Here is a 450,932-nt window from a genome sequence, read left to right on the forward strand (position 1 = left end):
AACTCACAATCTTTTTTGGCGCTCGCAATGACGACTTGCGCCCATTTTTTAGTCAGTACCATGGTGGGACGCCGACTGCATTTCACAGATACGTGCACGTTGTAACAGCTTTCTAACGTCTCCCCTGCCTGCGGGCTTTGCGGCAGGTCAAACAGTGGAATTGAGCGGAGCGGCGCGGACAAACTTCCGCGCGTTCTCCAGTTGCATTGCTAGACATTTCGCAACCCAAATCGTTAAGCAAATTCTTCTTTGTTCTTCTTGACGAAAGCTCCCGCCGGACGGCCTTATGATCAAGTTGCCTAATACAAATTTATTCAAGTTGGCGTTCGAATGCGTGGGGCGTGGCGTCAGGGGGGCATCGGCGTAACCGGCGTGATTGCTGCGGCAATCGCGACGCTCATCATGATTTCTGCGCCCATGACGGCTTCGGCAGAAGAGCTTCAAGCCCAGCCCGACGCCCCTGCTTACGGCTGGCGCGAAATGTATGGCGGCGTCGATGCCGCCCGCGACCAGTGGCTGTTCTATTCGGGCATGACGATCACGCCCTTCAGCCCAAACATCTACAGCGACGGCTGGCGCTTGCGCGTCGGAGGCGGCTACGGGCGCTACAGCTACGATTCCATGGGTCCGCATACGAACTGCGGCGTGGCATGGCTGAACGATATCTGCTCGGAGAAGGACCGAACCCGGCAACACTACGAGGTCTCGCATTCCTACGCCGAGGTGCTGCTGGGGTATTATCTCCAGCTCGGCCGTTTGACGGCGAAGGCCTTTGGCGGCTTCTCGATGTCATCGGAAAATCATCTCAACGCTTTCGAGCCGGCGCAGGACAATGACGGCACCGAGTTCGGCGTCAAAGGTGCGCTGGAGTTCTGGCTCAACCTTACCGACACGTCGTGGACGTCGCTCGACGTCAGCTATTCGACAGCGCGCAACGAGACGGCGTCACGGTGGCGTGCAGGCTGGCGTGTGACACCTGCGCTCTCAATCGGGCCGGAGCTTCGCTACGATAAAAATATCGAAACGGGCGATGGGGCGTGGAACGGCCGCGCGGGTCTTTTCGCGCGTTACGAATGGACGGGCGGCGAGGTGTCCCTGGCGAGCGGCGGGGCGTGGTGGATCGACGGCTGGACGCCGGACAATCCTTCTGCTTACGGCACTCTCCACGTGCTTTTCCACTACTGACGAAGTTGGTGCGAGACTTGCCAAGATGAGGGAAAGCGTCGTTGTATTCTGTTCCAAAGGCAGATGCCGCCACACGCATGAGACAATGAAAAACATTCTCGGGACCGTCTCGGTCATCATTCTTGCGACGATCCTGGTTCCTGAATTCCCGAACGGTGCACATGCCGACACGTGCGCCTCGGCTCCGGTCGTGGCGCGAGGCGAGGAATCGCGCTTCGAATGGTCGGCAAAGGCCAAGACGCGCGCCAACTGGCGCGCAAAGGTCCGGGCCATGACGACACTTGGTCCCGATTACGCAAACTGGGGGCGGGCACAGGATACCGAAGAAAGATGCATGACCGGTCCCAAAGGAACGGTGTGCATCTTCACCGGAACACCCTGCCGGCGCTAAGGCGCGGTCGCTGCGATCCGCTTCGATCCTGGCCTGCGGCTACGGCGCGCGTCGGAATGATGCAGTTCGTCGCCAAGGTGACCTTGGCGATCGCTGGAACAGCGCCCCATATGAAATGCAATAGCCGCCCGCCGCTGCACGCAGGCAGCCGAAAGGCTTTTTGCGGCACCCAACCCGGCATTGAGACAAGCCGGGACCGATTCGTTCGAAGTACCAGAAATCCGCCCGGCCGTACGGCGCGGGCAGGTGAGAGAGGAGCGGTGGGTTGCGGGACCTACTGCTCCTCTTTTTAAATATCTCATTTAATCCGACAACTTGTGCATGTCGCAAAGCCCCGGACCGGCGCTTTTGGATGCATGCCTTTGCAACAAAAATTTACAAAGCGAACAATCATTCGCCTTGCGGCTACCGCAATCTGACGTCAAACAGAATACGCATTCGTTTTTTATTTTTACCGAGGGGACGATCCGTCCGTTATGCCGAAGCTCAAGCCAGATACCCAACGTGCGCGGCGCGAGCACATTCTCGATGCCGCGCTTCGATGCTTCGCGCGCGGCGGCTTCCACGCGACGACGATGCAGACGATCTGCCGGGAAGCGCATGTCTCGCCCGGCGCGCTGTATGTCTATTTCGACAGCAAGGAAGCGCTGATCGCGGGCCTGTGCGAACGCGACCGGGCGGAATTTGCCGAACGCTTTGCGGCGCTGGCGACGGCACCGGATTTCCTCGGGGCGCTGCGCGAGATCGGCGAGCACTATTTTTTCGAAGAAGCGGTGGAGAAGCAGCGTTTCGTCGCCGAGATGGGCGTTGAGGCGACACGCAATCCACGCATCGCCGAAATTTTCATGAGCGTCGACAAATTCTGCAAGGACAATTTCGAAGCTCTGTTTCGCCGTCTGATCGACGAAGGCCGCATCGCACCCAGAACAGACATTCAGACGCTAGTGAAAGTGTTCAACGTCTTGGGCGACGGCATGTTTTGGCGCCGCGCGATCGACCCAACGGCCGACATGCGCACCGTGCTGCCGGTCATCATGGATATCATCGGCGATCTGCTCAATCCGAAAAACACGTCCGACGACGCGCGGCCTTCGACAAAGTTTTCTGCCCGTGAGGCCAGACAATGAACCTCAAGAAATTCCTTTTCAGTCTCGTTGCCGCTGGAGCACTGGCCGGCACGGGCTACATCTACCTCGAAAAGAAGCACACGGCGGAAATCCAGGCCGCCCGGCTTGAGGTCGCCAAAACCGTCGCCGCACCTGCCATCACCGTTTCGAAGGTGACGACGGAGAATTTCGTCGAGACCGCCGCCGTATCCGGGTCGCTCGTGCCGCGCGAAGAAATTTTGGTCTCACCCGAGGTCGAGGGCCTTCGCGTTCTCGAACTTCTCGCCGATGAAGGCGACAAGGTGAAAAAGGGACAGGTGCTTGCCCGCCTCGTGGCTGAGCAGCTCGATGCGCAGCTGGCGCAGAATGATGCGAACTTGGCGCGCGCCACGGCTGCCATCGCACAGGCGCAAAGCCAAATCGTACAAGCCGACGCGCAGTCGAAAGAGGCGCAGGCCCAGCTCGAACGCGCCGTGCCGCTGAAGCAATCAGGATATCTATCGGGCTCAACCTACGATCAACGCGAGAGCGCCGCGCGGACGACTGCGGCGCAGCTCATTGCGGCGCGCGACGGCCTGAAAGCCGCCGAGGCCGAGAAAGAGCAGGTCGAGGCGCAGCGGCGCGAGCTTCTCTGGCGGCGGAGCAATACCGACGTCACTTCGCCGGAAGATGGGATCATCAGCAGGCGAACGGCACGCATCGGCGCGATGGCGTCGGCCAACGGCGAACCCATGTTTCGCATCATCGAGAACGGCCAAATCGAGCTCGACGGCGAAATCGTCGAGACCGAATTGAAGAACGTCAAGGTCGGACAGAAGGCCATCGTCACGGTGCCGCAAATCGGTGACTTCGAAGGTCAGGTGCGTCTCGTTTCGCCGGAGGTCGATAAGACGACGCGGCTCGGACGCGTAAAGATTTTCCTTGGCGTCAATCCTGTGTTGAGGATCGGCACGTACGCGCGCGGACGGATCGAAACAGCGTCAAGCCGAGGGCTTGCCGTTCCGGCGTCGGCCGTGACGTTCGATCACGATCTTGCATCGGTGCAGGTCGTGAAAGACGACAAAGTCAAAAAGCACATGGTCACGATCGGCCTCGTCGCCAACGATCTCATCGAGATCAAGGATGGCGTCACCGAGGGCGATCTCGTCGTGACACGCGCCGGAACTTTCCTGCGCGACGGCGATGTCGTGCGCCCGATCCTTCCCGAAGCGCGACTGAGCGAGGCGAAGTGATGCGGATCAACATCTCGGCATGGTCGATCCGCCGTCCGGTTCCCGCGATCGTTCTGTTCGCGGTGCTGATGCTGCTCGGCACACTCAGTTTCAAATCTCTGCCCGTCACGCGGTTTCCGAACATCGACATTCCGATCGTGTCGATCAAAGTCACGCAATCTGGGGCCGCGCCTGCGGAACTCGAAACGCAGGTGACGAAGATCATCGAAGATTCGGTCGCCAATCTCATCGGCGTGAAGCACATTACGTCGACGCTAACGGATGGTCTGTCGTCGACCGTGCTTGAATTCCGGCTCGGCACCGATACCGACCGCTCGTTGAACGACGTCAGAGACGCGGTTGCGAAAGTGCGCGCGGACCTACCGCGCACCATCGACGAGCCGATCGTGGAACGCATCGACGTCGAGGGTCAGGCAATCTTGTCGTTCGCGGCGACGTCGCCGGGCATGACGCTCGAACAGCTCTCGTGGTTCGTTGACGACGTCATCAAGCGCAAGCTGCAGGCGACGAAGGGCGTCGGGCGGGTCGAGCGCTATGGCGGCGTTGATCGGGAGATCCGCATCAACCTCGATCCCGACAAGTTGCTGTCCTACGGCATTACGGCCGCCCAGGTGAACGCTCAGGTCCGCGCGACGAACGTCGATCTCGGCTCAGGACGCGGCGAAGTCGGCAGCCAGGAACAGGCGATCCGCACGCTTGCGGGCGCGCGACAGGTCGAGACGCTCGCGAATGCCAAGATCATTTTAGCGGGCGGGCGCGAAGTGCGGCTCAAGGATCTCGGCCAAGTCATCGACGACGCGAGCGAGCAGCGGTCATTCGCACGGCTCGACAGCAAGCCAGTCGTGTCGTTCTCCGTATTCCGGACGAAAGGTTCGAGCGAGCTTTCCGTTTCCGATGCAGTCAACGAAAGCCTGAAGGAACTCGAAGCCGAATATCCCGATGTTCACCTGACGAAGATCGACGACGCGGTCGCATATACGCGCGGCAACTATGTTGCGGCTATGGAAACGCTGATGGAGGGTGCCGTGCTCGCGGTGCTCGTCGTCATGGTGTTCCTGCGCAATTGGCGCGCGACATTGATCTCGGCGATCGCACTCCCGCTTGCGGCGATCCCGACGTTCTGGGCGATGAGTGCGCTTGGCTTTTCGCTGAACCTCGTCAGCCTGCTTGGCATCACACTCGCGACCGGCATTCTCGTCGACGACGCCATCGTCGAGATCGAGAACATCGTGCGCCACATGCATATGGGAAAATCGCCCTATCGCGCCGCGCTCGAAGCTGCCGACGAGATCGGTCTCGCGGTGATCGCGATCACGCTGACGATCGTCGCGATTTTTGCGCCGGTATCGTTCATGGGCGGCATAGCCGGACAGTATTTCCGGCAATTCGGTTTGACGGTTGCAGTCGCCGTGCTCGTTTCGCTGCTCGTCGCGCGTCTCATAACACCGATGATGGCCGCTTACTTCTTGCGTCCCGTTCCGGAAGAACATCACGCCGACGGATCGCTCATGCGCTTTTACACGCGCTTCCTGTCGATGACTCTGCGCCACCGCTATCTGACACTCGTGACCGGCGTGGCGCTGTTCTCGGCGTCGATCTACGCAACGACGCTGCTGCCGACCGGCTTCCTGCCTGACGAAGATACGTCACGCGTCGTCGTCGCTGTTGAATTACCACCGGGCACGCAGCTCGATGAAACACTGACCAAGACGGATGAGGTCGTCAAATCGCTGGAAAGTATTCCGGAGGTGGCGCAGGTTTTCGTGCTTGGCGGTACGAGCCCCACCGGCCAGCTCGAAGTCCGGCGTGCCGCGCTCTATGTGAAGCTCGTCCCGAAGGAAGACCGCAAGCTTACGCAGAAGCAGCTTAAATCGATTATTGCGGCAAAGATCTCGGACATTCCCGATACGCGCGCATGGTATGTCAACGAGCGCGGCGAGCGCGAATTGTCCTTCTCGATGCTGTCACGTGATGGCGATGACCTGAACGCCGCGATTGGCAAGGTCGAAGGCGCGTTACGCGGCGTTCCGGGCTTCCGTAACGTTGCAGCATCAGGTTCGACCGACCGGCCGGAGATCCGTGTCGTGCCAAGGCTCGACGTTGCTGCGCGGCTCGGCGTGGCGCCGGATCAGATTGCCGAAGCGATCCGCGTCGCGACGATTGGAGATACCGGTTTCAATCTCGCCAAGTTCACAATCGGCGACCGGCAAATTCCAATCCGCGTGCAGCTCGCAGAAAAGACGCGCACCGATCTCAAACAGATCGAGCAGCTTCGGCTGACGAATTCCGGAGGCAAAGCTATTCCGTTGACGGCGGTAGCTTCCGTTTCGCTTGGTCGCGGACCAGCATCGATTGAACGCTACGACCGTTTACGGCGTGCCGTCGTCGGTGTCGATCTCGATCGCGGCATGGCGATGAGCACCGCGCGCGACAAATTCCTGAAGGTCATCGAAGATCAGAATTTGCCGAAATCCGTCACGCTGCAGCCGTCAGGCGACGCCGAGGTACAGGACGAAGTCGCCGATGGTTTCATCACAGCGATGGGCACCGGCATTCTGATCGTCTTCGGATTGCTGGTGCTGCTGTTCGGGAGCGTATTTCAGCCGGTCACAATTCTTCTGTCGCTGCCGCTATCGTTCGGCGGCGTCGCACTTGCGCTGTTGCTGACAAACAATCCGATCAGCATGCCGGTCTACATCGGGCTTTTGATGCTGATGGGAATCGTGACGAAGAACGCGATTATGCTCGTCGATTTCGCCATCGAAGAAATCGCGGCTGGCGTCAACCGCGATCAAGCTGTGCTCGATGCGGGACGCAAGCGCGCGCGCCCAATCATCATGACGACGCTCGCTATGGCGGCGGGAATGCTGCCCAGCGCTTATGCGCTTGGTGACGGCGGCGAATTCCGCGCGCCAATGGCGATTGCGGTGATCGGCGGCCTCCTCGTCTCGACGCTGCTGTCTCTGGTGTTCGTGCCGTCGTTCTTTACCGTGATGGACGACGTCGGGCATTTGATGCAGCGCATTTTCGGCCGCTTTATCGGACCGCGCGACGAGCCAGGCGACGAAGTCGAAACGGCAGGCCATGTTGCAGCCAAACCGGTGCCACTCGCGGCAGAATAAATTCGCCAAGATTGTGCAGAGGTCCGATTGTGCTGCAGGCTCTGCATACCTACGTTGCAGGCCATGGCTGCAACAGAAGGGCCCCCGCTATGTTCGACGCCAAATCCATTCTGGAAAATATTGTTAGAGGTGCATCGCCTTCCGGAGCCGGCTCATCGCCGCAATCGGGTGGCGGTCTCGGAGACATACTGAACGACATATTGAAAAACGCTGGCGGCGGTGCGGGTGGAGCGCCCGCTGGCGGAAACGGCAGCGGCGGCCTCGGAGATATCCTGAGTCAGATCGGGAAAAGCCTGTCGCAAGGACAGTCCACATCGTCTGGCACGGGCGCTACGGCCGCGCCTTCCGGCTCCAATCCCGAACTCGGCGATATTCTTACTCAGCTCAAGGACAAGCTTGGGCAGGCCGGAGGCGCTGTAACCGACGGCGGCAGTATTGGCGATATTCTTGGCAAGGTTTTCACGCAGGCGACGCAGGGCGTGAAAGAAGGCTCGTCGCGCCTTGGCGAGGCGACAGGCGCAAATGATGCGCTCGGCCGCCTTGCGTCTGATCCGCAGGCAGCTGAAATCATCAGCAAGCTGAAAGGCTTCATCCAGAACAATCCCTACACGGCGGGCGCCGCTGCAGGTGGTTTGGGCGGACTGTTGCTCGGCACGCAGACGGGACGATCGCTTGCGGGCAGCGCGGCGCGGCTTGGCGCTTTGGCGATGATCGGCGGCCTCGCCTACAAAGCTTTGCAGAACTATCAGGCCGGACGGCCGCTCGTAACGGGCGCGACATCGACGGAGCCGCCTCCGGCTGGATCAGGCTTCGAGCCTGCCGCCGTCAGCAACGATGCCGCCGTGCATTACATCCAGGCGATGATCGCCGCGGCACATGCCGACGGACGGATCGATGCAAACGAGCACGACAAAATCATCGGCAGCTTGAAACAGGCGGGCCTCGATGGTGAGGCGGAGGCGTTCTTCGCAAGGGAACTTAATAACCCGGCGTCCGTCCAGGACCTTGCGGATGCGGTCAAAAATCCGCAGGAAGCGCTTCAGCTTTACACCGCAGCGCGCATTGCGGTGGCCGATAACTCACCTGCCGAACAAGCATTCTTGTCGTCGCTTGCGGCCGCGCTGCGGCTCGATCCGAAACTTGCGGCGCATATCGATGCGACTGCAGCGGCCGCCGCCTGAGCGATCTTCGGCACGTTTCAGCTCAAAAGAAAGGGCGCCGGCACGAATGCCGACGCCCTTTTCGTTTGATCCCAAGATAACGCGATCAGTTCGTCTTGGTCGTCGAAGGCATGCTGGTCGCGGCTTCGTTGTCGAGCTTGAAGAATGCATCGACGCGCATGCCCGTGAACAGCGGCGGATGACCATCGAGCGCGATCATCACTTCGACGACCTCAACGTCATTTGGGCGACGCGGGCCTCGGGTTGCAATGCGCGGCGCACCGAGCGACTGCGAGATTGACGTGACTGTGCCTTCGAACGTCTTGTCGGGGAAGGCGTCGGCCTTCACGACGACACGCTGGCCGACGTGAACCTTGGCGGCGTCGCGCTCTTCGACTTCGGCGCGCAGGCGCAGGCTCGACATGTCGCCGAAGACAACGAGAGCGCTGTCCGGCGACGGGACGGCCGTCTCGCCGACGCGGGCGAGGATGTTCAAAACCGTGCCGTCGGCGGGTGCGCGAATGCGGGTCCGCTCAAGTGCCAGCTCTGCCGACGTCAGATCGGAGCGCGCCAGCGCAAGGGAGGATTCCAGTCGCTGCTCAAGCGGCATGTTGGGCTCTTTCTCGACCTGAGCGAGCTTATCCTTGGCGGCTGCCAAGGCTTTCTTCTTCTCGGCCAGATCCTGACGCGCCTTGTCGACGGCGTCTTCCGGACCATCGGCGGATTTCCAAGCGCGGTAAACCTTATCGAACGTCTCGTGCGCGTCGAATACAGCCTGCTGAGCTTTAAAGACGGCGTCGTCGGCATTGCGGCGATCAAGCGCCGGCCCTGTTGCCGGCTCGTCGGCGCGCTCACGCTCGCGGACGCTCGCCTCGGCGGCAGCGGCGTAAATCTTGTTGTAGTAGTCCGCGTCATCGAGACGGATCAGAAGATCGCCTGTCTTAACGATGTCGTTGGTCTTGGCGAGGATTTCGACGATCTTGCCGCCGACTTCGCTGGCGATGCGAACCTCGCCGTCTTTCGGCTCGACGCGCGCGGTGGCGGAAGCGGCCCATTGCGGTGCCGGGGCGGTCGTGTCGGCCTGGGCCGAGCCCGCAATATTCGAAAACAGGGATTCGGTTTGTGTCAGGGCGTTGACGCCAAAGCCACCGACAAGCGCAATGGTGGCGGCAACCACAATGGTCGCGACCGCCGGATCAATCTTCTTAAGCATGCAGCTTTCGCCTCTTCGTCAAATCCGTAATTTCGGGGGAATCGATACCCTCCGGCCGGCGTTCCTCACCGACGATTTTACCGTCTTCGATGCGCACGACGCGATCCGCGTATCCGAGCGTTCGTGGATCGTGTGTCACGGCCAGCACGCTACGATTTTGCTCCTTGGCGATGCGCGACAGGAGCGCCATCACGGCGTGGCCGTTTTCGCTATCGAGAGCGGCCGTCGGCTCGTCCGCTAGCACTACGGACGGGGAACTTGCAATGGCACGAGCGACCGCAACGCGCTGCTGTTCGCCACCAGAAAGATTGCGCGGGTAGTTCGTCAGCCGGTGTCCAAGGCCGACTTCGCGCAGAACCTCTTCGGAGCGGCTGGTGGCTTCGAAGCCTTTGATGCCGCGGACGTCGAGGGCAATACGCACATTTTCCAGTGCGTTAAGCGTCGGAAAGAGGTTGTAGGACTGGAAGATGAAGCCGATGTGATCGCGGCGGACCTTGGCCAGCTCTTCGGCCGAGAGACCGTCGATGACCGTGTCGGCAATGCGCAGGCTGCCCGATGTCGGCTTCAGAATACAGCCGAGGATCGAGAGCAGCGTCGTCTTGCCGGAGCCCGATGGTCCCATCAGCAGCGTCAGCTCGCCGGGAACCAGGTCGAGCGAGACGCCCTTGACGGCGACTACCAAACCGGCGCCCGTGCCCAGCTCCTTGACGATATTTTCTGCGCGCAGGACAGGTGTCATGGTCATCTCGAAAACACCGTGGCCGGATCTATCTTCGTGACCTTGACGATGGCCGAAAGCGCCGAGATCGCGCACATGAAGAGTGTCAGTGCGAAGAGCCAGAATGCCAAACCAGGGGTCATGACCAATGGCAACGACGAGTTCCTACTGAGGTAAAGTATCAATAACGCTATCACCATACCTAGGACATACCCCATGACAGCGCTGAGCGCCGCCTGGGCCAGGATGACCTTGTAAATGTAGCCTCTTGAAGACCCTAACGCGCGCAAGGTCGCGAATTCGTGAATGTGGTCTTTCGTGCTCGAATAAAGGGTCTGCGCCACGATCACCGTACCCACGAGACTGCCAAGAATGGCACCGCCGATCAGGGCCAGACCGGCGCCGGTCCGGAACAGCCACTGCTTGAGGCTACGCGATTCAAACTCGTCTTTCGTCAGCACGTCCGCTGAATCGAGACGGTGTGCGAGGTCCTTCTGAACCTCCTGGATGTTTGCACCCGGAACGAGCTTTACAAGCAGGAACGTCGATTTGTCGTCGTCAGCGCCGAGAAGCTGGCGCGCGCGGTTGAGCGTCGTGTACGCGTAGGGCGACTGGGTAAACGACCGGATGCCTTCCGTCAGCGCGCGGATCTTAACGCGGCCGTTGGCGACCTGGGCCGTATCGCCGATGCCGGTGATGCCAAGCTCGCCAAGATAAGTCTGGTCGACAGCGATTGCGTCAGGCGCCTTGATGTCCTCGATCGTGCCTTTGGTCAGCGACCACGGGACAAGACCCTGATCGTCGGCATCGGCACCGATCAGAACGACGCGCGAGGAGCCGCCCTCGGGCTTACGCCATTCGGCAAAGGCGACAACGATCGGAACGACGCTTTCGACGCCGGGCGTCGCGAGAGCCTGATGCCGCTCACGGTCTCCGAGCAGCAGGCCGCCGTCTTCGAAGCTTTTCGCGCCGTATGTCGTGATGATGAGATCAGCGTTCGAGCGCGCAATGTTTGCCGTGATCATGCGGCTCGAACCGAGATACAGGCCAAGTTGCACAGCCACGAGGACAATCGAAAATAAAATGCCAATCAGCGTCACGGCGAGGCGAACGCGGTCATGCAGAAGATTACGAAGCGCGAGCGTAAAAACCATGTGCCTGCGGGATCTCTCAAACGTTTCCAAAAGGGGCTGCCGGCCCAAACTCGGCGCTGGCCTGAAATCGAACGGCGCGCCCATGCACGCCTGGGTCGTATAGCGCTATTGGCTCGTCGCTACTACAGCGAAACGCTTATTCTGTCCGCGTCACGTTTTGCCGGAATTGGCGGCTAAGCATCTTATACGTAAGGCCCAAGACAAAATTACGGAAGCCTTAGTGAGGGTTTAACAAATAGGTTCCAATGTTTTGCCTCTTTCGCGGCATAGGAGTATGAAAGTTGAACTTTCATCTGCGGTTTATTGTCATGCGTTGCTTCAACATTGCGAATTGTTCAGGCGCTGCAATCGCTGCCGCGGGATTTTTACTCGGCTTTACGATGCAGGCGTCCACCGCTGCGGCTGATCCGAAGGAAGTCGGCGTCTGGTATGACGACACCGGCAAAGGCGCGGTCAAGATCGAGATCTGCACGCCGACGACGCTCTGCGGGAAAATCTATTGGCTCAAAGAGCCGATGGCTGATGACGGTCAGCCGAAGATAGATCGGTATAATCCCGAGCCCTCGAAGCGTACCCGACCGATCTGCGGCTTGCCCGTCTTGGGCGATCTGGAGAAAATTTCGGATGGCGGCTTCGACAACGGCTGGGTCTATGACCCCAAGCAAGGCAAATCCTTCAGTGTAGCGCTCGATTTGCTCGGCCCAGACACGCTGAAGGTGACGGGCTACAAAGGCATGCGCTTCCTGGGCAAGTCCTTCATCTGGACGCGTGCGCCTTCCGACCTGCCGTCATGCGATTCGCAAGCGGCACTTCCGCCGGTACCGGTGCCTGTTCCTGCAGTTCGCAAGAAGCAGGCTTCGAACGCGAAGAAGAGCAAGACGGCGTCTGGCGCCTCCAAGCTCGGAGCCGCCGACATCGCCAAATCATCGCATCATAAAAAGAAGAAAGTTGCGAAGGCGGCCGTTACCGCTGAGCCTCCGCCTGTCGCTTCGAATCCGTGATCAAAGCGGACGCTTGATTACCGGAATGGTCAGTGGCCGGCTTGCCGGGGGCGACTTCAACTGACCTCTCCCGACCACAAGTTGTGGCCGGAACGGCTGATAGCATTGCGATTGTTGTTACAGGAAACGCCTGGAAGAGCGGCTACTCAGCCGCTCCCAGTTGCTTTGAATTCGTCGACGAGACGGCTTTCTGCACGGCGACCTTGTCGGCCTGACGCGCAAGCAGTCGATCAACAAATTCCGTCGACCGATCAACAACATACCCGCGCTGACGATCGAGCGTCACGAGGTGATAGCTGTCGTCGAGGACCGAGACTTCGACCAAGCCGCCGAGCCGCCGCTGAAGCGCCATCGTATTCTTGATGTCGCTCTGATCGTCGTGACGGGGATGGAAAATCAGCGTGTGCAGCTTCACGAGCGGCAGCATCGGCCGAACGTTGCGCACGAGTGAAAGGAATTCGTAGACCGTGCCGCCACCGCGCTCGGTGATATCGGCCGGCATGTTGTCGGAGCCACGCAGCGACTCAAGCGCGAAGTTACGAACGCGCTCGTCCTTGATGCCGTACGGTGCCGGCGTGCGGAACTTGAAGAGTCGCGCCGTCCACTTGTCGGTGACGAGGTGGAACAGCTTGATGGTTTTCGGAATCGCCCAGCCGTTGACGGAGAGCGTCGGGGCGAACAGCATCAGGCCGCAAGCTTGATCCTGCCGGTATGCGGCAAGCCGCAGAGCAAGGATCGAACCAGCCGATGCACCGCCGATTATGATGTTGTCGCAAACAGTCCGCATGTGATCGAAAGCGGCTGCGACCGACTTATACCAGTCCTGCCACGTCGAGAGGCCGGAGACGTCGGTTCCGAAGGTCAGACCTGGAACAACGGGACAGTAAACTGTCATTCCCTTGCGCGACATCGCATGGGCCACTGCTTTCATCTCTAACGGCGAGCCGCCGAGAGAATGAATCAGCAGGATGCCCGAACGGCCGCCGGGGATGTACAGACTTCCACGAGGGGCCTGAAATTTTTCTTTGTTTTTCATTACCTACGTTGAACTCGTTATTTCCCTGTCGGTGGCTCTTACGACGCGGTGGCTTTAGATGCCAACGCAACTTTGTCGCGTCGCCGCAGATTTGAGCTTTCTTGCAGATACCCGTACTTCAGACGTGATTTGTGAAGCTATTACGAAGTAACTGAAAACGCCATAGCTTTTGACATCCGCTTACTTCCGTTTGGTTAAACAGGACTTCATGCCGCGGCCTTACTTCCCCTCACCCGTTGCTGCATTGCGGCATACTACGTGGTGAGCGCCGCTGCTGTTACCAGGGGTACCGCGTTAATCGCTCCCCGATGAACAGAACATTACCAGACTGTGCGGATCCCACCCCAAATCCCGGTACGACAACGAATAAACCTGGATTTAAGTTCAGTCGTCACTGGTCACCCGCATTGGGTCAATTATACTTAAGAGTGCGTTACCGGCCCCGCCCTGCGGATGCCTACCGGTGGATGACAAGGCTGGGACTGAGCTGCAGTGATCTTTTCGTTACGCCCGCCCGTTTCGCTGCTGACCGCTGCAGCCCTGGCGCTCGGCCAGCTCTCGTCCCTGGCCGCCATTGCCGACCCGATCAGCCGCGCCGACTACGAGGCCTGCCAAGCCAAGGACGATGCCTCGCTGAGGGCCGCCGTGGTCAGGATCGTAACGGACGCGATCACGAACGGCACCAAGTCGATCGACTATAAAGTGCTCGTCGCCGACCAGTGGCGGCAGCGGAATCTCGACCAGATCATCGACAACCGCGTCGACATTGCCGTCGCCGAGGTGACGAGCGAGACGAGTTGGTCTGAACGGCTGCAGTCGCTGGCTTATAGCGAGAAGTCGCAGAAGCTCGCGACCATGGTGGCGGAACGCGTTTATCGCTCAGATGCCGTCAAGACCGGCATCGAGGACCTGGCTGCCGGTGTCGCCAAAGAGGTCGGCAAGACCATCGAGTTCGCAAGCTCGGACGCGACCGGCCCCCTGCTCGATTGCCTCAAGGCTTACGTCGGTCCGCGATACGGCGGAGCGGTCGCCAGCGCGCTGGCGGGAGATGCGAGCAAGGGCGTCATCGTCGATCCGAGTAAAGGCTCCGGCGACGTCTCGACGGGAGCGATGCTGAAGGAATCGGGCGCCGGACTGGCCGGCGCGACGATCCTGATCGTTCGCCGTCAGCTTGCAAACCTTGCCGAACGGATCGGCCAGCGTCTGGTTGGCAGCGTCCTGTCGCGGCTCGTGTCGGTGGTCGCGGGGGGCGTCGGGCTTGTCCTGATCGCGAAGGATCTTTGGGATTTCCGCAACGGCGTTCTGCCGATCATTGCCGAGGAGATGAAGGCGCCGGCGACGAAGGATAAGGTGCGCGACGAACTGGCGAACGCGCTTCAGTCGCAAATGAACGATAACGTCAGCGAGATTGCGCAGGCGGCCGCCGATCAGGTCATTCAGGTTTGGCAGTCGTTTCGACGCGCGCACGCCCTTGTACTGCAGCTCGCCGACCAGAATGGTGCGTTCAAGACTTTTCTCGATGGCGTGAAGCCCGAGGCATTGCCGAGGCTCGATGAAGTGGTCTCGATCCTGGTCACGTCGGAAGGCGAACCGTCTATCTTGAAGCGGCTACAGGACGGCACGCTCAATTCGGCCGTTCATCTGATGCCCGACAAAGGCATGGAGATCGCCCGTGATCTCAAATCCATTCAGGCCGGGCTCGATTGGACGGCGCTGGCGGGCGACAAGCTCGGCAACGTCGCCGATTATGAGTTGCATAAGCGGATCAATCCCAAGAACCTTACCCGCGCGTCGCTCGATAGAATCCTGGCGCTCAACGATCGGTCTGCAATCCTTAAGATCGCGAGCGTGCCGCCAGACGCCCGCGATATGCTGTTCACACTCAATTCGTCCGCCCTCGACAGTCTACTGCGCTCATTGTCGGAGGATGAGCTGAAGGCGCTGGCGGGCTATCTTTCCGGGTTGAAACCTGCGCCTCGTGAAAAAGTCTTGCAGGTGGTCGCTGCCGAGCCTGCGAAAATGCAGATCCTGGCTGCGCGCGCCGTCCGCGAGCGGATCATTTCCAGCAGCGACCAACTGGCGGCGGTCAACATGATGCTGGCGCCCGATAAGGGCTTATCGAGCAAAGAGCTTTTCGACGACAGCCAGCTGGTCTGGGAAGGCCGTGTGGCCCCTCTTCTGCTCTGGGACAAACATCCGCGGGCCGTCGCCCTCGCCGGGTTCCTGGCGCTCATCGTCATGTTCTGGCTTGCCCGGCTGTTCCGGCCGAGGCGGTTTTCCCGGCCACAGGCCGACCGCCCTTCGGCTTGAACGGCCGAACCTTTCCACATCAATCGATGCGGTCTCATCTCTGGTGTGATCTGCGCCTGCTATAAGGATTCGCGATTTGGACCCGCGAACAAAAGGGGGCGGACATGCGCGTTCGATTGAGAAGCGAGGAGGGAACTCACGATATGGGATTGAAGGCGCCAAGCATCATAACTTTTATGCTGTCCGTGATTTTGACCGTGGTTGTTCTGATGTCGAAATTTTTCGGTGCAGAGATCCCGATGCTGACCGGAAACGAGTCCTGGGCGATGCTCGTGGCTTACACCATCCTCATGCTTGGCTGCATGGTACGGGGCATGTAGAGGCGCTGAGCTATGCGTCTTGCGTCTAGTCCGAGCTGTATCAATTTATGCCGTTTGTGAGGCCTCCGTTTGCGCGTGCGCAAGGTGTCGCGCGGCATCCGGTGGACTGGAGAGACGACATCTCGGCGCGTATCGATCAGGACATGCCCAAGGAAATTTCTCAGGTCTTTGCACGTCGCGCGCGGCTTTCATCTAAAGCCATCGTTGCTGCGATTGCTTTGACGTTAGCGGCTCTGGCCGCCATGTCGATCGCCGCCCGGCAGGACACCAAGACCTCGGTCATCAACTTTAAGCCCGGCAGTCAAGTATCTGTCGAAACCGGATCAGTCTTAATTCCGGTTGTCGACCGATAACGGCGGCACAAGCGGTCCGGCACGTACCAGACCGCGCACCGAATTTCCTAGATAGATCGTCTTTGCGGCGTTGGCGTCTTCGATCGTAAGACGCGCCTCGACAGCCCGACCTTCATCCAACAGTGCCGCCCGCAGCGTGCCGGGCAACAGACCGGCTGCGAGGCGTGGCGTCAGGAGACGTCCGTCGCGCTCGATAAAGATCGAGGTGCGGCTACCTTCGGCCAACTCACCATTTTCGTTAAGATAGATCACTTCATCGGCACCAAGGGTGTCGTGATAGTGCTTCCATTCGCGGTCGTAGAGTTCGCGCCGCGTGGTCTTGTGATAAAGGAAAAGATCGGCGCTGTTGATCCGCGTATCGGAAATGACGTAGCGCATGACCGCGTCGGCCGCCGTCTCTGGTTGCGGCGTCGCGGTTGCGGAAACGGCACCGTCTTCATCCAACAACAAGCGAACGCGCAGTCGCTGATCAGGCGCCGTTGCAATGGCGGCGTCGATCGCATCCCGCACCTTCTCGGCATCGTAAGAAAACCCGAAATAAGCGGCGGAGGCGGCAAGGCGCGCGAGATGATAGCCCTTCAGCCAGAGGCCGTCTCCCGGCACGTACAGCATCGTTTCGATCAGCTCGAAGCGGCGCACGGGATCGGTCAGGAATTTCATTTTGAGCAGACACTCGGCGTATTCCTTCGGGCCATCGGAATCAGCGACGACGCCCGAACCGATGCCCATTTCGCCGAAGCCCTTACGGTCGATGATGGCCGTGCGGATCGCAACGTTGAACTGCGCCGACCCATCCGGTGAAAACCGGCCGATAGCGCCGCAGTAGACGCCGCGCGGCTCAGTCTCCAGCTCCCGGATCAGTTCCATTGCACGGATCTTTGGCGCGCCCGTGATTGAACCCGGCGGGAAGATCGCTTTCAGAATATCGACGATACCGATGCCGTCTTTCAGACGGGCTTCGACGCCCGACGTCATCTGATGGAGCGTCTTGAAGGTTTCAACGGTGAAGAGATCGGTGACACCGACAGAGCCGAGATCGGCGATGCGGCCGAGGTCGTTGCGCATCAGATCGACGATCATCAGGTTTTCGGCACGGTTCTTCACGTCTTTCGAGAGGGCACTGCGCACTTCGGCTTCGCCTTCGGGCGTACCGGCCCGCGGGGCGGTCCCCTTCATCGGACGCGTCTCGATGATGCGGTCATGCTGCTTGATGAACAGCTCGGGCGAAGACGACAGGATCGTCACATCGCCGGTATCGACGATGCCTGCGTAGGCGACCCGCTGCTTTAAGCGGAGATCGCGATAGAGCGCGAGCGGCGAACCCTGAAGGTTGAACTTCGCCTTGAACGTCAGATTGAGCTGATAGATGTCACCGCTTCTGATGTTCTTTTGAACCTCATTGAAGCGCTTCAGGTAGGAACTGCTATCCCAGCTGTGCGCCAACTCACCGAGCGTCGGATTGCCGATCGCTTCCTCGGTCAGCCACCGCTGGACCTCGCCGCCCGTCAGCTGACGCGGGGCCTCATACAGCCCGAACCACAACAGCGGCACCTTGCGTTGTGTCGGCAAGAGGTGGGTCAGTTTCGGCTCAAGCAGATAGCCAAGCTCGTAGGAGAAGAAGCCGGCAGCATGCAGTCCGCGGCCGATGCCTGCCTGCAATGCCGCGAGCGCAGGGGCGACGTCGTCCGCTGTGTCGGCTCTGATGATTTCGGTGGGGCGCTCGAACAGCTCTGAGATCGCGTCCAGGCTGGTGCTGTTGTCGAGCAGCACAAAGCCCTCGGCCAACGCCGGTGACCGTATCGGCGCGTCTAAGGTCGTCTTGAGCGGCGCTGGACTAACGGTATCAGGGGACGTTCGAGAATTTGACTGCATGCGCCCGCTTCTAGCGCGGCGGCCAGGCGATTGCCACTGCGCGTTCGCACTCAGCAGGTCTGCGCGACTGCTGCACGCCGTCGCGCCGGAATGGCGTGGCCGGCGGTCTCAGCCGCCCCGCCTAGCGGCTCATGCGTGGGATGGGGCGTCTTGGCCGGCCCAGCGCTTTCGATGCTGCATATCCATGGGCCGCTAGACCGATGCCCCAGCCGAGCAACGGCCAGAAGAACCAGATGTGCGCGGGGTTCATGAGATTGACGGCAATCAGGATCGCGTTGACGATGACGTAGGCGATCAAGTGAAACTTGAAGCCTTGGTCCTGAAGAGGGTTATGCATCGTGATCTCCATTCCATCTTGCGATTGCTCAGCATGATGGCATTCGGGGGGGCAGCACATATATAATGGCGAAGCTGGCAAATGCGTATGGTTTATAGTGGCCCCATAGGTGCCATCAGTCCCGGCGCGAAATTGAACTCTCCGGCAGGGACCGGCGTTGATATCGGTCAGCCCGGATTGAAAAGAAAATTGGCCAACGTTCGCGGAGTTCCCATGAATCGCGAGAAGCCCAAGGTGGAAGTCGACAAAGAATTGGACGAGGCGCTCAAGGAGACGTTTCCCGGCAGCGATGCGATTGCCGTCGACAGCCGCGATGACGGGCCGGTGCGGCCAGCCGATCGGAAGCCGCCGATCATCGACAAGGCATTGGTCGATAAGCTTGCCGAAGAGGCCAAAGCAAAAAAGGACTGATTTCGGTCCCGCCAGCATGTTCTAAAGTTTTGCTTTGTAAAAGGCGTTATGGCCTGCTCGGGGCCGCCGGGGCGGGTCCGGAGTTCGCCTCCTGCGAAGACTGCCTGTACGCACCATTTCCGCTTAGTAAAACGTACCAGCCTGCCAGCGCGACGCCGATGAGAAGCACGATTACAGCCAGCCATGAAGAATTTACGGTCGGCCGCCCCATTTCCAAATCGTCCGGGTCGCGGCGAGGATCGAAGTCGGAGATCATCGCGTTCTCTCCCAGATCGTCGTTAGTGCGTTAACAGAGGTATTTAGAAATCGGTTCCGATCCGACGTTTACTATACGACGTTCAGACAATTTGATTGATGTGCGCAATGTCAAACCTGTATCGGGGGCCTCGGACGGGCACGACACAGGGCGGGAACAACTTTTCATGACGCTTCGGCAGGTTGGCGCACTACCCGTGCGAAAATTGCACGGTGGAGGCTTCGAAGTGCTTCTCGTGTCGTCGCGGGAAACACGGCGATGGGTCATTCCGAAGGGCTGGCCGGCAAAGCGCCTAAGCGATCCCAAAGCTGCAGCGCGGGAAGCGCGGCAGGAAGCCGGCGTAACGGGCAAGATCGGCAGCCGTCCGATCGGGACCTATCGCTACAGGAAGAAGATGCCGGAAGGCACCTTTCGCATCGTCGACGTCGATGTCTATCCGCTTTTGGTCAAGAAGCAGCGCAAGAGCTGGCGCGAGCGCGACGAGCGCGTCCGCGTCTGGTTTTCGCAGAGCGATGCCGCGCAGAAAGTCCGCGAACCGAAGTTGAAAGAACTCATCGCGCAGTACGGCACCTGACGTATCGGCTAGCGCGAGCCGCTGGCTTTGTCGTCTGGTTCTTTCTCCCAGCCAAACACCGAGAGACCACCGTAGTCCGGCGAACGCGCACGCTCATGGGCGATGTGCGCTTCGAGGGATGGGCCGCGTGCGGAGCTTTCGAGCCGCCGGGCTTGATCGTCGAGGCGTTTCAGCGCCGCGAGCATTTCGGTGTTGCCAAGCTTCGCTTTCTGCATCGCCGATTTCAGCACGGTGATCGTTTCGTCGTAGACCTTGACCGGAACAGGGAACGGCTGGCGATCCTTGCCGCCGAGCGCCAGGGAAAAGCGACCCGGATCCTGAAAGCGATAAGGCGCGCCGTGGACAACTTCAGCGACCATCGCGAGTGACTGCACCGTTCGCGCGCCGACACCGGGCGTCAACAGTAGCTCCGGAAAATCGACAGGCCCACGCTCGGCCGCTGCCGCCAATGTGGCGTGCAGACGACGGGTGAATACGTCGCTCGAACGGACGTCGTGATGCGCGGGCATGACGAGGTGCGGCAGCGATAGCTGGGCTGACGGCGCTTCGGGCGGCATTTCCGTCTGCAGCTCTTTCACGATCCGGTCGGGACCTAAATGCGCGAGTAGATCGAGCTGCGCGGAACGCGATTTTTCCGCTCGCCGATCCGTGAGATTTATGATCTCGCCTTGCTGAGGCCCTTCGATCGCCGCATGCGGCTGATCGACAAAGCTTGCCAGTGCGCCAGAGTGCCAATGGTAGCGCCGGGCTTGGCGTTTCTCGCCATTCATGCCTTGCTGCACGACCGTCCAGCGGCCTTCTCGCGTAACGAAAAAGCCGTGAAGATAAAGATCGAAACCGTCCTGGACTGCGGCGCTATCGACTTTCGCAACGAGGCGGCTGGCGCGGGTCAGGCCTTGCGCATCGAAGCCGATGCGCTCGCCGAGCAGGTTTAGCTCATCGGGCGTTCGCCGCGAATGCCGGCCACGTCCGCCGCAAACATAGACGCCCAGATCGTCCTTGAGCGGCTCCAGGCCGCGTTTCAAGGCGCCAATGACGCTCGTGGTGATGCCCGAGGAATGCCAATCCATTCCCATGACCGCACCGAACGACTGAAACCAGAAGGGATGTGCCAAACGGCCGAGCAACTCGTCTCGGCCGTAATGCTCAACAATCGCCTGACAGATGACGGCGCCGAGCGTGGCCATGCGCCCCGCAAGCCACGCGGGAACGCGTCCAGTATGAAGTGGAAGATCAGCGCTTCCTGTGCGACGAGCCATGGAATCGTCATCGCATGTTCGTTCGCCGACCGTCAAACGTCAGATGCAGGCGTCAGACGCGTGACCGCGAATCGCCCTGCGCATCGCTTTTGGGGAAAAGCGATAAAACGGGACGGCGCACTTCGCTCCGCAGATAATGCACGGTCGGAGCGGGGCGCTGCGTCGCGGATACGTCCGACAGATCCAAATCGCGAATCGCGCGCTGAAAAGCGGCTTCGTATTTGGCCTTTCTTTGCAGGCGGGACGCGCGCGCCCGACGGGTGAATTCGCCCAGCTTCATACATCGATCCTGTGTTGTAAGGGTCCAATCGGAGCACCGGCGAGCATGTGTCACGCCGGTGCTCCTTAAAAGGGCAGAGCCTATCGCTCCATCCGAGGATGCTAACGCGCTATACGCCGACTCGTTCCACACATTTGCGCAGGCAGCACTTCAACGCCGACTACTGCTCATCACACGATGAACCGACATTGATGAACCGCCATGGAAGGCAGGGCGCAGTGCTGTCGGACCAATCGAACTCGGCCGGAGCGACGTCGAAACCAACTTTGGCGAGACGATCGAAGAAGACCGCAGCGAGCGCATGAAGGTCGAGGCGCCAACAGCTGGCGGATCAGATGTCATCGACTCAACCGGACTTGAGTTGATCACGGCGGCGGTGCCGATCAACGGCCCCATGGAATTCGAACTTGAACTCGTCGCGACGCGCCGGCTCGACAACGATCTCTCGAAGCCAGCTCCACTCAGTGAGGAAAGAAATGATTGCGTAGCCGTCGGCTCGGAGATTATCGCGGGATAGACGCTCGTCGACGTGGGCGGCGAGATCGATGACCCAAGCGATGGCATCGTCGTCGACGTCGTGCCCTGCACGGCATTGAGTGATACACCGGCCGCCGTCGGCGCCAGTTGTGTGACGTCGGGGCTGAGCAACACCGACTCCGAGCTCGTTGGATCGATCTCCAACTGCAGCGGACTGGGGGCCGATGGGTCCACGCGGTTCTCCTCGATCGGCGCCTGGACAAACGTGGACGGCACTTCTGAACTCGACTGAACAGCAGCGGCGCTCGACGATTGCTGGTTTTGTCCTGTGATGGGATTTGGCTGCGTCGGGGTCAACGGACTGGTGGTATTGGGATTAGATGGCGTCAGCGGGCTCGACGTATCCGTTTGAGACGGTGGCGGTGGGGTTGTCGTCTGAGTCTGAGTTTGCTGCGCCGCGTCTTGAGCGGACGCAGCTACGGGCATAAGAGCGACGGTCAGCGCGCTCACAAGTGTTGCGAAAGATTTCTGCATGAACGGCGTCCTTGAGTTCCTACCCGAAGTAGGAACCAGAGCGAATATTGCCCAGTTCCCAAGGGAACAGCGCAGCCCCGCGGAAATCCGATGGCTGACATCGGCATAGGCCGATCAGCCGATGACAATTCTCATATCCGAGTGAAGGGCGCGACCAATTGGTCTTGTCGCGCACTCGCCATGAACCGCCTCCGCTTCGATGAGTTGTCATCCCGAACGGTCGACCATCGAGGGACGTAATATTTTGACGAACGATTTATCGGCATTTGCCAAGCATCCTTATCGTTTCATTGCCGATATCATTCGCGGATATCGGTGGTCTCACTTGGCGATTCTCCTCTCCGTAATCGCCGCGGTGACGTTTTCGGTTTCGACGCAATATGGCGTCAAAAAACTCGTCGATGCGCTTTCAGATCCTACGAAACATCAAACCGTCTGGGCCGCTTTCTTTCTTCTCATTGCATTCATTGCCGCCGACAATCTGTCTTGGCGGCTTGCGGCGTGGATGGGGCACTCGACGTTTACAGGCGTTACCGGCCGTGTCCGTCGGAAGCTTTTTCGGCACCTGACAGGGCACGCGCCAAGCTTCTTCCACGGTCGCGCACCGGGCGCTCTGACGAGTCGCATAACCGCGACTTCTAATGCGCTCTACACCACGGAAAGCATGGTGACATTCAACGCCCTGCCGCCGCTGATCGCGACGGTTGTCTCAATCATCTATTTGACGACAGTCAGCGAAGCGATCGCCCTCACTCTTACGGCCATCGTCGGCGTTGTGGTGGTGATCATGTTCTACTGGGCCGCGCGCGGGACGCCGCTGCACCACACTTATGCGCGTGAGGCTGCAAATGTTGACGGCGACATGATTGATGTCATCTCCAACATCTCCGTTGTCAAATCGTTTGGACGCATGCGCAGCGAACATCGCCGCCTTGGTGGCGTCATCAGCCGCGAAATCCGCGCGCGCAAAGACAGCCTCTACTTTCTGGAACGGCTGCGGATCTTTCACGCGCTGACGACAGCCGTTTTAACGTCGTGCGTGCTGGCGTGGTCGATCGCGCTTTGGCAGGCCGGCCGGGCAACGCCGGGCGACGTCATTCTGGTTTGCACGCTGGGCATTTCCATCCTCAGCGCGACGCGCGATCTCGCCGTGGCGCTCGTTGACGTGACGCAGCATCTCGCCCGCTTTTCCGAAGCACTGCGGACGCTGCTCATCCCGCACGAACTACCGGTCTACGCGTCGGCGAAGCGTGAGGCGACGACGCACGGCACCGTCGAGTTCCGCGATGTCGGCTTCGCCTATCCGGATGGCAAGGAAGTTTTCTCGTCGCTGAACTTCAAGATCGAGCCGGGCGCGCGCGTTGGTATCGTCGGCCCGTCGGGCGCCGGCAAGTCGACGATCTTTGCTCTGATGCAGCGATTCTACGATGTACAGCATGGTGCCATTCTGATCGATGGCGAGGTCAGCGCGACGCTTCCTGACGACGCCTTGCGCAGGACAATCGCCGTCGTGCCGCAGGACATCAGCCTCTTTCATCGCTCGCTTCGGGATAACATTCGCTACGGCCGGCCCGATGCGAGCGATGAAGAGGTCTTAGCCGCGGCCGAAATGGCGCGATGCCTGAGCTTCATCGAACAACTTCCAGATGGGCTCGATGCCATTGTCGGCGACCGCGGCGCGAAACTGTCCGGGGGCCAGCGGCAGCGGATCGCGATTGCCCGCGCCTTCCTGAAGAATGCACCGGTGTTATTGCTCGACGAGGCAACGTCGGCGCTCGATACTCATTCCGAAGAACTGATCCGGGAAGCGCTAACAACGCTGATGCGCGGCCGCACTGTCATCGCTATCGCGCATCGTCTTTCCACGCTGCGCAATTTCGACCGCATTATCGTGATTCAGAATGGCAAAATCGTTCAGGACGGGACACCGGCGTCGCTGATCAGCAAGGCGGGTGCGTACAAATCTCTTGTCGATCTTGAAGTTCGCCGCTTGCAAACGGCAGCGGCGTAAACCGCCCACTCGAGCGCCGATATTCAGCTCAAGCCATGACGACTTTGGCGCCGCCACGGCAATTGGTGACGTCGATCGTCACGACGCCGTGGTGGCGACGTAAGACGAAATCGGCCGAACCTTCGCCCGCACGAATGTTGCGCACCTCAATTTCTCCGGCTCGGAGCGGCAAGCGCGGTGAGCGCAACGTGATGGTGCGCAATGCGCCGTCGATTTCGAGGCCCATCAGCGAGCTGACCATATGGAGCATGGCACCACTGGCCCAGGCTTGCGGCGAACACGCGACGGGATAAAGAATCGGTGCGCGTCCCGGCCGCCGGCGAAAGCCGCAGAACAACTCCGGCAACCGGCCTTGCGACATCTTCAATGCGGCGTCGAGCAACCCATCGAAAATCGGCTCGATGCGCTCCGTCTGTCCGTAGCGCGCAAAACCGGCGCCGATCATGGCGTTGTCATGCGGCCAGATCGAGCCGTTGTGGTAGGACATTGGGTTGTATCGCGCTTCGGTGGTCGCGATCGTGCGAATGCCCCAACCGGAAAAGAAACCTGGCGACAACATCTGCTGGACGACACTGCTAGCGCGATCGGGAGACGCCATGCCCGTGCTCAGCATGTGGCCGGCATTGCTTGAGCGGATCGCGACCCGTTTCTTGGCGCCATCGAGCGCGATGGCATAGGTGCCGATTTCCGGCGACCAGAATTCGCGTTCGAATTTCTGCTGCAGCGCCGCGGCTTGGGTGCGAAGATTTTCCGCGAGTTCTCGATGTTCGAGAATTTCTGCAATTCGTGCAGCGGCAATCTTGGCAGCATAGACATAGCCCTGTACTTCGACGAGAGCGAGCGGGCCTTGGGCGAGCGAACCGTCAGAATGGAAGACGGAATCATGGCTGTCTTTCCAGCCCTGGTTCGCCAATCCCGCTTCGGTTTCCCGCGCGTATTCAACGAAACCGTCCCCGTCGGGATCGCCCGGACCGTCGATCCATTCGAGCGCCTTCAGAATGGCCGGCCAAAGCTCATTCAGGATCTTCGTGTCGCCTGTGACGCCGACGTAAGCTCCGGCAAGGGCGACGAATAGCGGCGTGGAATCGACGCTGCCATAGTAGAGACCAAACGGAATTTCGCGCAGCGCTGCCATTTCGCCGTTTCGCATTTCATGCAAAATTTTTCCCGGTTGCGCATCGGCTGCTGCGTCGTGCTCGACTGCCTGATAGCGTGCGAGACGCCGCAGGACGCCGCGCGCGATCGAAGGGTCGAGCCACAGCACCTGCAGGGCCGTAATCAGCGCATCGCGTCCGAACGTTGTCGAATACCAGGGCGTTCCGGCATAGGGATACGGGCCATCCTCCGTTTCCGTGACCAGAAGCCGGAGGTCGGCGAGCGCACGCGACAGCACCTGATCCAATTCCGAATTGGATACTCGAATGCTTGCGGCCTTCAGCTCGATGCGGCGCTGTGCGCGATGAGCATCGCGCAAGCCTTTGACGTAGGAGCACGGCGGCTGCTTGCGATCCGTTCCGGCGCTGGCTGTAATGAAGACGCGTTTGGATTGCTTGGCTGGAATGTGCAGATGAAAGAAGGCCGAGGTCTCTTTCAGAGATGCCGGCTCGGGATCTATATGGATCGTCGTTTGCCGCACGACGTTGTCTAAGCCGGAGTAAACAAAGCGGACCGCGTTCGGCGCATCAACGACGCGCTTGACACTGCCGCGTTTCTCCCGGCGCATCCCGCGCACTTCGAAAATATCTGCAAAGTCGGCATCGAAGATAAGCGACACCGGCAGCATCAAATCGACGTTGGAGTGATTGGTGAAGACCAAACGCTGACGCAGGGAAGCTTCTCGCACGTACGTCGTCCGAAAGACGTGCACGACATCCTTGTGAAGCCAGAGCGTGCCTTCGGCGAAGACGTCGGTGTTCGTCAGATCGCAACACAGCTGCAGGTCCTTGCTGTCCAGCGTTGAACCGAGCAGCAAAGGCGAATGGCGCGCAATCAGTAACTCGAGCCGCGACAAATATCGCGTATCATTGAAAAAGAAGCCATCGACGTGATTGCCGAACGCGCCAACATCGCCGTGCGTATCGACGACGGCGAAAGCATCGTCATGTTTTAGCGTTTCGTGCGTGCGTGGAGAGCTATCCGCTTCCGCATGAATCCGTTCGATCTCGTTTTCGTCATGATCGGGCTGCCGTGATGGCGCGACTGCCATCGAACCACTCCCTTCCGAAGATATCGCGCCACTCTCACAATCGCAGACGCTCCTCAATGAGCATAGTCACGATCACATCAATTGACGAGCGTTTCCTGCCCTATTGCGACGTCTTCGCCCCGCACCGACACCAACGCGTGTTCTGTTTCCGCGAAGGCGCGGGCGTAAATATCGACGTAATTCATCGCCATCGAGGCAGCGGTGAAGCGCTCATCAAATTGTTGACGAACGCGCACACGGTCGAGTGCGAGAACACGGGGCAGCGCGGCTATCGCGCTTTGAACGTCTTCGACGACAAACCCGGTAACGCCTTCGTCGATGACCTCGCGGACCGATCCGCGGTCGAATGCCAAAATCGGCGCTCCACAGGCCATAGCCTCGATCATGACCATGCCAAAAGGTTCTGGCCAATCGATCGGGAAGAGCAAAGCCGAAGCTTCGCCTAGAAATTTCGCCTTATCGCAATCGCCGATTTCGCCGATGAATTGGATGTCGTCGCCCTGCAGCAGCGGCTTGATGACCTGTTCGAAATATTCGACGTCGACCGCATCGACTTTGGCGGCGACCTTCAGCGGAAAGCCGACGGCGCGGGCGATCTCGATGGCGCGATCCAAGCGTTTTTCTGGAGAAATGCGCCCAATGAACGCAAGATAGCCGCCGCGTGGATTGAATGTCGGCTGATAGAGGTCCTGTGGAATGCCATGATAGATCGTGGCGGCGAAGTTCGCATAAGGGATCGGCGCGCGCTGCGAATCCGAAATCGATATGAGCGGCATTTCTGGAAATGCGCGATAGAGCAATTGCAGGTCGGGCAGGTCCTGGCGACCGTGCAGGGTCGTGATCGTTTTGTCGGCGATAGAACGAAAGAGCGGAAACTGAAATTGATCGATATGAAAATGGATGACGTCGAAACGGGACGCCATCCGGCGGACCTTGTCGATCATCATCATGTAATACGGCAGCGGATCCCTAACGTTGGGATCAGAACGGAGCGCAACATCGCAACACGGGATGAGGTTGGCCGCCGTAACGGAATCGCCGCTGGCGAACAGCGTGACGTCATGACCTTGCGCCACGAGCTCTTCCGTTAAATACGAAGCAATGCGCTCGGTTCCGCCATAAAGCTTGGGCGGCACGCTTTCGATAAGGGGAGCGACTTGCGCAATTTTCATTGATTTCGGCCCTTGTCTCGATCCGGAAGTTGAACGCAGCCCCACGGCTATCGTTCCCCTATTCCCGTGCGACTCGATGTTCGGAAAAGTATTCAGGACCGGTTCAGGGCCATCGCCGCACACATCGCGCATTCATTGGCCCGGTTCCGCGTTCGTCAAAGACAGACAGCGGCGCGCCAGCGAAGATTGCGGAAGACGGGCATTGCTCAAATGCTGCGATAGTCTTGACGTTGCCATGGTTCAGATTGAAGAGAGCAGACCATTCCGATTGAGGAGCTGTAATGAGAATAGGAAAACTTGCGGGGGCCTTTGCCGTCTTCCTGACGCTGGGCACCGCAGCTGCTGAGGCCTCGCCGGGCTACTCCACGGCAAACGTCAACATGCGGACTGGGCCAGACACGGAATTTCCGAGCGTCGGCGTTATTCCGGAAGGCGCGCCCGTCGATGTCCGCGGATGTCTGCGCGATGAGTCGTGGTGCGATGTGATCTGGGGTCCCAATCGCGGCTGGGTCTACAGCGAGTACCTCGGCTTCGACTACCGCGGGCAGACGACGCTCTTGCCGGATGTCGGCATCGCAGCGTTCGGCATTCCCGTCGTGGCATTCGTCGCGTCGGACTATTGGAACCGCTATTACGTCGGCCGCCCATGGTACGCTGACAGAGCACGGTGGTTTGGATTCCGGGTCCACGGGCGTCCCGGCTGGCGCGCACCACCTCCGGGTCCCCGTCACGCCGGTTGGTGGCGCTCCGGCTATCGCGCTCCGGGTGGCATGAAGCCGCCGCCGGGTGCAGGCTGGCACCGTCCGCCGGGAAACTGGGGTAATGGACCGCGTCACGACGGCCCGCGCAACGACGGCCCTCGGCACGATGATCGCCGCCATGATGATCGTCGACCCGACGATCGCCGCTAACGCCCATCATCAGAAGAAAATGAAAGCACTCGGAAGATTGTCTCTTCCGAGTGCTTTTTTTCGATACCGCCGAGACAGCTAGTACTTGCGCAGATTCCGATTTCTCGCCGTCGGATCGATGAAGTTCGGATCGTACTCGCGTCGAATCGGCTTCGGATACGTTGATTTCGTCGACGACGTCGCGGAACCGGAGAGACCTGCACCGGGAAGACTCGACGGTGGAACTCTGACCATCGCGGGATTCGTATCCGACTGTCTTTGATTGAAACGCATCTGCGCGCATGCCGGTCCGGCAAGCGCGACGGTTACCGAAAAGAATAAAATCGCTCGTTTCACGTCGTTCCCCTCCTCCCCTTGCTGCGGCTGTTTACTGGGGTACTAGATTTCCCCGTTCTCGGTAAGCCGCGATTCGCTCGGGGAGGACTTCTGGTCGGGAATGTGGCTCAGGCGTGGCGATTGCCAGGCTGCCGGGAATAGTACCCATTCTATCGCTCCAATAAACGTCGGCCTGAGAAGAAATTCGGCCTTTCTGTTGCCGCGCTTGCATTCCCAAATGCTTGGCGGGGAGCATGGGGACGAACGATGACGCCCATTGCATCTAGGTTATTGCTGACAATTGCCCTCGCGGGCTGTCAGGCCTCCCAGGCACTGGCCGACGACGCGCTTCCCCTGACGTCGTTCGACGCCCCGCTTCCTGCTTTCGTGCCGAATTCAGGACGCGGAAATTTTACCACGGCGCTCAACGACAATCGCGCGTCAGCGACGTCGGCGCGGCGCGCTGCCGAAGCCTTAAGCGCGAAATTTACCGACATCACGACGAATTCGATCGCGAAAGACGATTCTCCCTCAACAACCACACCCGCTCCGGCTCCGGCTCCGGCAGCAAAGCCGACGCCCGCTGCGTCGGTCCAGACACACGCGCCTGTGGCGGCAGTCGATCCGCCCCACATCGTCACGACGAATAGCTCGCGATCCTTCGTGCTCGCATCACGACAGACCGACGGCAACGGCAAAGCGCGCGCACCATCACGACGGCGCTTGACGACAAATGAAAAACGACATCGCCTCCCGCGTGCCGTTGCCGCGCAAGTGGGCGAAACAGGTGAGGGAACTGCAGAGGGTCAGAAGGGATCGGGAAAAGATCTCGCGGCGATCGGCACGAAAGTCGGCTTCCTCGATCTCCTGACCAATCCGTCACTGTGGCCATCGCCTTTTGGAGCGAAGCCGTGATCGGCGATCCGCGCGGGACGGCGTGGGACGCGGATGTCTGACGCGCCGAAGACGGCCTGATGCAGCTTCCGGGCATCGCGCTCGCCACGATCCGCAAGCGAGAAAACGCGCTCGACAACGTCGTCCGTTGCGAGATCGGGGCGACGCGTTCGTGCCTGAGCTAGAATATCGTTCAAGATACGAACGAGAGATTTCAACTCATCCGAGCTGTAACAGCCGTGCATGCGAAAACTTCCAGAGCCCGTTTTGCTCACCGAATCATCCGGGCGAGCGTCTTTCGAGCGCGGTTCCACGACCGGCTCCGACACACAAAACGCGAATGGAAAGCCGCGGTTCCGTTGCCAGCGATAACGATGATTTCATTTGGCACGGGGGGACCGCCCCCGAGTCCGCCGCGTAACACTTGTGGCGACAACCGGCGTCCTATGGCCGCAATGGGTGGTGAAATTGTGCATGCGCTAAAGACGAAGGCGCCCAATGCATGCCAGCATGGAGTCGGTCTGAACTTCTGTGGCTGATGCGGAAGGTGAGCAGATGGGAAATCTGGTTCTTCTAAGTGGTGAACGCGCAAAGAAAGAGTTGGAGGAGAAGCAACGGCTGATTGTCGGGCTCAAAGAGTTGCTTGCCCGCGCTGAGTGCGGAGAGCTTAAGGCAATCTGCTATGCGAGCGTCGATGCGGACGGGCAGAACGTCACGCTGGGCATTCTGCAAGACGACAAGACGGGCCTTCACGAGCTGATCGGCCTATCGCAGATGCTGAGCGACGCTATCCTGCAAAGCGCGCGCGACTAGAGCGATCGATCGACGACCCAGTATGGTCCGGCCCCTTTATCGGGCCGACGGCACATGACGAAAGAAAGTTGCCGACGTTTCGGCAACGGTACGATTGTTCGTTCCATTCGAGATTAAAACAGGTGCGAGGCTTAAGCCGCGCACCTGTTTTTGTAGCTTAGCTGACGTGCTTCTTGGCCGGCTTCTTGGAAGCGACGTGCTTCTTCGTGTGCTTCGAGGCAACGTGCTTCTTCGTCGTCTTTTTGGAGGCGACATGCTTCTTCGTGGTGTGCTTCGTCGCGACATGCTTGTGCGCAACGTGTTTCGTGGCGACATGCTTCGTGGCGTGATGATGATGGTGGACCGGCTTCGTGGCTTCTGCCGCATTGGCAACGCCAGCACCGAGCATCGTGGCAACAGCGGCAACTGCCGCGATCAGGGTCTTGTTCATCGTGGGCTCCATAGGATTTGCAACGTCTGCTGACATTGCCTGATGCCCCTCTGGTACCCTGTTCTTGCTGTCATCAAGATGAATAAAACAATGGATTCGCTATACGTTTTCGTAAGGAGCCCGACCGTCGGCGGCCCTCTTGCGCGCTTTTGGTTGTAGCTCGGCGCATAGCGAATTTTGCGGATGTGGACTTGACCGCAGTGACCCAAATCAGATTGCTTAACATACGCCGACAGCAGCACGTGTGCTGAGTAGTTGTTGCCCCTGGATCTACAGGGTCAACCTCTACCCCGGAGGTGTCATCGGCAGCAGACAGAACCGCGCCGTCCCCAAATGGTTCTGTCCATTGAGCGACAAGCTCAAGAAGAGAGCGGCTTACAATGCCGCTCTCTTCTGCATTTTCAGGGGCATTTTCGACTTTTCGGAACCCACCCCCGACATGAGCCGTTACGCTCTCCATAGACGTATGGAGGACGTACTCATGACGATTGATCATGATCACGATTTCATTGACGTCGCCGACGAAGCCGATGCGCGTCGGGCGGCGCGGATCGTATCGCTGATCGGCCTGCTGGGCGTTCTGGTTCTCGGCGTCGGGCTGATTTCGCTGTTGATGTATGGGCGGATATTGACGGATAGCGACGTCACCGAGCTGACCGCGCGGCCGGCCATAACTGTGCCGCAGGCACCCTCAGTTCCTCAGCCTCAGGCGGACTGACAGCAATCGCAAGAGAGATTGGCGCAGGGAGATGGACCATGGCCTTCTGGCATGAAAACAGGACGCTCGATGACTTGGTGCGGACCAGCGATCGTACGCTCAATGTGCTTGTGATCGTGCTGCTGGCCGCTTTTGCGCTCGGTTCCGGCGCCTATTACTACGGCCAGATGAATCCTCGAGTCGAGACATCGGCCACGGGTACCGGCTCAAATGCGCCTCCTCCTGCCAGTCAGCCAAGGTAGCGGAACAGGAAACATCGTCTCGTTTTGATTCGCGTATTCGCGACGCAGAAACCGTCGCGCATAAATAACCGGGGCGCTTGGACACGCTATAGGCCGACAGCAATATCTTTCGCCGACACTCCCGACGGGATCTGCCTTCCAATCGGAGAGATGTCGTGAAGAAAATCGCAATCGTTGCTGCTACAGCGTGCCTTCTCGCTGCAGATGCGGCAGCGGCTGGTCCGTTCGCTCTTGGCGAACTTGCGCATCCGGGATTGACTCAGAAAACCCATTGGATCCGCAAGAGCTGGCGCGGCTATAGCGGACCGCCGTACGGCATCGAATATTCCCGCGCCTATAGCTACGCCTTCAACTCAAGCTACTACGAATCCGGCTACGCAGGCTGCAGAGGCGTTCAGCACATGTGCGCCAGCCGGTGGGGATGGGTCGGACACGCCTATCGCCGCTGCCTTTCCAACCACCGTTGGTGCTAACGGCGGCGACGGTATGGTCCGGCATTTCGCTGCCGAACCCGACCTGACAATCCTGCAAAATCAAACCGCCTTATTATCTCCAAGGGCATATCATGCTCACGGCGCAACGCGCATTTGCGGGATTTTGCGGCCGTCAAGGCTTATGTTTTGAAATAAATTGTGTGTTGCGATAGCGGCACCCCTGTGGTGGGATTGGGGCGGAAAGTTTGAGTGGACCTCGGGGGTTCTCTCTTAAAAATCGCAGTGGCGACAGTTGCGTTTCGTATGCGCTCGGCTGAAGGGCCGGGCGGTAGTGGGATAGCTGTTGCCGATCGAAAAGATGGGACAAGAGCGATGACTGTTACCCGCCAGTCCGAGGACAAAATCAACGCGCGCGAAGAGGGATTGCTCCCTTTGTGCATCCTTGGATTTATCGCCGTCACGGTTGTGATCGGGTGGCGCCTGTTCGATCACGAGAGGCCGAACATGCCCCGTGCTACTGTGATGATGGACGCAGGCACGCCTCGCGGATAGGCGTCCTCAGCGGAGGGCCGATTGGCCTCAAGGATGGTCGCCATCGTAGTGGGCCACATCCGTGTACATAATATAGCGGCCAGCAACGAAGCCGATTGCGATCAAAATACAAGCGACGGTGAGGATCTTTACGTGGCGATGCATGGTGCCTCGTGCTGGGCATTGGCGTTGAACGGCCGACCGTAGCAGATCCCTAGCCTTTTTGTCTTAAGGCTCTCTTCCAGCGGGACATTGGTCGGCGACACAATTGCCGCTGCCGCGGCGCACCATTTCAGGCTTCGGAAAGCACGCGGGACTTGATCGGGCGAATGGTGGTCGACGAGCCGCGAATACCAGGCCTTGGGCGATAATCGGCGAAGCCCTCCAGCCGTGTGCGGCGTTCCGGATAGACGACGTCGGCCGCCTTTATCCCGAACTGGGCAAATTCCGAGGGCTGCAGGCTGTTTGCCGAGAAAACGACAGGCACCTTAAGGACCTTCACAGCATCGTAGAAATCGAGCGTGTCGGTCTCAACGCTGAACTCGATAATAACAGTTACCGCTTTTGCGGATCGCATGAACGCCAAGGCGGCGGAGAAGGCCTCGAACGCATAAGCGCGGCCTTTGGCAGCTTCGCTCAAGCGCCCGGAAATTACGATTGCTTTGAGGTCATCCCCCACCGCTACCCCGCGTTTATCAAACTTCCTTGCTCATCAGATCCCGTGCCAGTCTAACCGGGAGGCCACGACGGCCAATTCACGATCCGCTCAGTTAAGCAAATAACTGTGGGCCGATTGTGGATAGATCGGCCATGAACCCGCTCCGCACCCGAAAACTGCGGGGACTTTGTGGAACGCGCGAGGTGCGTGCTCTCGCAATTCTATTTGGCTCACATTGAACGGCGGCCAGAGACGTCGCTATTGTTCGCATGCGCAGCAAACCCGCTCGCTACCGCGAAAAACAACTCGGCATTTTGCTGGCGCTTTCTACAGTATTCACAAAGCGTGGGAACGAGGCATACTGATTGCACGTTGGCTAGAAAGGCCGCCAACGTGTGAGCTGTGCGTCATGTTTCGAGACAATGTGATTTGGGTCGATTTTCGCCTGTCAAAAGACATTCGTGCCAGACAGGCCCTGTCATTCGCCGAGCGTATGAAGGCAAGCTCGAATCAGACGCAGCAATATCTGCAAATATCACAAAGCGCTCTCGACGTTATTCGGATGATGTTGGAACGCGATCCGCACACGCCGCGGCGGTCGTGATTTAGGATGCCTGCGGATTATTCGACCAGAGCGGCATCTCATGGGTAACGTTGGACTTCCGTAACGACCAGCGGCCCGATCAATGGAGGAGAACATGGCTCTGTGGGCAGATCCGCATTCTTCCAAAGCCGAAACGCGCATTCCCGATCGGCAAATCGACGACGACGCATTTGAAAGTGCGAACAACGTCGGCTCAAGCTTGCCGATGATGCTCTTGGGGGCTGCATTCGGTATGGCGCTGCTCGGCGTAATTATTCGGCTGGGATATCCCGGCACGGTGACGACCGTGGCAGACCAGACATTGGATCGCCCGGCGTCCACCGCTCCGAACGCAGCCGGCTTACCGTCAGCGCATTAGGATCCGGACGAGAAAGCCAAACCTGCCTTCCGCGCGTTTCTCCCCAACGAAACGGCGCGAGCTCGTCGTGAAAAAATTGCGAGAAGGGATTGGTTGCGGGGGCCAGATTTGAACTGACGACCTTCAGGTTATGAGCCTGTTGACATCGATTTTACGAACTTCCGTAAATATTGCATTCTCACTGCCTGATTTCGACTTTTAGGCTTCAATAACAGCTTTCTAACTGGTTAATGTGAGTCTGGCGTCGTCCGAGCAAGTTTGACGAAATCCGCGTCGTTCTGGTACCCAGCCGGTACCCAGAATATTTGAGGTCACCATGTCTGCGCGTAAGCTCACCGCTCGTTTTGTTGAAACCGCCGTTGCTTCAGCCGGGCGTTTGGAGGTTCGAGACACGAAGGCCCGCGGTCTCGAGCTTCGCGTATCGAAGGCCGGCAGTAAAATCTGGGCGCTCCGCTACCGGCGCCAAAGCGATCGAGCCAAACGCACTGTCACGCTCGGCGCCTTTCCCGACTTCACGCTCGAGCAGGCACGCGACTGGGCAGAGGATCTGAAGCGGGAGATCGCGCGAGGCGAAGATCCTGCGGCTGGCAAGCGCGCTCGCAAAGAGGCGCCGACATTTAAGGAACTGGCCGACGATTGGATCGAGCGGCACGGCAAGGTCAACAAGTCGGAGCGCGCCCGGCGCGACGATCGATCGATGCTCGACCGGCACATCAATCCCGAGATCGGGTCAATGAAGGCCGTCGACATTCGCAAGCGAGACATCATCAAACTCTTGGATACCGTGCAAGCCAAGGGCGATGCCCGAACAAAAGACACCGACACGCCCCGCCTCATGACGCACCGTCCGAACCGCGTCTTTGAAGTTGTGCGCACAATCTTTCGCTGGGCGATCAGCCGAGACGTCCTGCAAATCGATCCGACGGCCGGCGTGTCGCCACCGATCAAACGGGAGAAGGCGCGCGAGCGCGAGCTGACGGCCGACGAGATACGCACGCTTTGGGCAGCGCTTGAGGCTACGCCGGTCGAGCGCCGCAAGCTTCCCAAGGGAGGGCAGATGGGCGAACGCCTCGTCGGCAAGGACGAACTGCATATGACCCGCGCCACCGCCTTAGCCATTCAGCTGTCGCTTGTGACGGCCCAGCGCATCGGCGAAGTCGCCGGCATCGCGAAATCAGAACTCGACCTCAACGATATCGCACCGATTTGGATCATTCCGCGTGAGCGGACGAAGAACGGCGAGCCGAACCGCGTGCCTCTCTCACCATTGGCTGTTAAGCTTTTGCGCGCCGCATTGGCGCTCAGTGAAGGAAACAAGACTTGGCTATTTCCCAGCGCAATCGATCCGCAGAAGCCTATTGACCCGCACGCTCCGACAAAGGCTGTTGAGCGCTCACGCGACGCGCTCGGAATAGAGAACTTTCGCATTCACGATCTGCGGCGCACCGCAGCTACGGGCATGGCGAAGCTCGGCGTTAATCCGCACACGATATCGCTCGTACTCAACCACATCAGCGTGCGGCGCGGGACAATCACCGGCAAGGTCTACGACCAATACTCGTATGACCCTGAGAAACGGGATGCGCTGACAAAGTGGGGCGATCAACTGCTTGAGTTTCTAATGCCGTCAGTCGGCGGCATGTAGCTTATCGATCTGGATCACTCGATGATGTCAAATCATCAGAGTAGTCTGAAAGCCAACTTCTCAAGCTTTTTTGTAAAATACTTGCAGCTCGGCGCTCTTGATCATCAAGCTTGGTGATATCCAATTTCTGCATGCGGGTATTCAAAACCGTAAGATCGAAAAATTTCTCGATGCCTGCACGATCGAAATTCTCGGTTCGCCTAGACACTTTATCTCCCATCGCGTGAGACGAACCTACGCTCATGAATCGAACTATCAGCTTGGCTAGGCCGGAGTCCGTATCGGTCGCAGTAGATATCCATTGCCGCGCCGAACTCTCATCGCCGCTAAACTCGGCCCAACGATACAGAAAACTTACCAAATTCTTATCTTTTAACAGGACATCTCGCCCGAGGGTGGCAAGGCGGTGGGTAAATTTCTCAACCCACAGTGATTTTGCAGCTTCGAGATCCGCGTCGGAAATTTCACCAATTCTTTGGCTCTCCGAGTTTGCGCCTTCGCGCTTTTTCCTAGCTTCCAACTCAATTGAAATCAGCGTTGCTGCCACTGCTAAAGAGTCCGTTGCGCGCATCGCGCCGATAAATATATGGCCCCGGGTTTTCAGATCGCGCAAACGGTTCAGGTACCAAGAAGCGGCGCGCCAAGCGTGCAAAAAACCGGAATCAAAAACGCTGTCTGCCTCTCGCGATAGTTTTTCTCCAATATCAAAAATCTCTGGGAGCAGGACGGCGATATTCTCGATGGGCAGACTCTCTACGCTACCGTCCATTCTTACTGCTAAGTCGTCTAGGATGCCTCTGGCTTGCAGATTCGCAACAACCTCTCTGAGATCGGATGCATTGGCCGAACTAGCCACAAATTCCGCGAAGTCGGATTCGGAGACTGTTGTCTCTGATACTTGAAGTTCAAAATAGCGATCAAACATCCGCGGAGAGCAAACTCTTTTAGCCTTAGTCCAATCCGCGAGCCATTCCTCTCCGTAGTGAGGTCCCTCTATCGTCCATGCGGCTCTCGGAAAAAGCTCCTTCAAAATATCTTTGACCGCTTGTCGGTCGTCGGCCCTGCTACGTTCTATGAGGCTTTGCATTTCGGCTTTGTCGAGCGTGTCTCGCCGATCGCCAGTGAAGCGATGACTCTGCAAAAGAAGGCTCTTCCGTAGAGGCAACGAGGCATACGTTTCTTGCTCGAAAAGCCTCAGCGTCTCTAACGCGCACAAGTCGATGATATTCACTTCGAACGCGCTTTTGCCTCGATAAAGAGGCACCAAAACTGAAAGGGAAGAAAGTAGCCGCTTTGCATCTCGAAGGTTTCGGAGGTACGGCTGCACCCCTCCAATGAACACATTCCCCCATCTTACTTGTTCGAAGCCATTGGCCTCCGTTGCTAAGTCGCCGATGATTGCCTGCAAAGATTCGGTAAAAAAGGAGTAGATTTTTGATTGCGGAACAAGAGGCAGGTCGAAGTTCGCTTGGACAATTTTCTCGAGGTAAGCGCGACCGTTTTTCCCCGCTACAGGATTGAGCGCGCGTTCCACGATGCTCTGTTGATAGAGAAGTACGAAGATAATGTTGGGAAGATTCGCGTTCGCTTTAATCTGGCGAAAAAGTACTCGTATTTCCTTCGGCTGAAGGCGGTCGATATCGTCTACAAAGACGATAAGCGGTCGAGAGCTTTTAGCCAGGCGATCTTCCAAATCGGTTCGCACTGCGTCGAGCGATTCGTTTGATTGATCGCGGCCCAGATAGTTGAGTACCCACACGACAACTTTTATAAGCGCAATCGCTACCAAGAAGATTGGAGCCACAGCCGCGCCGGCGATCTGCGGGAGAGCCAATCCGGCGCTCGTAGCGACAAGCGCTGCTATAACCAACCAGTCCGAAAAGTCGGATTTCGCATCTTTAAGTGGTTGGGCTACGCCTGACAGTATCGCGGCATACTTACGTAGCGCTCTTGCTCGGCTTTGAGCTTTCGACGAGTGAGCGCCCCCGAGTTTGGCAGCCATTTGCGAAAATAGAGCCCGAGCAATCTTTTCGCTACTGCCCCATTGCCACGGGTTAAACTCCAACCAATCGGCTTTACCAGATTGCTTTTGAAGCTGCTCTACAATGAGATTCTTTAGGGACGTTTTTCCAGACCCCCAATCACCCCGGATCGCAAAAACGCGGCCCTCTCGTGCTCTGGAGTACAAAAGCACTTCAGTAATACGAGCGACAAATTGTGACCGACGAAAAATGTCGTCTGGGTGCGATTTGATCGGGACGTCAGCACTCAAATTATCGGGTTGAGACTCTTGCTGTTTTGTCCTCCGCAGCCGTTCGCCAAGCCAAGATTTGAAATTCATATTTGCACCGCTGCGAATCATATGCGGTTTTAGCGTATCGCAAGATTTGCTGCGCTCCACGACGCCATTTCGATTCATCCCCGTGCGAATCGAATTTGCTGCCTCACTAGGCTTTCCTGCGCAATCTCACGCCCGGCTCGCCGCCGTTGAAAAACTCGATGCCGGCCGCGGCGAGCGCGTCTGAAATCTTATCGATGTTTTCGACCGACGCTTTCGACATGCCGCCGTTCTCGAGCCGCTTGATCGTCGACACCACCAAGCCGCTCTCGGTCGCCAACCGCTCCTGATTCCTATCGAGAAGAGCGCGCCGCCGCTTTCATCCGCCGCGATGGAAATTACGATAGTCGTAAAAACCCGTGCCCGGTTGCAGAGCGACGCTTTTGAATCTGCTCAGGTTTTAGCGTGTCGGGACGCCCAACGATGAGCAACAATAAATAACGAAAATCGTTATAACCTATTGTTTTTGCTGTTAATTTCAAGTTTACAGACTCGCGATATTCTGCAGTCGTCTTAAATTCCAAGGTGGCGGTGGCTAACGCCGATCATCGCAGCCTTGAGAAGCTAGTGAGGTCAAAATGAAAACCACAAACAGCAAACCGAACGCGTCTAAAAGCGCCAAAAACCGCACGGCCGACGAGACAGCAGTCTTCAGCAGCAAGAACGACGTCAGGGTCGCAGCAGTTTTGGGAAAAACCTCTGCCGCGCGATGTTTGTATCCCGCGGACATAGCGAAAGACGCGATCGCATTAAGTCGATACGGCCTTCGTGCCCGCTCGGCGACCAGGGCTCAAAAGACCCTAAACAAATTGGTTGCTGAAGCGCAGGCTATCGCTGACCGCTATCACGCGATTGTCGTGAGTGAGCCAGAGTCCAGCAACATCATCTTGGGTCTTCGCTTTCTCGACGGTTCTTTTGCGGACATAGGCCGCGGAATTTTTCGCATTAGCTGAACGAAACTCCCGGAGCGACCTATGATCCTCACGCAACCTAGAATCGTCTCGCAGCACGAGGCTTACCGCCCTTTGCTCGAGCTGCTAAACGACGTGCTCGTGAAGCCGAAAGAAATCGCGGCGCGATACTCTTACACGGAGGTCCATCTAGCGAACCTGCGAAAGAACAATCGCGGATGGCCGTTCATCAAGCTCGACAGCGGCGGCGTTCGCTACCGGCTCAGCGAGATCATCGCCGCTGAAGTGCAAAACACTGCCGGCCCACTAACGGTCGATCGTGTCTGCCTGGCGCTCGCCGCGTGCAAAGAGCTTTCAACGGAGCATCGCGCGATTGCTCAACGGCACATCCGCGCTGCGTTCGAGACGGTGCCGAACCCGAAATAAGGCTTTGTTAATTGGCTCTCCCGACGGCCGCCGCTCATAGTGGCGTCCGTTATCCGCCCGCGACGAGTTTCGAATGTTGAAAACGGTGCTGCCCGCCGCTGAAAAGGTCGAAGCATTCCGACCGCTGCTCAACATGCTCTCCGACGTGTTCATTACGTCAGACGAGTTGTGCAGCCATTGGCGGCTGACGCCGACGCATCTGTGCAATCTCCGGAAGCGCAACAAAGGCGCGCCATTCGTAAAACTTCCGAGCGGAAAAATCCTCTATAGGGTCTCTGATATCATCGGCGCCGAACTTCGCGGGCGAGCTGGTCCGCTTACTGTCGACGTCGTTTGCTTGGTCTTAGCCGCGTGCGAGGAACTCACGCTTCATCAGCGCGAAATTGCCCAGCGCGCCGTTAGGCGGGCGTTGGAAATTGGGAAATAGTTGCACCCGAGTCTGCCCCTGTCCGCATAAAACTTATCGCGGCTTCGGTTTCGGTCCACAGGTAGGTTTGGCTGTAAAGCAATATTGGATACTTGCGCTCACGGCTTAATGTTACCTCAGTCAATGCGCCACGATAGGGAACATCGGACGCTGCATTCGAGAGGTAGAATCTTTGCTGGGCTACCGCGGTGGGTTCGCGTAAATCACCCCATATTTTGTATTCAAAGCAATCGGCGGGACCTGTGATGAGAGTAATTGATTGCAAGGAAGCACAATCGGAGCACGGCATTTTCACATTACATCACCAGATGCCAAACAACGAACTTAGATTCCGGCTCAAGAAAGTGGACGGCACGGCCTATATTCGAACCGAAGCTAGCACGCAGGGCGGATGGCAAGAGAGCCATTATCATAAGGAAGTCAGAGAGACCTACATCGTCCAAAAAGGTTGGATCGCTTACGCGGAGCAAAAAGGTCCAACTCCACGAATCAGCATCTTTCGCGAAGGAGAGTTATTTACGACCCAACCTGGCGTGGTTCACAATGTCTACATGCCAGCTCACTCTGTCATTCACACAGTGAAGCATGGCAATTGCACGTGCGAGGATCGCAATACCGGCGGCACCGAAGAGTTCAACAGCCGCTGCATTGCACTGCGCACAGAAAATGAAATCCTCGCCCAAGATATTCGCGCGCTAAAAACACTCGATGCGAAATATAGCGAAGAGTATAGACATTTTGATAATCTGATCTGGCAGGTACCCGCCTGGGCGACGGCGATTTTTGCACTTTCGCTTCAAGGGTTAGGCTCAGCAGATTTGCCCAAGGTCGCCGCATCAATTGGCATACCTGAAAACGTCTTACTTATAACTCTCCTTGTCGCACTATCGCTGATGATATTGTGCTTTTCTCATGTGATGTACCGTTTCCGTGTGCATCAGAGAGCACTCAAGGCATATTCGGGAGCACCTTGGTGGAAGTCCGCGTCAACTTACACGCAGTTTATGATCAACGCTCAAGCCGTATCTTTGTTTGTCTTGGCTTTAATAGCGATGAAGGTTCCATGTGCGATCTGGATCGGGCTTATAGCCGTTTCAGTGCTGACGTATGTGAGGGAAGCTAGCCTGAGAACCAATAAAGACATTCCGTGAACGCAGCCTATCGGAAATTTTCCACGTTCCAATGGTAGGATGCGCCAAATCAATCTTTTCTTTGGCGCAATCTAATCGGTTTTGCCAGGTCTGCTCGAAGTTCGGTCCACTAACGACACGGTGCGTCACGCCGCCTTCTTAGCGAGTGCCGCCTTTTGCGATGCCAAGTCCGCCAAAAACTTAATGACCGCCGCGCTGGCCTGATTGTTGTTCGCCGCTTCTGCCCGAAGACGCGCAGCCTCGGACTCAGCTTCAATGCGAGCGGCGCGCACGCGCTCGCAGTACCTTGACGGATTGCGAGCCTTAAGAAGGAAGATCAGAAGCGTATCAGAATATTCTCGCACCGTTCCGACCTGAACACCCTGATAGAACACGGGCTTTTCAATGCCTTCAACAGCGCGGCGTTGTGCTTCGGCCTCGAGTGAATCGGTACCGATCTCGTATGCCTTCGCCCACTTCTCTGCGAAATCCGCGTCCACTTGGCGCCAGCGATATAGCGTGCGCTCGTTGAGACTGACATGCTTCGCCGCGTCGAGTACCGTCATGCCTTCGGCAAGCGCGTCCAAAAACTTTTCGCGCGTCGCTTCAGTGTTCACTATTTTTTTCCGCGTGCCCATTTCGATTGATCCATTTACTTCACGGTTACATAACGACGCGCGGGCGTAGCGGCGTCAAATCGCTCTTCTTTTTAGGTGCGGTTGCGACTGGCGCTAGCTCGAGTGGCGCTAAGACTGTGGCGGCAATTGAGGAGCATCACGGGCGGCCGATCCGCTGTCCATGTTTTAGATGAGATGAGCGCCGTTGAGAGGGTGAAAGCAACCGGTCGATAATCCATCTTAAAATTCGCTGCGGCTGTTCGAAACCTTCATGCTCCTATTCTTTGCTACATCATGACAATTCACATCCAAACGGCACCAAAATCATTCGGTCCTCTTCAACGGTGCGCATATTGCGGCCGCAGAGCTGCGAAACTCAGCAAAGAACACATCATTCCCTTCGGGCTGGCCGCGAATTCCCTCGTATTTCACAAATCGAGTTGCCGACGTTGCGCCGACCGCACCCGCGACTTTGAAACTATCTGTCTCCAACACATGTGGTGGCCGTTTAGGACCGCAGTGGGGGCTCCAACACGGAATCCGCGACCAGAGAAGTTCATGGTTCGGACTATGCAAGTTAGCCAGTTCAACCCCGACGGTTCGATTGAGTACACGAAGATTGGGGAGAATCTGATAGAGGCCGACGAATACCCTACGGTCTACTACGCCTATTCATTTCCGCCACCTGGTCTCTTGGTCGGTAGAGGACGACAGGACGAACTTACATTCGAGGCGTGGTGCCTTATTGATCGGGAGAGAATGAAAAAATTTGCGCCCGGAGACAAGCAAGGTATGCGGATTGGTCCATCGAGCACGAGGCCATTCTGTCAAATGCTGGCTAAGATCGCTCACTCTTATGCTGTCGCCGAATTAGGATACGATTCATTCGAACACTCTTTGACGCCTTTCATTCGAGGCTTTCAATTCGACGGGGAGCCGCAGTGGATTGGAGGATGTCCTGCCGGCGAGACCGCTCCGAACACCCGTTTGCATGAGATCGGGTGGGAAGTCGTAGCAATTGGTGGAACCTTTTACGCAACCGTTGTAGTCCGCTTGTTCTGCTTCCTCGGAACGCCGTCGTACCAGATTGTAGTTGGTAAGCTGACGCGAGCGCTCGATAGCCTGCCGTTCCTCAAACAACCTCCTTATAAAATTGATATTAAGGAACCTGTCCTGCTGCCCGAAATGACGCTAGTTACTCAGGTCCTCAGAGGGTCCGTGAGCTAATCGTTACATCCGTGAAAGGCGCTCTCGCGAGATCTTCGATCGCTATGAGATTACGACCCACGCTCTGGCACTTGCAGCCGACCATGAGCGAACCCATATGGGCGGGTATAGCGGCCGTGGTGAAAACGGTAGACACGCCGAATTGCGTAGATGCCTTGCGGGGCCTCTACGAATTCGGCGGGAGAAATCCCGTGGGGGTTCAAGTCCCCCCGGCCGCTCCATCTAGATCGAGTCATCGCAGACGATCTCAATAGTCACACTAATTCCGAAGCAGCGGCTGCTTTAACTCGCGAGCAATCGAACTGATATTCCGTCGGCCGTCGTTTGGACGTTCACGTGGCCGGTCGCCTGCAGCTCGCGCAAAACCCGGTGGGTAGTTGTCTTCGCCGGCAAGCCGATCACGCGACCGATCGCATTGAGATTGCCGCTCACGGCGCCGCCGTTCGATCGAATGCGTGCGATGACCGACTCTGGGGTAGCGGATCTCGGTCGACCGCGGGGCCGGCCGGGCGGATTCGGCTCGGGTTCGGTGTCGCTCGCTCCATCTGGTTGCGCGTCGCTATCGACTTCGGGTTTCGGCGCCAGCTTCACTTGTGCTGCTCCAGCGACCAGACTCACAACAATAAGCGAGAGCCCAGCGCCGATTTCGAAGAACAAAACTATCGCAGCTGTGAGCCACGGCGATATTTGGGCTTCACTCAGGCGCCAACCCAGCGCGCTCGCGTAGGAGGCAAGGCTGCTCGCCGCGGGATCGATAGGGCCGGGCGCAGAATCGCCGCGCAGCGCTTTCTCTGCGTCGGCAATCAATAAGTCTAGCTGGGATCGGCGCTCTGCCTTTCGCGCTTCTGTCCGAGCATTGCCGCGTGGCGTGTTATTTATGGTCTTCAGTTCTGCAAGCGCGGCGGCCGCCCGATCGCTCGATAGTTGGTAGAGGTCGGCACTTTTCTCTCGACCTGCGATCCCGTCGGTTCGGGCAGTCGACACGAAAGCAAGGCTCGAGAGTGTTGCATAAGCCAAGCATGTGAGGCCGAGCACGGCGGCGATGATCGCGCGGCCGGTTTGTTTCCGGCTGAAGCCGAGCCAAGCCGCGTACCACGAAACCGGCTGACAGATTGCGCCGGCTAAACTGCCGGCCGCGAATATCGCCGCGTGGATCTCGGACGTCGCAATTCCGAGAGACCATCCATTCAAAATGTTTTGGGACGCTGACACGCTGACAAACAGCGCGGCCATAAATATTGCTAGCCAGGTCGCGGGCGACCCATTAATAAATGGTTTCACAGATTAGCCCTCTTGAGCAGGGTCGATCTTCAGGCTCGTCGCGGCACGCCAATGCCGCGTCGGGCCGAATTATTTTTGCCGCGAATTTTGGAACGGCGCTAATTCGCGAATTACACAGCGGCCATTTGAAATTAATTCCCGATGGCCAACGCGGGCGTTCCGAATTTAATTCTCGGATTTAATTTTCGGCTTCGATGGGCGGGGCGCGCCCTCAAGGCGCACCCGTATACCTACGTAGTAGGAGGAACTGCGCAGACTGCGCAAAAGCCCGTGTTTACTGGAGATGCGCACTTATTTTAGAAGTGCGCACCAAAACAACTGCGCATCCGTTCCAAATGGCTGCAATCATTGGCCTTGCGCACTTATCGAACCGACTGCGCAAAACTGCGCAAACTGAACTGCGCAGGGAACTGCGCAACCTCATTTTATAATTGCTCGCCACCGTTCCGGAATTTTCCCGGCTTTATTCGGCCTGCCATAAGGGACCAGTTCCGCGCGCGCAGAATTTTTTAATCTGTAAAGCGCCGCCTCGATAATCCCGGGAACGGCATCATCCTCGGCTCCAGGCAAAATTCCGGTCTGTCGGGGTAAGTAACGTTGTGCTTGAGGATCTGCCGACAGCCTTTGCCATTCGTTGCTCACGGTCACGCCGCATAAATATTCGTACACACGCTCGAGCTGTTCGGCAGTTGGCTCGACTTCGGCGCGTGCACCGATCATTACCGGCACCAGAACTCCAGTCTCATCGCCGTTGGCGGTCTGCACGGTCCTCTTCACGAACCATTGGGCTTCCGGCCCAGCTAACCCGAAGTTCATTTTTGCGTCGTCTAGCCGGACGTAACGGTGCCGTATGTGCGCAGGCACGTTAAATTCTTCGCCATCGGCTTCGCTCATCGGAAACAGCGTAAGTGCCACCCGGGAAGCGTCCTTAATCGCCGACGCGCCGCGGCCCGCGTCCGGACTACCTGCAAACTCTGAATAACCGCCGCGACCCGGCTTTTTCGTGTGGTGAGGGAGCACAACGGCGGCGTTTGTTTCAGCTGCGATGCGCTCGAAAATATCGGCCACTTGCTGCATCTCGCCATTATCATTTTCATTGGCTGGATGCGTTCGGATCAGCGGATCGACGATCACCACATCGATATTGTACGCCTTGCAGTAAGCAATAATCTCGTCGACTTCTGGGGTCGGTTCGATCGCACCATTTTTTGTATTCTTGACCGCGACTTTGAAGCGAAACGACCCGCGATCCTTGCCGCTTTGGAGTCTTATCCGCCCCCAAACTTCATTTCGAGGAATTTCGAACGCGTCGCAGATGGCTCCCAACCGCTGCTCCATAACGCTCGTTTCATCCTCGGCGTTGATGACCAGAACGCTGCAGCGTTCGCGAGCGTTCAAGCCGCAGAAATCCGAGGCTCCAAGTGCCGATGGTCCGAGCGCAGCAGCAACTGCCCATTCCAACATAAGGAGCGACTTGCCGGTCGCCCCTGGAGCAAAAAGCACCGTGAGGTTTCTTCGCATCAGCCGACCAGGAGCCAACCACGGCAAGCGCGGCGCTGCGGCGTCATCCTCGCGAGTGTTCCTATAGGTTGATATTGAGGCTAGGAACTTGCTCGTGTGCAATGGCGGGGGCTCAACTGGCTCGAGCCCGATAAGCGGATTATCGGTGCCTGCAAGGTTCTGGCCGTACTGCTCGGCGTTCTCAAGCTTCTTCGTGAGGTCATCGAGATCCCAAGGCGGTACGCACCGAGCGTTCCAGGGGTCGAGCACTTCAAGCGCTGTTTCGACACTCAGGTTAAAGTCGCGCCGCAACCGAACGCAGACCTTATAAGTCTGATGGTCGCCGCCTTCGCCTTCAATCGCAGGGGCGGCGCTCGCAACGTAGGTTTTCGCCCGCTCAATGGCTTCGGGAGTGTCCTCGGCGCCGAGCATCGCGCCAGCCGGGGCGCTCGCCCCGACTCGCCGTTCGGTTAGCTTCGCAATAAGCCAATCGGGTGCGTCGGCCATCGGCAGATCGCGCGCCAGCTCATAACGCTTGCCGCCGATAACCGACCCGGGCGCAAGCACTTGCCCGCCCGTCGCGCGAATGTCGACGCCCTCGGCGAGCGTGCCGGCTGAATTCTGAACGCGAAGGCCGGATGGAATGCGTAAGTAGATGTGCGCGCCTCCAGACGGAGTACGGACGGTGCGAGAGGCCGGAAGCGGCGGCAGCGCTGCAAGGCCATCGAAACCGCGCTTTCCATCTTTGCAGTCGACGTCGACGACAATGAAGCCGTCGCCGCACGCAATACCTACGTTACAGTTCGCGCCATGCTCGGCCCATAGCTCGGCGACGGAAAGCGGGTCGCTTGTCGCACGGTTCGGCCAATCGGCTAGAACCGGAATCTTTCCGCCCGGACAGGTTGGCAGCACGCGAAACTCTTTCGCGGTCAATAACGCGAGATCCAGGGCTGTCATTGTGCGCCTCGCAATATAGTAGCAGTCGCACGCTTTAGGTGTTCAGCGCTCCAACCCCGCTCATCGATTTCAAACCAACGGCACGTCTCCAACACTCGTCGCCAGACGATCAGCAGCATCTTGTCGGGCGCCGAATTTAGGGATGAGATTTCCACTTCTTTGAGCTGGAATATAACGGCCTTAGATCTCAGTGATCCGTCAGCATCGATGATCAGATTAGCCAATCGGGCTCCACGACGTCCCTTCTTAAGAACTATCCGGGCTCGGAGAAGGTCTGCGCTGCTCGCCGCGGTCAGGCGAAATTGGGCGCCTAGGCGTGCGCTTACAAAGAACTCCGCGTCATTCAGTGAGGCGGAGGCGTCGTCACGGAATGCAGCACCGTGGCGGTTCTCAAGATTCAAGCTTATTTCGCACATGTAGCGCTCCAGCAATTACGCATTGAAAGGAGCGCAAACAAAAATGCTCGCCGGGTTGGCGCCGCGTGCTGGATCGCGGTATATTCTGCCTGTAGTAGCATTGTTGTTTGCGCAATTGATCATCGGGCGCCCGGCCAGGGGCGCCCTTTCTTTTTAGGCAGCCTTCGCCTTTTCGTTCACGGGACAGTTGTTGCAAAAGTCCTCGATGTCCCGCGCGAGCCAACCAACCCTATTCGGTCCGAGGCGCCGTGAAGCCGGAAACATCCCTTTGGGCATCCATTCGTAGATGGTGGCCTTCGATAGACCCGTAACGGCAACGACTTCTCGAATGTTCAGCATTCGGTTCGGCCATGACGCAACAGAAGGCGGCAAACTCCTAGACATTCGGTTCTCCAATAACACAAGGCAACAAGTGCGGGTGGACTGGAGACTGCTGCGTTGGACTGCTTGCGTCAAAATCATCGATTCAAATGCGAATCTGAATTCACGCAACCCGCCGTGCATTAGGCGTCCCTTAATTTTTGAGACGCCAGCAGCGGCGCGGATTTTTAATTTTCTTTCACGGGTCGTCGTTACGCTCGCCGAGCGTAACGACGAGGAAAATTTTTATTCGGCGCCCAGCGCCGACGTAAATTCGAAGGCAGTTACATGGCGGTGGAAAATTCGGCTTCAGTTCCTCGGCGATCCTGCCTGCTCGCGCCCGCTCCCGAGATTTTCGAAGCAGCAGCCCTTCTGACGGTTGCAGCATCGGCTCTCTTAGAAGGTCGTCACTCCGAAGCTGACGCATTCGTTCGCAGGGCCGATATCCCGGCCATCCGTGATTGGACAGAGGGGTTATGGGGCGCGTCGCCAAAGTGGACCCGACCGAACCCCACCTTGCTTGCTCTCCCGATTGTCGGACGCGTCGAGCAGCGCATGCCCGACAAGGTCACGCTGCGAGCCATCGTTTCGCGCGACGGCCATCGCTGTCGGTTTTGTGGAATTCCAGTGATCCGAGCTGAAGTTCGCAACCATCTGCGAAAGCTCTTGCCCGAAGCCGTTCGCTGGGGCCGATCAAACACCTCGCAGCACGCAGCCTTTCAGGCGATGTGGCTCCAATACGACCATATCGTGCCGCACGCTCGAGGCGGCGATAACTCGATGGGCAACGTGATCGTTACCTGCGCCCCGTGCAACTACGCCCGCATGGATTACACCCTAGACGAGGTGGGGCTCGAAAATCCGCTTAGCCGAGAGCCGCAGCGATCCGAATGGGACGGCCTGGAGCGCGTGCTTTCCGTCCCTGCCGAGTCGCCTGCGATGGCCTAGGACGCCGACCTCTTTGCGGACTCCCGCGGTTCGAGCAGAAGTCCGCAACCCTCAATTACGTTCATTCGGCGGTCGACCGATCAGTCGTATTGCCAATCGCGACGCGGAGGGGGCGGCGGTCCGCGATCGTCCCAACGGGCACGCCTGTGCCGCCACTCCCACCTTTCACGGTCCGCGTGCCACCAATGCCGCTCGAACCTGTCACGATAGCGAGGCGGGTCAAAGCGATGTGGGGAAGGCGGTCCGGCGTAGCCCGGGGGCGGACGGTCCCAATCTGCGGAGGCCGATGATGCGCCGACACCGATTGCCGATGCGGCAAGTAGGGAAAGCAGAGCGATTTTGGAAGTCATTTGAGGAAGCTCCAGGACCGCGGATTATCCGCAGCGAAGCCACTTCATCACAGCGATGAAGAACCCGAACTGAATGCCGCTGTTAATCTCAGTTCAGCGCCGAAGCCTGAATTTGCCATCAAAAAAAAAAAAAAAAATACGGATCAACTGGTGCTGGCGCCTAGACCGTAGCATCCGCCGAACCTTCGTCGATTTCGACGACCGTCCAGTTGCACATGAAAGGTTGGCCGTCGTCGGTGATATCCGAAAACCGCGCACTCATTCGGTCGGGTGAGAGGCTCGCCGCAAGATCTTTCCCAACCCGATACGGCAAACTCGATCGTTGGATGGTCCATGCGCTTCCCTGCACGCGCCCAAGCGAGATTTCGCAATCAAGGAGTGCTCGAGCCTCTGCAGCCGTGGCATTGCCGACCAAATCCGGCAGAGACGCATCGAAATCAAGAGGCTTCACGCGATCACGGACGTACATGAAAATCGCCCCAGCGCGGACAATGAATCCTTGGCGCCCTATCCGATCGACCATTCTCAGGGCGTAGTGCGGGAGCAAGTCGCGTGAAGCTCGGTGCCAATGTTCGACGTATGGGACGTCGCGCCCAGTCTCGATAAGAATATCGCCCAGAAATTCGAGATAGCCCACGTCGCTGTAGATGCTCGTGCACTGAAAATCTATGATCCTCTGCCACTCGAACGCGTCGCCGATATGAACGAAGCGGCCAGCGAAGCCCTCTTGCCGCGCGAGCCAATCGAAATGTTCAGGACCGAGGTCGTTCAAACACGAGACGCCCTCAAACGGCGGCGGGCCGATCGGCTGGCGAAGGTCAGCGAACAGCGTCGGGCCTTGCAGCCAGCCAACATACGTTGTCGTGTCTTGGCGCCCATCCGGCCAAGAGATAAGCGAGCGTTCCCACAATCCAAAAGTATCGCTGATATCGACCATTGCGCCCTCCGAGCCCAATAGTGACGGCGAAACAGCATAACGAAAAGCAGTTGCGTACTGATGCCAGTCATAGACTAGATTTATGGGTCGCAGAGAAAATCAGGCCGCTTGATTTCGACGACGAGACGTTGCCCGATTACCGACGGAGATAGTTTTTGTCGTTACGGTTGCGCTTCGCGACCTCGTTAGCGCTTTGGTCGACGAGCCCCGGCGCCGACTTCGCGAAGACTTCGGCAGCGGCCTGATACATCTTCGCAACCGTTGCGTCGGTCGCGTCGCCCGTGATCGTAATATATATGTTTTGCTGCGAGCCCCCGCCCGCGCCTATCGCCTTCACCCCGAGATCGCCGTTTGCCGTGCGCGTGAGCGGAATAATGGCTTCGTCGCCCGCTTCACCGGCAACGCCGAGGCCGCCGTTAAACGCAAAGCCCGTCGGCTTGCTCACGACACCGCCCGATGCGAACGCCGTAACGGTCGGCGCCCATGAGCCGAGCCCGACGTTACCGCTTCCTATGCCGAGTAGCCCGCCAATATCAAAGCCACTTCCAAGCCCACCGCCATTGAGAAACCCACTCAGCGAATTTCCGATTGACTTGCCAAGCGGGTCGAGAACGGCGGCTTTCTCAATCACCTCTAAAATGCTGATGCCCATTTGCTTAAGCGTGTCGGTGAAGCTCTGACCGCCCTTAACCGCTGACGCAAAGCCATCGGTTATGGTGCTCGCGAAATCCTCGGCGAACTGAGTGTTGCGAGCCTGAATCTCTTGCGTCGTCTTCAGCTTTTCCGCGAGCGCGTCTTGTAGGCGAATTTCATCCTCGAGGGCTTGCGCCTTCTTCGGATCATATTTGCGCATGTCGTCGGTGATGCGCTGGCGGATAGTCATTTCCGTCGTAAGCGATTGCACAAGTCCCGTGTTGCCGTCGATCTGGGCTTGGGTAATCGCAACGCGGTCTTTCTCAATGTCGAGCTGCTTTGCAAGCTCTTGTGTCGTCTTCTCGCGGCGCCGAGCTTCTTTCTCGTCATCGCCGGAACCGAACGTTAGGCTCCGCTTTGCAGCGTTTGAATCAAAGCTCGGAACGGCGCTCGCTTTTGTTACGGTCGCTTCCCATCCGACCTGAGACTCTGCTTGCGCGCGGATCTGCCTTTGCTGTTCGGGCGTCATGCCAAACGTGCCATTGGCGACCGCTTTCGCTTGGTCAATCCAGGCGCCGAGCCCCACTTTTGTAACAACCCAAACGCTTTGGAGAGCCTTCGCCCAAGTAAATCCAGTGTCAGCGGCTTCTTTCTGCTTTTGTGCCGCTATTGCAGTCTCAGCGGCCATTATTCTGATTTCGCGGGCGGCGTCGGCGGCGAAGTCTGAGAAACCCTTAAGCCGGTCCGAAAACCAATCGATTATTTCGCGGCCGGCGTCAGACCCGAGCAGTTTCGTCCACTCATTAATGGCTTCAGCGAGGGCGCGATTACTGCCAGTTGCTTCGGCACTCTCGCCGATCAAGATTTGAAAGGCGCTCGAGAACTGCGACGACGCTTGAGTCACCGTCTGAGGCAGCTTTTCAAATTGAGAATCGATCGTCTTCGTATCGTTCAAAAGGCCGTTTACGGCGAGCTGCGCAGTTAGCGCTCCGTCATTCGCAAGCTTCCGAAGCTCGCCTTGCGTCTTGCCCGTTTCGCGAGCAAGCGCGCGAATGATCTCTGTCGCCTGCTCGTTGACCGAATTGAACTCCTGCCCCCGGAAGACGCCAGAGTTGAGCGATTGCGAGAACTGAATGAGTGCTTCGCGCCCGCTCTCGGTCGCGTTACCCGAAATAACGAGCGTCTTGTAAAGCGTCTCGGCAAGGCGGATCTGATCGGACGTCGAATAGCCGAGATTACTAAGCGCCGCAGCGTTGCGCGAATAGATATCGGCGAGTTGGCCAACCGGGGCGTGCGATCGGCTTGCGGCAACCGTCATGGCGTCGAGAATGTCGCTCGCGTTCGTTCCCTCTTGCGCGAACAGCTGAAGCCGACTCTTGAGGTTCGAGAAGTTGTCACCAGCCTGAATGAATTCCCGAGCCGTGAGCGCGGTTCCGAGCCCGGCCACGACGCCCTCAAGGCTTAAAATACTACGGGCCGTTATTTGTGCGCTCGCTGACATTGACCGCGCTGCGGCGGCAAATTTTGCTGCTCCAGCTTGCGCGCCGCTACTGTCAATTATCGCCCTGATTACCGAGTCGGCCATCGTTTTCAACTCTCTGAGCTGCCGTTCCGCTCCAGAGTGTCCGCGGCGCACTGACCCTGCAAATTGATCACCGGCAAAGGAAAACCGATTCAAGCTCTCGACATCCCTTAGCTCGTAAGCGAGTATTTTTGGGGACGGCGAAGCGACGGGCGTTTGGGATGGGCGGATGCGCCGAATATTTGGACTAGTTATCAGCTCGCTCATCGTTACGCAGGCACTCGCGGATAGTGTGACGCCTTCGGAGCAAGCTCGCAGCACAATAACTAAGAAGGAAGTGCTGACCGACGCAGCAATTATCGCCGCGCTAATCGCCGCTTCTATCGCCGCCTACAGATCGGGCGGTCCGGGTCCGTGTGCCTGTCCCGAAGACAGAGACCGAGCCGGCCACCGATGCGGGAAACGCAGCGCGCACAGTCGCGCGGGCGGCTGGACGGTTTATTGTTACGCAAGCGACATTTCGAAGGAAATGATAGATGCCTATCGTAAATCGCATGGGGGATAAGCAATGCCGTCAGGATATGAGCAATCGCCTGACTACGGCGGCCGACCACCGATTGATCCAAAGCGGACATGGATAGCGCTCGCCGCAGTGGCTCTCGGCTTGGCGTTGGCTTGGCTTCTCCATTAACACGGAGCGGCACCAATCCACACGCAAAGATTGTTTCCTTATTGAGTTTATCGCAATGGCTGTATAACCTCGGCGCAATCAGCAGTAGCGGGCGCCAGGATGACAGCGCATCAATCCAAGTATGTTGTGGCAATGTATGATCCCGCGAGCCCCTACGCATTGGGCATCGCCGGACTAATCTCAAAGGATAGCGGGCAGCTTGTTATTGCGTCCACAAGCGACCGTTTATCAATTGACAAAAGCCTCTACCGCGGATGCGCGAACGTCTGCTGTCTTAAAGCGCCGGGAAATACTCCTCAGACGCAAAGGGAATATTTCAAAAAAATAGGAAAAAGGTTCGGCAGCATTGATGCGCTTATAATTGAAGCGGCACCCTCTCATTCCGCGGCGATTGGAATAGACGAGACCATTCGGACCGCTTTAAGAAAAATATTCGACGCACTGACGGCCATGCTTCCGTTTGCGGCCAGCAAAATCCAAATGATCGTAATAGGTCCTGAATACCTTTTTCCTATCGCACACGCCGTACTGAAAATTTGGCTGCAAATCGAGGGAGCTAGGACCGGGGTGAGCTCGGGCTTCTCCAACTCACAATGGCCTTCTCCTCAAAGAGTGCCGACGAGCCCGACAACATCGCAACGACATTGATCCAAATCAACGACGCCGAACGAGTCGGTCGCAAAATTGCTCCCGCTCAGAGTTGCGGTTGCGGTGAGATGTCCAAGGGCCGACATCCTCAGCGCGATCTTCAGTTAATCACTTTATGAACGGCGAGGGGAAAGCCCGTGGACGCGCGTCGGCTCATCAAGCGCGCCGAGCAGCTTCAACGTGCAGTCAATTCTTCTTTTATGGGCGATAAGTTTTCTGGCGATGGCCAACCGCAACTCGACGTCTAAGAATGCGTGCTCATGGCTAGAGAAAGCGACCAACTCCTCGCATATCTCTAGCAGTCTCAAAGGATTACTGGGCAAATGCTATCCTCCCACAAAGGCGTCGCGAGCATTCTCTCACGGGTGCGGACAGCGGGGATAAGTTTTTCGCGATTGTCCGGAGTGGGAACGGTTGCCGATATACCGCGTAGCCCTTCTGGAGTTATATCTAATGAGCCCGTGCCGATGGATGACCGACGCCGCGACGAGCGCGAGAAGGCCAATCAACCCCTCTTCGACGCATTCGATGCGCTGCTGGAAAGTTTAGCAAATGCGCAAGAGCGCAGTGACGTCGAGATGTACGAACGGAAGAAAGCGCTATTGAAATCGTTAGCGCACATCATCGACGACCGCGCGCGACGAACCGTCAAGGACCTCTAGGATATCGGCCATACTGATATCGAGCTTTTTCGCAATTCGAAATAGCTCGGCCGCGCGAAATCTTCGGGCGCCGGCCTCTGCGTCTACGTAATCCTCCACCGACAGCATCGCCGATTGCGCGAGTTCGGATAGCGAAAGATTTCGAACGCCACGAATAGATTTGAGGCGGCTGCCCACTAATCGATCAACATGCGTCGTGTTCATATCGCCCCCGTCGCCCATAATTTCGCTAAGACAACAATACTCCTGAGGCAAATTTTGGTTGCACCAATGCTGAAATAAAATCGCAGATGGTCTAGCCGCCATTGGCCATGTGGACTATGCTTAACGGTGAGTGGAGTGAGTTTTTCACGAAATCAGATTTCAAGGACCGGAATAGGTCGGTTGATTTCATTGTCTGGCGCCGATGCGGGGAGTTGAGTGGCGTTATGGGGCAGCAGATAATTGCGAAAGAAAAACGGGATGAGATTTTAAACTCGCTCCTGTCGGTTCTCGATACACTGATGAAAGCTTTGGACGTCTCGTTGGAGCAGCATGACTCGGCCGGACGAGATTGTCTTACTGACCTAATATCACAAACGGCCAAGACGATTGATGCTGTGTCGGCGCGACGCAAATCCTTAGCGCACTAGCGTTCTAGCGCCGAAACGATATCGACAAGCCCGATTCCGAGTGCCTGCGAAATTGCGAACAGTTCAACGGCATTGAATCGGCGCTCACCGGCTTCGCTTCGCGCATAGTCCGTCAAAGACAATTCAGTAGCCTTCGCAAGGTCTTCCTGCGATTTGCCGCTCGAGGTTCGTATTGCGCGAATGCGATTTCCAATGGCCTGATCGATTTGTTTATTTGTTTTGCGTTGATCGATCATTTTTCACACTTCAGGCGACAGAGCAAAATGACGCCAAAGATTATGCTGTGGCGTCGCGAACTAGCTATAGGACGATCGTCAGCTTACGTGGCATGTTTGCCCAGCCGCCGCAGGCAAACCAATGTTTGTCGTGAATGAAAGATTATTAGAGGGAAATTTAATGTCCGATCCAGGGCGTAATTGAAGCACTCAAGTCACAATCTTATTTTGAACAAGCATTATTGTCGCTTTAGTCTGATCCGCGTCGCATTACCAGTTAGAACCACATTCGCTTACGGCCCGCTATTTGATGCTTTTATAGTCCGGTTGCTGTCGTCTACTAAGGTGCGCCAGCCTTAAACCACACAAACTGATTGGCGCGCTGCCTCGCATATCGCGTCAAGTGTTCCCGGCTCCGTTCGCCGTAATGCGATAAGTCCACCAACGCTTGCGCCACCTCCTCGTCGAGGCCGTCAAAGTCGAAAGACGGGTTCATCGAGACGGTTTCCTCGACGATGTGCTTCCGAATTTCGAGCAACATAGTCGTCGTCGCTTCGTCGTGATGAGCGCTTTCGATTTGCTTGCCTGCCGCTGACATTGGGGCGTCCTTCGTTGACATCGTTCTTGTTTTGTTCTAGTCACGATCTATGACAAGACGCAAGGGCGAAATGCGTGGCTTTCACATTGATGAAGGATGGCCGTTTCAGGTGGCGTTGCGCGCGGACTTGTCCACGGGCAAAGCTCACGATGTGCTGCGCGCGTTCTGCAAAGACCTATCTCTTTGTCCGCGTGGCCACACGTTTCGGCGCGACGACAAGTGGTTCAATGTTTGGTGCTTCGCTGAAGAAGAACACGCGCTGAAATTTATAGCGCGGTTCGGCGGAGAACTGATCGCGGTAAAAGACCGACCGAAGTGGCCCGACGGCGGTCGAAATCGATAAACCTTCGCTACCAACTATCGTGCGACGCGCAGCAGACGGAAATTTTGTGTCGTCGGTACCCAGCTGGTACCCAGCGCGGCTTCTCCGAGACAAATCGCTAACGAAGATTCCAGAAAATACGTAAGTAAATCAATTGGTTGCGGGGGCCAGATTTGAACTGACGACCTTCAGGTTATGAGCCTGACGAGCTACCGGGCTGCTCCACCCCGCGTCACCAAAAAACGCAAGGTCTTCGAGACATATGCGCTTTGCCGGATAAACAATGCCGCTCGTTGGAGCGGCAGGAGGGGCCGTATAGCACAAAAAAAACGTCTGGGAACCCCCAACGTCGAAATTCTTCGGCATCCTGTTGAGAAGGCCCGAATTACGGGCCTCGCGCGCACCTGCGCCAATCGCTCAGTGATGGCACAGGCTTGTTGCGCCGCCGTCTGACGAGGCTCAGGGGAAGTGCTGCAGCCGCAGCGTGTTGACCGTCAGACCCGATTGGTCGAGCGCCTGGGCGATGAGGTACGTCGGCGTATCCCGACGCTTCGGCTGGTAGCTGGCGGGCTGCACACTGGCTGTCTGGCGGTGCATCGCGCGGTGTGCCGTCCGACTGGACTTTGCGGACCTGACCGCCTTCGCCTGATGATGGTGACGCTGGCGATGCTCGATCGCGCGGCCGAGATTGCCCCCCAATCCCATATAGCCCGTCGACCAGCCGCCGGTTAGGGCCAATGAAGCGGCGTCGCTGAGGCTCTGCGCGACACCGGCCTGAGCGCCGGAAAGCGAAAGCGCGGCGGACAAGACGAGAGTGGGGAAAAGCCGGGGTATCTTCACGGGTTCAATCCGATGTGAAAGAGATGTCCATTGATTTCGAGTCCGCAGTGTTTCGGTTAACAAAAGATTAATTTCAATTCATTTCAATACAATTGGGACGATAAATTTTCATTTTTATGGATTCGGTCATTTATTCTCAGCTCCATTTCGCTCCAACCCACAATCTGAGATTCCAGGTGCGTTCCCGCTCCCGTTATGGTTTTTGCAATTCTGGGCACAAACGGATTACCGGCTGCGATTGGCCACAAAGAAAATCAGCAGCAATATAATTCCGATTGCGGTGCCCGTTGCGGCCGTCGTCGACCAACCGCCCCAATGCAATGTAATTGTTCCGAGCACTGATCCGATAGCGCCGCCAATGAAATTGATCGTCATATAAATCGCATTTACGCGGCCGCGTACTTCCTGGGGCACCGAGAAAATGATGCGCTGGCTCGTGATCTGATTGGTCTGAATAGCAGCATCAAAAAGAATCGTGATCACGACGAGCGCTGCGAGCCATTGCCAGCTAACTGCCAAATCTGCCGCGTAACTGGTGGCGGCAAGAACCGACATGGCTCCGATCGTCATGATGCGCGTATAGCCGCGGTCGGCAAAGCGCCCCGCAATCGGCGCAGCCAACGCTCCACCAGCACCTGCCAGTGCAAAAAGCGCGATGCTCTGCTGGCTCATACCGAATTGATCGGCGAGCATGATCGGGGCTGCCGTCCAGAACATGTTGAATGCAGTGAACATCAGCGCTTGATACAATGCCCGCTCGCGCAGGATTGGCATGCTGCGAAACAAGCCGACCATCGACCGCAGAATATGGAAATAATGCTTGCCGGTTGCTGGGCGATGGCTCGGCATTATTCGAAATAGCGTCGAACCGATCACGATCATCAATATCACCGAAAACCAAAAGACCGCGCGCCAACCGAAATGCGCCGAAATGAAAAGCGCGGCCGGGCGCGCCAGCATGATGCCGGTCAAAACGCCTGCCATCACATTGCCGACGATGCGGCCTCGCTTGGCCTCGGGAACGAGATGGGCGATGAATGGCAGGAGAACTTGCGCTGCTGTCGAGCACACGCCGACAATGAACGACGCCACAAAGAACGGAAGCGCGGATTGCGACGTGGCCGCGCCGACAAGGCCCACCGTTGTCAAAGTCAGAAGTGTCAGAGCCAGACGCTTGTTCTCGACGAGATCAGCCAGCGAGACGAGCAGAAACAAGCCGACGCCGTACCCGATCTGAGTGACGCTCGAGATCGAGCCCGCAAGATCTGGCGTAATGTGGATCTCTTTGCCGATCTCGGCGATCAACGGCTGCGCATAATAGAGATTGGCGACGAGCGCTCCGGCAGCAATCGCAAATATCGTAATGAGCGTAGCCGAAGGCTCGGCGGTGCGCTTGTCTTTCGTCTGGACGTTCAAAGGACAACTCGCTGATATCAGATTTCAATGACGATTCAGCCCGCGCATCGTTCCTTGCAAACGACATCCGGCTTATCCGGAATTTGCGTCCAAAGCTTCTTGAGAGGCGGTGCATGGCGACAATTTCTCGCCGCGCGGGCAGGGCGGCGAACAGATAGTCGAGCGGGCCCGCATAAACAATGTGACGAATTCCGCCTCGGCGGGGAGATAAGCCAAAATATCTTCGCGTCGCTTGAAGCAGCTCAGGATATTATGCCCTATAATTCGAATACGGCATTCGGTTTCCGCCGCATTCTCCTGACGGTGAATATCCTCCACCTAGGAGGAGCCAACCGTTTGCCCCGGAATCTCCGCTTCAGTAGACACGCCACATCACAGGCGGATGCAATCGGCAATCGGCTTATCACAATTACGCGGGTGATTTTAAAACGGCCGGACGCGGCTTCGGCGTTCGATTATCGCATTTCACGACAGCAGCATAAAAGGACGAACATGCAAACAAAAGCCTATGCCGCGGCGGCAGCAAAGGCACCGCTTGGACCTATTACGATCGACCGTAGAGATCCCGGACCAAAAGACGTTGTGATCGACATTCTCTTTTGCGGGGTTTGTCATTCCGATCTTCACACCGCGCGCGGTGAGTGGCCCGGCATTCTTTATCCGTGCGTTCCGGGCCACGAAATCGTCGGCCGCGTCACGGCCGTCGGTAAGGACGTGACCAAGTTCAAAGAGGGCGATGTCGCCGCCGTCGGCTGTATGGTCGATAGCTGCCGGACCTGCGACTCCTGCGAGCACGATCTGGAGCAATATTGCGAGGGGCCGCACAGCTTCACCGGCACCTATAACGGCGCGGCGAAGGGCGGACTGCCCAATACGTTCGGCGGCTATTCAAAGCGGATCGTGGTCGATGAGCACTTCATACTGCAGGTCCGACACAAAGAAGATCAGCTTGCGGCCGCGGCGCCGCTGCTTTGCGCGGGTATCACGACGTGGTCGCCGCTGAAGCATTGGAACGTTGGGCCTGGCAAGAAGGTCGGCATCGTCGGCATCGGCGGGCTCGGCCACATGGGCGTCAAGCTCGCTCACGCACTCGGCGCGCATGTCGTGGCCTTTACGACGTCGGACTCGAAGCGGCAAGCCGCGCTCGATCTCGGCGCGGATGAGGTCGTCGTGTCGAAGAACGCCGACGAAATGGCAGCGCATGCCGGCACGTTCGATTTCATCCTGAATACGGTGGCCGCGTCGCATAACCTCGATGCATTCACCAATCTGCTCAAGCGGGATGGCGCGCTGACGCTCGTGGGCGTGCCCGAGCATCCGCATCCCTCGCCGTCAGTCGTTCCGCTTATCTTTGGGCGGAAGTCGATTGCGGGTTCGTTGATTGGCGGCATCGCAGAAACGCAGGAGATGCTCGATTTCTGCGCCGAGAGAGGCATCACCTCGGATGTCGAGATGATCTCGATGAAGGACATCGACCACGCTTACGATCGTATGCTCAAGAGCGACGTCAAATATCGCTTTGTCATCGACATGGCGACGTTCGACTGACGCACAGGGCGCCGGCGGTCAAGCCGGCGCCAATGCCTTGCTTGCCGCAAGTGTCGGCACGTTGCGAGCCCTGAAGAAATCAATCACCGCGCGCACAGCAGCCGACATGTCCCTTTGGCGCGGATAGGTCAGATACCATCCAGGAAAGTGCGGTGAGAACTCTTCCAGCATTGGCACGAGCTTTCCCGTTGCGATCAGAGGTCGGACGTCCGACTCCGTCCAGAATGCAATGCCGACACCTTGCGTTGCGGCGTGGATCGCCATCTCGGCGCATGAGACCGTCAGCGGACCGTTGACGACCACCGACATCCAGTGACCGTCCTTGAAGAATTCCCAGTTGTAGATTCCGCGCCGGCCCGACCACCGCCAATTGATACAGCGGTGCTTGTTGAGTTCGCTCGGATCTCTCGGAATGCCGTGCTTCGAGATGTATTCGGGCGATGCGACAGCGCACATGCGGAGATCGTCACCCAGCTTAATCGCGACCATATCGTCTTCGAGAAGTTCACCCAATCGAAGTCCGATATCGAAACCTTCGTCGACGATATCGATGACGGCGTCGTCGACGGTGATATCGAGCACGATATCGGGATGCTCGGTCGCAAACCGGCCCAGATGCGGGGCGATCAGCGTGGCGGCCGCTTTGCGCGGTGCGAGAAGCCGCACCGTACCGGCCGGAACGACGCGCAAATTCTGCACGTCGCGCACGGCCTCTTCCATTTCCTCAAGCGCCGGCTTGAAGCGCGCCAGCAGGCGCTGCCCCGCCTCTGTTAGAGAGAGACTGCGGGTCGTGCGATTGAGCAAACGGACGCCAAGCCGCTTTTCCAGCTCGCGGATCGTCTGGCTCAATGTCGATGGTGAAATTCTGAGATGAGCGGCCGCCCGCGCAAAATTGCCTTGCTCGGCAATGGTTACGAAGGCGCGTAGCTCAGCGAATTCGCTTCCGCGCATTATATACTCAAAGCCAAAGGAGGTATTCGGATTGCCTCATATTATATCGGCACATGGCAGCTATTAAATGTGGCCGATGTTCGCGGAAGCCGGATTTTTTGTGCTTTCGACGCGAATTCCCCCGAACATGGTTGAGAGGTGGCGCTGTGCTGGAGAAACGCAAGCTAGGCACGCAAGGGCTCGAGGTTTCGGCGCTCGGCCTCGGATGCATGGGCATGAGTTATGCTTACGGAGCCGCGGACGACGCGGAATCCGAGGCAACGATTGCGCGCGCGATAGAACTCGGCTGCACATTCCTCGATACGGCAGAGGCTTATGGGCCATTTACCAATGAGACGCTGCTTGGGCAGGCGCTCAAAGGCAAGCGGGATCAGGTCGTGATCGCGACGAAGTTCGGCTTCACATTTGACAGCAACGGCATCTCCGGAACCGACAGCCGACCAGCGCACATTCGCGAGGTCGTCGAAGCATCTCTTAAGCGGCTGCAGACGGACCGCATCGACCTTCTTTATCAGCACCGGGTCGATCCGAAGGTTCCGATCGAGGATGTCGCCGGGGCCGTCAAAGAGCTGATCGCAGAAGGCAAGGTGCTTTATTTCGGCCTCTCGGAGGCGAGCGATGAAACGATCCGCCGGGCGCACGCGGTGCAGCCGGTCTCGGCGCTACAGAGCGAGTACTCGCTGTGGGAGCGCAGCATCGAAGAGCACATTCGGCCAGCATTGTTCGAACTCGGCATCGGTCTCGTGCCGTTCAGTCCGCTCGGGCGCGGATTTCTGACGGGCAAAGCAAAGCGTGCTGAAGACTATCCGACCAACGATTATCGCTCGCGCAATGATCCGCGCATTCAGGGGGCGAATTTCGACGCGAACATGAAGATCGCCGAGATCGCGCGCGAGATTGCGGTCGCCCATCATGCAACGCCCGGACAGGTTGCCCTGGCGTGGCTGCTCGGCTGCAGTCCACATATCGTGCCGATTCCGGGGACGAAGCGGCGCGTCTATCTCGAAGAGAACCTCGGCGCGGCGAAACTTGAATTGACCACCGAGGAGACCGAACGTCTTGATGCTGCAGCAAAGTTGCTCGGTGTTGCGGGCGCGAGATACACGGAACGGATGATGTCGTTCGTCGATATTTAATGAGGAAACGGACTACTCGGGTTTTGGTTCTTTCTTGAGAGTCGAGCCCGCTTCCTTGAACTTCATCAAGTGAGCGTCGTCGGCGGAGCCTTTGGTTTCGGCGACGACGCCAAATTCCAGCGGCTCATCCTGCGCGTAGCGCTTGCCCAGGCGATAGGCCATTTCGGCGCGTGCCGTCTCGACGCCGAGATAAAACGCGTGGCCGGGATCGGCGCGGGTATCGAGATGCGGGTAAAGCTGGAACGGATCGTCTGAGACGTGATGGCCGTCGCGGTTGTAAATATGAATGCCATCTTCCGCGACCTCGATGCGATAATTTTGGTCGCGAATTTCCGACGCGAGCGATCTGATCTCTTCCGGCGTCGAGGCGAAACCTTTGCGATCACGCAAAGCCATGAGACCCGAGCCAAAACCTTGCGGCAGTGCATTGGCCTTGCGAGCGGCGAAGTACTCGCGGCGGGCGCGGTCGAATTCCTTGATCGCTGTCCGGCAATGCGGGCTCACCTGCACGGCAAGCACCGCCGTGATGTGAAGCTCGGAGCACATGCCCATCAGGATGGCGTTGATGCCCGTGGTGTCAGCGTCGGTCAATTCCGTGACGTTACCAATGCCCATCAGGATCGGAATGTCTGGGCGGCGCTTGCGCAGGTCGTAATAGCGCGCGACGGATGCCGTGAAGCCATAGTGGATCGGATCGAGGATCGGGTCGGCATAGAAGGGGCGGCCCTTCGCGATCATGATATCGATGACGCGATCCAACGAATCCATGTCGGCGGCACCAGCCGAAATGAGGATCGGCGCCGCAGGGCCTTCGTCGACAATCGAGATCGTCTTTTCCGATAGCGAGAAAAGATAGTCGGCCCCTGCGCGCGTGGCACGCGACAGCTCTTCCGGGTTAAAGGAATCGACGCTGACCTTCGCACCATCGGCATGCAAGGCTGCAATGGATGCTTCCAGATGCGGAAACGGACTGTCCGGCAGGCAGCCAAGGTCGATAACGTCGGCACCGTCAGCGCGATACTTGCGTGAGCGTTCGACAATCTGCTCCGGCGTCATCAGAGTTGCATCGACGATTTCGCCGAAGATTTTGACGTCCTGCTCGGACAGGTCGATCTTGCGGGCAGCATGGCCGAGATACTCAGGCAGATCGGCGATCTCTTCCGGGCCGCGCTCAAAGCGTGTGCCGAAATGGTCGGAGAGGCGTTCGAGATCGCCACGAAAACGGCCGGGCATGATGACCCGGTCAGCGTGCTCGGGCAGCTTCAGGCGGCGCTCGACGATTTCCGTCGTCATCAGGGCTGCGACCTTGACGCCGATATTGGCGACGACGGGCTCCAGGTCGGGATCATTGAGTTCTTCAGCGACGCGCTTGACGCGCGGCTCGGCCAGCGATCCGGTTACCAACACAATGCGCTTGGCCATCGACGGGCATTTCCCTTTACGAATTCGACCACCGTGAATTGGCACCGAATGCGGCCTCGTGCAATGTCCCGCATGTGCCCCATCGACAAATCGGCAGATTTACGGTTTCCGTCGCCCGTCACATTGGAGAAGCCTTGGCATGAAGAAAGTTCTGCTCATCGGGATTGGCGCGGGAAACCCCGACTACATCACCATGCAGGCGGTGAAGGCGCTGAATGCGGTCGATGTGTTCTTCTTTCTCGACAAAGGAGAAGTTAAGGCTGATCTCGCCAATCTCCGACGGGAAATCTGCGATCGCTTCATCGAGGAGAAGTCCTATCGGATCGTGGAGGTTCCAGGGCCGGTGCGGGACCAGGGCGGCGATTATAAATCCGGTGTCCATGCATGGCATCGCGAGAAGGCGCAGATCTTCAGCTCGCTTATTGCGGATGAACTGAAAGACGGCGAGGTCGGCGGGTTTCTCGTTTGGGGCGATCCCTCCCTTTACGACAGCACGATACGCGTCATCGACCAGATCGTAGCGCAAGGAACGCTCGCTTTCGAATATGAGATCATTCCCGGCATCACGGCCGTCCAGGCATTGGCCGCCGAGCATAAAATCGCGCTCAATCCGATCGGCGAGCCGGTGCACATCACCACGGGCCGCAAACTGCTCGAAGGATTGCCAGAAAAGGTCGATACGGCCGTCGTGATGCTCGATAACGGCTCAGGGCTCCGCGCGCTGATTGACGAGAACGTCGAGATTTTCTGGGGCGCCTATCTCGGCACGCCAGATCAGGTCCTGATCTCCGGCAAACTGAAGGAATGCGTCGACGCAATCGAGGAAGAGCGCGCGGAGGAACGGGCACGGAAGGGCTGGATCATGGACACCTACCTGCTTCGGCGCGCGCCTCCCCGGCCGTAACGAGGTGGAATTTTTGTCAGTGCTGACCTTCGAAGTCGTCCCAGGGTGGTGATTTGCCGAAGCGATCGACGAGAAAATCAATGAAGACTCGGGTTTTCGCGGCCAGATAGCGGTTCGGCGCGTAGAGTGCGTGAATAGTGAGGTCTGATGGCCGATTGTCGGGAAGGACGAGCTTCAGCCGTCCGGCAGCAATGTCCTGGCCCACGATAAATGTCGGCAAGTTTGCGATGCCGATGCCTTGCACGGCTGCGTCGCGCAGCACATCGCCATTGTTCGATGCCAGGCACGCGCCGATGGCGACGGAGACGGGCTGGCCCTTCTCGGTCAAGTGCCAGCGCTGCATCGATGTGGTGTGGCCGTAGCTCAGACATTTGTGATCGACCAGTTCGGCGGGCGTCTGCGGCATTCCGTGTTTTTCGAGGTATCCGGGCGAGGCGACGATCACGATCCGGGCCGGTGCGATCCGGCGGGCGATGAGGCTCGAGTCCGTCGGCGTCCCGATCCGCAGGGTGACGTCCGCGCCTTCTTCCAGCGGGTCGATGAAGCGATCGGTCAGCAGGAGTTCGACCTTGAGGTCATAATAGAGGGTCATGAAGTCGGAGATGGCCTTGCCGAGGTAGAGCATGCCGAACGACATCGGTGCGTTGACCTTCAGGATGCCCTTTGGCTCGTCATGGAGGCGGGAGACCTGGGCCTCGGTTTCCTCGATCTGGGAGAGGATGGAAACACAACGCTCATAGTACGCAAGGCCGGCTTCGGTCGGGGTCACGCGCCTCGTGGTGCGGTCCAGGAGACGGGCGCCCAGCGCCTGCTCGAGCTCCATGACGCCCTTGCTGACGGCCGAGCGGGTCAGCCCCAGGCGACGCGCCGCCTCAGCGTAGCTGCCGCTGGAGACGACTTTCACCAGCGCTCTCATGGCGTCGAGCTTGTCCATTTGTATCCAAATCGGAAACAGATTGCTCATATATTGATATATTGAGCGATTTTCGTCAACGAGCCATATTCAGAACGTCGGAGGGCTGATGCCTCCGCACAAAGCGAATTTCAAAGTGTCTGGAGGCATGCATATGACGAAGGTTTTGGTCCTCTATTATTCCAGCTACGGCCACATCGAGAAGATGGCGGAGGCGGTGGCGGCAGGCGCGCGCGAAGGCGGCGCCGAGGTGACGATCAAGCGAGTGCCCGAGCTAGTGCCGGAAGAGGTCGCGCGGCAGTCGCATTTCAAGCTCGATCAGGCGGCGCCGATTGCGACGGTCGATGAGCTTCCGAACTACGACGCGATCATCATCGGCGTGCCGACCCGCTTCGGCAACATGCCGGCCCAGATGAAAAACTTTCTCGATCAGACGGGTGGTCTCTGGTTCGGCGGCAAGCTGATCGGCAAAGTCGGCAGCGTCTTCTCATCGACGGCTACGCAGCACGGCGGTCAGGAGAGCACGATCCTGTCGACGCATACGGTTCTGCTTCACCACGGCATGGTGATCGTCGGACTGCCGTACTCGTTTCAGGGGCAGATGGGCGTCAGCGAAGTGACCGGCGGCTCGCCTTACGGCGCGACAACGATCGCGAACGGTGACGGCTCGCGTCAGCCCTCGGCCAACGAACTTGCAGGCGCCCAGTTCCAGGGCCGTCACGTCGCGCAGATCGCGGCCATGCTGAAGGCGTAAGCCTCACCAATTCGGACCGTTGCCGAATTGGCGACGGTCCGCTTCCACCGGCTCCGATTGAAGCGCCGGATCGACCCTCCACATAGCAGATCAACCTAGTGACATCTCGTGCGAACGAGAGAAAGGACAAGCCATGTCTGGTATTCACCACATCACTGCGATCGCTGGCGATGCGTCCCACAATCTCGACTTCTACACGCGCGTTCTCGGCCTTCGCCTGGTCAAGAAGACCGTCAACTTCGACGATCCCGGCACCTATCACCTCTACTTCGGTGATGAGACCGGCACGCCCGGCACGATCCTGACGTTCTTCCCGTGGGCACATGCGTCCAAGGGCCGGAATGGAGTCGGGATGGCGCAGCAGACGATGTTTCGCATTCCCGAGACCGCGATTGGCTATTGGACACACCGCTTCGTCGAGAAGGGCGTGCCGCATGAGGCGATCGAGAAGCGCTTCGGACAGTCGGTCCTGCAGTTCACAGATCCGGACGGCATGAGCCTCGCTCTCGTCGGCGTGGCTGGTGCCGAAGCCGAGGCCGCTTGGACCGGCAGTGACGTTGCAGCGGAAAACGCTATTCGCGGTTTCCACGGCATCCGATTGTTGCTTGAAGACGTGAAGAGCACGGGCGATATCCTGACGGATGTGTTGGGCTTCACGGAAGCGGGCAGCGAGGGCAACGTCACGCGGTTCGTGGCGAAAGGCACGAAAACCGGAAGCGTCGTCGAAATCCACGAGGCGAAGGGCTTTCTTGCGGCTCGCATGGGCCGGGGCTCTGTCCATCACGTCGCGTTCCGCGCGGCGTCGGATGAAGAGCAGGCCGAGATGCGCAAGAAGCTCGTCGAGAACCATCGCATCCAGGCGACGGAACAGATGGACCGCAACTACTTCCGGTCGATCTACTTCCGCGAGCCGGGCAGCGTGATTTTCGAGATCGCAACCGACCAACCAGGCTTTGCCGTCGATGAGCCGGTGGCCACCTTGGGACAGGCATTGAAACTGCCGTCGTTCCTTGAAGGTCAGCGGAAGGAAATCGAGGCAGTGCTGCAACCGTTGGAGAAGGCAGCATGACGACAAACGTCATTCGTGCGGGCGCACCTTTGGGTGCCGCCCGTGCGGCGATGATCTTGGTTCACGGACGTGGAGCAAGTGCCGAGGGTATGCTCGGCCTTGCGGACGCATTCGAAGCCAGCGACATCGCCTATGTCGCTCCGCAGGCGCGTTCGGGCAGTTGGTATCCGCAGTCTTTCATGGCGCCGATTGCCCAGAACGAGCCGCATCTCAGCAGCGCTCTGAAAACGCTTTCGGACGTCGTCGCGGATGTCGAGCGGCAGGGCGTGCCGTCCGAGAAGATCGTGCTTTTAGGATTTTCCCAGGGCGCGTGCCTCGCGCTCGAGTTCGCAGCCCGGAACGCTCGCCGTTTCGGCGGCGTCGCAGGCTTGAGCGGCGGCTTGATCGGACCAGAAGGAACGCCGCGTACTTATGCAGGCTCTCTCGCGGGCACGCCGGTATTCCTCGGATGCAGCGATGTCGACTTTCACATTCCGCTCAAGCGGGTGAACGAGTCGGCAGAGGTTCTTAAGGCGCTCGGCGGTAACGTGACGGAGATCATCTACCCCGGCATGGGCCACACGATCGTGCAGGACGAGGTTGAGCACGTTAAGAAGATCCTCAGGGATCTCTAACGGCCGCACAGGACAGGTGTTGGAATGGACTTCGACTTCGAAACACTTGCAGCGGACGATCGCTACAAGCTTCTCACCAGCACGATCGTTCCGCGGCCCATCGCCTGGGTAACGACACGAGCAAAGAACGGCGCCCGCAATGCGGCGCCGTTCAGCTTTTTCAACGCCATGGGCAAGGACCCGGCGCTGCTTGCCGTCGGCATCATGACCGACGGCGACGGCAGCATGAAGGACACCGCCCGCAATATCCTCGACACGGGGGAGTTCGTGGTCAATCTCGTGCCGCGCGTGGCGGCGGAGGCGATGAATTTAACGTCGCTCGATGCGCCGCCGGATGTCGACGAGCTTGCATTGACCGAGCTTGAGACGGTCCCGTCGCTCAAGGTCAATCCAGAGCGGATTGCGATCAGTCCGGTTTCGTTCGAATGCCGGCTGCATACGCCGCTCATATTTTCCAACCAGCTGCTCGCGATTGGCGAAGTCGTGCAGGCACATATTGCCGACGAGGCCATGCTCGACCCGGCGAAGCTCTATGTCGACACGCCGAAACTCGATCTGATCTCGCGGCTCCACGGCCGCGGGCTCTATGGAACGGCGGAGACGGCGTTTCAGATGCAGCGGCCCCGGTCGCATGACGCGCTGAAAAAGGAAAAGGCGCGAGATTGATCTCGCGCCTTTGTCCGAATTTCGTTAGTGGACCGCGAGCGTTTCTTACGCTTCGTGCGGAATATTCCGGGTCGATTCGAAGAGGAACCACACGCGGCGTTCGGCTTCGTCGATCCAGTTTTCGAGAAGGCTCGCCGTAGCGACATCACCATGCTCGTCGCAGAGATCGTGGAGCTGGCGCATTTCGTCCGCCAGCTGCAGATTGTCGTCGCGAAGCTCTGCCAGCATATCGTTCGGCGAAACGAAATCGGCGTCGTTGTCGAGAATGCGCTTTTGGCTGTTGATCTGGCCGATGGAGCGGATCGTCGTACCGCCGAGTTTGCGGGCGCGTTCAGCGATATCGTCCGTCGCCGCAAAAATCTGCTCGCTCTGATCGTCGAGAAGCAAATGGTAGCTCCGGAAATTCGGGCCGGACATATGCCAGTGGAAGTTCTTCGTCTTGATGTAGAGCGCGAAGAAGTCGGCGAGCAGCGCCGAGAGCGACGCGGAGATATCCTTGATGGCGTTGTCAGAGAAGTGCGACGGCGTATCGAGTGGAGCCTTACGCCGGGATTTGGTCGTATCCGCTTTCATGTTCATCTCTTCCTTGGCTATGCGTTGGGGGGGTGTGAAAAGGGCTTTGTAATTGATCAGGCGGTAGATACCGCCACATTGATCGAGGTCATCCAGCAGCCTCCTCGACGACGACTTTAATCAATGAGCACATTTTTTCTACGGTTGGCTGAATGGCGGGCGGAAGGTCATATCTTTTCGCGAGCCAGACTAAATCCTGATACGAAATCCATGTCGCGGAGCGCTCGTCCTGCCAGACCAACGCCTTCAGAGGCAGGTCCAAGCCGATGGTCTGCTCACTTTGCATAAGCACGGTGCCCGCCTTCGGGTTTCCGAAGAATAGCACTTCTGTCGGTCGGAGATCGAGGCCGGCTGCCGTTGCGCCCGCTTCATGGTCTATGCGTGCAAAAACCGTCATGCCGTGGCTGGACGCGGTCGCCGCCAGCCGGTCGGCCGTCTCCTTTGGACCATGGGAGCTTTGGAGAGTGATCAATCCTTCGACCATTTTTGCCGACGCTTCTTCCGGTTCCGGCGCGAGATTTTGGGGCCGCCACTGTTAGCTCCGACCGCCGGTCATTGTCCACCGGGCCCGACGCAAAATCGTGCATTCAGAAAAATTGCGACAAATGCCACCGCTTGGCGGCTCTCGCGGGTGACGACATTCGGGCGGTCGTCTAATCGTGTCTGGACTAATCCGACTCAAAGAGGGGAAGAATGATGCCGCGCCTTATGACGCTGCCGGCCGTGCCGGCCGTATTGAGTATTACGGCTGGCTACGTCGATACGTCGAGCTTTCTCGCTTTGAGTGGGCTCTTCACTTCACATGTAACGGGAAACTTCGTGACGCTCGGGGCATCGCTTGCCCAGGGTTCATCGGATACAATTGCCAAGATATTAGCACTGCCGCTTTTCTGCGCGGTGGTGTTTGCGACGCGACTACTGCGTTTCCAGCTTGAGAAAAGCGGCCTGCCGATTCTCGGCATCTGGCTTACGCTTCAATTCATTTTGATGACGATTGCCGGCGTGCTTGCCGTTCGCTACGGCCCCTTCCCCGATGCGGATACGGTTCCCGCCGTCGCTGTCGGTCTTATTCTGGTCGTGGCGATGGCCATTCAAAATGCGTTCCATCGCATTCACCTTGCGAACTATCCGCCGACGACCATCATGACCGGGACGACAACGCAGGCGATGCTCGATCTTGCCGATCTCGTTCATGGCGTGTCCGTCGATAAGAAGCCAGCCGTGACGGCACGGGTCACCAACTTGCTCAACGGCATCGTGGCCTTCGCGCTCGGTTGCGCAGCCGCTGCCGTGACTTATGCTCACGTCAAAGAGTGGGTTTTCATCGGCGCTCCAATTTTCGCAGCGATGACGATCGGCTTCTATATTCGGGAAAAGTCTATCGGCGCGCGATCTGGGTCGGCATGAAAAACGCCGACATTCGTCTGGCAGCGTTTCCGTATTGCATGTGCCGGTATCAAGCGTGGGCGTGGGCTTCCGTGTAGCGCGGCGCCGGCTTGCTAAGGGAGAGATTGGGACGAAGCGCCAGACGCGCGGCATTGAGATCGTTCCAGTCCTTGATGTTTGGTAGCGCCGGGATCGTGACCAATTCGCCGAGGTCCAAGCCTGCGAGCGCCGCATCGACCATCGGCTCGACGTCCATGATCATTTCCGGCGGATATTTGTTGACGTCGATGCCTGCACGTTCCCAGATTTCCGTTCGCGTCGCGCCGGGAAGGACGGCTTGAACGCGCACGCCGGCATCCGATAGCTCAGTATTGAGCGTGAGGGACAGATTCAGAACGTAGGCTTTCGAAGCGCAGTAGACGGCGCTGGCGATTTCAGGCGCAAGAGCCAGGACCGATGATACGTTGATGAGAGTGCCCGACTTTTTTCCGGAGAAGTTGGCAGCGGCAGCCGACGCCAAATGCGTCACCGCAGTGATGTTCAGATCAATCAGCCGGTCGGTGAGGGCGAGGTCGGCATTAGCCATGGCGCCGTTGTAGCCTATGCCCGCATTGTTCAGCAGAAGCGTTATCGCTTTGTCTTCCTGCAACCGCTTGGTGATAGCGGCGAGATCGGTCTTCGAAGTCAGGTCGGCAGCGGCGACCTCGACCGACCTGCCAGTTTCGGATTTGATACGTTGGGCAAGTGCTTCGAGCCGCTGTGCATCCCGTGCCACGAGCAGTAAATCATACCCACGCTTGGCAAGCCGATCGGCGTACACAGCGCCGATGCCCGATGAGGCGCCGGTGACAAGGGCCGTTCCCTTAGAATTCGACATTTGACGTTCCTTTTGTTGTCGTCGTGTGAATTTCGAAATGGCGAGGCTTCGCCAATATATATATTTTATACATCATATAAAATGGCGTACAGAATTATCATCTTGGCCAACCGGCCTAGCAGCTGCCATTCGAAACTTCGTCAGGTGTCCAATAGGGCGTCCCGCACCGCCTGCATAATCTCGTCGGAGACGGGCGAGCCCTTCGTCGATCGCGATAGAACCACTGCCCCGACGAGCATGGCGATCTGTGCTAAAGCATCTTCGCGCGCGGCGGCTTTGTCCTTCCTTTTGCGTGACAGAAGCGGTGTCAACCGCTCGACCATCACGTTAAAACCGGCGGCAAATGCCGTTCTGATCTGGCCTTTGGGGTTTTCGCGTGCCATGTCTCCGCACATGGCGGCGGCCGGACAACCGAGGCCGATGGCGTCGCGGTGTGCTTTCGTCGTGTAGCGTTTGATAAATTCCACTCGCGCTGATTTTTTATCGGCGCCGTTGCGTTGCTCGATCCCGTCGTAAATGCTGCGGCGCTCTTTAAACGCGCGTTCACAGGCCTCGGCGACGAGCGCCTCTTTCGAATCGAAATGACCGTAAAATCCGCCGTGTGTCAGGCCGGCTTCCGCCATGACGGCGGGAACGCTCACACCGTCGATGCCGTACTCAAGAAAGAGCTTCGATGCTGCATTGAGCACGTCTTCGCGGTGTTGATCTGCTTCCTTGCGCGATACTCGCGGCATTCTTTTTTCTCCTTGGGCCTAAGCGTGGGTCGACGCGCCGTTGCGTTGGCCCATGACCAAGCATGTCTCTGTCCCGTGAGCGACAAGGTTCCCTTCCTTGTCGAAAGCCTTCCCTTCCGAACTCGCAATGCGACCGCCGAGCGAAAGCACGACGCCTTCACACCGCAGGACACCCGTCGAGGCAAAAACTGGACGCACGAAATTGGTCTTGAGTTCCAGCGTCGTATACGATTGTCCGGCGGGCAACATGGATTGAATAGCACACGCCATTGCGGTGTCGAGAAGGGTTGCAATCCAGCCACCGTGAACCGTCCCCATCGGGTTATAAAATTGCTCAGTTGGCGTCCCTTCGAAAACGATACGGCCGATCTCAATCTCTTTCGGCAAAATTCCGGTCGCGCGGCTGAATGGCGGCGCGATAAGCGCACCATCCCGCAGCGCAACAAGAAAATCCAATCCTGACATCGCTGCCGCAACATGGGGCGACACAATCCCGGTCTTCATCGGCTCATCCAATTTCGTTTTCTCGCGGCGCGCGTTGAGGTGCGTCAACATTCGGCGTTGCGGGGCGATGCACTCACTTGCATTACGTCTATCATATATTATGTCGGCCATCATGAATAGCCAAGAAGGCGGAGGAGCCCCACCAATGCGTCAGGACCCGATTGTCATCGTATCTGCGGTTAGGACGCCTCTCGGGCGGTTTCTGGGCGATCTTGCCCCGCTCCAGGCTTCGGAACTCGGCGCGCACGCCATCCGGGCCGCACTGGAACGGGCTAAGCTGGCGCCAGAGAAAGTGGACGAGGTTCTTTTCGGTAATGTGCTGACGGCGGGACAGGGGCAGGCGCCGGCACGGCAGGCCGCACGCGCTGCCGGACTGCCCGATGCGACGGGTGCGACGACCGTAAACAAGGTTTGTGGGTCAGGCATGAAAGCCACGTTTCTCGCCCACGATCTGCTCGCCGCGGGCTCGGCTGATATCGTCGTCTCGGGCGGCATGGAATCGATGTCGAACGCGCCGTATCTGCTGCAGAGGGCCCGTGCGGGTTTTCGCGTCGGGCACGGACAGGTGCTCGATCACATGCTACTCGACGGCCTCGAAGATGCTTACGAAAAAGGCCGCAGCATGGGCGATTTCGGCGAGGCAACGGCTGAGGCCTATCAGTTCACGCGGGCGGATCAGGATGCGTTCGCAGTCGAGACACTGACGCGCGCGCGCTCCGCTATTCAGTCCGGAGCATTCAAAGCCGAGATTGCTCCGATCCGCATCGCGACCAAAGAGGGCGAGAAGGTCGTGGTCGATGACGAGAACCCGCTCAAGGTCTCACCGGAGAAAGTTCCGAAGCTGAAACCAGCGTTCCGGCCGAACGGCACGATAACCGCGGCCAGCTCGTCGGCAAACGCCGATGGGGCGGCAGCTCTGGTTCTAACGCGCCGCTCGCTTGCAGAGCGCGAAAGACTACCGATTCTTGCAGAGATCCGCGCACACGCCACGCACAGTCAGGAGCCGGCCTGGTTCACGACCGCGCCAATTCCCGCCATTCGCAAAGCCTTGGCAAAGGCGGGGTGGGAGGCTGGGGACGTCGATCTTTACGAGATCAATGAAGCGTTCGCGGCGGTCGCGATGGCCGCGCAGAAGGATCTTTCGATCGCGCGCGATAAGCTCAACGTCAATGGCGGCGCGTGTGCACTCGGACACCCGATCGGTGCAACGGGCGCGCGGTTGATCGTGACTCTGCTGCACGCGCTTGAGCGGCAGGGAGCGACGAAAGGGATCGCGTCGGCTTGTATCGGCGGTGGCGAAGCGACCGCAATCGCTATCGAGCGCGTTGGGCATTGAACTCTGCGTGATGGGCCTCAGGAGAGGCCCATCCGTGACTGGAGCCGATCGGTCGAAGCTCTGATCAGGCGATCTGAGACGATGCCGATGAAGGCGATGGCAAAACCGGCGGTCAAACCGCGGCCGGCATCGGCCTTGGCAAGCGCGATGAAGACCTCCTGGCCGAGATCGCGCGTTCCAATCATGGCGCAGATAATGATCATGCTCAGCGCCAGTAGCACGGTCTGATTGATACCGAGCATGATCTCGGGGAGCGCCAGGGGAAGCTGCACGCGCCAGAACATCTGGCGTGGCGTGCATCCAGATACGGTCGCAGCCTCAATCAGGCTTTCGGGAATCTGGCGAATGCCGTGGTTGGTGTAGCGAATTGCCGGAACGATCGCGAACAGGACGGTTGCGATCATGGCGGTCACGTCGCCTACACGGAACAGCATGACCACCGGAATGATGAAGCAGAACGACGGCAGCGTCTGCAAGGTGTCGAGGACCGGCGTCAAGAACGCCGCGAAACGATCGCTGCGCGACGCAAGGATGCCAATCGCAATTCCGAACACGGCACAAATGATCGCCGACACGCCGCAGAGATAGAGCGTCGCCATCGACTTTTCCCAAAGTCCCGTGACGGCGCAGAATGACGTCATCAGAACGACGAGCACGGCAAGGCGCATACCGGACAGACGATACCCTGCCAGTCCGACGAGCAGAACCATTCCGAGCCAAGGAAAATCGACGAGAAAATCTCGGATCGGGTTCAGGATATAGAGCAGCAGGAAGGTGCGGAAAGCTTCGATGGCATCGAAGAAATGGATGTTGATCCAATCGACGGCCGCCTTCCAGTAGGGAGCAGTCGAAACCTTTATAGCGGCCGGGACGGCTGCGAACGCCGGCACATAGACGCTCAAAATCGTGGTGACAGCGAGAATGGCGACGGCCAGCGTCAGCATCGGGTTTCGCTGTATGAAGTTCTGGTCCTGCACGTGCATGGCGGGACGCTGACGGGCCGCCGCCTGACTCAACCGATCGAGAACGATCGCAAGCGCGACAATCGCAAGGCCGGCTTCCATGCCCTGGCCGATCTTCAGCGCTCGAAGAGCGAGAAGCACATCATAGCCGAGACCACCGGCGCCGATCATCGACGAGATGATCACCATATTCAGGGCCAGCATGATCACCTGATTGACGCCGACCATCAATGTCGCGCGCCCTGAGGGAACCAGCACCCACCACAATTTCTGGCGTTGCGTGCAACCGACCATTTCGCCGAAATCATCAATCTCGTGAGGCACGCGCTTCAGCGCAAGCACGGTGGCGCGCACCATCGGTGGCATTGCGAATATGGCAGTTGCGAGCATGCCCGACACCGGACTGTTTCCGAACAGGAGCAGCATCGGAATGAGATATGCGAACGTCGGCATCGTCTGCATCAGATCGAGCATCGGCTGGATGATCGTGCGATCGATCCAAGGTTTCCGAAAGGCGACGACGCCAAGCATCAACCCAACGATAACGCACAACGGCACGCTGATAACGATGAGTGCCAATGTCAGCATGGCGCTCGTCCACTGCCCGAAGAGGGCGATGTAGAGCATGCAGGCTGCGGCCAATGCCGAGAGACGCCAACCACCGAATTTGTAGCCCGCGATCGCAAATGCTGCGCACACACCGATCCACGATAGACGCGGTAGAACGACCGCCGTGGGGCCGTAACCGGACTTCCAGCCCTTGGCGAGTAGGTCAATCGCCCATTGCAGTGGCACGTTGAACACGTCGGTAATGCCGCGCGTCAACCACATGAAATTCGACTTGAGCCACGCCATGATTGCCGAGATCCACTTGGAAATCGGGATAATGGCGGCGTCGGGGTACTTAACGGCCCACGGGGCGACGCTCGGAATGAGATAGAGGATCGCGACAACGGCGATGGCCACAATCCAGATCAACGTCGGGGTAGAGATGGCGGACGGCCGGATGGGCGCCGTCGTGTCTGCGACGGTCATACACGTGCCTCTTTAGCGAAGTCGCGATCGGCAAGGATATCGATAACGTCATCGGGCGTCACTTCACCGAGCGGTCTGCCATCGGCGGCGGTGACAAGAAAGTTCTTGCGGACACCGACGATGCGAGCCGAAAACGATGAGATCTTATCTTTTGCGCCGACTGTTCCGCCGTAGTCGGCAGATGGCGAAACCGGGCGCATCAGACTTGCTGCCGACATCACCTTCGAGCGCTGGACGTCGCGCGTGAATTCGGCGACGTAGTCTGTTGCGGGATGGAGCACCAGTTCTTCCGGCGTGCCGATCTGTATGATTTCCCCATCCTTCATAATGGCGACGCGGTCGGCCAAGCGGATCGCTTCATCGAAATCGTGAGTGATGAAGACAATGGTTTTCTTCAGCACGCTTTGAAGGCGCAGCAGTTCGGCCTGCATCTCGCGCCGGATCAAGGGATCGAGCGCGGAAAACGGCTCGTCGAGGAACCAGATTTCCGGTTCGACCGCGAGGCTCCGCGCAATACCGACGCGCTGCTGCTGGCCGCCTGAAAGCTCACGCGGATAAAACTGCTCGCGCCCGCTGAGGCCGACAAGCTCAATAACTTTGCGCGCGCGTGCCTCGCGCGTCTTGCGTTCGACGCCTTGAACGGAAAGCGGAAAAGCGATGTTTTCGAGCACCGTCAGATGCGGCAGCAGGGCGAAGTGCTGAAATACCATACCCATGCGGTGACGACGGATCTCAATCAATTCATCAGGGGATGCTTTCAGCAGGTCGATGCCGTCGAGTTCGATCTTTCCCCACGTGGGCTCAACCAATCGAGAGAGACAGCGAACGAGCGTCGACTTGCCTGAGCCGGACAAGCCCATGACGATGAAATTTTCGCCGCGACGAACTTCAAGCGACGCATGCCGGACGGCGCCGACGAGCTGGGCTTTGCTCAGGTCTTCGGATGTCGGTGCGCCGTTGTGTTTCGCCAGAAAATTCTTCGCGCCTTCGCCGAAGACTTTCCACACATCCTGGCACAACAGTTTAACCGGACGATCGTCAGTCGCCGACGTCGTATCATCGCGCAGGGGCGCTTGGGTGTTCATTTTAGGATCGCTCCATCGCGCCAAGCGCGCCGTGTGGCCTCAAAAACAGACGGGAACCGACAGCCTGCGATGGCACACCGGTTCCCGTCGCGTCTTCACTCAATGCTGCAAAGGAAGATCAGCCGAACTCTTATTTCGCCCATTCCTTCCACTTGGCCTCGTTGGCATCGACCCAAGCCGCGGCGACGTCATCCATCGACTTGCCGTCGAGATCGATCTCACCTGACATCTTGTTCAGTTCGTCAGTATCGATCGTGTAGTTTTTGGCGACTTTGTAAGCGACGGGCCATTTATCTTTCAGGCCTTTCCAGGAGTACTTCCAGATTTCGCCGTGCGGCTTGCCGCAATCGTACTTCTTATCCGGGTTCACACCCCACTTCGGGTCAGTGTAGCAGGCCGGTTCATATTCCGGAAACTGAACCCACTCGCCTTTGTATTTCGCCGGGGCCCAATGCGGTGAATAAATCCAGAGCATGATCGGCGCTTTGCGCTGATAGGCGGAATCGAGTTCGGCAAACATCGCGCCGTCGGTGCCTGCGTGGACAACAACGAACGGCAGGCCGAGGGCTTCGACGCGCTCGTCATCAAAACCTTCCCAGGTCACGGGACCGCCGAGATAACGGCCCTTCGGCGCCGTATCGGGCGTCGAGAAGGCTTCGGCGCACTTGGGATCCTTCAGAGCTTTCCAATCAGGAAGGCCGGGGCACTTTTCTTTCATGTACTCCGGGAACCACCACTCTTCCTTGGCTTTGGGACCAAGCTTGCCGAGCCGCTCGGTCTGGCCCGTGGCGTCGGACGCCTTCATCGCTTCGCGCGCGGTCGTATCCCAGTACTCGACGCCGATATCGATATCGCCGTTCGTCAGGCCGGTGGTGAGGCTCGAGAGATAATCGGCCGTCGGGTATTCAACGTTGTAGCCGAGTTTGGTGAGAATGCCGCCAAGGATCTTGGCGTTGAGATTGACGCTCGTCCAATCGAACAATGCAATCTTGATTGGATCTTGCGATTCAGGAGCGCCCGCCATGGCTTGGCTAAAACTCGCCAGCGATACGATCGCGGCGCAGGCCCCCCCGGCCAAAACGCGTTTGACGGCAGTGTACATAGATCAGCCTCCAAGCCAAATCAGTTGAGGTCGAATTGCAGAAATCGCGTGCAGTGACTTTCCTGAGAGTGATGATTTTTGAATTATGATACCTATTTCAAAGTGTGTTCAAGGCCAAATTCAGGGCAGTTGGTGCAAATATAAGCAGCACGCGCGCGAATAAATGTTTCATAGAAAGTCGTCGTCTCACGCCGATTGCGCTGCAGCCAACCGCGCTCTTTGACCGATAGAATAACCCAAAAAAGAAAGCGAACGCAGATGACTTGCTCTGCGTTCGCTCCGATGAAATGCGTTGACCGATTATCGACCCTGAAGCGGCCTATTGCCGAATGGTCCGCATAAAATTGCGATAAAGCATTTCGGCATCCGCAGCGAAATTCGCGGTGTGGGGTTTAGCAGCTTCAGCCATGCGCGGCAGTGCACCAGGTCCATGCGTGCGTTCCAGCGCTTGCGCGTAAGCCGGGATATTTCCCCAGTCGTCGATCGTGTTGTCTTCGATTTCGACGTGATACTGCATGCTCCATGCCGTCTTGCCGACACGCATCGCCTGGCAAGGACAAATGTCCGATTTGGCAAGCACAACGGCGCCTTCAGGCGGCTGCGCAACGCGCACGGAGTGCCACTGAACAGCTTTGAATTCCTTAGGCAGATTGCCGAACACCGGATCGCTTTCGGCTTCCGTCGTCAGGGCGACATCGAGAATGCCAATTTCAGGCGGACGTTGCGGTCCGCATGTGCCTCCCAGGGCATCGGCCAGGAGCTGATGTCCGAGGCAAAGCCCCATGAAGGGTTTTTCCAATTCGCGAACCCATCGGCGGATCGCGCGCTTTTCATCGACAAGCCACGGGCATTCATCGACATCCCAGACGTCCATTGGGCCGCCCATCACCCAAAGCGCATCGTAGTTTTCAAGCGCCGGAATCGCAGCTCCTTCGTCGAGTTCGACGGCATCCCAAGCGATGCCGTCGGCGGCGAAGAATTTGCGAAAGATGCCTGGATGCTCACAAGCGATGTGCTGAAAAACAAGAAAGCGCACGTTTCCCCCTATTCCCTGTTCATGTACGTCATGATCGACCGGCCGACGACGCCAGGGCGCAAATATACGATGTGAACTCATCCGTCATCAGCGCTTCGATGCCCCTGGTTATTGGATGCCAGAGCTTCACAGGCCCGAACAAACGCGAAATTCCCCATATATTTCATATATGTCGCATAACCGTCATGGACATGGGGCAATGGTGAGAGGCGCGTTGAAGGGAACTCGATTTCGAAGCTGCTCTGTGGCGCAATTCGATAGCAAGCCGAGGCTCTCATGCTTGATGAAGTCCGTTCCGAAACTGCGTCCGGGTCGGGGATTGCACCACGCGCTTCAGCCGACACCCGCATCGGACAGTTCCGGCAGATCCTGATATGGCCGGTCGAGTTGATGCCGCCCAATCCTGAGCCGTCTCATCATGACTTCGCGGCGATCCTTTCGAAGCTCGGCCCCGACAATCCGTGGAAAGAGGTCGATGACGAGTTCACGTGCGATCCGAAAGATTTTCAGGAGCGTCACTACAATGAGTTCGTGACCTTCCTGCCGCCGGTCCAGCGCTTCCTTTACGGCGGACGAATTGGCAGATCGCCGGGATCGGTGTCATCGGAAAGTCCGGTCAAAACCTTCCGGCGTACCGATGTAGCGGCCGTGAGCGTGCAGCTCACGCCCGGCGCTGCCCCGATCGAACTCAAGGTGGCTCACGTCGATTTGTATTTCTTCTTCGAAATCGATGTCGCGATCCTGGCGTTAGAGCTTTATTCCGAAGACATCGGACTCTCCGACGTTCAAGACGTGATGTTCCGACTGGGACGAACGCATCCAGCCTATTGGGAGAAGGACACGGGCGTTGCCGGACATTGCCCAGTGAAGGTCGAATTTCTTTCAAGCCATGGTGACGTCCTGGCCGCCTCCGATTATGAGGATCGCGACAAGTTTCTGGCGCAGGTTTGCGCGAAGCGCGCGGCCCGCGTTGCTGCGCATTGGCAATATCTGCTGCATCCGCTGGTGCCGCATCATTCCGATCACCCGGGTGCGTTGCGCTACAAGCAGCTCGAATATTATCGCATGCCGCAAATGGCGCTTATTGCCGTGAAAGCCGGCAGCGAGCTGACGCGCGCCGATTACGTCCGCCTCGCTTTTGCATCCGGTCCAGGCGACTGCTCGGAGTTGCCATTCTCCCAGCGCCACCTTGAAGATTTCGAAGAGCGGTATTGCTACGATCGTTACTTCGGACAGCACAACGAGATTGAGTGGCCGCAGAGCCGTTATATGTCGTGCGGTCATGCCCTTGTCGTGACGGGCAGCGCCGACAACCCATTCTTCGTCGACCCCAACCATGGCTGCCTCAACAGCTTCCGGCATGAGCACTTCCTCGTCTTTCTGATCGCGCACTTCCACAAGGCATCGCTGCTGATGTTCTCCGATCATCTGACCGGAGCGATGAGCCGTCTCGATGCTAACAACAAGAGCGCGATTCTTGCGTTCAGAGCAGCGTCCCGGCGGGCGCTGCAAACCTTCCTGCGCTTCACGCATCGCTACTGGTTTCACTCGGTCAGCAATCAGACGCAGGCACACGATATTTTTGCATTGTGCCGCCGCCATCTCGATATTGACCGCCTCTACGACGACATTCGGCAGGAAATTCAGGAGATGAGCGAGTTCCTGGAAAACGAGGCTATGCGCCGTCAGAGCGATACCGTTACGCGACTGACCGTTGTTACGACGCTCGGACTTGTCGGCACCACCGTCACCGGCTTTCTCGGTATGAACCTGCTCGATTGGGCCAATCAATCGACGCCATGGCGATTGGTGGCATTTTCTGCAGTGCTTGTGCCGACCATCCTGCTGACGCTGATTACAATCGCTAAATCGCGCGCCTTGTCGGACATGATGGAATCGCTGTCCGACGGCTCGGCGAACTGGTTTCCCAGGCTTCGCCGTAAGACGCGCATTTGAACGGGGAATGTCAGAGGGACGTCGCTTCCATCATCTAGGCAATGGACAAGCGCATCTTTCGCTTAGAGGGGACGACTTCAATATGGTGCCGAAGCAGATTCTTTTGCGCGCATGCTTGTGCCTTGCGGTGCTTCTCAGCATCGCGCCGGCCCACGCCGATGCACCAAAGCACAACGTCATTCTTTTCGTTCCCGACGGCTTGCGGCGGAAGATCGTCACATCTGAGACGGCGCCGACGTTTGCCGATGTGCGCGACAAGGGCGTAAACTTCGTCAACAGCCACTCGTTGTTTCCGACGTTCACGATGCCAAATTCCAGTGGCATGGCGACAGGACATTACCTCGGCGATACCGGTGTGTTCGGCAACGTCATGTATGCCGGTTTTATCATTCGCTCGGCAAAGTCGGCGCGGTTGTCGTTCATCGAAAGCGATGGCGTTATCGGTGACATCGACGACCACTTCGGCGGCAATTTCATCGACGAAGAGACCATCTTGCACGTTGCCCATCGCTCCGGCTTCAACACGGCCGCAATCGGCAAGATCGGCCCGACGGCCGTATTCGATCACACCTCGCGCGGTGGCGCCGAAAGCGTCATCATCGACGATGCGACGGGTAGATCGGTCGGAATTCCGCTCGCTCCTTGGGTCAGCGAAGGTCTAAAGGCGTACGGGCTGCCGACCGAAGCTCCAAGCCGTCTGACCAACAAAGACCATGGCGATTTCAAAACGCCGGGCACAAAAGACGCCAACATCGTCCAGCAAGGTTATTTCGTGCAGGCATTGACGAAAGTTGTGCTGCCGAAATTCAAGGTGGACGGCAAGCCGTTCGTCATCGTGTTCTGGTCGCGCGATCCGGACGGGACGCAGCACAATCAAGGCGACAGCTTCCTGCGGCTGGAACCGGGCATTAACGGTCCGACGTCGATGGCGGCCATCAGCAATGCTGATTCCAATCTGGCCATGATCCGGCGCACGCTCGATCGGCTCGGGCTCGCTGATACGACAAACATCATCATCTCGTCGGACCACGGCTTCTCGACGATCTCGAAGCAGAGCCAAACGAGCGAAGCTGCGAAGGCCACCTACCCGAATGTGCCGCCTTCGCTGTTGCCGCCTGGGTTCCTCGCAATCGACCTCGCGAAAGCACTCGATATGCCGCTTTATGATCCGGACGAAGGCAATGCCAATGTCGCGCAGGGAACGCATCCGGTCGATGGCAATGGCTACATCGGCAAGGATCCGAATGCTCCGAACGTGATCGTCGCGGCCAACGGCGGTTCGGATCTCATCTATATTCCGAGCGGCGACCGGGAGCTCGTTCAAAAGACGGTCGACGCGCTGATGGCGCAAGATTACGTCAGCGGCATCTTCGTCGAAGATGACCTCGGCAGCTTTGCGGGAACACTGCCGCTGAGCGCTGTCAATCTCAAAGGCGCGGCACTGATGCTCAGACCCTCGATCGTCGTCAACTTCAAGAGCTTCTCGACCGGTTGCTCGGAGCCGACGACGTGCGCGGTGGTGGTCTCCGATACCGAATTGCAGCAGGGCCAGGGCATGCACGGCAGCTTCAACCGGGGCGATACCGAGAACTTCATGGCGGCGATCGGCCCTGATTTCAAAGAGGGCTTTGTCGACGAGGCGCCGGCCAGCAATGCCGACGTCGGCAAGACGATCATTGCGATCCTTGGATTGCTGCCCACGAGCCATGGAAAATTGGTCGGCAGGCCGCTCATCGAAGCGTTTCCGAACGGTGCGACGCCACAGTGGGAGCGCAAGACGCTGGCGTCAGCGCCATCTCCTTCAGGCCTCCGCACGATCCTGAATTATCAGGTTGCGGGCGATACGAAATATTTCGACGCCGCCGGCTTTCCCGGACGAACGGTCGGCTTGCGCCCTGAGGCAACCATCGCCGACACCCATAAGTGAACGCATCTGAAACGCCCGGCCTTGCAAGCCGCGATAGGGTCCGCTTCAGACTGGGCTCTGAACTTCCTGGTTCAGATCTTATTTGGTGACTGCGAGTTCGCGGTTCTGCTCGGCGACGCTCATGTCGTTGCCGCGCCAGACGAAGGTGTCTCCCACCCAGCCCTCGACCCAGAGCACCGGCAAAAGCGCATCACGCAGTAGCCACGTGAATGGCGAATGCCACCGCAGATGCCAGCCCGCAACGTGCGCCAGCAAAACTTCGGCGCCCAACCAAATCGACAGCAACCCTGTGAGCGCCATTAACGGATCAACGTCGAAGGCCGTTGCGGCGACGGCGGCAGCTGCGGCAGGCAGAGTGCAGCCGGAAAGTATTTCCGGCGCATAGAACAACGGGAACGTTGCGCGGCGCAGTCGCGCCCAGCGCACTTGCCGATCCCAGACTTGAGCTCTGGTTCGCAGGCCCAGGGGCTGCTCGAACGGTCGATCGACGAGCCGGACGTCAAGACCATGAGAGCGCACGATCTTGGTGGCGGCAGCGTCTTCGGCGATCTCGGCGCCCAATGCTTCGATGCCACCAGCATCGTCGAGGATATCGCGGCGCCAAAGCATCGACTTGCCCTGAGCAAATCCGAATCCGATCGTATCGGCCGCGCTTTGCCAGCGAGCCTGATAGGTGTTGAGGAATGCGCATTCGAGTTCAGCCCAGAAGCCGATCGGTCGACTTCCGATGGGCGGCGAACAGACGAGGCCCACACCCGGCGTGAAACTCTGGAACAGATCGTCGAGGTAGTGCGCAGGCATCAGGACGTTGTTGTCCGCCAGAACGATCCACCGATGGCGTGCGGCGGCCCATCCTTTGACGATGTTGTTGAGCTTAGGATTGCTGGTAGGCCGATCATCGCCGATCAGCAGACGGGCTTGGATATGCGGGTATTCGGCGATCAGCTTGCGAACAAGCGGTACGGCCGCATCATCCTCGCGAGCGGCGCAAAATATAACCTCATAGTCCGAGGCTTTCAGTTCGAACGTCGAACGCAATGTCATTTCATCGAAATGATCGACACCGCAAACCGGACGAACGATGCTGACCGGCTCAACATTTGTCGCGCGCAATCGGCTGCGTGGCGCCGAAACGCGGTAGAGTGTCAAGGCGACAGTCAAAAGGTGGGTGGACACCGCCAAGATGCAGAAGACAAGAGCCGCCGTCGTCACGAGATCGGCCATAGCTCCTCCGTCGACAAGAATGAACCCGCTGCATTTCAAGATTCATTGAAACATTGACGACGGTTGCACGACAATTCTGCGACATCCAATAAGAATGCCCTAAAGTTGTAGCTCATCCACACTTTTGTCGCGTGAACTGCGAACAGTCTGCGCGCTGCAAGATTTATGATTTCGGCGGGTTGGCCATGCGGCGCACAGCAGTGGTCGACAAGTAGGCGCCAACAAAGGCCGCTGCACAAAGGCCGATCACACCGGGCAAGCCGTCATTCAAGTTGGCAGCCAAAAGCCCTTCGTAGGCGATCGCCGCGCCGATAACGCCGCCGATCGCTGCGATAACAGTGTTGGACACGCCGCGAAGCGACAAACCGTAGAGAATGCCCACAATCAGGCCCGGATACATCGAAGGCCAGAAATGATCGTCCATGATTCCCCTCCCAGGCTTCACCAGCCTGCAGCTAACACCCGCGCCGCCAGGAAGGGGTTGATACCAGTCAATGACGGCCGGGACGATATGGCCGCGCAGACGACGTCTGGTCGCGGTTGATCTCAACTCGGAGAAAAGGAGACCGGCAGCGCCGAGTTGGCACCGCCGGTCTCAAGTCCTGTTCGCGGAAACAGCGATCAGGTCCAGGGAGCGAAAAAACATTACGGTCCGAGCTTCAGAATCCGCCTAGAAATCGGGCGATGGGCCGACGGGCGCGAGTTCGGACAGGGGCTCCGGCAACGGTTCATCGCGTGACGCTGCGACGATCAACGAGGGCCTTTCGTTGCCACGAACGCGAGTTCCCGGCCGGTGGCGCGAGAAATCTTGCTCATGCTCTGGTGCAACGATGCGATATCGCTTTTCCGTCATAGCCCGACACCTCTCGCAGCAGCTGCCCGGCCTCGAAACTGGCGCCGGGCCGATGCGTGCGCGATAGCTGCTCTTTCTGCCAGAAACGGATTGGCGAAGCGGCGTCCCTCAAGGGCGTCGTATGCCGCCAAAGCTGAGTGAAAGAGGTATTCGCGTTCTCCGTCCTCGCGAATGACTAGACCGGCTTGATCGTCTCCAACTTCGATGACGTATGATTTTGACATGTCTTTTTGTGCGCCGGCAGTGGCCAGCGTCCTCTGAACGATTGCGATTGGGGAATAAAAACGCAGGTTTCGGAGCGGTTTTGCGCGCTCAACAGCGGCAGAGACAACAGCTCATCCGACAACCGACGTTCATCGTCGTTTCGCGAGGAGAAAGACAGTCAAGGTTCGTCTGTTTCATAGCGGTCTCCAGTGGCGGAGCCCACGAGTGCGTCGTGGAGCTTAGCGTTTGATGACGCGGCGCAAGTCTCATCGAAATCACCGCGGCGAGCACGCCAATCGTGCCCGCAAGAGCCATAAGACGCTGTTCGGCACGCCGGATCAAATAAGAAGACGTGCATTGCTTAGAACCGTGCCGATGAATAAGCGCCATGCACGGAGCTTGCGACTTTTTTTCAGCATCGAGCTTGGCGTCATAACGCAATGATATAGCGCGGTTTTACCAACCCGTCAGAATGCAGCCCGTTAGCCGGAAATATAGGCTGGCGGTGTTCGCCGTTTGGTGGAATATCGTCCCTGTGGGATACGAGGGATTGCGACTATGAAGATCTGTATGATTGGAGCGGGCTACGTCGGTCTTGTTTCGGCGGCGTGCTTTTCCGATTTCGGCTGGACGGTCACCTGCGTCGACAAAGATCCGGACCGGCTGGCAGATCTCAAAGCTGGGCGCTCCCCGATCTATGAACCCGGCCTCGATGATCTCATGGAGCGAAATATCAAGGCCGGACGCCTGCTATTTACGGACAAGCTGGGTCCGGCTGTCGCCGACGCCGATGTCGTCTTTCTGGCTGTCGGCACGCCGATGCGCCGGGGCGACGGATACGCCGATCTCTCCTATGTCTTCACGGCCGTCGAGGAAGCAGCGCCGTACCTTCAAGACTTCACTGTCGTGACGACGAAATCGACGGTGCCCGTCGGAACGAGTCGCGAAATCGAACGGCGTCTCAAAGCCAAGCGGCCGGACGCCGACGTGGCCGTCTGCTCCAATCCGGAATTCTTGCGCGAGGGATCGGCGATCCAGGACTTCACACATCCCGATCGCGTTCTGGTCGGGACCGACGACGAGCGTGCGCGCGAGGTTATGGGACGCCTCTATAAGCCTCTGGCGCTGCGGGGTTCGTCCGTCATGTTCGTCGAACGCGAATCGGCTGAACTCGCGAAATACGCGGCGAACGCCTTCCTGGCGCTCAAGATCAGCTTCATCAACGAAATTGCCGATCTGTGCGAGAGCGTGGGAGCCGACGTGCAGGAGGTTGCATCGGCTATCGGCAAGGACCGTCGCATTGGCGATAAGTTCCTGCATCCGGGGCCGGGTTATGGCGGGTCCTGCTTCCCGAAAGACGTCTCGGCGTTGATCCGAACTGCGCGGGAATTCAAGGCGCCGGTCTCCATCATCGAGCAGGTCGAACGTGTCAATCATGAGCGCAAGCTGGCGATGGCCATCCGTATCGAGGAATCCGCCGGTGGATCAGTGCGCGGCAAGACGATTGCGGTGCTTGGGCTGACGTTCAAACCCAATACCGACGACATGCGCGATGCACCAAGCCTTGTCATCGTGCCGATGTTGCAGGAGCGTGGCGCAACGATCAGAGCGTGCGATCCGCAAGGACGCCGCCAAGCGGAGCCTCTGCTTCCGGGCATCACCTGGTGTGAGAACGCGAACGAGGCGGCCGAAGGCGCCGACATCCTGGTGGTCGTCACCGAATGGAACGAGTACCGCGCACTCAATCTTGAGGCCATCAAAGCGCGCATGACCGGCAATACCATCGTTGACCTCAGAAACGCGATCGACGCCGAAACGGCGCGTAGCCTCGGCTTCAATTATTCCGGCATCGGCCGAGGGAACGCCGCAGCCGAGATATCCGAACCGCAGCCGCGACCGCTGTCTGCGGACCTGCATTCCGCACAAGCCGCAAAATAGGCGCCCCGGCGTCCGACGCGCCTTGAGTTGCGGATGTCACTCTCCGCGATCGGCTGAGTCATCCCATTGACGCGGCCGGAATTTCCGGAATTTTTGTATTTTTCTCCGCTGTCCGTGATCCGATGACGACCTCGCGCAAGCTTCGGGTAGGAAGCTCGCCCCAAAGCGCGAGGGGTCTCTTTTCATGGCTGCGACGAAAACCGCTGCTCAGGGTGGCATCGATTTAGGCTTGGGTCAGCGCGATGCCGGCCTGGCTGTCGGCATCGTCGGCATCCTGACCATTCTCTTTCTGCCGCTCCCTGCCTTCATGATGGACCTGGGGTTGGCGCTTTCGATTGCGCTGGCCATTGTCATCTTGATGGTTTCGTTGTGGATACGACGTCCGCTGGAGTTCTCGGCGTTTCCGACGATTCTTCTTATCGCGACGCTGCTGCGATTGTCGCTCAACGTTGCGACGACCCGGCTTATTCTTTCGCAGGGCGCCGAGGGGCCGGGCGCGGCCGGACACGTGATCGCCGGTTTCGCTCAGTTCGTCATGGGCGGCAATTTCGTTATCGGCATCATCGTCTTCATCATTCTGGTAACGGTGAATTTCGTCGTCATCACCAAGGGCGCAACGCGTATCGCCGAAGTCGGCGCTCGTTTCACCCTCGACTCGCTGCCCGGCAAGCAGATGGCCGTCGACGCCGACTTGTCGTCTGGCTCGATCGACGAAAAAGAAGCCATCCGCCGACGCAAGGAACTGGAAGAGGAAAGCCAGTTTTTTGGCGCCATGGACGGCGCTTCGAAGTTCGTGCGCGGTGATGCCATCGCTGGCCTCATCATTACGGCCGTCAATATCTTCGGCGGTATCATCATCGGCATAACGCAACACGACATGCCGTTTGAAAACGCCGTCGATACCTTCGTCAAGTTGTCCGTCGGCGACGGCCTCGTCACGCAGATGCCGGCTCTCATCGTTTCGCTCGCGGCCGGCCTTCTGGTCTCAAAAGGCGCGACACAGGGATCGACAGAAGGCGTCATCGTCAGCCAGCTCGGCAACTATCCGCGCGCGCTGATGGTGGCTGGCGGCGTCATGTCCATCCTCGCGTTGGCGCCAGGTCTGCCGCTGCTGCCGTTTGCAGCCATCGGTGGTCTGCTTACCTTTATCAGCGTGGGGCAGCTACGACAGAAAGCAGCCGCGGAGCGCACTGCGGAGCAGGCGAAAGACGCTGCACAGGTCCCGTCGGCCGATGAGCAATCGAGGCAATCCATCCGGGATCAGCTCAAGACCACCGAAATCGAGATCTGCTTTGGCAAGCAAATCTCAACGGTTCTTATGCGTCCGACCGGCGACCTGCCGCAGCGCGTCGCCAAGATGCGTCGGAAGTTCGCGAAGCAATATGGGTTCGTCGTTCCGGAAATCCGTCTCTCGGAAGACCTGTCTGTGCCGACGAAAAGCTATCAGATCAAAGTTCACGGCACGGTCGTCGCAAGCGCCGAGCTTCGTCTCGGCGACGTGCTTGTCGTCGTCGGCGATGGTCCGAAGCCGGAAGCCCCAGGTGACGAGACGCGCGAACCGGCGTTCGGCATGAAGGCCTTCTGGATTCCGGATATATTCACCAACGCGCTTAAACGCGATGGCTTCGTGCCGGTTGAAAATACATCGGTGTTGCTGACGCACGTGGCGGAAGTCATCCGCAACAGCCTCGCGCAGCTGTTCTCATATCGTGATCTCCGGGCGCTGCTCGAGCGCCTCGATCCGGAATATCGCAAGCTGCTCGATGAAATCTGCCCGACGCAAATCTCATATTCCGGACTGCAGAGCGTTCTTAAAATGCTCCTCGCCGAACGCGTTTCGATCCGGAATCTGCATCTCATCCTCGAAGCCGTCGCCGAGATCGCGCCGTTTACGCGCAAGGCCGAGCAGATCTCCGAGCATGTTCGCATGCGGCTTTCGACGCAGATTTGCGGCGATCTCAGCGAAGGCAACTATCTCAAGGTCGTGCGCCTTGGGAACAAATGGGAACTCGCGTTCCATCAGGCATTGAAGCGCGACGCCAAAGGCGAAGTCGTCGAATTCGATATCGAGCCGCGTCTGATCGAGCAATTTGGAACAGATTTGGCTCGCGTCGTACAGCCGCTCATGGATGCCGGACATCAATTCGTGCTCGTGACCGCGGCCGAAACGCGTCCATATGTTCATACCGTTACCGAGCGCCTCTACGGCACGCTGCCTGTTCTTTCGCATTTGGAAATCAGCCGGGGCGTCCAGATCCAGTCGCTCGGCGCGATCTCATGACGGAACTGACGCATCAAACGCTGCTCGTTCCGTTTATCGTATTCTGCCGTGTCGGCGCTTGTTTCATGGTCTTGCCCGGCATTTCGAGCGAGCGCATTCCAGTGCAGCTTCGTCTCTTCGCGGCGATCGCTGTCGCGCTTGCGATAACGCCCTTGGTGTTTGACGTGGTCCAGCCGGCCGCGACGGAAACGTCCGGCAATCTCCTTTCGTTGATCGGCATCGAAACTCTGACCGGCATTCTTCTGGGCTTCCTTGTGCGCGTTCTATTCCTAGCGCTCGAGTTTGCGGCGACGGCGATGGCAAACCTTGCGGGCTATGGCTCGATCTTCTCGCATTCCGTCGACAACAACGATCCCTCGTCACCCTTCAGCTCAATGGTGACGATGCCGGCCGTGGCTCTGTTCTTTATGACGGACCAGCACATCAACGTCATTCGCATGCTGCAGAACTCATATGTCGGGCTCAAAGTCGGCACGGCGATTGCCTCGCCCCCCAACCTGCAATTGATCGTCTCGAATATCGATACGGCCTTCCGCCTCACGATTCAGCTCAGCGCGGCACTCGTCGTCTATTCGATCACGGTCAATTTGGCTTTCGGCTTCCTGAACAAGATGGTGCCGCAGATCCCGATCTACTTCGTGTCTACGCCGTTCGTCCTGCTCGGTGGTCTCGTTATTCTTCTGCAGATCGACAAATCCGTATTGGAAATTTTCGCATCCCTCGTCTCTCAAGCTATCCAGAATATCGGTCAATATGGCTAGATCATCGAGCAAAGTACGCCGTCTCGTTGATCTCTTTCGCGATCTCGAGACGACAGAGCGAGCCAAGGTCGGCGAGTTAGCGCGGCAGGTCAACGATTTGCGCTCGGCGCAGGACGCTTTGCTGGCGCGGGTCGCCAATCCGACGCCCGAAACCGAACCGTTCCTGGCACTCATGTCGCGTAGCATCGGCAATATGGACCGGCGCCTGCAGCGCCTCGCGAGGGAGCACGAGGCTGCCGTCCGCCGCTATGCGCAAGCGGCTGGCCGCACCCACGGCGCATCTGAGTTACTTGCCGATGTTCGCGCCGAAGAAGAACGCAAATCCGAACAAAAAGACCTCGAAGCTTTGCTCGAATTCCAGCAATCGCTCGCCGCGCAAGGCCGGTGTAAGTCTCCGCGTTCAACCTGATACCGTCGCACACATTCCAACGATGATTTTATGTCGAGCATCCCACCCGTTTCAGCAGCAGATCAGGCTATTTGGGCCGCGAAACAGAGCGTTCGGCTGACGTCGGCGAACAATGGCCAGACTGCGACTTCGTCGACCCAAGTCCCGCCGAACGACGCACGGCAGAAAAAGCTCAAGGAAGTGGGCCAGCAATTCGAGGCGCTCTATCTCCGACAGATGCTTGAGGAATGGCTGCCGAAGGATTCCGAAGCGTTGTTTGGGGAAGGCACTGCGGGTTCGATATGGCGTTCCATGCTGGCAGACCATATGGCGACGACGCTGTCCAAATCGGGGACGATCGGAATTGCTCAAATGATAATGAAGCACGAGCCTGATGGCTCGAAAGGAAAGTAGATATGGGCACGCTCATTGCAAATGATAAAGCCGGCTCTTCTCAGTTTCCGGCTGGCGGCGCGGCCCGCACGAATAACCAGGCCCGGGGCGACCGGCGCAATGCGCCACAACATCAGCCGCCGATGCACGATGCCGACGCCGCACGCGCCGTCGTCTTTGCAGTACTTAATCGCATCGAAGGGTATGTCGAAGAAGAGACGGTCGCCCTCGACAAGGCGCCCAATTTCGACCTCAAGACATCAAACGATCGCAAGAGCCAGGGCCTCGTGGATCTCAATCATGCGATGCGGCGCTTGAAAAGCGACGACATCAATGAAGATCTTGAATTGCGATTGCAGGTCTTTCGCGGCAAGCTCGCCGTCAATCTTCGGAAGATCCGCCTGCATCTTGATGCCGTTAAAGAAATCACGGCAATGCTGTCCGATGCGATCCAGAACGCCGAATCGGATGGCACATATACGCGCAATATCGGACCGATGCGGAGTAGCCCGTGATCCGATCGCTGGTCCTTGCACTCATCACCTGTCTGTCGACAATCGGCGGCCTTTATGGCGCGATGTCGTGGAAGGCTGCGGCAAAGGCCGCGAGCACGAACACCGAGCAAGGCCAATATCAAATGATGCGCACGCGCATGGTCAGCGTGCCGTTGCTGTCGAACGGCGAGGTCCTTGGTTACATCGTGACGCGCCTGCAATTCCTCGCCGACACAAGCCTCTTGAAGATCAGCACGGTGCAGCCTGAGGCCTTCGTGGCGGACGAAGCATTCCGACAAATCTACGAGAAAGCGCCGGAAGACATGAAGAGCGGGCGCAAACAAGTGATCAACGACCTCGCCAACAACGTGGCCGCCGGCGCGAACAAGCGCATGGGGCGCGATGTCGTTAAAGACGTAATGATTGATAGTTGGGCCTATCTCTCCAAACAAGACATGATGAGAAAACTATGACAGCCATTGATACTGATTTCGGCTTCGATGCCGTTTTCCGGAAGTCTGCTGCCGAACTCAAAGTCCGTCTCACGCGCGACGTCGAGCTTGGGATCAAACCGCAATCGGTTCGACGGCGCGGCACTCTCGCCGCATTCTCTGTTTTTGCCGGACTTGGCGCGCTTTCGGTTGGCATCTTTATTATCGGCTGCTCGGCTCTTCGGTCCGATTCGCCGGAAATCTGGATTCACCGATTGATGGCGCTTGCGATCGTGCAGAGCATCTTGATCGCTGCCGTTTCGATGAAAATTCTCCCGGTTCTCGAGCGCGGCCGTTCGCTGACGAAGGTTAGCGCAACGCCTCGGAGGGCACCGGCCCTCGAACCGCCTCGCATGTCGCCGATGCCAATGCCGACACCGCCGCCCCTGCCGTCGCCGCCCAAAGCTGTTGTTGGCGGCCAGCTCGCAGGACGCGAATTTCTTGAATACGGCGACGGTTCGATCGAGATCGACACGCTCGTCGGGCGTCGCCGCTTCGCCTCGCTTGACGCTGCCCGGGAATTCGTCGGCGCCTAGCTCAACGCGGCATCGGCCAGCTATCGAAATCGTCAAAATCGCCGGTCGCGTTCTGGCTACCGGCCGTCTGTCCCGTCAACCGCTGGGCGACATCAGCGAGCTTGATCGTCTTGGCGGCGCTTGCGACATCGACTTTCCAGGCGGGCAGCGCGCTTTCCGAAAGGCCATTCAGAAAATCGGCAATGGCGTCGAGGTTCTGGCAAAGCCGGTCCAGATTTTGCAGTTCGTAAATGGACTGCGAACCGCCGAATGCGCCGGCGACGACGAGATTGCCAATCAAATTCTGAAGATCCGCAGCCGAGCCAGCGAGCATCCGCACTTCGTCGGACGTCGTGCGCAGAACATCGGGAACGGGCACGTTCACAGACTGCTGGAGTCCGCCATTGTGGTTGTTCATTTTCATCCCCCAGCTTAGTGCCACTAAAAAAGTTCGAGTTCGCCAGCATTGTCGACGAGCGAGGCAACCGGCAGTTTCACCGGCCGTTCGATCTCCGTCGGCCCAGTCAGCAGGATTTGCCGCGCGCGGCCGGAAACCGGCCAATACTGAATTCTCCGCCCCTGCGCACCTCCAGTGCTGCCGCCGACGTAGGTGATGCCTTCGGCCTTGAGAAAGCGCATCGCGAAGTCGGCGTTGTTCTTGCCGATGTCGGAGCGTGATCGCACTGTTCGTGCCCCACCGAACACCTTGGCTTCGAGGCGATCGCGTCGTGCGCCGGCTTTCAGCAGTCCGTTCACGAGCAGCTCCATAAGATGGACGCCCATGCGTTCGGCCTGCTGCGTGCTCCCAAGCTCGCCCGGCAGCAGAAAGTGATTGATCCCACCGACACCCGCCAGCGGATCGCGAATGCACGCCGCCACACACGATCCAAGGATCGTCGTCACCATCACATTGCGGTCGTCAGTGACGAAGAACTCGCCCTGGATGATGTGGACCCGCTTTTCCGCCGTGGACGCGGTAGTCATGTCAGCTTACCAACCACGGCCTCGATGCAGGTCTTCAATTGCGGGACCGAAAAGGGCTTTGCGAGAAAGTTGTTGAGCCCCCACTTCTTGCCTTCATCAATCAGCGCTTTGTCGCCTTTGCCCGTCACTAGAATGAAGCCAACCTTGCTTGTTGGGGCATGCTGGCGGAGCGCGCGAAGAAGCTGAATGCCATCGATTTTCGGCATGTTGAAGTCTGAGATAACGAGATGGCAGGGTGCCGTCATCATCATCTTCAGGCCTTCTTCGCCATCCTTCGCAACCTTGAACGACTTCAATCCGATCTGATCGAGTCCGTCCGTCAGAAGCGCTCGGCTGACCGACGTATCGTCGACAACCAGAATCGATAATTGCTGCATTGCAGGCATAGTGAAGGCCTCCTAGTGATTCTTGTACTTGGACGTTTCTACAATGATGGCCGAAGCCAATTTATCGAGCGGGAGTTGCCTTTCCACGGCGCCCATTTCAAAAGCGGCTTTGGGCATGCCGTAGACGATGCAGCTGGCCTCGCTTTGTCCGTAGGTCTTTGCGCCTGCCTGGCGCATCGAGAGCAGGCCGGCGGCGCCGTCTTTACCCATGCCGGTCAGGATGACGCCAATTGCGTTGGCTTTGCAGGCCTTCGCAACAGACTGAAAAAGAACGTCAACCGATGGGCAGTGACCGTTGACGCGGTCGGCAGTCTTCAATCGGCAGCGAAGGTCCGCCGTGATTTCAAGGTGCTGCGTACCGCCCGGTGCAAGGAAAACGTGTCCGGGAAGAAGCTTAGCCCGGTCGGTCGCTTCTTGAACTTTCGGCGCACACTGCCTGTCGAGTCGCATTGCAAAGCTGCGCGTGAACGTCGGCGGCATATGCTGCGTGATGACGGTCGGCGGACAATTTTCAGGAAACTGGGAAAGGAGCGCCATGAGCGCTTCGACGCCGCCCGTCGAAGCACCGATGGCGACGATGCGGCCATCGGGTTGATAGGACTCATGCGGCGCACGGGCATTTGAAGCCTCCGGCGCATGGATGTCCGATTTGACGAGCGGACGGACACGCGCTGACGCCGCGATCTTGACCTTGTACGGAAGCTCCTCGAAGCTGTGCTCGTTGCCGGGACGCGGCTTCTCGATACAATCGACGGCGCCGATTTCGAGGGCCTGAATCGTCTCATCGGCGCCTCGGCCCGTCAGCGTCGAGACCATGATCACCGGCATCGGCCGCAGACGCATGATCTTCTCGAGAAAATCGAGACCGTTCATGTTAGGCATCTCGACATCGAGCGTGATGACGTCAGGATTGAGCGCTTTGATGGCCTGACGCGCCTGAATTGGATCTTCAGCCTGCCCGACGACTTCGATATCGGGATCTTTGGTCAACGCCGTTGCGATTAGCCCTCGCATCGTCGATGAATCGTCGACCACAAGGACTTTTACTTTCTTCATGACGTCTTGCCGCCTTTCTTACGATAGGTCGTGATGCCGTCAGCCATCAGCACTGCGGCGGCAGGGCCTGCGACACGTTCGGAATGACCGATGTAAAGTGCGCCATCGTCTCGCAACATGCGCGCCAATCGTCCCCAGATCGCGCTTTGCGTTTCGCGATCGAAATAGATCACGACGTTTCGACAGAAGATCGCGTCGAACGGTCCGTGAAACGGCCACGACCCCATCAGATTGAGTTCGCGGAACGACACGAGCGAGCGTGCTTCCTCTGCGACGCGCATGATGCTGTTATCGCCACCAGGCGCCGCTTCGAACCACTTGCTCCGAAGGTTAGACGGAATGTCCTGCAGTTCTTCTTTCTGATAGCAAGCCGTCTTACCACGAGCTACGACGTGCGGATTAAGATCGGTCGCCAGAATACGGATATCGAGAGACGCGGCCTCCGGGAGCACGGATAGCACCGTCAGAGCCATCGAATAGGGTTCCTGGCCACTGGAGCAGGCCGCCGACCATAGCCGAACGCGTTTGCCGCGGCGCGCGGCATCGGCCAGTGGCGCGATGATTTGAGCGCGGAGATGCTCGAAATGATGGGGTTCGCGGAAGAATCGCGTGACGTTGGTCGTTAGCGCAGCGATCATGCTGTTGCGCTCGTCGTCATTTTCACGAACAGCGGCGCAATAGTCGGAAAATGTCGAGATGCCGAGGGCGCGCAGACGCTTGGCCAGACGCGAATAAACGAGGGTTGCCTTCGACTGCGGCAGGTCGATACCCGCTTCTTCCTTGGCGATGCGCGCGATCTCGCGGAAGTTTGCATCGGAAAATGCAAACTCTCCCGTCACGAGGGCGCCTGACGGCGCCGCAGAAGATCCTCGCGGCTCCGGCGTCATGCAGCAGCCTTTTCGCTGATTGGCAGAACACAATCCAATGCCACGATGCTGATCATGCGCCCGTCAACAGGATACACGCCCTTCACAAACGTCTTTGCAAGGCCCGAAGCGATATCCGGTGTCGGCTGCATTGCAGCTTCGGAGACCGTTAGGATATCCGACACGGCGTCAACGAGAAGACCGATGACCTGCTGGTGGACTTGAACGACAATGATGACACTCCGGGGCGTAGGTTCGGTCAGGCCCAGTCCGAAGCGCATCGCGAGATCGACGATCGGCAATACCGCGCCGCGCAGATTGATGACGCCGCGAACATAGGGCGGCGCATGGGGCAGCGGCGTGGCCTGCGTCCAGCCCCGAATTTCGCGCACGCCCATAATGTCGATACAGAATTCCTGATCGCCGACGCGAAACGCGACGAACTCGCGATTGACGTTGTTGGCGGGGGAGCTTCCGTCTTGCATGGTTGTTATCCTCCTGTCCCGTAGCGCAGATCATCGCTTCGAAGGTTATCGAACGAGCTGGTAAGCAAGGCGTCCACATCGAGAATGAGCGCGACGCGGCCGTCTCCGAGAATGGTTGCAGCTGCGATTCCAGCAACCGTCCCATAGTTCGTCTCAAGGCTTTTGATGACGACCTGGCGTTGATCCTGGATCGAATCGACGAGAAGAGCATTGCGCGTGCCGCCGTCGGTTTCGACCAGGATCGCGACACTGTTTTCGGGATCGGCCGGCGTATCGCGAAATCCGAGCTGGGTGCCTACGTCGATGAGAGGAACGAACGTGTTCCGGATCGACATCACCCGGCCGTCTTTGCCAAGTCCGTGAAGCTCGGCCTTCTTCGGCTTCAACGTCTCGACGATGGCGGTGAGCGGCACGACGAGCGTCTGACCGGCAACAGAGACGGCCATGCCGTCGAGGACCGCCAGCGTCAGCGGCAAACTCATTGAGAAGGTCGAACCTTGTCCCGGCCGCGAAGAAATGGCGATGCGCCCGCCAAGCGCAACGATCGAACGCTTGACCACGTCCATGCCGACACCACGACCGGAAATGCTCGATATGGTTGCGGCGGTCGAGAAGCCCGGCAAGAACAGCAGATTGTCGATGTCGTTATCGGACAGTTGCACGTCAGGCGATATCAAGCCCTTCTTGATTGCCGAGGCACGCACCTTCGGACGGTCGATACCGGCACCATCGTCGGATATTTCGATCACGATCCGGCCCGAGCGATGTGCCGCGCTCAAGCGAATGGTTCCTTCTGGCGGCTTCCCCGCAGCAATGCGGGCTTCCGGCGATTCAATGCCGTGATCCACCGCGTTGCGGATCATGTGCGTCAGAGGCTCGGCGAGTCGCTCGACAACCGTCTTGTCGACCTCAGTGGCTTCGCCCTCCGTCTTGAGGCGAACCTCCTTGCCGGTCGCATCCGCTACTTCGCGAACAATGCGCGACATGCGCTGGAACAACGGCTTCACCGGCTGAGCGCGGATCGCCATTACGCTTTCCTGGATTTCGCGCGTCAGCTGCTCGAGCTCCTCAAGGCCGATGACGATCGACGACGATCCTGCGAGGTTTGCCTCGACCACGCGTTGCGACAGCATCGCCTGATTGATCACGAGCTCGCCAACGAGATTGATCAGGCGATCGACGCGGTCGAACTCGACTCGGATCGTGGTCTGGGCCGGAACGGCAGCCGCTTTTGGGGTTTCCGTCGCCTGCGCGGCCTGAGGAGCAGGTTCAGGCGCGGCGACCGGCTCTGCAGGCGTGTTTGCTTGCAGTTCCGATTGCGGCACAGCGGCTTTGAATCCCGCGTCCGGTATTTCCGCGGCGGACGCTTCAGCTTCCGGTGCGGATGAGCTTCCAAGCGCCTTGGCGAGCAGCGCAGCTATGTCGGCGTCGGAAACGCCGGGCTGACCATCCGTCTCGATGTTGATTTCCGCTTCGCCGTCCACAAATTCGAAGACTTCGCGAACGGCCTCGATGGGTTCATGCGATGAAAGCTTGATATTCCAGGCGAGATAGGCGCCTTCGGCCTCGATGGTTTCGAGGTCGGGAACGACCGTTGCATCGCACGAAACTTCGATGCTGCCGAGACGGGATAATTCCCGAATGATGAGCGCCGCTTCGTTGCCATTGGCATAAAGCTCGGGGCGCGGCACAAACCGAATGCGATATTCGTGCAGCGGCGGAGCTTCCGGCTCTGTCGCTATCGCCGGCATCTCGAAAGCGATAACCGACGGCTGGAAGTCTATGACTTCTTCAACGTCCTCTTCTTCGTTGGCGGCCGTCAGCGCCTTGACCTCGGCAGCGACTGCCGCATACGACGATTCGTCGATGTCTCTGCCGTCGCGCGAAGCTTCCACAAGATCGGCCAGGACATCGGCGGCACGGAGCATCGGCTTCATCACATCCGCCGTCGGCGCCAGCTTACCACTGCGAACGTGATCGAGTGCCGTTTCAAACGTGTGTGCGAACTGTACGAGCGCAGTCAGCTTGAATGCGCCGGCACCGCCCTTGATCGAATGTACCGCCCGAAAGACGGCATTGACTGTTTCTGAATCCGCATTGCCCTCGTCCATAGCGAGCAGGCCGGTCTCCATTTCGGAGAGTTGCTCCTCGCACTCCTGGAAGAAAGTCTGGCGGATAGCGGCCATCGTATCGACGGTCATTGCACTTCTCTTTTATTTTATGCCGCGACGCGCCGAATGGCTGCGATCAACTTCGTGGGTTCGAAGGGCTTGACGATCCACCCCGTGGCTCCGGCTTCCTTAGCGCGCATCTTTTTGGCGGCATCGCTCTCGGTCGTCAGGACGAGAATCGGAACGCGGCGATAACGGCTGTCCTTGCGAACGGCTTCTATCAATCCAAAACCGTCCATCTTCGGCATGTTGATATCGGTGACGATGACGTCAGGTGTCGCCGTCTGCAGGACTTCGAGACCGTGGACACCGTCTTCAGCCTGCAGGACGTTGTATCCCGCTTCGGCCAGCGCCATTCGCAACATGTCACGCATGGTTCGAGAGTCGTCGACGGTGAGTATTGTCTGTGTCATCCGGCCATTCCTTCGAGAAAGATCTGCTCGCGCGTCAGTCCGACAAGTGTGATCGTGTCGAGAAACTCGCTGCTGGGATTCGTTACCGCATAGCTATGCCCGTCAGCCTGCCAAGTCCTTGCTGCCGCGATCAAGATCTGGACGGCCTGCATACCCGTTCGGCGCACCTGCCCGGCATCGATGACCAACGGCGAACCGCGGCGTTCCAACAGCATGTTTCTCACCGACATCGCACACGCCGAATCGAGTGTTTCCGGCAGCACCAATGGCTCAGGAATCGTTGCTTCGGGAAGAGCTGCGACCGACGTTTCCGTCTCCTCGCTCAGCACCGCCCCTTGCGTCGCTTTCGCTGCCGGTGCTTTGCGCTGGCCGGCTTTAGCGGCCTTCGCGCGTGCCGGTTGTGCCCTCTTTCGTGCCATTAAAATTCCTCCCAGCCCGCATCAGCTGCTGCGGCTACACTGTGACGGCTACCGCCACCGGCGGCGGCTTTCATTTTTGCGGCGGCCTGCGCAAGACGAGCGGCCGGCTTTGGCTGCTGCTGCTCGCGACGCGGCGTCAATTCGACAACCGTGTCTGCACCCGTCCGGAAGCGGCTGACGAGACGCACCAGCTCTTCCGTCTGCTGGGCGAGCGTCTGTGTGGCAGCCGTTGCTTCCTCGACCATGGCCGCGTTCTGTTGGGTGACTTGATCCATCTCGTTGACGGCCGTGTTGACCTGTTCGAGACCGTGCGCCTGCTCGTTAGCGCTTGCCGCGATTCCCGTGACGATCTCGTTAATTTCTCCGACCTGAGAAACGATGCGCGTCAGAGCCTGGCCGGTTTCACCGACCAATTGGACGCCCTGCGCGACCTGGCCGGTCGACGCGGAGATCAATCCCTTGATCTCCTTCGCAGCCTCGGCGGACCGTTGCGCCAGAGCGCGGACTTCCGAAGCAACGACAGCGAATCCCCGACCAGCATCACCTGCACGCGCCGCCTCGACGCCGGCGTTGAGCGCGAGAAGATTGGTCTGGAATGCGATCTCGTCGATGACGCCGATGATCTGGCTGATCTGCTTGGAGGACGTCTCGATGCCGTTCATTGCAGCGATGGCTTTGCGAACAACCTCGCCGCTCTTTTCGGCATCCGACTTTGCGACGGAAACCGTATCGCGAGCATGCGTCGCGCCTTGTGCCGTCTTGCCGACGGTATCGGTGATTTCCTTGACCGCGGCTGCTGTCTCTTCAAGGCTTGCCGCCTGGTTTTCGGTGCGACGCGACAAGTCATCGGACGCTTGCGAAATTTCTTCAGTGCCGATTCTGATGCTGCTGGCGCCCTTTTTCACGAGTTCGATCGTGCTCTTGAGCTGCGAGGCTGCCGTATTAAAGTCTCGCTTCAGCTTTTCGAATTCCGGAGCGAATTCGGCATAAACCGTCGTTTCAAGATTGCCGTCGGCAAGCTCGGAAAGCGCCGTTCCAAGAGATGCAACAACGACGTTGATCTGGTTCTCAGCCTCGAGCTTTCCAGATTGAGCCGCCTCGAGTTGACCCATCATCAGGTTCATCTGGTTGATGATGGCTTCGTACTCGCTGATAACATTCTCCGTAATGCGATGCGCGAAATCTCCGCTCGCAATACGTTCCGCCGCCGAGGTGAATGCTGCCATGAAGCGCTCGTGCTCACGGGCGTAGTGCTCGCTCTGTTCCTGCTGTTCCTTGGCCGCCGAAACAATCGAATCCGTCATCGATTTGTTTTCCAGCAACGCTTCCTTGAAGCGCGCCAGGGCGCCGGCGATCTTGCCGTTCTCGTTGGTGTCAGAGAGGTAAGGAATGCTTACGCTCAGGTCCTTGTGGCTCAGCTGCTCCATGGAGCGGACGAGATTAGAAAGCCGGAGCGACGTTCCCTTCGAAATGAGAGCAACCAGAACGATTGCGAGGATCGTTGCCGATACCAAAAGGCCGAGCGTCCAGTAGAGCGCGCTCGATTCAGCGTTCACGCGCCGCTGGGCAATCTGAAGGAAGGTGTCACCGAGCGAACTCGCTACCGCTCCGATCATGTCGTTAGCATCGGACAGAGAAGCTTGGAACGCGCTGCCCAGTGCCGTTCGCTGATAGTTCGCAGCTTTGATCTGCGCGGCAATGCCGTCAAGCTTCGCCACAAGCTGTGCAGGCTCATCCCCAATGGTGCGCTTGAGTTCGCCCGTTGCATCCTCGCCAAATAGCTTGCGCAACGAGGCCTTCAACTTGGCGTTGGTGCGTGACAGCACGGCATAATTCATCGCCAGATCGGTTTGATCGCCCGCGGTGGCCGGCGTCGAGAGCGTGTCCTGCAATTCGACGATTGCCTGCTTCACGCCCGAGAGGCGCTGAATAAAGATATCCTGGGCGTAAAAGCCGTCGTCAGACGCGTCTGTCGCGAGGCCGGACGCATTTGCGATCTGATCCAAAAGCTCGAAGCCGTTGTGGGCCTGCTCACTCACCGTCTTGGCATTTTCGAAAGCGCCCAGCGCCGATCCAACCCCAAGCGCTTTTGCTGCGCTTGCAAGCTCGTCGCTCTCTCGGCCCGTCACCACTCCGTCCTTGCTGGTGGGCATCTTCGCCCAAACGGCTGACGCGAGTTTGGCACCCTCAATTTCGCGGTCGACCGCGCCGATGTGCCGGAACGTATTATCTGCATAGAGATAAAGTTGGGCCAGCGACGGAATAAGAAAAACCGAAGCGATTAGCACAAGCCGACGGGGCATCGACCACTTGCTATTAATATACTCAACGACCATGGCGTGCTTCTCTCCTCGTATTTTTTCGTATTCGTTTTGAGATGGACCGGCTTTCGCCTTTGACGGTGGGAGGACGAATTTCGTTTAGTGGGGAGCGACCGACTATGCGCGCGCGACTTCGTCCGCCGCGATCCACGTGCGCGAGCGAGCGATGACGTTTCGGATGTCCAAAGATGCGCAGCAACGACCGGCAAATGCCGGGCGCAATCGACCATTGCCCATGAAAGGGTGTTCCTGCTCGAATAGGCCGGAACATGTCGGATCTAAACCGACACGGCTGCGCGGCGTCATGCCTTTGATTGCTTAATCAAGCTGCCGTGCGATAACCGTATTCGGCAATGCTATCGAATTCGTTTACGACGTAAATTTATTTCTCATTAATTGAATAAATATCGAGATATCACCAAAACTCTAATTCCGCCCCAATAATGGACTTTTGCAGCACCCTCTTAACCTCGCGGCGCGGCACAATTTCTAATTTGCCAAACCTTGAATCATTTCAAGCAATTGCCGACTCGCGGCGCGCTATTTCTTAACCCAGGACAATCGGCGCGGCGGCTTGATATAGCGCAGGCCGACGATACCGGAGTCGACCCGAATAACGCGGCATCGGACAATCAAATCGTCGCTCGGCACTTCAAAAAAAAATTCGCCGGTCAATAAATTCGGATTCGGCACTTTAATTTTAGCGCCGCCCTCCGAAAGATCGAGAATGGTGCCGTCAATACGTTGACCATCGTCAAGCACGACGGTACCCGGCTTGAAAACCGCGCGCCGGCCGAATTGCCTCTGATCTTTTGGACGTTCTATCGCCAAGTTGCTGACCTATCTTCTGAGTGATTGACGTATTTGTTACACTTGCATCTACGCTCATTACGATGGCGCCGACGCGCCTCTGCTGCCAATAACCTACTGTAGATCCAGCCTTCTATCTGCCCGGGCGATTTGCGGGCTTTAGCATGCCAAAACACATATCCGTATACAGACGAGTTATGACTAACCTGATTCGACTGAAAATCAGATAATCGGACCTTAAGAGATTTAAGACCAATTATGCGAATAGATGAGGTCTGTCAGTTTCAGAACTGGCAAAATGTAAAATAATGTGGACGTGACGAGCCGACGCATGGTCGGCATCATAAAATGAAAAAGTTGGGCCCGCTCGAAATCCGAACGCAAGGGATTTCGTTCAGTATTCGGCCAGAATGTAAACGGGCGGGACGATGCGGGGCTCAGCAGCTAAGGGCGTTACGGCTTTCAAGCCCAGCGAACGTACGCAAACTGCTGCGGCTAAGAAAGCGGCCCGTAAGGCAAAAACTGCAGCCGCCCCTCCTAGCCTGTCTGGACACGTCAAAGCGCTGGCGTCGGCGCTCGATCCGTTCGGCTGTGTATCGATCACAGACAATGAAGGTCGCATCATTCATGTGAATGACGCGTTCGTGCGGATCAGCCGCTACGCGCGCGATGCGCTCTTGGGGCAAAACCATTCAATCTTGAGTTCAGGCCATCATTCCCGCGCATTCTGGAGCGCGGCTTATGAAGTTCTCAACCGCGGTGAAACTTGGCATTCACGCATTCAAAATCGAGCCAAGGACGGAACTCTCTATTGGGTCGACGCGACCATTCGGCCGCTCAAGGGCCGGAGCGGACGCATCATAGGGTTTGTATCGCTTCAGGCAGAAACGGCCGCCCCCGTTGAAACCCACGTCGCACGGCCGAATAATGATGTGTTGCTGCAGGCTGTCGCTGAAAGCTTTCCGGGCGGACTGACCGTTTTTGATCGCGATCTGCACATGGTGCTGATCAATGAACGACAAAAGCAGCTTTTGGAATATCCGGACGATCTCTTCAAACGCGGTCTTCCTACTCTTGAGGATCTTTATCGCTTCAATGCCGAGCGCGGCGAATACGGGCCGGGAGAAACTGAAAAGCAAATCCGCTCTCGCTTCGATCTCACGACGAAAGGTGAGGCGCAGGCGTTCGAGCGGCGCCGGCCCAACGGCACCTGCCTTGAAGTCCGTAGCACGCCGCTTACTGACGGCGGGTTTATCGTTTCCCACTTTGATATTACCGAACGCAAACGCGATCAGGAAACCATTGGGCGCCTTGAGCATCAGGATGCACTAACCGGACTACCCAACCGCACGCTGTTTCAAGAGCGCGTGCGCTCGGCACTTGCGCAAGCCAAGGGCGGCTGGGCGCTCGCCATTCATTGCCTCGATCTCGATCGCTTCAAGTCGATCAACGACACTCTCGGCCATCATGTCGGTGATGCGCTGCTCTTTGCAGTCGGAGAACGGTTAAAAAGCGAAGTCCGAGATACCGACACGGTCGCACGGATCAGCGGCGATGAGTTCGCGATTATTCAGATGGCGCCGCAATCCATCGAAGAAGTCGAATCGCTGGCAAAGCGCATCCTTTCGGCGTTTTCAGAGCCCTTCGAACTCGGAGATAATACGCTCACCGTCGGCACAAGCATCGGGATCGCGGTCGGCCCGTCCGATGGGAACGATGCCGAGAAGCTACTTACGAATGCCGACATGGCGCTTTACCGGACAAAATCCGTGCGGCGCGGAAGCTTCGGCTTCTTCGAACATTCGATGCATGAGCGCTTGCAGAAGCGTCACCAGATCATCATGGGACTGCATGAGGCGATTGCGAACAGCAAATTCGAACTTCACTACCAGCCGATCGTAAACGTCAAGACGCGGCGCATCGTCGGTTGCGAAGCTCTGATACGCTGGTCGCATCCGGTCCGCGGAATTATTCCTGCGTCCGAGTTCATCCCAATTGCGGAGGAATGCGGGCTTATCGGCCAAATTGGTGACTGGGTTTTGAAGCGCGCGTGTGCGGAGGCGAGCCTCTGGCCCGATGACATCTGGGTTGCCGTCAATATCTCCCCGGCTCAGTTTCGCGAGCCGGACCTTGTTGAGAAAGTCACCAACGCGGCCAAGAATATACCGCTGTCCCGTGTGATCCTGGAGATTACTGAAACGCTCCTGATGAAGGATCGTGACGCGGCTTCTGCGACGCTTGAAACGCTTCGGAAGATGGGGGTCCGCTTTTCGATCGACGACTTCGGTACAGGGTTTTCTTCGCTGAGCTATCTGCAGGACTTTCCGTTCGACAAAATCAAAATCGACCGGTCGTTCGTGTCGGCGGTCGCGAACATCAAGCGGTCAGCGACACTTCGCAGATCAATCATTCAGCTCGGGTATAATCTTGGAATGACGAGCGTCGCAGAGGGCGTCGAGACTGAGCAGCAGCTTGAGCGACTGCGCGCAGAGGGCTGCGTCGAGGCGCAAGGCTTTCTTTTCTCGCGGGCCGTGCCTGCGGCGAAGCTCAGGACGCTGTTCGCCAACCCGCTCTAAGAACGGCGTGTAATCCGTCAGTGTCTAAAGCGAAGCTCTTTCGACCGACTTAGTCGTCGACGACAACACGATTACGTCCTGCAGCTTTCGCTTCGTACAATTTGGAATCTGCGCGATCAAGGAAATCGTCGTATTCTTCGCCTTGCCGCAATTCGGCGATGCCGAACGATGCCGTCACCTTCCCGATTGGCTGCCCCGTGCGATGATGCATCCATTTCTTAGACTCGAGTTCACCGCGCATTTGCTCGCCGAGATTTCTGGCGCCCGCGAGCCGCGTTTGGGGCAGAACGACGATGAATTCTTCACCACCATACCGGGCCGCCGTGTCTCTGCCCTTGATATTCTTGGAGAGGAGTTCCGCGAAGCGCCGCAGGATCTCGTCGCCGACGGCGTGGCCGAACGTGTCATTGATGCGTTTGAAGTGATCGACGTCGGCCATGATGATGCTGAGCGGTTCCTTGGCGTGCGACGCCGCTTCCACTTCTTTAGGAAGATGGACATCCAGCCAGTGCCTGTTCTTCAGTGACGTCACAGCGTCCAACATGCCTAATCGATGGCTGTCACTCAGGCTGACGCGTAGCTTATCAATTTGCAGCTGCGACTGCTGAAGACGGTTGTTCAGCTCGTTGACCTCGGTCTGCACCTTTTTGTTTTCGCTGATGAGGTACTGGATGATCGCCCGGATACCATCTGGCGACGTCGAAGAGACGAGACCATCAGCAGCTTTCGTCAACGATTCCGAATGAGATCCGCTCAAATCCAGATGCTGCTTCAAGAGGCGCATCACGGACGACATTTCGTCGTCGAGTTCTTTGCCGACTTTTTCGAGCCGGTCCGAGAGGCCCTCGTCCGCCTCTCGTTGCGTAGGCCTGCGATCGATGAACTTCCAGGCGCCCCAAGCGAAGCTCATGCAGCAGGCCGTGACGAGGCCGAAAAGAAGTGCCAGTCCGAAAGGATGGGCTCCAAGACGAACGATACGACCTCTTGCATCGACCTCGGCTATTTGCCAGGAAACATCGGACCAGCTCAGAAGCGATGCTAAATCGCCCTCGGAGCGCATCGAGATGTTCCACACGAGAAACGTGCAGGCGATGGCCGCAAGGCTTGCCAACATGAAAGCCGCGGAGGACGGTAGCTGCCGGAGTGCAAATGTGCTCATGGTTCGTGCTCGGCTCGAATTGACGGAACTCGCAACCCAATCGGACGTGTTCCCGGCGGCAAAGACGCGGCGAGGCTCAATGAAGAGTGGAACTTCCCGGCAATGAAGCCGACGGCACTAAAGTCGTAGCTATGATTAGGCTGCGTACTTATTCAAATAAATGCCGCCAGCATCCCGACCACGAGTCGGCTACTGGCGCAATGCTCTTTTTGCGCATTTTCGAAATAGTCTGTTTATATTACCATTTACGCAACGTGATAGATCAGAAAACGCTATTTAAAACCCACAGCAATTCGCATGAATATCTGTTCGGTAAATACTTTCAGCAAACTTCCGCTATAACTTCCCGTCAGCAGAAGTATGACAAATCCGGCAATTATCTTAGGCACGAACGTCAGCGTCATCTCTTGGATTTGCGTGAGCGCTTGAACAAATGCGACGCCCACGCCGATAACCATTGCGGAACCCACAACTGGGCCAGCGAGCACAATCGTCAACCAGATAGCCTGTTGAACGAGCTGAAGTGCATCACCTTCTGTCATGACGATATGGGATATCCTATCGATACGCCTGCGGTGATCGGGACTTGAGTTCCGTCTGTCAGGATCGCGGTCGAGCCTGAGGAGTCGATACGGACCGACTGAACCACGCCCTGCGTGCCATCCGTTCCCGTTATGACCAGCCCGATCATCGTGCTTGCCTGGGAAATATTGGAATTCACCAGAAGCTGGTCGAGCTTCGAATTCGCGTTGATGCTCTGCTCGACATTCGAGAATTGGGCAATCTGCGACATGAATTCGTTCGTATCGGTCGGATTGAGTGGATCCTGATTCTGCAATTGCACGACCATCAACTTAAGAAAATCATTATAGTCGAGCGTCGTTGTCGACTGACTGCTCGAAGACGTCTGCGTACCCGACGTACCGCCGGTGGCTGGAACCGTGGTCATGCGACCTCCTTGCTGCGTTCTTCCGAGGCGTTTGCCGCGACCTCTAACGGAAGCAGCGTTCTCACTTTCTTCAAAGCATCGAACGGCCGGTCGCCATCGAGCATGTCGCCCGCCTCCCTGAGACCGTCAAGTATCTTGGGATCGCGGATGCTCGCCGAAAGGTTCGATACCGATTCCCTCGCCATCGTCCGTGCTTTCATGTAGAGCGCCGGGTCCATGAGCATCATTTGAATCATGAAATACAATTGCCGCAGAGGCGTCGTTGTATCTTCCGGCTTCATCACGTGTTGTTCGAGCAGGAAAACGACGTCGTTCATGAGCTCGAGGCTGACCTTGCGATCAACGCGCAGAACGCCGCCGTTGATGAAGATGCGTTCACCGGCTCTCAGGGTAATTTTCAGGCCGCCAGCCATCAAAGACCTTCCGCGATGACATTTGATACGTCGATAAGGCCCGCGAAATTCCGCGACTTGCCGTTGCTGATCGCCTCGGCTTCTTTGAGCATCCAGATCCCTATTGAGATCAACTTGGCGCGCACATCGTCCGGTAACCCGTTTTCGGGTTTCGCGAGATCTTCAAGAAAGAAGCTCCAAAGCCTGTTCAAGAAGATGATAGCGTCTATGGCTTCGCGCGACTGCGGTCCCGCCTTCTCTGCCGTCTTCAATAGGGCCACGGATTGCTCGAGGGCCAGGCGCTCGTTCTCGCGCTGCCGATTGCCGGACTCGCTTAATGTTTCTTCATATGAGAACTTATACATCTTTCGCCTTCCGCAATCCGCCCTTGGATGCCGTCGTTAGTTATTCAGGTAATCGAGGATACTGAGTTTGTTGAGCTGGCTCGTCAGCGAATACGCCGCCTGAAGCGCCGTCGAAATCTGCGACAACTGCGTCGTGACTGCGGCAGGATCGATCTGTTCCAGATTGTCGATCGACTTCGTTAGAAAATCGACTTGCGAGTCGATCTGACTGTTGGCGTCAGTAACGCGCTGTTGCGTGACGCCGAGAGCCGACTGAACTTGCGTGAGGCCGCCTGTCACGTCTCCGGTGAGGTCGCGAGCCTTCGAGATTATTACCTGCTGCGTACCGCTATTCAGGTTTGCAAAGCCGAGGCCGGAAATCATTGCGAAAGCTTCGCCCAACGACCGGAATGTGCCGTTGTCGGCTGTCACTGACGTATCGATGATTTGGTTCCGAGAGATTCGGCTGCTCACCGGTTTGTCCGATGCGGCCGACCAGGTGCTCGACCAGTTTGCATCCGAGAACAGATTGGCGAACTCATTGTTGAGAAAGTCGCTCATATCATTGGGCGAAATACTGGAGACGTTCGGGTCATCCGGACTCATGCCGAACTTGGCCGTAAAGGCGGCGGTGATCGCCTGCGCGCCAGCCGATGGCGGCGTTCCAAAAAAGTCTTCCATGGGCTGGACGTCGGAATTGATGCCCGCGAACAGATACTGGCCGTCGAGCGAGGCGTTGAGCTGATCCTGAAGCGTCTGCATCCCGGCCTTCGCCGATTGGATCAACGTATCCTGAGACGTGGCGGCCGTTTGCGCCGTGATCAGACTCGAGAGAAAATTGGACGTGCTCTTCGCCAGCGTATCAAGCGCTGATTGCGACGCGCTGAGACGGTTGAGCACAAGATTGTTTGAACCTTGGATGGCCTGGATCTGATCCATGTCCTGGCGCATCGAGATGCTGACGCCCGTCGTCGCACCCAGGGTTACCCCCACGTCTGCGTGCCTGCCCGTCGCAAGCTCTTTTTGGGCGTCGACGAGCTGCTGCTGGTACTTGGCTATCGATCTGAGCGTTTCATTGGAGATCGAAGCGGAAGAGATGAATGACGAGGAAATCATGAATGTCAGCTCGCTGCCTGTAAGAGCGTCGAGATCATATTGTCGACGGTGCTGATGAGACGGGACGAGGCTTGAAACGTTCGCTCTAGCGAGAGCAAATTGGTCATTTCCTCGTCGAGGTTTACACCGGTGGCTTGCGACAGTGAGGTGGCGGCGCGATCAGCAATCGTTTGGCGCGATTCCGCCTCGTTACTTGACGATTGACGCAGCGCTTCGAGCCACGAGACCGACGACTTGGCGAAATCGAGCATCGATCCCGTCGAATGAATCTGGGTCGAGGAATCGAAGGCTTGGGTGGAACCGAGATTCGTTATCAGCTGCTGGATGCGGTCCGTATAAGATGCGCCGCCGTCGCTGTTGTAGGTGTAGCTCGCGCCGGCAATACCGCCATCACGAATGAGCTCGGCGTTTCCGCCCTGGGTCGGATCGGCGCTTGCGTTGATCTTGATCGAGCCTGCTAGACCTGGAACGATGCTTGTCGGCACTGATGAGGAGCCGCCGTCGGTAAACAATCCGGCTGCATCCGGCAAACCACTTCCAGATTGATCGCTCTCGGCAAACGTCGAGATCAGACCGCGGGCCATTTCATCGAGTTGGCTTTGATAGGTCGGGGCGATGCTGTCGCGGACTTCAACGAGACCAGCAAGCTTGCCGGAGCTGATCGACATCATGTGCGGCGTGCCCGCAATCGGCACACCATCAGCATAAACCGGTGATCCGACGGAGTTCGCGGACAGATTCGCAGATTGCTGGAAGGTCACCGACCTTGCCGTTTTGTCGAACAGGGTGACGCCACTGTCCGTGTAGATGGCCATATCGCCATTGTCGCGCGTGGCCGTCCGAATTCCTATTTCATTCGACAGCTGCTTCAATACTGTATCGCGTGCGTCCAAGACGTCCGTGATGTCCCTACCGCTACCCGAGGCCGACACGACCTGCTGATTGAGCGTTTGGAACTGCGAAAGAAGGCTGTTGATGTTGCCGACCGACGTCGCGATGGCGGAATCGGCCTGATTTCTAACGTCAGTGACTGCCTGTGTAGCTTCGTTGAGAGACGTCACCAGCTCTTGTGCGGCGGTTACGACTGTTGCCCCAACGGCGCTATTCTGAGGGGTAGCGGAATAATTCTGAAGTGCCGTGTTTAGCTTCGACATCAAGGCGGCGGGCGACGTATCAGAGTCCGTGTCGCCCACCGTATTCTGTAACTGATCCAAGGCCGAATTGACGGCCGATTGCGTTTGGCTGCTTGCGTTTGCGTCGAGGTACGTGTCGAGAAGCAGCTTGTTGGCCGTTCTCGTCACGCCCGCGATGCTGACGCCACCGCCCGGCCCGCTGACGACATTCGCGACTTTTCTGCTTGCGTCCGTATTGTTTACGCGCGCGATGTTCTGTGAGACGACAGAAATCTGCTCGGAAACCGTCGAAATGCTTGAAAGCGCATTACTCGTGCTCTGCGTAAGCGACATCAGCTGGGCCTTTATTTCCTATGTTTCCGTCACCGAACGAGGTTGACGAGTACGTCCAGGAGTTCGGTACCGGTCTGAAACACTTTCGAGTTTGCAGTGTAGTTGCGTTGCGCCTGGACCATCGTCGTCAGCTCGGAAGCAAGATCGACGGTGCTGCTTTCCAATGCGCCAGAGATGATTTTGCCACGACCGCTCTCGTTAGCGGTGCCGAGCTGCAAATCTCCGGACTCCTTGTTCGTGGCGTAGACGTTCCCGGAGATCGCCGTGAGATTGTCTGGGCTCGCGACGGTCGCCAATGGAATCTTGAATGCGTCAACGCGTGAACCGTCCTTGTAGACTGCCGTCACGATGCCTTCGTCGCTGATCTCAAGACGGTCAACAGCAGACGGAGGACTGCCATTTGCGCTCGGTGCTTCGGCGCCGGTCTGGGGCGAATAGCTCGCCGCCAGCTGTGTCATCTTGCTGATGTCGAGCGAGAATGTTGAGCCATTGGGGATGTTGAAGCTCAGCGCTTGCGGGCTCGTCGAGGTCAATGCGCCAGTCGTGCCGTCGAACGTCACGTTCGTCGTCGTCAACTGCGATCCCGCAGCGTAGGGGAAGCCACCGTTGGTCGCGCCGGCCGCGTTGTATACGGTTATCTGCCAGGTGTTATCGGCCGTTTTCGCGGAATAGACGTCGAGCGTCACTTGATGGCCGAGGTTATCGTAAGTGACGATCGAGGTCTTGCCGGCATATTCCGCCGTCGCGGCGTTCGCAGCCGGGAGGTTGGCCGCGGCAGTAATGTCCGCGTCAGCAGGGAGGTTTACGCCGAACTTGCCGCTTGTCGAAGGCGTTGCCTTCAGGCCAAGGCTGCTCGTGCTCACGACCTGAAGGCCGGCGGCACTGTTTACGACGGAACTCGAGCTGCCGTCCAAAAGGTTGTAGCCGAGCAGCTTGAACCCTGCAGCGTTCACCAGATCGCCATTGGAGTCCGGAACGAAATTGCCTGCACGCGTCAGGAAGGGCGTTCCAGAATCGCTTTCGACCATAAAGAACCCGTTGCCGCTGACCGCGAGGTCGGTCGGCGACTTCGTGTAGGTGAAGTCTCCCTGCTGGGAGACCGCCCGGCGAGCGATGGTCGAAACGGAACCCGGCACATACTCGGCGACGCTGCCTTCCGCGATGAGCGTTGCAAATTCCGTTGATGCGCCTTTGTAACCAGTGGTGTTGATATTTGCGATGTTGTCCGCAACCGTACCCATACGGTCAGACTGGACAGACATGCCCGAGACGCTGGTAGTCATTACTCCGTAAAGACCCATCGACATTCTCCTCGTCGCGAATGATGCTCGGCGCAATTGAAGCATCTGGGCCTTGCGTGAGACTGGTTTGCGCTGCTTCCGCGGGCTGTGCAGCATCATCGCTGGCAAGGTCTTTCAAGCGGTAGCCGAGGAAACGCTGGGAATCGATCGGATCGTGACCGAGTCTCTGCTTCAGCCGCTTGCGCAGGCGGCTGATGTGGCTTTCGATGACGTTCTCATGAATTTCGTCATTGAAGATGCCGTACACGCGATTGAAGATCTGGGTCTTCGTAATGCGGGTGTTGCGGCTCAGCACGAGACACTCGAGGATCCGCCGCTCACGACGCGGCAGGGGCAGCACTTCTCCGTTCACGATCGGATCGCGACCGTCGAAGAAAATCCGGATGCCACCAACATCGACACATTCGTCGACGATCTGCATCCGGCGACGAATGGCGCCGCTGCGCGCCAAGACTTCGCGGACGTGAAAGGGCTTCGCGAGGACATCATCAAACCCGAGCGAGAAAAGCTCGAGCGTTTCACTCAGCGCCCGCGCTTCGATCAGCCCCATGAGCGGCGCGCGGCTGCGTGCTCTGATCCTTGCGGATATCTGGCGCCGGTTTGTCACCGCACCAATCAAAAAGCCCTCGATAACCGCGATATCGGCATCATTGATGAGTTCGAACCACTCCGAGAACTCGTTTGGATCAACTGAAGTTGCCGCTACTCCTTCGCGTTCAAAGCACGCGACGTATCCCCCCGCGACCGTCAAACGGTCGTCAAGCACAACGAACATGATGCCCCCCAAGCCCCGCAAATCATTGGCACAGAAGGAAATACAGTGATTCACGTGACTTATTAACAATTATTTCATTATTGCGTGGGTCGGAAATGCCACGCCAAATCATAAGTCCGCGCTTGCCCTTTGCATCTGCATCTGTTCTTCGAGCAATCACAGCGATTGAGGCTGCGAAGGCGGAAGATGGGACGCGCTCGCCTTTTTGCCGATCGTTGGAAAATCGATAAATTTGAATTTATTTCCAAACGATTGCGTAAACCAAAGACTTCTTAATTCGGACGTTTCTCCGGAATAGAAAGATCCGCTTGCGAATTAATGGCTATATGCTGCGTGTTTGCGCGTCCTGATGCGCGGATTTGAAGTTTGGGTGCGTAAATGAGTAAGACCACGTTTGAAAAGTTCATGAGCAGCTTTCAGACCGAGGTCCTGATTCCGGAAAGCATCGAGGCCGACGACAAGCGGCGCGACGGCATCCGGCGCATAGCTCGCCAGCACGTCGCTTTAAACTTTCGCGGCATGCGGCTCATCTGCGACCTCGTCGACTTATCGGAATCCGGAGCAAAAATTAGCGTCGGGGACGGAATCGTCCCGAACGTCGGTGACAGAATCGCGCTAACGCTCTTCGATGGCACAATGCTCGATGGCACAGTGACATGGCTACGCGACAAACATCTGGGCGTAGAGTTTCTCTATCCGGTTCCCAACGTCGATGAACGACTCGACTTTGAAGATCTCGGTCGGGAATTTTTCGGCAGAGCCGTAACGCTGCAAAAGTCGACGCGACGGCCGTGATCGGCGGGACGTGACCCGTCAGCGTACTGCAAGCTGCGTTTCGTAACGTTCCGCGATCCGGCATTTCGCTTCGAACCGCGGTCCGAATGACATCACGGGAATCCATTCCGTCCGATTTTGAATCGATCATTGACAGCTTGTTCGGTCATGACGATCGGCCCGCCGGTGTATCACGCCCCAATCGCCTTTCCATCGACGGTTTAGAGGCGGCGTGGGCCTTGGCGGCTGCTTCTCGCGGTGGCGTGGGAAATTCTCAAGTCCCTCCGAAACATCCCTATGCCTTCGATGAGCAAAGCAGCATCAGCGCAGATCCGTTGCTCGATCCGAATAAAATCTTAATTGAACTTGGACTCGACGCAAATTTTTCCGAAGCTGACATCGCGACACTGCGGCGAGAATTTGCACTTAGAAATCATCCGGATCGTGTGCAGTCCGATCTCAGGGAGCTTGCGACACAGCGCATGATGATCGCCAATGATCTCATGGATCGCTACGTTGCGCGGTTGAAAAAGAGTGAACACTGAGCCTCGCGAACTTATCTAAAATGCGAGATTGTTCTTTCGCGATGTTCCCACGAATGTCGGGTAATGTCTCATCGCAGCCGGCCCTCGACCGGCAGAGAATGCGATGGGGTTAAAGATGGACGACGTGAGCGCCGACCTTAAGATGTTGCAGTTGCGTATGGCCGGCATGGGTGCACAACTCGACGGGAATTGGTCAAAAGTTCTCGAAGCGCAACGCCATCTCGATCGCGACACCGACGAATGCGCCTACTGGCATGCCGGCTATCATCAGGCGCTTGCGGACGTCATCAGTCTGCTATCGACGAGTCAGGCTAACGACGACATTTCGGACACGTCCAATCTGTTCCGCGCGGTCGGCTAGGGTGCAGGATGTTTCCGTTCGGCATGAACTTGTGAAATATCTCGCATTCTTTTTCGAAGGCCTGACGTTCATCCGCGAAATGGCGGAACTTGAATTGCGTCGCGGTTCCGATATGGGCTTTCAATTTTGATTTGAGGTCCTCGCCGGCGCTTCCGACGTATGTAATCGCGAAGCGCCCAAGATGATCGACGAAGCCAAGCGCATACGTACCCGGACAACGATCGACCAGCTCTTCCTCGATGGCATCAGACGCGAGTTGAAATGGACCACGTAGCCCAGCTCCTGCCAATTCCTGCTGCTGCATCATTTAACGAGTCCTAGATATAGACTGCGTTGCCGGACCTGACGCCGGCAACTTCAGCCGACGCCGGCTGCTGAGTGGATTCTCTGGGGCGACGTTGGGCCTGATCGGACGGCGATCCATCACGTCTTTGCATCTCGCCATCTTGCCGGCCCATGAAGCCCGAACGCGATGGATCTCCATCACGAGACGGGGAACCGTTCGTCTGCCAACCGTTCGAACTCATGGTGCTACTGGCGGAAGTATCCGTAATCTTCATACTTGAGATGTCATAGCCTGCATCTTTCAAGCCGCGTTCGAGATTCGGCCGATCGTCGTTGAGAAGCTTGGCTGTCGACGCCTTCGATGCTTCGGCTTCGATCGACAATGAATTCGAACTGAGACTCAGACGGAGCCTGACCGAACCAAGATCCGCCGGCGACAACGTTAGATCGAGCGTGCGCAGAACGGGCGCTGTGGTTGCCCGCGTCGGCACGTCGACGGATGATGTTGCTGCGCTGGCGTCGGTCGCAGTCGATGCCAAGCTCGTGATTACGCCGTCGCGAACCTGATTGCTGACGTTAGCCGCGATGGCGTTGGACGTTTTGCTGGTTGCAAAAATCTGGTCGAGGGACGACGCAGCATCCGGCTTTTCCGTCTTCTTGGCCGCCTCTGAAGCTATTTCCGTATGCGACTGAGATTGCGTATCGCTCTTGTTTCCGCTGTCGTTGTTAAGCGATGCATTCGCATTCTGATCGGTATTTGCCGCTGCGATTGTCGGCTGCGCTACGGACTGCGGCGCGTCGCCCGATAATTTGACGTCCGGCTTCTGTTCCTTTGCCGTGGTGACCGAAGCAACTGTCTGAGCCAGAACGGCGGCCGCGGATGGCGCAGCCTTATCCGTATTCATAGCCGAGAGCTGCGACGCGACGCTCGTCATGGCGTCGGAATTGAAGTTCCAATGCGTCTCCCGTCGATTGATCGCAACCGGCACAAGCTCGTTTGTATCTTGCGGAATGGCGTCGTGGTCGACGGTGACATTAACAGTCCCATCGTCGGCTTTTAGGTCGCCGGAATTTGCGAAGATTCTGTTTTTTGCATCCATGAGAGCGAGAATGCTTCTCTGCTGCATCAAGGCTGCTGACCGGACCGGAGCCTGAGACGTATCGGCGTTGGTTGTCAAGGAAACGGTATTCGTCGCTGGCGTTTGATTCGGCGTCAGCTGCGCCGACGTGAGATCCGGAGATGTTCCTGCTCCGTTGGTTGATTTCGAGACCGCCTCTTTCGCTTGATCCTGGCCGACGCTGTCGAAAGCATCCTCGAACGAGCTATCGTCGTCATCCGATTTGCCCTTGCCATGCTTTCGCTGCGACGTCTTTCGCGTCTTATCGACATGCGTCGCAGCAGCATCGACATCATCGCGCGGCGCGCTCTGGGTCGCGCCTTCCGACTTGGGATCGTTCTCATCCGTCTGCTTGAGGTGACCGCGATATCCGTTCGATGCTTTTCCCGATACGGATTGCAGGAGAGCTTCGGCTCCGCCAGATGCGGCGCTTCCAACTGCTGCCGTCATTTCCCACTCCTAGTAATCATTGAATCTGCTTCTTTTAAAATCTCGTCGGCTTTATTCAGCGCCGTCATTGCATTCTTTTCACCCGGAGCCTGCGCCACGGCTTGCGGAGCGGTCTTTCTGACAGCAGTCGGCGCGACGCCTGTTCCGGTTACTGTTTTGGCGATAAATCCCGCCACTTCCCGGATCTCAGCGTCGTCCTCCGACAGCCGATCGACAGTGATCTGATCCAGCGCCTTCATAGCATTTACCGCATCGTTCGAAGGCGCTTCGGCTGCGGCCATGTAGAGGCGCGCACGTTCCTTATTCTCTGGTGATGCATTCGGTGTTGCGAGAACTTTAGCAGCAGCGGCCTTCGCAAGCTTTAGCCGTCCCTGTAGCAAACCCTCTCCGGCAAGATCGATGAACAGCTCGGACGCTGGCTGCATGTCGTCGTCATCGAAGGTGGCGGCGAGGCGATCGATGCTTTCCTGATTATCGAATTCCCCATGCTTGGCGGCTGCTTCCGCAAATTCTCGAAAGAGCTTCCAGGCATAAATCGACTTGCCGAATTCCTGCACATAGCTTGTCGTCAGCATCAGCGCTCGGCTCGTGTCGCCAGCATCGAGTAATACAGGAATTTCGCGCCGCGCCGACGCCTCGTCGATCGCGGTATGGGGACACGCCAGACGCGCATCATCGAGCAGGCGGATCGCGGTTGCGTGATCATCCTCAAGATAGAGTGACGCCTTGGCCAGCGCGAAAGGCCCAACAAGGCTGACGTCGAGCGAACGGGGATCGATATCTTCGAACAGCTCACGCGCCTTTTTAGGCTGACCCTCGGCAAAGCTCATGATGCCCGCGGCCAAATTCTGATCGGCGACGCTCAAAGAATTCTGCTTGACCAGTGGTTGCAAGACGCGCGCGTCACCGCCACTCAGAACATAGAGCAGGCTCGTACGGACGTTGACGTAATCGTCCCATGCCTCCGGGCTGAAACTTTTCACTTCGCGCGCGATGTCGATCAGCAGACGCTGTTGCTCCGCAAGCGCTGCACGATCGCCGCGAATGATCTTGTCCTGAACCGCGCCCAATTCTTCCAGAAGACGCAGTGTATGGCGGCGCACCTGAGCTTTTTCGCTCGCATCCTCTGAATAGATCGGAACGCCGTGCTCGGCCGCGACAACCTCGTCGTTTTCGCCGAAAATAAATGCGGGCTTGAAATACGCCAACGAGCCCGCGGCGAGGCCCGCGAGCACAACGAACGACGCTGCAGCAATCAGCGCGATCCGCTTCATTTCTTATCCTCTTTAATGAGGATATCGATGCGGCGGTTGGCGGCCGCGAGAGTGTCGTCGGGCACTTTCGGATCGCGGTCCGCACGACCTTCGATGGCGACGACGCGAGATTCGTCGACGCCGCCACGCAGAAGCATGTAATAGGCCATTTGAGCGCGAGCAGCGGAAAGGCGCCAGTTGTCATAGACCCGGCTCTTGTATGGACGCGAATCCGTATGGCCGCGAAGGACGATATCGCCCTTCTTGCTGCTCAAGACACGACCGATTTGCTCCATGACAAGGACGAGTTCTGAGCGCGGCTTCGCCGAACCGACCTCAAACATGCCGAAATTGGCATCGTCCGTCAGACTGATGAGTAATCCTTCGGGCGTCGCTTTCACGTCGATCATCGGCAGTTCGCGTGAAATGTCCGCGACGGCTTTGCCGATCTGGTCCCGCAGGTCTTTTGCGTCCTGATCTTTGTCGTGATCCTTGTCGTGCGTCTTATCTTCTTTCTTTGCCTGATCCAAAGTTGCAGGGGTTTGCTTTGTGATGGTGTCCTGCTGCTTCGGCTTATCGCCGACATCATCCATTGATGCTCGCGCGGAGAGCTGCTGCTTTGGGTCCTGCGTAACCGGTTTTACGTTTTCTGCGGGCAGGGCGCGCGCCACGTTGGAGGGGTGCTCCGGCACGATCGGCGCTGCTTGGGGCGCAGGCTTCAACCTGACATCTGACTTTCCGGCCTTGCGATTGATGCGATCGAACGGATCGTCAATATTGCCGTCTGATGGGCTGGCTGCCGTCGTAGACTGACTTGCGCGTGCCTCGTCAGCGAGTTTTTCAAGCAAGTTACCAGGATTGTCGAAGAGCGCCATCTCGCGAAGCTCTTCTGAGCTCTTGCCCCCCGATCCGACACTCGATTCGTGCGAGGCGTCGTCTTTGGCGTCACCGCTGTTTTCTTTGCTGTCGCGATCGGCCTGCCGTTTCGAGGCGTCATCGACGACCTGCTTTTCGAATCCGCGCTTACTTTTCTCGTCAGAGTGTTTCGACTGCGTCTCGACGAGATCTTCAATGCCTTTCGGCGCCGCGTAACGATCGGTCAAACGCATCGGATTGAAGTAGGCGGCGACCTGCACGATGGTTTTTTTGTCGGCAGCATTGATCAGCCACATGACGAGAAAAAACGCCATCATGGCCGTCATAAAATCGGCATATGCGATCTTCCAGACGCCACCGTGATGCGGTTCTTCCGTATTGCGCCGGCGACGGACAATGACGAGAGGTTGCGATGATACGTCTTCGCGGCCGTCGCTCATGGTACTAGCGCCTCAAGCTCGGCGATCCACGCCGCAATGTTGACTTCGATTTCGGTGTTTTCTATGTGAGCGCGAACATCTGCACTCGGACTTTCCGAATATCCGATCTGAAATCCGGCGGTCGGCAGCCGTTCGTTGAGATGTTGGATAATTTCGGCCGGCGCTTCGATGTGAATCTTTGCGCCTTCCACCAAGCCACGTAAAATCGCCCTTTCGAGATCCTTCAACGCGCGATCCTGTAGACGCCCGATGAGCCAGGGGCGCAGCAGCGTCGCGGCCCGCTCAGCGACGTTTTTCTCAATCAGGCCCGACGCACTTTCCAAACGCGCAATAAGCTGCTCAGCGAAATCGCGCTGCCAGCAGTCTTTTTCCTGGGCGAGCTCGTTCGCGTGATGAATCTGCGCTTCGGCGAGGCGATGCTCTGCATCGGCCTCCGCTTCTGCACGGCCTTCGGCGTAGCCCTGCCGATGACCATCCTCGAACGCAGCTTTCAGCTGCGCTTCATGGTCCGGCTCTTCGACGTCAGGGGTGACGCGATCGAAGTCCCTGAGCAGGGAGAACGCCGAACTGTGAGGCCGAGCCGTCATCCGTTCTTAACCCAATGCTTCATGATCGCAGTCGCCTGCTCTTCATCGCGATCAATAATCGCGCTGAGCTTCTCGACGGGACCGAGTGCCAGCGAGCGTCCGAACGCCAGTCCGCTGCCAAAGTCTCCCGAGCCGCCGCCCATGCCGTCAAATGGGTTGGCGCCCGGTTCGAGCAACGGCGACGCCATTTCGGGCATGTCGATGGGAGCTGCGCCCGTTCCCGTAATCGATGCGAGCGGCGCCTCGATCGCGACGTTATCGGCGCTTTCAATCGCGGGCCTATCGCTTGAGAGCAGGGTCCGCATCACGGGCCGGAAGCCCGCCATCACGACAATTGCAGCAACCAGCAAGATCGTTAGTGAACGGATGCCGGTTCCCGCCAAGCTCATCAACAGCGAAGCCCATGCCGTTCCCGACGATCCGTCTCCTTCAAACGGGGACGGCGCGAAATCGACGGCGGCGACGCTGATACGATCACCGCGCTTGGTGTCTATGCCGGCCGCGGAAAGCGCGATCTTCTCGATTTCGGCGACCTGTTTGTCGACGTCTTCGGGCTTTGCATCTTTACCCATCGCATCCATCAGTCGCTTTTTGTTGACGACGACGGCAACCGAGATGTTCGCGATCTTGTAGCCTTCGCTTGTCGAGGAGGCCGTCGACGAACTGATCTCGTAGTTGGTCGTTTCTTCCTTGCGATCCTGATTGCGTTTGTTCTGGTCTTTGTGGCTCGTCTGTTCGTTCGGAATGTTTTCCTGAACGCTGACATTGTTCTTGCCGGCGCTGTCCTGCGAACTCTGAGCTTCCTTGATGTATCGCGTTGATCGCTCGACCTTGCTGTCGGGATCGAACTTCGTTTCGTTCGTCTGCAGTTTATCGATATTCAAGCGGGCAATAGCGCTGACTTCGAAGTTGTCCAGACCGAGATAGGGCGACAAGGTGCGGCGAACGCTATCCTGAATCTGTTTTGAGACCGTGTGCTCGAGTTCGAGCATCTGCACCGGCGCGTCGCCGCTGGCGAGGCCGTTGCCGGAGCCTCCAAGAATCGAACCATCGGTGCCGATAACCTGGACTTCGTTCGGCGTCATTTCCGGGATCGCCGAGGCAACCAGATGCTTGATGGCCGGCGCTGCAGTGGCATCTCCGGCAACATCCGTGCGAATGACGACAGACGCCGACGGCGCTTCTTTCTTGACCTGAAGCGCATTCTGGTTCGGCATGAAGATGTGAACACGCGCAGCTCTCACACCCTTCAGGTATTGGATTGTTCGCGACAGCTCGCCCTCAAGAGCGCGCACGCGCGTCACTTCTTGCATGAACGAGGTGAGCCCGAGCGCGCCGAGCTTATCGAACAGCTCATAACCCGCTGTTTGGCTGCCGGGCAGTCCCTTTTCCGCGAGCAAAGCGCGAGCTTGTGCCGTCTGCCCGACTGGAACGCTCAACTTCGTCCCGTCCATGCTGCTTTCAAATGGGATGCCGGCCTCGGTCAGCTCCGTGCCCATGCGGCTGATGTCAGGCGGCGTCAGGCCGACATAAAGCGTCTCATAGCTTGAGCGCGACGCGAAGTAACTGCCTATGGTAATCAGTCCGAAGACGAGCGCGCCGGCGATGCCAAGCGCCATAAGGCGCCTGCGGCCGAGACCCAGCAGACTGCGATAAAGGTTCTCTAATTGACGCCAATCCATCTCTCGACCTTGCCGGCAAAGTTTCCGGTCAACGGTAGGGACGGAACCTTGTGCAAAGGTGACGGGCCGCCTCCGTGGCCTGATCCGCGTTGGCGGAAGAGGTCAGGGGTGGCGGCCCGTCTAACAGATCGGAGATTGTATGGGGCCTGACGCCGAGCGGCGTCAGGCCCTAGTTATTAGCCGCGGAAGAGCGACAGGATGTTCTGGCTCGACTGGTTAGCGATGCTCAGTGCCTGAACACCGAGCTGCTGCTTGACCTGCAATGCCTGCAACTTTGTCGATTCCTGATTCATGTCAGCGTCCACCAACTGAGAGATGCCGGTGGTGATCGAGTCCATCAGCGACGATACGAAGTCGGTCTGCAGATCGATGCGCTTCTGCGCCGAGCCGAGGTTAGTAGCTGCCGTCGTCATGGACTGATAGGCAGCATCGACGCCGGCGATATAGCCGTTCAAGGTCGCCTGATCGGTCGGGCTGTCGGTCAGCGAGCTAATGTCGATGTTCATAATCGACGTGCCACCCGTCGTCACAACGGCGCCCGTAGACGAACGCTGCGAGTCGAGGATGCCGCCCGCGCCAGAAGCGGTGGAGCTATCGAACAGGATTGACGTCGACGTATCGACGCTGATCGTTCCGATAGAAACACTGCCGTCCGAGGCACGAGAGAACGACGAAACGATCGTCTTTGTCGCGCTGTAGCCAGAGGTCGATGAATCGACCGAAACCCAGTTCTCGCCCGAGAAGCTTGCTGAGGAAGCGATGCCCTTCAGCTGATCCTGGAGCTGGGTGATTTCCGATTGAATCTTCGTGCGGTCAACGCCCGGCGATGCGGCCGCAACCAGTTTGTCTTTGATCTGGCCGACGAGATCGATCGACTGGTTGATCGCGTTGTAGGCGACGTCAACGGTGCCCTTGCCAAGACCGAGTGCGTCCTGCACGGTCGAGAGCGCCGAGTTGTCCGACTTCATCGTGGTCGCAATCGACCAGTAAGCTGCGTTATCCGAAGCGCTCGCGACCTTCAGGCCGGTCGAAATCGCGTTCTGCGTCGTCAGCAAATCTTTGGAGGTCTGCCGCAGCGACTGCAATGCGGTCATTGCGGAAATGTTGGTATTGATACTGCTCATGCCCATGTCCCTTGTCCTTTTACTCAGCACAAAACGCTACTGGGACATACCGGATCTACCGGCTTGACAGATCGGCGTCATGCCTATGGCGCGTGTTCGCTGCCACCCTGTCATCGGCAAGATTGATAGACGAGAGTCGTTTCCTAATGGTTAATTTTGACGCTTAGAATGTTAATTATTTTGCTCGGAGGCGGATTCTTAATGCCGCACGTCATCGAGCTAAGTGAATGATTTCACAAGCGCTCCGACGAGCAAGCTCCAACCGTCGACCAGCACGAAGAACAGCACCTTCAGCGGCAACGCGACGACGGTCGGCGGCATCATCATCATACCCATTGCGGTCATGATCGTCGCCACTACCAGATCTATGACGAGAAACGGCAGCGTCACCAAAAAGCCAATCTCGAACCCTCGGCGCAACTCAGAGACCATGAACGCAGGTATGAGCACGCGCAGGTCATCGGGACCCGCCTTGTTCTGCTCCCCGAAGCGTTCCGCAGACATCTGTTCGAACAGCGCGAGATCCTTGTCGCGCACATTCGCCTTCATAAACGTCCGGAAGGGCGCGGTCGTCCGCACGTAGCCATCCTGCTGGCTGATCTTGTTTTCGACCATCGGCTTGACGCCATTATCCCAGGCGTCCTGGAAGGTCGGGGCCATGACGAACAGCGTCATGAAGAGTGCGAGGCTGACGAGGATCATATTGCTCGGCGTCGTTTGCAGTCCAAGACCGGCGCGAAGGAATGAGAAGGCGATCAGGAATCTCGCGAACGACGTCACCATCATCAGCAAGCCGGGCGCGACCGAAAGGACGGTCATCACGACAAGAAGCTGAACGATGCGGCCGGAAACGCTGGCGTCTCCCGCGGGGAAAAGCGTCTGGAGATCGATTGCCTGCGCGGCAGCCGCGCTCGAAGACGCTGCCAAAAGGATCAGCGCCCACAGAACTTTCTTGATCATTCGAGCACCAATCCACCTATCAGAAGGCCCAGAATGGCGCCTCGACCGCGGACACGCGCGCGATCGTCAAGTTGCTCTCGCAAGTTCTGGAAGCCACGCACGCCCTGGATGTCGGCTAGGGAGAGGCCCTTCAGGTAGGCAATCACGTCTTCGCGGACCTCGCCGAGCAACGTCGTCGTTTGGGGCGTGCCGTGGACGACGATAATAGAGACATCGAGCCTGGCGCGGACCGCAGGCTCGGAATTCAAATCCGTAATGACCGAGGGTATGGCCAGCTCTATGGCGTCGCCCGGGAACCGCCCAGCGGTTGGTCCGGCCGGCGGCGCTTTATCTGTTGGCACAGAATTCTGAGGCGCAACGTCGGGCATCAGAAAGTAGCCGTAAGCGCCGCCGCCGCCGGCGCCCAAAACGATCGCGATAAGCGCCGCTATCACGAAGCCGCCAACGCCACCACCCGCGTTCGAGTCGTCCTTTTTTCGCTTATCTTTTGCCACCTAGCTCTCTCCCCCAACCCGAGCCTTAGAAGGGCGAAAGATTATCGAGAATCTGCTGGCCGTAGGCGGGCTGCTGAATTTCCATGACACGGCCGCGGCCGCCATATGAAATTCGCGCTTCAGCAATTTTCTCGTAGGAGATCGTATTGTCGGTCGCGATGTCCCGTGGCCGAATGACGCCCTGTACATTCAGGACGCGTAACTCGTAGTTGACCCGCACTTCCTGCGAACCGCTGACGACGAGATTGCCGTTCGGCAACACCTGACTGACGACGGCGCCGACAAGAAGATTGATGTTTTCAGAGCGGTCGATGGAGCCTTTCGAGTCCGTCGCCGTGGTGCGATCGAGATTGCCATCAAGACTGCCCGATCCAGTCGGACCTGGCGCGCCGAAGCCAAAATTGAAATCTGCCGATGATTTCAGCCCAACGCTCGAATCACGTGAACGATTCAAATTGTTATCCAACGACGCCTTGTCGTTGATCTGGATTTTGACAGTGACGACGTCGCCGACCTTGAGGGCGCGTGCATCGCGAAAGAGGTCGGCGCCGGAATCCTGCCAGGTGGAGTTACCCGAGTGATAGGCGACAGGTGTCACGGGAAGATTGACGTGCGCCGCCTGACCGGGCGCCAAGCCGCTTCCCATCGGGGACATTGCAGGGGCCTGCGAGACTTCGTGCAATTGGTCTATGGCACACGCGCCTAGCAGCAACGACAGCGACGCAGTCGCTGGAGCCACCCATCGAAATCTATTGCTGGGCATTGGCCTTGTGCTCCGGCTGAATTGCGAGTTCGCCGGCACCGGCGATAACGGCGGAGAGACGCGCCGCCTTCGCGACTTCCATCTCAGCCAGAATGGGGCTCGAAACTTTCGGTGCCAGCTTCGAAATGATTGCTGCGGATGTCATCTCGTCCATCGCCGCGAGTTGTGCCGCAGCGGCGTCCGGTTTCATCCGGCTGTAGATTTCAACGAGCGCGTCAGTAGCGTGCGCGGCGAAATCCTCGCGTAGCTTCATCCAGCTTTTCAGCACCTCGGCCTTCGCATTGAGAAGCGCGATCCGGTCGTTAATTTCCTTCTGCGCCTTTTGAAGACCACGCGTCTGCTGTGCGATTTGGGCGGCCGACGTCGCATCGAGAATATTCGAGCAATACTGCTGCGCCGGGCTCAACTGCTGTTTGGTCGTCGGCGGGAGCGGCAGCGCGTCCACATCTGCGGCCTCGGATTTCTGAGCGCCTTCGGGCTTGGTGTCGTCGACCGCGATGCGGAACGAATAAGCGATCGGAGGCGTTTGCTCCGCCTTCTGCCGAAGCTCGTATGCGCGCTCGCTGCGATCGACGGGCGGGCCAACCAGTGGATTGTGGATGCTTTCGGCTACTACCGGCATTGCGGTGGCTATGACAAGCAAACCGCCCGCCAACCATGCCACGCTGCCGCGTTCAAGAAACTTGCGAGCGATCAGAAATCTCATTGCACCACCAGTTCAGCTTGCAATGCGCCTGCCGTCTTCATGGCCTGCAGAATTGCGATGATCCCGATGGGCTTCAGCCCCATCTTATTCAGTGCGCTTACCAGCTCACGCAGATTAGCCCCCTGAAGCGTTGCGACCGTGCCGCCCGCTTCATTGACGTCAACCTGCGTATTGGGAACGACGACGGTCTGGCCACCTTGCGAGAACGGTAGCGGCTGGGACACTTGCGGTGTTTCGGTGACGCGAACGGTTATATTTCCGTGCGCGACGGCGACGGTCGAAATCTTTACTTCGCTGCCGATCACGATAGTTCCGGTTCGTTCGTCGATTACGACGCGCGCGGTCTGATCGGGATCGACTTCAAGTTCACCGAGTTCGGCCACCAGACGCGACGACAGGATATTCCGCGGTTTGCGTATCATCACGCTCTGCCAGTCGCGGGCGCGTGCGATCGGCATGCCGAAACGTTCTTTTGCGAAATCGTTGATAACGTCCATGACGCGCACGGCAGTCGTGAAGTCCGGATTGCGCAACTCGAACTCGAGCGGCATGCTTTCATCAAATGTGCCGGGGGCGTCTTGCTCAACAATCGCGCCGTTGGGAATACGGCCGCGCGTCGGAATTCCGGATGTGATCGATTCCGCGGCGCCCTTCGCCAGATACCCCGAAATGGTGATCGGGCCTTGCGCAGCGGCGTAGATTTTTTGATCGGCGCCGGCAAGCGAGGTTAGAACCAGTGCGCCACCAGCCAGAGATTTGGCATCGCCAATCGACGAGACCGTCACGTCGAAGCGTGATCCCTTCGAGGCGAACGGCGGAAGCTCAGCTGTTACCATAACGGCCGCGACGTTCCGCGTCCGCGGTTCGTATTGCGAGCCGCGAATATTCACGCCCATGCGATCGAGCATGGCCTGCACGGATTGCTGCGTGAAGGGCGAGTTACGGAGCGTATCGCCGGTTCCATTCAGGCCGACGACCAGACCATATCCGACGAGCTGGTTGGCGCGGATGCCTTTGAGATCAGTAATATCCTTGATCCGCGTAGCACCGGCACAGGCCGTCGCGGCAAGAAAATAAACCAGCGCGACAATCACCAATTTCATTGGTCATTCACCGCCAAGGTCTGATCGGGTTCGATACGCGCCTTGATGATGACGCCCGACTCGGGATTGCGGACATTGATAATTTCGCCGGCCGCGCCCGACTGCAGCGGGACACCGACGCCGACGATCGAGACGTATTTCGAATTGTAGACGAGCTTGTAGGTGCGGCCTTGCTTCACGAGATCTTCGGCGCGGATCGCCATCTCGGGGATGAGTTCACCCGGCAGCAACGTGCGCCGTGCGATCCGGCCAAGCAGATCCTGTTCGCGCTCGCCAAAGACAGGCGGATTGCCCGGGTCGACGATCAGCTGACGCTCGATAAGGTTCGCATCCGTGATTCGGTCGCCGGGATAAATGACGGCGCGCGGCACAAATACGGTTCGGCCGGGATCCTCCGCGAGCGCGTTGGACGCAAATGCGCACGCGGCGAGCAGCGTAAGTCCGAGCTGAACAGTCTTTTGTGTTTTGCGCCAGACGGACATCACCGAATGTCCTTCGTTATCACGTTATACATATCGTCGGCGGCTGAAATGACTTTGGAATTCATTTCATAGGCGCGCTGCGCGGTGATCAGCTCGGTGATTTCTTTGACGGGATCGACGTTCGAGCTTTCGAGATAACCCTGCTGGATCGTACCGAAGCCCGTATCACCTGGGGTGCCGAGAACAGGGGCACCGGACGCTTCCGTTTCCTGAAAGAGATTGCCGCCGAGTGGCGCGAGGCCGGTTTCGTTCGCGAAATTGGCGATGGCGAATTGCCCGAGGAGCTGCTGAGTTCCGCCGACAGTCGCATACACCTGGCCAACCGCGTTGACGGTGATGTCGGTCGCATTTTGCGGCACGGTGATATTTGGAATGACCAGGTTACCGTCGAGCGTGATGAGCTGGCCGGTGTTGCTACGGTTGAACGCGCCGTCGCGCGTATACAGGATTTCGTTGTTCTCGCCTTGGACCTGGAAGTAGCCACGACCGCTCAACGCAAGATCGTAATGGTTGTTGGTCGACGCGAGCGGACCCTGCGCAGAGAGATTGCGAATGGCGACCGTGCGGACGCCCAGTCCGAGCGTGTTGCCTTCCGGGATAATGGTTTCGTCGTCACGGGCAAGCGTGCCTGCGGGACGATCGCTCTGGTAAAGCAAATCTGCAAATTCCGCACGCGAGCGTTTGAAGCCCGTCGTATTGATATTAGCGACGTTGTTGGCGATCACCTCAACGTTCGTCTGCTGGGCAGACATGCCCGTCGCTGCAATCGAAAGTGCCCGCATAGCTTATATCCCTCAGATCTGCATCCGGCTGATTTCTTGGTATGCCGCAACGACTTTGTCGCGAACTGCAACGACGGTCCGAAGCGCCTGGTCTGCCTGCATTACGGCTTGCACAACTTGCTGCAGCGGTGCCTTGCCCTGCATGCCCGCAATCGCGGTCGTCTCACCCGTCTTGACGGTAGAAATCGCATCAGCAGCCATCGACGCCATAGTCTGGGCGAAGTCATTTTCCGGGGCAGCCTGAGTCGCCGTTGTCGGCGTCGTTCCTGCTACTGGCTGCGAGCCCGTGACGCGGCTGATATCGGGTGACAGCATTGCAACGTTCAGGCTCATTAGGACCTCAGAAGATCAATGGTCATCGAGACGATTTCGCGAACCTGCTTGATGACTTGAGTGTTGGCGGTATAGGAGCGCGAGGCTTCGCGCATGTCGGCGAGCTCGGTCATCATGTCGACGTTGGGCATCTTTACGTAGCCCTTGGCGTCGGCTGCGGGATGGCCGGGCATATATTCGGTACGGAACGGAGCCTGATCGCGCGAAACATCTTCGACCTGTACGAGGTCGGTACCGCTCGCTTCGTCGGCGACCGATTCGAAGTTCACAGTCTTGCGCTGATAGGGATCGGCGCCAGCTGTCTTGCCGGTCGAGTCGGCGTTGGCGATGTTCTCCGACACGACACGCATGCGCGTCGATTGCGCGAAAAGACCGTTCGATGCGGCTCTCGTTGCGGCTATGAGCGGATCATTCATCGTTTAGCCTTTCGTCACCGATTGCAGCATTCGATCGAATGTTTTCATGATCTGGGTGTTGAGCGAGTAGCTGCGCATGACGTCGTTAGATTTCAGGAATTCCTGTTCCATATTGACGTCATTGCCGGAAACCAGAACCTCCGCCTGACCGTCGCCATTGTCCTGATTGCTGATGGCGTCGAATTCGGGCGAGGAGAAATGCTGCGGGCTCGTTGCGGCCATCGGCACGGAGGTGTGCATTGCGGCATCAAAGCTTTCGACGTCCTTCGCTTTGTAGCCGGGCGTGTTGGCATTGGCGATGTTCGACGAAATGACCGATTGGCGCTGCGCAAGCCACTCGTTCTGACGGAATGCGAGATTGAAGAGTTGCATCGGCTGCATGATCAAATCCTGGATAGCCCGTTATCTTTGTGCACTCGCTCGCTTGCGTAAGACTGGACAGAGGTCGAAATGGACAAATCCAACCTGCCAAACTCAGACGTCAATTGAGACGGGCTTCGCCCAGGGCCTCATGGAGCCTGATCGTATTTTGGCTCGGGCCGACCGTGTCACCTTCAAATGATATGTACGTAATTTCGACGGCGGCCTCTTTGGCCTCCAGCATCAGGCGAAAATAGACGTGAACGGACTGATGGTGGAATTCCATATCGAGACAGACGCGCGGCAGGACGCCCCATTCCAGATAGACGTCGCCAGCGTGGCCGAAGCTCAGCGTTTCAGGCTTGAACGATAACTCGATCGACGACTGAACGAGCGAACCCACGCTCGCGATCTGCCCAGTCTTCAAATAACTGACGAGATCCGGCAGGTCGATCAATCGTAGATCGGTCGCCACGCTCCGAATGCTGTCTCCGAGAATCTTCTCACGAACCTGCGAATGATCGATGCGTATTGGAATCATCGACTGCTTTTCCCTTAGGCGCGAATGGTGCCCGCTCCATTCTTCCCGGCCTGGAGGCGAAGAAGAATTTGTGCAACCGCTTTGTAGAATTCGACGGGGATCATTTGATCCACTTCCACTTTTGCATACAGGGACCTTGCGAGAGCCTTGTCTTCTATGACTGGAATGTCATTTTCTTCAGCGATCCGACGAATTGACAAGGCAATAAGATCTTGTCCCTTCGCAACGACTCGCGGCGCACCGCCTTCTGAACGCACGTAACGAAGCGCGACGGCGAAATGCGTTGGATTCGCGATGACAAGAGTTGCGCGCGGGACGGCCGACATCATTCGCTGGCGTAGGCGCGAACGAGCGATGGACAGGCGTTTTGCCTTGATATGTGGATCACCTTCGGCCTGTTTGCGCTCGTCCTTGACCTGTTGTGGCGCCATTCGCAGGGATCGCCGCCAAAGAATTTGAGCGACGGGATAATCGAAGATCAGGAGCGCAAACGACATCAGCGCAAGAGCGATCAGGAGGATAACGACACTCTGTTGCGATAATTCCAATATGGCCGCCGGATCGTGCCAGATCGAATTCGTAAAATCGTGCCACAGATACATCAGGATGGCGCTGGTTATGATCGTCACGACGGACAATCGCAGCGTGAGCTTCAGAAACTCGACAAAACCGGAGGCGCTAAAAAGGCGCTTGAAGCCTTTTGCCGGCGACAATCGGGAAATGTCCGGCATCACGCGTTTAAATATCAGAGCCGGCGTATTCTGAGCCACGGACGCGATCACGCCTGCCGCCGTGAATGTCAGAATGATCGGAGCGGTGATCGTCGCGGCTGTTTTTCCGACGACGTCGAAAAGCAAACTGAGATCGCCGCCGTTCTCGATGCGAATCGAACCGGCATTGGCAAGCAGCCCGCGCAACAGATCAGTGAAGTGAATAATGAACGTCTGGCCGAGCACGGCGATGACGAGAAGCGCGCCAAGCAGGTAGGTAAAGTTCGTGGCTTCCCGCGACATGGGAACGTTGCCGTCGCCGCGCGCATCGTTCAGACGTTTGTCAGTCGCTTCTTCTGTGCGACTGTCTTTATCCTGTTCTTCGGCCACGGGCTCGTTCCCTCATTGGCCGATCTAGGCGGCCGCTCCGGAGATATCTATCAAACCGTCGGCGGCGAGACGCAGAACCGAATCGACAATCGTCCGGCGCGCGTCGACGATATCGCGGGGAGGAACGTTTGCCGGGCTTTGCAATTCCGCTTCCGCCATGCGGCGCGCGCGCGGCGCCAGGGCGGAGAGAACCTTGGTCTGCAGCTCTGCGTCGGTTCCCTGAAGTGCAAGGACCGTCCGCTCGACCGGAATTCCGTCCATAAGAACAGTGAGGGCGCGTGCAGGAAGCCGTAGCAGATCTTCGAACTTGAAGAGCATCTTGCGGATGGCTTCCGCGTCCTTGGGCTTGACGCTTGCCAGATATTCAAGCGCTTGGACCGACTCCTCTTTATCCATATTGTTGAGGATGCCGGCCAGCGAAACGTATTTGTCCGACGAGCGGCGATCGACGTCGAACAGCTCGTCATGCAAGCCGCTCTCCAGCGCCTCGACGACTTGCGGCGAGATCTGGCCCATGCCCAGGATGCGGTTCAGCAAGTCATTGCGCTTGGCGACCGGGAACGATTTCAAAAGCGCAGACGCGCGTTCGCTGCCGAGACGATCGAGATAGTAGGCGGCAACTTGCGGAGATTGGTTCTGGAAGTGTCCAACGATGATGTCATCAGGGAGCGCCGCCAGCTGAGCCCAGACGTCTTGCCGTGCAATGAACTGGTCGTTTGCATCACCGGACGATCTGTTTTCGGAGATGACATCCGTGACCAGGCGTCGGACATCCTCGGCGCGTCCGAGAAACGGTGCACCCTGGCCGAACTGGTTCTCGAATTCCTCAACGATGCCTTCGAGTTCGGCAGCGGTAATGGTCGGCATGATTTCAGCCGAGCGGACGAGAATATTCAGCTCTTCGGGATTGAACTTCTTCAGCAGACCACTGGCGCGCTGCTTGCCGAGTGCAAGAAGAAGAACGCCGACCTTTTCAGGTCCCGACAGGGCTCGCGAGTTTCCGGTTTGCATTGATGACGGGTCTCGCATCGAGCATCAGCTACTATTATTTCGTAACGCCTGGAATCGCGCCGACCTGCGTCAGCACCACACCGAAGCGCGATGTTCCTTCGTTCAAAACAACCACCTCGCCACGCGCGATCAGACGGCCGTTGACCAGAATATCGACGGGGTCGCCGACCATCTTGTCGAGTTTGACGACGGAGCCTTTTGTGAGCTTCGCAAGGGTCGCTACCGGCATTTTCGCCGAACCGAGCACCACCTTCATCATGACCGGCAGGCCCATGATCATGGCGCTGTTATTGCCAAAATCCGACGCTGTCGATGGATCTGCCTCCGCCTGCGCGGGCTCGGCGATACCGGCGATTTGCCCGACACCGAATTCAGCAGCACCGGACATCGGCTGCTCGAAGGCGGCTTCTACCCCGTCGGGTGTATTGTCCGATTGGTCGATATCACTCGACATCATGGCAGATGATTTCCTTGCGCTAGCACTTCCGGAGCTGATTTTATGACTTGAAACATGCCGGAGCCTTGAGGTGTCGACGGATCAGAGGCCATAGAATTCATCAACCGCCTCTCTTTCATGATCGAATTCTTGATCGACGCGGAGGATCAAGCCGTGATCGCGCTTGCCAAGCTCGCACCAGAACAGCGGACTTTCGTCGGCGTCGAGGCGGACGCGAGACATGGATGAGAGTTGAAGCTCGATGACGGAGCCGACTTTGAATTTCTCGACTTCTCCGAGCGCGATCGTGCGCTCTTCGAGCACGCCATTGAGCCCGATGAAGGCGCGGGCGATCTCTTCGGCAAGTTGCTTCGACCACATCGGATCGTCGTTGGTGTCCGGTCGGCCCGGCGCCGGGCTGGCGACTTCTCCGGGGACAGCCGTCACGAGCAAATCGCGAATGGTTTCGAGTGCGGCCTGCGGGATGACCACCGTCACCTGACCTTCGTGACCGTCATAGTCCAGCGCAAGCCGCGCCGCGATCACCGGCGATGACGGGCCGAGGTTGGGTTCGAGCTCAATCTTTTCGACGATGTCGCCGACATCGAAATCGACGTCGACAAGAATGGAAAAGGCGTTCGTCAGCGCCCGCGAGACGCGACGAAACAGAACGCGTAAAACGTTGGCGTCGGTGGGTGTCGGCTTGCGCTTCGGGAGGCCGGTGCGCGGGATGCTTTCGCTGCCCGTCGCGGCCTCGACGAAAAGCAGGCTGATGGCCGGATCGGCGATGAAATATAGCCAGCTCCGCCATCTCTCGGCCCGAACCACGCCCGCGAATGCGCCAGCCGGAAGCGTGCACGTATCATCGATCGTCGAAGCAAAAAGCTCGATGAGGCGAACGCGCAACGGAATGTGCGAAAGACTGCCGACTTCCTCAGCCATGATGCGCGGCAACTGGCCAAAAATCATTTGCAGGCCGGGAAGACGATCCGGCCGGTTTTGGCCGGCTGAAAGCGCCCGTTCCAGTGATTTTTCAGATTCCCGCAGCGATAGCGTCGCTTCCAACAGCGCGTCATCCGACATGATGGCCGCCCCAAATTTGCGTTTCGACGCAGACAGGCGACCGGCCGATCAGAGTGCGGAGCAGTCGCGTGTTCATTACGCCGCCTTTCTGTCCTGGCCTGAAGTTGCGCCACCGCCCATCGTCGCGGTCTCGACCTCGTTGATCGTCGGACGCTCATACGCGGAGATCGCCTTACGGCCGTGCTCGATAGCGACCTGGGGCATGGCTCCGTTCATGAACGCTAGGAGCGACTGCTTGACGATGACGTAAGACCGCAACTTCTTATCGCGAATGATCTTCACCTTCGTCGCCAGCGGTCCGACGACCGCATACGAAAAGAAGATGCCCGCGAACGTGCCGACCAGAGCGGACGCGATGAGGTGTCCGAGAATTTCCGGAGACTGGTCGATTGCGCCCATCGCCTTCACGACACCCAGGACGGCTGCGACGATGCCGAGCGCCGGCAAGCCGTCGCCGACTGCGACGAGCGCGTGATAGGCCTTCATCTTGTCGTGACGTACCGTCTCGATCTCTTCATCCATCAGGGCTTCTATTTCGTGCGTACGCGCGTTGCCCATGATGATGAGACGAAAATAATCGCAGATGAAAGTCGTCAGTTCTTCGTTGGCAAGCACCGTCGGCGCACGTTTGAAGACTTCCGACTCGTTCGGTGCGTCGATAATCATTTCCATTTCGGCGCGCGATTTATCGCGCAGCTCGCGCATCATGAAGAAGAGCAGGGCGAGAACCTCAATGTTCTCGTCTTTGGTCGGCGTGCTGCTCTTGAAGGCCTCAATCGTCGCCTTCCCGGCATCCTTGATGACTTTCATAGGATTGGCGACCACGAACGTGCCTAGCGCCGCGCCCATGATGATGACGTATTCCCAGGGCTGCCAGATGACCAGCACGTGGCCGCCCATGGCCGCGAAGCCGCCTAGCATACAGGCGAGAGTGATAATCAGGCCGACGATAATGGTCACGTGAGCTTCCCGGAGCGAATTCTAACCGTAGCCATAAGGGGCGCTTTGGCTTGCGTGGGACTTGTCCCTCCGTATTGGCGCGCGCACGCGTCCTTTGAGTCAGCCCGCCACAAGTTCTTGAGGCTAGCCTTCCCCTAAAGCTGGTCCTGACAGAATCGATTCACGGCATGCAATCCAATATCTACGTCGCTCTTTCTGCCCAGTTGTCGCTGCAGCGGCGCCTCGACACGCTGGCAAATAATGTCGCCAACGTGAACACCGTAGGCTATCGCGGCGAGGAGGTCTCTTTCGAGGAGCTTGTCTCGCAGCCAGGCAAGGACTCTGTGAGCTTCGTCTCGAAAGGCGAAAATCACATATCGACCAAGACAGGCGAAATCACGCAGACCGGCAATCCCCTTGACGTCGCCATCCGTGGCAACTCGTGGCTTGCCATCCAGACACCAAGCGGAGTTGTCTATACGCGCGACGGCCGTATGCAGATGGATAAGGAAGGCGTTTTGACAACACTTGAGGGCTATCCAGTCCTCGATGCTGGTGGCGTTCCGGTTCAGCTCAACCCTAATGATCCTCCGCCGACGATCAACAAGGCCGGCACGATTGAGCAGGCTGGCAACAATCTTGGGGCGCTTGGCCTTTATACGATGCCGCCAGGCGCTCGGCTGACGCGCGCCGAAGGTGTCGCCGTTACGTCCGACATCCAGCCGGTTGCTGAACTCGATTTCCTGCATAACGGCGTGTTGCAAGGCTACGTCGAGAAATCAAACGTCAATCCTATTCTCGAGATGACGCACCTCATCACCCTGCAGCGGAATTTCCAGGGCGTCAGCACCATGCTGAGCGATACCGAAACGTCGCTGACGGATGCCCTGAAGGCAATCGCGGGTTCGTGATGAAGCGCCAGGAGCATCATCGGTGAGCGCGGGCGCTGTAACGGCATTCGATCGCCTGGACCTTCTGATGGCAACCGCTGCCGCGCGGTCGCCCGCGCATCGCGTTTCCGGCCGCGTGGTTCGTATCAGCACGACGTATCTCGTCGTTGCGGGCCTTTCGAAATTCGTATCGCTCGGGGATTGCGTGTCGATTTCCGGCATCGGCGGCACAATCCTCGCCGAAGTTGCGACGATCGAAAGCCAGACAATCAACGTCACGCCGTTTATCGCCGACCATCGAATCGAACTCGGCGCACGCGTTACGACGATGTCCGGACAACTGTCGCTGTCACCGGATGAATCCTGGCTTGGCCGCACGGTCAACGCGTTGGGCGAGCCTATCGATGATGCCGGTCCGCTCGTTCGCGGAGAGCGTGCTTATGCGGTTCAAGGTTCGCCGCCATCGCCGTTGCGTCGGAATAGGTTAGGAACGCCGCTGACGACGGGCGTCAAAGCCATCGACCTTTTCACGCCCATCTGCGCCGGGCAGCGCATCGGCATCTTTGCGGGCTCTGGCGTCGGCAAGTCGACACTGCTTGCGATGTTGAGCCGCGCACCTTCGAGCGACGTCACAGTGCTGGCACTCGTAGGCGAACGAAGCCGCGAAGTCCGCGATTTTCTTGACGATACGCTCGGCGCGACGCGCTCACAGGTGGTCTCAGTCGTCGCGACGTCCGACGAAAGCCCGATGATGCGTCGCCTCGCGCCCAGCGCCGCCATGTGCATTGCCGAATACTACCGCGACCGCGGCAAGACCGTGCTGCTCATCATCGACTCGCTGACGCGATACGCGCATGCCATGCGTGAACTGGCGCTGGCCGCCGATGAGCCGCCCGTTGCGCGCGGTTACCCGCCGAGCGTCTTCAGCAATCTGCCGAGGTTACTCGAACGGGCCGGACCGGGCGAAGCCGGCGCCGGAACGATCACAGCCATTTTGTCCGTTCTCGTGGACGGCGATGACCATAACGATCCGATCGCCGACGCGACGCGCGGCATCCTAGACGGGCACATCGTCCTCGATCGCAGCATCGCGAGCCAGGGCAGGCTGCCCGCGCTCGATCCGCTCGCCTCACTTTCGCGCCTCGCGCCGAAGATCAGGACAAAGAACCAGACGCAATTTGTGACGCAATTGATCGAAGTGATTTCGCGCTACGAAGACACCAGAGATCTTCGCGCGATCGGCGGCTATAAGGCCGGTAGCGATTTGACTCTCGACAAAGCCATGGAAATCGTGCCGCGCGTTTACGATGCTATGAAACAATCTCTCGACGAAGATCCCGTCGATGACGTCTATACGTATCTTTCTCAGGTTCTCCAGGGCGGGCAACGGCAGCACACCGCATCGCGCTAAAGTTTTGTTCGCTGCCGGCCAAACAACGTTCTGACCTCGGAGCGCAGCGACAATGGTAAGTTCAACTGAAAATATCGGTCGCCTGGTCGCGAACGAAGTCCTTCTGCAGGCAGAGAGGCAGCTGCTTCAAAATCGCGACAAGTCCGGACAGCAGCCAACGGACAAGCAGCCGACCGCTACTCCCGCGCCAATTTCGCATAACGAGAAGGCGGTGTCGTCCGTCCTGCTGACGTTACTCGACGAACAGCTCGACGCCCGGCTGGCGGTCTCAGCGGACGGGTTCCGAAATCAGGCGCCGACACAGCAGCCTGCCGGCGATACGGCAGCGGGAGCGAGCCGGGTCGCGGCGCAATATGCCGAAGCTGACGCCGTATTCAGGCCGGACATGCCGACCGAGCAACGCCTCCTCCCGACTGATGCGACCAATCAGCAGGTGCTACTGGCTGCGGCTTCGCCTGAATTGCGAATGGCGATGCAAAGCGCGTTCTTTTCCGCGGCCGTACGCGCGCAAACCGAAACCGAAGAGACCACTGGTCGCAAGGGGCGGCGGAGTAGGCCTGAGACAGGCATAAATGGCACCGTTCTTATTCGGATCGGATTGGCAGGCGTCGCTGGTCTCGCCGTGGCAATTCTGCTTGCGGCCGGTTTGGCGCGGTAGCCGCCTCAGCTTTCAAGGTCTCAGCCTGTGCGCAACTGGGGTTCAGGCTCGACAAATTTGCGGTCCGAATTGTTCGACCGCTTGTCGTTATCATCGTGATTGCGGCCGGACGGCGGATCGGCCATGTGGGACAGAAGCGATAACATCACCTGATCGCTACCGATGGCCGACAGCGGCGGTACGCTGACATCGGTCGAAGCCATGCGCAAGATGGACCGCGAGGGGTTGCTTGCCGTCACTGATCCCGACGATCGGACGGCGGCTGATGAACTTGCAATCGCTGAAGCGCTTGCGGCCGCGGCCATGGCGGCAATCCCGGCGCTCGCCCCTTGGGCGGCCGGATTTCCCTGGCCAAACCATGCGACCTCCTGGAGGCGCCGCTGCACCAGACCATCGACGACGTTGCCGCCTGCCTTGTTGTATTGCAGGAAGAGTGAGCGCGCTTTATCGAGATCGCCGCTGGCAACGGCTTCTCCAAGTCCGCTCTTCGACCAAGCCGTTCCGGCGTTGTATGTCAGCGATGTCAGAGCAGCCTTGCTGCCCTCGTCGAGATTGGGCGCGAACTTATCGACGAATTCCGCGGCTTTCTGCACTTCAGACGAGAAGCGGCGATCGGCTTCCGCCTTGTCGATGACTTCGCCGGCAAAGCGTGCGCGTGTGCCGTAGCCATTCGAATTCTGCGCGTAATCCCACCGGGCTTCCGCGGTGTAGCCTTCGAACTGCTTTATGGCATCAAGATAGCTGGGATCGACCATACGGGGATGCTTGTCACGCCGAGCTTGCGGCAAGCTGGTGTCACGACGCGAGCGAGCAAAACAAGCGGTCGCTAGCGGCGCGAACGCGCAACGTCTCGCAGTACGCTGGCTTCGAGTTGTACTTCGTCCAGACGATGCTTCAGCACGTCACCGATGCTGATCAGGCCGACGACCTTGCCATCAACAACGACGGGCAAATGCCGAATGCGCCGTTGCGTCATGACATTGGCAACGGCAGCAACGCGATCGTCGGGCGCGCAGGTTACGACCGAACGGGTCATCAAATTGGCGACGCGCATTTGCGGCAGGTCGATGCCGAACTCGTCGATGCCGCGAGCGAGATCTCGTTCCGAGATGATGCCCTGCAAGCCGCCCTTGTCGTCCAGGACCAGCATCGCACCGACTTGCTCTTTCCTGAAACTGTGGGCGAGCGCGCGCATCGTGGCGTTTGCCTCGATCGTCTTGATCGCCGATCCCTTCGATTTCAGAATGTCCGAGACCTTCATCTCGTCGCTCCAATCCAATCCTGTAAGGCCGCTGCAATTGCTTGCGTGCAACCGATATATAGCCTCGAGAAGGTCCGCCCGATCCTCAGACGTCAGCGGATCGTGAGGGCTGCGATCGCGCCCGGTCAGCAGGCTCGTCAGATTGTCAATGAGAACCGAGTCCTCGCTGAAGGCCGGGCTCTCACGGCAAAACGCGCTTCGCGTCGTGATGACCGGAAAGTCCGAGGCCTTTGCAGCCTGAGCGCCGCGACGACCGCCCTCGATCACGAGACTGTGCTTGGGATCGCAGCCGAGACTGGAGCGGACCTCGGCGTAAAGCCGGGCGCATTCGCCCTTGCCGCTCTTGTCCCCTGAGACAACAACGTCGAACAGCTGTCGGCCACGATCACCGAACAGAGTCTTCAATAGCTGCTCGGTATCGCGAGGCTCGAGAAGAGAGACGAGAACCAAGCGCAGACCGTCGCCGCGCGCAGCAATGATCAGATCGCGGATCCCTGGGCGCGGCTCGACGACCATCGACGACAGCATTTCTCCAAAGACCTTGGAGGCGCGCCGATGCATCGCCTGAATGAGGAGGGTGAAATCCTCGGTCTCAGGCTTTCCGCGGAGGAAAGCGCGCACGTAATGGGCCATGCGGGCCTCTCCGCTGCCGAGTTTTGCGGTCAGCGCGAACCCTTCACGATCGCACGACCAATCAAATCCGGCCTCGGAAAAGACCTGTGCAAATGCCTTCCTGCGGACGTCTTCCGTTTCAGCGAGAGCACCGTCTGCTCGGATGATGATCGCCTGCAGCGTCATCGTTCAACTATGATCCAATCTCGATTCAAATATGCGTTTCTAGGTAGCCCGACTCACGATGCCCGCCAACGCGACGTAAGGTCTGAGATACAGCCTTGAGCTTGGCGCAATTGCGCTGCGGCATGGGCGGTCGGCTGACATTGCAGCGCAACAGCGTTATGTCAGAAGCTCACTGGAAAGCCACGGCAGCGAGCGTCGCAGAGCCGACAGCGTCGATGTTTCAAGCGACGATTTACAGGCCTTTGTCAGATCGCGCGGCAAGGTGCCGAGCTCTAGCCGGCGACTGACCAGCGTTAATGTTCTCTTAAGCTGGGGGCCTGGCAGGGCGGCAGCTCGAATATCGCGATTTTCAAGGGCCGCTTCGGCGATGCAGATCGGCGTCGAAATCGCGAAGCCCTTGCCGCGGGCTACCATATCGCTCACACCGAAGGGCGTATCGAATTCCAGCCCCTGCGGAAAATCAATATTGAGACGGCGGAGATAGCGCTCGATGTCGATGCCGGTCTTGGACCGAGCGCTATAACGGATAAAGGGGAGCTTGCCGGCGAGCGCCGCCAAATCCGTGACCGTCCGCGGGATTTTATGCCGCGCCGGCAGCACCAATATATAGGGCTCGGTCACAAGTTCGTGACGATCGAAGCCCTCGATGTCGCTCATGTCATCGACGCCAATGAAAAGGTCGAGATTGCGTGTCAGCAGCGCACCGGCATGCGTGGCGGTGAGGCCAGACTGCACAGAGACCTGATCCGCGTGGTTGACCAGAAACGAGGCGATCGGGCCGGTCAGCGCCCGCGACAGACTATCCACGAGGCCGGCGCGAATGAGAGCCAGCCGGCCCTTCGCCGTGTGGCGAATAACGGTTGCGAGCTGACGTGCTTCCGACACCAGCGCCGACGCCCGCTGTCGCATGACCTCACCCGCCGGCGTCAGCGCTAAGGGCCGGACGCTGCGGTCGAAGAGCTTCACGCCCATGCGCGCTTCAAGGTCGGCGACCGCCTGAGATACGGCCGGCTGCGTCAGCGAAAGCTTCTTTGCGGCAAGCGCCATCGAGCGGGCATCGCAAACGCCCAGAAATGCTTCAAGAGCGTGGAGATCAAAGGGCAGTCTGTTCGAGCGTGTAGCCATGATCTGACAGAATAAGATTTTCTTATATTAACGTCAATCGGCGACTGATTTATAAGAAAACAAGTTGATACGGCGCATCTTCCTGGCGCCGGGATCGCCGAGACAAACCGCAGATACGGCCATGTTCAGCTCAGATCGATACTCGATTTTTTCCGTCCTTACGGAGGCGCTGCGCGGCCAGACCGGCTGGAAGCCGGCATGGCGCAAGGCCGCCCCGAAGCCCTCCTATGACATCGTCATCGTCGGCGGCGGTGGCCATGGCCTTGCCACTGCATATTATCTCGCGAAGAGGTATGGCAACGCCAACGTCGCCGTCATCGAAAAGGGCTGGATCGGCGGCGGCAATGTCGGCCGCAATACGACGATCGTCCGCTCGAACTATCTGCTGCCAGGCAACATTCCCTTCTACGAGACCAGCATGAAGCTCTGGGAAGGGCTCGAGCAGGATCTCAATTATAACGCCATGGTTTCGCAGCGTGGCGTCCTCAACCTCTACCATTCGGACGCCCAGCGCGATGCTTATGCGCGGCGCGGCAATGCCATGCGCCTGCACGGCGTCGACTCCGAACTTTTGGATCTCGATGCCGTGCGCGCGATGTATCCTTGGCTCAACTACGACAACGCACGCTTTCCGATCAAAGGCGGCCTCATTCAGCGGCGCGGCGGCACGGTGCGTCATGATGCGGTCGCGTGGGGATACGCTCGCGGCGCGGACCGTCTCGGCGTCGACATCATCGAAAATGCGGAAGTCACGGGATTTCGGATCGAGAACGGTAAGATCGGCGGCGTCGAGACGACGCGCGGATTTATCGGCGCGAACAAGGTCGGCTTAGCGGTGGCCGGCAATTCATCGCGCGTAGCTGGTCTTGCGGGAATGATGCTGCCGATCGAAAGCCACGTGCTGCAAGCCTTCGTCTCGGAAGGCATCAAGCCGTTCATTGACGGCGTCGTTACGTTCGGCGCGGGGCATTTCTATATCAGCCAATCGGACAAGGGCGGCTTGGTCTTCGGCGGCGATATCGACGGTTATAATTCTTATGCGCAGCGGGGTAACCTTCCGGTCGTCGAGGATGTTCTTGAAGGCGGGATGGCGCTGATGCCGCGGATCGGACGCGTACGCCTCCTGCGTTCGTGGGGCGGCATCATGGACATGAGCATGGACGGCTCGCCGATCATCGACCGGACGCCCATCGAAGGCCTCTATTTCAATGGCGGCTGGTGCTACGGCGGCTTCAAGGCGACGCCGGCATCGGGATTGTGCTTCGCGCATCTCTTAGCACGCGACGAACCGCATGAGGTGGCGAAAGCCTACCGCCTCGATCGCTTCCGCACCGGCCACATGATCGACGAGAAGGGCATGGGCAATCAGCCCAACCTGCACTGAAGGCGAGCCACCATGCGCATCAAATGTCCCTTTTGCGGCGAACGCGGCAACGATGAATTCTCCTATCTCGGAGACGCGAGCGTCGTCCGTCCAGATCCGACAGCGCCGGATGCTGCCGACGCTTTTTATGCTTTCGCTTATGAGCGCCGGAACGTTGCCGGACCGACGCAAGAGCTCTGGTATCACGCAGCCGGATGCCATGCGTGGCTGGTCGTCACGCGCGACACGCGCACACACGAAATTTCCGATGTAAAGCCGGCTCAGGACGTCGCTCTCGAACGTCAGAATTCTGCGAGCACCACACCATGACGCAATCGCAAACATTCCGTGTGTCGGGGCTAGGCCTCGTCGACCGGACCAAGGCGCTCGACTTCACCTTCGACGGCGTTCCCTACACGGGATATGCTGGCGACACGCTGGCGTCAGCGTTGCTCGCCAATGGCATTCGACTGGTCGGACGGTCGTTTAAATATCATCGCCCGCGCGGCATCCTGACTGCGGGCTCCGAAGAACCCAATGCACTTGTCGAGCTACGCTCCGGTGCGCGTCGCGAGCCGAACACACGCGCGACCGTTGCCGAGCTTTACGATGGTCTCGAAGCGAAAAGCCAGAACCGCTTTCCGTCACTGTCGTTCGACTTGCTTTCGGTCAATGGGCTCCTGTCGCCCGTTTTCTCGGCGGGCTTCTACTATAAGACCTTCATGTGGCCGGCGGCGTTCTGGGAGAAGCTCTATGAGCCAATCATCCGGCGCGCGGCGGGTCTGGGATCCGCCGCAAATGAGCCCGATCCCGACCTCTACGACAAGGCGAACGCGTTCTGCGACGTGCTCGTCATCGGCTCGGGTCCAGCGGGATTGATGGCCGCGCTTTCTGCGGCGCGCGCTGGAGCGAAGGTCATCGTCGTCGACGAAAGCTTTGCCTTGGGCGGCCGCCTTCTCTCTGATGTGCGAAGCATCGATGGCAAAAGCGGTGTCGAATGGGTGAATGCCATCGTCGCCGAGCTTGCGGCTTCGTCCAGAGTTCGCTTGATGCCGAGAACGACGATTTTCGGTGCTTACGATTCCGGTACGTTTGGTGCTGTCGAGCGGGTGGCGGATCATGTCGCCGTTCCAGCAACGGGTGAGCCGAGGCAGCGCCTTTGGCATATCGTCGCCAAGCAGACGATCGTCGCGCAAGGCTCGACCGAGCGGCCGATCGTGTTCGGCAACAACGATCGGCCGGGCGTGATGCTCGCAAGCGCGGTGCGAAGCTACATCAATCGCTTCGGCGTGGCGCCGGGCCAGACGGCCGTCGTATTCTCGAACAACGACGATGCGGCCAACACAATCGACGATCTCATTCGCGCCGGCATCACCGTTGCAGCACTTGTCGACACGCGCCCCATATTACCGCCTGAAATCAAGTCGAAGGCGCGCAAGCATGGTATCCGCGTCTTCGAAGGCGCCGCGGTCGCTGACGCTACCGGCGGACAGCGCGTCACCGGCGCACGGATCGTTGCAGCTTACGGGACGTCCCAGACGATCCCTTGCGATCTGATTGCGGCGTCGGGCGGATTCAATCCCAACGTTCAGGTGACGACACACCTTGGCGGACGCTCGCAATGGCAGGAGAATTTAGCGGCCTTCGTTCCGGGAGCGCTGCCGAAATGGATGACCGTAGCCGGCGCGGCCAATGGTTCTTTCTCGACATCTTCGTGCCTTAACGACGGTGCCCGGGCAGGCGCAGACGCTGCCGCTGCGTGCGGCTTCGCGGCTACTGTCGCTCTCGTTCCCAGCATGGACGATGAACTGACGGAAGTCTCGGCCTTCTGGCATGTCGAAGCGGCCAAGCAAAAGGCATTCGTCGATCAGCAGAATGACGTGACGGCTGCGGATATCCGCCTTGCTGAGCGCGAAGGCTTCCGCTCGGTTGAGCACCTCAAGCGCTACACGACGCTTGGCATGGCGACCGACCAGGGCAAGACGTCGAATGTTAACGGCCTCGCCATGATGGCGGAGCTGACGAACAAATCGATCCCGGCAACGGGAGCGACGTCTGCCCGTCCACCGTATTCGCCCGTCTCACTCGGTGTCTTTGCCGGCGAGCATCGTGGCAAGCATTTCAAGCCGACGCGGCTCACGCCGTCGCACGACTGGGCGAAAGAGCGTGGTGCGGCTTTCGTCGAAACCGGCATGTGGCTTCGCGCGCAATATTTTCCCAAACCCGGCGAACGCGATTGGCTTGAAACGGTCAATCGCGAAGTGAAAACGGTCCGGGGCGGCGTCGGCGTGTGCGATGTGTCGACGCTCGGTAAAATCGAGGTTCACGGCACCGACGCCGGAAAATTTCTGGACCGCGTCTATATCAACATGATGAGCACGCTGGCCGTCGGCAAAGCGCGCTATGGCATGATGCTGCGCGAAGACGGCGTGGCAATGGATGATGGCACGGCTGCACGCTTTGCCGATGATCTCTATTTCATCACGACAACGACGGCCAACGCCATCAAGGTTCTGCAGCATCTCGAACTTTGCCGGCAGTGGCACTGGCCGGACCTTGACGTGCAGCTGTTCCCAGTCAGCGATCAATGGGCGCAATATTCTGTGGCGGGACCACGGGCCCGTGACCTGCTCGCCAAGATCGTCGATGCACCGTTCGACATTTCGAACGCCGCCTTCCCGTATATGGCGTGCGCCGAAATCACCGCGCTCGGGGGCATCAAGGCGCGCATCTATCGTCTCTCGTTCTCAGGCGAGCTTGCCTACGAAATCGCAGTTCCGGCGCGGTATGGCGATCTTCTCATGCGCAAGCTCATGTCGGAAGGCGAGGAATTCGGCGCCATTCCATACGGCACGGAAGCGCTTGGCGTCATGCGCATCGAAAAGGGCCACGTCGGCGGCTCGGAACTCAACGGCACAACGACGGCTGCGGATCTCGGCCTCGGCAAGATGGCATCGACCAAGAAAGATTTTATCGGCCGCGTCTTGGCACAGCGGCCGGGATTGATCGATCCGGATCGCCCGCGCCTGATCGGGTTCAAGCCTGTAGACACTGCCGTGCGATTGCGGGGTGGCGCGCATTTCATCGGCAAAGACGATCAGCCGACTGCGCAAAACGACCAGGGTTATATGACCTCTGTCGCATATTCGCCGATGCTCGGGCATTGGGTGGGGTTGGGGCTTCTTGCGCGCGCCGAAGCTCGCATGGGCGAAATTCTCAAGGCTGTCGATCCGGTGCGGGGTGAAAGCACCCTCGTCCAGGTGGTTCCGGCCGCATTCTACGATGTAGAAGGAGCACGTTTGCGTGTCTGATCTTGCGAACGGCCTTATGGCGAAACAGCATTCTTCGATCGTTGAACGTTCGGACCTTGCCGTCACGCACATTGCCGCCAGACGCGGCATGCTGGCGGGGCTGAACGATGCTGCCCGCGCCGCTTTTGGCATCGAGTTTCCGTCAACGCCCCGAGCGCTCGAAGCGCGTGGTATGACGATTGTCTGGGCCGGTCCCGAGCAATGGCTGCTGATTGAGCAATTGTCGGGAAGTGGCGATCCGACGGCCCAACATGCGAAAACATTCAATGGGTTTGCGTCGGTCGTTGATGTCAGCGATAGCCGAACGATCTTCGGGATGGACAGTGCCCGTCCATCCGACGCGCTCGTTCAGAGCATGGGCATCGACTTCGAAGATACTTCGTTTAAACCAGGAGACGTTGCGATCACCCACGTCTCGCACCTCGGCGTGACCGTGTGGCGATTGCCGGACGGCAGGGGATATGAATTCGCCTGCGCGCGGACCTACGCAAAGGATTTCCGCAACTGGCTTGGCCGGATTTGATCTGACATAGATTTTCCAGAACTCTGTGGCCTGCGTCCTTCAGGCATTGGACATTTTTTTTTCCCGTGGTGGAATAATCTTTCGCGACGTGCGAACCTGTTTCGATATTAAGTCATTTTCAGCCGCCGTCGCCGGCGGAAAGCCTTCATGTCAGAAAAGCCACGCAAAAACTCTGTCGAACTCGCCGAAGCCGAGCCTTTGGCAACGGGTTCGAATGCACCAGGCGCTGCCGAACATACGCTTGAGCAGGCCATCGGGCATCAGGTTCGCCACCATCGGAAGCACGCAGGGCTGACCGTTGCCGAGCTCGCCGCAGCATCGCAAATCTCGCCGGGAATGCTTTCCAAAATCGAGAACGGCCAGATCTCGCCGTCACTCAGCACGTTGCAGATGCTTGCCTCAGCGCTGAACGTGCCGCTGACGGTCCTGTTTGCCTCGTTCGAACAGCGCCGCGACTGTTCCTACGTCAAATCAGGTGAAGGCGTCGTCATTCGACGTCGCGGCACAAAGGTGGGCCATCAGTACCAGCTTCTTGGCCATTCGCTTGACGGCCCGGTCGTCATCGAACCCTATCTGATCACGCTTTCGGACGATGCGGCCGCCTATACCGGCTTCCAGCATGAGGGTGTCGAGTTCATTTTCATGCTCTCCGGCGAAGTCGAATACGCGCATGCCGATCGCAGCTATCACCTGGCTCCCGGAGATGCCATTCTGTTCGACAGCGCGGCACCCCATGGTCCGGCGCGCCTAATTGCGACGCCAATGACCTACCTGTCGATCATCATCTATCCACGACCCTAAAACGGGCGGCTCCCTCGTGCTCCACACCACAACATTCCTTTAAAGAAATCTTCTTTCTCCTGAGTTGACAGATTAACGGCGTACGCTTATTGTCTGAGCCTATTCCTTCGCGGCCCAGTCAGGAGGCAGCCATGTGCGGCATCGTCGGATTATTTTTAAAAAAACCAGAAATGGAGCCGCAGCTCGGAGAGCTTCTCTCGAAGATGCTCTCGACGATGTGCGAGCGCGGTCCGGATTCGGCAGGTTTTGCAGTTTACGGGGCGGCTGAAGACGGTCGCACGAAGATCACCTTGCAATCGGCAAATGCCAAGAGCGACTTCGCAAAGCTCCAGGCCGCTTTGGCGAAAGACAAGAAGGCAGACGCCAAACTCACGGTGAAGGACACCCACGCTGTCCTGAGCATTCCGTCGGACAAGCTCGACGACATCAAAGCCCTGCTCGCCGCCGAGTTCCCGTCGATCCGGACCATGGCGACTGGTGAAAACATCGAGATCTACAAGGAAGTCGGCTATCCGACCGAGGTCGCGAAGCGTTTCGATCTCGCGCATATGTCCGGCACGCACGCCATCGGCCACACGCGTATGGCGACGGAGTCGGCGGTGACGACGCTTGGCGCGCATCCGTTCTCGACGGGTGCCGACGAATGCCTCGTGCACAACGGTTCGCTGTCGAACCATGCGAGCCTGCGTCGCGAACTCGTCCGCGACGGCATGACGTTCAACACTGAAAACGACACCGAAGTTGCTGCGTCGTATCTTACGTGGCGCATGAAGCAGGGCATGAACCTCGGCGAGGCTTTGGAAAAGAGCCTCGATGATCTCGACGGGTTCTTCAATTTCGTTGTCGGCACCAAGGAAGGCTTCGGCGTCGTTCGCGATCCGATCGCCTGCAAGCCGGCAGTCATGGCTGAAACCGACGACTATGTCGCGTTCGGCTCGGAATATCGCGCGCTCGCTGGTCTGCCTGGAATCGATAAGGCGAAGGTCTGGGAGCCTGAACCCGCAACCGTTTATTTCTGGCAACGCTGATGCAGCAGTTAATTGGGGAACTCATGCGTACGTTCGATCTCGCCAAGAGTCCGTTGCGCGAACTTAACGAAGAGCTGCACCGGCAAAAGGACGGCTCCAACGAAGCCCAGTGGGAAGTGCTCAATCCACGCGGCGGTCACGCGATCGCCGTCGGCCTCGACGCGCCGATCAAAGTCGATGTGCTTGGTAGCGTCGGTTATTACTGCGCCGGCATGAACAAGAAAGCGACCGTCACGGTGCACGGCTCTGCCGGGCCTGGCGTCGCTGAAAATATGATGTCGGGCAAGGTCGTCATTAAAGGCGATGCCAGCCAGTACGCCGGCGCGACGGGCCATGGCGGCCTGCTCGTCATCGAAGGCAATGCATCGTCACGGTGCGGCATTTCGATGAAAGGCATCGATATCGTCGTCAAAGGCAATATCGGCCATATGTCGGCATTCATGGCGCAGTCTGGGCATCTGGTCGTGCTCGGCGACGCGGGCGACGCGCTCGGCGATTCGATCTACGAGGCGAAGCTGTTCGTGCGCGGCAAAGTGAAGAGCCTCGGCGCAGACTGCATCGAAAAGGAAATGCGGCCCGAGCATCACGAAGCGCTCTCGAAGCTTCTCGAAGGGGCCGGGATCACGGACGCGAAGACCAGCGAGTTTCGGCGGTACGGTTCCGCACGCAAGCTCTATAACTTCAACATCGACAACGCGGATGCTTACTGATGTCGCCGAAGATCCCGCTTACAACGCCGCGCCCATCGGCGACCTTTGACGATTACACGCTGTCGGAAATCCGACGCGCTTCAGCTACGGGTATTTACGATATCCGTGGTGGTGGTGCGAAACGCCGTGTCCCGCACTTCGACGATCTCCTGTTTCTCGGAGCTTCGATGTCGCGATATCCGCTTGAGGGCTATCGTGAAAAGTGCACCACGACGGTAACGCTCGGCACGCGGTTCGCCAAAAAGCCGATCGAGCTTAAGATCCCGATCACGATTGCAGGCATGAGTTTCGGCGCGCTGTCGGCGAATGCGAAAGAAGCGCTCGGACGCGGTGCTTCGATTGCCGGCACTTCGACGACGACCGGCGACGGCGGCATGACGCCGGAAGAACGCGGCCAGTCAAAAACGCTCGTTTATCAGTATTTGCCGTCACGTTACGGCATGAATCCGGATGATCTGCGCAAAGCAGACGCGATCGAGATCGTTGTCGGCCAGGGCGCGAAGCCCGGCGGCGGCGGCATGCTGCTCGGTCAGAAAATCTCGGATCGCGTCGCAGAAATGCGCAATCTACCGAAGGGCATCGACCAGCGCTCGGCCTGCCGTCATCCCGACTGGACAGGTCCCGACGATCTCGAAATCAAGATCCTTGAGCTGCGCGAGATCACGAACTGGGAAAAGCCAATTTACGTGAAGGTCGGCGGCACACGTCCCTACTATGACGTGGCCCTCGCGGTCAAAGCAGGCGCCGACGTTATCGTTCTTGACGGCATGCAGGGCGGCACGGCGGCCACGCAGGAAGTGTTCATCGAACATGTCGGCCTCCCGACGCTGGCTTGCATACGTCCGGCGGTGCAGTCGCTGCAGGATCTCGGCATGCATCGCAAAGTGCAGCTCATCGTTTCCGGCGGCATTCGCAACGGCGCCGACGTCGCCAAAGCTCTTGCGTTGGGTGCCGACGCAGTTTCGATCGGTATCGCGGCGTTGGCCGCTCTCGGCGACAACGATCCGGCGCTCGAAGCGGAATACGAAAAACTCGGCACGCGCGCCGGCTGCTATGACGACTGGCATGAAGGCCGTGACCCTGCCGGCATCACGACGCAGGATCCGGAACTGTCGAAGCGTCTCGATCCGGTTCGTGCCGGCCGTCGCCTCGCGAACTATCTGAAGGTCATGACGCTCGAAGTGCAAACCATCGCACGCGCCGCCGGCCACAACAACATTCACAATCTCGAGCCAGAAGATCTCTGCGCCTTGACGATCGAAGCTGCGGCGATGGCACGTGTGCCCCTTGCCGGAACATCGTGGATCCCCGGGGTGACCGGAGCGGGCGGCTTTTAAGCCGCCCCTTTTTTCGCCGGTCGGGAAGCACTCATAAAAATGAAACGCAAGCGTTGAGGACAGACAGTATGGCTCAGGATCTTGCCCAGCTCGCCAAAGAGCGTGGCATCCGCTACTTCATGATTTCGTACACGGACCTTTTTGGAGCCCAGCGCGCTAAGCTGGTTCCGGCTGCGGCGATCGCCGATATGCAAAAGGACGGCGCGGGCTTCGCGGGCTTTGCGACCTGGCTGGATATGACGCCGGCTCATCCCGATCTGTTCGGCATGCCGGATGCATCGTCGGTCATCCAGCTGCCTTGGCGCAAAGACGTAGCCTGGGTTGCGGCAGACTGCGTGATGGAAGACAAGCACGTTCCTCAAGCGCCGCGCGTCGTACTGAAGAAGCTGATGGCAGAGGCGGCTGAGCTTGGGCTTTACGTCAAGACCGGCGTCGAATGCGAATTCTTCCTGATCTCGCCTGAAGGCACTGAGATTTCCGACGACAAGGATAATGCTTCGAAGCCCTGCTACGATCAGCAGGCCCTGATGCGCCGCTACGATATCATCGCAGAGATCTGCGATAGCATGCTCGAACTCGGCTGGGGTCCCTATCAGAACGACCACGAAGACGCCAACGGCCAATTCGAAATGAACTGGAACTTCGACGATGCGCTGGTGACGGCCGATCGCCACTCGTTCTTCAAGTTCATGACGCGCTCGATCGCTGAAAAGCACGGCCTGCGCGCAACCTTCATGCCGAAGCCTTTTGCCGGCCTAACCGGCAATGGCTGCCACGCTCACATCTCGGTGTGGGACAAGGATGGCAAGACGAACATGTTCTACGACGCGTCCGACGAAATGGGGCTCTCGCAGCAGGGCTACCACTTCCTCGGCGGTATCATGAAACACGCCGAAGCGCTCGCAGCGATCACGAACCCGACCGTCAACTCGTATAAGCGTATCAACGCGCCGCGGACGCTTTCGGGCGCAACGTGGTCGCCGAACTCGGTGACCTGGACGGGCAACAACCGCACGCACATGGTTCGCGTTCCGGGTAAGGGTCGTTTCGAGTTGCGTCTGCCTGACGGCGCGGCAAACCCCTATCTGCTTCAGGCCGTCATCATCGCTGCCGGTCTCGATGGCATCCGCAGCAAGGCCGATCCGGGCAAACGCCTCGACATCGACATGTACCAGCTTGGCCATACGGTAACGGATGCACCGCGTCTGCCGTTGAACCTGCTCGATGCCATCCGCGCTTTCGACAAGGACACGTCCCTCAAGAGCGCTCTCGGCGACGAGTTTGCTGCGGCCTACATCAAGCTTAAGACCGACAATTGGAATTCCTATGCCTCCCACTTCACGGATTGGGAACGCGCACATACGCTGGACTGCTAAAACAGCGTTTCTTAAGTCTTGCCGCACACGCGAAGCCCCGGCTATTTCCGCCGGGGCTTTTTTTCGGCGTAAGCCATGCTTCACGAAAGTGGCGTTACCCATGGCGGCGTTGCCCAGACGGACATTGTCCGACCCGCGCGGCTGTGGCAAATTCCAGCCCATATTCATTGGTTAAGCGGCTCGCGTCGCGATGCGACCGAGGAAGCCGAGTCAAATGTCGACAAAAACCACTCGTGCCGCATGTGGCGTTCGCGTGGTGGCGAGCACACTTTCCACCGAGGAAGCCGTTTCAGCCGCACGCGCCGAACTTGCAGATGGTGTCTTTCAACACATCATCGTTTTCTTTTCGATCAAGCATGACCCAGAGGTTCTCCTCAAGGCGCTGCAGCAGAATTTTCCGGACGTCACCGTTTCGGGTTGCAGCACCGCCGGTGAAGTCGGCCCGCTCGGCATGACGCAAGGCGGGATCGTCTTCATCGCGTTCCCTGAGAAGGGCTTCCGAGTGATGAGTGAAGTTATCCCGGACATCGACAAAGGCGGCGTGGAACGCGCTTCTGAAATTGCGCGGCGCTTACGGGTGCAAATGATCACCGGCGTTTCGCGCGCGGCGAAAGAAAACATCTTTGCGCTCGTACTCGTCGACGGATTGTCCGATCGAGAAGAACCGCTGACGGCGGCGCTGCATTGGTCGCTCGAGGACATGGAACTCTTGGGCGGCTCTGCCGGCGACGGATTGGCGTTTCAGCGTACCGCCCTCATTCATCGCGGCAAGCTCATCCGGCGCGGCGCCATTCTATTCGTGATCGAAACATCCACACCATTTCGCGTTTTCAAGACGCAGAACTTCGAACCGACTCCGATCAAGCTTGTCGTTACGGCCGCGGACAGTGAACACCGCATTGTCTACGATCTCAATGCCGAACCTGCGGCCAGTGAGTATGCATCTGCCATTGGCGTATCACTTGACGATCTCGGTCCGTTGAGTTTCGCGACTTATCCGCTCGTCGTAAAAGTGGGGGGAGAGTATTACGGCCGCGCAATTCGCAACATGAACCCGGATGGGAGCTTATCGTTCCTTTGTGCAATCGACGAAGGTCTGGTTTTCACCGTCGGACGGCCGCGTGATATGGTTCAATCCACGTTGGAAACGCTCAAACAAGTTGATGCCGCGTTAGGCGGCATCGATTTCGTTCTCGGGTTCGACTGCTTCTTGAGACGGATCGATGCCGAAACCGGGCAACTCCGCCACAAAGTCGAGGAAATTTATGACCGATATGGACTTGCTGGCTTCCAGACTTATGGCGAGCAGTTCAATGCCATGCACCTCAATCAGACTTTGACGGGCATAGCGTTCTCAAAGCCGCACGGTAGAATTGAACCGCCATGAACGACGAAGAGGATCCGGCAGAGAAGTTGCCGACGCGGCAATCCGACCTTCGTCGCGCCGTAGACAAGCTTCGTAAGATTAATGCGGCGCTGATGAAGCGTGTTGAGCATTCGATGGATCAGCAGGCGAGTTCATTTTCGCTGTTTCAGACGGCGATCAATCAGGAAGCGCAGATCAGACGCCGGACGGAAGAACTCAACCTTGCACTGACGAAGCTGGCGCATACCAACATCGAGCTGAGCCAAGCGCGAGACGAGGCCGAGCGCGCCAATACCTTCAAGACCCGCTTTTTCACAGCCGTCGGGCACGACTTGCTTCAACCGCTGCACGCGGCACGCTTGACGCTCTCTGAGCTGACCGATGCGCAGCACGAGGCCGACAACAAGCGCCTCGCTCACAACATCTCGCACGCGCTCGTCAGCATCGAGGAGCTTTTGACCAGCATCCTCGATATCTCGAAACTCGAGGCTGGCGTCTTCGTTCCGAATATTCAGACCGTCGTTCTGGAAGCGATCTTCGAACAGGTCGCCAACAGCCTTGAGCCCGTGACGCGGCGCAAGGGTCTGCGTTTCCGCTGGCGGCCGACGGATCTGGCCGTCCGCTCCGATCCTCTCATGCTTCGCCGGATCGTGCAGAACCTTCTCGCGAACGCCGCACACTACACCGAACATGGCAGTGTTCTTCTGGCGGCCCGTCCGCGCGGCAAGGAGGTCGTGATCGAAGTGTGGGATACGGGTCCCGGCATACCACAGCAGGAGCAGTATCGTATCTTCGAAGAATTCCAGCGCGGCACCGCATCGGAGCGTTCGGGCGGCACGGGCTTCGGGCTGGGGCTCGCGATCGTACGGCGCATGGTCGATGCCCTTGGGCACCGCCTGGAATTACAATCGCGCGTCGGTCATGGCTCTCGATTCTCGGTCTACGCGCCATCCGCATCGACCCCGAAGAGACCGCTGCCGCTCACCGATGCCGTCAAGGACGAAACCGATTCCTTGGTCTCGCGGCAGGTCATCATCGTCGACGACGATCTCGACGTGCTGACGGCCATGCAGTCGCTGCTGACGCGTTGGGGGGCCGATGTGCGCCCGGCGAGAGATCTTGAGGATGTCAGCGAAATTCTTTCCGACCCGGAATTTTCGCCGGCCATCGTGCTGGCGGACTATCACCTGAAGGAAGGCCATTTCGGCATCGATATCGTGCGCAGCATTCGCAACCGTCTCGAGGTGGACATTCCCGCCATTTTGATCACAGCGGATCGCACGCAGGACGCAGCGGAGGCGGCGTTACGCTCGCACTGCGAATTGCTTCTAAAGCCTGTTCGTCCGGGCGAATTGCGGGCGTTGATGAAGCACCTGCTCGGCTAGACGATTGGCCGGGATGCGTTAGGCTATCCGCCGTTCGCATCGCCAAGAATGATGCTGAAATCGATTTTCTGGGCTTCGATCACGGCCTGCGTGCGCGAGGATACATTGAGCTTGCGCAAGATTTCCGAGACGTGAGCCTTTACTGTCGTTTCTTCGATTTGAAGCTCGTGGGCGATCTGCTTGTTCAGCAAACCCTGGCGCAGCATCTTGAGAACGCTCAGCTGCTTCGGGGTGAGCGTTCGCAACCGCCGCACGACATCGTCGCGCGTTTCGGACGTCGGTATCTCCGGCGGCCGATAGCCTTTTGGCAGCGTCAGCGAGCCCTCAAGGACGTCTTTGATGGCTGCTGCGATCTCCCCACGGTCTGCCGACTTCGAAATGAAGCCTGCCGCGCCGTAGCGCATCACGTCTTGAACGATGCGAGGATCTTCAAGGGCAGAAACGACAACGATCGGAAGACGGGGATACAGCGTCCTGAGTTCAAGCAGGCCATCGAAGCCACGAATGCCGGGTAGGGCGAGATCAAGCAGCACGACGTCGAACGGGATGCCGCTGTCGAGCTGAATTTTCGCCGCCTCAATCGAGATTGCAGAATTGGTGGTGGTATCGGGAAATGCGCTCGTGATCGCTCTTTGCAGGGCTTCGACAAAGAGGGGGTGATCATCAACGATCAATATGTGCGCCGGCACAGACAAGTTTTACCTCCAGAATGCCATCGAAGCCTTCTTGCGAAGGTTCAATGTTGGGGTCCGAGAGCCGCTATCCTGCGGCAAACGAACGCAGAATTGTCTTTAACTCCTGAAGGTATTGAGCAACAAACAGGACTTTGGTCGTACACGTCTTCGACATGACACGAGCAATAGTTAGGACGCAGATTAACTACGCTCTAATCACGGCGCCAGCACCTGTCGTTTTCAACGAAGGTAAACTTGTAGTGTCATCCCTTACGCGGCTTGGCGCGCGCCGTCGGCAGAGCCGTTGCGGGGTCCTCGGGCCAGACGTGCTTGGGATATTGCCCGCGCATATCCGCCCTGACCGCACGCCATGAGCCCGCCCAGAAGCCCGGAAGGTCGCGTGTAATCTGAATCGGACGGTGTGCCGGCGACAGCAAATGAAGCGTAAGCGGCAAACGGCCACGCGCGATCGCAGGATGCTCCTTGAGGCCGAAAAGCTCCTGCACGCGAATGTGCAGCGCCGGGGCATCATCCGATTCGTAGTCGAGCGGATGGCGGTTGCCGGTGGGCGCGGTGAAATGCGTCGGCGCTTCATCATCGAGGCGGACGCGCATTTGCCGCGGCAGCAGCGCATTGAGCGCGGTCTCCAGCGTCTCGGCGTCAACGTCCGTCGTTCGCGTTTTGCCGAGCAGGAACGGCGACAGCCAATCGTCGATGGTCGACGCGAGAGCGGCATCAGACAAGTCCGGCCAGGTTTCATCGTTGCGGCGGAGAAACGAGACGCGATTGCGGAGCTGAAGCTGCGCTTTCGTCCACGGAAGTGCTGCGACACCGATATCGGCAAGGCCGCGAGCAAGCACGGCCATAACGTCATCGCCGTCTTTGACCGGACGCGTTTCGCTTTTCAGAACGATAGCGCCAAGGCGGCGGGCGCGCCGGGCTCGAACCGCGCGGGCATCCTTATCAAAATAGATCTCGTCGCGAGATTCGATCGCATCGGAAGCGATCGCTTCGATCTCGGCCTCGTCGGTCGCGAGCGCCAGCATGATGCGTGTCGCGGCTGCACGGCCCTGCAGCTCGGCGACGACAACATATTGCGCTGACGCCAAGTGCTGGTGCTCGTCGATCTGACCGGCTCGGCCGTTTGCAAGCAGAAAGCTACCGCGTTTGCCGCGGCTCTTGGCGATACGTTCAGGATAAGCAAGCGCCAGTAGAGCGGCCGGCGACTGCGCGCGACTTTCACGTAGGTCCGTCGAAGCCGTGCGCGCCCACTGACGCGCGAGTGCACGCATGTTTTCTGCTCGCTGCGAACGGTCGCGGCGGAAATTTTCGAGGCGCTGTGCAAGGTCGATGTCGTTGCCGCCGATGCCGCGCTCGACAAGGATTGCGGCGATCTCGGCAGCGAGGCTCGCGTTGCCAAGCTCACCGGCTTTCATGATCATACGCGCCAAGCGCGGCGGTAACGGAAGCATGCGCAGCCGCCGGCCTTCGCTGCTGATGCGTCCATCGGGATCAAGCGCCCCGATGGCTTCCAGACCGGCGCGGGCCGCAGCGAGCGGGCCCTCGGCCGGAGGATCAAGCCAAGAGAGCGTACGCGGGTCGTTCGCACCCCATTCGGCGCAATCGAGCAGTAAACTCGAAAGATCGGCGGCGCGAATTTCCGGATCGGCAAAGGGCACAAGACCTTGCGTCTCAGGTTCGTCCCACAGCCGATAGCACACGCCCGGTTCCGTTCGTCCAGCCCGCCCGCGACGCTGATCGGCTGAGGCGCGTGAGACGCGAACGGTCTCAAGCCGCGTTATGCCGACGTCCGGCTCATAGCGGGGAACGCGGGCGACACCGCTGTCGATGACGACGCGGACACCGTCGATCGTTATCGACGTTTCGGCGATCGACGTCGCCAACACGATCTTGCGACGACCAGGCTTCGCCGGAGAAATAGCGCGGTCCTGCGTCGCCGGGTCCAAGCCGCCATAGAGCGGAACGACATCAACGTTCGACGGCAACGCCTGATCCGCCAAACGCTCCGCGACGCGTGCGATTTCGCCTTGTCCAGGAAGAAATACCAATATCGACCCCTGCTCGCTCGAAACCGCGCGGCGCACTGCTCCAACGACGTCGTCCTCTAGTCGTGCGGGGCTTCGACCGAGGTATCGCGTCTCGACAGGGAACGCACGCCCTTCGCTTTCGATGATGGGCGCTTCGCCCAGCAGCTTAGCGACAGATCGCGTTTCAAGCGTCGCCGACATCACGACGATCTTGAGATCGGGCCTGAGCGCCGCACGCGCGTCTAGTGCCAGCGCCAGCCCGAGGTCGGCGTCGAGTGAGCGCTCGTGAAACTCATCGAACAAGACGGCGGCTACGCCCTTCAGCTCTGGATCATCGAGGATCATGCGCGTAAAGACGCCTTCCGTGATCACTTCAACAGCGACACGCGGGCCTGTCCTGGAATTGAGGCGGGCACGCAGCCCGACATCTTCACCGAGACGGCTGCCGACTGTCGCCGCCATGCGCTCGGCGGCAGCCCGCGCGGCGATCCGCCGAGGTTCGAGCACCAGGACCTTTCCGCCCGCGCGCCATGGCTCATCAAGCAACGCGAGCGGGACGCGCGTGGTCTTACCTGCGCCGGGTGCGGCAACGAGCACGGCTGCGCCATGCGTGCGAAGCGCCGCGCGCACGTCACCGAGCGCGGCATCAATCGGCAGGGTTTCGGCGAAAGAGCGATCAGTCATAGGCGGTGGACATACGCCAGCGCGGCGACAAATCAAGCCGGTTAGCAGTCGCTAACCGCCGACGCAGCAGCTTTTCGGATCACCTCGATGTTGGTGCGATAGCTGGCTTCGGTGCCGCCCTTGAACACAGCCGAGCCAGCGACGAGCACATTGGCACCGGCTTTGGCGACGAGCGGCGCGGTTTCCGGCGTAACGCCACCGTCAACCTCGATATCAATCGGACGATCGCCGATGAGGGCTTTCACCCGGCGGATCTTCTCGACAACGGCAGGAATGAACGACTGACCACCGAAGCCCGGATTGACACTCATCAGCAAAATCAGATCGAGGCGATCGAGGACGTATTCGATGACGCTTTCGGGCGTCGACGGATTAAGCGAAACACCGGCCTTCTTGCCGAGCGCGCGAATGGCCTGGAGAGACCGGTCGAGATGCGGACCGGCTTCGGCGTGAACGGTGATGATGTCGGCGCCAGCGGCTGCGAAATCAGCCAGATACGGATCGACCGGCGCGATCATCAGATGGACATCGAAAACCTTTTTCGATGTTCCGCGCACCGCTTTGATGACAGGCGCGCCGTACGTGATGTTCGGCACGAAATGACCGTCCATCACATCGCAGTGAATCCAATCGGCGCCGGCGGCATCAACCGTCCGAATCTCGTCGCCGAGCTTGCTGAAATCGGCCGACAGAATGGACGGGGCAATCAGGAGAGGGCGTGACACAAGCTACCTTTCGAAGGAGTTCGTTCAAATGACGCGACGGCGCCGCTCGACGAGCTGAAGAATGAGTGGCGTCAAGATCAACTGCATCGCGAGATCAAGCTTGCTGCCGGGGATCACGATGGAATTGGCGCGCGACATGAAGCTATCGTGGATCATGGACAGCAGGTACGCGAAATCGATACCACGCGGTTCCTTGAAACGAATAACGACCATCGATTCATCGTTGGTCGGAATCCAGCGCGCGACGAAGGGATTTGACGTATCGACGGTCGGTATGCGCTGGAAGTTGATATCCGTCTCTGCGAACTGGGGGCAAATGTACTGAACGTAGTCGGGCATCCGCCGCAAAATGGATTGCGTCACTTCTTCAGTCGTGTATCCGCGCTCAGTCCGATCGCGTCGAATTTTTTGAATCCATTCAAGGTTTATGACCGGGACAACACCAATCTTGAGATCCGCGTGTCGCGCAACATCATGTTCGGGCGTAACGACGGCACCATGTAGCCCTTCATACAAAAGGAGATCGGTGCCAGGCTCGATATCTTCCCACCGCGTGAACGAGCCAATCGGTGTCCCATACGTGTTCGCCTCGTCTTCGTCGTGGACGTAGTGGCGATAAAGCCCCTTTCCGCTTTCCGCATAAGTGCGAAACAACTTCTCGAGGTCTTCGATAAGGTTTGCCTCGATGCCGAAGTGGCTGAAATTATGATTGCCGCGCTTTGCTGCGGCCTTCATCGCTTTTTCCATGCCGCAACGGTCGTAGCGATGAAAGGCGTCCCCCTGGACGAACGCCGCCTTTACCTTCTCACGATGAAAAATGTAGTCGAAGGTTTGCTTAACCGATGTCGTCCCGGCCCCGGAGGAACCGGTGACGGATATGATCGGATGCTTAATGGACATGGATGGGACTCGATGCGCCTCTGTTCATGGAATTAGGGTGAAGCTCTGAACAGGCCTCGGCGGCCGAAGAGCGGCGAATGATCTCCCTTGAACTCCTGACCACTATAGATGCGCATCACTCGGTCTACCTCATCTCGTGAACCGCAGATCAGCGGCGTCTTTTGATGCAGAGCCACCGGAATAACGTCAAGGACGCGTTCTCGTCCCGTCGTCGCGCGCCCACCCGCCTGCTCCACGATCCATGCCAGCGGATTGGCTTCATACATCAGGCGAATGCGGCCCTGATGGAAGCCTTTTCGGCGATCTCCCGGATAGAGGTAAATGCCGCCGCGCGTCAGGATGCGGAAAACGTCCGCAACTGGCGAGCCCGTCCAGCGCATGTTGAAATCGCGGCCGCGCGGACCATTGGCGCCATTTTCACAGTCGTGGATGTAAATGCGGATTGGATCGTCCCAGTGGCGCGCGTTGGAAGCATTGATCGCATATTCCTGCGCCTCGGAAGGAATAGAAACGTTGCGCGTCGTCAGATGGTAAACCTGTGTCGCCCGATCGAGCGCGAAGATCTGCGTGCCGTGCCCGACCGTGAGCGCCAACACCGTCTGGGGACCATACACGAAGAACCCGGCGGCCAGCTGGTGCGAGCCGGGGCGCAAGAACGCCGCCTCACCCTCCGCCGACGGATGACGCGGCAGGATCGAGAAGATCGTACCGACCGAAACGTTGGCTTCGACGTTCGATGAGCCGTCGAGAGGATCGGTCGCGACGAGCAACGGCGCATTTCTTTGCAGCGTGATCGGAAGTTCTGCTTCTTCGGAGGCCAAAGCCGCGACAGGAACCGCGCCCAAGGCTTGAACCATCAGATCATTGGCGAGGATATCTATTTCTTTCTGCTCGTCGCGCTCGCCAGCGCGCGCGACGACCCGACCCAACCGATGATCGAGCGCGCCGCGGCCAATCAGTTCCGAAAGACGGATGCTGGCATCGGCGATGGCAAGCACGGTTTCCGAAACTTGGCCGCGCGTACGGCCTTCCAGCGTCCAGTTCGAAAGATATTCACTAAGCGTCGGGAGACCCATTATGCCCTTCCAGCGCCCGCCTGCCCTGATGACCCGCGCTTAATCTAACCGTAAGTGGCAGTGAGAATCGAGACAGCACTTTCTTCAAACCCGTGCATAGGCGCGCACTGCCGCACTTTTGCTGGGGTGCAGCATAGATTTCTCGGCGCGCAGAGTTGTAGGCGCGGAGGGCGCATTCAACTGTTAATCAAAAGCGCAAATTATCCGTTGGTTCAGACGTCGAACTCTTCGATCTTGGAAAAGGCTTGCCGCAACGCGTCCGACCAGGCGTTCGAGAGATTGCGGAAATATTCGTCGTCGGCGCTGATGCGTTTTTCGCGTGTCACGTCGAAGGTATCTCGTTCGTAGATGACAAGGTCGATCGGCATGCCGACCGACAAGTTGGAGCGTAAGGTCGAGTCAAACGACAGCAGCATCAGCTTGGCTGCCTCACCGAGGCGCATGTCGGAGCGCGCGACGCGGTCGAGGATTGGCTTGCCGTACTTATGCTCACCTATCTGGAAGAATGGCGTGTCATCGGTCGCCTCGATGAAGTTGCCTTCCGGATAAATCTGGAACAGGCGCGGGCGCTCGCCCTTGATCTGGCCGCCGAAAATGAAATTGGTGTTGAAGCCAAGCTTGCTGGCCTCAAGCGCAGCTCCGTCGATACTGCGCGCCTCGCGCACAGCGTCTCCGACCACGCGGGCGGCGCGGTACATGTTCGGCGCCGTGAAGAGAGTCGTCACCTCATCGTCGGTCTCTTGCGAGAGATGTTCGTTGATCAAGCTGACAACCGCCTGGGTCGCCGCGAGATTGCCGGCGCTCAGAAGCACGAACACGCGCTCGCCCGGCTGCCGCCAGAGCTGAAGCTTTTTGTACTGCGCGATGTTGTCGACGCCGGCGTTGGTCCGCGTGTCGGCTGCAAACACGAGGCCGCGCTCCAGGCGGAATGCTACGGCGTATGTCATGCAATCGTCTCCGAAGTCGGCAGGGCCGCTATTGTTGCTGGCTGCTCTGCTGCTGAACTTCGACGATGACGTCAAGCTCTTCGTTTGCAACCCCTCGGCGAGAACCACGAATTGGAGCCGCAAAAGTCGCATCAAGGCCGGTTGCCAGGCGTACATATTTTTCGGTCGGGCAGACGCCATTCGCCGGGTCGAAGCCGACCCAGCCTAAGCCCTCAAGCCAGACTTCCGCCCAGGCGTGGTTAGCATCGGCGGGTTCATCGCCCCCCGTCAGCAGGTAACCGCTGACATAGCGGGCCGGAATGCCGATTGACCGCGCCGCGGCGATGAAGACATGGGCGTGGTCCTGGCAAACGCCTTTGCCTTCCGCCAGCGCTTCGGCAGCGGTCGTATGCGCACCGGTGGAACCGATCTTGTAGTCGATGGCGTCGCGGACGCCATGCATCAGGTTGTGCATGCCGCGAATGTCGGCCTTGGCTCCGGCATCCTGCTGGAGCGCTATAATATCCTCGGTCGCCATCGTCTTGGGGGTGAAGCGGCGGTAGACGCGTAGCGGGGCCGGGTCCATCAGTCCGCGCACGATTCCGGCGCGATCTTCGGTATCCACGACGCCCTTGGCGATAATCAGCGACTCGGAATGCTCTTCGGTGCAACTCGCGAGATGCACCATATTGCCGAAGCCATCGCGGAACGGCTTCACCGCATCGACGCCGGGGGCGCTGATGCGCCATTCGATGACACGCTGGCCTTGAAACGACGGCGGCGTGAGACGGAGCGCGAGAATGGAATACTTCGTCGGCTCGCTGTAGACGTAACGCGAAACATGCCCAATCGAAATACGCATCGTCGGAGCCTCAATCGCTGAAGTGATAGGCGGCGGAGATCTCGTTACCGAGCTTATTGTTGCGGGCAATGAAGTCCTGCACGAACTCGTGCAGGCCCGATTGGAAGATATTGCGAATGTCGGCCTCCAGCAGAAGGTCGCGGGTGGATTCCGCCGTCGTCTGACAATCGTGACGAGCGCCATAGAACACCGCGAGATCGCGGAGCGCCAACGTCAACTCATCGTAGCACGAGCGCAACGACCGCGGCATCTGCCGATTGAGGATCATGAAATCGGCGATCTTGAGCGGCCGATAGTGATCCTTGAAAACCCAGCGATAGCTACGATGCGCCGAGACGGAGCGAAGAAGCGCCGCCCACTGATAGTTGTCCTTTTCGCTGCCGACCATCTCGCTCGACGGCAGGAGATGATAGTACTTCACGTCGAGAATGCGCGCGGTGCTGTCGGCGCGCTCGATGAAGGTGCCGACCTGACTGAAATAGAATGTGTCGTTGCGCAAAATCGTGTTCAACATGGCGCCGCGGTAGAGCGCCGAGCGTGAACGCACCCAATCGAGAAGTTCAGGAAGCGAATTCGATGTGATCGCCACCGGGCGAATGGCGGAAAACTCCAGCCACGCACTGTTCAGGCTTTCCCACATTTCCCGCGTCAGGGCAGTGCGTTGGGCACGGCCGTTGCGGCGCGCTGCAGCGAGACACGATGCAATGCTCGACGGATTCGACGTGTCGAAGAGCATGTAGTCAATGACGTTCTGCGAGATCAGCTCGCCGTGACGCTGCACATAGCCTTGCAGGCACCCGGCGCTCTCGAGCGTCGATCGCCATTCCTCGTGAAAGCCTTCGCCCTCGCGCGGTAGCAGCACAATGCGGTAGCCAACCTCAAGGAGGCGCGCCATGTTTTCTGCGCGCTCGATATAGCGCGACAGCCAATAAAGGTCGTTTGCGGTACGTCCAAGCATTCCGAAGCTATTCCTGCAGCACCCAAGTGTCCTTCGTGCCGCCACCCTGACTTGAATTGACGACGAGCGAGCCTTTCTTCATGGCTACGCGCGTCAGTCCTCCGGGCATCAAGCGCACCTGATCGCCGATGAGCACAAAGGGGCGCAGATCGAGATGCCGAGGCGCCACGCTGGTATCGGCGAGTGTCGGGCAAGTCGATAGCGAAAGCGTCGGCTGGGCGATATAGTTTTTGGGATTGGCAATCAGCTTGGCGCGAAATTCCTCGATCTGCTCGGTCGTCGATTTCGGACCGACGAGCATGCCGTATCCGCCAGAGCCGTGGACTTCTTTGACGACGAGTTCAGCGAGGTGATCCAGAACGTATTTCAGGCTGTCGGGCTCGCGGCAGCTATACGTCTCGACGTTGGGCAGGATCGGCGCCTTGCCCGTATAAAACTCGATGATCGCCGGAATGTAGCTGTAGATCGCCTTATCATCGGCAATACCGGCGCCCGGTGCGTTGACAATCGTCACCCGGCCCGACCGGTAGACATCGAAGATGCCCGGCACGCCCAGAAGCGACGTCGGTTCGAAAACGAGCGGATCGAGGAAGTCATCATCGACACGGCGATAGAGCACGTCTACGCGCTTCAATCCCTCGGTCGTTTTCATGCGCAATAGGCCGTCAATCACAACGAGATCGGAGCTTTCGACCAGCTCGACGCCCATCTGATCGGCGAGGAACGAGTGCTCGAAATAGGCGCTGTTGTAGACGCCCGGCGTCAACAGAGCGATCGTCGGCTCGGCATCGAGATTGCCTGGCGCAACGCTTTCGAGCGTCTTCAAGAGTGCGTCGGCATAATTATCGACGGGGCGCACGCGGTTGCGGCTGAAGAGGTCGGGAAAGAGATGCATCATCGTCTCGCGGTTCTCGAGCATGTACGAGACGCCGGACGGGGTGCGCGTATTGTCTTCGAGAACCATGAACTCGTTTTCGCCGGTGCGGACGAGATCGACGCCGATGATGTGGCTATAGATTCCGCGCGGCGGGTCGACGCCGATCATCTCCGGCAGGAAGGCGGAATTCTGGACGACGAGTTCCTCGGGGATCTTACCGGCCTTCAGGATCTCCTGGCGGTGATAAATATCGTACAGGAAGGCGTTGAGCGCGCGAACGCGCTGTTCGATCCCAAGTTCGAGGCGCCGCCACTCGTCGGCGGAAATGATGCGCGGCAGAATATCGAAGGGGATCAGACGCTCGCCGGCTTCTTCTGCACCGTAGACCGCGAACGTAATACCCGAGCGTCGGAATAAAACCTCGGCTTCAGCAGATTTCTGTCGGAGCGTATCGAGGTGTTGGACACCGAGCCATTCAGCGAATGCTTTATACGGTGGCCGCACCTCGCCGCCAAAGCCGTTCATTTCGTCGAATGGCGCGCCCAAGTCCACCCTCCCGTTTAACGAGTCTTTTCGGATCGGCATCGCAAAGCCCAGGCCAATTTACGCGAAGCCCGGAATTGCTGCATCTGTCTATTCACATCAGCATCTATTTGCTTCCGAAATATGCACCTTCGGCCAAGTCCCGCATAAAATTGCGGCAGCGCAGTCCGGTGTAGGGCAATCAGGTTCCTGCCTGACCAGCGACCTCGGGAATGGTGACCGCCGAGCGGGCCTTCAATCCCCACGCGGTGGCGACGCCAAGAAGCCCCATCGATGCGCCAGCCATCAGCAAAACCCACGTTGATCCCAATCCCGCCAAGCCGATGCCATAGACGACCGGTCCGAAGGCTTGCCCCAAAAACATGAAGAATGCATGCATGGCGACGGCCGATCCCCTGTTATGGGGAGCTAGTTCCGTCGCCTGCGTCTGCAGCGAGTTATGGATCATGTAGAAGCCGACACCAACGATGAGGAACGTCGCCATCTCGCGTGGCCACGACGTTCCCAAAGACAGAAGCGCTAGACCAATCCCCGAGACGATGCCGCCCGCGAGGATAAGCTTGTAAAATCCAAGCCGGCCGAGCATCAGGCGGACGAGGGCGGTGTAGACGAAGCCGCCAAAACCGAAGCCAGCAAGCACGAAGCCGGCTTCTTTCAAGCCGCCTGCGCCGCGCTCTTCGAGAAGAATTGCGACGTAGGGAAACAGTCCGAAAATCACGATACCCTCGGCGAAGACTGCAGCGAAGCAGACAACCGAGCGTGGATTTGCAAAGACAGCGCGATAGCCGTCGATAAATTCCTTGAGGCTCGGGGCCTGGCGCTGAACGCCGGGAGCCGGGCGCAATTGCCAAAGCGTGACGACGAATGCAATCAGCGCCAGCGACGTCGCGCCGGCGGTGGCGACACGCCATCCAAACATCGAAGCGATGAGGCCCGAGCCGATCGAGCCCGTTAACTGTCCCGCTATGATCGCCGTCAGAACACGCGAGAGCGCAATTTGGCGTTCGGACATCGGAAAGCGATCGCCGACGATGGCAAACGCTAAAGGTATAATGCCGCCAGCAGCCGCGCCGCCGACGAGCCGGGCCACGGAAAGCGACGCGAATGTCGGAGCGAGCGCCGAGGCCGCAAGGCACAAGGCGAGCACGGCAAGCGCGATCTTAATAATGCGAGCCTTGCCAAAGGCATCCCCAAAAGCGCCGAGGACCGGCTGGGCTAGAGCATAGGGAAAGGCATAGAGAGACGCGAGCATCGCCACCGAGGCTGTGTCAATGGCGAGATCGCGGGCAATATCGGGCACGACGGGATCAACGATCCGCATCGACATCGAGCTGACGAAACAACTGGTGGCCAGGATGGCGAGAAGGCGCATTCGGGATCGATTGTATGGATCGAAAAGTGCGGACTTCCTAACAGAAGCGGGACAGATCGCGGTACGACCTGCCCCGTATGGCTGATATGTATCAGAATGGGCAACTCCGCTACGCGGAACCTGCCGAATTTCTTGGACTAGAACAGACCCTGGATCTGGCCCTTGTCGTCGAGGCGGATCGAGTCGGCCGCCGGCACCTTCGGCAGACCCGGCATTGTCATGATCTCGCCGGTGACGACGACGACGAATTCCGCGCCAGCCGAGAGGCGAAGCTCACGGACCGGGACAATGTGACCGGTCGGCGCGCCGCGCTTCGAGGGGTCGGTTGAGAAGGAGTACTGGGTCTTTGCCATACAGACCGGCAGATGGCCGAAGCCCGCGGCCTCCAGGTCCTTGAACTGGTTCTCGACGCTGGTGTCGCAGGAAATGTCGGCCGCGCGATAAATTTCGGTTGCGATCGTCTTGACCTTGTCGCGCAGCTTCATGTTGTCGGGATAAAGCGGCTTGAAGTTCGCCTTGCCCTCATCAATCACCTTAACGACGTGGTTGGCCAGCGCTTCGGTGCCCTTGCCGCCTTCGGCCCAATGGGTGCACAGGAATGCCTTCGTACCCATGCTCTCGGCGGCCTTCTGCACTTCAGCGATTTCCGCGTCGGTGTCGGTGATGAATTTATTGACCGCGACGACGGCCGGAACGCCGAACTTGTTGACGTTCTCGATGTGACGCTTGAGGTTTTCGCAGCCCTTGGCGACGGCAGCGGCATTTTCGGCCTTGAGGTCGTCCTTGGCGACGCCGCCGTGCATCTTCAGCGCCCGCACCGTTGCAACGATAACGACGACCGATGGCGCGATACCGGCTTTACGGCATTTGATGTCGAAGAACTTTTCGGCGCCGAGATCAGCGCCGAAACCGGCTTCGGTCACGACGTAATCAGCGAGCTTCATTGCGGTCTTTGTCGCAAGCACGGAGTTGCAGCCGTGGGCGATGTTGGCGAACGGGCCGCCGTGGATGAAGACCGGATTGTTTTCGAGCGTCTGCACGAGGTTCGGCTGTAGCGCGTCTTTCAGCAGCACCGTCATGGCGCCGTCAGCTTTCAAGTCGCGCGCGCGAATGGGCTTCTTGTCGCGGGTGTAGGCGACGATGATGTTACCGAGGCGTGTTTCGAGATCCTTGATGTCGCGCGACAGGCAGAGGATCGCCATGACTTCCGACGCCACCGTGATGTCGAAGCCATCTTCGCGCGGGAAACCATTCGAGACGCCACCCAGCGAATTGACGATCGAGCGCAACGCGCGGTCGTTCATGTCGAGGACGCGCTTCCAGCCGATACGGCGCTGGTCGATTCCGAGCGCGTTGCCCCAATAGATGTGGTTGTCGATCAGCGCCGACAGCAGGTTGTGCGCGCTGGTGATGGCGTGGAAGTCGCCCGTGAAGTGCAGGTTGATGTCTTCCATCGGCACGACCTGGGCGTAGCCGCCGCCCGCCGCGCCGCCCTTCACGCCGAAGCACGGTCCGAGCGAAGGCTCGCGCAGTGCAGCGATGGCCTTCTTGCCGATATAGTTAAGACCGTCGCTCAGGCCGACGGTCGTCGTCGTCTTGCCTTCGCCGGCAGGCGTCGGGCTGATGGCCGTCACGAGGATGACCTTGCCGTCCTTGTTGCCTTCGATCTGCTTGATGTACTCGGAAGAGACCTTGGCCTTGGTCCAGCCATAGGGAACCAACGCCTCGGCGGGCACACCGACCTTTGCCGCGACTTCGGCGATCGGTTTCAGCTTCGCTTCGCGCGCAATCTCTATGTCGGACTTCACGGTCACGGATTTTTCCTCCTAGAAATCTTTTTTTATTGGGTGAAAAACTTATGTGCTTGGAGCGGATGACGACGTTCAGTTGTGGTCGTGAAATTGCCAAGCGCCTATGCACGAATCTCGGATAGGTGATCAGCAATATCTATGCGCTGATGCCTCAGTTGGCGCGATGACGCAAGGTCTACTCAACGTCGCGGGGGTTGTGAATTCTTCGCAAGCGCGATGCCGGATCATGATGCACTGCGATGACGCGGAGCCTGGGGAAACGCTCTCTATACGTACGAAGAGGGGAATTCGTGTTGCAGGAACGAACAGACCGAATTGCGGACGCGTCCCATGCCGTGCGGCATAAGACTCTCCGGAAACGAATTTACGAAATTATCGAAACCGGACAGGGCGACGACAAGGCGAGCAAGCTCTTCGATAGCTTCATTGTCGTTCTTATTCTGCTGAACGTCGCCGCATTCGTCGCCGAAACGGTGCCATCGCTTGAGGCTGCTTGGCGGCCCTGGTTTCATTGGTTCGAAGTGTTTTCCGTAGCGATCTTTACTATCGAATACGGGCTCCGACTTTGGACTGCTACCGAAGTGCCGTATCTCAACCGAAAGCACCCGTGGAAGGCGCGGCTCAATTTGGCGTGTCATCCCGCGCTGATCATCGATCTGTTGGCATTCCTTCCATTCTATTTGAGCGCGATCGTGTTGATCGATCTGCGTATCCTCAGAACGCTGCGGCTGTTGCGGTTCTTGAAACTGTCGCGCTACTCGCCGGCGATGTACACGCTGATCCGCGTGCTTTCGAACGAGCGCAAGGCGCTAGCGGGCGCTGGCCTGCTTCTGGCAATGGCTCTGCTCTTCTCTGCGACGTTGATGTACTACATTGAAGGAAACGCTCAGCCGGATAAATTCGGGACCATTCCAGAAGCAGCCTGGTGGTCGATCGCTACGCTTACGACGGTTGGCTACGGCGACGTGACGCCCATTACTGCCCTGGGCAAACTCGTTGGTAGCGTCACAATGGTAATGGGTCTTTGTATCCTCGCATTGCCTGTCGCCATCATCTCGACCGGCTTTGCCCAAGAACTGCAAAGGCGGGACTTCGTGATTTCCTGGTCTTTGATGTCGCGTGTGCCTCTACTGGCGCGTCTCGACGCCAAAGAAGCTTCTGAAATTATGCCGTTGTTGGAAGCGCACAACCTGCCGCCGAACGTCGAAGTCGTGAAAAAGGGTTCTCCGGGCGACGCTATGTATTTCATCGCGTCGGGACGGCTTGAAAAGCTCGAGGACGGTCAACGCCACGTCTATTCCGTCGGCGATGTTTTCGGTGTGGAGACGATGTTTGAAAACAGCGCGCATGGAGAGGCTATCATAACGTCGTCACGGTGCCGCCTGCTGAAGTTGCAGCGCGAGGATTTTCATCGGTTGGCATCGAAGCAGCCGCGTATTGCCTCGCACATCCGCAGGCTTGCGACCGGCGATCTCCGTGAGGCCTCCTAGACGGCGGGCGATCCAACGCGTCTCGACATAAAAAAACAGTGGGCTTGCGGCCCACTGTTTCCATGAAACTCGAAATGCTTCGAGACTTACTTCACGGTGCAGGACTTCGTCTTTTTGTCCCACGTGCCCTTCGCCTTTTTGCAGGCAGCCTTCGTCTTCGGGGCGTCGGCGGCGTTGGCCACAACCGGAGCCGCAACCGACAACAGAAGACCGGCCATCACAGCAGCGCTCAAAATCTTGGAAATCATAAAGTCTCTCCTTCGCATCTCAGCCGGCCATTGCGGCCGGTCAGCCAAGGCTGAATACGGAAGGTTCTTTGCCGGTTTCTGGCGGCCAGAATACATTTGCGTAAGGTTGCAACGCGCGCTGATCAAATTCGCGGAAACAGAATGAATTATTGCTTGTGCTCAAGCAGATAATTCTCGCCGAAATTTCAATGGGCGACGACAGCGCAGCAGGCTGAAATAATCAGCCCACGGCTCTTACGACCAGGACGGTCGCATTATCCTGATATGGCTCACGGATCGCTTCGATCGAGCGAATGATGGCCCTGGCGACCGCCGCCGCGCCGTCTTTCGCGTAACCCTGGATCAGGCGGGCGATCTCATTCGTTTCGAGAGTCGCTATGCCGTCGCTCGCCAGCACGACATAATCGCCGGGTTCGAGTTTCAACGGCTGGCGGGAAACGTCCAACAGGTCAATTTCCTCGCCCGTTACGGCTGAGCGCAGCATATGCCGCCGCGGGTCGTGACGTGCCTCTTCGGCCGTCAGCTTGCCTTCGGCAACCATGCGATCGAGTTCGGGCGCGAGCGAGTGATCCTCGTTCAGAAGCGCGACCTCGCCGCGGCGGAAGAGGAACAGCGGACTGTCCCCGACGCTCACCCATTCCACACCGAGCGGACTGAAGGCGGCGCCGATCAGCGTCGAGCCCATCCCGGCGAGCAGCGGGTTCTCTGCAATCTTCGTTGCGAGGGCGGCGTTGGCGGCCCCCAGCCCGGCAATGAGCCTCTCGCTCACCTCGCCTTTCGCAGCGGAGGCGGATTGCAGGAAATGATCGCACACCATCTGGCTTGCGAGCGCACCTCCGGTATGGCCACCCATGCCGTCGGCAAGAACGGCCAAACCGGCGCGGTCGTAGCCCGGCCCTTCGCTCGACAATACGACGGGCTCACCGCCGTCCGATAGAAACGCGGCTGTATCTTCCTGATAGTCGCGAGCTCCGCGCGTTGCGGCGACTGCATGCTCGAACGGCGGCATTCGATCCTTAAGCTTCGGAAATCTCTGACCAGTCAAAATCGCTCCCGCAGAACGGCAGGAAAGCGACTTGCGTGCGCCCGAGCGTTATGACGTCCATCGGCTGCAGCGGCACAGGGCCTGCCGGTCGCTTGTCGTTCACAGAAACGACATTCGTCTTAGCAAGATTTGGCACGAAGAGGAAAGTCCGATCCGTCGAATCATAGCGCAGGTAGGCTTGCGCCTCGTTCGAGATGGCATCATCGCCGAAATCCAGCGGAATCCGGTTGTCGCGCGAGCGGCCAAGCGTGTTGTTGCCCTCGAAAATCGGGCGAAAAGAGCCAAGGCCGGGGCCGCCGACAACGATCAGAAAGCCGACGACGGGGTCGCGCTCGAAAACGCCGTGCTCGATTTTCTGCTTGCCCCGCACCAAAACCGTGCGGGCCGGAGCCTCGGTATCAAGCTCCGCCTCGACTTTCCGGGGTTTCGAAGGTTCGGCACGGAGGACGCGCGTGGTCGGCGGCGAGTCGGCTTCTTTTTCTTTCGGCAGCCCGAAGCGTTCCGGAATTTTGGGTTCGGGACCGATCCGGGCAAGGCGGGCGGCCTCTTCGGCGCTCAGACTGTCAGATGCCGCTGCCACGGGAACGGGTTTTGACTCATCGCTCCGAGCGGCCGGAACCGGAGGCAGCGCAACCGGCTGAACCTGAGCGGGGGCCGCGACCGCCGCGGCTGGAGCTGTTTCGTCGCGACCGGCAGCCATCAGTGCATCCCTCAATGAGCCCAGAAATTTATGAGGCTTACCGCCCTTCGCTTCGTTGCCTGCGGTGGTCTCGCCCCGTTCGATTGCCATCGACACATCTCCCTCTGATTTCGACAGGCGCAGATTTCCGCCGAATCGCGCCGCAGCGTTGAGATACGCATGAACTGGAACCTGGACAGAACCTTGGCGACAACGCGAGTATTACCTGGCGCCGGCACGAAAACGCAGCTTTCCCGGGCCAAGCTGGATGAGGTCGCCATCGTGGAGGCGGGCTTCGCAGCAGCGGCGGCCGTTGACGATCAAGCCGTTGCTCTCGACGCCCGTTAAATCGGTGATGAGCCAATCATCGTGATCTTCGCGATGAATGGCAGCGTGATAGCGGTGCACATAGCGGCTCGGAATGCGAATGTCGTTATCATCCTCGCGGCCAATTCTCAGCATATCGCGCGGAATTGCGCATCGCATGCCGCGACCGTTCTCGATTTCGATAAACGGCATGCGGCGCGGAATGGCCGGCCCGTGCCCGACGTCGGCATCGAAAGCATCGGCGCGGCCGGGCTTTGGCTTGTAGATGCGCGTGGCGTCTTTTGAACGGGTGAGCGGTTTCGATAGCCGGAGCAAGCCAGCGACGATCGGCAGGGCGATGGCGAGCATCAGGCCAACGGTCAAAGCGGGCGCAACGCGATAGCTGTCATGAAAAAGAGCGTTGAGGCGCGTCGCGATCGGGCCGGATGAACCAAGCAAATCGTTTGCTGCGCCGTGCGACGACAGCAATGTCAAGACTGCCGCCGGAACGAGAATCGCCGTACCGGCTATAGCGACTCGTTTCAAACGTGACCGCGCGTGCATCATGATGATTCGGGTTCCCATCGCGCCAGGCAGATTTGGTGAGGAGATGTCGGCGGCAACATGGCTGGAAAGCGACACCGTGAGGATTTATTCATCAGGGGTTCATCACCCGTCGATACGCCACATTCTTGCGCAATGGGTTCAAAACAGAGACAACAGGGTGCTGGCTCGTTGAGAGGCCAGGACAAAACGCGCAGCTAGCTCCGTAGATCGTTCTGCAGCGAGGTGCAGAACACAGGACAGATCATCACCAGCGCGGACGGCCCGCGCACGAGGACAATGACGCAGCTTGTCGCTTTACCGGACGGCACAGAACTCGCGGGCGATTACAAAATCGTCCGGGTTCTCGGTGCGGGCGGTTTTGGCGTCACGTACCTCGCCGACGAACCGGAGCTGACGCGCAAAGTCAGCATCAAGGAATATTTCCCGAGCGATTTTGCGCTGCGCACCGAAAACCTCGAAGCGACGCCGCGGTCAGAAAGTTGCACCGGCGATTACAATTGGGGTCTCGACCGCTTCATCGAAGAAGCGCAGACGCTGGCGAAGTTCGATCACCACAACATCGTCAAGGTGCATCGCATCTTCCGCGCCAACAACACCGCCTATATGGTGCTGCGGTTCGAGGAAGGCAAAAGCCTTAAGAATTGGCTGAAGGATCTGGGCCGCGCGCCGCGCCAGAAGGAACTCGACCAGATCGTAGCGCCGCTACTCGATGCGCTTGAGGTCATTCACAAAGCGGACTTTCTGCACCGCGATATCGCGCCCGATAACATCATCATTCGCAACACCGGCGATCCGGTGCTGATCGACTTCGGCGCGGCGCGTAGCGACATTGCTGCGCATTCAAAGACGAAGACGGTGTCGGCGCTCGTGAAGCCCGGCTACAGCCCGTATGAGCAGTATGCCGAGACGAGCCGCCAACAAGGGCCGTGGTCGGATATCTATGCCTTCGCCGCGACGCTCTATCATGCGGTGACCGGTAAGCGGCCGCCCGACTCGCCGTCGCGCATGCTGAAGGACGAGATGGTGCCGGTGCGCGACGCGGCGCTGGCGAGCTATCGGCAATCATTCCTGACGGCCATCCAGCAGGCCCTGGCACTTTCCGTCGACGCGCGGCCGCGTTCGGTTGCCGAATGGCGTGGGGCATTGCTTTCGCCGGATCCGGAGAAGCCCGGGCTTTTCCAACGCCTGCGAGAGAAGACCGAAGTCCGCCGCAAGCAGGAAGACGAGAAGCGCGCAACCGAAGCCATCATCAATACCGCAGTTCCGCCGCCTCCCGATGCGCCCGGTCCGAAGGGCGGCATGCTCGATTTCGTCGAGTCGCTGAAAGAGCCTTCCGCCGCGAAGAACAAGGGCAAGAGCAAGGCTGCTCCGCCGCCCGCGCCGTCTGCTGCCGCGAAGAAGTCAGCTGCCGCCGAAAAGGCGAAGGCGCGAGCTGAGAAAGCCAAAGCGGACAGGGCCAAAGCCGCGGAGAAGCTGCCACCATTACCGCCGCCAGCGCGTCCGCAACCTGAGAAAGCCAAATCGAAGCCGAAGGTGCGCCCCAACCCGGACGTCGGGCGCAAGCCGTTCCTGCGCCGGCTGACGACGCGCGCCATCATTGCGGCAGCGCTCGCGGGCGTCGTGTTTGCATTCCACGATCGGATTCCGCAGCTTCTATCGACGCATGTAAGCGCCATCACGACGGGAACGATTTCGAAACCGGTTGCCGTCAATCCCGATCCCGCGCTGACAGAAACGGCCGAGATCAAGGCTTACGATGCGCCAGTCGAACGGCTGGCGCTGAGCGGCGATGGCCGTCTGATCGTGACAGCCGCGCACGAGGCGCAGCTTAAAGTCTGGTCCTACGATACGCGCTATCAGCTCGGCACGATCCAGCTGGAAGATGGTCCGGCCGTATCGCTTGCCGTGCGCAACAATCGCGTCGTGACCGGCCATGCCAACGGCGCCGTCGACATCTATGACCTCGACAGCAAGCGCCGTCTCTTCCGCTTCAAGCGCAACGACGCAACCATCTGGGCCGTCGATTTCATCGCTTCGGAGGATCGCATCGCAACCGCCAGTCACGACTGGATGGTGACGCTGTGGGAAACAGCCTTCCAGAACGCTCCTACTGCGGTGCTCGAAGGGCATGAGAATGCGGTGCAGGCGCTCGCGGTCGATCCATCGGGTCGTTGGATTGCATCGGGCGGCGCGGACCGGACCGTGAGGATCTGGAGCGTCGAGACGAAAGACTCGCGGCGGCTCTATCGCAACAATTCCGATTTCATTTCGGCGCTTGATTTCTCGCCGGATGGGTCGTTACTCGCGACCGGCAGCCTCGACGGTACTGTGAAGCTGCTCTCGATGAATTCCTATCGCATGCAGCGGACGCTCGGCGGGCACAATGCGCGCATCACCTCGCTCGCGTTTTCCGGTGTGGGCGATCTGCTGGCGTCCGCGTCCGAAGATGGTGTCGTGCGCGTCAGGAGCCTGAAGCGCCCCCGCAACTATCTGCCGTTGACGGGACTGGGATCCGGCGCAAAGACTGTCGTGTTCTCAAACGATGGGCGCACACTGCTGACCGGCGGACAAGACGGCGTCATCCGGCTCTGGTCATTGCCGGGAGCGCAACTCGCCCAGCGCAACTGAAGCGCACCTTTGCTTGCGGGTGTCAGACGGCTTCGCTAGATCACATGCAAATGCTTGTGGGCTGCACGATGGAGCCAAAGGGCTGCCATCATTCGTCCCAAAATGCTTAAATCGATTCATGCTCGGGGAGGTGCGCTCGATGTTCGGGTGGCGCAGGCGCAGTGAAGGCTTTGAATGGAAGGAATACGTGCGGACGACCATTCTCGTTCGCCGGGCCGACCGTCAGCGCCGGATTGAAGATGCGCGCGTTGCCGCCATCGAGAAGGTCAAGAACGTCGCCGACGCGGGTGTCGATGCCGGGCGAGCCGGGGCGTTCGCTGCCAAAAGCGGCGTCATGCGCGTGCTGGCGTTCATCGGACATGCCATCGCCGACGTCGCAATTGCGATCTTCTGGGGCATTGTTCGCTGGGTCTCATTCGGCTGGAGCGTTTTGAAGGATGCAACGCGCGCACTTTTGACGCCACTGCGTAGCGCGATCCGCATTCCTGCTGATGCAGCGCGCGACAAGCTCAAACTGATGCCGGACATCGCACGAAAATCGCCGATCAAGGCGCATCACCTCATCAGCGCGGGGCTGTTTCTTCTGCTCATCTATGTCGGCGGCCCGATGCTGAGAAGCGCCGACGGTATCGGCACGTCGGATCTCAATATCTCGACCGGCTCGATCGATGCTTCGCACCAAGTCACCATTTCGAATGAAATCTCAGGTTCGGCAGCCGCGCTGACGGGCGACACGATGCGGGTCGATGGGACCCTCGTGCGCCTCGCTGGCATTGAAGCGCCGGCGGCAGCGCAGCCCTGCCATCGGGCGAACGGCCGACGCTGGAATTGCGCTTCCGCCGCCCGTTTAGGCCTCAACAAGATCGTCCGCGGCCATAAGGTGACATGCACGTCGTCCGGCCAGGACGATAGCGGACGAACGCTTGCAAGCTGCGTGATCGACGGTTCGCAGGACGTCGCGAGGATGCTCGTACGGGACGGCTACGTTTTCGCGACGGATAAATCGTTCTTCGGCTCGCTCAGCAGCGACGAGGGCGGCGCACGCGAGGCCAAGCGCGGCATCTGGCAGGGTGAAGTTCTCAGACCGCAAGACTGGCGCAACCAGACCTGGGAGGCGGCTAAGCGCGACGCGCCCGACGGCTGCCCGATCAAGGGGGTCATTAGGGCATCGGCGAAGATGTACGCCCTGCCCTGGTCGGATGCCTATGCCAAGGCGCGGGTGCGGACCGCACGCGGCGAGCGGTGGTTCTGCAGCGAAGACGAGGCGAAAGCTGCGGGCTTCGCGCCATGGGATAAATCTTGAACTGCCGGTATTGGCGTTGAGTGCTGCCCGGCAAAAAAAATCCCGCAGCCGGGGGAGACTGCGGGGTGCAAACCGACCTTCACGCCATTGGGGTCGTGGGACGGCGCAAAAGATCTGCACAGATTATACAGCTAAAGGTGGCAAAAATTTCAAGCGCCGGAGACGCGTGATTCTTTTTTGTCATCAAGATGTGCCTGCTTTGCCGTCTCATCGATGCGCGAATGCAACGATTGCAAGCCCCGCAAAACAACAAAGTTTCTTTTATGGAATGTCGGCTGTGCTGTGGCAGCATCAAACTTGAGACGCTAATGAACTAGGAAAAGCGCGCGAGAGCGTCGTGTCTCTCCCAACCACCTCCGTACCACAGCTCGCGACCCTGCAACCGTAAGTTCTCAGAGCTGCCGAAAGACGCGAGCGATGAAACGGCGGATGTCTTTAAACCGCCGTCCGCTGCAGAAGCCCGGCTAATGGTCTTTACACTGGCAAAATAAATCGGTGTGCAAACGTTCATACAGCAACCGAATTCCGATTCTTCTTTAGCTCGCACAAGTCTCGGACAGGACAGTCAGAAGTCTGTGTTGCAGATTCACACCATCGTTTTTTCTGAACAGCCAAACGTTGGCTTGAGCGCTCCCGGTTTTGAAACGCTGCCGCTAAAGTGCCGCCGTTGCAGGGGCACGGGCGTTAGTAACCAGAGGGGTTCAAGTTTATGTTGCGCAGACTGGTACTGGGGCTGTGCGCCATCATGGCCACAGGCGCCGCAGGTGTAAGCGGCGTTGGAACAGTCACTGTCGTCGGAGCCGGGGCGGGTGTTGCCGGCCTCATCAGCACTTCGACAGTCGCCGAAGCTCAATCGTGGCGCCATCGGCACCATCGCCACCGGTATCATTATCGCCGCGGCGATCAGCTTATTCTCATTGCCGAAACCGACGTCGACCTGTCTCTCGACCGCTATACGATCGATGTGCGGCAAGCTAAAGGCGCCTACAAAGGCATTCGCATCAAGAATGCTATGGGCAAACTTTTCGACGTCCGGCGCGTCCAGATCGTCTACAGCGACGGTTCGGTGTGGAACGAAGACCGCCAGATCGACATGTATTGGGGCGAGCGCAGCCGTCCCATCAATCCGACCTACGAAAACAAGTTTATCGATCAGATCAAGATTGAGCAGGTACCCGGCTATGGCCGCGGGCGGCTCCAGATCATCGGCATTCAGGATCGCGAAGGCCGCGAAATGGATCGCGGCGGTCCTGACTACAGCAGCAGACAGCCCAGCCGGGTGATATCGAACAACGATATCTCTGTGCGCCCGACGGTCCCGGTCGCGTCACCGGCGACGCCGGGCCAGCCGACGGCGGGCGGCGACGTTCTATTCGGAGCCCAGTACGTCGGCTTCCTGACCGACCGCGACGTCATTCGTATCGGACCGGAAATCGGCAAGTTCTCGAAGATTCGGCTGCGCGTCCTCGATAACGACATTCACATCAAAGAGATGAAGATCGTCTACGCTAACGGCGAAGCCGACACACTGGCGATCAATGCCGACATTCCCAAAAACTCCAGGACGAATTGGATCGACCTCAGGGGCGACCGCTTCATTAAGGAAATCCAGCTCGTCTATCGCTCACGGCCAAACTTCAATGGGCAAGCCCGGATCGAAATCTTCGGCCGTTACGCGCCGGGTTGGCTTGGCCCGAACGGCGAAGGCCGCAAGTATAATCAGGGCTGGGTGCTGCTCGGCGCACAGACCGCGGGCTTCATTGGCTTCGACAAGGACATTATCCCGGTCGGCAGCAACGAAGGCGGCTTCCGGCGCCTGCGCGTAACGGTTCGCGACCGCGCAATCACGCTTAACGAGGTCAAAGTCGTCTACGCCGACGGCCAGGAAGAGACCATTCCGATCCGCACGCGTGTCGACGCAGGCGGCACGTTCGGACCGATCGACCTTAGAATGGGCCGGCGCCACCCGATCGACCATATCGAAGCCAAGTACCGGTCGCGATTCTTCGACTCGTCCGCGAAAGGCAAAGGCTCAGCTATCGTTGAAATCTGGGGCCAACATTACTAGGCTTCGGGCGAATAGCCGGTAGACGGAGAATCATGAGGGCCGGGCACAATCCGGCCCTCTTTTTTTCGCACCAATGCGCGCGGACCGGAGAATACTGAGGGTTTTGCGCAGGAATCGTATCGGATCGACCGATTATCCCGCCGCAAACTCCGTCAACAGCGTTTCGCGAAGTGCGACGAATATGCTACGCGACGCTACCTGTGGCCGGCCGTCGATTCCACTATTGGGGGACCAAGCTTTGAACGTGAGCCTCAAGCAGCCGCTGCAGGCCGACAGTCGTGCCGACGTCTTCACCCGCGATCCGAGACTAGCTCCATCATCCGCCGCAAAGACATTACCGGAGACGCAGAAACAGCGCGTCCGCCGCCTTGCTGCGCATTGCCAAAAGTATCGCGGCTCAGTGCCGAGGCTTGCGATCCAGCAGTTGCTGACGACCATCGTGCCGCTGGTGCTGATCATCGGCGTGATGTTCGCGACCGTCGAGCATGCCTATTGGGCGACGTTGCTGCTTGCCGTTCCTGCTGCCGGGCTTCTGGTCCGGGCCTTTATCATCCAGCACGATTGCGGCCACGGGTCATTCTTTGCGTCGCGGCCGCTCAACGATTTCGTCGGACGCGCCATGAGCGTGCTGACGCTCGCGCCTTACGGCCTGTGGCGCCGGGAGCATGCGCAGCATCACGCGACGTCCGGGAATCTCGATCGCCGCGGTGCCGGCGATATCAATACGATGACGGTGAAAGAATACGTGAAGCTCTCGAAGCTTCGGAAGCTGCACTACAAGCTTTATCGCCATCCGCTATTTTTGTTCGGGCTGGGGGTGCCAGCCTATTTCGTTATCATTCAGCGACTGCCGTGGTTCCATGCCTTGCCGCCGCGTGATGCCTGGAAAAGCGTTCTTGCGCTGAACGTGGGGCTCGTCGCGCTCTATGCGCCGCTCTGCTACTTCTTCGGCGTCGCCAACGTGCTCTGGGTGGGCCTACCGGTGCTGCATATCGCGGCCGCGACGGGCGGCTGGCTGTTCTTCATCCAGCACCAGTTCGAAGAGACGACGTGGGACACTGCCGAAGGCTGGGATTTTCAAGTCGCGGCGCTGCTCGGTTCGTCCTATTACGATCTCCCGAAAGTCCTGAACTGGTTCACAGGCAACATCGGGCTGCATCACATCCATCACCTCAACAGCATGATTCCGAACTACCGGCTTTTCGCTTGCCTTGATGCAAGCCCGGAGTTGAAATCGATCAATCGGATGACGCTGCGCGAGAGCCTTCGATGCACGCGATTGAAGCTCTGGGACGAAGACCAGCGCCGCCTCATCGGCTTCGACGAACTTCCAGCAACCGCTTAAAGATTATTGCGTTCGCGCATTGCCATGACGACAGATCTAGCGCGAGCGCCGATTGATGATCTCGTCACTATTCGTGACTGGCTGCGCTATGCCGTGACCCATATGAGCCGGGCGCATCTCGTCTATGGACACGGCACGTCCAATGCCGTCGACGAGGCTGCATTTCTTATTCTATCGCAGCTTGATCTGCCGATTGACGACGTCAATCCCTGGCTCGATTGCCGGCTGACGACAGATGAGCGCCAAAGCATCGCTTCGCTCATTGCAGAGCGCATCGATATGCGTAAGCCAGCGGCTTACCTGACGCATGCGGCCTACATCCAGGGGCGAAAATTCTACGTCGATGAACGCGTGATCGTGCCGAGGTCGTTCATCGGCGAGCTGCTGGTCGAAGATCAATTGGCGGCGATCGTTCCCGATCCGATGGCCGTGACGCGCGTGCTCGATCTTTGCACCGGATCGGGTTGTCTTGCCATTCTCGCAGCGGAAGCGTTTCCGAACGCCAAGATCGATGCCGCTGACATTTCAGAAGATGCCCTGGCAGTTGCGCAGCGCAATATTCGCGATTACGGGCTGGAGGAACGCGTCCACACGTTCAAGTCGGATTTGTTCGATGGCCTGCCGGCCGGGACGTACGACCTCATCATCTCCAACCCGCCGTATGTGACGGCCGATGCCGTCGCGGCGTTTCCGCCGGAGTATCAGGCCGAGCCGACGCTTGCGCATCTTGGCGGCGCCGACGGGATGGATCTCGTGCATCGCATCTTGCGCGACGCGCCGAAACGGCTGGCACCAGGTGGCGGCATCATCGTTGAAATCGGAGATGGGCAGGCGACGCTTGAAGCAGCGCGGCCGGATCTGCCGTTCCTGTGGCTCGATACCGAGACCAGCAAAGCCGAAGTGCTCGCGCTTTTTGCCGACGATCTGAAAGCAATGAAATAAAACGGCGAGCGGCCGTGGCAAAAGCCAGCGTCCGCCCGCGGATAGTCGCCACCTCAGCCGAAGGCGCCGAAGTGGTGCGAGATGCCGGTGCCGATCTCGCGAATGAACTCGTACGAGATTTCCATCGGCGTCAGGATTTCCGTTTCCAAGCGCGCGTAGTCGTCGATGCCGCGCGGACGATAGCTCGCCTGCTCGTCGAAGGACTTCGCGGTCAGGTTCTTTTCGTCGTGCGGGAACGCTTTGCGCAGGATGCTCAGAACTTCCGGAATTTCCAAGCTCAGGGCCATCTCGAGCACCTGCGCATGCGAAAGTCCGTCCTGCGGGGCGAAGCGCGGAAGCTGCGCAGCCAGAATGAAAATGCGCATGATCAGCGCGAGGCGGATCGCCTGCAGGAGATCGAGTTCGAGCCGGTTCTCGTCAGGGACCATGCCATCTTCGATGTTCAAATCGGCGAGGATGGCGTGAAGGTCGATGGCGTCGAGACGCAGCAGATGGACGAGTTCGGAGACGTCGCCATAACGATCATCCGGCAGCAGATGCGTCGCGAGCGTACGGAAGGCGCTGTTCAGCGCTTCCTCACGGCCCCATGAGGCGCGCGACGCCCAAAGCCCGGCATTGAAGACTTGAGCGTTCGCGGCCATGGCATTGAGGCTCGACATCGTCTTGCCGTGCGCAATCATTGCAAGCAGCGACTGCAATCGCTTCGACTTTTTCGCAAGTTTATAGAATCGGTCGCGATCGACGCCGACAGCGGCGCCAAGACCGGCGACGACGTTGGCGATATAGCCGAACTGCTGGAGAATGGCATTGTTCGGGATGGCGCGCATGCGGGCCGGGTTGCCGCGGTCGGATGCGTGATCGCCCTGGCGCTTTACCGGACGAGACCCTGTCTTGAACAACAGGTTCGGTCCGAAGGCGCCGAGGACAGCGCGATATCCATCGTGCGCGAACAGGTCCTGCTGGAAGCCGCGAAGACGCAGGAAGAAGTCAAAGCTGAAATCCTGCGCCGAATAAAACGGATCCTTTTCAGCGGGCGGGATGTCGCCATCCATCACGATGGTTGCGAGCGCGCGGGTCGTTAAAGCGCGGTTGCCGAAGAAGACATAGCCGTCGCCGCCCTGGAAGCTCGTCTCGTGCTTCACGGGAATGTTGGCGGCGCCGAAGCGGCGGCGTGCTTCATTCGTCATCACGTAGTGCAGACGACGGTAAAGCGTGCCGGGATGCGCACCGCGGCCCATCGACTCGCCGTGGGTCGAAAAGAGCAGCGTCTCGATGCCTTCGAGCTTGGCGGCGTCGACGATCCCGGCCAGCGCCTTGTAGTAGCGTTCGACGGCCAGCGTCGCCGAGATTTGTCCGATGAACCGGCCAGCGTCGGAGAAGCCAGTTTGAATGCTGATCCGCTTTCGGCCGATCACGTACTCGCGGTAGGCCTCTTCTTCGATGAGGCGCTCCATGATGCGTGCGCCATTCTCAAGACCCGTCGGAGTTTCGAAAAGCGGAGAGATATCGGTGATGTGATCGACGCCGAAGAGCTTGGCGAAGAACACTGCAATCAAAACCGTTGCAGGCGACTCGCATTCGGCGATGAGGAAGCGGATCGGCGTTTCCTTATCGACGTGCTTCATGATCTGCGCGGTAAGCGCAAACTGGCGGATCGCAGTCGCGGTTTCGAGATCGAGCGTCGCGAAGTTGACCGTCTCGCGCGGCGTGTTCTTGATCATCTCGACAATGCGCTTCAGCGACTGACTTTCGGTCAGATCGCGCGTCCACGGCTCGTGCACGTAAGCGCGGAATGCGTTGTGGAGCTGCAGGGCGTTGATGCGCAGGTGGATATGCGACATGCCGAGGCCGGTTGCCTCGACGAGGCCGGCGAGCGCGGCGGTGGCGCGCTTCATCTGCGGCGCCTGGACCGCATCGATCAGATTGTTGAAGAGAGCCTGTAGCGCCTCGACCGTCAGCAGGTTGTAGCCGTCCGTCTTTGTCATGACGTTGGCGGCCTTGGCGAGGCCTTCGGTGTTGTTGGCGAAGCTTTCGAGCGCCTTCAATTGCTCATCGACGGCAGCGATGCCGAGATCGAGCTTGCCGACGATCTGACGAGCGACGCGTTGTGCGGCGTCACCGCTTTCGAGCTTGTGCTTCAGGACGACGAAGCGTTCGCGGATATCGGCCAAGGCGGCGCGCTTCTCGCGAAGGCGGGTTTCAAACGAGAACGTCCAGGTGATGTCGGTGCGGCCGTCAAGATCGTAGCCGACCCACGACGCAAACGTCGTCAGCCTCGGGCGCACTTTGAACGCCGCGTCACCGAACTTCTGCGACGCGACGCTATAGAAGCCGTGCAACAGTTCTTCGTAGGCATTGCGCAGGTTGCGGATCGCATCCTGGGCGCACTTGTGCTCGTGATGGAGCGTCAGCTTATCTTCCGGGCGATGCGGTAAGCCGATCGTGACGTCGGACGTTGGATCGGAAACCGCGATATCGACCATGCGCCGGTAGAGCGCGTCGGAAAGGCCGAACGTCGGATGCGCGGTCAGAACGATGCCGGTGCGGGCACGCGACCAACGCTCTTCAAACGCTTTGAGATTGTTGCCGGACTCGGTTGCCGTCTTTTCGACGTAGGCCGTGAAGTCCTTCAGCGTGGTCGCCTGATCGACATAGCCGACCTTCTCGCGCAGGCCACGGGCGCGGCGAACGAAGGCCCGATCCATCAGCCGGCCGGCAAGGCCCTTCATCTCGTCGAACGACACTTCGCCCGCCTCAAGACGCCGAGACATGTCGAACGCGACGTTCAAAATCGGGTTGAGCGAAGGGTTATCGGGAATTTGCGCTCTAAGACGCTTCAGCTGATTGATCAGCTCGATTTCGTCGAGCTTGTTCGAGCCAACAGCGGGCGTCGTATCCTGCATCACCAAAGGCTCCATGTCCCATCGTGCGGGACAGAATTCTCATGAAGATTCATAGTGTAGCGAAGTGGACGGCCGGAGGCAAAACACGCACGCTCCGGCCGAACCAAACTTAAGCTACCTTGCGGACCTGACCGAGGACCTGGGCAACGGTCGAGCCCATTTCCGACGGCGTCGGCGCAATCGTGACGCCGCAGCCCTTCAGTATCTCGACCTTTTCAGCGGCCGATTCACCGAATGCTGAGACGATGGCGCCAGCGTGGCCCATGCGACGGCCCTTCGGCGCCGACAAGCCAGCGATGTAGGCGATCACGGGCTTCTTCATGTGCTCTTTGGCGAACATGCCGGCTTCGGCTTCCTGCGGGCCGCCGATTTCGCCGATCATCAGAACGGCGTCGGTCTCCGTATCCGCCTCGAAAGCTTCAAGAACGTCACGGTGCGATGAACCGTTGATCGGATCGCCGCCGATGCCGACCGACGTCGAGACGCCGATGCCGAGCGCTTTCAGCTGTTCCGCCGCCTCGTAACCGAGCGTGCCCGAGCGGCCAACGATGCCGACGCGGCCCGGCAGGTAGATGTGACCCGGCATGATGCCGAGCATCGCCTTGCCCGGCGAGATCGTACCGGCGCAATTCGGGCCGGTCAGAACCATGCGGCTTTCTTTCTTGTAGCGGCGCATGTAGCGCTTCACGCGGATCATGTCCTGAGCAGGAATGCCGTCCGTGATGCAGACGCAGTATTTGATGCCCGCGTCGGCTGCTTCCATGATCGCGTCGGCCGCAAACGGCGGCGGCACGAAGACGATAGAAGCTTCAGCGCCGGTCTCGTCGACCGCGCCCTTGACGGTGTTGAACACCGGGCGGCCGAGGTGAGACGTGCCGCCCTTGCCGGGCGTCACGCCGCCGACGACGTTGGAGCCATAGTCGATCATTTCCTGAGCGTGAAAGGTGCCGATACGTCCGGTGAAGCCCTGGATCAGGATCGGCGTCTTTTCATTGATAAAGATTGCCATTGGTGCGTTTCTCCGGATTTAGGCCGCTTTTTTCGTTGCTTCGACAGCCTTTTTCGCCGCTTCCGCCAGCGTTTCTGCACTGATGACGGTGAGGCCGCTGGTGTCGATGATCTTACGGCCTTCCTCGACGTTCGTTCCGGCGAGGCGAACAACAATCGGCATTGTGATGTTCAATTCCTTCACGGCATCGACGACGCCCTTTGCAACCCAGTCGCAGCGGTTGATGCCGGCAAAGACGTTGACAAGGATGGCGCGAACGTTCTTGTCGCGAAGCACGGCACGGAACGATTTCGTTACGCGTTCGGGCGAGGCACCGCCGCCGATGTCGAGGAAGTTCGCCGGTTCGCCACCTGCGAGCTTGATCATATCGAGCGTTGCCATCGCGAGACCAGCGCCGTTGACGATGCAGCCGATGTCGCCGTCGAGACCGACGTAGGACAGGCCGCGGTCGGACGCGTACGTCTCGCGCGGATCTTCCTGGCTCTTGTCGCGCAGCTCGGCGATGTGCGGACGACGGAACAGCGCGTTCTCGTCAAACGACATCTTAGCGTCGAGGGCGAGGACCTGCTTTTCCTTGGTGATGACGAGGGGATTGATCTCAACCATCATCGCGTCGAGGTCACGGAAAGCGCGGTAAGCGCCCATGATCGCGGGCACGATCTTGTTGACGATTTCGGGATCAACGCCGAGGCCAAACGCGATCTCGCGCGCCTGGAACTGCTGCATGCCCACGGCCGGATCGACCTGCACGCGGATAATGGTATCGGGCTGGGTTGCGGAGATCTCTTCGATATCCATGCCGCCCGCTGCCGACGCGACAACGACGATGCGCTCTGCCGCGCGGTCCATCACGAAGCCGAGGTAGATTTCGCGGTCGATGTTCGTCGCTTCTTCGATGTAGAGGCGCGAGACCAGCTTGCCGGCCGGTCCCGTCTGAGTGGTGACGAGCTTGCGACCGAGCATCGACTCGGCGGCTTCCTCGATCTCCCGTTCGTTGCGGCAGAGCTTGACGCCACCCGCCTTGCCGCGGGCGCCAGAATGGATCTGGGCCTTGACGACAACGGGGTGACCAAGCTCGCTCGCGCGGTAGGTCGCCTGCTCAGGAGAATACGCCAATCCACCGCGGGGGATCGGCACGCCAAACTTCGTAAGAAGCTCTTTCGCCTGGTATTCGTGAATGTCCATTATTGGACCTCCTTAGGATTGTTCGACGTTTCCTGGCTGTTTTTTATTTCGCGCGCGCAGCTTCTGCGGCTTTGATCGCGGCAGCCGTGACGAGCAGGTTACGCGCCATCTTTTCCGAGGCTGCGTCGATCATCTTGCCGTCGAGAGAAGCGGCGCCCTTACCCTGGGCTTCGGCTTCCTTCAGAGCGACGAGAATGCGCTCAGCGCGCTCGACTTCCTTGGCGGTCGGCGAATAGATCTCGTTCGCGAGTTCAATCTGCGAGGGATGGATGGCCCACTTGCCTTCCATGCCGAGAGCCGCGCCACGGCGCGCTGCTGCCTTGTAGCCTTCCGGATCGTCGATGCCGCCGAACGGTCCGTCGATCGGACGAAGACCGTAAGCGCGACAGGCAACGGTCATGCGCGACAGCGGGAAGTGCCACTGATCGCCCGGATAATCGGGGTTCAGGCCGCCGATGACGACGGTGCGCGCCTTGTTGAAGGCGGAGTAATCGGCCACACCGAAGTGCATCGATTCCAGACGGCTTGGAGCAGAAGCGATGGCTTCGACGTTGGCCATGCCGAGCGGCGTTTCGATGAGCGCCTCGGTGCCGATCTGGTTCTTCAGGCCCTTGGCGACTTCGATCTGGCTGACGATGCATTCAACCGTGTAGACGTCGGCAGGAACGCCGACCTTCGGGATGAGGATCGTGTCGAGCTTGGCGCCAGCCTGCTCACAAATGTCGACGACGTCACGATACATGTAGTGGGTGTCGAGGCCGTTGATGCGAACCGAGACACTCTTGCCGGCGCCCTTCCAATCGAGATCGTTCAGCGCCTGGATGATGTTCTTACGGGCCTGCTCTTTTTCGGGCGGCGCAACAGCGTCTTCGCAATCGAGGAAGACATAGTCGGCGGCGCTCTTGATGGCGCGGTCGATCATGCTCGGGTTGGAGCCCGGAACCGCGAGGTATGAACGCTGCAATCTCTGTTTGCGGAGCGGGAACTGCGAAAAGCTCATTGGGAGGTTGCCTTCCTAGATTTGAGACGTGTTTTTGTTTCGATCGCGAAGCGAATGAGAAAGAGCGCCCGGCCTTCACTGAAGCCGGGCGCTTTTAATTTGTTAGGCAGCCTTGGCCTGAGCCGGCGTCACGCTCGTCGCTGACTTCGTCGCGGTCTTGGAGAAGTACTCCGCAGCAGCGCCCGTGCCTGAGCCGAGCTTGATGTTGATGCCCGAGTCTTTGAGCGCCATTTCGACTGCGAAGAGAACACCACCGACCATGAACTCATCGACGGCACCGAGGTGGCCGATGCGGAACACCTTGCCAGCGACCTTGTTGAGGCCGGTTCCGAGCGACGTGTTGTAGCGGTAGTAAGCCGTCTTCAGGACGGCGTTCGCATCGGCACCTTCCGGAACGAGGATCGCCGACACCGTGTCCGAATGCCACTTCGGCTCCTTGGCGCAGAGCTTCAGGCCCCATGCGTCAACGGCAGCGCGAACGCCAGACGCCATGCGGTGATGGCGAGCAACGACGTTATCGATGCCTTCAGCAAGGATCAGATCGAGCGAAGCACGCAGGCCGCGGATGAGCTGCGTAGCCGGCGTGTAGGGGAAGTAGCCAAGATCGTTGGTCTTGATCATGTCTTCCCAAGAGAAGAAGCAACGGTTCATGCGGCCGTTGACGCTCTTGTTGACGTCGAGTGCCTTCTGGCTGACGGCGAGGATGCCGAGGCCGGTCGGAAGCATGAAGCCCTTCTGCGAACCGGAGACGCAGCAGTCGACGCCCCATTCGCCCATGCGCATCTCAAGCGAGCCGACGGAAGAAACGCCGTCAACGAAGAGAAGTGCGGGGTGCTTTGCAGCGTCGAGCGCCTTGCGGACGCCGGCGATATCAGACGTCACGCCCGTCGCGGTTTCGTTGTGCGTGGCGAAGACGGCCTTGATCTCGTGGTTCTTATCCTTAGCGAGGATATCGGCGTACTTTTCGAGCGGCACGCCCGTGCCCCACTCTTCGTCGCACAGCTCGACCTTGAGGCCAAGGCGCTCAGCCATATCGACCCAGAGCAGCGAGAACTGACCGAAGCGGCTCATCAGAACTTTGTCGCCAGGGGCAAGCGTGTTCTCGATCGCCGATTCCCAAGCGCCGGTGCCCGACGACGGGAAAATGAAAACGCGGCCGTCCTTCATCTTGAAGACCTTCTTCAGGTCTTCGAAGATCGGAAGCGTGAACTTCGGGAATTCCGGAGAACGCATGTCCTCCATCGGAACGTTCATGGCCATACGCACGGCATCGGGAATCGTGGTCGGGCCGGGAATGAAGAGATGTGGCGTAATCAAATTCATATGAAGCGCTCCTCCACGCTGCGTTGAGCCAAGCCGACGACCCCCGACGCAGCAGGGGAGACGTTCCGGCATGCTTTTGCTGATCCTTCCGCCCGATCGCAGATACGGGCGTCAAGTCTTAACTAGCAGGCGGACAGTGACGGTGGGAATGGAAATCTATCAACACCCTGTTGGGCAGGACGAGCTACCCACCTCGTCGTGCTTTGGTGCTGCAATTCAGCGCCTTTTTGCGACAGCGTTATTGCTGCTCCGAACGGTTAACGGAGACATGCAGTGCAACAGCCATGGCGCGATTCGAAACGCCTAATTTGTCGTACAAATTTTTCAGATGGTATTTCACCGTGTTGCGCGAAATGCCTGTGCGCGCCGCGATCTGCAAGTTGGTCCAGCCGTTCGCAAGTGCAGCAAGCAACTCACGCTCGCGCGCCGTCAGACCTTCGAGCGGGTCGTGGTTCAAAAGATCAATATCGACATACGGCAGCGACAAGCGGCCACGCGCGACCGAAACGACAGCTTCGAGCAGAACCTGCGGATCTTCGGTCTTGGAGACGAAGCCCCAGGCACCGCCTTTGATGGCTTGCCGTAGCACCTCGTTGGAACGCTCACCCGTGTAGATGATGATTCGGGTCTGCCACTTCTCTTGCTTGACGCGCTGAAGCACGGCGCCGCCGGTCATGTCGGGCAATGTCCAGCCGACGACGGCGATCTCGACCGGCTTCGTCTTAAGAGCGTTGAGCAACGATTCACCCGTCGGGTGCACACCGCACACGGTAAAGCGCCCGTCGCGCTCAATCAGCGCTTCGAGACCTGCACGTACGACCGGATTTTGATCGGCGATCGTGACCTCGATCTTGGCCGCCATTCCCGCAATACTCTCCTCAATGCCTGGCGGCGGTTTCCAGGCGTCAACGAGCCCGCCTCGAAACTGGCGACCCCACCCGACAAAACTGCGAGCCTTTATGTTATTGTCGCAGTTATGGATTTCCAAGGCAAGGAGGGACCTCAACCCCTTGGGATTGCGCCAGATTATCGCAATCAAAAGTTGAGGGAAGGCCGTCGCAAAAAGCCGCTGCGCAGCGACCGGGTCGCGCCTCACGCCGTTTCTTTGAGATGTTGCACCATTGGCTTGTAGGGCTGGGCATCTGGAAATAGGCCTCGGCGCAAACCGTAGAGGCCGACTTGGGCAGTCCGCAGATCCCTGTCCTCGAACGATGCGATCAGGTCTAGCGTCTCGTCGATGGAGGCCAGCAGCTCTTGCGACGGGGTTTGACGCGTCGTCGAAAAATGCTGTGCGACGCCATCGAGGACCCTTCCCAGCGCGCGATGTATCGGCCGGGGTTGATCATGATCAATGCGACGCAGCTCGACGATGTTGATGCCGATGCGCACATCAGTCAGGAGCGCGGCTGTATCCTCCGAGTCCTCCGGAGGAAGCGCATCCAATCGCGTCGCGATAAGGCCGACGCGATCGAGCATCAAAGCGGCAAGCTTCAGGCTATCCTGTGCCTCCTTTTTTTGTGCCGCTCTGACAAGTTCGAGGCGGTTTATTCGGCGCAGGCGTCGCGCGCTCCATGCCGTTTCCACGGTCCGCGTCAGTCTCGTTACGATGACTGCAATCCAGATTCCGACGACAAACGAAATGGCGCCATTTGCGAAGGTGGCGAAATTGGCCTGATAGCTATTCTGAATGGCGATCGTGGACGCACCCACGACCGATCCGCCGATGCCCCACATCGCCCATTTCGGCTGCGTCATTGCGATGCCGCAAAGAATAAGACCGGGAGCGAGGGCAAGCGCCAACGTTTCGAAGCTCGTCGCGCGTGGCAGAAGTGCGAAAAGATAGATGGCCGCTCCGATGATGCCGACGATTCCGGCATTGGCGAAGGTGATCATGTGCGGGGCTGGATCGTCCTGGGTCGCGAAGAAGCACATCGCAACTGCCGCCATCATCGCAGCCGATGAGCCATCGGGCCAACTCACCGCAATCCAAAAAACATTCACGGCCACAATCGCAATAAAGGTGCTGACGGCCGAGAGGCCGGCCATGGTGTGGTCACGGTGGCGAACGGTTCGCGCTTGCGTCGAATACCGGAAGGCGAGTTCCTCAGCCGGCGGCTCGCCCGTCGCCACGGCACGCCGCAGCATCAGAAAATCCTGGCGTAGATCGACGTAATCAGACAGGCGTGCTGCCAGCGTCCTGCATGCCAGAACTTTTGCATCCGGGATTTTGACCCCGGCCGGATCGGCTTCGCTGATCGCCTTGTGCAGGGTGGCTACCGCATTTGGATCGTCATTATCCGAGTTGGTCCAATCTTTGATGTCCTGCAGAAGCTTGCGCATCGAGTCAGGCAAGGCGTGTGCGCGCTCAAGATTGGTGACGCGATCCGATATCGTCGACACGATCGGCAGGAACATGAGCATATGCTGGCGCAACAGCATAAGTGCGCGTCTTTGCTCTTTACCGGTCGTATCCTCATGTTCGAGCGGGGTTATCAGTGCATCAAGCGCCACCGCACGCGCCGCAAGCCGCAATCGATCAGCATGGCTCTCGGCAAAACTCAGCGTGTTGCCGAGGACGCCGACAATCCAGTTCCGTGCGTCGGTTGCCCACGCGCCGAGCCGTGCCGCAAGTACGGGACGCACGGACTGCGGAAAAATCACCGAAGAAAAAACGGCCGCGCAGAGAATCCCAATCGAGATTTCCTCGGTACGCGCCAACGCAGCGTCGAAAATTGAACCAGGCGCATCGACCTCGGGAAAGCCGACCAGCGCTGCGGTATATCCCGCCAGCATCGGCATATAAGATGTCGATGTTCGACTGAGCAAAGAGACATACAGGCAGACGGCGACCCAAAGCGCCATGGCACCGATCAACAGTTCGGGTGTGTTGACGAGATTGGGCACAATGGCGACGCTCGCCGCTGCTCCAAGCATCGTGCCAAGGACGCGAAAAAGCGCCTTCGAGAGTGTGGCGCCGACCAGAACCTGACTGGTGATATAGACGGTTGTCAGCGCCCAGTACGGGCGCGGCAGATCAAGCCACATAGCGATATAGAGCGCAGCGATCGCGGCGGCGAACGTCTTGAGCGCAAATATCCAGTCGCGCCAACCGAACATTACGGATTGGACCTGCGCTGGAGCTTGGCCGCGGGCCTCGTCTCTAAGATTTCGATGTAGTCTTGAATAGACTGGAAAACACGTAAGCAGGCTTCGAGATCAGCAGCAGGGACATCGGCAAAGACAACATCACGCAAATTCGCCAAGCTGGCCTCCAATTTGGAAAAGGCGGCTTGACCGGCCGGAGTCAGGCTCAATTGCTTGGCCCGGCGATCGTTCGGATCCACCTGGCGCTGAATGAGGCCCATTGCGCAGAGTTGATCGAGGTGGCGAACAAGAGTGGGTCCTTCGACGCCCATCGCATCGGCAAGTTCGGTCTGCGTTTGCACGCCAAACCGGCCGAGAAGGATCACTGGCAGCGTTACGGCATCCGATAGTCCGTGAACGCTCGCTACCCCGTCAGCCAAGCGGCGCCAAAGGCGACTTTTTACATAAAGCTCCTGCGTGAAGGCGCGGCGGAGATGACGCGCCTCTTTGCTTGCTGCCATGGAGACGATACCGACCAGGACATTGTTAGCTTGCTATCTATTAGCTTGCTAATCATATGGTCCGTCGACGTCTACAAAAATCTGCGGACGGCGAAATCGTCCCACAGAACCAGAGCCGCAGTTTGCCTGCGCGTCGGGTCCTGGGGACACTTACAAAACATGAGGGGTCAGATTGGCGGCCCGTCGCCCTCAAAGGCGCTGGCGACAGATATGACGAATGGCGACCCCGGCAGGATTTGAACCTGCGACCTACGGTTTAGGAAACCGTTGCTCTATCCAGCTGAGCTACGGGGCCGGCTCTGGCCTTGCGGCCGCGCTTCGTCAGTTCGATTTCCCGGCCCTGCGGCGGGTGCCAAGAGCTATGCGGTCAGCGTTGGCGGAGGTCAAGCGCGGCTCATTGGAGGAGACCTTTGGCGCGATCCTTTCGTGAATTAGATCGCTTCCCGAACGCCTTGCGTGCTCGAATTTAACGTCAGCCACTTCTGGTTGAACTGCGTTTGAGGCCATAGCGGGGCCTGCGAAGAGGGCCGCTCGCGGCTTCATTGCAAGGCAGGGGAACAACTAACTGCTTCAGCTGCGAATAGCTGCCCCTGTCGACAGCCAGAAATAGCCAGCGGTCATGGTGCCGCGAGGGGCTTAACGGCAACGCTTTGAAACAAGATACGAAATGTTTCAAATTGCCTACTTCTCAAAATGCTTAACGTGGCCGACAGTGCGACATGGAATGGCCGCGGACAGCACGCTGGCCGAAGGTGGGGAAGAAAACTCAACGTCATCTCTTTTATGGCGGGATATCCGAAGCATTCCGGTTGACGCACAACCTGGAAAATCGGACCTCCTGACTGACGTTGGGAAGTGGTCATGACGCGAGGGAATGCTCCGATGAAAAAGTCACTGTTCGCGCTGGCCTTGTCGACCATTCTGTTGCCCGCGGGCGGCGCGATGGCTCAGAGCCTTCCCGAAGAGGTGAAACCCATCGGCAGCATGGACTACCCCTATAACCTCGTCGTTCCCAACTATGCCGAGAAGCCGCTCGCCTCGTCGTGGGAGGGTTTCTACTGGAAACCGTCGATCGGCTATAACACCATGTCGTTTAATCGGCTCGGCAGCGCTGATGGCATCACGCTCGGCGCCTCTGGCGGTTACGATTTCCGTTTTGGCAACATCATTTTCGGGCCGACCGCGGATTTGAGCTACGATTTCCTCTACGGCGACAGCTCTCGGGTAGACGGGATCTCGGGCTTCAAAGCGCATACCGACTTCGACGGATCGGTCGGCGCGCGGGCCGGTTTTCTTCTGTTCGATCGCACTTTGATCTACGCCACTGGCGGTTATGCGTTTGCCAATTTGGAAGTGAGGAACGGCAGCCTCGGTGCGAGCGATACCAATATGCTGTCTGGATGGACCGCAGGCGGCGGCATCGAATATCTTTGGAGCGACAGCAACAGTCTGCGTTTCGAATACAAACGGGTCGAATTCTCTGACGAGGGCTTTGATTCTCTGCCGTCAGGTTACAACGACGTAAGCGCCACCATGGACAAATTCAGCTTCGGCTTTGTTCATCGCTTCTGAGTTTCGCGATCGCACGCATCTCAGACGGGCCGCTTGACCGGTTCCCATAAACTTATCTTGTCTCGTCGCGCGCAACGCCAATCCGCTCTTGGCGAACAAGGGCGCGTGTGATCTCTCTTTGTGCCATGGCGGGGAGATGGTGGGCAGGATTGATCGGCGCTGCGGGGCTTTTCGCTTCGCTTGGCGCCGTGGCCGAAGAGGCAAAGGCTCCGCCGCCGTGCACGCTTGAGCCAGGCCCCATCCGAACCGTCACCAGAGTGATCGACGGCGAGACGCTCATCCTTGATGACGGCAAGGCCGTGAGATTGATCGGGGCGCTGGCACCGAGAGCACGCGATGCGGACGCTGATCAAGGCGCGTGGCCGCCTGAGGCCGATGCGGCCAAAGCGTTATCCGACCTGGTGCTGGCAAGGCGTGTGAAGCTGGCGTTTGCAGGGCGCCGGCTCGATCGTTATGGCCGCGAGTTGGCACAAGTATTCGTCATCGACCACGGCCGGGAAGACTGGGTACAGGGCGCACTGTTGCGAGGCGGCTTTGCGCGCGCTTACGGATTGCCGGGAAGCTTTGCGTGCACGCACGAACTCATCGCTAATGAGGCCTATGCGCGGACGCGGCACCTGGGGCTTTGGCAAAACGGCATCTATCGCACGCTCGCCGCCGATCGGCCGGGCGAGATCATGAAGCGGCGCGGCAAATACGAGCGCGTTGGGGGAACGGTCGTTTCCATCGGGCGGACGAAGAGCGCGACGTACCTGAATTTCAGCAACGACTGGCGGAGCGACTTCACGGCGCGGATCGACAAGAAAGTTCTTGCGGCCAATCCGGACTTCGATCGCTCACTCGATGCGCTGACAAATACCACTGTCGTCGTGCGCGGCTGGATCGAACGGCGCAACGGCCCACTGATCGATATCGCCGATCCGTCTCAGCTTGAAGCGGCAGACGATGCGGCAGCTTCACAGACAGAAGCTCCAAAAGAAGCGCGCCCGGCCCCGCCGGAAGGTGCGGAACCGAGCGCTGTAAACTTGAAGTCTCTTTGACGCCGTTAAGCGGCTTCTTCCTCGACCGGCGCGTCAGCTTCCGCCAAGCGGCGGCCTTTGGCGCTCTTGGAGAGGATGTCCGTGATGCGCTGAACGGCGCCACGCTCGTCAAGCTTTTCGACGGCGGCGAGTTCACGGGCCATGCGGTCGAGCGCGTCTTCGTAGAGCTGACGCTCAGAGTATGACTGCTCGGGCTGCGCTTCGGAGCGATAGAGATCGCGAACAACCTCAGCGATCGCGATGAGATCGCCGGAATTGATCTTCGCAACGTATTCCTGCGCGCGGCGGCTCCACATCGTACGCTTGATGCGGGCGCGGCCCTTCAGCGTTTCCATCGCTTTCTTGACCTGGCCCTCGTCCGCCAGCTTGCGCATTCCGACGCTGGCCAGCTTGCCGGTCGGGACGCGCAGCGTCAGCTTCTCCTTGTCGAAGGTGATGACGAAGAGCTCAAGCGACATGCCGGCGATTTCCTGCTCCTCGATGCCGACGATGCGGCCGACGCCGTGAGCGGGATAGACAATGAATTCGTTGGCTTTGAAGCCGTGACGCTGACTGACCGGCTTCTTCTGCACCGCAAGGATCTGGCGCGCTGCGGCAGATTTCTCAGCGGCTTCCTTCGGTGCAGCAGGCTGCTGTGTGCCAGCGACCGGAGCCGAAATCTTCTGGCTGGCGGCCTTGTGCGCATTTGCAGGCACGGCAACAGTGCGCTGAGGCGCGGCTGCAGCGGCGACCTTGGCGTTCAATTGAGCGGCGGCGATGTGCGGCGCGACCGGCGTCGGCCCTGCGACAGGCTTCTTGGCGGCCGGAGCTGCCTCGACCTTTACGGGCTTCGCCGCGACGGGCGCTGCCTTCCTCGTCGTCGTTACGGGTTTCGAGCTGGAGGTCGGCGCGAGCTTGGATTTCGTTGGCGGTTCGGCTTTGGCTTTGGCAGACGGCTTCGCGACCTTATTGGCGCTTGCGCTAACCTTCAAAGGCATGGACTTACGGACGGCACTTTTAGCTGCGGACTTGGGGCTGACCGGAGCTTTCTTCTTTTGAGCCATATCGATCTCTCACTCTCGCATACTGGGCGTTGCCGGGGGGCCGGCTCTGCCGTCAGTCCGCCCTACCTTAAGGACGGAGCATCCGTGCCGCGGACGAGACGACGTCCGAACGGCACGCGCGCATTGATCCGTGCCTCGTCTTTACGAGAGGCCGTCCCCTGCGCGCTCATTTGTGGCCTAGCTTCGCAAATCCCGTCCGACTCTGAATTGGCCCGTTGACGCCCCATAACGTCTTATTGGTTGCTGCTCTTCAGAGTTGAGCAGCCCCCTTTTGTTCGCGGCCGTTCCGGATTTGTGCAGACTTAACGCCATCGCAACTGATACTAACACAGTCTTGACGGTAATTGAAGGGTCGGGTTCTGAGACAATCTGGACGAGCTTAAGGCCGCATTTAAATTAACGCGCTAAACCAACAGCTTATGTAAGAGATACCCTAACGGGTTGCAAGAGGCGCCATTTGGCGCAAAATCAATCCCCTGATCCCGGATTTGGTGAAAAATATTTTTCAAACTTGTTCGGCTCGTCTTTAACCGCATCGGCGTCGGGCAGCGCAGCCTTCTTGGCGGTGATGTTCGGCCAAGCGTCCGCATACTGGCGGTTGAGCTCCATCCACTTTTCCATGTCTGGTTCAGTGTCGGGCTTGATAGCGTCGGCAGGGCACTCCGGTTCGCAGACGCCACAGTCGATGCACTCGTCGGGGTGAATGACGAGCATGTTCTCGCCTTCATAGAAACAGTCGACCGGACAGACCTCTACGCAATCGGTGTATTTGCACTTGATGCACTTCTCGTTGACGACGTAGGTCATTCGAATTCCTAATTCTTGTAACGGCCGACGCTCCAGCGTGGCGTCGCGAAGCAATCTCTGGTTCGAGCGGCGCCCTTATTACCATAGGCACAACGGCTGCCTAGGTGGACCGGGCGTCACAGTTTCAGTCCCGTCCCCTGAATTTGTCGATCAGACGCCGTTCGCGCTTCGTCGGCCGGCCGCTACCTTCGGGACGGGATGGCACCTGCACGACAATATCGCTTCCGCTCGCCTCCGGCACTCCCCCCGGAGCTGGCGGCAACTGCCGGGGTGTTAGGTCACGATAAAGCGCCTGGGCCTCGGGAGCCGGACCACGCCTAGCGCCAATGCCGAGGATCTCGACACTGATGACGCGGGGGCCAAGCGAGAGGGTCAGGACGTCGCCCGGCCTCACGATTGTACTCGCCTTATCGATCTTCACACGGTTGACGCGCACCTTGCCACGTTCAATCAGCGCCTGCGCCAATGTCCGGGATTTCGCAATCCGGGCAAACCACAGCCACTGGTCGATCCGCTGCAGCGCGGCGCGATCCGCGTCCGGCATCTCGTCAGGTCGATCCGGAGCCTTCGCTCCGTTTCTCCATTTGAGCCTTGAGCGCCGCCAGCGCCGCGAACGGCGATGAGGCATCGCCACCAGCCGACTTTGGCGGCGCGGCCGTGATCACCTGCGGTGAACGCCGGTCTTCACGGCGGCGGCCATCGTCACGGCGTCCCTTACGATCATCGTCGCGACGAGGGCGGCCACCCTCATCCCTGCGATCATTGCGGCGGTCGTCGTTGTTGCGGCCTTCGAACCGCTGGCGATTATCGCGCCGGTCGGAGTGGCGGTTGCGATCATGCTGACGGTCGGAGCGTTGCTCGCCGCCCTGCGGCGCACCCGAGGCGTCTGCGGCGGGCGCGGCGGTTGCACCTTCGCCTGTGACGGTTGCCTGCGGCTGTTGATGACGGTTGCCGTGGCGATGTCGTCCGTGACCACCGTCGCGGCGCTGTTGTCCGTCGCGACGCTGTCCATCACGGCGTTCGGGACGCTGATGACGGCGTGGGCGCCAGATCTCTTCGAACTTGGGTTCTTCCGACGCCGGAGCCGACACCGCGGACGCATCGGGAGCAGTAGCAGCGGCTGCATCGGAACCCGCATCCGCGGAAGCGACTGCTTCCGCCACGGACGGAGCCTCCGCAGCTGCCGGCGGCGTTTCAACTAGCGCTTCGGCGCCGACCTCTGCCGGGGTCGCGGCGACTTCCCTCTCGGGTTCCGTCGAAGCTTCAGCTGCCGACGGAGCTGCTTCCGGCTCGGCGACTGAAGCCGCAGGCGCAGCTTCAACCGCGATCGGGCGGCGTTCGAGGCGGAAGCCGAGGGCTTTCAACACTTCACCAAGCTCTTCGGCCGAGCATCCGAGGATCGACATCATGTCGTCGGTGGCACGGAAACCGCCATCGCCCGTCGAGCCTTTGGGGGCGTCCGTCTTGCCGGGACCGGAGCGCCATGCGAGCAGCGGACGGATCAAATCGGCCAGACGCTCAAGAATATCGAGACGAATGGCGCGCGGGCCGCAGACGTGGAAGCCGTGCGCGCGATAGAGCGCTTCGGGCGTCGCAGGATCGACTACGACCGACGTCAGGCCGGGCCGGGGCAATTGCGGCACGACACCGTTTTCGGACGGATGCTTCAGAAGCCACAGCGTCGCCGCAAGGTCGGCTGGAGCAGGCTTCAACATGATCGGGAAGAAGATGTTGAAAGCGCCAAACCGCAAGCCGTACTTACGCAACTCGGCGCGCGCCGCCTGGTCGAGCGCGTTGATGTCGTCGGCGACCGTCTCGCGCTTCAGGGCACCGAGGCCTTCCTTCAACTGAAAAGCGATGCCGCGCGCCAAGCCTTGAAGCTCGGCGCTTTTCGACATTTCGACGAGCGGTTTCAGCTTATCGGCAATCGTGTCGTCGACCCAGGTCTTGATGCGGGCCTGAACCTTCTCACGATCGGACTCGCTCATCGTCTCGTCGGCAATGAGCGTAACGGACGGCTGCAGCGGATCTTCGGCGGGTTCGAGCTTGGCAATCTCGTCGTCGCGCCAGATGATCATGCCGTTGCGCGCGAGCTTGAACGCATCGTTCTGCGCCGCCGCAACGCGACGCGCCCGCATCCCCAGCTCACGCGTCACGACTTGCATCGCCGCCTGGCGCGTCGCCTTCTCGTGAATGCCGTCAGCGGCGGAATCGAGCGTGAAGCGGAAACCCTTCAGCTTGCCCACGAAGTGGTTTTCGACCGTGATGGCGCCGTCATCGGCGATGTCGGCCGTCAGTTCGTCTTTGTCCCGCATGCCTTTCATCAGAGCGCTGGTCCGGCGATCCACAAACCTCTGCGTCAGACGTTCGTGCAAGGCGTCGGAGAGACTATCTTCAATGGCGCGCGTCCGCTCTTGCCAATGCGCCGGATCCTTCAGCCAATCGGGACGATTTGCGACGAAGGTCCAGGTGCGAATGTGCGCGATGCGGGTCGCGAGCGTGTCGATATCACCATCCGTCCGATCCGCCAAAGCAACCTGCTTGGAGAACCAGTCTTCGGGGATGCGATTTTCGCCGGTCGCCAGATACCGGTAAAAGTTTGAGACGAGCTCGGCGTGGCTTTGACCGGAAATCTTGCGATAGTCGGGAAGCTGGCAGACTTCCCACAGTAGCTCGACGCGCGGGCGTGAAGAGGCGATGTCCGCGATTTCGCGATCCGAGGACAAGGCTTCGAGTGCTGCCACATCGTCGGCGGTGCGGGCGCGTGTCAGACGCTGCTCGCGCGGCAGCTCGCGAAGCGACGCATGCAGCGCATCGAGCGTCGAGAAATCGAGATTGCGGTTGCGCCATTGCAACGTGCGGATGCTATCGAAGCTATGGGTTTCGAGACGTTCCACCATGTCGGCATCGAGCGCCTCGGCGCCGCCCGTGACGCCAAACGTGCCATCATTCATGTGGCGGCCGGCACGACCGGCGATCTGACCAATCTCGCCCGGCGTCAGATTGCGATGATTGTAGCCGTCGAACTTGCGAAGCGCAGAGAACGCCACGTGGTCTACATCAAGGTTGAGGCCCATGCCGATGGCGTCGGTCGCAACCAGGAATTCAACATCGCCTGATTGATAAAGCGCGACCTGGGCATTGCGCGTGCGCGGTGAGAGCGCACCAAGCACGACAGCCGCACCGCCGCGCTGGCGACGGATCAATTCGGCGAGCGCATAAACTTCCTGAGCCGAAAACGCGACGATTGCCGAGCGTGCAGGCAGGCGGGTGATTTTCTTTTCGCCGCTGTAGGTCAGCTTCGACAGGCGCGGGCGCGAGATGAAGTTGGCGCCGGGGATGAGATCCGAGATGGCGTCGCGCATCGTCTGGGCACCGAGCAGCAACGTCTCGGAGCGGCCGCGCGCATGCAGCAGCCGGTCGGTGAAGACGTGACCGCGCTCGGGATCGCCGCAAAGCTGGATTTCGTCAATCGCCAGGAAATCGACATCGATGTCGCGCGGCATCGCTTCAACGGTCGACACCCAATAACGGGCGCGCTCCGGCTTGATTTTTTCTTCACCGGTAATGAGGGCGACCTTGTCCGCGCCCACGCGCTGCTTGATGCGATCATAGACCTCGCGCGCGAGCAGGCGCAGCGGCAGGCCGATCATGCCACTTTCGTGGCCCAGCATCCGCTCGATGGCGAGGTGCGTCTTACCGGTATTGGTGGGTCCGAGCACCGCCGTCACGTTTCGGATGCGGGCTTCCAGATCACTTGCCATATGGTGCATTGACTCCGATCGAGCCCTGGCATTGCAGAGGAGGGCCTAGAGATCAAGGATTATTCGGTCGGCGGACAAAGAGCGTCACACCGCCTCGAATCCTCGAGCGCCACGCGTGTTACTGCGTCAGCGCGATCTGCTGGTTGTTTGCCGAGGTGATGTTAATTGTATTAGCGGTCATGACGGCGTTGCCGATGGGGGAAGGGATCGTGACCCGGTAGGGAACGTAGATTCCGGCCCTCGGCACGGCCCTGAGCGCAAATTCGATATTATTGTAGTCGATCCAGGGATCGGTGAAATCTTTCGGCTTATGGCCGGCAATAGGCACATATTTGACCCGGCACACGATAAGCTCCTTGGGCTGGCCGGACGGACGGCGCTCGGTGAGGGGCTCGCGACCTTTGAAAGTGAAGTGCAAATCATAGCGTGCCTTGCCGTCGAATACCGGAATTACCCGGTTGCAGGCGTCGGAGGGGTTGGCGTCGGATATCGAGATCATAGCCGCCATCGGATCGAATACATTCTTCAAATTTTCGGGCTTCAGCTTGATCGTATCCGGTGAGGGGGGCTTATTGGGAACCAGGGCGACGGCGGTCACCGCGCGCCCGGCGAAGCCAATTTTGACGGAGACAAATTTTTTCTTCTTTTTGTAACTCATTTCGAAGGCCGCGGGGCGAAGGCCCGAGGGCTCCAGCGCTCCTTTGCCGGAGAAATTGCCTGCCCATTTAAACGCGCCGAAAAATGCCGAAACTTTGGCGTGTGCTTGGGCGTCGTAGGTCCCGTTATTGAAATGGGCGTTGAATTGGTAGGCCCCGACGTCGAAGCCGGCGAAGGCAAGCTTATAGGTGGCAACCACCTCCGTCGGCCAATTGGGACCAATGGCCGAGGCGCTCTCGAGCGGAAAAGTGGCAGCGGCAACCGCGAAAAGGCTGCAGAAGGCGCCCCGCCTCCGCGCACCGGCTCCCGATATCGCCATCGTGTTTCCCTACTTGCCCTTGGGCGAAGGGGCCCTGATAGTCAGAATTTGCGACTATTCTTGGACTTTGGACGGGTTAGGGAGGGTGACTAGGCGAGCTAGTGCAATCGTCGTGGCCCGTCTTGACGGGCAGCGGTCCTGTCAATTATACAGCACCCGAAACCCCCGCAGGCTCGGCTTGCGGGGCGCTATTTTTTGCTGAGACGGCAAGTTTTCGATCGACCGCCCCGGTTTGAGGGTGCGGCATAGGAGAGTGTTATGACCAGGCGCTGCGAGCTGACGGGGACGCTGCCCCTCTCGGGCCAACTCAGGAGCCACGCCGAAAACAAGACGAAGCGCAAGTTTCGTCCGAACCTGTGCAATGTCACGCTGATGAGCGACCTGCTCGGCCGTAAGGTCCGTCTGCGCGTGTCGGCACGGGCGCTGAAGTCGGTCGAGCACCGCGGTGGCCTCGACGCCTTCCTGCTGAAGGCGAGCAACGATGAGCTGTCGCAGACCTGTCTGAAGCTCAAGCGCGAGATTCAGAAGGTGCAGGCAGCCGCCAAGGCCGCCTAATCTTTCAAGGCAATTTTGCTGATCGTTTTAGCCCGGTGGCCTAGTTCGGCAGCCGGGCTTTCGCTTGCCTGGATTCTTGCAACAGAAACTGCAGCAGCACTGTGCGCTGGATGACGTGATTGAAGTTGTCATCCGAGATCATGGTGAGCAGCACCTCTCCGGACTTCAGCCGTGTGGCTGCTAAACCTTCCATGTTGTCAATATTATCAGCCATGTCGGCGTCGATGAGGGTTTCGCCCTCGATCGTGCGTCCTGGAGCGAGAGCGTCGGGCGCGATGCGCACGAGGCGCATCTTGACGCCTTCTAGCCAGCGGAAGCGGCGCTCCAAAACGAAGATCGTGCCGTCATCGAGGCTGGCAACGTCGGTGATGTCGAAGTCGCCGACGTTTTTCAGATGGAAGGTCTGTGGTCCAGCTTTGGTCCAGACCCAGCCGGTATGATTGCGCGCCGGATCATAAAGCCGCTCCGAAAATGCAATCGGCCAGCCTTTGTACGGGCCGCCCTTCAAGATCGTGAGCGCTTCGAAGCCTTTGTTCTGGTCCATGTGCGTGGCCGCGGCAGGGATCTTGAGGGCGATGCCGGTCGCCTGAATATTTTTCGGGCCGAGCCTGAAGCGTTCGATGCGATGATGGCCCTCGAACCCAATGAGGACCGAGCCATTCTGAAAGGTGTCACCTTCGAGCGCGATCGATTCAGAATCGCGATCGCGGGCGCGCTGGATGGGGCGGCCGGATTTTTCCAACAGCGGCCCCAGTCGCGCGTCCACGATGCCGGAGGGGCGGATTCCTGCATAGGTCAGATTGCCCGTCATCCAGACGCCGGTATCGGACAGGGCGAGAAGAGATTTCGCATCGTCGCTCAGCAACAGGCCCGACCAGCCGCCGAAATAGGGTGACGGCGACGTCAGGACGAGGCCGCCCACGAACTTCAATTTGCCGAGCGAACGATCCTCCCCGGTGCGGGAAAACGTAGAAATCGGCTGAGCTTCGACAGTGATCGGTGCAGACTTCAGCGAGGAGATATCTGGCTTCTCGTCTGCCAGAACAAAACTCGCGCTAACGCTTAAAACGGCGATCGCGACTGCAAATCGTCGGAGAAAAATCGACGCCACCGATCCCCTCAATGAACGCGCGCGTGCTTGCGGCGTGTCGCGGCCGCCTTGTCGGCTTCGTGGTGCTCATCGAACAGCTCGACGAGTTTTTCCGTCATCGCGCCGGCCAGTTCCGACGCATCGGTAATGGTGACGGCGCGCTGATAATAGCGCGTCACGTCATGACCGATGCCGATGGCGATCAATTCGACCGGCGAATGATTTTCAATCTCGTGGATCACTTGGCGCAAGTGTTGTTCGAGGTAGCTGCCTGAGTTCACCGAGAGCGTCGAGTCGTCGACCGGCGCGCCGTCGGAGATCATCATCAGAATGCGGCGCTGCTCGGGCCGATTAACAAGGCGAGCATGCGCCCAGGCCAATGCTTCGCCGTCGATATTTTCCTTCAGAAGACCTTCACGCATCATCAAGGCGAGGGAGTTTTTGGCGCGTCGCCACGGGGCATCCGCCGTCTTGTAGATGATGTGGCGAAGATCGTTGAGGCGGCCCGGCGCGGGCGGCTTGCCTGCCGCCAGCCACTCCTCGCGCGATTGTCCGCCCTTCCAAGCTTTGGTGGTGAAACCCAGGATCTCAACCTTGACGCCGCAACGCTCCAGTGTGCGCGCAAGAATGTCGGCGCAGCAAGCTGCGACCATGATCGGCCGGCCGCGCATCGAGCCGGAATTGTCGAGCAGCAGCGTCACGACGGTATCGCGGAAATCAGTGTCGCGCTCACGCTTGAATGACAGCGCGCCGGTCGGATCGGTGATGATGCGCGTCAAGCGCGCAGCGTCGAGCTGGCCTTCTTCGAGATCGAAATCCCAGCCGCGATTTTGTTGCGCCAAGAGACGGCGCTGCAGCTTATTGGCAAGCTTGGCGACGGCAGCTGAAAGCGTTTTCAGCTCTTTGTCGAGAAAGGCACGCAGGCGCTCTAATTCTTCCGGCGTCGAAAGCTCTTCGGCGCTGACCTCTTCGTCATAGGCGCGCGTGAAGACCTTGTAGCCGAAGGCCTCGGGGTTATCGAGGACCGTCATGTTTGGACGCCACGGCGCAGGCGTTTCTTCGTCGTTCATCTCGCCGTCGTCGAGGTCTTGGGGTTCGGTCGACCCCTGTTCCATCGTTTCCTCGGTCTCGGAGAGATCACCTTCGGAAAGCTTCTCCTCGCTTTCCTGATCCTGACCGTCGGTCGCGTCCTCGCTTTGCTCGTCGGAATCTTCCGAGCCGCCTTCGGCCGAACCTTCGTCGTTTTCTTCCTCGTCGTCGTTCGGCTGCGGCTCGTCGCTCTGCTCGGCCATTTCGAGAATCTTCAGCAGATCGCGAATCTGGCGGCCGAACTGTTCCTGATTTTCCGACAGGCTTTCGAGCTTGTTCAGAAGCTTGCCACCGCGCGATTCAATCACCGAGCGCCAGACATCAACGAGGCCCTTTGTCGATGCGGGCGGAGCCTGCCCGGTGAGCCGCTCACGGATCAGCAACGCAAGCGCGTCTTCGAGCGGAGCCTCGGCGCGCGTCGCAACGGACCGGAAGCGGCCATGACTGTAGTGATCTTCGAGGCGGGCCGTGAGATTGGCTGCCATGCCGGGCATGCGGGCAGAACCCAAACCTTCGACGCGAGCGCGCTCGGCGGCTTCGAAGACGGCACGGGCGGGACCGGCAGGCGGCGCGATGCGGCGATGAACCTTGGCGTCATGACAGCCGATACGCAGCGCAAGACTATCGGCCCAGCCACGCGCCAACGCGACGTCTTTCGCGGATGGAGCACGCGGCAAGTCCGGCAGGTGCACGGCCTTGCCCGACACGTCGCCCTTGCCGGGGCCGAAATCGACTTCGACTTCGCCATCACCCGCGATGGCGCGCACGGCCGGCCCGAGGACGCGTTTCAGCGGCTCGGACGGCGCTTCCCGGCGTTTGGTTGGAGACGTCATGGACTTCGTGTCGCTCTTTTGCCCTCCCCGCGCGGGGGAGGAGAGATTAGCTCAGCGCGACGTTGGCCGTGCTTTCTGGAAGCTCTTCGCCGAAGCAGCGCTGATAGAATTCCGCAACGAGCGGCTTTTCGAGATCATCGCACTTGTTCAGGAAGGTGACGCGGAATGCAAAGCCGATGTCGCCGAAGATGTCGGCGTTCTCGGCCCAGGTGATGACCGTACGCGGGCTCATCACGGTGGACAGATCGCCGTTGATGAAGGCCGAACGCGTCAGGTCCGCGACGCGAACCATGTGCGAGACTTGTTTGCGCTTGGCATCCGTCTTCGCGAACGACTTGACCTTCGACAGCACGATCCGGGCTTCGTCATCGTGCGGAAGATAGTTCAACGTGGCGACGATCGACCAGCGATCCATCTGGCCCTGGTTGATCTGCTGTGTGCCGTGATAGAGGCCCGACGTGTCGCCCAGACCGATCGTGTTCGTCGTCGCGAACAGACGGAAAGCCGGATGCGGACGAATGACCTTCGACTGATCGAGCAATGTCAGCTTGCCGGAGACTTCGAGCACGCGCTGGATGACGAACATGACGTCGGGGCGGCCGGCATCATATTCGTCGAACACGAGCGCGATATTGTTCTGCAGCGCCCAGGGAAGGATGCCTTCCTTGAATTCCGTCACCTGCTTACCGTCTTTCAGGACAATGGCGTCCTTGCCGACGAGATCGATGCGCGAGACGTGGCTGTCGAGGTTGACGCGCACGCACGGCCAGTTGAGGCGCGCCGCGACCTGCTCAATGTGAGTTGATTTGCCGGTGCCGTGATAGCCTTGGATCATCACACGGCGGTTGTGCTTGAAGCCCGCCAGGATCGCGAGGGTGACATCACGATTGAACAAATAATCCGGATCGATTTCCGGGACATGGTCTTCCGGCTTTGAATAGGCCGGCACCTCAAGATCGCTATCGATCCCGAAAACTTGGCGAACGGACAGCTTCATGTCCGGTAGATTGGCGGCAGCCGCGCCGTTCGCGCTTGTAGACGTGCGCATTTCCATTGGCTTCCCGATCAAATCGCCCAGCTGCCGCTAAGGCCTCGAACAGGGGCGACCTCGGCGGGTGCACCTGCTTCAGAGGCTCGGAGGATTAGACCAGGCCAGATTGCTTTAAATAGTTATAGGCTTGGAGGATTTCACGCAACTTTTCCTCAGACCTGCTATCGCCGCCGTTCGCATCAGGATGGTGAATTTTCACCAGCTCCTTGAAGCGCGACTTGATATCTTCACGGCTGGCATCTTCGCCGAGATCCATGACTTTGAGTGACTTGCGCTCAAGCGGCTTCAACTGGCGTTGAAACGTCGGCGCCGTGGCTGTCCGAGACGAGCGAACCTTGCGGTTCATGCGCTGCGTGCCTGCCTTGACGCGGGCGGCGGCGTCGGCGTCTTGCGAGCCATCGCGCGTGCCGTGGGCCCAGGCGTTGGCGCCGGTCTTCCAGGTCGGGCGATGGCCGGTCATGGCATCTTTGCGGAAATTGCTGACCTCGGCGTCGCTCATGCCGTCGAAATAGTTGTAGTCCTGATTGTACTGGCGGACATGATCCACGCAGAACTGGAAATATTCGCCGTCGCGGCCTCGGCCCTTTGGCGCCCTATGTACGCCGGGCTTGTCGCAACCTTTCCACTGACACACGGGCGCGTGCGTTTCCTTCTTGGCGCTCGTCTGGCGCTTCGAAGAGACGCGGATGCTATCGAAGTATTTTGATTCCAGTTTCATTGCATGAATTATGAGGGTTAGGCCGCGCCGAAACAAGGCGGCAAGAAAACTCTTGATTTCCGTCGTGACTGTGCAGTCAATCCATTAATAGGCCCTTTCGTCCGTGTGCCCCATCGCACCAAAGCAGCACGAAAGACACATGAGAGAAAAAGATGTCCGTTACAGGCCGACTTCGCGAAAAGCTTATGATCGCGCTCAAACCGACACGGCTTGACATCATCAACGAGTCCGAGTTGCACGCGAGCCATCGCAATTCTCCGGGCACGGACGAGAGCCATTTTAGAATTCTTGTCGTTTCCGAGGCATTTTCCGGCAAGTCGCGCATCGAGCGGCATCGCCTTGTGAATGATCTGCTCAAAGACGAACTTGCCGGCGGCGTGCACGCGCTTGCACTTTCAACAATCGCGCCGGGCGAAGCGCTCCCCAAAACGGCTGCCTCACACGATTGAATAAGCTTCAGCCACTCTGCCGTGTGGCCGCCGAGCCTGAATTCGGCGGGGTTGCCGATGCGATCGGCTTGATGCGCATCGCCATGATCCGGTTGCGGCTTTTACGCAAAATCTCGAACCTGTAACCGTGGAAGGTGAACACCTGTCCTGGCTCCGGGATCGTCTGCGCCTCGTGGATCACGAGACCCGCAACCGTCGTCGCTTCATCGTCGGGAAGATCCCAATCTAAATGGCGATTGAGATCGCGAATTGCAACGGTGCCGTCAACGTTGACGGTGCCGTCCGATTGCATGCGGATATGGCTATCGGGATTGTCGTGCTCGTCGGTGATCTGGCCGACGATCTCTTCCAGAATGTCTTCGAGCGTGATCAGGCCCTGCACTTCGCCGTATTCGTCGACAACGAGGGCCATCTGGATCTTCTTTTTCAGAAACTGGTTGAGCTGGTCTTTCAGCGTCGTGGTGTCCGGGACGAACCAAGGCTCGGACGCTGACTTCATGATATCGAGCTTGTCGGGATCCCATCCGTCGCGCGACAGGGCCAACAGAAGGTCCTTGGTGTGCAGAACGCCGACGATATTCTCCGGCTCGTCTTTCCACAGCGGCACACGCGTATATTGGGAACGCATCAACTGATCGAGAATTTTCGCTGGCGGCTCGTCAATGTCGATGGTTTCCATCTTGGTGCGGTGAACCATGATGTCGGCGACTTGCAGATCGCGCAAATCTAGAACGCCGCCGAGCATTTCGGCGTCACCCTTGGCGACGGTGCCTTCCTTCGCCTGCAGATCAATCGTGCCGCGAATTTCTTCGTGGGCTGCAAGGATATTGGCAGCATCGTCGGCCTTTCCTGGCGTCAGGATCAGGATGTGGCGAACGATGAATTCGATGGCTTTGGTGAAGGGCGTCAGGACGTAGATCAGGCCCTGCATGGGCGGCGCAACGACAAGCGCGACGCGATCGGCATATGCGAGCGCGTAGGTCTTCGGAAGCACGGCAGCAAAGATCACGATCAGGACCGTGATGATGGCTGTCGCGTAGGCGACGCCGACCTGGCCGTAAAGATGCACGGCGATGTTGGAGGCAAGGGCTGCAGCCAGCACGTCGACGAGCGTATTGCCGAGCAGGACTGTGCCGATCATCTTTTCGGGGCGCGACAGCACCTTATTGACGAGGGCGGCCGGAACGTTGCCGTCTTCTTCCAGCGCATGCATGCGTGCCCGCGACGCTGCCGTCAGTGCGGTCTCGCTGACGTTGAAAAACGCCGACAGAACAATCAGCAAAAGGATTGCGAGAAAGCTTATGATTACAGTCATCGGGGGTAATGGTGTCCGCTATTCCTGCCCAGGGGAGGCAGCAATCTAGCACAGATCCAGGGCAGAGACTTAATATGCTCTAGCGACTGATTTCCCGGCCGAGGAAGGCCAGGACGGTTTCCGGTGCGACGTCGCGAGTGACGAAAGCCTGACCGATGTCACGAACAAGAATGAACGTCAGCTTTCCGGCTTTAACTTTCTTGTCCTGACCCATCAGGCGCAGCAATTCGGCAGCATCGGCATTGCCGCCGGGAATATCGGCGATTCGCGTCGGTAGGCCGACGGCTTTCAGATGGTTGGTGACGCGGGCGCTGGTGCCGGCAGGACAAAGGCCCAGCTCTTCCGATAGACGAAAAGCCATGCACATGCCGATGGCCACGCCTTCGCCGTGCAGCAGGCGGTCGGAGTAGCCGGTCCAGGCTTCCAATGCGTGACCGAACGTGTGGCCGAGGTTGAGGAGCGCGCGGTCGCCGGTCTCCGTTTCGTCGCGGGCGACGATTGCGGCCTTGGCGGCGACGCTCGTTTCGATGGCCGTCGTCAACGCCGGACCGTTGTTGCCGAAGACCGACTGCCAATGCGCCTCAAGCCAGGAGAAGAACTCGGCGTCACCGAGCAGGCCATACTTGGCGACCTCGGCGTATCCGGCTCGCATCTCGCGCGCGGGTAGTGTCGTCAGCACGGACGTATCGGCGATGACGAGGCTCGGCTGATGGAAAACGCCGATGAGGTTCTTGCCTTGCGGCGTGTTGATGCCGGTCTTGCCGCCAACGGAGCTATCGACCTGCGCGAGAAGGGACGTCGGAATCTGAACGAAGCGGACGCCACGGCGCAAGATGCCGGCGGCAAAGCCCGCGAGATCACCGATCACACCGCCACCAAATGGCACAACAAGGTCACCGCGTTCGAGGCCAAGCTCCAGGAGACGCTCGGACAGGTCTGCGAGATTGCGAAAGCTCTTCGTCGCCTCGCCCGGTTTCATGACGACCGAACCGGCGAACAGGCCTTCGGCCTTGAGGCTATTTTCAAGCGTCGCAAGATGGTGGCGCGCCACGTTCTCGTCCGTCACGACACCGCATTTGACGGGGCCGAAGCGCGCCTTGATGAGCGCGCCGGCGTCGCGAAGAACGCCGCGTGTGATCAAAACATCGTAAGAGCGGTCGCCAAGCTCGACATGAACGGTCTTGGAGGGGTTAGCCTCAAGCGTCGTGGGCGGCGCGCCGTCTGCGCCGGTCGCGAGCCGGGTGATGATTTCGTTGACGATGATGTCGTGTGGTTCGTCGCGGCTTTCGACTGTCATATCGGCTTCTGCATAAATCGGGTAACGCGCTTCAATCAACTTCTGCATCGTGGCTTCCGGATTGCCACCGCGCAGCAGGGGCCGGGTGTCACGCTTCATGACACGGCGCATCAGTACGGGCAATTCGGCACGCAACCAGATGGAAAAAGCGGTGTCCTTAACGCGTTTGCGGGTTTCGGCGTGAATGAAGGCACCGCCGCCGGTTGCAAGCACCTGTGCGCCGTTGCCAAGCAGGCGGGCGATGACCTTGCGCTCCCCATCCCGGAAATGCTCTTCGCCGTGGTCGGTGAAAATATCGTTGATCGTCTTGGCGGCCGCGCGCTCGATTTCTTCGTCGGCATCGACGAACGGCAGACTGAGCTTAAACGCCAGGCGCTTGCCGACCGACGACTTGCCGCAACCCATAAGGCCGACGAGCACAATCGGGCGCTTGCCGATGCGCTTCTTCGCAAGGTCTATGGCTTCCGCTTCCGTCATGGGGGTCTCGACGCCGATATCTACGGCGAATCGGTTAGCTTCGGGCAGACTGTCTCGTAGCGGAAAGGTCATTTCCGCGCCCTCATGCCATGAACCAAAATCGTTCGCAAATTGGAACCATACTTCAGGCCTGCCGTGGATCGGAAACCGACGCCGTTTCGACGCAAGGGGGGTTCCGTTAAAATGCCAATCCGAGTCATAATCACGCCATCAAGGGTGCTCACCTAAAAGGCCGGAACGGGGTAAAGAAATGCCGAGCCTTTTCCGGCTATTGTTCGTACTTTGCGCATTCGCGGCTGCGGTTTTCGGCGGTCTCTATGTGCTCGCGACACGCTTCGAGCCGGAGCAGCAGATGATCAGCAAGCCCGTGCCAGACGTGAAAATCCGGCGGTAGAGCCATGGTGCATACACACCGAAAGACGATAGCGGCGGCGCGCAGCGTTGTGCTCGCCGGTTTTTTGCCGATCGCTATTGCCGCCGCGGCGCGGCCGGCGAGCGCACAAGACGATTCCTATGCCGCGCCAGCGACGAGCAGCCGGAAAAAGCCGGCGCACGACGACGCTTATTCACCTCCACCCGACAAGCGCAGCTATCTGCAGCCGCTGGGCTCGCCCTCTGGCGGCGGGGACGACGATATGTGGTCGCGGCCCTCCGGTGGCGGGGGAAATTCCGGTTCCATGCCCGGCTTCCCGTCCAGCCCAAGCCGGTCGTCTGGCTCGGGTTCGGGCAATTCGGTGATGCGCGATGCTATTCCGCCGGCCGTGGACAAGGGCAGTCTCGCTCCCGTGATGTCGAATGACGGCTCAGGACTGCCGTACGAGCTTTGGGGGGGCATGGACGTCGCCGCGCTGGAAAAGCTGATCGCGACGATTGAAATTCCGCCGCGCTCGCCCGTTCTGCACGATCTCTGGAAAAGGCTCATTACGTCGCCGTCGGGCGATGGCTCGAACTCCAACTTTATGGCGCTCCGGCTCGAAGCGCTCTACCGCTCGGGCTTGGCGCGTGCCGCCGCAGCCGAAATCGCCAAGCAACCGCCGGGGGACAATCCGCTGCTGGTGTCGCTCGAAGCCCGCAACGAGCTGGCGGCCGGGCATCCGGACAAGGCATGCCAACTGGTTGCGCAATCGGCCAAGTTAAAAGGTGCGATCCCGGCGCGCCTCAAAGGCCAAGTCATCCTGATGGCTGGGTATTGCTCCGAATCTCAAGGCGACAAGTCGGCGGCGGGACTGGCGGCCGACATGGCGCGTGAGGAAGGCGTCGAGACATCGCCCGGCCTCGAAGCGCTCGATGCATTCTCGATCGGGTCCAAGCCGCGCTACACGCAAGTCAAACAAATCACGCTGCTTGACTATCGGATTGCCGAAAAGGTCGGCGGCCTACCGCACAAACTCGTGTTGGAAAAGGGCGAGCCAGCTCTGCTCGTGGCGCTGGCTACCGATCATTCAACCCCCGTCGACCTCGGATTCCCGGCAACTGAAGCGGCGGCGCGTCTCAATGCGCTGACGCCGCAAATGCTGGCGGGGATCTATCGCGTCAACGCCCAAAGGGTGCCGCCCGACGACTTGCTATCCGGCCGAGGTCCGCAAGGCGTCGCCAGGCGTGCTGCACTGTTCAAGGCCGCCGAAGACGAGCGGACGCCCGCGCGCAAAGCGCGGCTCATCCGTGCTTTCCTGGATGACATGAAGCACGAAGGCCTCGGCATGATCGGCGCAAAAATGATTGCCCAAGCGACCGCAGATTTGCAACCGGCTCCGGAAGTGAGCTGGTTTGCCGAAACCGGCGTCGAAATCGGCTTGGCGTCTGGCCATTTCGACATGGCGCGTAACTGGATTCAGATCGCCGATCAATCGGGGGGACCAGGTCTTGGCCACTGGCGCGCACTCATCGACATCGCCGATCCGCATGATCCGAACCGAGGGCAGAGCTTCTCCGCGCTGGAGAATTACGCCGCCAACGGACGGTTTCCGCCTGCGGCTCTATATCGGCTGACGACCGTGATGGAAGCGCTCGATTACCTCGTGCCCATTCCCCTCTGGCAGGCGGCCAATACGATTTCACAGCCGACGGGCGGCTATCTTCCCGAAACCGGCGTGCTGACCGAGTTGCAGATCGCTTCGAAGAAACAGGAATTCGGCCATACGGTGCTGCTCGTCATGAAGGCGCTCGGCCCGAACGGCGCGGCCGACGCCAATCTGATCGCACTCGGCGACAGCATCCGGGCGTTGAAGCGCGCCGGACTTGAGGCCGACGCGCGGCGCCTCGGGCTCGAAGCCCTGCTGCCGACGTGGCCGCGTACCGAGACGAATTGAGGGGCGGCCATGACGTCTGCCGCGGTGCGCGATACCGACGTCGCGGATTTTCTCGCGATGCTGTCGGCCGAGCGCGGCGCTTCACCCAACACGATTGAGGCTTATGCCGCCGATCTTGAAGGCTTCCTCAGTTTCTTGCCGGGCCGGGGCGTTATGCCGAGGCATGCGACCTCGGACGACGTTCAAGCCTATCTCGGCCATCTGGCCAGCGAAGGACAAGCGCCGACGTCGCGGGCGCGGCGGCTTTCGGCCATCAAGCAATTCTATCGGTTTCTTCTGGCGGAAGACGCTATTGCACTCGATCCGACATCCGGACTGCAAGGCCCCAAGAAACAGCGCGCGCTGCCGAAGGTCCTGAGCATCGCCGAGGTCGACAGACTGCTGGAGACCTCGCAAAGGCAATGCGAGGGCTTGGAAGGGCATGCCTTATTTCGCGCACTGCGGTTTCACTGCCTGCTTGAGCTTCTTTACGCGACCGGAATGCGCGTCTCGGAGCTTGTTGGCCTGCCGCGAAGCGTGCTTCGCGGCGATACGCGCGTTCTGACCATCAAGGGTAAAGGCGGACGAGAACGGATGGTGCCCTTGAACGCCGCCGCGCGCGAAGCGCTGGACGCCTTCCTCGGCGTATCCGGCCGGTTCGACCATTCGGAATGGCTGTTTCCTTCGAAGGCGGCGCTTGGACATGTGACGCGGCAAGGTTTCGCACAGGACCTGAAAGACGTGGCCATCGCGGCGGATATCGCGCCCGAACGCGTTTCACCTCATGTCCTGCGCCACGCGTTCGCCAGCCATCTGCTCGACCGCGGCGCGGATCTGCGCGCGGTTCAGCAACTGCTCGGCCATGCTGACATTTCGACCACGGAGATCTATACGCATGTGTTGCAAGAGCGACTGAAGGCGCTCGTCAATGCGCATCACCCGCTCGCCAAGAACAAGACGTAGCGCGCCAGGGCTCTAATGCCTTAAAGCGCCGACCGCATGGGAGACGCCAGTGAGCCGCCTCGACCGGACCTGCCATCGTGCCGCTGCGTCAGCGTCGAAACCCGCGACACGTTTTTCGCCACTGGTATCAACCGTAGCGATCGCGCGCAGATCTTCTATAAACGCTGATCGCGTCCTGCCGCGGCGTTTCCAGACGTCGGCGCGCGCGAACGTGCTTGACGCCGCCATAACGGGATCGCGGCGCCACGCACGGGGGGCACGAGCAAAGCGAGGGTGCTATTTTGCGAACGGGAGCGGACCGATGGACATCAGAAAATTCCGTCCGGCCATTCGAAGACCGATGCCGACCTTGGTCGCCGCGGCGCCCCCTGAGCGAACCGGCACAATGACGAGCGTTGCGAAAGGCGCTTGATGTCGTCGCATAACAACCAGGGCGCTCCCGCCGGATTTCTGGCATCAATCCTACCGGCCGCGCGCGGCTCGTGGCTTGGACTTGGTTCACATCCACAGGGGCTCTCAACCCTCTATTTTACTGAGTTGTGGGAGCGTTTTTCCTATTACGGCATGCGCGCCCTGCTCGTGCTGTTCATGGTCGCGCCGGTTTCGCAAGGCGGCCTCGGCTTCCCGACGCCATCAGCCGGAAGCATCTACGGCACGTACGGCATGGCGGTCTATCTGCTGGCTTTGCCCGGCGGCTTTATCGCCGACCGCATCATCGGGGCGAAGCGTTCCGTGCTGATCGGGGGGACGACGATCGCAGCCGGGCATTACGCGCTGGCGTGGCCATCGCTGACGACGTTCTATATCGGCCTGGCGCTTATCGCGATCGGAACGGGGCTTTTCAAGCCGAACATCTCGGCCCTCGTCGGCGCGCTCTACAGCCGCGACGATGACCGCCGCGATGCGGGGTTCTCGCTGTTCTATATGGGCATCAACGTCGGCGCGTTCCTGGCTCCGCTCGTCACCGGCTTTCTGGCCCAGAGCAGCGTCTTCAAGGACTGGCTTTCGGCGATGGGTTTCGACCCGACGCAAAGCTGGCATTGGGGCTTTGGTGCTGCCGGCGTCGGCATGACCATCTCGATGGTTCTGTTTGCGCGGAACATGCGCCATCTCAAAGACCCCGGCGTGGTCGCCAGTGAAACATCATCCTCTTTCCGCCAGCAGGCGGGTTATATGGCGGCTGTAACCCTCGGCTTGCTAGCACTGGCGTTTCTTTCCGATGTGAATGGCTTCCGCTGGCTCCGCTGGTTCTTCATCATCATTCCGCTGGTCGGCATTGCTTACGGTGCGACACGTCAGAACGCCGATGCGCATCGCATGGCCGCAGTCGGCGTCTACTTTCTCGCCGCCATGATTTTCTGGGCAATTTTCGAGCAGGCCGGGACGACGCTCTCGCTTTTTGCCGATACGCTGACGCGCAACGAATTCATCGGCATGCCCTTCCCGTCGTCCTGGTTTCAATCCGCTAACCCGATCTTCGTCATTATGCTGACACCGTTCGTCGCGGCGCTCTGGATGCGGCTTGGCGCGCATCAGCCGTCGTCGCCCGTCAAATTCGGGCTTGGACTAACGTTTCTTGCCGCGTCTTTCCTGCTGATGGTTCCGGCCGCCAACTATGCCGCCGACGGGCGCGTGTCGCCGATGTGGCTGCTCGGTCTCTATTTCCTATTTACGGTCGGCGAGCTGATGCTGAGCCCGGTCGGACTTTCGACGATGACGCGGATTGCGCCGCAGAAAATGTCCGGACAGGTGCTCGGGCTCTGGTTCCTTGCGACGGCATTCGGCGATAAAATCGCGGGCGACATCGGTGGCGCCTTCACGACCAGCGACCCGGATGCGCTCGCGCTTTCGTTCCTGGCGCAGGCCGGCTTGGTTGCAGCAGCGGCGGCCCTTATGTTCGCCGTTGCGCCTATTGTCAGGCGGCTCTCGGAAGGCGAAAGTTAAGCATTCACAACGCTGGTTACGCCTAGACAGCGGTCGGGAAGGTCTGTCGCCTTGACACCCGAAGCCAGCCATGGCGAATGTCGCGCGTGAAGCGGCTAGGCCGCACGCTTCAGTTGCACAGTCAGGAAAGCTTTCAGTGAACGCCACCACCGCATTGCGTACCTATCTCGATTTCGAGAAGCCCATTCTTGAGCTCGAAAACAAGGTTGCCGAACTGAAGGCCTTGCAGACGGACGGCAAGGGTCCGCAGATCACGGACGAGATCACGAAGCTCGAGCAAAAAGCGAAAGCAGCGCTCGCTGATACCTATGCGAAGCTGACGCCGTGGCAGAAGACGCTCGTTGCGCGCCATCCGGAACGGCCGCACGCGCTCGATTTCATCGGCGGCCTCATCGAAGATTTCACACCGCTCGCAGGTGATCGCTATTTCGCCGAGGACGAAGCCATCGTCGGCGGCATCGGCAAATTCCGCAACCGTTCGGTTGTAGTGCTTGGACACGAGAAGGGCGCCGATACCGAACAGCGTATCAAGCACAACTTCGGCATGGCGCGGCCTGAGGGCTATCGCAAGGCCGTGCGGTTAATGGAACTCGCAGACCGATTCAACCTGCCGATCATCACGTTCGTCGATACGCCAGGCGCCTATCCCGGTATCGGCGCCGAAGAGCGCGGCCAAGCGGAAGCCATCGCGCGTTCGACAGAATGCTGCCTGCGGCTCGGCGTGCCGATCGTCGCCGTCATCGTCGGCGAGGGCGGTTCGGGCGGCGCGATTGCCATTGCGACGGCGAACCGGATCCTGATGCTGGAGCACGCGATCTATTCCGTCATCTCGCCGGAAGGCGCGGCATCGATCATCTGGCGCGACAGCAACAAAAAAGAAGAAGCCGCGACCAATATGAAGATCACGGCGCAGGACCTCGACCAATTGGGCGTCATCGATGCCATCGTGAAAGAACCGACCGGCGGGGCGCATCGCGACCGCGAATCGGTGATCATCTCGACCGGCAATGCCATTGCGCGGATGCTCTCGGAGTTCGACGGAAAGTCGTCCGACGATATTCGCGCCCAGCGCCACGACCGCTTTCTGTCGATCGGCCGCTAGTTTGTGAGGCTATTGGGCAACGCCGGTGCGGCGCCCCCAGCACGCCGCATTTCGACACGATACTTGAGTTGACTGACCATCGTTCAAATCTCACTAAGGCGTTCGAGTTCTTTGTGCGCATAGTCCGCCCGGCTGCAACGGCGGGGACGTCAATCGGAACGGGAACGGGGCATTGGTGGGGACCAGCATCGGTTCGGCGCTACGGATGGTTGTGCGGCTGGCGATTGTCATCGCCACCGTGACGCTTAGCGCGTGCTCGAATACACCAACGATCCCGCCGCCCGCCGACGTGCCGCTATCCAAGGAGACGCTGGCGCTTCTCGCGAAAAAAGGAATGCAGCCGGGCTCGCCGGTTTTCATCCGGGTTTTCAAGGAAGAGTCAGAGCTTGAGGTCTGGAAGCAGCGCGACGACGGGCGCTTTTACCATTTCAAGACCTATCCGATCTGCAATTGGTCGGGCGCGATCGGGCCGAAGGAGCGTTATGCCGACCGGCAAGCGCCGGAGGGCTTCTATACCATCACACCGGCCCTGATGAATCCGAACTCTAAGTATTATCTGTCGTTCAACCTTGGCTATCCGAACGCCTACGACAAGTCGTGGGGCCGGACGGGTGATTCCGTCATGGTGCATGGCAATTGCCGGTCGGCGGGCTGCTACGCCATGACCGACGCGTTGATGGAAGAGATTTACGGACTGACGCGCGAAGCCTTGAAAGCCGGGCAGCCAAGCTTCCAGCTCCATGCTTATCCGTTCCGGATGACGGACGCGCGGATGGCGAAAGAAAAGCACAACAAGTGGTACGGCTTCTGGAAGACCATGAAGCAGGGCTACGACTATTTCGAGAAGTACCGGATTCCGCCCGCCATCACAGTTTGCGAACGGCGCTATGTCGTCGATGCGGTGTCGCGAAACCGTCCCGATCCGGCCGGCCCTTGCCCGCCGCTCGCACGGCCAATCGTGACGGCGTTCAAGCCGCTGCCGGAACCTGGCGGGGTTGACGTTGCGCATGGTAACAAGTTGAAAGGGATTACCGATCCCGACAACGAGCCGACGCTGGCCGATATCAACAAGGCGAAAGCGCGTCAGAGCACACAGGCAGCCGCCGTTACGGCGCCGGTCGCCAACGCAAACTGAGCCTCAGCGAGGCATTCGATAACGGTCCCAAACGTTAAGCGAGCCAACGTTGCAGAAGCCCCGCAAAAGACGTGCCTTGAAAATCTTTCTGTTCGTCGCGGCGTTGTTCGCGGCAGGGATCGCTGCATTCGCGACGATGCCGTCGTGGCTGCCGAAACTGCCGGACGGCGACCGAGCGCTAATCGCCTATGAACGCAGCCTGCGGTTGACGCGGTGGAGCCTTGGCCTGCCGCTGCCTGGCGAGCCCGATCTTCCGCAATTACCGGAACGGCTGGCGAAGGCCGGCGTCAAAGAAGGCGCGCCGATCCTAATCCGGATCTTCAAGAGCGAATTCGAGCTGGAACTTTGGATGCAGCGCGACGGCGCTTTCCGTCGCTTTGCGACCTATCCGATCTGCCGGTGGTCGGGGCGGATCGGACCGAAACATCGCGAAGGCGACGTACAGGCGCCGGAAGGATTTTATACCGTCGACCAGACGGCTCTCAATCCGAACAGCCGTTGGTATCGCTCGTTCAATCTCGGCTATCCGAACGCCTTCGATCGGTCGCACGGACGCACGGGTTCGTTCATCATGGTGCACGGCGGCTGCGCGTCCATCGGCTGCTTTGCGATGACGAACGCGCAGATGCAGGAAATCTGGCAACTCGTCACTGCGGCGCTGCAGAACGGGCAAAAACGCTTTCAGGTACAGGTTTATCCATTCCGGATGTCTGATGAGGCGATGGCGCGGTATGCGGGCAATCCGAACATCGCGTTTTGGAAAAACCTGAAAGAAGGAAATGACCTATTCCAAGCAGACGGGCAGCCGCCGAAGGTGAGTGTCTGCAACGGCGCCTATCGGTTCGCGCCCGGCGATGCCGGCTCGACTGGGGATGATTCGATTGATGACAAGTGCACAGCCGAGCAGGCTAAAAGCTAGCTGTATATAGCCTCACTTCTCGGGCCGAGTGTTGCACAAAGTCACTTAGAATCGCGCTTGACCGGCGATAGTGTGCGGCTCGCGCAGGAGTCAGCCGGTCGCAAATTCTATGGTGTCGTTCGATTTATCGCGTCTCAGGCTTGTCGCGGCGATGGTGCTCTGCCTCGCCGGCGTTCAGCACGCTTACGCGCTGACAATCGAGCTTAAGGACGTTGCCCCCGACCGGGTCGAGCGCCAGCGTGCTGCGGCGACCGGTGCGTTGCCGTTGCCCGGAACGCCCAACGTCGCGGTGCTGCAGGAACGCCTGCGCGACAAAGGCGTGACGCTTGCGTCTTCCATCATGATCCGCATCTTCAAGGCCGAGTCCGAACTGGAGATCTGGAAGCAGACGGGCAAGGATGGCCCCTTCATCCTGTTTGCGACCTATCCCATCTGCCACTGGTCGGGAACGCTCGGGCCGAAATTGAGCGATGGCGACCGGCAGGCGCCGGAAGGGTTCTACACCGTCTCGCGCTCACAAGCTCGTCATGTCGGCCGCTGGCCGATTTCCATCGACATCGGATATCCGAACATCCTCGACCAATCGCAGGCGCGCACGGGCTCGGACATCCTCATTCACGGCGGATGCTCGTCGGTTGGCTGCTTTGCGATGACGAATCCGGTGTCGGAAGAAATTCATCAGCTGACGCTCGCGGCAATCGACGCGGGAGAGACGCTCGTGCCGGTGCATGTGCTGCCGTTCCGCATGACGAACGAGAACATGATCGCGCAAAGCGGCTCGCCGTGGAAAGCGTTCTGGAACAACCTCAAGGACGGCTACGACCTGTTCGAACGGACCCATCGGCCGCCGTCGGTCGGTGTGTGTAGCGGGCGCTACATTTTCAGTGAGACGCCTCCTGGCGCCCTTCCCGGTCCGCTCGACGTCTGCGAGCCGACGCTGGCGTCCATCCGAGAACAGGACCAATGGCTCAACGGTGTTCCGCCGCCGACGGCCGCGCTGCCGAAACTCGTGACGCCAGCGGCCGCGTCAAAGTCGGCGCCTATCCCGCAAATCCAGACGAGCCTCGAAAGCGACACCCCGCCACCGATGTTCTCGTGGCCTCTCGTCCGATAGTCGGCTTCGAAGGCCAGCGCTTGCGCCCGTTATCCTGAAGCCTTACTTGGCCTTTATAACCATTGCATAATGGGTGCGATGAGCATTTGCCGCACACGTTGTGCACCGGATGACACAGGAGCGAGGACTATACGCATGGCTGAAAAGAGCGTCGCGAAGCGCGTCGAGATATTTATGGAGAACATGCTATTCAGCGCGCGCTGGCTGCTTGCACCGTTCTATTTCGGCTTAGCCATTTCGCTGTTCGTGCTGCTCATCAAATTTTTGATGGAGCTGCTGCACCTCGCCGAGAGTGCGTTCACGTCAACAGAATCCGACGTCATTCTTGGACTGCTGACGCTCGTCGATCTGACGCTGACGGGGTCGCTGCTGATTATCGTGATCTTTTCCGGCTACGAGAACTTTGTCTCACGGATGGATCACTCCAACCACGACGATCGCCCGGAATGGATGGGCACCATCGACTTCTCAGCATTGAAGCTCAAGATGCTGTCGTCGATCGTGGCGATTTCTGCTGTCCAGCTTCTGCGTCAGTTCATGTCGCTCGGCACGGTCACGCCCGAGCGCGAAAAAGAGCTGATGTGGCTGGTCATCATCCACTTGGTGTTCGTCGTCTCGAGCGTTCTGCTCGCCCTTTCCGACCGCATCGCTGGCGGACACCATGGCGAGGCCAGCGAGGCTCCCGAGAAGGCCGCCGCGAAGACGAATGGCCACTGATCTTCGGGACCTAAACAGCAAATGGGCTAGCTGAAAAAGGCTAGCCCACTTTCCCTTCAAAACTCCTCGGCTTCACTAGGAGCCAATTAATTTAGCCCTGGTAATTCAGTCTTGGGCGGATTCCTGCGCGTTGTTTGTCCACAGCCATTCGTGTCCCTCTCCGGAACACGGTGCCTCGCCCGCCGTTTGTTTGACACAAACGGAGAGACGCCGATGAACTTGCTCCCCTTGCAGATCGTTCTGGGCTTCCAGGTTGCCGCCGCCGTCGTGATCTTTATCCAGCTCATGAAGGGCGAAGACGGCGACGGACCGCTGCGCGCAGAAAAAGCGGATCGCCTCCGCAAACATCGGGCGATCCTTCGATCACCCGGTGACGACGCGCGCTAAACTCTCATATCGCATCGCCGCCCTAGGCGAGCTATCTCGCAAAAAGAGATTGCTCGTCAGTCCATCTTGCCGTGGCAGTGCTTGTATTTCTTGCCTGAGCCGCACGGGCAGAGCGCATTGCGCGAGACGCGGCCCCAGGTGGCGGGATCGTTCGGATCGACTGCGCCATCGCTGCGGCGGCTCTGGAGCGGGGCGCGCTTCTCAGGCTCAGGCAGCGTATCGCGACGGGCACGGGCGCCTGCAATCGCGGCGTCGGCCATCGCCAGCTCAGGATCGCGCTCGACGAAATCGTCATAACCCGACGATGCATCCATGTGGTGCGCTTCCATCGGCGGCAGTTCGTATGGCTGCAGCATCGGCTGGTCTTCGGGCGGCGCCAACTCGACGTGCATGAGCTGACCCGTCACGTTTTCGCGCAGGTGGCCAAGCATGTTCTCGAAGAGAATGAACGCTTCAGATTTGTACTCGTTCAGCGGATCGCGCTGGCCGTAAGCGCGGAAGCCAATTACTTGGCGCAAATGCTCAAGCGTAACGAGATGCTCGCGCCAGAGATGATCGAGCGTCTGCAGCAGAACCATCTTTTCGATTTGACGATAAAGCTCCGGCCCCATCTCCTGGGTCTTGGCCTCAACCTTGGCGTCAACCGCGGCCTTGATGCGCTCGCGGATTTCTTCGTCGGCAATGCCTTCCTCGGCGGCCCAGGCTTCGATCGGAAGCTCAATGCCGTAGATGGCGTTGACCTGCTCGATGAGGCCCTTCACGTCCCACTGCTCGGCGTAGGCGGCCGGCGGGATGAAGCGCGTAACAAGCACGTCGATCAGCTCGTTGCGCATTTCGTGTACGGTTTCTGAAACGTCCTCTTGGCCCATGATGTCGAGACGTTGCTCGAAGATGACCTTGCGCTGGTCATTCATCACGTCGTCATATTTCAGGATCTGCTTGCGGATGTCGAAGTTGCGCTGCTCAACCTTTTTCTGCGCGGTTTCGAGCGACTTGTTCATCCAAGGGTGCGTGATCGCCTCGCCTTCTTTGAGGCCGAGCGTCTGCAGCACCTTGTCCATGCGCTGGGAGCCGAAGATGCGCATCAGATCGTCATCGAGCGCAAGATAGAACTTCGAACGTCCAGGGTCGCCCTGACGGCCCGAGCGGCCGCGCAACTGATTATCGATGCGGCGGCTTTCATGGCGCTCGGTCGCAAGGACGTAGAGGCCGCCCGCTTCAAGTGCTTTTTTCTTCTTGTCGGCAACGTCGGCGACAAGCTCATCGCGCTTCGCCGAGATCGCCGATTCATCCGGCGGCGTGCCTTTCGCCATTTCCTCGGCGATCCAATCGCGAAGCCGGAATTCGGCATTGCCGCCGAGCTGAATGTCGGTGCCGCGACCGGCCATGTTGGTGGCGATCGTGACGGCGCCGGGCTGGCCGGCTTGCGCAACGATGTTAGCTTCCTGCTCGTGATAGCGAGCATTCAACACCTGATGCGGAATGGGATACTCGTTGCCCTTGGCGTCGTTGACGAGCCTCGTCAGCAGCGCCGCCATATCGGTGAAGTGCTTGCGCAGCTCTTCTTCCTTGCCCGGCTTCAGGCTGGCGGCCTGCTCCTCCAGCTGCTTGGCGAGACCCTTGATGTACTTCTTGTCTTTCAGAAGCTCTGAAAGCTGCTCGGAGCGCTCGATCGACGTCGTACCGACGAGAATCGGCTGGCCGCGGCTCATGGCTTCGGCGATGGATTGGACGATCGCTGCGAGCTTCTCGCGCTGCGTGCGATAGATCTCGTCGTCCTCGTCGAGACGGCTGACCGGAAGGTTGGTCGGGATCTCGATGACTTCGAGGCCGTAGATGTCGAGGAATTCGGAGGCTTCCGTCATCGCCGTGCCGGTCATGCCGGCGAGCTTCTTGTAGAGGCGGAAGTAGTTCTGGAAGGTGATCGACGCCAGCGTCTGGTTCTCGGGCTGGACCTCGACGTGCTCCTTGGCTTCGAGCGCCTGATGCAGACCTTCCGAGTAACGGCGGCCCGGCATCATGCGGCCGGTGAATTCGTCGATGATGACGACCTGGCCGCCTTTGACGATGTAATCCTTGTCGCGCTGGAACAGCTTGTGGGCTTTGAGCGCCTGCGTGAGATGGTGGACGAGCGTGACGTTGTCGATGTCGTAGAGCGAGCCTTTGAGCAGGCCCGCGTCTTCGAGCGCACGCTCCATCTTTTCGTTACCGGCTTCCGTAAAGGAAACCTGGCGCTGCTTTTCATCGAGCTCGAAGTCTTCGGGCACTAGGAGCTTCATCAGCTCGTCGATCGACTGATAAAGATCGGCGCGGTCTTCGAGCGGGCCGGAGATGATCAGCGGCGTGCGGGCTTCGTCGATCAGGATCGAGTCGACTTCGTCGACAATGGCGTAGCCATGGCCGCGCTGAACCATCTCGGAATAGTTCATCTTCATGTTGTCACGAAGATAATCGAAGCCGAGTTCGTTGTTGGTGGCGTACGTCACATCGCAGGCGTAAGCGGCCTTGCGATCCTCGTCCGACATGTCATGGATGATGACACCGACAGTAAGCCCGAGGAAGCGATAGACCTGCCCCATCCAGTCAGCGTCGCGCTTGGCGAGGTAATCGTTGACAGTGACGACGTGCACGCCCTTTCCGGCCAAGGCATTGAGATAAACCGGGGCAGTCGCGACGAGCGTCTTACCTTCACCGGTCTTCATCTCAGCGATGTCGCCCTGGTGAAGCACCATGCCGCCGATCAGCTGAACGTCGAAGTGGCGCTGACCGAGCGTTCGTTTGGCAGCTTCGCGAACCGTTGCAAACGCGGGGACCAGAAGATCGTCGAGTGATGCGCCTTCGGCAAGCTGCTTACGGAACATTTCGGTGCGGGCGCGAAGCTCCTCGTCCGAAAGATTTTGCAGCTCCGGTTCGAGGGCGTTGATCGCCGCGACTCGCGAGCGAAAGCCTTTGACCCTCCGCTCGTTGGAAGAGCCAAAAATTTTCGAAGCGAGACCACCGAACGAGAGCATCTTTAAGTTCCGTCCCTACAAAATTCGTGTTGGCCACGCAGGCGCGCGACCAGGCTCAGTTTCAAGCGCCGGGCAGCATTCAGCAAAAAATGCGCGGCAAGGGGTGCCCCGCCACGCCTGCGTCAACATTCCCTCGGCGCTGCTAAACGCGCGGTCGTGATGGGCTCAAGACCCGATCCGATTAGCGGGAGACATAAGAACTCGCCCCCCTGACTGTCAATGTTCTGTGCGCGACGGCAGAGGATGGCGATTTCCGGGCACCCTCCCAACTTTTAACTTGGTTTTCGGCCTCCGGGCCGCTATCGAGGCGCGCTTATTGGCCGCCCGCGTGCGGTTACGCCGTCGTGCCTGAATGAGCTTAAGAGACGGCCCATTATTTCGACTTCAAACCCACAGCGGAGCCCAACGCCGATGAAGCGCATTGCCCTGGCTATTTTCACATTCGCGCTCGCAGGCGCAGCTTTGCCGCTGGCAGCCGCGGCCGACGACAAATCGCCGGCATCGCCAGATAAAGTCATTGCAACGATTGACGGAAAACCGATCACGGAAGGCGATCTGGCGGTCGCGGAAAGCGAAATCGGCTCCGATATGGGCACGATGCCAGGGCCGCAAAAGCGGGCATCTCTGCTCGAATTCCTTATCGACAACCAGCTCTTTGCCGAGGCTGCCGAGAAGGACAAGCTCGACCAGTCGGCCGATTTCCAGACGCGCCTCACCTACCTGAAGCGCCGGGCGTTGCGTGAGCTTTATTTCGAAAAAGTCATCAAGACGGGCGTGACCGATGCCGATGCACGCAAGATTTACGATGAGCAAGTGAAGCTTTTGAAGCCGGAAGAGGAAGTATCGGCACGGCATATTCTTGTCGATACCGAAGCAGAAGCCAAAGCTTTGAAGGAAAAAATCGACAAGGGCGCCGACTTTGCCCAGCTCGCCAAAGAAAACTCGAAAGATCCGGGCTCGAAAGACGATGGCGGCAACCTCGGTTACTTTGGCCACGGGCAGATGGTGCCGCAGTTCGAAGAAGTCGTCTTCAAGCTCAAGAAGGGCGAGGTTTCGGACCCGGTGAAGACCCAGTTCGGCTGGCATCTCGTCAAGCTAGAGGATCGCCGCGTAAAGCAGCCGCCCGCATTTGAGATCGTCAAGGATCGCATCATCCAGTCGCTGCTGCTCCGCAAAGCGCAGCAAACAGCCGTCTCGCTGCGGTCGGGCGCGAAAGTCGATGTCGTCGATCCGGAAATCAAGAAGGCGATCGACGAGCGGCAAGCCATGATCCAAAAGCAGTCGCAACCGAAGGCGGTCGATACGCCGGCGCAGGACGCGCCGAAGCCTTAACCGCTTCGATCACCGAAAAGAATTCAGACGGGCTGCTTGATTATGGCAGCCCGATCTGTTTCAGGGAGCCTCTTACTCAGCTGGAGGTTCCCTCATGGGCAAAGTCACGAGCGTTTCCCCGTTCGCGCCCGCAAGTCTTGCAAAACTGCCTGTCATCGAGGGCGTCGCGTTTGCGACCGCCGAAGCCGGCATTCGCTATAAAAATCGCACCGACCTCCTGCTCACGGTGCTCGCTGAGGGGACCTCGGTCGCGGGCGTTCTGACGCAATCGAAAACGGCGTCAGCGCCGGTCCTAGCCTGCCGCAAACACCTGAAGAAAGGCACAGCGCGGGCGCTGGTCGTCAACTCTGGCAATGCCAACGCCTTCACCGGCAAGAAGGGCGCCGAGGCGGTAGATATCACCGTCACGCATGCCGCCGACGCGGTCGTATGCAAGCCGCACGAGGTTTTCGTTGCGTCGACAGGCGTCATCGGCGAACCGCTGGATGCGGAAAAATTCGCGCATCTTCTCGCCGATCTTGCAAAGCGCGCCGAGCCTGACGCTTTCGAGGCGGCGGCGCGCGCGATCATGACGACGGACACCTTTCCGAAACTCGCGATGCGGACCGCGCTCATCGGCGACGTCGAGGTGACGATCAACGGCTTCTGCAAGGGTGCCGGCATGATCGCGCCCGACATGGCGACGATGCTGTGCTTCATTTTCACGGATGCCGCCATTTCTTCCGATGCATTGCAGGAACTCCTGGCCGAGCATGTCCAGACGACGTTCAACTGCATGACGGTCGATGGCGATACGTCGACCAGCGACACCTGCCTGATGTTTGCGACGGGCGCCGCAGAGACACGCGGGCAGAAGCCCGTGACGAAGGCGAACTCGAAAAAGCTGCAGGCGTTTTCGGAAGCGCTTCACGATTTGATGCGCGATCTCGCGATCCAGGTGGCGAAGGACGGCGAGGGCGTCTCGAAGTTCGTGACGTTCGAGATTACCGGCGCGAAGTCGTGGCATGCGGCGCGGACCATTGCACTGGCTTGTGCCAATTCGCCTATCCTCAAGACCGCGATTGCGGGCGAGGACCCGAACTGGGGCCGGGTCGTGATGGCGGTCGGCAAATCGGGTGAGGCAGCCGACCGCGATAAACTGACCATTTGGTTTGGTCCGCATTGCGTCGCACGCGACGGCGAACGCGCCGAAGAGTATGACGAAAAGACGGTTGCGGCCTACATGAAGAACGCCGAGATCGTCATTCGCGCCGACGTCGGCGTCGGCAAGGCAGCGGCCCGCGTTTGGACGTGCGATCTGACGCACGAATACGTGTCGATCAACGCCGACTACCGCAGCTAGGGGAATCACGGAGCAGGGCAAGCCTGACCGTGACATGGGATGAAAGGACCGATCACGCGATGGAACACAGCTTCTGGGAAGAGCGCTGGCAGCGCGGCGAGATCGGGTTTCACCAACCCCATATTCATGCCCAGCTGCAGCAGTTCTGGCCGGGGCTGTCGTTGCCGAAGGGGAGCATCGTGTTCGTGCCGCTTTCCGGCAAGACGCGCGACATGGTTTGGCTTGCCGAGCAGGGTCACAAAGTCATTGGTGCGGAGCTTTCCGAACTTGCGGTCCGCGACTTTTTCAAAGAGTGCGGACTGACACCCGCGGTCACGGCCAGCGGACCGTTTCATGTTTTCGAGGCAGGCCCTTACACGATCTATCAGGGTGATTTCTTCGCTCTGCCCGCGGATGCCCTTCGCGGCGTTGCCGTTTGCTATGACCGCGCCGCGATGATTGCACTGCCGCCCGAGATGCGGCCGCAGTACGCAGAAAAGCTCACGAGCGTGCTGCCGCCAGAGGCTGCAATTTTCGTGATCTCCATCGAATATCCTGAAGGCGAGATCAAAGGTCCGCCGTTTGCCGTAGCTCAGGACGAGGTGCGTGCGCTTTACGGCAAGCTGTACGACATCGACGTTCTCGAAGTGCGCGATGGGCTCGCAGCCAGCGACAACCTCAAGAAGCGCGGCGTGACACGGCTCGAAGAGGTCGCCTATCTGCTCAGGCAGCAGGCATGATGAATCCCCTGTTGCTCGTTGCGGCCGTCGCGCTCATCGACGACGATAATCGCGTGCTGCTCGCCCAGCGCCCCGAGGGCAAGTCAATGGCCGGACTGTGGGAGTTTCCCGGCGGCAAGGTCGAGGCAGGAGAAACGCCCGAGGATGCGCTCTGCCGCGAACTCAAAGAAGAACTTGATATTGAGCTGTGCCGGCCGTGCCTTGCGCCGTTCAACTTCGCGAGCCACGCCTACGAGAAATTTCACCTGTTGATGCCGCTTTATCTCTGCCGCACATGGGACGGTGAGATCTGCCCGCGCGAAGGTCAAACGATCAAATGGGTTCGCGGCATCGAACTGAGCCGCTATCCGATGCCGCCCGCAGATGAGCCCCTTATTCCGTGGCTCCGGGATCTTTTGGCCGAGATTTCAGGACATCGGCTAGGCTGACTTTGGCTGAGCCAGGTTGCAGCGGCTTCTGCTGGCTTTCGTGCGGCACCCAGCCCGTGAGCGTGACAATCTCGAAGGTCGCCGAGACACGGCCATTCGGCAGGCCGAAGCGGTCCTGATAAATCTCGGCTGCGCGCAAGAGCAGGCTTCGCGTTACGGGGGCGCGACGACGTTCGGCCAACGGATTGCTGGCGGCCATGGTTTTGAGTTCCTGCATCAGCGCTAGCGGCGACGCGTACGTCACCTCGATGATGTCGTTGTCGGCGACAGGCAACGCGAACCCCGCGCGTTGAAGCAGGCCGCCCAGGTCACGGACATCGGCAAACGGCGCGACCCGGGGAGAAGCGCCGCCGAGCACCTCGTCTTCCGCCAAAATCCAGGCTTCACGCAGCTCCTTCAGCGTTTCGCCACCGAGCAGCGCACCGAGAAACAGGCCATCCGGCTTCAGGGCGCGATTGATCTGGACAAGCACGCCCGGCAGATCGTTGACGAATTGCAGTGACAGCCCGGAGACGACGAGATCGAGAGCGGCTGGAGCGAACGGCAATGCTTCCTCGTCAGCGACGACCTTCCAGTCTTTCCCGCGCGAAAGAGCATCGTTGGCCGGTTCGACATCGACGATCCGGCCGATCGTTGGAAGCTGCCGGAGCCGCGCCGCCAACAGTCCATGATAGGCCCCTAGGCTGGCGGCCACAGGGAACTCCCGGCGCACGAAGACGAGGCGTTCGGCAAAGTCGTCGGCGACGCGTTCCAGCAGAAAATCGGGAAGCGGCTGGTCGGCGCGCATCCTGGCGATTCGATCGCGGCGGGCGCGGAGCAAAGTCCGGTCGAAAATGCGGGGCGCTACAGCCATTTTGTCTCTTTCCGCGGCGTCACGAGAACGGCGGCCGGGTTCCTCTCGCCCGCGTTAGCGCGTTGGGCTAGAGTTGTGCAATGTCGAATAGTCAGCCGGTTGCATATGAGGACTCCTCGGAGACATCGCGCCACGCCGGTCACTGGGCGTTCGCACGTGGTCTGAAGCACCTCGGACGCTCCGCTCTCGATGTTCTGCTGCCGCCACTGTGCCTTGGCTGCCAGACGCGCATTATGGACCACGATGCCCTGTGTCCATCATGCTGGCGGCAGGTCGCGTTCATCCGGCCGCCGCTGTGCGACAGGCTCGGAGTACCACTGGCAATAGACACCGGCGGACCGATGCTTTCGGCGGCTGCCATCGCCGATCCGCCAGACTACGACAGGGCGCGGGCCGTTGCCCGCTTCGACGGGCTGATGCGGCTGTTGATTCATGGTTTCAAATTCCACGACAGCCATAACGCGCGGCGGCTGTTCGGACGCTGGCTGGCGGTGGCGGGCGAAGAGTTGCTGGCGGACGCCGACGTGTTGATACCCGTGCCACTCGCGCGCTGGCGGCTGCTGTCGCGGCGGTTCAACCAGGCGCAAATTCTGGCCGCGGAAACAGGCCGGCGCGCGGGCAAGCCGGTTAATCCTTTCGCACTCGTCCGCCGCCGCTCGACGGGACACCAGGTTGGACTAACCCGGGCGCAACGCCTTAAAAATGTGTCAGGTGTTTTCCGTGTTCCCGCCAACGAATTGCCGAACGTGTCCGGAAAAGCCATAGTTCTGATCGACGATGTGATCACGAGCGGCGCGACGGCTTCAGCCGCCGCAATTGCCCTCAGACGTGCCGGTGCACGGCGCGTGGATGTCCTCGCACTTGCTATTGTTTCAGAATGATATTCCTGAAACTGCAAAGGGCGTGACATAGGCGCGGCACAGCGGCGCAAAACTGCAAAGCAAGGTTGCATGACCTCGCGAACGCGCTACTTTTGATTCGAATGATTTCTAATGGCGTAGTGAGAGGCGCCGAGCAATGCCGAAGGTGACGGTCTACACGGCTGGAAATTGCTGTTTTTGCCATATGGCGAAGGATTTGTTGCGTCGCAAAGGCGCGGCCTTCGAAGAGGTCGACCTGACTGGACGGAGCGATCTACGCGCGGAGCTGACCTCGCGCTCGGGTGGCCGGCGGACAGTCCCTCAAATCTGGATCGGCGACGTGCACGTCGGCGGCTGCGACGACCTTTACGATCTCGATAGATCGGGCCGGCTTGATACGCTGCTGACGGCGTCCTGAGATGGCATCCGGGTCCAAGACGGCTTTTCGCGCGGCGCTCGTCCAGATGCGGGCGGGCCGTGACGTCGGACGCAACGTCACTGACGCCGTCTCGCTCATCAAAGAAGCGGCCAGCAAAGGCGCGGTCTACATCCAGACGCCGGAATGCACGACGCTGATGGAACTCGACCAGCCGCGCCTGATGGCCGAGACGAAGCCAGAGCAGAGCAACCCTTCCCTTCAGGCTTTCACCGACGCTGCCCGTAAGCAGAAGATCTGGCTGCACATCGGCTCGATGGCGGTCAAGGTTGCCGAGGGACGATTGGCGAACCGGTCCTATCTTATTGCGCCGGACGGCAACGTCGCGGCGCGCTACGACAAGATCCATATGTTCGACGTCGACCTCGGCGGCGGCGAGATCTATAGCGAAAGCGCGAACTATCAAGCGGGTCCGAGCGCCATGCTGGCGGATCTGCCGTGGGGCCGCCTCGGCCTGACGATTTGCTACGATTTACGCTTTCCGGCGCTGCATCGGGCTCTCGCCAAGGCCGGGGCTAAGTTCATCGCCGGACCAGCCGCCTTCACGCGGACCACCGGCGAAGCTCACTGGCACACCCTTTTGCAAGCGCGCGCTATAGAGACGGGCACGTTCGTTCTGGCGGCGGGCCAGGGCGGCTTGCATGAGAATGGCCGGGAGACGTTCGGCCATAGCCTTATCATCTCACCGTGGGGCGAAATCCTTGCGGAAGCGGGCGTCGATCCCCAGGTCATTACTGCGGATATCGACGCCGCCTACGCGGATCAGATCCGGCGGAAAATTCCGTCGTTGATGCATGACCGCGATTTCGATGTCGTCGTCGCGACACCTTCGAAATCGCCGCACCTGGTACACGAGCAGTGATCAAATATCTTCTAGGATGTGCCTCCGGGCACGAGTTCGAGAGCTGGTTTCGCGCCAGCGCTGACTTCGACGCGCAGTCTCGCTCGGGTGAAATCGCGTGTCCGCACTGCGGTTCGATCGAAGTCAGCAAGCTGCCGATGGCGCCTTCGGTCGTCACCAAGCGTGCGGCGCTCCCAGCACAATCGACGCAAGACGCCAGTCCAGCGGCTGCCGGGGGTGGCGGCAACGGCGCTGCGGTGCGCGAGGCGCTCAGGGCCTTCGCTCAGAAGATTATTGCCAATACTGAGGACGTCGGGCCGCGGTTCGCCGAAGAAGCCCGTAAAATGCACTTCGGAGAGACAGAAGAGCGCCAAATCCGCGGCAGCTCGACGCTCGAAGAGGCCCAGGAGCTTGCAGAAGATGGCGTGCCGTTCGGCATTCTGCCCACGCCTCCGGACGAGCTAAATTAACCACCGAACCGATGCTTGCCCTTTTCCGGCGCAGTTCGCCGATCAGAGAGGCATTTTGACGGTTGCGAGACAGGCCGGAAGCGGTGCAAACATCTTCCGATAGGGCAGTACGCCCTACGGAGATCACGCCTGAATGACCTCGACCGTTGCCCGACTCGATCCGTCCGTGCGCGCTGCCAACCGCGCCGGTCCCGCAATCCGTCACGATTGGACGAGTGAAGAAGCGCTGGCGCTCTACGAGCTGCCATTCATGGATTTGCTCTTCCGCGCCCAAAGTGTCCACCGGACATCGTTCGATCCCAATAAAGTCCAGATGAGCCGCCTGCTGTCGATCAAGACCGGTGGCTGCGCGGAAGACTGCGGGTACTGCAGCCAGTCGGCCCATCACAAGACCGGCCTCAAGGCCTCAAAGCTGATGGAAGTCGAGCGGGTTATTTCGGAAGCGAAGAAAGCCAAGGCCGCGGGCGCGACGCGCTATTGCATGGGCGCGGCATGGCGCAGCCCCAAGAGCCGCGACATGGACGTCGTCGTGGCGATGGTCGAAGGCGTCAAAGCGCTCGGCATGGAAACATGCATGACGCTCGGCATGCTGACGGATGACGACATCGTCAAGCTACGCGACGCGGGCCTCGACTACTACAATCACAACGTCGATACGTCGGAAGCCTATTACAGCAAGGTGATTACGACGCGCACTTACGCCGACCGGCTAGACACACTCGCGCGCGTTCGTGATGCGGGCATGAAGGTTTGCTCGGGCGGCATCGTCGGCATGGGCGAAGAGCGCCAGGACCGCGTCGACATGCTGGTGACGCTCGCCAATCTCGACGAACATCCCGAGAGCGTGCCGATCAACATGCTGATCGCCATTCCGGGAACGCCGCTCGAAGATACCAAGCAGATCGATCCGATCGATTTCGTGCGCACCATCGCGGTCGCCCGCATCATGATGCCGAAGTCGTTCGTCCGTCTCTCGGCCGGGCGCACCGACATGAGCGATGAGATGCAGGCGTTATGTTTTTTTGCGGGTGCAAACTCGATCTTCGTCGGCGAAACGCTGCTGACCGCCGACAATCCCGGCGAAGACAAAGACGGCAAACTTTTCGCCAAGCTCGGGCTTTCGGCGCTTGAACTCGATATCGACACGTCTCCGGAGCACGAGCCCGCGACGTGCGCGGGACATCAGGATGCCAGGCAATCATGAGCGTGCGCTCGACGCGCTCTCCCGCCGTGGGCGTCTGAGAACGCTCGAACCGGCGCACGGACTGGATTTCACGTCGAACGATTATCTCGGCTTGGCGCAATCGCGCGCGCTTGCCGACGCCATCGAAGGGGCGATTGCGCGTGGCGTTCCGGTCGGCTCGGGCGGATCGCGTCTGTTGCGCGGCAATCATGCTGAGCACGAGCTTTTAGAGCAGGAAGCGGCGCACTTCTTCGGCGGCGAGACCGCGCTTTATTTCGGTGGCGGCTTCATTGCCAATACCGCGCTTTTTTCGACGTTGCCTGCACGCGGCGATCTCATCGTCTACGATGAGTTGATCCACGCCAGCGCGCATGAAGGCATGCGGCTGTCGAAGGCTGAGGCAAAGGCCGTGCGCCATAACGATGCGCAAGGTGTTGACGACGCGATCACGGCATGGCGCGCGACCGGCGGCACCGGGCAGCCGTGGATTGCGATCGAGAGCCTCTACAGCATGGACGGTGATCGCGCGCCGATAGCGGAACTCGCGACAATCGCGGATCGTCATGAGGCGATGCTGATCGTCGACGAAGCACATGCCACGGGCGTGCTCGGTCCGGATGGGCGCGGCCTCGCCGCCGATCTCGAAGGCCGCGAAAACGTCGTCACGGTGCATACATGCGGAAAGGCGTTGGGCGCGATGGGCGCGCTTGTGATTGCGCCGCGCACTATCCGCGATTTTCTGGTCAATCGCGGTAGAGCCTTTGTTTACGCGACGGCACCGTCGCCGCTGATGGCTGCCGCCGTGCGCGCGGCGCTCAACATTTGCCGCAACGATCCGCTGCGGCGCCAGCGCTTGCACGATCTCGTCGCGTTTGCCGCGCGGGAACTGACGACGAAAACGCGCTTTGCGGCTTCCGGCTCGCAGATCCAGCCACTTATCATCGGCAGCGACGGCACGGCGATGGCGCTTGCGACAGCGATGAAGACCAGGGGTTACGACATCCGCGCGATCCGTCCGCCGACCGTGCCGGAAGGCACGTCACGGCTTCGACTCACGATTACGCTCAATGTTTCCGAGCTTGAAATTACGCGCCTCATCGACGATCTCGCGGCGGCTGAAGCGGAGAATGCAGCATGACCATCCGCATCGTCGTCGCCGGCACCGACACGGATGTCGGCAAGACCGTTTTTTCCGCGGCGCTGACGAGCGCGCTCGACGGCTATTACTGGAAGCCGGTGCAGTCGGGCCTTCAAGGTGAGACGGATTCCGATGTCGTCAGCCGCGTGACCGATCTCGCGCAGTCGCACATCCTGCCGGAAGTCTATCGGCTGAACACGCCCGCATCGCCGCATTTCGCCGCCGAAATCGATGGCGTCGAGATTGATGCCCGGCAGCTATCGCCATTTGGGCTGCCGACTCCGCTCGTCGTCGAGACAGCGGGCGGATTGATGGTGCCGCTGACGCGCCGACTTCTGCAGGTCGATCTTTTGGCGCAGTGGCGTCTTCCGGTGATCCTGTGCGCATCGACAAAACTCGGCACGATCAACCATTCGTTGTTGTCGATCGAAGCGTTGAAGCGCCGAGCGATTCCTATTCTAGGCGTCGCATTCATCGGCGATGCGAATAGCAATAGCGAACAAGCGATCACTTCATTCGGAGGCGTTCGGCGCCTGGGCCGCCTCCCGCGGCTTGCCAAGCTCGATGCCCACAGCCTGCAACGCGCATTCGCCGAGAATTTCTCCGTTGCCGACGTCCTCGACATCGGGGCGGTCGGCCCATGACTACGTCACCGATCTGGCATCCGTTTACGCAACATGCGCTCGAACCCGATATGCGCCGCATTCGGGCCGCTGAAGGCGCGTGGCTCGAAGCCGACGATGGGCAACGGATCTTCGACGGCGTGTCGTCGTGGTGGGTCATCACGCACGGGCACCGGCATCAGAAAATCATCGCGGCAATGCGAGAGCAGGCGGAGGTGCTGGATCAGGTAATTTTCGCGGGCTTCACGCACGCGCCCGCGGAGGCCGTCGCGGCGGGATTGTTGAAAATCGTGCCGCCGGGGCTGTCGCACGTTTTCTTTTCCGACAGCGGCTCAACGTCGGTTGAGGTGGCGCTGAAAATGGCGCTCGGCTACTGGAAAAATATCGGCGCCAAGCGCACGCGTATTCTGGCGCTTGAGCACGGCTATCACGGCGATACCATCGGCACGATGTCGGCGGGGGCGCGCGGAGTGTTCAACGCTGCCTACGAGCCACTTTTATTCGAGGTCGGCCGCATTCCCTATCCGAAACCGCATCACGCGCAGCCGACGTTCGATGCGCTCGAGATTGCATGCCGCAAAGGCGACGTGGCGGCCTTTATCTGTGAGCCTCTGGTGCTCGGCGCGGGCGGGATGTTGTTCTATGACGCCGACACTCTGAACGAGATGCATTGCATCTGCAAAGCACACGACGTGCTGTTCATTGCCGACGAAGTCATGACGTGCTTCGGGCGCACCGGCACCGTTTTCGCGTGCGAACAGGCCGGCATCGCGCCGGACATCCTGTGCGTCGCAAAGGGGCTGACAGGCGGCTCAATCCCGCTTGCCGTGACGCTCTCAACTGATGCGATTTATGACGCGCATCTTTCGAAAGATCGGTCGCGGACGTTTTTTCATTCTAGTTCATACACGGCCAATCCGATCGCCTGCGCCGCGGCGGCGGCCAATCTCGATATCTGGCGGACCGAGCCCGTGCTGGAGCGCATCCTTGCACTCTCTCAAAAACAGGCTTTGTGTCTCAACGAACTGCAAACCGATCCGCGCTTTGCGAACTTGCGGCAACTCGGGACGATTTCGGCGTTTGAGCTTGCTGACCTTCAACCCGGCTATCTGGCTGACGTTGCCTTGAAGCTCAGAGCGCGATTACTGGAGCGCGGCGTTCTGCTTCGGCCGCTTGGCTCTACGGTCTATATCATGCCTCCCTATTGCACGACGAAGGATGATCTTCGGTTCGTCTACAACGTCCTTAGCGACGCCGTTGACGAGGTGCTGGCATGAGCGGAGTCGCCATCGTCGGGCACGGGCATTATGCGCCGGAGCGCGTCGTGCCGAACCGCCAGATCGAAGCGAGGCTCGGTCTCGAAGCGGGCTGGATCAAGCGGCGCACCGGAATCGACGCGCGGCGATACGCAGCCGAGGGCGAAGCGCTCTCTGATATTGCGGTCAAAGCTGGCGAGATGGCCCTGGCGCGGTCCGGCATGTCGCGCGACGACGTCGGGCTGCTGCTGCTTGCGACGTCAACACCCGATCATTTGCTGCCGCCGTCAGCGCCGCTTGTCGCGCATCGCCTCAGGCTTTCGAATGCGGGTGCAATCGACATGGCGGGCGCATGTGCGGGTTTTCTCTACGCGTTGACGCTTGCCGATAGTTTCGTGCGCACGCAGGGTATTCCGGTGCTCGTCATCGCGGCGAATATTCTTTCCCGCCGCATCAATGAAAGCGATCGGGGCAGTAGCGTGCTGTTCGCGGATGCGGCCGGCGCGGTCTTGCTGGCGCCGACCGAGCGTCGCGATGCTGGAATTATCGGCGCGCATCTCGCGTCGAAAGGTCAGCACTACGATCTGATCAAGATTCCGGGCGGCGGCAGCAGGATGCCGTTTTCCCAGATTACGGATCCGAAAGACGTCCTAATGGTGATGGAGGACGGCAAAGCCGTCTATCAGGGCGCCGTCGCGATCATGACGGACTGCGCCGAACGTTCGCTTGCAAAAGCGGGGCTCGCGCCGTCGGCGGTGACGGACCTTATTCCGCATCAAGCCAACGCGCGGATGATGACCACCATTGCGCACCAACTCGACATTCCGCCGGACCGTCTGCGTTCGACAATCGAGAACTTCGGCAACAGCTCGGCCGCGACGATACCGTTTACGCTGTCGGCGACGGCCGAAGCGCGGCCCTACAAGCAGGGCGACGTCGTGTTGATGACGGCGGCGGGCGCGGGATTGACCGGCGGCGCCGCCGTCTTCCATTGGTAGATTTCGCCGTTACTGACGAATGCCTTCAATGTTGAGGATCAACTCGACGTCCTTCGTTGCGGGGCCGAGATTGCGCAGGATACCGAAGTCGGCAAGCGTGATTTTCGTCGTGCCAGTGAAACCATCGCGATAGCCACCCCAGGGATCCTTGCCGCCGCCGACGTGCTCGGCATCGATCACGACTTCCTTGCTGGTGCCGTGCAGCGTGAGATTGCCGGTGACGGTTGCCTTGTTCGGGCCTGTCGATTTGATGCTTGTGCTTTCAAACGTGGCAGTCGGATATTTGTCGGTGTCGAGAAGGTCGGCGCCACGCAGATGCTTGTCACGCAGAGCAAGGTTTGTATCGACACTGGTGGTGTCGATATCGACTTTCACTTTCGAGGCGTCGGGGTTCTTGTCGTCGAACGCGAACGTACCGGAGAATTTGTCGAAGCGGCCGATGATCCAGCTGAAGCCCAGATGGTTGACCTTGAACGTGATCGATGCGTGAGCATTGTCGGTGTCGATCTTGTAGTCGGCAGCCATCGCCGGGGTAGACATCACAACCGCCGCCAACGATACGGCGAACGCTGCGTATTTGACCTTCATTGCTAATTTCCCTTTTCTAAGGTGCGTGATGAACTCTTTGGGCCGGACCACATGCGGGTCAGGATCTCGCTTCTGTCGATGATGTGATGCTTCAATGCCGCGATCGCATGAATGACGGCGAGCACAATGACGGCATACGCGAGAATGCGATGTATATTGCCGGCGGGCGTTTCGAGGCCGGGCAGCTTCGTAATTGCGGGCACGTCGAACCAGCCGAAGACGCTGACGGGCGCGCCATCCGCCGTCGAGATCAGGTAACCGCTGATCAGCAACGCGAACAACAGCAGGTAGAAGCCCCAATGGACCGCGAACGACGCTTTTCGCTCAAGCGGCGAAAGCTCGGCGTCGGAGGGCTTCGAATTGACCATGCGCCAGATCAGACGAACGATCAGCGCAAATAATAGAACCATTCCAAGGCTGCGATGAATGTCGGGCGCAGAATTGTAATAGGGGCTGTAGTAGTCGAGTCCGACCATCCAGAGGCCGAGGGCGAACATGGCGACGATCGCAACGGCCATAAGCCAATGAAACAGGCGCGAAATAAGCCCGTAACCGTCCAATGTGTCGCGAATGTACATATTGCTCCCGCCTTGCGCGATGTGCGCGCATCGCCCCTTTGGCGACACATGCAAGCACAGGCGAGAGCTTTCAAGAGGGCACAAAAAAGGAACCGGGCGGGACTGCTGTTCAGTCTGCTGTTGCGCCGGCGACCACGTTCACATCGACGCTGACACTGACGGCATGTTCGCCGCCGCCGCGCAGGACCCCGCTGATCGGACTGACGTCATCGTAGTCGCGGCCGAATGCGACCGTTATGTGCTCGTCGCGGACGATGATGCCATTGGTCGGATCGAGATCAACCCAGCCATATTCCGGTGACCAGACTGAGATCCACGCGTGCGACGCATCGGCGCCTTGCAGCTTTGGACGTCCCGCGGGCGGATGGGTGTGGAGATAGCCGCTGACGTAGCGCGCCGGAATGCGAAGCGCGCGCAAACCCGCGAGTGCCAGATGCGCGAAATCCTGACAGACGCCGCGACGCATGGCGAAGACCTGCGTGACCGGCGTTGACACATCGGTGGCATGCGGATCGAATTTGAAATCGTTGTAAATCCGCATGACGAAATCCATCGCGCCTTCGAGGACCGGCCGCATCGGCGTGAACGAGAAAGCTGCATAGTCGGCGATTTCCAATGTCGGCGTCGTCAAGCGCGAGGCGCAGCGGTACATCAAAATATCGACATCGCGCTGCTGTGCCGCTTCGTGCAGACACGGATCGAGCGCGTCCCACGGCGTCGTCGCGGTCAGATCAACGGGCGGCGGCAGTGATTTCTCGACGGTGCTGCGTGCGAGCAGCACCAGCTCCTGATGCGGTTCCTCGATATCAAGAACGACTTCGACGTTGCCGAATGTGTCGATGCGCTCCTGTCGCGATGCCGGCGCAGGCTCGACGAGCAGACTGTGATTGCGAACGATCTGCCCAGGCATTGCGCGCGGCGACATATGCACGAGGTGCAATGATTGCACCACGGTCGACCGGTAACGGTAGTGCGTCTTATGGACGATATCGAAGATCATATCGAGGGACCAACCCTCGTGTGTGTCCGATGGGGCGCTTCATCGAGAACGTTGAAGTAGCGGCGCGAGATGGCATTGGACAGCTCAGGCAACATGTCGAGCTGATCCATCAGCAGGCCTTCAAGCGTCTTGGCGGTCTCTTCTTTCGCCATGGCTTCGACATCGGCCAGACGGATCGACGTCAGAAGCGCAATGATAAGACGGCGGTCGTCGGGCAATCCCGCACCTTGTGATGAATCCGGCAGGCTTTCGAGATGGCGCGCGATGGCTGAGAGCTGATAGGCAAGGCTTCGCGGATTTGTCTCGTCAAGCAACAGCAAATCCAAGACCAACGGCAGCATCGGATCGAGTCGATAGCGCGAGCGATAGGTGATAAAGCTGTCCGCGAGTTCGAGCAGCAGCAGCAGGCTGCTCGACGTCTCTTCCGGATCGGACACCGGGATGAAGAGCGTCAGAATAGCTTCGCTGAGATTTTGCGCGCGTTCGATGCGCCGTCCCATGTCGAGGAACGACCAGCCGAAGTTGCGCGTCATGTTCTCGTGCATAAAGCCGTTGAATGCCGCGACGGCGGTGATGCCCTCATCCAGTAGATCGAGAATTTCGACGGGGTGGGCCGAGTTAAGAGCTTTGCGCCAAGGCTCACCGCCGCGGAATTTGCTCAAAGTCTGCCAGGCTTCGAGCGAGAGGCGGTCACGGACAAGGTGTGCAACCCGATAGAGCCCGTCGAGCGTGCGTTCGAGCGTGCGCGAACCGAGCCCTGTCGTGATGAGGCGGCGGCACAGACGCTCGATTTCATCGTCGGGCGGCGTTTCGCGACTGCCTATAACGGAACTCAGGTCTTTGCCGAGTAGCACCTCAAGGCATTTGCGTGCGGCACGCTGGCCAGTATCTGGCCCACTGTCTTCTTCGACGCGACGTAGCGCGCCGCGCAGCACGCGCATCGTCCAGTCGGCGCGTTCGCTGTATCGGCCGAGCCAAAAGAGGTCATCGGCGACGCGGCTTTGAATAACGCGTTGCGATCTCTCGACCCGCGCGGTCGCGAGGGTTGGGCGCCAGAGACTGATGTGCGGCGCCTGCTCGCCTTCGCCGATCACCCAAACGTCTCGTGTCTGCCCGTCAGGGGCGCTTAGTGCAACGGCACGGCCCGGAGCGACGCACATCGCAAGGCCACCGGGCATCACCTGATATTCGCCTGACGAAGTGCGGGAGATGTAAACGCGTATTGCGAACGGCTTCGGGACAAGGCCGCCGTCGGCGTAGACTGGGGACGAACTGAACCCGATCTTTTCTTCGGCGACGAGCGTCGCGCCATGCAGCGCAATTTCGTGCCGCATCTTTTCGCGTTCCGATGTCGACAGCGCCCGCGCTTCCCAACCCAGCGCGGCCTGCCCTGGTCTACCGGTTCCTTCCTGCGCCTTGCGAATGGTGAAGCGTTCAGGGTTCGCAAACAGCTCTTGACGGGCATCGGCATTGCCGAGCCAGCGGCGATGCGCATCCTGGAGCTGAAGGTCTTCACCGAGAATATGCTGCGCGAGTTGCGGCAGATAGGGGCCGAGACCACGGTTTTGCGCCAGCGCGGTCCCGATGGCGTTGACGACGAGATGCGGCGATTTCCGGCAAACCCTGAGCAAACCGGATGGACCGATGAAACCCGTCGGATCAAGCTCCAGCGGATCGCTCGATTTGCCGCTGATGCAGCGTACGATCAGATCGAGTTCCTTCAGTCCTTCGAGCGTCTTGAGATAGACCTGGGAATTTCTGGTTTTGAGATCGTGGCCTTCGACGATCAGATAACCGAGGTAACGAGCGAGATAGGCGTGCGAGAAATAGTCTTCGTGATGCGGTCCTGGCGTCAGCAGCGCGATGCGCGCGTTTTCGCGACCGCTGTGCAGCGTCAGCGTCGATTGCAGTTCTTGAAAATAGGGCGCCAAGCGACGGGCGTTGCAGTCCTTGAAGATATCGCCCGCAACGTGGGTATGAACGACGCGATTGGCGAGCGTGAAGCCAATGCCGGCCAGCGTCTCGGTGTGATTGTCGATGACGTGCCACTGGCCGTCCTCGCCCCGCGCGAGATCGGCGGCATAGAACATCAGCCCACCCGCATTCGGCAGCACGCCTTTGCAAGGGACGAGATAGGCCGGATCGGAGAACAGCAGTTCGGCGGGAATGAGACCCTGGCGGACCAAATTCTGGTCGCCGTAGACATCATTCAGAATGGCGTCAAACAACCGTGCACGCTGAATGAGGGCGCGTTCGAGGCCCCGCCATTCGGCCGCCGAAATGACGACAGGGAGAAGATCAAGAGACCAGCGCTGTGCCGACGTGTTTGGGTCGGCGAAAATATCGTAGGCGATGCCCGTTTCGCGGACCCGGCGGGCGAGGCGCGCTGAGCGCAACTCGCGTTCGGCGTCGGTCAGCTGCACCAAACCATCGAGCAGCGGACGCCAGTGCTCGCGGATCGCGCCGCCGTCTTCCAGCAGCTCGTCAAATCCTGAAACCTCCTGGCGCCGGTAGGCGCTCAAAAGGTTGAACAATGGCTCCGCTTTCATTGCCGCTGCTGTCGTCATTCCGACTGGTCCACGCCGCGACGGTCCCCCAAATCACCGATTGAACGACACACACTATCATGTGCCGAATCGCCGTCCGCAAGCGAGGCTCTGCGGCAAATGCGGAGGGAACCGCTGTGGAAACGTTTCCGTTGGCGATTTTCAGCCCGGATTGCGCCGAAGATCGAGGGTCGCCGGGTAATCCGGGTTAACGCTCTCGGACCTGACGTGCATCGGACCTGCCGTATGACCTTCTGCGTCGAAACGGGCGAGGCGGCGGCCCTCGGCTTCGTAGGCGTTGATCGGAAACACCTCGAAGTTGCGGCCGCCGGGGTGGGCGACATGGTAGCGGCAGCCCGCAATCGAGCGGCCGGACCAAGTATCGACGACGTCGAACGTCAGCGGCACGTGCGGCGGAATGGTCGGATGAAGCGCGGACGGCGGCCACCAAGCGCGGTAGCGAACGCCTGCGACGGCTTCGCCCCAATTTCCCGTGCCGGTAAGCGGCAGAGGCCGGCCGTTACAGGTCACGACGTATCGGTCGCCGGTCTGCCCCTTAACCTTTACCTCGACACGCTCGAGCGAAGAATCGACGTATCGGGCTGTGCCGCCCGCAGTGCTTTCCTCGCCGAGGACGTGCCATGGCTCCAAAGCCTGACGCAGCTCAAGGGTCAGGTTGTCAGCGGTGATGGTGCCGAAAAGCGGGAAGCGGAATTCGAAATGCGGGCGGAACCATTCGAGTTCGATCGGTAGTCCTGCCTCTTTGAGGTCGGCGATGACGGCTGAAAGATCGGCCCAGATGTAGTGCGGCAGCATGAAACGATCGTGCAGCGCGGTACCCCAACGAACGAGCTTCTGGCGGTAGGGTTTCTCCCAGAACATCGCGATCAAGGCGCGGAGCAGAAGCTGCTGCGCCAAACTCATGCGGGCGTGCGGGGGCATTTCAAACGAGCGGAACTCGACGAGGCCCAGGCGGCCCGTCGGCCCATCCGGCGAGTAGAGCTTGTCGATGCAGATCTCGGCGCGGTGGGTGTTGCCGGTGACGTCGATCAGCAGGTTGCGGAACAGGCGGTCCACCAGCCACGGTGGGATGTGGCCCAATCCCGGATTCGGCACCTGCGAAAGGGCAATCTCAAGCTCGTAGAGCGACTCGTGGCGTGCTTCGTCGGTGCGCGGCGCCTGGCTCGTCGGGCCGATGAACATGCCGGAGAAGAAGTACGACAGCGCCGGATGGTTCTGCCAGTAGGTGACGACCGATGCCAACAGATCGGGGCGGCGGAGGAACGGACTGTCGGCGGGCGTGATGCCGCCAAGCACGATATGATTGCCGCCGCCGGTTCCGGTGTGGCGGCCGTCGAGCATGAACTTTTCGGCGCTGAGACGAGCGTTGTGCGCTTCCTCGTAAAGGGCTGTCGTGATCGCGACCGAGCTTTCCCAACTCGTCGAAGGATGAATGTTGACTTCGATGACACCTGGGTCCGGCGTCACCTTGATCACATTGAGGCGCGCGTCCGGCGGCGGATTGTAGCCTTCGATCTGCACTGGCACGCCGGTCTGCTTGGCGGCCTCTTCGACAGCCGCGACCAGCGCCGCATAGTCTTCGGCATCGTAAAGCGGCGGCATGAACACGCAGACGGCGTTGCCGCGCGGCTCGATCGCCAGGGCCGTGCGGACCGATCCCGATATTTCCGGCGCGACGCTAGCTTGCTGGCTTACGGGCGGTGCTTCGAGCGTCACGACGCGGCGCTGCTGCAAAAGGATCGTGCGTTCAGGAAGCGGTCGGTTCGGGCCCATCGGATCGCGCTCGATCACATGCGGATAGTCGAGCGGAGAGACGATCGGAAACGACTGCAGGGGAAGGCGGAACCCTGCCGGTGAATCGCCGGGAATGAGGAAAAGGTGATCGCGCCGGAGCGCCCAGCGCTCAGTGACCCAGCGGCGGCCTCTATCGGCTGTCTGCCACGCCTGGATCGGCAGCACATAACTCGCGACCGCGCCAAGACCGCGATCGAATACGCGGGCAATGCGGGCACGCTCAGCCGGGTCTTCGAGTTTATTGTCTTCAGCCGTGACATTGATCGGCAGTTTTCGTTCCACAAGAAGAAAGTGCGCCGGGTCTTCGTAAGCCGGCATGGCGCTGTCTTCGGGCAGGCCGAGTTGCCTGCACACGCCGCGCATCAGCTTGTCCGCGTCTTCCGGCATCGCCGGGCGGGCGACGCTTTCGCTGACGATCAGATCCTGATTTTCCCAGAGTGGCTGCCCGTCGCCCCGCCAGTAGAGTGCAAAAGCCCAGCGCGGCAGTTGCTCGCCGGGATACCATTTGCCCTGGCCATAATGCAGCATCGCGCCCGGTGCGAACCGTTGCTGCAAACGGCGAACGAGTTCGTCGGCATAGCGGCGCTTGGTCGGCCCAACCGCAGCCGTGTTCCACTCTGCGCCTTCCATGTCGTCCGCTGAAACGAACGTTGGCTCGCCGCCCATGCTGAGGCGAACGTCGCCTTTCGTCAGACGTTCGTCGACGGCTTTTCCGGTTTCGACGATCGTCTTCCAGGTTTCGTCGTCGTAGGGCTTCGTGACGCGCGGGGTTTCGCGAATGCGCGTCACCGCCATCACGAAGTCGAATTCGACCTCGGCCTTGGTGTGACTGCCGGTGATCGGCGCAGCGCTGATGGGATGCGGCGTGGCAGCCAACGGGATATGGCCTTCGCCTGCGAGAAGGCCCGAGGTCGCGTCGAGGCCGATCCAGCCAGCGCCGGGGATGTAGACCTCACACCAGGCATGCAGATCCGTGAAATCGGTATCGGTGCCGGCAGGGCCGTCGAGCGGCTTCACGTCGGGCTTCAGCTGGATCAGGTAGCCGGAGACGAACCGCGCGGCGAGGCCGACGTTGCGCATGATCTGCGTCAGCAGCCAGGCGCTGTCACGGCAGGAGCCTGAAGCATTTGACAGCGTCTGCTCGGGCGTCTGGACGCCGGGCTCCATGCGGATCAGGTAGCCGACGTCGCCTTGCACCATGCGATTGAGATCGCAGATGAAATCAATCGTCGTCTGCGGTTTGGTACTGACCTTTTCGAGATAGCGCTTGAGGTTCGGGCCAACGGCATCCGGCACGAGATAGGGCGCAAGCTCCTGCTTCAGGTGGTCGTCATAGGTGAAGGGCCAGTCCTTGGCGGCTTCCTCGATGAAGAAATCGAAGGGATTGATCACCGCCATATCGGCGACGAGGTCGACGGTCGCGGAGAATTCCGTCGTCTCCTCCGGCATCACAACGCGCGCCAGGAAATTGCCGAACGGGTCCTGCTGCCAATTGAGAAAATGCGTCTTCGGCGTGATGGTCAGCGAATAGCTGAGAATGGGGGTCCGGCAGTGCGGCGCCGGGCGGAGCCTGACGACTTGCGGCCCCATGTTGACACGTCGATCGTAGCGGTAGCTCGTTTTATGGGTCAGCGCGACGTGGAGGACCATGGATGAGGCATTATCCCTGTTTGATCTCGCGATGGACGCCCGTCAGACGAGCGCTTGGCAACGAAATACGTCTACCTGCGTTAGCGGTCCGATAGATGTGGTACAAGCGTGGTGCAGCCTAAAAACTGCGCAGCCTAAAATTCTGCTGGACGTTTGGGCAGAATGCTGAAGAATTGGCGGCCCCCTGCGTTTTATGAAGGCAACTGCGTGACTTATCCGCAAAATCGCTTGAACGGAAGCCGTGACGTCGCCGCCGAGTGCTTTGGTACCATGCCGGAAAGGCAAACATTCCCCTTCAGGAGTTGGCGGTCGCCAGAATGAAGAATTTTGCCTGCGCGAACTGCGGAAACACCGTTTATTTCGAGAACGTGACGTGCGTGAAATGCGGTAGCACGCTTGGCTTCGATAGCGCCGAGCAGGCGATCGTGGCGATCGCAGATGCGGGCTTAAGCGAAACCACACCCGACGTTCCGATCTTCCGCAAGCTCAATGCCGGTCCAGATGACGTTGCGCTGCACTACTGTGCCAATGCCGAATTCGGCGTTTGCAATTGGCTGACGCCCGACAGTGAAAGCCACATCTTCTGCAAGGCCTGCGACCTCAATCGCATCATTCCCAATCTCTCCGAACCCGGCAGCCTGCTCGCTTGGCGCGCTATCGAGCACGCCAAGAAGCGGCTGGTCTATTCGCTGTTGCGGTTCGGTCTGCCGTTTGACGGCTCAGCTTCGACAAAAGGCCCGCTGACATTCGACTTCGTCCGCAATGCGCTGACGGGCCATCTCGATGGCGTCGTGACCATTGACGTCAGCGAAGCCGATGCGGTCGAACGGGAACGACAGCGCCAGCAGTTCGATGAGCCTTATCGCTCGCTGCTTGGTCATCTTCGCCACGAAAGCGGCCATTACTATTGGATGGTGCTCGTCGAAGAAGCGGGACGACTTGAAGAGTTTCGCGAAATCTTTGGCGACGAACGTGACGATTACGATGCGGCGCTGGCCCGCCACCACGCCCACGGTCCAGCGGCCGATTGGCAAGAGCAATACGTGTCAGCCTATGCCAGCGCGCACCCATGGGAAGATTGGGCCGAGACGTGGGCGCATTATCTTCACATGGTCGATGCGCTCGACACCGCTGCGGCCGAAGGCATGGAAGGACACGGCCTTCGGCTCGACATTCGAGACGATATTTATTCCAGCGTGACGTTCGGAGCGTTGATGGCGCGGTGGATTCCGCTCACCATCGCCATGAACAGCCTCAGCCGAAGCATGGGGCATGACGATTTCTATCCATTCGTCATTCCCGAGCCTGCCTACGACAAGCTGGCGTTCGTACATCGCATGATCCACGAGCGCATCGAGCAACAGCCGCAAGAGCCGGCCGCATCAGAGAATGCTCAAACATTAAACTTGACTACATAAGTATACATTAGCTTAATGGGGCATCTGCCATTTGCGGGGCCTTGAACCCCGATACTTTGGAGAGAAGCCACATGAAGCGCTCACAGTTCGATGGTGAGCGGTTTGACGTATGCGATACGTCCAACGCCGCGCTCGCCGCTTCGATGTTTTCAGCCTCCGTTGGAATGATCTGGGATTTCGCGACGGGTCACGTTTCTGCTTTCGACCGCATGCTGTCAGATCTATCGGAAGATACGTCCGACGAGACGGCATCATAACCGCCAGCGACGTTTGCCGGTCGCAGCGCCTCGCTGAGTAGGTCGACGCGGCCATTCAAGCCCTTCTTCCCCTTCCTAACCCGCGGATGAACAGCAATGCGGAATAAGACCTCCAAACCCAATACCCATGCCCAAGACGGCGAAGATGTGTGCGCCGGACATGCGCTCGGATTTCCTCTTCGTAGCGAACTCGGATTTTCTCCGGTCGAGAACGTTACGCTCGATGTCTTTCGCGCAGTTTGCGAAGTCTACACCAGCGGCTCGGCGCGGCCCTGGGAGATCGCCATCAAGATCTCGGAAGAAAATCTCGGAATGGGCGATGGGCCACTTCTTGTCGCACGCGTGACGTCATTGCTTCGGGCGCTTCGCGCTGAACGAAAGATCGGCTTTTCCTACCTCAGCGTCGGCTGTCAGCATGTGTCGCCCGATGAACTTGCCGTCGCAGGTCTTCTCAAGGCCGTGCGCACGCGCGATGAGCATGGCGTCCAACGCGGATTGATGCTGGCGCTCGACAAGCCTCAGACATCGACGCGGACACAATCCGCTGCTCGCTCTCTCGCCGCCCTTCAAATGCAGCTTGCGAGCACGCAGGTCGATAGCGGATCGGACGCTCCGGAATTGCAGGCGCAGACTGTTCAGGCCGTCTATCTGCACTAAGACCTAGATCGTCATGGTTGTTTTGAACCTTGTCCCGTTGAATGAGAGAATGCCGTCCAAAAAGCCGTTTGCCGGATCTATTCTGCACCAAGGCGAACCCGGCACTGAGACTTGCACGCCAGCGCCCGATGACCATCATCGGGATGCAAGCGAGCCCCCCATCCGCTATCGTGTGGATGAACTTCTCAAGGGCGGCCGCGAAGCGGTGCTCATTCATCGCGAACAAGCGTACCGCCTGCGGATCACATCAACAGGCAAGCTCATTCTGACGAAGTAATCTGTTCAACGGCCCATCAACAGGACTTGTTCAAATGCGCGTTGCAACACGACTTTTCATCATGGCTGGCGTGGCACTCGCTGCGGCGGCCACGGCGTCGTTCTCTCATCGCGCGATGGCAGCTGATGCGTCGGCTGGAACGCCGCGCATTTTATCGATTGGCGGTGACATAACCGAAATTCTCTATGACCTTGGCCAGCAGGATAAGATTGTCGCCGTGGACGTGACGAGCCAATTTCCACCCGAGGCTCTGAAAGAGAAGAAATCGGTCGGATACATGCGCGCGCTTTCGGCGGAAGGCACTCTGTCCGTCAATCCGACGCTGATCATCGCCTCCGATGGCGCCGGGCCGCCGGAAGTCGTCAACGCGCTGAAGAGCAGTGGCGTCCGTTACGTCGACATCGCCGACAAGCCGTCGGCGGAGGGCGTCCCCGCCAAGATCCGCCATATCGGAAGCGTGGTTGGCGCCGATGATGCAGCGAAGGCGCTGGCGTCGAAGGTCGAGTTTGAATTCGCAGCGCTCGAGAATGATAGAAAGCAAATCAAAACCCGCAAGAAAGCGCTGTTCATTCTCGCCATTCAAAACGGCCGCGCAACAGTGGCCGGTGCCGGCACATCTGCTGATTCCATTTTGCAGCTCGCGGGCGTCGACAACGCGGCGGCCGGGGTGAATGGTTTCAAACCGGTCAGCGACGAGCAATTGACGGAATTTGCTCCCGACGTTGTCGTGATGATGCGTCGAGGCACGACCGACGATCACAATGCGAGCCAAGCGTTGTCGCTCCCGGGCCTGAGCCAATCACCTGCCGCCCAAACAAAGAGCCTCATCGCAATGGATGGGCTATACCTGCTTGGCTTCGGACCGCGTGCCCCTTGGGCCGCACGCGACCTGATGAAGGCGATTTACGCAGAGGGCGGTCACGCGGCCGCAACGCCGTGACGACATTCGATACCAAACTTGCCTGGGTAGGAGCGACCGTCAGACCATCACGCGGTAAAGTTTTTTTTGCGCTCGCGGCTGTGCTCCTAGTGGTCGCAGTACTTTCACTCGCCATCGGACCAACCGGAATTTCGCTTCAGGCGTTGCCGCGTGCACTCGAAGCCTCGCTTGGCTTGACGACGGAAGCTGCCGCGGCACGCGATCGCCTCGTGCTCATTGATCTGCGGTTGCCGCGAACGTTGCTCGCCGCATTCGTCGGCGCGGCGCTAGCGACATCAGGCGCCATGATGCAGGGCCTGTTCCGCAATCCCCTCGCGGATCCGGGCCTGATCGGCGTGTCGTCGGGAGCCGCGCTATTTGCGATCTCGGCGATCGTACTCGGGCATGGCATCGCAGCGCCCATCGTAGCGCCCCTTGGAATTTATGCGTTGCCGATTGCAGCTTTTTTCGGAGGCTTGCTCACGACCATCATTCTCGTCGTCATTGCGTCGCGCCACGGAGAGCTTGCGGTCGGGACACTGCTTCTAGCTGGCATCGCTGTCGGTGCGTTTGCGGCGTCGATCAGCGGCGTTATCGTCTATGTCAGCGATGATCGCGAGCTGCGCGATCTGACACTTTGGCAGATGGGATCGCTTTCGGGCGCGAGCTGGCAAAAGGTTCTTGCCGTCACGCCGTTCGCCGTCGCGCTCGCGCTCTTGGTGCCGCGGCTGACGCGCGGTCTCAACGGATTTTTGCTCGGCGAAGCGGAAGCCATGCATCTCGGCATCGACACCGAGCGTACCAAGCGGCTCGTGATTGCCGCAACAGCGGCGGCGGTCGGCGCATCGGTTGCGGTTGCAGGCGTGATCGGCTTTGTCGGCCTTGTGGTTCCCCACGTCATGAGATTGATTTCGGGGCCCGACCATCGTGTCGTGCTTCCCGGCAGCGCGGTGCTCGGCGCTGCGCTTGTGATCGCTGCCGACATCGTTGCGCGGATGATCGTAAGACCCGCGGAACTACCAATCGGAATCGTTTTGGCATTCATCGGTGCGCCCGTCTTCCTTCATCTCGTTCTGCGGCGCGGCGTGCGAGGATTGGAGTGACGTCATGCTCGAAGCCCGCAACATCACGGTCAAACGTGGCCCTAAGGCGCTTCTTGCCGATGCTTCTCTAGCCATCGCGCCCGGCCGCCTGACGGCGATTATCGGTCCGAATGGCGCAGGAAAATCGACGCTGTTGCGCGTCATGGCGGGCGAACTGCGCCCGACGGTCGGTGCTGTTCTACTTGATGGCGATGACATCCGTCATATTTCCGTCGCACGTCTTGCAACGCGGCGTTCGGTCGTAGCGCAATCGACCAGCCTGTCGTTTCCCTTCACCGTTCTTGAAGTCGTGATGCTGGGTGCAACGGTGCCCGGCTTTGGCGTTCGCGACACGGAAGCTGCGACGACCGCGCGCCAAGCTCTTCGCGCCGTTGGTCTTGCTGCTTTCGAAGCCCGTATGCTGCATGAGCTTTCCGGTGGAGAGAAGCAGCGCGTGCATATCGCGCGCGCCTTGTGCCAGTTGGGCACGGCACCGCGCGAACCGGGCGAAACTGCCGCACTTCTTCTCGATGAACCGACAGCGAGCCTCGATCTCAAGCATCAAGGCGACGTTCTGAGCCTTATTAAAAAACAAGCGCAAAGCGGACGTGCCGTTTTGCTTGTCATTCACGATCTCAATCTTGCCGCAGCGTTCGCAGATGACGTCGTGCTGATGGCCGACGGCCGAATTGTTGGGTGCGGTACACCGGACGACATCTTGAATGAAGAGCTTCTCAGTCACACGTTCGGGTGTCGACTGCAGATCGAGGCATCGCGAGACGGTAGGCGGTTGGTTCTGCCAGCAGCGATCGCCCGCAGACTGGGAACCGGAGCCGCAACACAATGATGACATTGCCGGACGAACTTCACCACGTTGGCGTAGCCGTACCGTTGGCAATTCCTGTTCTCATTTCGACAGACATCGCGCGGGCTTCGGAGACGTACGCCAGCAAGGGCTTCAGCGTTGTGAACGCTGCACATAATTATCTCATTCTGCGTCGGCGCACCGTTGAGCTTCATATGTCCAGCGTGACACACATTCCCGAGCCACACTGTGTTTCGGCATACATTCGCGTGAGTGACGTAGACGATTGGCATGCCGCCTTCAAAAACGGGCGCGCGAAACGCCTTTCGACCGTCGAAGACAAGCCGTGGGGCATGCGCGAATTTCACTTCATCGACGATGACGGTAATCTTCTCAATATCGGGCAAATGCTACCGAGTCACATCGCGTTCGACGCTTAAATCGCATGCGGATAATGTTGACTCTTTGTGTATATAATTTTAGCGTTCACCCGTGCTGGGCGCTTGCCTCTCGCATCACACGAATTTCGATCTAATATGCGTCTTAGAGCTTTTGACTTCCCGTCTCGCCGCTCTGAGATCATAAGCAGCGGGCCGGTTCGCCAACAAACCCCAGCTCCCGGCCCGCTGTTCACATGTCAATGAAGGTGATCACATGTACATCGCAATGAACCGCTTCAAAGTCGAACACGGAGCAGAGAAGGATTTCGAGGAAGTTTGGTTGTCACGCGAGGTAAACCTGCACAAGGAACCGGGCTTCATCACGTTCCATCTGCTTCGTGGTCCGACCAAAGATGATCATGTCCTTTATTCCTCGCACACGATGTGGCGGTCGTTCGCCGACTTCGATGCCTGGACGAAATCGGAATCGTTCCGGAAATCGCACTCGGGCGCCGGAACGGCCAAGAAGCTTTATCTCGGACACCCCGAATTCGAAGGCTTCGAGGTCATCCAGGAAGTTACCTCCGACGGCACGAAATCCGTTCTCGCGGCGGCTGAATAGGCATTATGAGCGAAGCTCTGACATCGGATGCCCCGGCGCGCCAGCCGCTACGGGAGCGGCTCGCCAAGAATGCGGACGGCATCCTCGAACAGATTGCGCGCGAGTATGGCGTGAGCACATTCAATGTGGTGGAAGCGCTGCCTGCTGAGCATCGCGCCATCGTTCCCGGAAGTGCATTCGAGAAAATCCTTGGTGCCCTCACATCGTGGGGTCCGATGGTCTTCATCGTGCACACGCCGGATATCGTGCTCGAATGCGAAGGACCCATTCCACCCGGCTCCGTCGGGCGGGGGTACTTCAATATACACGGCGACAGCCCGATCGGCGGCCATATCAAGCTTGAGAACTGCACGTCGATCGCTTTCGTGATGAATCCCGCTCGATCCAATTCTTCAATGCGGCGGGAGAGGCGATGTTCAAGATCTTCGTTCGTCGCGACGAGAAGCGCGAACTGGTCGCAGAGCAGGTGAAGCTTTTTGATGCGCTGAAGACTGAACTCACCAGCTGACGACGATCGACAACTGGATGAACCGGGGGGATGTCGGACGGCGCATGGGGAGATGCGCCGTCCGATTTTATTTTAGCGTTCGCTCTCAGCACTCAGGACGCTACAGGAAATCGCACTTCGGCCCGAAGCCCTGGCGCATTGTCCAACAGATCGATTTTTGCGCCGTGCAGTTCCACGATCGCGGCGACGAGGCTGAGCCCTAACCCGCTGCCATCCGTCGATCGCGCCCGCTCAAGGCGATAGAGACGGCGGAAGACATTTTCGCGCTCGTGCTCCGGAATGCCAGGACCCGTGTCGGAGACGTTCACGACAAACGCGCCAGGTTCCGACGTCAGATGGATCGCGATCTCTGTGCCCGGCGGGCAATGACGGATGGAATTCTCGATGAGATTGGCAAAGAGCTGCACGAGAAGCTCGCGATCACCACGAACATGCGCCGGACCAGAGCACGCCGACGTATATGCGAGCCGATCTCCGGCATCTTCGGCCACGATGTCGTAGACATCGCGGACGTCGGCCAGCACCTGCGCCAGATCGAGCGTGACGAAACGGGATTTGCGAGCGCCAGCCTCGATCTGTGTGATGCGTAAAAGCGCGTCGAACGTTTCGGAAATCGAGTCGATATCGTCGAGCGCGCTGTCGATTGCGCCCTGGAATTCCGCTTTATCGCCCGCGCCGCGACTGGCGTCCTCAAGGCGCTGGCGCAATCGCCCGAGCGGCTTTTTCAAATCGTGGGCAATGTCGGACGACGATTGATTCACATTTTCAATCAGCCGCTGCAGATTTCCGAGCATTCCGTTTACCTGCATCGCGACCTGATCGATATCATCCTGCTGGCCGGATGTCGGAACGCGGGCCGTGACCTCGCCCTTCGATACGCGCGCCAGCGGACGCGCGAAAGCGTCGATGCGATGCTGCGTTTCGCGCGCGAAATAAGTCGCACACAGCGCAATTGCCAGGAAAGCTGCAAGCAGACCGTAACCCAGCAGCTTCTGCAGAAACGATTTCATCTGCTTGACTTCACTGTTGTCGCTTCCGACCAGCAATTTACCTTTGACCAGCGGCCGCCAGATCGCCAGGAACTCGTCGTCCGGTTCGCCGCGATCTAAAGTCAGAAAAAGGTCGGAGCGCTTGAGCGTCATCCATTGGTTCGAATCTTTGACGCCGCGGACGTTGCCGGCCAGAAAATTCCCCTTCTTGTCGACAAGCTCCATGATGAAATCGGGATCGCGCACCGATTCACTTTCGCTCGCGACGAGACCGACGAGATCGTCGAATGTCCGCTCGCCATCAAGAGCTGCGAGAGAATCGAGTGTGGTCTCGACGCGATCGCGAATGTCGGCGACGAGGCGCGCGCTTGCAACGAGATAGACGACGGTGAAAAGCGCCAGGATCGTCGTGATGAAAAACAGCGAAAATGTTGCCGCCAAGCGAAACGGCGTACGCTTCAGAAGATCACGAACCGTCATGGACCGTGTAGCCGCTCCCGCGGATGGTATGGATCAATTCTTTGCCGTAGGGCTTATCGATCTTCGCTCTGAGGCGCGAAATATGCGTTTCGACGACGCTCGTTTTCGGATCGAAGTGGAAGCTCCAGACGCGTTCAAGCAGCATGGTGCGCGTCACGACACGCCCGCGATTGCGCATCAGAACCTCAAGGAGGCGAAATTCGCGTGGCTGCAAATCGATGAGGTCGCCACCGCGCGTCACCTTTCGGCTGACGAGATCGATTTCAAGATCGCCGACCTTGAGCCGCGTTTCTTCGCCCTTCGTATGCGGGCGACGGGCCAGCGCGTTGACGCGCGCGAGAAGCTCGGAGAAGGCGAAGGGCTTCACCAGATAATCGTCGGCGCCGGCGTCCAGGCCTTCGACGCGATCATCGACGCCGCCGAGGGCCGTCAAAAACAGAACCGGCACGCCGCGGCCGGCGCTGCGGATGGTCTTGATGATCGCCAAGCCATCAAGGCTCGGAAGCATGCGATCCAGGATGATGACGTCGTAATTTTCCGAGACGGCCTGAGCGACGGCGTCGCGACCATCCCCCAGATGATCGACGGTGTGACCTTCTTCCTCGAGGCCTTTCAAAATGTACGCTGCGGTATTCTGATCGTCTTCAAGCAGCAGAATTCTCATGCTCGTCTTGCCTCGCAGCTCGCGAATTTGGCCAACAGCATAAACCTCATTCGCGCCAGCATGTAGTACAGGACGGCATACGAGGCCAAGCCCGCAGACACATTCTGGCGTGCGTTACAGAAATTTTAGGCTTACGCCCTCACGCCGTCCGGTTGCGACCGAACATGCCGGAGAACCCTTCGACGCTCAGAACGAGCACACCCGCGATGAGACTGCAGATGGCGAATCCGGCGGAGATCGGGAAGATCGAACCGTCGAAGGATCTTGCAACCAGACCGCCAGCCAGCGCACCGATTGCCGTACCGAGCGCCCCAATAACGGACGAGGCCATTCCGGCATTATGCCCTTGAGGCTCCATGGCGATCGCGTTGAAGTTCGGCGCGATCAGGCCAAAGAGAAAAAAGCTCAATCCGACGGCGAGAGCGAACGTCGCGAAACCTGCCGTGCCGAACGCCGATGCGGCAACGAGCAACAAGGACACGGCGATGAATCCGACCAGCGCTGTATGCGAGACGCGGCGCATGCCGAGGCGCCCGACCAACCGTGCGTTGACGAACGACGCAACGGCAATCGCGGACGCGATAGCGCCGAAGACGATGGGGAACTCATCGCCGATGCCGAATACATCAACGAATACCTGCTGAGCGCTCGCCACATAGGCAAGCAGACACCCGAACATGAAGCCGCCAGCCGCGCCGTAGCCAGCCGTCAGAGGGTTCAAAAGCGCGGTCAGTAGCGCTTGGACCAACGTCAATGGCCGTTCGACGCCCCGCGCGGGACGCGCCGTTTCGGGCAGCCGCAAGCCTGACCAGATTGCAGCACCGACCGCCATCACGAAAAGCACGATGAAGATCCAATGCCAATTGCCGACATGGACGAGCGCCTGCCCGACCGACGGTGCGAGGACTGGAATGGTGATGAACACCATCATCGCGAACGACATCACGCGAGCCATCTGCCGGCCGGCGTAGAGATCGCGAATCACAGCGATAGCAATGATGCGGGGCGAAGCTGCGCCGACGCCCTGAATGAGGCGTGCCGCCAACAGCATCTCGAATGACTCGGCCCACAGAGCCGCGATCGTGCCGAGGATGAAAACGGCAAGTCCAAGAAGCAACATCGGCTTGCGGCCATAATGATCCGAAAGCGGACCGAAGAAAATCTGCCCTACGGCGAAGCCAGCCATATAAAGAACTACGATCAGTTGCCGGTCATTTTCGCTTGCGACGCCGAATGATGAGGCGATCTCGGGAAGGGCCGGTAGCATGATGTCGATGGCGAGCGCCGTCATGGCCATGAGGCACGCGCAGAGACAGACGAATTCGAAGAAAGAGATCGATAGCGGCTCGGACGGTTCGTCCTGGCGCGACGCCAGCGTCTGCGTTCCGCGCTCTGATGTGGACATCGCTTATTCCCTGAATTGATTTTCCCGGCCAAGCCCCCACGGACGCCTGACGTGGTGCCAAAATGCGACGGGAAGTCGACTTAATGCCGGGTTGCGGGCGGTGGGTAGCACGCCGATTCCGCTCAGTCATCCTGATGTTTGAACATGAGAGGGACGCGGCGCAGTCTCTTGAGGCGCGGCGCCTGCATTCAAGGCGCGGCGCGGTCAGCACCTTGATTGCAGTGCACGCGCGGGCTTCTGAGCCGAAATAAGCGATCAGGCGCTCCGGCCAATGCGGAGTCTACTTCCAATCGCAGATGGCCCCTTTGTTTAGCATCGGAAATTTCGTTCGTTCATCTGCGATTAATAATGACGCGTACTGATCATATGCAACGGCGCTCTGTTCGAGAGTATCAGACACAGGTCGCGTGAATTAGGCTATAATAGCGTCGGTAGAGAGATCAGATGGATTGACATTCTGGTCTGCTACTCAAATATCTGGCGCTCGATCCTGACCGCATTTTTATCTGGAAGGCGCGAATGAATTTCTATCCGACTGAGCGGGTAGCTTTATTTATTGATGGCGCCAATCTCTACGCGACAGCAAAATCGCTGGGCTTCGATATTGATTACAAAAGATTGCTCCGGCTTTTCCGCGGCAAGGTTCTCTTGGTGAGGGCGCTGTATTACACGGCGCTGGCCGACGACCAGGAATATTCCTCTATCCGCCCACTGGTCGATTGGCTTGATTACAACGGGTTTTCGATGGTCACGAAGCCGTCGAAAGAGTTTGTGGACGGCTCGGGCCGGCGCAAAGTCAAAGGCAATATGGATATCGAGTTGGCCGTCGATGCCATGCGGCTTGCGGAGAATCTCGATCATATCGTCATTTTTTCCGGCGACGGAGATTTCCGGAGTCTCGTCGCAGCTCTCCAACAGATGGGCAAACGGGTGAGCGTTGTCTCCACATTGCAGACGCAGCCTCCCATGATTGCCGACGAGCTGCGCCGTCAGGCGGATCAGTTCCTGGATCTCGCCGATCTCGAAAAAGAGATTGCGCGAACGCACAACGAAGCGCCCGACCTTCATTGACGCGATTGCCCCGCCGCGAGGATACGGTCGGTATGCCAAATTCTGCGTCCGGAGCTTTCTATCGGTATCGGCGAGCAGCTCCCCAAACCTGCCGTCTCGGATCGTCACCGCGCGGATAATTCACAAAGCGAGTGAAAGTGGTCACGGGTTCGAGGCCCCGCCTTATTGCTATGACATATCGCCACGCTCGCTCGCGGCGGCGATCCGGCTCTTTTCCGGACGCCGATTCGAAGCCACGGAGATTGTTGAGAAATCCGGAGCCATCCTCCGTAATTTCGATAAACTCATAGTTCGCTTGGGAAACTTGCCCCACAATCGGGCGAATGCGCGCTTGAGATAATGGTCACTTCGGTTTTTAAAAGCGTCTCGGGCTTTGGGGGAGAAGAGCCGGACCAATAGCGATTGATTGCTCCCGCGCTTCAGCACGGACGACGCATGGTCAACTTCTTTATACACCGACCGATCTTTGCTTCGGCGATCGCCGTCATCATGGTTCTGGCGGGCGCGATTTGCTATTTCCTGCTGCCGGTCTCGCAGCTTCCGGATGTTACGCCGCCCCAGGTGGTCGTGAGCGCGATCTATCCGGGCGCCAGCGCGCAAGTCGTCGCCGATACCGTTACGACGCCCCTCGAACAGCAGATCAATGGCGTCGAAGGCATGACCTACATGTCGTCGTCGAGTTCGAACGACGGCTCATCGACGATCACGATTACCTTTGACGTCGGCTATCCACTCAGCATCGCTGCGGTTGACGTGCAGAACCGCGTTTCGGAAGCCGCATCGCAGTTGCCGCCGATCGTCAATCAGGCCGGCATCACCATCCGCAAGCAAAATCCGAACTTCGTGCTGATCGTCAATCTGACGTCGCCCGACCACTCGGTCGACCCCGTCACGCTCAGCAACTATGCCTATCTCCAGATCGTCGACCCGCTGAAGCGGTTGCCGGGCGTCGGCGACGTGCAGATCTTCGGCGAGCGCCGCTATTCGATGCGCGTGTGGCTCGACCCCGACAAGCTCTCGCAGCTCAACATTACCGCGGTCGATGTTCAGAATGCGGTCGCTGAACAGAACATCCAGGTCGCCGCCGGTAAGATCGGACAATCGCCTGCGCCGCCCGGCACGCCATTCGAGATGCAGATCAACGCCACCGGGCGCCTCAGCAATCCGGAAGAGTTCGGCAATATCGTATTGCGCGCCAATCCGACGACCGGCGCAATCGTTCGGCTTCGAGATGTGGCGCGGATTGAGCTAGGCGCGCTGCAATATTCCTCGACGGCATTTTTCGGCAAAGACCCCTCCGTGGTGCTGGCCGTATTTCAGATGCCGGGGTCTAACGCGCTCGAATTGCAAGAGCGCGTGCTCGCCAAAATGAAGGAGCTGTCGAAACGGTTTCCGAAGGGCATCTCCTACGCGATGCACTACGATACGACGCGCTTCGTCTCGGCCGCCATGCATGACGTGGTATTCACGCTGCTCGAGGCACTGTTCCTCGTCGTGCTCGTCGTCTACGTCTTCCTGCAAAGCTGGCGCACGACGATCATTCCGACAATCGCGATCCCGGTATCGTTGATCGCGACTCTCGTCATCATGGAGGCGCTCGGCTTTTCGCTGAACATGCTGAGTCTGCTCGGCATGGTGCTCGCAATCGGCCTCGTCGTCGACGACGCCATCGTCGTGGTCGAGAACGTCGAGCGCCAGCTTGAGAACGGTTTGAAGCCGATGGACGCCGCTCTGAAGGCGATGTCTGAGGTGACAGGCCCCATCATCGCGACAACCGGCGTGCTGATGGCCGTCTTCATTCCGGTGGCGTTCATTCCGGGCGTCTCGGGCCGGCTCTATAACCAGTTCGCATTGACGGTTGCGATCTCGGTCGGTTTGTCGGCGTTCAACTCGCTGACGCTCAGTCCGGCGCTGGCGGCAGCTTTTCTGCGGCATAAGCCTGCGTCGACGTTCATTCTGTTCCGGTGGTTCAACGCCGGTTTCGACCGCATGTCGCACGGCTACGCCCGTCTCGTGCACTTCCTTATACGTATTCGCTGGGTGATGCTGATGCTGTTCGCCGGCATCCTGGCCGCAACGTATTTTATCGCCCAGCGCGTTCCCTCGACGTTCCTACCAGTCGAAGACCAGGGCTATTTCTTCGTCGTCGTCCAGTTGCCGGATGGAGCTTCGCTCGAACGCACCGACGAGGTTGCGAAAAAAGTCCGAGACATTCTGGAGGCAACGCCGGGCGTCGATATCGTCGGTTCGATTAGTGGTCTCAACTTTTTGACCAACGCCGCACAGTCGAACTCAGCGGTCGAGTTCGCTATCTTGAAGCCCTGGGACGAGCGGCCACCGTCGCAGAGCGCATCCAATCTCGTGGCTGCGGTGCGCACCAAGTTGCTGATGATTCCGGAGGCGATTGCGCTGAGCTTTGATCCGCCGTCGATCCCAGGTCTTGGCACGACGGGCGGTTTTGAGTTCCAGGTGGAAGATTTGACTGGCCGCGGCAGCCAGGCGCTCAACGATGCGACACAGGCTTTGATTGCAGAAGCCCGCAAGCAGCCGGAGCTTGATGCGCAGCAGTTGTTCTCGTCTTTCTCGACGTCAACGCCGCAATTCAAGTACGACCTCGACCGTTCGAAGGCGAAGCTTCTGGGGCTCAGCCTGCCGGACGTGTTCAACACGCTACAGATCTATCTCGGCTCACTCTACGTGAACGACTTCAATCTGTTCGGGCGAACATTCCGGGTCACACTGCAAGCGGACAAGTCTTCACGGGCGAATGCATCTGACTTGTCGAAGCTCTACGTGCGCAATGATACCGGCGGCATGGTGCCCCTCAGCACGCTCGGAACCTTGAAGCCGATCGTCGGACCGGAAACGGTTCCACATTACAACAACTATGCGTCGGCACTCATCAATGGTGGACCGGCGCCAGGCTACAGTACGGGCCAAGCAATCGCTGCCATGGAGCGGGCGGCGGCAACGGCGCTGCCGCGAGACTTTAGCTACGAATGGACCGGGATCACGTTCCAGGAGCTCAAAGCCGGTTCGATCGCGATTATGGTGTTTGCGCTCGCGAGCGTATTCGTTTTCCTGATCCTCGCCGCGCAGTATGAGAGCTGGTCGATGCCATTCATGGTGCTGCTAGCCGTGCCACTCGCTCTGTTCGGCGCTTTGCTCGCGATCTGGGTGCGCCATATGCAGATCGACGTCTATTCGCAGATCGGCTTCGTGATGCTGATCGGGCTATCGGCAAAGAACGCCATTTTGATCGTTGAATTCGCCAAGCGGCGACGGCTCGAAGGTCTGTCGATCGTCGAGGCGGCGATGGAAGCGGGTCGCCTTCGCCTCCGGCCGATCCTGATGACCGCCTTCGCCTTCATCCTCGGCGTCGTACCGCTGATGATTGCCTCTGGCGCGGGGGCCGCGAGCCGGCAGTCCATTGGTACGACCGTATTCGGCGGCATGCTGGCGGCAACACTGCTGACACTGCTGTTCGTGCCGGTCTTCTATGCCACCATCGAAAAATGGCGCGAGGGCCGCGATGCGGATGCGTCCGGCGAGACCCATACGCCACATGGTCCTTCAGCCCCCGTTGCTGCCGAATAGATAAGGGATTCGCGATGCGCGTTTGGAAAGCAGCTCTTCTCGGATTGATCGCCATCGGTGGCGTAGCGGCCTATGCCTATCGGGCGGAGATCCCAAAGCTCCTTGCCGAGGTTGAAAGCACCGGCGCCCCGCCGCATCAGGGTGCGTTCGTCATGCCGGTTCCGGTCGCGTCGGTCGTGAAGCGTCCGGTCAGTATCTATCTCGATTATCCGGCGCGGACCGAGTCGATCAATAACATCACGCTGCAAGCGCGCGTCTCCGGTTACCTTCAAGTGCAGCACGTGCCTGACGGTTCTGATGTCAAGGAAGGCACGCTGCTTTATACGATCGACCCACGCGACTATCAGGCTGCGCTCGACCGGGCGAAGGCCGAAAAGCAGAGGGATATTGCCGCGCGCGATTACGCCCAATCGAATCTGCAGCGCGGAACCGAGCTGACGAAAAGCGGCTGGCTCGCCAAAGATACATTTGACCAGCGGTCGAGTTCGTTGCGCCAGAGCGAGGCTGCAATCAACATCGACGATGCAGCCATCCGCACCGCCGAACTCAATCTCGAGTACACGCAAATCCGCGCGCCGTTCTCAGGCCGGCTCGGCAAGAACCAAGCGCCAATCGGGACGCTGATCAGCGTCGCGGGTGCGCCGCTCAACACGCTCGTTCAACTCGATCCGATTTACGTCACGTTCAACCCGTCGGAAACGGATCTCGATACGATTGAGAAGGTGCGCAAGAGCGGAGCTATTGCGGCAGAGGTCTTCGTGCCGGGCGACAGCAAGCCGCCGCATAAGGGTAAGATCACGTTCGTCGACAATGCGGTCGACCATCTGACGGGCACCCTGACCGCCAGGGCGACGATTGCGAACGCCGACTATGGGCTGCTGCCGGGTCAATACGTTCGTATTCATGTGCACGCCGGTGAAAACCCAAATGCTCTGATGGTTCCGCAAACAGCGATCGGTTCAAGCCAGCTTGGCAAATACGTCTATGTTGTCGGGCCAAAGAATATTGCCGAGCAAAAGCTGGTAACGCTCGGGCCGACTGAAGGCGATCTCGTCAGCGTGGTTGGACTGGAAGAGAAGGATCTCGTGATTACAGGCAATCTGCAGAAGATCGGTCCAGGATCGCCGGTGCAGCCACTCACGGCGCCGCCGCCGCAAGCCAACAAAGCTGCGCTTCAGACCGGCAGCACGACGGTCAATTAAGCTCAGCCAAGCTCGGCACAAGCGTTGCTAGACACTTGGCTCTGCTGCGAAGCTTAGCGCTGCTTTGTTGCGTCGGCTTGGTCGGGAAGCGGGCTTAGAATACTGTAGTGCTTGTGGCCCGGAAATTCCGCGGACGTGTCGGTTGTCGACGGCGGCATGATCGGTTTTTGGATGACGGGCAGTGGCTTCGTATCGCTCGCGCGGTCGCGAACGATCAGGTACCAGCCGCAGAATGCGGCGATCACCAGCAGTCCGAGAACCAGCACACCGGTGTTGTCGGTGCCGGGCGGCGGATGCGGGGCGCCCTCATGGTGCTCGGAGGGATCAGACGCATTCATCGTCGAACTCCAACCGTTCGCATCTCCAACGATTGGTCACTGGATTTCGCCTGGAACCGCTGATGTTTCATATCCTCGCGTACGACACAGCGTGCAAACAAGATCGTCTTCGTGACGTTGGACCACGCTCAAATAGCAACGTCATGACGTGATTGGCAGATGTCACTCTGAAGCAAGTGGCGAGGCAAGGCGATGCAAGATCATGCACGTTTCAGCCATGCGGCGAGCGCCACTCCGATCAACATCGCCGGCGCGAAAACAAAGATGGCCGGAGACGCGAGCGCGATCGATACGAGCGCCGGGCCAGGACAAAGGCCAACCAGTCCCCAGCCAATCCCAAAGACGGCCGCACCGAGGACAAGCTTACCATCGATCTGCCGGGCGGTCGGAAGATGAAAGCTCTCATCGAGCACAGGCTTTGCGCGGCGGAAGATCAGGCGATAGCCAATGGCGGTGACGATCACGGCGCCACCCATGACAAATGCCAAGCTCGGATCCCAATGACCGGCGATGTCGAGGAAGTTCAGGACCTTTGCCGGGTTGGCCATGCCAGACAGGATGAGACCGAAACCGAACACAAGACCGGCGAGCAGATTGACCAGCACAATCATTGGCCGGCTCCGATCATATGGCGCACAATGAAAACGACAGCGAACGCCGTCGTCATGAAAACGATGGTTGCCACGATGGAGCGAGGCGAAAGCCTTGACAGGCCGCAGACGCCGTGGCCGCTCGTACATCCGCCGCCGTACACCGCGCCGAAGCCAACGAGCAAACCAGCAATCGCCGCAAGCGGCAGGTTATCGGTGATGGTTTGAGAAATCGCGCTACCGGATACTGCCATCCAAACGATCGGCGCTGAAATCAATCCGACCACAAACGCCAATGCCTGAAGCGGCTTGCTTTCACGCCCCGGTACGAGCACGCGGCTCAACATTCCGCTGATGCCGGCGATGCGGCCACCCATCAACATGAGAAGAACGGCAGCACAGCCGATCAATGCTCCGCCTACCGCCGATGCGATCGGCGTGAACTCCGTCTCGATTGGCAATGCTCAATCCTTTTTTCGATCGTGATTCCCGTGCGGAAGATAGGCATGATTTGGCGCAATGCGATGTGTCTTCCGGCCCACGTGTGATAGCCGTCAGACTTTGCATTGCGCTTGTGACGATGGGAGACTCTGCTTCGCACCCGCAGCGGCATCGGGCCCAAACCTTCGCGGTCGCGTCGCAAGCGTTCATCTCCATGACAGTTCATTGATGAAATGGCCGGGTAAGGCCTTATTTTTCTTACATTTTTGTATTGATCCCAATCGCGGTCCCTGGGACTGAACGTCATTAAAGCGTAGGGTTAAGAATGTTTTAACGCCGACGTGGAGGGGATCGGCTGCAGACGGACCTGCTCCGTATTTTGAGTAGTTACGGGGAACGTCATCTATGAACAAAGTGGCAGCACTGGCGCTCGTTCTGGCGAGCGCTTCGTCGGCCTATGCCGCCGACAACGAATCCTTCATCGACCAGATCGGCTCTTCGAACGCATCGACGGTTGCGCAGGAAAACGGCAACAACACTCAAGCCGCCCAGCAGGTCGGCACGGGTAACTCGGCCATCACGGCGCAGACCAACGGTTATGCCAACGGCAGCAATGCCTCTGGCGTCGCTCAGTTCGGCAAGAACAACGTCGCAACGACGGTCCAGAGCACGAACGCTCCGAACAGCCAGGCGATGGCGATTGCCGTCGGCAATGCCTCGCTCACGACCCAGGTCGGCGAAGGCAATAGCGCACTTGCCGGTCAGACCGGTGGCAAGAACAACCAGGCTACTTTGGAAGTCGGCAAAGGCAACACCGCCATTACGGCGCAGACCGACAACTCGGTCGTCACCGCAAGCACCAACGGTTCGTTCACCAGCCAGTTCGGCTCGAACAACCAGTCGCTGACCTCACAGACGACGCAGGACCACACCGACAGCCTGACGGGCGTATTCAGCACAGGCGGGCAGAACTCGGCCGCGACCTTCCAGACCGGCGATGCCAACTCGGCGATCACCAGCCAGGATGCAAGTGGCGGTTCGCTTCGCGGCGTTGGCAACCAGGCGCTCACGGTTCAGGCCGGTTCCAAGAATGAAGCGGTTACGGCGCAGAGCGGCACCGTGTTCAACGGCGCAAGCAACAGCCAGACGAATGCGTCGTTCACGGGCCAGTTCGGCTCAGCGAACTCAGCTATCGTCGCTCAGGCCAATGCTGCGAACACGCAGAGTACGCTTCAGTACGGCAGCCAGAACTCGGCGATCACCTCGCAGCAGAACGCGCCGACTTCTACCATCGGAGTCAACAATGCCTTCACCTTTCAGTCGGGCGTGAAGAACGTCGCTTTGACCAACCAGATGATGGCGAATCCGCTAGCAGGCAATACCAACGCGTCGTTCATCGCGCAGACAGGCGCCGGCAACCAAGCCGTTGTGGCCCAAACGACGGCTGATGCTCCGACCGTTGCGGGCGCCGCGAACACGCAGGCAACGTTCCAGGTCGGCAACGGCAACTACGCGCTGACGTCGCAGGCCTATAGCGGCTCGGCCGGCGTGGTGAACGCTTCGCTCGTTACCCAGTACGGCGCCCACAACGCTGCGATCGTCTCCCAGAAGTAGTCTTAGGATCGGCAAGACAGCGGACATTCGTCCGCCGTCTTCTCTTTGCTGCGCAAATGGCAGCCAAGCCGGATCGACAAACGAACCCTATGCTATCAGTTTAGTTGTTGGCTTCATGTTCCGTTTTCGAAAAGACCAGACTTCCGAATCCGCCGTACGCGGAATGCCGTCACAATATGGCGGCCTGAAGTGTCTTGCGGCCTTGCTCATGATCGGTGGCATCGTTCATGCGAGCGCGACGACATCTGCGGCAGATAACGCGGTGACATGCGAGATCCGCAGCGAAAGCAAAAACGGAATGCTTTGGCTCACTGCCATCGCGCATTCGCACCATCCGGTCAGTGGGCAGTATCACCTGATCGTCAGCAAACGCGGCGAGAGCGGCAGCAGCGACAATGCGCAGAGCGGCGAATTCACCCTCAATCAGGGTCACGACAGCGTTCTGACGACGACAGTCCTGGATGGCGGGGCCATCGGGCACTACAGCGCCCGGCTTTCAATCGAAACGAATGCAGGGAGAGTATCGTGCCATTCACCATGACGACCAAACCTTCGGGCATGCTTCGCGCCGCATCCGTTCTTGTCGCCGTGTCTCTGGCGCTTTGTGGCCCACAGTCGTCGGCCCGCGCTGACGGCGCCTATATCCGTCAAGCAGCGACAGAGACAGCAGAGCGTATGGCATTGCAGCCGATTCAGGTCGCGCCTGCTTCTCCTTATACGCGAGGTTCGGTGGCGTATGTCCCGACGCCCGAAATGGCCACATCCGGCAAAAGCTTCAACCTCGCCCAGACGCTCGAGGCCGGAGCCAATAACGCGGTCGCGCAGTTCCAGGCCGGGCAAAACGACTTTTCGAATGTCGGCGTGCTCGGCGGTTCGCGCAATGCAGTCGGCGTACTGCAGGCGGGCAACGACGTCTCGAACCTTTATCTGGTCAACACACAAGGCCTTTCGGTCGGCGTTTTGCAGCCGAAGGGCGCAGCGCCGTCCAATGTGCTCATCGCGCGTCTGCCGAACGGTGCACTCCTCATCAAAAAATAGAGGACCTTTCTCAGAAACGGATTCAATGATGCTGAAGATTGTTATGCGTACCGTCGGCATGGTGTTGAGCTTGGTTTGTCTCGCTGGAGACAGCGGTGCCACTCAATTGGTTTATCATCCCGCCAATCCCACCTTTGGCGGTAATCCGCTCAACGGTAGCTATCTGCTCTCACAGGCCCAGGCGCAGGGACTGGGCACAAAATCGGGCGCCGCTGGCCCCGACCTCTCCGGCCTGGAAAACTCGCTGAACAACATCGGCGCGGGCGGCGGGGGCGGCTCCGTCATTGTGGTCGGCGGAAGCGGCAGCAGCCAAAGCGGGAGCGGAAGTAACGGGGCGACAGGCAGCACGCAGCAGCAGACTCTCCGGACGAACAGCCACAACATTCCGTAACGCGTATCGGCCGGGGGCATTTGTGACTTATCGTAAAGCGTGTTTCGCAGCGGCAGGCTTGCTTGCCTTGGGTCTCTGCGGCTGCACCACTATTTCGCCGATTACGGGCAGCGTTGACGATCGCTTGGACCAAGCACCAAGGCTCGTTCCCGATACCAAATCCGGCATCGCACTCGATGCGCTTCCGTCGCCGGTGCGAAGGCTCGACGTTTCCGTCTACGACTTTCCCGACCTGACAGGGCAAAACAAGTCGAACGATAACTTCGCCGAATTTTCACGAGCGCTCACGCAGGGCGGCGGTGCGGTGTTGATCGACGTCCTGACGAAAGCTGGTGGCGGCAGATGGTTCAACGTCGTCGAGCGCAACGATTTACAGCCGCTACTACAGGAACGGCAGATCATACAGAATACTCGTGCGGCGCTTGACGGCGATAAGGCCAAAGCCCTGTCACCACTGCGCTTTGCCGGGATCATCCTGGAAGGTGGCGTCATCGGCTACGATACCGATGAGACGAACGGCGGCATAGGCGCGACTTATCTCGGCATTGGCGGGGACATGCAGTATCGCCGCGATGTCATTACCGTTGCGCTGCGCGCCGTCAGCGTCCAGTCGGGTCGCGTTCTCGCCTCAGTCACGACGACCAAAACGCTTTATTCCGTGCTCGTCCACGGCTCGGCGTTCCAATATGCGGCCGTCGATCAGCTTCTGCAGGCCGAGCTGGGATTCACCAAGAACGCGCCCGCTACGCTGGCGGTACGCGATGGCATTCAGCTTGCTGTCTACGCCCTTATATTTGAAGGCGTGAAGAAGCACCTTTGGGAATTCAGGGATCGTGCCGCGGGCGCCGCTTTTATGCGCGAACTCGACCGCCAGCAGCAGGCCGTTGCCATTGCGCCGGGCGTGAGGCCCTCTCCAAAAAGTTGAGGCTGGTTTTACGCTATCTCGGGATCGGGCGAGCTTGCTGTGTCGCGGCGTAGCACGCCTGCGAGGGCGTGTTTTCGCGATCGCATCCCTCGGGCTGTCTGGCAGATGGCTGCTCTGGACCTTCTGCGGGCTTCAGGTCGCCGTCTCCCGTACCGTCCCTGGCGCCTTTGCGAAGGGTCGGATCACTCTTTTCAAATGCGTTCTTCGGAGGCTGCTCGATGTAAACTTCCGATCCCGCTCGTTGAAGACGCGCGCCGGGTGGTTCTGCTTGAATACCGGACGTCGGCCGGGCAACCATCGCAGTTGCAACGAGCGCTCCTGCCACAAACTGTTTCCAATATCTCATCGGATTCGCTCTCAAGCCTCATCCGAACTGAGTAGGCCAATGACGTGACGGTTTGATAGCAGTAGCCTGGGCACGCATCAAAGCGATCACGCCACACGGCTAGAGCCTGCCACACGTCTCGGCTTTTAATTTGATCGTTGCGTGATCGGGGCGCGGCGCCTTTCGTCAACGTGTCATTCCGCTATCCGTGCCCTTCGGCAGCGCCGAATTAATTCGAGATACGTTCTTCCATCGAAGAATTCAAAAGCGCTCGCTCAACCGCAACTTTCAATCCGCTCAACGCCTTATGAAGGACGATCAAAAGCTCACGATCGGCCTCAGAAAGGTCAGTGTGCGCACCTTCTTCCACGGCGCGGCAGAGGGCGAGAAAGTCGAGTCGGTCATCTGACATAATATCTCCTTCAAATGGTACAGAAGGCACGACGCTGGCACGTATCAAGCAATGAGAAAAACTGAAAAAATTAGGTGGAATCGCCATTTATGGAATTAACAATCACGCTTCAAGATATGTTCAATCGTTGCTTCGCATAGGTCGGGCGCTCCGGATGGAAGCCGTCCGATCTTTCTTTCTCGTGCCCTTCGATAAAATTATCTCACTTCAATCGAAATTCGGAACCCTATACTTTTAGCGTAATTAATTTGTCGCCTTTATGAATTTCGTTGCAGAAGCCAGGCGACGAGCGCCGCCTGCCTATTCGTTCCGGTCTTCGCAAACAATGCTGCGAGCTGTTTACGTGCTGTGTTGATCGATACACCGACATGTTCGCTAAACTCTGCGAGGGATTGACCGTTCAACAGAGCGTCAGCCAATCGCGCTTCGGCAGTCGTGAATTGTTCTGGAAAACGAGATGCTCCGTTACCTGGCTGCGCAATAACGAGAACCAGGGCCATTTGCGCAGCAATCATCGGCAATTTCAAAACAATCAGCGACACTCGATCTCCCGTCGTGAGCGACCGGCAGTGGACGGGACCGCCGAATGGATCGCGACGAACAAACACGGCGTCGATTGCAGCGACAAGCGCGGACTGGATATCGCTGTCTCTTCCTCGCAATTTTCCCAGCGGATCGACCGTTAAAAATAATCCCTCCCGCAGTAGGTTTTCCGCGGGCGGATTTGCGGCCTTAACGGCGCGAGTTTGCGAAATTAGCATGGCGGCGCACGAGAATTGTGCGGGCAGACCACCCGGGACCGGATCCACACGGCTGACTTTCGAAAGGGTGACGGCGCGTTTTATATGCGGCGCCAGAATTTCAAACTGTTTGACGTAGCGATCGTTGTTCCGCTCCAGCTGTTTTTCTTTGGGGGCGATCGCGAGGATCACCATTTGCTGGGTGTCCTTATGGACCATACACCCGAGGTGATCCGGACTAATACCCTGCGGTTTCATCCAGTCATTATAGAATTCGGTGCGCAGCGCTTCTTCTCTACTCAGGACCGTCGTTGCCGGAACGACGTGGAGAAAAGGTAGTTTGGCGAACGACTGAATAGGATAGGGATTGCAGCTCGCGAAGTGCTCCTGATAGCCGATAAGATACTCGGCCTCGAGCCCAAAGGGATGCGCCAGCGGCGTTGTCTGCGTTTCGATATCGAAGAAATGCAGAATGCCATTCGCTCCATCAAAGGGCTTCATCAGCCCCTGGAGAAATAGCGGCCACTGATCTCCGTCCAAGGCTGCGCCGTAGAGGAGATCCAGCAACGCCGGCAGCTCCTCTGCAACGAAGGCGCTTATCGTCATGGCTAGCGTGACTTTAGATAGAATAAAAAAGCCGCTCAGTCTGAGCCCGAATATGAATATTAGAGAGATTGACCGTCCAATTCTCAGTTGGCAATAGTCTTCGCGTCACTCTTTAAATATGAAAAACTATGTAACTGAGACAGCTCACCGAAATTGCGTCGTGAAAGCGCATTTCGGGGACTTTCCGAACGCTGCTCCGGCGCAAGCGCTATTTTGAACTCTGCAAGAGTTCTTGATCCAGGTTGAAGGCTTGGCATCCGCCAGCCGCAAGCAGGGCGTTGACGCCGTCTGCCTCATAGCGAAGGTTCGATATCTCCACGGACTTTTGAGGGTCGACGTCTTTTTTGCCGCCGAACAAATCGAACAGGTTGCTATTCGTAACCGGCACCGCAGCCTGAAGAGCTTTGATCTTATTGATCCGTTGGCGCACATAGTCCTGCGGCGCCGCGCAAGGATCGTCATTTGTGGCGGAGGCAGCTTTCGGCCCATGTCTGGCCATACTCGGTTGCGCGATGCACACCATGGCAGTTGCCAGCAAAAATACGGAAATCAAATCCCGGCTGCGCATTCGCCCTGTTCCCCCGGCATCGCCGTCGAAGCACGTGACCGACAACGATAAAGATACGTCCATGCGCTGCACGATCTCAATAGATCGAACGCAAGAGGGGGATATATGTCCAAGCGCTGAACGCTCAAGCGGAGCGGCCAAAATATTCGAACCGTTGGGCCGAAGCGCAACGACAAACCCGCGGTTTGCTGCAAGGCTGTCGTCTTCTGTTGATTATCGTATCGAATCACCGTGGCCGCTGGCAGGGACCTCCGCGATTAGAGCGTCTATTAATCGACAGTCGGCGGATGGGCCGGGAACGCAGAGTGAGACGATGGCGTCGGGAAAATGGTATGTCTGCGGATTATGTTCCTGGAGCGTCGCAGCGGATGCGAGCGCCCCCGGGCGTCCTTTTCGGAAGGGGGAATAAAATTCCTGAGCGGAAGAGTTTGTACCTTCGTTCTAGCTGAGCCCGCCCGGCTGCCTGATTGCCGATGCGCTAAACGTGCGGCCTTTTAGCTTTGCACGTCCGCCGTCGGCCGGCCTGTGGAGATTGGCGATAACGTAAGAAGAGCGTTTCTTTCAAGATTACCAATGCCTAACTTTTCCGGCTCCGAGCCCCGCGCTAGCACCGGTGCGGATCAATCTTCCCTTTCAGATGGTACACTTTACAATGGCTGAGACGCAGAATGAGGCTCCACAGCCGACGGCGCCCAGCCCAAGACTTCTCGAACGCATCGATTGGTCCGTTGTCGGCGCCATCGTCGCGCTCGCGGCGTTCTCTTATGCGGCGACGGTCCTTTATCGGAACCTCGAAGAGATCTCGTGGCCGCAGGTCCGGCACACGATAGCAACGTTCCCGCTTTCGCATCTGGCGCTCTCCGGGCTGTTTACGGTCCTCTCCTATGCGGCGCTGGTAGGCTATGACCTCATCGCGCTCAGGGTTGTCGGCGCTAGGCAGGTCCCGCTACGCATTGCGACGATCACGTCTTTCATCAGCCATGCCGTCACCTTTACGTTCGGCTTCGGCGTCCTCACAGGCGGGGCAGTCCGGCTGCGGCTCTATCGCGTCTGGGGCGTCGATACCGACCGCGTCCTCGGCATCGTAATGCTTTGTGCGCTAAGTTTCTGGGCAGGTCTTGCGACAATTGCCGGGATCTGCCTCGCGGTCGATCCGCAGCTCGTCTCCGCACTGGTGCATCTGAGCGTCCCCACGTGCCGGCTGGCGGGAACGATGATCCTGGCCGTCATTGCTGTCTGGCTCGTCTACGTGTCGATCCATCCAATCCGGATCGAAATCGGGAATTGGAGGCTGCCGCTCCCCGGCACGCGCGCAACGATCGGGGCAATCTTCGTCGGCATGCTCGACGTTGCGGCGGCGGCATCGGCGCTTTGGGTGCTGTTGCCCCAAGAGCTGCACATTACGATGCCGGGCTTTTTCGTTGTTTTTGCCCTCGCGACTGTGCTCGGCGTGGTCAGTCACGTACCGGGCGGCCTCGGCGTATTCGACGCCGTCATCCTACTTGGCGTGACGCAACATCCGAGCGGCGAACTCGTCGGTTCGCTCCTGCTTTTCCGGCTGATTTATTACATCGCGCCAGTCATTGTCGCGCTGACGATGCTGATGGTGCACGAGATGCGCGGCCGAAGGGGTTTAGCGCATGAGGACGACAGCACGTCCGCCACGATCATCGAACCGATCATTCCGCCGCTCGCGGCTGTCGTGACCTTTTCCGGCGGGCTGATCCTGGTGATTTCTGGAACGCTGCCCGCCCACCGCCTGTGGCTCATTCGCGATTTTCTGCCGTTGCCATTCGTCGAGGCATCGCATTTCATTGCGAGCCTCGTCGGAACCGTTCTTCTGCTGATCGCAAACGGCCTCGCGCACCGGCTACGTTCAGCGTGGCAACTGGCAATCGTCCTGCTGCTCAGCGGCGCTGTTTTTTCCATCACAAAGGGTTTCGATTTCATCGAAGCGCTCGCTTGTCTCGCGGCGGCATTGATCCTGATTGCGGGACGGCGGGAGTTCTACCGCAAGGGCGGCGTACTTGCAGGCCGGCTCTCGGCATCAGCAATTCTTGCGGTGTTGATCGCCATCGGCGCGTCGATCCTAATCGGACTGGCCATCTATCGCGGCGTGCCCTACGACAATTCGCTGTGGTGGGAATTCGCCTACCATCAGGATGCCTCGCGCTTTCTGCGCGCTACGCTCGGCGCCGCGATCATCGTGATGATCATCGCCTCTTACCAGCTGCTCCACAAGGCGCCGAACATCAGCCGCAAGGCCTCAGCCGCAGAACTTCGGCGTGCGAAGGAAATCGCACATCATTCCTCGCAAGTCACAGCCGAGCTCGCATTCACCGGGGACAAGCGCTTTCTGTTTTCGCAAAGCGGCAACGGTTTCATGATGTATGGCGTTCGCGGATCGACGTGGGTCGCGATGGGCGACCCGATTGCGAACAACAGCGCCGATCTCATCGATCTCGTTTGGCGGTTCAAGGAAGGCGCCGACGAGCAGAAAGGGGCTCCGGTTTTCTATCAGATCACTGCCGATCATCTACCTGTCTATCTCGATGCCGGTTTTTCCTTGATCAAGCTCGGAGAGGAAGCGTGGGTCAATCTCGAAACGTTCACGCTGGATGGCAAGGCTGGAAAACGGCTTCGTCAAACTAAGACGCGTGCCGAAAAGGCCAATATCGAATTCGAAATCTTGCCCGCTACGATCGTGCCGAAATTCTTTCCGGCGTTAAAGCGCGTATCGGACGCGTGGCTCGCACAGCGTGGACATCGCGAGAAGGGCTTTTCACTCGGCTTTTGGAATCCCGAGTATGTCGAACGCCACGACATTGCGGTGCTTCGTCATGAAAATCGCATCGTGGCATTCGCGAACCTCTGGCGGAACGCTCCGGCTTCTGCGTGCACGCTGGATTTGATGCGCCAGGTTCCCGGCGCTCCGGAGGGGGCGATGGAATATCTTGTGCTCAAGCTTTTGGAGCAGGCGAAGGCCGAAGGCTATAAATGGTTCAATCTCGGAATGGCACCGCTCTCGGGCCTTCCCGATCACAGACTGGCATCGCGGTGGGCTCGTCTCGCCGGTTTATTTTTCCGATACGGCGACCGGCTCTATCACTTCGAGGGGGTCCGTATTTTCAAAAGCAAGTTCAAGCCGGAGTGGCGCACAAAATACCTCGCCTATGAGCACGGGTTGCGCCTGCCGCAAACGCTTTTCGACATCACCTCCCTCATCAGTGCCAGCGCACGGCGCTCAACATCCGACGGGAATAAAGAATGGTCCAAAGATCGCGCTATCTAGACATCGCTCGCGTGTTGGCCGCAGCCTTCGGCATTTTTTGTGTGATTATCTCTATCGGAACGCCTGCGTCCGCCGACACGAAAACTATCGCGCAGAAGCGATTTGGCAATGTCCCGGTCCTGTGGTCCGGCAATGCACCTTCCGCCTTTGTCGTTCTGATGGCTGATCCCGATGCAGCGTCGCCTTCCTACAAGCCCATAGCCGCCGCGCTCGAGAGCCAAGGCGCGGCGGTCGCAATTCTCGACGCCGGCGTGATGCGTGACATTCTCAATACGACCGTCCCGGCGGGCCAATGCAATCAACTCTTCGGCGACATCGAAGATCTCGTGCGCCTGTCCGAACGTGCGCTCGGCATGCAAGCGTGGGAGTCGCCGGTTTTCTTCGGCCTCGGGCGATCCGGCACGATCGCGTATCTCACTCTGGCGCAAGCACCGCCGAACAGTGTGTCTGGGGCGCTGAGTTCCGGATTTTCGCCTTCGCTCACATCAAAGGATGCTTTTTGCAGCGGCGCGCCGGTTCTTGGGAACAAGGATGGCGCGTTCGAATATGGGCCGATCAAGCTCAACGGCAAATGGACACTCTTTACGGAGGATCCGGCTAGTCCCGCTCTCAAACCCTTCGTCGCGGTCAATCCCGGTACTTCAATCGAACATGGTGAGGCGACCAATGATTCAACCCTATCGTTGGCGATCAAAGCCGTGTTCGACATGACCCTCGTGCCGAAAGCCTCCATTAGCGATCTGCCGCTGACCGAACTTCCCGCGAAGAGCCCTACGGGGCTTGCGATCTTTCTTTCGGGAGATGGCGGATGGCGGGACATCGACAAGCAAATCGGCGAGACGCTGTCGAAAAACGGCATCTCCGTTATCGGCCTCGATACCCTCCGGTACTTCTGGAGCGAGAAGGACCCGCAGACGATCGCCGACGATCTCGATCGCATCGCGCGTTATTATAGAACGGCGTGGCATATCCAGGATGTTTCATTGATTGGCTACTCATTCGGAGCTGCAACCATTCCAATGGTCTGGACGAAGCTCGATCCCGATCTGCAAAAGCAGGTCAAGCTGATCGTGCTGATGGCGCCGGAGCCAGTTGGGCGTCTCGAAATGTCAATGGCAGGTTGGCTCGGCATTCCATCGTCCGCCGACATCAGCCTGCGTCCGTTCATGGCCGAGTTACCCAAGGTTAAGGTGACGTGCATCTTCAGCGTTGAAGAAAAAGCGGATGGTGATACCGGATGTACGTTGTCGGAACTCAAAGGCGCAACGCTTATTGAAAGAACCGGCGGTCATCATTTCGGCGGCGCGTACTTAGAGATCGCGAAGCTCATTTTGGACCGCTGGGCGGCCGCCGAAAGACAGCATTGACCCAGACGTTTGCTTATACCCGCTTGCCGAAGCCGGCTGACCGGCGCGCAGCCGGCACGGCGATGGCGGCATCCACGTATTGAACACCGGCGCGATTTGGGGACGTCCACTTGACGCGCACACGACGGCGACTGCCAGAGAACGTATCGTGGATGACGAATGATTTCGGCAACCACTCGCTGTTTTCAACCAGCAGCAACGCTCCGCCGCGCGAGGTATCGGCGATGCGGCACGTCAAGACCTGACCCTCGCCGAGTTCAATTTTCGCCGGACGACTTACGGGTTTTCGTTCTTCTTTGCGCATGGCGAATGTTCAAAAAATCAGAAATTTAATGGAACATTTACCGATCTCAGGGCCGAGCCGACGAGCACAATCACTGTTGATGGTAACTGCTCGAGACGGAGCAGTTCGATTGCAGGCCTGAAAAACCAGTGCTGTCATTGCCCTACGGAGCCGTTGGCGCAAAAACGAATGACGTTCATTTTGCGTGCTATAGCCCCGGCCCGCAATGCGTCAGATGAGCCAAACGGGTCTCGTTGCGATATTCGAAGGAGCAACACCTGCGGCAATTATTAGGAAATTAATGCCCTGGTTTTCTCGCTTGCGATTTGGCCGCTCCATCCGATCACGCATTGCCCCCAAGGTCGACTCGCAGCGCCTGCATGGAAATTGAGCGTCGCGACGGACTCAGCCATTCGCTGCATTCCGGTTGATGAAAAGACGGAACTCACGTTTGCAAGCGGCAACCTTTTTGCCTGGAAGACAATCGCGAGATCAATCGATGCATTTCAGGCGAATAGAGCCTGCGGACGTAATTCGCCACGTGCGAGCAAGACGGGCCGCTAGAACCTCCTCTCTCTAGGCCACGCACGCTGAATCGTACTAATGGTTTAATTGCAATGTCTCGATCGCGCTTGCGTCGAATGCTGATCACTTGCATGCCATCGCGATAATCGTCTTTCAAAAAGCGCCTCGGCCATTTTCAAAAAACGCGTGGTAATTCTTCGCTTAGTCCGCCTCGAAACAGCTTTATGCCGATTTTATTATTCAAAAGTCGCAGTGATATTTTAAAATTCCGGTTCCTAAGTGCCATTCGGAAATGTGGCAAATTAAGCGATCTTTCACTCCTGTGGCGTACTATTGAACTACGTGCAAGCAGTGACGTGTCGTGCCGCAGCATTGCGTTCGTACGTGAGAATTTGCGTCATGGTGGGGAAGGTTATGCCGACACTGCTCGCGATCGATGATTCGCCAAGCGTCCGGCAGATGATCCGGGTAACATTCGTAAGCGCCGGCTTCGATATCATAGAAGCATCCGACGGGCTCGAGGGCCTGCAAAAGGCGACGTCCAATCTCGTCGACATCGTCGTGACGGATCTCAACATGCCACGAATGAACGGCCTCGCGTTCATTCGGCATTTGCGCGCGCGACCATCCTATCACGGTCTGCCCATTATCGTATTGACAACCGAGTCCGATCAGGCCGCGCGTAAAGAAGCCAGTGCCGCGGGCGCGTCGGCGTGGATCACTAAGCCGTTCAGCGCACAGGGGCTTCTCGATATCGCGAGCGGATTTTTGAAATGATCGAATTCTCCGGCTCAGAATCTGAGCATGAACTTATCGTACGTCTCAGTCAGCTGGCGATTTGTGATCCGTTGACTGGCCTACACAATCGCGGAACGCTCAAAGAATTATTCGCAAGAATTCTCGAGCAAGCGACGATCGACCGGCAAACCGTCGGAATTCTCTATATCGACCTCGACGATTTTCGTGCCGTTAACAAGTTGCATGGCCAGGCGGTCGGAGATGTCATCATCAGCCGCATCGCCAACCGTCTGCGTTCGATCTCTAGCGACACCGACACGATCGTGCGCACCGGCGGCGACGAATTTTTGCTGATCTCCCCCAGCGATAAACCGGACTGCGAGTTTAGCGCGAAGGCGCATCACATCGTTGACACGCTGCGCGAGCCCCACGTCCTCGAAAACGGCAAGACGATCCGCGTCACGGCTTGTGTCGGCACCGCACTCTTTCCCATCCACGGGGCCGATCATGAGGAGTTAATCGCCGCGGCCGAATTGGCGCTCCACCACGCCAAGAAAATCGGCGATGAGGTCATGGCGTTTTCCCCTGAGATGCTGAATACAGAGCACCGGCGTCTGATCTTCGAACATGACGTCAGCCTCTCGCTGGAACGGGGCGAGCTTTCCCTCGCCTTCCAACCCCAGGCGGAAGCCTCAACGTCCGCCATCAGTGGATTTGAAGCGCTTGCGCGTTGGCAGCATCCCGATTTTGGTCCGGTGTCTCCCGCCGATTTTATCCCCGCGGCCGAGGCATCCGGAGCCATCGGCGCCATCGGCGCCTATGTCCTGCGTGAGGCTTGCCGCGAAGCCTCCTCGTGGAAAAACGGTCTTCGCATTGCTGTCAACGTATCGCCCGTGCAAATCGAACGCGGCGATTTCGTACAGGTCGTCAGAAACGCGCTCATCGAAACCGGTTTGGCGCCGGAACGCCTTGAAATCGAAGTGACCGAGAGCCTGTTCATCCAGAACCTCGCTTACGCGTCGAAGGTTCTCACTGGGGTTAAGGACCTCGGCGTCAGCGTTGCGCTCGATGACTTCGGCACCGGCTATTCGTCGCTCGGCACGCTCCGCGCTTTCCCGTTCGACCGCATCAAGATCGATCGGAGTTTCGTCTTCGATATGGTTCGCAATTCCAACGCGGCTGCAATCGTCGATTCCGTGCTTGGGCTTGGACGCGCGATGGGTTTGACGGTCGTTGCTGAAGGCGTCGAAACAGAAGAACAACTGAAACTTCTACGAACGCTCGGATGCCAGCAGATCCAGGGCTATCTTATCGGCAAGCCGATGCCGGCGGGACATTACGCCGCCGTCACCGGTAAAGTCTCCAATCATACATCGCCAGTTATGGTCTGACTCGTGCGCAACAGTGCTTGTGCCGAACGCGCAAACTTTCGGCCGTCATACCAAATTGGACACCCGCATTTCGATGATTGAGGCAATCTTAGGCCATCTGGAAACTTCGCGAAGCCAGATCGAGGGGAAATTCTCGCGCGCCGGAACGATACTCGAATCCGCCGTCTCTTTGATCAGTCAGCAGCTCGAATACCTTCAGCAGTTGAGTAACCTTCTTGACGGCGAAGCTGTTGGAGAAGCGACGCGGGAACTCTCCGCCGCCGCCGAAGAGCTGCGGTCTCTGCCGAATATGCTCAGTGAGCGCGGGCAAGAGCTGCGCGATCTGGAATGCCGAAGCGCTGAATTGCTGCGCGATATCGAAGATATGCGAAGCCTTCTGCGCTACCTTCTGGTCTTCGCCCTCAACTTGAAGATCACTGCCGCCGACGATCAGCAAGACGCCCAACAGTTTCACGCCTTTTCTCAGGAAATGCGGACCAGAATCGAGGTCGGCGGCACCGAACTCAATGACATCGATATGCGGCTCAACGGTCTTCTTGACCAGGTCCGCGCGGCGCTGAAGCTTGAATCTGGCCTCGCCGAAGAAGTCTCCGCGATGGTTCCGGCCGTTCCCAATCATTTGGCGGACGATGCGACCGCGATCCGGGTGCATCAAAAGCAGATCGCCGACATGACCGGTGAAGCCTCTGCGCTTGCGCAAAATATCCAGCTCAAGGTCGTCGATGCGCTATCGTCGCTTCAAATTGGAGATATATCGCGGCAGCGCATCGAGCACATTCAGAATGGGCTCAATCTCCTGACCGAAGCCGATTCTCGCTTGGCGCAAGACGGGCTCTCGGACGACACGAGAAAGCGATTTACCAAATTCATCTGCCGTCTGCTCGCCACGCAACTCGCGGATACGGCCCAGGACTTCGAGCGCGGTTCCCGCGTGATGCTCGCCAACATGGCTGGAATGGCAGCCGATGCGCAATCTCTTTTGCGCCTCCAGCAAACGCAAAGCTCATCAGATAGCCATAACAATCTTCGATCTCTCGAGCGAAGCGTCGCTGACGCCGAAATCCTCGTCACAGATATGGAGCAAGCAGTCGCGGCGGCCAATGATGTCCGATCCGCGACGGCTCTCACGGTCGACGAGTTGCTGCGGCGGATCGATACGATCAAACGCGTTCGCGAAGACGTGCAATTCATGGCGCTCAACACGACGGTCAGCTGCTCGCGGATGGGCGACGCGGGAAAGCCGCTCCAGGTCATTGCCATCGAGCTGCGCCTCTACGCCAAAAAGCTCGATTCCATTGCCGATGTGACGCTCGCGGCACTTCGTTCCCTCGGCGAGGATATGGCGCATTTGAATGCGGACCGCGCAGAGACTAGCCCGAAATCCAAGCTCGAATGCGCAGCCGCACGCTTGCGCGACGCTGCCGATCTCGCAGAGTCTCGGCTCGCGACAATCATGGGACAAGGAAAGGACGTTGTCGATTCGCTCTCGAAAGCCGAGACCGAGTTGAATTTCGATGCCGAACTCGGAAACGTTTTGTCGACTTCCGCGGCGTCACTTCAATCGCTTGCCGGTGAAGACGATATTGACGTCGCGGATATTCTTGATCCGCTGAAAAGCCTTCTCGATGCTATCGCTGCAACCTATACGATGGCGAGAGAGCGAGACGTACACGCACATTGTTTGCCCGATGCGGCCGTCTCGGCGCGTGCCGCTTAGCTGCGGCTTGCAGCTCGCAACACTTCGCTTGCGATCGCGTTCAGGGGCACCACCTTAGTGGCTGCCCCTCTTGCGATGGCCTCTTTTGGCATGCCGAAGACCACCGACGTCGCTTCGTCTTGGGCAATCGTGAAGGCGTTTGCGGCTTTCATTTCCTTAAGCCCGCGCGCACCATCGTCGCCCATGCCCGTCATGATGACGCCGACGGCATTGGAACCAGCCGATTGCGCGGCCGACCGAAACAGCACGTCGACCGACGGGCGATGGCGAGAGACCAGCGGGCCGCTCTTGACGGACACGAAATACCTCGCGCCCTGCCGTTCCAGCATCATATGTCTGTCGCCTGGCGCGATAAGGACGTGGCCGCGCAGCACGGCATCGCCGTCGACCGCTTCCTTCACTTCGACGGCGCAGAGTGAATTCAGGCGTTTGGCAAAGGCCGCAGTAAATTTCTCCGGCATGTGCTGCACAATGACGATGCCCGGCGCATTCGCGGGCATGGCTTCCAAGACGACGCGCAGCGATTCCGTTCCGCCAGTAGAGGCGCCCATACACACGACCATTTCGGTTGTTTTCGCCATAGCGCGGCCGGACGGTGGCGGAAGCATCGCGTCCGCCGTCAGCTTCTTTTCCGGTCCTCCCATGCTGACTTCCATCGCATCGCGCGGCCGTCGTCCGCCGACCCGAGCCAAAGCCGCGCTTTTGACCACTTCGCAAATTCTAAGCGAGCTTTCGGCGAGATGATCGGCAACGCCGATCCGCGGCTTCAAGATGATGTCGACGGCACCTGCCTCCAACGCCTGCATCAGCGTTTCCGATCCTGCCTCCGTCAGCGAAGAGCACATGACGACCGGAACCGGCCGCTGCGCCATCAGCTTTCTGAGAAACGTAATGCCGTCCATACGCGGCATCTCGACATCAAGCGTGATGACATCCGGGACCTCATCCTGGATACGACGTGCAGCGGCGATCGGGTCGGAGGCTGCGCCCATGACTTCGATGTCCGGGTCCGAGCTCAACACCGCCGTCAGGGTTTGGCGCACGCTTGCCGAGTCGTCGATAATCAGAACGCGTATCTTTTTATGAGGCATCTATCGCGTCTTCTGAAAAATGGTATTTGCGACCTGTTTGACCGGAAGTGAAAATCCGCCAATGGATTCGGAATGACCAATGAACAGATAGCCGTTCGGCGCGAGACAATCGCAAAGCCGCGATAGAACGGCTTCCTGCACCTTTTTCTCGAAATAGATGAGCACATTTCGGCAGAAGATAACGTCGACCGGTGCGCCAATTGCGTAGCTATCGTCCATAAGGTTCAGCCGGGCGAAACCGATCTTCGATCGAAGCGAATGGTGGATGCGAACCTGCCGGTCGCCACGGACCGAACGCAGCACGTATTTCCGCGCCATGTCGGGGGGGACCGGATCCATCATCTCTTCGGGATAGATGCCACGAACCGCGGTCGACAGAACCTCGGTGCTTAGATCTGTCGCGAGGATCGAATATCCAAGCCGATAGCTCTGCCTGAAGTCTTCAAGGATCATCGCCAACGTGTAGGGTTCGGCGCCGGTCGAGCATGCCGCGCTCCAAATGCGAACCTCACCTTTGTCTCGCTGCATCATCGCGGGCAGAACATTTTCGACTAGGTAAGCGAAGTGGTTGGGTTCCCGAAAGAAATCCGTCTTGTTCGTCGTCGCGACGTCGATCAGATGAACGGCTTCGGACTCGATGCCATCTTCATCAAAAAGGAAGTGACAATAACTGTCGAGTGAGGCGTGGCCGGTGACGCGCAAGCGCCGCCGGAGCCGTCCCTCAAGCATCGTCACTTTGGTCGGCGGCATGCGGATGCCGCTATACCCATTGATGAAACGCGCCAAGCGATCGAAGTTGCGCTTGCTCAGGTTATCGCTGCGCAGCCGCGTATCTTGCCCGCGGTCGACGCTGAGGCCTTGAGAAGTCATACCAAAAGCTCCGTAGACCGGTTACGCAGCGGCCGCAGTTTGCGAAAGCACCGCCGACTCGGACGACGAGAACAGTTTTGGCAGGTCGACCAGCACGACGAAACCTTCGGGCCGCTGGACCACACCGGCGATGTAGTCCGAGCGCCAGCGAACGCCGATGTCCGGCGCCGCTTCGATCTGATTGCTGTGGAAGGGCGTTACTTCGAAGACCCGATCCGCCACAAGACCCAGGCACAGGACTCGCCCCGCAAGCGCCACATCCAAAACGAGGATGCGCGTGTGTGGCGTCGGCTCCGTCGGCGCCAGCCCGAGACGCTGGCGCAGATCTATAGTCGGTACGCCTTGGCCCCGAACGTCGGTGAGGCCAAGGAGATAGTCGGGACCGTGCGGAATCCTGAATGCCTTTCGGTAATCCAGGATCTCGCGCACTTCCCTAACGGGGACCGCGAAGACTTCGTCGGCCAAGCTAAACGTCACATATTGAGCTTCGGACCCAGCGCTGGTCATCACGCCGACTCCCGGAAATTTGCATCGTCGGCATCAGGGCCACCCGTGCTCAAGTCCAGGGCAAAGCCCTTCACACGCGACTGAAGTTCGGCAACGGTATTGCGGTGCGCGGACGAGGTCGCTTTCTTCTCAGCGGAAGCCCTGGCAAGCGCTTTCTGAGCGGCCGACGGCTTTGCCGATGTGATCCGCTTGACGGACGCCGAGCGGACGTTCGCAGACTCGGACGAGCGGTTCGAGTCGTCGGTCCGGAAGAACGCGATGCTCTGCTGAAGCTCCTCGGCCTGCGCCGCCAATTCTTCAGAGGTCGCCGACATTTCTTCCGAGGCACCGGCGTTCTGCTGCGTGACCTTATCGAGCTGCTGGATCGCCTCATTGATCTGCGAAGCACCGATATCCTGTTCACGGCACGCGGCGCTGATCTCAGCAACGAGTTCCGCCGTCTTACGGATATCCGGAACCAAGCGCGTCAGCATTTCGCCGGCTTCCTGCGCCGCTTTCACGGTGTCGCCGGACACCGCGCCGATCTCTGCGGCCGCAGTCTGGCTGCGTTCCGCGAGCTTGCGCACTTCGGATGCAACGACCGCGAAGCCCTTGCCGTGCTCGCCAGCGCGCGCGGCTTCGACCGCGGCGTTGAGAGCCAGAAGATCCGTCTGGCGGGCGATCTCCTGAACGATACCGATTTTTTCTGCAATCGTGCGCATCGCGTTGACTGCGCGGCTCACTGCGTCGCCGCTTGCTTCAGCATCTTTCGACGATTGACGCGCGATCTTCTCTGTCTGCGCAGCGTTATCAGCGTTCTGCTTAATGTTCGCCGCCATTTCTTCCATCGACGCCGATGCTTCTTCGGCGGCCGAAGCCTGTTCGGTTGCGCCCTGCGATACCTGCTCGGAGGCCGAAGATAGCTGCTGGCTGCCAGCCGATACGTTTCTCGAAGCCGCGACCGCATCCGATACGACGCCCCGCAGGCGCTCGACCATGCTTTCCAGGGCGTGACCCAGCGTGTCCTTGTCCGAAAGCGGCTTCGGCTGCACCGTGAGATCGCCACCTGCAATCTGATTGGCGATGTCGGCAGTCTCGCGAAGGTTCGAGGTCATGCGATTCATTGCATCGATGAGGTCTTTGATCTCGTCGTTGCTCTTTGCTTCAATTTGCTGGCCGAGATCGCCGATGGCGACGGCTTGAGCCAACGATACACCTTTCGAAAGGCCACGAGAAATATTGAGCGAAATCCAGATGGCCGCTGCGATTGAAACAACGATCAGAAGAATTGCGGCACTGATCAGAATGTTTCGCGACATCGCGTATTCGGCACTCGTCTCCTCATCGGTCGCTTTCATATTGGCGTCTGCCGCGTCTCGCACCCGGTCCGCTAAGGCGAGAAGTTCATTCTGCTTTTTTCGGGCATCCCCGATCGACAGGGCGCCAGCCTGCGCATTGGACTCGTTGGTGTTCAGCGTCGCAAGACGTATGACCTCGCGATTCTCTACAAGGTATTCATTATAGGATCGTCCCAAATCCGCCAGGATCGATTTCATCTCGTCGTTTGCGATCGACGTGATTTTCGGGAGCAGTACACTAACCTTATCTGCCGCATCTTCCGATTTTTTCTTGAACTCGGTTGTCAATGCGGGGTCATTGGTCATCGCAGCGTTCTTCTCGTTGCGAGACATCGTATTCAACGCGTTCTGGAGGTCGCCGATAAGCTGCGTCTCCTTCACGGGACCCGCAAGCATATCTGTGATCGCCGAGTTGAGAGAACTTAGATTGGCGATCGAAAGTCCCGCCATCACACAGGAGAGAATCGTCAGAACCGCGAACGTAGCGGCCAGCTTGGCCTTGATCGTGAATCGCATTGCGTTTGCCCTAAAATTTGGAAACCTTGTGGTTTCCAGCGCACTTCATGAACTGTTTGCGATAGCTTCGCCGCTGCTATCGAACGGAACTCGTCATGAGTCTCGCCGGCGCATCCATGCGCAGGGCCTTCAAAAAAACGCTCAAGCGACTGCTTTGAGCGATCCTCCTGTCGTTTCCGAATGGATCGAGAAAATATTCTGAAGATCAGGAAGCACGATAAACTCGCCTCCCTGCTTGACGACGCATTTCACATATTCGGATCGCCACCGCATGCCCACGCTCGGCGGCGGCTCGCTGCGGCAAAGATCAAGTGTCGTGACTTCGTTCACGCGGTCGGTCCGAAGTCCGATGAAGCTCGCGACTCCATCGATATCGAGTTCGATCACGACAGTACGACTGTCGATCGTCAGCGGTCCGGCTTCCATTCCGAATGCGACATGCAGATTCGCGAGGGGGATGACTTTGCCGCGGAAATTTATGACGCCGCCGACCAGCTTTGAAGCCGTCGGCACGATCGTCACGATCGGCATGTCCATGATCTCGCGGACAATGCTCGCCTCCAAGGCAAACGTCTCGTCTTGGAGATCGAACGTCAGTACTTCAATTTCTTGCGTCATAGCCGAATGCCTTCGTCGTTATGGTCGGACGTGCTCAACCGGCCTTGCGCAGCTGCGCCTCGGCCATTTGCCCAGTCGCCACCAGATGCGCGATATCGAGAATGAGCGCGACCGAGCCGTCGCCGAGGATCGTCGCGCCAGAAAACATCGCGACGTCTTCGTGCAGCTTCGACATGGCCTTGATCACGGTCTGATGGTCACCGATGATCTGGTCGACGACCAATCCGACGCGCTCGGCCCCAGTCGAAACGACCACGATTTTCTGGAATTGATCCGGCTGTGTTCCTGTCTGGAAAATTTCGCGAAGCCTGAGGAACGGAACGAGCGTATCGCGCAGCGAGATAAAGCTTCTGCCGCGCGAGCGCAAATCCTGCTCGACCGGCAATTCGAGACATTCCTCGACCGCGGATAGCGGAATGACATAGCGTCCCGTGCCGACTCGAACCAAAAGGCCGTCGATGATGGCAAGCGTCAACGGGATACGAAGCGAGATACGCGAGCCTACGCCCGGCTCGCTGCTGAGATCGATCGATCCGCGCAGCGCTTCCACCGTCCGCTTGACGACGTCCATACCAACTCCGCGGCCGGAGAGATTGGTGACAGCTTGCGCGGTCGAGAAGCCGGGTTGGAAGATCATTTGCAGCAGATCGTGATCACCAATGTGGGCACCCGGCATAATCAAGCCTTGCGCTTCCGCCTTGGCTCGAACACGCGCCCGGTCGATGCCGGCACCGTCGTCCGTGATGGAAATAATGACTTCGCCGCCTGCATGGCGCGCCGAGAGATTGATTTTACCTGCTTCCGGTTTTCCGGCCGCCTTGCGTTTTTCCGGCGTTTCGAGACCGTGATCGACGGAGTTTCTGACGAGATGCACGAGCGGGTCCGCCAGCCGCTCGATAACGGTCTTGTCTACTTCCGTTCCTTCGCCTTCGGTCGTCAGGTCGATCGTCTTGCCCGTCTCGCGTGCGAGATCATGCACGAGGCGACGGAAGCGGCCGAATAGGGTTCCGACGGGAACCATGCGAAGCACCATCATCGTATCGCGCAGCTCGTTGGAGAGCCGCTCGATGTCTTCGGAGACGGCGCGCAGATTAAGGTCCGGGCTGGCGGCGGCAATCTGGCTAAGACGCGATTGCGCGATGACGAGTTCACCGACACGATCCATGAGCTCGTCCAGCCGTTCAGCAGGAACGCGAACGCTTTCAGAGCTTTTGGCTGCCTGGCGCGTGTCGGCACCGGCCGACGGCCGCCGCTTATCCGTCTGCGACGCATCGGACGATGGTGCGGCATCGCTGGAAATTTCCAGCTGGACTGGTTCGCTGTCTTTCTCGGCTTCGACCTGACGAATATCGAGCTTCATGTCATCGATAATGAACATGAAGACGTCTTCTATATCCGTCCGCGGCTTATCGGTGAGAAGTTTGACGTTCCACGTGATGTAGCACTCGTTCGCAACCAGCGCGTCGAGAGCCGGGATTTCCGAAATATCAGCCGCAACGCTACACTCGCCGAGATCGCGCATTTCGGCCAGAAGCGCCAGCGGGTTGCAACCGTTGACCAACGCATTCGGCGGCAGCGAGAAATTAATCTCCCAAGACGTTTTCTCGGGTTCTTCCGGCGGCGGAGCATGTCCTGCCATCTTCACTTCCTGCTCCAGGCGGATGAGCAGTTCCTGGCCTGTCGCCTCGCTGGCTGTTTCGGCTCCTTCGAGCAAAGACCGCATGTGATCTTGCGCAGCCAGAACAACCGAGACGAGGTTCGCCGTTGCCGTGACCTCACCCTTGCGAACCTGATCGAAGGCCGATTCACAATGGTGCGTGAACGATGCAAGCACATCGAACCCGAACATGGCGCCGGAGCCCTTCAGAGTGTGAAGGCTACGAAAAACATCATCGACGAGCGCGCGATCACCGGGCTTCCTCGACAAATCGAGCAAGCCAAGCTCAATGCGATCCAAAAGCTCGTCCGCCTCAGCGCGAAATGTTGCAATTGCATCCGTATTCGAAGTCATTGCCCGAGAACCTTCTTGACGATCTTCAGAAGATTGTCGGCTTGAAAGGGCTTCGTCAGCCAGCCAGTGGCACCCGCGGACTTAGCCCGTTGTTTGAGCGCTGCGTCGGATTCCGTCGTGAGAAAGATGATCGGAACACCGCTGTGCGCCGGGATTTTGCGCAGCTCTTCGATCATCGTCAGCCCATCCATGACGGGCATGTTCAAGTCGGTGATGATGAGGTCGAACTTTCCAGCGTTGGCTTTCTTAATGCCGTCTGCCCCGTCGACCGCCTCGCTGACCTGATAACCGGCCCCTGTCAGCGCCACCTTGATCGCGACCCGGATACTTGATGAATCGTCTACCGTAAGAATTGACGCGGACATTTCAGGCTCCCTCGTGCAACCAGAACCGGCGATTTTCAGCCGACATTTCAGCGAGCAGTCCCGCTCGATCCATAAGGCTCAAAGCACGCCCGGATATCGGAGCGGCGAGCGATAATTGCTTGGAGGCGCCCTGCGCATAGAGCCGCGCGGCGACGATGAGTTGGATGCCGGCGATGTCGACGTCGGACTCTTCGGAGATAAGGAGGTCGAGTGATTCGCTATCGTTTATGGAGCTCAGAATTGCGTTTTTCGCATCGCCGATCGTCCGAATTGTCAACAGACCAGAAATATCCAGCGTCGAATTGCAATTTTCGCTCATTTCCCCTCGGAATGTTGCCGCCGCAAAACTCCGCCCCACTTTCATGACTTACTGAACGACAATAAGTCTGGGCCATTATATGTAGGCGAGGTGTTAATGATGGCCTAACACCAAAAATATCGGATTGTAACTAAAGACCAATATCGCGTCCCAAAAAAGCCGTCGGCGGATTCGATGGCCAATTATCATCAATATTCCAAATTCGGCTGGCCTGTTTTCATGGCAATAATGGAAATATTTTTTCCTTGCGAGGTCGGTCCGGATTCGGTCCCGCTCAGCCGTCGCAATTTAGAGCAATACGGTTACTCAGTATACGTATCACACAGCCCTATTGTCCGTAAATCGCGATAAATTGGCCTTTCCCCCTTACATCTCTGTGCTTATGAGGTGGTCAACGGAAGAAGGCCCAGGGACTGCCCATCTTATAGAGATGGGGATTCCAGCGATCTCTGTTGGATTCAGTGGACGCAATCAACAACGAACAATCGGGCAGACAGTATTTCCCATCAATGGCCGCGGCCCTGTGCGGAATAGGCGATCCGCGGTTGGCTGAATGCGGTGCTTGGCATTGCCGCGATACTGAATTTTCGAAATCGCCATAGTGCTCAATTGTGAGCGCTATAACGTCGTAAGTTCGCATAATTCTTGTCGCCGATTCCGGTCGCACTCGGATCAGATGGCAGTCGAGCGGCGTCGAATAAATCTCATTAGCTCAGGTGCGCGAATGAAGTCGAGCTGCTGCGCTCAGGCGACGCTGCAGGCCCAGACGACAAGTTCAGACGCGACCTTGTCGAACGCTTGATTGAGTGCAGCCGATATTCCAGCCTGATCGGTGATCGTTGCAGGCACGCTCGCTTTAAATATGCGTGCGCCGAGAATCTGTCCGTTTTTGCCGACGATCTTTGCTGAGAATGCTATCTCGGCAGACGGCGTGTCCGAGGCCACGATCTCGAAATTACGCAAATCCAAGATGAGTTGATAATCGACATCAAGCGTGTCCGGCTGGCGTCCAAGGACTTTCAGGTACCCGGCATTTTCAAAGCTTTGAACGATGCGCGATTGCACAACCCGGCTTAGCGTATCCGGCCACTTGGCGGCGATGGCGTTCGAACGCTCGCCCGCAGGCGTCATGATCGCGACCTGATCGTTGAAGACACTGCCGACGATATCGGGTTCCGGCACCACGAGCTGGCCCTCAGGAATCTTGCCGAGGCCTGGAAATTTCTTGGGAGCTTCGAGATCGACAATAGGAGCGTCCGCTTTCTTGCCGCCGCCCGTCATCCGCTCCAATCCAGCAAGGATACCATCGACCTTGTCGGAATTCTTCGCGAGCGCTGCTGAGAACGTGTTGATGTTCGCGACCAGGGATTTGAAGGGTTCGCGATTTTCATCAATGACGGCGCCGATCTGGTGCAGGATATCGCGCGCTGATTCCGTGAGACTTTGCGTGTCCTTCGGATCTACGGCAAGGAGCGGCGGCTGACTTCCGGTCGATGTGACGGGGGGTGCATCGGGTGCGCCGCCGCGCAATGCCAGGACGGGCGAGCTGGTGAGGCCTTGAAATTCTATACCAACCTTCGTGTCGGAACGAACGGGCGTCGTACTCTCAACGGAGATCAGAGCCGTGACCTGCTTGGGATGGTCGGCTGCCAACTCGAGCGCGACGACTTCGCCGACGCGGATACCATTGAAGAGAACCGCCGAACCTCTGAGAAGTCCGGAGACCGGCGTCTCGAAACGTGCGCGGTAAAGCGCCTGCTGGGCCAAGCCGCCTGCGTGGTTGAGCCAATAGACAAATACAAACGCCGCCGCGACAGTCGCGAGGGTGAAGAGTCCGATCAGCGTGTATCGCGCGCGAATTTCCATAACGGCGTCTCAACCAGATGACTGTTGGCGTGAAGATTCCAGCATGCGTCCGCGTTGGCCACGGAAGTACGATTTAACCCAAGGGTGCTCACTCGCGAGCATTGCCGAGAGTGGACCGTCGGCGACGATCTTGCCATCCGCCAATACGGCGATGCGATCGCACACAGTGTGTAAGCTGTTGAGGTCATGCGTGATCATGAACACGGTCAGGCCAAGGGTCTGCTGCAGCGTTCGGATCAACGAGTCGAAATCACCTGCCGATATGGGGTCGAGACCTGACGTCGGTTCGTCGAGAAAAACGACCTCGGGATCGAGTGCAAGCGCGCGAGCCATGGCGACGCGTTTCGTCATGCCGCCCGAGAGCTCCGACGGCAGCTTGTTGGCGTCGAGCCGGGACAGTCCGACCATCGCGAGCTTGGTTGCCGCGATCTCGTCGAGTAAATGCTCTGGCAAGTGCAGGAACTCGCGCATCGGAAACTGCACGTTTTGTATTACGGTGAGCGACGAATACAGCGCGCCGTTTTGAAAGAGGATGCCGCATCGCCGCTGCAGCGCACGGTGGGTCTCATCGTCGACGCGGTCAACATCATGTCCGAAAACTTCGATTGATCCCGACTGTTTCGGCAACAGGCCGATAATGGTGCGCAATAGGACGGATTTGCCGCTGCCTGAGCCGCCGACGAGGCCGAGAATTTCCCCGGGACGGACGTCGAGAGACAGATGATCCAGGACCATTCGGTCGCGGAACCCGACGGCCAGGTCACGAACGCTGATGACAGGTGCTTTGCTCGGAGAGGCCATTCTCGTCACATTCCGATCGATGCAAAAAAGACAGCGAACAGACCGTCGAGGACGATGACGAGAAAGATCGAGGTCACAACCGATGCCGTCGTCCGAAGCCCAAGGGATTCGGCGCTCCCTCCAACCTTCAGGCCTTCCGTACACGCAACGATGCCGATCACGAACGCCATGAACGGCGCTTTGATCATGCCGACCTTGAAGTGCGTCATCGAGATCGCTTCCTTCAAGCGGGCGACATAAATTTCGGGGCTCATTCCGCCATAGAGCCACGCGACAAGCTCGCCACCGTAAAGGGCCGACATCGAACCGATGAAGGTCAGCAGCGGGAGCGCGATGACGAGCGCGACAATGCGAGGAAGAATGAGCACGTCGACCGGATCGAAGCCCATGGTTCGGAGCGCGTCGATTTCCTCGCGCATCTTCATCGAGCCGAGTTCGGCAGTGTAAGAGCTGCCAGATCTCCCCGCCACCATGATAGCGACGATGAGAACGCCGATTTCGCGAAGAACAAGAATGCCGACCATATCGACGACATAGTCGTCGGCGCCAAACTTTCTGAAATGAAAGAAGCCCTGCTGGGCAATGATGCTGCCGATCAAAAAGGTAATCAGAAAAATGATCGGGATCGCCTGCCAGCCGACGCGATCGAGCTGATGGACCGTCGATGTGAAGCGAAACGTTGAAGGCTTCAGGATCGCCCGAAAGGCCGCAGCGCAGACTGCACCGATCATGTTGAGCAGAAGAACGAAGCCCCGGCCATAGTTGGCCATCCCTTGGCCGATGGCAGCGAGGCCCGTAAATTCCTTGCGCGGCTGTGAGGGAACCTTATCGGCAAGTTCGGCCGCCTGCTCCACGGCCCGGAACAGTCCAGCATATTGTTCCGGCAGCGCCGAGATCTTGAGTTTGCCGCCACGCGCGCTGAGTTCACGCTGAAGGCGCGAAATTTCCCATGCGCCGTAGGTATCGATCCGCTCGATACCGCTCATATCCAGCGTCACGTTCCCCAGAGAGGGGCGGGCGAGAACCGCGCTGATTGAGCCATCCAGGCTGGCCGCATTCGGCGCCGTCCATTGGTCGGATGCCGCGAGTATGGTGATCTGGTCCGCGGTGCTTACAGTCAACAGATGCACGGAAGATGCGCCGTCGACCACTCCCTCGTCCGCTTTTTCATCAACCATGCGAAGCTATCTGTAGTCCGGGTTTTTCGAATGCGTTCGGCGATTGCCATTTTGGTGGCAGCCTTGGCGTATCGAAGGCAACATAAAAATCTCATCGCCGAGCCCGTTGATACGGGTCAATTCGTAGGATTCGCGTGGCGCTTGAATTGTGCAGAGACCTGCGCGCCTTTTTCGCGAACGGCGAAAACAAAGCGCAAGTTCTTAATATGGCTGCCGCGATGGCCGGGCGAGGGGGAGTGCAACGCTGATGTCGAGGACGATAAAGTGCTAAATAGTTCAGCGGTTCCAAAGCATTTGGTGGAGCCGAGGGGAATCGAACCCCTGACCTCTGCAGTGCGATTGCAGCGCTCTCCCATCTGAGCTACGGCCCCGGATGCGCGGCATTTAGGGTTCGCCCTGAGTAGTTGTCAAGAAATCCGCTCCGCTTGTCAGCACCTAGGGCGCGGGGCGGCGGACGGTCGTTTGCGCGGAGGCTGCGACAATCGCGCTAGACTTGGGGTGCCCTGATAACCCCATTTGCGGTTCGGGCGCGAAAGTCTGGACACAAGTCGGGCCAAAGGCTTGCAGGGGGCAGGGTGTCGGGGCTACATGGCGCAACGATACCAAATTGCGGGACGGCGAATGCTCGAGCTTCTGGGCTTTATCAACTATCTCATCACGCTTTATACCTACGTCGTTATCGCCGTGGTGATCGTCAGCTGGCTCATGGCATTCGGGGTGGTTAACCCCTACAATCCGATCGTGCGGTCGATCTGGCAGGCGCTCAACGCCGTGACGGAGCCACTGCTCGCCCCCATTCGCAATGCGATGCCGAACATGGGCGGGCTCGATATCTCGCCGGTGATCTTGCTGCTCGCCTGTTATTTCATCCAGACCGTCGTGCTGCCGAACATCGCCAAGGCCGTGGTGTGACGGCGGCGTCCGGCGGCGCGCAGTCGGCTGAGGGGGCTTGGCGGCACGATACCGCGTGCGTCATTGCGCGCTTCCGCTTAACGCCAAAATCCAGCAAAGAGGCGGTTGACGGGATTGTCGAAACCCCCGACGGTCCGGCCTTTCAGGCGCGCGTGCGCGCAATTCCCGAGGATGGAGCAGCGAACCGGGCTCTTGAAGAGCTCGTGGCCCGATGGCTGGGCGTGGCGAAGCAGTCTGTTTCGCTCGCCAAGGGCGGGAAATCGCGGCTCAAATCCTTGCGGATATCCGGCGATCCGGACGAACTCGACAGACGATTGCAGGACCGGATAGGCGAATTCAAAAAATAGGAAAACGAGGAGGAACGAGAGGAATGTCAGCCCAGGTCATCGATGGAAAAGAGATTGCGGCGAAGGTCCGCGCCGAGGTGGCGGCGGAAGTCGCGCGGCTTCAGAAAGAACATGGGCTGAAACCTGGCCTCGCGGTCGTGCTCGTTGGCGAAGACCCGGCGAGTAAGGTCTATGTCGCCAACAAGGCGAAGCAGACCGTCGAAGTCGGCATGAACTCGTGGGAGCACCGGCTCCCCGCCGAAACGAGCGAAGCGGACGTGCTGGCGATGGTCGAGAAGCTGAACAACGACCCGGCCTGCCACGGCATTCTGGTGCAGCTGCCGCTGCCCAAGCACATCAACGCCGAAAAGGTTCTGAACCTCATCAACCCGGACAAGGACGTTGATGGCTTCCATCCGGTCAACGTCGGCCGTCTTTGGGTCGGCGAGCGGGCGCTGGTCCCGTGCACGCCGACGGGTTCGGTGATCCTGGCCAAGACGGTGCATCAGAGCCTGTCAGGCATGAATGCCGTCGTAATCGGGCGTTCCAACATCGTTGGTAAGCCGGTAGCGGCGCTGCTGCTACGCGAGAATTGCACCGTGACGATCGCGCATTCACGAACGAAGGATATCGAGAGCGTCGTCAGAGGTGCCGACCTTGTGATTGCTGCCGTCGGCATTCCCGAGATGGTCAAGGGAAGCTGGATCAAGCCCGGCGCGACGATCATCGACGTCGGCATCAATCGCGTGCCCTCGGAAGGCGGCAAGACCAAGATAGTCGGCGACGTGGCCTACGCAGAATGTGCGCAGGTTGCGGGCGCGATCACGCCGGTGCCGGGCGGCGTCGGACCGATGACCATTGCGTGTCTGCTCCGCAATGCGGCGCAGGCGGCAGCAATGCAAGCGGGCGTCAAGTCGGTGTTCGGCTGAGATCAGCGAAACGGCGAGCTGTGAATGTTTTGTTCGTCCGGGGCCTTCGGGTCCCGGATTTTTTTGGACCTAATGGCGTTCGCTTTCGTAGTGGTCGCGGATATGGGTGTTGAAATATTCGCCCGCTGACGATGCCGTGACGAGAGCATCGAAAACGTGGTCCGGGACGCCGAAATAGGTGTAGCGCCGGTCCGTCCGGAAGGTGACATCGAGTGTTCGTGCCTCCGGATCGTAATCGGCGGACTTGATGACCGAGGAGCGCGGAAATTCCATATGCTGCTCCCACTTCGCCTATGCGGCGCGGGCCTGGCGCAGGGTTTCGCCACGGTAGCTTAAGGCCTCCGCGACGTGAGCGCGGGCGACATGTTCTGAACCTTCGAGATCGGCGATGGTTCGCGCGACTTTCAACGTGCGGTGGAAGCCCCGCGCGGAGAGGCCGAGCGTTTCAGCGGCGCGCCGGAGAAGGGCGACGCCGGCCTCATCGGGCATCGCGGTTTGTTCGAGCAGCGCGGCGGAGCAATCGGCATTGGTGCGGACGCCTCTGGCACCCAGCGCCGCAAAACGTGTGAGCTGACGGCCGCGCGCGGCGGCAACGCGGGCGCGAACTTCTGTGCTGCCTTCAGAGGGCGCGGGCAAGACCAGATCAGCCGCGGAGATTGCCGGTACTTCGATTTGCAGATCGATGCGATCGAGCAGCGGGCCGGAGACGCGGGCTTGATAATCGGCAGCGCAGCGGGGTCCGCGCCGGCATGGCTCGCCGGGATTGCCACCTCCACATTTACACGGGTTCATCGCGGCGATGAGCTGGATTCGCGAGGGATATGAAATCCGGTGGTTTGCTCGGGCAATGACGGTTTCGCCGGCTTCCAACGGCTGGCGCAATGCGTCGAGCACGTTGGGCTGGAATTCCGGCAGCTCGTCGAGAAACAGCACACCGTGGTGCGCGAGCGAGACTTCTCCGGGGCGTGGGCGCGAGCCGCCGCCGACCAGCGACGCCATGCTGGCGGAATGATGCGGCGCGCGGAATGGACGCTCGACTGTCAACTTGCCGCCCATCAGTTCACCGGCGAGCGAATGCACCATCGAGACCTCAAGGATCTCTTCAGGTTGTAGCGGCGGCAATATTGACGGCAGGCGCGACGCCAACATCGATTTGCCGGAGCCCGGCGGGCCGATCAGAAGGAGATTGTGATTTCCGGCCGCCGCAATTTCGAGAGCCCTTTTGGCGGTCTCCTGGCCTTTGATATCGCGAAGGTCGGCGGCGTAATTCTGGACAGGGAGAACGTTCGGCTTTGGCCGCGACAGGGTCTGCATGCCTTTGAAGTGATTGACGAGCGATAGCAAATGCGGGGCTGCTAGAATGTCGATCTCTTCGCTGGCCCAAGCGGCTTCCGGCCCGGTGGCGGCCGGACAGATCAGACCCTTGCCGAGCGCATTGGCGCCAATGGCAGCCGGTAGAGTGCCCGGCACGGCGCGGATGGAGCCGTCCAGCGCCAGCTCGCCGATGGCGGCATAGTTCGCTATGGCGTCGGGCGCGATCGCCTCCATGGCCGACATCATCGCGAGTACGATCGGCAGGTCGAAGTGACTGCCCTCCTTCGGCAGGTCGGCAGGCGCGAGATTGACGGTGATGTGCTTGAAAGGGAGGCCGAGGCCTACAGCGTGAAGGGCGTTCCTGACCCGCTCCCGGCTTTCGGCCACGGCTTTGTCGGGGAGCCCGACGATCGCGAAGGCCGCTGCGCCGGGCGTGACCCGAACTTGCACCTCAACCGGGCGTGCCTCGATGCCAATGAACGCGAGTGTTGAGATCTGGCCGTACATGCCTGCCCCCGAAAACCCCTCGTTTCCAGGTAATCACGGCGGCGAGCCAAAGGGCAATTATCCATTTGACAAACCCAACGGATGGAGTAGATTGGAATCATAGGAGATTCCAATGTCGATCCTGACCGCCGCTCACTTTCATGATGAAGCCGCCGCTTTCGCAAAGCTCGAAAGCGTGGTTTGGCCGAATGGTCCGGTTTGCCCGCACTGCGGAGCCGACAAGCGCATCTATGAGCTGAAGGGCGTCCGTTCGAAGCCGAGCAAGAAGAACCCGGACGGTATCGAGCGATTCGGTCTGAAAAAGTGCGGCGCCTGCCGTAAGCAGTTCACGGTCCGCGTTGGAACGGTCTTTGAAAGCAGCCACATTCCGCTGCACCTTTGGCTCCAGGCCGTGCACCTGATGTGCTCGTCCAAGAAGGGCATCAGCAGCCACCAACTGCACCGGGTTCTGGAGATCAAGTATCAGTCGGCTTGGTTCATGGCCCATCGCATCCGTGAAGCGATGCGTTCGGGCTCTCTCCTGCCGCCGATGGGTGGCGAGGGCGAAGTGGTGGAAGTGGATGAGACCATCTATGGCCGTGCCTCAACCCATCCCAAGGGCCGCGTTCGCAAGGGCGACAAGCATTACGGCGCGGTCCATAAGAATGTCATTCTTTCGCTGGTGGAACGCGGGGGCTCGGTTCGCAGCTATCACGTTGCGGGCTCGACCGTTGGCGAAGTCATTCCGATCATCAAGGCCAACGTCTCTCGCGAAACCTCGATGATGACCGACAGCGCCCAGCTCTACAAATACCAGCTTATGGACTTTGCGAGCCATGACCGCGTGGACCACACCAAGGATGAATACGTCCGTTACGTGGACCTGAACCACACCGTCCACACCAACACCGTGGAAGGCTATTTCTCAGTCTTCAAGCGCGGAATGCGCGGCACCTACCAGCACTGCAAAGAGAAGCACCTGCACCGTTATCTGGCAGAGTTCGACTTCCGCTATAACAACCGGATCGCACTCGGCGTCGAAGATGCCGCGCGCACGGAACGCGCCCTGAGGGGTATCAAGGGAAAGCGTCTGACGTATCGAAAAGCTGGTGCAAGCGCAGCCAACTAAGAAGATCGCCAAGCCCACGCTCTGATGGGCTTGGCCCTTCCTCAGTGCCCGTTTACGTGCTCAATCGGCGCAATCGGCGTCGTAGAAGCTTTTTCTGACCTCGCAAAGCGCCAATTCTTTCCATCTCGGACGACATCGCCCTTGACCTTCATGCGGTGCGATAAGGCGGACCAGACATTGTTAATCGGGTTTTCCGTGGTTTGAGGAAATCCAGAGGCCAAAAGGCGATCAGTCACCTCACGAGTGGATAATGACCGGTCCGCGCTCTCTCTCAATATGCTAACGACCTTATCGCCAATGCCGGTATTGCCAGTCGGCGTGGGTGGAACAAATTGCCCGGTCGGGCCGTGCGCGTTCACTTCCATCATGAACAATGGTCGCTGTGGCTTGCTCGCTGGCGCGGCAGGTGAAGAAACTTGAGCCATTGCCTCTAGCATATTGATTGTGCGGTCAAGTTCATCCCGCTTCGCGCGCAGGTCCGCGATGACAGCAGCATAATTGGCTGTTGAAATTGACTCTGTGCCCATGGCTGAGTCCTCCGGTTTGTAGTAGAAAGATGGGAACGGGCAGCCTTTTGGCACCCCGTTCCCCTATGCTCGCTAGAGCAGGGTTATTTTTTCTGCGTCATCTTCTTTGCTTCCTCCTTTGTCCTGTCCAGGGATCGGGATACGCCAGGAACTGACGCATGGGCCCGTAACAACGGCTCACCAGGCGACTTGAGGATCACGACTCCTCTTGTCGCCTTTTCCATTTAGGGCGATGCAAGATCAGACGGCAATGCGAGCCTTGGGGTTTTGCACTGGATTCTGGTTGTCTTCTGGGCTTGGTCTGAAGCCTTGACGTTCAGAGCGAACAAACTCAGGCTTGTGTGATGAAAAAAACCAAAGCATCTGATTCGAGTCGGACGACGCAGGCGCAGAAGTTCAAAGACGCCGCTCGCGAACTCGGCTGCTCTGAAGATGAAGAAGCGTTTGATAAAGCATTGAAAAAGGTCGTCGTTGTACGGCCGCAAACTCAGCCTGTGAAAAAACAGAAGCGCTAAACGCGGCTCTACTCTTCCCTTTCATCTCGGAATAGCACGCGCATCGGAGTGGCTGTGATGCCACTAACCCCGGAAAGGGTTACCTGCTGATTGAAAGTCACCGTACGTGCGGTGGTTCGAAATCTCCGAAAATGAGGAGGGAAAAAATATTCAATAGAATAAACAAATCGCCCATCCATCCTGACTGTGCTGCCAATGAAGGTAATGGGCACGTTTGGAATGTTGAGAATTAATGAGCGCGTTTCTTTTGCAGGAACGAAGCCATCAACAGACAGCTGCTGGTTCCCGTTTTCATCTTGCCAGTTAGCTCCATTCACCGCCCCAGAGATAACTGCACGGTATCGAACCAGCTTTTCGTTTTGATTGTTGAGTAAAACCACAAGCTCCATGGGAGCAGTTTCTGCGCCGCCATGGATAGCTGCGTGATTTTCGAACATTTGATAGGATAGGCTGCCGAGTGCGGGCCGCGGCCAAAAAAGTGATGCCAATCGCTCCGGCGCCCCCAAAGCAATCCATATAAAAACGGCAATAAGGCCGGTCACACCAGAGAGTGACCAAGCGATTGCTTCAAGGTTTGAATTGGTTTCGGCGACGTTGATTATGCGAGCGACCATCGCATCGAGATGGAATGCCATGACGACGCCGCGTACGACAGCAGTCGTGGCGAGCGCAATAATAGCGCGAATGAACCAAGCGCCCATACTGGCTTAAGATCCCCTTGTCCCTATCTCTGAATGTGCCAGGACAGTTTTAGTGGCTAAACTGGATAACTAGAGAAAAACTTAAGTCCAAAAAGCCCGCCAAGTGAGCGGGCTTTCTTGTAAGGAACTTAGATTATGCAGCTTTGGTTTTGTCCCCGGACGGGGGCTTAGCTTTCGTCACCGCCTCAAACTGCTCATCATCTAATTTCCATGCGGCGGTGCCCTGACCGAGATCTGAGCAAAGGCGGTGAAGATAATGTCGTGCAACTGTTACTAGCCCCGCCTCGTCGTACTGCTTCTTGGGCAAATGCCAGGTAACAGCCAGCATCGGTTCAGGATCATGTCCGTTTGAGAAGTATCCCATTTTCACGATCCAAGCAGGATCGCGCGAATTCGGCAAAGATCCTGATTCGATGCTGATCAATTTCGAATTCTTCGTGAAGTGGTCGTCTGACATTTCTTTCTCCAAGCATTTACCTGCGTGCCGCGGCGGCTCTGATATTCGCAAGCTCGACAATCACCCGGCCCTGACTTGTCGCGATGCCCTTCAGCGCGCTTGCGATCTCTTCCAATGCCTTCGCCTGTCGTTGTGCGGCTTCATCAATGCTTTTCAGTATCTCTTCGCTCATCGGCAATCTCCATTTTTCAAAAGTAGTGGGCCGCCAAGTCAGGGGGGCCTTTTTATAGGAGGGACGCATGACCTATGGGTCTGGCCATAGAATACCCCCTGAGGCAGGAGTGATTATGCAATGTAGCTCCGGAGTGTCTGGGACGACGACAGCTCTTCTATGCCATCAATTATGCCGAATTCCTTGGCTTGGGCGGCATCAACACTTGTGCCTGCACGCATCAGGCTCAGCACCTTGTTCTTGTCCAGTTTCGTGCGTGAAGCGACAGCTTCAGCCATCAACCCTTCATAGCGACTAAGCCAAGTACTGGAGTCCGAAATCGTCCCCATCGTTAGCTGGTCCTTTGAAGGAAATGTCCACTGCAGCTGATGGAAGAAAAACGCCGATGCTGCAGACGCAGTACGTTTTTTTCCAGCAATAAATGGAAGGATCGCGGCGGAGTCGATTGCACCAGCATTGTGAGTGGCAAGCTTGACCGTAAGGCCCATGAACTCATTGTAGAGCCCGAAGGCAGGAATTACGTCACCGCCCCCTGACGACATAACTATTGTCATGTCGTCCCAAGACGGCTTACTTGATGCGGCAGTTGCCGCACTTTTTTCGGTCATCAACTGATGGACACCCATAAGCAGCGATGAAGCAGTCGCTGCATCAATGCCTTTTAGGAAATAGACGAAACATCGAGCCATAAAAATGATCCTTATGCTGAAAAGGATCATTGTCTAAAGCGATTCTGGGTTTGTTAAAAGGACAATCCCGAGCCAAAGGCAAGAACAAACGTGGAACAATTTGTTGAGGAGAGGCTGTGTTCACTCCGGCGCGATCTCTCTGACACCCAGGGGAGATAGTCCGTGGCCGCCATCGGGGCCCTCGACAATCCATCTTTTCTGGCGCGCGAAAGCGAGAATGGCGGGCAAATTTTGAACGGCGAGGATGTCGGCGGAAGACTTTCCCAGGCCATACAAAGCCTTGAGGTACTCACGAGCTTGTTTCTCGATCTCTTCCATGCGTGCCTCGCTTCATCCGGCGGACAGTACGGAGATCGTCAGCAGGCTAACGGGCCTCAATCTCCAGACCCTCTTAAATTGATATAACCCGAGGGTTGTTCCGCCGATCGGTATTATCACCACGCTCGCGGTCGACATGAGCAGCCCGACAACGCCGATGAGGCTGATGCGCTCGGCCGTCTTTCGGCTCAGCCCTTCGTCATCGCAAGCGTCAGTCCGAGCAGCGACTGCGAATTGACGAATTGGATTTCGACGGCCTGGCGACTGCCCATCACCATGATGTCCATGTTGGCCGTCACGTCGGCGCTTTTCACGATCACGCGGAAGCCCCGTGGAGTGACGTCACCTGTCAAGTCGCCTTCGAAATTGTGAATCGTCTCTTTCCAGTGGCCCGAGAGCTTGCCGCCGGTCTCCTTAACATTGCTGATGATCTCAACGTTGCCGCCCGAAGTCGCGCAGCGGATCGTTTGCTTGATCTCGTTTTCCGAGCCTGCCGTGAGGTAGGTGGCGCGGCATTTGATTTTTTCGGGTGGGCTCGATTTGTAGCCGATCATGCCAGAGCCGCTCCAACGGCCGATCAGCGACGCGAAGGGCGATGCCGTTACGGCATTGGCTTCCTCGATAGGAAGTGCGGCTGCAAAACTGAAGGCAGTGGCTGCGGCACCTGCGATCATGATTGATTTCATCGTGATGTCCCTTGCTGCCCCGTGCGCCTCAAATCCGCGCTTCACACTTTCGCTTGTCGTTTTGCTTCGATGACGTCCCAAATCATCGCCGCGATGTCGTTGCCGCCAAAGGCCTTCACCTGCCGGATACCCGTTGGCGATGTCACGTTGATCTCGGTGATGTAGGGCCCGATGACGTCGATGCCTGTAAAAATAAGTCCGCGGCGTTTCAGTTCCGGCCCGAGGCGCGCGCAGATTTCGCGGTCGCGCGCGGTGAGCTCGACCGGTGCAGCGGTGCCGCCGACGTGCAGGTTCGAGCGCGTCTCACCGGCTTGCGGAACACGATTGATAGCGCCTGCGACTTCGCCGTCGACGAGAATGATGCGCTTGTCGCCGTCTTTCACTTCGGGGCGATATTCCTGGACCATGAAGGGCTCGCGGAAAACGGTTTGAAACAGTTCGACGAGAGAGCCGAGGTTGCCGTCTTCGGGCTTGATGCGAAATACTGCAGCGCCACCGTTGCCATAGAGCGGCTTGATGATGATGTCTTTGTATTCGGCGCGGAATGACTGCACGTCGGCAAGCGAACGTGTGACGAGCGTCGGTGGCATCAGATCGAGGAAATCAAGGACGAAAAGCTTCTCCGGCGCGTTGCGAACGTGCGCAGGGTCATTCACCACCAGCGTCTTGGGATGGATGCGTTCCAACAGATGCGTCGTCGTGATGTAGGCCATATCGAACGGCGGGTCCTGGCGCAGCAGGACAACATCGCGCTCACTGAGATCGACGACACGCGGGTCCGACAGAGCGTAATGTGCCCCGTGCTTATCCTCGACCTTCAGCGTTTGACCGCGCGCGAGTAGCTTGCCTTGGCGGAGCGCCAAATCGGGCGGCGTGTAATAGAAAATGTCGTGCCCGCGTTTTTGCGCTTCGAGCAGAATGGCGAAGGTCGAATCGCCGCGAATATCGATGCGGTCGATCGGGTCCATCTGAACGGCTATGCGGAGCGGCATGTCAGGCTTTCAAGGACGGTGCATTTCGGGCGCGCCTGAGTGGCGCGCAGCCCCACGTCGTTTATACGATTTGACGCCGTCGCGGAATGACATGAACGACGCGTCTCACGATGCCGTCGCGCTTATGGCAAACATGCCGCAGAGCCCGCGGATGCGCACGATTTGCGGCCTCAAAGGAAATTGTAGGGGTCGATATCGACAGTGATGCGGACATCGGATTTCAGTTTTGGAATCGTTCCAGCCCAGGCGCGGAGGTAGCTTTGCAAATCGACGTCGCGCGGGGCTTTGACGAGCAGGCGCCAGCGATAACGACCACGCACGACCGAGATCGGCGCCTCCGACGGGCCCAAAACTGAGATCGCGTCGCTTTGCGGCGCGCGGCGTGTGATGTCACGCGCGACGGTTTCCGTCAGCGCCTTGTCGCGCGATGAAATGATGATCGCAGCCAATCGGCCGTAGGGCGGCAAAAGGCCGGCCTGCCGCGTGCGCACTTCGTAATTCAGGAAGGCGTCGCGGTCACCGGCAACGATCGCCTGCATGACGGGATGTTCGGGTGCATAGGTTTGCACCAAGCCACGACCGACGAAGCTCGTGCGCCCGGCGCGGCCCGTCACCTGATGCAAAAGCTGGAACGTGCGTTCTGCTGCGCGCGGATCGGCGCCATGCGCGAGACCCAAGTCGCCATCGACGACACCGACCAACGCGAGACCCGGAAAGTTGTGGCCCTTGGCAACGATTTGCGTACCGATGATGATGTCGAATTCGCGGGCTTCGATGCTGCGGATGATCTCGCGCATCTCGGTCAGGCCGGGGATCAAATCCGACGAGAGCAGCGCGACGCGTGCATCGGGAAAGCGCTCGGCGACTTCCTCTTGCACGCGCTCCACGCCGGGACCGCAGGCGACGAGCGAACCGGGTGTCGCGCACTTCGGGCACTTCTCGGGCAGCGCGAGCGAGAAGCCGCAATGGTGGCACGTCAGTTTTTTCTTGAAGCGATGCTCGACGAGCCAAGCTGTACATTGCGGACATTCGAGGCGATGGCCGCAGGACCGGCAAAGCGTCAACGGCGCGTAGCCGCGACGATTCAGAAAGAGCAGCGATTGCTGGCCTTTCTCCATCGTCTCGGTGATGCCTTGAACGAGGCGCTGCGACAGCCACTTGCCGGGCTCCAGTTTTTCGGCACGCAAATCGATTGCCGAGACGTCCGGCATGTCGACGCCGGAGAAACGTCCGGGCAATACGGCATGTCGATAGCGGCCGATCAATGCGTTGACGTGGCTTTCGATTGATGGCGTAGCGGAGGCGAGCACAACGGGGAACTTCCCAAGGCTGCCACGTACGACGGCCATGTCGCGGCCCTGGTAGTGCACGCGATCATCTTGCTTGAAGCCCTGGTCATGCTCCTCGTCGACGACGATCAGGCCGAGCTGGCAAAACGGCAGGAAGAGCGCCGACCGGGCGCCGACGACGCAACGCACGTCACCGCGCGCGATGCCCTTCCAGATGCGGCCGCGTTCGGCAGGGCTCAAAGCCGAATGCCATTCGACAGGCCGGACGCCGAAGCGGCGCTCAAACCGATCGAGAAACTGGCTCGTCAGCGCAATTTCAGGGAGTAGGATCAGCGTTTGCTGTCCAGCTTCAAGCACACGGGCCACGGCTTCGAAATAGACTTCCGTCTTGCCCGATCCCGTCACGCCATCGAGCAGCGTGACCGAGAAATTCTGCGCATCGACAGCGCTTTTGAGGGAGTCGACGGCGCGGGTCTGGTCCGCGGTGAAGGTTGCCGTCGCATGCGCTGGATTGGGGCGCGGGAAGACGCGCTCGGGGATGGCGACTTCAACGAGCATGCCGGCCGCCGCGAGGCCGTCGATCACGCCGGTCGAACAGCCCGCGAGTTCGGCGAGATCGGATTTGGCGCGCACGAGGCCGTCGGCGGCCACATCCAGCACGCGGGTTCGGGCCGGCGTTATTTTGGGGGGCGGCGCAGCGCCTTCGACTATCGCGACGCCAAAGCGATGCTTGGGCGGCTCGAATGCGGTATCGGCACTCATCATCATGCGAACGACCATACCGAGCGGCGCCAGCGTGTACCGGGCCACCCATTCCGCGAACCGCATGGAAATTTCGGGGAGGGGAGGGGCATCAATGCCGCTGGTCAGGGCTTTCATCTTCTTGGGATCGACCGGCTTGCCATCGCCGCGCGGGCCATCCCAGACGATGCCGATGCGGGTCTGCGGCCCAAACGGCACGAGCACGAAGGATCCGGGGCCTGCTTCCATGCCTTCCGGCACCAGATAGTCGTAAGTCTGGTCGAGCGCGACCGGCATCAATACCGGCACGCTGCGGGCGCCGGGTGTCGCGCCGTTATCCAGGATTTCAAGCAGGCTATCCAAAGGGGCGTTCAACGGACTAGAAGCTTCCTCCGAGAATCGGTCGTGCTAGGTTTGCCTCTAACTTGGGGCGCACCAAAGGCAGATTCCCAAGACTTAAGGGACGAGGTGAGGAGATTGAAATGAAATTCTTCGTCGATACCGCCGACGTGGCCGAGATCAAGGAGTTGGCGGCGACGGGCCTGCTTGACGGCGTCACGACGAACCCGACCCTCGTTGCAAAAGCGGGCCGCGACTTCAAGGACATCATTCGTGAGATCTGCGCCGTCGTGCCGGGTCCGGTTTCGGCGGAAGTGGCTGCGACCGATTATGCGGGCATGATGCGGGAAGCGGAAGTGCTGCGGAAGATCGCCAAGAACGTGACGATCAAAGTGCCGCTGACGATGGACGGGCTCAAAGCCTGCAAGGCGCTGACGAGCGAGGGCACGATGGTCAACGTGACGCTGTGCTTCTCGGCGAACCAGGCGCTACTGGCGGCGAAGGCCGGTGCGACATTCGTTTCGCCATTTATCGGCCGTCTTGATGATATTGGATTGAACGGCATGGACGTCATTCGCGAGATCCGCACGATCTACGACAACTATCCGGATCTTTCGACGGACATTCTGGCGGCCTCGATCCGCACTGTGAACCACGTCAAAGAAGCAGCCATGATCGGCGCCGATGTCGCCACCATTCCTCCGGCCATTCTGAAGTCGCTCGTGAAGCATCCGCTGACGGATGCTGGCCTTACGGCCTTTGTCAACGACTGGAAGAAGACCGGCCAGACCATCGTGTGAGGCAGGCACGAGCACGTGCACGTAAAAACCTTGTCCGAAAGCTTGATCACGCGTTTCGCGAAAATCGTCGGCGAAACAAACGCACTGACGCGCGCGGAAGATCAAGGCGCATATCTGCACGAATGGCGCGACCGTTATACCGGTTCGACGCCGGTCGTTCTGCGACCGGGCTCGACGGATGAGGTTTCGCGCATTCTGACGCTCGCGCATGCCGAGGATGTCGCGGTCGTGCCGCAAGGCGGTAACACGGGACTCGTCGGCGGACAGATTCCATCAGGCGACGGCAGCGAGATCGTGCTGTCGCTCGCGCGGCTTAAGGGCATTCGCAATGTGGATGCCATTGGCGGGACGATGATCGTCGAAGCCGGCGTGACGCTCACCGAAGCGCAAAATGCTGCCAAAGCCGCGGGCCGGCTCTTTCCTTTAAGTCTCGCGTCCGAAGGCAGCGCACAGATCGGCGGCGTGCTGGCGACCAACGCGGGTGGCACCGCTGTTCTCGCCTATGGCAATGCGCGCAGTCTGGCGCTCGGTCTCGAAGCGGTGCTGGCGGACGGACGCATCTGGCACGGCCTCCGGCGACTTAAAAAAGATAATACCGGTTACGATCTGCGCGATCTCCTGATCGGCTCGGAAGGAACGCTCGGCATCATTACCGCGGCGAGCCTCAAACTATTCCCGATGCCTGCCGAGCGTGAGACAGCCATCGTCGCCTTCGACACACCGGACGCCGCGATGAAACTTTTCCGCCGCGCCGAGTCCGAAGCGGGATCGTCACTGACGGCGTTTGAACTCTGGGCGCATCGGGCCCAGGAGTTCGCGCTTAAATACATGCCGAACGTGCGCGATCCGTTCACCGACGATTATCCGTGGTACGCGCTGATCGAGCTGTCGAATGGCGGCAAGGGCACGCGAATTGCGAACACCATCGAGCCGCTGCTGACGTCGGCGCATGGACAGGGACTCATTCGCGATGCCACCATCGCGCGTTCGCTTCGGCAAGCGGAAGATTTTTGGCGGCTGCGCGAGGCGTTTTCGGAAGCGCAAAAGAGTGCAGGCGGCAGCATCAAGCACGACATCTCGGTGCCTGTGGCGCTCATTCCCGAATTCCTTCAGCGCGCCGCAAAAGTGGTCGATGGCGTTTGTCCGGGAGCGCTCCCTGTCCCGTTCGGACATTTCGGCGACGGCAACCTGCATTACAACGTCACGCAGCCCGAGCACATGGATAAGGCGCAATATCTGGCGCTGTGGGATACCATGTCGGACGCGATCTTCGAACTCGTTACCGAGCTTGGCGGCTCGATCTCGGCGGAGCATGGTATCGGGCAAATGAAGCGCGACGTGCTGAAGCGCTATAAGTCCGAGGTCGAGCTCGACATGATGCGGGCGATCAAAAAGGCCCTCGATCCCAAGGGAATTTTGAACCCCGGCAAGGTGCTCTAAGTAGCTGTTAACGGCTTGTTAACCGAACCTGCGAAGGGTCGTGAGGCTTCTCAAGGTGGGCCGGTGGCACAATCGCTCGACGACATTCTGGCAGGCGACGCGGAGCTGCCGCTCGGTGGCGACCTCAAGCGCGTGGTCGAGGGATGGCTCGATCATATCGTCATCGAGCGGGGGCAGAGCGCGGCGACGCGCGAGGCCTATGCGCGCGACGCCCGGCAGTTTCTTGCCTTCCTCAAATCGTATCTCGGGCATCCGCCGTGTCTCGCCGATCTCGAACGGCTCGACGCGCGAACGCTTCGTGCCTTTCTGGCAAACCGGCGCAAGGCCGGTTTGACATCGCGATCCCTCGCGCGATCGCTGTCGGCGCTGAGGACATTCTTTCGCTGGCTGGAACGCGAAGATACGCTGCAAAACCAGGCTGTTTTGCAAGTCGCAGCGCCAAAAATTCCGCATTCGATTCCGAAGCCGCTGACGGTCGAGGGTGCAGCGTCGCTGATCGAACGGGATGCGAGCGATGAAGAAAAAGAATGGATCGCGGCGCGCGATACGGCTGTGCTGCTGCTGCTCTACGGTGCCGGTTTGCGCATCAGCGAAGCCTTGAGTCTCACGCCGAAGACCGCCCCGATCAATGGCCGCGATATCATGCACATCCGCGGCAAAGGCGGCAAAGAACGGCTCGTCCCAGCACTGGCCGTCGTGTCGGACGCGATCACCACGTACATGGGGCTTTGTCCCTATCCGCTGGAGGCTGATGGCCCGCTGTTTCGGGGGACCAGGGGCGGCCCGTTGTCGCCCCGGCTCATCCAGCTTGCGATGGAAAAACTGCGGCGGACGCTTGGCTTACCGGATACTGCGACGCCGCATGCGCTGCGCCATTCGTTCGCCACGCATTTACTTTCGGCGGGGGCCGATTTACGCCAAATTCAGGAGCTTTTAGGTCACGCCTCACTGTCGACGACGCAAGTCTATACTGAGGTCAATCGAGACCGGCTGCTGGCCGTTTACGACCAAGCCCATCCACGGGCGGCGCGGCGCTGACATCCATCTGCTGTTTCGTTTGCGAGTACCCATGACGTTTTCACGTAACCTGCGTTTCATTGGCCATATCGTCAGTGTGCTGGCATTTCTTTCGCTCGGCCCGCGGATTGCTCTCGCCGACGACGCTCCAGCGCGATGCCAAGGCGCTGACATGCTGGCTGAGATGCAGACCAAGGCTCCCGACATCTACAAAAAAGTGATGGCTGAGAGCGACGCGCTGCCCAACACGCAAGCGATGCTCTGGAAAATAGATAAGCCGGACGTGCCGACCTCCTATCTGTTCGGCACGATGCATCTCAGCGATCCGCGCGTTGCGACGCTGTCGCCAACGGTCAAAGACGACATTGCGCAATCGAAATCGGTTGCGCTCGAAGTGGCCGATCTCTCGGACAAAGCGGTCGCTGCAGCGATGAGCAAGATGGCGGCGCTCATCGTTTATACGAATGGCGCGTCGCTGAAAAAGGATCTCACCGACCAGGAATATAAGGACGTTCAGCAGACCGTGGCGAAAGCCGGCATGCCGGGAGAGCTGGCGGCGTCGATGAAGCCCTGGCTCGTCAGCATGCTGCTTGCCACGTCTGACTGCGAGAGGAAGCAGCTCGCTGCGGGCAAGACCGTGCTCGACCTGCAAGTAGCGGCCGAAGCGCAAAAGCACGGCATCGCCATCACGGGACTTGAGACGATCGAGGATCAGCTCAGCGCGCTTGCCTCCGTTCCCGACGATCAGCAAATCGCGATGCTCAAAGTCGGTTTGAAATATCTCGATCGCGCCGACGACATGACGGAAACGCTGGTGCAGATGTACGTCAAGCGGCAGATCGGTGCCGCAATGCCGTTCCAGTTGGCGCTGGCGGCGCAGAGCGGAATTTCGCCGTCGGTGTTTGACGGCTTCAAGAAATCTCTGCTCGTCGACCGCAACGCGCGGATGCGCGATGCTGCGCTGCCGCTGCTCGATAAGGGTAACGCCTTCATTGCGGTCGGCGCGCTGCATCTGCCGGGGCCGACAGGACTCGTCGCGTTGCTGCGCGAGTCGGGCTACACGGTGACGCCTGTGGAGTGAAATATGTTTCAGTACCTCTTCAGATGGCGACAGCGACGCTTTTTGAGGCCCATTGTCAGTATTTTGCCTGACTTGCTGACGAAGGCGTATGGGCCAGCGGATCACTACTCCCCACAACAGATCAGGAGAGCACTGGAAAAAATTCGAGCGCATCCAGAGCTTCGGCCTTATGCGTTTTCCGCCTATTGCAAAACTGCCGATATTATACCTGATCTCAAGCTGGTCGAACAACAGCGGCTTGCCCACCGCGCTGAAATTGCAGATCTATTCGATATCGCGCGGCACGACTACACAGCCGAAGACATTCGCAAACTCAATAAGCCCTTGAACTGGACGTCAGCCAAGTGGTGGCACAGCGATTGGTCGTATTACCAAGATCACGGAAATGGGCCGGGCCATTCGCCGTTCTAATTTTTGACCTCCGCTAAAAATGAATCGCCCACCTACCAACGTTGCCGATGGCGGGACCCTTCGGGGACGCAGCCTATCGCGCCAGTGCGAACGGACGCATTTTCTACGGAACGAAGCATCGTCGATAAAGTTGCTTGGCTGCCAGCTCGTTAGAGGAGACGCTGCCATGCGCCGGGAACTACTCGCCCTAGGCATTTTCATGCTCACCGCAGCAACAGCAGTTGCTGACACCGTGCCCCAAGCCACGCAAGACTTTATCGACAAGGTCGCGGTGGCCAATAAATTCGAGATCGACACGAGCCAACTTGAGCTCAAATACGGCAAAGCGGCCGACGTCAAAAGCTTTGCCCAGCAGATGATCGACGACCACACGAAGGCCGGACAGGACTTCAAGGCAAGCCTTGCCGAGGCGAAGATCGAAGCGCCGAAAGACGCCCTCGATATTGCGCACACGGCCAAATACGCGAAACTTCGCGTGTTCACGACCGAAAACGGATTTGATGCGGCGTATGTCGACGAACAGCTCTCGGCGCACAAAGATGCGGTTGGCTTGTTCAAAGATTACTCTGCCAACGGTCCGGCCGGTCAGGTGAAGAGCTTTGCCGAAAAGACGCTGCCGACGCTCGAACATCATTTGGCGATGGTCAAGGAGTTACAGGGCAAGATGTCGGGTTCGTCCTCTGCGACCGGCGCATCGCCAGGGACATCGGGCAACGCTAAGTAGAACGCTCCTCCCCGGAAACATACACGCCGTCGGCGGCCGGCTCCGCGTAGCAGAGTCGCCGATGGCCAAAGATAAAGCGAAGGGGCAGATCGGCGACGCCTCGCGTTTTTGTTTGTCTGTTCGGGATGCAGCCTTCGCCGATCCGCGACGTGCAACGAGGGTGGGCCCCCATTTCGAACCGTCGACACCGCCATCCGCCCGCGCATTCCGAGATTTCGAACGGGCGTTGAACCACGGCGCCTCTCAAGGCTACCGCAGCCGGCAGACGACCCCGGTTCCAGCTGATGGGCCCCGGCAGTCCGGCACGCTCCCACCGCCCTCAGGATCCCAGCTCGAGCCTAGAGCCCTTCGCACGCGGCAAGATGAGGCGAGTATGCGGGCAGTTGCGAGAGCGGGGATAAGTTTTTTTGACGGCGATGAAATCGTGCGAATCCGTCGGAAGCTAGCGCGTGACTTTCACGATGCTACGCTGTGTCGGCAATACATCATGGGAATAGAAAGGCCCTCTTTATGCGCACAATTCGCACTGTATGACGACATCTCCTCATAAAGTTCTGACGGGAGTAAACTTAGAGGAGATGAGACCATGACACGAGCTTTTGCCATTACATTTGCAATGATCGCGACCTCGATTGCTGTGGGCACGCCGGCTTTCGCCAGAGCTCACGGCCAAATGTGTAAGGCGACAGGTCTGACCGGTAAGCAGTCGACCTGGCGTTGTAGCGCAAGCCAGAAGTGTTGCTACGTGTTTGTCACGGGCAAGGGGTACTGCGTACCTGCCTCCAAATCATGCCTTCTCACCATGAGCGCTAAATAAGCCAGTGAGTGCATGGCAGCCGCCGACGCACTGCTTCGACGGCTGTTAAATGCGCGCGGCGTTATGATGACGATCGTCGTAATCCTGCCTGGACCGCGTTTTCGAGGGCCTGCAGAAACTGAGAGCGGTCGCGCGGCGTGAAAGATGCGTTGTAGCCGCGGCTTTCGCCGGTTTCGCGCAGGTGGCGCTGCATGTCTCGCATCGCGAGTGCCATGCCGATGTTGGCGTCGCTGAAGGGCTTTCCTGTCGGACCGATACATTGGGCACCGGCTTTCAGGGCACGTGCCGCGAGCGGGATATCCGCCGTCACGACGATGTCGGCGGGCGTGACATGCTCCGCAATCCAATCATCGGCGGCGTCCGCGCCGTCACCGACGATGACGCGCTTGATGAGGGGACTTTCCTCCAGCCGCATCCAGCTGTTCGAGACCATGTGGACGACAAGATCGTGCCGGATGGCGACGCGGAGAACTTCCGCCTTCACCGGACACGCATCCGCGTCGACATAGATTTCCATGGGTCGCATCACTTCCGGGCAAATCAAGCGCTTTTATAACGCTTCGTCATGTCGACGAAGGTCGGCACCCAGTCAATTATCACCATTTCGCATGCCGAGGTTCGACTGGATCCCGGCCTTCGCCGGGATGACGGGGGTGTGGCGGTAGCGGCGTCAGAAATGAATCGCGCGCTTGGCGACGGCAAGGGCGGCTTCTTTCATCGCTTCGGAGAAAGTCGGATGCGCGTGGCAAGTGCGCGCCAGATCTTCGGCCGAGCCTGAGAATTCCATCAGCACGCATGCTTCGGCGATCAATTCGCCTGCGACGGCGCCGATGATGTGGACGCCGAGCACGCGATCGGTCGTCGCATCCGCCAGGATTTTCACGAAGCCCGCCGTCTGATTGATCGCCTTGGCGCGGCCGTTGGCGGTGAACGGAAACTTGCCAACGTTGTAGGCGATGCCCGCGGCCTTCAGTTCTTCTTCCGTCTTGCCGACGCTCGCGACCTCCGGACTTGTATAGATGACGCTCGGGATCACGTCGTAGTTCACGTGCCCCGCCTGACCGGCAATGATCTCGGCGACGGCGACGCCTTCGTCCTCCGCCTTGTGAGCGAGCATCGGTCCGGCGATCACGTCACCGATGGCAAAAACGCCGGTGACGTTGGTCTGATAGTGGCCATCGACGAGCACGCGTTTTTTGGCGTCCAGCGCGATGCCGGCTTCGGCGAGGCCCAGCCCCTCGGTGTAGGGCACGCGGCCAACGGCAACGAGAACGGCGTCGGCATCGACCGTTTCGGCAACGCCGCCCGCCGCCGGTTCGACCTTGGCGACAACGCCGGTGTCGGATGTTTCGACGCCCGCAACCTTGCTCGACAGGCGGAATGCGATGCCCTGCTTTTCGAGAATACGCTGGAACGACTTTGCGACCTCGGCGTCCATGCCGGGCAGAATGCGCGGCAGATATTCGATGACGAGAACTTCCGAGCCGAGACGACGCCAGACAGAGCCCAGCTCAAGTCCGATGACGCCCGCGCCGACGACGAGCAGCTTTTTCGGCACGGTCTCGAAGTCGAGCGCTCCGGTTGACGAGACGACGCGCTTCTCGTCGATCTCGATGCCCGGCAGGCGGGTCACGTCGGAGCCCGTCGCGATGACGATCGATTTTGTTTCAAGCGTCTGCGTGTCACCGCCGGGTGAGGTAACTGCGACCTGACCGGACTTCACGATGCGGCCGGTGCCGAAGTGATGATCGATCTTGTTCTTTTTCAAAAGGTAGGCGACGCCGTCTGTGTTGCCTTTGACGCCTTCGCGCTTGAACGCCTGCATCTTGGCGAGATCGAGCGCGGGATCGGTGCCGATGCCCATCGACGCGAATTCGTGCTTGGCCTCGTCATAGCAATGTGACGCGTGAAGCATCGACTTCGACGGGATGCAGCCGATGTTGAGGCAGGTGCCGCCAAAGGTTGCGCGCTTCTCGACGACGGCGACTTTCATTCCGAGCTGGGCGGCGCGGATGGCGCACACGTAACCGCCGGGGCCAGTGCCGATAACAATCAGATCATATGCGGCCATTTCAGTCGCCTTTGGTTTCCGGCGACGAAGCGCCTATGTTTGATGTTGCCAATCTGAGGCGGGATGAAGTCTTGGCGAAGTCGATGCTGTCACGGACGGGCGTCCGGGCAAAGTTCAATCATCGGCGTGATTGCTTCGCCTCAGACCTATTCCCTCCCCTAGCGGGAAGGGAACAAATTAAAGCTCCAGGATGAAGCGCTGCGGATCTTCCAGGCATTCCTTGACGCGGACGAGGAAGGTGACGGCCTCCTTGCCGTCGACGATGCGGTGATCGTAGGAGAGCGCGAGGTACATCATCGGACGGGCGACGATCTGGCCTTTCTTGACAACGGGGCGTTCCTCGATGCGGTGCATGCCGAGGATGCCGGACTGCGGCGCATTCAGAATCGGCGTCGACATCAGAGAGCCGTAGACGCCGCCGTTCGAGATCGTGAATGTGCCGCCCTGCATGTCTTCGATCGAGAGGCGGCCATCGCGGGCGCGTTTGCCGAACTCGTTGATCTGCTGCTCGATGCCCGCGAGGCTGAGGCGGTCGGCGTCGCGCACGACCGGGACGACGAGGCCCTTCTCGGTGCCGACGGCGACGCCGATGTGATAGTAATTCTTGTAGATCAGTTCATCGCCGTCGATTTCGGCATTGACGGCTGGCACATCGCGCAGCGCCTGGATGCAGGCCTTCACGAACAGGCCCATGAAACCGAGCTTCACGCCGTAGCGCTTCTCGAAAATATCTTTGTATTGCGAGCGGAGCGCCATCACCGCGCTCATATCGACGTCGTTGAACGTCGTCAGCATGGCGGCGGTGTTCTGCGCGTCCTTCAGGCGCCGCGCGATGGTCTGGCGCAGTCTCGTCATCTTCACGCGCTCTTCGCGGGCGACGTCGTTGCCCGGCGAGGGCAGGCGCGTTTCCTGCGGGACGGCTTTCAAGGCGGGAGCGGTCGGGATCGCGACGACGTTCGTTGCCGGAGCGGATTCATGCACCGGCGGCGGGGCGGCGGGACGCGCCGATGACGCGACCGCTGCCAAGACGTCTTCCTTCAGCACCTGGCCGCGGCGGCCGGAGCCTTGAATGTCGGATGCTTCGAGACCTGCTTCGGTCAGGGCCTTCTGGGCTGCAGGCGGTGGCGGCGGAGGGGCTTGAGCCGCGGCAGGAGCCGGCGCTGGTTGAGGCGGCGGAGGCGGAGCGGCTTTGGCTTCGCTCTTGGCTGGTGCCGCCGCGGCGCCGCCTTCGTTTAAGGCGGCGAGCAGGGCGCCGACTTCAACGGTCGAACCCGATTGCACCAGAATTTCGCCGAGAACGCCGCTGGCGGGTGCCGGAACTTCGACGGTTACCTTGTCGGTTTCCAGCTCGACAAGCGGCTCGTCCGCGTTGACTGCATCGCCGGAGTTCTTGAACCACTTGCCTACAGTCGCTTCCGTGACGCTCTCACCGAGCGTGGGAACGCGGATCTCGATCGACATTCTTAGCCTCTTCTTGTTTGCGCCTGGCGACTCTCCTTCGTCGAGCCGGCCGCCATGCGCGGTGTACTTTTTGTTGCGATCGGCGACTCCGCTTCGCGGAGCCGGCCGCCGATCGCGTGTGCTCGTCAAATGCCCAGCGCGTCGGCGACGAGCGCTGTCTGCTCCTTGATGTGCTGCGAAAGCAATCCGGTTGCGGTGGCGGCCGACGCCGGCCGTCCGGCGTAACGCGGGCGGCGGTGGATGTAGCCGAGATGGTTCAAAACCCACTCGATATTGGCGTCCATGAAGTACCACGCGCCCATGTTCTTGGGCTCTTCCTGGCACCAGACGATCTCTGCGAACTTGAAGCGGCCAAGCTCGTTGATGAGGGCGCGCGCTGGGAATGGGTAGAGCTGCTCGACGCGCAGGATATAGACGTCGTCGAGGCCCTTCGCGTCGCGCGCTTCGAGAAGATCGTAATAGACTTTGCCGGTGCATATCACGACACGCTTGATCTCGGCGTCGGGCTTCAGCGTGATCGACGACGAGCCGCGCTCGGCATCGTCCCACAGCAGCCGGTGGAAGCTGGTGGTCGGACCGAAATCCTCGATCTTCGAGACGACACGCTTGTGACGAAGCAACGACTTCGGCGTCATCAGGATCAGCGGCTTGCGAAAATTCCGGTGCAACTGACGCCGCAGGATATGGAAATAGTTCGCAGGCGTCGAACAGTTGGCGACCTGCCAATTGTCTTCCGCGGAAAGCTGCAGATAGCGTTCGAGGCGAGCCGACGAATGCTCCGGACCTTGACCTTCGTAGCCGTGCGGTAGCAGGCAGACGAGGCCCGACATGCGCAGCCACTTGCGTTCGCCCGACGACAGGAACTGATCGAAGATCACCTGCGCGCCGTTGGCGAAGTCGCCGAACTGAGCTTCCCACAGTGTCAGTGCGTTGGGCTCAGCGAGCGAGTAGCCGTATTCGAAACCGAGAACGGCTTCTTCCGACAGCATCGAGTTGACGATCTCGAAGCGCGCCTGGTTCGGCGACAAGTGCTTGAGCGGCGAGAAACGGCGTTCGCTTTCCTGGTCGATGAACACGGCGTGGCGTTGCGAGAAGGTGCCGCGCTCGCAATCCTGGCCGGACAGCCGAACACGGAAGCCTTCCATCAAGAGCGAGGCGAAGGCCATGTGCTCGGCCATGGCCCAGTCGATGCCCTGGCCGGTGTCGATCATCTCGCGGCGGCGCTCGATCAGCTTGCCGACGGTCTTGTGAATCTGGAAGTCGTTCGGGATCGTCGTGACGCGATGGCCGATGTCTTTGAGCGTTTCGATCTCGACGCCGGTATTGCCGCGCCAGTCGTCGCTGTCTGGCCGAGTGATGCCCGACCAGCGGCCATCGAGCCAGTCGGCCTTGTTCGGCTTGTAGCCGTCGGAGAACGAGAATTCGTTGTCGAGGTTGCCGCGCACCTCGTCTTTCATGGCGGCGAATTCGGCCTGCGTGATGATGCCTTCGTCGATCAGGTCTTTCGAATAGATGTCGACGACCGTCGGATGCGACTTGATCCGCTTGTACATCGCCGGCTGCGTGAACAGCGGCTCATCGGCTTCGTTGTGGCCGTGGCGGCGATAGCAGAACATATCGATGACGACAGGCTTCTGGAAGCGCTGACGGAACTCGGTCGCGATCTTGGCGACGTGGACGACAGCTTCAGGGCTGTCGCCGTTGACGTGGAAGATCGGCGCTTCGATCATCAGGGCGACGTCGGAGCAATAGGGCGACGAGCGCGAGTGATGCGGCGCGGTCGTGAAGCCGATCTGGTTGTTGATGATGAAGTGGATCGAGCCGCCGGTGCGGTGGCCGCGCAAGCCTGAAAGGCCGAAGCATTCCGCGACGACGCCCTGGCCCGCGAACGCGGCGTCGCCGTGAATGAGAAGCGGCATCACGGCGGTGCGATCGTTACTCGGACAGTTGCGCTGATCCTGCTTGGCGCGCACCTTGCCGAGGACGACGGGATCGACGATTTCGAGATGCGACGGGTTCGCGGTCAGCGAAAGATGCACGCTGTTGCCGTCGAACATGCGGTCAGACGAGGCGCCGAGGTGGTATTTCACGTCGCCCGAGCCTTCGACGTCGTCGGGCTTGAAGGAACCGCCTTTGAATTCCTTGAAGATCGCGCGCAGCGGCTTCGACATGACATTGGCGAGCACGTTGAGGCGGCCGCGATGGGCCATGCCCATGGCGATTTCCTGCACGCCCAAATGACCGCCGCGCTTGATGATCTGCTCGAGCGCCGGAATAATCGACTCCGCGCCGTCGAGGCCGAAGCGCTTGGTGCCAGTATATTTGATATCGCAGAACTTCTCGAACGTTTCCGTTTCGATGAGCTTCTTCAGGATAGCTTTCTGGCCTTCTGGCGTGAAGCGGACATCTTTTTCCGGGCCTTCGATGCGTTCTTGAATCCAGCCCTTTTGCGTCGGGTCGGTGATGTGGGTGAACTGGACGCCGATCTTGCGGCAGTAGGTCCGGCGCAGGATGGTCAGGATCTGACGCATCGTTGCGGTTTCGAGGCCCATGACGCGATCAATGAAGATCGGACGGTCGAGGTCGGCCTCGGTGAAGCCGTAGGTCTCCGGCAGCAATTCGCGATGGACGCGGCGGTCGGCGAGGCCGAGCGGATCGAGGTCAGCCGCCAAGTGACCGATGACGCGATAGGCGCGGATCAACATCAGTGCGCGGATCGAATCCTGCGTCGCCCGGAGCGAGGCCGCGGGCGTCATTTCGAAGCCTGAGATCTGCGCGCGGCGTTCGATCTTGTCGCGGATGGTCCGCTCGGTCTCGCCGTAATCGCCGGTCAGCGCGCCGACGAGATCTTTATCGGTACCGCTTTCCTCGAGAAGCGCGGACAGCGGCGGCGCCCAGGCGGGTCCGCCCGCGTAGCCCGTCAGTTGTGTGGGCGCTTCCTTGATGCTTTCGAAAAATCGCCGCCACTCGTCGCTGACGGCGCCGGGATTGCGCTCATACTCAGCCTGCATGTCTTCGATATAGGGGGCGTTGGCCGCGCTCAGAAAAGAGGTGCGCAGGAACGCTTCATTCTGGCCGTTTCGTGCCATGTCGTTCGTCCTTATTCATTCTCCACGAGCGTTGCCTCGATGCTCTGGATGACGCGGACAGCGACCGGACACATAACGCCGCCAGTCTTACGGCTCGGTTATTTTCGGCGCCCCTTAAGCCTTCAAGACTTCGACAAGAGTACGGCCGAGCGCGGCGGGGCTCGGCGCAATGGCAATGCCTGCAGCTTTCATCGCCGCAAGCTTGTCTTCCGCCTTGCCCTTACCGCCGGAGATGATCGCGCCCGCGTGGCCCATGCGGCGGCCCGGAGGCGCCGTCACGCCGGCAATGAAGCCTGCCATCGGCTTTTTGCGGCCCTTTTTTGCTTCCTGGATGAGAAAGTCAGCCGCGTCCTCTTCGGCGGAGCCGCCGATTTCGCCGATCATGATGATCGACTGCGTTTCGTCGTCGGAGAGGAACATGTCGAGGACGTCGATGAATTCCGTACCTTTGACGGGGTCGCCGCCAATGCCGACGGCCGTCGTCTGCCCGAGGCCAACGTCCGTCGTCTGCTTTACGGCTTCATATGTGAGCGTTCCCGAGCGCGATACAATGCCGACCGAGCCATTCTTGAAAATGTTTCCGGGCATGATGCCGATCTTGCATTGATCGGGTGTGAGAAGTCCGGGGCAGTTGGGTCCGACAAGGCGCGATTTGGAACCGTCGAGCGCACGCTTCACGCGGACCATGTCCATCACCGGAATACCTTCCGTGATGCAGACGATCAGCGGCACGCCGGCGTCGATGGCTTCGAGAATGGCGTCGGCCGCGAAGGGCGGGGGAACGTAGATCGAGGTTGCGGTGGCACCCGTCTTGGCAACCGCTTCGCCAACGCTATCGAACAACGGAATGTCGGCGAGTTCGGCGTCGGGGTGCTTGGAGCCGCCCTTGCCGGGCGTTACGCCGCCGACGATTTCGGTGCCGTAGGCACGCGCCTGCTTGGTGTGAAAGGTTCCCTGACTACCAGTAATGCCTTGGCAAATGACCTTCGTATTCTTGTCGACAAGAATAGACATTCCATCCCCGCGTTGTTCTCGGCTTCTTGGGCCTAAATGTCGCGCATTTTTTGCGGTGCAGCAAGTAGAACTGACGTACCAGGAACATCGAAATTGCTGCTCCTAGCGCGTTCGCCCCCGGTTTAAGCGGGCTGCTTGAGCTGATCGGTGATTTTCTTGGCCGCGTCGGCGAGATCGTCGGCCGGAATGATCTTAAGGCCCGACTCCTTCAGGATTTTTTTGCCCAGATCGACGTTCGTGCCCTCCAGGCGGACGACGAGCGGAACGTTGATCGCCATCTCGCGGGCCGCGGCGACGACGCCTTCAGCGATGATATCGCAACGCATGATGCCGCCGAAGATATTGACCAGGATGCCTTTGACGGCTGGATCTTCCAGAATGAGCTTGAAGGCTGCCTGGACTTTTTCCTTCGAAGCGCCGCCGCCGACGTCGAGGAAGTTCGCAGGCTCGGCGCCATAGAGCTTGATGATGTCCATGGTCGCCATGGCAAGGCCAGCGCCGTTCACGAGGCAGCCGATGTTGCCGTCGAGCTTGACGAAGGCGAGATCGTATTTCGAGGCTTCGATTTCGGTCGGGTCTTCTTCGCCGAGGTCGCGCATGGCGACGATTTCGGGATGGCGATAGAGCGCATTTGAATCGAAATCCATCTTGCCGTCGAGGCAGATGAGCTTGCCATCCTTAGTGACGACGAGCGGGTTGATTTCGAGCAGGCTCATGTCCTTCTCGACGACCATCCTGAACAGGTTCTCAACAAGCTTTCCACAGGTTTTCACCTGATCGCCCGTGAGGCCCAGCGCGAAGGCAACCTTGCGCCCGTGGAATGGCTGGTATCCCGTGGCGGGATCGATCGTCAGCGTGTGGATCTTTTCCGGCGTATCGTGCGCGACGTCCTCAATGTTCATGCCGCCCGCCTGGCTGACGATGAACGCGACGCGGGAGGATGCACGATCGACGAGGGCCGAGAGATAGAGTTCACGCTCGATGGCGGAACCGTCTTCTATATAGAGGCGATTGACGACGCGGCCCGCCGGTCCGGTCTGGACCGTGACGAGCGTGTTTCCGAGCATTTCCTTAGCGAAGGTTTCGACTTCCTCCAGCGACTTGGCGAGACGGACGCCGCCTTTGTCTCCGGCTGAGGCTTCCTTGAACTTGCCTTTGCCGCGACCGCCCGCGTGAATCTGAGCTTTGACGACCCAGACCGGACCGGGAAGTTTCTTTGCTGCGGCAATGGCTTCTTCGACCGAGAAAGCGGGAAAACCATTCGGTGTCGGAACCGCGTACTGACGATAAAGCTCTTTCGCCTGGTACTCGTGAATGTTCATGCTCTCGCCTTGCTCCACAAAAGATTGTCATAGCCTGCACTGGAACATGTCGCGCCGCTTTTACGCCCTAATTTAAGGGGGTAAAGGTGCCCTTCACGGGCAATTGTCGACAGGCGGCGAGGCCGCCTCTTGAGTCGACACTGGCGCCGCCGTAAATCGTTTTTCAATACGGGTTCAGTCAACAACGGGGAACGTCCATGACTTTTGCCTGCATCAACATTGATGGCTTGAAGGCCGCGCGCACCGGTCGCGATCCCTTCAATTATCTGGTCGGCGAAAACTTCATTCAGTCGCCGGCGGTCGAGCCGCTGAAGGCAGACTTTCCGGATCTGAAAGAGCCGGGCTTTCTGACGGAGACCGACATCGGCACGGGCATCCACGGCGCGTTCGAGAAGCTTCTGGCCGATCTCAAGAGCCCGGAAGTTTCGAAGATCGTTTCCGAGAAGCTCGACATCGATCTCGTCGGCAAGCCGAAGATGATCACCATCCGCAAGCTCTCGGCTGCGAAGGACGGGCGCATTCACACGGACGGCGAAGCCAAGATCGCCACCATGCTCACCTACTTGAACGACAAGTGGGACGGCACGGGCGCGGGTTGCCTGCGCGTGCTGAAGAACGACCACGACTTCGAGGATTACACCGAGCAGGTCAGCCCGCTGACCGGCACTGTCTTCGCATTCCGCCGGTCGGACTGGTCGTGGCATGGCCACACGCCGTTCGTCGGCGAGCGGCGCGTCGTGCAGATGACGTGGCTGCGCAGCGAAGCCGACGTGGCGCGGAAAGAGAAGCGCGGCGCGCTCTCGCACAGCCTCAAAAAGATGTTCAAGTTCGGCTGAGGCCGAACTTTCGATCGTCAATGAGGAGTGGCGTGACTGCACGGTTGCGCCGCTCCTTTTTTATTTTGCAAGCGCCGGGCTGATCGTCTTGCACGCCTCGATGAGGCCCTGCACGGAGGCAACCGATTTGGCGAACATCGCCTTTTCGCCTTCGTCCATGGCAAGTTCGACGACTTTCTCAACGCCGCCCGCACCGATAATGACGGGCACGCCGACGTAGGTGTCTTTCAAGCCGTATTCGCCATTCAGGTGGGCGGCGCAGGGCAGCATCCGCTTCTTGTCCTTGAGGTAGCTTTCCGCCATCGAGATTGCGGAAGCTGCGGGCGCATAGAACGCCGAACCGGTGCCAAGCAGCCCAACGATCTCACCGCCACCGCCGCGCGTGCGCTTGATCATGGCGTCGAGGCTTTCCTGGCTGAAGAAGCCGAGCTTCACGCAATCCGGCAGCGGCACGCCGCCGATCGTCGAATAGCGGACCATCGGCACCATATCGTCGCCGTGGCCGCCGAGCGTCATAGCGCGAACGTCTTCAATAGAGACACCGGCCGCTTCAGCGAGGAAGCAGGAGAAACGCGCGCTGTCGAGCACGCCCGCCATGCCGACGACCTTGTTCGCCGGAAGGCCTGAAAACTTCTGAAGCGCCCAGACCATGGCGTCGAGCGGGTTGGTGATACAGATGACGAAAGCATTCGGCGCATGCGTTTTGATCGCCGCGCCGACCTGCTCCATCACCTTGAGGTTGGTGCCGATGAGATCGTCGCGGCTCATCCCGGGCTTGCGCGGAACGCCCGCGGTGACGATGCAAACGTCGGCGCCAGCGATGGCTTCGTATTCGTCGGTGCCGGCTCCCGAAAGCTTGGCGTTGTAGCCCTCGACTGCCGCCGTCTGCGCCAGATCGAGCGCTTTGCCCTTTGCGACGCCCGCCAACATGTCGGTCATGACGATGTCGCCGAGCTCCTTGAGCCCGGCCAAGAGGGCAAGCGTTCCACCGATCTGTCCGGATCCGATCAGTGCGATTTTGGTGCGCGCCATGCTGCTTCCCCCAGGATCAATTCATTAATGACTATGTCTGCGACAAACGATTACAGCGTTGCTGCCTAATCAAAATCCTCAGGGCGTCAAGCGCAAGCCGCAAGTTTCATCCGAAAGTCTCATCGCACGGTGAGAAAACGAGCGCCACTGCCCGATTGGATCAGAATTGCCTGTCCGTTCGCCATCAATGACGGCTGCGACCGCCGGAGTGCCCAGCAAGGTAGGCCTCGGAGCGCATTTCGGTGAGGCGGGATGCCGTTCGCTCGAACAACTCGGCGCCGTCGCCCTTCGGATAAAGAGACGAAGGTTCGGCCGCCGCCGAGGCGATGAGACAAATGCGATTATCATAAAGAGCATCGACCAGAGTGATGAAGCGGCGGGCAACGTCGCGGCGGTCGGGTGCCAACAGCGGGATGTCGTCGATCAGAACGGTATGAAAGGCGTGCGCGATGTGCAGGTAATCGTTGGCGCCGAGCGGCACATCGCAGAGATCGCGGAAATTGAAGCGGGCGACACCCATCGACGCGAGCGGCACCGGCACCTTCCGGCCCAGCACTTCGATGATCTGCGGCTTGCCCGGATGATTGCCGGTCAGGCGTGACCAGTGCGTATCGAGCGCGGCCTTCGCGGCGGTGTCAGAGGGGTAAAAATAGAGCTGAAGACCCGACAGCTTATCGAGGCGGAAGTCTTTCTTGGCGCCAAGCTCGATGACATCCAGTTTCTTTTCCAGATGCGCGATGAAGGGCAGGAAAAGCTGGCGGTTGAGACCGTTCTTATAGAGGTTGGCGGGAACGGCATTCGACGTCGTGACGATGATTGTGCCGGCAGCGAACAACGCTTCGAACAGACGCCCCAGGATCATCGCATCGGCGATGTCCGTGACGTGCATTTCGTCGAAGCAGAGAAGGCGCGCCTCTTTCGCAATCTCTTCGGCGACGTGCGGGATCGGATCGCCTGGCAGATCGTGGCGCGCTCTGGCAATGCGATCGTGAACGTCGGCCATGAATTCGTGGAAGTGGGCGCGGCGCTTGGGTGCGAAGGATGTCTCTTCGAAAAAGAGATCCATCAGCATCGTCTTGCCACGACCGACCGAGCCCCAGATATAGAGTCCGCGCGGCGGCTCCGGCGGCTTGCCGAACAGTTTCGACAGCACGCCGTTCTTGGGCTTGTAGGACGCGAGCTGCGTTTCGAGCGCATCAAGACGAGCGGCGACCTCGGCTTGTGCGGGGTCTGACTCGATTTCGTTTTCCGCCAGCCGCCGCCGATATCCCTCGAGGATTGTCGCCATCATGCCCTCAACCACCTGCTGGTGACTTCGGTAATCGTGCGGACGCGGAAGACGCAACAGGCAGGAGCCGCGACGAATTGAAGTGGCGGATTGCCACCGCTCCGCTGGCGACTGCCGCCGAACGCCGTCCGTTCAGGCGCGCTTCATCTCCGTCGGTTAAAAGTGCATTGCTGCCCTGCAGCATTTTCTATCGCTCCGCACAAAATCATCGCCATTTTAGCGGACGAATTAAGCGGTTAACGGCTGGCGGGCCGCCCGCATCGAGGAGTTGGTTACAATGTTGAATGAGGCCTCGGAGGCAAGTGCCGAACATATCGGATTGATCCGCCGCTTGCTGACGAGCGAAACCTATCTGCTGCGCGAACATCTGCAGCGTCTTGATCATGAGGCGCGCCATCGCCGGTTCGGGCACGATGTGTCGGATGACTTCATCAACCGCTACTCAGCGCACGCCGGCGACTTCGGCAACGTCACGTTCGGATATTTCGTCGATGGCGAAGTGCGCGCGGTTGCCGAGTTGCGTCCTGACATTCTGATGCATCGCGACGGCGCTGAAGTTGCGTTCTCGGTCGAGAGGCCATTCGCCAATCGCGGAATTGCAACACAGCTGATGGGCCGCGTCATTCGCACCGCGCGCAATCGCGGATTTCGGCACCTCATTCTTGTTTGCTTACCCGACAACGCGAAGATGCAAGCCATCGCGCGTCACTATGGAGCCGAACTCAAAGTCGAAGATGGATCGATCATCGCCGACATCGTGCCGAAGGATCCAGATTACCAATCGTGGTTCTCCGAGATCCTCGATGAGCGGATGACATATCTTCAGTCGGCGCTCGATTTGCAAAAGCGCGTGCGCGGATCAATTGTGTTGTGATGCTCTTCGCGCTCGCTGCGAAGATGTGAAATTGCGATTTTTTGAGTTCGGAACGGCACTGCAGTAGGCTCGGCGCGCTGCGAAATTTGCCGGTGGGAGTCTAGCCGGGTACCCCCAAAAGTCGAAAAATAAGAAAAAATGCGACTTTAATGTCACAGATGACCGTTAATAAACTCCTTTTTGCCCGCAATATCAAACTTCTTCGTCTACAAACTTCTGGAATTTGCTCATGTTTGCAGAGTTCGAGCTGATTCGAACATCCTAGAGGGAGATTTAGAACTATGGCTAAGGCAGTTAAAGCAGCGAAGAAGACGGCGGCTAAGAAGACCTCGGCTCGCAAGAAGCCGGTCGCGAAGAAGGCCCCCGCTAAGAAGACGGTCAAGAAGGCTGTCAAGAAGACCGCGAAGAAGAAGGCCGCCTAATCCATTCGCGTTTCGGGGCCATGGACTGGGCATTCTGGCTTCGATCGCAAATGCTTATTGGCGAACGGGCGCCCCTACTAGCGCCCCTTCCTTTCCGAGAAATGGCCGGGCGACAGCGATAGCGTCACCGGCCATATTCTTTGCGACCAACCGAATTCCTGCCCAGCTGCTTAAGTTGCAGCATCATCTCTTTTTTTGATTCATATGAAACGCTCATCGGGCAGGTCGAAATCTCGACCTGCCCGATTTTATTGCGTTGTTGCGGACGTTATCAGCCCGAAGTGCGGAACACAGCGCCGGCAACCGACATCGGCCGCTCGCGGACCCTGTTTCCGTCGTTACCCGACTTGACGATCCACTGGCCATTCGCAGAACGGCCGGTGATCATGCCGACGTGATGCGGCCAGACGACTACGGCGCCGACCCTCGGGCCGCTCGCGCGTCCGTAATGGCGCCAGTTGGCAGCGAGATTGTATTCCGGACCGCCGCCAAGTTGCGTGCGCATCCACCAGCCGCACCAAGCGCGCGGACGGCCACCGACGCCACCTGCCGATGCATACCGGCGGCCGCTCGAATAGTGGCGCTGCGCATAGCGACGCTGGCCGTAGTACTGGCGGTGTACGCGACCGCTGTAGGCATAACGGCGACGCTCGCTCGAGCGATACGCGTAGCGGGATGCCGATTTGCGGTATGCGTACTGACGGCGGGTATAGCGGCGGTCAGCGCGTTCGGCGTAGCGTCCGCTGTAGGCCCGCCTGCCATTCCAATGCGCGTGAGAACGTTCGTAACGATCCCCCTTATGGCCGCGATACTCGCGGGCCTCCGCCGACGACATCCCAGCCACCCAGGCCAGAGCCATCGCCACTGCGATTAAACCCAATCGCATTTTCCACTCCTTCACTTGTCTTCACAAACGGGGCGCATCCACCGTCTCAATGGGGCGAAAACAAGAGAGGATTCGACGCGCGGCATATCGTCAGAGGACGGTACAACTGACGCGCGTAGGCCGATTCAAGCCGATTTATGAGAAGTTTAGCTTAAATGCTCCGTGATCGGATTTTGTTAATCGCTACTGTTAGGCGAAAAAATTGTGAAGTTTGCGTACGGAACGCCGCCATATGTGAACACTTTTATTGCGCTGCAATGGCGCTTATTTGAGCTTTGGCTGCGGCGACTGTCCGCAGTTTGACGCCATAAATTCGCACATTCAAATTCAAAGGACGCATTTCATGGACTATCGACGGCTCGGCGCGTCCGGGCTTTCCGTGCCTCTATTGAGCTTAGGTGCAGCGACATTCGGCGGATCGGGGGAATTCTTCGGCGCATGGGGTTCTAGTGACGTTGCGGAAGCGCGGCGCATGATCGATCTCTGTCTTGACGCTGGAGTTACGCTTTTCGATACGGCCGATGTTTATTCCAAGGGCAATTCGGAAACCGTTCTTGGCGAAGCCCTGAAAGGGCGCAGAGATAAAGCTCTGATTTCGACGAAAGCGACGTTCCGTTTCGGTGATGATCCGAATGATGTCGGCTCGTCGCGATTTCACATTCTGAAAACCTGCGAAGCGCAACTCAAGCGTTTGCAGACGGACCATATCGATATCTTCCAATTGCACGGCTTCGACGCGATGACGCCGCCGGAAGAAGTTCTGTCCACGCTCGATCAATTGGTTCGCGACGGCAAAATTCGCTACGTCGGCGTTTCGAATTTTTCGGGCTGGCATTTGATGAAGTCGCTCGCTGTTGCGGACCGCTACGGATACCCGCGCTACGTCGCCAACCAGACCTATTATTCGCTGATCGGGCGCGATTACGAATGGGAGCTGATGCCGCTGGGATTGGACCAGGGACTCGGCGCGCTCGTTTGGAGCCCGCTCGGATGGGGCCGTCTCACAGGCAAGATCCGCCGCGGTCAGCCGCTTCCGGACGTTAGCCGCCTGCACAAGACCGCCGACATGGGGCCGCCGGTATCTGATGAGTACGTCTACACCGTCGTCGATGCGCTCGATGAGGTCGCGAAGGAGACGGGAAAGAGCATCCCGCAGATCGCACTCAACTGGCTGTTGCACCGGCCGACGGTTTCGAGCGTCATCATCGGCGCGCGGAATGAGCAGCAATTGAAGGACAATCTCGGCGCCATCGGCTGGAGCCTGACGGCGGAACAGATTGCCAAGCTCGACGCCGCGAGCGAAACGCCGAAGGCCTATCCCTACTGGCATCAGTCGGGCTTTGCGGAACGCAATCCGCCGCCAGTATAATTTGCTTTCAGGGCAGCGCCGTTCAACAAGCTTGGCCAATGGCCAAGCTTGTCACAGCGATGTCACACGGCTCGTCTGTCTATCGGCCTTGCGGCTGAAGCGAGCCACCGAGAAAGAGGTTATCGAGCGATGATGGATGAGCAGGACAAAAGCGACCGCGCGATGATGGCACGCGTCGAAGCCGAGATCGCCGACAGCTTCGATGAAGAGCTTGAAATGGAGCTCGACGACAATCGGCTCGCCCGCCTGCTCGACGGCAAGGATCACGACGAAGATGCCGGTCTTCTCGACCGGCAGTTCTATTTCAAGGAATTGTTCCGTCTGCAGCATGAGTTGATCAAGCTGCAGGACTGGGTCGTCAACGCGAAGGCGAAAGTCGTCGTCGTGTTCGAAGGGCGTGACGCGGCCGGCAAGGGCGGCGTCATCAAGCGCATCACGCAACGCCTCAATCCGCGTGTCGTACGCGTCGTCGCATTGTCGGCACCGACCGAACGCGAACGTTCGCAATGGTATTTCCAGCGCTATGTTCCGCACCTTCCGGCGGGCGGCGAGGTCGTGCTGTTCGATCGCTCCTGGTACAATCGCGCGGGCGTGGAGCGCGTCATGGGTTTCTGCACGGACAACGATGTCGAAGAGTTTTTCCGTGACGTTCCTGAGTTCGAGAAGATGCTCGCGCGCTCAGGCATTACGCTGATCAAATATTGGTTCTCGATCTCCGACGATGAGCAGCATCTGCGGTTCCAGATGCGCATTCACGATCCGATCAAGCAGTGGAAGCTGTCGCCGATGGATCTGGAATCGCGCCGCCGTTGGGAAGACTACACCAAGGCCAAGGAAGCGATGCTGGAGCGCACGCACATTCCGGAAGCGCCGTGGTGGATCGTCCATGCCGACGACAAGAAGCGGGCGCGGCTCAACTGCATCCATCACCTGCTGAGCCAGATTCCGTACAGCGAAGTGCCACGTGCGCCGGTGGTCCTGCCGGACCGCGTGCATCATCCCGACTACCACCGCATGCCGGTGCCGGACGACATGTACGTGCCGGCGATCTATTAGATCGTCGTCCGGCTCGGGAACTTTTCCGAGAGCTAACGCGTAAGGTGCGGGCTGGCTCACGTGAGCTGGAACGGGAGGCCTTCGATGCTCTTGCGAACGATTTTCGCTATCTTCAGTGTTTGCTCAGTCTTCACGCTTTGGGCCATCGCCGTTTCGGCCGATGACGCAAGACAGGCGAAGCCCGGGCCCGAGCATTTGCTTCGGCTGAACTCAGCGCCGATTGATCCCGGCGTTTAACGGATGCGGCGCGGATTCATATAGAGGTCGGCTTCCTGGCGCTGAATGGTGGGCTTCAACCGGCCGTCGCGGATGTCTCGCGCAATATGTTTGACGTGGCGGCGGGCCTGGCTGTTGAACGACACCATGCCGGTGAATAGCTTCATCACCTGCAACAGCCGCTGGTCGATATGGTCGCCGCGCAGTTTGCAGCGCCAGCGTCCGCCGATCGTGAGAATGGCGCCGTCGATGTGTCCAACGTGTTCGCCATGCTGGTCGATCAGCGTGTAGTCGCCACCGAGATTGATATAGTCGCGGCGGAACCGGTAAAACCGCGGCTCGCCGTCGTGGATGATGAAGAACGAGAAGTTCTCGGGCAGCAACGGCCATTTGTCGGCTGAGCGTTCGACGCAAATGAGGTTGTCGTCCTCGCTCGTGTTGATTGCGAAGCTCGTCACCGGAAAGCCGCCAGCCGCGAGCGTTTGCTGCACCGAACGGCCGAGCATCATGTCCATGCTGGCTTTCCAGTTCAGCGTATCCGAGAACAGCTTGAGCACGAGACGCTTGTCCATGCCGGTCGCGTCTTTCCAAATTTCCTTGCGATAGCCGAGCACGCCGGTCCGCTCGCCGTTTTCGGTGATCTCGGCGAAGACATCCATGTCGGTCGTGAACTGACGCGACTTGCCGCGGTTGCGGTCGCGTTTCCACGGTCCGAACTCGATGGAGTTGAAGGGCGTCAGCCAGACGTCAACGTTGAAGTCGTGCCAGGACTTCTTTGCGTCTTTAATCGCGGTTTTGCTGGTCTTTTCGAGCTTCGCGACGGCGTCCTTCGACGGATCGGCCTTTGGCTCCTGCTCCAAAACTTCGTCCCGCGCGACGGTGGCGGCTTCGGCTGCGGCGGCCTTTGCTTCGACCTCGACAGGATCTTTTTTCTGGGCAGATGCGGTCATGGCAGTCCTCGCGCGTGTCGATGCACACAGTCCAAGCGAATCACTTGGACGACCCTAGCACTGACGCCACGCGAGACTGAGGTGGGCCAAAAATTTGCGGTGGGAAAACGTGTTACCGCGATCCGAAGATAGCCGAGCCGACACGAACGTAGGTCGCGCCGAACGCAACGGCGGCTTCGAAGTCGCTACTCATGCCCATGCTTAGGCCGGTCAGCCTAAGCTCGCGGGCAAGCTTGGCAAGAAATGCGAAATGCACGGCGGGTTCTTCGTCGACGGGCGGGATGCACATCAGGCCCGAGATCGGCAGTTTCAACTCGTCCTGGCAGAGTGCAACAAACGACGCCGCCTCGCGGGGCATGACGCCGGCCTTCTGCGGCTCTTCTCCGGTGTTGACTTGCACAAACAGTTCGAGCGTCCGGCCTTGCTTTTCAATTTCGGCGGCGATGGCGCGCGCGATCTTTTCGCGGTCGATGGTGTGGATCGCATCGAAGAAGGCGACGGCCTCTTTTGCCTTGTTGGATTGCAAAGGCCCGATGAGATGTAGCTTCACATCCGGAAACTCGCTGCGCAGCGGCGGCCACTTACGCTCCGCTTCCTGGACGCGGTTCTCGCCGAAAATTCGCTGCCCTGCAGCAATGACCGGGCGAATGGCGTCTGCATCGAAAGTCTTAGAGACGGCAATCAGCTCGACACTTTCAGCGTCGCGGCCGGCGGCCTTGGCGGCGGCAACAATTTCGTCCTTTATGTGCTTTAACCTGTCGACCGCGCTTTCGTGGTAACTGACGCTCGTCACACTTTCCTCACTCGCTGTTTTCCTTCCCCTAACTATCCCGGCACTCAGTGAATAAGTGTCGCAATTTTGTGGTCAAGCTCCAGCACTACATAACGTAACCATCCCACCCCCGCAGAGGAATTCCCCACATGCTGAAACTCGCCGACGCTCGCCGCATTATCGACGCTGCAGAAAAGAAGGCGAAGGAAATCGGCCAGCCGATGAACATCGCCGTCGTCGATGAAGGCGCGAACCTCATTTCGCACATCCGCATGGACGGCGCCTGGATCGGATCAATCGATATCGCGATCAACAAGGCGTTCACGTCGCGGGCCTTCAATATTTCAACCAAAGAGCTTGCCGAGAACAGCCAGCCGGGCGACCAGTTCTTCGGCATTCACGCCTCCAACCATGATCGCGTGATGATCTTTGCCGGCGGCATTCCGCTCAAGGACAAGGATGGCAATGTCGTCGGCGCCATCGGCGTTTCGGGCGGCAGCGGCGTCCAGGATCAGTCGGTTGCCGAAGCCGGTGCCGGCGCACATACGTGCTGAGATTGATTTTTAGTCGTGCCGAGACGTGAGCGCTCGGCACGACGGCACTGTTTCTAAGGGCACCCTTCCGATCGGCTGGGTGCCTTTTTATTTCAATGTGTTAAGTGTATTTGGCTAACTCCTTGTGCCGGCAACCGCCGGCACTGCGTCGATCAGGGACGCCCCGGCGCGAGCCCATCCCTTGACCCTTTTTACCATTCGGGCTCTTTACGGCGTTCCGACAAGCATTTGAATGAGATCCAGGCCCCATGGCCAACGAACGCTACAACGCGCCCGAGCGTGAAAAACACTGGCAGTCGATCTGGGAAGAGGCGGATATCTTCCGCGCCTCGGAGGATCAGAACAAGCCTAAGTCGTATGTCCTTGAGATGTTTCCTTATCCGTCGGGGCGCATTCACATGGGCCACGTCCGCAACTACGCGATGGGCGACGTCGTCGCGCGCTACAAGCGGGCGAAGGGCTTCAACGTGCTGCATCCGATGGGCTGGGACGCCTTCGGCATGCCGGCGGAAAATGCCGCAATGGAGCGGAAGGTCCATCCAGGCGCCTGGACCTACGCCAATATCGACACAATGCGCGGACAGCTCAAGTCGATGGGCCTGTCGCTCGACTGGTCGCGCGAGATCGCGACGTGCTCACCCGCTTACTACAGGCACCAGCAGAAGCTCTTTCTCGATCTGCTGAAAAAAGGCCTCGCTTATCGTAAGTCGTCGAAGGTGAATTGGGACCCGGTCGATCACACGGTGCTTGCGAACGAGCAGGTCATCGACGGCCGCGGCTGGCGGTCCGGCGCGCTCGTCGAGCAGCGCGAGCTGACGCAATGGTTCTTCAAGATCACCGATTACGCCGAAGAGCTGCTCTCCGATCTTGATACGCTTGATAAATGGCCGGAGAAGGTGCGCCTGATGCAGGCGAACTGGATCGGCCGCTCGGAAGGCATGCTCGTCCGCTGGGCGCTCAATCAGAAGACGGCGCCTAAAGGTTTCGACGAGCTTGAAGTCTACACGACGCGACCCGACACGCTGTTCGGCGCATCGTTCCTGGCGGTCGCAGCAGACCATCCGCTGGCGAAAGCTGCGGCGGAAAAGAACCCGGAGCTCGCGGCATTCTGCGACGAAGTCCGGCGCATGGGCACGTCCGTCGCCGAAATCGAAGCTGCGGAAAAGCGCGGTTTCGACACCGGCATTCGCGTTGTGCACCCGTTCGACGAGACCTGGGAATTGCCCGTCTACGTCGCGAATTTTGTGCTTATGGAATACGGCACGGGCGCCATCTTCGGCTGCCCGTCCGGCGACCAGCGCGACATGGATTTCGCGCTGCGTTACGAGCTGCCGGTCGTGCCCGTCATTCTGCCGCCTAGCGAGAAGGCCGAGACGTTCGCACTGACGAACAAGGCCTACGTCGATGATGGCACGATGATCAATTCGCGCTTTCTCGATGGGCTTTCGACGGATGCCGCGTTCGAGGAAGCGGCGAAGCGGCTCGAAAAGCAGAAGCTCGGATCAAAGCCGCAGGGCGCGCGCAAAGTGAATTATCGCTTGCGCGATTGGGGCATTTCGCGTCAGCGCTATTGGGGCTGCCCGATCCCGATCATTCACTGCAAGACGCATGGCCCTGTGCCGGTGCCGGAAAAAGACCTGCCGATCGAACTGCCGGAAGACGCGACGTTCGATAAGCCCGGCAATCCGCTCGACCGGCATCCGACGTGGAAGCACACGACGTGCCCGATTTGTGGCGAGCCGGCTTTGCGCGAAACCGATACGATGGACACGTTCGTCGACTCGTCCTGGTACTTCGTGCGCTTCACGGCACCGGAAGCGCCGACACCGGTCGATAAAAGCGCGGCGCAATACTGGCTGCCGGTCGATCAATATATCGGCGGCATCGAGCATGCGATCTTGCATCTGCTCTATTCGCGCTTCTTCGTGCGGGCGATGTGCGACACCGGTCATCTGACGTTTTCGACGAACACGCGCGAGCCGTTTGCGGCGCTGTTCACGCAGGGCATGGTCACGCACGAGACCTACAAATCCGAAGACGGGACCTGGCTGTTGCCGACCGACGTTCGGCTGGAAGGCGAAGGTGCGAGCCGCAAGGCAACCGAGATCGCGACGGGAAAACCGGCCGCGATCGGCTCTATCGAGAAGATGTCGAAGTCGAAGAAGAACCTCGTCGATCCCGATGACATCATCGCCCATTACGGCGCGGACTGCGCCCGCTGGTTTATGCTCTCCGACAGTCCTCCGGAGCGTGACGTTATCTGGACGGAAGCGGGTGTGGCGGGCGCCGGGCGCTTCATCCAGCGCGTCTGGCGAATCGTCGAAGAGGTTGCAGAGGCTTATCCGGGCGAGAAAGGTGCGAAGCCGGCCTCCTTCAGCGGCGAGGCGCTGGAGGTTCGAAAGGCCGCACACCGAGCGCTGGACGGCGTCGGCAAAGCCATCGACGCCCTTCGTTTCAACGTCGCTGTGGCGAATGTCCACGAGTTTTCCAATGTTCTCCAATCCGCACTATCGAAGCGGAATCCTGAGACGGCGTGGGCACTTCGCGAAGCGACCGAACTTCTGGTTCTGATGATCGGCCCGATGATGCCGCATTTGGCGGAAGAATGCTGGGCGCGGCTCGGATACAACACGCTGGTCGCGAACGAACCGTGGCCCGCCGCTGAGGCTGAGCTACTCGTTGACGATCAAGTGACCATTGCCGTACAGGTTAATGGTAAGCGACGGGACGAACTTGTGATTTCGCGCAGTGCGAAGTCCGAGGAAGTTGAGGCGGCGGCGTTGAAGCTTGAGACGGTGGCGCGTGCTCTTGAAGGGCGGTTGCCGAAGAAAGTGATCGTCGTTCCGCAGAGGATCGTGAATGTCGTTGGTTGAGGGGCGGATTGGACTGGGGGGAAAGTACGGCCTTGCGGCTGTACGTGGCCTGTTTTTGACGTCCGCACTTCTGACACTTACTGTACTTGGCGGCTGCGGCAACGGCGGATTTCATCCGCTCTATGGCTCGGCGCTGATCAACGGCTCCGCGATCAACGAGCGGCTGGCGTCGGTAGATGTCGCGCCGATTCCGGGCCGTGTCGGACAGCGCATCCGCAACGAACTGATCTTCCAGACGACGGGCGGCGGGTCTCCCGCACCGCCGAAGTATCGCCTCGATATCGCAATCCGCGAATCCGTCACGTCGATGCTCGTCGCGGTCGACGGCAACGCGGGCAACCAGATTTACGGCATCGACGCCTCCTACAGCCTTGTGCGGCTGTCGGACAAGAAAGTCGTTGCCACGGGCTCCAGCTACGGCCGGGCGTCGTTCGATCGCGTGTCGTCGATCTTCGCCAACGTCGAGGCCCGGCAGGACGCTGAGAACCGCGCGGCCGAATCGGTCGGCGAAGAGCTTCGCACGCGACTGCTCGCCGTTCTCGCAAGCAATCAAGCCTAGCCGCTCTTCATTTCGGGGCTGCTGCCCTGTAAGAGCTTGGTCATGGCCGCCGTCAAACCACAACAAGCCGCTGCCTTCATGAAGGCGCCACCAGCCGATCTAGCGGCTGTGCTGTTTCACGGCTCCGATCCGGGCCTTGTCAGCGAGCGCTCGGCGACGCTGGCGCGCGTTCTGGCGGGCCGCGAAAATCCGCCGGGCGAAATCCTCAAGATCGATGAGACAGAACTCGACGACGATACTGGGCTATTGGAGACGGAGCTCCAGACACGTCCGATGTTTTCGGGACGGCGGATCGTCAGGGCGATTGCGGGGCGAAAGATCTCAGCGCAGTTGCTGAAACCCATTCTGGCGTCGGTGCCGCTCGAAGGTCTGCTGATCGTCGAAGCCGGAAACCTGAAAGCGGACGACACGCTGCGCGCGCTCTTTGAGAAGCAGGCGTCGTGTTATGCGATCGCCTGCTATCCGGATACCGCCGCCGATATCGACGAACTCATCTCTGATGTGCTCACGTCGTTCAAGCTCAAGATCGACGGCGATGCGCGCGATCTGCTGCAAAGCCGCCTCGGCGCCGACCGGGCGCTGTCGCGCTCGGAAATCGAGAAGCTGGCGCTTTATTGTCTCGGGCGACAGCAGATCACCTTCGAAGACGTCGATATGCTCGTCGGCGACGCGGCGGGCCTCGCGGTCGAGCGGATCGCCGAAGCTGTGGCCGACGGGCGCACCAAAAACGCCATCGGCGATTTCGGGCGCGCAATGGCGTCGGGTGAAAATGCGCAGATGATCATTGGCGTTCTGCAGCGCTATTTCCTGAAGCTGCATCGCGTGCGCAGCGATGTCGATGCCGGGCAAAGGCTCGACGATGCGCTGAAATCGCTGCGACCGCCGCTGTTCTTCAAGCAAAAAGATCTGTTTTCGCGGCAGGTTCGCAGTTGGTCGCGCGGCCAGCTCGACCAGGCGCTGCGGCGAATCGCGGAAGCGGCGAAAACGGCGCGCCTCTCATCAAATCTTGAAGACGTCATCGCCGAGCGCCTGATCCTGGCGCTGTCGTCAATGGCTGCGATATATGCCGCTGCGGCGAGCCGCCGCTAAGGCCTGCTTGCAGGTCGGCTGCGCCTCCCTATAGTGCCAGCGCTTTTCATCTGAGAATAAAGGGGACCTTCATGACTGATGCGCGTTACGACGTGATCGGGATCGGTAACGCGATCGTCGATATTATCGGGCGATGCGACGAAGCTTTTCTCGCCGACGTCGGCGTTGCGAAAGGCAGCATGCGGCTCGTCGATGCGGACGAGATCAAGAAGATCTATTCGGGCATGGGGCCTGCGATCGAAACATCGGGCGGATCGGCCGCAAATACCATTGCAGGCGTTGCGTCGTTCGGCGGAAGCGCAGCGTTCATCGGTACGATTGCCGACGATGAATTCGGCCGGATTTTCTCACACGACATTCGCTCTATCGGAGTTGAATTCGGCGCATCGCCGATTTCGAATGGAACGCCGACATCGCGTTCTCTCATTCTCGTCACGCCCGACGGCGAGCGCACGATGAATACCTATCTCGGCATCTCGACGAATATCGAAGAAACGCAACTCGATCTCGAATTGATCCGCGCTTCGTCCATTCTTTATCTCGAAGGTTATCTCTTCGATCAGCCGCAAGCGATGACCGCTTTTCGGTCGGCGCATAAAGCTGCAAAAGCAGCGGGGCGAAAAACGGCGCTGACGCTTTCAGACGGCTTTTGCGTTGATCGCCATCGCGATGAGTTTCTAAAACTCATTCGCTCCGGCATCGATATTCTTTTCGCAAATGAATCCGAGATCAAATCGCTCTACCAAACGGAATCCTTCGATTTTGCGGCGGAAAAAGCGCGTGCCGATGCGAAGCTGGCGGTTCTGACGCGAAGCGCAAAAGGCTCCGAAATTCACTTCGAAGGCGAAACAATTCGAATTGGTACTTTCCCCGTTGAAGAGGTCGTCGATACGACGGGCGCCGGCGATTTATATGCGGCGGGATTCCTTTTCGGGTATGCAAAAGGTTTGCATCTGGAAACCGCCGGGAGGCTCGCTAGTTTGGCGGCTTCGGAAATTATCAGCCATACGGGCGCCCGGCCGGCTGTTTCGCTCTCGGAATATGCCCGGCAACACGGCATTATTTCGTAAGGTCATTTTACGCCCCGGACCCCATTCCGGGGCGTATTGATATCTCTATTTTGAGTTGAACCTGTCGGGCGGGAGAATGTTTAGGGGGTATTTCGTGTCCAATTCGAACTCACAATTATTCTCCCTGGAATTACGATTTAACTTGCCGCAATCTCGAAATTACTGAATCGCTTTGTTTCGAGGTTCAAAAAAAATGCTTCACGCTCCCGTCCGACGCGGCCGCCCGAAAGGGACCGGCATTGATGATAGCGACCGGATCGCCCGATTGGACGAATTGTTGCGTGTTCACCCCGAAATGAAGCCGACCACCGCCATTCGCATGATGGGATATTCCGACCCGTCGGCCATTCGGCGACTTCGCGACAAATATAAGGTCTTTGCGATGAAGGCGCGCATCGAGCTTGCGAAGGAAATGAGAACCGCAGTGCCGGTGGCTGCGGAGCCTATTTTGGCGCTCATTCAGCACGGCCGCTAAAACCCCTTATTTCGAAGACACCAAACCCTTTTCAAATCGTCGACTATAGAGCGATCTTTCCTGTGATCACTCGCCAGGGCCGCGTCCCCAAGCGGCCCATTTTTTTTGCCCGAAATTTGGAGAAGATGTGCAAATCTACAGCTTGCGAAGGAATACGGATTCGACGCGGTGGCTCTCGCTTTTCTGCAGGATGAGCTGAGCGCGCCGCCGCGTCGGCAGAATATTCTCTTCGAGGTTTTGGAAGTTGATCTCGCGCCAAAGCTTCAACGCCACATGGCGGGCTTCATCAGCGGCGAGGGTTGCGTATTTATGGAAGTAAGCGCCAGGATCGCGAAATGCGGTCGAACGCAAACGCATGAAACGCGTCAAATACCAATTCTCGATCACGGCCGGATCGGCGTCGATATAAATCGAGAAATCGATGAAATCTGAAACGAACGGAATAGTGCCGCCGTCTTTGGGCATTTCGGCCGGCTGCAGAATATTCAAGCCTTCGATAATGAGAATATCGGGCTGCTCGATCAGGACTTCCTGACCGGGAAGAACGTCATATTGAAAGTGCGAATAGACGGGCGCTGCGACGCTCGTGAGGCCGGATTTGATATCGCCCAGAAAGCGCAAAAGCCGTTCGGTATCGAAGCTTTCGGGAAAGCCTTTCTTGGCCATCAGGCCGCGACGCTCCAGCTCGGCATTGGGAAAGAGAAAGCCGTCGGTCGTCAAAAGATCGACGCGCGGATGGTCCGGCCAGCGCGCCAGAAGCGCCCGCAGAACGCGGGCCGTCGTGCTCTTGCCGACCGCAACCGACCCGGCAACGCCGATGATGAAGGGGACCTTGGTATCCTTGCGCCCTAAGAACTCAGAGCTAACGGAATAAAGCTTCTGCGCAGCGGCGACGTAGAGGTTGAGAAGGCGCGAGAGCGGCAAATAGATCTGCTCGACCTCGTCGACCGACAGCTCCTCGATGATACCGGAGAGCTGTTCCAGCTCGTTTGGCTGCAGCGTCATCGGCGTGTCAGCGCGCAGCCTCGCCCATTCCTCGCGGGTGAAAACACGATAGGGAGAAAACGGCAAGCTTTCGAGCCGCGCGTCGTCACGCGTCTTCGTTCGTCTCTTCGGTGTGTACCGCGCGTTCACGTCGTGCCTTTGGTGCGAGAAGCTTTCTCTTCGAGACCTGAAGTGCCCATACGTCCGTCGAGAACCATCAGGATATCGGCGAAGGCGATCTGGCGGGATTCAAGCAGCACCAGCAGGTGGTAGAGCACATCGGCAGCTTCGGCGCGCACCGCCTTGTCGTCGGTGCCCATCGCGGCGATGACCAATTCGACCGCTTCCTCGCCGAACTTCTTGGCGCAGCGTTCGGTGCCGGCGGTCAGCAGTTGAGATGTATAGGACTTCCCCGAAGTGTCGGAGCGCCGCGTGTGGATCAACGTGGCGAGCCGGACCAGGGTATTTTCTTCGCTCATGTCTTGCGTCTCGTGCGGTTCGGTTCGACGTTCGAACCCAAGCGAGCGCACACCATCAAGCCAGCGCCGGATAATCAAGCCATCCTCATCCGAAAAGGCGAGAAAAGCTTAAAATCGTCAGCCTCCGCCCAGCCGTTGGCGGATATAGTCAAGCTGATCGAAGTTGCCATATCGGATCATGAGCGTGCCGCTTTCGCCGGACGCCTTGCGGATCTCGACCTTGAGGCCCAGGAGATCCGTCAGCTCCTTCTCGAAGGCCTTGGTGTCGGCGTCCTTGTCGCGGGCGCGGCGGTTGCCGCCGCCGGTGTTGCCCGGTTCGCCGAACGTCTGCACCAGCGTTTCGACATCGCGAACGTTCAGGCCGTTGTCGATGATCTGCTTGGCGATGTTGCCGGCATCCTCGCGGCCGATCAAAGCGCGGGCGTGACCGGCGCTGATCTGGCCACTTTGGACAAGCGACTGCACGTCGGCGGGCAGCTTCAGAAGGCGCAGCGTGTTCGCCACATGGCTGCGGCTCTTGCCGATGATCTCGGAGACCTGCTCCTGGCTATAGTCGAACCGTTCGACCAGCTCGCGATAGCCGGTCGCTTCCTCGATGGCGTTCAAGTCCTGGCGCTGGACGTTTTCGATGATGGCGAGTTCCAAAACCTCGCGGTCGCTGAGTTCGCGGATGATGACGGGGATGGTGTGGATGCCCGCCTTCTGCGCGGCGCGCCAGCGGCGTTCGCCGGCGACGATCTCATAGCCGCCCGCCATGCCGTTCGGCCGAACGACGATGGGCTGGACGAGACCCTTGGTGCGGATCGATTCCGCCAGCTCGGCCAGTTCGTCGTCGCGGAAATCCTTGCGTGGGTTGAGCGGGCTCGACTTGACCTCGGAGATGGAGACCATGCGCTGCTCGCCTTCCGGCGGCAGGCGATGCCCCATCGGCGCCGGCTCTCCGATGAGAGAGGCAAGGCCACGGCCCAGGCGGCTCTTCGGCACCATCGAGTTCATCTGCTTTTCAGTCCCCTGCTGATCGGTTTGTTCTTTAAATCCGCTCGTTTCTTACATGTCTCAAGCGGCCTTGAAGCGCCGCTCGCGTTCCATGATTTCTGTCGCCAGGCGCATGTAGGCCTGGCTGCCGGCACAGTCGTAATCGTAGAGAAGGATCGGCTTGCCGTGTGAGGGGGCTTCGGCAATGCGCGTATTCCGTGGAATGACTGTGTCGTAGACTTTCGAGCCGAAAAAGGCCCGGACGTTGGCTGCGACTTCGCGAGAGAGCGAGACGCGCTGGTCGTGCATCGTCAGCACGACGCCTTGGATTTCAAGGCGCGGATTGAGTGTTGCGCGGATCTGTTCGATCGAGTCTTTGAGCTGCGAAATACCTTCGAGCGCGTAGAATTCGCACTGGACCGGAACGATGACCGCGTCCGCCGCCGACATGGCGTTGAGCGTCAGCAGGTTCAACGACGGCGGGCAGTCGATCAGCACGTAGGTGAAGTGCGTTTCGGGATCGCGCGTGCGCTGGTGTCCGACCATCGCGGTGATGGCGTCGCGCAGCTTGAATGCCTTGTTTTGATCGGCGGCCAGCATCGGCTCGATGCCGACGAGATCGTTGTTTGCGGGCACGACGAAAAGGTTCGGAACGGCCGTTTTCAGGACCGTATCCAGGATCGCGACGCCGCTCGTCAGAATATCGAACGAGGTCTGGAAGCGTTTTTCGATATCGATGCCGAGACCAGTCGAAGCGTTGCCCTGGGGATCGAGGTCGAGCACGAGCACGCGCTCACCCACGGCAGCGAGTGCGGTGCCGAGGTTGATCGCCGTCGTGGTCTTGCCGACGCCACCCTTCTGGTTGGAGATGGCGACGACACGCGGACCCGCGTTTGCACTGCCCGCGCCTGATACGTAGCCGGCCACGGGTTATCCCTCCGTCTTGGGTTTCGACACCCGGGGTTTCAACGCTTTAAGCAACACAACGCGGCCGTCCTCTTCCGTCACGCTTGGAATCAGCTCAAAGGCAAACTGCCAATCCTGAGCTGCCTTTTCGACTTCGGCCGTGGCGTCACGGCCTTTCAGGAAAAACCCAAGCGTAGAAGGCCCGAAATACGGCGCTGCGATCTCAACCAGCTTGGACAGCGGTGCGAGCGCGCGCGCGGTGACGCAGTCGGCCACGCCTACTTTAGCGTGAGTCTCGGGATTTTCGATCCTCATGCACAGAATGTCCACAGCCACGCCGGTCTGGCGGGCCACCTCCCGCAGGAAGGCTGCTTTCCGGCTGTCGCTCTCAACCAGAGTGTGGTGGGTCTGGCCGGTCTCGGAGGCCAGGATCGCGAGCACGAGGCCCGGAAAACCGGCGCCGGAGCCCAGATCGAGCCAGGTTTTGGCCTCTGGGGGCCGGAGCGGCCAAAGCTGGGCGCTGTCGGCGAAATGGCGGTCCCAGATATCGTCCAGGGTGCTCAGGGCAACGAGGTTGATCGTCTTCTGCCACTTCTTCAGCAGGGTTTCGTAGGTCTCCAGCTTTTCGCGGACGGCATTCGAGATGCCGAACCGGGCCTGGAACGCGGCCGGCGTATCGATACGGGCTTCCGTGTGGGAGCGGGCCATCAGGCAGACTTACGGCCGGATTTTTCGCTCTTGGCGGCCTTGAGGCGGGCGAGCAGGGTCAAAAGCGCGGCGGGCGTCATGCCCTCGATGCGTCCAGCCTGGGCGATGGTCGCGGGGCGGTGGCGGATGAGCTTCTGGCGAATTTCGGCCGAAAGGCTGGGCAAGCTCGCGTAATCGAAGTCATCCGGGATGCGGACGGCCTCATCGCGTTTCAGCTGGGCCACATCCTCGTCCTGGCGGCGGAGGTAGGCGGCGTAGCGGGCGTCGACCTCGAGCTGAGCGGCGATCTTGGGTTCAATGCGATCGATCTCGGGCCAGACGGCCTTTAGCCGCTCCAGCGAAATGTCCGGGAAGGCCAGGAGATCGAAAGCGCTGCGCCGGCGGCCGTCGCGATTGACGGTGAGGCCGTGGCGGGCGGCTTCGGTCGGGGTGAGAGAGAGTTGGTTCAACAAGTCAAGGCCGTCTGACAGGGCTTCCGCTTTCGCCTCGTAGGCCCGGGCGCGCTCCGGCCCGACGACGCCGAGGCGGATGCCCTCGGGCGTTAAGCGCTGGTCGGCATTGTCAGCACGGAGTTTCAGGCGGAATTCGGCCCGCGACGTAAACATGCGATAGGGCTCGGAAACGCCGCGGGTGACGAGGTCGTCGACCATGACGCCCAAATAACCGGATGTGCGCGAAATACTGAACGTTTCACGTGAATCCATTTCTGAATAAACGGTTTCACGTGAATCCGTTGTATATGAATCTATGGTTAATCGCCCGGCAGTTCGCGCGGCGTTGATGCCGGCCAGCAGGCCCTGGGCACCCGCTTCTTCATAACCGGTCGTGCCGTTGATCTGGCCCGCCAGGAACAGGCCCGGCAGGCGCTTCACTTCGAGACCCGGCGTCAGTTCGCGCGGATCGACGTAATCATACTCGATGGCGTAGCCCGGCCGCTTGATAACGACGTTTGCGAGCCCCGGCATGGTTTTCAGGAATGCTTCCTGAACGTCGGCGGGAAGCGAGGTCGAGACACCGTTCGGGTAGATCGTGTCGTCGTCCAGGCCTTCCGGCTCGAGGAAAATCTGGTGTGCCGAGCGGTCGGCGAAGCGCACGATCTTGTCCTCGATCGAGGGGCAATAGCGCGGGCCGACGCTCTCGATCTGGCCCGAATACATCGGCGAACGGGCGAGATTGGAGCGAATGATGTCGTGGGTTTCCGGCGTCGTATAGGTGATGCCGCAAGCGATTTGGGGCGTCGCGATTGTCTCGGTCAAAAACGAGAACGGCACCGGATCGTCGTCGGCCTTTTGCATTTCGAGGCCGGACCAATCGATGGACTTGCCGTCGAGGCGCGCCGGGGTGCCGGTCTTGAGGCGACCGAGGTTCAGGCCAAGGGCATAGAGCCGATCCGACAGCTTCAGGGCCGGGGCTTCGCCTGCGCGACCCGCTGGGATTTTCTGCTCGCCCATGTGAATGAGGCCGTTCAAGAACGTGCCGGTCGTCAGAACGACGGCACCGGAGCGGAGCGGCTCACCCGTGGCCAGGATCACGCCCTCGACCCGGCCGTTTTCGACGATCAAGTCCTCGACGCCGCCTTCGATGACGTCGAGGTTTGGAATCGCTGAGATTTCGGCCTGCATGGCCTGACGATAGAGTTTGCGGTCGGCCTGGGTGCGCGGGCCGTGGACGGCAGGCCCTTTCGACCTGTTCAGGAGGCGGAACTGAATGCCGGCGGCGTCGGCGACACGGCCCATGAGGCCGTCGAGGGCGTCGATTTCCCGGACCAAATGGCCCTTGCCGAGGCCGCCGATGGCCGGATTGCACGACATTTCGCCGACAGTCGCAAAGGCGTGCGTGACGAGCGCCGTCCGCGCGCCCATACGCGCCGCGGCCGCTGCGGCCTCGGTTCCGGCGTGTCCGCCACCCACGACAATGACGTCATATCGGTTCATTGGCGGGATTTAGCGCAAATCCTGAGGCACGGCAAAAGGCGAAACGCCCTCATTTTTTTGATCGCGGCTTCCGACTCTCCTTCGTCGAGCCGGCCGGAAGCCGCAGAATCGGCCGGAAGCGGCAGAATCGAGAGTTTGGGCGGGAGGGAGAAAAATCCAGGCTTGCGAATCCAAAGAATCATTTCACGTGAAACTTTTTGGACTCACTTGCCGATGCAGAAACGGCTGAAGATTTGGTCAAGGACGTCCTCGACGTCGACGCGGCCGGTGATCCGGCCCAGAGCCTGGGCGGCGCGGCGGACATCTTCGGCCCGGAGTTCTATGGACTCGGGGCTTTCAGCCAGAAAAGCGGTCACGTCGGCCAAGGCCGTTTCGAGGGCCTGCCGATGGCGCGCCTGGGTGATGACGGGGTCCGTTTGCGAGCCGACAGCCTGTTTCGCACGCTCTGAGATGACTGCGATCAGACGGTCGAGACCCGCGCAGGTCTTCGCGGAGATGGCCAAATCGCCAAAGTCCGGTTCCATCTGCGACTCATGTGGAAGATCGGCTTTGGAACGAATTACAAGACTTGTTTCACGTGAAAAGCCAAGCGGTGGAATCGACTCGTCTTTTTCACCTTTTTCCGTCAGCCACAGAATCAGATCGGCGTCGCGGGCGGCCGCCAGGCTGCGGCGGATGCCTTCCTGTTCGACTTCGCTTGCGGCTTCGCGAATGCCGGCGGTGTCGGAGACGATGACCGGCAGACCGCCGAGATCGAGGCGAACTTCGATGACGTCGCGCGTGGTTCCGGCTTCGGCGGAGACGATGGCCGCATCACGACGCGCAAGCGCATTCAGCAGCGAAGATTTTCCGGCGTTCGGTGCGCCCAGCAAAGCAACGCGGAAGCCGTCGCGCAGGATCTCGCCGCGATGACCGTCATCGAGATGCGCCGCGATCTCTTTCGCCAAGATTTCCGCACGTTTTCGCGCTTCGGCGAATGATGATGCCGAGACGTCGCCCTCGTCGGAGAAGTCGATGGCGGCCTCGGTGAGGGCTGCAATTTCGATCAGGCGCGCGCGCCAGCCGTCATAGAGTTTCGACAATGCGCCGCCTGCCTGGGCGAGAGCCTGGCGGCGCTGGGCGTCGGTTTCGGCATCAACGAGGTCAGCCAAACCTTCGACTTCGGCCAAATCGAGCTTGCCGTTTTCGAAGGCGCGGCGGGCGAACTCTCCGGGTTCGGCCAGGCGGCAGTCGGGCATGGTGGCCAAAGCGGACAGAAGCGCAGCGACGACGGCGCGGCTGCCGTGGACTTGGAACTCGACGACGTCTTCGCCTGTTTCGGACAAAGGCGCCGCGAACCAAAGCACGACCGCACGGTCAAGCGCTTCGCCTGTCTCGGGATGACGAATGGTCCGAAAGGCAGCGACGCGTGGCTTGGGTATCGGCGCCACCATTCTCTGCAGCACGCCCTGGGCAGCCGGTCCGGAAATGCGGATGACGGCGATGCCCGCGCGACCCGGCGCGCTCGAGAGCGCGAAGATGGTCGTCGCATCCGGTGTTGGGGGGCTTTGATTCATGGAATTTGAGTACGAGGGCGTTATCGACATAAGCTTCGCGTACGCGCGGATGCTTCGTGCCGCAACTTGATCTCGCAATTCCTCCTAACGCCCGTTGAATTCCTTACATGTCCGAAAATCGCCTGAAATACGAGACGAGCCCCTATCTGCTGCAGCACCAGGATAACCCTGTGCACTGGTGGGCGTGGGGGCCGGAGGCTTTGGCCGAGGCCAAGCGAACCGGAAAGCCGATCCTGCTCTCGGTCGGGTACGCGGCGTGCCATTGGTGCCATGTGATGGCGCACGAGAGTTTCGAAGACCCCGAGACGGCGCGGGTAATGAACGATCTCTTCGTCAATATCAAAGTCGATCGCGAGGAGCGGCCGGACATCGACGCGATCTACATGGGCGCGCTTCACCGGCTCGGCGAACAAGGCGGCTGGCCGCTGACGATGTTCCTCGACAGCGAGGCGAAACCGTTCTGGGGCGGCACCTACTTTCCACGTGAATCACGCTACGGCCGGCCATCGTTCGTGACGGTACTTCTGCGCATCGCCGAGGCCTATCAGAGCCAGCCGGAGAATGTCGCCAAGAACACCGAAGCGCTCGTTGCGGCGCTGAAAGAAGAAGCGTCTACGACGGACCGCGTCGAGGCTGGTCCCGACGTTCCCGATCTCGTGGCGCGGATCACACGCGCGGTCGATCGCGACCATGGCGGCATCAATGGCGCGCCGAAATTTCCGCAATGGAACATCTTCTGGCTGCTGTGGCGCGGCGCGATGCGCTTCGGCGATGAGGATGCGAAGCAAGCCGTCATCACGACGCTGCGGAACATCTGCCAGGGCGGCATCTACGATCATCTCGGGGGCGGCTTCGCACGCTATTCGGTCGATCCGTTCTGGCTCGTGCCGCACTTCGAAAAGATGCTCTACGACAACGCGCTGTTGATCGACCTGATCACGGAGGTCTGGCGCGAGACGCAAGACCCGCTGTTCAAGATCCGCATTGCCGAGACGGTCGCCTGGCTGAAGCGCGAAATGATCGGCGAAGCGGGTGGTTTTGCGGCGTCTCTCGATGCCGACAGCGAAGGCGAGGAAGGCAAATTCTACGTCTGGCACAAGAAGGAGATCGTTGACGTGCTCGGGCCGGAGGACGCTGCGATCTTCGGCAAGGTCTATGGTGTCACGCGGGATGGAAACTTCAGCGAGCATGCTGCGATCACAGCTTCGGGCCGCATCGAAGGCCCCACCATCCTCAATCGGCTCGAATCGCAAAGCTTCTCTTCCGACGAAGCGGAGGCGCGTCTTAGCGAAATGCGCGCGAAGCTTCTGACCCGCCGGGCCGGGCGTGTGCGTCCGGGCTGGGACGACAAGATCCTCGCGGATTGGAACGGGTTGATGATCGCGGCGATGTCGCGCGCCGCTATTGTTTTCGATCAGCCGGAATGGCTTGGAATGGCGGAAGCGGCTTTCACGTGTGTCGCGACGAAGCTTTCAGCCGGCGGCGACCGTCTCTATCATTCCTATCGCGGCGGCCTTGCGAAGGCTCCGGCGACGGCATCCGATTACGCCAACATGATCTGGGCGGCGCTGCGCCTTTACGAGGCGACGTCATCGGACCGCTATCTCAGCCAGGCCCAGCGCTGGGCCGCGGTGCTCGATACGCATTATTGGGATGGCGATAGCGGCGGCTACTTCACGGCGGCCGATGATACCAGCGACGTCGTCGTTCGGTTGAAGTCGGCATCCGACGATGCGACACCGAGCGCGAATGCGATTCAGCTGTCGAACCTTATCACGCTCGCAGCTATGACGGGCGACCTCACATACGACGACAGGGCAGCGGAACTCACGCGGGTGTTTTCGGGTGCCGTCGCGCGGGCGCCCACAGGGCACTGCGGTCTGATCGCCGCCGGGTTTGACCTCGGCCGCCTTGTTCAAGTTGCCGTGATCGGAGAAGGCAGGTCTGATCTGCAAAAGGCGCTCACGAACATTTCAGTGCCCGGCGCGGTGAGCTTCATTTCGGAGACCGGCTCTTTCACGGAAGGGTCGGCGCTGGCGGGTAAGGCAAGCATTGGCGGGAAATCAACGGCTTACGTTTGCGTCGGGCCCGTGTGCGGAATGCCGGTTCAGGATGCTCAAGAATTACGTAAAGAACTTCTGATCGCACGCAGCTAAACTATTGATCGCTGTCAATTTTTACCGCGTTGAAAGGTCTCACAGAGCAAACGCTTGGCTGGAGTATCTTCCCAGCGATATACACAGGGTGTCGAGAAAGGCAGCCCAATGAAAATTCTCAGAACGGCCGTACGTTACGGCTATATCCCCTTCATGATGCTTGGCCTGACGGGCGCCGCCTATTGGGTGGTGAGCCAGCTGGTCATCGCGGAAGGGAAAACATGGGCGTATGCGTTGATTTTCCCGCTACTCATCGTAGCTTATGCAACTTCTCTGCTCGCCGAGCGGATTGCGCCGTTCTTCCCGGAGTGGAACGACAACGAATCCCACGGCGACATGCTGACCAACACTGGCCATATCGCTCTCTATGAGCTGGGAGCGATCAACGGCGTTCTGCTGATCCCGGTGATCTGCTGGCTGTTCCCGTTCCAGGGCCTTTGGCCGACGCAGTGGCCGATGTGGGGCCAGGTCTTGATCGCGTTCGTCGTCGCCGACTTCTCGTTCATGTTCATGCACTACCTCAGCCATCGCCTGCCGCTGCTGTGGCGGCTGCATGCCGTGCATCACGGCGTCGGGCGGCTCTATGGCTACAACGGCGTTATTCGCCATCCGCTGCATCAGGCGATCGACATGATCGTCGGCAACATGCCGCTCGTCATCATCGGTATGCCGGCGTCCGTCGCGGTCGTGCTCGGCTTCTTGATTTCGGTGACGCTGATCGTTCAGCACTCAAACGTCGATGCCTACCTCGGTCCGCTGGAGAAGCATCTGGCCATCGGACGCGCGCACCATATGCACCATGTCAACTGGGGCACGGAAGGCGATTGCAACTTCGGCATGCTCCTGAGCATCTGGGACCGGCTGTTCGGGACCTACGCCGAGAAGCTGTCGCGCGAAGTGACGTCGAAGGATTTGGGCGTCGACGAACTGCCGAATTTTCCGAAGAGTCTTTGGGAGCAGATGATCCTGCCGTGGGTCTACGTGCCGGGCAAAGGTGAGCCGGAGCGCTACAAGCGTTTGGCGGAAGAAGAAAAGGCCAGGAAGGCCAAAACCAAAACGCCGGCGCAGGAAGCGCGCGATCAGGTGCTGCACGCGGCGGAGTGAACGTTTTCGTCGTGACGGTGACAATATCGAAAAGGCCGCTCATTTTGGGCGGCTTTTTTATTTCACGTGAATCATTGTGGCGCCCGAAAAGCGGATCGCGGGCCGCCATCTTTTGGCGACAGATGTTCGTCAGTGACGGCACCGATCATTACGTTGTTCGGGGGTGTCTTGAATCGCCGCGCTTTCATTCTCGGGACGGTGGCGCTCACCGCAAGCCAGCCTGCACATGCGGAAGACAACGCGTTCGCGGGTTTGGAAAAACAGTACGGCGGCAGGCTCGGCGTGGCGGTAGTCGATACCGGATCGGGCGAGCGCATGGCCTATCGTGCCGACGAGCGCTTTCCGATGTGCAGCACATTCAAACTTCTGATCGTCGGCGCCGTTCTGCACAACGTCGACAAAGGTTCTGAGCGGCTGGACCGATGGATTCCCTTTCAGGCCAGCGATCTTCTCGATTATGCGCCGGTGACGAAGACAGCCGTCGGGAATGGCGGCATGACGATGAGCGATCTCTGCGCGGCCGCGATTGAATACGGTGACAACACGGCCGCCAATCTCATTCTCAAAGCGGTCGGCGGGCCAGACGGCGCGACACGCTACGTTCGTTCTCTGGGCGATGAGGTGACACGGATCGATCGGTTCGAGCCCGACGCCAACACCTGCATTCCCGGCGATCCGCGTGACACCACAACGCCAGCTGCGATGCTCGCTGATCTCAAGGCGCTGGTGCTAGGTGATGCGCTGTCGGCAAACGCACGGACGCAACTTCTAGGCTGGCTGAACGGCTGCAAGACAGCAGCGCGGCGGATTCCAGCGGATCTGCCAGCGGGGTGGATCAGCGGTGATAAAACGGGAAGCGGCGCGAACGGAACGGCCAATGACGTCGCCATCATTCAGCGGCCAAATAAAAAGCCGTTGCTGGTCGCAGCCTATTCGACCGGTGTCGCGGCGAAGCCTGCGGACCGGGATCCGATGCTGGCGGATGTGGGCCGGATCGTCGCCCGCCACTTCGGGCAGGCTTGAAGGGAACTGCAAGCGCAACGAAAAAAGGCCGCTTGGATGCAGCGGCCTTTTTCACGTGAATCGTTGTATCTGCTTATGTATTCATCGACTGGAAGAACTCGCCATTGGTCTTGGTCGAGCGCAGCTTGTCGATGAGGAACTCGATGCCGTCCATGGTGCCCATCGGGTTGAGGATGCGGCGGAGCACATAGACCTTCTTGAGCTGATCCTTCGGAATGAGCAGGTCTTCCTTGCGGGTGCCCGAGCGGGCCACATCGATCGCCGGGAAGACGCGCTTGTCGGAGACCTTGCGGTCCAGAATGATTTCCGAGTTGCCGGTACCTTTAAACTCTTCGAAGATGACTTCATCCATACGCGAACCCGTATCGACGAGCGCCGTCGCGATGATTGTCAGCGAGCCGCCTTCTTCGATGTTGCGAGCCGCACCGAAGAAGCGCTTCGGCCGCTGCAACGCATTCGAGTCGACACCGCCGGTGAGCACCTTGCCGGATGACGGCACCACGGTGTTGTAGGCGCGACCCAAGCGCGTGATCGAATCCAGAAGAATGATGACGTCCCGCTTATGCTCAACGAGACGTTTAGCCTTCTCGATGACCATCTCCGAAACCTGGACATGGCGTGAGGGCGGCTCGTCGAATGTGGACGAGATCACCTCGCCCTTCACCGAGCGCTGCATGTCGGTGACTTCCTCCGGCCGTTCATCGATCAGAAGAACGATCAGGTAGCACTCCGGATGATTGACCGAGATCGAGTGCGCGATGTTCTGAAGAAGAACTGTCTTGCCGGTTCGCGGCGGCGCCACGATCAGTCCGCGCTGGCCTTTGCCGATCGGCGAAACAATGTCGATGACACGCGGGGACAGATCCTTGATTGTCGGGTCTTCGATTTCGAGCTTCAGCCACTTTGTCGGATAGAGCGGCGTCAGGTTGTCGAAGTGGCTCTTATGCTTCGCCTTCTCGGGGTCTTCGAAATTGATGTTCGAAACCTTGAGAAGGGCGAAGTAGCGCTCACCTTCTTTGGGAGAGCGGATCTGGCCTTCGACGGTGTCGCCGGTGCGGAGGGCAAAGCGGCGGATCTGCGAGGGCGAGACATAGATGTCGTCGGGGCCAGGAAGATAGTTTGCTTCCGGCGAGCGCAGGAAGCCGAAGCCGTCCTGCAGAACTTCGACGACGCCCGTCGCGGTAATTTCAGTCTCCTGCGTCGCGAGCTGCTTCAGCGTCGCGAACATCAATTCCTGCTTGCGCAGGGTCGAGGCATTCTCGACACCAGCCTCTTCGGCGAAGGTGACGAGCTCAGCGGGAGACTTCCGCTTCAAATCCTCGAGCTTCATTTGCTTCATTGAAAAAGAACTCCACGGAGCGCCGCATGTCAGCGGAATCGGGTGGTGAGGTGGGGTGAATGAGCCTGGCACAACGGCGACGAGGCGGGCGCCCCGTCATAACCCAGCGAGCGTTGACGCATTAAAACGTCGAAACGTGCCGTCTGCCAAAATCCAATGAGGACACGGCTTGTATAGCAGATCGGCACCGATCTGGAAAGTGTCAAAACGGCTTTACAATCACAAGGATGACGATCCCGATCATCAGTACGGTCGGGATCTCGTTGACGATTCGCCAGTGGCGCGCTGGTTTCGTGTTCCGGTCTTCGCGGAAGGCGCGGGTGGCAGCAGAGAGGTAGCCATGCAACCCGGAAAGCGCAAGGACAAGCGCCAATTTTGCATGCAACCAAGGCGCCGACCAGAAAGCACCCTGCCAGGCCAGCCATAGACCCAGGACCCAGGCCACCACCATCGCAGGCGTCGTGATGATATTGAGGAGGCGCGCCTCCATGACCTTGAAAGTCTCAGACTGAGGCGAACCGACCGGCGTATCGGCATGATAGACAAAGAGGCGCGGCAAATAGAGCATGCCCGCCATCCAGGCGATGATCGCGATGACGTGGAGAGCCTTGATCCAGAGGTACGCGGCGTCGCCGAAAATCAGCATCATCGCGGCGGCTGCAATCGCTGTGATGGCAAGGGCGACGCCGGCGCGGATGGCTACAGTTCGTCCGCTGGTTGTCTCTGCCATGACCTGCCTCACGACGCTTTGCGCACACGCGCGACGAGCCGCGCAACATTGTCCGGCGGTGTCTCCGGAACGATGCCGTGTCCGATATTGAAGACGAACGGCAGCCCAGCCATCGTTCTGCAAATCGTATCGACACGCTGGTCGAGGGCATCGCCACCCGCCACGAGCAGCAGCGGATCAAGATTGCCTTGCACGGCTTTGCCTGTTTTTGCGATCGTCTGCATCACGCTCAGCGGGCAGGAGGTGTCGCAGCTGACGCCCTCGACGTTCGTGCCGTCGATGTAGGTTTGCAGCGAAGCCGCGGCGCCGCGCGGAAAGCCGATGACCGGAACAGCGGGGAAGCGTTCTCGAATTGCGCTGACGATACGGGCGGTCGGCGCGATGACCCAGCGCGCAAATTCGTTTTCGGCAAGGCTTCCAGCCCAACTGTCGAAAATTTGGATTGCATTGGCGCCGGCTTCAATTTGCCTCGTGAGATAAACGATCGATGTTTCCGTCAGGATGTCGATGAGTTGCTGAAAGCCTGCCGGATCGCGATAGGCCCAGCCTCGTGCCGCTGCCTGGTCCGACGAACCTTTGCCTTCGGCCATGTATGTCGCGACGGTCCACGGTGCCCCACAAAATCCGATCAAAGCTGTTTCGCGCGGCAGTGCTTCGCTGAGCCGCTGGACCGTTTCGCAAACGAGCGCGAACTTGTCGTTGGTGTTCGATAGGGCGAGTCGGGCGAGACCAGCAACGGATTTGATCGGATCAAGGCGCGGACCTTCGCCTTCGGCGAAGCGAACGCTCTGGCCCAGCGCATCGGGCACGACGAGAATATCGGAAAACAGGATCGCGGCGTCGAAGCCGAAACGACGGATCGGCTGCAACGTCACTTCGGCGGCAAGCTTTGGCGTGTAGCAGAGATCGAGGAAGCTGCCGGCTTCGGTGCGGACCTGGCGGTATTCCGGCAGGTAGCGGCCGGCTTGCCGCATCAGCCAGACCGGAGGCGGTAACACGGCCTTGCTCGCAAACGGTTGCAGGAAGCGCTTCTCGAGCAGTTCGGATTTCAGGTCGCGCACCTTCGTTCTTCCCTTCACTTCAGATCAGATAAATTTTCTTGAAGCTTATTTTTTTGACTCTTAGGCCGGGGAGGATCGGGGATCGGTTAGCGATCCACGCGTCATCCACAAGGTATCCCATTGCCGGATCGTGTAGCACGAGGCGTAGCGCTTGTGGGACGGCTGGCGCAATAGGGCCTTAAGACCCCCATTAATCAAGGCCTTGCAGGTAATGTGTGCCACCAACCCGAAGGGACATCCTGTTAATAACGGGCAGACGAGGCCAGGAGAGCATGGTTGTTCCTTTGGACGGCCATTCGCTGAACAACATCTTTCCCTTTTGCCAGGATGTGGGTATCGCCGTGGGCGAGGGGACAGTTGTTCTCTCAACCGATGGGCCGTCCACGGGGGCAGGGGATAACATGCGAGTTTTGAACATGCCGCCGGGCGTCGTTTTCGAGAGATCATCGCCATGACGCTGCCGAGCCTTTTTCACATGCATCTCGTCTCGGATTCGACCGGTGAAACACTGGTGGCGATCGCAAAAGCGGCGACGGTGCAGTATCAAAACATTCGCGCCATCGAGCATGTGCATCCGCTGGTGCGAACGCAGCGGCAATTGAAACGCGTGCTGGCCGATATCGAGGAGGAGCCCGGCATCGTTCTCTATACCATCGTCAATACGACGCTGGTGGCCGAGCTTGAAGCGCATTGTCAGCGACTCAAGATTCCGTGCCTCGCCGTTTTGCAACCGATCATGAAAGTTTTCGAAAGCTATCTTGGCGCACCGCAGACGCCGACAGTCGCAGGCCAGCACGTGCTCGATGCCGACTACTTCCGCCGCATCGACGCGATGAATTTCACCATGGCGCATGACGATGGCCGGCTGCCCGACAACCTCGATGACGCCGATATCGTGCTGCTCGGTATTTCGCGCACATCAAAGACGCCGACGTCGCTCTATCTTGCCCAGCGCGGTTACAAGACCACGAACTTGCCGCTGGTGCCGCAAGTGCCGTTGCCGGAACAATTGTTGCAGCCGCATACGGCGTTCATCGTCTGTCTGATCGCGAACGTCGATCGCATTGCCGACGTGCGCCGCAATCGCGCAATTCTGATGGCCGACCGCGATCTCGAAACCTATGTCGATCGCGATACGATCTCAGCGGAGATTGCGTATACGCGAAAACTTGCGGCACAACACGGCTGGCCGATCATTGACGTGACGCGTCGTTCGATCGAGGAATCAGCCACGATGATCCTGAAACTTTTGCAAGACCGGAAATCCGGTACGCGACCGGAGGTAGAACCGTCCAATGCCTGAATCAACGCGCCTCGTGCTCGCGTCTGGAAGCGCGGCGCGCAAAGCATTGCTCGAAGCCGCTGGCCTGACGTTCGATGTCGTTCCAGCGCAAATCGACGAAGCCGCCATTCGCACAGCTATTCTCGAAGAAACAATGGGGGCCGAAGCGAGCGATATCGCGAGCGTGCTGGCAGCCGAGAAAGCCCGCGCCGTGTCGGAACTGCACCGGGAAGCATTGGTGATCGGCGCCGATCAGGTTCTGGTGCTTGGCGGCAAGATTTTTTCCAAGGCCGAGACGATGCCGGAAGCGCGCGAGCATTTGACGATGCTGCGCGGACGCACGCACGATCTCGTTTCTGCTGTGGCGCTTGCACGCAACGGCGTCGTGCACTGGCAGACGCTGGCGGTCGCCGGAATGACGGTGCGCGATTTCTCCGACGAGTTTCTAGGGGCCTATCTCGAACGCATGGGGGATCGGGCGTTGGCGAGCGTCGGATGCTATGAGCTCGAAGGCACCGGCGTGCAGCTTTTCGAGCGGATCGAGGGCGATTATTTCACGATCCTCGGTATTCCGCTGTTGCCGCTGCTGCAGCGTCTGCGTGATGAAGAGATGATCACGGCATGAAGAAAGCATGTGTCATCGGCTGGCCGATTGCGCAGTCGCGATCGCCGCTCATTCACGGCTATTGGCTACGCAAGTATGGGATCGAAGGTTTCTATACGAAGGAGCCTGTCGAGCCGAAAGATCTCGTGACGTTTCTTGCCACGATGAAAGAGCGCGGTTTCCTCGGCTGCAACGTCACCGTTCCGCATAAGGAGCGCGCGTTCGGATCGGCAGACATCAAGGATGCGTCCGCGGTGGCGATCGGCGCCGCGAACACGCTTTGGTTCGAGGGCGATGCGCTCGCTTGCACGAACACCGATACCTACGGGTTCATGGCCAATCTTGATTGGCGTGCGCCGGGTTGGTGCGCGGTCGATGGGCCGGTTCTGGTGCTTGGTGCGGGCGGCTCGGCGCGGGCGGTCGTCTACGGCCTTTTAGACAGCGGGCGGAGCGATATTCGCGTCTTCAACCGGACCCTCGATCGGGCGGAAGACATTGCGCGGCACTTCGGCGCAGGGGTGTCGGCGTGGGCGTGGGATGTCCGGAATAATCACGTCGGGGAAGCATCTCTTATCGTTAATACGACAACTCTCGGTATGAACGGCGTTGGTGACCCCGAGATCGACTTCCGCTCTGCGAAAAAGGACGCTGTTGTCGCCGATCTTGTTTACGTCCCGTTGGAAACTCAGCTCTTAAAGTCCGCGCGCACGCATGGATTGGTGGGGGTCGACGGTCTCGGCATGCTGCTCCATCAGGCTGTTCCCGGATTTGAAAAATGGTTCGGGGTCCGGCCTGAGGTTTCCTCCGAGCTTTATGCCCTCGTTGCTGACCATATTCGCGAGGGATGAATGCGCGTCGTGGGACTGACCGGGTCGATCGGTATGGGCAAATCGACAGCCGCAGCGCGGTTTCGCGCGCGGGGGATCGCCGTGTTCGATGCCGACGCGGAGGTGCATCGGCTTTATGCCGGGCCGCTGGCTGAGGAAATCGAAAAGGCGTTTCCGGGATCGCTGACGAACGGCGCCGTCGATCGCGCCAAACTCACCGAACATCTCATCGCTGCACCACATCGATTCAAAGAGCTTGAGGCCATCGTGCATCCGCGCGTGCATGAGGCTGAGCGCAAATTCCTGCAAGCCGAATACAACCATGGTTCGGAGCTTGCCGTTCTCGAAGTGCCGCTGTTTCTCGAAGCCGGGCGCGATGAGCATGTCGATGCGATCATCGTCGTTACCGCTTCGCGTGAGGTTCAGCGCGCGCGGGTGCTTGCACGTGCGGGAATGACGGACGAAAAATTCGAAACCGTGGTGGCACGACAGCTTTCGGAAGCCGAAAAGCAGATCCGCGCCGATTTCGTTGTGGACACCAGCGGATCGGTCGAAAACTGCAACAGCCAAATCGACGTCGTCATCACTAAACTACCGGCCTTGAGCGCCACGGCCTACGAGCAGTTCTGGCGCGATTGACGCCAGGCTTGAAGGACCAGAATGCGCGAAATCGTTCTCGACACGGAAACAACGGGCCTCGATCCGAAAAAGGGTCATCGCCTGATTGAAGTCGGCGGTATCGAGATGATCAACCGCATTCCGACGGGACGCGAGTTTCATCGTTTCATCAATCCGCAGCGCGACGTGCCGAGGGAAGCGCAAGAGATTCACGGGATCGCGACGGAGTTCCTGTTCGACAAGCCGCTGTTCAAGGACGTGGCGCGCGATCTGCTAGCGTTTCTGGCGGATGACGTTCTCGTCATTCACAACGCGCAATTCGACATCATGTTTCTCAATTACGAGCTGGGGCTCGTCGGTGAGAAGCCGATCAGCTTCGATCGCGTGGTCGATACGCTCGCGATCGCACGGCGTCGCCATCCGGCGGGCCCGAATACGCTCGACGGATTGTGCAAACGATATTCCATCGACAATTCCGTGCGCACGAAGCATGGCGCGCTTGTCGACAGTTTGCTGCTGGCGGAAGTTTACGTCGAGCTGCTCGGCGAACGTCAGGCGGCGCTCGGATTGCAGACCGTCGGCGCGAAAGCAAACGGCATGCGGCCCGGCGCAGGGCGCACTCTCGCGGCGGTTCGGCCGGAGCCGCTACCGCCGCGCATTGGCGAGGCCGACATCGCCGCGCACCAGTCGTTTATCGAGAAAATGAAGACGCCGGCGCTTTGGCTCAACTTTTGGAATAAAACGTCGGCGTGACGTCGATCAGGCGTCCGCGCGGCCGGTCGATTGAGCGCGCTGACGTTGGCGCTGAACGTAAAGGCCGCCGAAGTCGATCGGATCGAGAAGCAGTGGCGGGAAACCGCCTTCGCGGGTGATGTCGGCGACGAGACGGCGCAGGAACGGGAAGATCATCGCCGGGCCGGAAATCAGAAGGAACGGCTCAAGCGCACCATCGGGAATGCTGTCGATTTTCAGCAGTCCAGCGTAGACCGTTTCGAGCACGTAGATAGTGCCGAGGTTGTTCGTTGCGGTCGCCTTGAACTCGATTGCGGTCTCGTAGAGATCGCCGTTGATGCGCTGGGCGGCGACGTTGACCTCGACCTGAAGGTTCGGCTGATCGCCGGCGCCGGCAATCAGCTTATGAACGTTCGGATTCTCAAACGAGAGATCCTTGATGTACTGGTTGACGATCTTGGCTTGGATCGGAACCTGCCCGTCGTTCGCTGCGCCGTTTCCATTGTTTTCGTTGTCGGCCATGGCTCCCCTCCCGCGGCGTCGCGATGCTTAAATTTTGATGCGGGGTCGCTAGCACGTCGATCTGGGTGACGCAATCAAATGCGCTTGCAAGGCTTTCCCGAAACGCGTGTCGCTACGAGCGGGACCGGCGCGGCTGGACGGATCTGCCCGGGCGCATAGGCCGCTCGCTGACGCGTTCATATTCGCCTTCGATCACGATGCCGTCGGCATCGGCGGGCGGAACATCGTCTCTGGCGCGAAACGTCTCGCGGCTGACCTCAGCCTGATAGTGGAACAGCGTGACGAGCTTCAGCAGGCCGGTTTGGATGACGATGCGGCGGATCGGCGGCACGAGCAGGATCAAGCCGCAGAAATCGGCAATGAGACCGGGAAAGATCAGAAGCAGCCCGGCGAGAACCTGTAGAAAGCCATCGAAGAGGGGCGAGAAACCTTCCCGCTCGGATCCCAAGCGCGACAGGGCACGTTCGAAAACAGAAAGACCGACGCGGCGGATGACATACGTGCCGAGAATGCCGGTGCCGATAATGATCGCCGCGAGCCACCAGATGCCGATGAGCTGGCCAACACGGATCAGCAGCCCGATTTCCAGCAACGGAAGGGCTGCGAACGCGAGGACCAGGGCGATTTTCAAGGGTTGAGACATATGCTCTTACCTAACGAACGCGACACCTTAGCGCGGTTGCATGTCAGCGGCCACACACCTTCCCGACACGGGGGTGGACGTTTCAACACTATTTGCGTTGCTCTTGGCGCTTACCATGAGGCAACGTCACATTCGCAGGCCGAAAGATGGACGGCAGACGCGGCAACCTTAAGGTGCTATAGCTGCCATCTTCAAAACGTCCGTCCGCAGCCTTAGATAGGTGATAGGGTTGCGGCAATCCGGGTGCCCGTCGGCATCTCTGTCCTTGTCCCCCACCGGAGCGCTGACCTTTAGAATGTACGGCCAATTTGATCTCATAACGCTGATTGCTCTTGTCGTCGCGGTTGCTGCGATCATCAAGCTCAGGAGCGTGCTTGGCCATCGCACCGATGAGGACGAGCAGCGCGTCGAGCGGCTGAAAACGCGTGAGCGCGAAGCTGCGCAGCGTCCGGCGACCGAAACGGCGTCGGCCGACGTCATCGCGATGCCGCGCCGCGACCGGGAACCCATGCCGCCTGTTCCGGCGCCGGAAATGTCCGGTCCGAGCGTCGAAGCAAAAATTCGCGCCTATCCGGTACAGGATCCGGCCGTCACGGCTGGCTTGCTCGATATTGCGAAGCTCGACCCCTCGCTCGATCCCGAGTCGTTCGTGGCGGGCGCCGGACGGGCTTACGAGATGATCGTGTCGGCGTTCGCCGAGGGCAATCGCCGGGCCTTGAAAGACCTTCTGAGCAAGGAAGTTTATGACGGATTTACCACCGCGATCGCCGACCGCGAAGCGCGTGGGGAGACGATCGAGCAGCAGTTTGTCGGCATCAAAAAGGCCGAGATCGTCGAAGCCGAAGTCAAAAACGGCGTCGCGTCTGTGACGGTGCGCTTCATGAGCGAACTGATCTCGGCAACGCGTGACAAGGCCGGTCAGGTCATCGCGGGCGATGCGCAGAAGATCAAAGACGTGACGGATATCTGGACGTTCAGCCGTGATGTGTCGACGGCGAAGGCGCGGAGCAACCCGAATTGGCGGCTCGTCGCGACGCAGGCGCCAAATTAAGTCACGATTAAGCGGTACATGCTTTTCTGAGGGGCGGTGTATACCGCGCACGGAGTAAGAGGTCGTTGAGGACTGCGTGGGTCGGGCACCGGGGGGCGCCTTGTGACCAAGTGTGCGTATCACCCGAGATTTTTACTGGTCAGCCGTCTTGCGATGGCGACCGTGCTGGTGTTTCTGTCCCATAATCTTATCCTTGATGGTCAGACAGCGCTGGCCGACCCTTCGTCTCCGCCACCTCAAACCCAAGCTTCGCCCGCGATGCCGCCGAGTGCTGTTACGTTCGAGCCTATGGCGTTCAGTGAGCTTCCCGGCTGGGCGGTGGACGACCATCTGGCGGCGTGGAAGGCTTTTTTAGCTTCGTGCAAGCCGGTCCTGCGCGCGGGTGCCCGTCCTGCTAAATCAGGGAGCGCCGGAGAACCGCAGGCCCTTCTCGACATTTGCTCGACTGCGCTCGAACTGTCGAAAACGAAATCCATCCGTACGCGCAGCGAAGCGCGGCAGTTCTTCGAAGCGAACTTCCGGCCGCATCGTATTAGCGGTGGTGACAGCGAAGGTCTGCTGACAGGCTATTATGAGCCGGTCATCAAAGGATCGCGGACACCGACGGCGATCTATAAGATTCCGATCTACAAGCGTCCGCCCGATCTCGTGAACGTGGTGGCGGAAAGCGAGCGCGGGGCGAAGTCGGGGTCTTTCACGCATCAGCGGAAGACTGCGAAGGGCCTTGAGCCGCATCTGACGCGCTCCGAGATCGAGGAGGGCGGTCTCGCAGGGCATGGGCTTGAACTCATGTATCTCAAGGATCAGGTCGACGTCTTTTTCATGCAGGTGCAGGGGTCGGGGCGCATCCAACTGCCGAACGGCGAAAAAGTGCGCGTGACCTACGACGGCAAAAACGGCTATCCCTACACATCCATCGGAAAAGCGCTAATCGCCGACGGTCAAATGACGGCCGAGGAGATGTCGCTTAAATCGCTGAAGAGCTATCTTCGAGCAGACAAAGATCGCGCTAAACCCGTGATGTGGAAGAACAAGTCCTACGTCTTCTTCAAGGAGCTTTTAGGCAATGAGGCGAAGGCGCCGATGGGTGTCATGAGCATTCCGCTGCAGACCGGACGGAGCCTCGCCGTCGATACAACGTACTACGCGATTGGAACGCCGATCTATGTCGATGCGCCGCGGATCACGCACGCCACGACGTCGAAGGTTTTTCGCCGCTTGATGGTTGCGCACGATGTCGGCTCGGCGATCAAGGGCACTGAGCGCGGGGACATCTATTTCGGTTCGGGTGCCGAGGCCGGGCGGCGGGCCGGCGTCACGAAGCAACCCGGTCATCTCTATGCATTGCTGCCGAATGAAACCAGCACTGACTATGGCATCCCGGCGGTTCCAGACCCGAAGACTGCGAGCATGGAGCCGTGAAGAAGCGGCAAGGGCCCGGCGCCAAAAAAGGCGGATCGACCGGCGATGACGATCATGAGGTTTGGCACTACGCGGCGGCAACGATCGAGCCGCTGAAGCGTGCCAAAGGCCGTTTTCATCCCGCCAGCGAGGCCGTCAAACTCGGGCACGTCAAGCCGAAAGCCCCAGCGCGCGTCGAGCGCGTCACGGGCAAGCATCGCGCGGATGCGGCGCCGGTTGAAGCGCCCGCCGTCAAGCCGTCGCGCACGACAGCACCAGAGCTGGCACTTTTCGATCGCAACAGCGTACGGAAAATTCGCGGCGGCCGTCTCGATATCGAAGCGCGGGTCGATCTGCACGGCATGCGCCAGCACGAGGCGCATGCGGCTTTACGGCGATTTCTGCTGAGCTGTCAGGCGCGGGGCCTGCGCTACGTTCTGATCATCACCGGCAAGGGCAAGGCGCTGGGTTCGCAGGCGTCACACATCGGTGAAGCAGATCGCGAGCGCGGCGTGTTGAAACGCAATGTGCCGCGTTGGTTGGAAGAACCGGATTTGCGCGCGATTGTCGTCAGCTTTACGACGGCTGCTATTCAGCACGGCGGCGAGGGCGCCATCTACGTGCATTTGCGTGCGCGCCATCGCGTGTAAGTTCAGAAACAGGTTTGCTGGAGTTTCTGCAGGGCCTGTCCGATGCCGCTCAAAGAATAGGTATCTGTAACCGTCGCGCCGCTCGCGGGCGTCGCCGCGACGGTCATAGTGCTGCCTTTGCGCATGGCTTCGACGAGCTTCAGCTCGCGGGTCGAATCGGAGACGTAAACGCGGTCGCCGGAACCGAAGAGCCGAAAACCTGCGGGGCTTACGGTCGCCATGCCCGGTGTGTTTTTCTTTATGCGGAAGCCCATACGGAAGCTGACTTCGGCGCGAATGCCGTCTTTCGGCCAAGCGGAAATGTAGGCCCGAGGCGACTGGCGATTGACGCTCCCCGATTGGCTTGCTGTCGGCTCGCTGGTGATAAAACAGAAAAGATGCGGATCGGCGGTGTCGGTCATCAACGACCAGGCACCATAGGTGTTGACGCGCGTCATCTGTTGCTCGGCGCCGAATGCTCCTCCGCCGGGTACTGCGGCAACCAACAAGAGAATAGCTAAGGTCTTCCCGACATTCGGCATTCAAGGTCCCCCCTCGCCGATCGGCCGATCGGCGAACCGAGCCAGCGATTTAATGCGGTCATACATCACGATAGCGCCGGCCATCGCAACATTGACGCAAAAGGCTGTCGGGATCTTGACGACATAGTCGCAGCGTTCGATCAGCGGTTCGGACAGCGAGCCGAGCTCAGGTCCCAGCACATAAGCCGCGCGCAGCGGATGGCGGAAGCTCGGCAGATCTATCGCATCGTCGAGCAGCTCGATGCCGACCAGCTTGCAGCCGCCGGGCAGAGCCATCTCGTCGAGCGAGGACCAATTGTAATGCGGCAAATGCAACTGACTTTTGGACGTGTCGGCGTAGGCCTCAGCGGCTTTGTAGGTGGCGCCAACGGTAAAGGTAAAGCTTGCCCCGAAAGCATGGGCCGAGCGCATCAGGTTGCCGAGATTGAGCGACTTCGACATGCGTTCGGCGCCGATAGCGAAATAGCCTTTCGGATGCGGCGGCCATGTGGTCGCTTTTCTTGACATTGGGTTCCGCTCGTGTGTGTCAGAGAGAGATGCAGCGCGAGGGACGTCACATATGAAGGCAGCTCTTTGCAAGAGCCTTGATGGGCCGAACGGCCTCGTTATCGAGACGCTGGCGAAGCCGGTGCCGCGCGACGGCCAGGCGATTGTCCGGGTTGCGGCAGTCGGTCTCAATTTCGCCGATACGTTGATTACGCGCGGCAAATATCAATTCAAGCCGGATCTGCCGTTCTCGCCGGGGGCCGAGATTGCGGGGGTGGTCGGGAGCGTGGGGCCGAACGAACTCGGGATTCACGTGGAACAGCCGGTGATGGCCTACGTCAATTGGGGCGGGGCGGCGGAAAACATCGCGGTTGATGTCGGTAAGCTGGTGCCCATTCCCGATGGGGTGCCGATGGCGGTCGCGGCCGGGCTTTCGGTGACCTACGGCACGGCGATTCATGGGCTCGCGGATCGCGGCCAACTGAAAGCCGGAGAAACGGTCGTCGTGACCGGCGCGGCAGGTGGCGCTGGGCAGGCGGCCGCCGAGATCGCGAAGCTGATGGGCGCGCGCGTCATCGCGGTCGTGTCATCGGATGAAAAAGCGAAAATCGCCAAGGCTGCCGGGGCCGACGAGGTGATCTTGTTTCCCGGATCGGATCTCAAAACGGAAGTTCGCAACCTCACTGGCGGTCGCGGCGCGGACGTCGTCTACGATTGTATCGGCGGAGAGGCATCCGAACCGCTCGTGCGGGCTTTGGCGTGGGAGGGGCGCTTTCTGGTCGTCGGGTTTGCGGCGGGTGAAATTCCAAAAATTCCGCTCAACCTGCTGCTGTTGCGTGGCGCGGAGATCGCAGGCGTTTTCTGGGGCGAAGCCGTGGCGCGTAATCCGGCCGGGCATCGCGCCAATATGGTTCGCGTCTTGGACTGGGTACGCGAGGGGCGGCTCAAGCCGCGCGTTCAGGCGACGTATCCGCTCGAAGACATCGTGTCGGCGTTGGGTGTGCTCGACCGCCGCGAGGCCACAGGCAAGATCGTGCTGACGATGAGCTGACGCGGTCGCGCGTTACCAGCTCACGTCGCCTTCGCCCTCATCTGCCAGGAAGCCCATGCCGCGCATCGGGAAGCGTTCTTCGACGCCGTACGGGCCGCCGCCGACGCTTGGGCGCGAGGACATCAGCAATGTTCGTGCAACGAAAAACGGCTCCGAGCGATAGCCGCCGTAGCGCGACAAGTAACGGGCAACGGCATCGACGTTCGAATGCTTCAGGCGGGCGAGCGTGACATGCGGTTTGAAGGCCCGCGTATCGGGCGCAAGACCGGCGTTGCGCGCAGCTTTCTCATGGGCGCGGGCGAGGTCTTCGAGTTCAGGTTTGGGTTCGACGCCCGCCCAGATCGAATGCGGATCGTCACCTCCGAAGACGCCAAGACTGGACAAGCGCAGCTCGAAGCCGTCAGGTTCGATGCGGGCGAGGTTGTCGGCAAACTCGCGAGCTTGGACGTTGCCGATGTCGCCCGCGAACCGCAGCGTGATGTGGTAGCTCTCGGGTTTGATCCAGCGTGCGCCGGGAAGAGGCATACGCAACCGATGCAGCTCGTCGCAAATATCGTCAGGCAGTTCGATGGCCGTAAACAAGCGGGGCATTTCAGGATGTCCTTGCTCGTATGCGGGGCTTAAGGCGCGGCCCCTTTTGCTGTTGTCTCACTTTGCTCGATGCGCGCGATAAGCGCTTCGACGTCAGGCAGAATGCGTTTCACGATTTCGGCAACGCCTTTGGCCGTTGGATGCAGACCATCGGGTTGCGTAAATGAGGGATCGAGCGCGACGCCTTCGAGAAAAAACGGATAGAGCGGAACGTCGTATTTTTTTGCGAGATCCGGAAAGATCGCATCGAATTTTTTGGCGTAATCGTCGCCCCAATTGTTCGGCGCTTTCATGCCGGTGAGCAGAACGGGAATGCCTTTGGCTTTGAGATCGGCCAGCATCTTGTCGAGGTTTTCGCGCGGGACTTTCGGGTCGATACCGCGCAGCGCGTCGTTGGCGCCAAGCTCCATGATGACCGCGTCGGGTTTGGGATCGAGCGCCCAGTCGAGGCGTTCCAGTCCGCCCGACGTCGTATCGCCCGAAACGCCGGCATTCGTTACGGTGACCTTGTGTCCTTTGGCCTGAAGCGCCATCTGAAGCTGGGCCGGGAAGGAGTCGCTGGTTTTGACGCCGTAACCGGCCGTCAGACTGTCGCCGAAGGCGACGATCGTCAGCGGGCGCGACGACACGGCAGTTGCAGAGGTTACGAGCGGAGCCATCATCCCGGCACAGATCATCACGCGAAAGGCGATCTTCGCAATCCAGCCAGAAACCCGAATTGGGGCGCGGGAAGCTTTAGCGTTCATCTTTCGGCCCCACACATCACACATTTCATGAGCTGACGTAGAGGCTCAATGTGTGCGGCACAAGTCCGATACGACACACATCAGCCACGACAAGGCAGGGCATCTTAGCTTGAGCGATCCGATCATTAAACTCGACAATGTGCAGTTGACCTTAACGAGCCGCGCCGGGCCAGTACATATCCTGCGTGGCGTGTCGCTTGCGATTCCGCGCGGGCAATCGGCGGCGATCGTCGGGCCATCAGGATCGGGCAAGACCTCGCTGCTGATGACGATGGCGGGCCTCGAACGGGCGACAAGCGGGCGCATTACGGTCGCGGGGCGCGATCTCGGATCGCTGTCGGAAGATAATCTGGCCGTGCTGCGCGGCGCCGACATGGGCATCGTGTTCCAGTCGTTTCATCTCGTGCCGACGATGACGGCGCTGGAAAACGTCGCCCTGCCGATGGAGCTTGCGGGCGAAACGAAGGCCTTCGAGACGGCGCGCGATCTGCTAGCGGAAGTCGGCCTAAGTGCCCGCGTCGATCATTTTCCAGCGGAGCTTTCGGGCGGTGAGCAGCAGCGCGTTGCGATTGCGCGTGCATTGAGCCGGTCGCCAGACATTTTGTTCGCGGACGAACCGACAGGCAATCTCGACGGACGGACGGGCAAGCAGATCATCGAGCTGTTGTTCGGTCTGCGCGAGCGGCGCGGCGCGACCCTCGTGATCGTCACGCATGACAACAAGCTTGCGGCGATGACCGATCGCGTGATCCGCATGACGGACGGCGCAATCGTCGCCGACGAGAGGACGGAACCCGCTATGCGCGCGGTTTCGTCGTGACGGCACTCTCGAATTTGGACGGCGCGGCTCAGCCGAAGCGCGCGAGTGTTCTCACCATCGTTCGTCTCGGTTTGCGCGAAATTCGCAATGGTTTCGATGGTTTTCGCATTTTCATCGCCTGTCTGGCGCTGGGCGTGATGGTGATCGCGGCCGTCGGCGCGCTGGCCGATGCGCTGCGCGCCGGACTGACGAAACAGGGCGAGGCGATCCTCGGCGGCGATGTCGTGTTCGCGCGGATGCATGTTCGCGGCACGTCCGAGGATCAGCAGCTGTTTCACAGTCTCGGGCGGGTGAGCGAAACGGCAACGATGCGAACGATGGCGCGGCGTACCGACGGTTCGGATCAGGCGCTGGCGGAGTTGAAAGGCGTCGATGGCGCTTATCCGCTCGCAGGGACGGTAACGCTGAAGAGCGGCGGCACATTTGCCGAAGCGCTTTCCGGACAGGGCGCTGTCGCCGATGCCATGTTGCTTGATCGGCTCGGTCTCAAGATCGGCGATGAGATGCGCATCGGCTCCGAAAATGTCGTGATTAAAGGCATTCTCGATAACGAGCCGGATGCCATCGTCGACCGCATGACCTATGGCCCGCGTGTGTTCGTGTCACTCGCGACGCTTGAAAAAACCGATCTCATCAAGCCCGGCACGCTCATTCGCTGGCGCTATGCAATTAAGTTGCCGGCGGGTGCGCCAAGCGACCGTGGAGCGCTTTCGAATTTGCGCAAATCGGTTGCCGAAAAACTTCCGACCGGCGGCTACACCAGCAACGATCGTTATGATCCGTCGCCGCAGATCAGCCGGGCACTCGACCGGTTGCGGCAGTTTCTAATTCTGATTGGGCTCGCGTCGCTTCTGGTCGGCGGCGTCGGCATTGCCAATGCGGTTTCGACGTTCATCGACAAGCGGATGAAGGTGATCGCGACACTTCGAAGTATCGGTGCTTCGGGATCGCAGATCATGGGCATATTCCTGGTGCAGCTCGTCATCATGAGCGCGGTCGGTATTGCCATTGGGTTGGCGCTGGGCGTTGCGGTGCCGTCGATCATCGACGAATTCTACGGCGATCTCCTGCCCGTGCGCATCAATGTCGAGGTCTCGCCGCTCAGTCTGGGACTCGCGGCGCTCTATGGTGCGCTCGTTGCGTTGCTGTTTGCGCTTTGGCCGTTGGGACGAGCGGAAAACGTGCCCGCGACAGTGCTCTTTCGCGACAGCATTAACGGATCCGGCGGTCGGCCGCGAACATCGCTGATCGTGTTGATGGCGGCGCTCGGTGCGGCGCTGGTCGCGATCGCGGTGATGACGTCGGAGCCACGGTCGATTGCGCTTTGGATTCTTGCCGGGCTGGTCGTCATGCTGGTCGTATTCGGCTGGCTCGGTGGATTTCTGGCGCGGATGGCGCGTCGCCTGCCGCGTCCGTCGCGGCCGGAATTGGGACTGGCGTTGCGCAACATCGGTTCGCCTGACGGGCTGACGCGTTCTGTCGTGCTGTCGCTCGGGACCGGCCTTTCGCTGCTCGTCGTGGTGGCACTTGCGAATGCTTCACTGGTGGCGGATTTGCGCGACCGCTTGCCTGAGGAAGCGCCGGATTATTTCCTGCTCGACATTCCGCCCGGAGATTTCGATGGGTTGAAGGCGCGCATCGCGCAAGACGCGCCGGGCACGTCACTGGTCGAAGCGCCGATGCTGCGCGGCCGGATCGTCGCGATCAAAGGTACGCCGGTCGAGGATCTCAAGTTTCCATCCGATACCCAGTGGGTACTGAACGGCGACCGTGGCCTGAGTTATTCCGGCAGCATTCCAGAAGGTTCGGCACTCACCGCCGGTTCCTGGTGGGCGAAAGATTACTCCGGGGCGCCGCTCGTGTCGTTCGAGGGCGAAATCGCGAAAAAACTCGGCCTCGGGCTCGGTGACAGCGTGACGATCAATGTGCTCGGACGGAATATCACGGCGAAGGTCGCAAGCCTGCGCGAGGTGAAGTGGGAGAGCATCGCCCTCAACTTCATCATGGTGTTCTCGCCGAACACGCTGCGGGCGGCGCCGCATAATCTGCTCGCGACGGTGCGCCTGCCGCCGGGAACGGCGGCGGATGTCGAAACCCGCATGGTGCGCGATATCGGCCGGTCCTATCCGTCGGTCAGCGCCATTCGCGTTCGCGACGCAATCGATCAGTTCAGCAAGATCTTCGCGAAAGTGATGGTGGCGGTTCAAGTTGCAGGTAGCGTGACCCTGACGGCGGGCGCGCTCGTTTTAGCAGGCGCGCTCGTAACGGCGCAGCGGCGGCGAATCCTCGAAGCCGTGATCCTGAAGACGATCGGGGCACGGCGGCGGCAGATTCTCATGGCGCACGCCTGGGAATATGCCTTGCTGGCCGTGATTGCGGCGCTCATCGCCATTCTGCTCGGCAGCGTCATCGCTTGGGTTGCCGTTACCCGCGTGATGGAATTGGATTATGTCTTTTCGCTCAATGCCGTTTTCGTGACGCTCGGGGTTGCAGCGGCTATGATTGCGGTGTTCGGTGGGATCGGAACGTGGATGATCCTTAAGGCTCCGCCTGCAGGTTACCTGCGTTCAGAATAAAAGCATTCTGCTTTTGGTTTCCGGACCTTGAAAGGCTTCGGCGGCAGGATCATATTCTACGCAGAACCGGCAGTTCGCCGGATAACACGAGGATTCGAGGACCATGGCTGAAGTTTTTTCGCGACCAAATAGCCCGTACGGCAGCGCGCGGACATCTGGCGCGATCGACCAGGGGCTGCGCTCGTTCATGCTCGGCACCTACAACTACATGGCGCTCGGCGTAGCCGGAACGGCGGCCATTGTCATGCTTCTGATGGCCAACCCGCAGGTTATGGCTTCAATTGCACTGGGCCCCATGAAGTGGGTGCTATTTGCAGTGGTCATGGGCCTGGGCTGGTTCGCTCCCCGCCTGTTCTTCGGCGGTAGCACGGCAATGGCGCATGGCGCCTACTGGCTCTACTGCGCGGCTTGGGGCGCACTGATCGCTCCGATGGTCTCGCTTTACGTTTCGACCGGCATGGCTGGCCTCGTCGGTCAGGCGTTCTTCATCGCCGCTGCGATGTTCGCGGTCACGAGCCTCATCGGCTACACCACGAAGAAGGACATGACCGGCTGGAGCGGTTTCCTGTCGATGGCGTCGATCGGCCTGATCGTCGTCATGCTCGGCAGCTTCTTCTTCATCACCGATCCCGGCACCAGCAAGACGGTGAGCATGGGTATCTCGGCCGTCGTCGTGCTGCTCTTCTCGGTCATCACGGCGTTTGAAACGCAGGCGATCAAGTCGATGTACATCGAGAACGCCCAGTATGGTGGCGAAGAGCAGCTGAAGCGGTCGTCGATCTTCGGCGCCTTCATGCTCTACGGCTCATTCATCACGCTCTTCATCCACATCCTGAACCTGTTGGGAATGGCGAATCGCAACTAAGAGCGAGAAATCAAATTGAGAAAGGCCCCGGATTCCGGGGCCTTTTTTGTTTGCGTATTTTTTGTCGGCGCCTCGCGACTCCCCTGCGGGGAGCCGGCCGCGAGGCGTGGGAGTTCTTGAGATTCTGTTCGGTAGGCCGGCCGGAAGCGGCGGAAGAGGTTTAAAAGCTTACGACGTCGGGGCGGTCTTCGAGGACGCTCAGCACGCGTTTCAGGTCGTGGCCGCGCTTCATGATGAGGCCGCCGGCCGCGATGACGCTGTAGGCGCCCTGTTTGCGCGCTAGGCGCAGATCCTTCTCGATGCGATAGAGCGCGTATTCGCTGGCCTTGCGATAGACGGAGAAGACGGCCTTGTCGCGCAGCAGGTCGATGGCGTAGTCGCGCCAAGCGCCCGAGGCGACTTTGCGGCCGTAGAGATCGAGAATGGCTGTGAGTTCGTAGCGATCGAATGTGGTTCGTCGGCCTGGCTCCGAATGCTGATCGGGCGATCCAGGCGTGCCCGCTGAGCGCGGGCGAAAAACTATCGGGTCGGTTGTCTCGCTCAAACGGCGCCGTCCAATCGTTGATGATGGAGGATCGCGCTAACGGACAGCGAATGCAAGAGTGACGTCAAAAAACTTGCGGTTCTTCGGCCAAATGAACGGGATGAACAACTTTGGGGACAAAGCACGGAAATACCCTGACCCTGACAAAATCGCGACTCAGGCGCGGCCCCAATCCGCCGTATTAAAACGCGATAGAGATAACCGTTGCCTTTGGGTCCGATTTCAAAGGACCGGCTCTGGATATATAGCCCCCCAGCCCCCCGGGGCCATAGTTTCGAGATAGGACTCTCAGGCAACGACTCCCTTCTTACGTTTTGGTCCCCATCCAAAACGAACCCTCTCCCTCGACGTCGTGTTCGACAGGACCGGTGCCACCGCGCCGGTCCTGTCGGCGTTGCCGCATTGCAAGGGTTTCATTTGAGCACAAACGGTATTTTGTGCGTATATAAAGTTACAGAGTGGGGGAAACTCGGATATTCGATCTCAATGATAGCAAAGCGTAAGGCGGCATCGAAGCCGCGCCCAAAAGCCACCGCCAATCCATTGATGATGAAATGGAACGGCGAATTCGCCATGCCGCCATTCGAGAAAATCGAGGCGCGCCATTTCAAACCGGCGCTCGAAGCGGCGTTTCGCGAGCACAAAGCAGAAATCGAAAAGATCGCACGCAATCCGGCAAAGCCGACGTTCGCCAATACGATCATCGCTCTTGAAAAGAGCGGCTGGCAGTTGTCCCGCGTCGCGTCGGTTTTCTGGAATCTCGAAGGCTCGGATTCGACGCCGGAATTGCAGGAAGTCGCGCGCGATATGGCGCCTCGTTTTGCAGCGCACGAAACGCAGATTCTGCTTGATAAGCGCCTCTTCAAGCGTGTCGACGCTCTTTACGAGCGCCGCGATGCGCTGAAGCTCAATGATGAAGACCTGCGTGTGCTCGAACGCCACCATCTGGAATTCGTTCGCGCGGGCGCACGGCTGTCGTCGGCAGACAAATCACGCGTGAAAGAGATCAATGCGCGCCTCGCGACGCTCGTCACGCAGTTCATGCAGAACGTCTTGAAAGACGAGCAGTCCTGGCAGCTCGTTCTCGACGGCGAGAACGATTTGGCCGGACTGCCTCAAACGCTCAAGGACAGTGCGGAACGGGCGGCCGCTGATGTGGGTCTTCCGGGCAAGGCGATCGTGACGCTGGCGCGGTCGAGTGTCGAAGGGTTCCTGACGTACTCTGCCCGTAGAGATTTGCGGGAGCAGGCGTTCAACGCCTGGATCAGCCGCGGTGCGCGCGCTGGCGATACCGACAACAGGCAGATCGTTGCCGAAGCGGTTGCCTTGCGTGGCGAATATGCGCGGCTGATGGGCTTCAAGTCGTATGCCGAATTCAGCCTGCAGGACACGATGGCGAAGACGCCGGTTGCCGTCGATGAGCTTCTTCGCGCCGTGTGGGCGAAGGCCATCGTGCGCGCCAAAGGCGAACGCGATCTGCTGGCGGCCGAAGCGCAGAACGCGGGCGACAATTCGGAAATCATGCCATGGGACTGGCGCTACTATTCCGAAAAGGTGCGCCAGGCGAAGTACGATTTCGACGAGTCGAAGCTGCAGCCCTATCTCGAACTCGATCACATGATCCGCGCCGCGTTCGACACGGCGACGAAGCTCTTCGGATTGAAGTTCAAGGAGCGCAAGGATCTGCCGCGCTATCACCCCGAGGTGCGCGTGTGGGAGGTGCTCGACAAGAAAGGCCAGCACGTCGGCATCTTCATGGGCGATTATTTCGCGCGGGCGACGAAGCGCTCCGGCGCGTGGATGTCGTCATTCCGCTCGCAGCACAAGCTCGGCAAGGGCCAGACGCCGATCATCATCAACGTCTTGAATTTCACGAAGGGCGGCGACGGCATGCCGCCGCTACTGTCGTTCGATGATGCGCGCACGCTGTTCCACGAATTCGGGCACGGGCTGCACGGGTTATTGTCCAACGTGACGTATCCGTCGATCTCGGGAACGTCAGTGTCGCGCGATTTCGTCGAGCTGCCGTCGCAGCTTTACGAGCATTGGCTGTCGACGGCGGACGTGCTCGAAAAGCACGCGCTGCACTACAAGACCGGCAAGCCGATGCCGAAATCCCTGCGGCAGCGGCTGACGGCGGCGCGCAATTTCAATCAAGGATTTGCGACAATTGAATATACGTCGTCGGCGCTCGTCGATATGGCGCTCTATTCCGCCGACATGTCGGAAATCGGCGATATCGAAGGCTTCGAGCGTGATGCTCTCAACGGCATCGACATGCCGAAAGAGATTGTGATGCGGCACCGGCTGCCGCACTTCATGCACATCATGTCCGGCTATGCAGCGGGCTATTACAGCTATCTGTGGTCGGAAGTGATGGACGCGGATGCGTTCGCGGCGTTCGAAGAGACGGGCAACGTGTTTCATCCGGCGACGGCAAAGAAGCTGCACGAGTTCATTTACTCGGCAGGCAATCGGCGCGATCCGCACGACGCGTACGTGGCGTTTCGCGGGCGGCCGCCGAAGATCGACGGCTTGCTGAAGAAGCGCGGGCTGGCGGCTTGATGATTGGCCCCGGCGACTCCCCTTCGCGGAGCCGGCCGCCGGGGCACCTACCAGAGGCCCGCCATCGTCGCGCCGATGATGGGGCCGCTGCGGCCTTCCTGCACGAGCACGACGACCTTCTGCACGTCGGCCTGCATCATGGCGGCGCGGGGAAGCTGCACCTGCATCGGCTGGCCTTTCCAGATGCCGACGGGAATGAGCTCGTGGACGACGTTGGTGTAGGTCAGCGTCTTGCCGGCGTTCTCGCCATCCTTGACCGGCACCGAACCCGACATCTGGACGACGCCGAGCCAGATCGTCGCCTCGCGCGGGGCATGGCCGGATGCATCGGCGCCCAGCGCGAAGTTCATGGTGTTGCGCTCCTGCCAGAAACGGACCGGCACCTGGCGGGGTCCTCCGGATTTGGAGGTTTCGTCGATAGCTTGCTCGATTGCGGCTTTCGAGGAGCCATTGACAGGGATTTCGCCGTTCACGACCGCCTGCGGCGTGTAGATCTGGCCGTCGCCCCGGGCGCGGGCGTAATTGCGTTGCCGCTCGGTGTTGCGCGGCGAGGCAAAGGTGTCTTTCCAGCCGAGATAGTTCCAGTAGTCGACGGGCAGCGACAGGGCGATGATCGACGGGTCATCGGCGAGCGTCTTCAGCACTTCATCGGCAGGCGGGCAGGACGAGCATCCCTGGCTCGTGAAAAGTTCGACGACGGCTTTGACGGGCTGGTCCGCTGGCCGGTCGACGGGAACTTCCTGGGCTGAAGCGGGAAGGGCGCTGGCACCGACGACGAGGACCGCCAGCAGGAATTCGCGAAAACGCATCAATCGTTAAGCCTCACAGACACTACGGCCGCCGCCTAGTTTATCTTTAGCGCCCACAGACGTCAGGCCAAAGTGAAAGGCGCGAAAGCCTTGTCACGATGGGGTGAGCGTTAAGGGGTTCGTTGGCGGGTGGGGGAGTGTTACGTGGCGTTCTACCTTCCGCGTGGGCGAGACAGGAGCCGGGATAAGGGAGCGGATATCAGCAAACGTGCCCAGTCTCTGTTCGTCGGAAAACCCGGCCAATAATACAAGTGCTCAAAGTCAAACGTTTGGTCCTCGAAGCCTTGGACAAGATACTGCTGATGCCCGATCCGACCCGACAAAAAATCGACTGCATCAAGCGAAGCCCTACCTCATTCGTGAGGACTGTCGAAGCGCGGAGAGAGGGCCCAAGTCCTTTTCGGTATTGAAAGCCGATGCGTTGCTCGAACGATCCGACATCGCCGCACTTTTTGATTACTGAACACGCCTCGACCAGAATGACGTTCGACTGCAAAGACTGATAATAAAGCGGATTGCGTGGCTCCGGTGCGGACCGGGATCGGGCAATTACAAATCGAGGCCATGACCGAAATGAGTGCATTGAGCTGCTATATGGGACAGGCGGCCTTGACGGGAACGAATCGGGAACTATATCAATATGGCATCGTCAAAGGGTTTGTTCGTCATTATCCAAAGTATCCACTTGTGGGAACTTGTGATGATGCCATCCTCTTGACTCTCGAATCGCTACTAGTGCGAATCGACCCTTAGGACCCCACATGAGTAAGCGCCTACATGTCATGAAATTGAACCTTGATCGCCAGAAGGCGGTCGAGGCGATTGACTATGTCGCGCGTCAGTGGCCGGGGGTGACGCAATATTACCTTTGTAAGGTAATGTACTTCGCTGACAAAGAGCACTGTCTCGACTGGGGTCGAACAATTACGGGCGACAGGTACGTCGCCATGGATCACGGCCCAGTTCCTTCACGAGTATATGAGATGCTTAAGCCTGCCTCCGGGGAGGAGGATGAGCTGCTCAATTTGCTTTCGGAGCGGGTCTTGTTTCAGCTGGAAGGAAACAAAATCCACGTCCACTCAAAAGGTACTAATGATTTTTCTTCGCTCTCTGCCACAGACTTAGAATGCTTGAGCAATGCGATTACGTTTTGTAAGCCGTTGGGATTCTCTCGCTTGCGCGAGATAACGCATCGGGAATTAGCTTGGTCACGAGCGGCGAAAGATAATTCTACAAGCAATCCTCCGATGGACTTGGCTGACTGGTTCGAAGGCGGCGATCTTGACCGAGAGAAGGCTGCTGCAGAGTTGATACAGAATGCCAGGCACGGGGTGCGCTAGCTTACAGAAGTGGCATGTCTACCATGTATGGTGTGCGGATTGGATCCCACCACACTACCAATACTGCATTTGTGTCTGTACAATTCGGGAGTGGTTTTTATTTATCAACAGCGAACCTCCACAAGGAAGGAAAGCTAGAGCTTATGCCATTACTATTTCGAATCACGAAACGCATTTTTTGAAGAAACCAGAATCGCATACGCCAACCGCTCCAAACACATTCGCGGATGACCGTGTAGCTAAAGCTTTAGAAAATCCGGATAACGATCTAGGAAAACTTGCTCCCTTTTTGATAGGGCGCATCAAGTGCGCTGTCGAGACTAATCCGTCGCTGACTGACTTTCAGCGCCTTGTGATGTTGTCGGATGATCCGGTTCCATTGAACTAACTTCGTTGCCATTACCCTCTCAGTTCAGGCATCACCGGATGCCATCGCGAGCGACGTGATGCGCTTCGCAATCGGATCTTTGTGCGGTTCTTGATGATCTTCAGGCCAGCGGCGTGCTCCGCCTAATGAGGAATTGTCCGCGCTTCTCGGGGAGAGGGGCGGACAATTTTAAGTTAGCCCCGGCGACACGCGTTCTGCGTGGTGGCCGCCGGGACCAGTCATTTAAGCCGCCAGGTTGCGCAGCACGTAGTGCAGGATGCCGCCGTTCTTGAAGTATTCGATCTCGTCGAGCGTATCGATCCGGCAGAGCACCGGCACGGGCAGCGTCGAGCCGTCGGCGCGGGTGATGGTGATCGTCACGACCTCGCGCGGCTTGACGCTGGCGAGACCGGGAATGGACACGCGTTCGTCGCCCTTGAGGCCAAGCGATTCCCACGATGTGCCTTCGGTGAAGACGAAGGGCGCGACGCCCATGCCGACCAGGTTCGAACGATGGATGCGCTCGAACGACTGCGCGATGACGGCGCGGACGCCGAGCAGGTTCGTGCCTTTAGCCGCCCAGTCGCGTGAGGAGCCGTTGCCGTATTCGACGCCCGCAAAGACAACGAGCGGCACGCCTTCGGCTTCGTACTGCATGGCGGCGTCGTAGATCGGCATTTCGGTGCCCGACGGATAGTGGATCGTCAGGCCGCCTTCCTTCACGTTGCCGTTCGCATCCTTCACCATGTGGTTCTTGATGCGGATGTTGGCGAAGGTGCCGCGCATCATCACTTCATGGTTGCCGCGGCGTGTGCCGTACTGGTTGAAGTCCACCGGCTGCACGCCGTGGTCGAGCAGATACTTGCCGGCCGGGCTCGCGGTCTTGATGGAGCCCGCAGGCGAGATGTGGTCGGTCGTGATCTTGTCGCCGAAGAGACCTAGGATGCGGGCGTTGACGATATCGCCCACGGGCTTGGCTTCACGCGCGATCGACTGAAAGTAGGGCGGGTTCTGGACGTAGGTCGAAGAGCCGTTCCAGCCGTAGGTCAGGCCGCCGCTGGTCGCGATGCCCTGCCAGTTGTTGTCGCCTTTGAAGACATCGGCGTAGCGCGACATGAACATGGAGCGCGTGATGTTGTCGGCGATGAACTGCTGGATTTCCTGCGTCGTCGGCCAGATGTCCTTCAGGAAGACAGGCTTGCCGTCTTTGCCTGTGCCCAAAGGTTCTTTGGTCAGATCCTTCTGAACCGAACCCGCGAGCGCGTAAGCGACGACCAGCGGGGGCGACGCCAGATAGTTCGCCTGCACGTCGGGGCTGACGCGGCCTTCGAAGTTGCGATTGCCGGACAGCACCGCCGCAGCAACGATACCGTTGCCGTTGATGGCTTTCGAAATCTCAGGCGCCAGCGGGCCGGAGTTTCCGATGCAGGTGGTGCAGCCGAAGCCGACGAGGTTGAAGCCGATCTGGTCGAGGAAGGGCTGCAGGCCAGCGTCCGCGAGATAAGCGGCGACGACCTGCGATCCCGGTGCCAGCGATGTTTTCACCCACGGCTTGCTCGTCAGTCCGGCGTTGACCGCGTTGCGGGCGAGAAGACCGGCGGCAATCAGCACGCTCGGGTTCGACGTATTCGTGCAACTCGTGATCGCGGCGATGACGACGTCGCCGTGGCCGATGTCGAAGTCTTTGCCTTCGACGGGCACGCGCTTTGACAGCTCGTCGGGCTTCTTGTATTCGCCGGCGAGCGCCGTTTCGAAACCGGTCTTGATGTCGGTCAGCGCGATGCGGCCTTCGGGACGCTTCGGACCTGCCATCGACGGCACGACATCGCCGAGATCGAGTTCGAGCGTGTCGGTGAAGACCGGATCGGCCGAGCCCGTTTCGCGATAGAGGCCCTGCGCCTTGGTGTAGGCTTCAACAAGGGCGATGCGGTGCGCATCGCGACCCGACATCGTCAGGTAGTTGATGGTTTCCTTGTCGACCGGGAAGAAGCCGCACGTGGCGCCGTATTCCGGGGCCATGTTGGCGATCGTAGCGCGGTCGGCGAGCGTCATACTATCGAGGCCTGGGCCGTAGAATTCGACGAATTTGCCGACGACGCCTTTCTTGCGCAGCATCTGCGTGACCGTGAGCACGAGGTCGGTCGCGGTGACGCCTTCCTTCAGCTTGCCCGTCAGGCGGAAGCCGATGACCTCAGGAATGAGCATCGACTGCGGCTGGCCGAGCATTGCAGCCTCGGCTTCGATGCCGCCGACGCCCCAGCCAAGAACGGCCAAGCCGTTGACCATCGTTGTGTGGCTGTCGGTGCCGACGAGCGTGTCCGGGTACGCAACGGTTGCGCCGTCGGCCATCTCGTTCGTCCAGACGGTCTGGGCGAGATATTCGAGATTGACCTGGTGGCAGATGCCGGTGCCGGGCGGGACGACGCGGAAGTTCTGAAACGCGCCTTGGCCCCACTTCAGGAAGTTATAGCGCTCGCCGTTGCGGGCGTATTCGAGCGCGACGTTGTCGGCCAAGGCTTTCGGCGTGCCGAACTCATCGACGATAACGGAATGGTCGATCACAAGATCGACGGGCACGAGCGGGTTGATCTTCGTCGGATCGCCACCGAGCTTCGTCATGCCGTCGCGCATGGCGGCGAGATCGACAACGGCGGGAACGCCGGTGAAGTCCTGCATCAGCACGCGGGCCGGGCGGAAGCCGATTTCTTTCTCGGTTTTGCCTTTGTTATCGAGCCATTCGGCCATGGCCATGATGTCGGCCTTGGTGACCGAGCGGTTGTCCTCGTGACGAAGGAGATTTTCGAGGAGAACCTTCATGGAATAGGGAAGGCGCGAGATGCCTTTAAGGCCGTTAGCCTCGGCATCGGGCAGGGAATAGTAAACGTAAGTCTTACCCTCGACGGTGAGGGTTTTCTTGCATTTGAAGCTGTCGTCGGAAATGGGTGTAAGGGCGCTCAAGGTCAGGCCTCCGAAAGATTAAGACGAAGGGCTGCGCCGCCGGTGTGCCGACGGAATCGAGGACGCCCCGCGGCACATAGGACTGGGCCGCGCGACCCCCTCGCTTTTGCGCTAGCGAAGGATACAACGTGCCTTTTATATAAGCATATCGAAAAGAAAAGCCCAATCGTGCGGATGGCCAAATTGCCCCGCCTTTGCTCAATTCGACATCATGGAATCCGATCACTGTGCAGCTTATTGCTGAAGACTTGACCATCGACCGCGGGCCGCGGCGTGTCATCGAGGGGTTGTCGTTCGACGTTAAGCACGGCGAAGCCCTGGTGCTGACGGGAGCAAATGGCATCGGCAAGACGACGTTGCTGCGAACGCTGGCCGGATTCATCCGTCCGTTTCGCGGTTCTGTTCGTCTCGAAGGCGGCGATCCGGAGCTGTCAGTCGCGGAGCAGGCGCACGCGATCGGTCACGCCAATTCGGTGAAGTCGAGTTTGACGGTGATCGAGAACGCGACGTTCTGGAACGCCTATCTGGAAGCGAAGGATCATTCGCTAGAGCGGATCGACGCTGCGCTTCGGCATTTCGGATTGGAAGAGCTTGGCGAATTTCCCGCGGCGTATCTTTCGGCCGGACAAAAGCGGCGGCTCGGACTGTCGCGCCTGCTCCTCGCGCACCGGCCGCTGTGGCTGCTCGACGAGCCCACGGCATCGCTCGACGCGGCGTCGTCGGAGCGGCTGGTGGCGGCGGTGAACGCGCATACGCGCGAGGGCGGGCTTGCCGTCATTGCAACGCATTTGCCATTGGCGCTGGAGCGGGCGCGGACGCTCGATCTCGTGGCGCATAGGATGGCGGCGTGAAAAGTTTCTGGGCTCTCATCAAGCGTGACTTGCGATTGGCAGTCCGCGAGGGTGGCGCCATCGGCACGGCGCTGGGCTTTTTTCTCGTGGTCGTCTCGCTGATGCCGCTCGGGCTCGGCCCGGATCTCAATCTGCTCGCGCGGATCGCGGCGGGCATTCTGTGGATCGCGCTGTTGTTGGCAGCGCTGCTGTCGCTCAACCGTATTTTCGAGGCGGATTACGAAGACGGGACGCTTGATGTGCTGGCGACCGGGCCGCTGCCGCTCGAGCTTGTCAGCGCCGCAAAAGCTTTAGCCCACTGGATCACCACGGGAATTCCGCTGGCGATCATGGCGCCGGTGCTCGGTATCCTCCTCAATCTCGATCTCAATTCTTACCCTATTCTTGTGGCAACAACCTTAATCGGGACGCCGGCGGTGAGTTTTCTGGGGGCGATCGGCGCGGCATTGACCATGAAGACACGTCGCGGCGGCCTGCTTCTAGCCGTGATTGTGCTTCCGTTCTATGTGCCGACGCTGATTTTCGGCATATCGGCCGTCAGCGCCAGCGCGGGACCCGATGGGCTTAGTGCGTCGTTTCTCATTCTGGCGGCGGTGTCGCTGGTTACGGTCGTGCTGGGGCCGGTGGCGGCAGCTGCTGCGCTTCGGATCCAGTTGCAGTAATTCTCCAAATGGTAACCTCAGGCTTCATTGCGCCGTATCGTTTAAAGGCTTAAATCCCGCCCATGCAGACGCTTACGCAACGCCTCGCCAATCCGACACGGTTCATGGAGCTTTCCGCTCGCGTGCTGCCGTGGGTGACGGCCGCTTCGGCTATCCTGTTGGTTTACGGTCTTTATTTGGCATTTCTGGATTCGCCGCCTGACTATCAGCAGGGCGAGACGGTCCGGATCATGTACATCCATGTGCCGTGCGCGTGGCTCTCGATGATGATTTACGGGCTGATCGCTCTGTCGAGTTTCGGGCTGCTCGTGTTTCGTCATCCGCTGGCGGACGTTTCGGCGAAGGCTGCGGCGCCGCTCGGCGCGGCGTTCACGTTCCTGGCGCTGGTGACCGGTTCGCTCTGGGGCAAGCCGATGTGGGGCACCTACTGGGTTTGGGATGCGCGACTGACGTCGGTGCTGCTGCTGTTCTTTCTCTATCTCGGCTTGATTGCGCTGCGCTCGGCGCTCGAAGACGAAGGGGCTGCAGCCAAGCTGACAGCCGTCCTGGCGCTCGTTGGCGTGACGCTGCTGCCGATCATCAAGTTTTCGGTCAACTGGTGGAATACGCTGCATCAGCCGTCGACGGACTTTACATCGACTGTCGATCCCAGCATGCGTCTGCCGTTGCTGGTGATGGCGCTAGCGTTCACGCTGATGTTCTTCGCGATGCATCTGAAAGCGATGAGGAACGAGATTCTTCGCCGCCGGGTGAAGGCGCTCAGGACACAGGCGGTCATGGGCCGGGATCGGCTCGCGCCTCAGGCAGCGGAGTGATCGCTATGGATATGGGACCGCACGCTGCTTTCATTTGGCTGTCGTATGCCGTCGTCACGGTGACGGTGATCGGGCTCATCCTTTGGCTTTTGGCTGATGGATGGAAGCAGCGCGCCGAACTCGCCGCGCTGGAACGCCAGGGCGTCAAGCGCCGCTCCTCGCACTGAATAGAGAGAGATGACGGTGGCCCAGGGTCGATCCAATTATTTGCGCTTGTTGCCGGTCGTGATTTTCGTGGTCATCGCAGGCTTTTTCGCGATGGCGCTCAGGTCCGGCGATCCGTCGTTGCTGCCGTCGACGCTCGTCGGTAAGCCGGTGCCGCAGACGACGTTTCCAGCCGTCGAAGGACTGGAAGTGACAGCGGGCAAGTCCGAACCCGGATTTACCTCGGCTGATCTTGCGAAGGGCAAGATCTCGGTCGTCAATTATTGGGCGTCGTGGTGCGTGCCGTGCGTCGATGAGCATCCGATGCTGGAGCAGCTCAAGGAAGAGTCCGGCGTCGACATTTATGGCGTCAACTACAAGGACCAGGCGGCGGCGGCGCGGCGGTTCCTGGGGCGCTACGGCAATCCGTTCACGGCGGTCGGGACCGATGCCGATGGGCGCGCTGCGATCGACTGGGGCGTCTACGGCACGCCTGAGACGTTCGTCGTCAACGGCAGGGGCCACGTGATCTACAAGCACGTTGGACCGATCACGCCGGACTCCCTCAAGACGAAACTGCTGCCGATCATCGCCAAGGCGAAGGCGGAAGCTGCCGCCGCAGCGGCAGGTCCATCATCCTGATCGGCTGAGAAGGTTCGTAGCGGCCACGCCATCAAAGCGCGAAGAACTGACCGCGCGAGTGGTTCAGAACCGTCAGCGTTCCCGACTTGATGTCGAAATGCGCGCCGTGCAGCGACAAGCGGCCTTTGTCTTCCTGCTCTTTCACGAACGGGAAGGTACGCAGATTAGCAATCGACTGCTTGATGGCTTCTTTTTCGAGCGCTTCCTGACGGACGCTCGATGAGCTGGTTTGGTGCGCAGCCAGAACGCTGAGGCGGGCGTCGTCGAGCATCGACATCCATTTCGAAATGAAATGCGCGTCCGTCTGGATGGCGGCGTTCTGGTCAAGCGCGGCCTTCACGCCGCCGCAGCCCGAATGGCCCATGACGATCATGTTTTTCACGCGCAGGTTCAGCACCGCAAATTCCATCGCGGCGCTGACGCCGTGATATTTGCCGCTGACTTCGTAGGGCGGGACAAGATTGGCGACGTTACGCACGACGAACAGCTCGCCCGGCATGGCTGAGAAGATCGTCTCGGGATCGACGCGGCTGTCAGAGCACGAGACAATCATCGTCTCGGGGCTTTGCCCGTGTGTCGCGAGTTCTTCGTAATGGTCGGCGTTCGGAACGAAATGGCGATGACGGAAGCGGCGGTAGCGGTCCGCCAACGTTTCGGGAAAGCTGCTCATTATCGTTTTTCCTCCGCCATCGGCGGGGCTCCCTTGCTCGTGACCAAAACGATGTAGCCGACCACCGCTGCCAGCAGGGACCCTGCCATAACGCCGAGACGCACTTCCGCGGTCAGCGTGGGGTCGGGGAACGCCAGCAGGCCAATGAACAAGCTCATCGTGAAACCGATGCCGCCGAGAATTGCGGTCCCGAAGAGCTGCATCCGAGATGCACCGTGAGGCATTTCTCCGAGGCCGCTGGCAATCGCAGCGCGCACTGCGCCGTATATGCCGAGTGGCTTGCCGAGGAAAAGACCCAACGCGATGCCGACGGGGATTTGCGACAGCATGTCATTCATCGACAGGTCGCCAAGCGCCAATCCGGCGTTGGCGAGAGCGAAGATCGGCATGATGCCGAAGCTGACCCAAGGGCTTAACGTGTGCTCGAGCGCCGGGAGCGGGCCGTCAACGCCTTTGACGGGGCTGGAACATGGGATCATCAAAGCGGTCACGACACCCGCGATGGTTGCATGCACGCCCGACTTCAACACGCAGAGCCAAACAAAGGCTCCGACGAGCAGATAGGGCCAGACCCGCATAACGTTGAGCCGGTTCATGACCGCCATCACGGCGACGCCGGTAGCGGCCAATCCCAATGCCGTGAACGACAGTTCGTATGTGTAGAAAAAAGCGATGATCAGAATGGCGCCGAGATCGTCGATGATGGCGAGGGCGAGCAGGAAGACCTTCAGCGTCGGCGGGACGCGCTTGCCCAGCAGCGCCATCACGCCGACGGCAAACGCGATGTCGGTTGCTGCCGGAATGGCCCAGCCGCGCAGGTGCTCCGCGTTATTGAAATTGACCGAAGCATAGATCAGCGCTGGTACCGCCATGCCGCCAATCGCACCGAAGATCGGCAGCATGGCGGCGGATGGTTTCGAGAGCGCGCCGCGAATGGCCTCCCGCTTGATTTCGAGGCCGACGACCAGAAAGAAAATGACCATCAGGCCGTCGTTGATCCAGTGGTGAATTTCTTTCGTGAGAGAGAAGGGTGCGACGCCGAGCTGAACTTTGGTCGTCAATATGTGCTCGTAGGTGTCGTGCAGAGGGGAATTGGCAAGGAACAGCGCCAAGACCGCGGCGGCAAGCAAAACAAGGCTGGCAAGAACTTCTCTGCTAATGCCTTCCGCGCTTGATTCTGGCTTCATATCTGCGGAGTCCCTCCATAAAAATGATCCCCGGGCAGATATGCCGGTTCATTCCACGCGCAGCAACCCAAAGCGGGCGTGGCGCGCGAATGTCACTCACGCTGCAGCTTCGATGGACACAGGAGAGATGTGCCGCCAATCGACGAAATTCGGCAGCATGCGATCGGTGCCGCGGCTGATTTCGAGCGCGCGGCGAACGCCGCCGAGAGCGTAAGCCAGCGCCGTCTGAGGCTGTTCGCCGTGCATGAGTTTGGCGGTGAGGCAGCCTGCGAAGATGTCGCCGGTGCCATGGGGCACGTCGGCCCATTTCTCGACGCGGCCGATGAAGGTGCGGTTCGCAGCCGTCAGCACGGTAGCGAGCGAGGTTGGCCCGTCCGGAATTGACGTTCCGGCGAGGATGGGGCGGCTGAGGCTGGCGATTGCGGTGACGGCATCGGCCGGCGATTGGACATCGATGCCGGACAGCCACGACAACTCGAAGCGGTTCGGCGTCATGATGTCGGCCAGCGGCATGAGCAGATCGCGGATGCCGTGTGCGGATCGTTCGTCAATGTAGAGGCCGCCGGGGTCGTCGCCGAAGATCGGATCGCAGATATAGGCGATCTCGGGCTTTGCGGCGCGCAGACGCGTTACAGCTTCGGCGACGATTTCGACGTGCTGGAGCGATGGTAGGTAGCCGGAGAAAATCGCGTCGAACGAGGCCAGCCAGCCATTGTCGGCGAGGGCGCGGACCATGTCTCCGACAAGCCTCGGGTCGAGCGTAATGCCGGCGATATGGGCGCGGATCGGATGGTTCGACAGCACAACCGTCGGCAGTCCGACGACGTCGATGCCGGCGGCGAGCAGGGGCGGGCTTGTTGCGGTCAGCCCAACGGGATCATGCGCAACATACGACGAGATCATAAGAATGCGGCGCATAGGGACCAAAGAGTTTCGCGATTGGACTTTGCCGCGCGATGGGCAAGCCAACGCCAGCGCTCGGAATTGCGATTTATTCGAAAGTTTAGTCGCGGTCGATGTTGCAAACGTGCATGCTGCGATGCAAAATCAACGCATTTTCTACGGGAGTCGATGCGATGGCCATGAGACCCAGACGCAGCGTCCTCTATTTGCCCGGCGACAACGAGCGAGCTCTCGAAAAAGCCAAAACGCTGCCGGCGGATTCGATCATCATCGATCTTGAGGACTCAGTCGCACCACCTAACAAGGAAAAGGCGCGAGCGCAGGCAACCGCTGCGATCCACGAAGGCGGTTTCGGGTCGCGCGAGGTGATCCTGAGGGTCAATCCGATAGAAACGCCGTGGGGGATGGCCGATCTGCATGGGGCTATGGCCGCCGTTCCGGACGCCATTCTCATTCCAAAGGTTTCGAACTCCGGCGATATCACCGGTACGGCGAAGGTCATCAAAGCATCGGACGCCGATCCGCGCATTCGCCTCTGGGCGATGATCGAGACGCCGATGGGGATCATCAACGCCAAGGAAATTGCCGCCTGTGCGCCCGACCAGGACAACCGGCTTGTCTGCTTCGTGCTCGGCACGAACGATCTCCTGAAAGAGAGCCGGGCACTCGCAAGCCGCAACCGTTTCGCCGTCGTGCCGTGGTTGGCGATGACGCTGGTGGCCGCGCGGGCTTATGGGCTCGATGTCATTGATGGCGTCTACAACGATTTTAAGGACGAATCCGGTTTTCGCGCCGAATGCGAGCATGGCCGCACGCTGGGCATGGACGGCAAGACGCTCATCCATCCGTCGCAGGTCGTGCCGTGCAACGAAGTCTTTTCACCGACGATCGAGGAAATCGCCTGGGCGCATAAGATCATCAAAGCCTTCGAAGAGCCCGAGAATGCGCGCAAGGGGGTGATTACGGTTGAGGGGCGCATGGTCGAACGCCTGCATCTCGTGATGGCGAGGCGTGTCGCCGCCATCGCCGATGCCATCAACGCGCGATCGAAAGTTGAGGAGCCGTGGTTTTAGTAAATGGCGCCTCCGACGCGCTTCGTGCGGCCCTTGATCGCGTCCCCGACCTTTCAAAAAAGGGTTGCGGTCTGATCCCGACATCCTGAAAAGAACCAAAACCCGAAGCCCGTGCGTAAGGGCTTCCCGAACCATAAGGCGGGGATTGATGGCCGGAACCAAGACAAACGCAGGAAACTTCTTCGAAGATTTCACTTACGGCCAAGTCATTCATCACGCTACGCCACGCACCGTCACCGACGGCGATGTGGCGCTTTACACCTCGCTTTATGGGTCGCGCTTTGCGGTGCAATCCGCGGATACTTTCGCCAAGGCCATCGGTTATCCGAAGGCTCCGCTCGACGATATGCTCACGTTCCATGTCGTGTTCGGCAAGACAACGCCGGATATCTCTCTCAACGCCATCGCCAATCTCGGCTACGCCGATTGCCGGTTCCTGAAGCCTGTCTATCCGGGCGATACGCTGTCGGCGACGTCGGAAGTGATTGGTCTGAAGGAAAATTCCAACGGCGAGACGGGCACCGTTTACGTGCGTTCGACGGGGCGCAATCAGGATGGCGAAGTCGTCCTCGAATATTGCCGCTGGGTGATGGTGCGCAAGCGCTCCAAGGGTTCGCCGGCGCCGGAAGCGGTGGTGCCGAAGCTTCCCGAGCGTGTTGATCCGGAAGTTCTTGCGTCGGCGGTCCCGGCGCTCGACATCAGCAAATATGATTTCGCGCTGTCGGGTTCGCCGCATCGCTGGGGCGATTATGAGCCGGGCGAGAAGATCGATCATGTCGACGGCATGACATTGGAAGAAGCCGAGCATCAGATCGCGACGCGGCTTTATCAGAATACGGCGAAGGTCCATTTCAATCAGCACACCGAATCCAAAGGCCGGTTCGGCAAGCGGATCGTCTATGGCGGCGTTGTCATTTCACTGGTGCGGGCGCTGTCCTACAACGGGCTCGGCAATGCCTTCCACCTGGCAGCCATCAACGGCGGCCGGCACGTGGCGCCGACGTTCGCCGGCGATACGATCTACGCGTGGTCGGAAATTCTGGAGAAAGCCGAGATTCCCGAACGGAAGGACGTCGGCGCGCTTCGGGTTCGTCTCGTCGGCGTCAAAAACCAGGATTGCGCGTCACTGCCGCTCAAGACTCCGACGGGCGAGTACGCCGAAGGGGTTGTTCTCGATCTCGATACGTGGCTTGTGCTTCCCCGCTAAGGGCATTCAGCGGCAGCGGGGCTGGCTGACGCCTGTGCCTTGGCGCTAGCGACTTCGGGGCAGGAAGCGGGGGAACACGTCGCATGAACCTCAGAGCGGACGTCAGTGCGAACCTCAAGGCGAGCATCAGAACAATCGGTCGCGTGGCGCTGGGTGTGCTCGTTCTGGCCGTGGCCGGACCGGCAGATGCGGCAGGCGAAAAGGCCGTTGCCGAGATCAAGCTCGCAAATGGATCGAGTGCGGGAACGGTGACGCTGACCGACGTGTCCTCCGGCGTGCTTCTCGCATTCGATCTCAAAGGCTTGCCGCCGGGCGCTCACGCTTTTGGCGTGCATGAGGGCGGCAAATGCGAGGGCGATTTTTCGTCCGCCGGGCCGACCTACAATCCACTCGGCGCTCAGCACGGCTTCATGAACGATGAAGGTCCGATGGCGGGCGATCTTCCCAACATCGTCGCCGGACCCGACGGCACGGCGCGCGCCGAAATGATGACAACGTATCTCCACTTTAACGTCGGCGCCGACGATACGCTTTTCGATGCCGATGGATCATCGCTTGTCATCTATGACAAGGCCGATGACTATCGGACCGATCAGGATGGCAGCGGGGAAAAGCGGATCGCTTGCGGTGTGATCAAACAGCAATAGCGTTCAGTGGGACGCGAAATTCACGTTGATCAATCGACGTGATGCCGCTTTGCCGATGCGCACGCCGGACCTGAAATTGTAAATCTCCAAAGGGCCGCGATTCGATCGTATGTATGCGTCGCAATTAGCCGGCCGGACATTCGAAGCGAGATGCGGTGATCAATCAAGTTGCAATCATCGGTGCGGGTCTGGCGGGGCTTTCATGTGCGCAGACGTTGCGGAGCGCGGGCATTTCCGTTGAGGTTTTTGAAGAAGACCGCAACGTCGGCGGCCGTCTCGCAACGACCTGTCTCGGCAGCGACCGGTTCGATCCGGGTGCGCAATATCTCTTGGCGCAAACGGATGAATTCGGGCGTTATCTCTCGGAGATTGCGGGTCTCGGGTTCGCGGATACCTGGACGCCGCGACAGTGGAAACCAGGGCCCGGCAAAACCGTCCGCGAGCCGTGGATTGTCGGGACGCCCGGTATGTCGTCGATCGTGCGTCCGATGGCCGATGGCGTGCGTGTCTCGGTCGGTCGGCGGGTGCAATCGCTCGAACGGCGTGAGAAAGGCTGGCACCTCTGGTTCGCAGACGAAGCATCGGCTGGGCCGTTCGAAGCGGTCGCGATCGCCGTTCCTGCGGCAGCGGCGTTGCCGCTGACGGAACGGATCGACCGTCTCGCGTCGCCGCTGCGGAACGTGTTGATGCTGCCCTGCTGGTCATTGATGGTCCGCCTGGATCAAAAGAAAACTTCGGAGCATGACGTTTTCACCGACGTCTCAGAGGTCGTGCGGTGGATCGCACACGATAACACGAAGCCGGGGCGCGATCCCAGGGGCGAGGCCCTTGTCATTCACGCCTCATCGGCGTGGAGCCTGGCGGCGGAGCAGGCTGACCCCGAAGATGTGGCGGAAGAGCTTTGGAGCGAGGTCGGGGAGTTTTTAAATCTGCCCCCTGTCAGACCGTCGCGGATGACAGCCTTCCTCTGGCGCCAGGGTATCGTCGGCAGGGCGCTGGGCGAGACGCATCTTTACTGTCCGGAAACGCAGGTCGGCGTTGCGGGGGACTGGTGCCTCGGCAGCTTCGCCGAACATGCCTTTATAAGCGGCCGGCATCTCGGGCAGGCCATTGCTGGCGCGCTCGCCTGAGGCCCGACAGAATCTATGTGGCATTTGGCGAATTGCCGCGCCCGCATTGAGGCGCTAGATATTCGCATCAAATCAAAAAGAAGGACGTCCGATGGCAGTTACATCCGGCCGCGGCGTGCGCCCCAAGCGGCCGCTTTCACCACATCTGCAAATCTATTCGCCGCTTATCAACATGGTGATGTCGATCGTGCATCGCATCACGGGGGCGGCGCTTTATTTCGGTTCGCTGCTGCTCGCCTGGTGGCTGATCGCAGCCGCGAGCGGACCGGACGCCTACAACTATTTTCTGAGCTGGTGCGATACGTGGTTCGGCAAGCTGGTGTTGCTCGGCTATACGTGGGTTCTGATGCATCACATGATGGGCGGCATCCGCCACTTCATCTGGGATAGTGGCCACGGCTACGACCTTGAGACGGTCGATCTGTTGTCGTGGGGGTCGCTTGCCGCGTCGCTGGCGTTGACGGCGATTGTCTGGATCGCGGTTGCTATGGGGGCCGTCTGATGACCACGATGCGGACACCGCTGAAAAAAGTACGTTATCTCGGCTCGGCCAAAGAAGGCGCCGACCATTTCTGGACACAGCGCGTGACGGCGGTCGCGAACCTGTTCCTCGGGATCTTTCTCGTTTGGCTGATCGTTTCGCTGCTTGGCGCGGACTACGCGACGGCGAAACAGAAGCTTGCGCACCCATTGATTGCGATTCCGCTTCTCGGTCTTGTACTTTCTGGCACCGTGCATATGCGGATCGGCATGCAAGTCATCATCGAAGATTACGTACACGAAGAAGGGCTTAAGGTGGTGGCCTTGATGCTCAACACCTTCTTCGCCATTGCCATCGCACTCGCGTGCGTGTTCTCGATTTTGAAACTGAGTTTTGGAGCCTGAGCCTGATGTCGCAATTGAATGGCAAGGCCAACGGCGCGGGTGCCGCGCCGTCGCAGATCGGCAAAGCCTATCCGCTGCACGATCATGTCTATGATGTCGTTGTCGTCGGTGCGGGTGGCGCAGGACTGCGTGCGACGCTTGGCTGCGCGGAAGCAGGTCTTAAAACGGCTTGCGTGACGAAGGTGTTCCCGACGCGCTCGCATACGGTTGCGGCGCAAGGCGGTGTGGCGGCGGCGCTCGGCAACATGGGCCGCGACGACTGGCGTTGGCATATGTACGACACCGTCAAAGGCTCCGACTGGCTCGGCGACCAAGACGCCATCGAATATCTGTGCCGGAACGCGCCGGCCGCCGTCTATGAGCTCGAGCACTATGGCGTGCCGTTCTCGCGCACCGAAGACGGCAAGATCTACCAGCGCCCATTCGGCGGCATGACGACCGACTACGGCGAGGGTCCGCCGGCACAGCGCACGTGTGCTGCTGCCGACCGCACCGGCCACGCGATGCTGCATACGCTTTACGGACAGTCGCTGCGCCACGCGGCGGAATTCTTCATCGAATATTTCGCGCTCGATCTCATCATGGATCAGGACGGTGCATGCCGGGGCATCATCGCGCTCAATCTCGATGACGGCACGCTGCATCGCTTCCGTGCGAAGAAGACCATTCTGGCGACGGGTGGTTACGGGCGGACGTATTTCTCGTGCACCTCGGCGCATACCTGCACCGGTGACGGCAATGCCATGGTTCTGCGCGCAGGTTTGCCGCTGCAGGACATGGAATTCGTGCAGTTCCATCCCACCGGTATTTACGGCGCGGGCGTGTTGATTACCGAAGGTGCGCGCGGCGAAGGCGGGTATCTGACGAACTCCAAGGGCGAGCGCTTCATGGAGCGCTATGCGCCGCACGCCAAAGACCTCGCCTCGCGCGACGTCGTCTCGCGCTCGATGACGATCGAAATTCGCGAAGGTCGCGGCGTCGGCCCGGATGCCGACCATATCTATCTGCATCTCGACCATCTCGATCCGAAGATTCTGGCCGAGCGTCTGCCGGGCATTACAGAGAATGCGAAGGTGTTCGCAGGCGTCGATCTTCGCCGTCAGCCGATCCCGGTGTTGCCGACGGTGCACTACAACATGGGCGGCATCCCGACGAATTATCACGGCGAAGTGCTGACCAAGAAGAACGGCGATCCCGATCATGTCGTGCCGGGCCTGATGGCGATTGGCGAAGCGGCGTGCGTCTCGGTGCACGGCGCCAACCGTCTGGGCTCGAACTCGCTGATCGATCTCGTCGTGTTCGGTCGTGCGGCCGGTCTGCGCTGTGCCGAGACGATCGAGCAAGGCGCAATGCAGTCGGACCTGCCCAAGGACGCACACGAACCGGCGCTTGCCCGCCTCGATCATTTCCGCAACGCCAGTGGCTCGACACCGACGGCGGCGCTGCGCCTGCGCATGCAGAAGATCATGCAGTCGAACTGTGCCGTTTTCCGCGATGGCCCGGTGCTGAAAGAAGGCGTCGAGAAGATCACGCAGGTCTGGCGCGATGCGGCGGATATTTCCGTCACCGACCGGTCCCTGGTGTGGAATTCCGATCTCGTTGAAACGCTGGAATTCGACAACCTGATCGCGCAAGCAGCCGTTACGGTGGTAGGCGCCGAAAACCGTCAGGAAAGCCGCGGCGCGCACGCGCGCGAAGATTTTCCGAAGCGTGACGATGTCAATTGGATGAAGCACACGCTGGCATGGGCCGATTACGGGACGCAATCGGTTAAGCTCGACGATCGTCCGGTGCACACGAAGACCATGACCAACGAGGTCAAATATATCGAGCCCAAAGCCCGCGTTTATTGAGCCGTTCCAGCTTTTATCGAGTCGCGCTTCTCATCCGGAAAACCGGTGCCCGGCTTTTCCGGAAGCGCTCCGGATGAGTAGAAATAGCGCCGCTTTGGGAAGTCGCTTATGGTGCGGCCGCTATTGAAGGGGCGGGCGCGATTGTGACGAAGATCAGTACGGACGAGAGCGACGATACCGACACGCGCATGCCGCCCGATCCGTTCGCGGCGGTGCTGCCGGCGCTGGCGGCTCTTGGCGCCATCGCGTCGATCGCGGCCATTAACTGGTCGGGACAGGAAAAGGTCGCAACGCGCACCCGGACCAAGCGCAAGACGGGTGCCGCGCTTCGCGACCTGGAAACCTGTTGTCTCGGCCTCGTCGAGATCTTCAAGCGTTTCCAGAAGCATCCGAGGGTTTTTGCAGGTGGCGGCGGACAGGCTTCCGCGCCGCTGAAATTCGGGGTGCACGGACAGCGCATCCGTGCCGACGCTCAGCGGCTTTATCTGCAACTGATGAATGATATCGCCTCGATGTTGGTGCTCGCCACGCAGAACGCGTTCGACGTCATGACCGCGATCGAAGATGGGGATGTCGAGGCGCCGGAAGAGATCTTCTTTGGCTTCGGCGAGCAGCAAGAGCGGCTTAACGAGATCATCCAGTCGCGGGTGCCGCTCCGGGTCGCGGTCGAAACGGGGGCCGAGATCGCGGAAAGCCTTGTGGGACTGGTCCGGGAGCTCAAGAAACACCAGAAATCCGGTTAGGGCCAAAGAACCGCATCCGCCGCGGGCCCATGCCGTTGACAGGGGACGACGTTCAAGCTTCTGTCAGCGTCACAAGGATTTCGTTGGCGGGAACACCGGCACTCTCATGGTTCAGCTCACTCTTCCGAAAAATTCGACAATCTCCGAAGGCAAGACCTGGAATAGGCCGGACCGCGAGGGGGATTGGAAGGAATTCCGGATTTATCGCTGGAATCCGGATGACGAACGCAATCCGCGCGTCGACACCTATCATATCGATCAGAAGCAGTGCGGACCGATGGTTCTTGACGCTCTGATCAAGATCAAGAACGAGATCGATCCGACGCTGACGTTCCGCCGCTCGTGCCGCGAAGGCATTTGTGGCTCGTGCGCGATGAATATCGACGGCACCAATACACTCGCGTGCCTGAAGGGCATCGAAGACGTCAAAGGTCCTGTAAAGGTTTATCCGCTGCCGCACATGGAAGTCGTCAAAGACCTCGTGCCGGATCTCACGAATTTCTACGCGCAGCATCGCTCCATCGAGCCGTGGCTCAAGACCGATACGCCGACGCCGCCGAAGGAGTGGAAGCAGTCGCGCGAAGATCGTGAGAAGCTCGACGGGCTTTACGAGTGCATCTTGTGCGCATGCTGCTCCTCGTCGTGCCCGAGCTACTGGTGGAACTCGGATCGCTACCTCGGCCCTGCCATTCTGCTGCAGGCCTATCGCTGGGTGATCGACAGCCGTGACGAAGCGACGGGCGAGCGCCTCGACAATCTGGAAGATCCGTTCCGGCTCTATCGCTGCCACACGATCATGAATTGCGCCAAGGCTTGTCCGAAAGGCTTGTCGCCGGCCAAAGCCATCGCCGAACTCAAGAAACTGATGGTCGAGCGACGCGTGTAAGCGTCTGGCTCGATCGCGTCATAATAAAGGAGCGACCGTGCTGGACATCCTCGATCACATCGGCTTTCCCATCACTGATTACAGCCGATCGCTGAAGTTCTATACCCAGGCGCTGGCGCCGCTCGGCATCAAGCTGCTCAAGGAAGTGAAGTTCTCGGAAGAGGACAACGACGGGTATGCCGGGTTCGGTCGCGAGCGGCCGCAATTCTGGATTGGAACGGGCTCGCCTCTGAAGGGCCGCCTGCATGTCGCCTTCGCCGCGCAGAGCCGCGAGGAAGTGAAAGCCTTCTATGACGCGGCCCTGGCGGCGGGAGGCAAAGACAACGGACCGCCGGGACTTCGGCCGCACTATCACGCCAACTACTACGGCGGCTTCGTTTTCGATCCGGATGGGCACAACATCGAAGCCGTGACGCATCTGCCGGAGTAACGATTGCCTTTCTGTCAGAGATTGAGCTGGTAGGTGTGCGCCAGCCAACGATAGCTGCCGGGTCCATTGCGCTCGACATAACCGATTGACGGAAACGGCATGTGGTAGCCGATGACCGGGATACGGTCGGTGGCCGCCATGTCATAGATGCGACGGCGGGTTCGGGCACCAAGCTGTTTGTCGGAATCGAAGAGGCAATCCCACTCAGGGTGCGCGAGCGAGGCAACCTGGTGGTGGGCGCAGTCGCCCCAATACAAAATCGATTTGCCCTGGCTCTCGATCATAAAGGCAAGGTGCCCGGGCGTGTGTCCGTAAGCTTCGATGGCGCGGACGCCCGTCACGACGTCGTCTCCTGGTTTTATGAACGTAAACTTGTCGGCGACGGGTTTCGTGTTGGTTCGGAATATGCTCGCCCATTTTTCCAGATCGGCTGTGAATTTTCCTTCCGGAGCCCAGAAGTCATGCTCGATTGCGCCAATCACGTAGCGTGCGTTGGGAAAGAGCGGCTTTGCATTTTCGATCATGCCGCCGACGTGATCGGGATGACCATGGCTTAAAAGGACGATGTCGATGTCTTCGGGCTTGAAGCCTGCGGGGCCGAGCTGGGCCGCAAGCCAGCCGCCATTGGGGCGCGGAATGAAACCGTTCGATCCGTTGCCGGTGTCGAGCAGGATCAGCTTATCACCGGTGTTGATGATCGTCGGCGTGAAGCCCGGCTGGTATTTCTGCTCCGGCAAAAGGTTGTCGCGCATCAGCGCCCGAACATCGGCTTCGCGGGCATTTTGCCCGACGATTGGGAACGGACCATCAATGAAAGCTTCTGAATCCGAGATCGTGGTAATCTCGAAAGCGCCGAGCTTGAAGCGGTAGAATTTCGGCTGCCAAGGTCCAAGTGCTGGGGCTGATGCGGTCGCGTTTGATGCAAAGGCCAGGGACAGAGTGGGTGCGAGAGCGACGCCGATGCCTGTGGTCAAAAGCTTCCGGCGATCCACGACGAGAGCTTCGATATCGGGCGAGAAGGCTTTGCGCATTTCAATGTCCTTGCCAAGTATCTGATCTGAAGCCGAGGTTAGTCCAGGCACGGAGCTATGCGATTGTATGAATCTGCTGGCATCGAGGGTGGATCCCTGAAGCCGCTATGGCATGTCGGTTCGGGCCGCATGCTTTTCGCCGGCTGTCTGCATAAGAATGCACTTCACAGCCACAGCGCGCCGGTGATGCTCGCGGGTCTCTACGATGATTTTCGCTTAAGACTTGCGGGCGGTTCGTGGTTCGCGTGTCGTGCGGCCGTTATACCCGCCGGGACGGCTTACGAGTTCGATGCCGAAGGCCGACCGATCGCGGTGATCTACATTGAGCCGAGCGAGGCGTCCGCTGAAGGTCTTGCAGCGCTCGTCGCAGAGACACGCGAGGAACGGGGTGTGCTGATCGGAATGCGCACGGACCTTTCACAGGTTCGGTCGCTTTACGAAGATCCTTCCAGCTTGGCTTGGACCGATGAAGCGATGAATGATCTTCTCGAATTTTCCAAGCCTAAGGCGCGAAGAACCATCGACGCGCGCGTGCGCCGGGCACTCGAAGCGGTTGCTGACAACGCGGGCGGCGTCGTGACGGGCGGGTCAGTGCCGCGGGTCGATTGGGCCGCGCATGCTGCGGGGCTTTCGACATCGCGATTTCAGCACCTGTTCAAACAGGAGGTCGGCGTTTCTTATCGTCGTTATGCGGCGTGGGCGAGAATGCGCGTGGCGGTATCCGAAGTCGTCAAGGGAAGCAATTTTACGACCGCCGCCCATGCGTCAGGTTTTTACGATCAACCACACTTCGCCCGCGAGTTTCGCCGGATTTTTGGGGCACCTGCCGGCCGGAGTCTCGCGGGCGTCCGACACTGACCGACCAGTATTGGGCTTTCCCAATCGCGGCTGACATGCGATAGCGGCGGGCCAGCGCAAGATCGATGTTCAATCCTGAGATGAGTCACCCGCTTTCCTCCCTCACGTCCGGTGCGATTTCGTCGCCCTTCAGTCAGCTTCGCAAGCTGCTGGCGGGGATTGCGCCGGGGCATGAGAAACCCATCGAGCTGACGATCGGGGAGCCGCGCGAGGCGATGCCGGATTTCATTCAGGCAAAGCTCGACGAGGCGACGGCGCTCTACGGCAAGTATCCGCCGATCCGCGGCGCCGAGGAGGCGCGCAAGGCGATCTCGGAATGGCTGGCGAAACGTTACGTCGTGCCGGGCGGCGTCGATCCCGAACGTGATGTGCTGGTGCTCAGCGGCTCGCGCGAAGGGCTATTCTTTGCGTGTTTGCCGGCGGTGGGCCGCAAGGACGTGCAGGGTCGGCCTGCGATCCTGATGTGCAACCCGTATTATTCGGCCTACGTCGCGGGGGCGATCGCGGTCGGCGCGGAGCCGGTCTATCTCAACGCCACGAAGGCGACAGGCTTCCTGCCGGATCTCGATGCAATTGCGCGCGATGAGGCGCTGTTGAAGCGGACGGTTGCGCTCTTTATCAATTCGCCGTCGAACCCGCAGGGCACGGTCGCCGATCGCCGCTACATCCTGAAGGCGCTGGAACTGGCGCGCGCCTACAACTTCATGCTGTTCCTCGACGAGTGCTATTCGGAAATCTACACAGAGGCCGCGCCGCTCGGCGGTTTGGAGGTCGCGGCGGCGACGCCGGAGCGGTTCCGCAATCTCGTCGTTTTCAACTCACTGTCGAAGCGTTCGAACCTGCCGGGCCTAAGGTCCGGGTTCTGTGCGGGCGACCCGGAATTCATCGAAGCCTACGGCGAAGTGCGCAACATGTGCGCGCCGACAGTGCCCTTGCCACTGCAACATGCATCCGCCGCGATCTGGCGCGACGAAGCGCACGTCGAGCGTTCGCGGGAGGCGTATCGTGACAAATTTCTAATTTCTGACAATGTGTTAGGTGGCCGCTACGGCTACCGGCGGCCAGCTGGCGGGTTCTGTCTCTGGCTCGATATGAGTCAGTTTGGCGGTGGCGCTCAAGCGGCGGTAACCTTATGGCAACGCGCAGGCGTCAAGGTTATTCCCGGTAGCTTTCTGGCTCAGACGGGACGAGACGGAACCAATCCCGGCGCAGACTACGTTCGCGTCGCGATGGTGCAGGACTCCAAGACGATCCAGGAAGCGCTCGAACGCACGATTTCCGTGCTGCGTTAAAGAGTACGTTCGCCGAGATGTCGCTGGATACGCGAGGAATCGATCCTCAGCGGCTGTTGCCGCAGTCAGTCGAGGACCGTCTGTTGAGTTGGCTGGGCCGTTTTGGCGGGTTGATCCTGCTCGGCCTGACGCTGCTCATCTGGACGAGCCTCGTTTCGTGGTCAGCGCTTGATCCGAGCCTGACGCACACGACGACGGCGCCTGCGCAGAACTATGCGGGCCGCGTCGGCGCAATCGTTTCAGATCTTCTGTTCCAGATGCTCGGCTTCGGTGCGGTCCTGGCGCTGATCGCGCCGGTCGTCTGGGGCATCGACATGCTCCGTTCCGAGCGCGTGAAGGACGGGCGCGTCAAGCTCGGTTTTTATCCGCTGTCCATCGTGGCACTGACCGGCGCGATCTCGGCGCTTCCCGTTTTGGGCGGCTGGCCGCTGCGCCACGGCTACGGCGGCCTGGTGGGCGATGGCGTTTATCAATTAGCGTTGAAGCTGTTCGCGATGCTCAACGAAGAACGCGCGCCGGTTGCTGCCGGTGTCGTGCTGCTGGCAGCGGCTGCACATACCTGCGGCAAGGCTATCGGCTTTGAAGTCGAGACTGTCACCAAGTCGTTCCTGCGCTCGCTCGGTTCGGGCCTTCGTTATGCGTCGAGCAAGAAACGGCTCGAGGATGTGGCCGCCGTCAGCTCGACGCTGGCGGGTGGCGCGGAGCGCGTGCGCAAAGGTTGGTTCCGGCGCGCGCCTGCTGCAGCTGTAACGGATACGCACTCCTATCGCTCGCTCGATGCCTTTGCGGGCGACGCGACGCCGACGCTCGACCTTAATCCGGAGCGTCTCGCAAGGCAGCGTCCGGCAGATGTCGCGCGGCCTTCGGAGTTGCTAACGGAATTGCACGATCGTGAGGATCGTCGTGGCGTTCAAGGCTTCGATGACCACGCGGACCCTGACTATCACGATGATGAGTTCACCCATGCCAGCGAGTTCGCAGATCGCGGATTGGCGTTCGACGATACGACGGAAGATTCAAGCCGGGCGATCGCGCAACGCTTTGCGCCGGCTTCGGCAACCGCTGCATTGGCGCGTGGTGAATCTGTCGTCGAAGAGGTTTTAGATCATTCGATCCCGCCGCCTCCGCCGCTGCCGAAGGTCTTGGCCAAGGCACAAGCCAAAGCGCAGGCTGCAAAGCCCGCGGTCACCAATGCGCTGTTGTCAGGAATTGCGCGGACGCGCGCCAATCCCGTTTGGAAGCGGCCGTCGCTCAACATGCTCAAGCGTCCGAGCGCGCAGAAGCCGCGTCCCGAGCTGTCGCAGACGGTGATGCGCGGCAATGCGCGATTGCTCGAAGACGTGCTGGCCGATTTCGGCGTCAAGGGCGAGGTCAAGGATATCCGGCCAGGTCCGGTGGTGACGCTGTACGAATTGGAGCCTGCGCGCGGCACGAAGTCATCGCGCGTTATCGGACTCGCGGAAGACATCGCGCGCTCGATGAGCGTTGCAAGCGTGCGTGCGGCTGTCGTTCCGGGGCGGAATGCCATCGGCCTCGAATTGCCGAATGCCCGGCGCGAAACGGTGCTGTTGCGCGAAATTCTCGAAGCCGACGCGTTCAAATCGGAAGCGAGCGGATTACCGCTTGGTCTGGGCAAGTCGATCGGCGGCGATCCGGTCGTCGCGGATCTGGCGCGCATGCCGCATCTGCTCGTCGCCGGTACGACCGGCTCCGGCAAGTCGGTCGGCATTAACGCCATGGTGCTGTCGCTGCTCTACCGGCATTCGCCTGAAGATTGCCGCATGCTGATGATCGACCCCAAGATGCTGGAGCTGTCGGTCTATAACGACATTCCGCATCTTTTGACGCCCGTGATCACAGACCCGCATAAGGCGGTTTCCGCGCTCAACTGGGCCGTGCGCGAAATGGAAGAACGCTACAAGCGCATGGCCGCGCTTTCCGTTCGCAACATCGACGTCTTCAATAATCGCGTGCGCAATGCCAAGAAGCGCGGCGAGATGCTGTCGCGCACGGTGCAGACCGGCTTCGACAAGACCGGTGCGGCGCGCTTTGAAACGCAGCAGATGGATCTTGAGCCGTTGCCGCGGATCGTGATCATCGTCGATGAATTCGCGGACCTGATGATCGTTGCGGGCCGCGAGGTCGAAGCTTCGGTGCAGCGTCTTGCACAGATGGCGCGTGCGGCCGGGATTCATCTCATCATGGCGACGCAGCGTCCGTCGGTCGACATCATCACCGGCACGATCAAGGCGAACTTCCCGACCCGCATCTCGTTCAAGGTTACGTCGAAGATCGACAGCCGCACGATCCTGAACGAGCAGGGCGCCGAACAATTGCTCGGTCAGGGCGACATGCTCTATTCGACAGGCGCCGGCCAGCTTGTGCGTGTGCATGGCGCGTTCGTGTCGGATGAAGAAGTTGTGGCGTTCGCCGATGCGCTCCGGCAGGAGGGCGCGCCGAAATATGTCGACGGTATTACGGAGACGCCGCCGCCGTCGGACGTCGCGACCGGGATTCGCGAGGCGAGCGATGACGACCTTTACGATCGCGCCGTCGCTATCGTGCTTCGGGATGGAAAGGCTTCTACGAGCTATATCCAGCGTCGCCTGTCGATCGGCTACAACCGCGCCGCCGATCTCATCGAGCGCATGGAACGTGAAGGATTGATCTCGGCTGCGAACTCGGTCGGCAAGCGCGAAATTCTGATGTCGCGCGGTGGCAGCGCCGACGCCGCCTGATTGCGTATTTCGACGCTCTCAGATCAGCACGAACAACAGCGAAACTGAGGCTAACAACTGAGGATAACTCGGGGGCGCGATACTGCGCTTGCTTGCCTCCGATGTTCGATTGGTTCTACCCAAAATCAGGGCTGGAACGCCTCTCGCCTAGTTCTGGACGCAATCTTTGTTGAAACGATACTGTGCGTACAGGGCCCCGACTCAGGGGCATCGGGGCTGTGGGGGGCCACGAATGGGACAAATCATGAGGCATTTTCTGCGTGGAGCAGCCGTCGCGACGGCGTTTACGGTCGCGTTTTCTGGCGTTGCCACGGCGCAAGATCCGGACGGTCCGACGAATACGATCGTCAATCCGCCGGTGACCAAGCCTGCGGTCAATGGTTGGTCCAGCGAAGTCGCACCGAACCCTGATCAAGGTATTACGCTCGATGCGCGTCAGACGAAGATCGTCGACGATGTCAGCGCGTATTTTGAATCTTTGCAGGATCTCAAAGGCACGTTCATTCAGACGGATGCCGACAATAAGCGGATGAAGGGTAAGTTCTTCGTCAAGCGTCCTGGCCGCTTCCGTTTCGACTACGCCTTGCCGTCGCGGCAGATCATCGTTTCCGACGGACAGAACCTCGCCATTCAAGACCTCGACCTCAATAACGAGGATCGCGTTTCGCTCGATCAGACGCCGTTCAGGCTGCTTCTGCGCAAGGACGTCAATCTGCTGCGGGATGCGAAAATTCTGGAAGTCCAGCAGTCCGCCGACCTGATCGTGCTCACGCTGGAAGATAAAGACCCCAATTCTCCGGGCCGCATTAAGCTCTTTCTGGCGACCAAGCCGGCCATGGAACTGAAAGAGTGGGTGACCACTGACGCCCAGGGGCAGGACACCCGAATCCAGCTTTCGCAGCTCGTCAAAACCGACGACCTAGACGGAAATTTGTTTAAAATTCAATCACTTTGGCCCAAAAGCGCGATGCCATAAGGGGAATTCGCCGGCAAATCAGCGTGTTGCGCTTTTGACGCGACGCAATACCCATCCTGTGGATAAGTTTGGGTATCTCTTCACATTTTCGTGAAGTGCCTGCGCGGGTACTATTGAATTTCTCCAGCTTGCGCTTAACTCTCAAGCATGCAGGTGGCGTCACCCTGTATTCGGTAGTGCCCCCCGTCTAGCCGAAGACGCCGCCTCTGGTACCGGCTTCCCTCCCGGTGCCGAGCGCGACAAGCGCATAGCGCCCAGTTCCTCCCCCCGGAACTGGGCGCCCTCGTTTCTGGCCCCCTGAATTCCGAAGAAGACCACAACACATGTCGTGTGTGGTTTGGCGCTCCGCTTAACTAGCCAGCCTGTGCCGCGGCGGCCTGATCGGCGCTCTGCGGTTGAAGCAGCGGGGGGATCGTAGCGTCATCTGCGCTGGTATCAATAGCTTTCAAATCATTCGCCAACAGTTTTAGTCGCGATGTGATGCACGCGCTGAAATGTTGCGCGAGTGATGGGTCGTCTTGCATCAGTGCGAGAATTTTTTGGCGCGGAAGACGCAGTGCTTTCACAGGCCCTTGTGCGATGATCGTCGTAACGTGCTCGATTTCGATGAGCATCGCGAGCTCGGCGATTATGGAGCCTTCGGGTACAACCTCGCCGCGCGATTTTTGCGATGGATCGCCGTTATCGTCGATGCGCAGGCACGTTCCCGAAATGACGAGGATCGAAGCATCGCTCGGCTGATGCTCGGCAATAAGCGCGTCGCCCGAGCGATAGATGATGCGCTCGGCGCAACGAACGATTTCCGTCAATTGGGACGGCGACAGTCCGCGGAAAAGCGGCTGGGCAAGAAGAGGTTTGACGAGGGCATTGATTGCCATCGTTGCGAACTCCATTGATGCGATACGCACGAATGCACCTATTCGCTTGCGATCTCACCACAACAGAAGCGAACGCAGATTAACTATCCGACTCGATGTCCGTCGCGGAACTTATCCGACCCGCGCGCATGAAAGCTGCTGTGGACGCAGTTGAACAACTTTCACCGTCAGAAGATTCACGTGAAAACTTGGCGATTGGCCTGGCGGCTGTGACCCAGCAATCGATTGTTCCGGCAACTCAGGGCGCGAGTTTGTAGCCGCCGCTCTCCGTGATGAGAAGTTCGGCGTTCGATGGGTCTTTTTCGATTTTCTGCCGCAGACGATAAATGTGCGTTTCGAGCGTGTGGGTGGTGACGCCGGCGTTGTAGCCCCAGACTTCGTGCAGCAGAACATCGCGAGAGACGACCTTGTCGCCGGAGCGATACAGATACTTGAGAATCGATGTCTCTTTCTCGGTGAGACGGATCTTGCTTCCGGCTTCGTCGACCAGCAGCTTCGATGCGGGCTTGAAGGTGTAGTTGCCGATCGCGAAGACAGCGTCTTCGCTTTGCTCGTGCTGCCGCAGTTGCGCACGGATGCGCGCAAGAAGAACGGCAAACTTGAACGGCTTTAAAACATAATCATTCGCCCCGGCATCGAGACCAAGGATCTGATCGGCGTCGGACGTGTTGCCGGTCAGCATGACGATCGGCGTCTTGAAACCCGATTTGCGCAGAAGCTTCACCGCTTCGCGGCCGTCCATATCGGGCAGGCCGACATCGAACACCACCAAGTCGAAGCGGCCGGTTTTTGCGGCTTCCATGCCCTTGGCAGCGGTGCCCGCTTCGGAGACTTCAAATTCATCATGGAGGACGAGCTGATCTTTCAACGACGTACGCAAATCTTCATCGTCGTCGACGAGGAGGACCTTTCGGGCCGTGCTCATGGACGTGGGCTCCGGTTTCTTGCCTTCTTTTGGCGTGGAACTCTAGCATCGTGCGCGTTGGCAACATAGGGTCTCGGGGCAAACAGGCAAGCGGAATGGCGGTTCCTTGAATAAGCGGTCGATGAACCCGCCCCGGACGCCCGTGGCGCAGGTCTACGTCAGGGTTCTATCTCAGGCGGCGCAGCGCGGTCATGTCGCGTTTGGTGTATTGCGTTTTGCTTGCGCGCTCGGCCGATCGGGCATCACGGCCATGAAACGCGAGGGAGATGGTGCAACGCCGCGAGGGCGGTTGCCTGTGCGCTTCGTTCTTTATCGGCCGGATGCCGCACGGCCAAGGTCGACTTTCCGGTTAGGCAGAATTCGCCGCGACGACGGCTGGTGCGACAGTCCGCGGGATCGCAATTACAATCGTCCGGTGCGGCTGCCCTATCGCGCAAGCGCTGAACATCTGTGGCGTGCGGACGGGCTGTACGAGGTCGTTGTCGTGCTCGGCTATAACGATGTGCCGCGCGTGCGCAATCGAGGCAGCGCCATTTTCATGCATGTCGCGCGCGGGAATTTCGAGCCGACCGAAGGCTGCATCGCATTGCGTGCGCGCGATCTGCGTCGGCTGTTGGCGTCGCTGCCACTGCGAAGTGAGATCGTCATCGGATCTTGCGATAAAAAAAGCCCGACAGCACGAGGCGTCGGGCTTAAGTAGAGCACGTCTAGGTGGAGACGCGTGCTCGGGAGATGAAAGGAGATCTCCTGGCCCGCCGATCGCAGGCCAGGAGAAATTCGTCTTAGTAGTGGTAGGCGCTTTCGCCGTGGTCGGTGATGTCGAGGCCTTCGCGCTCTTTCTCTTCCGACGGACGGAGACCGATGACGATGTCCACCAGCTTGAAGAGAATTGCCGAGCCGATGCCGCTCCAGAGAAGCGTCATGCCGACGGCCTTCGCCTGGGCGATCATCTGGGCGGCCATGTCGTAGGTGCCCGCAACCATCTCGCCCGGCTTCGACGTGTAGTCGGCGATGCCGGCGCCACCCCAATCCGGGTTGACCAGCAGGCCGGTGCCAAGCGCACCGACGATGCCGCCGACGCAGTGGACACCGAAGACGTCAAGGCTATCGTCGTAGCCGAGAGCGCTCTTGATCGCCGAGCAGAAGAAGAAGCAGATCGGGCTGACGACGAGGCCAAGCACGATCGAGCCCATGACACCGGCGAAACCGCAAGCCGGGGTGATGGCGACGAGGCCGGCAACGACACCCGACGCGAGGCCGAGAGCCGACGGCTTACCCTTCACGATCCATTCGACGATCATCCACGACAGCGCTGCAGCGCAGGTCGCGATGAAGGTGTTGATGAAGGGGACGCCAGCGAAGGCGCTGGCTTCGAGGCCAGAACCGACGTTGAAGCCGAACCAGCCCACCCACAGAAGGGCGGCGCCGATCATGCAGTTCACCAGCGAGTGCGGAGGCATCGCTTCTTTGCCGTAGCCGAGACGCGGTCCCAGAATGAGCGCGCCGACGAGGCCCGCGATACCGGCGTTGATGTGAACGACGGTGCCGCCAGCGAAGTCGAGTGCACCCCATTTGAAGGAGATGCCGGCATCGGCCATGACAGCGTCATAAGCAGCCTGAGCGGCAGCCTTGCCGTCTCCCGTCGCCGCGGCGAGAGCCTTAGCAGCGTTGCCGAACGCGTCGGGACCACCCCAGTACCAGACCATATGCGCGATCGGGAAGTAGATGAACGTGACCCAGAGCGCCATGAACACCAACATTGCTGAGAACTTCAGTCGCTCGGCGACGGCGCCGAGGATGAGGCCTGGCGTGATGCACGCGAACGTCATCTGGAAGACGATGTAGACGTATTCAGGAATGTAGACGCCGTTGGAGAACGTCGCTGCGACGGAGTTGTAATCTACGCCTTTGAGGAATGCTTTCGAGAAGCCGCCCACAAAGTCGTTCAGCGCACCGCCGTTCGTGAAGGCCATCGAGTAGCCGTAGAGAACCCAGATGATGCCGACGAGGCAGAGCGTCGCGAAGACCTGCATAAACATCGACAGCATGTTCTTCGTGCGAACGAGACCGCCATAGAACAGTGCGAGACCCGGAACGGTCATGAGAAGAACGAGAACCGAGGCGATGTACATAAATGTCGTGTCGGCCTTGTTCGGTACCGGCGCGGGCGGCGTTTGTGCCATGGCCGGTCCGGCCATAAGCGCAATCGCGCCGAGGGCCCCCACGACCCCTGCGTATCGCGCTAACTTTCTAAACTCCATGTTGAGTGCTCCCTGATTGACTTATGAAAAGCGGAAATTTTGTGAGCTTTAGAGCGCGTCATCGTCCGATTCGCCGGTGCGGATGCGAACCGTGTGCTCGATCGGAGACACGAAGATTTTGCCGTCGCCGATCTGTCCCGTCTTTGCTGCGCGCTGGATCGCGGCAAGCGCCTTGTCGACCTGTGCTCCCGGAACGACGACTTCGATCTTGATCTTGGGCAAAAAGCTCACGGCGTATTCGGCGCCGCGGTAGATTTCCGTATGGCCCTTCTGACGGCCGTAGCCTTTGACTTCCGTGACAGTCATGCCCTGAAGACCGAGATCGGTCAGCGCGGAGCGAACCTCCTCGAGTTTGAAAGGCTTGATGACCGCAGTTATGAGCTTCATAAGGCCCCCTTTTTTAATTGAACCGGTGCTCGACAAAATAGCCTCCGCCCCCACGCCGGGACGAAGACTTGGCGTGAAAGGAGTCAAGACGCGTGCCAATTGACGGACGCGTGCTCAACACATTGATTAGACAACGGAAAGTTTACGAATGAACGAAATTTATGCGGCACTAGCCTGCAAAATAAGCATGAAAATTGGGCAATTTGAGGTTTTTGCCCGCTATTTGGGCACAAATGCGGTTTCTCTGGGGCGCATCAGGCCTTCCTGAACGGTCGATGCGACCAACCGGCCGTTCCGATCGAAGACGGAGCCCCGGCAATAGGCGCGGGCGGCGGAGGCACTGGGGCTGTCCTGAGTATAGAGCAGCCAGTCGTCGGCCCGGAAAGGCCTGTGGAACCACATGGCGTGGTCGAGGCTCGCTAACTGGATGTCGGCATCGAACAACAGCTTGCCGTGTGCCACGAGGGCGGTGTCGAGCAGCGTGAAGTCCGAAGCGTAGGCCAGAAGCGCTTGGTGAATGTAAGGGTTGTCGCCCAGCGGTCCATTGGACTTAAGCCAGATGGACTGGCGGGGCGGCCGCGGTTCGCGGCTCATGTAGCGGGATGCATCAATAATACGGACGTCAATCGGGCGTTCGCGCTGCCAGTAGGCCCGCATGCCGTCCGGAATGTCGGTAGTGGCGTCGAAAAGCTCGCGGACGCTTGGCAGCGCTTCGGGCGGCGGGACGTCCGGCATTTCGGACTGGTGCTCGTAACCAGGCTCCGGCTTGTGGAACGAAGCGCTCATCACGAAGATGGTGCGTCCATGCTGAATGGCGCGAACGCGCCGCGTCGTGAAGCTGCCACCGTCGCGGACGCGCTCAACGTCGTAAACGATTTCCCGTTCCGGATCGCCCGCCAGCAGAAAGTAACCGTGAAGCGAATGGATCGCCCGGCTCTCGTCGACGGTTAACGCCGCAGCAACCACTGCCTGGCCAAGGACAAGGCCGCCATAAACGCGTTGCCAGCCTTCGCTGGCGCGATGGCCGCGGAACAGGTTGTCCTCCAATGGCTCCAGGGTCAGAGTTCGGAGGAGCTTTTGGAGGGCCTGATGCGCCTGGGGCGAAGCTGTCATGGCGGACTTTCGGGGTTATAATGGCAGGGTTGCTGGCGCGGCGACGGGGACCTTTTAGGCTGCCCTCGCGTCCGGGCAAAGCAAATCACTACAGCTACGGGTGACGGTCGACAGATGCCAAAATTGAACTTCGATGTCGCGATTGTCGGCGGCAGTTTTGCGGGACTGGCGGTTGCGCGCGGCTTGGCGCAGGCGTTTGGACCCGATATCCGGCTGGCGATCATCGACAGGGCTGTTCCGGCAACCGAGCACGCCGACGATAGCCGAGGCTTTGCGATCTGGGCCGGCGCACAGAAGGTCCTGGAGAGCCTCGGAGCTTGGGATGGCATTCGCGATGCCGCGGAGACCGTGACTGCGATCGAAATTTCAGATTCGCGGCTTGACGATGCTTTCCGGCCTGCGCTCGTTACGTATGACGCGCGGACGGACGACGGATCGCCTGCTGCCTATATCGTTCCGGCATCGGTGCTCGCCACCGCGCTCTATCGATCCGTTGCGGGCGATCCGGCGGTAACGTGGTTCGCGCCAGCCGAGATCGAAAGCGCGCAGTGGGGCGAGACGGCCAGCGAACTCACTTTGCGCGATGGCACTGTCGTCAGCGCCGCGCTGACGATTGCAGCCGACGGGCGGCAGTCGAAGCTTCGCGAGGCTGTCGGCATCAAGACCATCGGATGGCCCTACGCGCAGACGGGCATCGTTGCGCGTGTGAAGTTCAGCGAGCCGCATGGCGGCGTCGCCATCCAGCATTTTCTACCCGGCGGTCCGTTTGCGATTTTGCCGCTTCCGCGAAATCGCGCGTGCATCACGTGGAGCGCCGACAAAGACGAAGCAGCGCGCATGATCGCGCTCGACGATGACAGCTTTCTGGCTGAGCTCGATCGTCGGATCGGTGGCCGGTTCGGCACCATTTCGCTCGACGGGCCGCGGCAGTCTTGGCCGCTCGATTTGCGTTTGCCGCGCCGCTTGATTGCGCCACGCTTCGCTTTGGTTGGGGACGCTGCGCACGGCGTGCATCCGGTTGCTGGGCAAGGCGTCAACCTCGCGCTTCGCGATGCTGCGGCGATGATTGAAATTCTTGTCGATGCCGGACGCATCGGGCTCGACTTCGGCAGCGGTACGCATCTTGAGCGCTATCAGCGCTGGCGCCGGTTCGATTCGGCGATGTCGGCGACGCTCTATGACGGGATCAATCGGGCGTTTGCGATCGACAGCATGGTTCTGCGCGCGGGCCGTGGTGCTGCGCTCGGCGTGCTCGACCGCATTCCCAGCCTGAAAGAGTTGATCATCGCCGAGGCGGCAGGCGTCACCGGCGACTTGCCGAAGCTTGCGCGCGGCGTTGCCGTCTAGGCGTCGGCCTCATCCTCTGCGGACGATCCGTCCTCTTCATCGCTGTCGTCGTCGACTGTAACGGCGGGGCGATTGATGATGAGCATGCCAGCGTTGAGATCGACGCTCGGGACCCAGCGATCTTCGAAGGGAATGAATTCCGTCTCGCCTTCGAGCGGCTTCAATTCGAGAAGGTCGCCGGCGCCGAAATTCTGCACTGAGACGATCTTTCCAAGCGCGCTGCCGTCGGCTGCGACTGCGCGCAGGCCGATGAGGTCGGCATGATAGAACTCGGTTTCGCCCGTTTCCGGAAGCTTGCTGCGCTCGATGTAGAGCTTTGTGCCGCGCAGCGGTTCGGCGCCGTTGCGATCCTCAACGCCCGCAACACGCGCGACGATGCCCTTGCTCGTGACGCGGACGACGCGGAGCGAATAGCTTTTCTTGCCGCTTGCGTCGGTCAATGGGCCGTAGGCGGCGATGGCGTCCGGAGTCTCGGTATAGCTGCGGACTAGAACGTCGCCGCGGATGCCGTGGGCGCCGGTAATCTCGCCAACGAGGATGCGGCGGTCGGGCGATGGTTTTTCTGATGCTGTCTCTGATGCTGTCATGGGGCTCTTGATGGCGTGCAACGATCACGGGGGCAAGGGGCCGAGATAGGTAATCTCAATGTCGATCGTTTTGCCGCCGATGCTGATTGTCGTGTTCTGGGAGCGGGCGAACGGGTCGACATCGCCAAAGATCGGGATCCGAATGCTCGGGTTGCGGGTTCGGACGCGCCGCAGGGGGATTTCGTAGGTGCCGCGAATGGCCGACAGGCGCATGTGATGGACGCGCTGGGGCAGGAGACGTCCCATACAGACGCGACCCTCAGAATCGGCGCCGAACAGCCGGCCGCCGCGACATACCAAAATGAGTCGGCTGGCCGGGGCCGAGAGCGGGCTCGGTTTGGTCCGGACCACCTCAAACAGACCATTGACGCGCGTTATCTGGTTCAATTTCGGACCTCCCCACGAATTAACGATCGAAAGTCGGAGGCGGTCCAAAAGTCGGGCCAGTCAGATCTGCAACAAAAAGGCCCCCCGAAGCCTATTCGGGAGGCCTGTTTGTTTGTTCGGGCGCAGTCTCTTAAGCCTGCTCGCCCTGAGCAGCAGCCTCGGCGGCCTGAGCTGCTTTCTCGGCAGCAGCAGCGGCGCGCTCCTGGGCCTTCTTCTTCGGCTTGGCTTTTTCAGGGTTGTTGCGCGCGTCGCGCTTGGCGAAGCCGTTGGCGTCGAGCAGGCGGAGGACGCGGTCGGTCGGCTGAGCGCCGACGCCGAGCCAATGCTTCACGCGCTCTTCGACGAGCTTCACGCGGTTCGGGTCATCCTTCTTGAGCATCGGATCGAACGTGCCGATCTGCTCGATGTAGCGGCCGTCGCGCGGGCTCGTGCCGTGGGCGACGACGACGTAGTAGTAAGGACGCTTCTTCGCGCCACCGCGCGACAAACGAATTTTCACCGACATTTTCTTCTTCTCCTGATCAAATCGAAATGTGTTTTTGGATGGGGGTTATCTTTTCTTTCCGGGGATCCCAGGGAATTTTGGCATTCCACCGCCGAGACCCGGAAGACCTTTGGGAAGTCCGCCACCGAGGCCGGGAAGGCCGCGGCTAAGTCCCGGTGGCAGACCCGGCATTCCACCGCCAGAGCCCGACGCAGGAGCCGTTCCCTTGGCGATCTGTTCTTTCAATTCCGCGGGCAACTGTTCCAGCGCCTTGGGATCGAGCTTTGCGAGCTCGGCCTGCATCGACTGCAATTCGGCTTCGGAAGGTCCGGCACCGGTGCGGCCGAGGAACTTGTTCATCAGGCCGCCATTGCGGCCCATGGTCTTCATCATGTCCGCCATCTGGCGATGCATTTTGATGAGCTTGTTGATGTCTTCAGGCTTCGTGCCCGAACCCGCCGCGATGCGGCGCTTGCGCTTGGCGTCGAGAATTTTGGGGTTGCGCCGTTCCTTCGGCGTCATCGACGAGATGATGGCGCGCTGGTGCACGAGGCTTTTGTCGAGGCCAGCTTCGTTGATCTGGCCTTTGATCTTGGCGACGCCGGGAAGCATGCCGAGCACACCGCCCATGCCGCCGAGCTTCTGCATCTGGGCGAGCTGATCGGACAGGTCTTCGAGGTCGAACGACCCCTTCTTCATCTTTTCGGCGATCTTCGTCGCCTTTTCGACGTCGATCGTCTGCGCGGCCTTCTCGACCAGCGAGACGACGTCGCCCATGCCGAGGATGCGCGAGGCGATGCGGCCGGGATGGAAGTCTTCGAGCGCGTCCCACTTTTCGCCGACGCCGATGAGCTTGATCGGCTTGCCGGTGACGGCACGCATGGAGAGTGCAGCGCCGCCGCGGCCGTCGCCGTCGGCGCGCGTCAGGACGATGCCGGTGATGCCGATGTGACCGTCGAATGCCTTCGCTGTGTTGACGGCGTCCTGGCCGGTCAGCGCGTCGGCAACGAGCAGGACTTCATGCGGATGGATCGCGGCTTTGACGTCGCGGGCTTCGTCCATCAGCTCTTCGTCGACCGTCACGCGGCCGGCGGTATCGTAGATGATGACGTCATAGCCGCCGAGCTTGGCGGCATCTTCGGCGCGGCGCGCGATCTGCAGCGGCGTTTGTCCGGCGATGATCGGCAGCGTCGCGACGCCCGTCTGCTCGCCCAACACGCGAAGCTGCTCCTGGGCTGCCGGGCGGCGCGTGTCGAGCGACGCCATCAGGACTTTCTTGCGGTCGCGGTTGGTCAGGCGATAGGCGATCTTGGCGGTCGTCGTCGTCTTGCCCGAGCCCTGGAGGCCAACCATCAGGATGCCGATGGGCGGGGCGGCGTGCAGATCGATCGGTTCGGCGTTCGAGCCGAGCGTAGCAACCAGCTCATCGTTGACGATCTTGACGACCATCTGGCCGGGCGTGACCGAGCGCAGGACTTCGGCGCCGACAGCCTTGGCTTTGACCTTCTCGGTGAAATCCTTGACGACATCGAGCGCGACGTCGGCTTCGAGCAGCGCCCGGCGAACTTCGCGCATCGCTTCGCCAACGTCGTTCTCGGTCAAAGCGCCGCGGCGGGTGAGCTTATCGAGGACGCCCGAGAGGCGTTCTGTGAGCGATTGAAACATTCAGCCTTCGTTTCCGAGCCGCCGGAAATTGCCCTAATCGTTACGTGACCCCGGCACAGGCCGGGGCCCATTCAAACTTGCGTCGGGTTGGATTTGTCTGGATCCCGGTCTTCGCCGGTATGACGAAGAGATAGGATCGGCAGCGCAAAGCACAAACGCACCCGGGGGCGCAACGCGCTGCCGGATGTTAACCCCCCTGCCTCCCGGACGCTTTCGCGAAAAAGGCCATGTGCAGGGCGGCGGCTTCTTGAATAGAGGCCGTCGGAATGGGCGAGGGTATGCGGGAAACGGGCGCGGAAGTCAACGTGGCGCTCATCCCCAGCGAAGTCGCCCTTCTCGCGCCAATCCCCTCATTTTTGAAGCGCGAGTCAGGTTGGATGGCGGTGATAGCGGCCGAGTAACGCTAAATCCTGGCGTTAAAAGAACAATATCAGAAAACAACATATACAAGACAAGAACAACGGCATACTTTGGGGCTCGGCTGTCGCCTCGTTTGGAAGGAAGCTAGCGTTGACCGATCTGACCATTACCTGCCCGAACTGCGATCATGAGATTGCGCTGACGGAATCGCTTGCCGCGCCGCTGATCGCCGATACCCGCCGCCAATTCGAGGCGGCGGCGGCAAAAAAGGATCGCGAGATCGCCGCCCGCGAAGCGGCCATGCAAGAGAAGGCCGGCGAACTCGAAAAGGCGCGCGCGTCGCTCGATGCGATGGTCGCTGAAAAGCTCGTGGTCGAGCGCCAACGCATCGTCAGCGAAGAAGCGCAGAAGGCGAAGCAGCGCGCCGCGGCCGATCTCGAAGAAAAGGCCAATGCTCTTGCCGAACTTCAGAACGTGCTGAAGGAGCGTGATCAGAAGCTCGCCGAAGCGCAGAAGGCGCAGGCGGAGTTCCAGAAGAAAGTGCGCGAATTGGACGACGCCAAGCGCGAGATGGACTTGAACGTCCAGAAAGGCATCAGCGCCGGTCTTGAGAGCGAGCGGGCGAAAGCCAAGCTCGAAGCCGAAGAGGCGCTGAAGCTCCGCGTCTCGGAAAAAGATCAGATCATCGCGTCGATGCAGAACAAGATCGAAGAGCTGAAGCGCAAGGCTGAACAAGGCTCGCAGCAATTGCAGGGCGAAGTGCTCGAACTTGAGCTTGAGAATTTGCTGCGTGCGAGATTTCCGCTTGATGGGATCGAACCCGTGCCGAAGGGCGAGTTTGGTGGCGATCTCGTGCAGCGCGTCGTCGGCGCCTCGGGGGCGGCGTGTGGCTCGGTGCTGTGGGAGATGAAGCGGACTAAGAACTGGCAAGACGGCTGGATTGCGAAGCTGCGTGAGGATCAGCGGCGGGCAAAGGCGGAATTCGCTGTGATCGTCTCGACCGCGTTGCCGAAGGGCGTGCATACGTTCGATCTCGTCGACGGTGTGTGGGTTGCCGACTTCAAATGCGCCGTTCCGATCGCGATCGTGCTGCGGCAACTGCTGATCGACGTGGCAACGGCGCGTGTGGTCGGAGAGGGCCAGCAAAGCAAAATGGCGCTCGTCTACGACTACCTAACGGGACCGCAGTTTCGTCACCGCGTTGAGGCGATCGTCGAAAAATTCGACGAAATGCAAAGCGATCTCGATAAAGAGCGCAAAGCCATGACCAAGCTGTGGGCGAAGCGGCAGGCGCAGATCGATGGGGTGCTCGCGGCGACCGCTGGCATGTACGGCGACCTTCAAGGCATCGCGGGCAAGGCGCTGAAAGAGATCGAAGGTTTCGAACTTCCGATGCTGGAAGATGGGAAGGACGACGAGTCAGAAGCGGCCTAGCCGGGAGCGAGCCTCTCCGCGCTGCTAGAACCGATAGCCGTAGCGCACGCCGATGCGGTCCATGCCTTCGTTGTATTTCTCGGTGTAGGCGTTCGACATGTGCTCAAAATAGACTGAGATGTCGTTGTGTTCGTCGAGGTGGTAGCCAACTTCCATCGGAATGTGGAACAGCACACGGGAGCCCAGCCATTTGCGATCCGGATCGGAGCCTGCGCCGCCGATTTCGCCATCGTGAAAGGCAGCGCCAAGGCCGAGACCGAAGAACAGTCCCGATGGGCAGTCGCCCTGCCAGCGCGCGTCGATGTAGCCGTCGCTGGTCTGGCCGCGGGTGTTGATCGAGCCGCCGATCACCGGGCGGATGGCGCCCCACGGCAGTGCCCAGGCGGCGTTGAACTGGGCTTCGATGTTGATGTCGACCGCGTTCTTTTCGACCTGGAAGCCACTCCAGAGGTCTGGCACGTCGTGGGCCAGCGCGCCGATCTTCAGGGCATAGAGCATGTCGTCGGCAGCGGCACCGGCGCTGACGGCGATAAGCCCGAGCAGAGCCGCGATGCCGGACGCTGCCACGGTGCGCACGAAACTCTTCATTCGGAAAGCTGCCCCCGGCCTTCGAATTGGCTCCTCAAGACAGCAACGTGTGCGCCGATTTTCCCCCTCCGGCAAGGCAATGCCAAGGAAATCCCGCCGGGCTGGCGGGACCGTCACATCGGCCGATCGGCCTAGTTTGGGGGGCGGCTGGAGCGCTTCAGCACCTTTGTCCAGTTGCGAGCCAATCGGAAGACGCGGCGCTGATAGGCTCGCTCGTCCGGGGCCAGGCAGATGCAGCCATAGCAATAGCAGGGTCGGGCGCGGGCAAAAGCGACCCGGAAAAGCAGCGAACTGTAGGCGGAATGCGACATCAAGGTCTCTGAGAGGATAAATCGCCGCCCACCGGCGTGCGGTCAGGCGTTTTCGGCGACCTAAACGGTTGCTCAAGAAATATTGTTCCGTCCAGAGGATAATGCGGGAAATTCCTGCGCCCTGCCCGGGTGCGTCGGGCCGTTCTGAGTGGGTTCGGAATTGTCATTTTTCCCACTTCTCGCCATATAGGCCCGATGAACACGGCAACGCCCCTTCCCTTTCTCAAGATGAACGGCCTCGGCAACGAGATCGTCGTCGTCGATTTGCGCAATAGCGCCAAGACGTTCACCGCGGAGGAAGTGGCGGCGGTCGCGGCCGACCGGAAATCCCGGTTCGACCAGATGATGGTTTTGCACGCGCCGCGGACGACCGGCACGGAATCGTTCGTGCGGATCTACAACGCGGATGGCTCGGAGGCAGGCGCCTGCGGTAACGGCATGCGCTGTGTCGGCTGGTTTTTGTCGGAAGGCGGTTCGCGGGAGCGGTTCCTGGTCGAGACGCGCGCCGGCGTGCTCGGCACCGTCGTAAGAAATCAGGCGTCGATCACGGTCGATATGGGGGAACCCAAGTTCGGCTGGCAGGACATTCCACTGGCGGAAGAGTTTCGCGATACACGCGCCATCGAACTTCAGGTCGGACCGATCGACGAGCCGGTCCTGCATTCGCCGTCCGTCGTCAATGTCGGCAATCCGCATGCGATCTTCTGGGTCGACGATGTCGAGGCCTACGACCTCGGCCGGTTCGGTCCGCTGCTCGAAAACCATCCGATATTTCCGGAGCGCGCGAACATCTCGATTGCGCAGGTGACGTCAGACGCCTCGCTTCTTCTCAGGACGTGGGAACGCGGCGCGGGGCTGACGCTCGCGTGTGGGTCGGCCGCGTGTGCGTCGGCGGTCTGCGCGGCGCGCAAGAAGCTCACGGGGCGCAAGGTTGCGGTCACGCTGCCGGGCGGAACACTCGAAATCGAATGGGCCGAGAATAATCATATCTTCATGACGGGCCCGGTCGAATTCGAGTACGAGGGCGTCATCGACTTTTCCAAGCTGACCAAAGTGTCGGTCTGATCGCGCTGGCCGGAGACCGCTTAACGAGCGATTTTAAGAAAGAAGTCACTGCGCTCATGTCCGAACCTCAGGTGATCACGCTCGGCTGCCGGCTCAACACGTATGAGTCCGAAGTGATGCGCCGTCACGCGCGCGAGGCAGGTCTCGATAACGCGATTATCGTCAATACGTGCGCGGTGACGGGCGAAGCGGTGCGTCAGGCGGCGCAAACGGTTCGCAGGCTGCGGCGTGAGAAGCCCAATGCGCGGATCATCGTGACGGGATGCGCGGCGCAAATCGAGCCTGAACGTTTCGCCGACATGCCAGAAGTCGATCATGTTGTCGGCAACGCCGAGAAGATGCAGGCAGAGACGTTCGCCGGGCTGTCGATTGCGGACGGCGAACGCGTGCAGGTCAACGACATCATGAGCGTGCGTGATACGGCGCTGCACATGATCGATGGTTTCGGTTCGCGCACGCGGGCCTATGTGCAAATTCAGAACGGCTGCGATCATCGCTGCACGTTCTGCATCATCCCTTTCGGCCGTGGGCCGTCGCGATCGGTCGCGGCGGGCGAAGTCGTGACGCAGGTGCGCAGGCTTGTCGAGAAGGGCTACGCCGAGATCGTGCTGACCGGCGTCGACATCACGTCATACGGCCGCGATCTGCCGGGTTCTGCGACGCTCGGCAAACTCGTTCGGCAGGTGCTGAAGCATGTGCCGGAGTTGGCGCGCTTGCGGCTGTCGTCGATCGATCAGGTCGAAGCCGACGACGATCTGATGATCGCATTACGCGATGAGGAACGTCTGATGCCGCATCTGCATTTGTCTTTGCAGGCAGGCGATGATCTGACGTTGAAGCGCATGAAGCGACGGCATTTGCGGTCTGATGCAATTGCGTTTTGCGAAAAGGCGCGCGCCCTGCGTCCCGATATCGTGTTCGGGGCCGATCTGATTGCAGGCTTTCCGACGGAAACCGATCAGATGTTCGAGAATTCCTATCGTATCGTCGATGAGTGCGGTCTGACGTATCTGCACGTCTTTCCGTTCTCGGCGCGGCGCGGCACGCCGGCCGCCCGCATGCCGCAAGTCAACAGCACCATCATCAAGGAGCGCGCGGCAAGGCTGCGTGAAAAAGGAACAAACGTGCTCGCTTCGTATCTTCAATCGCAACGCGGCCGTGTCGTCGATGTGCTCGTCGAAAGTGACGGCAAGGGACGCACGCCGCAATTCGCCGAAGTGCTGCTTCACGGAGAGGCGCCGTTTGGCGCTGGGGCGGTCATTCGGACGGAAATCAAGGGCGCCGATGCGCAACATCTGATCGGCGAGGCGTGCGCGTGAGCGAGCCAAAGGAAAAAGGCAAAGGTCTGTTCGGGCGGTTCTTCAAGGGCGGCGCTGCTGCGCCTGTTGCGCCGGAAAAGGAAGCAACAGACGAAGCGAGCATCGCCGTCTCGGACGATAAACCGCCGATTGCCGAAGTCCCTACGACGGTTCCCGTACTCGTGGCTCCTGCGCCCAAAGCAGAGCCCGTCAAGCAGAGCTGGTTTCAACGGCTCAAATCGGGGCTCGGCAAGACGTCGTCGAAGCTGACGACCGGGATCACCGATCTCTTTTCCAAGCGCAAACTCGATGCCGAGACGCTGGATGATCTTGAAGACCTTTTGATCCAATCCGATCTCGGTCTGGAGACGACGAGCCGCATTACGGCGGCCATCGGGAAGGGCCGGTTTGAAAAAGGCATTTCAGCCGAAGAGGTTCGCAGCGTGCTATCGGCCGAGGTCGAGCGCGTTCTGGCGCCGGTTGCGAAGCCGCTTGTCATCGATCCGTCGCGAAAGCCACACGTGATCATGATGGTGGGCGTCAACGGCACCGGCAAGACGACCACAATCGGCAAGCTCGCGACCAAATTCAGGGCCGAGGGAAAATCGGTTCTGCTCGCAGCGGGCGATACGTTTCGCGCTGCGGCCATCGACCAGTTGAAGGTTTGGGGCGAACGTACAGGGTGTCCCGTTGTCGCGCGCGAAGTTGGCGGGGATTCCTCAGGCTTGGCGTTCGACGCCTTAAAACAGGCGCAAGCATCAGGTGCGGATGTGCTTTTGCTCGATACCGCCGGTCGCCTGCAAAACAAGCAAGTGTTGATGGAAGAGCTCGAAAAAGTTACACGCGTTCTGAAAAAGATCGACCCAAGCGCGCCACATGACGTCGTGCTCGTGCTCGATGCGACGACCGGTCAGAATGCCCTGCAACAAGTCGAGGTCTTTCGAGATCGCGCCGGAGTGACAGGATTGGTCATGACGAAACTCGACGGCACGGCGCGCGGCGGCATCCTGGTTGCGATCGCGGCGAAGTTCGGCCTGCCCGTCCACGCCATCGGTGTTGGCGAAAGCGCCGATGACCTGCAGCCGTTTTCTGCGCAAGATTTCGCTAACGCCATTGCCGGAACTTGAAGCCTCGGGGGAACGGATCACGAGATGACGCAAGACGTAAACATTCGGAATGCTTCTGTTCCGCCAGCGCGTAAAAGCTGGTTTCCGTTCAATGCCGAGCAGACCATCAACATCACGAGCGAATTCGGCCCGCTCGTGACGATGTTCATTGTCAACGCGGCGCTCGGCATCGAAGCAGGCACCTGGGCGTTGATCATCACGACCCTGATGGCGATCGGCGTGATGTTTTACATGTTTCACCGGCCGCCGATCTTTCCGTTGATCGCGTCGAGCGTGACGGTGGCGTTCGGAATGCTGACTCTCGTGACGGGCGATCCGATGTGGGTTCAGATCAAAGTTACGATCTTCAACGCGTTGTTCGCCGTATTTCTGATCGGCGGCTTGTTCGTTAAGCACAATTTCTTTCAGTACGTCTTCGAGAAGACGTTCCGCTACACGGACGAAGGCTGGAACAAGTTCACGTGGAGCTTCGCTCTCTTCTTCTTTTTGACGGCAATTGCGAACGAGTATGTCCGCCGGGTCTACGTGGAGGATCACTTTTACAAGATTCTGGGTCACGAGATGAGCGGCGTGAACGTCTGGATTTTGTTCAAAGTCGCGATTGTGTTGCCGGTCTCGGGCGTTTACGCATGGATCCTGACGCGGCTGATGCAGAAGTACCGCTTGCCCGATCCTGCGCACGAGTGAGGCCTGAGACGATGTCGGAACAGAACAAAGTTTCAGAGACGAGCGAAGGTCCGCAGTTCGACCGCAAGCAGCTCATCAAGTTCATCGTCGAACTTGGTCCGCTGCTTGTGTTCTTCTTCGTCAACAGCCACTACGGCATTTTCGAAGGCACGGCGGCTTTTATGGTCGCCACCGTCGTTGCGCTCGTGGCGTCGCGAGTGTTTCTCGGCCGGATCGCAACGATGCCGCTCGTGACGGGCGTCTTCGTGCTCGTGTTCGGCGGCCTGACGCTTTATCTGCAAGATGATCATTTTATCAAAATGAAGCCGACGATCGTGAATGGTTTGTTCGCCGCTATTCTGGCCGGCGGGTTGCTGTTCGACCGGCTGTTCCTGAAAATCGTATTCGGCGACGTCATGCGTCTCACGCGTGAAGGCTGGCGCATTTTGACGATCCGCTGGGCGCTTTTCTTCGTAGTACTGGCGGTTCTAAATGAAGTGATGTGGCGGCTCTTCTCGACCGACACGTGGGTGACGTTCAAAGTGTTCGGTATCATGCCGCTAACGTTCGTGTTCGCGTTGGCGCAAATCGGTGTCCTAAAAAGATACGAAGATACGACGCCAAACACCGGCGCACTTTCGTCCGACGACATTTAATTGCCCGCGCATCGTGCGCGCTGTTTCGCCATCCAGAAAACTTTTCGATTTCTCGAACGACGATTGTATTTTTGCTAGACGGAGTGCCCTGGCTTGTGTTTCTTGTCAGGAACTATGAACTAAGTTGAGTTAGTTTTGCTTGCCGGTCGGGGGCTGATGCGTGGACCGGTGGGGTGAAACGTGTGGGGCATGGAATGGGACGAGACTCCGCAAGCAGTCGCCTCGAGCGATCGCCTTTGCATCTGCTACACCGAGCCGGACAATGTGCGTCCGAAATCTTTCAAACCGAACTGGGCAATGACGAGCTCACCCCTCGGCAGTATGCGATTCTGCTGACCGTTGCGCAGAACGAGGGCCTGAGCCAGACGCATCTCGTGGAGTTGACGGGCATTGATCGCTCGACGCTCGCGGATGTCGTCCGGCGCATGCTCAAGAAGGGCCTGCTGCAACGGCGCCGGACGCGGGATGACGCCAGGGCCTACGCCGTCAAGCTGACGGAAGAAGGCGCGCGGATCTTGAAGACGCATGATCCGATGGCGCGCCGGGTCGATGAACGCATTCTGTCGAGCCTTCCGGCACAGCAGCGCGACCGCTTTCTGCAGGATCTCAACGCCATCGTGCAGACGCTCAACAAGCTCAAAGAAAAGGAAAACGCCGGCAAGTGATTTGCCGGCGTTGCCATTTCATCAGCTGAAAGCGTCGCGTTTTACGCTGCCTTTTTCGGCAGCAGGCGCTGGTTGACGATCGCCTCGGCGATCTGCACGGCATTGAGAGCCGCGCCCTTCAGCAGGTTGTCTGAGACGATCCACATCGTCAGGCCGTTCTCGACGGTCGCGTCCTCGCGGATGCGGGAGACGAAGGTCGCGTATTCGCCGGCGGCTTCGACGGGCGTGATATAGCCGCCCGGCTCGCGCTTATCGATGACCATGATGCCGGGAGACGCGCGCAGGATATCGCGGGCTTCTTCGGGGCTAATCGGCTTTTCGAACTCGATGTTGACGGCTTCCGAGTGGCCGACGAACACCGGCACGCGCACGCACGTCGCCGTCAGCTTGATCTTGGGATCCAAGATCTTCTTGGTTTCGGCCAGCATCTTCCATTCCTCTTTCGTGTAGCCGTCTTCCATGAAGACGTCGATGTGAGGAATGCAGTTGAACGCGATCTGCTTCGGGAACTTCTTCGGGTCGACTTCTTGACCCGGAACGTACTTGCCCTTGGTCTGCTGCCAAAGCTCGTCCATGGCGTCCTTGCCCGCGCCCGAGACCGATTGATAGGTCGAGACGATGACGCGCTTGATCGTTGCCGCGTCATGCAGCGGCTTCAGAGCGACGACGAGCTGAGCCGTCGAGCAGTTCGGATTGGCGATGATGTTCTTCTTCGTGAATCCACGGATGGCGTCAGCGTTCACTTCCGGCACAATCAGCGGCACGTCCTGGTCATAGCGCCAGCACGATGAGTTATCGATGACGATCGCGCCCTGAGCGCCGATACGCGGCGACCATTCCTTCGAGACGGTCGAGCCCGCGGACATCAGGCAGAAGTCGACGCCGGAGAAGTCGAACGTTTCAAGGTCGCGGCATTTGATGACGGAATCGCCGAAGGAAACCTCCGTGCCGATCGAACGGCGGGAGGCCAAGGCGTAAAGCTCACTGATCGGAAACTTCCGGTCGGCGAGCACATTCAGCATCTCGCGGCCTACGTTGCCGGTTGCGCCGACAATGGCGACCTTATAGCCCATGACGGTTATGTCCTTGAAATCTATGTGTTTTGCGTTGAACGTCAGCGACGACGCAACGCCCGTTTGCTGGCCGTTCACATACGCGGCCCGCGCCGGAGTTTCAAGGACTGTCAAGACCGTTGTCGTCGCGGCCTCAAATCAGCGTTGCGCCTCGTGCGTGACGGGCACCGCGTCGGTCGTCTCGAAGAGCTGCTCGGCGGTGATCGGGACATCGGAAACCAATTCGACCCCGCCGTGCTCATCCGTAAGGATGGTTCGAAATTCATCGGCGCCAACTTGGTAGTGGGCCCGCAGTCTCACGGCAGGTGCCACGACGTAAGACCCAAGCTGGGCCGACGCTGTTTTGCCCACAACATAAACAAGAGAGATCTCGCGAACTTCGAGGTCGTCTTGTTTGTTGTCGAAAGCAGCGAGCTGTTTGGCAAGAGCCTTGCTGAGCATGTCCGGAGCGAAGATCAGCAATGAGTGGCGAAGTCTGCTCGACTCACTCGCGCTGGCGGGCGGAGCGATTGCCGCGTCGAAGATGTTCACCAGAGCCGGATTAAGAACTGCGTAACCAAACAAAGACAAAAGAATAAATGGAAATTTCTTGAATATTCGCATGCGCCGTCCCCAGAGAATCAGCCCACGTCGTATTCATCTGAGGGAATTTGCCGGAGCATGTGAATGTCATAATTCCATGACCAACTTGTTTTCTGTTGAATTCTCGGGGCGGAGAAGAGCGCGGTGAAGACGTTAAAGCCGTTGGCGGCCTTGGTTTTTGGACTATTTGGCGTCTGCGCGCCGATGACCATGACGTCGGCGTTCGCTATCAGCGCGTGGCTTTCTGATGCCGAGCTGCAACGGTTTTCAAATGCGACCATCGATGGCCGCTATGCCAACGGCAAGCCGTTCACCGAGCATTACGGCAGCGACGGGCGGCTGCATTACGTCGAGCACGGGATGACGCTCGGCGGCCATTGGTCGATCACGCAGGGCTCACTCTGCACGATCTACGATTATGACGAGACGGGCGGGTGCTATCGCGTGATGCGCGTCGATACGAACTGCTACGAGTTCTATTTTGTCTCACGGACGGAAGCGACGGTTCCGCGGTCGGAAGACGGCAAGCCGCGCTGGACGGCACGTGGGGCGATCCAAGGGCAAGCCAGCGCTTGCCGCGACGAGCCAGCTGTTTGATTGCGACTTCGCTCCGCGAAGCCGGCCGTAATTTTCCTGGCGCTTGGCGACTCTCCTTCGTCGAGCCAGCCGCCAAGCGCGGACGTAAGTTTGTTTATGCCGCCAAAGCTTTGAGTTCGGTTTCGATGGCCTGGCCCATCTCCGTCGTGCCGACTTTGGTCATGCCGGGCTGCATGATGTCGCCGGTGCGCAGGCCCTTATCGAGAACCTTCGAGATCGCTTTCTCGACGAGGTCGGCTTCGGCGCCGAGATCGAAGGAATAGCGCAGCGCCATGGCGAACGATGCGATCGTCGCGATCGGATTGGCGAGGCCTTTGCCGGCGATGTCAGGAGCCGAACCGTGCACCGGCTCGTAAAGCGCTTTGCGGCGTCCCGTCGTTGCGTCGGGAGCGCCGAGCGATGCTGACGGCAGCATGCCGAGCGAACCTGCCGCCATCGAAGCTTCGTCCGACAAGACGTCGCCGAACAGGTTGTCGGTGACGATGACGTCGAACTGCTTCGGATTGCGGATCAGCTGCATCGCGCAGTTGTCGGCGAGGATGTGCTCAAGCTTCACGTCCGGCGCATAGGACTTGTGAACCTCGGTCGTGACCTCTTTCCACAGCACACCCGTGCGCATGACGTTGTGCTTCTCGGCCGAGTGGACGAGGTTGCGGCGCTTCTTGGCGAGGTCGAAGGCGACCTTGGTGATGCGTTCGATTTCGTGCGTCGTGTAAACCTGCGTGTCGACAGCGCGCTTCTCGCCGTTCTCAAGCGTGACGATTTCCTTCGGCTCGCCGAAGTAGACGCCGCCCGTCAGCTCACGCACGATCATGATGTCGAGGCCTTCGACCAGCTCGCGCTTCAAGCTCGAGGCATCGGCCAGTGCGGGGTAGCAGATCGCAGGACGCAAGTTGGCGAAGAGGTCGAGATCCTTGCGCAGGCGGAGCAGGCCGGCTTCCGGGCGATGCTGGTAGGGAACGTTCGCCCACTTCGGGCCGCCGACAGCGCCGAAGATCACGGCGTCGGCCTTCTTGGCCTTCGCCATCGCTTCCTCGGTGATGGCGACGCCGTGCGCGTCATAGGCTGCGCCGCCGACGAGATCGCGCTCGATATCGAAATGGACGGCGTTGCTCTTGGCATTGAAAAACGCGATGAGCCGCTCGACCTCTGCAATGGTTTCGACGCCAATGCCGTCGCCGGGAAGGAGCAGGAGGGTGTGCGTCGTCATCGGTTAACGGTCCTTAGCCAAGGGAGGAGGGAATTCGGTTGGGGAGTGCTAGCGTTTGCACCGTCGCCGGGCAAGCACCCGGCGGCGAAAAACGGCACTTTGGCGCAGAGAGTGCTGTGCAACCGATAGGGCGCCCCAGCTAGGCGGGGGCCGCGGCCGCTTAGGACATGAATGCGGGCAGCGGGAAGGCGAGCGTGAAGCCACCGAAGGTCAGCACGGCACCGACAATGCCCATCGCGAAGCTGACGAAGAGCAGCATGTTGCCGCCCGAGATCAGGGCGACGGACGCCAGCACGATCGCGATCTGCAGAAGCGCCTGGGCAAAATCGAAATAGGGGTCTTTCTTCAGCGCTTCGTCGCGGATCGCTTCGAGGCCCTTACCCGTTGTGAAGAGTTCGTCGAGGCCTTCGCCGCTCTTGGGGTCGGTGGTCAGCAGCTTGTCCTGCGCCTTGTAGTCGGCGATTTTCATTTCGATGAATTTCTTCGCATCGTCCGGCATGGTCGGCGACATTTTCAGCATCGCCTCATATTCTTCGGCGTGAAGGCGGAGCGCCTGCCGTCGCGCGTTCTTCGCCTGGAAAAAGGCCCAGGTGTTGGAGGCTGCGATATTTTCCTGAAGCGCGTCCTGCTCGGCGTTGCTGCCTCCGAGGCTGCAAATCGCAAGGACGACGGCGAGAATGCCGACGTAGACGCCAATGAGCTTGTCGCGCGACTTCATGTTCTCGCGATCAACCGCAAGTTCTTCCAACGCCATGTGAAGTCCCCCAACTGAAACAGTACGTCGTCAGACGATACGGTCTTCGGGCGGCGCGGCAAGGGATCGTGCGGGCAACAGGTCTTTGCGATCGATGGCGCGGCCGTCCGCGCCAAGCCGATACAGAATGGGCGCGCCGGTCGCAAGCTCCCGCTCAAGGATTTCATCCTTGTCGAGGTTTTCGAGGATCATCACCAGAGAGCGTAGGGAATTACCGTGCGCTGCAATAATGACGTTCTTGCTGGCGGTGATCTGGGGCCAAATGGCTTTGTCATAATAAGGACGTACGCGGGCCAGCGTGTCCTTCAGGCTTTCGCCACCAGGAGGAGCGATATCGTAGGAACGCCGCCAGAGCTGCACCTGCGCTTCGCCCCATTTCTTGCGGGCCTCGTCCTTGTTGAGACCTGAGAGCTCGCCATAGTCGCGCTCGTTGAGGGCGGCGTCCTTGATGATCGGGACGTCGGGCTGGCCGAGTTCGGAGAGGATGATGTCGAGCGTGCGCTGGGCGCGCTTCAAGGCGCTCGTGAAGGCGATGTCGAACTTGACGCGATGATCGCGGATCATGCGTCCCGCGACGCGGGCTTCGATGACGCCCTTTTCGGTCAAGTCGGGATTGCGCCAGCCGGTGAAGAGATTGAGTTTGTTCCACTCGCTCTCGCCGTGCCGTACGAGTACCAGAATGTTGTCCGTCAGAGCGTCTGTCATGTCTTCGGTCTAGGGGCCTCCAGCCGCGCTTACGGCAATAGCTTAAAGCGCAATTCCTAATACGTCGGTCATACCATAAAGACCTGGTGCACGGCCTTTTGTCCAAAGCGCGGCTTTGACCGCGCCGCGGGCAAAAATTCCTCGGTCGGTTGCGCTGTGGGTTAGCTCGATGCGTTCACCCTCGCCTGCGAATATCACCGTATGCTCACCAACGACGGTGCCGCCGCGTAACGTGGCGAAACCGATATCGTCTTTCCGGCGCGGCCCCGTCACGCCATCACGGACGCGAACAGAATGCGCGCCGAGGTTGAGGCCCCGGCCGGCAGCTGCGGCTTCTCCCAGCATCAAGGCCGTTCCCGAAGGGGCATCAACCTTCATGCGATGATGCATTTCAACAATTTCGATGTCGAAGTCGTTCCCGAGCGCGGCTGCGGCCTGACGCGTCAAGGCCATAAGCAGATTGACGCCCAGGCTCATATTGCCAGCCTTGACGATGGCCGTTTCCTTGGCTGCGGCCGCAATCGCGGCTTCCGCAGCGGCATCGAAACCTGTGGTGCCGATAATGGCGGCCGTTTTTGATTTGGCAGCGAGACGCGCAAACTCAACGCTTGCCTTGGGAACCGTAAAATCAACGATGGCGTCGGAAGCGGCGATGACAGCGGCAGCATCGTCGCTGACAGTCAGGCCGATGGGCTCAAGGCCGGCGAGCGTGCCGATATCCTTGCCCAGAACTGCAGAGCCTGCCGTTTCGGTCGCGCCGCTGATCGTACAGCTGGGTTCAGCTGCAATCGCGCGTATCAGTTCGCGGCCCATACGGCCGGCCGCGCCCATGACGGCGATCTTCATATCATCTCCGGTTCGCTCGGCGATTGCCATTCGGCGGGCCGATATAGCAATGCCGTTACGCGAGCGTAAAGAGGATGGCTCAGAAAATCGCCGCCACGCCGTTTAAAACGCCGTGTTTGGTTGACTTCGGTCAAAAGTCAGGCCGGGGTCTTGGCTCGCTCAAGCGCTTTGAGGATAAGGTTATGTGCCTCATCAACATGGCCCCAATGGTCGATCTTGACCCATTTGCCGGGTTCCAGATCTTTGTAGTGAGCGAAAAAGTGCTCGATCTGCTCGATCGAGATTTTCGGCAGATCGGTGTAGGTCTTGACCGAGTCGTAGCGCTTCGTGAGCTTGGTGGACGGTACGGCAATGATCTTTTCATCAGCGCCGCCGTCGTCTTCCATCACCAGAACGCCGACTGGGCGGCAATTGATCACCGCGCCGGGAACGATCGCGCGCGTGTTGCAGACTAGAACGTCGATCGGATCGCCGTCAGAGGACAGCGTATGGGGAACGAAGCCATAGTTCCCGGGATAGCGCATCGCCGTGTAGAGGAAGCGATCGACGACGAGAGCGCCGGACGCCTTGTCCATTTCGTATTTGATCGGCTCGCCGCCGACGGGAACTTCAATCACGACGTTGATATCGTCGGGCGGGTTTTTACCGGGCTTGATAGCGTCGAGACGCATGGGAGATGACCTCAAATCAAATCAAATCAAATCATTCGGTTCGGGGGCCACACTTGCCGGGAAAGCATGGGCCGCACAACCGCTCATAGGTCGCACATCGGCGCAGAAAAAGTAAAAAAATGCGGCGCTGTCGGAGCGAAATCGGAAATTTAGCCGGCTACCACTCGAAGGCGATCCGGGTGCTCAATCCTTTACCAAACCGGACGCAGGAACGGCGGGTCGCGCGGCCGCCGCAGCGGCGGTAAAAAGTGCAGGCTTTTTCGTTGCCTTCGAGTGCCCAGACGATCAATCGCTCGAGATCGAGGGAGTCGAGGGTGGCGCGACAGGCCTCGAACAGATGCTCGCCGAGGCCGAGGCCCTGGTAGACCGGCGTTAGATAAAGCTCATAGATTTCGCCGACGTCGCGGCCGCCGCCGCGGGCCCGTCCGCATGTGGCATAGCCAGCAACCGTTTCGCCGTGCAGGATGACGAGCAGATTGCGTTCAGAGGAAATGGCGCGCCGCCACCATATGGCGTCGCGGCGCAAGATCTCACGTTCGAGATAAAGGGCAGGGAGAATGCCGGTGTAGGCGAGGCGCCAGGAGTCACGAAATATCGTGGCGAGCGCGGCGGCATCGGCGGGCCGGGCGTTGCGGACAGAAACCTCAAGCCTCTGGTTCAGCATACGGACACTCTAACTCCAAGTTGGAGAAAAGGCATCACGTCTCGACGCATATCGTGAAAATAAAAAAGACGCGGAGATTGCTCTCCGCGTCTGATGTTTGAATTACGTGCCCCACTCGACGCTTGCTTTAAGCAATGCATCGTATTCGTATCGGCGTGACCGTTAGCCGACGGTCTTGAACTGCTCGAACGACTTCGTCGTTGCAGCGCCGACTGTTTCGAGAGCCTGCTTCGTGACTTTGCTCGAGAGCTCGAAGAGTTCTTTCGACTGCGAGCCGGCGACAGCGAACTGCTGCTGCCAGTAGTTGGCCTGCAGGCGAGCGATCTCCGGGAAGGTGCGCGCGCGTGCCATCGCCTGAGCCGCTTCGAAAGCTGCTTCGGTGTTGGCGAGCGTGTTGGCGACGATCTTTTCGCCGATCGACTTGGCGCCGGCCTGAGTCGTCAGCATCACTTCTTCAGCGACCTTGGCGTTGTCTTTCGCCATGGCGGTGAACTTGTGATAGGCGTCACGCGATTTCGCGATGGCGTCTTCAGCGAAAGCAGAGATGTTCTCTGGGACCTTGGCGTCCTTGCCGGCGGTAAACATCTCTTGGGCTTGTTTGGTGAAGTCCTGGACTTGACGAGTAAATGCGTCGGTCATGGGGTCACTCCTAAAAAGAGCAATATCGGCTGAGCGTGAATTTGAAATCTGCTGTCTGGCGCCCGACGGCAAAACCAGTGGTGAATATATATGCAAATGCATTGTGCGTTGCAACAAGTTTTTGCCGCGCACCTGTGAAATGGGGTTTTGAGACTCGCAAATCGCGTCCTTATGCCTCAAATATGTCCGTACACTGACCCGGCCGGGCAGGGGGTTCCCTATCCTTTTGTTCGCACTTGCGAAATGATGTTTTTTCGCCGCACCCCTGGCTGATCAAAGTTTTGAAAAAACATCGCGGTAACCGACCGCGCTCGGATCGAACATTATGTCGCGGCGGGTGAGCGGGCGGGCGAGGACGAGGCCCTCGAGCGTCCGGCAGCGGGACAGCGCGACGTAGGTTTGGCCGTGGGCAAACGTCCCCGAACCCAGATCGATATACACCTTATCGAGGGTCAGGCCCTGGGCCTTATGGATCGTCAGCGCCCAGGCGAGGCGGAGCGGGAACTGCTTGAACGTTCCGGCGATGGTTTCGACGATCTTTTCCTGAGACTGATCGAAAGCGTAGCGGCGGTGTTCCCAGGCGACCTGCTCGACCTCGTATTCCTTGCCGGATACTTCGATGAAGATCTGCTTTTCCGTCAGGCGCGAGACGCGGGCGATGGTGCCATTGACCCAGCGGCGGTCCGGATCGTTGCGCAACATCATGACCTTTGCGCCTGCCTTTAGCTCAAGGGCGGTTTCGGCCGGCTGGACGTTGGCTGCAAACTCGCCGGTGATGTTGGCGTCGAAACGGTTGGCGCGGCCGGGAAGAGCCTCGAGATAGGCGGTGTTGATGCGTTTTGCGGCGGCGTTCGTCGTCGTCAGGATGACGAAAGGTTCGCCTTCCGACAGGGTGCGAATAGGGCTCACGCGCTTATTGATGAAAGCCAGATCATCGTCGCTGACGTTGCCCTCGCGGACGGCATTTAGAACGTGGATCAGGGCGTCATCGGTCTGGCGGAAGATCTGCTCCAGTTCGAGAAGCGCAGTGCCCGCGCCTTCACGAAGAGCCGGTATTGAGAAGAAGAACGGACTGCCGTGCTCTTCGGTCAAGTGAGCCAGGACTTCGCGCTCCTGGACGACGGGCGGCAACTGATGCAGGTCAGCAAATAACAACAGGCGCGCGCCACCGAACGGTTCGCGTGGGCGCCCGCGGTTGACGCGCAGCGCTTTGTCGATCGCCCACATCATATCCGAGCGCACCATCGAGGCTTCATCGATGACGACGAAATCGAGCTTGCGCATGACGCGGCCGTTACGGCTGCGCTTGATGTCGTTGTCCTGGATGAGCCTTGGCGGAAAACCGAAAAAAGAATGGATCGTCTGGCCGCCGATGTTGATGGCGGCGAGGCCGGTCGGCGCTAAGACGACCATGCGATCCTCGTAGGCATCGCGCAGGGCTTTCAGCAGCGTCGACTTGCCGGTTCCGGCGCGGCCGGTGACGAAGAGGTTGCCGCTGTTTTCTTCCGCGATGAAGGCCGCGGCGCGTTCGAACGCGGGCGTCGGCGTGATACCGTCAGGCCAAGCAATCACGACCGCCCTCGCAGCGACGGGGTCTTGTTATCGGTTATTGAAGATTGGAGCATTCTGAGCGTGTTCCGCCACGGGTCTAGCGCACGAAGATTTGAGACCCAAAGGAAGAGAAATCAAAGGCGGTCACTCAAGTCAAATTGTGGGTGCTGTTGGAAATCGGTTGGCCATAGAACGCAGACGGCCCCACCGGCCGTCCGCGCCGAAATCTCGACCCCTGAAAATTAGTCGGCGGTCATATTGAGGAGCTTGAAGTCCTTGTCGAACTTCAGGTCGTAAGCACCGTTCTTGCACTTGGCGTCATCAAGCTCGAAGACGCCGGTGCCTTCCGTTTCCTTTTCCCACTTGCCGCCTTCGCAGCCCATGGCAGAAGCCGCGGCCGTCGCGCTCTTCATTTCCTCCTCGGTGAGGGGCGTGTCTGCGAAGGCCGGCATGGACATCGCGAACACCGCACCAGCAACGATGGCGAAACGTTTCATCAGGTCTCTCTCCTATGACATGGTCTCAACCATGATCATTTGTGGGCGGAAATTGACCCCTTCAACCCGGGAATTTTTCCCCGAGCCTCAAATTATGCAAATGAACGCGCGTTATCGTCAGCCCGCGCGTTCCGCTTCGCTCTTGCGGCTCTGACGCTTGCGCTCGTTGGGATCGAGCCAGCGCTTGCGCAAGCGGATGTTCTTCGGCGTCACCTCAACCAACTCTTCGTCGGTGATGTAGCTCATCGCCTTTTCGAGGGTCAGGCGCATCGGCGGCGTCAGCAGTACGGCGTCGTCCTTGCCGGAGGCGCGGACGTTGGTCAGCTTCTTACCCTTGATGACGTTCACTTCGAGATCGTTGTCGCGCGAATGCTCGCCGACGATCATGCCTTCGTAAACGCGGTCCTGCGGATTGATCATGAAGGGGCCGCGATCCTGAAGATTGAAGATCGCGTAAGCCACCGCTTCGCCCGGACTGTTCGAGATCAGAACGCCTGTGCGGCGTCCCGCAATCTCACCCTTGAACGGTTTATAGGAGTGGAACAGCTTGTTCATAATGCCGGTGCCGCGCGTGTCGGAGAGCAGCTCCGCCTGATAGCCAAGGAGGCCACGCGTCGGGACGTGGAACACCATGCGCGTGCGTCCGCCGCCCGAGGGGCGCATTTCCAAAAGGTCGCCTTTGCGTTCGGACAGCTTCTGCACGACGACGCCGGTGTAGTCGTCATCGACGTCGATGATGACTTCTTCGATCGGCTCCAAGCGCTGGCCGGTCTCGGCATCAGTCTCGAACACGACCTTCGGACGTGACACGGTCAACTCGAAGCCTTCGCGGCGCATATTCTCGATCAGGATCGCGAGCTGAAGTTCGCCGCGGCCCGAGACCGAGAAGCTATCGCGATCCTCGTTTTCGACAACGCGGATGGCGATGTTGCGCTCAGCTTCCTTCAGCAGACGATCGCGAATAACGCGGCTTTGGACCTTGTCGCCTTCCTGACCTGCGAACGGGCCATCGTTGATGCGGAAGTTCATCGACAGCGTCGGCGGATCGACCGGCTGAGCCGGCAACGGATTTTCAACCGAAGGATCGGCAAGCGTATCGGCAACGTTGGCTTCGCTCATACCGGCGAGGGCGATGATGTCACCGGCGCTCGCCTGCTCAACCGGAACGCGCTCGAGGCCGTGGAAGGCGAGAACCTTTTGCACGCGGAAGTTCTCGAGGACTTTGCCGTCGCGGTCCATCGCTTTGAGCTGCTGGTTCGGCTTGACGGTTCCTGACGTGATACGGCCGGTCAAAATACGGCCGAGGAACGGATCGGCGTCCAGCGTCGTCGCGAGCATGGAGAACGGGCCGTCATTGACCTCCGGCGGCGGCACGTGTTCGAGGATCAGGTCGAACATCGGCGCCAGATTTTCTGCCGGGCCCGACGGATCACGGGCCATCCAGCCGTTGCGGCCGGACCCGTAGAGAACCGGAAAATCGAGCTGCTCGTCGGTCGCGTCAAGATTGGCAAAGAGATCGAAGACGTCATTCAAGACCTCGACGTGGCGTTCGTCGGGGCGGTCGATCTTGTTGATCGCGACGATCGGGCGGATGCCACGCTTCAGGGCTTTGGAAACGACGAACTTGGTCTGCGGCAACGGGCCTTCGGACGCGTCGACTAGAACGACGACGCCGTCGACCATGTTCAAGATACGCTCGACTTCGCCGCCGAAGTCGGCGTGGCCTGGCGTATCGACGATATTGATGCGCGTGCCTTTCCATTCGACGCTTGTGCACTTGGCGAGAATGGTGATGCCGCGTTCGCGCTCGATGTCGTTGGAATCCATCGCGCGTTCGGCGACTTTCTGGTTGTCGCGGAAGGAGCCGGACTGCTTCAGAAGCTCGTCGACGAGGGTCGTTTTGCCATGGTCGACGTGCGCGATGATCGCGATATTGCGAAGGGCCATTTGAAACCTGAGGTTATGGGAAGCGCCGCGGGCTGTGCCACTGCGGCGCAATATTGGCCTCGCACCTAGCATGACGGGGCAGGGCAGGGCTAGGGCGGCACACAATAAGTTGGGTGCGGCTTAACAGTCAAACAAGGGATCCGTCGCGGGATTTGGCATGGAATTTGTTTTGGTGAGACGGGAAAGGGTGCGGGCCGGTCAGCGGCTCGGCGTGGCGCGGCCTTCGCCGCCCGTTTCTTCCTGGTCGCGGAGCTTCGCCAAAAAGGTGTCAATGTCGGGCCGGGGCGAGGGCTCGCGGCCGAGCTTTTTGCGCTGATGCTCTTCCATGACGCGGGCCGAGACGGCGGCGCCGGGCGTCTTAAGGCGGCGGCTTCCGGCGACCAGCAGCGGATGCTGCGGCTCTTCCAGATCGAGTTCTTCGAGGAAGGTTTCGCGCAGGGCATAGAACGCCTGCAGGATGGCATCGCGAACCAGGGCTTTTTTCTCTTTCGTGATGTCGTTTGCGACGCGCGGGTCCAAGGTCTGCAGCGCGCGGCGCATATCATGCAGCGGCGCAAACGGATAGAGGCCAACGAGGCCCTCCGTTTCACCGGCATTACGATAGACGATGCGCATGGTGTCGATGGTCTCGCTGACCTTGTAATAGGCGGCGAGGTAATCGTCGGTCGCAAGATAGGGCTTTTCGCAGGTCGATAGCAGGACGGATTTGGTGCGCACGATGTTGCGCCATTCCTCTTCCAGGCTTTCGACGAAGTTCGAGCGCTTTTGATAGATGTTCGAAATATAAGCGACGCCGCCCGTCGCGATCAGCAACGACATATCGCGCATGAAGTCATAGAAGTTGTTGGCGGCGGATATGACGAACGGGGGAATGCCGGGAATGTCGTTGGCGAATTTCGAGGCGAGCAAAAGAAGCAATACGAGCCCCAGCAGCCAATAGAGCCGCGCGAGTGTGCGGTTGACGGAGACGCGGGTCATCACTGGCTCCCGGTGAAGGGGTTAAAGTGGCCGCCAGATATGCACGGAGATAAGACGCTTTTGCAATCGTGGTGCTAGCGGTCTTCGGCGTCGGCTGGGCGTTTCAGAATGGCCCAGTTCATGATGGCGATCTGTGCGCCGATCAAAAGCAGGACCAGATTGTGATTGAAGCTGGCGTAAGCGGTGTAGGCGCTCCATAGCCCGATAGCGACACCAAGGAGCGCAATCGCGCGGATCGCAAATGTGCGGGACAAGACAGCGCCCAGGATGTCGCGATAAATCCGTCCGCCGTCGAGCGGGAATGCAGGCAGCAGGTTGAACACCAGCATTGCGAGATTGATGCGCGCCAGCATGAAAGCGGCATAAATGGCCCATGGATTGTTCGCGAGCCAGGGCGTCGGATCAATCGGACCAAATTGACCGGTGATGCCGATTTGAGGCTGACCGAGCACGTGCCAGCACAGCAGGAAAAGCAGTCCGTTGGTGAGCGGCCCGGCGAACAGGATCAGAATGTTGGCGAGCGTGGACGGTGCGGCTTGCAGCATCCGCGCGTAGCCGTAGAAGCCGCCGACCAGAATTTCGCCGACGGGTACGCGGAAGAGGCGCGCGAGCGTCGCGTGGCCAAGCTCGTGCAGCAGTACGGATAGAAAGACGCCGATCGTCAGGATTGCAAAGGTGTTGGGCGAACTAAGAAGGACATTCCATAAAAAGATCGGCACCAGAATGAAGGTGATGTCGATCTTGATCGGGATGCCGCCGAGCCGGAACAGTTCCAGTCTCGGGGTGTCGCTAAGAAAATTCATAATGGTCCGCCGGAATGCAGAATTGGATGTTGAAGCCCGCAAGCGGTTTCAAGCTATTCGGCCTGACGGATCGTGAATTTGATCGCATCTTTCTTGACGTTGCTGATCTCGACGGTGAACGGACCGGGATCGAGATCGAAGCGCACGCTTTTGCGAACGCCGTCGCAGTCGGTCTTGCCGCTATGCGCCGTCGACTTCAGGGCCTTGCCGTTCTGAATGACGTCGATCCAGGCGGGGGCTTCCAAAGAAAACTGATAGGCGCCGGGCGCGCTGCTCGGACTGTCGAACGTGACGACGCCGCCATAAGCCTCTCCCTGTGGTTTGAGGCGGCCGGTCGGCGCGACGGGAAACGAGACGGCGCTCATCGGTTCGAGCGCCAGCGACATGGCTTTGGCAGGTGGCTGTGGAAGCTTGGCGCCGGATTTTACGGCTTCGCTGTCGGAAGCCTTCATCCATTTCAATTCGGTCGCGAGCGACCAGGCAAAGCTGTTGCAGCCGCCGGTCTCCGCGGCGGGTGCCGGGGAGACGATGGCCAGCATCGCAACGCCGGCCATTGCTGAAAGAAGCGTGGTTCGCATTATGCTATTCGACCGCAATCATCACGTCGGATGATTTGATGACGGCCGATGCTGACATGCCCTTGGCCAGACCGAGATCGTCGACGGACTCGTTCGTAATCGACGCCGTCACGATTGTGCCACCGATGTCGATGCGGACGTGCGCCGTCGTTACTCCCTTGGTAACCTCGACGATCTTTCCCTTAAGCACATTTCTGGCACTGATCTTCATGCGGCTCTCCTGATATCGCTGGGCAATCAGATGATACTCTTAGCATAGAGATCGGTGCGCCGGTCGCGAAAGAATCCCCAATCGGCGCGATAGCTCTCGATCAGATCCAGATCAAAGGTGTGGACGAGCACGCCTTCATCGTCGGCATCGAACTTTTGAACCAGCTCGCCGCGGTGGTCGCTGATGAACGAGTGGCCGTAGAATTTCTGCTTCACCCCGTCATTGTCTTCGAGACCGGTGCGATTGGCGGCAACGATCGGGACGGCGTTCGACACGGCATGGCCCTGCATGGCGCGCTGCCACTGGAGATGGGTGTCGAGGCTCGAATCATAGGGTTCCGAGCCGATGGCGGTCGGGTAGAACAGAATTTCCGCGCCTTGAAGCACCATGGCGCGGGCGGTTTCAGGATACCACTGGTCCCAGCAGATGCCGACGCCGATTTTGCCAGCCTTCGTGTTCCAGGCTTTGAAGCCGGTATCGCCAGGGCGGAAATAATATTTTTCCTGATAGCCCGGGCCGTCGGGGATGTGGCTCTTGCGATAGACGCCGAGGATCTCGCCGTCAGCATCGGCAATGGCGATGCTATTGTAATAGCGCGGGCCGTCCTTCTCGAAGAACGAGATCGGAATGACGACGTTCAGCGACTTGGCAAGCTCGCGGAGCCGCAACACCGCCGGATGCTCCATCAGCGGCCGGGCCGTCTCGAACCACTTCGGGTCCTGGCGCGTGCAGAAGTAGATGCCTTCGAACAGCTCCGACGGCAAAATCACTTCGGCACCGCGGCCAGCAGCCTCGCGGACGAACGCTTCCGTCTTGGCGATGTTGGTTTCGAGGTCCGGACCGTAGGACGTTTGAATGCTCCCGACGGTGATCGAGCGTCGCGCCATCTACAGAGGCTCCTGTTGAGTGATGCAGTGAAAAGATCCGCCGCCGGCTTCGCCGCAGCCGAGCAGACCTCGGGACGATACGCCGACGACTGCGCGCGTTGGGAAGACGGCTTGGAGCGCTGAAAGCGCGTCGGCTTCCGTAGCAGTCCCATAAATCGGAACGACGACAACGTCGTTGGCGATGAGGAAATTCATATGGGACGCAGGCGAGATTTCGCCAAGAGCATTGCGATAGAGCCCGACGCCGGGGATGCGGACGACGTCGAGCTTGCGGCCCATCGCGTCCGTCGCCTTTTCAAGCGATGCGGCGATGGCGTTCAGGATTTCAGCGTTCGGATCGTCAGGTCCGGCGGGCGCCTGGCAGACGACGCGGCCGGGCGCAACGAAGCGGGCGATGTTGTCGACGTGGCCGTCGGTGTGGTCGTTCTTTAGGCCTTCGTCGATCCAGATGACTTTCTTCGTGCCGAACGCGCGGGCGAGTTCGGCTTCGGCGGCCTCCTTGGTCCAGCCGTTGCGATTGGGATTGAGCAAGGTCTGCTGCGTGGCGAGGATCGTGCCTTCGCCGTCGTGATCGACAGCGCCGCCTTCGAGCACGAAATCGAAGCGTCGCACGGGAACGTTTGATAAGCGGGCCACGTCATCGCCGACGATTGCGTCGTCCGGCAGATCGTACTTCCCACCCCAGCTGTTCGTCTTGAAGCGCAGAGCCACGCGGTCGTTGCCGACGTGCGCGAAGATCGGGCCGGTGTCGCGCAGCCAGATATCGCCGTACTTCGCCGGGATCAGTTCGGCGGTATCACGAAGCGCGGCTTCCGCCGATGCCTTGGCTTCCTCGCCGTTGACGAGCAGCCGGACCTTGTTGCCGGCGAGGCTCAGGGCGCGAACGAGGGCAGCCACGTCGCGGCGCGGGGTTTCAAGATCGCCGTTCCACTCATCGGGATCGGCGGGCCACGCGGTCCAGATCGCTTTCTGGGGCGCCCATTCGGCAGGTGTCACCACCGGCAGTCCGTCGGCCGCGACTGTCATATTTCGGTCCTCGTCAATCATATGGAGAGCGACATGCTCTTAGAAGCAGGCCATGTCGGGGATGGGGTCCGCCGCGTCAAGAGTAGAGATGCGACGGAGCCGAAAATTGCGGCCGGAGCAGCGAATTGTTTACCAATGGCCGGGTTCGGGCGCGTCAGACGCCCCGGCTGAAGATCGTCCCGAGCAGCCCGACGATGATGGCTGCCGGAATGACGACCATCGCGATTGCGCCGATGGTCACTGCCAGTCCAAACATCACGAAGGCGATGACGCCGAACAGCAGGATGGCGGCTAGGAAAACAACGAGCTTGAAAAGCCATTCCCGCCAGCCGGTGAGTACGGTCGTTTCGCCGTTTCTCGTGATGACGATCATGTTGGTCTCCACATCTCGTTCGGTTGCAAGATCATCATTTAATAGCATCTTGCGTTATTAAAGGATATGGCGTTATCCTTTAATAGTTGGATTCGTTATTAAAGGATGCGCGGCGGATCGGATGCGGCATAACTCCCGAGTGGGCACATTTTCGTCGACGGCAGCGCTAGGCGAAAGAGTCCGGTGTTACGTGCCGCGTCCTCTGCCTCCCGATCCTCAGCTTGATCTCACTCGTCTGATGGGGCGGATCACTAGAGCGGATCAAGCTCTAGGGCGTCTCGATGGAGTAGCATCTATCCTCCCGTCGACCGGTCTCTTCGTCTTTATGTACGTGCGGAAAGAAGCGCTTTTATCGTCACAGATCGAGGGCACCCAGTCGTCGTTTTCAGATCTACTTCTGTTTGAAAATGAGGAAACGCCTTCAGTGCCATTCGACGACGTCGAAGAGGTATCCAACTACGTTGTTGCTATGAAGCATGGATTGAAGCGTCTCGCAGAGGGTTTTCCGCTTTCCCTACGCCTAATCCGAGAAATGCACGAGAAGCTTCTCACCAGCGGTCGGGGTAGCGGCAAACAGCCAGGTGAGTTCCGTAGCAGTCAGAACTGGATCGGCGGGACGCGACCAGGTAATGCGATCTTCGTTCCTCCGCCCCCTGAGAAAGTGATCGCATGCTTGGGTGACCTCGAGAAATTTCTACATGATCGCGAGTCTTATCCGGTGCTCATTCGGGCGGCATTGGCCCACGTCCAATTTGAGACGATCCACCCGTTCCTCGATGGTAATGGGCGCCTCGGACGACTGCTCATCACGCTCATGCTTTGCGAAGAACAGACCCTGAGCGAACCGATCCTTTATCTCAGCCTCTACCTTAAGAAAAACCGAGCGCGGTACTACGAGCTTCTTCAACTCGTTCGAGAGAAAGGCGACTGGGAGACGTGGTTGGAGTTTTTTCTCGACGGTGTCGTGGAGACCGCTGAACAAGGGGCTGACACAGCACGCAGGATGCTCGCTCTGTTCAATAAGGATAAGGAGAAAATCTCTACGCTAGGCCGTGCGACGGCGTCCGCTCTCCGTGTGCATGGCGAGCTGCAGAAGGCACCACTTCTTTCGGTGCCCATCATGGCCAAGAGGCTCAAGCTTTCGCAGCCCACCGTGCAGAAGTCGCTCGATCATTTGACCGATCTCGGCATCGTTCAGGAGATCACCGGAAAAAGACGTAGCCGATTATATCAATACACAAAATATTTGAGGATTTTGGACGAAGGGACCGAGCCCCTTCGCCGCTCGGGATGAAAGATCCGATGATCAACCCTGGTTGCGCTTTCCGAGGGTGCGCAGACGCAACGCGTTGAGCTTGATGAAGCCTGCGGCGTCTTTCTGGTCGTAGGCGCCCTTATCGTCTTCGAAGGTGACGAGGGTGGGCGAATAGAGCGATTTCGTGCTTTCGCGGCCGACGGTGATGACGTTGCCCTTGTAGAGTTCGAGCGTCACTTCGCCTTCGACATTCTCCTGGCTCTTGTCGATCAAGGCCTGGAGCATCTCGCGCTCGGGCGAGAACCAGAAGCCGTTATAGATCAGCTCGGCGTAGCGCGGCATGATCTCGTCTTTCAGATGCGCGGCGCCGCGGTCGAGCGTCAGGCTTTCGATGGCGCGGTGGGCAGCGAGCAATATTGTGCCGCCGGGCGTTTCGTAGACACCGCGCGATTTCATGCCGACGAAACGGTTTTCGACGAGATCGATGCGGCCGATGCCGTTATCGCGGCCGAGATCGTTCAGCGCTTTCAGCAGCGTCGCGGGCGAGAGTGCCTGACCATTCAGAGAAACGGCGTCGCCGTTCTCGAAGCCGATCTTGATGGTCGTGACTTTGTCGGGCGCATCCATCGGCGAGATCGTGCGCTGATAGACGACTTCCGGCGGCTTCTTCGCCGGGTCTTCCAGCACTTTGCCTTCGGACGAAGAATGCAGAAGGTTGGCGTCGACCGAGAACGGCGATTCCCCTTCCTTGTCCTTGGCGACTGGAATCTGATGTTCGCGCGCGAACTTCAGAAGCTCTTCGCGGCCCTTGAACGTCCATTCCCGCCACGGGGCGATGATCTTGATGCCGGGTTCAAGCGCATAATAGCCAAGCTCGAAGCGGACCTGATCGTTGCCCTTGCCGGTCGCGCCGTGGCAAACGGTGTCGGCGCCGACCTTGCGCGCGATCTCGATCTGCTTCTTGGCGATCAGCGGCCGGGCGATCGAGGTGCCGAGCAGATAGATGCCTTCGTAAAGCGTGTTGGCGCGGAACATCGGAAAGACGTAGTCGCGGACGAATTCCTCGCGCAGGTCTTCGACGAAAATGTTCTCCGGCTTGATGCCGAGCATCAGCGCCTTCTGGCGGGCGGGCTCGAGCTCTTCACCCTGGCCGAGATCGGCCGTGAACGTCACGACTTCGGCGCCATACGTCTCTTGCAGCCATTTCAGGATGATGGAGGTGTCGAGGCCGCCCGAATAGGCGAGGACAACTTTCTTCACGGATTTGGGCGCGGCGCTCATGGACGATATGGCTCTTCTGGCTCTTGAGATGAGATTGGGCGGGAAACGCGCGGCACTATAGGGTCGGCGGCGCTACCCGCAAGTGGAGTAGACGGGGGAAACCGACTTGTCGCAACGAAAGTCGGCGTTTGGCGAAGATGGGGGAGCAGAATGGGACCGACGATTATCTTTTGGTACGAATTCGCGTCGACCTACTCCTATCTCAGCGCGATGCGCATCGCGGATGCAGCCGAGCGGGCGGAGGTCGAGGTCGAATGGCGGCCGTTTCTGCTCGGCCCGGTCTTCAAATCGCAAGGCTGGGACACGTCTCCGTTCAATCTTTATCCGGCCAAAGGCCGCTACATGGTACGCGATATCGCGCGCACGGCAGCGGCGCGCGGACTCCCCTTCCAGATGCCGGCGACGTTCCCCGGCAACGGGCTGAAGGCCGCCCGCCTCGCCATCGCTGCCAAGGCGCAGGGAAAGATCGGCGGTTTCACGCGTGCCGTCTATGCGGCGGCGTTCGGGAAGGGTTTGGACATCTTCGATGACGCTGTCTTGACGGACTGCCTGCTGTCCGCCGGTCTTAATCCGGAAGCGACGCGCACGCTGGCGTCGGATCCAGCTGTCAAAGCTGCCTTGCGCGCCAACACGGACGAGGCGCAGGCGCTGGGAATTTTCGGAGCGCCGAGTTTCACGACCGGCGATGGCGAACTGTTCTGGGGTGACGATCGGCTGGATCAGGCGCTGGCGTGGGCATGCGCGAAAACGACGGCAAAATCGTGAGGCTTTTTACGCGGTGTTACAGCTGCGCGATGAAGACCTTACGAGATTGTATTGCTGCGCATTCGCGCTTTTGCATTGCACTCGATTCGTGAACATAAAAAAGGCTTTCGGCGGGTGTTTGCGGGTATTTATGACCCGCGGAAGCTGTTAGAAGCGCGGGAACTAATCTCAGTGGGGGAGATGGGGCGTGGCCAGATCGATTCGCATCGTCGGAAGGCTCGTTTGGATCGGGCTGTTGAGCGGCGCAATGGCGTTGCCGCTGGGCGCCGAAGAAATCACCGTAACGATCCCGCCGGACGATACGCCCGCCCAGACGCAGTCCGCCACTGATCCGACCGCGCATCCGACCGACGAGGGAGCGCCGCAAAATTCAGCCCAAGCAGAGCCTGCGGCTTCTGAACCTGCTCCGTCCGAGCCTGCCGCGGCAGCACCCGAGGCTCAACCCGAGCCAACGCCGGCTCCAGCCGCGGAAGCGCCCGCCGAGACTTCTCCTCCGGCCGCTGCTGAAGCGGCTCCGGCTGCGGCCCCTGCCGCCCCTGTCGTGAAGAAAACGCATAAGAAAACAAAGAAAGCGGCTAAAACCGCGGCTCCCGCGAGCGAAGGCACAGCGGAAGCCACGCCTGAGAAGACGGTGAAGAAGACGAAGTCCGCCAAGGCGTCGTGTCTCAACCTGACCGAAGATCAGTGCGGGGCCAACACGGCCTGCATCTGGGTCGCGGCCGGCACCAACGATGCCGGTAAGGCCACCAAGGCGCGGTGCCGGTCAATGGCGATCCTGAAACGGGAAATCGACAAGGCCGCGAAAGCTGCCAAGACGAAAGAGCCGGAAGTCCTGCCGTGGGCCAAGAATGCGACGACGGGCTCGACCGCTACGACGGCGACGGCCGAGACAAAGCCGGAAAAGAAGAAGACCGTTCATCACAAGAAGGCCAAGGCGAAACCCGCTGCGGCGACGCCTCCAGCTGATGCGGCTCCTGCCGAGGCCCCGGCTGCCAGTGGCGGCGATTCTGCTGCGCCCCCGTCGGATGCGGGCGGCGCTGACTAAGCCGTGATTTCCAAGGTGCGGGCTGGCTTACTTCGAGACCGGCTCGACGCCCGTCAGTGAAGGTAGCCGGACCAGCGTGGCGTGACGGGGACGTTGCGCTCCAGGCTTTTCCGGCCTTCGTCGCTGCCAAAAACCAAACGCCATTGGGCGCAAGCGGCGTCGGCGGCATCCATGGCGGACGTGCTGGCGCGCGCGGTCGGGGCTGCAACGGCGTAGGGAACGCCGTAGGAGAGCATCATCGCCATCATCGGCGCCTGATAGAGCGTCCAGGGGGTCGCGCCCCAGAAGGCTTGGACGGCGGGAGGAAAGACCGGAGTCGCCATCATCGGGCGCGAAGCTGGGGCCGATTGCCCGGCGGACCAATAGGCCGAACAAGCGTTGGCCATTGCGAGCCAGGACTGCATGAGATCGGGCTGGGCGGGCGGTTGCGGTTTTGCGACCGGAGCCCAGGCTTCGAACCAAGCCGCCCATGGCGCGACGGGCTCCGCAGGCCGGAGATTTTCCGGCGTCATTTCGTCGTAGAGGCGCTTTTGGCACGCGAGGGAGGCCGCAACGGAGGCCTGACCCATCTCGAACATGGCTTCCGTCGCTTTCTGAAGAAAGCGGAAGTGCAGGGCGCAATCGAACACGGCGTCATCCCTCTAGCTCTGCGACAACATATCATGGTTGCTGCGATGCAGCAACAGCGAAGCAGCGGGGCAACGGTTTTGGTTAATCACGTCTGCGCGAGGGGAGCGGGTCGAGGGGCGAGCGCGGTCAACTGCGCGAGGATGGCGGAGCCTCGTCGTCCTGCGCGGGCGTAGCCGTGACGCCGGGGACGGCCGACGCGTCACGTTCGGCAAACTTCAGCCGTTCGAGGGTCGGCATACGCCAAAGCCGCCGGTCTTCGCTCGTTTCGGGAACGGGGGGATGGGTGATGACGACACTGACGTCGTCTTCTTTATCGGGACGCGGCGGGGCGGTTTCCGGCGTGGGCGCGGTTACCAGTGCGGGTGTCGGTGCGGGAGCACGGCCCGCAAATTGTCCGGCGGCGAGCCAGTAGACGAAGCCGCCGAAGAAGCCGACCGTCAGGAATGTCTTGATCGCGTAATCATTGAAGATCGTCGGCTGGCCAGCCACTTCGCTGGCGTACTGGGCACTGAAACCGAGCAGCGCGATGATGATGCCGGCGAGAAGATAAAACGACAGCGTGCGGATCGAAAACCATTCTCCGATCGCGGCCACGATCAAAACGAAGAAGGCTGAGAAAATTCCGATGTGGGTTGCGGCGAGCAGCGACAAGTCGATGATTTCGCCAAGCGTCTTGGGCCAGCGGCTGGATGAGCCGGGCAGAACGCCGACATCGACAAAGAGGACGGTCACGAGGCCTGCGGCCAAGCTCGCCAGCGTCAAGCCGAATACGATCCGCGCCAATGTGCCGATTAGTCTGAGCACAAGAACTCCGCCCCAAGTCACCCTGGCGCGGAGTGTATATAGCCAGTGGCTCGGGGCTCAATAGGGATTCGGGCTGAGCCGCCGATTAGGGATTTGCGGTAGGAGCCGCGCGATCCTTGGCGGCCAGGCGCTGACTTTCGGACCTAAGTTGCCCGCAGGCGGCGAGAATATCGCGTCCACGCGGCGTGCGGACGGGGCTTGCGTAGCCTGCACGGTTCACGACGTCGGCGAAGCGTTCGATGGTTTCCCAATCCGAGCATTCATAGCGCGAGCCCGGCCACGGATTGAACGGGATCAGGTTGATTTTCGCCGGAATTCCCGACAGCAGCCGTACCAGCGCGCGGGCTTCGGCAAGGCTGTCGTTCACGCCCTTCAGCATCACGTATTCGAAGGTGATGCGGCGCGCATTCGATAGGCCCGGATAATTGCGGCAGGCCTCCATCAGCTCGGCGATGGGGTATTTCTTGTTGATCGGCACGAGTTCATCGCGCAGCGCGTCGTTCGTCGCGTGCAGTGAGATCGCGAGCATCGTGTCGGCTTCTTCGCCCCACCGCGGAATTTCGGGAACGACGCCTGACGTCGAGAGCGTGATGCGCCGCTTCGATAGCGACAGGCCTTCGCCGTCGGAGGCGACGTCCATCGCGGCTTTGACGTTGTCGAAATTATAAAGCGGTTCGCCCATGCCCATCAGCACGACGTTGGTGATCTTGCGTTCCGCGTTGGGCAACAGACGGCCGTCGTCGGGGCCTTTCGCGCCGGGCCAATCGCCGATGCGGTCGCGCGCCAGCATGATCTGGCCGACAATTTCTTCGGCTTCGAGATTGCGCACGAGGCGCTGGGTGCCGGTATGGCAGAACGAGCAATTCAGCGTGCAGCCGACCTGGCTCGAAATGCAGAGTGTGCCCCGGTCGCTTTCCGGAATGTAGACGGTTTCGATTTCCGGCGGCCGCGCCTCGTGGCTGCGTTTTGCCAGGCGAAGAAGCCACTTGCGCGTGCCGTCGACCGAAATTTGCTCGGAGACGATCTCGGGCCGGTCCAGTGTGTAAAGGTCGGCGAGTTGACGGCGGAGGTCTTTGGAGACGTCCGTCATGTCCTCGAAGCTCGTGACGCCACGGACGTAGATCCAGCTCCAGAGCTGGCCGACGCGCATGCGGAGCTGCTTCTCGGGTACGCCTGCAGCGGCGAGCGCGAGCTTCAGGCGGTCGCGCGTCAGACCTGCGAGCGAAGGCTTCGCGGCGGACGTATCCGTATCGATCTTAACCAAGGGCGCGGCGGTCATAACTTAAAAAATCAGCTTCGAGTTGCGGAAGTGGCCCTTTTACAGGCGTTTGCGGCGGATTGGTAGTCGCAGGACGTCGCGCTCTTTATTTGATGGCGCTTAGCGACACGCATATCGCGCGCCGGCCGCCGAGCGCCAACGGTTAAAGGATAAACCGGCTGAGGTCGGCGTTTTTCGAGAGTTGGCCGACGCGCTCTGTCACGTAGGGGCCGTCGATGACGACGGTGGCGCCGCTCTTGTCGGAGGCTTCGAACGAAACCTCATCGAGCACGCGTTCCAGAACCGTCTGCAGACGGCGCGCGCCGATGTTCTCGACGGTCGAATTCACTTCCACCGCGGCGTCGGCCAGCGCGTCGATCGCGTCGGGTTTGAATTCGAGCGTCAGGCCTTCGGTCTGCATCAAGGCGACGTACTGCTTGATGAGGCTCGCCTGCGGTTCCGTCAAAATGCGTTTCATGTCATCGCGCGAGAGCGCGTTGAGCTCGACGCGGATCGGCAGGCGGCCTTGCAACTCAGGCAGCAGGTCCGACGGCTTCGAGACGTGAAAGGCGCCGGAGGCGATGAAGAGAATGTGGTCAGTTTTTACAGGGCCGTACTTCGTCGCGACCGTCGTGCCTTCGATCAACGGCAAAAGATCACGCTGGACGCCTTCGCGCGAGACATCGGCGCCACCACGCGTGCCATCGCCGCGCGAGGAGATTTTGTCGATTTCGTCGAGGAAGACGATGCCGTTGTTTTCTACGGCGGCGACGGCTTCGCCGGAGATCTGATCGCTGTCGATCAGCTTGTCGCTTTCTTCCGCGATCAAGATTTCGAAGCTGTCGAGAACGGTGACGCGCCGTGATTTGGTGCGCTGGCCGAGTGCCTTGCCCAGCATCTCGCTGATGTTGATCGTTGCCATCGAGCCGCCCGGCATGTCGAACGTGGGGATGGGAGACGCCGTATCGGCGACAAGGATGTCGATTTCCTTGTCGTTCAATTCATTGTTGCGCAGCTTCTTGCGGAAGCTATCGCGCGTGGATGGTGAGGCGTTCGAGCCGACAAGCGCATCAAGCACGCGCTCTTCGGCTGCTTTTTCGGCTTTGGCGCGCACGCCTTGGCGTTTCGATTCTTTGACGAGGCCCAAGCCGACTTCGACGAGATCGCGGATAATGCTTTCGACGTCGCGGCCGACGTAGCCGACCTCGGTGAATTTTGTGGCTTCGACTTTGAGGAACGGCGCGCCCGCGAGTTTCGCCAAGCGGCGGGAGATTTCGGTTTTGCCGACGCCGGTCGGGCCGATCATCAAGATGTTCTTCGGCAGAACTTCGTCGCGCAACTCACCGGTCAATTGCTGGCGGCGCCAACGGTTGCGCAACGCGATGGCGACGGCGCGCTTGGCGTCGCCTTGGCCGACGATGTAGCGGTCGAGTTCGGATACGATTTCACGCGGGGAAAAGTTGGTCATTGTCTCGCTTGCGGAAGGTAGGGACCGATGGGTGTGGCGTTCAGCACCGGCAGCAGGCGGTTGCGCAGCGGGTGCCAGAAGACGCCGAGGATCAAGACGAAGCCGCCGACGAGGGCAAGCGTCAGGGTGAAGGACGAGGGAGCGTTGCCGCTATGAGGCAGCTCCACGCCACCGCTCAAGAGATCGTAGACCGCGCCGCAGAAGTAGGCGAGCGACGAGACGAGGAGGGCGCGCCGATCGATGGCCAGCGCGAAGAGGCCGAGCGCGAGAACGGTCAGCAGCACGACGCCAGAAGTCATCAAGCCGTTGGTTGAACTTTTGATCAGCATGATCATCGGCGAGACGATCAGCGCGGCGGCGACGAGATGCAGCCAGAATGCGCAATCGGAAAAGCGCATGACGCGCTTCGGATCCTTCGCATCGTAGAACAGCGCAACGAGCAGAACGAACAGGCCGTAACCGAATGCTGCAAACGACAAGCCGACGCCAATCGAGTAGAGGCTTTTGCTAACGACAGCGTAGCCGAAGAACGCCATCAGGCCGAGCGCGAACGGCAGGCGGAAGCGCAAGTAATAGACGAACGAGGCGATGAGGGCTGGCAAGCCGAACACAAGTGTCGGATTGCGCCAGAACACGAGTTCGGAATCCACATCCCAGGTGGAGGATTTGAAGTTGTCCCAGTGAAGCTGGACGACGACGGCGGATGCGGCAAACGCAACGAACAGCAGAGAGAGCACCATTCCGGGCAGCACGGCGCGCAGCCGTCCGACGAGAATTTCGCTCAAGATCCAGAACGTGGCGGCGGCGACAGCCAGTGTCGCGACCCAACTGATGCCGAAAAGTCCGGTGGACGTAACGGTGAGAAACGCAGCCGCGATCAGCAGCACGCCGATGGTCAGGAAAACGTCGTTGAAGCCGTTGAGGAAGCGGAAGCGTTCCTCATCGGCCAGCACGGACGGTTCGCCGTCGGGTCCGAGCGGCGCGGCGGCGGGACCATGGCGCATGGCACGCAGCTTCTCGGCTTGCGCCGCGTCGATCACGCCCGCGTCGACGGCTGCCTGAAGATCGTCAGAGGAGGGTCCGTTGGCCATGAGCGGGCTCGCGCCGTTACGATGTCTTCGCGTCGAGGCTTTCGACGACGATGTTCGAATTCGTATAGACGCAAATCTCGGCGGCAATGGACATGGCCTTGCGGGCGATGGCTTCGGCGTCGAGCGGCTGGTCGATCAAGGCGCGCGCGGCGGCAAGCGCATAGTTGCCGCCGGAGCCGATCCCGGCGATGGCGTTTTCGGGTTCCAGCACGTCGCCGGTGCCTGTCAGGACGAGGGTCGTTGTGGCATCGGCGACGATCATCATGGCTTCCAGGCGGCGCAGGAAGCGGTCAGTGCGCCAGTCTTTCGCCAATTCGACGGCGGCACGGGTCAATTGGCCGGGGTATTGCTCAAGCTTGGCCTCGAGCCGCTCGAACAAGGTGAAGGCGTCGGCCGTCGCGCCCGCGAAGCCGCCAATCACGTCGCCTTTGCCCAGGCGGCGGACCTTTTTGGCATTCGACTTGATGACCGTTTGGCCGAGGCTGACCTGGCCGTCACCGGCAACTACAACTTTACCGCCCTTCCGGACCGTCAGGATCGTCGTGGCGTGCCAGCTCGAAAGGCCGGCATTTTGGCTCTGGTGCGTCATATGTATGGCGTCAGTTAAGCTTTTGGCGGGAAGATGCAAGGTGGGTGGGCCTTGGCCTGTCGGGTGACAAGCTGATAAAGGCTCGTGGCCTCGGGGGCAAACATTGATGGTTTTCTGGCCCCGGCGGCCGGCTCCCGGTACGGGAGTCGCCGGGGCCAAGCGAAAAGGAACGATTCACGTGAAGCGGCAGGCGACGATAACGCGCAAGACCAAGGAGACCGAGATCTCCGCGACCGTCGACCTCGATGGGACGGGCGCCTACGACGTTTCGACGGGGATCGGCTTTCTCGATCACATGCTGGAGCAACTCGCCCGGCATTCTCTCATCAACATTACGCTCAGGGCCAAGGGCGACCTGCACATCGATTTCCACCACACGGCCGAGGATACGGGCATCGTGCTGGGGCAGGCGATCGCCAAGGCGCTCGAGGATAAAGCCGGGATCATGCGGTATGCCGATGTGCATCTGCCGATGGACGAGACGCTGACGCGCGTGGCGGTCGACGTTTCGGGGCGGCCGTTTCTGGTCTGGAAGGTGGATTTCACACGGCCGAAGCTTGGCGAGATGGACACCGAGCTGTTCCGCGAGTGGTTCCAGGCGTTTGCCCAGAATGCCGGCATTACGTTGCACGTCGAAAACCTTTACGGCGAGAACAATCACCATATCGCGGAGACCTGCTATAAGGGCCTCGCGCGGGCGCTGAAGGCGGCGGTTGCGATCGATCCGCGGCAGGCGGGTCGCATTCCGTCGACGAAAGGCGCGCTTTAACGTTCGAGCCGGTCGTCCTGACGGATTTGGGCGGCGCGCCGTTCGAATGGAGCAAGGAGCTTTGAGTTCTGTGTCGACCTACACCGTGCATGAGCCGCCGGATGCCGATGCCGATCGCATCGATCGCGGCGTCGAGCTTGAGTTCGTCAAAGACGGGTTTTCGTGGTTGACCGCAATCTGTCCGCCGCTCGGGTTTCTGGCGAACGGCGTCTGGCTGATGGCGATTGCCTATCTCGCGGGTTCGGCGCTGCTCGGCTACGTGCTGAATGCGCTGAAAGTCAGCCCGGACAGCATCGGCATCATCTTTCTGATGATCAACATCTACCTTGGCTTCGAGGTGTCGAGCCTGAAGCGGTGGATGTTGGACCAACGCGGCTGGCAGATGATTGGCGTCGTCAACGGCAAGTCGATTGCGGAGAGCGAGCGGCGGTTCTTCGAAGGCTGGCTGCCGGAGCAGCCGGTGATCGCGCGCGATGACGCCGCTGGTGCGTCGTCGAGGGCGCGCGGATCACGCTTCTGGCCGTTCGGCATTGGGGCTTGAGCGTCACGCGCGCGGATTGTTCTTCCGGGTTGCGCGTCGTGGGACGATCGCACTCCAGGCCGCATAGTCCGCGTCGTTGAGACTGGGTCCCGGATCTCGCAAGAGGCCCCACCCGGGATGACAATTGGCGCGGCTTGCGGCATTGGAAGCTGGCACAATTTATCTCACTGAAAATTCCTCCGAGGCCCGGTCTTCTCATGCAAAGCGTTGTTATCATCGATTACGGGTCGGGCAATCTGCACTCGGCGGCGAAGGCGTTTGAAAGCGCGGCGCGCGCGAGCGAGGCCGATGTCCGGATCATCGTCAGTCCACGGCCTGAAGATGTGCTGGCGGCGGATCGGATCGTGCTGCCGGGTGTCGGAGCATACGGCGACTGCAAGCACGGGCTCGAACGCGTGCCGGGGCTCATCCCGGCGCTGGAAGAGACGGTGCGGCAGAAGGGTCGGCCGTTTCTCGGCATTTGCGTCGGCATGCAGCTTTTGTCCGAGCGGGGGCTCGAATTCGTCGAGACGCCGGGGCTTGGGTGGATCAAAGGTGAAGTGCGCGCGATTTCACCCAGCGATCCGGAATTGAAAATTCCGCACATGGGCTGGAACACGCTCAACGTCGTCCATCCGCATGCGTTGCTCGACGGCATTCCGACCGGCCCGGACGGCTGGCACGCGTATTTCGTGCATTCGTTCGCGATGGTGCCGACAGAGCGGCGCGTCGTCGTTGCCGAGACGGATTACGGCGGACCGATCACGGCGTTCGTCGCCGACGGCAATATTGCCGGCACGCAGTTTCACCCCGAGAAGAGCCAGAAGCTCGGGCTGAAGCTGATTGCGAATTTCTTGAAGTGGAAGCCGTAGATATTGACGTCATGCCGACGGAGGTCGGCATCCAGTCAGCGAGCAAATGTCTCGCAAGCTGAGGCTTGGCTGGATCCCGGCCTGCGCCGGGATGACGTTCAGCGGGCGTGTCTATCACCCGATCTCTAACCCCTTCCCGATAGGGAGAAGGAACTCAGAAGCCGAAGTCACCGCGCAAGCGTGCCGACGGCCGATTGAATGACCGTCCAGACGCCGCGCGGGACGTGCCATGTGCCATCGGTATCGTCGTCTTCGAGGCGGCCTTCGAGCCAGGTGAGACGCGCCGTGCCAGCCGCGTCGGCGCGACCAAGTTCGTGGACGGCGAGTTCATCAGGAGAATCGAAGAGGATCGCGAGGCGCCGCTTGATCTGTTCGGCGCCGAGCCAGGTTCTGACGTACCAGACGCCGTTGCCGGCGGGGGCGTATTCGGTCGCGATGTAGGGGAGCGAGAACGTCACCGTCCAGGTGTCCTGGTTGGCGGATTTGGGGGTGTGATGGAGAAGGAAGGTCTTCATGGCGCTAATCCGGTACTTGAGCGTGGGGGAGCTTTGGGGAGCAGGCATGAGGTACGCAGTACGCGACGTGAAAAACGCAAATTAAAAAAGGAGCCGGGGATCATGAGGCAGTTGGGGGGCATGATCCCCGGGTCTCCAGCATCGGCCTTTGGACGAGACGAGCCCGTCGGGAAGGCTAGGGGGAGAGAAAGACCCGCCCCGCCCAAAGACCGGAATTCGTGGGTGTTAGCCGGCTTTCGCGAACGGCAGCTCGGGCTCCATCGGCTCGGCAGCAGCTGTTGCGGGAAGCGGGAAGGCGATGACGTTACCATCGGGTGCGAGATCGACGCTGGGGCGGCGCTGGCGGAACCAGCGGAGCGACGTGTTCGTCATTGCGGCGTCGCGCTTCGTCGCCTGGATCAGGAGGCCGTCGTCTTCGGCGAGAAGCGCGCGGAGATCCGTCTCGAGTTCCACTTCTTCGCGTTCGGACATGACGTACCAGGTGTTCGACAGCGGCCGGGCCCACTTGTCGCCGATGCCCATGATGGCCTGGGCGACGACGTGCTGATTGCGGGTCGGGTGGGCGAGATCGTACGAGATGAGGTAGGTGCGCATGGGGGCTCTCCTAGTGTTTCGGGAGGGTCGAACACGCTACTCTGACCCAAGGTGGCGCCTGACTTGCGGCGTCGTGAACATAGGAAGAACATGTCACGACTCAGAACAGTTGTCCAGCATTTGTTCTAAAATTGTTCTTGTCGAAGTCTTAACGTCGTGGTAGGGACAACAGGTTAAAATAATTAAGAATTTCGGCCTACAGCGGGGGTATTGCGCCCCGCGCCTAAGCGGAACATGTGCCGGCGGTCCGCTACGCTTCGGGGAACAGGCTCAGCTGATCGGGATCAGGGTGCGCGGACGTTGGAATGCGCCGGTGGGGGCCAGGATCGAAGCGCGGCTCAAGCCTTGGAAAACGGCGCTGGAACGCGGCGAGCGCCTTGGCGCGACTGCCCGGAAAGCGCACTTCCTCCCAAATTTCATAGAGACGGCGGGGGTCGCAGGCGTAGCGGCGCTGCAGGTCCGTCGGGCGGGTGCGCATCCAGCGAGCGATCCAGATGTCGATGGCGTCGTCCTCGGTCAGGGGACGGCGGGCAACGACAGGCGGCGGCTCGACAAGAAACGCAGTAGCCATGGAACACTCTTACTTTTGCGCATCGCGCCTCCCTTCTGGGGAGTCGGCCATTCTTCGATTGCGCGCTGCGACTCGCGTTCCGCGAGCCGGCCGCAGCGCGTAGGTCTTGACGTAGCCTGCGATCCGCGATTGATCGCACGAACCGTTTAGGAACCCAAGATAGCAATCTGATGGCCGGATTGTCGCGCCAGATATGGCGCGAATTCGTTCTCTCCCTGACGGGAGCAGGAATTTACCCGCGAGACAAAAGCATTGATCCTATTCCCTGCCATAGACCTTAAGGACGGCCAGTGCGTGCGGCTGAAGCTCGGCGAGATGGATGCCGCCACCGTGTTCAACGACGATCCGGCGGCGCAGGCGGCGAGCTTCGAGCGACAGGGCTTCAAGTACCTGCATATCGTCGATCTCAACGGCGCGTTCGCGGGCAAGCCGGTCAACGGTGCGGCGGTCGAGGCCATTCTGAAAGCGATCAAGATGCCGGCGCAGCTTGGCGGCGGCATTCGCGATCTGGCGACGATCGAAGCTTGGCTGGATAAGGGTATTCGCCGCGTAATCCTCGGCACGGTCGCGGTGCGCGATCCGGCGCTTGTGAAGGACGCGGCGAAACGCTTTCCAGGCCAGGTCGCGGTCGGCATTGACGCCAAGGGCGGCAAGGTGGCCGTCGAGGGTTGGGCGGAGACGTCGGAGCTGACGGCTGTCGATCTGGCGAAGCGGTTCGAAGACGCGGGCGTTGCGGCCATCATCTATACCGACATTGAACGCGACGGCGTGTTGAAGGGGCTTAATTTGCCTGCCACAGCCGCGCTCGCGCAGGCGACGCGTATTCCGGTCATCGCGTCGGGAGGTCTTGCGTCCATTGCCGATGTGCGCGACCTGATGAAACCAGAATACCGAATGCTCGAAGGCGCTATCACGGGCCGCGCGCTCTACGATGGCCGCCTCGATGCCAAAGAAGCGCTCGAACTTCTGGAGAAGGCATGAAGATCGGTGACAAAGTCCGTGTGCTGGGCGTTCCGGATGGCGTGCCCAAAGACAACAAGCAGCTCATGACGCTGTTTCGCGGCTGCGTCGGCAAGACCTTTCCGATCGTCAAGTTCGACGACGGACTGGTCGAGCTGCATGTCGGCGAAGTTTTCGGCAAGTCCGCCGAGCATCACCAAATCTGGCTCGATCAGAGCCAAGTGCAATTGATTGAGGCCTGAACTTTGAACGTCATGACGCAAGGCGCGTCGGCCGAGCCGGTGCTGCCGCCTGAAATTGCGCGGCGGCGCACGTTCGCGATCATCTCGCACCCTGACGCCGGTAAAACGACGCTGACGGAAAAGCTGTTGCTGTTCGGCGGAGCGATCCAGATGGCGGGCGCAGTGAAAGCGCGCGGCGAGCGGCGGCGCACGCGTTCCGACTGGATGCAGATCGAGCAGCAGCGCGGCATTTCGGTGACGTCGTCGGTGATGACGTTCGAGCGTAACGGCATCGTCTACAACCTGCTCGATACGCCGGGCCACTCCGACTTCAGCGAAGACACCTATCGTACGCTGTCGGCGGTCGACGCCGCCGTGATGGTGATGGACGCGGCGAAGGGCATCGAAAGCCAGACGCGCAAACTGTTCGAGGTTTGCCGCCTGCGCGATATTCCGATCATCACGTTCATCAACAAAATCGACCGCGAAGCGGAAGATCCGCTGACGCTGCTTGATCAGATTGCGGCGGACCTGGCGCTCGATCTCGTGCCGATGGCATGGCCTGTTGGCATGGGGACCGACTTCCGCGGCGTGCTCGATCTCGTCGGCAACAAGATTTTGCTTCCCGAGAGCGAGGAGCGCGGCGCTTCGTACGGGCATTCGCAACCGCTCGAAACGTTCGAGGGACTGCGCCGCATCGAGGGAATCGACGAGCGTATCGCTGAGAAGACGATCGAGGCCGTGGAGCTGGCGCAGGGTGCCCTGCCGCAGTTCGATCTGCAGGCCTTCCGCGAGGGGCATCTGTCGCCGGTGTTCTTTGGCAGCGCCTTGAAGAACTTTGGTGTCGAGCAACTTCTCGATGCGCTTGGCGCCTGGGCGCCTGGGCCATTGGCGCGCGATGCCACGCAGCGGACCGTGCAGCCGGGCGAGGATCAGGTTACGGGCTTCATCTTCAAGGTGCAGGCCAACATGGACCCGAACCATCGCGACCGTATTGCGTTCATGCGGATCTGCTCGGGCAAGTTCAAGCGCGGCATGAAGATGCTGCACGTCCGCGACAACAAGCCGATGACGATCTCGTCGCCGACGTTCTTCTTCGGCCAAGGCCGCGAGACGGCGGACGAGGCGTGGGCGGGCGACATCATCGGCGTGCCGAACCATGGGACCCTGCGCGTCGGCGATACGCTGACAGAGAAGGAAGCGCTAAAGTTCACCGGCATTCCGAATTTCGCGCCGGAGCTTCTGCGCCGCGTCGTCATTCAGGATGCGATGAAGGCGAAGCAGCTCAACCGCGCTTTGGACGATCTGGCGGAAGAGGGCATCGTGCAGGTGTTCACGCCGATCGCGGGCGGGCGGCAAATTCTCGGCGTCGTAGGCCAGCTGCAGTTCGAAGTTTTGCAGTCACGCGTTGCCAACGAATACAGCGTACCGGTGTCGTTGGAACAGTCGCCGTTCGAAGTGGCGCGATGGATCTCGGCGGATGATCCGGCGGCGTTGCAGAAGTTCGTCAATGCGCATCGGGGCGAGATAGCGACCGACCGTGACGGAGCACTCGTGTTCCTGGCGGAGAGCGCCTGGATGCTGAAATACAAGACCGAGCGCTTTCCTGAAATTAAATTCGCCGCACTCAGGGAGCGCGGCGAATCTTAAATCGATCGGTGATCGAGTGCCGTTGGTATGTGGCTGCAGGAGCGGCCGCTGCGGCGCCCGAAATGGGGTATCTGCGATAATATTGCCGCTCGCGGCGACCGCCCCCAAGAGGCTCTTAACCCCATCGTCGCTGGCTGAAGTTTGATACGCATCAAACTTCACGGGCTTCGCGGTGATCCTCGGGCTTATTGCTGGGCCTTATTCTTCGATTTGTGCTGCTGCAGAATGGATCCTCGGCCATAAAGCCGAGGATGACATTCGGCGTGGGACGGCCTCTGACCTTCGTCAGGCCCTGGCCGAGGCGCCGGCAGCGATCCCGTCTCAGACCGAAATGTTCGGTTCGCGGCGCTGGGGGTTCGAGAATTTGCCTTCTACGCCTTCCAGCCACTTATGCAGCGCAGTTTCGAGGGCATCCGTCTGGGCGGACGCCTTGCTGTGCTGCAGCTCCGTTATGGTGCCTTCGGCGTCCAGCGAGCCGCGAATGGTGTCGTGCTGATCGATGAAGCTCGTCAGCGCATCGGCTTGATCGCCGATGCCATGCGTTTCGAGCTGGGTGCGGGCCTGGGCAATACGGTCCTGTATGGCGGCCAACCGGGCGCGAAGGTTCTTAGGGGCGAAGTCGTCGACCATAGGTATCAGGTTCCCTTGCAAATTTTTGCGCGGAGTTCCGCGAGACGGCATAACTCTGGAGGCGCGTGAGAGTTCCCTCGGAGGAACGTTAATATGCTCGACGCTGACGGACGCGGCGTGATAGTTGCCTAGCCACGGGGCGTGATACCGGAGCTCCCGAGTTCAAAGGAAGTCGCTTTTACAAATATGCTGAAAGTCCGCATCATTCCATGTCTTGATGTCAAAGATGGACGAGTTGTAAAGGGCGTCAATTTCGTCGATCTCGTCGATGCGGGCGACCCGGTCGAGGCGGCCGCCGCTTATGACGCAGCCGGCGCCGATGAGCTCTGCTTTCTTGACATCACGGCCAGCCACGAGAACCGCGATACGATCTTCGACGTCGTGGAACGGACGGCCAATCGCTGCTTCATGCCGCTGACGGTCGGCGGTGGGGTGCGTACCGTTGAAGATATCCGCAAGCTGCTCGAAGCGGGCGCCGACAAGGTTTCGATCAACACAGCGGCGGTGAACAAACGGGCGTTTGTGAAGGAAGCGAGCGAGAAGTTCGGCGCGCAGTGCATCGTCGTCGCAATTGATGCCAAGCGCGTGTCGGCCGAAGGCGAGCCGCCGCGGTGGGAAATCTTTACGCACGGTGGCCGGACGCCGACGGGCATCGACGCCGTTGAATACGCGCGTGAGGTCGCAGAACTCGGCGCTGGCGAGATTCTTCTGACCTCAATGGATCGCGATGGCACGAAAGCGGGCTTCGACGTCGAGCTAACCCGGGCTGTGTCCGACGCAGTGACGATCCCGGTGATCGCGTCGGGCGGTGTCGGCACGCTGCAGCATCTTGTCGATGGTGTCGAAGGCGGCCACGCGAGCGCGGTCTTGGCGGCGTCGATCTTTCACTTCGGGACGTATTCGATCCCGCAAGCGAAGGACTACATGGCCAAGGCCGGCCTCGCGATGCGGATGGATTCCTAGATTTTCTTGAGTTTGGAATGGCGCCCTGCCCTCCGTCATGCCGACGAAGGTCGGCACCCAGACAAGCATCACCACTTCACCTGTCGAGGTTTGACTAGATCCCGGCCTGCGCCGGGATGACGGTATGAGGAACCAAAAGGGCGCCGCCTTGGGGCTATGGCGTCCGGCGTCTAAGGCGCGGGCGTTTTATCCGGGAAGCGGCAGATGTCGTTGATGAGGCAGCGCCAGCATTCGGGCTTTCTCGCCTTGCAGACGTAGCGGCCATGCAGGATCAGCCAGTGATGCGCGTGCATGGCATATTCCTTGGGCACGACATGCATCAGGTCTTCTTCCACTGCCAGCGGTGTCTTTCCACGCGACAGGCCGATGCGGTTCGCGACGCGAAAGACGTGCGTGTCGACGGCCATCGTCGGCTGATGAAAGGCGATGTTCATGACGACGTTCGCGGTCTTGCGGCCGACGCCGGGTAGCGATTCCAGCGCATCGCGATCCGATGGGACGACGCCGTCGTAATCGTCGATCAGGCGCTGGGACAAGCCGATGACGTTCTTCGCTTTGGCCCGGTAAAGGCCAATCGTTTTCACGTAATCGCGCAACTTGTCTTCGCCGAGCTTCAGCATCTTTTCCGGCGTGTCGGCGACCTTGAAGAGCGCGCGGGTCGCCTTGTTGACGCCAGCGTCGGTAGCCTGGGCGGACAGCACGACGGCGACCAATAGCGTAAACGGATTGGTATGCTCCAGCTCGCCCTTGGGCTCAGGGTTTGCGGCGTGAAACCTCCGGAAAACCTCATGAATTTCGGCTTTGTCGAGCAGCGCAGATTTACGCGCCTTCTTGGCCGCAATTGCCGCAGGTTTTGCAGCCTTGCGTTTTGGGGCGGAACTTCCGATGCTTGTATGGTGTACATCTGAGGACGCTTTGGCCATCAGAGCTCCGCTGTGTTGGCGCCGTTGGCGCTCCGCAGTGATGGGGTTGAGACGGGTCGCCAGCCACGAGACATGAGCGATAATCGAACTGAAATGCAATCCGCGAAAGATACGCAGTTTGTGCTTCATCCCCACCGCTCGCTGCCGCCGAGCGGGTTCTTGATCATGATGAGCCTGATTAGCTCGGTAAGCTTCATCGTCGGGCTGGTGTTTTATCTTATGGGCGCCTGGCCGGTGTTCGGTTTTTTCGGGCTCGACGTCGCGCTGATCTACTGGGCCTTCAAACGCAACTATCGCGACGGCCTGGAATACGAGACGGTCGATGTCACTCCCGACGTGTTGACGCTCACGCACGTTCATCCCTCGGGGCAGCGCGAAGTTTTCGAGTTCAACCCGTATTGGACGCGGGTGAGCTGCACGGTTGATCGCCCGGACGGGCGGACATCGCTCTGGCTGTCCGCGCAGGGCAAGGCGGTGCGGTTCGGGAAGTTTCTGACGGACGACGAGCGGCGTGATTTCGCCAACGCTTTAAGCGGTGCTCTCGTCACCGCGCGCGGGTCGAAGTTTTAGACTCTATCGTCATCCCGGCCTTTGTCGGCGTGACACAACAAGCTGTTCGTGCGCAGGCTAATCATTCAGCATCGTCAGCGCGGCGCGGCGCTCGCCGGGCTTTAAGCGCAGGAACTGCGTGCGCGCGGTTTTGATGTCTTTCGCCGTACCGGTTTCGGCGGCGGCTTTCAGCGCTTTCGTTGCCGCGTGATCGGCGCCGACAACAAAGGACAGGGCGCCCGCGAGACGCCCCATCGTGGCCGGGTCGAACTTGAAATCGTCGTCGGTCATGTGAGCCTCTCGCTTACTGGAACCGGCCGCCGCGCTGCAGGACTTCGATCTTGTAGCCGTCCGGATCGTCGATGAAAAAGAACGTGCCGAACGGCTTGCCGTCGTGCGTCATGTTCTTGATGTCTTTCGGCTGGTAGCCGGCGGCGGCGATTTTAGCGCGCGTCGCTTCGAGATCGTCAACGACGAAGGCGATATGGCCATAGCCATCGCCAAGATTGTAGGGCTCGGTGCGGCCCTTGTTGACCGTCAGCTCAACCTCGAAATCGTTCTCGGCGTTCTTCAGATAGGTGAGCGAAAAGTCCGGCCAGTCTTTCTTTTCGGAAACTTTGAGGCCGAAGCACGCCTCGTAGAACTTCGCCGAGCGCGCCTCGTCGAGAACGCGGATCATCATATGAATCGCTTTGGCCATTCTGTCCGTTTCTCCCTTTTCGTCTTTATGTTTTAAGCCGGGTCGGAGCGAGCCCGGCGTTGGCGCGAGGACAAGACGTCAAAGCCAAGGGCGCGAGGACGCCGTGCCTTCTTCGAACGTCGAGATGGCTTTGCCCTTCTCCAGCGTCAGGCCGATGTTGTCGAGGCCGTTCAACAGGCAGTGCTTGCGGAATGGATCAATGTCGAACTTGATGACGCCGCCATCGGGACCGCGGATTTCCTGTTTTTCCAGATCGACGGTGATCGTCGCGTTGGCGCCGCGGCTGGCGTCGTCCATCAGCTTGTCGACATCCGACTGCGGCAGCTTGATCGGCAGGATGCCGTTCTGGAAGCAGTTGTTGTAGAAAATGTCGGCGAAGTCGGTGGCGATCACGCAGCGAATGCCGAAGTCCAACAGCGCCCAGGGCGCATGCTCGCGCGAAGAGCCGCAGCCGAAGTTGTCGCCCGCAACGAGGATCGTCGCGTTCCGGTACTGCGGCTTATTCAGGACGAAGTCCGGCAGCTCGTTGCCCGTCGCTGGGTCGTAGCGCATCTCGTAGAACAGCGACTTGCCGAGGCCGGTCCGCTTGATCGTTTTCAGGAACTGCTTCGGGATGATCATGTCGGTGTCGACATTGCGGATCGGCAGCGGGGCGGCAACGCCCGTCAGAACCGTGAATTTATCCATGCTTACGTCTCCTCTTCAGGCGCGCAGTGTGTCTGCCAGCGCCCGGAAATAGCCTTCCGCCGAGGCAAGCCGCCGAGCGTGCCGGAAAGCGCCGAACTCCCGGATGGCGGCTTCGAGATCGAAGGGCTTCAGATGTTCCAGCCGCCGTTTAACGCCAGCCTGCTTGCGCCCGTCAAGATGGTGTTCGAGCGTCGCGACAATCGTTTCGACGTAGCCACCGACGCGGCCAAGCTCGCGAGTGGCGGTCAGCAGCGCTGAACGGTTATGGGGGTCGGCTTCCAGAACGGCAAGGCTTGAGGCGGCGCGGGCCAATGTTGCTGCAACTTCCTCGGCGTAGAGGGCGACCTTCTCGCGCCGGAGGCCGTCCAGCTTGGCGGCGAGCGCCAGCCAGCGGTTAACCGTGCGGGCGAGGTCAAGAAGGCGCTGGGCGTAGTCGGCGAGCCGCATGGCAGATCCTCAGGTCTAACGGATCTGGGATTTTACGGCCGCCGGAATGGGCGGGGATAAGTTTTGGCTTTTCTGGCAGGCCGCGGCCACTCCCGTACCGGGAGCCGGCCGCCGCGGCTAAACCTAAGTCGTCACCGAATCTTCGGGTCGGCGTAGCACTTGCGCATGTATTCGCAGCGGTATGATCCGGAGAAGTGCATGGCATCGCCCTTGGCGGGCGTAATGAACGTGCAGATCTCTTCCAGGCCTTCGGGCTTCAGCCAGCCCTGGCGGCGGCCGCGCTGGACGGCGAAGCAGTCGGCAGTTTCCTCGTCTGGGCCGCGGAACTGATGTCCGCACTCGTGCGCGTAGATCCACTGCTTGACGGGCGTAGATACCTTGTCGAGCAGGCGCGGATTCATGATCAAGAAGCCCGGATAGGCAGCGCCGTAGTCATCAAGCTTGTTGTCGATGACCGTCGGCCGTTGGCCGCAATATTGCGTCTGGCCGTCGAGTTTGAATTTTCCAGGGCCAACGATGTGGCTGTCTCCGCCGACGGTCGAGACGTATTGCTCCGGCGTCGGGATGCCGTCACGCAGCGTTGCCGACGTGTCTTGCGCGTCAGCGGATGGCGCGAACGCAACCGCAAAGCCCAAACATCCCGCCAAGACGATCCTGAATAGGAATCGCCGGCCGCTCATCCGTTCAAACATTCAAAAACGTGCCCCGCGTTCTTTCAGCCTGCCCCTACAACATGGACCGAAATGTCGTAGTGCTCAAGCTTAGCCGTCTTGTGGCATGAACACAGTTAATCCGATGTGACTTCCGGCCACGGTTCAGTCACTTATGCGGGTCTCTATGGCCTCCATGTCATCGTCCGAGAAGCCAAAGTGATGGCCGATTTCATGGACGAGGACGTGCGCGACGAGGTGGCCCAGCTCTTCGCCTTCGGAGGCCCACTCGTCGAGAATGGCGCGGCGATAAAGGAACACCATGTCGGGTTCGCGCGTGGTCTCGGTCACGCTTTTGCGGTCGAGGCTGACGCCCTGGTAAAGGCCCGTCAGTTCGAAGGGGTCTTCGATATCCAATTCGTCGAGGATGTCGTCGGACGCAAAATCTTCGATGCGAATGATGACGTCGCCCGCCATCGTGCGAAATTCGGCGGGTAGCTTATTCCACGCGGTTTGCGCGAGCATCTCGAAGTCGGCAAGGCTTGGGGCGATGGCATTGCTCCAATCGATCGGCATCTCGGCGCTCTCCTGTGGTTGAGCGCAGGAGATAGGCCTCGCTGGACGAAATGGAAAGGCCGTTTTCGATCAGGTCCGGTCAGCGACGATGAGAAGTTCCTGCAACGTGAAGTGCAGTGCGCCGGTGTCGTCGGTGCGCGGCTTGAGGAAAGCTCCGAGCGGCGCCGGACCGGCGGTCAGGATGCGATCGAGCTCGGCGACGACATCGGGTGTACAGCGCATACGCGCGACCCACGATGCGAAGTCGAGTTCCTTTTCCATTTGCTCATGTGCAGCAATCGAGAAGCCGTTGGCTTTGAGCAAAGCGATCCAGGTTTCAGGCGGCGGCGCGAAGCCGTGGCTCGGATCGCGCAGTTTCTCGAAGCTGTTGTAGTCGACGATGGCTGTTTCGATTTCCGCGCCGCTCGCGTTCGGCAGACGCACACGGTCCGGCGCGACGTTATCGACGAACGCGAAGCGTCCGCCTTTTTTCAGGACGCGGCGCACTTCGCGAACGAAGGCTTCGAGGTTCGGGAAGTGATGCGCCGCCAAGCGGCAGCAGACGAGATCGAAGCTTTCGTCGGGAAACGGCAGGGCATCAGCAGAAGCGCGCGCCGTCAGCATGTTCGAGATGCGCCGCGCATTGGCGAGCTTTGCTGCTTCCTGCAGCATCTCGTCGGTGACGTCGCTCGCGATCATGCTGGCGACGTAGGGCGCGAAGATCGCAGCCGTATGCCCGGCACCGGTCGCGACGTCGAGGGCTTCCCAGGTTTTTTGCGGGGCTGTCAGTTCGAC

443 protein-coding genes, 4 tRNA genes and 5 pseudogenes (1 of these 452 cut by a window edge) are annotated in these 450,932 nt (G+C 59.4%); 206 read left to right on the forward strand and 246 right to left on the reverse strand.

Features of this window, described 5'->3' with window-relative positions; translation table 11 throughout:
* Window positions 1-330: 330 nt before the first annotated feature.
* The 6 genes from bcsS (at window position 331) to HYPMC_RS19425 (ending at window position 8,217) form a co-directional block, all read left to right on the forward strand.
* The gene (gene bcsS, locus HYPMC_RS19400) at window positions 331-1,185 is read left to right on the forward strand and encodes a cellulose biosynthesis protein BcsS (protein ID WP_013949788.1); all 855 of its coding nucleotides are present in this window, start codon (window positions 331-333) and stop codon (window positions 1,183-1,185) included.
* A gap of 85 nt (window positions 1,186-1,270) precedes the next feature.
* Window positions 1,271-1,576, forward strand: a complete 306-nt coding sequence (locus tag HYPMC_RS24365) for a hypothetical protein (RefSeq protein WP_024276508.1) — start codon at window positions 1,271-1,273, stop codon at window positions 1,574-1,576.
* A 476-nt stretch (window positions 1,577-2,052) separates the two neighbouring features.
* Complete coding sequence (locus tag HYPMC_RS19410) at window positions 2,053-2,703, forward strand: TetR/AcrR family transcriptional regulator (RefSeq protein WP_013949790.1); 651 nt, start codon at window positions 2,053-2,055, stop codon at window positions 2,701-2,703.
* Complete coding sequence (locus tag HYPMC_RS19415; protein WP_013949791.1) at window positions 2,700-3,914, forward strand: efflux RND transporter periplasmic adaptor subunit; 1,215 nt, start codon at window positions 2,700-2,702, stop codon at window positions 3,912-3,914. Before HYPMC_RS19410 ends, HYPMC_RS19415 begins: the two co-directional genes overlap by 4 nt.
* The gene (locus tag HYPMC_RS19420) at window positions 3,914-7,036 is read left to right on the forward strand and encodes an efflux RND transporter permease subunit (RefSeq protein WP_013949792.1); all 3,123 of its coding nucleotides are present in this window, start codon (window positions 3,914-3,916) and stop codon (window positions 7,034-7,036) included. Before HYPMC_RS19415 ends, HYPMC_RS19420 begins: the two co-directional genes overlap by 1 nt.
* 89 nt (window positions 7,037-7,125) lie before the next feature.
* Entirely contained in the window at window positions 7,126-8,217 is a 1,092-nt protein-coding gene (locus HYPMC_RS19425; RefSeq protein WP_050976825.1) for a tellurite resistance TerB family protein, read from the forward strand.
* 85 nt (window positions 8,218-8,302) lie between these two features.
* Here the strand turns inward: HYPMC_RS19425 and HYPMC_RS19430 are convergent, their stop codons facing one another.
* The 3 genes from HYPMC_RS19430 to HYPMC_RS19440 are packed head-to-tail and all read right to left on the reverse strand — an operon-like array spanning window position 8,303 to window position 11,281.
* Complete coding sequence (locus tag HYPMC_RS19430; RefSeq protein WP_013949794.1) at window positions 8,303-9,409, reverse strand: HlyD family secretion protein; 1,107 nt, start codon at window positions 9,407-9,409, stop codon at window positions 8,303-8,305.
* Window positions 9,402-10,154, reverse strand: coding sequence for an ABC transporter ATP-binding protein (locus HYPMC_RS19435; RefSeq protein WP_013949795.1), 753 nt, complete (start codon window positions 10,152-10,154; stop codon window positions 9,402-9,404). Before HYPMC_RS19435 ends, HYPMC_RS19430 begins: the two co-directional genes overlap by 8 nt.
* Entirely contained in the window at window positions 10,151-11,281 is a 1,131-nt protein-coding gene (locus tag HYPMC_RS19440; RefSeq protein ID WP_024276509.1) for an ABC transporter permease, read from the reverse strand. The genes HYPMC_RS19435 and HYPMC_RS19440 overlap by 4 nt, the downstream gene beginning before the upstream one ends.
* A 281-nt stretch (window positions 11,282-11,562) precedes the next feature.
* On the opposite strand from HYPMC_RS19440, the gene HYPMC_RS23445 reads away from it, so the two are divergent.
* Window positions 11,563-12,282, forward strand: a complete 720-nt coding sequence (locus tag HYPMC_RS23445; RefSeq protein ID WP_013949798.1) for a DUF2147 domain-containing protein — start codon at window positions 11,563-11,565, stop codon at window positions 12,280-12,282.
* 142 nt (window positions 12,283-12,424) lie between these two features.
* Here the strand turns inward: HYPMC_RS23445 and HYPMC_RS19450 are convergent, their stop codons facing one another.
* Window positions 12,425-13,318 (reverse strand): carboxylesterase, encoded by an 894-nt coding sequence (locus HYPMC_RS19450; RefSeq protein ID WP_013949799.1) that lies wholly within the window; start codon window positions 13,316-13,318, stop codon window positions 12,425-12,427.
* A gap of 492 nt (window positions 13,319-13,810) precedes the next feature.
* Here HYPMC_RS19450 and HYPMC_RS19455 point away from each other — a divergent pair, with 492 nt between their 5' ends.
* The 3 genes from HYPMC_RS19455 to HYPMC_RS19465 all read left to right on the forward strand — a co-directional run bounded on the left by HYPMC_RS19455 (window position 13,811) and on the right by HYPMC_RS19465 (window position 16,301).
* The gene (locus HYPMC_RS19455; protein WP_013949800.1) at window positions 13,811-15,628 is read left to right on the forward strand and encodes a hypothetical protein; all 1,818 of its coding nucleotides are present in this window, start codon (window positions 13,811-13,813) and stop codon (window positions 15,626-15,628) included.
* 104 nt (window positions 15,629-15,732) lie between these two features.
* The gene (locus tag HYPMC_RS19460; protein ID WP_013949801.1) at window positions 15,733-15,948 is read left to right on the forward strand and encodes a hypothetical protein; all 216 of its coding nucleotides are present in this window, start codon (window positions 15,733-15,735) and stop codon (window positions 15,946-15,948) included.
* A 47-nt stretch (window positions 15,949-15,995) separates the two neighbouring features.
* The gene (locus HYPMC_RS19465; protein ID WP_013949802.1) at window positions 15,996-16,301 is read left to right on the forward strand and encodes a hypothetical protein; all 306 of its coding nucleotides are present in this window, start codon (window positions 15,996-15,998) and stop codon (window positions 16,299-16,301) included.
* Here the strand turns inward: HYPMC_RS19465 and pabB are convergent.
* Together pabB and HYPMC_RS19475 are read right to left on the reverse strand one after the other, a co-directional pair.
* Complete coding sequence (pabB, locus tag HYPMC_RS19470; RefSeq protein WP_013949803.1) at window positions 16,278-18,173, reverse strand: aminodeoxychorismate synthase component I; 1,896 nt, start codon at window positions 18,171-18,173, stop codon at window positions 16,278-16,280. The genes HYPMC_RS19465 and pabB overlap by 24 nt on opposite strands.
* A 121-nt stretch (window positions 18,174-18,294) precedes the next feature.
* On the reverse strand, window positions 18,295-18,510 hold the full coding sequence (locus tag HYPMC_RS19475) for a 2TM domain-containing protein (RefSeq protein WP_013949804.1): 216 nt from the start codon (window positions 18,508-18,510) through the stop codon (window positions 18,295-18,297).
* Window positions 18,511-18,723: 213 nt separating this feature from the next.
* Here HYPMC_RS19475 and HYPMC_RS19480 point away from each other — a divergent pair, with 213 nt between their 5' ends.
* Both HYPMC_RS19480 and HYPMC_RS19485 read left to right on the forward strand, forming a co-directional pair.
* Complete coding sequence (locus tag HYPMC_RS19480; RefSeq protein ID WP_024276511.1) at window positions 18,724-18,921, forward strand: hypothetical protein; 198 nt, start codon at window positions 18,724-18,726, stop codon at window positions 18,919-18,921.
* Between the two features lie 422 nt (window positions 18,922-19,343).
* A complete protein-coding gene (locus HYPMC_RS19485; RefSeq protein WP_013949807.1) occupies window positions 19,344-19,751 on the forward strand; it encodes an NUDIX hydrolase in 408 nt (135 codons plus the stop codon).
* 8 nt (window positions 19,752-19,759) lie between these two features.
* On the opposite strand, the gene HYPMC_RS19490 is transcribed toward HYPMC_RS19485, so the two are convergent.
* Together HYPMC_RS19490 and HYPMC_RS19495 are read right to left on the reverse strand one after the other, a co-directional pair.
* Window positions 19,760-21,010: a DUF763 domain-containing protein gene (locus tag HYPMC_RS19490; protein ID WP_013949808.1), complete on the reverse strand. Its 1,251-nt coding sequence runs from the start codon at window positions 21,008-21,010 to the stop codon at window positions 19,760-19,762.
* A gap of 52 nt (window positions 21,011-21,062) precedes the next feature.
* Window positions 21,063-21,290 (reverse strand): hypothetical protein, encoded by a 228-nt coding sequence (locus HYPMC_RS19495; RefSeq protein ID WP_013949809.1) that lies wholly within the window; start codon window positions 21,288-21,290, stop codon window positions 21,063-21,065.
* Window positions 21,291-21,591: 301 nt separating this feature from the next.
* Here HYPMC_RS19495 and HYPMC_RS19500 point away from each other — a divergent pair, with 301 nt between their 5' ends.
* The 3 genes from HYPMC_RS19500 (at window position 21,592) to HYPMC_RS19510 (ending at window position 24,312) form a co-directional block, all read left to right on the forward strand.
* Window positions 21,592-21,807, forward strand: a complete 216-nt coding sequence (locus tag HYPMC_RS19500; RefSeq protein WP_013949810.1) for a hypothetical protein — start codon at window positions 21,592-21,594, stop codon at window positions 21,805-21,807.
* A 12-nt stretch (window positions 21,808-21,819) separates the two neighbouring features.
* Window positions 21,820-22,059, forward strand: coding sequence for a hypothetical protein (locus HYPMC_RS19505; RefSeq protein ID WP_024276513.1), 240 nt, complete (start codon window positions 21,820-21,822; stop codon window positions 22,057-22,059).
* A gap of 441 nt (window positions 22,060-22,500) precedes the next feature.
* Window positions 22,501-24,312: an ABC transporter ATP-binding protein gene (locus tag HYPMC_RS19510; protein ID WP_013949811.1), complete on the forward strand. Its 1,812-nt coding sequence runs from the start codon at window positions 22,501-22,503 to the stop codon at window positions 24,310-24,312.
* Window positions 24,313-24,340: 28 nt separating this feature from the next.
* On the opposite strand, the gene HYPMC_RS19515 is transcribed toward HYPMC_RS19510, so the two are convergent.
* Together HYPMC_RS19515 and HYPMC_RS19520 are read right to left on the reverse strand one after the other, a co-directional pair.
* Window positions 24,341-26,518 (reverse strand): glycogen debranching N-terminal domain-containing protein, encoded by a 2,178-nt coding sequence (locus HYPMC_RS19515; RefSeq protein WP_013949812.1) that lies wholly within the window; start codon window positions 26,516-26,518, stop codon window positions 24,341-24,343.
* Window positions 26,519-26,595: 77 nt separating this feature from the next.
* Window positions 26,596-27,690, reverse strand: a complete 1,095-nt coding sequence (locus HYPMC_RS19520) for a glycosyltransferase family 4 protein (RefSeq protein WP_013949814.1) — start codon at window positions 27,688-27,690, stop codon at window positions 26,596-26,598.
* 281 nt (window positions 27,691-27,971) lie between these two features.
* Here HYPMC_RS19520 and HYPMC_RS23450 point away from each other — a divergent pair, with 281 nt between their 5' ends.
* The 3 genes from HYPMC_RS23450 to HYPMC_RS19540 all read left to right on the forward strand — a co-directional run bounded on the left by HYPMC_RS23450 (window position 27,972) and on the right by HYPMC_RS19540 (window position 30,623).
* Entirely contained in the window at window positions 27,972-28,601 is a 630-nt protein-coding gene (locus HYPMC_RS23450; RefSeq protein WP_013949815.1) for an SH3 domain-containing protein, read from the forward strand.
* A 582-nt stretch (window positions 28,602-29,183) separates the two neighbouring features.
* Window positions 29,184-29,831, forward strand: a complete 648-nt coding sequence (locus HYPMC_RS19535) for a hypothetical protein (RefSeq protein WP_013949818.1) — start codon at window positions 29,184-29,186, stop codon at window positions 29,829-29,831.
* A gap of 534 nt (window positions 29,832-30,365) precedes the next feature.
* Window positions 30,366-30,623 (forward strand): hypothetical protein, encoded by a 258-nt coding sequence (locus HYPMC_RS19540; protein WP_013949821.1) that lies wholly within the window; start codon window positions 30,366-30,368, stop codon window positions 30,621-30,623.
* Between the two features lie 157 nt (window positions 30,624-30,780).
* Here the strand turns inward: HYPMC_RS19540 and HYPMC_RS19545 are convergent, their stop codons facing one another.
* Window positions 30,781-31,053, reverse strand: a complete 273-nt coding sequence (locus HYPMC_RS19545) for a hypothetical protein (RefSeq protein ID WP_013949822.1) — start codon at window positions 31,051-31,053, stop codon at window positions 30,781-30,783.
* A 481-nt stretch (window positions 31,054-31,534) separates the two neighbouring features.
* On the opposite strand from HYPMC_RS19545, the gene HYPMC_RS19550 reads away from it, so the two are divergent.
* From HYPMC_RS19550 to HYPMC_RS19560, 3 genes are all read left to right on the forward strand, one after another.
* Entirely contained in the window at window positions 31,535-31,771 is a 237-nt protein-coding gene (locus tag HYPMC_RS19550) for a hypothetical protein (RefSeq protein ID WP_155831286.1), read from the forward strand.
* 38 nt (window positions 31,772-31,809) lie between these two features.
* Entirely contained in the window at window positions 31,810-32,013 is a 204-nt protein-coding gene (locus HYPMC_RS19555; RefSeq protein WP_013949825.1) for a histone deacetylase, read from the forward strand.
* Window positions 32,014-32,168: 155 nt separating this feature from the next.
* Window positions 32,169-32,486, forward strand: a complete 318-nt coding sequence (locus tag HYPMC_RS19560; RefSeq protein ID WP_013949826.1) for a hypothetical protein — start codon at window positions 32,169-32,171, stop codon at window positions 32,484-32,486.
* 784 nt (window positions 32,487-33,270) lie between these two features.
* Here HYPMC_RS19560 and HYPMC_RS19570 read toward each other — a convergent pair.
* On the reverse strand, window positions 33,271-33,657 hold the full coding sequence (locus HYPMC_RS19570) for a hypothetical protein (protein WP_013949828.1): 387 nt from the start codon (window positions 33,655-33,657) through the stop codon (window positions 33,271-33,273).
* A 677-nt stretch (window positions 33,658-34,334) separates the two neighbouring features.
* On the opposite strand from HYPMC_RS19570, the gene HYPMC_RS19580 reads away from it, so the two are divergent.
* Together HYPMC_RS19580 and HYPMC_RS19585 are read left to right on the forward strand one after the other, a co-directional pair.
* Window positions 34,335-34,598 (forward strand): hypothetical protein, encoded by a 264-nt coding sequence (locus HYPMC_RS19580; protein ID WP_013949829.1) that lies wholly within the window; start codon window positions 34,335-34,337, stop codon window positions 34,596-34,598.
* A 316-nt stretch (window positions 34,599-34,914) separates the two neighbouring features.
* Window positions 34,915-36,243 carry a site-specific integrase gene (locus HYPMC_RS19585; protein ID WP_013949830.1) on the forward strand — a complete coding sequence of 443 codons (1,329 nt, stop codon included), beginning with the start codon at window positions 34,915-34,917 and terminating at the stop codon, window positions 36,241-36,243.
* Window position 36,244: 1 nt separating this feature from the next.
* On the opposite strand, the gene HYPMC_RS19590 is transcribed toward HYPMC_RS19585, so the two are convergent.
* Window positions 36,245-38,644, reverse strand: a complete 2,400-nt coding sequence (locus tag HYPMC_RS19590; RefSeq protein WP_157135477.1) for a P-loop NTPase fold protein — start codon at window positions 38,642-38,644, stop codon at window positions 36,245-36,247.
* 46 nt (window positions 38,645-38,690) lie between these two features.
* A pseudogene (locus tag HYPMC_RS23890) lies at window positions 38,691-38,888 on the reverse strand (helix-turn-helix domain-containing protein); the annotation flags it as partial.
* Window positions 38,889-39,159: 271 nt separating this feature from the next.
* Here HYPMC_RS23890 and HYPMC_RS19600 point away from each other — a divergent pair.
* The 4 genes from HYPMC_RS19600 to HYPMC_RS19615 all read left to right on the forward strand — a co-directional run bounded on the left by HYPMC_RS19600 (window position 39,160) and on the right by HYPMC_RS19615 (window position 41,496).
* Window positions 39,160-39,534 (forward strand): hypothetical protein, encoded by a 375-nt coding sequence (locus HYPMC_RS19600; RefSeq protein WP_041300408.1) that lies wholly within the window; start codon window positions 39,160-39,162, stop codon window positions 39,532-39,534.
* Between the two features lie 21 nt (window positions 39,535-39,555).
* Entirely contained in the window at window positions 39,556-39,918 is a 363-nt protein-coding gene (locus tag HYPMC_RS19605) for a hypothetical protein (protein WP_013949835.1), read from the forward strand.
* A 73-nt stretch (window positions 39,919-39,991) separates the two neighbouring features.
* A complete protein-coding gene (locus HYPMC_RS19610) occupies window positions 39,992-40,345 on the forward strand; it encodes a hypothetical protein (protein WP_013949836.1) in 354 nt (117 codons plus the stop codon).
* 245 nt (window positions 40,346-40,590) lie between these two features.
* Window positions 40,591-41,496 carry a hypothetical protein gene (locus HYPMC_RS19615; RefSeq protein WP_013949838.1) on the forward strand — a complete coding sequence of 302 codons (906 nt, stop codon included), beginning with the start codon at window positions 40,591-40,593 and terminating at the stop codon, window positions 41,494-41,496.
* A 125-nt stretch (window positions 41,497-41,621) separates the two neighbouring features.
* On the opposite strand, the gene HYPMC_RS23455 is transcribed toward HYPMC_RS19615, so the two are convergent.
* Window positions 41,622-42,092, reverse strand: a complete 471-nt coding sequence (locus HYPMC_RS23455) for a helix-turn-helix domain-containing protein (RefSeq protein WP_157135478.1) — start codon at window positions 42,090-42,092, stop codon at window positions 41,622-41,624.
* Window positions 42,093-42,650: 558 nt separating this feature from the next.
* Here HYPMC_RS23455 and HYPMC_RS19625 point away from each other — a divergent pair.
* Window positions 42,651-43,319 carry a hypothetical protein gene (locus HYPMC_RS19625; RefSeq protein WP_013949842.1) on the forward strand — a complete coding sequence of 223 codons (669 nt, stop codon included), beginning with the start codon at window positions 42,651-42,653 and terminating at the stop codon, window positions 43,317-43,319.
* 110 nt (window positions 43,320-43,429) lie between these two features.
* A tRNA-OTHER gene (locus HYPMC_RS24370) sits at window positions 43,430-43,540 on the forward strand.
* 61 nt (window positions 43,541-43,601) lie between these two features.
* Here the strand turns inward: HYPMC_RS24370 and HYPMC_RS19630 are convergent.
* From HYPMC_RS19630 to HYPMC_RS19645, 4 genes and pseudogenes are all read right to left on the reverse strand, one after another.
* On the reverse strand, window positions 43,602-44,552 hold the full coding sequence (locus HYPMC_RS19630) for a hypothetical protein (protein WP_041300414.1): 951 nt from the start codon (window positions 44,550-44,552) through the stop codon (window positions 43,602-43,604).
* A 468-nt stretch (window positions 44,553-45,020) separates the two neighbouring features.
* Window positions 45,021-46,532, reverse strand: a complete 1,512-nt coding sequence (locus HYPMC_RS23460) for a helicase RepA family protein (RefSeq protein ID WP_244420931.1) — start codon at window positions 46,530-46,532, stop codon at window positions 45,021-45,023.
* A 66-nt stretch (window positions 46,533-46,598) separates the two neighbouring features.
* Window positions 46,599-47,057, reverse strand: a pseudogene (locus HYPMC_RS25100) (bifunctional DNA primase/polymerase); the annotation flags it as partial.
* Window positions 47,058-47,626: 569 nt separating this feature from the next.
* Window positions 47,627-47,857, reverse strand: a complete 231-nt coding sequence (locus HYPMC_RS19645) for an AlpA family transcriptional regulator (protein WP_013949846.1) — start codon at window positions 47,855-47,857, stop codon at window positions 47,627-47,629.
* Window positions 47,858-48,121: 264 nt separating this feature from the next.
* Here HYPMC_RS19645 and HYPMC_RS19650 point away from each other — a divergent pair, with 264 nt between their 5' ends.
* The gene (locus HYPMC_RS19650; protein ID WP_013949847.1) at window positions 48,122-48,781 is read left to right on the forward strand and encodes an HNH endonuclease; all 660 of its coding nucleotides are present in this window, start codon (window positions 48,122-48,124) and stop codon (window positions 48,779-48,781) included.
* Window positions 48,782-49,291: 510 nt separating this feature from the next.
* On the opposite strand, the gene HYPMC_RS19655 is transcribed toward HYPMC_RS19650, so the two are convergent.
* Together HYPMC_RS19655 and HYPMC_RS19660 are read right to left on the reverse strand one after the other, a co-directional pair.
* Window positions 49,292-50,068, reverse strand: a complete 777-nt coding sequence (locus tag HYPMC_RS19655) for a hypothetical protein (protein ID WP_013949851.1) — start codon at window positions 50,066-50,068, stop codon at window positions 49,292-49,294.
* A gap of 136 nt (window positions 50,069-50,204) precedes the next feature.
* Window positions 50,205-52,148 carry a tape measure protein gene (locus HYPMC_RS19660; protein ID WP_041300420.1) on the reverse strand — a complete coding sequence of 648 codons (1,944 nt, stop codon included), beginning with the start codon at window positions 52,146-52,148 and terminating at the stop codon, window positions 50,205-50,207.
* Window positions 52,149-53,013: 865 nt separating this feature from the next.
* Between HYPMC_RS19660 and HYPMC_RS19665 the strand changes: the two genes are divergently transcribed.
* Complete coding sequence (locus HYPMC_RS19665) at window positions 53,014-53,562, forward strand: hypothetical protein (protein ID WP_013949854.1); 549 nt, start codon at window positions 53,014-53,016, stop codon at window positions 53,560-53,562.
* Window positions 53,563-54,029: 467 nt separating this feature from the next.
* On the forward strand, window positions 54,030-54,224 hold the full coding sequence (locus tag HYPMC_RS24800; protein WP_244420932.1) for a hypothetical protein: 195 nt from the start codon (window positions 54,030-54,032) through the stop codon (window positions 54,222-54,224).
* Between the two features lie 628 nt (window positions 54,225-54,852).
* On the opposite strand, the gene HYPMC_RS19680 is transcribed toward HYPMC_RS24800, so the two are convergent.
* From HYPMC_RS19680 to HYPMC_RS19705, 5 genes are all read right to left on the reverse strand, one after another.
* Window positions 54,853-55,092, reverse strand: a complete 240-nt coding sequence (locus tag HYPMC_RS19680) for a helix-turn-helix domain-containing protein (protein ID WP_013949860.1) — start codon at window positions 55,090-55,092, stop codon at window positions 54,853-54,855.
* Window positions 55,093-55,411: 319 nt separating this feature from the next.
* Window positions 55,412-55,669, reverse strand: a complete 258-nt coding sequence (locus HYPMC_RS19685; RefSeq protein WP_013949861.1) for a hypothetical protein — start codon at window positions 55,667-55,669, stop codon at window positions 55,412-55,414.
* A 477-nt stretch (window positions 55,670-56,146) separates the two neighbouring features.
* A tRNA-Met gene (locus HYPMC_RS19695) sits at window positions 56,147-56,223 on the reverse strand.
* A gap of 227 nt (window positions 56,224-56,450) precedes the next feature.
* The gene (locus HYPMC_RS19700) at window positions 56,451-56,831 is read right to left on the reverse strand and encodes a hypothetical protein (protein WP_013949864.1); all 381 of its coding nucleotides are present in this window, start codon (window positions 56,829-56,831) and stop codon (window positions 56,451-56,453) included.
* Between the two features lie 225 nt (window positions 56,832-57,056).
* A complete protein-coding gene (locus tag HYPMC_RS19705; protein ID WP_013949865.1) occupies window positions 57,057-58,247 on the reverse strand; it encodes an MFS transporter in 1,191 nt (396 codons plus the stop codon).
* A 492-nt stretch (window positions 58,248-58,739) separates the two neighbouring features.
* Here HYPMC_RS19705 and HYPMC_RS19710 point away from each other — a divergent pair, with 492 nt between their 5' ends.
* Entirely contained in the window at window positions 58,740-59,795 is a 1,056-nt protein-coding gene (locus HYPMC_RS19710) for an NAD(P)-dependent alcohol dehydrogenase (protein WP_024276524.1), read from the forward strand.
* 18 nt (window positions 59,796-59,813) lie between these two features.
* Here HYPMC_RS19710 and HYPMC_RS19715 read toward each other — a convergent pair whose 3' ends face one another.
* Window positions 59,814-60,746, reverse strand: a complete 933-nt coding sequence (locus tag HYPMC_RS19715) for a LysR family transcriptional regulator (RefSeq protein ID WP_013949867.1) — start codon at window positions 60,744-60,746, stop codon at window positions 59,814-59,816.
* Between the two features lie 146 nt (window positions 60,747-60,892).
* On the opposite strand from HYPMC_RS19715, the gene HYPMC_RS19720 reads away from it, so the two are divergent.
* Window positions 60,893-61,882, forward strand: coding sequence for an aldo/keto reductase (locus HYPMC_RS19720; RefSeq protein ID WP_013949868.1), 990 nt, complete (start codon window positions 60,893-60,895; stop codon window positions 61,880-61,882).
* A 12-nt stretch (window positions 61,883-61,894) separates the two neighbouring features.
* Here the strand turns inward: HYPMC_RS19720 and HYPMC_RS19725 are convergent, their stop codons facing one another.
* Complete coding sequence (locus HYPMC_RS19725) at window positions 61,895-63,304, reverse strand: DUF6513 domain-containing protein (RefSeq protein WP_013949869.1); 1,410 nt, start codon at window positions 63,302-63,304, stop codon at window positions 61,895-61,897.
* A gap of 139 nt (window positions 63,305-63,443) precedes the next feature.
* On the opposite strand from HYPMC_RS19725, the gene cobF reads away from it, so the two are divergent.
* Window positions 63,444-64,208: a precorrin-6A synthase (deacetylating) gene (cobF, locus tag HYPMC_RS19730; protein WP_013949870.1), complete on the forward strand. Its 765-nt coding sequence runs from the start codon at window positions 63,444-63,446 to the stop codon at window positions 64,206-64,208.
* 16 nt (window positions 64,209-64,224) lie between these two features.
* On the opposite strand, the gene HYPMC_RS19735 is transcribed toward cobF, so the two are convergent.
* A complete protein-coding gene (locus HYPMC_RS19735; RefSeq protein ID WP_013949871.1) occupies window positions 64,225-65,142 on the reverse strand; it encodes a LysR family transcriptional regulator in 918 nt (305 codons plus the stop codon).
* Window positions 65,143-65,275: 133 nt separating this feature from the next.
* Between HYPMC_RS19735 and wrbA the strand changes: the two genes are divergently transcribed.
* The 4 genes from wrbA (at window position 65,276) to HYPMC_RS19755 (ending at window position 68,224) form a co-directional block, all read left to right on the forward strand.
* Window positions 65,276-65,875 carry an NAD(P)H:quinone oxidoreductase gene (gene wrbA, locus HYPMC_RS19740; protein WP_024276526.1) on the forward strand — a complete coding sequence of 200 codons (600 nt, stop codon included), beginning with the start codon at window positions 65,276-65,278 and terminating at the stop codon, window positions 65,873-65,875.
* 133 nt (window positions 65,876-66,008) lie between these two features.
* The gene (locus HYPMC_RS19745) at window positions 66,009-66,944 is read left to right on the forward strand and encodes a ring-cleaving dioxygenase (protein WP_013949873.1); all 936 of its coding nucleotides are present in this window, start codon (window positions 66,009-66,011) and stop codon (window positions 66,942-66,944) included.
* A complete protein-coding gene (locus tag HYPMC_RS19750; RefSeq protein WP_013949874.1) occupies window positions 66,941-67,558 on the forward strand; it encodes an alpha/beta hydrolase in 618 nt (205 codons plus the stop codon). The genes HYPMC_RS19745 and HYPMC_RS19750 overlap by 4 nt, the downstream gene beginning before the upstream one ends.
* 24 nt (window positions 67,559-67,582) lie before the next feature.
* Window positions 67,583-68,224 carry a flavin reductase family protein gene (locus tag HYPMC_RS19755; protein ID WP_013949875.1) on the forward strand — a complete coding sequence of 214 codons (642 nt, stop codon included), beginning with the start codon at window positions 67,583-67,585 and terminating at the stop codon, window positions 68,222-68,224.
* A gap of 45 nt (window positions 68,225-68,269) precedes the next feature.
* Here HYPMC_RS19755 and HYPMC_RS19760 read toward each other — a convergent pair whose 3' ends face one another.
* The gene (locus tag HYPMC_RS19760) at window positions 68,270-68,797 is read right to left on the reverse strand and encodes a Dps family protein (protein ID WP_013949876.1); all 528 of its coding nucleotides are present in this window, start codon (window positions 68,795-68,797) and stop codon (window positions 68,270-68,272) included.
* Window positions 68,798-68,885: 88 nt separating this feature from the next.
* Entirely contained in the window at window positions 68,886-69,281 is a 396-nt protein-coding gene (locus HYPMC_RS19765; RefSeq protein ID WP_013949877.1) for a DUF302 domain-containing protein, read from the reverse strand.
* A 209-nt stretch (window positions 69,282-69,490) separates the two neighbouring features.
* On the opposite strand from HYPMC_RS19765, the gene HYPMC_RS19770 reads away from it, so the two are divergent.
* Complete coding sequence (locus HYPMC_RS19770) at window positions 69,491-70,204, forward strand: YoaK family protein (protein ID WP_013949878.1); 714 nt, start codon at window positions 69,491-69,493, stop codon at window positions 70,202-70,204.
* Between the two features lie 49 nt (window positions 70,205-70,253).
* Here HYPMC_RS19770 and HYPMC_RS19775 read toward each other — a convergent pair whose 3' ends face one another.
* The 3 genes from HYPMC_RS19775 to HYPMC_RS19785 form a co-directional block, all read right to left on the reverse strand.
* Window positions 70,254-71,060 (reverse strand): SDR family oxidoreductase, encoded by an 807-nt coding sequence (locus HYPMC_RS19775; RefSeq protein WP_013949880.1) that lies wholly within the window; start codon window positions 71,058-71,060, stop codon window positions 70,254-70,256.
* A gap of 140 nt (window positions 71,061-71,200) precedes the next feature.
* A complete protein-coding gene (locus tag HYPMC_RS19780; RefSeq protein ID WP_013949881.1) occupies window positions 71,201-71,794 on the reverse strand; it encodes a TetR/AcrR family transcriptional regulator in 594 nt (197 codons plus the stop codon).
* An 18-nt stretch (window positions 71,795-71,812) separates the two neighbouring features.
* Window positions 71,813-72,298: a PaaI family thioesterase gene (locus tag HYPMC_RS19785; protein ID WP_157135479.1), complete on the reverse strand. Its 486-nt coding sequence runs from the start codon at window positions 72,296-72,298 to the stop codon at window positions 71,813-71,815.
* A gap of 145 nt (window positions 72,299-72,443) precedes the next feature.
* Here HYPMC_RS19785 and HYPMC_RS19790 point away from each other — a divergent pair, with 145 nt between their 5' ends.
* Window positions 72,444-73,634: an acetyl-CoA C-acyltransferase gene (locus HYPMC_RS19790; protein WP_013949883.1), complete on the forward strand. Its 1,191-nt coding sequence runs from the start codon at window positions 72,444-72,446 to the stop codon at window positions 73,632-73,634.
* 17 nt (window positions 73,635-73,651) lie between these two features.
* On the opposite strand, the gene HYPMC_RS19795 is transcribed toward HYPMC_RS19790, so the two are convergent.
* The 4 genes from HYPMC_RS19795 to HYPMC_RS19810 form a co-directional block, all read right to left on the reverse strand.
* Window positions 73,652-75,631 carry a proline/glycine betaine ABC transporter permease gene (locus HYPMC_RS19795; protein WP_013949884.1) on the reverse strand — a complete coding sequence of 660 codons (1,980 nt, stop codon included), beginning with the start codon at window positions 75,629-75,631 and terminating at the stop codon, window positions 73,652-73,654.
* Window positions 75,628-76,716 carry a glycine betaine/L-proline ABC transporter ATP-binding protein gene (locus tag HYPMC_RS19800; protein ID WP_013949885.1) on the reverse strand — a complete coding sequence of 363 codons (1,089 nt, stop codon included), beginning with the start codon at window positions 76,714-76,716 and terminating at the stop codon, window positions 75,628-75,630. The genes HYPMC_RS19795 and HYPMC_RS19800 overlap by 4 nt, the downstream gene beginning before the upstream one ends.
* 130 nt (window positions 76,717-76,846) lie before the next feature.
* Complete coding sequence (locus HYPMC_RS19805; RefSeq protein ID WP_244421068.1) at window positions 76,847-77,740, reverse strand: ABC transporter substrate-binding protein; 894 nt, start codon at window positions 77,738-77,740, stop codon at window positions 76,847-76,849.
* A 397-nt stretch (window positions 77,741-78,137) separates the two neighbouring features.
* Window positions 78,138-78,854, reverse strand: a complete 717-nt coding sequence (locus HYPMC_RS19810; RefSeq protein ID WP_013949887.1) for a type 1 glutamine amidotransferase — start codon at window positions 78,852-78,854, stop codon at window positions 78,138-78,140.
* Window positions 78,855-79,130: 276 nt separating this feature from the next.
* On the opposite strand from HYPMC_RS19810, the gene HYPMC_RS19815 reads away from it, so the two are divergent.
* Both HYPMC_RS19815 and HYPMC_RS19820 read left to right on the forward strand, forming a co-directional pair.
* A complete protein-coding gene (locus HYPMC_RS19815; RefSeq protein WP_013949888.1) occupies window positions 79,131-80,810 on the forward strand; it encodes a CorA family divalent cation transporter in 1,680 nt (559 codons plus the stop codon).
* An 82-nt stretch (window positions 80,811-80,892) separates the two neighbouring features.
* Window positions 80,893-82,737 carry an alkaline phosphatase family protein gene (locus HYPMC_RS19820; protein ID WP_013949889.1) on the forward strand — a complete coding sequence of 615 codons (1,845 nt, stop codon included), beginning with the start codon at window positions 80,893-80,895 and terminating at the stop codon, window positions 82,735-82,737.
* Window positions 82,738-82,815: 78 nt separating this feature from the next.
* On the opposite strand, the gene HYPMC_RS19825 is transcribed toward HYPMC_RS19820, so the two are convergent.
* The 4 genes from HYPMC_RS19825 to HYPMC_RS23905 form a co-directional block, all read right to left on the reverse strand.
* The gene (locus HYPMC_RS19825) at window positions 82,816-83,961 is read right to left on the reverse strand and encodes a ceramide glucosyltransferase (protein ID WP_013949890.1); all 1,146 of its coding nucleotides are present in this window, start codon (window positions 83,959-83,961) and stop codon (window positions 82,816-82,818) included.
* 163 nt (window positions 83,962-84,124) lie between these two features.
* Entirely contained in the window at window positions 84,125-84,385 is a 261-nt protein-coding gene (locus HYPMC_RS19830) for a hypothetical protein (RefSeq protein WP_013949892.1), read from the reverse strand.
* A 246-nt stretch (window positions 84,386-84,631) separates the two neighbouring features.
* The gene (locus HYPMC_RS19835; RefSeq protein WP_024276532.1) at window positions 84,632-84,814 is read right to left on the reverse strand and encodes a hypothetical protein; all 183 of its coding nucleotides are present in this window, start codon (window positions 84,812-84,814) and stop codon (window positions 84,632-84,634) included.
* Window positions 84,811-85,038 carry a hypothetical protein gene (locus HYPMC_RS23905; RefSeq protein WP_013949893.1) on the reverse strand — a complete coding sequence of 76 codons (228 nt, stop codon included), beginning with the start codon at window positions 85,036-85,038 and terminating at the stop codon, window positions 84,811-84,813. Before HYPMC_RS23905 ends, HYPMC_RS19835 begins: the two co-directional genes overlap by 4 nt.
* A gap of 229 nt (window positions 85,039-85,267) precedes the next feature.
* Between HYPMC_RS23905 and HYPMC_RS24375 the strand changes: the two genes are divergently transcribed.
* The 9 genes from HYPMC_RS24375 to HYPMC_RS19875 all read left to right on the forward strand — a co-directional run bounded on the left by HYPMC_RS24375 (window position 85,268) and on the right by HYPMC_RS19875 (window position 92,300).
* Entirely contained in the window at window positions 85,268-85,462 is a 195-nt protein-coding gene (locus HYPMC_RS24375; protein ID WP_157135480.1) for a hypothetical protein, read from the forward strand.
* Between the two features lie 96 nt (window positions 85,463-85,558).
* On the forward strand, window positions 85,559-86,956 hold the full coding sequence (locus HYPMC_RS19840) for a UDP-glucose/GDP-mannose dehydrogenase family protein (protein ID WP_371199600.1): 1,398 nt from the start codon (window positions 85,559-85,561) through the stop codon (window positions 86,954-86,956).
* 184 nt (window positions 86,957-87,140) lie between these two features.
* Entirely contained in the window at window positions 87,141-89,237 is a 2,097-nt protein-coding gene (gene flhA, locus HYPMC_RS19845) for a flagellar biosynthesis protein FlhA (RefSeq protein WP_013949896.1), read from the forward strand.
* Window positions 89,234-89,998, forward strand: a complete 765-nt coding sequence (locus HYPMC_RS19850; protein WP_013949897.1) for a flagellar biosynthetic protein FliR — start codon at window positions 89,234-89,236, stop codon at window positions 89,996-89,998. The genes flhA and HYPMC_RS19850 overlap by 4 nt, the downstream gene beginning before the upstream one ends.
* Window positions 89,991-90,407, forward strand: a complete 417-nt coding sequence (locus HYPMC_RS19855; protein WP_013949898.1) for a hypothetical protein — start codon at window positions 89,991-89,993, stop codon at window positions 90,405-90,407. Before HYPMC_RS19850 ends, HYPMC_RS19855 begins: the two co-directional genes overlap by 8 nt.
* 30 nt (window positions 90,408-90,437) lie before the next feature.
* Window positions 90,438-90,800: a rod-binding protein gene (locus HYPMC_RS19860; protein ID WP_013949899.1), complete on the forward strand. Its 363-nt coding sequence runs from the start codon at window positions 90,438-90,440 to the stop codon at window positions 90,798-90,800.
* 2 nt (window positions 90,801-90,802) lie between these two features.
* Window positions 90,803-91,294: a hypothetical protein gene (locus tag HYPMC_RS19865; RefSeq protein WP_013949900.1), complete on the forward strand. Its 492-nt coding sequence runs from the start codon at window positions 90,803-90,805 to the stop codon at window positions 91,292-91,294.
* Complete coding sequence (locus tag HYPMC_RS19870) at window positions 91,291-91,746, forward strand: hypothetical protein (RefSeq protein ID WP_013949901.1); 456 nt, start codon at window positions 91,291-91,293, stop codon at window positions 91,744-91,746. Before HYPMC_RS19865 ends, HYPMC_RS19870 begins: the two co-directional genes overlap by 4 nt.
* Window positions 91,743-92,300 carry a hypothetical protein gene (locus HYPMC_RS19875; RefSeq protein WP_013949902.1) on the forward strand — a complete coding sequence of 186 codons (558 nt, stop codon included), beginning with the start codon at window positions 91,743-91,745 and terminating at the stop codon, window positions 92,298-92,300. Before HYPMC_RS19870 ends, HYPMC_RS19875 begins: the two co-directional genes overlap by 4 nt.
* 1 nt (window position 92,301) lies before the next feature.
* Here the strand turns inward: HYPMC_RS19875 and HYPMC_RS19880 are convergent, their stop codons facing one another.
* The 11 genes from HYPMC_RS19880 to HYPMC_RS19935 form a co-directional block, all read right to left on the reverse strand.
* Window positions 92,302-92,697, reverse strand: coding sequence for a hypothetical protein (locus HYPMC_RS19880; protein WP_013949903.1), 396 nt, complete (start codon window positions 92,695-92,697; stop codon window positions 92,302-92,304).
* A gap of 23 nt (window positions 92,698-92,720) precedes the next feature.
* Entirely contained in the window at window positions 92,721-93,263 is a 543-nt protein-coding gene (locus HYPMC_RS19885) for a chemotaxis protein CheD (RefSeq protein WP_013949904.1), read from the reverse strand.
* The gene (locus HYPMC_RS19890) at window positions 93,260-93,649 is read right to left on the reverse strand and encodes a response regulator (RefSeq protein ID WP_013949905.1); all 390 of its coding nucleotides are present in this window, start codon (window positions 93,647-93,649) and stop codon (window positions 93,260-93,262) included. The genes HYPMC_RS19885 and HYPMC_RS19890 overlap by 4 nt, the downstream gene beginning before the upstream one ends.
* Window positions 93,650-93,661: 12 nt before the next feature.
* Window positions 93,662-94,705: a chemotaxis response regulator protein-glutamate methylesterase gene (locus tag HYPMC_RS19895; protein ID WP_013949906.1), complete on the reverse strand. Its 1,044-nt coding sequence runs from the start codon at window positions 94,703-94,705 to the stop codon at window positions 93,662-93,664.
* A complete protein-coding gene (locus tag HYPMC_RS19900; RefSeq protein WP_013949907.1) occupies window positions 94,702-95,592 on the reverse strand; it encodes a protein-glutamate O-methyltransferase CheR in 891 nt (296 codons plus the stop codon). Before HYPMC_RS19900 ends, HYPMC_RS19895 begins: the two co-directional genes overlap by 4 nt.
* A complete protein-coding gene (locus HYPMC_RS19905; RefSeq protein WP_013949908.1) occupies window positions 95,589-96,056 on the reverse strand; it encodes a chemotaxis protein CheW in 468 nt (155 codons plus the stop codon). The genes HYPMC_RS19900 and HYPMC_RS19905 overlap by 4 nt, the downstream gene beginning before the upstream one ends.
* A 5-nt stretch (window positions 96,057-96,061) precedes the next feature.
* Window positions 96,062-98,257, reverse strand: coding sequence for a chemotaxis protein CheA (locus HYPMC_RS19910; protein WP_013949909.1), 2,196 nt, complete (start codon window positions 98,255-98,257; stop codon window positions 96,062-96,064).
* 17 nt (window positions 98,258-98,274) lie between these two features.
* A complete protein-coding gene (locus HYPMC_RS19915) occupies window positions 98,275-98,640 on the reverse strand; it encodes a response regulator (RefSeq protein WP_013949910.1) in 366 nt (121 codons plus the stop codon).
* On the reverse strand, window positions 98,637-99,059 hold the full coding sequence (locus HYPMC_RS23465) for an STAS domain-containing protein (protein ID WP_013949911.1): 423 nt from the start codon (window positions 99,057-99,059) through the stop codon (window positions 98,637-98,639). The genes HYPMC_RS19915 and HYPMC_RS23465 overlap by 4 nt, the downstream gene beginning before the upstream one ends.
* Window positions 99,059-101,395 carry a methyl-accepting chemotaxis protein gene (locus HYPMC_RS19925; protein WP_013949912.1) on the reverse strand — a complete coding sequence of 779 codons (2,337 nt, stop codon included), beginning with the start codon at window positions 101,393-101,395 and terminating at the stop codon, window positions 99,059-99,061. Before HYPMC_RS19925 ends, HYPMC_RS23465 begins: the two co-directional genes overlap by 1 nt.
* A 525-nt stretch (window positions 101,396-101,920) precedes the next feature.
* Window positions 101,921-102,211, reverse strand: a complete 291-nt coding sequence (locus HYPMC_RS19935) for a PilZ domain-containing protein (protein WP_013949913.1) — start codon at window positions 102,209-102,211, stop codon at window positions 101,921-101,923.
* 407 nt (window positions 102,212-102,618) lie between these two features.
* Between HYPMC_RS19935 and HYPMC_RS24945 the strand changes: the two genes are divergently transcribed.
* Complete coding sequence (locus HYPMC_RS24945; protein ID WP_013949914.1) at window positions 102,619-104,766, forward strand: bifunctional diguanylate cyclase/phosphodiesterase; 2,148 nt, start codon at window positions 102,619-102,621, stop codon at window positions 104,764-104,766.
* 49 nt (window positions 104,767-104,815) lie between these two features.
* Here HYPMC_RS24945 and HYPMC_RS19945 read toward each other — a convergent pair whose 3' ends face one another.
* From HYPMC_RS19945 to HYPMC_RS19985, 9 genes and pseudogenes are all read right to left on the reverse strand, one after another.
* Window positions 104,816-105,925: a diguanylate cyclase gene (locus tag HYPMC_RS19945; RefSeq protein WP_013949915.1), complete on the reverse strand. Its 1,110-nt coding sequence runs from the start codon at window positions 105,923-105,925 to the stop codon at window positions 104,816-104,818.
* 272 nt (window positions 105,926-106,197) lie between these two features.
* Window positions 106,198-106,467, reverse strand: coding sequence for a flagellar biosynthesis protein FliQ (gene fliQ / locus HYPMC_RS19950; protein ID WP_013949916.1), 270 nt, complete (start codon window positions 106,465-106,467; stop codon window positions 106,198-106,200).
* Entirely contained in the window at window positions 106,464-106,874 is a 411-nt protein-coding gene (gene flgD, locus HYPMC_RS19955) for a flagellar hook assembly protein FlgD (protein ID WP_013949917.1), read from the reverse strand. The genes fliQ and flgD overlap by 4 nt, the downstream gene beginning before the upstream one ends.
* Window positions 106,871-107,287: a flagellar biosynthesis repressor FlbT gene (gene flbT / locus HYPMC_RS19960; RefSeq protein ID WP_013949918.1), complete on the reverse strand. Its 417-nt coding sequence runs from the start codon at window positions 107,285-107,287 to the stop codon at window positions 106,871-106,873. Before flbT ends, flgD begins: the two co-directional genes overlap by 4 nt.
* Complete coding sequence (gene flaF / locus HYPMC_RS19965; protein ID WP_013949919.1) at window positions 107,287-107,631, reverse strand: flagellar biosynthesis regulator FlaF; 345 nt, start codon at window positions 107,629-107,631, stop codon at window positions 107,287-107,289. Before flaF ends, flbT begins: the two co-directional genes overlap by 1 nt.
* A gap of 36 nt (window positions 107,632-107,667) precedes the next feature.
* Window positions 107,668-108,726 carry a flagellar hook-associated family protein gene (locus HYPMC_RS19970; protein ID WP_013949920.1) on the reverse strand — a complete coding sequence of 353 codons (1,059 nt, stop codon included), beginning with the start codon at window positions 108,724-108,726 and terminating at the stop codon, window positions 107,668-107,670.
* A 5-nt stretch (window positions 108,727-108,731) separates the two neighbouring features.
* Entirely contained in the window at window positions 108,732-110,192 is a 1,461-nt protein-coding gene (gene flgK / locus HYPMC_RS19975) for a flagellar hook-associated protein FlgK (protein ID WP_013949921.1), read from the reverse strand.
* Between the two features lie 29 nt (window positions 110,193-110,221).
* Window positions 110,222-111,493, reverse strand: coding sequence for a flagellar hook protein FlgE (locus HYPMC_RS19980; RefSeq protein WP_013949922.1), 1,272 nt, complete (start codon window positions 111,491-111,493; stop codon window positions 110,222-110,224).
* A 121-nt stretch (window positions 111,494-111,614) separates the two neighbouring features.
* Window positions 111,615-112,268: pseudogene (locus tag HYPMC_RS19985) on the reverse strand (response regulator transcription factor); the annotation flags it as partial.
* Window positions 112,269-112,646: 378 nt separating this feature from the next.
* Between HYPMC_RS19985 and HYPMC_RS19990 the strand changes: the two are divergent.
* From HYPMC_RS19990 to HYPMC_RS20000, 3 genes are all read left to right on the forward strand, one after another.
* The gene (locus HYPMC_RS19990; RefSeq protein WP_013949925.1) at window positions 112,647-113,063 is read left to right on the forward strand and encodes a PilZ domain-containing protein; all 417 of its coding nucleotides are present in this window, start codon (window positions 112,647-112,649) and stop codon (window positions 113,061-113,063) included.
* Window positions 113,064-113,149: 86 nt separating this feature from the next.
* Window positions 113,150-113,587, forward strand: coding sequence for a molecular chaperone DnaJ (locus HYPMC_RS19995; protein ID WP_013949926.1), 438 nt, complete (start codon window positions 113,150-113,152; stop codon window positions 113,585-113,587).
* 115 nt (window positions 113,588-113,702) lie between these two features.
* Window positions 113,703-113,948 (forward strand): hypothetical protein, encoded by a 246-nt coding sequence (locus HYPMC_RS20000; RefSeq protein WP_024276539.1) that lies wholly within the window; start codon window positions 113,703-113,705, stop codon window positions 113,946-113,948.
* A gap of 317 nt (window positions 113,949-114,265) precedes the next feature.
* Here the strand turns inward: HYPMC_RS20000 and HYPMC_RS20005 are convergent, their stop codons facing one another.
* The 22 genes from HYPMC_RS20005 to motA all read right to left on the reverse strand — a co-directional run bounded on the left by HYPMC_RS20005 (window position 114,266) and on the right by motA (window position 133,293).
* Entirely contained in the window at window positions 114,266-115,801 is a 1,536-nt protein-coding gene (locus HYPMC_RS20005) for a flagellar hook-length control protein FliK (protein WP_013949929.1), read from the reverse strand.
* Window positions 115,798-117,075: a hypothetical protein gene (locus HYPMC_RS20010; RefSeq protein ID WP_013949930.1), complete on the reverse strand. Its 1,278-nt coding sequence runs from the start codon at window positions 117,073-117,075 to the stop codon at window positions 115,798-115,800. The genes HYPMC_RS20005 and HYPMC_RS20010 overlap by 4 nt, the downstream gene beginning before the upstream one ends.
* The gene (locus HYPMC_RS20015) at window positions 117,072-118,370 is read right to left on the reverse strand and encodes a MotB family protein (RefSeq protein ID WP_013949931.1); all 1,299 of its coding nucleotides are present in this window, start codon (window positions 118,368-118,370) and stop codon (window positions 117,072-117,074) included. The genes HYPMC_RS20010 and HYPMC_RS20015 overlap by 4 nt, the downstream gene beginning before the upstream one ends.
* Window positions 118,367-118,957 (reverse strand): hypothetical protein, encoded by a 591-nt coding sequence (locus HYPMC_RS20020; RefSeq protein WP_013949932.1) that lies wholly within the window; start codon window positions 118,955-118,957, stop codon window positions 118,367-118,369. Before HYPMC_RS20020 ends, HYPMC_RS20015 begins: the two co-directional genes overlap by 4 nt.
* Complete coding sequence (gene fliF / locus HYPMC_RS20025) at window positions 118,954-120,639, reverse strand: flagellar basal-body MS-ring/collar protein FliF (RefSeq protein ID WP_013949933.1); 1,686 nt, start codon at window positions 120,637-120,639, stop codon at window positions 118,954-118,956. The genes HYPMC_RS20020 and fliF overlap by 4 nt, the downstream gene beginning before the upstream one ends.
* Window positions 120,640-120,815: 176 nt before the next feature.
* Entirely contained in the window at window positions 120,816-121,769 is a 954-nt protein-coding gene (locus tag HYPMC_RS20030; RefSeq protein WP_013949934.1) for a flagellin, read from the reverse strand.
* A gap of 213 nt (window positions 121,770-121,982) precedes the next feature.
* Complete coding sequence (gene fliP, locus HYPMC_RS20035) at window positions 121,983-122,723, reverse strand: flagellar type III secretion system pore protein FliP (RefSeq protein WP_013949935.1); 741 nt, start codon at window positions 122,721-122,723, stop codon at window positions 121,983-121,985.
* Complete coding sequence (locus HYPMC_RS20040; protein ID WP_013949936.1) at window positions 122,720-123,217, reverse strand: flagellar basal body-associated FliL family protein; 498 nt, start codon at window positions 123,215-123,217, stop codon at window positions 122,720-122,722. Before HYPMC_RS20040 ends, fliP begins: the two co-directional genes overlap by 4 nt.
* 25 nt (window positions 123,218-123,242) lie before the next feature.
* On the reverse strand, window positions 123,243-123,980 hold the full coding sequence (flgH, locus tag HYPMC_RS20045) for a flagellar basal body L-ring protein FlgH (protein WP_013949937.1): 738 nt from the start codon (window positions 123,978-123,980) through the stop codon (window positions 123,243-123,245).
* Entirely contained in the window at window positions 123,967-124,686 is a 720-nt protein-coding gene (locus HYPMC_RS23475) for a MotE family protein (RefSeq protein WP_013949938.1), read from the reverse strand. Before HYPMC_RS23475 ends, flgH begins: the two co-directional genes overlap by 14 nt.
* On the reverse strand, window positions 124,683-125,789 hold the full coding sequence (locus HYPMC_RS20055) for a flagellar basal body P-ring protein FlgI (protein WP_013949939.1): 1,107 nt from the start codon (window positions 125,787-125,789) through the stop codon (window positions 124,683-124,685). Before HYPMC_RS20055 ends, HYPMC_RS23475 begins: the two co-directional genes overlap by 4 nt.
* Window positions 125,786-126,271, reverse strand: coding sequence for a flagellar basal body P-ring formation chaperone FlgA (gene flgA / locus HYPMC_RS20060; protein WP_013949940.1), 486 nt, complete (start codon window positions 126,269-126,271; stop codon window positions 125,786-125,788). Before flgA ends, HYPMC_RS20055 begins: the two co-directional genes overlap by 4 nt.
* Window positions 126,271-127,053 carry a flagellar basal-body rod protein FlgG gene (gene flgG, locus HYPMC_RS20065; RefSeq protein WP_013949941.1) on the reverse strand — a complete coding sequence of 261 codons (783 nt, stop codon included), beginning with the start codon at window positions 127,051-127,053 and terminating at the stop codon, window positions 126,271-126,273. The genes flgA and flgG overlap by 1 nt, the downstream gene beginning before the upstream one ends.
* Before the next feature lie 12 nt (window positions 127,054-127,065).
* Window positions 127,066-127,386, reverse strand: coding sequence for a flagellar hook-basal body complex protein FliE (locus tag HYPMC_RS20070; RefSeq protein ID WP_013949942.1), 321 nt, complete (start codon window positions 127,384-127,386; stop codon window positions 127,066-127,068).
* Window positions 127,386-127,802 carry a flagellar basal body rod protein FlgC gene (flgC, locus tag HYPMC_RS20075; protein WP_013949943.1) on the reverse strand — a complete coding sequence of 139 codons (417 nt, stop codon included), beginning with the start codon at window positions 127,800-127,802 and terminating at the stop codon, window positions 127,386-127,388. The genes HYPMC_RS20070 and flgC overlap by 1 nt, the downstream gene beginning before the upstream one ends.
* A 3-nt stretch (window positions 127,803-127,805) precedes the next feature.
* Complete coding sequence (locus HYPMC_RS20080; RefSeq protein WP_013949944.1) at window positions 127,806-128,183, reverse strand: flagellar basal body protein; 378 nt, start codon at window positions 128,181-128,183, stop codon at window positions 127,806-127,808.
* A 100-nt stretch (window positions 128,184-128,283) separates the two neighbouring features.
* A complete protein-coding gene (locus HYPMC_RS20085; protein WP_013949945.1) occupies window positions 128,284-128,703 on the reverse strand; it encodes a hypothetical protein in 420 nt (139 codons plus the stop codon).
* 14 nt (window positions 128,704-128,717) lie between these two features.
* Window positions 128,718-129,803, reverse strand: a complete 1,086-nt coding sequence (locus HYPMC_RS20090) for a flagellar biosynthesis protein FlhB (protein WP_013949946.1) — start codon at window positions 129,801-129,803, stop codon at window positions 128,718-128,720.
* Between the two features lie 24 nt (window positions 129,804-129,827).
* On the reverse strand, window positions 129,828-130,814 hold the full coding sequence (locus HYPMC_RS20095; RefSeq protein ID WP_244420934.1) for a FliG C-terminal domain-containing protein: 987 nt from the start codon (window positions 130,812-130,814) through the stop codon (window positions 129,828-129,830).
* Between the two features lie 34 nt (window positions 130,815-130,848).
* Entirely contained in the window at window positions 130,849-131,271 is a 423-nt protein-coding gene (fliN, locus tag HYPMC_RS20100) for a flagellar motor switch protein FliN (protein ID WP_013949948.1), read from the reverse strand.
* Window positions 131,272-131,352: 81 nt separating this feature from the next.
* Window positions 131,353-132,333: a FliM/FliN family flagellar motor switch protein gene (locus tag HYPMC_RS20105; RefSeq protein WP_013949949.1), complete on the reverse strand. Its 981-nt coding sequence runs from the start codon at window positions 132,331-132,333 to the stop codon at window positions 131,353-131,355.
* A 75-nt stretch (window positions 132,334-132,408) separates the two neighbouring features.
* Entirely contained in the window at window positions 132,409-133,293 is an 885-nt protein-coding gene (gene motA / locus HYPMC_RS20110) for a flagellar motor stator protein MotA (protein WP_013949950.1), read from the reverse strand.
* Window positions 133,294-133,460: 167 nt separating this feature from the next.
* Between motA and flgF the strand changes: the two genes are divergently transcribed.
* Genes flgF through HYPMC_RS20125 form a run of 3 tightly spaced genes read left to right on the forward strand, consistent with a single transcriptional unit; the run spans window position 133,461 to window position 136,231 of the window.
* Window positions 133,461-134,183 (forward strand): flagellar basal-body rod protein FlgF, encoded by a 723-nt coding sequence (flgF, locus tag HYPMC_RS20115; protein ID WP_013949951.1) that lies wholly within the window; start codon window positions 133,461-133,463, stop codon window positions 134,181-134,183.
* 22 nt (window positions 134,184-134,205) lie between these two features.
* Entirely contained in the window at window positions 134,206-135,573 is a 1,368-nt protein-coding gene (locus HYPMC_RS20120) for a FliI/YscN family ATPase (RefSeq protein ID WP_013949952.1), read from the forward strand.
* Window positions 135,574-135,625: 52 nt separating this feature from the next.
* Window positions 135,626-136,231 carry a hypothetical protein gene (locus HYPMC_RS20125; RefSeq protein ID WP_013949953.1) on the forward strand — a complete coding sequence of 202 codons (606 nt, stop codon included), beginning with the start codon at window positions 135,626-135,628 and terminating at the stop codon, window positions 136,229-136,231.
* A gap of 20 nt (window positions 136,232-136,251) precedes the next feature.
* Here the strand turns inward: HYPMC_RS20125 and HYPMC_RS20130 are convergent, their stop codons facing one another.
* The 3 genes from HYPMC_RS20130 to HYPMC_RS20140 form a co-directional block, all read right to left on the reverse strand.
* The gene (locus tag HYPMC_RS20130) at window positions 136,252-136,986 is read right to left on the reverse strand and encodes a lysozyme (RefSeq protein ID WP_013949954.1); all 735 of its coding nucleotides are present in this window, start codon (window positions 136,984-136,986) and stop codon (window positions 136,252-136,254) included.
* 71 nt (window positions 136,987-137,057) lie between these two features.
* The gene (locus HYPMC_RS23480; protein ID WP_013949955.1) at window positions 137,058-138,290 is read right to left on the reverse strand and encodes a CBS domain-containing protein; all 1,233 of its coding nucleotides are present in this window, start codon (window positions 138,288-138,290) and stop codon (window positions 137,058-137,060) included.
* A gap of 156 nt (window positions 138,291-138,446) precedes the next feature.
* A complete protein-coding gene (locus tag HYPMC_RS20140; protein ID WP_013949956.1) occupies window positions 138,447-139,415 on the reverse strand; it encodes a LysR family transcriptional regulator in 969 nt (322 codons plus the stop codon).
* Between the two features lie 121 nt (window positions 139,416-139,536).
* Here HYPMC_RS20140 and HYPMC_RS20145 point away from each other — a divergent pair, with 121 nt between their 5' ends.
* From HYPMC_RS20145 to HYPMC_RS20195, 11 genes are all read left to right on the forward strand, one after another.
* On the forward strand, window positions 139,537-140,799 hold the full coding sequence (locus HYPMC_RS20145; protein WP_013949957.1) for a sarcosine oxidase subunit beta family protein: 1,263 nt from the start codon (window positions 139,537-139,539) through the stop codon (window positions 140,797-140,799).
* A 12-nt stretch (window positions 140,800-140,811) separates the two neighbouring features.
* On the forward strand, window positions 140,812-141,108 hold the full coding sequence (locus HYPMC_RS20150) for a sarcosine oxidase subunit delta (protein ID WP_013949958.1): 297 nt from the start codon (window positions 140,812-140,814) through the stop codon (window positions 141,106-141,108).
* Entirely contained in the window at window positions 141,105-144,089 is a 2,985-nt protein-coding gene (locus HYPMC_RS20155) for a sarcosine oxidase subunit alpha family protein (RefSeq protein WP_013949959.1), read from the forward strand. The genes HYPMC_RS20150 and HYPMC_RS20155 overlap by 4 nt, the downstream gene beginning before the upstream one ends.
* Window positions 144,082-144,612 carry a sarcosine oxidase subunit gamma gene (locus HYPMC_RS20160; protein ID WP_024274908.1) on the forward strand — a complete coding sequence of 177 codons (531 nt, stop codon included), beginning with the start codon at window positions 144,082-144,084 and terminating at the stop codon, window positions 144,610-144,612. Before HYPMC_RS20155 ends, HYPMC_RS20160 begins: the two co-directional genes overlap by 8 nt.
* 147 nt (window positions 144,613-144,759) lie before the next feature.
* On the forward strand, window positions 144,760-145,413 hold the full coding sequence (locus HYPMC_RS20165; RefSeq protein WP_013949961.1) for an XRE family transcriptional regulator: 654 nt from the start codon (window positions 144,760-144,762) through the stop codon (window positions 145,411-145,413).
* A gap of 131 nt (window positions 145,414-145,544) precedes the next feature.
* Window positions 145,545-146,441, forward strand: a complete 897-nt coding sequence (locus HYPMC_RS20170) for a glutamine amidotransferase family protein (RefSeq protein ID WP_013949962.1) — start codon at window positions 145,545-145,547, stop codon at window positions 146,439-146,441.
* Between the two features lie 23 nt (window positions 146,442-146,464).
* Window positions 146,465-147,151, forward strand: a complete 687-nt coding sequence (locus HYPMC_RS20175; protein WP_013949963.1) for a GXGXG domain-containing protein — start codon at window positions 146,465-146,467, stop codon at window positions 147,149-147,151.
* Window positions 147,151-148,488 (forward strand): FMN-binding glutamate synthase family protein, encoded by a 1,338-nt coding sequence (locus HYPMC_RS20180; RefSeq protein WP_013949964.1) that lies wholly within the window; start codon window positions 147,151-147,153, stop codon window positions 148,486-148,488. Before HYPMC_RS20175 ends, HYPMC_RS20180 begins: the two co-directional genes overlap by 1 nt.
* Window positions 148,489-148,556: 68 nt before the next feature.
* Window positions 148,557-149,864, forward strand: a complete 1,308-nt coding sequence (gene glnT, locus HYPMC_RS20185) for a type III glutamate--ammonia ligase (RefSeq protein ID WP_013949965.1) — start codon at window positions 148,557-148,559, stop codon at window positions 149,862-149,864.
* A gap of 214 nt (window positions 149,865-150,078) precedes the next feature.
* The gene (locus HYPMC_RS20190) at window positions 150,079-151,251 is read left to right on the forward strand and encodes an FIST N-terminal domain-containing protein (RefSeq protein WP_013949966.1); all 1,173 of its coding nucleotides are present in this window, start codon (window positions 150,079-150,081) and stop codon (window positions 151,249-151,251) included.
* Window positions 151,248-152,615 carry a hybrid sensor histidine kinase/response regulator gene (locus HYPMC_RS20195; protein WP_013949967.1) on the forward strand — a complete coding sequence of 456 codons (1,368 nt, stop codon included), beginning with the start codon at window positions 151,248-151,250 and terminating at the stop codon, window positions 152,613-152,615. Before HYPMC_RS20190 ends, HYPMC_RS20195 begins: the two co-directional genes overlap by 4 nt.
* 23 nt (window positions 152,616-152,638) lie before the next feature.
* On the opposite strand, the gene HYPMC_RS20200 is transcribed toward HYPMC_RS20195, so the two are convergent.
* The 11 genes from HYPMC_RS20200 to HYPMC_RS20250 form a co-directional block, all read right to left on the reverse strand.
* Window positions 152,639-153,310 (reverse strand): response regulator transcription factor, encoded by a 672-nt coding sequence (locus tag HYPMC_RS20200; protein WP_013949968.1) that lies wholly within the window; start codon window positions 153,308-153,310, stop codon window positions 152,639-152,641.
* 242 nt (window positions 153,311-153,552) lie between these two features.
* Window positions 153,553-156,021 (reverse strand): ATP-dependent helicase HrpB, encoded by a 2,469-nt coding sequence (gene hrpB, locus HYPMC_RS20205; protein ID WP_013949969.1) that lies wholly within the window; start codon window positions 156,019-156,021, stop codon window positions 153,553-153,555.
* Window positions 156,022-156,062: 41 nt separating this feature from the next.
* Window positions 156,063-156,746 (reverse strand): ribulose-phosphate 3-epimerase, encoded by a 684-nt coding sequence (gene rpe / locus HYPMC_RS20210; RefSeq protein WP_013949970.1) that lies wholly within the window; start codon window positions 156,744-156,746, stop codon window positions 156,063-156,065.
* A 24-nt stretch (window positions 156,747-156,770) separates the two neighbouring features.
* Window positions 156,771-157,646, reverse strand: a complete 876-nt coding sequence (locus HYPMC_RS20215) for a phosphoribulokinase (protein WP_013949971.1) — start codon at window positions 157,644-157,646, stop codon at window positions 156,771-156,773.
* A 32-nt stretch (window positions 157,647-157,678) separates the two neighbouring features.
* Window positions 157,679-158,722, reverse strand: coding sequence for a class 1 fructose-bisphosphatase (locus tag HYPMC_RS20220; protein ID WP_013949972.1), 1,044 nt, complete (start codon window positions 158,720-158,722; stop codon window positions 157,679-157,681).
* A 212-nt stretch (window positions 158,723-158,934) separates the two neighbouring features.
* Complete coding sequence (locus tag HYPMC_RS20225) at window positions 158,935-159,669, reverse strand: proteasome-type protease (RefSeq protein WP_013949973.1); 735 nt, start codon at window positions 159,667-159,669, stop codon at window positions 158,935-158,937.
* A gap of 28 nt (window positions 159,670-159,697) precedes the next feature.
* The gene (locus HYPMC_RS20230) at window positions 159,698-160,510 is read right to left on the reverse strand and encodes a transglutaminase family protein (protein ID WP_013949974.1); all 813 of its coding nucleotides are present in this window, start codon (window positions 160,508-160,510) and stop codon (window positions 159,698-159,700) included.
* 10 nt (window positions 160,511-160,520) lie between these two features.
* Window positions 160,521-161,468, reverse strand: coding sequence for an alpha-E domain-containing protein (locus tag HYPMC_RS20235; RefSeq protein WP_013949975.1), 948 nt, complete (start codon window positions 161,466-161,468; stop codon window positions 160,521-160,523).
* A 7-nt stretch (window positions 161,469-161,475) separates the two neighbouring features.
* Window positions 161,476-162,870, reverse strand: coding sequence for a circularly permuted type 2 ATP-grasp protein (locus tag HYPMC_RS20240; RefSeq protein ID WP_029670667.1), 1,395 nt, complete (start codon window positions 162,868-162,870; stop codon window positions 161,476-161,478).
* 199 nt (window positions 162,871-163,069) lie between these two features.
* The gene (locus HYPMC_RS20245; protein WP_013949977.1) at window positions 163,070-164,260 is read right to left on the reverse strand and encodes an MFS transporter; all 1,191 of its coding nucleotides are present in this window, start codon (window positions 164,258-164,260) and stop codon (window positions 163,070-163,072) included.
* 137 nt (window positions 164,261-164,397) lie between these two features.
* Window positions 164,398-166,074 (reverse strand): formate--tetrahydrofolate ligase, encoded by a 1,677-nt coding sequence (locus tag HYPMC_RS20250; RefSeq protein ID WP_013949978.1) that lies wholly within the window; start codon window positions 166,072-166,074, stop codon window positions 164,398-164,400.
* A gap of 332 nt (window positions 166,075-166,406) precedes the next feature.
* Between HYPMC_RS20250 and HYPMC_RS20255 the strand changes: the two genes are divergently transcribed.
* Window positions 166,407-167,561: a cyclic nucleotide-gated ion channel gene (locus HYPMC_RS20255; RefSeq protein ID WP_041300446.1), complete on the forward strand. Its 1,155-nt coding sequence runs from the start codon at window positions 166,407-166,409 to the stop codon at window positions 167,559-167,561.
* Window positions 167,562-167,647: 86 nt separating this feature from the next.
* Here HYPMC_RS20255 and HYPMC_RS24520 read toward each other — a convergent pair whose 3' ends face one another.
* The 4 genes from HYPMC_RS24520 to HYPMC_RS20275 all read right to left on the reverse strand — a co-directional run bounded on the left by HYPMC_RS24520 (window position 167,648) and on the right by HYPMC_RS20275 (window position 170,385).
* Window positions 167,648-167,809 carry a hypothetical protein gene (locus HYPMC_RS24520; protein WP_013949980.1) on the reverse strand — a complete coding sequence of 54 codons (162 nt, stop codon included), beginning with the start codon at window positions 167,807-167,809 and terminating at the stop codon, window positions 167,648-167,650.
* 220 nt (window positions 167,810-168,029) lie between these two features.
* The gene (locus HYPMC_RS20265) at window positions 168,030-168,854 is read right to left on the reverse strand and encodes a PP2C family serine/threonine-protein phosphatase (protein WP_244420935.1); all 825 of its coding nucleotides are present in this window, start codon (window positions 168,852-168,854) and stop codon (window positions 168,030-168,032) included.
* Window positions 168,826-169,644 carry an FHA domain-containing protein gene (locus HYPMC_RS20270; RefSeq protein ID WP_013949982.1) on the reverse strand — a complete coding sequence of 273 codons (819 nt, stop codon included), beginning with the start codon at window positions 169,642-169,644 and terminating at the stop codon, window positions 168,826-168,828. The genes HYPMC_RS20265 and HYPMC_RS20270 overlap by 29 nt, the downstream gene beginning before the upstream one ends.
* 111 nt (window positions 169,645-169,755) lie before the next feature.
* Complete coding sequence (locus HYPMC_RS20275; RefSeq protein ID WP_244420936.1) at window positions 169,756-170,385, reverse strand: FHA domain-containing protein; 630 nt, start codon at window positions 170,383-170,385, stop codon at window positions 169,756-169,758.
* A gap of 297 nt (window positions 170,386-170,682) precedes the next feature.
* Between HYPMC_RS20275 and HYPMC_RS20280 the strand changes: the two genes are divergently transcribed.
* The 5 genes from HYPMC_RS20280 (at window position 170,683) to prmB (ending at window position 178,692) form a co-directional block, all read left to right on the forward strand.
* Window positions 170,683-173,034 (forward strand): serine/threonine-protein kinase, encoded by a 2,352-nt coding sequence (locus HYPMC_RS20280; RefSeq protein ID WP_013949984.1) that lies wholly within the window; start codon window positions 170,683-170,685, stop codon window positions 173,032-173,034.
* 139 nt (window positions 173,035-173,173) lie between these two features.
* On the forward strand, window positions 173,174-174,337 hold the full coding sequence (locus HYPMC_RS20285) for a thermonuclease family protein (RefSeq protein ID WP_013949985.1): 1,164 nt from the start codon (window positions 173,174-173,176) through the stop codon (window positions 174,335-174,337).
* 709 nt (window positions 174,338-175,046) lie between these two features.
* Window positions 175,047-176,405: a DUF2541 family protein gene (locus HYPMC_RS20290; RefSeq protein WP_013949988.1), complete on the forward strand. Its 1,359-nt coding sequence runs from the start codon at window positions 175,047-175,049 to the stop codon at window positions 176,403-176,405.
* A 244-nt stretch (window positions 176,406-176,649) separates the two neighbouring features.
* Entirely contained in the window at window positions 176,650-177,750 is a 1,101-nt protein-coding gene (locus tag HYPMC_RS20295; RefSeq protein ID WP_244421070.1) for a fatty acid desaturase, read from the forward strand.
* A 24-nt stretch (window positions 177,751-177,774) separates the two neighbouring features.
* Complete coding sequence (prmB, locus tag HYPMC_RS20300) at window positions 177,775-178,692, forward strand: 50S ribosomal protein L3 N(5)-glutamine methyltransferase (protein WP_013949990.1); 918 nt, start codon at window positions 177,775-177,777, stop codon at window positions 178,690-178,692.
* A 53-nt stretch (window positions 178,693-178,745) separates the two neighbouring features.
* On the opposite strand, the gene HYPMC_RS20305 is transcribed toward prmB, so the two are convergent.
* From HYPMC_RS20305 to HYPMC_RS20345, 9 genes are all read right to left on the reverse strand, one after another.
* Window positions 178,746-181,595 (reverse strand): phosphoenolpyruvate carboxylase, encoded by a 2,850-nt coding sequence (locus HYPMC_RS20305; RefSeq protein ID WP_041301147.1) that lies wholly within the window; start codon window positions 181,593-181,595, stop codon window positions 178,746-178,748.
* Window positions 181,596-181,704: 109 nt separating this feature from the next.
* Window positions 181,705-182,604: a succinate--CoA ligase subunit alpha gene (gene sucD, locus HYPMC_RS20310; RefSeq protein WP_013949992.1), complete on the reverse strand. Its 900-nt coding sequence runs from the start codon at window positions 182,602-182,604 to the stop codon at window positions 181,705-181,707.
* An 18-nt stretch (window positions 182,605-182,622) separates the two neighbouring features.
* On the reverse strand, window positions 182,623-183,789 hold the full coding sequence (locus tag HYPMC_RS20315; protein ID WP_013949993.1) for a malate--CoA ligase subunit beta: 1,167 nt from the start codon (window positions 183,787-183,789) through the stop codon (window positions 182,623-182,625).
* Between the two features lie 43 nt (window positions 183,790-183,832).
* Complete coding sequence (locus tag HYPMC_RS20320) at window positions 183,833-184,789, reverse strand: CoA ester lyase (protein WP_013949994.1); 957 nt, start codon at window positions 184,787-184,789, stop codon at window positions 183,833-183,835.
* 102 nt (window positions 184,790-184,891) lie between these two features.
* Window positions 184,892-186,112 carry an aminotransferase class V-fold PLP-dependent enzyme gene (locus tag HYPMC_RS20325; protein ID WP_013949995.1) on the reverse strand — a complete coding sequence of 407 codons (1,221 nt, stop codon included), beginning with the start codon at window positions 186,110-186,112 and terminating at the stop codon, window positions 184,892-184,894.
* A gap of 238 nt (window positions 186,113-186,350) precedes the next feature.
* Entirely contained in the window at window positions 186,351-186,974 is a 624-nt protein-coding gene (locus tag HYPMC_RS20330) for a response regulator transcription factor (protein ID WP_024274918.1), read from the reverse strand.
* A gap of 230 nt (window positions 186,975-187,204) precedes the next feature.
* On the reverse strand, window positions 187,205-189,229 hold the full coding sequence (locus HYPMC_RS20335; protein WP_013949998.1) for an FUSC family protein: 2,025 nt from the start codon (window positions 189,227-189,229) through the stop codon (window positions 187,205-187,207).
* Window positions 189,229-189,717, reverse strand: coding sequence for a MarR family winged helix-turn-helix transcriptional regulator (locus HYPMC_RS20340; RefSeq protein WP_013949999.1), 489 nt, complete (start codon window positions 189,715-189,717; stop codon window positions 189,229-189,231). The genes HYPMC_RS20335 and HYPMC_RS20340 overlap by 1 nt, the downstream gene beginning before the upstream one ends.
* Before the next feature lie 218 nt (window positions 189,718-189,935).
* Window positions 189,936-190,012, reverse strand: a tRNA-Arg gene (locus tag HYPMC_RS20345).
* A 587-nt stretch (window positions 190,013-190,599) separates the two neighbouring features.
* Between HYPMC_RS20345 and HYPMC_RS23485 the strand changes: the two genes are divergently transcribed.
* Together HYPMC_RS23485 and HYPMC_RS20355 are read left to right on the forward strand one after the other, a co-directional pair.
* Window positions 190,600-191,289, forward strand: coding sequence for an outer membrane protein (locus tag HYPMC_RS23485; protein ID WP_024274919.1), 690 nt, complete (start codon window positions 190,600-190,602; stop codon window positions 191,287-191,289).
* Between the two features lie 107 nt (window positions 191,290-191,396).
* Entirely contained in the window at window positions 191,397-192,329 is a 933-nt protein-coding gene (locus HYPMC_RS20355) for a thermonuclease family protein (protein ID WP_244420937.1), read from the forward strand.
* A gap of 5 nt (window positions 192,330-192,334) precedes the next feature.
* Here HYPMC_RS20355 and HYPMC_RS20360 read toward each other — a convergent pair whose 3' ends face one another.
* From HYPMC_RS20360 to HYPMC_RS20380, 5 genes are all read right to left on the reverse strand, one after another.
* Complete coding sequence (locus HYPMC_RS20360; protein ID WP_013950004.1) at window positions 192,335-193,372, reverse strand: CarD family transcriptional regulator; 1,038 nt, start codon at window positions 193,370-193,372, stop codon at window positions 192,335-192,337.
* Between the two features lie 468 nt (window positions 193,373-193,840).
* Window positions 193,841-194,179 (reverse strand): ferredoxin FdxA, encoded by a 339-nt coding sequence (gene fdxA / locus HYPMC_RS20365; RefSeq protein ID WP_013950005.1) that lies wholly within the window; start codon window positions 194,177-194,179, stop codon window positions 193,841-193,843.
* A gap of 124 nt (window positions 194,180-194,303) precedes the next feature.
* A complete protein-coding gene (locus tag HYPMC_RS20370; protein WP_013950006.1) occupies window positions 194,304-194,723 on the reverse strand; it encodes an RNA-binding S4 domain-containing protein in 420 nt (139 codons plus the stop codon).
* A gap of 4 nt (window positions 194,724-194,727) precedes the next feature.
* Window positions 194,728-197,943, reverse strand: a complete 3,216-nt coding sequence (locus HYPMC_RS20375) for a helicase-related protein (protein WP_013950007.1) — start codon at window positions 197,941-197,943, stop codon at window positions 194,728-194,730.
* A 118-nt stretch (window positions 197,944-198,061) separates the two neighbouring features.
* On the reverse strand, window positions 198,062-198,919 hold the full coding sequence (locus tag HYPMC_RS20380) for a DUF3108 domain-containing protein (protein ID WP_013950008.1): 858 nt from the start codon (window positions 198,917-198,919) through the stop codon (window positions 198,062-198,064).
* Window positions 198,920-199,177: 258 nt separating this feature from the next.
* Between HYPMC_RS20380 and rpmB the strand changes: the two genes are divergently transcribed.
* Window positions 199,178-199,474: a 50S ribosomal protein L28 gene (rpmB, locus tag HYPMC_RS20385; protein ID WP_013950009.1), complete on the forward strand. Its 297-nt coding sequence runs from the start codon at window positions 199,178-199,180 to the stop codon at window positions 199,472-199,474.
* Between the two features lie 40 nt (window positions 199,475-199,514).
* On the opposite strand, the gene HYPMC_RS20390 is transcribed toward rpmB, so the two are convergent.
* The 4 genes from HYPMC_RS20390 to HYPMC_RS20405 form a co-directional block, all read right to left on the reverse strand.
* A complete protein-coding gene (locus HYPMC_RS20390; RefSeq protein WP_013950010.1) occupies window positions 199,515-200,585 on the reverse strand; it encodes an esterase-like activity of phytase family protein in 1,071 nt (356 codons plus the stop codon).
* Window positions 200,586-200,593: 8 nt separating this feature from the next.
* Entirely contained in the window at window positions 200,594-202,486 is a 1,893-nt protein-coding gene (cobT, locus tag HYPMC_RS20395) for a cobaltochelatase subunit CobT (protein WP_013950011.1), read from the reverse strand.
* Between the two features lie 46 nt (window positions 202,487-202,532).
* A complete protein-coding gene (gene cobS / locus HYPMC_RS20400) occupies window positions 202,533-203,534 on the reverse strand; it encodes a cobaltochelatase subunit CobS (protein ID WP_024274921.1) in 1,002 nt (333 codons plus the stop codon).
* Window positions 203,535-203,628: 94 nt separating this feature from the next.
* Window positions 203,629-204,255, reverse strand: coding sequence for a J domain-containing protein (locus HYPMC_RS20405; protein ID WP_024274922.1), 627 nt, complete (start codon window positions 204,253-204,255; stop codon window positions 203,629-203,631).
* Window positions 204,256-204,407: 152 nt separating this feature from the next.
* Here HYPMC_RS20405 and HYPMC_RS20410 point away from each other — a divergent pair, with 152 nt between their 5' ends.
* Complete coding sequence (locus HYPMC_RS20410; protein ID WP_013950014.1) at window positions 204,408-204,704, forward strand: BolA family transcriptional regulator; 297 nt, start codon at window positions 204,408-204,410, stop codon at window positions 204,702-204,704.
* A 7-nt stretch (window positions 204,705-204,711) separates the two neighbouring features.
* Here the strand turns inward: HYPMC_RS20410 and HYPMC_RS20415 are convergent, their stop codons facing one another.
* Together HYPMC_RS20415 and aroB are read right to left on the reverse strand one after the other, a co-directional pair.
* Window positions 204,712-206,019 (reverse strand): HlyC/CorC family transporter, encoded by a 1,308-nt coding sequence (locus HYPMC_RS20415; protein ID WP_013950015.1) that lies wholly within the window; start codon window positions 206,017-206,019, stop codon window positions 204,712-204,714.
* Window positions 206,020-206,098: 79 nt separating this feature from the next.
* Window positions 206,099-207,865 (reverse strand): 3-dehydroquinate synthase, encoded by a 1,767-nt coding sequence (gene aroB, locus HYPMC_RS20420; RefSeq protein ID WP_013950016.1) that lies wholly within the window; start codon window positions 207,863-207,865, stop codon window positions 206,099-206,101.
* A 178-nt stretch (window positions 207,866-208,043) separates the two neighbouring features.
* Between aroB and HYPMC_RS24525 the strand changes: the two genes are divergently transcribed.
* The 10 genes from HYPMC_RS24525 to HYPMC_RS24380 all read left to right on the forward strand — a co-directional run bounded on the left by HYPMC_RS24525 (window position 208,044) and on the right by HYPMC_RS24380 (window position 218,362).
* Window positions 208,044-208,187 carry a hypothetical protein gene (locus HYPMC_RS24525; protein WP_172636520.1) on the forward strand — a complete coding sequence of 48 codons (144 nt, stop codon included), beginning with the start codon at window positions 208,044-208,046 and terminating at the stop codon, window positions 208,185-208,187.
* Between the two features lie 4 nt (window positions 208,188-208,191).
* A complete protein-coding gene (locus HYPMC_RS20425; protein ID WP_013950017.1) occupies window positions 208,192-210,102 on the forward strand; it encodes a hypothetical protein in 1,911 nt (636 codons plus the stop codon).
* A 9-nt stretch (window positions 210,103-210,111) separates the two neighbouring features.
* Window positions 210,112-211,044: a site-specific tyrosine recombinase XerD gene (locus HYPMC_RS20430; protein ID WP_013950018.1), complete on the forward strand. Its 933-nt coding sequence runs from the start codon at window positions 210,112-210,114 to the stop codon at window positions 211,042-211,044.
* A 411-nt stretch (window positions 211,045-211,455) separates the two neighbouring features.
* Window positions 211,456-212,988 (forward strand): peptide MFS transporter, encoded by a 1,533-nt coding sequence (locus HYPMC_RS20440; protein WP_013950019.1) that lies wholly within the window; start codon window positions 211,456-211,458, stop codon window positions 212,986-212,988.
* Between the two features lie 154 nt (window positions 212,989-213,142).
* The gene (locus tag HYPMC_RS20445) at window positions 213,143-214,090 is read left to right on the forward strand and encodes an acetyl-CoA carboxylase carboxyltransferase subunit alpha (protein ID WP_024274928.1); all 948 of its coding nucleotides are present in this window, start codon (window positions 213,143-213,145) and stop codon (window positions 214,088-214,090) included.
* A gap of 175 nt (window positions 214,091-214,265) precedes the next feature.
* Window positions 214,266-215,225, forward strand: a complete 960-nt coding sequence (locus HYPMC_RS20450; protein ID WP_013950021.1) for a murein L,D-transpeptidase family protein — start codon at window positions 214,266-214,268, stop codon at window positions 215,223-215,225.
* Window positions 215,226-215,301: 76 nt separating this feature from the next.
* Window positions 215,302-216,144, forward strand: a complete 843-nt coding sequence (locus HYPMC_RS20455; RefSeq protein ID WP_244420938.1) for a murein L,D-transpeptidase family protein — start codon at window positions 215,302-215,304, stop codon at window positions 216,142-216,144.
* 109 nt (window positions 216,145-216,253) lie between these two features.
* Window positions 216,254-217,258 (forward strand): murein L,D-transpeptidase family protein, encoded by a 1,005-nt coding sequence (locus HYPMC_RS20460; protein WP_013950023.1) that lies wholly within the window; start codon window positions 216,254-216,256, stop codon window positions 217,256-217,258.
* Between the two features lie 135 nt (window positions 217,259-217,393).
* Window positions 217,394-217,975 carry a TIGR00645 family protein gene (locus HYPMC_RS20465; RefSeq protein WP_013950024.1) on the forward strand — a complete coding sequence of 194 codons (582 nt, stop codon included), beginning with the start codon at window positions 217,394-217,396 and terminating at the stop codon, window positions 217,973-217,975.
* A 213-nt stretch (window positions 217,976-218,188) separates the two neighbouring features.
* Complete coding sequence (locus HYPMC_RS24380; RefSeq protein ID WP_155831084.1) at window positions 218,189-218,362, forward strand: hypothetical protein; 174 nt, start codon at window positions 218,189-218,191, stop codon at window positions 218,360-218,362.
* 56 nt (window positions 218,363-218,418) lie between these two features.
* On the opposite strand, the gene secA is transcribed toward HYPMC_RS24380, so the two are convergent.
* Window positions 218,419-221,373: a preprotein translocase subunit SecA gene (gene secA, locus HYPMC_RS20470; RefSeq protein WP_013950025.1), complete on the reverse strand. Its 2,955-nt coding sequence runs from the start codon at window positions 221,371-221,373 to the stop codon at window positions 218,419-218,421.
* Between the two features lie 411 nt (window positions 221,374-221,784).
* Between secA and HYPMC_RS20475 the strand changes: the two genes are divergently transcribed.
* The 4 genes from HYPMC_RS20475 to mutT all read left to right on the forward strand — a co-directional run bounded on the left by HYPMC_RS20475 (window position 221,785) and on the right by mutT (window position 225,194).
* The gene (locus HYPMC_RS20475) at window positions 221,785-222,705 is read left to right on the forward strand and encodes a peptidylprolyl isomerase (protein WP_013950026.1); all 921 of its coding nucleotides are present in this window, start codon (window positions 221,785-221,787) and stop codon (window positions 222,703-222,705) included.
* 94 nt (window positions 222,706-222,799) lie between these two features.
* Complete coding sequence (gene argJ / locus HYPMC_RS20480; RefSeq protein WP_013950027.1) at window positions 222,800-224,047, forward strand: bifunctional glutamate N-acetyltransferase/amino-acid acetyltransferase ArgJ; 1,248 nt, start codon at window positions 222,800-222,802, stop codon at window positions 224,045-224,047.
* 59 nt (window positions 224,048-224,106) lie between these two features.
* Window positions 224,107-224,766: a thiopurine S-methyltransferase gene (locus HYPMC_RS20485; RefSeq protein ID WP_013950028.1), complete on the forward strand. Its 660-nt coding sequence runs from the start codon at window positions 224,107-224,109 to the stop codon at window positions 224,764-224,766.
* Window positions 224,763-225,194: an 8-oxo-dGTP diphosphatase MutT gene (gene mutT, locus HYPMC_RS20490; RefSeq protein ID WP_013950029.1), complete on the forward strand. Its 432-nt coding sequence runs from the start codon at window positions 224,763-224,765 to the stop codon at window positions 225,192-225,194. The genes HYPMC_RS20485 and mutT overlap by 4 nt, the downstream gene beginning before the upstream one ends.
* Here the strand turns inward: mutT and HYPMC_RS20495 are convergent.
* Window positions 225,139-226,047, reverse strand: a complete 909-nt coding sequence (locus HYPMC_RS20495) for a methyltransferase domain-containing protein (RefSeq protein ID WP_013950030.1) — start codon at window positions 226,045-226,047, stop codon at window positions 225,139-225,141. The genes mutT and HYPMC_RS20495 overlap by 56 nt on opposite strands.
* 80 nt (window positions 226,048-226,127) lie before the next feature.
* Between HYPMC_RS20495 and HYPMC_RS24930 the strand changes: the two are divergent.
* The 10 genes and pseudogenes from HYPMC_RS24930 to HYPMC_RS20540 all read left to right on the forward strand — a co-directional run.
* Window positions 226,128-226,358, forward strand: a pseudogene (locus HYPMC_RS24930) (double zinc ribbon domain-containing protein); the annotation flags it as partial.
* A 30-nt stretch (window positions 226,359-226,388) separates the two neighbouring features.
* Window positions 226,389-226,928: a ComF family protein gene (locus HYPMC_RS20500; protein ID WP_244421071.1), complete on the forward strand. Its 540-nt coding sequence runs from the start codon at window positions 226,389-226,391 to the stop codon at window positions 226,926-226,928.
* A gap of 136 nt (window positions 226,929-227,064) precedes the next feature.
* Window positions 227,065-227,325 (forward strand): glutaredoxin 3, encoded by a 261-nt coding sequence (gene grxC / locus HYPMC_RS20505; RefSeq protein ID WP_013950032.1) that lies wholly within the window; start codon window positions 227,065-227,067, stop codon window positions 227,323-227,325.
* 1 nt (window position 227,326) lies between these two features.
* Entirely contained in the window at window positions 227,327-228,205 is an 879-nt protein-coding gene (locus HYPMC_RS20510) for a carbon-nitrogen hydrolase family protein (RefSeq protein ID WP_013950033.1), read from the forward strand.
* The gene (locus tag HYPMC_RS20515) at window positions 228,202-228,654 is read left to right on the forward strand and encodes a DUF1178 family protein (protein ID WP_013950034.1); all 453 of its coding nucleotides are present in this window, start codon (window positions 228,202-228,204) and stop codon (window positions 228,652-228,654) included. Before HYPMC_RS20510 ends, HYPMC_RS20515 begins: the two co-directional genes overlap by 4 nt.
* Before the next feature lie 133 nt (window positions 228,655-228,787).
* Complete coding sequence (bioB, locus tag HYPMC_RS20520; protein WP_013950035.1) at window positions 228,788-229,858, forward strand: biotin synthase BioB; 1,071 nt, start codon at window positions 228,788-228,790, stop codon at window positions 229,856-229,858.
* Window positions 229,842-230,975 (forward strand): 8-amino-7-oxononanoate synthase, encoded by a 1,134-nt coding sequence (locus HYPMC_RS20525; RefSeq protein ID WP_013950036.1) that lies wholly within the window; start codon window positions 229,842-229,844, stop codon window positions 230,973-230,975. The genes bioB and HYPMC_RS20525 overlap by 17 nt, the downstream gene beginning before the upstream one ends.
* A complete protein-coding gene (gene bioD, locus HYPMC_RS20530) occupies window positions 230,972-231,619 on the forward strand; it encodes a dethiobiotin synthase (protein ID WP_013950037.1) in 648 nt (215 codons plus the stop codon). The genes HYPMC_RS20525 and bioD overlap by 4 nt, the downstream gene beginning before the upstream one ends.
* Window positions 231,616-232,875, forward strand: coding sequence for an adenosylmethionine--8-amino-7-oxononanoate transaminase (locus HYPMC_RS20535; protein WP_013950038.1), 1,260 nt, complete (start codon window positions 231,616-231,618; stop codon window positions 232,873-232,875). Before bioD ends, HYPMC_RS20535 begins: the two co-directional genes overlap by 4 nt.
* Window positions 232,872-233,852, forward strand: coding sequence for a beta-ketoacyl-ACP synthase III (locus tag HYPMC_RS20540; RefSeq protein WP_013950039.1), 981 nt, complete (start codon window positions 232,872-232,874; stop codon window positions 233,850-233,852). Before HYPMC_RS20535 ends, HYPMC_RS20540 begins: the two co-directional genes overlap by 4 nt.
* Before the next feature lie 9 nt (window positions 233,853-233,861).
* Here the strand turns inward: HYPMC_RS20540 and HYPMC_RS20545 are convergent, their stop codons facing one another.
* The 5 genes from HYPMC_RS20545 to HYPMC_RS20565 form a co-directional block, all read right to left on the reverse strand.
* Window positions 233,862-234,440 (reverse strand): YceI family protein, encoded by a 579-nt coding sequence (locus HYPMC_RS20545; RefSeq protein ID WP_013950040.1) that lies wholly within the window; start codon window positions 234,438-234,440, stop codon window positions 233,862-233,864.
* 2 nt (window positions 234,441-234,442) lie between these two features.
* Window positions 234,443-235,018 (reverse strand): cytochrome b, encoded by a 576-nt coding sequence (locus HYPMC_RS20550; RefSeq protein WP_013950041.1) that lies wholly within the window; start codon window positions 235,016-235,018, stop codon window positions 234,443-234,445.
* 109 nt (window positions 235,019-235,127) lie between these two features.
* Window positions 235,128-236,018 carry a transglutaminase family protein gene (locus HYPMC_RS20555; RefSeq protein WP_013950042.1) on the reverse strand — a complete coding sequence of 297 codons (891 nt, stop codon included), beginning with the start codon at window positions 236,016-236,018 and terminating at the stop codon, window positions 235,128-235,130.
* Window positions 236,015-238,585, reverse strand: a complete 2,571-nt coding sequence (locus HYPMC_RS20560; RefSeq protein WP_013950043.1) for a circularly permuted type 2 ATP-grasp protein — start codon at window positions 238,583-238,585, stop codon at window positions 236,015-236,017. The genes HYPMC_RS20555 and HYPMC_RS20560 overlap by 4 nt, the downstream gene beginning before the upstream one ends.
* A 141-nt stretch (window positions 238,586-238,726) precedes the next feature.
* Window positions 238,727-242,029: a DUF2126 domain-containing protein gene (locus tag HYPMC_RS20565; protein ID WP_013950044.1), complete on the reverse strand. Its 3,303-nt coding sequence runs from the start codon at window positions 242,027-242,029 to the stop codon at window positions 238,727-238,729.
* Window positions 242,030-242,346: 317 nt separating this feature from the next.
* On the opposite strand from HYPMC_RS20565, the gene HYPMC_RS20570 reads away from it, so the two are divergent.
* The 10 genes and pseudogenes from HYPMC_RS20570 (at window position 242,347) to hutX (ending at window position 248,954) form a co-directional block, all read left to right on the forward strand.
* Complete coding sequence (locus HYPMC_RS20570) at window positions 242,347-243,447, forward strand: putative zinc-binding metallopeptidase (RefSeq protein WP_013950046.1); 1,101 nt, start codon at window positions 242,347-242,349, stop codon at window positions 243,445-243,447.
* Window positions 243,448-243,518: 71 nt separating this feature from the next.
* Window positions 243,519-243,704: a hypothetical protein gene (locus HYPMC_RS20575; protein ID WP_013950047.1), complete on the forward strand. Its 186-nt coding sequence runs from the start codon at window positions 243,519-243,521 to the stop codon at window positions 243,702-243,704.
* Between the two features lie 96 nt (window positions 243,705-243,800).
* Entirely contained in the window at window positions 243,801-244,361 is a 561-nt protein-coding gene (locus tag HYPMC_RS20580; protein ID WP_013950048.1) for a hypothetical protein, read from the forward strand.
* Between the two features lie 49 nt (window positions 244,362-244,410).
* Window positions 244,411-244,638 (forward strand): hemin uptake protein HemP, encoded by a 228-nt coding sequence (gene hemP / locus HYPMC_RS23490; RefSeq protein WP_083832139.1) that lies wholly within the window; start codon window positions 244,411-244,413, stop codon window positions 244,636-244,638.
* Window positions 244,639-244,672: 34 nt separating this feature from the next.
* Complete coding sequence (locus HYPMC_RS20590; protein WP_013950050.1) at window positions 244,673-245,578, forward strand: hemin ABC transporter substrate-binding protein; 906 nt, start codon at window positions 244,673-244,675, stop codon at window positions 245,576-245,578.
* Complete coding sequence (locus tag HYPMC_RS20595) at window positions 245,575-246,660, forward strand: iron ABC transporter permease (RefSeq protein WP_013950051.1); 1,086 nt, start codon at window positions 245,575-245,577, stop codon at window positions 246,658-246,660. Before HYPMC_RS20590 ends, HYPMC_RS20595 begins: the two co-directional genes overlap by 4 nt.
* Before the next feature lie 4 nt (window positions 246,661-246,664).
* On the forward strand, window positions 246,665-247,486 hold the full coding sequence (locus tag HYPMC_RS20600) for a heme ABC transporter ATP-binding protein (RefSeq protein WP_013950052.1): 822 nt from the start codon (window positions 246,665-246,667) through the stop codon (window positions 247,484-247,486).
* A 173-nt stretch (window positions 247,487-247,659) separates the two neighbouring features.
* Complete coding sequence (locus HYPMC_RS25105; RefSeq protein ID WP_371199601.1) at window positions 247,660-247,884, forward strand: VOC family protein; 225 nt, start codon at window positions 247,660-247,662, stop codon at window positions 247,882-247,884.
* A 214-nt stretch (window positions 247,885-248,098) separates the two neighbouring features.
* Window positions 248,099-248,446: an antibiotic biosynthesis monooxygenase gene (locus HYPMC_RS20610; RefSeq protein WP_013950054.1), complete on the forward strand. Its 348-nt coding sequence runs from the start codon at window positions 248,099-248,101 to the stop codon at window positions 248,444-248,446.
* 5 nt (window positions 248,447-248,451) lie between these two features.
* Window positions 248,452-248,954, forward strand: a pseudogene (gene hutX, locus HYPMC_RS20615) (heme utilization cystosolic carrier protein HutX).
* 92 nt (window positions 248,955-249,046) lie between these two features.
* Here hutX and HYPMC_RS20620 read toward each other — a convergent pair.
* The 3 genes from HYPMC_RS20620 to HYPMC_RS20630 all read right to left on the reverse strand — a co-directional run bounded on the left by HYPMC_RS20620 (window position 249,047) and on the right by HYPMC_RS20630 (window position 252,492).
* Window positions 249,047-250,423, reverse strand: coding sequence for a HAMP domain-containing sensor histidine kinase (locus HYPMC_RS20620; protein ID WP_013950056.1), 1,377 nt, complete (start codon window positions 250,421-250,423; stop codon window positions 249,047-249,049).
* Entirely contained in the window at window positions 250,410-251,087 is a 678-nt protein-coding gene (locus HYPMC_RS20625) for a response regulator transcription factor (RefSeq protein ID WP_013950057.1), read from the reverse strand. Before HYPMC_RS20625 ends, HYPMC_RS20620 begins: the two co-directional genes overlap by 14 nt.
* 139 nt (window positions 251,088-251,226) lie before the next feature.
* Window positions 251,227-252,492, reverse strand: a complete 1,266-nt coding sequence (locus tag HYPMC_RS20630) for a multidrug effflux MFS transporter (protein WP_013950058.1) — start codon at window positions 252,490-252,492, stop codon at window positions 251,227-251,229.
* 519 nt (window positions 252,493-253,011) lie between these two features.
* On the opposite strand from HYPMC_RS20630, the gene HYPMC_RS20635 reads away from it, so the two are divergent.
* From HYPMC_RS20635 to HYPMC_RS20645, 3 genes are all read left to right on the forward strand, one after another.
* Window positions 253,012-253,563, forward strand: coding sequence for an NYN domain-containing protein (locus HYPMC_RS20635; RefSeq protein ID WP_013950059.1), 552 nt, complete (start codon window positions 253,012-253,014; stop codon window positions 253,561-253,563).
* 435 nt (window positions 253,564-253,998) lie between these two features.
* Entirely contained in the window at window positions 253,999-257,160 is a 3,162-nt protein-coding gene (locus HYPMC_RS20640; protein ID WP_013950061.1) for an efflux RND transporter permease subunit, read from the forward strand.
* Window positions 257,161-257,174: 14 nt separating this feature from the next.
* Window positions 257,175-258,362: an efflux RND transporter periplasmic adaptor subunit gene (locus tag HYPMC_RS20645; RefSeq protein ID WP_013950062.1), complete on the forward strand. Its 1,188-nt coding sequence runs from the start codon at window positions 257,175-257,177 to the stop codon at window positions 258,360-258,362.
* A gap of 53 nt (window positions 258,363-258,415) precedes the next feature.
* On the opposite strand, the gene HYPMC_RS20650 is transcribed toward HYPMC_RS20645, so the two are convergent.
* From HYPMC_RS20650 to HYPMC_RS20660, 3 genes are all read right to left on the reverse strand, one after another.
* Window positions 258,416-258,700 (reverse strand): hypothetical protein, encoded by a 285-nt coding sequence (locus HYPMC_RS20650; RefSeq protein WP_013950063.1) that lies wholly within the window; start codon window positions 258,698-258,700, stop codon window positions 258,416-258,418.
* Between the two features lie 200 nt (window positions 258,701-258,900).
* Complete coding sequence (locus HYPMC_RS20655; RefSeq protein WP_013950064.1) at window positions 258,901-259,311, reverse strand: YeeE/YedE family protein; 411 nt, start codon at window positions 259,309-259,311, stop codon at window positions 258,901-258,903.
* Window positions 259,308-259,751, reverse strand: a complete 444-nt coding sequence (locus HYPMC_RS20660; RefSeq protein ID WP_013950065.1) for a YeeE/YedE family protein — start codon at window positions 259,749-259,751, stop codon at window positions 259,308-259,310. Before HYPMC_RS20660 ends, HYPMC_RS20655 begins: the two co-directional genes overlap by 4 nt.
* Before the next feature lie 385 nt (window positions 259,752-260,136).
* On the opposite strand from HYPMC_RS20660, the gene HYPMC_RS20665 reads away from it, so the two are divergent.
* The 5 genes from HYPMC_RS20665 (at window position 260,137) to HYPMC_RS20685 (ending at window position 263,699) form a co-directional block, all read left to right on the forward strand.
* Entirely contained in the window at window positions 260,137-261,345 is a 1,209-nt protein-coding gene (locus HYPMC_RS20665; RefSeq protein WP_013950068.1) for a hypothetical protein, read from the forward strand.
* 163 nt (window positions 261,346-261,508) lie between these two features.
* A complete protein-coding gene (csgH, locus tag HYPMC_RS20670) occupies window positions 261,509-261,886 on the forward strand; it encodes a curli-like amyloid fiber formation chaperone CsgH (RefSeq protein WP_013950069.1) in 378 nt (125 codons plus the stop codon).
* Window positions 261,871-262,383, forward strand: coding sequence for a hypothetical protein (locus HYPMC_RS20675; RefSeq protein ID WP_013950070.1), 513 nt, complete (start codon window positions 261,871-261,873; stop codon window positions 262,381-262,383). Before csgH ends, HYPMC_RS20675 begins: the two co-directional genes overlap by 16 nt.
* A 25-nt stretch (window positions 262,384-262,408) precedes the next feature.
* Window positions 262,409-262,774: a curli assembly protein CsgF gene (locus HYPMC_RS20680; RefSeq protein WP_024274940.1), complete on the forward strand. Its 366-nt coding sequence runs from the start codon at window positions 262,409-262,411 to the stop codon at window positions 262,772-262,774.
* 22 nt (window positions 262,775-262,796) lie between these two features.
* Window positions 262,797-263,699: a CsgG/HfaB family protein gene (locus HYPMC_RS20685; protein WP_013950072.1), complete on the forward strand. Its 903-nt coding sequence runs from the start codon at window positions 262,797-262,799 to the stop codon at window positions 263,697-263,699.
* Between the two features lie 13 nt (window positions 263,700-263,712).
* Here HYPMC_RS20685 and HYPMC_RS20690 read toward each other — a convergent pair whose 3' ends face one another.
* The 4 genes from HYPMC_RS20690 to HYPMC_RS20705 all read right to left on the reverse strand — a co-directional run bounded on the left by HYPMC_RS20690 (window position 263,713) and on the right by HYPMC_RS20705 (window position 266,413).
* Window positions 263,713-264,045 (reverse strand): hypothetical protein, encoded by a 333-nt coding sequence (locus HYPMC_RS20690; RefSeq protein WP_013950073.1) that lies wholly within the window; start codon window positions 264,043-264,045, stop codon window positions 263,713-263,715.
* A 208-nt stretch (window positions 264,046-264,253) separates the two neighbouring features.
* On the reverse strand, window positions 264,254-264,436 hold the full coding sequence (locus HYPMC_RS24385) for a hypothetical protein (RefSeq protein WP_013950074.1): 183 nt from the start codon (window positions 264,434-264,436) through the stop codon (window positions 264,254-264,256).
* A gap of 257 nt (window positions 264,437-264,693) precedes the next feature.
* Complete coding sequence (locus tag HYPMC_RS24390) at window positions 264,694-265,371, reverse strand: hypothetical protein (RefSeq protein ID WP_157135481.1); 678 nt, start codon at window positions 265,369-265,371, stop codon at window positions 264,694-264,696.
* A 619-nt stretch (window positions 265,372-265,990) separates the two neighbouring features.
* A complete protein-coding gene (locus HYPMC_RS20705; RefSeq protein ID WP_155831086.1) occupies window positions 265,991-266,413 on the reverse strand; it encodes a hypothetical protein in 423 nt (140 codons plus the stop codon).
* Between the two features lie 589 nt (window positions 266,414-267,002).
* Between HYPMC_RS20705 and mprF the strand changes: the two genes are divergently transcribed.
* Both mprF and HYPMC_RS20715 read left to right on the forward strand, forming a co-directional pair.
* Window positions 267,003-269,642 carry a bifunctional lysylphosphatidylglycerol flippase/synthetase MprF gene (mprF, locus tag HYPMC_RS20710; RefSeq protein WP_013950077.1) on the forward strand — a complete coding sequence of 880 codons (2,640 nt, stop codon included), beginning with the start codon at window positions 267,003-267,005 and terminating at the stop codon, window positions 269,640-269,642.
* Complete coding sequence (locus HYPMC_RS20715; protein ID WP_013950078.1) at window positions 269,618-271,009, forward strand: virulence factor family protein; 1,392 nt, start codon at window positions 269,618-269,620, stop codon at window positions 271,007-271,009. The genes mprF and HYPMC_RS20715 overlap by 25 nt, the downstream gene beginning before the upstream one ends.
* Before the next feature lie 13 nt (window positions 271,010-271,022).
* Here HYPMC_RS20715 and HYPMC_RS20720 read toward each other — a convergent pair whose 3' ends face one another.
* A complete protein-coding gene (locus HYPMC_RS20720; RefSeq protein WP_013950079.1) occupies window positions 271,023-271,313 on the reverse strand; it encodes a PilZ domain-containing protein in 291 nt (96 codons plus the stop codon).
* A gap of 918 nt (window positions 271,314-272,231) precedes the next feature.
* Between HYPMC_RS20720 and HYPMC_RS20725 the strand changes: the two genes are divergently transcribed.
* Together HYPMC_RS20725 and HYPMC_RS20730 are read left to right on the forward strand one after the other, a co-directional pair.
* Window positions 272,232-272,594 carry a response regulator gene (locus tag HYPMC_RS20725; protein WP_013950081.1) on the forward strand — a complete coding sequence of 121 codons (363 nt, stop codon included), beginning with the start codon at window positions 272,232-272,234 and terminating at the stop codon, window positions 272,592-272,594.
* Window positions 272,591-273,946 (forward strand): bifunctional diguanylate cyclase/phosphodiesterase, encoded by a 1,356-nt coding sequence (locus HYPMC_RS20730; RefSeq protein ID WP_013950082.1) that lies wholly within the window; start codon window positions 272,591-272,593, stop codon window positions 273,944-273,946. The genes HYPMC_RS20725 and HYPMC_RS20730 overlap by 4 nt, the downstream gene beginning before the upstream one ends.
* A gap of 88 nt (window positions 273,947-274,034) precedes the next feature.
* Here HYPMC_RS20730 and HYPMC_RS24585 read toward each other — a convergent pair whose 3' ends face one another.
* Window positions 274,035-274,382, reverse strand: coding sequence for a hypothetical protein (locus HYPMC_RS24585; protein WP_157135482.1), 348 nt, complete (start codon window positions 274,380-274,382; stop codon window positions 274,035-274,037).
* Between the two features lie 33 nt (window positions 274,383-274,415).
* Between HYPMC_RS24585 and HYPMC_RS20735 the strand changes: the two genes are divergently transcribed.
* The gene (locus HYPMC_RS20735) at window positions 274,416-275,663 is read left to right on the forward strand and encodes a hypothetical protein (protein ID WP_157135483.1); all 1,248 of its coding nucleotides are present in this window, start codon (window positions 274,416-274,418) and stop codon (window positions 275,661-275,663) included.
* On the opposite strand, the gene HYPMC_RS20740 is transcribed toward HYPMC_RS20735, so the two are convergent.
* From HYPMC_RS20740 to HYPMC_RS20795, 12 genes are all read right to left on the reverse strand, one after another.
* Window positions 275,660-276,754, reverse strand: coding sequence for a chemotaxis response regulator protein-glutamate methylesterase (locus tag HYPMC_RS20740; protein WP_013950084.1), 1,095 nt, complete (start codon window positions 276,752-276,754; stop codon window positions 275,660-275,662). The genes HYPMC_RS20735 and HYPMC_RS20740 overlap by 4 nt on opposite strands.
* On the reverse strand, window positions 276,755-277,624 hold the full coding sequence (locus HYPMC_RS20745) for a protein-glutamate O-methyltransferase CheR (protein WP_013950085.1): 870 nt from the start codon (window positions 277,622-277,624) through the stop codon (window positions 276,755-276,757).
* A 21-nt stretch (window positions 277,625-277,645) separates the two neighbouring features.
* Complete coding sequence (locus HYPMC_RS20750; protein WP_013950086.1) at window positions 277,646-278,131, reverse strand: chemotaxis protein CheW; 486 nt, start codon at window positions 278,129-278,131, stop codon at window positions 277,646-277,648.
* Window positions 278,131-279,984, reverse strand: a complete 1,854-nt coding sequence (locus tag HYPMC_RS20755) for a methyl-accepting chemotaxis protein (RefSeq protein WP_013950087.1) — start codon at window positions 279,982-279,984, stop codon at window positions 278,131-278,133. Before HYPMC_RS20755 ends, HYPMC_RS20750 begins: the two co-directional genes overlap by 1 nt.
* A 141-nt stretch (window positions 279,985-280,125) precedes the next feature.
* Window positions 280,126-280,602: a chemotaxis protein CheW gene (locus HYPMC_RS20760; protein WP_013950088.1), complete on the reverse strand. Its 477-nt coding sequence runs from the start codon at window positions 280,600-280,602 to the stop codon at window positions 280,126-280,128.
* A 34-nt stretch (window positions 280,603-280,636) separates the two neighbouring features.
* On the reverse strand, window positions 280,637-282,613 hold the full coding sequence (locus HYPMC_RS20765; protein WP_013950089.1) for a chemotaxis protein CheA: 1,977 nt from the start codon (window positions 282,611-282,613) through the stop codon (window positions 280,637-280,639).
* Window positions 282,610-282,978 (reverse strand): response regulator, encoded by a 369-nt coding sequence (locus HYPMC_RS20770; protein WP_013950090.1) that lies wholly within the window; start codon window positions 282,976-282,978, stop codon window positions 282,610-282,612. The genes HYPMC_RS20765 and HYPMC_RS20770 overlap by 4 nt, the downstream gene beginning before the upstream one ends.
* Window position 282,979: 1 nt before the next feature.
* Entirely contained in the window at window positions 282,980-283,297 is a 318-nt protein-coding gene (locus tag HYPMC_RS20775) for a hypothetical protein (protein WP_013950091.1), read from the reverse strand.
* A 744-nt stretch (window positions 283,298-284,041) separates the two neighbouring features.
* A complete protein-coding gene (locus HYPMC_RS20780) occupies window positions 284,042-285,163 on the reverse strand; it encodes an ABC-type transport auxiliary lipoprotein family protein (protein WP_013950093.1) in 1,122 nt (373 codons plus the stop codon).
* Window positions 285,164-285,172: 9 nt separating this feature from the next.
* Entirely contained in the window at window positions 285,173-285,964 is a 792-nt protein-coding gene (locus HYPMC_RS20785) for an ABC transporter ATP-binding protein (RefSeq protein WP_013950094.1), read from the reverse strand.
* Between the two features lie 5 nt (window positions 285,965-285,969).
* The gene (locus HYPMC_RS20790) at window positions 285,970-287,142 is read right to left on the reverse strand and encodes an MlaE family lipid ABC transporter permease subunit (RefSeq protein WP_013950095.1); all 1,173 of its coding nucleotides are present in this window, start codon (window positions 287,140-287,142) and stop codon (window positions 285,970-285,972) included.
* 295 nt (window positions 287,143-287,437) lie between these two features.
* Window positions 287,438-287,513: transfer RNA gene (locus tag HYPMC_RS20795), tRNA-Ala, on the reverse strand.
* 250 nt (window positions 287,514-287,763) lie between these two features.
* On the opposite strand from HYPMC_RS20795, the gene HYPMC_RS20800 reads away from it, so the two are divergent.
* The 3 genes from HYPMC_RS20800 to folD are packed head-to-tail and all read left to right on the forward strand — an operon-like array spanning window position 287,764 to window position 289,309.
* Window positions 287,764-288,054 carry a YggT family protein gene (locus tag HYPMC_RS20800; protein ID WP_013950096.1) on the forward strand — a complete coding sequence of 97 codons (291 nt, stop codon included), beginning with the start codon at window positions 287,764-287,766 and terminating at the stop codon, window positions 288,052-288,054.
* Complete coding sequence (locus HYPMC_RS20805; protein WP_013950097.1) at window positions 288,051-288,401, forward strand: DUF167 family protein; 351 nt, start codon at window positions 288,051-288,053, stop codon at window positions 288,399-288,401. The genes HYPMC_RS20800 and HYPMC_RS20805 overlap by 4 nt, the downstream gene beginning before the upstream one ends.
* A 23-nt stretch (window positions 288,402-288,424) precedes the next feature.
* The gene (folD, locus tag HYPMC_RS20810) at window positions 288,425-289,309 is read left to right on the forward strand and encodes a bifunctional methylenetetrahydrofolate dehydrogenase/methenyltetrahydrofolate cyclohydrolase FolD (protein WP_013950098.1); all 885 of its coding nucleotides are present in this window, start codon (window positions 288,425-288,427) and stop codon (window positions 289,307-289,309) included.
* Window positions 289,310-289,378: 69 nt separating this feature from the next.
* Here the strand turns inward: folD and HYPMC_RS20815 are convergent, their stop codons facing one another.
* Together HYPMC_RS20815 and HYPMC_RS20820 are read right to left on the reverse strand one after the other, a co-directional pair.
* Window positions 289,379-289,582 carry a KTSC domain-containing protein gene (locus HYPMC_RS20815; RefSeq protein ID WP_013950099.1) on the reverse strand — a complete coding sequence of 68 codons (204 nt, stop codon included), beginning with the start codon at window positions 289,580-289,582 and terminating at the stop codon, window positions 289,379-289,381.
* Window positions 289,583-289,600: 18 nt separating this feature from the next.
* Window positions 289,601-291,130: a YifB family Mg chelatase-like AAA ATPase gene (locus tag HYPMC_RS20820; RefSeq protein ID WP_013950100.1), complete on the reverse strand. Its 1,530-nt coding sequence runs from the start codon at window positions 291,128-291,130 to the stop codon at window positions 289,601-289,603.
* A 112-nt stretch (window positions 291,131-291,242) separates the two neighbouring features.
* On the opposite strand from HYPMC_RS20820, the gene HYPMC_RS20825 reads away from it, so the two are divergent.
* Window positions 291,243-292,238 (forward strand): IS1595 family transposase, encoded by a 996-nt coding sequence (locus HYPMC_RS20825; protein WP_013950101.1) that lies wholly within the window; start codon window positions 291,243-291,245, stop codon window positions 292,236-292,238.
* 41 nt (window positions 292,239-292,279) lie between these two features.
* On the opposite strand, the gene HYPMC_RS20830 is transcribed toward HYPMC_RS20825, so the two are convergent.
* On the reverse strand, window positions 292,280-292,765 hold the full coding sequence (locus HYPMC_RS20830) for a hypothetical protein (protein ID WP_013950102.1): 486 nt from the start codon (window positions 292,763-292,765) through the stop codon (window positions 292,280-292,282).
* Between the two features lie 344 nt (window positions 292,766-293,109).
* Here HYPMC_RS20830 and HYPMC_RS24400 point away from each other — a divergent pair, with 344 nt between their 5' ends.
* Complete coding sequence (locus tag HYPMC_RS24400) at window positions 293,110-293,280, forward strand: hypothetical protein (protein ID WP_013950103.1); 171 nt, start codon at window positions 293,110-293,112, stop codon at window positions 293,278-293,280.
* An 8-nt stretch (window positions 293,281-293,288) separates the two neighbouring features.
* Here HYPMC_RS24400 and HYPMC_RS20835 read toward each other — a convergent pair whose 3' ends face one another.
* From HYPMC_RS20835 to HYPMC_RS20865, 8 genes are all read right to left on the reverse strand, one after another.
* Window positions 293,289-293,981, reverse strand: a complete 693-nt coding sequence (locus HYPMC_RS20835) for a hypothetical protein (RefSeq protein WP_013950104.1) — start codon at window positions 293,979-293,981, stop codon at window positions 293,289-293,291.
* A gap of 133 nt (window positions 293,982-294,114) precedes the next feature.
* Window positions 294,115-294,438 (reverse strand): hypothetical protein, encoded by a 324-nt coding sequence (locus HYPMC_RS20840; RefSeq protein ID WP_013950105.1) that lies wholly within the window; start codon window positions 294,436-294,438, stop codon window positions 294,115-294,117.
* A gap of 16 nt (window positions 294,439-294,454) precedes the next feature.
* On the reverse strand, window positions 294,455-294,610 hold the full coding sequence (locus tag HYPMC_RS24405) for a hypothetical protein (protein ID WP_013950106.1): 156 nt from the start codon (window positions 294,608-294,610) through the stop codon (window positions 294,455-294,457).
* 113 nt (window positions 294,611-294,723) lie between these two features.
* A complete protein-coding gene (locus HYPMC_RS20845) occupies window positions 294,724-295,329 on the reverse strand; it encodes an ATP-dependent Clp protease proteolytic subunit (RefSeq protein ID WP_041300468.1) in 606 nt (201 codons plus the stop codon).
* A gap of 90 nt (window positions 295,330-295,419) precedes the next feature.
* Window positions 295,420-295,617, reverse strand: coding sequence for a hypothetical protein (locus HYPMC_RS20850; protein ID WP_013950108.1), 198 nt, complete (start codon window positions 295,615-295,617; stop codon window positions 295,420-295,422).
* Window positions 295,618-295,805: 188 nt separating this feature from the next.
* Window positions 295,806-296,303, reverse strand: a complete 498-nt coding sequence (locus HYPMC_RS20855; RefSeq protein WP_013950109.1) for a hypothetical protein — start codon at window positions 296,301-296,303, stop codon at window positions 295,806-295,808.
* 41 nt (window positions 296,304-296,344) lie between these two features.
* Window positions 296,345-297,295: a glutathione synthase gene (gene gshB, locus HYPMC_RS20860; protein WP_013950110.1), complete on the reverse strand. Its 951-nt coding sequence runs from the start codon at window positions 297,293-297,295 to the stop codon at window positions 296,345-296,347.
* Between the two features lie 170 nt (window positions 297,296-297,465).
* The gene (locus tag HYPMC_RS20865; protein ID WP_013950111.1) at window positions 297,466-299,700 is read right to left on the reverse strand and encodes a primosomal protein N'; all 2,235 of its coding nucleotides are present in this window, start codon (window positions 299,698-299,700) and stop codon (window positions 297,466-297,468) included.
* A 107-nt stretch (window positions 299,701-299,807) separates the two neighbouring features.
* On the opposite strand from HYPMC_RS20865, the gene fsa reads away from it, so the two are divergent.
* From fsa to HYPMC_RS20895, 6 genes are all read left to right on the forward strand, one after another.
* A complete protein-coding gene (fsa, locus tag HYPMC_RS20870; protein ID WP_013950112.1) occupies window positions 299,808-300,464 on the forward strand; it encodes a fructose-6-phosphate aldolase in 657 nt (218 codons plus the stop codon).
* 15 nt (window positions 300,465-300,479) lie between these two features.
* A complete protein-coding gene (locus tag HYPMC_RS20875) occupies window positions 300,480-301,904 on the forward strand; it encodes an FAD-binding oxidoreductase (RefSeq protein ID WP_013950113.1) in 1,425 nt (474 codons plus the stop codon).
* Window positions 301,905-301,967: 63 nt separating this feature from the next.
* Window positions 301,968-302,942, forward strand: a complete 975-nt coding sequence (locus HYPMC_RS20880; RefSeq protein WP_024274952.1) for a tyrosine recombinase XerC — start codon at window positions 301,968-301,970, stop codon at window positions 302,940-302,942.
* A 31-nt stretch (window positions 302,943-302,973) separates the two neighbouring features.
* The gene (locus tag HYPMC_RS20885) at window positions 302,974-304,002 is read left to right on the forward strand and encodes a TraB/GumN family protein (protein WP_013950115.1); all 1,029 of its coding nucleotides are present in this window, start codon (window positions 302,974-302,976) and stop codon (window positions 304,000-304,002) included.
* A gap of 3 nt (window positions 304,003-304,005) precedes the next feature.
* Entirely contained in the window at window positions 304,006-304,413 is a 408-nt protein-coding gene (locus HYPMC_RS20890) for a DUF6559 family protein (RefSeq protein WP_013950116.1), read from the forward strand.
* A 166-nt stretch (window positions 304,414-304,579) separates the two neighbouring features.
* Window positions 304,580-305,137 carry a DUF4142 domain-containing protein gene (locus HYPMC_RS20895; protein ID WP_013950117.1) on the forward strand — a complete coding sequence of 186 codons (558 nt, stop codon included), beginning with the start codon at window positions 304,580-304,582 and terminating at the stop codon, window positions 305,135-305,137.
* An 878-nt stretch (window positions 305,138-306,015) separates the two neighbouring features.
* Here HYPMC_RS20895 and HYPMC_RS20900 read toward each other — a convergent pair.
* From HYPMC_RS20900 to sucC, 6 genes are all read right to left on the reverse strand, one after another.
* Window positions 306,016-306,480, reverse strand: a complete 465-nt coding sequence (locus tag HYPMC_RS20900; RefSeq protein WP_013950120.1) for a YaiI/YqxD family protein — start codon at window positions 306,478-306,480, stop codon at window positions 306,016-306,018.
* Window positions 306,481-306,624: 144 nt separating this feature from the next.
* Window positions 306,625-308,025, reverse strand: a complete 1,401-nt coding sequence (lpdA, locus tag HYPMC_RS20905; RefSeq protein ID WP_013950121.1) for a dihydrolipoyl dehydrogenase — start codon at window positions 308,023-308,025, stop codon at window positions 306,625-306,627.
* Between the two features lie 177 nt (window positions 308,026-308,202).
* Window positions 308,203-309,486, reverse strand: a complete 1,284-nt coding sequence (gene odhB, locus HYPMC_RS20910; RefSeq protein WP_013950123.1) for a 2-oxoglutarate dehydrogenase complex dihydrolipoyllysine-residue succinyltransferase — start codon at window positions 309,484-309,486, stop codon at window positions 308,203-308,205.
* 125 nt (window positions 309,487-309,611) lie between these two features.
* Complete coding sequence (locus HYPMC_RS20915; RefSeq protein WP_013950124.1) at window positions 309,612-312,575, reverse strand: 2-oxoglutarate dehydrogenase E1 component; 2,964 nt, start codon at window positions 312,573-312,575, stop codon at window positions 309,612-309,614.
* A 114-nt stretch (window positions 312,576-312,689) separates the two neighbouring features.
* Window positions 312,690-313,589, reverse strand: a complete 900-nt coding sequence (gene sucD, locus HYPMC_RS20920; protein WP_013950125.1) for a succinate--CoA ligase subunit alpha — start codon at window positions 313,587-313,589, stop codon at window positions 312,690-312,692.
* A gap of 122 nt (window positions 313,590-313,711) precedes the next feature.
* A complete protein-coding gene (gene sucC, locus HYPMC_RS20925; protein WP_013950126.1) occupies window positions 313,712-314,911 on the reverse strand; it encodes an ADP-forming succinate--CoA ligase subunit beta in 1,200 nt (399 codons plus the stop codon).
* Window positions 314,912-315,108: 197 nt separating this feature from the next.
* Between sucC and HYPMC_RS20930 the strand changes: the two genes are divergently transcribed.
* Window positions 315,109-315,747 (forward strand): 2OG-Fe(II) oxygenase, encoded by a 639-nt coding sequence (locus HYPMC_RS20930; protein ID WP_013950127.1) that lies wholly within the window; start codon window positions 315,109-315,111, stop codon window positions 315,745-315,747.
* A gap of 60 nt (window positions 315,748-315,807) precedes the next feature.
* Here HYPMC_RS20930 and mdh read toward each other — a convergent pair whose 3' ends face one another.
* Window positions 315,808-316,779 carry a malate dehydrogenase gene (gene mdh, locus HYPMC_RS20935; protein WP_013950128.1) on the reverse strand — a complete coding sequence of 324 codons (972 nt, stop codon included), beginning with the start codon at window positions 316,777-316,779 and terminating at the stop codon, window positions 315,808-315,810.
* Window positions 316,780-316,963: 184 nt separating this feature from the next.
* Window positions 316,964-318,067, reverse strand: coding sequence for a cell division protein ZapE (zapE, locus tag HYPMC_RS20940; protein WP_013950129.1), 1,104 nt, complete (start codon window positions 318,065-318,067; stop codon window positions 316,964-316,966).
* Between the two features lie 277 nt (window positions 318,068-318,344).
* On the opposite strand from zapE, the gene HYPMC_RS20945 reads away from it, so the two are divergent.
* Window positions 318,345-318,941, forward strand: a complete 597-nt coding sequence (locus HYPMC_RS20945; RefSeq protein ID WP_013950130.1) for a GNAT family N-acetyltransferase — start codon at window positions 318,345-318,347, stop codon at window positions 318,939-318,941.
* Between the two features lie 281 nt (window positions 318,942-319,222).
* Window positions 319,223-319,363 (forward strand): hypothetical protein, encoded by a 141-nt coding sequence (locus HYPMC_RS24410; RefSeq protein ID WP_013950131.1) that lies wholly within the window; start codon window positions 319,223-319,225, stop codon window positions 319,361-319,363.
* A 271-nt stretch (window positions 319,364-319,634) separates the two neighbouring features.
* Here the strand turns inward: HYPMC_RS24410 and HYPMC_RS24825 are convergent, their stop codons facing one another.
* Window positions 319,635-320,249, reverse strand: coding sequence for a hypothetical protein (locus HYPMC_RS24825; RefSeq protein WP_013950132.1), 615 nt, complete (start codon window positions 320,247-320,249; stop codon window positions 319,635-319,637).
* A gap of 343 nt (window positions 320,250-320,592) precedes the next feature.
* Here HYPMC_RS24825 and HYPMC_RS20955 point away from each other — a divergent pair, with 343 nt between their 5' ends.
* Window positions 320,593-321,618 carry an aldo/keto reductase gene (locus HYPMC_RS20955; protein ID WP_013950133.1) on the forward strand — a complete coding sequence of 342 codons (1,026 nt, stop codon included), beginning with the start codon at window positions 320,593-320,595 and terminating at the stop codon, window positions 321,616-321,618.
* 129 nt (window positions 321,619-321,747) lie between these two features.
* Entirely contained in the window at window positions 321,748-322,674 is a 927-nt protein-coding gene (ppk2, locus tag HYPMC_RS20960; protein ID WP_013950134.1) for a polyphosphate kinase 2, read from the forward strand.
* 233 nt (window positions 322,675-322,907) lie between these two features.
* Here the strand turns inward: ppk2 and HYPMC_RS20965 are convergent, their stop codons facing one another.
* Window positions 322,908-323,840 (reverse strand): hypothetical protein, encoded by a 933-nt coding sequence (locus HYPMC_RS20965; protein ID WP_013950135.1) that lies wholly within the window; start codon window positions 323,838-323,840, stop codon window positions 322,908-322,910.
* A 112-nt stretch (window positions 323,841-323,952) separates the two neighbouring features.
* Complete coding sequence (locus HYPMC_RS20970) at window positions 323,953-324,585, reverse strand: YggS family pyridoxal phosphate-dependent enzyme (protein WP_041301163.1); 633 nt, start codon at window positions 324,583-324,585, stop codon at window positions 323,953-323,955.
* Between the two features lie 176 nt (window positions 324,586-324,761).
* Between HYPMC_RS20970 and HYPMC_RS20975 the strand changes: the two genes are divergently transcribed.
* The 6 genes from HYPMC_RS20975 (at window position 324,762) to HYPMC_RS21000 (ending at window position 331,232) form a co-directional block, all read left to right on the forward strand.
* A complete protein-coding gene (locus HYPMC_RS20975) occupies window positions 324,762-325,166 on the forward strand; it encodes a heme-binding protein (RefSeq protein WP_013950137.1) in 405 nt (134 codons plus the stop codon).
* A gap of 248 nt (window positions 325,167-325,414) precedes the next feature.
* Window positions 325,415-328,039 carry a leucine--tRNA ligase gene (gene leuS, locus HYPMC_RS20980; protein WP_013950138.1) on the forward strand — a complete coding sequence of 875 codons (2,625 nt, stop codon included), beginning with the start codon at window positions 325,415-325,417 and terminating at the stop codon, window positions 328,037-328,039.
* Complete coding sequence (locus tag HYPMC_RS20985; protein ID WP_013950139.1) at window positions 328,026-328,598, forward strand: hypothetical protein; 573 nt, start codon at window positions 328,026-328,028, stop codon at window positions 328,596-328,598. The genes leuS and HYPMC_RS20985 overlap by 14 nt, the downstream gene beginning before the upstream one ends.
* A gap of 42 nt (window positions 328,599-328,640) precedes the next feature.
* Window positions 328,641-329,687 carry a DNA polymerase III subunit delta gene (holA, locus tag HYPMC_RS20990; RefSeq protein WP_013950140.1) on the forward strand — a complete coding sequence of 349 codons (1,047 nt, stop codon included), beginning with the start codon at window positions 328,641-328,643 and terminating at the stop codon, window positions 329,685-329,687.
* A gap of 71 nt (window positions 329,688-329,758) precedes the next feature.
* Window positions 329,759-330,757 carry an adenosine kinase gene (locus HYPMC_RS20995; protein ID WP_013950141.1) on the forward strand — a complete coding sequence of 333 codons (999 nt, stop codon included), beginning with the start codon at window positions 329,759-329,761 and terminating at the stop codon, window positions 330,755-330,757.
* A gap of 193 nt (window positions 330,758-330,950) precedes the next feature.
* Window positions 330,951-331,232, forward strand: a complete 282-nt coding sequence (locus tag HYPMC_RS21000; RefSeq protein WP_013950142.1) for a hypothetical protein — start codon at window positions 330,951-330,953, stop codon at window positions 331,230-331,232.
* 135 nt (window positions 331,233-331,367) lie between these two features.
* On the opposite strand, the gene coaA is transcribed toward HYPMC_RS21000, so the two are convergent.
* The 7 genes from coaA to mnmE all read right to left on the reverse strand — a co-directional run bounded on the left by coaA (window position 331,368) and on the right by mnmE (window position 338,774).
* Window positions 331,368-332,366, reverse strand: a complete 999-nt coding sequence (gene coaA / locus HYPMC_RS21005; RefSeq protein WP_013950143.1) for a type I pantothenate kinase — start codon at window positions 332,364-332,366, stop codon at window positions 331,368-331,370.
* Entirely contained in the window at window positions 332,363-332,695 is a 333-nt protein-coding gene (locus HYPMC_RS21010) for a phosphoribosyl-ATP diphosphatase (RefSeq protein ID WP_041301166.1), read from the reverse strand. Before HYPMC_RS21010 ends, coaA begins: the two co-directional genes overlap by 4 nt.
* 117 nt (window positions 332,696-332,812) lie before the next feature.
* A complete protein-coding gene (locus tag HYPMC_RS21015) occupies window positions 332,813-333,691 on the reverse strand; it encodes a ParB/RepB/Spo0J family partition protein (RefSeq protein ID WP_013950145.1) in 879 nt (292 codons plus the stop codon).
* A 60-nt stretch (window positions 333,692-333,751) separates the two neighbouring features.
* The gene (locus tag HYPMC_RS21020) at window positions 333,752-334,597 is read right to left on the reverse strand and encodes a ParA family protein (protein ID WP_013950146.1); all 846 of its coding nucleotides are present in this window, start codon (window positions 334,595-334,597) and stop codon (window positions 333,752-333,754) included.
* Between the two features lie 3 nt (window positions 334,598-334,600).
* On the reverse strand, window positions 334,601-335,284 hold the full coding sequence (rsmG, locus tag HYPMC_RS21025) for a 16S rRNA (guanine(527)-N(7))-methyltransferase RsmG (protein ID WP_013950147.1): 684 nt from the start codon (window positions 335,282-335,284) through the stop codon (window positions 334,601-334,603).
* Window positions 335,284-337,218, reverse strand: coding sequence for a tRNA uridine-5-carboxymethylaminomethyl(34) synthesis enzyme MnmG (mnmG, locus tag HYPMC_RS21030; protein ID WP_013950148.1), 1,935 nt, complete (start codon window positions 337,216-337,218; stop codon window positions 335,284-335,286). The genes rsmG and mnmG overlap by 1 nt, the downstream gene beginning before the upstream one ends.
* 203 nt (window positions 337,219-337,421) lie before the next feature.
* On the reverse strand, window positions 337,422-338,774 hold the full coding sequence (gene mnmE / locus HYPMC_RS21040) for a tRNA uridine-5-carboxymethylaminomethyl(34) synthesis GTPase MnmE (protein ID WP_013950150.1): 1,353 nt from the start codon (window positions 338,772-338,774) through the stop codon (window positions 337,422-337,424).
* A gap of 107 nt (window positions 338,775-338,881) precedes the next feature.
* On the opposite strand from mnmE, the gene HYPMC_RS21045 reads away from it, so the two are divergent.
* From HYPMC_RS21045 to bla, 3 genes are all read left to right on the forward strand, one after another.
* Window positions 338,882-340,930, forward strand: coding sequence for a thioredoxin domain-containing protein (locus HYPMC_RS21045; RefSeq protein ID WP_013950151.1), 2,049 nt, complete (start codon window positions 338,882-338,884; stop codon window positions 340,928-340,930).
* Between the two features lie 108 nt (window positions 340,931-341,038).
* A complete protein-coding gene (locus HYPMC_RS21050; protein WP_013950152.1) occupies window positions 341,039-342,034 on the forward strand; it encodes a sterol desaturase family protein in 996 nt (331 codons plus the stop codon).
* Window positions 342,035-342,166: 132 nt separating this feature from the next.
* Window positions 342,167-343,057, forward strand: a complete 891-nt coding sequence (bla, locus tag HYPMC_RS21055; RefSeq protein ID WP_013950153.1) for a class A beta-lactamase — start codon at window positions 342,167-342,169, stop codon at window positions 343,055-343,057.
* Between the two features lie 73 nt (window positions 343,058-343,130).
* Here bla and rho read toward each other — a convergent pair whose 3' ends face one another.
* The 3 genes from rho to hemE form a co-directional block, all read right to left on the reverse strand.
* On the reverse strand, window positions 343,131-344,396 hold the full coding sequence (gene rho / locus HYPMC_RS21060; protein ID WP_013950154.1) for a transcription termination factor Rho: 1,266 nt from the start codon (window positions 344,394-344,396) through the stop codon (window positions 343,131-343,133).
* A gap of 202 nt (window positions 344,397-344,598) precedes the next feature.
* Window positions 344,599-345,126, reverse strand: a complete 528-nt coding sequence (gene hemJ / locus HYPMC_RS21065; RefSeq protein ID WP_029670686.1) for a protoporphyrinogen oxidase HemJ — start codon at window positions 345,124-345,126, stop codon at window positions 344,599-344,601.
* Window positions 345,127-345,134: 8 nt separating this feature from the next.
* Window positions 345,135-346,187: a uroporphyrinogen decarboxylase gene (hemE, locus tag HYPMC_RS21070; RefSeq protein WP_013950156.1), complete on the reverse strand. Its 1,053-nt coding sequence runs from the start codon at window positions 346,185-346,187 to the stop codon at window positions 345,135-345,137.
* A 451-nt stretch (window positions 346,188-346,638) separates the two neighbouring features.
* Between hemE and HYPMC_RS21075 the strand changes: the two genes are divergently transcribed.
* The 5 genes from HYPMC_RS21075 to dnaQ are packed head-to-tail and all read left to right on the forward strand — an operon-like array spanning window position 346,639 to window position 350,271.
* Window positions 346,639-347,490, forward strand: a complete 852-nt coding sequence (locus HYPMC_RS21075; RefSeq protein WP_013950158.1) for a pyruvate, water dikinase regulatory protein — start codon at window positions 346,639-346,641, stop codon at window positions 347,488-347,490.
* Window positions 347,483-348,094: a Maf family nucleotide pyrophosphatase gene (locus tag HYPMC_RS21080; RefSeq protein ID WP_013950159.1), complete on the forward strand. Its 612-nt coding sequence runs from the start codon at window positions 347,483-347,485 to the stop codon at window positions 348,092-348,094. Before HYPMC_RS21075 ends, HYPMC_RS21080 begins: the two co-directional genes overlap by 8 nt.
* Window positions 348,091-348,921: a shikimate dehydrogenase gene (locus HYPMC_RS21085; protein ID WP_013950160.1), complete on the forward strand. Its 831-nt coding sequence runs from the start codon at window positions 348,091-348,093 to the stop codon at window positions 348,919-348,921. The genes HYPMC_RS21080 and HYPMC_RS21085 overlap by 4 nt, the downstream gene beginning before the upstream one ends.
* A complete protein-coding gene (coaE, locus tag HYPMC_RS21090) occupies window positions 348,922-349,539 on the forward strand; it encodes a dephospho-CoA kinase (protein ID WP_013950161.1) in 618 nt (205 codons plus the stop codon).
* A 21-nt stretch (window positions 349,540-349,560) separates the two neighbouring features.
* Entirely contained in the window at window positions 349,561-350,271 is a 711-nt protein-coding gene (dnaQ, locus tag HYPMC_RS21095) for a DNA polymerase III subunit epsilon (protein ID WP_013950162.1), read from the forward strand.
* A gap of 6 nt (window positions 350,272-350,277) precedes the next feature.
* Here the strand turns inward: dnaQ and secB are convergent, their stop codons facing one another.
* The gene (gene secB / locus HYPMC_RS21100) at window positions 350,278-350,772 is read right to left on the reverse strand and encodes a protein-export chaperone SecB (protein ID WP_013950163.1); all 495 of its coding nucleotides are present in this window, start codon (window positions 350,770-350,772) and stop codon (window positions 350,278-350,280) included.
* A 112-nt stretch (window positions 350,773-350,884) separates the two neighbouring features.
* Window positions 350,885-351,415 (reverse strand): FxsA family protein, encoded by a 531-nt coding sequence (locus HYPMC_RS21105; protein ID WP_013950164.1) that lies wholly within the window; start codon window positions 351,413-351,415, stop codon window positions 350,885-350,887.
* Window positions 351,416-351,710: 295 nt separating this feature from the next.
* Here HYPMC_RS21105 and HYPMC_RS21110 point away from each other — a divergent pair, with 295 nt between their 5' ends.
* From HYPMC_RS21110 to HYPMC_RS24530, 3 genes are all read left to right on the forward strand, one after another.
* Window positions 351,711-352,466: a Tim44/TimA family putative adaptor protein gene (locus HYPMC_RS21110; RefSeq protein WP_013950165.1), complete on the forward strand. Its 756-nt coding sequence runs from the start codon at window positions 351,711-351,713 to the stop codon at window positions 352,464-352,466.
* A 102-nt stretch (window positions 352,467-352,568) separates the two neighbouring features.
* Complete coding sequence (locus tag HYPMC_RS21115; protein ID WP_013950166.1) at window positions 352,569-353,888, forward strand: murein transglycosylase A; 1,320 nt, start codon at window positions 352,569-352,571, stop codon at window positions 353,886-353,888.
* On the forward strand, window positions 353,885-354,517 hold the full coding sequence (locus tag HYPMC_RS24530; protein ID WP_013950167.1) for a Smr/MutS family protein: 633 nt from the start codon (window positions 353,885-353,887) through the stop codon (window positions 354,515-354,517). Before HYPMC_RS21115 ends, HYPMC_RS24530 begins: the two co-directional genes overlap by 4 nt.
* A 2-nt stretch (window positions 354,518-354,519) precedes the next feature.
* Here HYPMC_RS24530 and HYPMC_RS21125 read toward each other — a convergent pair whose 3' ends face one another.
* Window positions 354,520-355,038: an invasion associated locus B family protein gene (locus tag HYPMC_RS21125; RefSeq protein ID WP_013950168.1), complete on the reverse strand. Its 519-nt coding sequence runs from the start codon at window positions 355,036-355,038 to the stop codon at window positions 354,520-354,522.
* Window positions 355,039-355,545, reverse strand: a complete 507-nt coding sequence (locus HYPMC_RS21130; protein ID WP_013950169.1) for an RNA methyltransferase — start codon at window positions 355,543-355,545, stop codon at window positions 355,039-355,041.
* 52 nt (window positions 355,546-355,597) lie between these two features.
* On the opposite strand from HYPMC_RS21130, the gene HYPMC_RS21135 reads away from it, so the two are divergent.
* On the forward strand, window positions 355,598-356,575 hold the full coding sequence (locus HYPMC_RS21135) for an NADPH:quinone oxidoreductase family protein (protein WP_013950170.1): 978 nt from the start codon (window positions 355,598-355,600) through the stop codon (window positions 356,573-356,575).
* A gap of 12 nt (window positions 356,576-356,587) precedes the next feature.
* On the opposite strand, the gene thpR is transcribed toward HYPMC_RS21135, so the two are convergent.
* Together thpR and HYPMC_RS21145 are read right to left on the reverse strand one after the other, a co-directional pair.
* Window positions 356,588-357,166, reverse strand: coding sequence for an RNA 2',3'-cyclic phosphodiesterase (gene thpR, locus HYPMC_RS21140; protein ID WP_013950171.1), 579 nt, complete (start codon window positions 357,164-357,166; stop codon window positions 356,588-356,590).
* Window positions 357,167-357,195: 29 nt separating this feature from the next.
* Window positions 357,196-357,912 (reverse strand): arylesterase, encoded by a 717-nt coding sequence (locus HYPMC_RS21145; RefSeq protein ID WP_371199526.1) that lies wholly within the window; start codon window positions 357,910-357,912, stop codon window positions 357,196-357,198.
* Window positions 357,913-357,964: 52 nt separating this feature from the next.
* Here HYPMC_RS21145 and HYPMC_RS21150 point away from each other — a divergent pair, with 52 nt between their 5' ends.
* The 3 genes from HYPMC_RS21150 (at window position 357,965) to HYPMC_RS21160 (ending at window position 362,173) form a co-directional block, all read left to right on the forward strand.
* Window positions 357,965-358,732, forward strand: coding sequence for an ABC transporter ATP-binding protein (locus tag HYPMC_RS21150; protein ID WP_013950173.1), 768 nt, complete (start codon window positions 357,965-357,967; stop codon window positions 358,730-358,732).
* Window positions 358,729-361,308 (forward strand): ABC transporter permease, encoded by a 2,580-nt coding sequence (locus HYPMC_RS21155; RefSeq protein ID WP_013950174.1) that lies wholly within the window; start codon window positions 358,729-358,731, stop codon window positions 361,306-361,308. Before HYPMC_RS21150 ends, HYPMC_RS21155 begins: the two co-directional genes overlap by 4 nt.
* 103 nt (window positions 361,309-361,411) lie before the next feature.
* Window positions 361,412-362,173 (forward strand): Bax inhibitor-1/YccA family protein, encoded by a 762-nt coding sequence (locus tag HYPMC_RS21160; protein ID WP_013950175.1) that lies wholly within the window; start codon window positions 361,412-361,414, stop codon window positions 362,171-362,173.
* Window positions 362,174-362,333: 160 nt separating this feature from the next.
* On the opposite strand, the gene HYPMC_RS21165 is transcribed toward HYPMC_RS21160, so the two are convergent.
* On the reverse strand, window positions 362,334-362,717 hold the full coding sequence (locus tag HYPMC_RS21165; protein ID WP_013950176.1) for a DUF2794 domain-containing protein: 384 nt from the start codon (window positions 362,715-362,717) through the stop codon (window positions 362,334-362,336).
* Between the two features lie 486 nt (window positions 362,718-363,203).
* Here HYPMC_RS21165 and HYPMC_RS21170 point away from each other — a divergent pair, with 486 nt between their 5' ends.
* Window positions 363,204-365,282, forward strand: a complete 2,079-nt coding sequence (locus HYPMC_RS21170; RefSeq protein WP_013950177.1) for a M3 family metallopeptidase — start codon at window positions 363,204-363,206, stop codon at window positions 365,280-365,282.
* 47 nt (window positions 365,283-365,329) lie between these two features.
* Here HYPMC_RS21170 and HYPMC_RS21175 read toward each other — a convergent pair whose 3' ends face one another.
* Window positions 365,330-366,091 carry a thioredoxin family protein gene (locus HYPMC_RS21175; RefSeq protein WP_013950178.1) on the reverse strand — a complete coding sequence of 254 codons (762 nt, stop codon included), beginning with the start codon at window positions 366,089-366,091 and terminating at the stop codon, window positions 365,330-365,332.
* A 761-nt stretch (window positions 366,092-366,852) separates the two neighbouring features.
* Here HYPMC_RS21175 and HYPMC_RS21180 point away from each other — a divergent pair.
* Window positions 366,853-367,431: a Panacea domain-containing protein gene (locus HYPMC_RS21180; RefSeq protein WP_013950181.1), complete on the forward strand. Its 579-nt coding sequence runs from the start codon at window positions 366,853-366,855 to the stop codon at window positions 367,429-367,431.
* Between the two features lie 610 nt (window positions 367,432-368,041).
* On the opposite strand, the gene acnA is transcribed toward HYPMC_RS21180, so the two are convergent.
* The gene (acnA, locus tag HYPMC_RS21185; protein ID WP_013950183.1) at window positions 368,042-370,756 is read right to left on the reverse strand and encodes an aconitate hydratase AcnA; all 2,715 of its coding nucleotides are present in this window, start codon (window positions 370,754-370,756) and stop codon (window positions 368,042-368,044) included.
* A 227-nt stretch (window positions 370,757-370,983) separates the two neighbouring features.
* Here acnA and ccmA point away from each other — a divergent pair, with 227 nt between their 5' ends.
* From ccmA to HYPMC_RS21210, 5 genes are all read left to right on the forward strand, one after another.
* Window positions 370,984-371,607, forward strand: coding sequence for a heme ABC exporter ATP-binding protein CcmA (gene ccmA, locus HYPMC_RS21190; protein WP_013950185.1), 624 nt, complete (start codon window positions 370,984-370,986; stop codon window positions 371,605-371,607).
* Window positions 371,604-372,269: a heme exporter protein CcmB gene (ccmB, locus tag HYPMC_RS21195; RefSeq protein WP_013950186.1), complete on the forward strand. Its 666-nt coding sequence runs from the start codon at window positions 371,604-371,606 to the stop codon at window positions 372,267-372,269. Before ccmA ends, ccmB begins: the two co-directional genes overlap by 4 nt.
* Before the next feature lie 62 nt (window positions 372,270-372,331).
* The gene (locus HYPMC_RS21200) at window positions 372,332-373,084 is read left to right on the forward strand and encodes a heme ABC transporter permease (protein ID WP_013950187.1); all 753 of its coding nucleotides are present in this window, start codon (window positions 372,332-372,334) and stop codon (window positions 373,082-373,084) included.
* Window positions 373,085-373,095: 11 nt separating this feature from the next.
* The gene (gene ccmD, locus HYPMC_RS21205) at window positions 373,096-373,251 is read left to right on the forward strand and encodes a heme exporter protein CcmD (RefSeq protein ID WP_024274982.1); all 156 of its coding nucleotides are present in this window, start codon (window positions 373,096-373,098) and stop codon (window positions 373,249-373,251) included.
* A 10-nt stretch (window positions 373,252-373,261) separates the two neighbouring features.
* On the forward strand, window positions 373,262-373,870 hold the full coding sequence (locus tag HYPMC_RS21210) for a DsbE family thiol:disulfide interchange protein (RefSeq protein WP_013950189.1): 609 nt from the start codon (window positions 373,262-373,264) through the stop codon (window positions 373,868-373,870).
* Window positions 373,871-373,901: 31 nt separating this feature from the next.
* On the opposite strand, the gene HYPMC_RS21215 is transcribed toward HYPMC_RS21210, so the two are convergent.
* From HYPMC_RS21215 to HYPMC_RS21225, 3 genes are all read right to left on the reverse strand, one after another.
* Complete coding sequence (locus tag HYPMC_RS21215) at window positions 373,902-374,540, reverse strand: carbonic anhydrase (protein ID WP_013950190.1); 639 nt, start codon at window positions 374,538-374,540, stop codon at window positions 373,902-373,904.
* Window positions 374,540-375,727 (reverse strand): Na+/H+ antiporter NhaA, encoded by a 1,188-nt coding sequence (gene nhaA, locus HYPMC_RS21220; protein WP_013950191.1) that lies wholly within the window; start codon window positions 375,725-375,727, stop codon window positions 374,540-374,542. Before nhaA ends, HYPMC_RS21215 begins: the two co-directional genes overlap by 1 nt.
* 96 nt (window positions 375,728-375,823) lie before the next feature.
* Complete coding sequence (locus tag HYPMC_RS21225; RefSeq protein WP_013950192.1) at window positions 375,824-376,645, reverse strand: PfkB family carbohydrate kinase; 822 nt, start codon at window positions 376,643-376,645, stop codon at window positions 375,824-375,826.
* A 158-nt stretch (window positions 376,646-376,803) separates the two neighbouring features.
* On the opposite strand from HYPMC_RS21225, the gene HYPMC_RS21230 reads away from it, so the two are divergent.
* The 10 genes from HYPMC_RS21230 (at window position 376,804) to HYPMC_RS21275 (ending at window position 385,484) form a co-directional block, all read left to right on the forward strand.
* Window positions 376,804-377,703, forward strand: coding sequence for a CoA ester lyase (locus HYPMC_RS21230; protein WP_013950193.1), 900 nt, complete (start codon window positions 376,804-376,806; stop codon window positions 377,701-377,703).
* Window positions 377,704-377,851: 148 nt separating this feature from the next.
* A complete protein-coding gene (locus HYPMC_RS21235) occupies window positions 377,852-378,910 on the forward strand; it encodes a MaoC family dehydratase (protein WP_013950194.1) in 1,059 nt (352 codons plus the stop codon).
* A gap of 83 nt (window positions 378,911-378,993) precedes the next feature.
* The gene (locus HYPMC_RS21240; RefSeq protein WP_013950195.1) at window positions 378,994-379,557 is read left to right on the forward strand and encodes a superoxide dismutase family protein; all 564 of its coding nucleotides are present in this window, start codon (window positions 378,994-378,996) and stop codon (window positions 379,555-379,557) included.
* 155 nt (window positions 379,558-379,712) lie between these two features.
* Window positions 379,713-380,687, forward strand: coding sequence for an NAD(P)/FAD-dependent oxidoreductase (locus HYPMC_RS21245; RefSeq protein ID WP_013950196.1), 975 nt, complete (start codon window positions 379,713-379,715; stop codon window positions 380,685-380,687).
* A gap of 91 nt (window positions 380,688-380,778) precedes the next feature.
* On the forward strand, window positions 380,779-381,189 hold the full coding sequence (sdhC, locus tag HYPMC_RS21250) for a succinate dehydrogenase, cytochrome b556 subunit (protein WP_013950197.1): 411 nt from the start codon (window positions 380,779-380,781) through the stop codon (window positions 381,187-381,189).
* Window positions 381,189-381,572 carry a succinate dehydrogenase, hydrophobic membrane anchor protein gene (gene sdhD, locus HYPMC_RS21255; protein ID WP_013950198.1) on the forward strand — a complete coding sequence of 128 codons (384 nt, stop codon included), beginning with the start codon at window positions 381,189-381,191 and terminating at the stop codon, window positions 381,570-381,572. The genes sdhC and sdhD overlap by 1 nt, the downstream gene beginning before the upstream one ends.
* A 5-nt stretch (window positions 381,573-381,577) precedes the next feature.
* Window positions 381,578-383,425, forward strand: a complete 1,848-nt coding sequence (gene sdhA / locus HYPMC_RS21260) for a succinate dehydrogenase flavoprotein subunit (protein ID WP_013950199.1) — start codon at window positions 381,578-381,580, stop codon at window positions 383,423-383,425.
* A gap of 188 nt (window positions 383,426-383,613) precedes the next feature.
* On the forward strand, window positions 383,614-384,168 hold the full coding sequence (locus HYPMC_RS21265) for a hypothetical protein (RefSeq protein WP_244420939.1): 555 nt from the start codon (window positions 383,614-383,616) through the stop codon (window positions 384,166-384,168).
* A 106-nt stretch (window positions 384,169-384,274) separates the two neighbouring features.
* On the forward strand, window positions 384,275-385,054 hold the full coding sequence (locus tag HYPMC_RS21270; protein ID WP_013950201.1) for a succinate dehydrogenase iron-sulfur subunit: 780 nt from the start codon (window positions 384,275-384,277) through the stop codon (window positions 385,052-385,054).
* A gap of 37 nt (window positions 385,055-385,091) precedes the next feature.
* Entirely contained in the window at window positions 385,092-385,484 is a 393-nt protein-coding gene (locus tag HYPMC_RS21275; protein WP_013950202.1) for a VOC family protein, read from the forward strand.
* A 14-nt stretch (window positions 385,485-385,498) separates the two neighbouring features.
* On the opposite strand, the gene HYPMC_RS21280 is transcribed toward HYPMC_RS21275, so the two are convergent.
* A complete protein-coding gene (locus HYPMC_RS21280) occupies window positions 385,499-386,515 on the reverse strand; it encodes an MBL fold metallo-hydrolase (RefSeq protein ID WP_013950203.1) in 1,017 nt (338 codons plus the stop codon).
* Window positions 386,516-386,572: 57 nt separating this feature from the next.
* On the opposite strand from HYPMC_RS21280, the gene HYPMC_RS21285 reads away from it, so the two are divergent.
* The 4 genes from HYPMC_RS21285 (at window position 386,573) to HYPMC_RS21300 (ending at window position 392,379) form a co-directional block, all read left to right on the forward strand.
* Window positions 386,573-387,373 carry a helix-turn-helix transcriptional regulator gene (locus HYPMC_RS21285; protein ID WP_013950204.1) on the forward strand — a complete coding sequence of 267 codons (801 nt, stop codon included), beginning with the start codon at window positions 386,573-386,575 and terminating at the stop codon, window positions 387,371-387,373.
* A gap of 80 nt (window positions 387,374-387,453) precedes the next feature.
* Window positions 387,454-388,665, forward strand: a complete 1,212-nt coding sequence (locus tag HYPMC_RS21290; protein ID WP_024274990.1) for an aminotransferase class I/II-fold pyridoxal phosphate-dependent enzyme — start codon at window positions 387,454-387,456, stop codon at window positions 388,663-388,665.
* A gap of 17 nt (window positions 388,666-388,682) precedes the next feature.
* Window positions 388,683-391,403 carry a DNA translocase FtsK gene (locus HYPMC_RS21295; RefSeq protein ID WP_013950206.1) on the forward strand — a complete coding sequence of 907 codons (2,721 nt, stop codon included), beginning with the start codon at window positions 388,683-388,685 and terminating at the stop codon, window positions 391,401-391,403.
* 232 nt (window positions 391,404-391,635) lie between these two features.
* Entirely contained in the window at window positions 391,636-392,379 is a 744-nt protein-coding gene (locus HYPMC_RS21300; RefSeq protein WP_013950207.1) for an outer membrane lipoprotein carrier protein LolA, read from the forward strand.
* A 353-nt stretch (window positions 392,380-392,732) separates the two neighbouring features.
* Here the strand turns inward: HYPMC_RS21300 and HYPMC_RS21305 are convergent, their stop codons facing one another.
* Both HYPMC_RS21305 and HYPMC_RS21310 read right to left on the reverse strand, forming a co-directional pair.
* A complete protein-coding gene (locus tag HYPMC_RS21305) occupies window positions 392,733-393,257 on the reverse strand; it encodes a cyclic nucleotide-binding domain-containing protein (protein WP_013950208.1) in 525 nt (174 codons plus the stop codon).
* Window positions 393,258-393,495: 238 nt separating this feature from the next.
* Window positions 393,496-394,182 carry a response regulator transcription factor gene (locus tag HYPMC_RS21310; protein WP_013950209.1) on the reverse strand — a complete coding sequence of 229 codons (687 nt, stop codon included), beginning with the start codon at window positions 394,180-394,182 and terminating at the stop codon, window positions 393,496-393,498.
* A 121-nt stretch (window positions 394,183-394,303) separates the two neighbouring features.
* Between HYPMC_RS21310 and HYPMC_RS21315 the strand changes: the two genes are divergently transcribed.
* The gene (locus HYPMC_RS21315) at window positions 394,304-394,882 is read left to right on the forward strand and encodes a L,D-transpeptidase (protein ID WP_013950210.1); all 579 of its coding nucleotides are present in this window, start codon (window positions 394,304-394,306) and stop codon (window positions 394,880-394,882) included.
* An 82-nt stretch (window positions 394,883-394,964) separates the two neighbouring features.
* On the opposite strand, the gene HYPMC_RS21320 is transcribed toward HYPMC_RS21315, so the two are convergent.
* From HYPMC_RS21320 to tesB, 3 genes are all read right to left on the reverse strand, one after another.
* Window positions 394,965-396,443, reverse strand: coding sequence for an ammonium transporter (locus tag HYPMC_RS21320; RefSeq protein ID WP_013950211.1), 1,479 nt, complete (start codon window positions 396,441-396,443; stop codon window positions 394,965-394,967).
* Between the two features lie 48 nt (window positions 396,444-396,491).
* Window positions 396,492-396,830: a P-II family nitrogen regulator gene (locus tag HYPMC_RS21325; RefSeq protein WP_013950212.1), complete on the reverse strand. Its 339-nt coding sequence runs from the start codon at window positions 396,828-396,830 to the stop codon at window positions 396,492-396,494.
* A 219-nt stretch (window positions 396,831-397,049) separates the two neighbouring features.
* The gene (gene tesB, locus HYPMC_RS21330; protein ID WP_013950213.1) at window positions 397,050-397,943 is read right to left on the reverse strand and encodes an acyl-CoA thioesterase II; all 894 of its coding nucleotides are present in this window, start codon (window positions 397,941-397,943) and stop codon (window positions 397,050-397,052) included.
* A gap of 114 nt (window positions 397,944-398,057) precedes the next feature.
* On the opposite strand from tesB, the gene HYPMC_RS21335 reads away from it, so the two are divergent.
* Window positions 398,058-399,290, forward strand: a complete 1,233-nt coding sequence (locus HYPMC_RS21335; RefSeq protein ID WP_013950214.1) for an FAD-dependent monooxygenase — start codon at window positions 398,058-398,060, stop codon at window positions 399,288-399,290.
* Here the strand turns inward: HYPMC_RS21335 and rimM are convergent.
* The 4 genes from rimM to ffh form a co-directional block, all read right to left on the reverse strand.
* Complete coding sequence (gene rimM / locus HYPMC_RS21340) at window positions 399,287-399,877, reverse strand: ribosome maturation factor RimM (protein WP_013950215.1); 591 nt, start codon at window positions 399,875-399,877, stop codon at window positions 399,287-399,289. The genes HYPMC_RS21335 and rimM overlap by 4 nt on opposite strands.
* 24 nt (window positions 399,878-399,901) lie before the next feature.
* The gene (locus tag HYPMC_RS21345) at window positions 399,902-400,264 is read right to left on the reverse strand and encodes a hypothetical protein (RefSeq protein WP_013950216.1); all 363 of its coding nucleotides are present in this window, start codon (window positions 400,262-400,264) and stop codon (window positions 399,902-399,904) included.
* 130 nt (window positions 400,265-400,394) lie between these two features.
* Window positions 400,395-400,769 carry a 30S ribosomal protein S16 gene (gene rpsP, locus HYPMC_RS21350; protein ID WP_013950217.1) on the reverse strand — a complete coding sequence of 125 codons (375 nt, stop codon included), beginning with the start codon at window positions 400,767-400,769 and terminating at the stop codon, window positions 400,395-400,397.
* Between the two features lie 45 nt (window positions 400,770-400,814).
* The gene (ffh, locus tag HYPMC_RS21355; protein ID WP_013950218.1) at window positions 400,815-402,413 is read right to left on the reverse strand and encodes a signal recognition particle protein; all 1,599 of its coding nucleotides are present in this window, start codon (window positions 402,411-402,413) and stop codon (window positions 400,815-400,817) included.
* Window positions 402,414-402,923: 510 nt separating this feature from the next.
* On the opposite strand from ffh, the gene HYPMC_RS21360 reads away from it, so the two are divergent.
* Window positions 402,924-404,207: a DUF2130 domain-containing protein gene (locus HYPMC_RS21360; protein WP_013950219.1), complete on the forward strand. Its 1,284-nt coding sequence runs from the start codon at window positions 402,924-402,926 to the stop codon at window positions 404,205-404,207.
* A gap of 24 nt (window positions 404,208-404,231) precedes the next feature.
* On the opposite strand, the gene HYPMC_RS21365 is transcribed toward HYPMC_RS21360, so the two are convergent.
* A complete protein-coding gene (locus HYPMC_RS21365; protein ID WP_013950220.1) occupies window positions 404,232-404,795 on the reverse strand; it encodes an acyloxyacyl hydrolase in 564 nt (187 codons plus the stop codon).
* Between the two features lie 506 nt (window positions 404,796-405,301).
* Between HYPMC_RS21365 and dapF the strand changes: the two genes are divergently transcribed.
* The 6 genes from dapF to HYPMC_RS21395 all read left to right on the forward strand — a co-directional run bounded on the left by dapF (window position 405,302) and on the right by HYPMC_RS21395 (window position 410,583).
* Window positions 405,302-406,171 carry a diaminopimelate epimerase gene (gene dapF, locus HYPMC_RS21370; RefSeq protein WP_013950221.1) on the forward strand — a complete coding sequence of 290 codons (870 nt, stop codon included), beginning with the start codon at window positions 405,302-405,304 and terminating at the stop codon, window positions 406,169-406,171.
* Between the two features lie 56 nt (window positions 406,172-406,227).
* Window positions 406,228-407,490, forward strand: a complete 1,263-nt coding sequence (mtaB, locus tag HYPMC_RS21375; protein ID WP_013950222.1) for a tRNA (N(6)-L-threonylcarbamoyladenosine(37)-C(2))-methylthiotransferase MtaB — start codon at window positions 406,228-406,230, stop codon at window positions 407,488-407,490.
* Entirely contained in the window at window positions 407,487-408,596 is a 1,110-nt protein-coding gene (gene ftsY / locus HYPMC_RS21380) for a signal recognition particle-docking protein FtsY (protein ID WP_013950223.1), read from the forward strand. The genes mtaB and ftsY overlap by 4 nt, the downstream gene beginning before the upstream one ends.
* A 24-nt stretch (window positions 408,597-408,620) precedes the next feature.
* The gene (locus HYPMC_RS21385; protein ID WP_013950224.1) at window positions 408,621-409,283 is read left to right on the forward strand and encodes an inner membrane-spanning protein YciB; all 663 of its coding nucleotides are present in this window, start codon (window positions 408,621-408,623) and stop codon (window positions 409,281-409,283) included.
* A gap of 11 nt (window positions 409,284-409,294) precedes the next feature.
* On the forward strand, window positions 409,295-409,918 hold the full coding sequence (locus tag HYPMC_RS21390) for a septation protein A (protein WP_013950225.1): 624 nt from the start codon (window positions 409,295-409,297) through the stop codon (window positions 409,916-409,918).
* Between the two features lie 194 nt (window positions 409,919-410,112).
* The gene (locus HYPMC_RS21395) at window positions 410,113-410,583 is read left to right on the forward strand and encodes a MarR family winged helix-turn-helix transcriptional regulator (RefSeq protein ID WP_024275004.1); all 471 of its coding nucleotides are present in this window, start codon (window positions 410,113-410,115) and stop codon (window positions 410,581-410,583) included.
* Window positions 410,584-410,624: 41 nt separating this feature from the next.
* Here HYPMC_RS21395 and HYPMC_RS21400 read toward each other — a convergent pair whose 3' ends face one another.
* Together HYPMC_RS21400 and HYPMC_RS21405 are read right to left on the reverse strand one after the other, a co-directional pair.
* Window positions 410,625-411,656, reverse strand: coding sequence for an aspartate-semialdehyde dehydrogenase (locus tag HYPMC_RS21400; protein WP_013950227.1), 1,032 nt, complete (start codon window positions 411,654-411,656; stop codon window positions 410,625-410,627).
* Window positions 411,657-411,794: 138 nt separating this feature from the next.
* Window positions 411,795-412,259 (reverse strand): DUF4174 domain-containing protein, encoded by a 465-nt coding sequence (locus HYPMC_RS21405; protein WP_013950228.1) that lies wholly within the window; start codon window positions 412,257-412,259, stop codon window positions 411,795-411,797.
* A gap of 123 nt (window positions 412,260-412,382) precedes the next feature.
* On the opposite strand from HYPMC_RS21405, the gene HYPMC_RS21410 reads away from it, so the two are divergent.
* Window positions 412,383-412,835 carry a hypothetical protein gene (locus HYPMC_RS21410; protein WP_013950230.1) on the forward strand — a complete coding sequence of 151 codons (453 nt, stop codon included), beginning with the start codon at window positions 412,383-412,385 and terminating at the stop codon, window positions 412,833-412,835.
* 94 nt (window positions 412,836-412,929) lie between these two features.
* Here HYPMC_RS21410 and leuB read toward each other — a convergent pair whose 3' ends face one another.
* The 17 genes from leuB to HYPMC_RS21495 all read right to left on the reverse strand — a co-directional run bounded on the left by leuB (window position 412,930) and on the right by HYPMC_RS21495 (window position 427,175).
* Complete coding sequence (leuB, locus tag HYPMC_RS21415) at window positions 412,930-414,045, reverse strand: 3-isopropylmalate dehydrogenase (RefSeq protein WP_013950231.1); 1,116 nt, start codon at window positions 414,043-414,045, stop codon at window positions 412,930-412,932.
* Window positions 414,046-414,205: 160 nt separating this feature from the next.
* Window positions 414,206-414,799 (reverse strand): DUF4337 domain-containing protein, encoded by a 594-nt coding sequence (locus HYPMC_RS21420; RefSeq protein WP_013950232.1) that lies wholly within the window; start codon window positions 414,797-414,799, stop codon window positions 414,206-414,208.
* Window positions 414,800-414,829: 30 nt separating this feature from the next.
* Window positions 414,830-415,504, reverse strand: coding sequence for a 2,3-bisphosphoglycerate-dependent phosphoglycerate mutase (locus tag HYPMC_RS21425; protein WP_013950233.1), 675 nt, complete (start codon window positions 415,502-415,504; stop codon window positions 414,830-414,832).
* A 42-nt stretch (window positions 415,505-415,546) separates the two neighbouring features.
* Complete coding sequence (gene dapB / locus HYPMC_RS21430; protein ID WP_013950234.1) at window positions 415,547-416,350, reverse strand: 4-hydroxy-tetrahydrodipicolinate reductase; 804 nt, start codon at window positions 416,348-416,350, stop codon at window positions 415,547-415,549.
* 137 nt (window positions 416,351-416,487) lie between these two features.
* Window positions 416,488-417,021 (reverse strand): inorganic diphosphatase, encoded by a 534-nt coding sequence (gene ppa / locus HYPMC_RS21435; RefSeq protein WP_013950235.1) that lies wholly within the window; start codon window positions 417,019-417,021, stop codon window positions 416,488-416,490.
* A 157-nt stretch (window positions 417,022-417,178) separates the two neighbouring features.
* Window positions 417,179-417,685, reverse strand: a complete 507-nt coding sequence (locus HYPMC_RS21440) for a GNAT family N-acetyltransferase (RefSeq protein WP_013950236.1) — start codon at window positions 417,683-417,685, stop codon at window positions 417,179-417,181.
* Between the two features lie 162 nt (window positions 417,686-417,847).
* The gene (locus tag HYPMC_RS21445; protein WP_013950237.1) at window positions 417,848-418,324 is read right to left on the reverse strand and encodes a phasin family protein; all 477 of its coding nucleotides are present in this window, start codon (window positions 418,322-418,324) and stop codon (window positions 417,848-417,850) included.
* A 273-nt stretch (window positions 418,325-418,597) separates the two neighbouring features.
* On the reverse strand, window positions 418,598-419,896 hold the full coding sequence (locus HYPMC_RS21450; protein ID WP_013950238.1) for an ATP-dependent RecD-like DNA helicase: 1,299 nt from the start codon (window positions 419,894-419,896) through the stop codon (window positions 418,598-418,600).
* A 221-nt stretch (window positions 419,897-420,117) separates the two neighbouring features.
* Window positions 420,118-420,372, reverse strand: coding sequence for a hypothetical protein (locus HYPMC_RS21455; protein WP_013950239.1), 255 nt, complete (start codon window positions 420,370-420,372; stop codon window positions 420,118-420,120).
* Window positions 420,373-420,489: 117 nt separating this feature from the next.
* Window positions 420,490-422,319 (reverse strand): translational GTPase TypA, encoded by a 1,830-nt coding sequence (typA, locus tag HYPMC_RS21460; protein ID WP_013950240.1) that lies wholly within the window; start codon window positions 422,317-422,319, stop codon window positions 420,490-420,492.
* 198 nt (window positions 422,320-422,517) lie between these two features.
* Window positions 422,518-423,297 (reverse strand): hypothetical protein, encoded by a 780-nt coding sequence (locus HYPMC_RS21465; protein ID WP_013950241.1) that lies wholly within the window; start codon window positions 423,295-423,297, stop codon window positions 422,518-422,520.
* A 74-nt stretch (window positions 423,298-423,371) separates the two neighbouring features.
* Window positions 423,372-424,100: a site-2 protease family protein gene (locus HYPMC_RS21470; RefSeq protein ID WP_013950242.1), complete on the reverse strand. Its 729-nt coding sequence runs from the start codon at window positions 424,098-424,100 to the stop codon at window positions 423,372-423,374.
* Window positions 424,101-424,153: 53 nt separating this feature from the next.
* On the reverse strand, window positions 424,154-424,678 hold the full coding sequence (locus HYPMC_RS21475) for a hypothetical protein (protein WP_024275007.1): 525 nt from the start codon (window positions 424,676-424,678) through the stop codon (window positions 424,154-424,156).
* A 4-nt stretch (window positions 424,679-424,682) separates the two neighbouring features.
* Complete coding sequence (locus tag HYPMC_RS21480; RefSeq protein WP_013950244.1) at window positions 424,683-424,889, reverse strand: molybdopterin-binding protein; 207 nt, start codon at window positions 424,887-424,889, stop codon at window positions 424,683-424,685.
* A 26-nt stretch (window positions 424,890-424,915) separates the two neighbouring features.
* On the reverse strand, window positions 424,916-425,776 hold the full coding sequence (gene aguB, locus HYPMC_RS21485; protein WP_013950245.1) for an N-carbamoylputrescine amidase: 861 nt from the start codon (window positions 425,774-425,776) through the stop codon (window positions 424,916-424,918).
* On the reverse strand, window positions 425,777-426,802 hold the full coding sequence (locus HYPMC_RS21490) for an agmatine deiminase family protein (RefSeq protein WP_013950246.1): 1,026 nt from the start codon (window positions 426,800-426,802) through the stop codon (window positions 425,777-425,779). It abuts the gene before it with no gap.
* A gap of 154 nt (window positions 426,803-426,956) precedes the next feature.
* On the reverse strand, window positions 426,957-427,175 hold the full coding sequence (locus HYPMC_RS21495; protein ID WP_013950247.1) for a hypothetical protein: 219 nt from the start codon (window positions 427,173-427,175) through the stop codon (window positions 426,957-426,959).
* Window positions 427,176-427,296: 121 nt separating this feature from the next.
* Between HYPMC_RS21495 and HYPMC_RS21500 the strand changes: the two genes are divergently transcribed.
* Entirely contained in the window at window positions 427,297-428,469 is a 1,173-nt protein-coding gene (locus HYPMC_RS21500; protein WP_013950248.1) for a Fic family protein, read from the forward strand.
* Between the two features lie 12 nt (window positions 428,470-428,481).
* Here the strand turns inward: HYPMC_RS21500 and HYPMC_RS21505 are convergent, their stop codons facing one another.
* Window positions 428,482-429,711: an argininosuccinate synthase gene (locus HYPMC_RS21505; protein ID WP_013950249.1), complete on the reverse strand. Its 1,230-nt coding sequence runs from the start codon at window positions 429,709-429,711 to the stop codon at window positions 428,482-428,484.
* 150 nt (window positions 429,712-429,861) lie between these two features.
* Between HYPMC_RS21505 and HYPMC_RS21510 the strand changes: the two genes are divergently transcribed.
* Window positions 429,862-430,476 (forward strand): 2-hydroxychromene-2-carboxylate isomerase, encoded by a 615-nt coding sequence (locus HYPMC_RS21510; RefSeq protein ID WP_013950250.1) that lies wholly within the window; start codon window positions 429,862-429,864, stop codon window positions 430,474-430,476.
* 187 nt (window positions 430,477-430,663) lie between these two features.
* Complete coding sequence (locus HYPMC_RS21515; RefSeq protein ID WP_013950252.1) at window positions 430,664-431,521, forward strand: hypothetical protein; 858 nt, start codon at window positions 430,664-430,666, stop codon at window positions 431,519-431,521.
* A 53-nt stretch (window positions 431,522-431,574) separates the two neighbouring features.
* Here HYPMC_RS21515 and HYPMC_RS21520 read toward each other — a convergent pair whose 3' ends face one another.
* The 6 genes from HYPMC_RS21520 to hslV form a co-directional block, all read right to left on the reverse strand.
* On the reverse strand, window positions 431,575-432,150 hold the full coding sequence (locus HYPMC_RS21520; RefSeq protein ID WP_013950253.1) for a hypothetical protein: 576 nt from the start codon (window positions 432,148-432,150) through the stop codon (window positions 431,575-431,577).
* 127 nt (window positions 432,151-432,277) lie between these two features.
* A complete protein-coding gene (locus HYPMC_RS23495; protein ID WP_013950254.1) occupies window positions 432,278-432,955 on the reverse strand; it encodes a hypothetical protein in 678 nt (225 codons plus the stop codon).
* A gap of 85 nt (window positions 432,956-433,040) precedes the next feature.
* Window positions 433,041-434,234, reverse strand: a complete 1,194-nt coding sequence (rlmN, locus tag HYPMC_RS21530) for a 23S rRNA (adenine(2503)-C(2))-methyltransferase RlmN (protein ID WP_013950255.1) — start codon at window positions 434,232-434,234, stop codon at window positions 433,041-433,043.
* Between the two features lie 142 nt (window positions 434,235-434,376).
* A complete protein-coding gene (gene hslU / locus HYPMC_RS21535; RefSeq protein ID WP_013950256.1) occupies window positions 434,377-435,681 on the reverse strand; it encodes an ATP-dependent protease ATPase subunit HslU in 1,305 nt (434 codons plus the stop codon).
* A complete protein-coding gene (locus HYPMC_RS21540; protein ID WP_013950257.1) occupies window positions 435,678-436,772 on the reverse strand; it encodes a hypothetical protein in 1,095 nt (364 codons plus the stop codon). Before HYPMC_RS21540 ends, hslU begins: the two co-directional genes overlap by 4 nt.
* A 16-nt stretch (window positions 436,773-436,788) precedes the next feature.
* Window positions 436,789-437,361, reverse strand: coding sequence for an ATP-dependent protease subunit HslV (gene hslV, locus HYPMC_RS21545; RefSeq protein WP_024275009.1), 573 nt, complete (start codon window positions 437,359-437,361; stop codon window positions 436,789-436,791).
* 178 nt (window positions 437,362-437,539) lie between these two features.
* Here hslV and hisB point away from each other — a divergent pair, with 178 nt between their 5' ends.
* The 3 genes from hisB (at window position 437,540) to hisH (ending at window position 439,522) form a co-directional block, all read left to right on the forward strand.
* Entirely contained in the window at window positions 437,540-438,130 is a 591-nt protein-coding gene (gene hisB, locus HYPMC_RS21550; RefSeq protein ID WP_024275010.1) for an imidazoleglycerol-phosphate dehydratase HisB, read from the forward strand.
* 70 nt (window positions 438,131-438,200) lie between these two features.
* A complete protein-coding gene (locus tag HYPMC_RS21555) occupies window positions 438,201-438,671 on the forward strand; it encodes a DUF2628 domain-containing protein (protein ID WP_013950261.1) in 471 nt (156 codons plus the stop codon).
* 197 nt (window positions 438,672-438,868) lie between these two features.
* Window positions 438,869-439,522, forward strand: a complete 654-nt coding sequence (gene hisH, locus HYPMC_RS21560; RefSeq protein WP_013950262.1) for an imidazole glycerol phosphate synthase subunit HisH — start codon at window positions 438,869-438,871, stop codon at window positions 439,520-439,522.
* Between the two features lie 167 nt (window positions 439,523-439,689).
* Here the strand turns inward: hisH and HYPMC_RS21565 are convergent, their stop codons facing one another.
* The 3 genes from HYPMC_RS21565 to HYPMC_RS21575 form a co-directional block, all read right to left on the reverse strand.
* Window positions 439,690-440,037, reverse strand: a complete 348-nt coding sequence (locus HYPMC_RS21565) for a hypothetical protein (protein ID WP_013950263.1) — start codon at window positions 440,035-440,037, stop codon at window positions 439,690-439,692.
* Between the two features lie 225 nt (window positions 440,038-440,262).
* Window positions 440,263-440,631, reverse strand: a complete 369-nt coding sequence (locus HYPMC_RS21570; protein ID WP_013950265.1) for a hypothetical protein — start codon at window positions 440,629-440,631, stop codon at window positions 440,263-440,265.
* Window positions 440,632-440,881: 250 nt separating this feature from the next.
* On the reverse strand, window positions 440,882-441,202 hold the full coding sequence (locus HYPMC_RS21575) for a hypothetical protein (protein ID WP_013950266.1): 321 nt from the start codon (window positions 441,200-441,202) through the stop codon (window positions 440,882-440,884).
* 252 nt (window positions 441,203-441,454) lie between these two features.
* On the opposite strand from HYPMC_RS21575, the gene hisA reads away from it, so the two are divergent.
* The 3 genes from hisA to HYPMC_RS21590 are packed head-to-tail and all read left to right on the forward strand — an operon-like array spanning window position 441,455 to window position 444,033.
* Complete coding sequence (gene hisA / locus HYPMC_RS21580; RefSeq protein WP_024275011.1) at window positions 441,455-442,183, forward strand: 1-(5-phosphoribosyl)-5-[(5-phosphoribosylamino)methylideneamino]imidazole-4-carboxamide isomerase; 729 nt, start codon at window positions 441,455-441,457, stop codon at window positions 442,181-442,183.
* On the forward strand, window positions 442,180-442,404 hold the full coding sequence (locus HYPMC_RS21585; RefSeq protein ID WP_013950268.1) for a hypothetical protein: 225 nt from the start codon (window positions 442,180-442,182) through the stop codon (window positions 442,402-442,404). The genes hisA and HYPMC_RS21585 overlap by 4 nt, the downstream gene beginning before the upstream one ends.
* 12 nt (window positions 442,405-442,416) lie before the next feature.
* Window positions 442,417-444,033, forward strand: a complete 1,617-nt coding sequence (locus tag HYPMC_RS21590) for a peptide chain release factor 3 (RefSeq protein ID WP_050976832.1) — start codon at window positions 442,417-442,419, stop codon at window positions 444,031-444,033.
* Window positions 444,034-444,354: 321 nt separating this feature from the next.
* Here the strand turns inward: HYPMC_RS21590 and HYPMC_RS21595 are convergent, their stop codons facing one another.
* Window positions 444,355-444,663, reverse strand: a complete 309-nt coding sequence (locus HYPMC_RS21595; RefSeq protein WP_013950270.1) for a hypothetical protein — start codon at window positions 444,661-444,663, stop codon at window positions 444,355-444,357.
* 186 nt (window positions 444,664-444,849) lie between these two features.
* Between HYPMC_RS21595 and hisF the strand changes: the two genes are divergently transcribed.
* Window positions 444,850-445,626 carry an imidazole glycerol phosphate synthase subunit HisF gene (gene hisF / locus HYPMC_RS21600; RefSeq protein ID WP_013950271.1) on the forward strand — a complete coding sequence of 259 codons (777 nt, stop codon included), beginning with the start codon at window positions 444,850-444,852 and terminating at the stop codon, window positions 445,624-445,626.
* 170 nt (window positions 445,627-445,796) lie between these two features.
* Here hisF and nth read toward each other — a convergent pair whose 3' ends face one another.
* Window positions 445,797-446,549 (reverse strand): endonuclease III, encoded by a 753-nt coding sequence (gene nth / locus HYPMC_RS21605; RefSeq protein WP_013950272.1) that lies wholly within the window; start codon window positions 446,547-446,549, stop codon window positions 445,797-445,799.
* A 93-nt stretch (window positions 446,550-446,642) separates the two neighbouring features.
* Between nth and HYPMC_RS21610 the strand changes: the two genes are divergently transcribed.
* On the forward strand, window positions 446,643-447,119 hold the full coding sequence (locus HYPMC_RS21610; RefSeq protein WP_244420940.1) for a DUF2244 domain-containing protein: 477 nt from the start codon (window positions 446,643-446,645) through the stop codon (window positions 447,117-447,119).
* A 57-nt stretch (window positions 447,120-447,176) separates the two neighbouring features.
* Here HYPMC_RS21610 and HYPMC_RS21615 read toward each other — a convergent pair whose 3' ends face one another.
* The 7 genes from HYPMC_RS21615 to HYPMC_RS21645 form a co-directional block, all read right to left on the reverse strand.
* On the reverse strand, window positions 447,177-447,389 hold the full coding sequence (locus HYPMC_RS21615) for a hypothetical protein (RefSeq protein ID WP_013950274.1): 213 nt from the start codon (window positions 447,387-447,389) through the stop codon (window positions 447,177-447,179).
* A 13-nt stretch (window positions 447,390-447,402) separates the two neighbouring features.
* Window positions 447,403-447,798, reverse strand: coding sequence for a VOC family protein (locus HYPMC_RS21620; protein ID WP_013950275.1), 396 nt, complete (start codon window positions 447,796-447,798; stop codon window positions 447,403-447,405).
* 78 nt (window positions 447,799-447,876) lie between these two features.
* Window positions 447,877-448,485, reverse strand: a complete 609-nt coding sequence (leuD, locus tag HYPMC_RS21625) for a 3-isopropylmalate dehydratase small subunit (protein WP_013950276.1) — start codon at window positions 448,483-448,485, stop codon at window positions 447,877-447,879.
* Between the two features lie 15 nt (window positions 448,486-448,500).
* Entirely contained in the window at window positions 448,501-448,932 is a 432-nt protein-coding gene (locus HYPMC_RS21630; protein ID WP_013950277.1) for a hypothetical protein, read from the reverse strand.
* A 131-nt stretch (window positions 448,933-449,063) separates the two neighbouring features.
* Window positions 449,064-449,612, reverse strand: coding sequence for a hypothetical protein (locus tag HYPMC_RS21635; protein WP_024275014.1), 549 nt, complete (start codon window positions 449,610-449,612; stop codon window positions 449,064-449,066).
* 135 nt (window positions 449,613-449,747) lie between these two features.
* Window positions 449,748-450,158 carry a metallopeptidase family protein gene (locus tag HYPMC_RS21640; RefSeq protein ID WP_013950279.1) on the reverse strand — a complete coding sequence of 137 codons (411 nt, stop codon included), beginning with the start codon at window positions 450,156-450,158 and terminating at the stop codon, window positions 449,748-449,750.
* A gap of 69 nt (window positions 450,159-450,227) precedes the next feature.
* Window positions 450,228-450,932 carry the 3' portion of a class I SAM-dependent methyltransferase gene (locus HYPMC_RS21645; protein ID WP_013950280.1) on the reverse strand. The gene runs 105 nt beyond the window's last position, so only the last 705 of its 810 coding nucleotides appear in the window; its start codon lies beyond the right edge, outside the window; its stop codon occupies window positions 450,228-450,230.

Source organism: Hyphomicrobium sp. MC1 (assembly GCF_000253295.1).
GTDB lineage: Bacteria > Pseudomonadota > Alphaproteobacteria > Rhizobiales > Hyphomicrobiaceae > Hyphomicrobium_B.

Excerpts from the sequence above, each read along its gene's own strand:
- bcsS (WP_013949788.1), top strand. The coding sequence starts at position 331 with ATGCGTGGGGCGTGGCGTCAGGGGGGCATCGGCGTAACCGGCGTGATT.
- HYPMC_RS24365 (WP_024276508.1), top strand. The coding sequence starts at position 1,271 with ATGAAAAACATTCTCGGGACCGTCTCGGTCATCATTCTTGCGACGATC.
- HYPMC_RS19410 (WP_013949790.1), top strand. The coding sequence starts at position 2,053 with ATGCCGAAGCTCAAGCCAGATACCCAACGTGCGCGGCGCGAGCACATT.
- HYPMC_RS19415 (WP_013949791.1), top strand. The coding sequence starts at position 2,700 with ATGAACCTCAAGAAATTCCTTTTCAGTCTCGTTGCCGCTGGAGCACTG.
- HYPMC_RS19420 (WP_013949792.1), top strand. The coding sequence starts at position 3,914 with ATGCGGATCAACATCTCGGCATGGTCGATCCGCCGTCCGGTTCCCGCG.
- HYPMC_RS19425 (WP_050976825.1), top strand. The coding sequence starts at position 7,126 with ATGTTCGACGCCAAATCCATTCTGGAAAATATTGTTAGAGGTGCATCG.
- HYPMC_RS19430 (WP_013949794.1), bottom strand. The coding sequence starts at position 9,409 with ATGCTTAAGAAGATTGATCCGGCGGTCGCGACCATTGTGGTTGCCGCC.
- HYPMC_RS19435 (WP_013949795.1), bottom strand. The coding sequence starts at position 10,154 with ATGACCATGACACCTGTCCTGCGCGCAGAAAATATCGTCAAGGAGCTG.
- HYPMC_RS19440 (WP_024276509.1), bottom strand. The coding sequence starts at position 11,281 with ATGGTTTTTACGCTCGCGCTTCGTAATCTTCTGCATGACCGCGTTCGC.
- HYPMC_RS19450 (WP_013949799.1), bottom strand. The coding sequence starts at position 13,318 with ATGAAAAACAAAGAAAAATTTCAGGCCCCTCGTGGAAGTCTGTACATC.
- HYPMC_RS19460 (WP_013949801.1), top strand. The coding sequence starts at position 15,733 with ATGCGCGTTCGATTGAGAAGCGAGGAGGGAACTCACGATATGGGATTG.
- HYPMC_RS19465 (WP_013949802.1), top strand. The coding sequence starts at position 15,996 with ATGCCGTTTGTGAGGCCTCCGTTTGCGCGTGCGCAAGGTGTCGCGCGG.
- pabB (WP_013949803.1), bottom strand. The coding sequence starts at position 18,173 with ATGCAGTCAAATTCTCGAACGTCCCCTGATACCGTTAGTCCAGCGCCG.
- HYPMC_RS19475 (WP_013949804.1), bottom strand. The coding sequence starts at position 18,510 with ATGCATAACCCTCTTCAGGACCAAGGCTTCAAGTTTCACTTGATCGCC.
- HYPMC_RS19480 (WP_024276511.1), top strand. The coding sequence starts at position 18,724 with ATGAATCGCGAGAAGCCCAAGGTGGAAGTCGACAAAGAATTGGACGAG.
- HYPMC_RS19485 (WP_013949807.1), top strand. The coding sequence starts at position 19,344 with ATGACGCTTCGGCAGGTTGGCGCACTACCCGTGCGAAAATTGCACGGT.
- HYPMC_RS19490 (WP_013949808.1), bottom strand. The coding sequence starts at position 21,010 with ATGGCTCGTCGCACAGGAAGCGCTGATCTTCCACTTCATACTGGACGC.
- HYPMC_RS19495 (WP_013949809.1), bottom strand. The coding sequence starts at position 21,290 with ATGAAGCTGGGCGAATTCACCCGTCGGGCGCGCGCGTCCCGCCTGCAA.
- HYPMC_RS19500 (WP_013949810.1), top strand. The coding sequence starts at position 21,592 with ATGAAGGTCGAGGCGCCAACAGCTGGCGGATCAGATGTCATCGACTCA.
- HYPMC_RS19510 (WP_013949811.1), top strand. The coding sequence starts at position 22,501 with ATGAGTTGTCATCCCGAACGGTCGACCATCGAGGGACGTAATATTTTG.
- HYPMC_RS19515 (WP_013949812.1), bottom strand. The coding sequence starts at position 26,518 with ATGGCAGTCGCGCCATCACGGCAGCCCGATCATGACGAAAACGAGATC.
- HYPMC_RS19520 (WP_013949814.1), bottom strand. The coding sequence starts at position 27,690 with ATGAAAATTGCGCAAGTCGCTCCCCTTATCGAAAGCGTGCCGCCCAAG.
- HYPMC_RS23450 (WP_013949815.1), top strand. The coding sequence starts at position 27,972 with ATGAGAATAGGAAAACTTGCGGGGGCCTTTGCCGTCTTCCTGACGCTG.
- HYPMC_RS19535 (WP_013949818.1), top strand. The coding sequence starts at position 29,184 with ATGACGCCCATTGCATCTAGGTTATTGCTGACAATTGCCCTCGCGGGC.
- HYPMC_RS19540 (WP_013949821.1), top strand. The coding sequence starts at position 30,366 with ATGGGAAATCTGGTTCTTCTAAGTGGTGAACGCGCAAAGAAAGAGTTG.
- HYPMC_RS19545 (WP_013949822.1), bottom strand. The coding sequence starts at position 31,053 with ATGAACAAGACCCTGATCGCGGCAGTTGCCGCTGTTGCCACGATGCTC.
- HYPMC_RS19550 (WP_155831286.1), top strand. The coding sequence starts at position 31,535 with ATGACGATTGATCATGATCACGATTTCATTGACGTCGCCGACGAAGCC.
- HYPMC_RS19555 (WP_013949825.1), top strand. The coding sequence starts at position 31,810 with ATGGCCTTCTGGCATGAAAACAGGACGCTCGATGACTTGGTGCGGACC.
- HYPMC_RS19580 (WP_013949829.1), top strand. The coding sequence starts at position 34,335 with ATGGCTCTGTGGGCAGATCCGCATTCTTCCAAAGCCGAAACGCGCATT.
- HYPMC_RS19585 (WP_013949830.1), top strand. The coding sequence starts at position 34,915 with ATGTCTGCGCGTAAGCTCACCGCTCGTTTTGTTGAAACCGCCGTTGCT.
- HYPMC_RS19600 (WP_041300408.1), top strand. The coding sequence starts at position 39,160 with ATGAAAACCACAAACAGCAAACCGAACGCGTCTAAAAGCGCCAAAAAC.
- HYPMC_RS19605 (WP_013949835.1), top strand. The coding sequence starts at position 39,556 with ATGATCCTCACGCAACCTAGAATCGTCTCGCAGCACGAGGCTTACCGC.
- HYPMC_RS19610 (WP_013949836.1), top strand. The coding sequence starts at position 39,992 with ATGTTGAAAACGGTGCTGCCCGCCGCTGAAAAGGTCGAAGCATTCCGA.
- HYPMC_RS19615 (WP_013949838.1), top strand. The coding sequence starts at position 40,591 with ATGAGAGTAATTGATTGCAAGGAAGCACAATCGGAGCACGGCATTTTC.
- HYPMC_RS19625 (WP_013949842.1), top strand. The coding sequence starts at position 42,651 with ATGGTTCGGACTATGCAAGTTAGCCAGTTCAACCCCGACGGTTCGATT.
- HYPMC_RS19630 (WP_041300414.1), bottom strand. The coding sequence starts at position 44,552 with ATGGCCGCGCTGTTTGTCAGCGTGTCAGCGTCCCAAAACATTTTGAAT.
- HYPMC_RS23460 (WP_244420931.1), bottom strand. The coding sequence starts at position 46,532 with ATGCTCGGCGCCGAGGACACTCCCGAAGCCATTGAGCGGGCGAAAACC.
- HYPMC_RS19645 (WP_013949846.1), bottom strand. The coding sequence starts at position 47,857 with ATGTCTAGGAGTTTGCCGCCTTCTGTTGCGTCATGGCCGAACCGAATG.
- HYPMC_RS19650 (WP_013949847.1), top strand. The coding sequence starts at position 48,122 with ATGGCGGTGGAAAATTCGGCTTCAGTTCCTCGGCGATCCTGCCTGCTC.
- HYPMC_RS19655 (WP_013949851.1), bottom strand. The coding sequence starts at position 50,068 with ATGGTCGATATCAGCGATACTTTTGGATTGTGGGAACGCTCGCTTATC.
- HYPMC_RS19665 (WP_013949854.1), top strand. The coding sequence starts at position 53,014 with ATGACAGCGCATCAATCCAAGTATGTTGTGGCAATGTATGATCCCGCG.
- HYPMC_RS24800 (WP_244420932.1), top strand. The coding sequence starts at position 54,030 with ATGGATGACCGACGCCGCGACGAGCGCGAGAAGGCCAATCAACCCCTC.
- HYPMC_RS19680 (WP_013949860.1), bottom strand. The coding sequence starts at position 55,092 with ATGATCGATCAACGCAAAACAAATAAACAAATCGATCAGGCCATTGGA.
- HYPMC_RS19685 (WP_013949861.1), bottom strand. The coding sequence starts at position 55,669 with ATGTCAGCGGCAGGCAAGCAAATCGAAAGCGCTCATCACGACGAAGCG.
- HYPMC_RS19710 (WP_024276524.1), top strand. The coding sequence starts at position 58,740 with ATGCAAACAAAAGCCTATGCCGCGGCGGCAGCAAAGGCACCGCTTGGA.
- HYPMC_RS19715 (WP_013949867.1), bottom strand. The coding sequence starts at position 60,746 with ATGCGCGGAAGCGAATTCGCTGAGCTACGCGCCTTCGTAACCATTGCC.
- HYPMC_RS19725 (WP_013949869.1), bottom strand. The coding sequence starts at position 63,304 with ATGGCCAAGCGCATTGTGTTGGTAACCGGATCGCTGGCCGAGCCGCGC.
- cobF (WP_013949870.1), top strand. The coding sequence starts at position 63,444 with ATGAAGAAAGTTCTGCTCATCGGGATTGGCGCGGGAAACCCCGACTAC.
- HYPMC_RS19735 (WP_013949871.1), bottom strand. The coding sequence starts at position 65,142 with ATGGACAAGCTCGACGCCATGAGAGCGCTGGTGAAAGTCGTCTCCAGC.
- wrbA (WP_024276526.1), top strand. The coding sequence starts at position 65,276 with ATGACGAAGGTTTTGGTCCTCTATTATTCCAGCTACGGCCACATCGAG.
- HYPMC_RS19745 (WP_013949873.1), top strand. The coding sequence starts at position 66,009 with ATGTCTGGTATTCACCACATCACTGCGATCGCTGGCGATGCGTCCCAC.
- HYPMC_RS19750 (WP_013949874.1), top strand. The coding sequence starts at position 66,941 with ATGACGACAAACGTCATTCGTGCGGGCGCACCTTTGGGTGCCGCCCGT.
- HYPMC_RS19755 (WP_013949875.1), top strand. The coding sequence starts at position 67,583 with ATGGACTTCGACTTCGAAACACTTGCAGCGGACGATCGCTACAAGCTT.
- HYPMC_RS19760 (WP_013949876.1), bottom strand. The coding sequence starts at position 68,797 with ATGAAAGCGGATACGACCAAATCCCGGCGTAAGGCTCCACTCGATACG.
- HYPMC_RS19765 (WP_013949877.1), bottom strand. The coding sequence starts at position 69,281 with ATGGTCGAAGGATTGATCACTCTCCAAAGCTCCCATGGTCCAAAGGAG.
- HYPMC_RS19770 (WP_013949878.1), top strand. The coding sequence starts at position 69,491 with ATGATGCCGCGCCTTATGACGCTGCCGGCCGTGCCGGCCGTATTGAGT.
- HYPMC_RS19775 (WP_013949880.1), bottom strand. The coding sequence starts at position 71,060 with ATGTCGAATTCTAAGGGAACGGCCCTTGTCACCGGCGCCTCATCGGGC.
- HYPMC_RS19780 (WP_013949881.1), bottom strand. The coding sequence starts at position 71,794 with ATGCCGCGAGTATCGCGCAAGGAAGCAGATCAACACCGCGAAGACGTG.
- HYPMC_RS19785 (WP_157135479.1), bottom strand. The coding sequence starts at position 72,298 with ATGAAGACCGGGATTGTGTCGCCCCATGTTGCGGCAGCGATGTCAGGA.
- HYPMC_RS19790 (WP_013949883.1), top strand. The coding sequence starts at position 72,444 with ATGCGTCAGGACCCGATTGTCATCGTATCTGCGGTTAGGACGCCTCTC.
- HYPMC_RS19795 (WP_013949884.1), bottom strand. The coding sequence starts at position 75,631 with ATGACCGTCGCAGACACGACGGCGCCCATCCGGCCGTCCGCCATCTCT.
- HYPMC_RS19800 (WP_013949885.1), bottom strand. The coding sequence starts at position 76,716 with ATGAACACCCAAGCGCCCCTGCGCGATGATACGACGTCGGCGACTGAC.
- HYPMC_RS19805 (WP_244421068.1), bottom strand. The coding sequence starts at position 77,740 with ATGGCGGGCGCTCCTGAATCGCAAGATCCAATCAAGATTGCATTGTTC.
- HYPMC_RS19815 (WP_013949888.1), top strand. The coding sequence starts at position 79,131 with ATGCTTGATGAAGTCCGTTCCGAAACTGCGTCCGGGTCGGGGATTGCA.
- HYPMC_RS19820 (WP_013949889.1), top strand. The coding sequence starts at position 80,893 with ATGGTGCCGAAGCAGATTCTTTTGCGCGCATGCTTGTGCCTTGCGGTG.
- HYPMC_RS19825 (WP_013949890.1), bottom strand. The coding sequence starts at position 83,961 with ATGGCCGATCTCGTGACGACGGCGGCTCTTGTCTTCTGCATCTTGGCG.
- HYPMC_RS19830 (WP_013949892.1), bottom strand. The coding sequence starts at position 84,385 with ATGGACGATCATTTCTGGCCTTCGATGTATCCGGGCCTGATTGTGGGC.
- HYPMC_RS19835 (WP_024276532.1), bottom strand. The coding sequence starts at position 84,814 with ATGACGGAAAAGCGATATCGCATCGTTGCACCAGAGCATGAGCAAGAT.
- HYPMC_RS23905 (WP_013949893.1), bottom strand. The coding sequence starts at position 85,038 with ATGTCAAAATCATACGTCATCGAAGTTGGAGACGATCAAGCCGGTCTA.
- HYPMC_RS24375 (WP_157135480.1), top strand. The coding sequence starts at position 85,268 with ATGACGCGGCGCAAGTCTCATCGAAATCACCGCGGCGAGCACGCCAAT.
- flhA (WP_013949896.1), top strand. The coding sequence starts at position 87,141 with ATGGCTGCGACGAAAACCGCTGCTCAGGGTGGCATCGATTTAGGCTTG.
- HYPMC_RS19850 (WP_013949897.1), top strand. The coding sequence starts at position 89,234 with ATGACGGAACTGACGCATCAAACGCTGCTCGTTCCGTTTATCGTATTC.
- HYPMC_RS19855 (WP_013949898.1), top strand. The coding sequence starts at position 89,991 with ATGGCTAGATCATCGAGCAAAGTACGCCGTCTCGTTGATCTCTTTCGC.
- HYPMC_RS19860 (WP_013949899.1), top strand. The coding sequence starts at position 90,438 with ATGTCGAGCATCCCACCCGTTTCAGCAGCAGATCAGGCTATTTGGGCC.
- HYPMC_RS19865 (WP_013949900.1), top strand. The coding sequence starts at position 90,803 with ATGGGCACGCTCATTGCAAATGATAAAGCCGGCTCTTCTCAGTTTCCG.
- HYPMC_RS19875 (WP_013949902.1), top strand. The coding sequence starts at position 91,743 with ATGACAGCCATTGATACTGATTTCGGCTTCGATGCCGTTTTCCGGAAG.
- HYPMC_RS19880 (WP_013949903.1), bottom strand. The coding sequence starts at position 92,697 with ATGAACAACCACAATGGCGGACTCCAGCAGTCTGTGAACGTGCCCGTT.
- HYPMC_RS19885 (WP_013949904.1), bottom strand. The coding sequence starts at position 93,263 with ATGACTACCGCGTCCACGGCGGAAAAGCGGGTCCACATCATCCAGGGC.
- HYPMC_RS19890 (WP_013949905.1), bottom strand. The coding sequence starts at position 93,649 with ATGCCTGCAATGCAGCAATTATCGATTCTGGTTGTCGACGATACGTCG.
- HYPMC_RS19895 (WP_013949906.1), bottom strand. The coding sequence starts at position 94,705 with ATGAAGAAAGTAAAAGTCCTTGTGGTCGACGATTCATCGACGATGCGA.
- HYPMC_RS19900 (WP_013949907.1), bottom strand. The coding sequence starts at position 95,592 with ATGACGCCGGAGCCGCGAGGATCTTCTGCGGCGCCGTCAGGCGCCCTC.
- HYPMC_RS19905 (WP_013949908.1), bottom strand. The coding sequence starts at position 96,056 with ATGCAAGACGGAAGCTCCCCCGCCAACAACGTCAATCGCGAGTTCGTC.
- HYPMC_RS19910 (WP_013949909.1), bottom strand. The coding sequence starts at position 98,257 with ATGACCGTCGATACGATGGCCGCTATCCGCCAGACTTTCTTCCAGGAG.
- HYPMC_RS19915 (WP_013949910.1), bottom strand. The coding sequence starts at position 98,640 with ATGACACAGACAATACTCACCGTCGACGACTCTCGAACCATGCGTGAC.
- HYPMC_RS23465 (WP_013949911.1), bottom strand. The coding sequence starts at position 99,059 with ATGGCACGAAAGAGGGCACAACCGGCACGCGCGAAGGCCGCTAAAGCC.
- HYPMC_RS19925 (WP_013949912.1), bottom strand. The coding sequence starts at position 101,395 with ATGGTCGTTGAGTATATTAATAGCAAGTGGTCGATGCCCCGTCGGCTT.
- HYPMC_RS24945 (WP_013949914.1), top strand. The coding sequence starts at position 102,619 with ATGCGGGGCTCAGCAGCTAAGGGCGTTACGGCTTTCAAGCCCAGCGAA.
- HYPMC_RS19945 (WP_013949915.1), bottom strand. The coding sequence starts at position 105,925 with ATGAGCACATTTGCACTCCGGCAGCTACCGTCCTCCGCGGCTTTCATG.
- fliQ (WP_013949916.1), bottom strand. The coding sequence starts at position 106,467 with ATGACAGAAGGTGATGCACTTCAGCTCGTTCAACAGGCTATCTGGTTG.
- flgD (WP_013949917.1), bottom strand. The coding sequence starts at position 106,874 with ATGACCACGGTTCCAGCCACCGGCGGTACGTCGGGTACGCAGACGTCT.
- flbT (WP_013949918.1), bottom strand. The coding sequence starts at position 107,287 with ATGGCTGGCGGCCTGAAAATTACCCTGAGAGCCGGTGAACGCATCTTC.
- flaF (WP_013949919.1), bottom strand. The coding sequence starts at position 107,631 with ATGTATAAGTTCTCATATGAAGAAACATTAAGCGAGTCCGGCAATCGG.
- HYPMC_RS19970 (WP_013949920.1), bottom strand. The coding sequence starts at position 108,726 with ATGATTTCCTCGTCATTCATCTCTTCCGCTTCGATCTCCAATGAAACG.
- flgK (WP_013949921.1), bottom strand. The coding sequence starts at position 110,192 with ATGTCGCTTACGCAGAGCACGAGTAATGCGCTTTCAAGCATTTCGACG.
- HYPMC_RS19980 (WP_013949922.1), bottom strand. The coding sequence starts at position 111,493 with ATGGGTCTTTACGGAGTAATGACTACCAGCGTCTCGGGCATGTCTGTC.
- HYPMC_RS19990 (WP_013949925.1), top strand. The coding sequence starts at position 112,647 with ATGAGTAAGACCACGTTTGAAAAGTTCATGAGCAGCTTTCAGACCGAG.
- HYPMC_RS19995 (WP_013949926.1), top strand. The coding sequence starts at position 113,150 with ATGACATCACGGGAATCCATTCCGTCCGATTTTGAATCGATCATTGAC.
- HYPMC_RS20000 (WP_024276539.1), top strand. The coding sequence starts at position 113,703 with ATGGACGACGTGAGCGCCGACCTTAAGATGTTGCAGTTGCGTATGGCC.
- HYPMC_RS20005 (WP_013949929.1), bottom strand. The coding sequence starts at position 115,801 with ATGACGGCAGCAGTTGGAAGCGCCGCATCTGGCGGAGCCGAAGCTCTC.
- HYPMC_RS20010 (WP_013949930.1), bottom strand. The coding sequence starts at position 117,075 with ATGAAGCGGATCGCGCTGATTGCTGCAGCGTCGTTCGTTGTGCTCGCG.
- HYPMC_RS20015 (WP_013949931.1), bottom strand. The coding sequence starts at position 118,370 with ATGAGCGACGGCCGCGAAGACGTATCATCGCAACCTCTCGTCATTGTC.
- HYPMC_RS20020 (WP_013949932.1), bottom strand. The coding sequence starts at position 118,957 with ATGACGGCTCGGCCTCACAGTTCGGCGTTCTCCCTGCTCAGGGACTTC.
- fliF (WP_013949933.1), bottom strand. The coding sequence starts at position 120,639 with ATGGATTGGCGTCAATTAGAGAACCTTTATCGCAGTCTGCTGGGTCTC.
- HYPMC_RS20030 (WP_013949934.1), bottom strand. The coding sequence starts at position 121,769 with ATGGGCATGAGCAGTATCAATACCAACATTTCCGCAATGACCGCATTG.
- fliP (WP_013949935.1), bottom strand. The coding sequence starts at position 122,723 with ATGATCAAGAAAGTTCTGTGGGCGCTGATCCTTTTGGCAGCGTCTTCG.
- flgH (WP_013949937.1), bottom strand. The coding sequence starts at position 123,980 with ATGCCCAGCAATAGATTTCGATGGGTGGCTCCAGCGACTGCGTCGCTG.
- HYPMC_RS23475 (WP_013949938.1), bottom strand. The coding sequence starts at position 124,686 with ATGAGATTTCTGATCGCTCGCAAGTTTCTTGAACGCGGCAGCGTGGCA.
- HYPMC_RS20055 (WP_013949939.1), bottom strand. The coding sequence starts at position 125,789 with ATGAAATTGGTGATTGTCGCGCTGGTTTATTTTCTTGCCGCGACGGCC.
- flgA (WP_013949940.1), bottom strand. The coding sequence starts at position 126,271 with ATGTCCGTCTGGCGCAAAACACAAAAGACTGTTCAGCTCGGACTTACG.
- flgG (WP_013949941.1), bottom strand. The coding sequence starts at position 127,053 with ATGCGGGCACTTTCGATTGCAGCGACGGGCATGTCTGCCCAGCAGACG.
- HYPMC_RS20070 (WP_013949942.1), bottom strand. The coding sequence starts at position 127,386 with ATGAGCCTGAACGTTGCAATGCTGTCACCCGATATCAGCCGCGTCACG.
- flgC (WP_013949943.1), bottom strand. The coding sequence starts at position 127,802 with ATGAATGATCCGCTCATAGCCGCAACGAGAGCCGCATCGAACGGTCTT.
- HYPMC_RS20080 (WP_013949944.1), bottom strand. The coding sequence starts at position 128,183 with ATGCAGCCGATGCAACTCTTCAATCTCGCATTCCGTCAGAACGAGTGG.
- HYPMC_RS20085 (WP_013949945.1), bottom strand. The coding sequence starts at position 128,703 with ATGATTCCAATACGCATCGATCATTCGCAGGTTCGTGAGAAGATTCTC.
- HYPMC_RS20095 (WP_244420934.1), bottom strand. The coding sequence starts at position 130,814 with ATGCAAACCGGAAACTCGCGAGCCCTGTCGGGACCTGAAAAGGTCGGC.
- fliN (WP_013949948.1), bottom strand. The coding sequence starts at position 131,271 with ATGATGTCGAGTGATATCGACCAATCGGACAATACACCCGACGGGGTA.
- HYPMC_RS20105 (WP_013949949.1), bottom strand. The coding sequence starts at position 132,333 with ATGTCGGATGACGCGCTGTTGGAAGCGACGCTATCGCTGCGGGAATCT.
- flgF (WP_013949951.1), top strand. The coding sequence starts at position 133,461 with ATGCAATCCAATATCTACGTCGCTCTTTCTGCCCAGTTGTCGCTGCAG.
- HYPMC_RS20125 (WP_013949953.1), top strand. The coding sequence starts at position 135,626 with ATGGTAAGTTCAACTGAAAATATCGGTCGCCTGGTCGCGAACGAAGTC.
- HYPMC_RS20130 (WP_013949954.1), bottom strand. The coding sequence starts at position 136,986 with ATGGTCGATCCCAGCTATCTTGATGCCATAAAGCAGTTCGAAGGCTAC.
- HYPMC_RS23480 (WP_013949955.1), bottom strand. The coding sequence starts at position 138,290 with ATGACGCTGCAGGCGATCATCATCCGAGCAGACGGTGCTCTCGCTGAA.
- HYPMC_RS20140 (WP_013949956.1), bottom strand. The coding sequence starts at position 139,415 with ATGGCTACACGCTCGAACAGACTGCCCTTTGATCTCCACGCTCTTGAA.
- HYPMC_RS20145 (WP_013949957.1), top strand. The coding sequence starts at position 139,537 with ATGTTCAGCTCAGATCGATACTCGATTTTTTCCGTCCTTACGGAGGCG.
- HYPMC_RS20150 (WP_013949958.1), top strand. The coding sequence starts at position 140,812 with ATGCGCATCAAATGTCCCTTTTGCGGCGAACGCGGCAACGATGAATTC.
- HYPMC_RS20155 (WP_013949959.1), top strand. The coding sequence starts at position 141,105 with ATGACGCAATCGCAAACATTCCGTGTGTCGGGGCTAGGCCTCGTCGAC.
- HYPMC_RS20165 (WP_013949961.1), top strand. The coding sequence starts at position 144,760 with ATGTCAGAAAAGCCACGCAAAAACTCTGTCGAACTCGCCGAAGCCGAG.
- HYPMC_RS20170 (WP_013949962.1), top strand. The coding sequence starts at position 145,545 with ATGTGCGGCATCGTCGGATTATTTTTAAAAAAACCAGAAATGGAGCCG.
- HYPMC_RS20175 (WP_013949963.1), top strand. The coding sequence starts at position 146,465 with ATGCGTACGTTCGATCTCGCCAAGAGTCCGTTGCGCGAACTTAACGAA.
- HYPMC_RS20180 (WP_013949964.1), top strand. The coding sequence starts at position 147,151 with ATGTCGCCGAAGATCCCGCTTACAACGCCGCGCCCATCGGCGACCTTT.
- glnT (WP_013949965.1), top strand. The coding sequence starts at position 148,557 with ATGGCTCAGGATCTTGCCCAGCTCGCCAAAGAGCGTGGCATCCGCTAC.
- HYPMC_RS20190 (WP_013949966.1), top strand. The coding sequence starts at position 150,079 with ATGTCGACAAAAACCACTCGTGCCGCATGTGGCGTTCGCGTGGTGGCG.
- HYPMC_RS20195 (WP_013949967.1), top strand. The coding sequence starts at position 151,248 with ATGAACGACGAAGAGGATCCGGCAGAGAAGTTGCCGACGCGGCAATCC.
- hrpB (WP_013949969.1), bottom strand. The coding sequence starts at position 156,021 with ATGACTGATCGCTCTTTCGCCGAAACCCTGCCGATTGATGCCGCGCTC.
- HYPMC_RS20215 (WP_013949971.1), bottom strand. The coding sequence starts at position 157,646 with ATGTCCATTAAGCATCCGATCATATCCGTCACCGGTTCCTCCGGGGCC.
- HYPMC_RS20220 (WP_013949972.1), bottom strand. The coding sequence starts at position 158,722 with ATGGGTCTCCCGACGCTTAGTGAATATCTTTCGAACTGGACGCTGGAA.
- HYPMC_RS20225 (WP_013949973.1), bottom strand. The coding sequence starts at position 159,669 with ATGACATACGCCGTAGCATTCCGCCTGGAGCGCGGCCTCGTGTTTGCA.
- HYPMC_RS20230 (WP_013949974.1), bottom strand. The coding sequence starts at position 160,510 with ATGCGTATTTCGATTGGGCATGTTTCGCGTTACGTCTACAGCGAGCCG.
- HYPMC_RS20235 (WP_013949975.1), bottom strand. The coding sequence starts at position 161,468 with ATGCTTGGACGTACCGCAAACGACCTTTATTGGCTGTCGCGCTATATC.
- HYPMC_RS20240 (WP_029670667.1), bottom strand. The coding sequence starts at position 162,870 with ATGAACGGCTTTGGCGGCGAGGTGCGGCCACCGTATAAAGCATTCGCT.
- HYPMC_RS20245 (WP_013949977.1), bottom strand. The coding sequence starts at position 164,260 with ATGCGCCTTCTCGCCATCCTGGCCACCAGTTGTTTCGTCAGCTCGATG.
- HYPMC_RS24520 (WP_013949980.1), bottom strand. The coding sequence starts at position 167,809 with ATGATTTCCAAGATTTTGAGCGCTGCTGTGATGGCCGGTCTTCTGTTG.
- HYPMC_RS20270 (WP_013949982.1), bottom strand. The coding sequence starts at position 169,644 with ATGGCAATCGAACGGGGCGAGACCACCGCAGGCAACGAAGCGAAGGGC.
- HYPMC_RS20280 (WP_013949984.1), top strand. The coding sequence starts at position 170,683 with ATGACGCAGCTTGTCGCTTTACCGGACGGCACAGAACTCGCGGGCGAT.
- HYPMC_RS20285 (WP_013949985.1), top strand. The coding sequence starts at position 173,174 with ATGTTCGGGTGGCGCAGGCGCAGTGAAGGCTTTGAATGGAAGGAATAC.
- HYPMC_RS20290 (WP_013949988.1), top strand. The coding sequence starts at position 175,047 with ATGTTGCGCAGACTGGTACTGGGGCTGTGCGCCATCATGGCCACAGGC.
- prmB (WP_013949990.1), top strand. The coding sequence starts at position 177,775 with ATGACGACAGATCTAGCGCGAGCGCCGATTGATGATCTCGTCACTATT.
- HYPMC_RS20305 (WP_041301147.1), bottom strand. The coding sequence starts at position 181,595 with ATGCAGGATACGACGCCCGCTGTTGGCTCGAACAAGCTCGACGAAATC.
- sucD (WP_013949992.1), bottom strand. The coding sequence starts at position 182,604 with ATGGCAATCTTTATCAATGAAAAGACGCCGATCCTGATCCAGGGCTTC.
- HYPMC_RS20315 (WP_013949993.1), bottom strand. The coding sequence starts at position 183,789 with ATGGACATTCACGAATACCAGGCGAAAGAGCTTCTTACGAAGTTTGGC.
- HYPMC_RS20320 (WP_013949994.1), bottom strand. The coding sequence starts at position 184,789 with ATGAGCTTTTCGCAGTTCCCGCTCCGCAAACAGAGATTGCAGCGTTCA.
- HYPMC_RS20325 (WP_013949995.1), bottom strand. The coding sequence starts at position 186,112 with ATGAATTTGATTACGCCACATCTCTTCATTCCCGGCCCGACCACGATT.
- HYPMC_RS20330 (WP_024274918.1), bottom strand. The coding sequence starts at position 186,974 with ATGGCGGCCAAGATCGAGGTCACGATCGCCGATCAAAATCCGGTCGTA.
- HYPMC_RS20335 (WP_013949998.1), bottom strand. The coding sequence starts at position 189,229 with ATGTTCGGTTGGCGCGACTGGATATTTGCGCTCAAGACGTTCGCCGCC.
- HYPMC_RS20340 (WP_013949999.1), bottom strand. The coding sequence starts at position 189,717 with ATGGCAGCAAGCAAAGAGGCGCGTCATCTCCGCCGCGCCTTCACGCAG.
- HYPMC_RS23485 (WP_024274919.1), top strand. The coding sequence starts at position 190,600 with ATGAAAAAGTCACTGTTCGCGCTGGCCTTGTCGACCATTCTGTTGCCC.
- HYPMC_RS20360 (WP_013950004.1), bottom strand. The coding sequence starts at position 193,372 with ATGGCTCAAAAGAAGAAAGCTCCGGTCAGCCCCAAGTCCGCAGCTAAA.
- fdxA (WP_013950005.1), bottom strand. The coding sequence starts at position 194,179 with ATGACCTACGTCGTCAACGAGAAGTGCATCAAGTGCAAATACACCGAT.
- HYPMC_RS20370 (WP_013950006.1), bottom strand. The coding sequence starts at position 194,723 with ATGCCGGACGCGGATCGCGCCGCGCTGCAGCGGATCGACCAGTGGCTG.
- HYPMC_RS20375 (WP_013950007.1), bottom strand. The coding sequence starts at position 197,943 with ATGGCAAGTGATCTGGAAGCCCGCATCCGAAACGTGACGGCGGTGCTC.
- HYPMC_RS20380 (WP_013950008.1), bottom strand. The coding sequence starts at position 198,919 with ATGGCGATATCGGGAGCCGGTGCGCGGAGGCGGGGCGCCTTCTGCAGC.
- rpmB (WP_013950009.1), top strand. The coding sequence starts at position 199,178 with ATGACCAGGCGCTGCGAGCTGACGGGGACGCTGCCCCTCTCGGGCCAA.
- cobT (WP_013950011.1), bottom strand. The coding sequence starts at position 202,486 with ATGACGTCTCCAACCAAACGCCGGGAAGCGCCGTCCGAGCCGCTGAAA.
- cobS (WP_024274921.1), bottom strand. The coding sequence starts at position 203,534 with ATGCGCACGTCTACAAGCGCGAACGGCGCGGCTGCCGCCAATCTACCG.
- HYPMC_RS20405 (WP_024274922.1), bottom strand. The coding sequence starts at position 204,255 with ATGAAACTGGAATCAAAATACTTCGATAGCATCCGCGTCTCTTCGAAG.
- HYPMC_RS20410 (WP_013950014.1), top strand. The coding sequence starts at position 204,408 with ATGTCCGTTACAGGCCGACTTCGCGAAAAGCTTATGATCGCGCTCAAA.
- HYPMC_RS20415 (WP_013950015.1), bottom strand. The coding sequence starts at position 206,019 with ATGACTGTAATCATAAGCTTTCTCGCAATCCTTTTGCTGATTGTTCTG.
- aroB (WP_013950016.1), bottom strand. The coding sequence starts at position 207,865 with ATGACCTTTCCGCTACGAGACAGTCTGCCCGAAGCTAACCGATTCGCC.
- HYPMC_RS24525 (WP_172636520.1), top strand. The coding sequence starts at position 208,044 with ATGCCGAGCCTTTTCCGGCTATTGTTCGTACTTTGCGCATTCGCGGCT.
- HYPMC_RS20425 (WP_013950017.1), top strand. The coding sequence starts at position 208,192 with ATGGTGCATACACACCGAAAGACGATAGCGGCGGCGCGCAGCGTTGTG.
- HYPMC_RS20430 (WP_013950018.1), top strand. The coding sequence starts at position 210,112 with ATGACGTCTGCCGCGGTGCGCGATACCGACGTCGCGGATTTTCTCGCG.
- HYPMC_RS20440 (WP_013950019.1), top strand. The coding sequence starts at position 211,456 with ATGTCGTCGCATAACAACCAGGGCGCTCCCGCCGGATTTCTGGCATCA.
- HYPMC_RS20460 (WP_013950023.1), top strand. The coding sequence starts at position 216,254 with ATGGTGTCGTTCGATTTATCGCGTCTCAGGCTTGTCGCGGCGATGGTG.
- HYPMC_RS20465 (WP_013950024.1), top strand. The coding sequence starts at position 217,394 with ATGGCTGAAAAGAGCGTCGCGAAGCGCGTCGAGATATTTATGGAGAAC.
- HYPMC_RS24380 (WP_155831084.1), top strand. The coding sequence starts at position 218,189 with ATGAACTTGCTCCCCTTGCAGATCGTTCTGGGCTTCCAGGTTGCCGCC.
- secA (WP_013950025.1), bottom strand. The coding sequence starts at position 221,373 with ATGCTCTCGTTCGGTGGTCTCGCTTCGAAAATTTTTGGCTCTTCCAAC.
- HYPMC_RS20475 (WP_013950026.1), top strand. The coding sequence starts at position 221,785 with ATGAAGCGCATTGCCCTGGCTATTTTCACATTCGCGCTCGCAGGCGCA.
- argJ (WP_013950027.1), top strand. The coding sequence starts at position 222,800 with ATGGGCAAAGTCACGAGCGTTTCCCCGTTCGCGCCCGCAAGTCTTGCA.
- HYPMC_RS20485 (WP_013950028.1), top strand. The coding sequence starts at position 224,107 with ATGGAACACAGCTTCTGGGAAGAGCGCTGGCAGCGCGGCGAGATCGGG.
- mutT (WP_013950029.1), top strand. The coding sequence starts at position 224,763 with ATGATGAATCCCCTGTTGCTCGTTGCGGCCGTCGCGCTCATCGACGAC.
- HYPMC_RS20495 (WP_013950030.1), bottom strand. The coding sequence starts at position 226,047 with ATGGCTGTAGCGCCCCGCATTTTCGACCGGACTTTGCTCCGCGCCCGC.
- HYPMC_RS20500 (WP_244421071.1), top strand. The coding sequence starts at position 226,389 with ATGCTTTCGGCGGCTGCCATCGCCGATCCGCCAGACTACGACAGGGCG.
- grxC (WP_013950032.1), top strand. The coding sequence starts at position 227,065 with ATGCCGAAGGTGACGGTCTACACGGCTGGAAATTGCTGTTTTTGCCAT.
- HYPMC_RS20510 (WP_013950033.1), top strand. The coding sequence starts at position 227,327 with ATGGCATCCGGGTCCAAGACGGCTTTTCGCGCGGCGCTCGTCCAGATG.
- bioB (WP_013950035.1), top strand. The coding sequence starts at position 228,788 with ATGACCTCGACCGTTGCCCGACTCGATCCGTCCGTGCGCGCTGCCAAC.
- HYPMC_RS20525 (WP_013950036.1), top strand. The coding sequence starts at position 229,842 with ATGCCAGGCAATCATGAGCGTGCGCTCGACGCGCTCTCCCGCCGTGGG.
- bioD (WP_013950037.1), top strand. The coding sequence starts at position 230,972 with ATGACCATCCGCATCGTCGTCGCCGGCACCGACACGGATGTCGGCAAG.
- HYPMC_RS20535 (WP_013950038.1), top strand. The coding sequence starts at position 231,616 with ATGACTACGTCACCGATCTGGCATCCGTTTACGCAACATGCGCTCGAA.
- HYPMC_RS20540 (WP_013950039.1), top strand. The coding sequence starts at position 232,872 with ATGAGCGGAGTCGCCATCGTCGGGCACGGGCATTATGCGCCGGAGCGC.
- HYPMC_RS20545 (WP_013950040.1), bottom strand. The coding sequence starts at position 234,440 with ATGAAGGTCAAATACGCAGCGTTCGCCGTATCGTTGGCGGCGGTTGTG.
- HYPMC_RS20550 (WP_013950041.1), bottom strand. The coding sequence starts at position 235,018 with ATGTACATTCGCGACACATTGGACGGTTACGGGCTTATTTCGCGCCTG.
- HYPMC_RS20555 (WP_013950042.1), bottom strand. The coding sequence starts at position 236,018 with ATGATCTTCGATATCGTCCATAAGACGCACTACCGTTACCGGTCGACC.
- HYPMC_RS20560 (WP_013950043.1), bottom strand. The coding sequence starts at position 238,585 with ATGACGACAGCAGCGGCAATGAAAGCGGAGCCATTGTTCAACCTTTTG.
- HYPMC_RS20565 (WP_013950044.1), bottom strand. The coding sequence starts at position 242,029 with ATGGTCCTCCACGTCGCGCTGACCCATAAAACGAGCTACCGCTACGAT.
- HYPMC_RS20570 (WP_013950046.1), top strand. The coding sequence starts at position 242,347 with ATGAAGAATTTTGCCTGCGCGAACTGCGGAAACACCGTTTATTTCGAG.
- HYPMC_RS20575 (WP_013950047.1), top strand. The coding sequence starts at position 243,519 with ATGAAGCGCTCACAGTTCGATGGTGAGCGGTTTGACGTATGCGATACG.
- HYPMC_RS20580 (WP_013950048.1), top strand. The coding sequence starts at position 243,801 with ATGCGGAATAAGACCTCCAAACCCAATACCCATGCCCAAGACGGCGAA.
- hemP (WP_083832139.1), top strand. The coding sequence starts at position 244,411 with ATGCCGTCCAAAAAGCCGTTTGCCGGATCTATTCTGCACCAAGGCGAA.
- HYPMC_RS20590 (WP_013950050.1), top strand. The coding sequence starts at position 244,673 with ATGCGCGTTGCAACACGACTTTTCATCATGGCTGGCGTGGCACTCGCT.
- HYPMC_RS20600 (WP_013950052.1), top strand. The coding sequence starts at position 246,665 with ATGCTCGAAGCCCGCAACATCACGGTCAAACGTGGCCCTAAGGCGCTT.
- HYPMC_RS25105 (WP_371199601.1), top strand. The coding sequence starts at position 247,660 with ATGTCCAGCGTGACACACATTCCCGAGCCACACTGTGTTTCGGCATAC.
- HYPMC_RS20610 (WP_013950054.1), top strand. The coding sequence starts at position 248,099 with ATGTACATCGCAATGAACCGCTTCAAAGTCGAACACGGAGCAGAGAAG.
- HYPMC_RS20620 (WP_013950056.1), bottom strand. The coding sequence starts at position 250,423 with ATGACGGTTCGTGATCTTCTGAAGCGTACGCCGTTTCGCTTGGCGGCA.
- HYPMC_RS20625 (WP_013950057.1), bottom strand. The coding sequence starts at position 251,087 with ATGAGAATTCTGCTGCTTGAAGACGATCAGAATACCGCAGCGTACATT.
- HYPMC_RS20630 (WP_013950058.1), bottom strand. The coding sequence starts at position 252,492 with ATGTCCACATCAGAGCGCGGAACGCAGACGCTGGCGTCGCGCCAGGAC.
- HYPMC_RS20635 (WP_013950059.1), top strand. The coding sequence starts at position 253,012 with ATGAATTTCTATCCGACTGAGCGGGTAGCTTTATTTATTGATGGCGCC.
- HYPMC_RS20640 (WP_013950061.1), top strand. The coding sequence starts at position 253,999 with ATGGTCAACTTCTTTATACACCGACCGATCTTTGCTTCGGCGATCGCC.
- HYPMC_RS20645 (WP_013950062.1), top strand. The coding sequence starts at position 257,175 with ATGCGCGTTTGGAAAGCAGCTCTTCTCGGATTGATCGCCATCGGTGGC.
- HYPMC_RS20650 (WP_013950063.1), bottom strand. The coding sequence starts at position 258,700 with ATGAATGCGTCTGATCCCTCCGAGCACCATGAGGGCGCCCCGCATCCG.
- HYPMC_RS20655 (WP_013950064.1), bottom strand. The coding sequence starts at position 259,311 with ATGATTGTGCTGGTCAATCTGCTCGCCGGTCTTGTGTTCGGTTTCGGT.
- HYPMC_RS20665 (WP_013950068.1), top strand. The coding sequence starts at position 260,137 with ATGAACAAAGTGGCAGCACTGGCGCTCGTTCTGGCGAGCGCTTCGTCG.
- csgH (WP_013950069.1), top strand. The coding sequence starts at position 261,509 with ATGCCGTCACAATATGGCGGCCTGAAGTGTCTTGCGGCCTTGCTCATG.
- HYPMC_RS20680 (WP_024274940.1), top strand. The coding sequence starts at position 262,409 with ATGATGCTGAAGATTGTTATGCGTACCGTCGGCATGGTGTTGAGCTTG.
- HYPMC_RS20690 (WP_013950073.1), bottom strand. The coding sequence starts at position 264,045 with ATGAGATATTGGAAACAGTTTGTGGCAGGAGCGCTCGTTGCAACTGCG.
- HYPMC_RS24385 (WP_013950074.1), bottom strand. The coding sequence starts at position 264,436 with ATGTCAGATGACCGACTCGACTTTCTCGCCCTCTGCCGCGCCGTGGAA.
- HYPMC_RS24390 (WP_157135481.1), bottom strand. The coding sequence starts at position 265,371 with ATGGTGATCCTCGCGATCGCCCCCAAAGAAAAACAGCTGGAGCGGAAC.
- HYPMC_RS20705 (WP_155831086.1), bottom strand. The coding sequence starts at position 266,413 with ATGGACGTATCTTTATCGTTGTCGGTCACGTGCTTCGACGGCGATGCC.
- mprF (WP_013950077.1), top strand. The coding sequence starts at position 267,003 with ATGGCTGAGACGCAGAATGAGGCTCCACAGCCGACGGCGCCCAGCCCA.
- HYPMC_RS20715 (WP_013950078.1), top strand. The coding sequence starts at position 269,618 with ATGGTCCAAAGATCGCGCTATCTAGACATCGCTCGCGTGTTGGCCGCA.
- HYPMC_RS20720 (WP_013950079.1), bottom strand. The coding sequence starts at position 271,313 with ATGCGCAAAGAAGAACGAAAACCCGTAAGTCGTCCGGCGAAAATTGAA.
- HYPMC_RS20725 (WP_013950081.1), top strand. The coding sequence starts at position 272,232 with ATGCCGACACTGCTCGCGATCGATGATTCGCCAAGCGTCCGGCAGATG.
- HYPMC_RS20730 (WP_013950082.1), top strand. The coding sequence starts at position 272,591 with ATGATCGAATTCTCCGGCTCAGAATCTGAGCATGAACTTATCGTACGT.
- HYPMC_RS20735 (WP_157135483.1), top strand. The coding sequence starts at position 274,416 with ATGCGGACCAGAATCGAGGTCGGCGGCACCGAACTCAATGACATCGAT.
- HYPMC_RS20740 (WP_013950084.1), bottom strand. The coding sequence starts at position 276,754 with ATGCCTCATAAAAAGATACGCGTTCTGATTATCGACGACTCGGCAAGC.
- HYPMC_RS20745 (WP_013950085.1), bottom strand. The coding sequence starts at position 277,624 with ATGACTTCTCAAGGCCTCAGCGTCGACCGCGGGCAAGATACGCGGCTG.
- HYPMC_RS20750 (WP_013950086.1), bottom strand. The coding sequence starts at position 278,131 with ATGACCAGCGCTGGGTCCGAAGCTCAATATGTGACGTTTAGCTTGGCC.
- HYPMC_RS20755 (WP_013950087.1), bottom strand. The coding sequence starts at position 279,984 with ATGCGATTCACGATCAAGGCCAAGCTGGCCGCTACGTTCGCGGTTCTG.
- HYPMC_RS20760 (WP_013950088.1), bottom strand. The coding sequence starts at position 280,602 with ATGACGCAAGAAATTGAAGTACTGACGTTCGATCTCCAAGACGAGACG.
- HYPMC_RS20765 (WP_013950089.1), bottom strand. The coding sequence starts at position 282,613 with ATGACTTCGAATACGGATGCAATTGCAACATTTCGCGCTGAGGCGGAC.
- HYPMC_RS20770 (WP_013950090.1), bottom strand. The coding sequence starts at position 282,978 with ATGTCCGCGTCAATTCTTACGGTAGACGATTCATCAAGTATCCGGGTC.
- HYPMC_RS20775 (WP_013950091.1), bottom strand. The coding sequence starts at position 283,297 with ATGAGCGAAAATTGCAATTCGACGCTGGATATTTCTGGTCTGTTGACA.
- HYPMC_RS20780 (WP_013950093.1), bottom strand. The coding sequence starts at position 285,163 with ATGGAAATTCGCGCGCGATACACGCTGATCGGACTCTTCACCCTCGCG.
- HYPMC_RS20785 (WP_013950094.1), bottom strand. The coding sequence starts at position 285,964 with ATGGCCTCTCCGAGCAAAGCACCTGTCATCAGCGTTCGTGACCTGGCC.
- HYPMC_RS20790 (WP_013950095.1), bottom strand. The coding sequence starts at position 287,142 with ATGGTTGATGAAAAAGCGGACGAGGGAGTGGTCGACGGCGCATCTTCC.
- HYPMC_RS20800 (WP_013950096.1), top strand. The coding sequence starts at position 287,764 with ATGCTCGAGCTTCTGGGCTTTATCAACTATCTCATCACGCTTTATACC.
- folD (WP_013950098.1), top strand. The coding sequence starts at position 288,425 with ATGTCAGCCCAGGTCATCGATGGAAAAGAGATTGCGGCGAAGGTCCGC.
- HYPMC_RS20815 (WP_013950099.1), bottom strand. The coding sequence starts at position 289,582 with ATGGAATTTCCGCGCTCCTCGGTCATCAAGTCCGCCGATTACGATCCG.
- HYPMC_RS20820 (WP_013950100.1), bottom strand. The coding sequence starts at position 291,130 with ATGTACGGCCAGATCTCAACACTCGCGTTCATTGGCATCGAGGCACGC.
- HYPMC_RS20825 (WP_013950101.1), top strand. The coding sequence starts at position 291,243 with ATGTCGATCCTGACCGCCGCTCACTTTCATGATGAAGCCGCCGCTTTC.
- HYPMC_RS20830 (WP_013950102.1), bottom strand. The coding sequence starts at position 292,765 with ATGGGCACAGAGTCAATTTCAACAGCCAATTATGCTGCTGTCATCGCG.
- HYPMC_RS24400 (WP_013950103.1), top strand. The coding sequence starts at position 293,110 with ATGAAAAAAACCAAAGCATCTGATTCGAGTCGGACGACGCAGGCGCAG.
- HYPMC_RS20835 (WP_013950104.1), bottom strand. The coding sequence starts at position 293,981 with ATGGGCGCTTGGTTCATTCGCGCTATTATTGCGCTCGCCACGACTGCT.
- HYPMC_RS20840 (WP_013950105.1), bottom strand. The coding sequence starts at position 294,438 with ATGTCAGACGACCACTTCACGAAGAATTCGAAATTGATCAGCATCGAA.
- HYPMC_RS24405 (WP_013950106.1), bottom strand. The coding sequence starts at position 294,610 with ATGAGCGAAGAGATACTGAAAAGCATTGATGAAGCCGCACAACGACAG.
- HYPMC_RS20845 (WP_041300468.1), bottom strand. The coding sequence starts at position 295,329 with ATGATCCTTTTCAGCATAAGGATCATTTTTATGGCTCGATGTTTCGTC.
- HYPMC_RS20850 (WP_013950108.1), bottom strand. The coding sequence starts at position 295,617 with ATGGAAGAGATCGAGAAACAAGCTCGTGAGTACCTCAAGGCTTTGTAT.
- HYPMC_RS20855 (WP_013950109.1), bottom strand. The coding sequence starts at position 296,303 with ATGAAATCAATCATGATCGCAGGTGCCGCAGCCACTGCCTTCAGTTTT.
- gshB (WP_013950110.1), bottom strand. The coding sequence starts at position 297,295 with ATGCCGCTCCGCATAGCCGTTCAGATGGACCCGATCGACCGCATCGAT.
- fsa (WP_013950112.1), top strand. The coding sequence starts at position 299,808 with ATGAAATTCTTCGTCGATACCGCCGACGTGGCCGAGATCAAGGAGTTG.
- HYPMC_RS20885 (WP_013950115.1), top strand. The coding sequence starts at position 302,974 with ATGACGTTTTCACGTAACCTGCGTTTCATTGGCCATATCGTCAGTGTG.
- HYPMC_RS20890 (WP_013950116.1), top strand. The coding sequence starts at position 304,006 with ATGTTTCAGTACCTCTTCAGATGGCGACAGCGACGCTTTTTGAGGCCC.
- HYPMC_RS20895 (WP_013950117.1), top strand. The coding sequence starts at position 304,580 with ATGCGCCGGGAACTACTCGCCCTAGGCATTTTCATGCTCACCGCAGCA.
- HYPMC_RS20900 (WP_013950120.1), bottom strand. The coding sequence starts at position 306,480 with ATGCGACCCATGGAAATCTATGTCGACGCGGATGCGTGTCCGGTGAAG.
- lpdA (WP_013950121.1), bottom strand. The coding sequence starts at position 308,025 with ATGGCCGCATATGATCTGATTGTTATCGGCACTGGCCCCGGCGGTTAC.
- odhB (WP_013950123.1), bottom strand. The coding sequence starts at position 309,486 with ATGTCGATCGAGATCCGCGTTCCCACGCTCGGTGAGAGCGTCACGGAA.
- HYPMC_RS20915 (WP_013950124.1), bottom strand. The coding sequence starts at position 312,575 with ATGGCACGAAACGGCCAGAATGAAGCGTTCCTGCGCACCTCTTTTCTG.
- sucD (WP_013950125.1), bottom strand. The coding sequence starts at position 313,589 with ATGTCTATTCTTGTCGACAAGAATACGAAGGTCATTTGCCAAGGCATT.
- sucC (WP_013950126.1), bottom strand. The coding sequence starts at position 314,911 with ATGAACATTCACGAGTACCAGGCGAAAGAGCTTTATCGTCAGTACGCG.
- HYPMC_RS20930 (WP_013950127.1), top strand. The coding sequence starts at position 315,109 with ATGACTTTTGCCTGCATCAACATTGATGGCTTGAAGGCCGCGCGCACC.
- mdh (WP_013950128.1), bottom strand. The coding sequence starts at position 316,779 with ATGGCGCGCACCAAAATCGCACTGATCGGATCCGGACAGATCGGTGGA.
- zapE (WP_013950129.1), bottom strand. The coding sequence starts at position 318,067 with ATGGCGACAATCCTCGAGGGATATCGGCGGCGGCTGGCGGAAAACGAA.
- HYPMC_RS20945 (WP_013950130.1), top strand. The coding sequence starts at position 318,345 with ATGTTGAATGAGGCCTCGGAGGCAAGTGCCGAACATATCGGATTGATC.
- HYPMC_RS24410 (WP_013950131.1), top strand. The coding sequence starts at position 319,223 with ATGGCTAAGGCAGTTAAAGCAGCGAAGAAGACGGCGGCTAAGAAGACC.
- HYPMC_RS24825 (WP_013950132.1), bottom strand. The coding sequence starts at position 320,249 with ATGCGATTGGGTTTAATCGCAGTGGCGATGGCTCTGGCCTGGGTGGCT.
- HYPMC_RS20955 (WP_013950133.1), top strand. The coding sequence starts at position 320,593 with ATGGACTATCGACGGCTCGGCGCGTCCGGGCTTTCCGTGCCTCTATTG.
- ppk2 (WP_013950134.1), top strand. The coding sequence starts at position 321,748 with ATGATGGATGAGCAGGACAAAAGCGACCGCGCGATGATGGCACGCGTC.
- HYPMC_RS20965 (WP_013950135.1), bottom strand. The coding sequence starts at position 323,840 with ATGACCGCATCTGCCCAGAAAAAAGATCCTGTCGAGGTCGAAGCAAAG.
- HYPMC_RS20975 (WP_013950137.1), top strand. The coding sequence starts at position 324,762 with ATGCTGAAACTCGCCGACGCTCGCCGCATTATCGACGCTGCAGAAAAG.
- leuS (WP_013950138.1), top strand. The coding sequence starts at position 325,415 with ATGGCCAACGAACGCTACAACGCGCCCGAGCGTGAAAAACACTGGCAG.
- HYPMC_RS20985 (WP_013950139.1), top strand. The coding sequence starts at position 328,026 with ATGTCGTTGGTTGAGGGGCGGATTGGACTGGGGGGAAAGTACGGCCTT.
- holA (WP_013950140.1), top strand. The coding sequence starts at position 328,641 with ATGGCCGCCGTCAAACCACAACAAGCCGCTGCCTTCATGAAGGCGCCA.
- HYPMC_RS20995 (WP_013950141.1), top strand. The coding sequence starts at position 329,759 with ATGACTGATGCGCGTTACGACGTGATCGGGATCGGTAACGCGATCGTC.
- HYPMC_RS21000 (WP_013950142.1), top strand. The coding sequence starts at position 330,951 with ATGCTTCACGCTCCCGTCCGACGCGGCCGCCCGAAAGGGACCGGCATT.
- HYPMC_RS21010 (WP_041301166.1), bottom strand. The coding sequence starts at position 332,695 with ATGAGCGAAGAAAATACCCTGGTCCGGCTCGCCACGTTGATCCACACG.
- HYPMC_RS21015 (WP_013950145.1), bottom strand. The coding sequence starts at position 333,691 with ATGAACTCGATGGTGCCGAAGAGCCGCCTGGGCCGTGGCCTTGCCTCT.
- rsmG (WP_013950147.1), bottom strand. The coding sequence starts at position 335,284 with ATGGCCCGCTCCCACACGGAAGCCCGTATCGATACGCCGGCCGCGTTC.
- mnmG (WP_013950148.1), bottom strand. The coding sequence starts at position 337,218 with ATGAACCGATATGACGTCATTGTCGTGGGTGGCGGACACGCCGGAACC.
- mnmE (WP_013950150.1), bottom strand. The coding sequence starts at position 338,774 with ATGAATCAAAGCCCCCCAACACCGGATGCGACGACCATCTTCGCGCTC.
- HYPMC_RS21045 (WP_013950151.1), top strand. The coding sequence starts at position 338,882 with ATGTCCGAAAATCGCCTGAAATACGAGACGAGCCCCTATCTGCTGCAG.
- HYPMC_RS21050 (WP_013950152.1), top strand. The coding sequence starts at position 341,039 with ATGAAAATTCTCAGAACGGCCGTACGTTACGGCTATATCCCCTTCATG.
- rho (WP_013950154.1), bottom strand. The coding sequence starts at position 344,396 with ATGAAGCAAATGAAGCTCGAGGATTTGAAGCGGAAGTCTCCCGCTGAG.
- hemJ (WP_029670686.1), bottom strand. The coding sequence starts at position 345,126 with ATGGCAGAGACAACCAGCGGACGAACTGTAGCCATCCGCGCCGGCGTC.
- HYPMC_RS21075 (WP_013950158.1), top strand. The coding sequence starts at position 346,639 with ATGACGCTGCCGAGCCTTTTTCACATGCATCTCGTCTCGGATTCGACC.
- HYPMC_RS21080 (WP_013950159.1), top strand. The coding sequence starts at position 347,483 with ATGCCTGAATCAACGCGCCTCGTGCTCGCGTCTGGAAGCGCGGCGCGC.
- HYPMC_RS21085 (WP_013950160.1), top strand. The coding sequence starts at position 348,091 with ATGAAGAAAGCATGTGTCATCGGCTGGCCGATTGCGCAGTCGCGATCG.
- coaE (WP_013950161.1), top strand. The coding sequence starts at position 348,922 with ATGCGCGTCGTGGGACTGACCGGGTCGATCGGTATGGGCAAATCGACA.
- dnaQ (WP_013950162.1), top strand. The coding sequence starts at position 349,561 with ATGCGCGAAATCGTTCTCGACACGGAAACAACGGGCCTCGATCCGAAA.
- secB (WP_013950163.1), bottom strand. The coding sequence starts at position 350,772 with ATGGCCGACAACGAAAACAATGGAAACGGCGCAGCGAACGACGGGCAG.
- HYPMC_RS21105 (WP_013950164.1), bottom strand. The coding sequence starts at position 351,415 with ATGTCTCAACCCTTGAAAATCGCCCTGGTCCTCGCGTTCGCAGCCCTT.
- HYPMC_RS21110 (WP_013950165.1), top strand. The coding sequence starts at position 351,711 with ATGTACGGCCAATTTGATCTCATAACGCTGATTGCTCTTGTCGTCGCG.
- HYPMC_RS21125 (WP_013950168.1), bottom strand. The coding sequence starts at position 355,038 with ATGCCGAATGTCGGGAAGACCTTAGCTATTCTCTTGTTGGTTGCCGCA.
- HYPMC_RS21130 (WP_013950169.1), bottom strand. The coding sequence starts at position 355,545 with ATGTCAAGAAAAGCGACCACATGGCCGCCGCATCCGAAAGGCTATTTC.
- HYPMC_RS21135 (WP_013950170.1), top strand. The coding sequence starts at position 355,598 with ATGAAGGCAGCTCTTTGCAAGAGCCTTGATGGGCCGAACGGCCTCGTT.
- thpR (WP_013950171.1), bottom strand. The coding sequence starts at position 357,166 with ATGCCCCGCTTGTTTACGGCCATCGAACTGCCTGACGATATTTGCGAC.
- HYPMC_RS21145 (WP_371199526.1), bottom strand. The coding sequence starts at position 357,912 with ATGAACGCTAAAGCTTCCCGCGCCCCAATTCGGGTTTCTGGCTGGATT.
- HYPMC_RS21160 (WP_013950175.1), top strand. The coding sequence starts at position 361,412 with ATGGCTGAAGTTTTTTCGCGACCAAATAGCCCGTACGGCAGCGCGCGG.
- HYPMC_RS21170 (WP_013950177.1), top strand. The coding sequence starts at position 363,204 with ATGATAGCAAAGCGTAAGGCGGCATCGAAGCCGCGCCCAAAAGCCACC.
- HYPMC_RS21175 (WP_013950178.1), bottom strand. The coding sequence starts at position 366,091 with ATGCGTTTTCGCGAATTCCTGCTGGCGGTCCTCGTCGTCGGTGCCAGC.
- HYPMC_RS21180 (WP_013950181.1), top strand. The coding sequence starts at position 366,853 with ATGAGTAAGCGCCTACATGTCATGAAATTGAACCTTGATCGCCAGAAG.
- HYPMC_RS21200 (WP_013950187.1), top strand. The coding sequence starts at position 372,332 with ATGCAGACGCTTACGCAACGCCTCGCCAATCCGACACGGTTCATGGAG.
- ccmD (WP_024274982.1), top strand. The coding sequence starts at position 373,096 with ATGGGACCGCACGCTGCTTTCATTTGGCTGTCGTATGCCGTCGTCACG.
- HYPMC_RS21210 (WP_013950189.1), top strand. The coding sequence starts at position 373,262 with ATGACGGTGGCCCAGGGTCGATCCAATTATTTGCGCTTGTTGCCGGTC.
- HYPMC_RS21215 (WP_013950190.1), bottom strand. The coding sequence starts at position 374,540 with ATGAGCAGCTTTCCCGAAACGTTGGCGGACCGCTACCGCCGCTTCCGT.
- nhaA (WP_013950191.1), bottom strand. The coding sequence starts at position 375,727 with ATGAAGCCAGAATCAAGCGCGGAAGGCATTAGCAGAGAAGTTCTTGCC.
- HYPMC_RS21225 (WP_013950192.1), bottom strand. The coding sequence starts at position 376,645 with ATGCGCCGCATTCTTATGATCTCGTCGTATGTTGCGCATGATCCCGTT.
- HYPMC_RS21230 (WP_013950193.1), top strand. The coding sequence starts at position 376,804 with ATGGCCATGAGACCCAGACGCAGCGTCCTCTATTTGCCCGGCGACAAC.
- HYPMC_RS21235 (WP_013950194.1), top strand. The coding sequence starts at position 377,852 with ATGGCCGGAACCAAGACAAACGCAGGAAACTTCTTCGAAGATTTCACT.
- HYPMC_RS21240 (WP_013950195.1), top strand. The coding sequence starts at position 378,994 with ATGAACCTCAGAGCGGACGTCAGTGCGAACCTCAAGGCGAGCATCAGA.
- sdhC (WP_013950197.1), top strand. The coding sequence starts at position 380,779 with ATGGCAGTTACATCCGGCCGCGGCGTGCGCCCCAAGCGGCCGCTTTCA.
- sdhD (WP_013950198.1), top strand. The coding sequence starts at position 381,189 with ATGACCACGATGCGGACACCGCTGAAAAAAGTACGTTATCTCGGCTCG.
- sdhA (WP_013950199.1), top strand. The coding sequence starts at position 381,578 with ATGTCGCAATTGAATGGCAAGGCCAACGGCGCGGGTGCCGCGCCGTCG.
- HYPMC_RS21265 (WP_244420939.1), top strand. The coding sequence starts at position 383,614 with ATGCCGCCCGATCCGTTCGCGGCGGTGCTGCCGGCGCTGGCGGCTCTT.
- HYPMC_RS21270 (WP_013950201.1), top strand. The coding sequence starts at position 384,275 with ATGGTTCAGCTCACTCTTCCGAAAAATTCGACAATCTCCGAAGGCAAG.
- HYPMC_RS21280 (WP_013950203.1), bottom strand. The coding sequence starts at position 386,515 with ATGCGCAAAGCCTTCTCGCCCGATATCGAAGCTCTCGTCGTGGATCGC.
- HYPMC_RS21285 (WP_013950204.1), top strand. The coding sequence starts at position 386,573 with ATGCGATTGTATGAATCTGCTGGCATCGAGGGTGGATCCCTGAAGCCG.
- HYPMC_RS21290 (WP_024274990.1), top strand. The coding sequence starts at position 387,454 with ATGAGTCACCCGCTTTCCTCCCTCACGTCCGGTGCGATTTCGTCGCCC.
- HYPMC_RS21295 (WP_013950206.1), top strand. The coding sequence starts at position 388,683 with ATGTCGCTGGATACGCGAGGAATCGATCCTCAGCGGCTGTTGCCGCAG.
- HYPMC_RS21300 (WP_013950207.1), top strand. The coding sequence starts at position 391,636 with ATGGGACAAATCATGAGGCATTTTCTGCGTGGAGCAGCCGTCGCGACG.
- HYPMC_RS21305 (WP_013950208.1), bottom strand. The coding sequence starts at position 393,257 with ATGGCAATCAATGCCCTCGTCAAACCTCTTCTTGCCCAGCCGCTTTTC.
- HYPMC_RS21310 (WP_013950209.1), bottom strand. The coding sequence starts at position 394,182 with ATGAGCACGGCCCGAAAGGTCCTCCTCGTCGACGACGATGAAGATTTG.
- HYPMC_RS21315 (WP_013950210.1), top strand. The coding sequence starts at position 394,304 with ATGAACCCGCCCCGGACGCCCGTGGCGCAGGTCTACGTCAGGGTTCTA.
- HYPMC_RS21320 (WP_013950211.1), bottom strand. The coding sequence starts at position 396,443 with ATGGAGTTTAGAAAGTTAGCGCGATACGCAGGGGTCGTGGGGGCCCTC.
- HYPMC_RS21325 (WP_013950212.1), bottom strand. The coding sequence starts at position 396,830 with ATGAAGCTCATAACTGCGGTCATCAAGCCTTTCAAACTCGAGGAGGTT.
- tesB (WP_013950213.1), bottom strand. The coding sequence starts at position 397,943 with ATGACAGCTTCGCCCCAGGCGCATCAGGCCCTCCAAAAGCTCCTCCGA.
- HYPMC_RS21335 (WP_013950214.1), top strand. The coding sequence starts at position 398,058 with ATGCCAAAATTGAACTTCGATGTCGCGATTGTCGGCGGCAGTTTTGCG.
- rimM (WP_013950215.1), bottom strand. The coding sequence starts at position 399,877 with ATGACAGCATCAGAGACAGCATCAGAAAAACCATCGCCCGACCGCCGC.
- rpsP (WP_013950217.1), bottom strand. The coding sequence starts at position 400,769 with ATGTCGGTGAAAATTCGTTTGTCGCGCGGTGGCGCGAAGAAGCGTCCT.
- ffh (WP_013950218.1), bottom strand. The coding sequence starts at position 402,413 with ATGTTTCAATCGCTCACAGAACGCCTCTCGGGCGTCCTCGATAAGCTC.
- HYPMC_RS21365 (WP_013950220.1), bottom strand. The coding sequence starts at position 404,795 with ATGAAGAGTTTCGTGCGCACCGTGGCAGCGTCCGGCATCGCGGCTCTG.
- dapF (WP_013950221.1), top strand. The coding sequence starts at position 405,302 with ATGAACACGGCAACGCCCCTTCCCTTTCTCAAGATGAACGGCCTCGGC.
- mtaB (WP_013950222.1), top strand. The coding sequence starts at position 406,228 with ATGTCCGAACCTCAGGTGATCACGCTCGGCTGCCGGCTCAACACGTAT.
- HYPMC_RS21385 (WP_013950224.1), top strand. The coding sequence starts at position 408,621 with ATGACGCAAGACGTAAACATTCGGAATGCTTCTGTTCCGCCAGCGCGT.
- HYPMC_RS21390 (WP_013950225.1), top strand. The coding sequence starts at position 409,295 with ATGTCGGAACAGAACAAAGTTTCAGAGACGAGCGAAGGTCCGCAGTTC.
- HYPMC_RS21395 (WP_024275004.1), top strand. The coding sequence starts at position 410,113 with ATGGGACGAGACTCCGCAAGCAGTCGCCTCGAGCGATCGCCTTTGCAT.
- HYPMC_RS21400 (WP_013950227.1), bottom strand. The coding sequence starts at position 411,656 with ATGGGCTATAAGGTCGCCATTGTCGGCGCAACCGGCAACGTAGGCCGC.
- HYPMC_RS21405 (WP_013950228.1), bottom strand. The coding sequence starts at position 412,259 with ATGCGAATATTCAAGAAATTTCCATTTATTCTTTTGTCTTTGTTTGGT.
- leuB (WP_013950231.1), bottom strand. The coding sequence starts at position 414,045 with ATGACGACGCACACCCTCCTGCTCCTTCCCGGCGACGGCATTGGCGTC.
- HYPMC_RS21420 (WP_013950232.1), bottom strand. The coding sequence starts at position 414,799 with ATGGCGTTGGAAGAACTTGCGGTTGATCGCGAGAACATGAAGTCGCGC.
- HYPMC_RS21425 (WP_013950233.1), bottom strand. The coding sequence starts at position 415,504 with ATGACAGACGCTCTGACGGACAACATTCTGGTACTCGTACGGCACGGC.
- dapB (WP_013950234.1), bottom strand. The coding sequence starts at position 416,350 with ATGAAGATCGCCGTCATGGGCGCGGCCGGCCGTATGGGCCGCGAACTG.
- ppa (WP_013950235.1), bottom strand. The coding sequence starts at position 417,021 with ATGCGTCTCGACGCTATCAAGCCCGGTAAAAACCCGCCCGACGATATC.
- HYPMC_RS21440 (WP_013950236.1), bottom strand. The coding sequence starts at position 417,685 with ATGCTGAACCAGAGGCTTGAGGTTTCTGTCCGCAACGCCCGGCCCGCC.
- HYPMC_RS21445 (WP_013950237.1), bottom strand. The coding sequence starts at position 418,324 with ATGACCGACGCATTTACTCGTCAAGTCCAGGACTTCACCAAACAAGCC.
- HYPMC_RS21455 (WP_013950239.1), bottom strand. The coding sequence starts at position 420,372 with ATGAAACGTTTCGCCATCGTTGCTGGTGCGGTGTTCGCGATGTCCATG.
- typA (WP_013950240.1), bottom strand. The coding sequence starts at position 422,319 with ATGGCCCTTCGCAATATCGCGATCATCGCGCACGTCGACCATGGCAAA.
- HYPMC_RS21465 (WP_013950241.1), bottom strand. The coding sequence starts at position 423,297 with ATGACCCGCGTCTCCGTCAACCGCACACTCGCGCGGCTCTATTGGCTG.
- HYPMC_RS21470 (WP_013950242.1), bottom strand. The coding sequence starts at position 424,100 with ATGAATTTTCTTAGCGACACCCCGAGACTGGAACTGTTCCGGCTCGGC.
- HYPMC_RS21475 (WP_024275007.1), bottom strand. The coding sequence starts at position 424,678 with ATGCGAACCACGCTTCTTTCAGCAATGGCCGGCGTTGCGATGCTGGCC.
- HYPMC_RS21480 (WP_013950244.1), bottom strand. The coding sequence starts at position 424,889 with ATGAAGATCAGTGCCAGAAATGTGCTTAAGGGAAAGATCGTCGAGGTT.
- aguB (WP_013950245.1), bottom strand. The coding sequence starts at position 425,776 with ATGGCGCGACGCTCGATCACCGTCGGGAGCATTCAAACGTCCTACGGT.
- HYPMC_RS21490 (WP_013950246.1), bottom strand. The coding sequence starts at position 426,802 with ATGACAGTCGCGGCCGACGGACTGCCGGTGGTGACACCTGCCGAATGG.
- HYPMC_RS21495 (WP_013950247.1), bottom strand. The coding sequence starts at position 427,175 with ATGATCGTCATCACGAGAAACGGCGAAACGACCGTACTCACCGGCTGG.
- HYPMC_RS21500 (WP_013950248.1), top strand. The coding sequence starts at position 427,297 with ATGCGGCATAACTCCCGAGTGGGCACATTTTCGTCGACGGCAGCGCTA.
- HYPMC_RS21505 (WP_013950249.1), bottom strand. The coding sequence starts at position 429,711 with ATGAGCGCCGCGCCCAAATCCGTGAAGAAAGTTGTCCTCGCCTATTCG.
- HYPMC_RS21510 (WP_013950250.1), top strand. The coding sequence starts at position 429,862 with ATGGGACCGACGATTATCTTTTGGTACGAATTCGCGTCGACCTACTCC.
- rlmN (WP_013950255.1), bottom strand. The coding sequence starts at position 434,234 with ATGACCGCCGCGCCCTTGGTTAAGATCGATACGGATACGTCCGCCGCG.
- hslU (WP_013950256.1), bottom strand. The coding sequence starts at position 435,681 with ATGACCAACTTTTCCCCGCGTGAAATCGTATCCGAACTCGACCGCTAC.
- HYPMC_RS21540 (WP_013950257.1), bottom strand. The coding sequence starts at position 436,772 with ATGGCCAACGGACCCTCCTCTGACGATCTTCAGGCAGCCGTCGACGCG.
- hslV (WP_024275009.1), bottom strand. The coding sequence starts at position 437,361 with ATGACGCACCAGAGCCAAAATGCCGGCCTTTCGAGCTGGCACGCCACG.
- hisH (WP_013950262.1), top strand. The coding sequence starts at position 438,869 with ATGCAAAGCGTTGTTATCATCGATTACGGGTCGGGCAATCTGCACTCG.
- HYPMC_RS21565 (WP_013950263.1), bottom strand. The coding sequence starts at position 440,037 with ATGAAGACCTTCCTTCTCCATCACACCCCCAAATCCGCCAACCAGGAC.
- HYPMC_RS21570 (WP_013950265.1), bottom strand. The coding sequence starts at position 440,631 with ATGCGCACCTACCTCATCTCGTACGATCTCGCCCACCCGACCCGCAAT.
- HYPMC_RS21575 (WP_013950266.1), bottom strand. The coding sequence starts at position 441,202 with ATGGCTACTGCGTTTCTTGTCGAGCCGCCGCCTGTCGTTGCCCGCCGT.
- HYPMC_RS21585 (WP_013950268.1), top strand. The coding sequence starts at position 442,180 with ATGAAGATCGGTGACAAAGTCCGTGTGCTGGGCGTTCCGGATGGCGTG.
- HYPMC_RS21590 (WP_050976832.1), top strand. The coding sequence starts at position 442,417 with ATGACGCAAGGCGCGTCGGCCGAGCCGGTGCTGCCGCCTGAAATTGCG.
- HYPMC_RS21595 (WP_013950270.1), bottom strand. The coding sequence starts at position 444,663 with ATGGTCGACGACTTCGCCCCTAAGAACCTTCGCGCCCGGTTGGCCGCC.
- hisF (WP_013950271.1), top strand. The coding sequence starts at position 444,850 with ATGCTGAAAGTCCGCATCATTCCATGTCTTGATGTCAAAGATGGACGA.
- nth (WP_013950272.1), bottom strand. The coding sequence starts at position 446,549 with ATGGCCAAAGCGTCCTCAGATGTACACCATACAAGCATCGGAAGTTCC.
- HYPMC_RS21610 (WP_244420940.1), top strand. The coding sequence starts at position 446,643 with ATGCAATCCGCGAAAGATACGCAGTTTGTGCTTCATCCCCACCGCTCG.
- HYPMC_RS21615 (WP_013950274.1), bottom strand. The coding sequence starts at position 447,389 with ATGACCGACGACGATTTCAAGTTCGACCCGGCCACGATGGGGCGTCTC.
- HYPMC_RS21620 (WP_013950275.1), bottom strand. The coding sequence starts at position 447,798 with ATGGCCAAAGCGATTCATATGATGATCCGCGTTCTCGACGAGGCGCGC.
- leuD (WP_013950276.1), bottom strand. The coding sequence starts at position 448,485 with ATGGATAAATTCACGGTTCTGACGGGCGTTGCCGCCCCGCTGCCGATC.
- HYPMC_RS21630 (WP_013950277.1), bottom strand. The coding sequence starts at position 448,932 with ATGCGGCTCGCCGACTACGCCCAGCGCCTTCTTGACCTCGCCCGCACG.
- HYPMC_RS21635 (WP_024275014.1), bottom strand. The coding sequence starts at position 449,612 with ATGAGCGGCCGGCGATTCCTATTCAGGATCGTCTTGGCGGGATGTTTG.
- HYPMC_RS21640 (WP_013950279.1), bottom strand. The coding sequence starts at position 450,158 with ATGCCGATCGATTGGAGCAATGCCATCGCCCCAAGCCTTGCCGACTTC.